This window comes from Streptomyces sp. Pv4-95 (assembly GCF_045782725.1).
Taxonomy (GTDB): domain Bacteria; phylum Actinomycetota; class Actinomycetes; order Streptomycetales; family Streptomycetaceae; genus Streptomyces.
The window spans coordinates 6,812,946-7,271,230 of record NZ_CP127172.1; the positions used below are offsets into that span (position 1 = coordinate 6,812,946).

Here is a 458,285-nt window from a genome sequence, read left to right on the forward strand (position 1 = left end):
GTCGTCTCGTGTGAGTTCTCCGGCGAACTGCTCAAGGTCGACACCGCGAAGATGAAGGTCATCGGCCAGCAGAAGCTGCCGTTCGAGGGCGCCATGCCGCAGGACGTGAAGATCTCACCGGACGGCAAGACCTGGTACATCGCCGACATGATGGCCGACGGCATGTGGGTCCTCAACGGTGACACCTTCGACCAGCCCAAGCTGATGCCCACCGGCAAGGGCGCGCACGGTCTCTACGTCAGCCGCGACTCCAAGCACATGTACATCTCCAACCGGGGCGAGGGCACCATCTCGCTCCTCGACTTCAAGAGCGGCGATCTCGTCGACAAATGGCGGATCCCCGGCGGCGGCAGCCCCGACATGGGCGGTGTCTCCGCGGACGGCAAGGTGCTGTGGCTGTCCGGCCGTTACAACTCCGAGGTCTACGCCCTCGACACCCGCACCGGGAAGACGCTGGCGAAGATCCCGGTGGGCGAGGGGCCGCACGGCCTGGCCGTCTATCCGCAGCCGGGCCGCTACTCCCTCGGACACACCGGGATCTTCCGCTAGGGCCGATCCGAGAGCCACGCCCTAGGCGTTGTACTCGTCCGCCTTCGCCGGCTCGACGCCCTGGATCATGCCGCTCAGCACCAGGGAACGGTTGTCGAAGCGCTCGGTGTCCACGCCGTTCTCCTTGAGCACGCTCATGGCGGCGGCGTGGACGGTGCGCAGTACCGGGGTGGCCGCGCGCAGCGCGTCGTCGGCCATGAAGCGGTGGCGCCAGGGCTTGTCGGCCCAGACGTGCCGCAGGCCGAAGGGCTCGGGCAGGACGAGCTTGCCGCCGAGGAAGTCCAGGACCGGCGGGAACCAGGTCAGCGGGGCCCGGGCGGCGAGGCGGACGACCTCGCCCGGCTCGATCAGCGGCAGCGTCTGGGTCTTGGTCTCCCAGAACCGTACGACCTTGGCGACGTCCTTGGTCTTGGGCTCGGGCTTGGTGGTGAAGAGGGCGTTCACCGGCCCCAGGGCGTGGCCGGTGACCTCGATGCGCAGCGTCTCGTGCAGCACCGTGACGGTGATCATCAGCGTGATCACCAGCTGGCCGTCCCAGAGCACGAACTGGACGCCGAGATAGTGGCGGTTGCCGCTGCCGAACTGCTGCTCGTTGCAGATCCGCTCTATCTCGTGCCCGCGGACCTGGAAGGCCTCCACCTCCGTGCCCTCCGGGTGGGCGACGGCCGTGGCCTTCTCGCCGACCGGGGAGACGATCCAGTGGCGCACCGACGGCGGTTGCTGGAAGCCGCCGGTGTGCAGCGGGCTGCGCTCCAGCAGGCGGAGCCGGTCGTGGATCACCCGGATGACGTCCCAGCTGCGGAAGGGGTGGATATCGGTGCCTTCCTGCGCCGGCCGGAGCTCCTCGGCCAGCTGCCAGCTGCCCCAGCGCGTGCCCATGCCGAGTATCCCCTTGGGCCCGGCGTAGAAGACGACGTTGCTGCGCTGCTCGGCGGAGACCTTGGCGAGGTTCTGCCGGAGGGTCTCGGCGGCGATCTCGTTCGGGTCCTGCGGCACCGCCTCGGGGATCTTCGCGGCCACGCCGCCGCCGTCGAGCAGGCCCTTCCAGGCGTCCCGCATCATCACGGCGGTCTTCTCGCAGATCTGCTTGGCCAGCCACCAGCCGACCACCGGGGCGACCAGCATGAGGCGGGCGTACAGCGCCCAGAAGCCGGTCAGCGGCAGCTTGACCATGAAGAACACCGCGGCGCCGCCGAGCACCAGCAGCAGCACGGTGCCCAGCAGGGAGACGCCGCCCTTGTCCTTGGAGAGCATCTTCTTGAGCTGGAAGGCACCCAGCCACAGCAGTACGCCCGGCAGGAAGACCAGGCCGAACAGCACCATCAGCAACGTCAGCTTGGCATCGCGCTGCTTGCGGACGCGGGTGGCGGACAGACAGTGCTCGACGACGGTCTGCGGCTCGGTGCCGAAGGACTGGATGAGCGCCTTGCGGCCGCCGCCGAGCATCCGCACCTGCACGGCGCGGGCGTACGCCTCGCCGAGATTCGGTGCGAACAGCGACAGCTTCGGCTTCTTGATCTCCGACGTGCCGGACTCGGAGTCGGCCGTCGAGATGTCGGTGAGCGGACTGTCCCGATAGGCGACCGAGGCCAGCGCCTGGGTGGCCGCCGTCTGACCGGAGCCTCCCAGGAGCGGCACCTGCGCCCCGGGACTGAAGTCAAAGCCGTCTGCCACTACCGCCCCCATCACCGCACGCATCCGATGATGCGGCTCTTTCCCGACTACCGCTCGCGGCACACCTGCTGGGCCTGCGACCTCTTGATCTCTCCCCGCCCCACACCCAGCCGGCAGGCTCTCAGCGTACAGCCGCCGCCCGGCCCAAGGGAGTTGAGCGGGACAGCGGCTGAGCAGCCGTTAACTATGCGCCGTTTTCGGCTTGTTCCCGCAGCTTCCCGGCGAGCTGGGACGGCATCGGCTCGTGTCGCAGGTAGATGCGCTGGAATCGCCCTGTCCCGTGCGACAGGGAGCGCAGATCCACGGCGTACCTGCCGACCTCCAGTTCCGGAACCTCCGCGCGGACGAGGGTGCGGCCGGCCCCTGACTGCTCGGTACCCACCACCCGGCCCCGGCGCCCCGAGAGATCGCTCATCACCGTGCCGACGAAGTCGTCCGGAATCAGCACGGTCACCTCGACGACCGGTTCGAGGAGGTCGATCCGGGCCTCCGCCGCCGCCTCCCGCAGCGCCAGGGCACCCGCCGTCTGAAACGCGGCGTCGGAGGAGTCGACCGAGTGCGCCTTGCCGTCCAGCAGGGTGACGCGGATGTCGACGAGGGGGTGCCCGGCGGCGACCCCGCGCGCGGCCTGGGCGCGTACGCCCTTCTCCACGGACGGGATGAACTGCCGGGGCACCGCGCCGCCCACCACCTTGTCGACGAACTCGATGCCGGATCCTCCCGGCAGCGGCTCGACCTCGATCTCGCAGATCGCGAACTGCCCGTGGCCGCCGGACTGCTTCACATGGCGGCCGCGCCCCGAGGCGGCGGAGCCGAAGGTCTCCCGCAGCGACACCTGGTGGGTGACGGTGTCCACCTGCACGCCGTAGCGGGCCCGCAGGCGCTCCAGCGCCACGTCGACATGCGCCTCGCCCATGCACCACAGCACCACCTGGTGGGTGTCCTGATGGTGCTCCAGCCGCATCGTCGGATCCTCGGCCACCAGCCGGGCCAGGCCGTGCGAGAGCTTGTCCTCGTCGGCCTTGCTGTGTGCCTGGATGGCGACCGGCAGCAGGGGGTCCGGCATGGTCCAGGGAGCCATCAGCAGGGGAGCGTCCTTGTCCGAGAGGGTGTCGCCGGTCTCCGCCCGGGACAGTTTCGCCACGCACGCCAGATCGCCGGCGATCGCCTGCGACAGGGTGCGCTGCTGCTTGCCGAAGGGTGCGGACAGCGCGCCGACCCGCTCGTCGACGTCATGGTCCTCGTGGCCGCGGTCCTGCAGGCCGTGCCCGGAGACATGCACCGTCTCGTCCGGGCGCAGGGTGCCGGAGAAGACGCGGACGAGGGAGAGCCGGCCTACGTAGGGGTCGGAGGAGGTCTTGACCACCTCCGCGGCGAGCGGGCCGGCGGGATCGCAGGTCAGCGGGGCGCGGGCGGCGCCGTCGATGCCGGTGACGGGGGGTGCCTCGCGCTCCGCCGGGGTCGGGAAGCCGCCGGTGATCAGCTCCAGCAGCTCGATGGTGCCGAGCCCCTGCCGGGACCCCTCGGCGGCCGGACCTGCCGCGAGCACCGGGTGGAACGTGCCGCGCGCCACGGCCGTCTCCAGATCCCCGATGAGGGTCTTGACGTCGATGTCCTCACCGCCGAGATAGCGGTCCATGAGGGACTCGTCCTCGCTCTCGGCGATGATCCCTTCGATCAGCCGGTTGCGAGCCTGCTCGATCAGGGGCAGCTCCTCAGCCGTGGGCGCGCGCTCGGTGCGCTCACCGGAGGAGTAGTCGAAGACCCGCTGGGAGAGCAGGCCGATCAGGCCGTGCACGGGTGCGTGGCCGTCGGCGCCCGGTGTGCCGTACAGCGGGAGGTACAGGGGGAGCACCGCGTCGGGGTCCTCGCCGCCGAAGGTGCCGCGGCACAGCTCGGTCATCTCGCCGAAGTCCGAGCGGGACGCTTCCAGATGCGTGACGACCAGGGCCCGCGGCATGCCGACCGCCGCGCACTCGTCCCAGACGGCACGGGTGGCGCCCGCCACCCCGTCCGCCGCCGAGACCACGAAAAGGGCCGCGTCCGCGGCGCGCAGACCGGCCCTCAATTCCCCGACGAAATCGGCGTACCCCGGGGTGTCCAGGAGATTTATCTTGACGTCGCCCCAGTCGACCGGGACCAGGGAGAGCTGAATGGAGCGCTGCTGGCGGTGCTCTATCTCGTCGTAGTCGGACAGACAGCCGCCGTCCTCGACCCTGCCCGCCCGATTGACGGCGCCGGACGCCAGCGCGAGCGCCTCGACCAGGGTGGTTTTTCCCGAACCGCTGTGGCCGACCAGCACCACGTTCCGCAGGGCGGTGGGCCGGTCGGCCGTAGACGCCCTTCCGGCGGCTCCCGGGCGTGTACTCGATTTCTCGCTCATGTGTCTCGCCTCCAGGTCGACACTTTGCGGTGATTCGAGCTTTCCACCGTGGTCATGATGCGTCCATACGTGGCGCAAGGGGGGCGGTCGGGGAGCTGAGCGGTGATCTTGTGACGAAAGGGCCCGGGAACAGGGCCGACGGGCTCGTAGGTGCACCCGGGGGCGCGAGCCGATGCCCGCGAGCCGTGGCTTGCGCCCCACGCCGTGACGCATTGACGGCTGCCGCGGACCGCCTGGCTACGATGGGCCAGCCGGTGGCCCCTTTTGACCGCACGGCCCGCATCGACCCTCCGGGAAGGCCATGCTGAACAAGTACGCGCGTGCGTTCTTCACGCGTGTTCTCACGCCGTTCGCCGCCCTGCTCATCCGCCTCGGGGTCAGCCCGGACGCGGTCACCCTGGTGGGAACCGGCGGCGTGGTGGCCGGCGCCCTGATCTTCTTCCCGCTGGGCGAGTTCTTCTGGGGCACGATCGTCATCACCCTGTTCGTCTTCTCCGACCTGGTCGACGGCAACATGGCGCGGCAGCTCGGCCGCTCCAGCCGCTGGGGCGCCTTCCTCGACTCCACCCTCGACCGGGTCGCCGACTCCGCCGTCTTCGGCGGACTGGCCCTCTGGTACGCCGGGCGCGGCGACAGCCTGCTGCTCTGCGCGATGGCGATCTTCTGCCTCGCCAGCGGCCAGGTGGTCTCCTACACCAAGGCGCGCGGGGAGGCCATCGGGCTGCCGGTGAACGTCAACGGCCTGGTGGAGCGGGCCGAGCGGCTGGTCATCACGCTGGTCGCGTGCGGTCTGTCCGGGTTGCACGCGTTCGGCGTGCCCGGCATCGACATCCTGCTGCCGATCGCCCTGTGGATCGTCGGCGTCGGCAGCGCGGTCACCCTCGCCCAGCGCGTGGTGACGGTGCGCCGTGAATCGGCCGAGGCCGACGGAATCGCCCAAGGGGGGAGCGGCGCATGAGCCGTGAAGAGGGAACGGAAGAGGGCCCGGACTCCGGCCGCACGGCGCGGACCGGACTGCTGGGGCTCGACACCGACAAGCTGACCGACGGGCTCTACGGCCTGGGCTGGAGCACGGTCAAGAAGCTGCCGGAAGGCGTCGCCGTACGCCTCGGCCGGCAGATCGCCGACCTGGCGTGGAAGCGCCGCGGCAAGGGCGTCCGCCGCCTGGAGTCCAACCTCGCCCGGGTGGTGCCGGACGCCTCGCCCGAACGTCTCCGTGAGCTGTCCAAGGCCGGGATGCGCGCCTACCTGCGCTACTGGATGGAGTCCTTCCGGCTGCCCGCCTGGAGCGAGCAGCGGATAAAGGCCGGTTTCACCCCCCAGGACGTGCACTACCTGGAGGAGGGGCTCAAGAGCGACCGGGGCGTCATCCTCGCACTGCCCCACATGGGCAACTACGACCTCGCGGGCGTCTGGGTCACCACCAAGCTCGGCGTCCCCTTCACCACCGTCGCCGAACGCCTCAAGCCGGAATCCCTCTACGACCGTTTCGTCGCCTACCGCGAGGCTCTGGGCATGGAGGTGCTGCCGCACACCGGCGGGGCCGCCTTCGGCACCCTGGCGCGGCGGCTGCGCGCCGGCGGCCTGGTCTGCCTGGTCGCCGACCGCGACCTGTCCAGCTCGGGCATAGAGGTCAAGTTCTTCGGCGAGGCGGCGAAGATGCCGGCGGGCCCGGCGATGCTCGCCCTGCAGACCGGGGCGATGCTCCTGCCCGTCACGCTCTGGTACGACCGGACGCCGATCATGCGCGGCAGGGTCCACCCGGAGATCGAGGTGCCCGAGACCGGCACCCGCACGGAGAAGGCGTCCGCGATGACCCAGGCCCTCGCGGACGCGTTCGCCTCCGGGATCGCCGAACACCCGGCGGACTGGCACATGCTCCAGCGCCTCTGGCTCGCCGACCTGGAGCCGCGCGAGGAGGCCCCCGCCGACGACGGCACCGCGGCCCCGGGCGACGCGGCCGGCCCGCCGGCCGAGGCCCCTCCCGCCGCCCACGGCGATGCCGCGGAAACGGAGAAGGCGTGAAAATCGGCATTGTCTGCCCCTATTCGTGGGACGTCCCCGGTGGCGTCCAGTTCCACATCAGGGACCTCGCCGAACACCTGATCCGGGTCGGCCACGACGTCTCCGTCCTGGCCCCCGCTGACGACGACAAGCCGCTGCCGCCGTACGTCGTCTCCGCGGGCCGCGCGGTCCCGGTGCCCTACAACGGCTCGGTCGCCCGGCTGAACTTCGGCTTCCTCTCCGCGGCCCGGGTGCGCCGCTGGCTGCAGAACGGCGCCTTCGACGTCATCCACATCCACGAGCCGGCCTCGCCGTCCCTGGGGCTGCTCTCCTGCTGGGCGGCCCAGGGACCGATCGTGGCGACCTTCCACACCTCCAACCCGCGCTCCCGGGCGATGATCGCCGCGTACCCGATCCTGCAGCCGGCGCTGGAGAAGATCAGCGCCCGGATCGCGGTGAGCGAGTACGCCCGCCGCACCCTCGTCGAGCACCTCGGCGGCGACGCCGTGGTCATCCCCAACGGCGTCGACGTCGACTTCTTCGCGCGGGCCGAGCCGAAGGCCGAGTGGCAGTCCGCCCCCGAGGTCGACGCGGGGTCCGGCAGCGGCCGCGCGAGCACGATCGGTTTCATCGGCCGGATCGACGAGCCCCGCAAGGGCCTGCCGGTCCTCATGAAGGCGCTGCCCGCGATCCTCGCCGAGGTGCCGGACGCCCGGCTGCTGGTGGCGGGCCGCGGTGACGAGGAGGAGGCGGTCGCCGCGCTGCCCCCCGAGATGCGCTCCCGGGTGGAGTTCCTCGGCATGGTCACCGACGAGGACAAGGCCCGGCTGCTGCGCAGCGTCGATCTGTACGTCGCGCCCAACACCGGCGGCGAGTCCTTCGGCATCATCCTCGTCGAGGCGATGTCGGCCGGTGCCCCGGTCCTGGCCAGCGACCTCGACGCGTTCGCCCAGGTCCTGGACCAGGGCGAGGCGGGGGAGCTCTTCGCCAACGAGGACGCGGACGCCCTCGCCGCCGCCGCCGTACGCCTGCTCGCCGACCCCGAGCGGCTGGCCGAGCTGCGCGCACGCGGCAGCAAGCACGTCCGCCGCTTCGACTGGTCGACGGTCGGCGCCGACATCCTCGCGGTGTACGAGACGGTCACCGACGGCGCCGCCTCGGTGGCCACTGACGAGCGGGTGGGTCTGCGGGCCCGCTGGGGCCTGGCCAAGGAGTGAGCGACGACCGGTGCGGCGGGCGCCGCGGCGGCCGGTACTGTGACCCGGCGTGACCACCTTCATCTGGATCGCGGCCGCGGTCGTCCTCATCGGCGTCTACCTGAGCTGGACCGCCGGACGCCTCGACCGCCTGCACGCACGGATCGACGCGGCCAGGGCGGCCCTCGACGCCCAACTGCTCCGGCGGGCCTCGGTCGCCCAGGAGGTGGGCACCTCGGGTGTGCTCGACCCCGCCGCTTCGATCGTGCTCTACCAGGCGGCTCACGAGGCCCGGCAGGCCGAGGAGGACCACCGCGAGGTCGCCGAGAGCGAGCTGACCCAGGCGCTGCGCGCCATCTTCGCCGAGGACGCCCAGCTGGAGGCCGTACGGGAGGCCCCGGGCGGCGAGGAGACGGTCGCCGAGCTGACCGCGGCGGTGCGCCGGGTGCCGATGGCGCGCCGCTTCCACAACGACGCCGTAAGGGCCGCGCGCGCGGTGCGCCGGCACCGGGTCGTGCGCTATCTGCGGCTGGCCGGTCACGCGCCGTTCCCGCTGGCCTTCGAGATGGACGACGAGCCGCCCGCGGTGCTCGACGACCGCTCGGGCGGAAACTGAGCGGGGCCCGCCGCGCGGCGTCGCCGGCCGTAACGAGCCACTGACCTCTAATTGGCCCTTTTCGCAGGCCACTCGCAAAGGGTTGTGTGGGCGGCAACGTACAACCACCCGCACTGAGTGAGGTCCACCGTGTCCAGCACGCCCACCACGCCCCAGCACCCCGAGACCGGAACCGCGCGCGTCAAGCGCGGAATGGCCGAGCAGCTCAAGGGTGGCGTGATCATGGACGTCGTCACGCCGGAAGAGGCGAAGATCGCCGAGGACGCCGGCGCCGTCGCCGTCATGGCCCTGGAGCGGGTCCCGGCCGACATCCGCAAGGACGGCGGCGTGGCCCGCATGTCCGACCCGGACATGATCGACGGCATCATCAACGCCGTCTCCATCCCGGTCATGGCCAAGTCCCGCATCGGCCACATCGTCGAGGCCCAGGTCCTGCAGTCGCTCGGCGTCGACTACATCGACGAGTCCGAGGTGCTCACCCCGGCCGACGAGGTCAACCACTCCGACAAGTGGGCCTACACCACCCCCTTCGTCTGTGGCGCCACCAACCTGGGCGAGGCGCTGCGCCGCATCGCCGAGGGCGCGGCCATGATCCGCTCGAAGGGCGAGGCCGGCACCGGCAACGTCGTCGAGGCGGTCCGCCACATGCGTCAGATCAAGGGCGAGATCGCCCGCCTGCGCGGCTACGACAACAACGAGCTGTTCGCGGCGGCCAAGGAGCTGCGCGCCCCCTACGAGCTGGTCAAGGAGGTCGCCGAGCTCGGCAAGCTGCCGGTCGTGCTGTTCTCCGCCGGTGGCGTGGCGACCCCGGCCGACGCGGCCCTGATGCGCCAGCTCGGCGCCGAGGGCGTGTTCGTCGGCTCCGGCATCTTCAAGTCCGGCGACCCGGCCAAGCGCGCCGCCGCGATCGTGAAGGCCACCACCTTCTACGACGACCCGAAGGTCATCGCGGATGCCTCCCGCGACCTGGGCGAGGCCATGGTCGGCATCAACTGCGACACCCTCCCCGAGTCCGAGCGCTACGCCAACCGCGGCTGGTAGGGCGTCCATGACCACCCCCACCATCGGAGTACTGGCCCTCCAGGGCGATGTCCGCGAGCACCTCACGGCGCTCGCCGAGTCGGACGCCCTGGCGCGGCCGGTGCGCCGCGCCGAGGAGCTGGAGGGGCTCGACGGTCTGGTCATCCCGGGTGGTGAGTCCACCACCATGTCCAAGCTCGCGGTCGTCTTCGGCATGCTGGAGCCGCTGCGGGCGTTCGTCCGGGCCGGCAAGCCGGTCTACGGCACCTGCGCGGGCATGATCATGGTCGCGGACAAGCTGCTGGACGGCCGCGAGGACCAGGAGACGCTCGGCGGCGTCGACATGATCGTGCGCCGTAACGCCTTCGGGCGGCAGAACGAGTCCTTCGAGGCGGCCGTGGACATGGCCGGTATCCCCGGCGGGCCGGTCGACGGCGTCTTCATCCGGGCGCCGTGGGTCGAGTCGGTCGGCGCGTCCGCGGAGGTCCTCGCGACGTACGACGGGCACACCGTGGCGGTCCGGCAGGGTAACGTCCTTGCCACGTCTTTCCACCCGGAACTCACCGGCGACCACCGCGTTCACGCGTTCTTCGTCGATATGGTGAGGCGCGCGGAGCGCTGATCCGGGGCGGTGACGGCGGCGGGCGGCAGTTACTGCGGTCCGGCGCCGTCCCGGTAGGATCTCAGGCGTTCGTTTCTCAATTGGTTACGCGAAGGAGACAGGCGGATGTCCGGCCACTCTAAATGGGCTACGACGAAGCACAAGAAGGCCGTGATCGATGCCAAGCGCGGCAAGCTCTTCGCGAAGCTGATCAAGAACATCGAGGTCGCGGCCCGCACCGGCGGCGCCGACGTGGACGGCAACCCGACGCTCTTCGACGCCATCCAGAAGGCCAAGAAGAGCTCGGTGCCCAACAAGAACATCGACAGCGCGCTCAAGCGCGGTGCGGGTCTTGAGGCGGGCGGCGCCGACTACGAGACCATCATGTACGAGGGCTACGGCCCCAACGGCGTCGCGGTGCTCATCGAGTGCCTCACCGACAACCGCAACCGCGCGGCCTCCGACGTCCGGGTCGCGATGACCCGCAACGGCGGTTCGATGGCCGACCCGGGCTCGGTGTCCTACCTGTTCAACCGCAAGGGCGTGGTGATCGTCCCCAAGGGTGAGCTGACCGAGGACGACGTGCTCGGCGCGGTCCTGGACGCGGGCGCCGAGGAGGTCAACGACCTCGGTGACAGCTTCGAGGTGCTCAGCGAGGCCACCGACCTTGTCGCGGTGCGCACCGCGCTCCAGGACGCCGGCATCGACTACGACTCGGCCGACGCCAACTTCGTCCCGACCATGCAGGTCGAGCTCGAAGAGGAAGGCGCGCGCAAGATCTTCAAGCTGATCGACGCGCTGGAGGACAGCGACGACGTGCAGAACGTCTTCGCCAACTTCGATGTCTCCGACGACGTCATGGCCAAGGTCGACGCCTGACGCCTGACGGCTCCACCCGGCCGATCCGGCACCGCACAGGCGGAGTTGGCCGTCGGCCGCGCTGATTCCTCGCATTTCGGTTCTCGGTTTCGGTTTTCGGTTGTCTGATCGTTGTGCGTGCGACGGGCCGGCGGGACACACCCCGCCGGCCCGTCGCATTGTCAGTGGCAGCCGATAGCCTGCAGGAACACATGGTCGAGCCGGAGGGGAGGGCCCGATGAAGGTTCTCGGCGTGGACCCGGGGCTGACGCGCTGCGGAGTCGGCGTGGTGGACGGCGTCGCGGGCCGCCCGCTGAGCATGGTCGGCGTCGGTGTCGTCCGGACCCCGGCGGACGCCGACATCGCGCACCGCCTGGTCCTGATCGAGCGCGGCATCGACGCATGGCTCGATGAGTACCGGCCCGAATTCGTCGCCGTGGAGCGGGTGTTCAGCCAGCACAACGTCCGTACGGTCATGGGCACCGCCCAGGCCAGCGCGGTCGCCATGCTGTGCGCCGCCCGCCGCGGACTGCCCGTCGCGCTGCACACCCCCAGTGAGGTCAAGGCAGCCGTCACCGGCTCGGGCCGGGCCGACAAGGCCCAGGTCGGCGCCATGGTGACCCGCCTGCTGCGGCTCGACGCACCGCCGAAGCCGGCCGACGCGGCCGACGCTCTCGCCCTGGCCATCTGCCACATCTGGCGCGCCCCCGCGGTCAACCGCCTCCAGCAGGCGCACGCCGCGGCCCGCCGCGCCGCCCCCTCCTCCCTCCCGTCCCCCGGCCCGCGCCGGGTGGCACCCCAGAAGGGCACCCGATGATCGCCTTCGTCTCCGGCCCGGTCGCGGCCCTCGCCCCGGACACCGCCGTCGTCGAGGTCGGCGGTGTCGGCATGGCCGTCCAGTGCACCCCGAACACCCTGTCCGGGCTGCGCATCGGCCAGCAGGCCAAGCTCGCCACCTCCCTCGTCGTGCGGGAGGACTCCCTCACCCTCTACGGCTTCGCCGACGACGACGAACGGCAGACCTTCGAGCTGCTGCAGACCGCCAGTGGCGTCGGCCCCCGGCTCGCCCAGGCCATGCTGGCCGTGCACTCCCCTGACACCCTGCGTCTGGCCGTGTCCACCGGTGACGAGAAGACGCTCACCGCGGTCCCCGGCATCGGCAAGAAGGGCGCGCAGAAGCTGCTCCTGGAGCTGAAGGACCGCCTCGGCGCGCCGGTGGGCACCGCCCGCGCCGGCGTCGGCAGCCCCGTCACGACAGGCTGGCGCGACCAGCTGCACGCCGCCCTGATCGGCCTCGGCTACGCCACCCGCGAGGCGGAGGAAGCGGTGGCCGCGGTCGCGCCGCAGGCTGACGCGGCGGTCGCAGACGGCGGGCAGCCCCAGGTGCCGCAGCTCCTCAAGGCCGCTCTGCAGACCTTGAACCGGGCGCGATGAGCCGCGCCGCCCGGGGCCCGGCGGTCCGTCGCGGCCGGCCCGGCACCGCCGCGACTCCGGGCCCCCGACCGCATGACCATGCAGGCGGCCCGGCCGCCCCGACCCCGCGAGGCAATCCGTAGTGAACTGGGACGACACCGCACCGTCCACCGCCGATGACATCGCCGCCGACGCCGCCACCGGCGCGGCCGACCGGCTCGTCGGGGCGGACGCCGACGGCGAGGACACCGCCGTCGAGGCCGCTCTGCGGCCCAAGGACCTCGAAGAATTCGTGGGCCAGGAGCGGGTGCGCGAACAGCTCGACCTGGTGCTGCGGGCGGCCCGCGCGCGCGGCGCCACCGCCGACCACGTCCTGCTGTCCGGGGCCCCGGGGCTCGGCAAGACCACCCTGTCCATGATCATCGCGGCCGAGATGGGCGCCCCGATCCGCATCACCTCCGGCCCCGCCATCCAGCACGCCGGAGATCTCGCCGCGATCCTCTCCTCCCTCCAGGAGGGCGAGGTCCTCTTCCTGGACGAGATCCACCGGATGTCCCGGCCCGCCGAGGAAATGCTCTACATGGCGATGGAGGACTTCCGCGTCGACGTGATCGTCGGCAAGGGCCCGGGCGCCACCGCCATCCCCCTGGAACTCCCGCCCTTCACCCTGGTCGGCGCCACCACCCGGGCCGGCCTGCTGCCGCCCCCGCTGCGGGACCGCTTCGGCTTCACCGGCCACATGGAGTTCTACGCCCCCGTCGAGCTGGAGCGCGTCATCCACCGCTCGGCCGGCCTGCTGGACGTCCACATAGAGGCCGATGGCGCCGCCGAGATCGCCGGCCGCTCCCGCGGCACCCCGCGTATCGCCAACCGCCTGCTGCGCCGCGTCCGCGACTACGCCCAGGTCAAGGCGGACGGCGTGATCACCCGCGAGATCGCCTCGCAGGCCCTGGGCGTCTACGAGGTCGACGAGCGCGGCCTGGACCGCTTGGATCGTGCCGTGCTGACGGCCCTGCTCAAGCTCTTCGGCGGCGGCCCGGTGGGCCTGTCGACGCTGGCCGTCGCGGTGGGGGAGGAGCGCGAGACGGTCGAGGAGGTCGCCGAGCCCTTCCTGGTGCGCGAGGGCCTGCTCGCCCGCACCCCCCGTGGCCGGATCGCCACCCCCGCGGCCTGGGCCCACCTGGGGCTCGTTCCGCCGCAGCAGCAATCGGGAGGAACCGGTCAGCAGGGCCTGTTCGGCGGCTGACGGCGCGGAGACTCGCCCGGTCAGGAACTGCGGTGCGATGCTGGGCGTTGTTCCACCGGTGGGGACTCGCTTAGACTCCGCCGATGCCGTCCGAATGGACCGGCATTCCCACCCCCGTATATCAGACCGCGCATCAGCGGTCGTGCGAAGGATTTCCGTCCCGTGAGTATCGTGACTCTCCTCCCCTTCATCGTCCTCATCGGGGCCATGTTCCTGATGACCCGCTCTGCGAAGAAGAAGCAGCAGGCGGCCGCCCAGATGCGCAATGAAATGCAGCCCGGCACCGGCGTCCGGACGATCGGCGGCATGTACGCCACCGTCAAGGAAATCCACGAGGACACCGTCCTCCTTGAGGTTGCTCCCAGCGTGCACGCCATTTACGCCAAGAACGCCATTGGCGCGGTTCTCCCCGACGAGGAGTACAACCGCATTCTCGACGGCGCCGACCCGGTCTCCCACGACGAGCCGGTCGTCCCGGACGACGCCTCGTCGCTGACCGGCGCCACCGCCGCCGACGCCCCCGAGACGGGCGACAAGGCCGACAAGATCGACCTGGGCAAGGACGAGACCCCGGCCGAGCCGGCCGCCGCGGCCGATGAGCCCGCCGCCGAGGAAGCCGCCAAGGCCGACTCCGACACCGCCAAGAGCGACGCGGAGCCCGCCAAGGACGACAAGAAGGCCGGCGGCGCCGACGCGAAGTAGTCCCGCCCCGCACGGAACCGCGGAGCACCCCTGAGCGGTGCACCGCGGTTCCGGGACGGTCTAGGCTCCGGCGGGGGCACGTCCCCACAACACTTCGTGGCCGCTCGGCAGACACCCGAAGCCGAGTGGTTGGACAGGGAGATACGAGAAGGTGGCAGCACCGAAGAAGGGCCGCAGGGCGCCCGCGAGCCAGGGTCATCCGGGGCGCACCCTGGTCCTGATCCTGATCGCGATGGTCGCTCTGGTCGGAGGCATGTTCTACTCCGGCACGCTGACGCCCCGACTGGGCATCGACCTGGCGGGTGGCACCAGCTTCACGCTGGCGGCCCAGAACCAGCCGGGCAAGCCCAACGCGATCAACGAGACCAACATGAACACCGCCGCCGGCATCATGGAGCGGCGGGTCAACGGCCTCGGTGTGACCGAGTCCGAGGTCCAGACGCAGGGCAGCAACCACATCATCGTGAACATCCCCAAGGGGACGGACGCGAAGCAGGCCCGCCAGCAGGTCGGCACCACCGCCCAGCTCGGATTCCGGCCGGTGCTGACCACCACTGCCGGCGCCAAGACCCCCGACCCCACGGCCAGCCCCTCCCCGGGCGGCAAGAACGGCAAGGGCGACGACGGCAAGAGCAAGGTCGGCCCGGGCGCCAAGGACGCCGGCAAGCAGAGCGCCGGTTCCTCCCCGAAGCCCGGCGCGAGCGCCACGACACAGGGCAGGGCCGCCACGGACTCCCTGAAGAAGGCGCCGTCCGCCACGCCGACCCCCTCGGGCAAGCCCAAGCCCTCCCTTCCCCCGGTGCCGCCCACCGGTGGCGCCGCGGACCTGCCGCCCGCCGTGCAGAAGCAGCTCGCCGCGCTGGACTGCTCCACCAAGGCGAAGCGCGCCACGGCCGGTCAGCAGGCCGCCAACTCCAAGCCGACCGACTCGATCGTCGCCTGCAAGGACGACGGTTCGCAGAAGTACGCGCTCGGCCCGGTCGCCGTGGAGGGCACCGACGTCAAGGACGCCAAGGCCGTCTTCGACAGCCAGCAGGGCCAGGGCTGGATCGTCCAGATGGACTTCACCTCCGACGGAGGCAAGAAGTTCGCGGACATCACCGGCAAGCTCGCCACCAAGACGCAGCCGCAGAACCAGTTCGCGATCGTCCTGGACGGCGCGGTGGTCTCCGACCCGCGTGTCAGCCAGCAGCTCAACGGCGGTAACGCCACCATCTCCGGCGGCTTCACCCAGCAGTCCGCCGAGGACCTCGGCAACATGCTGTCCTACGGTGCGCTGCCGCTGTCCTTCAAGATCGACGACGAGACCACGGTGACCGCGGCCCTGGGCGGCGAGCAGCTGCACGCCGGTCTGATCGCCGGCGCCATCGGCCTCGCCCTGGTCGTCATCTACCTGGTCGCCTACTACCGGGGCCTGGCGCTGGTCGCGCTGGCGAGCCTCGCGGTCTCGGCGGTCCTGACGTACACGATCATGACGTTGCTCGGACCGGCCATCGGATTCGCGCTGAACCTGCCGGCGGTCTGTGGCGCCATCGTCGCCATCGGTATCACCGCCGACTCCTTCATCGTCTACTTCGAACGCATCCGCGACGAGATCCGCGAGGGCCGCACGCTCCGCCCGGCCGTCGAACGCGGCTGGCCGCGCGCCCGTCGCACGATCATGGTCTCCGACTTCGTGTCGTTCCTGGCCGCCGCGGTGCTGTTCATCGTCACCGTCGGCAAGGTGCAGGGCTTCGCGTTCACGCTCGGTCTGACCACCGTCCTCGACGTCGTCGTGGTCTTCTTCTTCACCAAGCCGCTGATGACGCTGCTGGCCCGGCGGAAGTTCTTCGCCGACGGCCACCCGTGGTCCGGTCTGGATCCCAAGCGTCTGGGCGCCAAGCCCCCGCTGCGACGCCGCCGCGGTACCGCCCCCACCGAGACGAAGGAGGCGTGAGATGTCCAAGCTCGGAAACATCGGCGCCCGGCTCTACCGCGGCGAGGTCGGCTACGACTTCATCGGCAAGCGCAAGATCTGGTACGGCATCTCGATCCTCATCACCATCACGGCCATCGTCGGCCTGGCGGTACGCGGCCTGAACATGGGCATCGAGTTCTCCGGTGGCGCGGTCTTCACCACCCCCGAGACCTCGGTGTCCGCCTCGGAGGCGCAGCACAAGGCCGAGTCCGCGGCCGGCGGCCGCCAGGCCGTGGTGCAAAAGCTCGGCGGCGGCTCGCTGCGTATCCAGATCAGCGGCTTGGACACCAAGCAGGCGGTCCCGGTCCAGGAAGAGCTCGCCAAGGACCTGAACGTCCCGGTCAAGGACGTCAACACCCAGCTGGTCGGCCCGAGTTGGGGTGAGCAGATCGCCAACAAGGCCTGGCTGGGCCTGGGGATCTTCATGATCCTCGTGGTGATCTACCTCGCCATCGCCTTCGAGTGGCGGATGGCGCTGGCCGCCCTGATCGCGCTGATCCACGACCTCACGATCACGGTCGGCATCTACGCCCTGGTCGGCTTCGAGGTCACCCCCGGCACGGTCATCGGTCTGCTGACGATCCTCGGTTACTCCTTGTACGACACGGTCGTCGTCTTCGACAGCCTGAAGGAAGCCTCCAAGGACATCACCAAGCAGACCCGCTTCACCTACAGCGAGATCGCCAACCGCAGCATCAACGGCACCCTGGTGCGCTCCATCAACACCACCGTCGTGGCGCTGCTGCCGGTCGCCGGTCTGCTCTTCGTCGGTGGCGGCGTGCTCGGTGCGGGCATGCTCAACGACATCTCGCTGGCCCTGTTCGTCGGTCTCGCCGCCGGTGCGTACTCCTCGATCTTCATCGCCACCCCGCTGGTCGCCGACTTCAAGGAGCGCGAGCCGCAGATGAAGGCGCTGGTCAAGCGGGTACGGGCCAAGCGCGCCGCGGCCGCGGCCAAGGGCGCGGGCCCGGAGGAGCCGCAGGACGGCGACCCCGCCGGGGCGGCCGGATCCGACGACGACACCGCGGTCGTCGGACCGCGCTCCCAGCCCGCTTCCCGTAACCGCGGACGCGGCCGCCCGTCGGGCAAGCGCCGATGAGCGCCCCCACGGAGCTGCGTGAGCTGCTGCTCAGCCGGATCTCGGACGTCCCGGACTACCCGCAGCCGGGCGTGATGTTCAAGGACATCACCCCGCTGCTGGCCGACGCGGCCGCCTTCGGCGCGCTGACCGACGCGTTCGTGGAGCTGTGCCGGGAGTACCGCGCCGACAAGGTCGTGGGCCTCGAAGCCCGCGGGTTCATCCTCGCGGCGCCCGTCGCGGTCCGCGCCGGTATCGGCTTCGTCCCCGTCCGCAAGGCCGGCAAGCTGCCCGGCGCGACGCTCGGGCAGTCATACGCGCTGGAGTACGGCACCGCCGAGATCGAGATCCACGCCGACGCGCTGGCCCCGGGGGACCGGGTGCTGGTGATAGACGACGTGCTCGCCACCGGTGGTACCGCGGACGCCTCGCTGCAGCTGATCCGCCGCGCGGGCGCCGATGTCGCGGGCGTCGCGGTCCTGCTGGAGCTGGGCTTCCTCGCCGGCCGGGCCCGGCTGGAGCCGGGCCTGAAGGGCGCTCCGCTGGAGGCCCTGATCACGGTCTGAGCCGACCTCACGCCTCACCTCGGCACCAGGGGCCCCGGAAGAATTCGGGCGCCCCTGGTGCTGTGTCATGTACGGAATCATGGCCGCGGGAGAGCCGCGCCCATGAGGTCGATACCATGGCACCCCGACCCGATCGTGGTCTTGTGGTCCGGAACCGCTTGAGGAGTGCTCTTGCCAGACGAGGCCCAGCCGCTCTCCCCCGGACCGCGTCCGGCGGGATCCCCCGCCGCGCGCCCGGACGAGCCGAAGCCCCAGGACGCGGCTGCCTCGGACACGCCGAAGCCCGAGCGGCAGAGCGAGTCCGACGGCAACGCCGCGCCCCGGCCCTCGGCCGACCGGCCTGCCGCCGCGTCCCCGCCTCCCGCGGACCGCCCCGCCCGGGACGCCTCCGCAGCAGGCCCGGCGGGCTCCGCGGCCCCGGCGTCGAAGGCCGGCCCGCCCGCCAAGGCAGGTCCGTCCGCGACACCGGCCCCGGCGTCCAAGCCGCTGCCGCCCACCCCGGCCGGCCGCTCCGGATCGCCCAACCGCGTCCGCGCCCGCCTCGCCCGGCTCGGCGTCCAGCGCTCCAGCCCGTACAACCCGGTCCTGGAACCGCTGCTGCGGATCGTGCGCGGCAACGACCCCAAGATCGAGGCGGCGACGCTGCGCCAGATCGAGCGGGCCTACCAGGTCGCCGAGCGCTGGCACCGCGGCCAGAAGCGCAAGAGCGGCGACCCGTACATCACCCACCCGCTCGCGGTGACCACGATCCTCGCCGAGCTGGGCATGGACCCGGCCACCTTGATGGCCGGCCTGCTGCACGACACCGTCGAGGACACCGAGTACGGCCTGGACACCCTGCGCCGTGACTTCGGCGACCAGGTCGCGCTGCTCGTCGACGGCGTCACCAAGCTGGACAAGGTCAAGTTCGGGGAGGCCGCGCAGGCCGAGACCGTCCGCAAGATGGTCGTCGCGATGGCCAAGGACCCGCGGGTACTGGTCATCAAGCTCGCCGACCGGCTGCACAACATGCGCACCATGCGCTATCTCAAGCGGGAGAAGCAGGAGAAGAAGGCCCGCGAGACGCTGGAGATCTACGCTCCGCTCGCCCACCGCCTGGGCATGAACACCATCAAGTGGGAGCTGGAGGACCTCGCCTTCGCGATCCTCTACCCCAAGATGTACGACGAGATCGTGCGGCTGGTCGCCGAGCGGGCGCCCAAGCGCGACGAGTACCTGGCGATAGTGACCGACGAGGTCCAGGCGGACCTGCGCGCGGCCCGCATCAAGGCCACCGTCACCGGCCGGCCGAAGCACTACTACAGCGTCTACCAGAAGATGATCGTGCGAGGCCGCGACTTCGCCGAGATCTACGACCTGGTGGGCATCCGCGTCCTCGTCGACACCGTCCGCGACTGCTACGCGGCGCTCGGCACCGTCCACGCCCGGTGGAATCCGGTACCGGGGCGGTTCAAGGACTACATCGCGATGCCCAAGTTCAACATGTACCAGTCGCTCCACACGACGGTCATCGGGCCCAACGGCAAGCCCGTCGAGCTGCAGATCCGCACGTTCGACATGCACCGCCGCGCCGAGTACGGCATCGCCGCGCACTGGAAGTACAAGCAGGAGGCCGTCGCCGGCGCCTCCAAGGTGCGTACGGACATCCCCAAGGGCGCGGGCAAGGGCGCGGGCCAGGACACCGTCAACGACATGGCCTGGCTGCGGCAGTTGCTGGACTGGCAGAAGGAGACCGAGGACCCGGGCGAGTTCCTCGAATCGCTGCGCTTCGACCTCTCCCGCAACGAGGTCTTCGTCTTCACGCCGAAGGGCGACGTCATAGCGCTGCCGGCGGGCGCCACCCCGGTGGACTTCGCCTACGCGGTGCACACCGAGGTCGGCCACCGCACGATAGGAGCACGGGTCAACGGGCGCCTCGTACCGCTCGAATCGACCCTGGACAACGGCGACCTGGTGGAGGTCTTCACCTCCAAGGCGCCCGGCGCCGGGCCGTCCCGCGACTGGCTGGGCTTCGTCAAGTCACCGCGCGCCCGCAACAAGATCCGCGCCTGGTTCTCCAAGGAGCGCCGGGACGAGGCCATCGAGCAGGGCAAGGACGCCATCGCGCGGGCCATGCGCAAGCAGAACCTGCCGATCCAGCGGATCCTGACCGGCGACTCCCTGGTCACCCTCGCGCACGAGATGCGCTACCCCGACATCTCCTCGCTGTACGCGGCCATCGGCGAGGGCCACGTCACCGCGCAGAGCGTCGTGCAGAAGCTCGTGCAGGCGCTCGGCGGGCAGGACGAGGCCACCGAGGACATCGCCGAGTCGACGCCGATCCGGCCGCGCTCGAAGCGGCGCTCCAGCGCCGACCCGGGCGTCGTGGTCAAGGGCGTCGACGATGTGTGGGTCAAGCTCGCCCGCTGCTGCACGCCTGTCCCGGGCGATCCCATCATCGGCTTCGTCACCCGCGGCAGCGGCGTATCGGTGCACCGCGCGGACTGCGTCAACGTCGACTCGCTGTCGAAGCAGCCCGAGCGGATCCTGGAGGTCGAGTGGGCACCCACCCAGTCCTCGGTCTTCCTGGTCGCCATCCAGGTCGAGGCGCTGGACCGCTCCCGGCTGCTGTCGGACGTCACCAGGGTGCTGTCCGACCAGCACGTCAACATCCTCTCCGCGGCCGTCCAGACCTCCCGCGACCGGGTCGCCACCTCCCGGTTCACCTTCGAGATGGGCGATCCCAAGCACCTGGGGCACGTCCTGAAGGCCGTGCGCGGTGTGGAGGGCGTCTACGACGTCTACCGCGTGACCTCGGCGCGCAGGCCCTGACGGCAGGCGGCCGCCGCCCGTGCGCGGCGGCCGCCCACGACATGACGAGGGCCCCGGCAGGCATCGCCTACCGGGGCCCTCCGCCGTGTGCGGTGGTCAGCCGCCGAACTCCTCCAGGCCCTTCAGCGCCTGGTCCAGCAGTGCCTTGCGGCCCTCCAGCTCACGGCCGAGCTTGTCCGCCTTGGCGTCGTTGCCCTGCGCACGCGCCGCGTCGATCTGCTTCTCCAGCTTGTCGACGGCGTCCTGGAGCTGGCCGGTCAGCCCCGCGGCGCGCGCCCGCGCCTCGGGGTTGGTACGCCGCCACTCGGCCTCCTCGGACTCCTGGATGGCGCGCTCGACGGCGTGCATCCGCCCCTCGATCTTCGGGCGGGCGTCCCGCGGCACGTGGCCGATGGCCTCCCACCGCTCGTTGATCGAGCGGAACGCCGCCCGCGCCGTCTTCAGATCGGAGACCGGAAGGAGCTTCTCGGCCTCGGTGACCAGCTCCTCCTTGCGGGTCAGATTCTCCCGCTGCTCGGCGTCGCGCTCCGCGAAGACCTCGCCGCGCGCCTGGAAGAAGATGTCCTGCGCGCCGCGGAAGCGGTTCCACAGGTCGTCCTCGTGCTCGCGCTGGGCGCGGCCGGCCGCCTTCCAGTCCGCCATCAGCTCGCGGTAGCGGGCGGCCGTCGCCCCCCAGTCCGTCGACTTCGACAGCGACTCGGCCTCGGCGACCAGCTTCTCCTTGGCCTTACGGGCGTCCTCGCGCTGCGCGTCCAGCGACGCGAAGTGCGCCTTGCGGCGCTTGGAGAAGGCCGAGCGGGCGTGCGAGAAGCGGTGCCAGAGCTCGTCGTCGGCCTTGCGGTCCAGACGCGGCAGCCCCTTCCAGGTGTCGACCAGCGCCCGAAGCCGCTCGCCCGCCACCCGCCACTGCTCGCTCGTCGCCAGCTCCTCGGCCTCGGCGACCAGCTTCTCCTTGGCCTGGCGGGCCTCGTCGCTCTGCTTGGCCTTCTGCGCCTTGCGCTCCTCGCGCCGCGCCTCGACCGTGGACACGAGCTTGTCCAGCCGCTTCCTCAGCGCTTCCAGATCACCCACCGCGTGGTGCTCGTCGACCTGCTGGCGCAGATGGTCGATCGCGGTCGTGGCGTCCTTCGCCGACAGGTCGGTGGTCTTGACCCGTCGCTCGAGGAGGCCGATTTCGACGACCAGGCCCTCGTACTTGCGCTCGAAGTAGGCGAGAGCCTCCTCGGGAGATCCCGCCTGCCACGATCCGACAACCTGCTCGCCGTCGGCGGTACGCACGTACACGGTCCCCGTCTCATCGACGCGGCCCCATGGGTCGCTGCTCACAGCGCCTCCTCCACATGATGCCGACGAGGGCGTGCGGCCCCCCGGCATCGTCCACAGTTTCTGTCCGGCAGAGCCTCGCCCTGGCCGGTCCGACGGGCTGTCTTGCGGTGAGGGTGGCAGGCCGTCGGAGCAGGCACCCTACACAACGCCAATCTAGGCGAACGGCGGTCGGCTGTCCGCATCCAGCACGACCAAAATTCCGTGGTTCGCACACAGGGGCGACACCACTTCGCCCCCGGCCGGCCGGGCATCCGTCAGGATTTCGTGACGGTGGCCCGGTCGATGACGACGGTGGCGTTCGGAGCGGTGTTGTCGGTTGCCGGATCGGCCGTCGAACCCGCCTCGGCGATCTTTCGCAGGACGTCCATACCGCCGGTGATGGTGCCGAACGGTGTGTAGTTGGGTGGCAACTGGCTGTCCTGATAGACGAGGAAGAACTGGCTGCTGCCGGAGTCGCGGGTCCTGTCGTTCTTGCCGTCGTAGCGGTTGGCCATCGCGACCGTGCCCGCCGGATAGACGTTGCCCTTGATCCGGGGGTCCTTGAGGTTCTCGTCCGGGATGGTGTAGCCGGGGGAGCCCTTGCCGGTGCCGGCCGGGTCGCCGCACTGCAGGACATAGATGCCCTGGTCGACCAGGCGGTGGCACTTGCTGTGGTCGAAGTAGCCCTGGCGGGCGAGGAAGGCGAAGGAGTTCACGGTGTGCGGCGCCTTGCGGGCGTCCAGCTTCAGCTCGATCCGGCCGCAGGTGGTGCCCAGCTTCACGGCGTACGAGGCGGAGGTGTCGACCGTCATCGCCGGCTCCTTCTTCCACGTCTTGCGGGACGGGGAGCCCTTCGCGGGCTTGCCGCAGGGGTCCTTCGTGGGACTGGCCGCGGCCCGGTCGGCGTCGTCCGTGCCGCCCGCCAGCCCCGCCGAGGCGTAGGCGGCGGCACCGGCGGCGAGGACCACGGCCAGCGTGGACGCCATGATCACGTTGCGGCGTTTGACCTTCCGGCGGGCCGCGGACCGCCGTTGCTGCTGGCGCTCGAACTTCTCCCGGGCGAGCTTCCGCCGCCGCTGATCGCTGCTGACCACCGGTCGTCTCCTTGTCGTGAGCGTTGCGCCGCTCTTGTCTGCCGTGGCCGTACCGTATACGGGTTCGCCCCGCCGGGAGTCCCGCCGGTAGGCTCTGGAGCTGCCGAGATGTTCCGGGAGCGATCCCGCGGGCCGCTCTCCGCCGACCGTCACCGACCTTTAAGGACGAACGTGCTGATTGCCGGGTTCCCCGCCGGGGCCTGGGGGACCAACTGCTATCTGGTCGCCCCCGCCGCCGGCGAGGAGTGCGTCATCATCGACCCGGGCCACCAGGCTGCCCAAGGAGTCGAGGACGCCGTCGCGAAGCATCGGCTCAAGCCCGTCGCGGTCATCCTCACCCACGGCCACATCGACCACGTCGCCTCGGTCGTCCCGGTGTGCGGCGCGCATGACGTCCCTGCCTGGATCCACCCCGAGGACCGCTACATGATGAGCGACCCGGAGAAGGCCCTCGGCCGCTCCATCGGGCAGCAGCTCATGGGCGAACTCACCGTGGGGGAGCCGGACGACGTCAAGGAGCTGACCGACGGCGGCGCGCTGGAGCTGGCCGGCATGGAGTTCTCCGTCGCGCACGCGCCGGGCCATACCAAGGGGTCGGTGACGTTCAGGATGCCCGAGCAGGCCGACATCCCGCCGGTCTTCTTCTCGGGCGACCTGCTGTTCGCCGGCTCCATCGGACGTACCGATCTGCCGGGCGGCGACCACGCCGAGATCCTGCAGTCGCTGGCGCGTGTGTGCCTGCCGCTGGAGGACTCCACCGTCGTGCTGTCCGGCCACGGCCCCCAGACCACCATCGGCCGCGAGCGCGCCGCCAACCCCTATCTCCGGGAAGTGGCCGCCGGCTTCGGAGACGGCTTCACCGCCGCTCCGCGACGAGGAATGTGACGAGACCTTCCGTGAGCACCTTTCAGGCCCCCAAGGGCACGTACGACCTGCTCCCCCCGAATTCGGCGACCTATCTCGCGGTGCGCGAGGCCATCTCCTCGCCGCTGCGGAACTCCGGTTACGGCTACATCGAGACGCCCGGCTTCGAGAACGTCGAGCTGTTCGCCCGCGGTGTCGGTGAGTCCACCGACATCGTGACCAAGGAAATGTACGCCTTCGAGACCAAGGGCGGCGACCAGCTCGCGCTGCGCCCCGAGGGCACCGCGTCCGTGCTGCGCGCGGCGCTGGAGGCCAACCTCCACAAGGGCGGCAACCTCCCCGTCAAGCTCTGGTACTCCGGCTCCTACTACCGCTACGAGCGTCCGCAGAAGGGCCGCTACCGCCACTTCTCGCAGGTCGGCGCCGAGGCGATCGGCACCGAGGACCCCGCGCTCGACGCCGAGTTGATCCTCCTGGCCGACCAGGCGTACCGCTCGCTCGGGCTGCGCGAGTTCCGCATCCTGCTGAACTCGCTCGGCGACGCCGAGTGCCGCCCCGTCTACCGCGCCGCCCTGCAGGACTTCCTGCGTGGGCTGGAGCTGGACGAGGAGACCCGCCGCCGGATCGAGATCAACCCGCTGCGGGTCCTGGACGACAAGCGCGACACCGTCCAGAAGCAGCTGGTCGGGGCCCCGGCCCTGCGTGACTACCTGTGCGAGGCGTGCAAGACCTACCACGAGCAGGTGCGCGAACTGCTGACCGCGGCGGGCGTGCGGTTCGAGGACGACGAGAAGCTGGTCCGGGGCCTGGACTACTACACCCGCACCACCTTCGAGTTCGTCCACGACGGCCTGGGCTCGCAGTCCGCGGTGGGCGGCGGCGGCCGCTACGACGGCCTGTCCGAGATGATCGGCGGCCCCGCGCTGCCGTCCGTCGGCTGGGCGCTCGGCGTGGACCGCACGGTCCTGGCGCTGGAGGCGGAGGGCATCACGCTCGACATCCCCGCCGCCACCGCCGTCTACGCCGTCCCGCTCGGCGAGGAGGCCCGCCGGGTGCTGTTCGGCACGGTCACCGCGCTGCGCCGGGCCGGCGTCGCCACCGACTTCGCGTACGGCGGCAAGGGCCTGAAGAACGCCATGAAGTCGGCCAACCGCTCCGGCGCGCGGCTGGCGCTGGTGGCCGGCGAGCGGGATCTGGCCGAGGGCCTCGTCCAGATCAAGGACCTGGAGAGCGGCGAGCAGACCCCGGTCGCGCTGGACGGTGTCGTCGACGAGATCCGGCGCATCCTGGGCTGAGGCACCGCGCGGCAGGCAAGCGCAGGAGGGGCCCGGACGGTGACAGCACCGTCCGGGCCCCTTCGCGTCGCGCAGGGGACTGCCCCGTCAACGCGGGGCCCGGCCCTTCATCCCGCCGCATGATTCGTCCGCCGGTCCACCGGCGGCCGGGGCGGCGTGGCCAGGGCTGGAAACCGCCGGTGGCGCCGGTCAGGGCGCCCCGCGGCCGTTCGTCTTTATGTTCATCGAACGGTGACCCGTCGAGGAGTTGAGGCAGAATGAAGGACGGCCGCGGCCCCGCGGCTCCGCTAGCTCACCCTCATCTCCCATGGGATCGACGGAACGGCGATATGACGACGACAGCGATTGACGGCGACGTGTCCACCGAAGACGACCGCGCGAGCGGCGCGGGCACCATTGGCTCGGGTCGCGGTCTCGCCTGGCTCTTGGTGATCACCGGTGCGCTGGGCGTCCTGGCCTCCTGGGTCATCACGCTCGACAAGATCGAGCTGCTGAAGGACCCGAACTTCAAGCCGGCCTGCAGCCTCAACCCGATCATCTCCTGCGGCAACGTCATGAAGAGCGCGCAGGCGGAGGTCTTCGGCTTCCCGAACCCGGTCGCCGGGCTGGTCACGTTCGGCGCGGTCGTCGCGATCGGCATGGGCCTGGTGGCGGGCGCCCGCTACCGCCGCTGGTTCTGGATCGGCCTGAACATCGGCACCCTGCTCGGCACGGTCTTCTGCATGTGGCTGATGTCCCAGTCGCTGTACGAGATCAACTCGCTCTGCCTGTGGTGCACGCTGACCTGGTGCGCCACCATCCTGATGTTCTGGTACACCACCGTCCACAACCTCAAGCACGGCATCATCCCGTGCCCCGAGGGCCTGCGCAGCAACGTGCTGGAGTTCCACTGGGTCGTGCCGGTGCTCTGGTACGGCGTGATCGCGCTGCTGATCCTCACCAAGTGGTGGTCGTACTGGAGCACCCTGCTCTGAGTCCCCGTCGCCGGTCAGGACGTGGCCGGCGGCGTTGTCAGTGGCGTGACATAGGCTCGTGAGCGTGGAGCCCGACCTGTTCACCGCTGCTGCCGAAGACCGCCAGGAGAAGGACCCCGCGGGGTCCCCTCTCGCCGTGCGGATGCGTCCGCGCACCCTCGACGAGGTCGTGGGGCAGCAGCATCTGCTCAAGCCGGGCTCGCCCCTGCGCCGCCTGGTGGGGGAGGGCAGCGGAGGACCCGCGGGGCCGTCCTCCGTCTTCCTGTGGGGGCCGCCGGGCATCGGCAAGACGACTCTCGCGTATGTCGTCAGCCAGGCGACGAACAAGCGCTTCGTGGAGCTCTCCGCGATCACCGCGGGCGTCAAGGAGGTCCGGGCGGTCATCGACGGCGCCCGGCGCGCCTCGGGCGGCTTCGGCAAGGACACCGTCCTCTTCCTCGACGAGATCCACCGCTTCAGCAAGGCCCAGCAGGACTCCCTGCTCCCGGCGGTCGAGAACCGCTGGGTCACCCTGATCGCCGCGACCACCGAGAACCCGTACTTCTCGGTGATCTCCCCGCTGCTGTCCCGCTCGCTGCTGCTGACTCTCGAACCGCTCACGGACGACGATCTGCGCGGTCTGCTGCACCGTGCCCTGACCGACGCCCGGGGGCTCGCGGGCTCGGTGACCCTCCCCGAGGACACCGAGGCGCATCTGCTGCGTATCGCGGGCGGCGACGCCCGGCGGGCGCTGACGGCCCTGGAGGCGGGCGCCGGGTCGGCGCTGTCCAAGGGGGAGAAGGAGATCACCCTCCAGACGCTGGAGGAGTCCGTCGACCGCGCGGCGGTGAAGTACGACCGCAGCGGCGACCAGCACTACGACGTCGCCAGCGCACTGATCAAGTCCATCCGCGGCTCCGATGTCGATGCGGCCCTGCACTACCTCGCCCGCATGATCGAGGCGGGGGAGGACCCGCGTTTCATCGCCCGCCGGCTGATGATCTCGGCGAGCGAGGACATCGGTCTGGCCGATCCCTCGGCTCTGCAGACCGCGGTCGCCGCCGCCCAGGCCGTGGCGATGATCGGCTTCCCGGAGGCCCGGATCACCCTCGGGCAGGCCACCATCGCCCTCGCCCTTGCCCCCAAGTCGAACGCCGCCTACACCGCCATCGACGCCGCGCTGGCCGACGTCCGCGCGGGCAAGGCGGGCCCGGTGCCGCCGCATCTGCGCGACGGCCACTACAAGGGCGCGGAGAAGCTGGGTCACGGCAAGGGCTATCAGTACCCCCACGACCTTCCGGGCGGCATCGCGGCCCAGCAGTACGCGCCGGATGAGGTGCACGGCACGCGCTACTACACCCCCACCCGGCACGGCGCAGAAGCGCGCTACGCCGACGTCGCCGACCGGGTCCGTGCCCGGTTGCGCGGCGAGACCGGCGACTGACGACCTCGCCGGCCGCTGCCGAGCTCCCGTCCGGTCAAGGCGATGCGTCAGCCCCGGCGGCCGTCGTGTCGCCTCTTCGGGTCATTCCGGTGTGGGAGTCATTCCGCCGCGGCCTCGAAGAGCGTGTGCATCGCACGGCGGAGTTCGACGACATCCCGGACCGGCTCCGGAAAGTCGAACCGCGCATCGAAGGACCGGTGGTCGGTGTCGGTGAAGCGGACCCGCAGCCCGAACCGGTCGAGCGCCACCGGGACGGCCCGGTCGCGCACGCCGCAGATCTGCGACCGGTCGCCGAGCAGCGCGCACAGCCCCCGCACCTGCTCGTCGTGCGCCGCGTGCAGATGCTGCAGCAGCTCCGCCTCGTGGGCCACCAGCGGATCGGGAACCGCGGCGGCGAACTCGTCGGGCTCGACGGGCTCCGCGCCCCACAGATCGTCCACCGCGCCCTCGCCGACCTCCAGGCGGAGCATCATCCAGGCGGCCCGCCCGGACAGCCCCGGCGCCGGCTGGGGCTGGAGTGCCTCGCCGATGCCGAGCAGCTCGCCGACGGGGTGCCGCTCGGCGAGGAGCATCGCCGCCTCGGCGCGCTGCTCGTTGCGTACGGCGGTCAGCCAGCCGGCCACCCAGGCCCGTCCGCGGATGCGGTGCGGTACGGAAACCGGCGCGACATCCGTGATCTCCATCACTGCGGTAAGGTCGTCGTCCTGCGCGTACGCAGCCGCCCGAGCCGCCGCACAGTCGCCAGGGACCAGCAATAGCAGGTCTCCGTCGGGTGTCACGGTTCGGCAAACCGGTGCCGAGAGGCCGCTCTCATCGAGGTCCTCGACACCTGGGATGCTCAAAGACGCCATACCATTGGACTCGACGAGGGTTCGTACGCGCTCGGCGGCAGTGGGCTGCTGGGCGTCTTCCACGGGACGCGGCTGACCCGCCTCGGTGCCTTGGGCACTGGGCAGGGGGATCCCAGGTCGAAACATGCGTTCTCCTCGCGATAAGGTAAGCCTCACCTAACTTACACGGAGGTCCGTTCCACGTGAACCAGTCGCGTCCCAAGGTCAAGAAGTCGCGCGCTCTCGGCATCGCCCTGACGCCGAAGGCCGTCAAGTACTTCGAGGCCCGTCCCTACCCGCCCGGCGAGCACGGCCGTGGCCGCAAGCAGAGCAGTGACTACAAGGTCCGTCTGCTCGAGAAGCAGCGCCTGCGTGCTCAGTACGACATCAGCGAGCGCCAGATGGCGCGTGCCTACGACCGCGCTCGGAAGGTCGAAGGCAAGACCGGCGAAGCGCTGATCATCGAGCTTGAGCGCCGTCTGGACGCGCTCGTCCTGCGGTCGGGCATCGCCCGCACCATCTACCAGGCCCGCCAGATGGTCGTCCACGGCCACATCGCGGTCAACGACCGCAAGGTCGACAAGCCGTCCTTCCGCGTCCGCCCCGGCGACGTCGTGATGGTCCGCGAGCGCAGCCGCGAGAAGCACCCCTTCCAGGTCGCCCGTGAGGGTGGCTACGACACCGACGGTGAGACCCCGCGCTACCTCGAGGTCAACCTGCCGGCTCTGGCGTTCCGTCTCGACCGGGACCCGAACCGCAAGGAGATCCCGGTGATCTGCGACGAGCAGCTCGTCGTCGAGTACTACGCCCGATAAATTCAGGCGCAGTCGCTCCGGCGAACGGCACTCAGCCCGCCGTCTCCCCACCGCTCGCGGAGGGGGAGGCGGCGGGTTCGTTCGTGAAGGACGCCGTGACGCGCACCGAGCGGCGGGGGCCCGGCACCCCTCGGGTACGGCCGACGACCCTGGCCACCGTCGCATCGAGATCCAGCCGGCCGCCCGCGGTCAGGCAGTCCTCGTAGCGCTCGGCGCCCAGCTGGGCCCGCGCCCGCTCCTCGCACAGCGCGTGCGGCTGGTTGTAGTAACGCGAGCCGAACAGCGGCAGTCCGACCGACGGCCAGATCCGGCCCGCGGCTCCCTGGAGCACCGCGGCCTCCTCCGCGTCCCCCTCGCCGAGGGTCACCAGCGCCAGCAACTCGATCGCCAGCACCGACCCCAGCAGATCGTGGAAGGTGTGGTCGATGGTCAGGCACTCCTCCAGCAGCGCCCGGGCCCGTCGGCCCTCACCGCGGGTCCACGCCGCGTAGGCCAGGACGAACTGGGCGTACGCCAGCGTCCAGCGCTCGCCGTGGTCGTCGCACACCTGTTGGACTTCCTCGCACAGCTGCACCGCGCCATCCAGCTCGCCCTGGAACGCCACCGCCATCGCCAGCTCGACCTGCCCCATCAGCACATTGCTGTTGAGTTCGCCGATCTCCCGGTAGCGGCCGAGCGCGTCGCGCAGCAGCGTCTCCGCGCGCGGCATGTCGTCGCAGACCAGTGCCAGGCAGCCGGTGCGGTGCAGGGCGTACGCCGCCGCCGTGGCGTTGCCGGTGCGTTCGGCGTCCTCCCGGCACTCCTGGAGCGCCCCCAGCGCGCCCACCGTGTCTCCTTGGAGCACGGCGACATAGCCGAGCACCCACAGCGCCTTCAGCCGCGCCTCGTCGTGGCCGCTGTGCAGCTCCAGTGCCCGTTCGAGCCAGTGCCTGCCCTCCGAGAGGCGGCCGCAGCCCACCCAGTAGAACCACAGGGTGCCCGCGAGGTACTGGCCGAGGTGCGCGTCGAGTTCGCTCTCCAGGCTCTGCTCCAGGGCCACCCGCAGATTGGGCAGCTCCGCCTCGATCCGGGCCGCGATCACCGCCTGCCGAGGGCTGAACCAGTCCAGTTCGCACCAGGTGGCCAGGCCCAGGTACCAGTCGCGGTGCCGGCGACGCATCCGGTCGGCGTCGGCCGTCGCCTCCAGCCAGTCCGCGCCGTACGCCCGCACGGTGTCCAGCATCCGGTAGCGCACCCCGGTGCCCGTCTCCTCGCGCACCAGCACCGACTGGGCGACCAACTCCCCCAGGACGTCGAGGAGTTCCTCGGTCGGCAGCTCCGGGCCCGAGCAGATGTACTCGGCCGCCTCCAGGTCGAACTGCCCGGCGAAGACGGAGAGCCGGGCCCACAGCAGGCGCTCCTCGGCCGTGCACAGCTCATGGCTCCAGCCGATCGCCGTCCGCAGCGCCTGGTGGCGTGGCGGTCCGCCGCGGGTGGTACCGGTCAGCAGCCGGAACCGGTCGTCGAGGCGGTGCAGCACCTGTTCCACGGAGAGGACGCCCAGCCGCCCCGCGGCCAGTTCCAGTGCGAGCGGAATGCCGTCGAGACGGCGGCAGAGTTCGGTGACGGCGGCCTCGTTCGACTGCCGTACGGAGAAGCCGCTCACGACGCAGGCGGCACGGTCCGCGAAGAGGCCGACCGCGTCGGCGCGGCTCATCGGCCGCACGGGCAGGTTCTCCTCGCCCGCAACTCCCAGCGGGCGCCGTCCTGCGGCGAGCACCCGCAGGCCCGGGGTGCGGCGCAGCAGGGCCGCGACCAGCTCGGCGCACCCGTCCACCAGATGCTCGTATCCGTCGACGACGAGCAGCAGTTCGCGGTCCGCGAGATGGTCGAGCAGGGCCGTGCGCGGCGGCCGTCCGGAGTGATCGGCGATCGCCAGCGCCTCCACAAAGGCGTGCTCCAGCACCCCGGGGTCGCGTACCGCGGACAACTCGACCAGCCACGCCCCGTCGCAGAAGCGATCCTGCAAGATCGTGGCTCCGTGGGTGGCGAGTCGTGTTTTTCCGATGCCGCCGAGGCCGGTCAGGGTCACGAGCCGGGCGGCATCCAGCCGCTGCGCCAGCACGGCCAGTTCGTCGTCCCGGCCGACGAAGCGATTGAGTTCGGCGGGCAGATTTCCCGGCGCCCGCACAGGGGCCGGAGCGGAGCGGGAAGGGCGTTCGGGGCGCGTGAAGCGTCGCATGGGACACGGAGCGTACTCGGAGGTGTGCGGACCGTACAATCACTCCTTCCGATTCCCCCTCGGGGCGCGGCGAACGGGGTGCGGACGGACAGTCACGGCGCGATAAGGTCAAGGTTGCCGTTCGAGTGGGACAGCCGAGCGGGCCGATCCCAGATCAAACCAGTCGGAGAGTGGTGCCAACGTGTCCGGTGGAGAGGTGGCCGGGATCCTCGTGGCCGTCTTCTGGGCGATCCTCGTGTCGTTCCTCGCCCTTGTGCTGGTGAGGCTCGCGCAGACGCTCAAGGCGACCACCAAGATGGTGGCCGAGGTGTCCGACCAGGCCGTCCCGCTCCTCGCCGACGCGTCCGAGACCGTCCGCTCCGCGCACAGCCAGCTCGCCCGGGTCGACGCCATCGCCGCCGATGTCCAAGAGGTCACCGCCAACGCCTCCGCGCTCTCCTCGACCGTCTCCTCCGCCTTCGGCGGACCGCTGGTCAAGGTCGCCGCGTTCGGCTACGGCGTACGCCGCGCGATCGGCAAGAAGGGCGCACCCGAGCCGCAGCGCACCGTCGTCGGCCGTACCCTGCCCGGCGCCCGCCGCGGCGGGCGCCGCAACCGTCGCTCCAAGGACTGATCACAGCGATGTTCCGCCGCGCATTCTGGTTCACCACCGGCGCCGCCGCCGGCGTCTGGGCCACCAACAAGGTCCACCGCAAGCTGCGCAAGCTGCAGCCCGACAGCCTCGCGGCACAGGCCGCGGACAAGGCCGTCGAGACCGGCCACCGGCTGCGCCAATTTGCATTGGACGTACGCACGGGAATGGCGGACCGTGAAGAACAGCTGCACGACGCCCTCGGTCTCGGTGAGACGGGTGAGGCGCGCGAGCTGCCCGGACCGCGCTCGCGCGCGGTGCTCGAAACGCAGTACCGAACCACGAGAACAACCGGACCGACCGGGCTCGCCGGACCGACTGGAAATGAGGACCACTGATGGAGTCGGCTGAAATCCGCCGCCGCTGGCTGCGCTTCTTCGAGGAGCGCGGGCACACCGTCGTGCCGTCGGCGTCGCTCATCGCGGACGACCCGACGCTGTTGCTCGTCCCCGCGGGCATGGTCCCCTTCAAGCCGTACTTCCTCGGCGAGGTCAAGCCTCCCTTCGACCGGGCCACCAGCGTCCAGAAGTGCGTGCGCACACCGGACATCGAAGAGGTCGGCAAGACCACCCGGCACGGCACGTTCTTCCAGATGTGCGGCAACTTCTCCTTCGGCGACTACTTCAAGGAAGGCGCCATCAAGTACGCCTGGGAGCTGCTGACCAGCTCGCAGGCCGACGGCGGCTACGGCCTGGACCCGGAGAAGCTCTGGATCACCGTCTACCTCGACGACGACGAGGCCGAGCGCATCTGGCACGAGGTCGTCGGGGTGCCCAAGGAGCGCATCCAGCGCCTCGGCAAGTCGGAGAACTACTGGTCGATGGGCGTTCCCGGCCCCTGCGGCCCGTGTTCCGAGATCAACTACGACCGTGGCCCCGAGTTCGGCGTCGAGGGCGGCCCGGCCGTCAATGACGAGCGGTACGTGGAGATCTGGAACCTGGTCTTCATGCAGTACGAGCGCGGCGCCGGCACGGGCAAGGAGGACTTCGAGATCCTCGGCGACCTGCCCAGCCAGAACATCGACACCGGTCTCGGCCTCGAGCGCCTGGCGATGATCCTGCAGGACGTCCGCAACATGTACGAGACGGACACCCTGCGGGTCGTCATCGACAAGGCCACCGAGCTGACCGGCGTCCGCTACGGCGCCGCGCACGACAGCGATGTCTCGCTGCGCGTCGTCGCCGACCACATGCGCACGTCCACGATGCTCATCGGCGACGGCGTCACCCCCGGCAACGAGGGCCGCGGCTACGTCCTGCGCCGCATCATGCGCCGCGCCATCCGCAACATGCGCCTGCTCGGCGCGAGCGGACTGGTCGTCGGCGAGCTGCTGGACGTCGTCATCAAGACCATGGGTCAGCAGTACCCGGAGCTGCTGGAGGACCGCCGCCGCATCGAGACGGTCGCCCTTGCCGAGGAGGCCGCCTTCGTCAAGACGCTGAAGGCCGGCACCAACATCCTCGACACCGCCGTCACCGACACCAAGGCCGCCGGCGGCACGGTCCTGGCCGGCGACAAGGCGTTCCTGCTCCACGACACCTGGGGCTTCCCGATCGACCTCACCCTCGAAATGGCCGCCGAGCAGGGCCTTTCGGTGGACGAGAACGGCTTCCGCCGCCTGATGAAGGAGCAGCGGGAGCGCGCCAAGGCCGACGCCCAGGCCAAGAAGAGCGGCCACGTCGACCTGTCCGCCTACCGCGAGGTCGCCGACAAGTCCGGCACCACGGAGTTCACCGGCTACAGCGCCACCGAGGGCGAGTCCAGCATCGTCGGCCTGCTGGTCAACGGCGCCCCGGCGCCCGCCGCCCATGAGGGCGACGACGTCGAGGTCGTCCTGGACCGCACCCCCTTCTACGCCGAGGGCGGCGGCCAGCTCGCCGACACCGGCCGGATCAAGCTGGACTCCGGCGCCGTTGTCGAGGTCCGCGACGTCCAGCAGCCGGTGCCCGGTGTCACGGTCCACAAGGGCGTGGTCCAGGTCGGTGAGGTGGTGCTCGGCTCGGCCGCGTACGCCGCCATCGACATCACCCGCCGGCGGGCCATCGCCCGTGCCCACAGCGCCACCCACCTCACCCACCAGGCGCTGCGTGACGCCCTCGGGCCGACGGCCGCCCAGGCCGGTTCGGAGAACTCCCCGGGCCGCTTCCGCTTCGACTTCGGCTCGCCGAACGCGGTGCCCGGCGGGGTCCTCGCGGACGTGGAGCAGAAGATCAACGAGGTGCTCTCCCGGGAGCTCGACGTGCATGCCGAGGTCATGAGCATGCAGGACGCCAAGAAGCAGGGCGCCATCGCCGAGTTCGGTGAGAAGTACGGCGACCGCGTCCGCGTCGTCACCATCGGCGACTTCTCCAAGGAGCTGTGCGGCGGCACCCACGTCCACAACACCGCCCAGCTGGGTCTGGTGAAGCTGCTCGGCGAGTCCTCCATCGGCTCCGGCGTCCGCCGGGTCGAGGCGCTGGTCGGCGTGGACGCCTACAAGTTCCTGGCCCGCGAGCACACCGTCGTCTCGCAGCTCACCGAGCTGGTCAAGGGCCGCCCGGACGAGCTGCCCGAGAAGATCTCCGGTGTCCTGGCCAAGCTGAAGGACGCCGAGAAGGAGATCGAGAAGTTCCGCGCCGAGAAGGTGCTGCAGGCCGCCGCCGGGCTGGCCGAGGGCGCCAAGGACGTACGGGGCGTGGCGCTGGCCGCCGGACAGGTGCCCGACGGCACCTCCGCCGACGACCTGCGCAAGCTCGTGCTCGACGTGCGGGGCCGGATCCCCGGTGACCGCGCCGCCGTCGTGGCCCTCTTCACCGTCGCGAATGGCCGCCCGGTGACGGTCATCGCCACCAACGAGGCCGCCCGCGAGCGTGGCATCAAGGCCGGCGAGCTGGTCCGTACGGCTGCCAAGACGCTCGGCGGAGGCGGCGGCGGCAAGCCGGACGTCGCCCAGGGCGGCGGGCAGAACGCCGCCGCGGTGCCGGAGGCCATCGAGGCCGTCGAGCGCCTCGTCGCCGAGGCGGCCTGAGCCACGTGAGTTCCATGCGACGTGGCAGGCGCATCGCCGTGGATGTCGGGGATGCCCGTATCGGGGTCGCCTCGTGCGACCCCGACGGGGTCCTCGCGACCCCCGTCGAGACGGTGCCGGGACGCGATGTCCCGGCGGCTCACCGCCGTCTCAAGGCGATCGTCGAGGAGTACGAGCCGCTGGAGGTCGTGGTCGGCCTGCCCCGCTCCCTCAACGGGGGAGAGGGGCCGGCCGCGGCCAAGGTGCGGGCGTTCGCCCAGGAGATGGCGAAGAACGTGGCCCCCGTAGGGGTCCGGCTGGTCGATGAGCGTATGTCGACGGTCACAGCGACCCAGGGCCTGCGGGCCTCCGGAGTCCGGAGCAAGAAGGGCCGTTCGGTGGTCGATCAGGCCGCTGCCGTGGTCATTCTGCAGAGCGCGCTGGAGACCGAACGCACCTCGGGGCGGCCTCCGGGCGAGAGCGTCGAAGTGGTCATCTGATCGCGGTACGGTAACGTTCCGCGCGATACGGCGGTGGTTCGAACAGCCGCGCGTGCAAGAAGAGGCGGATCGTTACAGCAGGCGCGCTGCCCGTCAGGAGCGCACCGCCTCTCGGCTCTAGGGGATCGATGACCGAGTATGGCCGGGGCTACGGCTCCGAACCGTGGCATCCGGAAGACCCGCTCTACGGAGAACAGGGGTCCTACGGAAGCCAGGCGCAGCAGCCTCAGTGGGGCGCGCAGCAGCCCGACGCCTATCCCCAACAGCAGTACAACGGGGGCTGGGACGGCTCGCAGACCGGTCAGGTGCCGTACGACCCGTACGACCCCTACGGGCAGCAGCAGCCGCCGGTCGATCCGTACAGCGGGGCGAGCCCCGACTACTACGGCACTCAGGACGCCTACCCGCCGCCGCAGCCTCAGCATCTGCGTCAGCAGGCGCCCCAGGAGCAGCAGCAATTCCAACAACAGTTCCACCAGCAGCACCAGCAGCCCGAGCCGCCCTACGCCGACGCCGCCGTTGACGACTGGCGTGCCGAACCCGAGCCCCGTGAGCACGAACCGGAGCCGGAGCACTCGTTCTTCGCGGGCGACGCCGACGAGGACGACGACCGTCCGGCCGGTCGCCGCGAGGAGCGCCGGGCCACCCGCGACCGCCGCTGCAAGAAGAACAAGCGCCGCAGCGGCAGGACCTGCCTGGTCATCGCGGGAGTGTTCGCCGTAGGCGTCGGCACCGTCGGCTATTTCGGCTACGACTTCTACATGAGCCACTTCGGCTCCGCCCCGGACTTCGAGGGCGAGGGCTCCGGCGCCGTGCAGGTGAACATCCCGGACGGCTCGTACGTCTCCGACATGGGGCTGATCCTCAAGCGCGAAGGCGTGATCAAGAGCGCCGACGCGTTCACCGAGGCGGCCGGCGAGAACAAGAAGGCGAACAGCCTCCAGGGCGGCGCGTACTCCCTGCGCAAGCAGATGTCGGCGGCCGCGGCCATCGAGCTGATGCTGGACCCCAAGAGCCGTAACGGTCTCACGATCCGTGAGGGGCTGCGCTCGGGATCGGTCTACGAGCTCATCGACAAAAAGCTCAAGCTCAAGACCGGCACCACGAAGAAGGTCGCCAAGAGCCAGGTCAAGAATCTGGGGCTGCCCGCGTGGGCCTCCCGGTCCGCCAAGCTCAAGGACCCGCTGGAGGGCTTCCTCTATCCCTCGACCTACAGCGTGGGTGACGACGCGAAGCCGGCCGCGGTCCTGAAGCAGATGGTCGCGCGGGCCAATCAGGTCTACGAGAAGTACGACCTGGAGTCGAATGCGCGAAAGCTCAAGCTCGAATCGCCGATGCAGCTGCTCACGGTCGCCAGCCTCACGCAGGCCGAGGGCAAGTACAAACACGACTTCGTGAAGGTCGCGACCGTCGTCTACAACCGTCTGAAGCCGGACAACACGGAGACCTACGGTCTGCTCGACTTCGACTCGACGGTGAATTACGCACGGTCCCAAAGCACGCTGGACACCGGGTCCGTCGACGATCTGCGGAATTTCAACGACCCGTACAACACCTACAAATTCAAGGGGCTGCCGCCCGGCCCGATCGGGAACCCGGGCGAGGAGGCACTGAAGTCGGCCATCAACCCGGCACACGGCAACTGGTACTACTTCGTCTCGATCAATCCGGAGAAGACACTGTTCGCCGAGACGAACGAAGAGCACGAGCGCAATCGCCGTCTCTATGAACAGGAACGCGAGAAGGCCAGCGAATGAGCGCCCCACGCAGAGCGGCGGTCCTCGGATCGCCCATCGCCCACTCCCTCTCCCCGGTGCTGCACCGTGCCGCCTATGACGAACTCGGGCTGACCGACTGGGAGTACGGCCGGCACGAGGTCGACGAAGCGGGGCTGCCCGCCTTTATGGAGCGACTCGACGCGCGCTGGGCGGGCCTGTCGCTGACCATGCCGCTCAAGCGCGCCGTGATTCCGCTGCTCGACGAGATCAGCGAGACCGCGGCCTCCGTGGAGGCGGTCAACACCGTCGTGCGGACCGCCGAGGGGCGCACCGTCGGCGACAACACCGACATCCCGGGCATGATCGCCGCGCTGCGCGAGCGCGGCGTGGAGCGGGTCGAGCGGGCGGCGGTCCTGGGAGCGGGAGCCACCGCCTCCTCGGCGCTCGCCGCGCTCTCGCGGATCTGCACAGGCGAGGTGACCGCGTACGTCCGCAGCGACGCACGCGCGGCGGAGATGCGCGGCTGGGGCGAGCGCCTGGGGGTCGCGGTCCGCACCGCGCCCTGGGAGGACGCCGCGGAGGCGTTCGGGGAGCCGCTGGTCATCGCCACCACGCCGGCCGGCAGCACCGACGCGCTCGCCGCCGCCGTCCCGCACGCGCCGGGCACCCTCTTCGACGTCCTGTACGAGCCGTGGCCGACCACGCTGGCCACCGCGTGGGCGGCGCACGGCGGCTCGGTGGTCGGCGGCCTCGACCTCCTGGTGCACCAGGCGGTGCTCCAGGTGGAGCTGATGACCGGGCGGACGCCGGCTCCGCTGGCCGCGATGCGCAAGGCCGGAGAGGCCGCGCTCTCGGCGCGCTGACCTGTCGGTCGGCCGCCCCGCCCGGCCCTTTCTCCCGTCCCTGCGTGGTCCGCACCCTGGACTGCACGCCGCCCGCCACGTGCGACGTGGGAGGATCAGGGGGAGACCGTACGCGGATGAGCAGTACATGAGGAGCACCGTTGAGCAGGTTGCGCTGGCTGACGGCGGGGGAGTCGCACGGCCCCGCATTGGTGGCGACGCTGGAGGGCCTTCCGGCCGGCGTCCCGATCACCACGGAGTTGGTGGCGGATGCGTTGGCCAGGCGGCGGCTGGGGTATGGCCGTGGTGCCCGGATGAAGTTCGAGCAGGACGAGATCACGTTCCTGGGCGGTGTGCGGCACGGTTTGTCGCTGGGTTCGCCGGTCGCGGTCATGGTGGGCAACACCGAGTGGCCGAAGTGGGAGCAGGTGATGGCGGCCGATCCGGTGGATGAGGAGGAGCTGGCGGCGCTGGCGCGTAATGCGCCGCTGACCCGCCCGCGTCCTGGTCATGCTGATCTTGCCGGTATGCAGAAGTACGGCTTCGACGAGGCGCGTCCGATCCTGGAGCGTGCGTCGGCTCGTGAGACGGCGGCGCGGGTGGCGTTGGGTGCGGTGGCGCGTTCCTTCCTCAAGGAGACCGCCGGCATCGAGATCGTTTCGCATGTGGTGGAGCTGGCGGCGGCGAAGGCGCCGTACGGCGTCGTGCCTGAGCCCTCGGACGTGGCGAGGCTGGACGCGGATCCGGTGCGTTGTCTGGATGCGGATGCGAGCAAGGCGATGGTCGCGGAGATCGATCAGGCCCACAAGGACGGCGACACGCTGGGTGGTGTGGTCGAGGTGCTGGCTTATGGCGTGCCTGTGGGTCTGGGTTCGCATGTGCATTGGGACCGTCGGTTGGATGCCCGGCTGGCGGCGGCTCTCATGGGGATTCAGGCGATCAAGGGTGTTGAGGTGGGGGACGGTTTCGATCTGGCGCGGGTGCCGGGTTCGAAGGCGCATGACGAGATCGTGTCGACGGGTGAGGGCATCAGGCGTACTTCGGGTCGCTCGGGTGGTACCGAGGGTGGTCTGACGACGGGTGAATTGTTGCGGGTGCGTGCGGCGATGAAGCCGATTGCGACGGTGCCGCGGGCGTTGGCGACCGTTGATGTGAGCACGGGTGAGGCGACGAAGGCGCATCATCAGCGTTCGGATGTGTGTGCGGTGCCGGCGGCGGGGATCGTGGCCGAGGCGATGGTGGCGCTGGTGCTGGCGGATGCGGTGGTGGAGAAGTTCGGTGGTGACAGCGTGCCGGAGACCCGTCGCAACGTCCGCAGCTACCTCGACAACCTGGCGATCAAGTGACGACCCCGGTCGCCGTACTGATCGGCCCGCCCGGCGCGGGTAAGTCCACGGTGGGCGCGTTGCTGGCCGAGCGGCTGGGCGTCGCCTACCGGGACACCGACGCCGACATCGTCGCCACGGCCGGCCGGCCGATCCCGGAGATCTTCATCGACGAGGGTGAGCCGCACTTCCGGGACCTGGAGCGGGAAGCCGTACGCGTCGCCCTGGAGAACCACACCGGCGTGGTCGCCCTCGGCGGCGGCGCCATCCTCGACGCCGACACCCGCAAGCTGCTTGCGGGCCTCCCGGTGGTCTTCCTGGACGTCCAACTCGCCGATGCCATCAAGCGGGTCGGCCTCGACGCGCCGCGCCCGCTGCTCGCCGTCAACCCGCGCAAACGGTGGCGCGAGCTCATGGAGCACCGCCGCCCGCTGTACACCGAGGTCTCGCGCGCCGTGATCGCCACCGGGGACCGCACCCCCGAGGGGGTCGTCGACGCGATCATGGACGCTTTGGAGCTAGGGCAGGCCACGGGAGACGCCCGGCGGGCCGCCGACAGGGAGGAACAGGCATGACGGAGCAGGCCACCCGTATCCAGGTGGGCGGTACCGCAGGTACCGACCCCTACGAGGTGCTCGTCGGGCGGCAGCTGCTCGGTGAACTGCCGAGCCTGATCGGTGAGAGCGCCCAGCGGGTCGCGGTGCTGCACCCGGAGGCGCTGGCCGCCACGGGCGAGGCGCTGCGCGAGGACCTCGCCTCCCAGGGCTACGAGGCGATCGCCATCCAGCTGCCGAACGCCGAGGAGTCCAAGACCGTCGAGGTCGCGGCGTACTGCTGGAAGGCGCTGGGGCAGACCGGGTTCACCCGCAGTGACGTGATCGTCGGCGTGGGCGGCGGCGCCACCACCGACCTGGCCGGCTTCGTGGCCGCGACGTGGCTTCGCGGGGTGCGCTGGATCGCCGTCCCCACGACGGTCCTGGGCATGGTCGACGCGGCGGTCGGCGGCAAGACCGGCATCAACACCGCCGAGGGCAAGAACCTCGTCGGCGCCTTCCACCCGCCGGCCGGTGTGCTCTGCGACCTGGCCGCCCTCGACTCGCTGCCGGTGCACGACTACGTCTCCGGTCTGGCCGAGGTCATCAAGGCCGGCTTCATCGCCGACCCGGCGATCCTCGACCTGATCGAGTCCGACCCGGAGGCCGCCAAGCGTCCCGACGGCGCGCACACCGCCGAGCTGATCGAGCGGGCGATCCGGGTCAAGGCCGAGGTGGTCTCCGCGGACCTCAAGGAATCGGGTCTGCGCGAGATCCTCAACTACGGCCACACGCTGGCGCACGCCATCGAGAAGAACGAGCGCTACAACTGGCGGCACGGCGCGGCCGTCTCCGTCGGCATGGTCTTCGCCGCCGAGCTCGGCCGGATCGCCGGCCGCCTCGACGACGCCACCGCCGACCGGCACCGCTCGGTCCTGGAATCCGTCGGCCTGCCGCTGACCTACCGCGGCGACCAGTGGCCCAAGCTGCTGGAGACCATGAAGGTCGACAAGAAGACCCGCGGTGACCGGCTGCGCTTCATCGTGCTGGACGGCCTCGCCAAGCCGACCGTGCTGGAGGGCCCGGACCCGGCGATGCTGCTGGCCGCACACGCCGAGATCGCCGCGTGAGCCGCGTGAGCCGCCGCGTCCTGGTGCTGAACGGCCCCAACCTGGGCCGGCTGGGCTCGCGTGAGCCCGATGTGTACGGCGCCACCTCCTACGCCGGTCTGGTCGAGCAGTGCGCCACGCTCGGCAAGGAGCTGGGGTTCGAGGCGGAGGTACGCGAGACCAACGACGAGGGCGAGATGATCCGCTGGCTGCACGAGGCCGCGGACGGATCGATTCCGGTGGTCATCAACCCCGGTGCCTTCACGCACTATTCGTACGGCATGCGCGATGCGGCCGCCCAGCGGACCGCGCCGCTCATCGAGGTGCACATCTCCAACCCGTACGCCCGCGAGGAGTTCCGCCACACCTCGGTCATCGCTGCGGTCGCCAGCGGGACGGTCGCCGGCTTCGGTATCGGCTCCTACCGCCTCGCGCTGCGGGCGCTGGCGGAGGAACTGGACGGCTGATCCCGCACCCGGGCACTCCTGGCCATCCCCGGCCGTTCACACCGCGAACGCCGGGGGTGGCAGAGTACCGTTCGCACTAATACCGCCCGTGCCGACGGCCGCCGGGCACAACGGCCCCTGAGGGCCGGTCGGTTACCGCACGACACCCCGGGCGGCCCGGCCCGGCGCCCGGGGGCACCCCACCCGGCGTGAGCCGGGGGAGTACCGCACCACGTCGACCGCACGAGACGGAGAGCCACCGGATGCAGCACGCAGTGGGGGCTCCGCTGCCACCGCCCCACCGGCAGGGACCGGGCCATCCGGGACAAGGCGTCAGCATGAACTGGAACCCCCAGCAGGGCGGGCCCGTACCGCCCGGCCCGCCGCCTTCCCCCTCGCCGCAGCCGGCTCCCGCCGCGCCCCCGGCGCTGCCCGCGTCGGCCCCGCCGGCCCCCGGCGCCTCCGGGCAGGGCTGGAACGGCTCCGCGCCGCACCAGGCCCCGCCCACCCCGCACAGCACGGACATCACCGGCCACATCCAGCTGCCGCCGGGCGCCCCCGTACCGCTGCCCAGCCCGCCCACCGACACCGCCGCCCCGGACGTCGCGAACGCCGCGGTCGCGGTGCTGCTCATCGGCCCGGCGGGCGCGGGCAAGACCAGCGTCGCCCGGCACTGGGCCGACACCCGGCGGGTGCCCACCGCGCACATCAGCCTCGACGACGTCCGTGAATGGGTCCGATCCGGCTTCGCCGACCCGCAGACCGGCTGGAACGACCACTCCGAGGCGCAGTACCGCCTCGCCCGCCGCACCTGCGGCTTCGCGGCCCGCAACTTCCTCGCCAACGGCATTTCCTGCATCCTCGACGACGCCGTCTTCCCCGACCGGCCCGTCGTCGGACTCGGCGGCTGGAAGCGCCACGTCGGCCCCGGCCTGCTGCCGATCGTGCTGCTGCCCGGACTGGAGATCGTCCTGGAGCGCAATGCCCGGCGCAGCGGGAACCGCAGGCTCTCCGACGAAGAGGTGGCCCGTATCCACGGCCGGATGGCCGGTTGGTACGGCTCCGGGCTGCCGATCATCGACAACTCCGCACACGATGTCCCGACGACCGTGCGGGTGCTCGACGACGTCGTCGCCCGGAGCATCGCCAGCCCGCCCAACTGGTAGCCGAAAACCCCGCGTCCCCCGGGCGGCTGCTCTCGACCGGCCGTCCGCGGAGACCCGCCGTAGGCTCGTGATATGTCCGAGTTGTACGCGGTCCGACGCACGCGGCTGCGCGACCGCTGCGCCGCAACCGGAAGTACCGCCGCCCTGATCTCGCGCCCCGCCAACGTCCGCTACCTCACCGGCTGCGCGCCGCCCGGCGCGGCACTCCTCCTGGGCCCCCAGGAGGACCTCCTGCTCTGCGGAACGCCGCTGAGCGGTGACCCTTCCGAAGGCCGGCCCGCCGAGGACGTGCGGGTGAGCGTGCTGCCCACGCGCGGTGGCGACCCCGTCGTGGCCTGCGCCGACCAGGCCGCGAAAGCCGGCGCGGACACCCTGGCGGTGGAGGAGCACCATCTCACCGTCACCCGCCACCGGGCGCTCTCCCAGGTCGCCCCGCGGATGCGGCTCGCGGACCTGGCCTGCGCGGTCGAGGCGCAGCGGCTGGTGAAGGACGACGACGAGATCGCCTGTCTGCGGATCGCCGCCGAGATCACCGACCAGGCCCTCGGCGAACTCCTCGAATCGATTCTCGTCGGCCGGACCGAGCGGCATCTCGCCCTGGAGCTGGAGCGCCGGCTGGTGGATCACGGGGCGGACGGCCCGGCCTTCCCCACGTCCGTGGCCACCGGCCAGAATTCGGGACGTCCCGGGCACCTGCCCACCGACCGCAGGGTGGAGGAGGGTGACTTCCTGACCGTCGGCCTCGGCGCCAACTACCGCGGATACCGCTGCGAGATCGGCCGGACCTTCGTCATCGGCACCACCCCCGCGGACTGGCAGATCGAGCTCTACGATCTCGTTTTCGCAGCCCAGCGCGCCGGCCGGGAGGCCCTCGCGCCGGGTGTGGAGTGCCGCGAGGTGGACCGGGTGACGCGTCATGTGCTGGACGCAGCGGGGTACGGTGAGGGCGTCGGGCCGTGGACCGGCCACGGCGTGGGGCTCGAAATCGACGAGGACCCTCAATTGTCGCCTGCGGCCATGGGTAAACTGGACGCTTGCGTGCCGGTCACCGTCGAACCGGGGGTTCACCTCCCGGGCCGCGGAGGTGTCCGGATCGACGACACACTCGTCGTCCGCCCCGAGGCGGACGGCGGGCCCGAGCTACTCACGATCACGACCAAGGAGCTACTCGCACTGTGAGCCACAGGGTTCACCGCGGCGGCTTCTAGGTACCCACCACCTGCAGTCCAGGAGATTCCGCAACCGTGGCTTCCACGAACGACCTCAAGAACGGCCTGGTGCTCAAGCTCGAAGGGGGCCAGCTCTGGTCCGTCGTCGAGTTCCAGCACGTCAAGCCCGGTAAGGGCCCGGCCTTCGTCCGCACCAAGCTGAAGAATGTGCTCTCCGGCAAGGTGGTGGACAAGACCTTCAACGCCGGCGTGAAGGTCGAGACGGCCACTGTCGACAAGCGCGGGATGCAGTTCTCGTACATGGACGGCGACTACTTCGTCTTCATGGACATGGACACGTACGACCAGCTGCACGTCGACCGCAAGGCCGTCGGCGACGCCGCGAACTTCCTCCTCGAAGGCTTCGAGGCCGTCGTGGCGCAGCACGAGGGCGAGGTGCTCTACGTCGAGCTCCCGGCCGCCGTCGAGCTGGTCATCCAGCACACCGACCCGGGCGTCCAGGGCGACCGCTCCACCGGCGGCTCCAAGCCCGCCACCCTGGAGACCGGCTACGACATCCAGGTGCCGCTCTTCATCACGACCGGTGAGAAGATCAAGGTCGACACCCGCTCCGGCGAGTACCTCGGTCGGGTGAACAGCTAACCGTGGCTGCCCGCAACAAGGCCCGCAAGCGCGCCTTCCAGATCCTCTTCGAGGCCGACCAGCGCGGCGCCGACGTGCAGTCCGTGCTCGCGGACTGGATGCGTCACGCCCGGACCGACCCCCGGCAGCCGCCGGTGAACGAGTACACCCTGCAGCTGATCGAGGGGTACGCGGACCACACCGATCGCATTGACGAACTGATCTCCACCTACTCCGTGGACTGGGCGCTGGACCGGATGCCGGTCGTGGACCGCAGCATCCTGCGGCTCGGCGCCTACGAGCTGATCTGGGTGGACGACACCCCGGACGCGGTGGCGATCGACGAAGCGGTACAGCTCGCCAAGGAGTTCTCCACGGACGACTCCCCGGCCTTCGTCAACGGCCTTCTGGGCCGTATCAAGGAGCTGAAGCCGGGCCTGCGGCGCGAAACGCAGTAGGCGGACGGCAGAGAGCGTGAACGGGCCCGGAGCGATGCAGGATGCTCCGGGCCCGTCGCATGCCCGCAGAGGGCCGCCTGGGCACGTTCTTCGCCCCATGCGCCACACGCGTCCCGGGCGTTCCGGACAAAAAACAACCGCCGCCCCGGTGGCCCGGGGCGGCGGTACGTTTCTGCAGGTGACGGTCAGGCGTCAGATGTCGTCGTGCGCCACGGCGCGGCGCGCGTCGGCGTCCAGCACGCCCCAGCTGATCAGCTGCTCGGTCAGGACCGAGGGCGACTGGTCGTAGATGACGGCGAGGGTGCGCAGGTCGTCCTGGCGGATCGAGAGGACCTTGCCGTTGTAGTCACCGCGCTGGCTCTGGATCGTCGCGGCGTAGCGCTGCAGCGGTCCGGCCTTCTCCTGCGGGACATGGGCCAGGCGCTCCAGATCGAGCACCAGCTTCGGGGGCGGCTCGGCCGCTCCGCCGGGCGTCGTACCCGGCAGGAGCTCCTGCACCGGTACGCCGTAGAAGTCCGCCAGCTCGGCGAGGCGCTGCACGGTCACTGCACGGTCGCCGCGCTCGTAGGAGCCCACCACCACGGCCTTCCAGCGACCCTGGGACTTCTCCTCGACACCGTGGAGAGAGAGGCCCTGCTGGGTACGGATGGCGCGGAGCTTTGCCCCGAGCTGTTTGGCGTATTCGCTGGACATAAAGCTCCCCAGACGGCTGTATCGATATGCGGCTCCGCCGCGTGGCCGGTAACTCACTGTGAGGTTACGCAGCGTAATTTGGCTTCGTCAAGCCGAATGGGCCAGACCTTCGACCGTAGGGGGTGCCCCCGGGTCCCCGAGCGGCCCCTGGTAGTCTGGGCTGCGTAATTTTGACGTCCTTTAAGGTCCGTCCCGTGAGGCGGAGAAGGAGGTCCGTTTCGTATGGACGCAAGCAGTTCCGACACAGGGGATCAGATCCCCGCGCGCCCGGTGCTCGAAGGCCCGGACATCGCGCGGATGCTCACCCGCATCGCCCACGAGATCGTCGAACGCGCCAAGGGTGCGGACGATGTGGTGCTCCTCGGCATTCCCACCCGCGGCGTCTTCCTCGCCCGGCGGCTGGCCGCCAAGCTCCAGGAGATCACCGGGCGCACCATCCCGGTCGGCTCGCTCGACATCACGATGTACCGCGACGACCTGCGTCTGGGCCCGGCCCGCACGATCGGCCGCACGGAGATCCCCGCCGACGGCATCGAAGGCCGCCTCGTGCTGCTCGTCGACGACGTCCTGTTCTCCGGACGCACGATCCGAGCGGCGCTGGACGCCCTGGGCGACATCGGCCGGCCGCGCGCCGTGCAGCTCGCGGTCCTGGTCGACCGCGGACACCGCGAGCTGCCCATCCGCGCCGATTACGTCGGCAAGAACCTCCCCACGTCGCTGCGGGAGACGGTCAAGGTCCAGCTCACCGAGGAAGACGGCCGGGACGCCGTGCTGCTCGGCGTGCGCCCGCCCCGCCCCGGCTCGTCGGACGGGTCCGCGGAAGCCGAGCAGACCACCCCGGCAGGCGAGCGATAGCGCACCGCGTACGGACCCGGTGATCCCGGGCCCGCGCTCCCGCCTGCTCGACGGACATTCCCGCACACCTCCTCACTCACGGAGTACCCGGATGAAGCGTCACCTCATCTCGGCCGCCGACCTCACCCGCGACGACGCCGTCCTGATCCTCGACACCGCCGAGGAGATGGCCCGCGTCGCGGACCGGCCGATCAAGAAGCTCCCCACCCTCCGCGGCCGCACCGTCGTCAACCTCTTCTTCGAGGACTCGACGCGCACCCGCATCTCCTTCGAGGCCGCCGCCAAGCGGCTCTCGGCGGACGTCATCAACTTCTCCGCGAAGGGCTCCTCGGTCTCCAAGGGGGAGTCGCTCAAGGACACCGCCCTGACGCTGGAGGCGATGGGCGCGGACGCCGTCGTCATCCGGCACGGCGACTCCGGCGCCCCGCACCGCCTGGCGACCTCCGGCTGGATCGGCGGCTCGGTGGTCAACGCCGGTGACGGCACCCACGAGCACCCCACCCAGGCGCTGCTGGACGCATTCACGATGCGCCGCCGCCTGGTCGGTGCCGACGCCGGACTGGGCAAGGACCTCGCCGGGCGCCGCATCACCATCGTCGGCGACATCCTGCACAGCCGGGTCGCCCGCTCCAACGTCCACCTGCTGACCTCGCTCGGCGCCCAGGTCACCCTCGTCGCGCCGCCGACGCTGGTGCCCATCGGCGTGGAGAAGTGGCCCTGCGAGGTCTCCTACGACCTGGACGCCGTGGTCGCCGAGTCGGACGCGGTGATGATGCTGCGCGTCCAGCGCGAGCGGATGAACGCCGCCTTCTTCCCCACCGAGCGTGAGTACGCCCGGCGCTACGGCCTCGACGGCGACCGGATGGCCCGGATGCCGAAGGACGCGATCGTCATGCACCCCGGCCCGATGAACCGGGGCATGGAGATCACCGCCGAGGTCGCCGACTCGCCCCGCTGCACCGCCGTGGAACAGGTCACCAACGGTGTCAGCATCCGTATGGCGGTCCTCTATCTGCTTCTGGGCGGCAACGAGCCCGCCATCACCGCCGGCACCGGCACCAGCACGCGCACCGAGGAGACCAAGTAACCATGAGCAAGATCCTTATTCGCGGGGCCAAGGTCCTCGGTGGCGAGCCGCAGGACGTGCTGATCGACGGCGAGACCATCGCCGAGGTCGGCACCGGACTGAGCGCCGAGGGCGCCCGGGTCATCGAGGCGGACGGCCGGATCCTGTTGCCGGGCCTCGTCGACCTGCACACCCACCTGCGCGAGCCGGGCCGCGAGGACTCCGAGACGGTGCTGACGGGCACCAAGGCCGCGGCGGTCGGCGGTTTCACCGCCGTGCACGCCATGGCCAACACCTTCCCCGTCGCCGACACCGCCGGCGTCGTCGAGCAGGTCTGGCGGTTGGGCAAGGAGTCCGGCTACTGCGACGTCCAGCCGGTCGGCGCGGTGACCGTCGGCCTGGAGGGCAAGAAGCTCGCGGAGCTGGGCGCGATGCACGACTCCGCGGCCGGTGTCCGGGTCTTCTCCGACGACGGCAAGTGCGTGGACGACGCGGTGATCATGCGCCGTGCCCTGGAGTACGTGAAGGCCTTCGACGGTGTCGTGGCCCAGCACGCCCAGGAGCCGCGGCTCACCGAAGGCGCCCAGATGAACGAGGGCATCGTCTCCGCCGAGCTGGGTCTCGGCGGCTGGCCCGCGGTCGCCGAGGAGTCGATCATCGCCCGCGATGTGCTGCTCGCCGCGCACGTCGGCTCCCGGGTGCACATCTGCCACCTGTCCACCGCCGGTTCCGTAGAGCTGGTCCGCTGGGCCAAGTCCAAGGGCTGGAACGTCACCGCCGAGGTCACCCCGCACCACCTCCTCCTCACCGACGAGCTCGTACGGTCCTACAACCCCGTCTACAAGGTGAACCCGCCGCTGCGCACCGAGGCCGACGTCCTCGCGCTGCGCGAGGCGCTCGCCGACGGCACGATCGACTGTGTGGCCACCGACCACGCGCCGCACCCGCACGAGGACAAGGACTGCGAGTGGGGCGCTGCGGCCATGGGCATGGTCGGCCTGGAGACCGCGCTGTCCGTCGTCCAGCACACGATGGTCGACAGTGGGCTGCTGGACTGGGCCGGCGTCGCCGACCGGATGTCCTTCCGCCCCGCCCACATCGGCCGTCTCGAAGGCCACGGCCGTCCCATCTCGGCTGGTGAGCCTGCCAACCTCACGCTGCACGATTCCGCTTACCGTGGAGTGGTGGACCCCGCAGGCTTCGCCTCCCGCAGCCGCAACACCCCCTACGAGGGCCGTGAGCTGCCGGGACGCGTCACCCACACCTTCCTGCGGGGCCGGGCAACGGTCGTCGACGGGAAGCTGGCGTGACTCCTCATCTGATCCCTCTGGCCGCCGCGCAGAAGTCCGCGGAGGTCACCGACTGGGCCGCGCGGATCGGCTGGGTCGTCGGCCTGCTGCTCTTCATCGCGCTGGTCTACTGGCTGATGCGGGAGGGCTGGAAGTGGCGCGGCACGCTCCAGGGCGATGTGCCCGAGCTGCCCGCCGCGCCCGCCGAGGCCGGCGAGCCGCGGCTGACGCTGAGCGGCCGCTACCACGGCTCCACCACCGCGGGTCAGTGGCTCGACCGCATCGTCGCGCACGGCCTGGGTACCCGCAGCCGTGTCGAACTGACCCTGACCGACCAGGGCCTGAACGTCGTACGGCCGGGCGCACAGGACTTCTTCGTGCCGGCCGCCGCCCTGCGCGGCGCCCGGCTCGACAAGGGCATCGCCGGCAAGGTCCTGCCCGAGGGCGGCCTGCTGATCGTCACCTGGGAGCACGGGAACAAGGAGATCGACTCCGGTTTCCGCTCCGACCGGGCCGCCGAGCACCCGGCGTGGGTCGCGGCCCTCACCACACAGAGCACCACCGAGCACACCGAAACGGAAGGCGCACGATGACGACCTCCACCAGGGGAACTGCGAAGGTTCCCGCCGTACTCGTCCTGGAGGACGGCCGCAGCTTCCGCGGCCGTGCCTACGGGGCCGTGGGGGAGACCTTCGGCGAGGCGGTGTTCTCCACCGGCATGACCGGCTACCAGGAGACCCTGACCGACCCGTCGTACCACCGCCAGGTCGTCGTCATGACCGCCCCGCACATCGGCAACACCGGCGTGAACGACGAGGACAACGAGTCCGGCAAGATCTGGGTCTCGGGCTACGTCGTGCGCGACCCCGCCCGTATCCCCTCCAACTGGCGCTCGGTCCGCACCCTGGACGACGAGCTGGTCGCCCAGGGCGTCGTCGGCATCAGCGGGGTCGACACCCGGGCGCTGACCCGCCACCTGCGCGAGAGCGGCGCGATGCGCGTCGGCATCTTCTCCGGCGACGCGCTGCCCGACGCGGGCACGATGCTGGCCAAGGTGCGCCAGGCCCCCGAGATGCAGGGCGCGGACCTCTCCGCCCAGGTCGCCACCAAGGAGACCTACGTCGTGCCGGCCATCGGCACGAAGAAGTTCACCGTCGCGGCGATCGACCTCGGCATCAAGGGCATGACCCCGCACCGCATGGCCGAGCGCGGCATCGAGGTGCACGTGCTGCCCGCCACGGCCACCGTCGAGGACGTCTACGCCGTCCGGCCCGACGGCGTGTTCTTCTCCAACGGCCCCGGCGACCCGGCCACCGCCGATCACCCGGTGTCCGTGATGCAGGGCGTGCTGGAGCGCAAGACGCCGCTGTTCGGCATCTGCTTCGGCAACCAGATCCTGGGCCGCGCCCTGGGCTTCGGCACCTTCAAGCTCAAGTACGGCCACCGCGGCATCAACCAGCCGGTGCAGGACCGTACGACCGGCAAGGTCGAGGTCACCGCGCACAACCACGGGTTCGCCGTCGACGCCCCGCTCGACAAGGTCACCGACACCCCCTTCGGCCGCGCCGAGGTCTCCCACGTCTGCCTCAACGACAACGTGGTGGAGGGTCTGCACCTCCTCGACCAGCCGGCTTTCAGCGTCCAGTACCACCCCGAAGCCGCAGCGGGGCCGCACGACGCGGCCTACCTGTTCGACCGCTTCGTCTCTCTCATGGAGGGCCAGCGTGCCTAAGCGCACCGATATCCAGTCCGTCCTGGTCATCGGCTCCGGCCCGATCGTCATCGGCCAGGCCGCGGAGTTCGACTACTCCGGGACCCAGGCCTGCCGGGTTCTGAAGTCGGAGGGCCTGCGGGTCATCCTGGTCAACTCCAACCCGGCCACGATCATGACCGACCCGGAGATCGCCGACGCCACCTACGTCGAGCCGATCACCCCCGAGTTCGTCGAGAAGATCATCGCCAAGGAGCGCCCCGACGCGCTGCTGCCGACCCTGGGCGGCCAGACCGCGCTGAACACCGCGATCTCCATGCACGAGCAGGGTGTGCTGGAGAAGTACGGCGTCGAGCTCATCGGCGCCAACGTCGAGGCGATCAACAAGGGCGAGGACCGCGACCTCTTCAAGGGCGTCGTCGAAGAGGTCAAGAAGAAGATCGGGCACGGCGAGTCCGCCCGCTCGTACATCTGCCACTCCATGGACGACGTCCTCAAGGGTGTCGACGAACTCGGCGGCTACCCCGTCGTCGTCCGTCCCTCCTTCACGATGGGCGGCGCGGGCTCCGGCTTCGCGCACGACGAGGAGGAGCTGCGCCGCATCGCCGGCCAGGGCCTGACGCTCTCCCCGACCACCGAGGTGCTCCTGGAGGAGTCCATCCTCGGCTGGAAGGAGTACGAGCTGGAGCTGATGCGCGACAAGAACGACAACGTCGTGGTCGTCTGCTCCATCGAGAACTTCGACCCGATGGGCGTGCACACCGGCGACTCGATCACCGTCGCCCCGGCGATGACGCTGACCGACCGTGAGTACCAGACGCTGCGGGACGTGGGCATCGCGATCATCCGCGAGGTCGGCGTCGACACCGGCGGCTGCAACATCCAGTTCGCCGTCAACCCCGACGACGGCCGGATCATCGTCATCGAGATGAACCCGCGGGTCTCCCGGTCCTCCGCGCTCGCCTCCAAGGCGACCGGCTTCCCGATCGCCAAGATCGCGGCCCGGCTCGCGGTGGGCTACACGCTCGACGAGATCCCGAACGACATCACCGAGAAGACCCCGGCCTCCTTCGAGCCGACCCTCGACTACGTCGTCGTCAAGGTTCCCCGGTTCGCTTTCGAGAAGTTCCCGGCCGCCGACGCCACCCTCACCACGACCATGAAGTCGGTCGGCGAGGCCATGGCCATCGGCCGCAACTTCCCCGAGGCGCTCAACAAGGCGCTGCGCTCCCTGGAGAAGAAGGGCAGCCAGTTCGACTTCGTGGGCGACCCCGGCGACAAGGCCGAGCTGCTGAGCACCGCCCAGGTGCCGACCGACGGCCGGATCAACACGGTCATGCAGGCGATCCGGGCCGGCGCCACCCAGCAGGAGATCTTCGACCACACGAAGATCGACCCGTGGTTCGTCGACCAGCTCTTCCTGGTCAAGGAGATCGCGGACGAGATCGCGGACGCCGAGAAGCTCCACCCGGAGATCCTTGCGGAAGCAAAGCGGCACGGCTTCTCCGACGCCCAGATCGGTGCCATCCGCGGTCTGCGCGAGGACGTCGTCCGCGAGGTCCGGCACGCGCTGGGCGTCCGCCCGGTCTACAAGACCGTCGACACCTGCGCCGCCGAGTTCGCGGCCAAGACGCCGTACTTCTACTCGTCCTACGACGAGGAGACCGAGGTCGCCCCGCGCGAGAAGCCGGCCGTGATCATCCTCGGGTCCGGCCCGAACCGCATCGGCCAGGGCATCGAGTTCGACTACTCCTGCGTCCATGCCTCGTTCGCGCTCAGCGACGCCGGCTACGAGACCGTGATGGTCAACTGCAACCCCGAGACCGTCTCCACCGACTACGACACCTCCGACCGGCTCTACTTCGAGCCGCTCACCCTGGAGGACGTCCTGGAGATCGTGCACGCCGAGACCGCGGCGGGACCGGTCGCCGGTGTCATCGTCCAGCTCGGCGGCCAGACCCCGCTGGGCCTGGCGCAGGCGCTCAAGGACAACGGCGTGCCGATCGTCGGCACCTCGCCCGAGGCCATCGACCTCGCCGAGGAGCGCGGCGCCTTCGGCCGGGTGCTGACCGACGCCGGTCTGCCCGCTCCCAAGTACGGCACCGCCTTCTCGTTCGACGAGGCCAAGAAGATCGCCTCCGAGATCGGCTACCCGGTCATGGTCCGCCCCTCGTACGTCCTGGGCGGCCGCGGCATGGAGATCGTCTACGACGAGCCGTCGCTGGGCGAGTACCTCACCCGCCACGCCGGACTGATCGACCAGCACCCGGTTCTCATCGACCGGTTCCTCGACGACGCCATCGAGATCGACGTCGACGCCCTCTACGACGGCACCGAGCTCTACCTCGGCGGCGTCATGGAGCACATCGAGGAAGCCGGCATCCACTCCGGCGACTCCGCCTGCGCGCTGCCCCCCATCACCCTGGGCGGCTTCGACATCAAGCGGCTGCGCGCCTCCACGGAGGCCATCGCCAAGGGCGTCGGCGTCCGCGGCCTGATCAACATCCAGTTCGCGATGGCCGGGGACATCCTCTACGTCCTGGAGGCCAACCCGCGCGCCTCGCGCACCGTGCCCTTCACCTCGAAGGCCACCGCGGTGCCGCTGGCCAAGGCCGCCGCGCGGATCTCGCTGGGCGCCACCGTCGCCGAACTGCGCGCCGAGGGCATGCTCCCGGCGACCGGGGACGGCGGCACCCTGCCGCTGGACGCGCCGATCTCGGTCAAGGAAGCCGTCATGCCCTGGTCGCGGTTCCGTGACGCGTCCGGACGCGGCGTGGACACCATCCTCGGCCCGGAGATGCGCTCCACCGGCGAGGTCATGGGCATCGACTCGGTCTTCGGCACCGCCTACGCCAAGTCCCAGGCCGGCGCCTACGGAGCGCTGCCCACCAAGGGCCGCGCCTTCGTCTCCGTCGCCAACCGCGACAAGCGCTCGATGATCTTCCCGGCCCGTGAGCTGGTCGCGCACGGCTTCGAGCTGCTGGCCACCTCCGGCACCGCCGAGGTGCTGCGCCGCAACGGCATCAACACCACCGTGGTGCGCAAGCAGTCCGAGGGCGAGGGCCCGAACGGCGAGAAGACCATCGTCCAGCTGATCCACGACGGCCAGGTCGACCTGATCGTCAACACCCCGTACGGCACCGGCGGCCGACTGGACGGCTACGACATCCGTACCGCCTCGGTGGCCCGCGGAATCCCCTGCCTGACGACGGTCCAGGCGCTGGCCGCCGCCGTCCAGGGCATCGAGGCCGTGTCCCGCGGCGATGTGGGTGTGCGTTCCCTCCAGGAACACGCACAACATCTCACCGCCGCCCGCGAGGAGTAAGGCGCACGAGGGGGACACCGGTTCCGGTGTCCCCCTCTTCATGGCCCCCGCCCGGTTCTCCGGTGTCCGGGCTCCCTTCCGGGACCGCCCCGTCCCGCACCCCCTCGCGCCCGCTCTCTCGCGTGGAAGGCACGCCATGTATCAGCTGTTCTTCAAGCTCTTCTTCCATCGGATGGACCCCGAGCAGGCCCACCACCTGGCCTTCGCCTGGATCCGCCGCGCCGCCCGCGTCCCGGTCCTGCGCACCTTCGTCGCGGCCGCTCTCGCGCCCCGCCACAAGGAGCTGCGCACCGAGGCCCTGGGCCTGCGGATGCACGGCCCCTTCGGCCTGGCCGCCGGCTTCGACAAGAACGCGGTCGCCATCGACGGCATGACGATGCTCGGCTTCGACCACGTCGAGATCGGCACCGTCACCGCCCACCCGCAGCCCGGCAATCCCAAGAAGCGCCTGTTCCGGCTGGTGCCGGACCGCGCGCTCATCAACCGGATGGGCTTCAACAACGAGGGCTCCGCGGCCGTGGCGGCCCGTCTGGCGGCCCGCAACCCGGTCTTCAAGGCCACCGTCGGGGTCAACATCGGCAAGACCAAGATCGTTCCGGAGGAGGAGGCGGTCGGCGACTACGTCACCTCCACCGAGCGGCTCGCCGCCCACGCCGACTACCTGGTCGTCAACGTCTCCTCCCCGAACACCCCGGGGCTGCGCAACCTCCAGGCCGTCGACCACCTGCGCCCGCTGCTGACCGCCGTCCGCGAGGCCGCCGACCGCACGGTCACCGACCGCCGGGTCCCGCTGCTGGTCAAGATCGCCCCGGACCTCGCCGACGCGGACGTCGACGCCGTCGCCGACCTCGCCGTCGAACTCGGCCTCGACGGCATCATCGCCACCAACACCACCATCGCCCGCGACGGTCTCGGCCTGACCTCCGACCCGGCCCTGGTGGCCGAGACCGGCGGCCTGTCCGGCGCACCCGTCAAGGAGCGCTCCCTGGAGGTGCTGCGCCGCCTGTACGCCCGTGTGGGCGACCGGATCACCCTCATCGGGGTCGGCGGCATCGAAACCGCCGAGGACGCCTGGCAGCGCATCCTGGCCGGTGCCACCCTGGTCCAGGGCTACAGCGCCTTCATCTACGAGGGCCCCTTCTGGTGCCGCGCCCTGCACAAGGGCCTGGCCGCCCGGCTGCGCAACAGCCCGTACGCCACCCTCGCCGACGCCGTCGGCGCCGAGCATAAGAAGGTGACCGCATGACGGCCGGCTCCGCGCCCGACCACAGCCCCTCCACGGCGCCCTCCGGATCGCGGCAGTCCCCGCCGGCCTTCGGGGCCCGGCTGCGCCGCGCCATGGACGAGCGCGGGCCGCTCTGCGTCGGCATCGACCCGCATGCCTCGCTGCTGGCCGACTGGGGCCTGAACGACGACGTGGCGGGCCTGGCGCGGTTCACCCGCACCGTCGTCGAGGCACTGGCCGACCGCGTCGCCGTCCTGAAGCCGCAGTCCGCCTTCTTCGAGCGTTTCGGCTCCCGGGGCGTCGCCGTCCTGGAGACGGCGGTAGAGGAGGCCCGGGAGCGCGGCGCGCTGGTCGTCATGGACGCCAAGCGCGGCGACATCGGCTCCACCATGGCCGCCTACGCCGCCACCTACCTCGACCCGGCCTCCCCGCTGTTCTCGGACGCCGTCACGGTCAGCCCCTACCTGGGCTACGGATCGCTGTGCCCCGCCGTGGACCTCGCCCGCGAGCACGGCTGCGGTCTGTTCACGCTCGCCCTCACCTCCAACGAGGAGGGCCAGGAGGTCCAGCGGGCCGTACGGGCCGACGGCTCCTCCGTCGCCGCCACGATGCTCGGCCATCTCGCGGCCGAGAACGCCGGCGCCGAGCCGCTGGGATCCTTCGGCGCGGTGGTCGGTGCCACGCTCGGCGATCTCTCGTCGTTCGACCTGGCGATCAACGGTCCGCTCCTCGCGCCCGGAATCGGCGCCCAGGGCGCCACCCCCGCCGACCTCCCCGCCGTCTTCGGAGATGCGGTCCGCAACGTCGTTCCGAGCGTCAGTCGAGGGGTCCTCCGGCACGGCCCGGACATCGCCGCACTGCGCGCGGCCGCGGCGAAGTTCGCCGACGAAGTGCACGCGGCGGTCCCTCAGCGGTGAGTTTGGTCCCGAATTGTCCTGGTCAGCAGAGTCTGACCAGGACTTTTCGTCTGTTCTCGCTGACTCTGGCGCCGTCGGCCGCTAGTCTCCGTCGAGAGCACTGCACGTAAGCGCGTTGCTCGTTGCTCCGCAGGTGCGGGGCGACTAGGTTCCACACCGGTCCGTATCCGACAGTTCGACATCCGAGGTGACGTAGGCGTGGCTCTTCCGCCCCTTACCCCTGAACAGCGCGCAGCCGCGCTCGAGAAGGCCGCCGCGGCTCGCCGGGAGCGCGCCGAGGTCAAGAATCGGCTCAAGCACTCCGGCGCATCCCTCCATGAGGTCATCAAGCAGGGGCAGGAGAACGACGTCATCGGCAAGATGAAGGTCTCCGCCCTGCTGGAGTCCCTGCCCGGCGTCGGCAAGGTCCGCGCCAAGCAGATCATGGAGAGGCTCGGGATCTCCGAGAGCCGCCGCGTACGGGGTCTTGGCTCCAACCAGATCGCGTCGCTGGAGCGCGAGTTCGGCAGCCCGGCTTCCTGAGTTTCCCGGGACCACCGGGAAGCTGGAATAATCGCCCCATGGCTGCAACATCCCGGGGGACGACCCCCGCGCCCCCGGACGCTCGTCCGCGACTGACCGTGCTCTCCGGCCCCTCGGGGGTCGGCAAGAGCACGGTCGTCGCTCATCTGCGCAAAGTCCACCCCGAGGTCTGGCTCTCGGTTTCGGCCACCACCCGCAAGCCGCGCCCCGGGGAACGGCACGGCATCCACTATTTCTTCGTCGAGGACGAGGAATTCGACAAGCTCATCGCCAACGGTGAGCTGCTGGAGTGGGCGGAGTTCGCGGGCAACCGCTACGGCACCCCGCGCCAGGCGGTCCTGGACCACCTGGAGGCCGGGGAGCCGGTCCTGCTGGAGATCGATCTGCAGGGCGCCCGCCAGGTCCGCGAGTCCATGCCGGAGGCGGAGCTGGTCTTCCTGGCCCCGCCGAGCTGGGACGAGCTGGTCCGCCGGCTCACCGGGCGGGGCACCGAGGCCCCCGAGGTCATCGAGCGCCGCCTGGCGGCCGCGCGGGTCGAGCTGGCCGCGGAGAAGGAGTTCGATGTGACCCTTGTCAACACCTCCGTCGAGGACGTCAGCCGTGAGCTGCTAGCCTTGATGCTGCGTCGACCTGGGGACCAGAAGAACAGCGGCTGACCCCGCGGGCCTCCAGACCGCCCAAGATTTTTGCGTTGCACCCGCTTCATCCCCCTTCGGAAGGTAGAGAGTGTCCTCTTCCATGACCGCACCCGAGGGCATCATCAACCCGCCAATTGATGAGCTTCTCGAGGCCACCGACTCGAAGTACAGCCTTGTGATCTACGCCGCCAAGCGCGCGCGTCAGATCAACGCGTACTACTCGCAGCTCGGCGAGGGCCTGCTCGAGTACGTCGGCCCGCTCGTCGACACGCACGTCCACGAGAAGCCCCTGTCGATCGCGCTCCGCGAGATCAACGCGGGTCTGCTGACCTCCGAGGCCATCGAGGGCCCGGCTCAGTAAGCAGCACCATCTGCACACCGAGGGCCCGGTGGGGGCACCTGTCAGCGTCCAGCTGGGGGAGCGTCTGCCGGGCCCTTGGTATGTCACCGTACGGACGGACCTAGCTCGGGGAGCAGCGAAGCGATGGACATGCGGGAGCGGGACAAGCCCAAGGTCGTCCTGGGGGTCAGCGGTGGGATCGCCGCGTACAAGGCGTGCGAGCTGCTGCGGCGGCTGACCGAGTCCGGCCACGACGTACGGGTGGTGCCGACCGCCGCGTCGCTGCATTTCGTCGGCGAGGCCACCTGGTCGGCGCTGTCCGGCAACCCGGCCTCCACCGAGGTCTGGGAATCCGTCCACGAGGTCCCGCACGTCCGCATCGGCCAGGCGGCCGACCTCGTCGTGGTGGCCCCCGCCACCGCGGACCTGCTGGCCAAGGCCGCCCACGGACTCGCCGACGATCTGCTGACGAACACGCTGCTCACCGCGCGCTGTCCGGTGGTCTTCGCCCCGGCGATGCACACCGAGATGTGGGAGCACCCCGCCACGCAGGAGAACGTCGCCACCCTGCGCCGCCGCGGCGCCGTCGTCATCGAGCCCGCGATCGGCCGGCTGACCGGTGTGGACACCGGCAAGGGCCGCTTCCCCGACCCGGTCGAGATCTTCGAGCTCTGCCGCCGGGTGCTGGCCCGGGGCGCGCGGACGCTGACGCAGGACCTGGCCGGCCGCCATGTCGTGATCAGCGCCGGTGGCACCCGCGAGCCGCTGGACCCGGTGCGCTACCTGGGCAACCGTTCCTCGGGCAAGCAGGGCTACGCCCTCGCCGGGATCGCGGCGGCCCGCGGCGCCCGAGTCACGCTCGTCGCGGGCAACACCGAGCTGCCTGATCCCGCCGGGGTCGATGTGGTGCGCGTCGGCACGGCCGTCCAGCTCCGCGAGGCCGTGCTGAAGGCCGCGGCGGACGCCGACGCGGTGGTCATGGCGGCCGCGGTCGCCGATTTCCGGCCGGCCGCCTACGCCACCGGCAAGATCAAGAAGCGGGACGGCCAGGAGCCGGATCCGGTCACCCTGGTCCGTAATCCGGACATCCTCGCGGAGATCTCCGCCGAGCGCGCCCGACCGGGCCAGCTCGTGGTCGGCTTCGCCGCCGAGACCGACAATGTCCTTGACAACGGACGCGCCAAGCTCGCCCGAAAGGGCTGTGACCTGCTGGTCGTCAACGAGGTCGGGGAGCACAAGGCCTTCGGCTCCGCGGAGAACGAGGCAGTTGTCCTCGCCGCCGACGGGAGCGAGACCCCGGTGCCGTACGGGCCCAAGGAAGCGCTGGCCGAAACCGTGTGGGACCTGGTGGCGGCGCGATTCGCCGAGCCCTGTCCCTGAGTCCCCCGTTACGCCGTATTCACCGCACGACTGCCGGTGCGCCCCCTTGACCCAACCGATTCTCAAGGTGATCGTCCTACCGTGAGCCATGGTGTCCCAGGTCACGGGGGTCCATAAATCGAGACTGCGTGCCCCAACGTCACCTACGACCGATAAACTGGCCGTGGATCGGGCCGAGCGCAGCTCTCGGCCCTTCCGCCAATGATCAGCCAGCAGCCGCTGCAACCCCAGGGAGCGATGTGTCCCGCCGCCTGTTCACCTCGGAGTCCGTCACCGAGGGCCACCCCGACAAGATCGCTGACCAGATCAGCGACACGATTCTCGACGCTCTCCTCAAGGAGGACCCGACATCCCGGGTCGCCGTGGAGACGTTGATCACCACCGGCCTGGTGCATGTGGCCGGCGAGGTGACGACGAAGGCGTATGCCGACATCCCGAATCTTGTGCGCAACAAGATTCTCGACATCGGCTACGACTCGTCCAAGAAGGGCTTCGACGGCGCTTCCTGTGGTGTCTCGGTCTCCATCGGCTCGCAGTCCCCGGACATCGCCCAGGGCGTCGACACCGCGTACGAGAAGCGGGTCGAGGGTGACGAGGACGAGCTGGACAAGCAGGGCGCCGGCGACCAGGGCCTGATGTTCGGGTACGCCTGCGACGAGACCCCGGAGCTGATGCCGCTCCCGATCAATCTCGCGCACCGCCTGTCCACCCGCCTGTCCGAGGTGCGCAAGAACGGGACCATCCCCTACCTGCGCCCCGACGGCAAGACCCAGGTCACCATCGAGTACGACGGTCACAAGGCCGTGCGCCTGGACACCGTCGTGGTCTCCTCGCAGCACGCCTCGGACATCGACCTGGACTCGCTGCTCGCTCCGGACATCCGCGAGTTCGTCGTCGAGCACGTGCTCAACCAGCTCGTCGAGGACGGCATCAAGCTGGACACCGACGGCTACCGCCTGCTGGTGAACCCGACCGGCCGCTTCGAGATCGGCGGCCCGATGGGCGACGCCGGTCTGACCGGCCGCAAGATCATCATCGACACCTACGGCGGCATGGCCCGTCACGGTGGCGGCGCCTTCTCCGGTAAGGACCCGTCCAAGGTCGACCGCTCGGCCGCGTACGCCATGCGCTGGGTCGCCAAGAACGTCGTCGCGGCCGGCCTGGCCTCCCGTTGCGAGGTCCAGGTGGCCTACGCGATCGGCAAGGCGGAGCCCGTCGGCCTGTTCGTCGAGACCTTCGGCACGGCCACGGTCGACACGGACAAGATCGAGCAGGCCATCGGCGAGGTCTTCGACCTCCGTCCGGCCGCGATCATCCGCGACCTCGACCTGCTCCGCCCGATCTACTCCCAGACCGCCGCCTACGGCCACTTCGGCCGTGAGCTGGAGGACTTCACCTGGGAGCGCACCGACCGCGTCGAGGCGCTGCAGAAGGCCGCCGGCCTCTAGGCACGCCCTGCCGTACGGCATACCCCACGGCCCGGACCGATCGGTCCGGGCCGTGGGTTTTTGCTGCCGGGGGTGCGGTCCTCCATGGCGCCGCTCCCATGCCCGCGGCGAGTGGACCGACCGCCCGTCGGAGATCAACAGCGGCAGAATGATCGGCATGCCGATACCGGACACTCCGAAGGAAGCGACGGTCGACGACGCTTACCTGGTCAGCCGTACCCTGGCCCGCGCCTTCGACGACGACCCGATGATGCGCTGGTTCTCCGACGCCGCCTTTCGCGGGGCTGGGCCGGTCCGGTACTTCACCACGCTCTTCAGCCGGCAGTACGCCCACCACGGAGTGCGCGAGCGCATCGAGGCCGCTGCCGCCTTCTGGGTACCCCCGGAGGGGCGGGCCAAGGCTGTTCCCGACGCGGAGACCGACCGTCCAGGAGCTCAAGGACATCCTCGGGGACCGTGCGCTGCTGTTCCGTGACGCGGTCGAGGCGGCGGCTGAGCACGCTCCGCAGGAATCCCCCCGGCACCTGGCGGTGACCGGCGCCGATCCGGCCGCCCAGGGACAGGGGCATGGGGCCGCCCTGCTTCGCTCGGGTCTGGCCAGGGCCGATGCGGCGGGCCTGCCCGTCCTTCTGGAGTCCTCCAAACCGTCGAACCTCCCCTTCTACGGGCACTTCGGCTTCACTGTGCGCAAGGAGATGCGACTGCCCGGGGCGGGCCGGCGCTGTGGAGCATGCGGCGCGAGCCCTGCTCTCCGGCAGTTGTCTGAAGGTGGTTCGGGCGGTTGTTGTGGGGAGGCCGCAGTCGAATCACTTCCCCGAGGGCCGTGCCGTGGACGACGTGAGGCCGGGCCCGGTGCGGCGGTCGCCGCGGCTGCCGCATCGGTGTGCCGGCCTTCGGGGCGGTGGGCGACCGCGTGCGGTGATGTGCGGGGGGCGTCCAGGCTGTGGAGCGTGGCCCGGCGTTGTCATAGGCGTCTGGTAGGACTGATGCTGTGAGCAGGCAGAACGGGCGACCGGAGGCGGGGGCGGAGTCGGGCGGGGGCGAGCAACTGGCCCTCATCCGGGAGACCGTGCGTGAGACCAAGGCGGAGCGGGCGAAGCCGCGGACCTGGCGAGGTGCGGAGCTCGCCGCCGGGCTGCCGGTGGCGCGGGTGCTGGTGGACAAGGGGCTGGTGCACCTCGACCGCTATTTCGACTACGCGGTCCCCGCCGCCATGGACGCCGAGGCCCAGCCCGGGGTGCGGGTGCGGGTGCGGTTCGGGGCGGGGGAGAAGGGCGGCCGCCGCGAGGGCGGCAAGCTGGTCAGCGGGTTCATCGTGGAGCGGGCCGCGGAGAGCGACTACCGCGGGGTGCTCGCCCCCCTCGCGCAGGTGCTGTCGACCGAGCGGGTGCTGACGCCCGAACTGCTGGCATTGTGCCGGTCCGTCGCGGACCGGTATGCCGGCACCCTCGCCGATGTGGTCCAGCTGGCGGTGCCACCCCGTCGGGCGCGCGCGGAGGCCAAGCCGTCGCCCGCCCCGCTGCCTCCCAATGAGCCACCGGAACCCGGCAGTTGGGAGCGATACGCGGCGGGGGCCGGTTTTCTGACGGCGCTGGCGCGGGGAGACGCGCCGCGCGCCGTATGGACGGCACTGCCCGGCCCGACCTGGCCGCAGGAGCTGGCGCGGGCGGTGGCCGCGGCCTTGGCCTCGGGGCGTGGCGCGCTGGTCGTGGTGCCCGACGGGCGGGCCGCGGCGCGGGTCGACGCGGCGCTCGGCGAGCTGATCGGGGAGGGCAGGCATGTGCTGCTCACCGCCGATTCCGGCCCCGAGGAGCGCTACCGCCGGTGGCTCGCGGTCAGCCGCGGCTCCGTACGTGCGGTGATCGGCACGCGCGCCGCGATGTTCGCACCGGTGGCCGACCTCGGCCTGGTCGCCCTGTGGGACGACGGCGACGCCAGCCACAGCGACCCGCACGCCCCGCAGCCGCACGCCCGCGAGGTGCTGATCCAGCGGTCGGTCAACGAGCGCGCCGGATTCCTGCTGGGTGGCCTGAGTTGCACGGTCGAGGCGGCCCAGCTCGTCGAGACCGGCTGGGCGCGCCCCTTGGCCGCGGAACGGGAGCAGGTGCGGGCCGCGGCCCCGATGGTGCGTACGGTCGGCGATGCAGACGAGGCGCGGGACGCCGCGGCCCGGGCCGCCAGGCTGCCGACGATGGCATGGCAGGTGGTGCGGGAGGGGCTGCAGCGCGGACCGGTGCTCGTCCAGGTCCCGCGCCGCGGGTACGCCCCCCGGCTGGCGTGCGAACGGTGCCGGGCCCCGGCCCGCTGCCGGGCCTGCGCCGGGCCCCTGGAGTCGCAGGACGCCGGAGAGCTGGCGTGTGCCTGGTGCGGTCGCGCCGAGCCCGACTGGCACTGCCCGGACTGTGGTGGCGCCCGGCTGCGGGCCCAGATCGTGGGGGCGCGGCGGACGGCGGAGGAGTTGGGGCGCGCGTTCCCCGCCGTCCCGGTGCGCACCTCGGGCCGCGACCACGTACTGACGTCGGTGCCCGCTGCGCCCGCCCTCGTGGTGAGCACGCCGGGCGCTGAGCCGGTGGCCGAGGGCGCCGGGTATGCGGCGGCACTGCTGCTGGACGGCTGGGCGCTGCTCGGGCGGCCGGACCTCCGGGCGGGGGAGGAGGCGCTGCGCCGCTGGCTGAGCGCCGCCGCGCTGGTCCGTGGCCAGTCCGAAGGCGGCACGGTCGCCGTCATCGCGGAGGCGACCCTGCGTCCCGTGCAGGCCCTGGTGCGCTGGGATCCGGCCGGGCATGCGGTGCGTGAGCTGGCCGAGCGGGCCGAGCTGGGTTTTCCGCCGGTGTCGAGGATGGCCTCGGTGGCCGGTCGCGGCGACGATGTCGTCGAGCTGCTGAGGGCGGCGGAACTCCCGCAGGGCGCCGAGGTGTTGGGCCCGGTGCCGCTGCCGGTTCCCGACCCGGGCCGTCCCCGCAGGCCGGGCGATCCGCCGCCGGGGGAAGTGTGGGAGCGCGCTCTCGTCCGGGTTCGCCCGGGGCAGGGTGCCGCCCTCGCCGCGGCACTCAAGGCCGCGCGTGCCACGCGGCTGGTGAAGCGCGAGGGGGAGCCCGTGCGGGTACGGATCGACCCGCCTGACCTCGGCTGAAGGCGGGGCGGGCACGGGGGAGGATCCGCCTCGGTCGCCGGCCGTTGTTCGTTGCGAGGTGACCGTCGAATGCTGCGCTCGGCGGTGGCTGACGGCTGTGGCCGCGTGCAGGGCTGCGACGCATCGGGCTCGCAGCCCTGCGTCGAGCGGCCGTCATTCGATCCGTACGAGAACGGATTGACCACCGCTCCACGGGAGTTGGCAGACCTCGCCACCCATCTCCCGTACGAGGAAGGCGTCGAGCTGTCACTCGTACAGGGAAATCACCGCCTCCAGGGGAATCGCCGCCTCAGGACGCCGAGCCTCTTGCGGATATGGCGCCGCCCCGGGACCGGTGTCGGCGGGCGGTCCCGGGGCGTTGGCGAGCGTCGGGGGAGTGCTGCTCCCCGGCGTCGGTGTCGGCGTCAGCCGTTGCGGGGCCCGGGGAAGGCACCGGAACGGGCGTCTTCCCTGGTGGACACGGACGGCTGGGCGGGCAGGGAGCGGGCGGGGCCGGCCGGCGCGCCGGGCATGCCCGCGGCCACGGTCACTGCGCGGGGTGCGGGCGTCTCGGACGAACGGACTGCCGATTCGCCGCCGTCTACGGCGGGTTGGGCGGCGGCGCGACGGGCGCCGTAGCGGCGGTGCACCGCCTGCTTGGTGACGCCGAGCGCAGAACCCACCGCGTCCCACGAGAAGCCCAGCGAACGGTCGAAGTCGACCGCTGCCGTGACGAGTGTTTCGACGCTGTCCCGCAGCTCCTGGGCAAGGCGCACGGTCGGTGCGGGCGCGCGTCCGTAGACGACGAACCCCGCGGAGGGACCCGTCCGCCGCGGCCGGTAGACGTTGCCGAGCTGAGCGGTCAGGGTGCGCAGCGCGTCCACCTGCCGGCGGACCCGCTCGATGTCCCGCACCAGGAGATGCAGGCTGGCGCGCGCCTGGGCGTCGTGGGTTGCGTGGTCGGCCATGAGCAAGCCTCTCGAACCGGCGTGGAAAGGAAGGGTGATGGAGACCGGGCCGTGAAACCGCCCGATCAAGGTCAATGCTGTTTGACCAACGCGGCAGCAGCGGCTCTGGTCACGGTATGGGGGCGTACGAGCTTCCATGCGGGGCGCGGGCAGGACCGCACGCCCCCTTGCGCGGAGGTGGGAGTCACCGACCGGCCGTCGGGGCCGCGCCCCATAGACTGGTGCGTCGTTCCGTTGCGTGTGAGAGGTAGTGCGCCACCCATGAGGCTCGTCTTCGCCGGCACCCCCGAGGTCGCCGTACCCGCCCTCGATGCCCTGCTCGCCTCGGACAGGCACGACGTCGTGGCCGTTGTGACCAGGCCGGACGCCCCCGCGGGGCGTGGCCGGCGGCTGGTCGCCAGCCCCGTGGCTGAGCGTGCGGAGGAGGCGGGCATCGAGGTGCTCAAGCCCGCCAAGCCGCGGGACGAGGACTTCCTGGCCAGGCTGCGGGAGATCGCGCCGGACTGCTGTCCGGTGGTCGCCTACGGAGCGCTGCTGCCGAAGGCCGCGCTCGACATTCCCGCGAAGGGGTGGGTCAATCTGCACTTCTCGCTGCTCCCCGCGTGGCGCGGCGCGGCGCCCGTCCAGCACGCGGTGCTGGCCGGCGACGAGGTGACCGGCGCCTCCACGTTCCAGATCGAGGAGGGGCTGGACTCCGGCCCCGTCTACGGCGTGTTGACCGAAGAGGTCCGGCCCACGGACACCAGCGGGGACCTGCTGACGCGCCTGGCGTTCGCCGGCTCCGGGCTGCTGGCAGCGACGATGGACGGCATCGAGGACGGCACCCTGCGCGCCGTGCCGCAGCCGGCCGAGGGCCTCTCGCTCGCGCCGAAGATCGAGGTGGAGGATGCCAAGGTGGACTGGACGGCGCCGGCCCTGCGCGTCGACCGGGTGATCCGCGGCTGCGCTCCCGCGCCCGGCGCGTGGACGGTCTTCCGCGGCGAGCGCCTGAAGCTGATGACGGCCACCTCGGCCGCGCAGCACGCGGAGTTGAGCCTCGCGCCCGGTGAACTCGCGGTGACCAAGCGGGCGGTGTACGTCGGTACGGGGAGCCACGCGGTCGAGCTCGTCTGGGTGCAGCCGCAGGGCAAGAAGCCGATGAAGGGCGCCGATTGGGCGCGCGGGGTGCGGATCGAGGCCGGGGAACACCTGGGGGACTGACGTCGACGGCGGCCGGCAGGGTGGGTCGCGGACGACCGGTTCCGGCACGGCGGTGGCCCGCACCGGATGCCGCTCCCTCCTGCCCCCGCTTCGTGCAGCCGCGCCCGGCCGGACACCAATCTCCGGATCTGCCCGGATCGGTTGCGCCGGGCCGGGTGGGGGAGGCAGCTACCCGCAGCGCCCCGTCCCGGCGCGTGCCCTCGCGGGCCTCCGCGTAGGCTGGGGACGCACCTCTCCTCTCGTATCCGGAGCACCTTTTCTGTGACTGAGCAGCCGCGTCGTCGCCCCAGCAAGCCCTATCGCCGCCCGCAGAAGGACCCGGTCAGGATCCTCGCGTTCGAGGCACTGCGGGCCGTGGACGAGCGGGACGCGTACGCGAACCTCGTGCTCCCGCCCCTGCTGCGCAAGGCACGGGAGAAGGACGACTTCGACAACCGGGACGCGGCGCTGGCGACGGAGCTGGTCTACGGAACGCTGCGCCGCCAGGGGACGTACGACGCGATCATCGCGCAGTGCGTGGACCGGCCGCTGCGCGAGGTGGACCCGCCGGTGCTCGACGTGCTGACACTCGGCGCGCATCAGCTGCTCGGGACCCGTATCCCGACGCACGCCGCCGTCAGCGCGAGCGTCGAGCTGGCGCGGGTGGTGCTGGGCGACGGGCGGGCGAAGTTCGTCAACGCCGTACTGCGCAAGGTGGCGGCGCACGACCTGGACGGCTGGCTGGAGCGGGTCGCCCCCGATTACGACGCGGATCCCGAGGATCACCTCGGCATCGTGCACGCGCACCCCCGCTGGATCGTCTCGGCCCTGTGGGATGCCCTCGGCGGGGGGCGTGCGGGCATCGAGGACCTGCTGGAGGCGGACAACGAACGCCCCGAGGTGACCCTGGTGGCGCGTCCGGGCCGGGCGACCGCAGAGGAGCTGCTGGACACCGTCGGCGAGGACAGCGCGCTGCCGGGACGGTGGTCCCCGTACGCGGTGCGGCTCGCGGAGGGCGGCGAGCCGGGAGCGCTGGACGCCGTCCGCGAGGGGCGTGCCGGCGTGCAGGACGAGGGCAGTCAGCTCGTCGCGATCGCGCTGGCGAACGCGCCCGTCGAGGGCCGCGACCGGGCCTGGCTGGACGGCTGCGCGGGCCCCGGCGGCAAGGCCGCGCTGCTGGCCGCGCTCGCCGCGCAGCGCGGTGCCGCGCTGCTGGCCTCGGAGAAGCAGCCGCACCGTGCCCGCCTGGTGGCCAAGGCGCTCGAAGGCAATCCCGGTCCGTACCAGGTCATCGCCGCCGACGGCACGCGTCCGTCGTGGCGGCCCGGCGCCTTCGACAGGGTGCTCGTGGATGTGCCGTGCACCGGTCTGGGTGCGCTGCGCCGCAGGCCGGAGGCCCGTTGGCGCCGCCGCCCCGAGGACCTGGACGGCTTCGCGCCGCTCCAGCGCGAGCTGCTGCGGCAGGCGCTGGCGGCGGTGCGGGTGGGCGGCGTGGTCGGCTATGCGACGTGCTCGCCGCACCCGGCGGAGACGCGGGCCGTGGTGGAGGACGTCATCAAGGGGCGGGGCGGTCCGGCCGTGGAGGTCGAGTGGATCGACGCGCGGCCGCTGATGCCGGATGTGCCGGCCCTCGGCGACGGGCCGGACGTGCAGCTCTGGCCGCATCTGCACGGCACGGACGCGATGTATCTGGCGCTGTTGCGGCGAACTGCCTGAGGCGGAGACGAGAATTCGTCGCTCTCTGTGCCGAGGGGCTGTCAGCCGGGCTGTCGGCGAGGAGCCTTGAGGTCCCCGCGTGGTCGATGAGTCGACAAAAGGGCCTCGGTGCCCGCCCTTGAGGGCGGGCACCGAGGCCCTTTGTCATGACCTACGCGACTGCCGGCACTCAGTGACCGTGGCCGCAGCTGGAGCCCTGGTGGGTGTCCTGCGCGCCGGGGTCGCCCTCGCCGTTGATCGCGTTGCCCAGCAGGCCGTTGAGGACGCCGACCTCGCCGAGGACGTCGACATTCATGTCGTGCGACTTGCACCAGCCGCCGTTTGCGGGCTGGGCGGTGGCGGTGCCGGCGCCGAGGAAACTGACACTGGCAAGGGCGGCGGCCACGACGGCAGCCTTGCGAAGGTTGCGCATTACTCCTCCATCGATTGAGCGGTTGCGTTCTGCAAGAGATCCACTTCGTGCAGTGACGAGAAGTTAATACGAAATATGCTGATATGTCCTTTAGGTTCGCTCTCAGAGTGTCGGGCGGGTCGGATCGGGCGGGCGTGCGAGGCGCCGGGCCCGGCCGCGGGATGACCGGGGGCGTGCGAGCGTTACGCCGCCCGGGTCCCTCGGGCGATGGAGGTCGCGCCATACTGGGGCCATGGCCTTGATCAACCCCAGCATCCTGTCCGCGGACTTCTCCCGCCTCGCCGAGGAGGCGAAGGCCGTCGAGGGCGCCGACTGGCTCCACGTCGACGTGATGGACAACCACTTCGTCCCGAACCTCACGCTCGGCGTCCCGGTCGTCGAGTCCCTGAGCAAGGCGACGGACACCCCTTTGGACCTGCACCTGATGATCGAGGACCCCGACCGCTGGGCGCCTCAGTACATCGAGGCGGGCGCCGGGTCGGTCACCTTCCACGTCGAGGCGGCGGCCGCGCCGGTGCGTCTCGCGCGGGAGATCCGGGCGCAGGGTGCGCGCGCCTCCATGGCGCTCAAGCCGGCCACGCCGATCGAGCCGTACGAGGACCTGCTCCCCGAGCTCGACATGCTGCTGATCATGACGGTGGAGCCGGGGTTCGGCGGCCAGGCGTTCCTGGACATCATGCTGCCGAAGATCCGCCGCACCCGTGAGCTGATCTCCCGGCACGGCCTGGAGCTGTGGCTGCAGGTGGACGGCGGGGTCTCGGCCGACACCATCGAGCGGTGCGCGGAGGCCGGCGCGGACGTCTTCGTCGCGGGCTCCGCGGTGTACGGCGCGCAGGACCCGGCGAAGGCGGTCCGGGAGCTGCGGGACAAGGCCGACAAGGCCACGGCCGCCGGATGGGGCTGCGCGCACTGACGCCAGGCCCGTCGGGATGCCGGGCCGCCCGTCACCGGCTCCGGCCGATGACGGGCGGCCGCTTTCCGCACTCGCCCGTCGTGGAACGGGCGCCTCTTCCTTTCGGGACGGACGCGATCCGTCCGGACCCACGACGGTCTCAGCGGGCGGGCGTAGGGCCCATTTTCGGCGGCCGTACGCCCGGTTGGCCCGGTTCTCCTCGGTGCGCCATCGAGCGTTCACACCCGCCGGGGCGGCCATGGTCCCCGCCGACCACGGGTTTCTGAAAGGATGAGCAAAGACTCGATCAGATGCGCCAAAGGGGAGAATTTCGTGGTAGCCAGCCGCCCACAGTCCGGAATGGGCCCTGCCGAGCTGGTGCAGGCCGCGGCCATGGCCCGCCGTTTCTATCTTGAGGGCAAGTCCAAGATCCAGATCGCGGAGGAGTTCGGCGTCAGCCGTTTCAAGGTCGCCCGCGTGCTGGAGACCGCCCTGGAGCGCGATCTCGTACGGATCGAGATCCGGGTGCCCTCGGAACTGGACGCCGAACGCTCCGATGCCCTGCGTGCCCGCTACGGCCTGCGGCACGCGGTCGTCGTCGAGTCGCCCGCGGACGCGTCCGAGGACGCGGCCGACCCGGAGAACCTCGGGGAGGTGGCGGCGGACCTGCTGGGCGAGTTGGTCGCCGAGGGGGATGTGCTGGGCCTGGCCTGGGGCCGGTCGACCATTCACATGGCTGCCGCGCTGCACCGGCTCCCGCCCTGCACCGTCGTGCAGCTGACCGGCGTCTACGACGCGGGCACCGCCGACCGCGGGTCGGTCGAAGCGGTCCGCCGGGCCGCCGATGTCTCCGGCGGTGAGGCGCACCCGATCTACGCACCGATGCTGCTGCCCGACTCGGCGACCGCCGCCGCGCTGCGCGGCCAGACCGGGATCGCCCGCGCGTTCGAGTACTTCGACAAGGTCACCGTCGCCTGCGTCTCCATCGGCTCCTGGGAGCCGGGCGTCTCGACCGTCTACGACATGCTGTCGGAGCAGGAGCGGGAGCACTACGCCTCGCTCGGCGCCGCCGCCGAGATGTCGGCGCATCTCTTCGACGCCGACGGGCGCCGTATCGGGCGGGACCTCGGCGAGCGCTGCATCACCGTCGAGGCGGACCGTCTGCGCCGTATCCCCGAGGTCGTCGCGATCGCCGGTGGAGCCCGCAAGGCCGCGGCGATCGGCGCGGTGCTGCGCTCCGGGCTGGTCACGAGCCTGGTGACGGACACCGCGGCCGCCGATCACCTGCTCCTGGAGACGGGCCCCGGCCCGCGCCCCGCCCTCGACCGGACGGACCCTGACGGGGCGTGAAGGACCGGTAGGGCCCCGGGACATGAGTCACCGGCCGGCGGCGGGCGTGCAGCCCGTCGCCGGCCGTTTTGTTGCGCGTCGCCGGGCAGCAGCGGCCCCTCGCGTCCGGACGGTGCTTCCGCGCTTCCGCCGTTCCGCGCGGCGCGTGCACCGGCGGGCGGCCCGGGCGCTGCTGTGACAGCATCGGCGCCATGGTGATCCGTCCCGCCCCGCGCCGTGCCGCCGCCGTCCTCGGCGCGCTGCTCGCCGGGCTGCTCCTGGCGCTCACCGGCTGCGCCACGGGCGAGAGCGGCAACGGGAGTTCACCCGGGTCGTCGCCGTCGCCCACCGGCGCCGTGAGTACGGGTTCGTCCGGCGCGTCCGGCCCGTCCGACGTACCGGCCTGGGCGAAGGGGATGCCCGGGGTACCGGCCGACCGGCTCCCCGTCCAGGCGCAGGACACGCTGAGGCGCATCGACGCCGGCGGGCCCTACCCGTACGCGAAGGACGGGGCCGTCTTCGGCAATTACGAGCGGCTGCTGCCCCGTCAGCCGCGCGGCCACTACCACGAGTACACCGTCCCCACGCCGGGATCGCGGGACCGTGGCGCCCGCCGTCTCATCACGGGCGAGAGCCACGAGACGTACTACACCGATGACCACTACCGGACGTTCAAGGCGGTGCTCCGATGACGGGTTCTGTGCCCAGGCCGCTCGCCGCGGTGCTCGAAGGCAGTACGCCCGCGGGGGTGCTGCCCTGGCCCCCCGACCGCGCGACTTCGGACGCGCTGAACGCGGCGCGGGACGCGGGCTGGAGCGGTGCGACCCTCGACCTCGAAGGGGTGCTGGACAAGGACGGGTTCATGGACCGCTGCGCCCGGTCGCTGCGGCTCCCGGACTGGTTCGGACGCAACTGGGACGCCCTCGCCGACTGCCTCACCGACCTGTCGTGGTGCCCCGCGGCCCGCGGCCGGCTCCTGGTGATGACGGGCTGGCACGGGTACGCGGCCGCGGCGCCGGAGGACTGGAGCATCGTGGAGGGCATCCTGGCGGACTCGGTCGGCTACTGGCGCGGCACGGAGACGGCGCTGGCCGTGATCATGGCCCGGGGGCGGCCGGGGCCGGGCCCCCGGCCGGCGTTCGGGGAGCGGGAGGCGGGAGCGGGGCAGGGGGCCTGCGATACCCCAGGGTGAGGGGCGGACGGGCATTCCGTACCGCAGGGTGACGGCCGTTTGGCGGATCACACACACGGCTCACCGACTGGTCGGACAATCGCATGAGTGCTGGTCAGGGCCCGTATCCTGGCGGTATGCGATTCCTGAATCCGAAGAACGGCGCCCTCGAAGAGAGTTCTTCGGTGCCCTACGACCTGACGTACGACGACGTGTTCATGGTGCCCAGCCGCTCCGCGGTGGGATCCCGCCAGGGCGTGGATCTCTCCTCCCCCGACGGGTCGGGCACGACGATTCCGCTGGTGGTCGCCAACATGACCGCGATCGCCGGCCGCCGGATGGCCGAGACGGTGGCCCGCCGCGGCGGCCTCGTCGTCATCCCGCAGGACATCCCGATCGACGTCGTCACCGAGGTCGTGACCTGGGTCAAGCGCCGTCATCTCGTCCTGGACACCCCGATCGTGCTGTCGCCGATCGCGACCGTCGCGGACGCCCTGTCGCTGCTCCACAAGCGGGCGCACGGCGCGGGCATCGTCGTCGAGGGCGGCCGGCCCGTCGGCGTCGTCACCGAGCACGACCTGGCCGGTGTGGACCGCTTCACGCAGGTCTCCGAGGTCATGTCCAAGGACCTGCTGGTGCTGGACGCGGACATCGACCCGCGGGACGCCTTCAATCGCCTGGACGCCGCGAACCGCAAGCTCGCCCCCGCGGTCGACAAGGACGGGATGCTCGTCGGCATCCTGACCCGCAAGGGCGCCCTCCGCGCCACGCTCTACACCCCGGCCACCGACGCCGAGGGCAAGCTGCGCATCGCGGCCGCCGTCGGCATCAACGGCGATGTGGCGGGCAAGGCCAAGGCGCTGCTGGACGCGGGCGTGGACACCCTCGTCGTGGACACCGCGCACGGCCACCAGGAGTCCATGATCACCGCGGTGAAGGCCGTCCGGGCGCTGGACCCGCAGGTCCCGATCGTGGCGGGCAACATCGTCGCCGCCGAGGGCGTGCGCGACCTCGTCGAGGCCGGCGCGGACATCATCAAGGTCGGGGTGGGCCCCGGCGCGATGTGCACCACCCGCATGATGACCGGTGTCGGACGCCCGCAGTTCTCCGCGGTGCGCGAGTGCGCGGCCGAGGCCAAGAAGTTCGGCAAGCACGTCTGGGCCGACGGCGGCGTGCGCCACCCGCGTGATGTGGCGATGGCGCTGGCCGCGGGCGCGTCCAACGTGATGATCGGCTCCTGGTTCGCCGGCACGCTCGAATCGCCCGGCGACCTCCAGCACACCGCCGACGGCCGTCCGTACAAGGAGAGCTTCGGCATGGCCTCCGCACGTGCGGTGCGCAACCGTACGAGCGAGGAGTCGGCCTACGACCGGGCCCGTAAGGGTCTCTTCGAGGAGGGCATCTCCACCTCGCGGATGTTCGTCGACCAGTCCCGCCCCGGTGTCGAGGACCTGATCGACTCGATCATCGCGGGTGTCCGCAGCTCCTGCACCTACGCCGGTGCGGGCTCCCTGGAGGAGTTCGCCGAGAAGGCCGTGATCGGCGTGCAGAGCGCCGCCGGCTACGCCGAGGGCAAGCCGCTGCACGACAGCTGGAACTGACCCGCCCGGGGCCGCTGTCGGCCCCGTGGCAGCGCGTCGCCCGCGTACGGTCCGCAGGCCCCGCACCGATCACGGTGCGGGGCCCGCTGCCGTTCAGGGGGCCTTCCGGGCTGTCGGTGCCGTGCCCGCTCTCCGACGGCGGCCGGGAGTTCGTATGCTCGGTGGACGCCCGGCTGGGCGCAATGAACCACCGTCGCCCGCGCCGGTGCGCAACGATCGGCCGCGGTTGCGCAAGGAACCTGCATTACGGCAGGTCAGGGGCGGCCCGTAAGGTCAAGCGCTGTACGTGGAGTGGCGGTGACCGCCTGCTCGGCGGTCTCCTGCAGCGGGCTGTTCTGCCCTGCCCGCGCATGCACCCGCCGTCGGTCGCCGTCATCTGACCGGCAGCGATGAAGGAGCCACCCCAGTGTTGGAGCACGGCGCAGCCCCACCCGGAGGGGACCGCAGTCCGCGGCCGCCCTCCGCCGGAGGTCTCGGTACCCGGCTGATGCGACGCAAGCCGGTCGAGCGGCTGGTCGCCGAAGGGGGCCAGGGTGAGGGCGGAACGCTCCGCCGTTCGATGGGCATGTGGCAGCTGACCATGATCAGCATCGGTGCCACGCTCGGCACCGGCATCTTCGTCGTCCTCGGCGAGGCGGTTCCGGACGCCGGGCCCGCCGTCGTCATCTCGTTCGTCATCGCCGGCATCACCGCCCTGTTCTCCGCCCTGTCCTACGCGGAGCTGGCCGGCAGCATCCCGGTCTCGGGGTCGTCGTACTCCTACGCCTACGCCACTCTCGGTGAGCTGGTCGCCTGGATCTGCGGCTGGTGTCTGATCCTGGAGTACGGCGTCTCGGTCGCGGCGGTCGCCGTCGGCTGGGGCCAGTACCTCAACGAACTGCTCGACGGGACCCTGGGATTCACCATTCCCGACGCGCTCTCCGCCCCTCCGGGCGACGGCGGCATCTTCAATCTGCCGGCCCTGCTCGTCGTGGTGCTCGCGATGGTCTTCCTGCTGGGCGGTGCCAAGGAGAGCGCCCGCGCCAACACCATCATGGTGGCCGTCAAGATCCTCGCGCTGCTGCTGTTCTGCGGCGTCGCGGTGCAGGGCGTGAAGTCCGGCAACTACGCCGACTTCATGCCGATGGGCATGGCGGGCGTCAGCGCCGCCGGCGCCACCCTCTTCTTCTCCTACATCGGCTTCGACGCGGCCTCCACGGCCGGCGAGGAGGCCAAGAACCCGCAGCGCGATCTGCCGCGCGCGATCATGCTTTCGCTGGTGATCGTCACCGCCCTGTACTGCCTGGTCGCGGCCATCGCCGTGGGCGCGCTGCCCTGGAAGCAGTTCGAGGGCTCGGAGGCGGCGCTCGCCGGGATCATGAAGGAGGTCACCGGGCAGAACATCTGGGCGGTGCTGCTGGCCGTGGGCGCGGTCGTCGCCATCGCCAGCGTCGTGCTGACCGTGCTGTACGGCCAGACCCGCATCCTCTTCGCGATGTCCCGGGACGGCCTGGTGCCGAAGGTGTTCTCCAAGGTGCACCCCAAGAGCGGCGCGCCGCGGGCCAACACCGTGATCGTCTCGCTCTTCTGCGGTGTGCTCGCCGCGGCGGTGCCGTTGGGCCAGCTGGCCGACGCCACCAGCATCGGCACCCTCTTCGCCTTCGGCCTGGTCAACGTCGCGGTGATCGTGCTGCGCCGCACCCGGCCGGACATGCCGCGATCCTTCCGTACGCCGCTCTCCCCGCTGTTCCCGGTGATCGGCTTCCTGCTGTGCGTCTACATGATGGGCAGCCTGGACGTCGTGACCTGGGTGGTCTTCGGCGTCTGGATGGCCGTGGGCCTTGTGGTCTACTTCGGATACGGCATGCGCCGGTCCCGATTGGCCACGGCAGAGAAGTGATCCACCCGCAGTGCGACTGAACGATCTCGACGAACGCATCGTCCACGCCCTCGCCGAGGACGCCCGGCGCAGCTACGCCGACATCGGCCAAGAGGTCGGCCTGTCCGCGCCGGCCGTCAAGCGCCGGGTGGACCGGCTGCGGGCGGACGGGGCCATCACCGGCTTCACGGTGCGGGTCGACCCGGCCGCGCTCGGCTGGGAGACCGAGGGCTTCATCGAGCTCTACTGCAGCCGCAACACCTCCCCGGAGGCGATCCACCGCGGCCTGTCGCGCTACCCGGAAGTGGCGTCCGCCTCCACCGTCACCGGTGAGGCGGACGCCATCGTCCAGGTCTTCGCCGCCGACATGCGGCACTTCGAGCGGGTCCTGGAGCGGATCGCGGGGGAGCCGTTCGTGGAGCGGACGAAGTCCGTGCTGGTGCTCTCGCCGCTGCTGCGGCGGTTCGGGTCCGGGGCACCGCGCTAGGTCACTCCGTCCCTGGGGAGACCAGGGCGCCCGGCCCCGCGGCCATGTCCTGCGGTAGGCGGGGCGGAGTGCCCCGGGTCCATACGATGCGCAGCGACGTGGCATGGATCCGCCAGCCCTCCGTGGTTCTCAGCAGTTCGGTGTCGGCGAGACCGGCGGAGACGAAGAGGCTCTCGGAGCCGTCCGCCAGGATGTGCGTGCTCAGCTGGGCACCGCGCGAGGTGGCGCGGTCGCCGTCGATCTCGATGGCGGCGTTGGTGCCCAGGTGCACGGTCCGGTCGAAGAGAGTCATCGCACGGCTGACGTGTGCCAGCAGCTCGTCGCGGCCGTGGACGGTGCCGATGGGCAGGACGGCCGTGACGTCCTCGGTGTGGAAGGCGCGGGCCCACTCCTCGTCGAGGACTCCTTCGTCGAAGGACCGGGTGTAACGGGCCATCAGGTCGTCGATCTCGGCGCGGTCGGTGAGGTACTGGAGCTGGTGCCGCATCGCTGCGGTGGAAGTGTCCATGACGGTGATCCTGTTACCTCAAGCGGACTTCAGGTCAAGCCTTCGCCAGGCGCCGGGCCGGGTGCCGTGCCGATCACCGGGCCTGCCGTCAGCGGCTCGTCGGCTCGGAGATGAGGTCGTGAGCCCCGAGCCGTGAGCCGCACCCCCCCCTGCGAGCCCCCAGCCGTGAACCCGATCCGTGAGCCCCGAGCCGGGGCGCCCTCCCGCCCCCGCGTCGCGCCCGCCACCCCCTCCCGACCTGCGATAACGCCCCGCGCAACAAATCGCCGCCGAGGCGCTTCAACGCGCAACGAATGCTCCATCGGCGCGCAACGGTGGCGCCTTGTCCCGGGTCACCGGAGGCCCGTACCGTCAATGCGTCCCGCCCGAACCGTCCCGCCGAGGGGTCCCATGTCGTCGCTCCGTACCGCCCTGCTCCAGAGTTCGGGACGGCCCGGCGATGTCGCGTACAACCTGCGCGTGCTGCGCGACGCGGCGCGCGAGGCGGCGGCCGCGGGCGCCGGCCTGCTGGCCTGTCCCGAGCTGTTCCTCACCGGCTACGCCATCGGCGACGGCATCCAGCGCCTCGCCGAGCCCGCCGACGGCGCCGGCGCCCGCGCCGTCGGCGAGATCGCCGCCGAGCACGGCATCGCGGTGCTCTACGGCTACCCGGAGCGTCCCGTCCCGGAAGAGGGAGCGCCGGTCTACAACTCCGCGCAGCTCATCGGCCCGGACGGCGCCCGGCTCGCGAACTACCGCAAGACGCACCTCTTCGGCTGCTTCGAGCGCGAGTGGTTCACCCCCGGTGAGCAGCCCGTGGTCCAGGCCGAGCTGGACGGCGTACGGGTCGGCGTCATGATCTGCTACGACGTGGAGTTCCCGGAGAACGTCCGGGCGCACGCGCTGGCCGGCACCGATCTGCTCCTGGTGCCCACCGCCCAGATGCACCCCTTCCAGTTCGTCGCCGAGTCCGTCATCCCGGTGCGCGCCTTCGAGAACCAGATGTACGTCGCGTACGTCAACCGGGTCGGTGCGGAGGGCGAGTTCGAGTTCGTGGGGCTGAGCTGCCTGGCGGGTCCCGACGGGATCGTGCGCACCCGCGCCGGCCGCACCGAACAGCTGGTGCACGCCGATGTCGACGCCGCCTTCCTGAAGGAATCGCGGGAGAACAACCCGTATCTCCACGACCGGCGCCCGGAGCTGTACGGCCCGCTGACGTGATCCGACCCGCCGCACCCGCCCTGGAGTGAACCGGCCGCCCCACCGGCCCTGCCCCCCTGATTCGCCGCGCCCGCCCCCGGCGCGCCCGCCCGCCCCGGCGCAGTCCGCGGACTGCTGCCCGCCGACCGCCCGTTCGCAAGGAGTCCGTACCCGATGACGTCCACGGTGCCCACCGCCGCCACCCCCCACGCGGATGCCCAGCCGCCGATCACCATGTTCGGCCCGGACTTCCCGTACGCCTACGACGACTTCCTCGCCCACCCGGCGGGCCTCGGCCAGGTCCCCGCGATCGAGCACGGCAAGGAGGTCGCGGTCATCGGCGGCGGTCTCTCCGGCATCATCACCGCCTACGAGCTGATGAAGATGGGCCTCAAGCCCGTCGTCTACGAGGCGGACCGGATAGGCGGCCGGCTGCGCACCGTCGGCTTCGACGGCTGCGACCCGTCCCTGACGGCCGAGATGGGCGCGATGCGGTTCCCGCCGTCGTCCACCGCGCTGCAGCACTACATCGACCTGGTGGGGCTGGAGACCAAGCCGTTCCCCAACCCGCTGGCGCCGGAGACCCCCTCCACGGTCGTCGACCTCAAGGGCGAGTCCCACTACGCCACCTCCGTCGACGACCTGCCGCAGGTCTACCGCGACGTCATGCACGCCTGGAACGCCTGCCTGGAGGAGGGCGCGGACTTCTCCGACATGAACCAGGCGCTGCGCGAGCGCGACGTCCCGCGCATCCGCGAGATCTGGTCCCGGCTGGTGGAGAAGCTCGACAACCAGACCTTCTACGGCTACCTCTGCGAGTCGACCGCCTTCAAGTCCTTCCGGCACCGGGAGATCTTCGGCCAGGTCGGCTTCGGCACCGGCGGCTGGGACACCGACTTCCCCAACTCCATCCTGGAGATCCTGCGGGTCGTCTACACCGAGGCCGACGACCACCACCGGGGCATCGTCGGCGGCAGCCAGCAGCTGCCGCTGCGCCTGTGGGAGCGGGAGCCGGAGAAGATCGTGCACTGGGCGCAGGGCACGTCGCTGTCCTCGCTGCACGACGGCGCGCCGCGCCCCGCGGTGACCCGGCTGAACCGGACCGCGGGCAACCGCATCACCGTGACGGACGCCGACGGGGACATCCGCACCTACGAGGCGGCCGTCTTCACCGCGCAGTCCTGGATGCTGCTGTCGAAGATCGCCTGCGATGACGCGCTCTTCCCCATCGACCACTGGACGGCGATGGAGCGCACCCACTACATGGAGTCCTCCAAGCTGTTCGTGCCCGTCGACCGGCCGTTCTGGCTGGACACGGACGAGGAGACCGGCCGGGACGTGATGAGCATGACGCTCACCGACCGGATGACCCGCGGTACGTACCTCCTCGACGACGGTCCGGACCGGCCCGCCCTCATCTGCCTCTCCTACACGTGGTGCGACGACAGCCTGAAGTGGCTGCCGCTGGACGCCAACGAGCGGATGGAGGTCATGCTCAAGTCGCTGTCGGAGATCTACCCGAAGGTCGACATCCGCTCGCACATCATCGGTAATCCGGTCACCGTGTCCTGGGAGAACGAGCCCTACTTCATGGGCGCGTTCAAGGCCAACCTGCCGGGCCACTACCGCTACCAGCGGCGGCTCTTCACGCACTTCATGCAGGACCGGCTGCCCGAGGACAAGCGGGGGATCTTCCTCGCCGGCGACGACATCTCCTGGACGGCCGGCTGGGCCGAGGGCGCCGTGCAGACCGCGCTCAACGCGGTGTGGGGCGTGATGCACCACTTCGGCGGCGGCACCGACGGCACCAACCCGGGCCCCGGCGACGTCTACGACGAGATCGCGCCGGTGGAACTCCCGGAGGACTGACCGGACTCCGGTACGGATGAGCAGGCGGCGGACCGAGCGACGGTCCGCCGCCTCTGCCGTTCGTACGGGCTCGTCCGGGGGCGGTCCCGGACCGGCGGTGCGCCGACGGCGCGGTGGGTACGGCGCGCCGGGTGCAGCCGTCGCCTCGGCCGGGGTCAGTTCAGCGGGGTCAGCAGACACCGGCCGACCAGGCCGACACTCGCGTCCAGCCGCTCGGTGAACTCCTCGGCGACCTCCGGCAGCCGGCGGGCGCCCCACAGCATCCGGGCCGAGGCCCACGCCCCGTCCCTGGCCATCTCCAGGCTCCAGGAACCCGCGAGATGGGTGAGCGGATCGGCGATGTCCAGCACGTCCGGGCCGGGCATCAGGCTCTCCCTGATCCGTTCCTCCAGGCCCGTCAACACGGCCCCGATGCGGTCGAAGTCCCCTTCCAGGAAGGCAGGTTCGCAGTCCAGCGTCCGGCAGGTGTCGACCACCGCGAGCGCCAGGTCGTGGCCGATGTGCGCGTTGATGCCGGCCAGCGCGAACTGGAGGGGACGCACCCCGGGATGGCGGCGCAGCTGGAAGAGCGGCCGCCAGCAGGCCGGCGGTCGCAACCCGGCGATATCGGCGTCCACGGCGCCGAAGTACCGCCGCGCGAACCGGACGTCCAGCTCGCCCGCGGCCACCGGATCCTGGAATTCGCCCTGGTCGATGCGCCGCGCCACCTCTTCGGTGACACCCAGGTAGATCCGGTTGAAGACGGCGAGTCCGTCCTGCTCGGGCAGCGCCGCGTCCAGGGCCCGCATCCGCGCGAGCACGTGCCCCACGCCCGCGGTCGTCGCCGGCGCCGCGCCGGCGCGCACCGGGGTCGTGGCCTGCCGGCCGGTTCCACCGCGCTGCTGAGTCGTCGTCATCCGCTCAGCGTGACACCCGGCGGGCGAATTACGGGGGGAGCCGTGTGGCGATGACCGGAACGGGGTAATAACGGCGCACCTCTTGTGACTTTCGCACGAGACGCCGCTACGAGCGGCAACGGCCTTTGAAAAGCGCATCAATTCGGCATTCCTGGATCCGCCGCGGGCAACGCGGTGCCGCATTCCGGAGGTTGACGCATGGCCAGAAGACTCGCCGCCGCCCTCTCCGTTCCCCTTCTGAGCGCCACCGCCGTGCTGGTGGCGGCCGCCCCGGCGCAGGCCGCGCCCGCCGACAAGCCTCAGGTGCTGTCGGGCTGGACGCAGACGAGCACGAGCAGCTACACCAAGTGGGTGGCGGCCCGCGGAAACCAGGCCGCGTGGGCCGCGTACCGCTTCGACTGGACCACCGACTACTGCTCCAAGTCGCCCGACAATCCGTTCGGCTTCCCCTTCCAGATCTCCTGCGCGCGGCATGACTTCGGCTACCGCAACTACAAGGACGCCGGGACCTTCGACGCCAATAAACCGCGTCTGGACAGTGCTCTGTACGAGGATTTGAAGCGGGTCTGCGCGCGCTATTCAGGCGCGAAGAAAGCCTCCTGCAACGGGCTGGCCTGGACGTATTACCAGGCGGTCAAGAAGCTGGGCTGACGACGCCGGGCGCGCCGGCCGGAGAGCATCACGACCGTCCCCCTCCGCACGCCCCTGCCGCGCAGCCGGGCGGCAGGGGCGGTGTCGATCATGAGCCCGCGGCCCGCGGCCCGCGGCCGGTGGCCGGTGCTCAGTGATCCGGGTGCCGGCGATCTCGGACGCATATGGGAACCTTCGTACGGGCGGACTGCGGTCCGCCCGTCGTGGCGCAGTCATGTGAGTGGCTTCGGTTTGCCCGGGTGGAGGCGTTCGACTATTACTCACTCGGCTCTGTGACGTGCAGGGCGTCGCAGAGATGGAGCGTGATCATGGCGAGCTTCGGGTGGAAGCTGCACGGGGACGGCAAGCACCTGAAGCCGGGCGAGGTGGTCAGACCGGGCGAGCGCCTCACCTGGGGCCGGACGATCGGGCTCGGCGCTCAGCACGTCGTCTCGATGATCGGCGCGTGCTTCGTGGCCCCGGTGCTCATGGGCCTGGATCCCAACCTCGCCCTGATGGCCTCCGGTGTGGCGACCGTGCTCTTCCTGGTGATGACGCGCGGGCGGGTCCCCAGCTACCTGGGCTCCTCGCTCTCCTTCGTCGGGGTGTCCGCGGTGATCGCCGGGCAAGGGGGAGACGCCGGCACCTTGACCGGCGCGATGCTCGTGGTGGGTGCCTGCCTGGTCGGCTGCGGTATCGCCATCCAGGTCCTCGGGCCCCGGGTCATCCACGCCGTGCTCCCGCCCGCGGTGACCGGCGCGGTCGTCATGCTCATCGGCTTCAACCTGGCGCCGGTGACGGCCCACACGTACTGGCCGCAGGACCAGTGGACGGCCCTCGCCACCATGTTCTTCACCGGCCTCGCTCTCGTCGTCCTGCGGGGTTTCTGGTCGCGTATCGCGATCTTCCTGGGCCTGGCCTTCGGTTACGTGCTGTCCTGGGTGCTCGACCGGACCGCGGGGCAGATCCACTCGGTCGACGGCTCGGGCAAGCTCACGGACCACTGGCGTATCGACTTCTCCGGAGTCGCGAAGGCCGACTGGATCGGCACGCCTGCCTTCCACGCTCCGAACTTCTCGGCCTCCGCGGTGCTGGTCGCCCTGCCCGTCCTGGTCGCGCTGGTCGCGGAGAACGCCGGACACGTCAAGGCGGTGGGGGAGATGACCGGTGACTCCCTGGACGACACGATGGGAACGGCCGTCCTCGCCGACGGCGCGGCCACGGTGCTCTCCACCGCGGTCGGCGGCCCGGCCACCACGACGTACGCCGAGAACATCGGCGTGATGGCCGCGACCCGCGTCTACTCCACCGCGGCCTACTGGGCGGCCGCCGGCTTCGCGCTGCTCTTCGGCCTGTGCCCGAAGTTCGGAGCGGTCGTCGCCGCCATCCCGGGCGGTGTGCTGGGCGGCATCACCGTCATCCTGTACGGCATGATCGGCCTGCTCGGCGCGCAGATCTGGGTGCGGAACAAGGTGGACTTCACCGTGCCGCTGAACCTCATCCCGGCCGCGGCGGGCATCATCGTCGCCATCGGCGGGGTCTCGCTGGAGTTCACGGACACGTTCGAGTTGAACGGCATCGCGCTCGGCACGCTCATCGTGCTCACGGGCTACCACGGTCTGCGCTGGCTGGCGCGCGCGGCCGGCGGGAGCCAGGGACCGCTCCTGGACGGCGGAACCGCCGGCTACGACGATGCGGCGGGGAAGTCCGACTGAGTCCGGCCCGGAACGGGACAGTCGTGGTGCGGCGAGACGGGCAGGCATCCGCCGGCACGTGACCTGTGCGACATCCCCCACCCCCAAGACCATCCCCGTGTCAGTCCGACCGGCACGGGGATTTCATCTTTTCTGCGTGCGGTCGCGCGTGCCTGAGGGGACATTTCGCGCACGCACGTAGGTGCGGGAGCGTGCATGTGCCGTACCGTGCCCGGCAGTTGAAGGTCCGTTGGAGGGGAGCGGCGCAGGGCCGGAGGTCGGCAGGCCCTCCCGGACCCGACGGCACGCGGACGCGTCGCGCCTGTTCCAGACAATGGACAGCGGGTTGGTGAAGCGCCGCGGCTGTTGTAGAAATGGGCCTCATGACCCACGAGCCCCTGGTACGACGCCTGGTCATCGACCTGTGCCGTCGCCCGGCTGCGTGTTGTCGCTGACCTCGCGTCCTTGAGGTGCCCCGCCGTCCGCGGCGCCACCAACCGGTGAGGCTTCCCGCGCCCCGTCGCGGCGTGCACTCCCCGCTCTCGCTGCTCTCTCCCAGCTCCCGCCGTTCTCGGCCGTGGTCTGCCCACCTGGGCTGATCACGCCTGCCGAGCACGCCGGCTCCCCATGTCCCGGCGCCCTACGGAGGCGACCCCTTGTCCACCGCATCAACCGTGTCGGAAGCCGTCCCCGGCACCGCACCCGACGAGCCGCCGGTTCGGCGTCCCCCACGCGCACGCGGCAGCCGGACCTCGGTCCGGCGGCTCCTGCTGCCGTTCGGCTCACTTCTGCTGTTCCTCGTGCTCTGGCAACTGCTCGCGGCGAGCGGGACATGGAGCGAGACCCTGGTGCCGCCGCCGGCCAAGGTGTGGGACGCGTTCATCGACGTCTCCACCACACACGACGGGATGCGCGGCTACAACGGCACCTACCTCGTCGAGCACCTGGACATCAGCCTGCGGCGGATCGCGCTCGGGGCCGGCCTCGGCATCGTCCTCGGGGTGCTCTTCGGCCTGGTCATGGGCACCGTCGGCTGGGTGCGCTCGCTGTTCGAGCCCTGGATCACCTTCCTGCGGACCCTGCCGCCGCTGGCGTACTTCTCGCTCCTCATCGTCTGGCTGGGCATCAACGAGGAGCCGAAGGTCACGCTGCTGGCCGTGGCCGCTTTCCCACCGGTCGCGGTGTCCGTCACCACGGCCGTCACGGCCGTGCCGCAGAGCCTGCTGGAAGCGGCCCGCGCCCTCGGCGGGTCGCGGTGGGACGTCATCAGGGACGTCGTCGTCCCGTCGGCGCTGCCGGAGACGTTCACCGGCATCCGGCTGGCCGTGGGAGTGGCCTACTCCTCCCTGGTGGCCGCCGAGTTGGTCAACGGGCTGCCCGGCATCGGCGGCATGGTCAAGGACGCCGCCAACTACAACAACACGCCGGTGGTGCTCGTCGGCATCATCGCCATCGGTGTCTCCGGCCTCGTCATCGACGGCCTCCTGCTGCGGCTGGAACGCGCTGTCGTGCCCTGGCGGGGCCGCGCCTAGGCCCCTGAACCGCCACCGCCCACGCCGCCACACCTCTCCCGTACAACCCCTCGCACAGAAATGACCACACATGACTCGTTCGGTGACCAGAGTTTCGTCCGGCCCCACAGCGCACCGGCCGACTCGCCGCGCGGTGCTCGCCGGCGCCCTCGCGGCGGCGGCCTCCGCGGCCGTCGCCGCCTGCTCGGCAGGTGGCGGTGAGTCGTCGGGCGGCGCGAAGCAGCTGCGTATCGGCTACTTCGCCTTCCCCAGCGGCGACCTGCTCGTGAAGAACCGGAAGCTCCTGGAGAAGGCGCTGCCGGAGTACACGATCACCTGGACCAAGTTCGACTCCGGTGCCGGCGTCAACCAGGCGTTCCTCGGCAAGTCGCTCGACATCGCCGCCCTCGGCTCCAGCCCCTTCGCCCGCGGACTGGCCGGCTCCTCGCCGATCCCGTACAAGGTCGCGTTCGTGCTCGATGTGGCGGGTGAGAACGAGGCCCTCGTCGTCCGCAAGGGAATCGGCGTCTCCGATGTCGCCGGCCTCAAGGGCAGGACCGTCGCGACCCCGTTCGCCTCCACCTCGCACTACAGCCTCCTGACCGCGTTGGAGAAGGCCGGCTTGAAGGCGTCCGACGTCAAGCTCGTCGACCTGCAGCCGCAGGCGATCCTGGCGGCGTGGCAGCGCAAGGACATAGACGCCGCCTACGCCTGGCTGCCGACCCTGGACGAGCTGCGGGAGTCGGGCGACCAGTTGACCAGCAGCAAGGAGATCGGTGCCGCCGGGAAGCCGACCCTGGACCTGGCCGTGGTGTCGGACGAGCTGATCGCCAGGGATCCCGGCGCGATCGACACCTGGCGCAAGGTGGAGGCGCAGGCGCTTCGCACACTCAAGTCCGACCCCGAGGGCTCGGCCAGGACCATCGCGGCCGAACTCGGGATCAGCGTCAAGGACGCCACGGCGCAGCTCTCCCAAGGGGTGTTCCTCACGCCCGAGCAGGTCGCCTCCGCGGAATGGCTCGGCAGCGCCGGCAAGCCGGGCGAACTGGCCTCCTACCTCACCGATACCGGCCGGTTCCTCGCCGGCCAGAAGCAGATCGGCGCCGCGCCGTCCGACGCGCGCGTCCGCAAGGCGCTGTACCTCAAGGGGCTGCCCGATGTCCTCAAGTAAGAGCCCCGGTCAGGCGGTTCCTACGGGGGTCGACACCCCCCGACCCGGTTCCGTCCGGCTCGACCGGGTCACCCACCGGTACGGCCGGGGCAGCGCGGAGGTCACCGCGGTGGGGCCGATCGACCTGGACGTCTCCCCGGGCGAGTTCCTGGTGCTCGTGGGCGCCTCCGGCTGTGGCAAGAGCACCTTGCTGCGGCTGATCGCCGGATTCGAGCAGCCCGCCCACGGCTCGGTGCGGGTGTCCGGCGCCGAGCCGCGGCCGGGTGAGGCGGCGGGCGTGGTGTTCCAGCAGCCCCGGCTGTTCCCGTGGCGCACCGTGCAGGGCAACGTCGATCTGGCCCTGCGCTATGCGGGGGTCGAGCGCGACCTGCGGCAGCAGCGCCGTGCGGAGCTGCTGCGGCGGGTCGGCCTGGAGGACGCGGGGAAGCGGCGTACGTGGGAGATCTCCGGCGGACAGCAGCAGCGCGTCGCCATCGCCCGCGCGCTCGCCGCGGAGAACCCGCTGTTCCTGCTGGACGAGCCGTTCGCGGCGCTGGACGCCCTGACCCGCGAACGGCTCCAGGAGGACGTGCGCCGGGTGACCACGCAGACCGGGCGGACCACGGTCTTCGTGACCCACTCGGCCGAGGAGGCGGTGTTCCTGGCTTCCCGCATCGTGGTGCTGACCAGGCGCCCCGGGACGGTCGCCCTCGACCTGCCGATCACCCTGCCGCGTGGTGAGGTCGACGCCGAGGAGCTGCGGAACTCCGGTGAGTTCGCCGAGCTGCGGGCGCGGGTATCCCATGCGGTCAAGGAGGCCGCCGCCGCATGACGGCGGTCAGGAGGGGCAGTTGGACGTCCCGCGAGGAGGGTGTTTGTCCGCTCCTTGCTGCCGGGCGGGGGCCCTTCGCGGCCGGGGCTCGCCCGCGAGGGAGGCCGCACCCCCAGGGCAGCGACGCCCCGCCGTTTCACTCGCTGACCGAATCCGGCTGTTCCGCCGCCGGGCGCGGGCCCCCGGCTCCGGCGGCGCGCGGCGGCGGCAACCGCCCCTCCGGCATGTCGTAGGTCACCCCGCCCACCGGCCAAAGCATCCTAAGCGTCCGCTTACGATGGCACCGTCCCCGCGTTCCCCGTACCGGCAGCAGCAACTGCACCAAGCACTTCAGGAGCACCACCCGTGAGCGTCGAATCCCTGCAGGCCGCCCACCCCGTCCCGTATGGGCAACTGGTCCCCGTCACCGTTCACTTCGACGACCTCGACGCGCTCGGCATGCTCCACAACTCCCGCTACCCGCTGATGGTCGAGCGCGCCTGGGCCCAGTACTGGCACGCTCAGGGCTTCGGCTTCGACGGCGACTGGGCGGCCGCGGGTGACATGTGCAACGTCATCAAGGAGATGCACGTCTCGTACGAGCGACCGGTCACCCGGCCCGGCCGGTACGCCGCGCACCTGTGGGTCGAGCGCCTCGGCCGCACCGGCATGACGTACGGATTCCGGCTCTGCTCGGCCGACGGCGGCGAGACCTACGCCCACGGCCACCGGGTGCTGGTCCGCGTCGACCCGCAGGCCCTGCGCCCGACGCCGTGGTCCGACCGCGCGCGTGCGGTCGCCGCGGACCTGGTGCGTCCGGAGGCCGACGCGGCGGCGATGACCGAGGCCGACGCGGCCTGAGGCGCCGACGCCCGGCACGCCGCCGACGGCAACGTACGGCCGGGCCGCAGCCGGTCGCGTGCGGTGGTGGCCGCCGGGCGGCGCCGGTCAGGGCTGCTTCGCGTCGCTCGCCGGCGCCGCCAGATGCCGGCGCGTCTCGCGGCCCGGCACCCGCAGCACCCCCGCGCCCACGACCAGCCCGAAGGCGAGCAGGGTGACCAGCGCGAACGACGCGGTCAACGAGGTCGCCTGGGCGATCCCGCCGATCGCCGAGGGCGCGATCAGCCCGGAGGCGTAGGTGATCGTGGCCACGCCCGCGATGGCCTGGCTGGGCGCCGGCCCGCTGCGGCCCGCGGCCGCGAAGGCGAGCGGGACGACGACCGCGATGCCGAGGCCCACCAGGGCGAAACCGCCCATCGCCATCGCCGGATGCCGCGCCGCCACGATCAGCAGTCCGCCGGCCGTCGCGAGCACCCCGCCGACCCGGACGGTGCGTACCGCCCCGAAGCGGGCCACCACCCTGTCGCCGGCGAGCCGGGCGGCCGCCATGGTGCAGGCGAAGGCCGTGGTCGACGCCGCCGCCAGGCCCGCGTCGGTGCCCAGCGCGTCGCGCAGATAGACCGCCGACCAGTCCAGGCTCGCGCCCTCCGCGAAGACCGCGCAGAACCCGACCGCCCCGATGATGAGCGCCGACCGCGGGGGCAGCGCGAAGCGCGGTGGCGGATGTTCCTCGGGGGTGCTGCGCAGATCCAGCACCCCCTGGCAGGCGAGGGCGCCCAGGGTGGTCAACACCAGGGCGGCGCCGCCCAGATGGAGCCGGGCGTCGGTGCCGGCATGCGCGGCGACCGTGCCCGCCGCGGAGCCGAGGAGCGCTCCGACGCTCCACATGCCGTGCAGCCCCGACATGATGGGCCGGTCGAGCCGGTTCTCGGTCTCCACCCCCAGTGCGTTCATCGCGACGTCCGACATGCCCGCGGTGGCGCCGTAGAGCAGCAGGACCGGGCAGAGCACGTACAGGCCGGGGGAGAGGGCGGGCAGGATCAGCGCGAGGGTCCAGAGGGCGAGCAGACCGCGCAGCGCGGTGCGGGCGCCGAAGCGATGGCTGATCCGCCCGGCCAGCGGCATCGCCAGCGAGGCGCCGATCGCGGGGAAGGCGAGGGCCAGTCCGAGCTGCCCGGGGCTGATGCCGGTGTGCTCCTGGATCCAGGGGATGCGGGTGGCGAAGTTGCCGGTCACCGCGCCATGGATGCAGAACACCGCGGCGACGGACCAGCGCGCGCGGCGCAGCTCCGCCGGGGAGAAGAGGGAGGGCTGCGGGGAAGGGCTGGCGGAGCTCTCGGTACCGACCATGGGCGCTAAATTATCAGGAACCCTGCCTGTTAATACGACGAACGCCGCAGGGGATGCAAGGATCCCGCCATGCACGCACCCCGCGCGGCGACCGCAGGCCGCACCGCCTCACCGAGCACCGCACGCCTGATCAACGACCGGATCGCGCTGCAACTCCTGCAGTCCGAAGGGCCTTTGACGGCGCATCAGCTCAAGACGATGACCGGCCTGTCCCGCCCGACGGTCGCCGACCTCGTCGACCGGCTCCAGGAGGCCGGCCTGGTCAGCGTCGTCGGCGAGAGCGGCGCGCGGCGGCGCGGACCCAACGCCCGCCTCTACGGCATCGTCGCCGACCGCGCCCACCTCGTCGGCCTGGATCTGCGCACCCACAGCGCCACCGTCGCGGTCGCCGATCTGCTCGGCCGGGTGCGGGTCGAACGCACCGTGCCGATCGGCCCGGACGACGCCCCCGACGAGGCCGTCGAGAGGTCGCTCGCCGCCGTGCGCACGGCGCTGGAGACGGCCCGCGCGGGCACCCCGCACACCGTCGCCGTCGGCGCTCCCGGCCTGGTCGACCCCGCCACCGGACGGTTCGGGGACACCGGCTGGATCCCCTCGTGGCATGCCGCCCTGGTCGCCGCGCTCCGCGAGCGGACGGCCGTACCGGTGCTGCTGGAGAACGAGGTCAACCTCGCCGCCATCGCGGAACAGCGGGACGGGGCCGCGCGGGACCGCGACACGTTCGTGCTGCTCTGGCTCGGGCACGGCACCGGCGCCGCGGTCGTGCTGGAAGGAAAGCTGCGGCGCGGCGCCTCCGGCGGCACCGGCGAGATCGGCTTCCTGCCGGTCCCCGGCACGGCGGCCCTGCCGTCCGCCGACGGCTGCGACGGCGGCTTCCACTCCCTGGCCGGCTCCGCCGCGATCTGCGCGCTGGCGGCGGAACACGGCTTCCTGGACGCGGCCGGCACCGTGCCGGGGAGGCCCGGCGCCGACGATGCCCCGCCCGCCGAACACCTCGTGCGGGCCGCCGCTGAGGGCGACGCGGGCGCCGCGTTCCTCGACGCGCTGGCCGCACGGATCGCCCTCGGGGTGGCGGCCGTGTGTGCCGTACTCGACCCCGGTTGCGTAGTCCTCGGCGGCGAGATCGGCTGTGGCGGCGGCGATGTGCTCGCCGGTCGCGTCGCCGGGCACCTGGCCCGGATGTCCCCGCTGCGCACCGACGTGCGCGCGGGGACGGTCGGTGGGCGGGCGGTGCTGCGCGGCGCGGTGCTCGCCGCACGGGACGCCGCCCAGGCCGAGTTGTTCGCGCCCGCGGGCTGAACCCGCCTACGGGTCGCGGCCCGCGGCCCGTCGAGTCGCGCCCACCTCCACGGACCGGCGCGAGGCGCACCCGAGGGGGAGAACTACGGCTAGAACAGGGCAAGTTGGGGTGCGGGCGGGACCGTAGGTCGCCCCGGAACCCTTCGCCGGACGGAGGGTCGTCAGGCGAAGGGCGCAGGGCGGACCCTCACCGTGCCGGCCCGGCCCCCGACCGCTCGGCAAGGAACTCCGCGTACGTACGCCGACCGTCGGCCTGCTCCGGCGTGAGGTTCTCGCCCCGGCGCACCGCAGCGAACGTCGAACCCGGCAGCCACAGCGGCACCAGAAGCCGGCGCCGTCCACCCGCCTCCAAGGTGGCCTGTGCGAGCTCCTTGAAGTCCAGCACCTCCGGCCCGCCCATGTCGGGAACCCGCCCGGCCGGCTGGCCGGCCGCCAGCTCCGCCAGCCGGTCCGCGACCTCCCGCACGTCGACGGGCTGCAGCCGCACCCCCGCGAGGACCGGCAGCACGGGGGAGCGGGCGCCGGACTTCACCAGCCCGAGCACCAGATTGTGGAACTGCGTCGCGCGCAGCACCGTCCAGCCCAGACCGGAGTCCTCGATGGTCCGCTCCACCGCGAGCTTGGCCCGGTAGTAGCCCAGCGGGATGCGGTCCACGCCGACGATGGAGATATAGACCAGATGGGGGACCCCGGCCGCCTTCGCCGCGGCCACGAGCCGCCCCGCCGCCTCGGTGTCGCCGCCGGCCGGGGCGGTTGCGCAGTGCACGATCGCGTCCACGCCCGCCACCGCGTCGTCCAGCCCGGTACCGTCCCGCAGGTCGACCGCGAACGCCCGCAGCCGGGGCCGCTCCGTGAAGGTGTGCGGCCGCCGGCTCAGCGACCGGACGTCGTGGCCGTCGTCGAGCAGTCGGTCGACCAGGGCCCGTCCGAGCGTGCCCGTGCCGCCGGTCACCAGAATTGTCGCCATCGCGCATCCGTCCTCGAGAAGGGGGGGCGGGGCGAGTGTTTCCCCCGACTGCGACGAAACACGCCCACTTGCTGTGACACCCGGCCCCCACGTGGTCCTGTGAGGCACCCCACAAAGCTTCGCCCGCATGGGCGAGGGCCCGACGTGGCAGACTGAAGCCGTACTGACATGAAAGCAGCAGCGCACTCCGGGGTCGGTGTAATTCCGAACCGGCGGTAACAGTCCGCGACCCGTCCGCAGCCAGTGGCCGGTTGAGCAGGTGAAATTCCTGCACCGACGGTGAAAGTCCGGATGGGAGGCAGTGCGCGGCGGGCGAGTTTCGGTACACCGCCGTCGGCGGCGCGTCCGGTTTTCTCTTCCGGACGGCCCGCACTTCCGGCTCGCGGTGTTCCCGTGGCTTCTGTTTCCGCTTCTGTCGTTCCAGACAGCCCCGGAGTCCATGCCCTGAGAGGCAGGAGGACCCGGTGGCCACCCCAGCCCCCGTCGAGACCGCGGCGATGCGCCGGGCCATCGAGCTCGCCGCCCGCGGACTCGGGCACACCAGCCCCAACCCCGTGGTCGGCTGCGTCGTGCTGGACTCCGAAGGGCGTACGGCGGGCGAGGGCTGGCACCAGCGCGCCGGTGGGCCGCATGCCGAGATCCACGCGCTGCGCGCGGCCGGCGACCGCGCAAGGGGCGGCACCGCGGTGGTGACCCTGGAGCCCTGCAACCACACCGGCCGCACCGGCCCCTGCGCCCAGGCGCTTGTCGAAGCCGGTGTCGCCCGCGTCGTCTACGCCGTCCCTGACCCCTACCCGGCCGCCACCGGCGGCGCCGCCACCGTGGCCCGGGCCGGGATCGACGTCGAGGGCGGGCTGCTCGCCGACGAGGCCGCCGCAGGCAACGAGGCATGGCTGACGTCGGTGCTGCGCGGCCGCCCCTTCGTGCTGTGGAAGTACGCCGCCACCCTGGACGGCAGGATCGCCGCCGCCGACGGCACCAGCCGCTGGATCTCCTCGCCCGCCGCCCGCGCCGACGTGCACCGACTGCGGGCCGCCGCGGACGCCGTCATCGTCGGCTCCGGCACCGCCCGCGCCGACGACCCGCAGCTCGGCGCGCGGATCAGCGGGCTGTCCGACGACGAGATCAGCCAGCCGCTGCGGGTCGTCGTCGACTCCGGAGCCACCGCGGTCAAGGCCGGCGCCCGCGTCCTGGACGGCACGGCGCCCACCCTCGTCGCGGTGGCCGAGGACGCCGACGCCGCGCACCTCGAAGGACTCGCCCCGCTGCTCCGGCTGCCACGCGCCGCCGACGGGCGCGGCCTGCACATCCCCGCCCTGCTCCAGGCCCTGTACGAGCGCGACGTGCGCTCCGTGCTGCTGGAGGGCGGCCCCACCCTCGCCGGTGCCTTCCTCGCGGCCCGGGCCGTCGACAAGGTCGTCGGCTATCTCGCGCCGGTCCTGCTCGGCGCGGGCCCGGCGACCCTCGGCGACGCCGGAATCGGCACCATCGCCGACGCGTTGCGGCTCGATGTGACCGACACCGAGCGGCTCGGCCCCGACCTGCGCATCACCGCCACCCCCATCCGCCACGCCCTGCACGAGGAGAACTGAAGTGTTCACCGGAATCGTCGAAGAACTGGGCGAGGTCGTCGCCGTCGAGAAGCTCGCCGACGCCTCCCGCTTCCGACTGCGTGGCCCGGTCGTCACCGAGGACGCCGGGCACGGCGACTCGATCGCCGTCAACGGCGTCTGTCTGACGGTCGTGGACACCGCCGACGGCGAGTTCACCGCGGATGTGATGGCCGAGACCCTGAACCGCTCCAGCCTCGGCGCGCTGGCCACCGGCTCGCGGGTCAACCTGGAGCGCCCCATGGCGCTGGGCGGCCGGCTCGGCGGGCACCTCGTCCAGGGCCACGTCGACGGCACCGGCACCATCACCGAGCGCGTGCCCGGCGAGAACTGGGAGATCGTCAAGGTCTCGCTGCCCGCCGCGCTCACCCGCTACGTCGTCGAGAAGGGCTCCATCACCGTCGACGGCGTCAGCCTCACGGTCGTCGAGGCCGCGCAGGACTACTTCACCATCAGCCTCATCCCCACCACCCTCGCGCTGACCACCCTGGGCATCAAGAAGGTCGGCGACCCCGTCAACCTGGAGGTCGATGTGCTCGCCAAGTACGTCGAGCGGCTGCTCGGCAACGGCGCCACGGTCACCGAACCGGTCGAAGGGGCCGCTTCATGAGCGCCCTGACCTGGCTGAACGGCGAGGCGTTCACCGCCTTCGGGCAGCACGTCATCTGGTCCGACATGGTCGGCAACACCATCGGCCTGGCCGCGCTGGCCCTCGGCTGGCGGCGGTCGCTGTGGACCTGGCCCGCCCAGTTCCTCTCCGGCGTCATCCTCGTCGCCGCCTACGCCTCCGCCCACCTCAGCGGCGGCGTCGGCAAGCAGCTCCTGGTCATCGGCGTGGCCGCGTGGGGCTGGCGGCAGTGGCAGCGCGGCCGCCGGCAGGCACAGGACGGCTCCATCGCCGTCCGCTTCGCCACCTGGCGCGAGCGCGGCCTGCTGCTGGGCGGCACGGCCCTGGGCACCGTCGCCGTCGGCAGCCTGTTCACCCTGCTCCCGCAGCTGTCCTGGAACCCCTGGCCGGACGCCTACATCTTCGTCGGCACGCTCGCCGCGATGGTCGCCCAGGCACGCGGACTGGTCGAGTTCTGGTTCGCCTGGCTGCTCGTCGACCTCGTCGGGGTACCGCTCGCCTTCAGCAGCGGGCTGGCCTTCTCCGGCTTCGTCTACGTCGTCTATCTCGTCCTTGTCCTGTGGGGCATGCGCGACTGGTGGCTGCGCTCGCGTGCGAGCGGCCGCCCCGTCCTGGAAGGAGCACTCCCGTGAGCGACGTACGCGTGGCCGCAGCGCCGCAGGCAGTACAGACATCCGCACTTCAGCGCCGCACCGGCGGGGAAGCGAACGAGGGGGCACAGGCATGAGCGCACTGCAGAGCTGGTACGACCCGGAGGCCTTCGACGGTTCCGAGGCGGCCGAGTTGGCGCTCGACCCGGTCGAGCGGGCCATCGCCGACATCGCCGCGGGCCGACCCGTGGTCGTGGTGGACGACGAGAACCGCGAGAACGAGGGCGACCTCGTCCTCGCCGCCGAGAAGGCCACCCCCGAGATCGTCGCCTTCATGATGAGCGAGTGCCGCGGTCTGATCTGCGCCCCCATGGAGGGCCCGGAGCTGGACAGGCTGGAACTCCCGCAGATGGTCGAGCACAACACCGAGTCGATGCGGACCGCCTTCACCGTCTCCGTCGACGCCACCGCCGCACACGGCGTCACCACCGGCATCTCCGCCGCCGACCGCGCCGCCACCCTGCGGCTGCTCGCCTCCGGCGAATCCGTCGCCGGGGACTTCGTGCGGCCCGGCCACATCTTCCCGCTGCGGGCCCGGCCCGGCGGCGTACTGGTCCGCGACGGCCACACCGAGGCGGGCGTCGACCTGGCCCGGCTCGCCGGACTGCGCCCGGCCGCCGCGATCGTGGAGATCGCCGGCGAGGACGGCACGATGCTGCGGCTGCCCGAGCTGGTGCCGTTCGCCCGCAAGCACGGGCTGGCGATCATCTCCATCGAGGACCTGATCGCCTACCGCCGGATGTCGGTGCCCACGGTCCGCCGCGAGGCACAGACCCGGCTGCCCACCGCACACGGCGAGTACACCGCCTACGGCTACCGCTCCACCGTCGACGGCGTCGAACACATCGCGCTGGTCGCCGGCGAGATCGGCGACGGCGAGGACGTCCTGGTCCGGGTCCACTCCGAGTGCCTGACCGGCGACATCTTCCATTCGCAGCGCTGCGACTGCGGACCGCAGCTGGAGGCCTCGCTGGAGCGCATCAGCGAGGTCGGCCGCGGCGTGGTGATCTACCTGCGCGGCCACGAAGGACGCGGCATCGGGCTGCTGTCCAAGCTGCGCGCCTACGAGCTCCAGGAGCGCGGCCGGGACACCCTCGACGCCAACCTGGAACTGGGACTGCCCGCCGACTCCCGCGACTACGCCGCGGGCGCGCAGATGCTCCAGGACCTCGGTGTGCGCTCGCTGCGCCTGATGACCAACAACCCCGAGAAGACGGCCGCCATGGTGCGGTACGGCCTCGACGTCACCGGCCGCGAGCCGATGCCCGCCAAGGTCGGCGAGCACAACCTCCGCTACCTGCGCACCAAGCGGGACCGGATGGGGCACGACCTGCCCTGGCTGCCCGGTGCGGGCACCGGCTCCACCGGAGCGGCTGACGCCGGGCCCCCGACTGCCGCGTCCACCTGCGGCAACCAGTAGCCCGCTGCCCGCCCGCGGGCAGCGCAACAGCAGCACCACAGCAAGAACGCACCGCAACAGCAGCAGACCGTCAGCACCACCAGCACCATCACCCGTACGAGGAGAATCGTGAGCGGCAAGGGCGCACCCGAACTGACCGTGAAGAACTGTGGCGACCTGCGGGTGGCCGTCATCGCGGCGCAATGGCACCAGCAGGTCATGGACGGCCTCGTGGACGGCGCGCTGCGCGCCCTGACCGAACTCGGCATCGACGAGCCGACCCTGCTGCGGGTGCCCGGCGCCTTCGAGCTGCCGGTCGTCGCCAAGGTGCTGGCCGGCCGCGGCTACGACGCGGTCGTCGCCCTCGGCGTGGTCATCAAGGGCGGCACCCCGCACTTCGACTACGTCTGCCAGGGCGTCACCCAGGGCCTGACCCAGGTCTCGGTGGACACCGGCGTACCGGTCGGCTTCGGCGTACTGACCTGCGACACCGAGGAGCAGGCGCTGGACCGCGCCGGCATCGAGGGGTCGTCCGAGGACAAGGGCCACGAAGCGGTCACCGCCGCGGTCGCCACCGCGGCCACCCTCCGTTCGGTCTCCGAACCCTGGCGCTGAGAGGGACGGGGCGACCGCGTAGGGTAGGCAGCACCATGTCCAAGAAGACGTTCGAGGAGCTCTTCTCCGAGCTCCAGCAGAAGGCCGCCACCGGCGACCCCGCCACCTCCCGCACCGCAGAACTGGTGCAGGCCGGTGTCCATACCATCGGCAAGAAGGTCGTCGAAGAGGCGGCCGAAGTGTGGATGGCCGCGGAGTACGAATCCGACGAGGCCGCCGCCGAGGAGATCTCGCAGCTCCTCTACCACCTTCAGGTGATGATGGTCGCCAAGGGAATCTCCCTCGACGACGTCTACGCCCACCTGTGATCAACGCCCCGTTCTCCCCAACACCCCCTCGCACGAAGGAATCCGCTCTCATGCTGCGCATCGCTGTCCCCAACAAGGGTTCACTGTCCGAGCCTGCGTCGGCGATGCTCCATGAGGCCGGCTACCGCCAGCGCAAGGACCGCAGGGAACTGGTCCTGGTCGACGCGGACAACGAGGTCGAGTTCTTCTTCCTGCGCCCGCGGGACATCGCGGTGTACGTCGGCTCCGGCAAGCTCGACATCGGCATCACCGGCCGTGACCTGCTGCTGGACTCCGGCTCGCAGGCGGAGGAGATCCTCCAGCTCGGCTTCGCCGGATCGACGTTCCGCTACGCCACCCGCCCGGGCACGGCGAAGGACGTCACGGAGTTCGGCGGCATGACGATCGCCACCTCCTTCTCCGGTCTGGTCACCCAGCACCTCGCCGACAACGGCGTGGACGCCTCCGTCGTCCACCTCGACGGCGCCGTCGAGACCGCCATCCAGCTCGGCGTCGCCGAGATCATCGCGGACGTCGTGGAGACCGGCACCACCCTGCGCAACGCCGGCCTGGAGATCATCGGCGAGCCGATCCTGAAGTCGGAGGCGGTCGTCATCCGCCGCACCGGCGCCCCGGACGACGACCCGAAGGTCCGCCAGTTCCTGCGCCGTATGCAGGGCGTCCTGGTGGCCCGGCGCTACGTGATGATGGACTACGACATCCGCGTGGAGCACGTCGAGAAGGCCGTCGCCCTCACCCCGGGCCTGGAGTCGCCGACCGTCTCCCCGCTGCACCACGAAGGCTGGGTCGCGGTCCGCTCGATGGTCCCCTCCAAGGACGCCCAGCGCATCATGGACGAGCTGTACGACCTCGGCGCCCGCGCGATCCTGACCACCGGCATCCACGCCTGCCGGCTCTGATCCGCCGACCCGGTACGCCCCGCCCACGACGGAAGACCACGACGTGTCCGCGCCTGACGCCTTGCCCAGCCTCCCGGTGACCTTCCGGCCGACCCGCACCCGGGTCGTCCTGTATGCCGTCGGCATCGCCCAGCTCGCCGCCCTCGCGGCGATCGCGGTGCTGCTGCCGAAGCTGAGCGGCGGCGAGCGGACCAGCTTCGTGCTCACCGGTGTGCTGGTCCTGGCCGTCCTCCTGCTGCTCGGCCGCCCCAAGGTGGTCGCGCGCCAGGAGGGCGTCACGGTCGTCAACCTCACCACCAAGCGGGAGCTGGCCTGGCCCCAGATCCTGCGCGTCAATCTCCGCGTCGGCGACCCCTGGGTCCATCTGGACCTCGCCGACGGCACCAGCCTGCCGGCGATGGGCATCCAGCCCGGTATCGCCAAGGACCAGGCCATCCGTGACGCCCGTGCGCTGCGCGGACTCACCGAGACGCACGGCAGCGGCCGCCACACGGCGCCCTGACCCTGCCCCAATCCGGGCCCTGCTGATTACTCTGTTCCCCGGGGTGCGCTCCGCGCCCCGCCCTTCAGAGGGCCGAACTGCGACCCGAGGAGTGACTCCCTCCGGCAATGGACGGATCGTCCTGTAGTACCTGCGCCGCCCCTTCCAGACCCCCCAGTACCACGGAGGCGGCGGCATGACCGGCCCTCTGCTGCTGCTCGCAGCGGCACTCGTCCTCATCCTGGCCAACGGGTTCTTCGTGGCCGCGGAATTCGGACTCGTCACCGTCGAGAAGGCGGACGCCGAGCGAGCCGCGGCCGACGGCGACCGCCGGGCCCGCACCGTCGTCTCCGCTCTGCGTGAACTCTCCTTCCAGCTGTCCGGCACCCAACTCGGCATCACCATCACCTCCCTGGTGGTCGGCATGCTCGCGGAGCCGGCGCTGGCCCAGCTGCTGGCCGGCCCGCTGCTGGCGATCGGCCTGCCCAAGGGCGCCGTCCCGGGCACGGCGGTGGTCATCGGCATGCTGCTGGCCTCCGCCGTCCAGATGGTCGTCGGCGAGCTGGTGCCCAAGAACTGGGCGGTGTCCAGGCCGCTTCAGGTCGCGCGCTTCGTCGCCGGCCCGCAGAACGCCTTCTCGCGCTTCTTCCGCCCGGTGATCACACTGCTGAACACCACCGCGAACCGCCTCGTCCGCTCCCTCGGCGTGGAGCCGACCGACGAGCTGGCATCCGCCAGGACGCCGGGCGAGCTGGTCTCACTGGCCCGCCACTCCGCGCAGGCCGGCGCCATCGAGCAGGACACCGCGGACCTCTTCGTGCGCACCCTCTCGCTGGGCGACCTGACCGCGGAGAACGTCATGACGCCGCGGGTGCGGGTGAGCGCCCTGCAGGCGTCCGCCACCGCGGAGGACGTCGTGAACCTCACCCGCGCCACCGGCCTCTCCCGCTTCCCCGTCTACCGCACCCGGCTCGACGAGGTCGTCGGCATGGTGCACCTCAAGGACGCCCTGGCGGTTCCGGCCCACGAGCGGCTCCGCACCCCCGCGAGCCGGATCGCGGTGCCGCCGCTGCTGGTGCCCGAGACACTGCCCGTACAGCCGCTGCTGGAGCGGCTGCGCAGCGAGCAGCCGATCGCGGTGGTCGTCGACGAGTACGGCGGCACCGCCGGCGTGGTCACGCTGGAGGACATCATCGAGGAGCTCGTGGGCGAGGTACGCGACGAGCACGACCGGGTGGACCTGCCCGAGCTGGGGCAGGCCCCGGCCGAGGAGGGCCGCGCCGCGTGGGACGCCGACGGCGGCTGCCGGGTGGACACGCTGCGCAAGATCGGCCTGGCGGCACCCGACGGGCCGTACGAGACGGTGGCAGGACTGGTGGCACACATACTCGGCCGGATCCCGGCCCCCGGCGACATCGCCGAACTCGACGGCTGGCGGCTGCGGGTGCGACTGGTGTCCCACCACCGCGCCGAGCGGATAAGGATCGTACGGACGGCGCCCCTCGCCTCCGCCACCGCGGCGCCCGCCGCACCCGAAGCCTCCCGCGAGCGGGTCCCGGCCGGCGCGGAGGTCGCTCGATGAGCCTGGTCCAACTTCTTTTCGCGCTGCTGCTCGTGCTCGCCAACGGTTTCTTCGTCGGCGCGGAGTTCGCCCTCGTCTCGGTACGCCGCAGCCAGATCGAGCCGCTGGCCACGGAGGGCTCCAAGCGGGCCCGGCAGGTCCTGCACGGTCTGGAGAACCTCCCGCAGATGATGGCCGCCGCGCAGTTCGGCATCACCGTCTGCTCCCTGACGCTCGGCGCGGTGGCCGAGCCGACCGTCGCCCATCTCCTGGAGCCGGTCTTCCACGCCGCGCATCTGCCCGAGCCGCTGGTGCACCCGCTCGGCTACGTCATCGCCCTGGCGCTGGTGGTCTTCCTGCACCTCGTCATCGGCGAGATGGTGCCGAAGAACATGGCGATGGCGGCGCCCGAGAAGACCGCCCTGTGGTTCAGCCCCGGCCTGGTCGCCTTCGCGCGGCTGTGCCGCCCGGTGACCGCCCTGCTCGGCGCCTGTTCCCGCGGTGTGCTGCGGCTCTTCGGCGTCGAGCCGAAGGACGAGGTGGAGGCGGTCTTCACCAGCGAGCAGCTGACCCATCTCGTCGAGGACTCAGGTCAGGCGGGGCTGCTCGGCCCCGCCGAGCAGGAGCGGCTCTCCGACGCCCTGGAGCTGGGCAGCCGACCCGTCACGGACGTGCTGCTCGACCCGGCGGGCCTGGTCACCGTCGACGCGACCGTCACGCCCCGCCAGGTGGAGGAGCTGACGGTCAAGACCGGCTACTCCCGCTTCCCGGTGTGCGCGTCCGGCGGTGCGTACATGGGCTATCTCCACGTCAAGGATGTTCTGGACCTGGAGGAGCGGGACCGTGCGGTCCCGCAGCGGATCTGGCACCCGATGGCGACCCTGCGCGCCGAGCTGCCGCTGGACGACGCCCTGACGGCGATGCGCCGGGCCGCCTCCCATCTGGCTGCGGTCGCCGACGCGACCGGCCGGGTGCTGGGCCTGGTCGCGCTGGAGGACGTGCTGGAGATGCTGGTGGGCGAGGTCCGTGACCCCGCGCACCGCGACGGTCCGGGCGCCCGGCCGGCGCGGCGGAGCGCGGCCGAGCGCATCGCCGAGCCGCGCGCGGAGACGCCGCTGCCGGCGGACGAGCGGGCGCTGGCCGGCTGACGGGGTGTGCGCCGGAGTGCCCGGCGCACACCGCTACAGGTCCAGGCCCCTGGGCGGCGTCTGGGGGTCGGGGCCGCGGCCGGAGAGCACCTCGCCGTACGCCTGCATGAGGTCCGGCAGACGGAGAGTGGCGAGGTCGTCGCGGCCCGGGGTGCCACGCCAGGTGGACAGCCGCAGGTCGCGGTAGGCGCAGCTCTTCTCGTAGAGGGTGCGCAGGAAGCGGCCGTTGCCCAGCTCGTCGATCCAGCCCTGCTCGACGACATGGCCGCTGATGCTGGCCAGCTCGTCGATGGCTTCCTCGTCCCAGCGGTCGCCGTTCTCCGCGGCCAGCACCTCACCGATCGCGGTCAGTTCCGCGGGGCGGTAGCTGGGGAAGTCCACACGGCTGGTGAAGCGGGAGGAGAGCCCGGGGTTGACGGCAAGCAGCCGGTCCATGCCCTCCGGATAGCCGGCCAGGATGACGACCAGCCGGTCGCGGTTGTCCTCCGCGCGCTTGAGCAGCACCTGCAGTGCCTCGTCGCCGTACGCGTCGCCCTTGCTGTAGCCGGAGTTGGACAGGCTGTACGCCTCGTCGACGAACAGCACCCCACCGAGCGCCGAGTCGATCAGCTCATTGGCCTTGACCGCGGTCTGGCCGAGGAACTCCCCGACCAGATCGGAGCGTTGGGCCTCCACGAGGTGGTCACCGCCGAGCAGGCCGAGGGCGTAGAAGACGCGGCCGAGTATCCGGGCGACGGTCGTCTTGCCGGTGCCCGAGGGCCCGGAGAAGACGAAGTGCCGCTTGGGCGGCTGCACCGGCAGCCCCTGGCTCGCCCGCAGCCGCGCCATCCGCAACTGCGCCGACAACGCCCGCACTTGGCGCTTGACCGGCTCCATGCCGACCATCCGCTCCAGCTCACCCAGGGCCTTTTCCAGCAGTACGGGGTCGGCCGGCCCCGCGGGCAGCCGCTCGGCGCCGCGCGGCCCCGGTGGGGTGGCCTTGACCCGGGCGGCGGTGTCGCTCCCGGACGGCGGGCCACCGAGGTCGGCGAGGTCGCCGTCCGGCGCGTCGGCGTCGCCGGTCGCCAGCAGCTCGCGGCCGTCCACCGGGTCGAGCGGCGAGAGGGGGTCGAGGTCGCCGCCCGCTTCCTGGCCGAGGCCGGAGGCGGAGACCGTCGCCAGGTCGGAGCCCTCGTCCAGGCCGTCCGCCTCGGCGATGGCGGCCAGCCGCGCCGCGGTGTCCATGAAGGCAGGGTCGACGCGGTGCACCGCGCGGTAGAGGGGCAGGGCCGCGGCGCTGCGGCCGGTGCCCTCGTGGGCGCGGGCGAGCCAGTAGCGCAGCTCCTTGCGCTGCGGCTGCTCGCTGCGGCAGCGCATCAGCGCGGCGGACAGCAGCGGCTCGGCCTGGCCGTACATCTCCAGCCGCACCCTGGCCATCCCCCCGAACAGCCCGGCCTCGATGCCCAGGACCGGGTCGTCGAGCAGCGGCTCGGTGTGCCGTACGAGCTGGTCCCAGTCCTTGACGAGGTAGGCGCGGCAGGCGTGCAGGAAGCGGACCTGCGGATCGGTGTCCACCGGCGGGCAGCCGGCCAGCGCCTGGTCGAGTTCGGCGACATGCCGTCCGTCCAGCCAGTGGGAGGCGTGTGCCAGCAGCAGATCGCGGCCGGATTCCAGCACCGGCTGGACCCACCAGCCCAGCCAGTACCAGGAGTTGAGGGTGCGGCGATGACGGGCGCGCTGCTCACCGAAGCGGTCGCGGTGCCGGTGCATGCGCAGCAGCGCGGTGGAGGTGTCGGCGCGCAGCGCGTGCAGGCCGAGCCAGGCGTCGGCCATGGTGGGGTCGAGGCGCACCGCGGCCCGGAACTCCTCCTCGGCCTGCGGATAGGCGCCGACGGTGTAGGCGTCGACCGCGCGCAGCCAGGCGAGTTCGGCCGGGGCGGGCGAACCTTGCGTGCCGAAATCCATCCCGTCCCCCCACAAAACGTCCCCCCGTGGTGTGCCGCCGGGCCAGTGCCGGGCCGCAGCCCCCGAACCGGCGTGCGGCGGGCGGAAGTTGCTCCTCCACAACGCACATCGGTCCGCGCCCTTGGTGGCACAGACACGCATCGTACCTGCGGGAGAGGGTGGTGCCGTAGAGGGCGGCACGGCGCAGAGGGATACAGGATTCGCAGCTCGGCGGCGCGAAGATTGCGGTGACCGAGGGTGAGGGATTGGCGGGGAACGACACCGCCGAAGGAGGTTTTCGCACAGTACGAAGCCCCCGATCACGGGGGAACAACCGGGGGCTTCGCGCCTGCGGGCGGTCCGTAGAACCGCACATTGAGAACGTAAGTCCTGTACGCCCCACAGGTCAAGCCGAGTTGGGGCACTCGGCGGGACCCTGTCGGCGTCGCCCCGCGCCCCGGCCGCCGTCCGCTACGGAGGGTGAGAAGCGGGGTGGGTCAGAGCGCGCCTGACGGTCCCACATGTATCTCGTACCCCGTCTGTCCCTGCCGCACCAGGAGATCGGCATACGGACGCGAGGGATCGGCCGCGAAGTGCCCGCGCTCCGCCGGAATCCAGCCATTCCAGAAGGCGGCGAGCGCCGGACCGTCCCGCAGTTGACCCCTTTCCCAGGAATGCTCGGGCGCCAGTTCCATCCACAGCAGGCACGCCAGGTGCGGGCGCAGCGTGCGGCGGCCGGTGCCGACCCCCTCGACCACGACGACGGGGGCGGGCGGGAGCTCTCGCTGCTCGGTGAACTCCCGGCGGACCCAGTCGTAGATCCCGTAGCGGGCGTGTTCCCCCCGGGACAGCGGCTCCAGCACCTGTTCCCGGAACCGGTCACCCCAGGCGAACAGCTCCTCATGGGTGGCGAGGTCGTCGGTGTGCAGCACCGGCGCACCGCCGAGCGCGTCGGCCAGCAGCCCGGCGAAGGTGCTCTTGCCCGAGCCCGCGTGACCGTCCACCGCGACCAGCCGCACCGGCCCGCAGGAGGGCGGCAGGGCACGCAGCCGGGCGGCGAGCGAGGTCAGATCACGGTCCATCGCGTCAGCGTACGCCAATGGTCCACACCAATATTCGTTGCGCGACGCGCACCGAACCGCCTTCCGCAGGCCGCGCGGAACGGTGATAGTTGAGCCACTGCCGATCTGCCCTGCCCGTCCGCTGCCCGGCCCGACTCCTCGTACCGGCTCGCCCGAATCCGACTGGGGGATCTCACCATGACCAGCTCAGCGCCCCGGCGTACCCTCCTGGCCGCCGCGCTCGCCGCCGCGGCCGGCGTCGCCACCCCCTTGGCACACGCGGCCGGTGGGCCGCGCAAGGCCGCCCCGACCGCCGCCCGGCCCGAGCCCGTGGGCGCCCCGGAAGCCGCCGCGCGCCGATCGAAGAGGCTTGTGGACTATCACGCCTGGACCACCGCCGCCGACTGGAACCGAGGCAAGGACGACGGCACCGGCGTCGCGCACGGCGCCCGCCCCGGCATCCGGATCGAGCGCCCCGCCGGCGCCGTCGACTACCGCGACCCGCACACCGGCAAGAGCGCGACCTGGGAATACGCGACGTGGACCGGCCCGGTGTACACCCTCAAGGTGCCGGCCACCGAGCTCGTCGCCTCCTGGAACGCCCACACCCCCGCCGGCACCTGGATCGCCATCGAGCTGCGCGGCACCTACAGCGGCGGCGGCCGCACCCCCTGGTACGTCATGGGCCGCTGGACGGCGGGTGACGGGGACGGCGACATCAAGCGGACCTCCGTCGACGACCAGAAGGACGGCAAGAGCAGCGTCTACACCGACACCTTCGCCATCGACGATCCGGCGAACGGCCTGCGCCTGGCCGCGTACCAGCTGCGCCTCACGCTCCACCGCAAGCCCGGCGCGACGCGCACCCCCGTCGTCTGGCGGGTGGGCGCCATGGGCTCGGACGTCCCCGACCGCTTCGAGGTGCCTGCCTCCACACCAGGCCCCGCCGCCGGCCGGGAGCTGTCCGTGCCGCGCTATTCGCAGGAGATCCACAAGGGCCAGTACCCGGAGTACGACAACGGGGGAGAGGCGTGGTGCAGCCCCACCTCCTCCCAGATGATCATCGAGTACTGGGGACGCAAGCCCAGTGCCAAGGATCTGGCCTGGGTCAACCCCGACTACGCCGACCCGCAGGTCTGCCACGCGGCCCGCCACACCTTCGACAGCCAGTACGAGGGCTGCGGCAACTGGCCCTTCAACGCCGCCTACGCCGCCACCTACAAGGACATGCAGGCCGTCATCACCCGCCTCGGCTCCCTCACGGACGCCGAGCGGCTCGTCCACGCGGGCATCCCGGTCATAACGTCACAGTCCTTCCTGAAGACCGAACTGGACGGCGCGGGCTACGGCACGGCGGGCCACCTGATGACCGTCATCGGCTTCACGAAGGACGGCGACGTCATCGCCAACGACCCGGCGTCCCCCGACAACGCCTCGGTCCGGCACGTCTACAAGCGGCGTCAGTTCGAGAACATCTGGCTCCGGACGAAGAGGAAGAACGCCGAGGGCAAGGTCGTCAGCGGCACGGGCGGCGTCTGCTACCTCTACTTCCCGGCACGGCCCACCGCTGTACAGCGGCGGGTGCTGGGGGAGCTGGGGATCCGCTGAGCGGGTGCACCCCTGAGGCCGCTGCGACGGCCTGACGGCGGCGCTCGCCGCCGTCGAGGTGGGGTGGCCGTATTCGGTCCACCGCGGTCTTGATCGAGCTGTGTGCCCATCCCCGGGAGGCCCCATGGATGGGCACACAGCAGGGGGCCCGGCAGAAGGCCACTGTCCGCATTCACAGTGGTGCGGCGCCGCGCGTGCCACCGATGACTCGGTGCCTCCGCGCGTCACCGGCACGGATGCTCCGGCCTGGTGGCAGGGTGAGCAGTGCGTGCGTCTGGTTGCGCGCCACGGGGCAAGCGTGCCGCTATCGAGGAGTCACGATGCACGTCACCGGCATCACAGCGGACCTGCGCGTCCCGGACATCGCCGCCGCCCGCGACTTCTACACCGGCTACCTCGGTCTGAGCGTCGCGGGCTTCGATCTGGGCTGGGTTGCCCAATTCCGGTCACCCGATGGACGTGCACAGGTGCAGCTCCTGACGCGCGATGCCACCGCGCCCCGGGATCCGGTGGTCTCGGTCAAGGTCGGTGCGGCTGTCGACGAGGCGTACGCCGAGGCGCAACGCCGCGGATACGAGATCGTGCACCCGCTCACCGAAGAACCATGGGGCCTGCGGCGGTTCTTCGTCCGCGCACCCGACGGCAACATCCTGAACATCGTCAGCCACCGGGACGACTGAGCGCGGGGCGCCGTCGTCCCGCTGTCGACGCTGATTCCGCGGGTCCTTCGGGGCGGGCCGACTTCCCGGCGTCATTGGCCGGAGACGCGAGCTTGCTGGAGGCCGGGGCCCGCGCCCTCACAGCGATTCGCCGGGTGCGAGATAGCGGTAGCCGTGACGGGTCTCTTCGGTGAGCCAGCCGTTGACGCTGCTGAGGCCGCGCTCGTTGATCTGGGCGTCGTGAATCGCGAACGCCCGCCGCGGGTCGACCGCCTTGACGAAGTCGATCGCCTCCGACGTCTTCATCCACGATCCCTGCACCGGCACCAGGAGCGTCTCGACCGGCTGCTCGGGCACGTGCAGCGAGTCCCCCGGGTGGTAGATCGCGTCGTCGACGACGTAGCCGAGGTTCGCGCAGTCCGGTTGGCCGCCGTAGATGACCGCGTGGCGACCGCCGACCGCCCGTACGCGGAAGCCGGCCGCGGTGAACTCCGCACCGGGGGAAACGCCGTTGACCTCCAGCGCCGCGGGGATATCCGCCTCCCTGGGAGCGTGGACCGGCACGCCGAGGCCGGCCAGGCGGAGGACATCGATGTGATCGGTGTGTTCGTGCGTCACCAGCACGGCGTCGGCTCCCGTCAGGGCGGCGGGCTCGCTCCACGTCCCGGGATCGATGACCAGTACCCGGCCCTCGTGTTCCAGCCGTACGCACGCGTGGGTGTACTTCGTGATGCGCATGACATCGCAACGTACCGCGTCCCAGAAGGGTGCCCTGCCGGGCGGGCATGGGGTCGGCAAGGCACCGGCCATGGCCTGATGGTGGTCCTCGGCGCCGTGGTGCCGGTCCACGCCGCCCCGTCGTGGACCCGGCTCCGGGGACGGCTCCAGGTCTAGTCGCCGGATGGACCGGTGGAGTCGGGGCGCTCGGTCGGGGGGAGGTGCAGTTCGTGGGTGAGGGCGTCCTCGACCCATGCCTGCATCGTGCGGCGGGGCAGTGCGCCCGCGTAGGTGATCGTCTGTACGGCGAAGCCGTCGAGCAGGGCGGTCAGCCGCCAGGCCGCGCCCTCCGCGTCGGTGCACGTGAACTCGCCGGCGGCCGCGCCCTCCGCGATGACCTCGGCGAGCGCCGCCTTCCACCGCCGGTCGAGATCCTGGGCGACGTCGCGCAGGACCGGCTCGCGCAGTGCGGCCGCCCAGCCCTCGATCCACAGCTTCCAGCCCTTGGCCTGTCCGGTGGGGGAGTACCAGCGCAGCGCGGCGCGCAGGCGGCGCAGGGCGCTGCCGCGCCGGCCGAGGAGGGACTTGAGGTGGGCCAGGTCGGCCTCGGCGGCGTAGCGGAAGGCCGCCGCGACGAGCTTCTCCTTCGTCGCGAAGTGGTAGAGCACCAGCGCGTTGCTCACTTCGAGTTCGGCGGCTACGTCGGCCACCCGCAGCGCCGCGACGCCGCGCTGCTCGATCTGCCGCACGGCGGCACGCAGCAGTTCCTCGCGCCGCTCTTCCACGCTCAACCGTACCCTCGCCACTCCGTCACCCTACTCAGTGGCCGGAGCCCGGCGTCCGCCGTCGTTCCCGAAACATCGTGACGACCCCTTGACCGGCCTGTGCGGCGGCCCCCACAGTCTGCTCTTACTGACTGTGCGTTCAGTCAGTTTTGTTGGTCGCCGCTGAACGCCACGCCCGTAGGAGGCCGTGCCCGTGACCCCATCCTCGTCCCCGCCGGAAGGCAACGCCCCTGATCTGTCCGCCGGTTGGCGCGAGCAGCGCTCCCGCCTCCGCAAGGACCTGCGCCGGCTCGATGTCTTCTTCTTCCTGGTCTGCACCCTCGTCGGCCTGGACACCATCGGTTCGGTGGCCGCCGCCGGGCCGCAGGGGCTGACCTGGATGGCCGTGCTGGCCGTCGTCTTCTTCCTGCCGTACGGCCTGCTCGTCGCCGAGCTCGGCTCGTCCTTCCCCGTGCAGGGCGGGCCCTATGTCTGGACTCGGCTCGCCTTCGGGCGGCTGACCGCCGGTGTCAACCAGGTCCTCTACTGGCTCTCCAACCCGGTCTGGCTGGGCGGCAGTCTGTGCATCATCGCGCTGACCACCTGGGAGCAGTTCTTCACGCCGCTGCCGGGGCTGTGGAAGTACGTCGCCGGGCTGGTGTTCATCTGGGCCGGTGCGCTCGCGGTCGTCCAGTCCGTGCGGATCGGCAAGTGGGTGCCCATCGCCGGTGCCGTGGCCCGGATCGTGCTCCTCGGCTTCTTCCTGGTCTCGGTGATCCTCTACGCCGTCCGGCACGGCGTGCACCCGCTGCCTCCGGCCGAGTTCGCCCCCACGTACGTCGGGTTCGTGGCCCTCGTCCCCGTCCTGATCTTCAACTACGTGGGCTTCGAGCTGCCCAGCACCGCCGCCGAGGAGATGACCAACCCCAAGCGCGACATCCCGCTGTCGATCCTCCGCTCCGGGACGGCCTCGCTGGTGCTCTACGGCGGTCCGATCCTGGGCATCCTGTTCGTCCTGCCCGGTGAGCGGATCGGCAGTCTCGGCGGCTTCATCGACGCCTGCAAGGCGGTGTTCACCGTCTACGGCGGGCACATCTCGGCCGACGGCGCCGTCACCCTGACCGGTTTCGGAGCGGTCCTGGGCAGCATCGCGGCGGCCGGGATGATCGTCGGCGTCCTCACCAGCGGCGTCACCTGGGCCATGGGAGCCCACCGGGCACAGGCGGTCGCCTGCGCCGACGGCGCGGGGCCCGCCTGGCTGGGCCGGTTCTCCGAGCGCCACGGCACTCCGGTACGGGTCAATCTGCTGTCGGCGGTGCTCGCCTCCGTTCTGCTGGTCGTGGCGCTGAACCTGACCGACGGAGACGGGGAGAAGTACTTCGCGGCGGGCCTCGGTCTGACCATCAGCACCACCTTCATCTCCTACGTCATCACCTTCCCGAGTCTGCTCGTGCTGCGCCGCAAGTACCCGGACGCGCCCCGCCCGTACCGCGTGCCGGGGGGCCGTGCCGGAGCCTGGTTGGTCACCGCCCTCGCGACCGGGCTGGTCGCCTTCACCGTCGTGGTGCTGATCTGGCCCGGCTTCGGGGTCGGCTGGTTCGGTACGGAGGGCTCGTCGGCGGCCTCCCTCCCCGAGAGTTTCGCGGGGGAGCGGCTGCAGTACACCCTCAGTCAGGTCCTGCCGCTGCTCCTGTTCATCGGGGTGGGACTGTTGTTCGCCGTACTGGGGGCGCCGGCCCGCCGCCGTGGCCGGGCCGCGGAGGCCGCCGCCCGCGCCGAGCGGGGTGAGGGTACAGGGGAGCCGGCCGCGTTGCCGGTGGAGCCGTAGCGGCGGGTGCGGGGACCGGGCAGGGGGCCGGGGCGGTGGAGCGCCTCCGGCTTCCTGTCATGGTCGGTAGGGCGCCCCGGGGACGACGTTCAGGCGACCCCTCCGCACGTGAAAGCCCCGCGGCCCGCGCCCGGTTCGACGGGTGCGGGCCGCGGCGGCCGACGGGGGCGGCTACGCGCCCGGGGTGGTGGCCCGCCCGTAGACCTGCTTTCCGAGCCACTGCCCGCCGTCGACGGTGAGGCACTCGCCGGTCACGTACGCCGCGCGGTCGCCGAGCAGGAAGAGTGCGGTACCGGCGATCTCCTGCGGGGTGGCGAAGCGACCCGCGGGAACGCCGGAGAGGACCGCCGCACGGACCTCCTGCGTCGCCCACAGTGCCGCCCCCGCGCCTCGGTCTCCGTGGGGGCCCGGGGCGACGCAGTTCAACCGGATGCCGCGCGGGGCGAGTTCGACGGCGAGGGTGCGGGTCATGGCCGGCACGCCGGCCTTGGCGGCGGCGGAGTGCACCGCGCCGGGGTGGCCGTGCCAGGCGTAGGCCGCGATCACCGAAAGGATCGCGCCGGGCGTGCCCTGCTCGCGGAGCTGCCGGGCGACCGCGCGGGTGCAGAGGAAAGAGCCGGTGAGCACGATGTCGACGACGGCGCGCCAGCCGTTGGGGCTGAGGTCGATGCCGGGCGTGACGAAGTTCCCGGCCGCGTTGTTGACCAGGCCGTCCAGGGCGCCGAAGTGGTCCACGGCGCGGGCCACGAGTACGTCGACGGCTTCGGGGTCGCGTAGGTCGGGCGGTACGGCCAGCCCCTCGGCGCCCGGCGCGACGGCGCGGCCGATGCCGCTGCTGCCGCCGGTCACGACTTAGGTGCGGCCCGGGAACTCCTGGGTGGCGGGTTCATGGTCGATCGCCTTTCGAGCGGTGCGCCGCCGGAACGGCGTGGGCGTCCAGCGCCAGCACGCCACCGGGATGGCAGAGCAGGGGATTGATCTCGATCTCCGACAACTCGCCGTGTTCGCAGGCAAGTTGGCCCAGAGCGACCAGTGCGTGTGCCGCGGCGTCCAGATCGACCGGCGGCGCACCCCGCCAGCCGGCCAGCAGGGGCGCGCCCCGCAGCGACCGCAACAGGTCGCGAGCGCGGTCAACGGTCAGCGGGGCGAGCGCGAGCACGGTGTCGGCGAGCAGTTCGGCGGTCACCCCGCCCATTCCGGCCATCAGTACGGGACCGAATGCCGGGTCCCGGCGCACGCCCGCGATGAGCTCGACCGCGTGCGGCGGTGCGGCCATCGCCTCGACGGAATAGGCCGAGGCGCCGGTCACGGCCGCCATCCGGGCGTACGCCGCACACAGCGCTGCCTCGTCGCGCAGGTGCAGAGCAACGCCGCCTGCCTCGGTCTTGTGGGCCGGCCCCATGGCCTTGAGGGCCACGGGATAGCCGATCCGGCGGGCGGCGCGCACCGCCTCGTCGGCGCCGTGCACGAACGCCGCCTCCGGGAAGTCCACGCCGTACGAGCGGAGCAAGGCGCGCGTCACCGGGTACGAACCGTCGGTGACGGGCCTCGCGAGGCGGCGAGGGCCCGTGTCCGTCGGCGGCGGCAGCGCGGAACTCCGCTGCCACAGCGCGGCGTTGGCGAGGGCGGCGGCGGCCTGCTCTATCCGTTCGTAGACCGGTATGCCGTGGTCGCGCAGGACGGAGAGGGCGGCGGTGTCCCGCGCCATCGAATGCACCAGCAGCGGCCGGCCGTGTGCCGTCACCAGCGCCGCCAGCTCACGCGCGGCCTCGCACTCCCGCTGCTCCTGGGCGGCGTTGGCCGTCGCGTAGTCCCCGAAATAGCCCGTCAGCACGGCGGCATCGGCCTCGCCGCTCGCGAGCAGGGCCCCGCTGACGCGAGCGTAGTTGCCGAGGTCGGCCTCGCCCGCACCGGCGAGGTCGACGGGATTGCCGGCCGGGGCACCGGGCGGCAGGTGGGCCGCGACGGCCGTCGCGGCGTCCGGTGAGAGCCGCGGCACGTCGAGACCGTGCGCCGCCAGCGTGTCCGCCGCCAACGCGCCCTGGCCGCCGCTGTCCCCCGCGACGGCCACCCGTCGCCCCCGGGGCAGCGCGGGGGCGAGCAGGGCGACGGCCGTGTCGACCAGCTCGCCCGCGCTGTTCAGCAGCAGTGCGCCCGCATCCCGGCAGACGGCCGCGACGGTGGCGTGCGCGCTGACCAGGGCGCCGGTGTGGGAGGCGGCGGCCCGCCCGGCGGCCTCGCTGCGGCCGGCCGACAGCAGCAGCACGGGCTTGCCCGCCGCCCGCGCCGCCGCCAGGGTCCCGGCCATGCGGCGCCCGTCCCGGAAGTCCTCCACGTACGCGGCGATCACCCGGGTGGGCGGGTGCGGGATCAGTGCTTCGAGGGCGTCGGCGGCGTCGAAGTCCGCCTGGTTGCCGAGCGAGACGAAGCGGGAGACGCCCTGCCCGGCACGGGCGAGCAGCCGCGCCGCCTCCAACGCGAGGTTGCCGCTCTGGGAAACCATGCCGACGTTCCCCCGGGGGAAGTCGCCCCAGGTGAGCCGGAGTTCGCTGTCGGTGTCGACCACGCCCATGCAGTTGGGGCCGAGCAGCCGCGCCCCGTGCGCGGTGACCAGCGCGGCCAGTTCCCGGTCCTCGGCCGCCGTCCCGGGGCCCGACGTGATGACGGTGAACCAGCGGGCGCCGGCGGCCACCCCGTCCGCGACCACCTGCCGGACGCCGGACCGCGGCACAGCCACGACGATGTGCTCGGGCGCGCCCGGCAGCGCCGAGAGAGCGGGCAGGAAAGGCACGCCCCGCAGGCTTCCGCCGCGCCGGTTGACGAGGTGGACGGCGCGGCGATGGCGTCCCGACAGGGCGCCGACCGCGAGCCGGTAACCCCATTTCTCCGGGTTGTCGGACGCCCCGACGACGGCGACGCCGCGTGGATCGAACAGTGGCTCCCAGGCCGTGGCGTCGGGTGGGGCGCCGGTCACCTGTGGCATCCGTAGCGCTCGGTGATCTCGGGGAGCCGGTCGGCGACCAGCGCGTGCGCGGCGGCGCGCGGCGTGCTGCCGTCGGCCGCGGCACGGGCCAGCATCCGGTCGATCAGCCGCCGCATCGACGTGCGGATATGGGCGAACGCCTCCTCCGGATCGGCGCCGATGTCCCCGAAGAGGGTCCACCACCACCACGCGTTGGTGCCGGAGTTGACGACGACGTCCGGCAGTACGGTGATGCCGCGGGCCGCCAGCAGCGCCTCGGCCTCCGGCACGACCGGCATGTTGGCCGCCTCCACGATCCAACGCGCCGTGATCCGCTCCTGGTTGGCCGCGTGCACGCAGTAGGAGACGGCGGCGGGGACGAGGACGTCGGCGTCGGCGGCGAGCCACGCCTCGGGCGGCAGTTCCACATCGCCGGGGCGCAGGGCCGTACGGTCCATGGCGCCGAAGGCGTCGCGGCCGCGCAGCAATGCCTCGACGTCCAGACCGCGCGGATTGGCGACCGTTCCCTTCACATCGGCGACGGCGACGATCCGCAGACCTGCGCGGGCCAGGAAACGGGCGGTGGCTCCTCCCATCGTGCCCAGCCCCTGGAGCGCGACTCGCGTGCCGCGGTGCGGCGTTCCGGCCCGGTCGAGGGTGGCCAGTACCGCCTCGGCGACCCCGCAACCGCCGGCCAGCTCGTCCAGTCCGATGCCGTCCACCTCGGCGGCGAAGGCGTCGGCGAGCCGCTTGCGGGCGGCACGTTCGTCGTCGAGCAGCGGATAGACGGCCTGGATCGAGGAGACCAGCCCGGCCTCCGCCGCCGCCTTGTCCACCAGGTCCTGGGTCAGGCCCAGGTCCTCGCCGGTCGTCCAGAACTGCTCGATGTAGGGGCGCATCGCCTGGAGGTAGCGGGTCAGCACGCCGTACGCGGCGGGGTCGTGCGGATCGCAGTCGATGCCGCCCTTGGCGCCGCCGAGCGGGATGTAGCGGGCCGCCGGATCGTAGTGGAGGGCTTCCTTCATGGTCATGCCGCGGGCGAGTCCGGTGACCTCCTCCAGGGTGCAGCCCGCCCGCATCCGCAGTCCTCCGCTGGCCACACCGCGCACCAGCCGGTCGACGACGAGGTGGCCACGGTGGCCGGTGAGAGGGTCGGTCCAGGTCAGGGAGATCAACGGGGCGGTGCCTGCGCTCATGGGTGTGCTCCTCCGGTGGGGGCGGCGACCGGGGCGGGGCCGGTGCGTCGGGTGAGCTCGGTCGGTGCTGTGGACCCCGTCGGCTCGGGAACGGTGATCACGGTGGGGCCGGGCACCGTCAGCGCGGTGCGCAACGCGTCCGCCAAGGCGGCGGGCGTGTCCGCCCGGGTGCCGTGCCCGCCGTAGGCCCGGGCGAGGGCACTCAGATCGAGCGGCGGATGGTCGACGGCCACCGGGGCATCGCCTCGGGCGGCCATCTCGTCGCGGATCTCGCCGTAGCCGCCGTTGTCGAAGACCACGACGGGCAGGGGCAGGCCGAGGCCGGCCGCGGTCGCCAACTCCTGGACGGTGAACTGGAGTCCGCCGTCGCCGCTGAGCGCCACGACCGGCCGTTCGGGGGCGCCCGCCTTGACCCCGACGGCCGCGGGCAGCGCGTAGCCCAGCGTGCCGAAGCCCGTGGGGTGGAGGTAGCGGCCCGGCGGGTCGACGGGGAGGTGCGGGAGCGCGCCGTAGTAGCAGCACTGCGCGCTGTCGGAGGTCCAGACCGTGTCCGGCGGCAGAACGGACCGCATCGCCGCGAGGAAGGGCAGCCGCCTGGTGTCGCGGGGGTCGAGCGTGGCGTCGGCGGCAGACCGCAGTGCGGCAGCCGAGCCGAGGAGGGGAGCGGGCCCGCCCGGTTCCGTGGCGGGGCCGGATTCGCCGTCCGGCAGGGCGAGTTCGACGAGGAGCCCGCGCAAGCTCTCCCGCGCGTCACCGACCAGCGGGATGTCCGCGGGGTGGCCCGCGTACATCTGGGCGGGGTCGATGTCGACACGGATCAGCGCGCCGGTCAGCACGGGCAGCGCGGACCACAGGTCGGATTCGGCGAGTTCGGTGCCGACGGCCAGGACGGCGTCGGACTCTGCGAGCCATTTGTGGACCGCCGCACTGTGCAGGCGGACCCCGAGCGCGAGCGGATGCGACTCGGGGAACGAGCCCTTGCCGTTGGCGGTCGTGGCCACCGGTGCGCCGAGGCGTCCGGCCAGCTCCAGCACCTCGTCCTTCGCGCCGTGGGCGCCGCCGCCGAGCACCAGCGCCGGCCGCCGGGCCCGCTTCAGGGCCGTCGCCGCCGCCCGCAGGCTCTCGGGCCGGGGGCGCGCCGGCAGGTGCGGCGGCGCGAGGCGGGGCGGGCCTGCGGGCGCCTCGGCCGTGAGCAGGTCGAGCGGGACCTCGATGTGCACGGGCCGGGGCCGGCGGGAGCGGAAGCGGGTGAAGGCCCGGGCGACCGCCGCGTCGATCTCCTCGACCGAGGTGACGCGGTGGCTGAAGGCGGTGAGATGCCCGAACGCCTCGCTCTGGCCCGGCATCTCGTGCAGGGCGCCGGTGGCCAGACAGGGGTGACGCAGCGGCATGCCGGGGGAGACGACCAGCAGCGGCACGCTGTCGGAGTGGGCCTGGCCGACCGCCGCCGCGATGTTGAGCAGGGCGGGCCCGGTAGTGGTGATCGCGACGCCGGGGCGGCCGGTGGCGCGGGCGTAGCCGTCCGCGGCGTAACCGGCGCCCTGTTCGTGGCGGGGCGCGACGTGCCGGATGCCGTGGGCCGCGAGATGCCGGTAGATCTCCAGGTTGTGCGTGCCCGGGATGCCGAAGGCCAGGTCGGTGCCGTGCAGGGCGAGGGCGCGGACGAGGGACTCGCCCCCGGTGACGGTGTCCGCGGCCATCACAGGCCCCGGGCGATGACGAGCCGCATGATGTCGGAGGTGCCCTCCTCGATCTCCTCCAGCCGGGCGTCGCGCATCCACTGCTCGACCGGGTACTCCCGGGAGTACCCCCAGCCGCCGAGGGTCTGGACCGCCGCCCAGGTGCAGTACGCGGCTGTCTCGGAGGCCGTCAGCTTGGCCATGGCGGCCTCGGCCGTGGCGTCCAGTCCGGCGTCCAGCCGCTTGGCGGCGCGCCAGGTCATCAGCCGGGCCTGCTCCAGCCGGTTGCGCATGTCGGCGAGCCGGAAGGCGACGGCCTGGTGCTCGATGATCGGCTTGCCGAACTGTGTCCGGGTACGCGCGTAGTCGACGGCGTACTCGTAGGCGGCGCGGGCAACTCCCGTGGCGGCGGCACCGAGCACGGTGCGGGAGATGTCGAAGGTGCGCATCAGCCCGCCGAACCCCTCGCCCTCCGCGCCGAGGCGGTTCCCCGCGGGCACGAAGGCGTCCTGAAGGAAGATCTCGCGGCACACGATGGCGCGCTGGCCCATCTTGCGCATCGGCTCGCCGAAGGTGACGCCCGCGGTGTCCTTGGCCATCAGGAACGCGGACACTCCTCGCGCGCGTCGGGTGGGGTCGGTCTTGGCGAAGACGACGTAGCGATCGGCCTCACCGGCGTTGGAGATCCAGGCTTTCTGGCCGTTGAGCAGGTAGCCGCCGTCCGTCCTTGTCGCGGTGGTGGTGATGGCCGCGGCGTCCGAGCCCGCACCCGGTTCCGTGGTGGCCAGCGCCGTCATCGGGGTGTCGGCCCGGGCCAGGGGTGTGAGCCAGGTCCGTTGCTGCTCCTCGGTGCCGAGGGCGAGCACCGGGTCGGCGAAGAAGCCGTTGGAGCACAGCAGATTGCCGATGCCGAGGTCGCCGACGCACAGCTCCTCCTGGACCAGGACCTGGGTGAAGACATCCGTGAAGCCGCCGCCTCCGTACGCCTCGGGGAGCATGAAGCCGGTGATGCCGACCTCGGCGGCGGTCCGCCACAGGTCCCACGGGGTGACGGTGTCGGCCTCGTCGACGGCGCGGGCGCGCGGCCGGATCTCCTCGCGCGCGAAGGCCCTGGTGAGGTCGACGATGTCGGACTGCTCGGGGGTGAGCGGGACCAGTTCGAGGGGGAGCACGGACATGGTGCCTCCAGGAGTGGCGGGTGCGGCAGGAGCGTTGCCGAGCCGGAAGTTACTGAACCGCCAGTCAGTATCCGGAGCGGTGAAGCGGAGTGTCAACGGATGCGGTGCTGAATTCCCGTTCAGTAATGTGGGGGAGGCGTGATCCGTCGGGAACGGCGGCAAGGCGGGACGCCCGTACATCCGGTCACGTGGCCAGGCCCCGCCGCCTGCCCCGCCCGCCGACGGACCCCCGAAGCCCCCGAGGTGACAGGCCCGTCCCGCTTCAGCCCACCAGGTCGAGAACCGGCCGCAGGCCGTCGGGGCGCCGGTGCACCGGAAGGTGGTCGACCGGCAGGAACGCGCAGCCGACCTCCGTGGCGCCGCCGTCCGCCGTGCGGTCGTCACCCACCATCAGGACGTCTTCCGGGGGGAGTTGCAGAGAATCGCAGGCCAGGCTGAAGAGCCGTGGGTCCGGCTTCTGCATGCCGTGCTCGTAGGACAGGACGAAGCTGTCGACGTACCGGGCCAGGCCGTGGGCGCGCAGCACCGGCCGCAGGTCCCAGCCGATGTTGCTGAGCACGGCGGTGCGGATGCCGCGCCGGTGGAGTTCCGCCAGCACCTCGGCGGCATCCGGGTAGGGCACCCAGGCGTCCGCCGTCATGTGGCGGTCGTAGAGCGCGTCGTACAACTCGGGCCGGGGGAGGGGCACCTGGCGGGCCAGACCGGTGTACACCTCGCGATGACGGGCGGCGTCGCTGTCGCGGACCCGCCACAGGTCCGCCAGTTCGGCGGGCAGTTCCTCCGGCGCGGCTCCGCCGGGCAGGGCGCCGGCCCTCTCCAGGGCGGCGGCCAGGCGGATGATCTCGGCCTCGTCCAGGGGGATACGGGACGCGGCCGAGGACGCGCGCAGCCAGGACTCGGCGGACTCGATGCGCAGCAGGGTCCCGGAGAAGTCGAAGAGCACACCTTTGATCGTCGTCATGCCGCCATCCTGCCGCGTACCGGGTCCGCCCGCGGCGCCCTCAGTGATCCGCCCCTGTCACCGGCCCCGTTCCCGTTTCTGTCACCGTTCCGGTTCCTGCCCCGGGGCCGGGGTGTCCGTGCGGCGCGGCAGCGCCCCGTACGCGCTCGCCGCCCCGGCCACCAGGGCAGCGCCCAGCAGCCACCCGCCGACCACGTCGGAGAGCCAGTGCACGCCCAGGTAGACGCGGGTGAAGCCGACGCCGACCACCGAGATCCCGGCCACCGCGCCGGCGGCCCACTGCCAGCGCGGGCGCGCCCGGTGGAGCCGCAACAGCCACAGCAGCAAGGCGCCGGCGACGAGTACCGACATGGCGTGTCCGGAGGGGTACGCGGCGTAATGCGCGTGGTCGACCGGGTCCTCCCACACCGGCCTTGCCCGGTCCACCAATGCCTTCAGCGCCTGCTGCAGCGCCGTACCGGCGAGCGCGGTGCCCGCCACCCACCAGGCGAGCCGCCGTTCACCACGGCGCAGGAGCCACCAGACCGCCGCGGCCAGCATCGCGCGCATCGCCCATGGGTCCCACACCCAGTCGCTGAACAGCCGGTTGACTCGCGTCCAGCCCGGGGAGGACACCGCGACACGGTGCAGCGCGTTCGTCACGGCCGTGTCCACGGACATCAGCGGACCCCAGCGCAGGACGACCAGGACGGCGAGCAGTCCGGCGGCGGCCGCCGGCAGGACGGCGAACGCGGCAGGTGGGAAGGGGGCCGCAGGGGTGCGGGCGGCGGAGGTCTCGGTGGCGGTGGACGTGTGGGCGGGGGGCTGCGGCGTCGGTGCCATACACCGATCCTCACCGATGGACGCCCGGACATGCCACGACCGCTCCGTTCCGGCACGCCGGGCGGCACCACGACGGAACGCGGGGATCCCCCGCGCCACGGCCGGCGCTACGCCAGCGCGCTGAGCCCCGGCACGAAGGTCACCAGCAGTGGGACGGCGGGGACCAGCGCCGCGCAGGCCGTCATCCGCAGCCGGCGGCCGGGGGTGAAGCGGGGCGCGGGGGTCAGCAACCGGTCCACCCGCTGCGGAACCTGTGCGAGCTGCGTCGGGCACGGGCCGAACACCCCGCGGTCCTCGTTGAGTTCGACCAGCGCCAGGGCGAACGTCATCCGCCCGAAGCGCCGCGAGGCGACATCGTCGGCGGCCAGCTCGACCAGACGGTGCACCTGGTCGCGGAACGCGGCGAAGACCGGGACCTGCGGGAAGCCGACGGCCAGCGCCGAGGCCCAGTGCAGCAGAAGGTCGTGACGGGCCCGTGCGTGTCCCTGCTCGTGGGCGATCAGCGCATCGAGCTGACGTCCTTTCAGCCGGCGCAACGCCGCCGTCGTGATGACCAGTTGGGGCGAGGAGTGCTGCAGCCACCACGCCTCGGGGCGGTCGCCCTCCAGGACCACCAGGCGCTCCCCGGCAGGCTCCTCGCCCGGCAGCAGCGGCGAACGGCGGAGGAGCTCGGCCCGGCGGTGCCGCAGCCGGGCCCGGACGGCGCGCACCTCACGGGTCAGCGCGAACGCGGTCCATGCCGCGCCACCCGCCAGGAGAAGCGCCAGTGCGCCGGCCCACGGCCCGTGCGCCTTGAGGGCGTACGCCTCGACGACCACCTGCGGGGCGAACCCGAAGACCGGACCCCGTACGGCTTCCCAGGCGGCGGCCGCGCTGAGCGACATGGCCAGGGCGCAGCACAACAGGACACCGGCGACCACGCACTGCCACACCCACAGGGCGAGCACCGGTTCGCGGTCGGGCCAGTCGGAACGGGCCATCAGCCGCGGCGCCGTCGCCGCGGCCAACACGCCGAGAAACATCAGCGCGAGGGGGACCATCATGGCGCCAGCCTATGAGCGCCCGGCTACCAGTGGGTACGGTCGGGCCGGTGAAGTGACGTACACCACCCTCGTCGGAGAAGGGTGTCATCCGCGGCCGCGCGGCCTGCCATCGCGCCGCGGCAAACCGTTCGCCGCAGGTCAGAGAGTCAGCAGCATCGCGAACATCGCCATGCCCATCGCCACCTGGCACGCCCGCACCATGGCGGGCCGCTCCGGGGGCGCCGCGGCCGGGCCGTCGGCCGCCACGGCCGCGGCGGGGACCAGCCGGACGCCCGCCGCGAGCACGAAGACGATGTAGTAGACCAACAGCAGCCCGGTGAGCAGCGGCGCCCCGCCCGGCGCCGTGTGCTGCGTGTGCGTCAGGTCCGACGTGTGCCCGTCGGCGCCCCGGCCCGCCGCCATCGCGAGCGCCATGTAGACCATCGCCAGCGCGCCCACCGCGTGGTGGCCGTGCCGGCGGACCAGCGCCCACAGGCCCACCGCGCCGAAGACGGCCGTGAACACCCATGGGGACCACCAAGGCGCTGCCACCGCCGATACCGGCAGCGCCATCGCCGCCATGCCCAGTCCCATCAACGCCTCACCGCGCGCCACCACCCGGTGGGCGGCCGGGCCGGTGCGGACCTGCGCCAGGCAGTAGCCGCCCGCGGCGGCGCACAGCAACACCAGTAACCAGCCGACCAACGGCGGACCGTGCACGGCGTACCTCCCCGGGGGCGTACGGCTCACGCGTACGGCTCACTTCTGCCCGCAGGCTGCCCGGCGGGGACACCGCGCAGGGGAGCGCACGGGCGCAACGGGGGAGCACGAAGGCGGGCGCGTGCGCGCATACCGGGAGCCGCCGCGGCCAACGCCTCCGGATCCGGCAGACGGGAGGCCGCGGACGGCAGCCGCGCACGCGGAATCGCGGGGCCGCAGTCCGCTGCCCGCAGCCCGGGGCCCGCAGGCTCAGGGGCGGTAGCGCAGCGGGTGGTCCGCCGGTACCTGGGTCAGGACGATCCGGTGGCCGTCCGGATCCGCGATCCACATCTCGATCAGTCCCCACGGCTCCTGAACCGGCGGTCGCAGCACCTCCACGCCGCGTGCCGCCAACTCCTCGTGGGCGGCTGCCGCGTCCGCGACCTGGAGCCACAGCTGGAGCGTGCCCGTGGCGGGCTCCGCGGAGCGCCCGGAGACCTCCAGGAAGCCGCCGCCGAGGAAGTACACCGTGCCGCGCTCGGGGCCGGTGCCGAATTCCCGGTAGATCGCCAGACCCAGCTTCTCGCCGTAGAACGCACGCGACCGCTCGGGATCCGACGGCCGCAGAAGCACCCTGCTGCTCAGTACCTGCACCATGGCACGGACCCTACGCCGCCGGGCCGCGCGGCTCCGGGACCCGTGCCGGGCCGAGCCGGGCGAGGGACGGCGGCGTGCGGTGCCCTGGGCGGGGATTCCGGCTGCCGAAAGGCCCTGACATGGACGGCAAACGACTTGTTAGCCTCCCTTCCAGCCCTTCGTCCGGCCCGAGAGGACCCCGCCCGCCATGCCCACCAGCCAGCTGACCTTCCGCACCGCCACCGACGCCGACATCCCCGAGCTCGTCGGGCTCATCGAGTCGGCCTACCGCGGGGACACCAGCCGGGCCGGCTGGACGACGGAGGCGGACCTGCTGGAGGGGCAGCGCACGGACCCCGACGGCGTCGCCGCCGTGGTGCGCAACGAGACCGGGCTGCTGCTGATCGCCGAGCGCGACGGCGAGCTGATCGCCTGCTGCCAGCTCGAACACCGCGGTGAACACGCCTACTTCGGCATGTTCGCGGTGCGCCCCGCGCTGCAGGGCGGCGGCCTCGGCAAGGTGATCATCGCCGAGGCCGAGCGGACCGTGCAGGCCACGTGGGGCGCGCGCGAGATGCATATGACCGTCATCCGGCAGCGCGAGGAGTTGATCGCCTGGTACGAGCGCCGCGGCTACCGGCGCACCGGACGGCTCACGCCGTTCCCGTACGGCGACGAGCGGTTCGGCATCCCGCAGCGCGACGACCTGGAGTTCGAGCTGCTGGTCAAGCCGCTCGGCTGAGCCGCGACCGGCCGCCGCGCTCCGTATCGCGCCGGCCCGCTCAGGCGGTGAACCGCACCGCCCTGCGGATCTCGGGCTGGTCCGTCACCACGCCGTCCAGGCCCAGGCCGCGCGCGAGCCGGAGGTGGTCGTGGGTGTTCACCGTCCAGCCCAGCACCCTCAGCTGCGCGGCGTGCGCGCGCTCGACGAGTTCGAGGGTGAGCCGGCGGATGTTCAGCGAGAGCATCGACGCGCCGACCGCCTGCGCGCGGTCGACGATGTCGGCGCCGTAGCGGCTGCCGACCAGGGCGGTGCGCACGCCGGGCAGGAGGGTGCGGATGGCGGCGAGGGCCTCGTCGTGGAAGGAGATCACGTCGACGCGGCCGACCAGATCGCGGGACCGCATCACCTCCGCCAGCGCCTGCGCGGCCGCGACGTCCTTGATCTCCGCCTGGAGCGGCGCCCCGACCGCCTCCACGACCTCCTCGAACACCGGGATCCGCTCACCGCGCCCGGCGTCCAGCTCGCGCAGCTCGGCAAGGGTGCGCTCGGCGATCGGGCCGGTGCCGTCCGTCGTGCGGTCCACATCCGCGTCGTGCATCACCACGAGCGCGCCGTCCTTGCTCAGGTGCAGGTCCAGTTCGATGACGTCGAGGCCCTCGTGCTCTGCGCGCACGAAGGACCGCAGGGTGTTCTCCGGCTCCACGCCCATGATCCCGCGGTGTCCGATGGTGAGAAAGGACAAGGCTGCCTCGCTTCTGTCGGCTCGATGAAATGGCGACTGTTCGACAAATGGCTGGACGAAATGGCGCACAGCCTAACGGGCCCGGATCGCGGCGAACCGGTCGTCGGACGGGCCGTCCGGTGTGTCCGGGACACCTACCCGGCACATCCGCGATCAGGCCCCCGAAGGCGGTGGGGCCGTGACGGTACCGGCCCCTCACGGACGCCGGCCACGGCCCGGCGGGACGGCGGAGCGTGCCGTACGGGCTCCATCCCCTGGCCGGGCCGGGAATCGGCTCACCCGTGCGTGGGCGATTCCTCCCCGCGCTGACGACGCTCCGCCGCGAGCCGGTCGAGGTCGGCGAGCACGGCCTCGGCGAGCTCCAGCTCCGCCTGCTGATGGCGCTCGCTCCAGCCCAGCGCGACCTGCGGGAACTCCCACTCCGCGACCTGCCCGGCCCGCTGCTGCGCCTCCCGCACCGCCGCCAGCTCGGCGCGGGTCCGCTCGATGTGGCGTTCGACCAGGCCGCGCAGGGTGCCGGGGGCCGCGAGGTGGCCCAGCCAGAGGCGCAGCACGAGCGGATGCTTGAGCACCGGCGTACCGGGGTCGTCGGTGCCGTCCGCCCATGCGGCGAGGGCCGCGCGCCCCTCGTCGGTGATCGTGTAGCGGCGGGTGGCCCGTGGCTCCTCCGGGCCGGAGCGCCGGGAGGAGGCCAGGCCCAGCTCCTCCAGGCGGCGCAGCTCCGCGTAGATCTGGCTGATGGCGGGCGACCAGTAGAAGAACCGCAGCGAGGAGTCGGCCCACTTCTTCAGCTCGTACCCGGTGCGCTCGCCGCGGAAGGACAGCAGGCCCAAAACCGCCCAGGCGGTGAGCGGCAGCCGGGGCGGGGGCGGCTGCCCGCTCGTGGGTCCGCGCGGTCGTACCTCTTGCTTCTTCGATATCTGACGGCTAGTCATATTCCTGATTGAAATAAGGAGTTCGCCGGAACGCAACCCCCGGGAGGCGGAATGAAGTTCTCCATCATCTTCGAGGCGCAGCTGGCCGATCCGACGGCCGAGCGCGAGCACCAGCTCTTCCACGACAGCGTCGAACAGGCCGTCCTGGCCGAGCGGATGGGCTTCGACCGCGTCTGGGCCGTCGAGCACCACTCCCTGAAGTGGTACGCGCACATGAGTGCCCCGGAGATCTTTCTGACCTGGGTGGCGGCCCGGACCAGCACCATCCGCGTCGGGCACGGCGTGGTCTGCATGCCGTTCGCCTTCAACCACCCGGCGCGGGTCGCCGAGCGCGCGGCCACGCTCGATCTCCTCTCCGGCGGCCGGCTCGACCTCGGCGCCGGCCGCGGCGGGACCGAGCAGGAGACCTCGCTGTGCGGCGTCGACCGGGACCGCACGGCCCAGGAGGTGGAGGAGGCGCTGCGCATCATCGGCAAGGCGTGGCAGCACGAAGAGCTGGAGTACCACGGGGAGTTGATCGACATCCCGCCGCACCCGATCCTGCCCCGGCCACGGCAGACCCCGCACCCGCCGCTGTTCCTCGCGTGCAGCCGCACCGAGACCCTGCGGCAGGCCGCCGAACTGGGTATCGGCGCGCTCGTCATGGGCTTCGCCGGGCCGGAGGCCATCGCCGGGATGCGCACGGCGTACGACGCCGCACGTGCCGAGCGGCGCGGTGACCGGCTGGTCTCCACCGAGATCAACGACCACTTCTCCGTGCTGTGCCCGACCATCGTGCTCGACGACCGCGAGCGGGCGCGCGCCGTCGGCCTGCGCGGCCAGCGCTTCTTCGCCCAGTCCATCGGCCACTGGTACGGGGGCGCGGGGCTGCCGGACGAGGCCGTGGTGGAGGGCGCGGGCTCCGAGCAGGCCGCGGCCGAGCTGAGGCAGGCCGCCGAGCAGGTCGTGGCCCGGCTGAACGAACAGCGCATCCCCGTCCGCCCGACGTCCACCGCCACCTTCCACGCCGACCACGCCTACGGCACGGCCGACGATGCCATCGCCTACGTGGAGCGGCTGCGGGCCGCCGGTGCCGACGAGGTCATGTGTCTGATCCAGATGGGCACGGTCCCCCAGGAGGCGTGTCTGGAGACCATCCGCCAGTGGGGTGAAAAGGTGATCCCGCACTTCGCCACGGACGGTCGGCGCACCGCGGACCTGGCTACCGGGGACCGGACGTGAAGCCGGCGCCCGACCGGCTCGCCCCGCACGCCCGCCCCTACGCCGACGCGATGAGCGCCGTCTTCCCGGACCTGGGCGGCGCCGTCACCGACGCCGGGGAGGCCCGCCGGATCCTCGCCGCGGCACCCGTCGGCGACCGGCCCCCGCCCGGCGTCGTCTCCGTCCGGGACCGGACGGTCCCGGGCCCCGCGGGCGCGCCCCCGCTGCCCGTACGCGTCTACCGCCCGGCGGGGGCGCGCGGGCCGCGGCCCACCGTGGTCTTCTTCCACGGCGGCGGCTATGTGCTCTGCGGCCTGGACACCCACGACAGCACCTGCCGGGCGCTGTGCCGGGAGTCCGGCGCGGTGGTCGTCTCCGTGGGATACCGGCGGGCGCCCGAGGCGCGGTATCCGGCGGCGGCCGAGGACGCCTACGCGGCGCTGCGGTGGGCCGCGGCGCACGTCGCCGACCTGGGGGACGATCCGGCCGCCCTGGTCGTCGCGGGGGACAGCGCCGGCGGCGGGCTGGCTGCCGGCACCGCGTTGCGCGCCCGCGACCGGGGCGGTCCGCCCCTGGCCCTGCAACTGCTCGTCTACCCGATGCTGGACCCCGCCGCCGACACCCCCTCGTACGCCGCCAACGCCACCGGCTACTACCTGACCGCGTCCCATCTGCGGTGGTTCTGGGACTGCTACCTCGGCCCGGACACCGACCGGAGCGATCCGTACGTCTGCGCTTCGCGGGCGGAGCCGGCGGGCCTGCCGCCCGCGCATGTGATCACCGCGGGCTGCGATCCGCTGTGCGACGAGGGTGTGGGATACGCCACGCGCCTGCGGAGCGCCGGGGTGCGGGTGACCGAGGGGCACCACCCCGGGATGTTTCACGGCTTCATGGCCCTGCCACATGCGCTGGAGGAAGCGCGGGAAGCCTTGGCGTCACTGGCAGAAAGCGTCGCCCGGACCTCTCGTCACAGGAAAAATGTGCGTGACCGGGGGGTGTCCACAGAATAATTTTCACCGCCTCCACTTGAGCGGGCGATCCTTTGTTGGTTACCGTGAGCTGACAACACGATCTACCGCCGGAGGGCAGTCATGACGGAAATTCTTTCGCCTGTGGGTGTCCCGGGGGGCACCGCGGCCCGCGTCGTCGAGCACCCGGCCTGGCCCGCGCTCAAGGATGCGGTCGAGACCATCCGTCCCTGGCAGTCCAAGGACGGCTCGATCGACCTCGCGGCCGAGGGCGCGCCGGCTGCCGACGACGTCCGTCGTGAGGTGGACCGTGCGATAGCCGCCGTCGAGCAGCTCGCCCCGCTGCTGCCGCACGACGCGGCCTACCACCAGGCGCTCACCGTCGATCTGCGCCGCTGGGCCGACGACGGCTTCGGGGTGCCGGACTTCCTCGACTCGCTGCTCGCCTTCCAGCCCGCCCAGCAGCGCGCCGACGGCCTCCAGCACCTCGTCCTGTTCCCGATGTACACGCAGAACGGCAACCCCGACCGCAACTTCGAGGCCGTCGTGCTCCGGATGGTCTGGCCCGACTGGCTCGCCGAGCTGGAGCGCACGCGCTACGACAACCCGCTGTTCTGCGGCATCAGCTTCGAGGACTTCACCGCCGGCTACGACACCAACTCCGCGGTGCTCTTCCCGGAGACCATCGCCGTCCGCGAGGCCCCCGAGCGCTTCACCTGGGGCGGCATCTTCTGCGACCGCGAGGCCGCGCGCTTCCGCCGGGTCAGCGAGGCCGCCGTCGAGACGCTCGGCGTGGAACTGCCGCAGGACGTCCGCGAGATGCTCGGCGACCAGGACCGCTGCCAGCAGGCGTTCGTCCTGTGGGACATGGTCCACGACCGCACCCACAGCCACGGCGACCTGCCGTTCGACCCCTTCATGATCAAGCAGCGCCAGCCGTTCTGGATGTACGGCCTGGAGGAGCTGCGCTGCGACCTCACCGCCTTCAGGGAGGCGGTGAAGCTGGAGGCCGAGGGGTACTCCCAGGCGCGTGACGTGCAGTTCGCGGTGATCTTCGACCGGATGTTCCGCTTCCCCGTCACCGGCGACCGGGTGCGCAACTACGACGGCCTCGGTGGGCAGCTGCTCTTCGCCTACCTGCACAAGCACGACGTCGTACGCTGGACGGACAACACACTGCACATCGACTGGGAGCGCGCGCCCAAGGTCACCAATCAGCTGTGCGGCGAGATCGAGCAGCTCTACCGCGACGGCATCGACCGGCCGAAGCTGGTCCACTGGTTCGCCGCGTACGACCTCGTCTCGACCTACCTCGCACCGCACCCGGGCTCGGTCTGGGCCAAGGGGCCCGACGCTCTCGACCTGGACCAGCCGCCCCGCAAACTCGTGGACGACGTCCTCCCGGACGAGTTCCCGCTGAGTATGTTCTATGAGGCGCTGCGCAAGAAGCTGCGTTCGGTGATCGCTTCGACCAAGGGCATCACGGCCGACAGCGACGCGTTGGCGGCGGCGTGAGTACCGACCGGGACACCGGCCGGACGGCCGTCCAGGAACAGCAGGAGCAGAGGGAGGCGACGGAGATGACAACTTCGACGGGCGGACAGGGGCCACTGGAGGGCGCCGTCGTCGCGGTGGCCGGAGCGGCAGGACCGGCCGGCCGGGCCACGCTGCTGCGACTGGCCGAGGCGGGCGCGATCGTCGTCGGCTCGGACTCCAACCCCGAGCGCCTCGCGGATGCCGTGGACGCGGCTCGCTACGCGCACGGCGGGGCGACCGTCATCGGTGACACGGTCGACCTTCTCGACCTGGAGCAGACCCGCGAATGGGCGAACCGCACCGAGAAGGAATTCGGCCGGATCGACGGTCTGGTGCATCTCGTCGGCGGCTGGCGTGGTTCCGCGACCTTCGGCGAGACCGACCTGTCGGACTGGGACCTGCTGCACAAGCTCCTGGTCCGTACCGTCCAGCACACCTCGCTCGCGTTCCACGAAGCCCTCGAACGCAGCGGCAACGGCCGCTTCCTGCTGACCAGCGCGGCCGGCGCGAGCAAGCCCACCGCGGGCAACGCCGCCTACGCCTCCTCCAAGGCCGCGGCCGAGGCCTGGACGCTCGCCCTGGGAGACGCGTTCCGCAAGTCGGGGGGCGAGGCCGGGCCGCGTGCCGCGGCTGCCATCCTGATCGTCAAGGCGCTCGTCAACGATCAGATGCGCGCCGAGCGACCGAACGCAAAGTTCGCGGGCTTCACCGATGTCACCGAGCTGGCCGAGGCCATCGCCGGGGTCTGGAGCCGGCCCGCCCAGGAAGTGAATGGAAAGCGTCTGTGGCTGACCCCCGAGCCGTGACCGGAGAGAAGACCGACGCCCGGCAGCACCACGACAACCGGGTACGCGGCTTCGCCAGCGACAACTACGCGGGTGCGCACCCGGAGATCCTCGCGGCCATCGCCCTCGCCAACGGCGGCCACCAGGTCGCCTACGGCGAGGACGACTACACCGAGCACCTCCAGCGCGTCATCCGCAGCCACTTCGGGCAGAGCGCCCAGGCGTTCCCGGTGTTCAACGGCACCGGCGCCAACGTGGTGGCGCTGCAGGCCGTGACCGACCGCTGGGGCGCGGTGATCGCAGCCGACAGCGCGCACATCCACGTCGACGAGTGCGGTGCTCCCGAGCGGGTCGGCGGCCTGAAGCTGCTCACCGTCCCGACCGAGGACGGCAAGCTCACGCCTGACCTGATCGACCGTGAGGCGCACGGCTGGGACGACGAGCACCGCGCCATGCCGCAGGTCGTCTCGATCACCCAGAGCACCGAGCTGGGCACCGTCTACACCCCGGACGAGGTCCGGGCGATCTGCGAACACGCCCATGAGCGCAACATGCTGGTGCACCTCGACGGCGCGCGGATAGCCAACGCCGCGGCGTCGCTGGATGTCCCGATGCGGGCCTTCACCAACGCCGTCGGCGTCGACATCCTCTCCTACGGGGGCACGAAGAACGGCGCGCTCTTCGGCGAGGCCGTGGTGGTCGTCAACCCCGACGCGGTGCGCGCGATGAAGCACCTGCGGAAGCTGTCCATGCAGCTGGCGTCCAAGATGCGCTTCGTCTCGGTGCAGTTGGAGGCGCTGCTCGCCCGCGACCTGTGGCTGCGCAACGCCCGGCACGCCAACACCATGGCGCAGCGGCTGGCCGCCGGGGTCCGGGAGATCGACGGCGTCGAGATCCTCTATCCGGTGCAGTCCAACGCGGTGTTCGCGCGGCTCCCGCACGACGTCAGCGAGCGGCTGCAGAAGCGCTACCGCTTCTACTTCTGGGACGAGCGGGCCGGCGATGTGCGCTGGATGTGCGCGTACGACACCGCCGAGGAGGACGTCGACGGATTCCTGGAGGCCCTGCGCGAGGAGATCGCCCGATAGTCGAGGCGGACCCCCACCGTAGATTGAATGGCTATGCGTTCGACCGGATATTCATTGGCATCCGGTCGGGCGCATCGCTACGCTCCCGGGCCATGGAGCTGATCCAGAACACCCCCGGACTCACGGCCTACTTGGCGCGCTGTGACGTCATCGACCATGACCATCCGCTCGTCCGGAAGACGGCGGACTCGCTGCGCGCCGACGCCCCCGATGCATACACATACGCCGAAGCCGCCTTCACCTTCGTCCGCGATGTCATCCCGCACTCCATGGACGCGGCCGATCCGCGCGTCACCTGGCGCGCCTCGGACGTCCTCGCCCAGCGCACCGGCATCTGCTACGCCAAAGCGCATGCGCTGGCCGCCCTGCTGCGCGCGGAAGGCATCCCCGCGGCGCTCTGCTACCAGAAGTTCGATGTCCTGCACGGGCTGATCGCGCTCAAGCTCCCCGGGGAGCGCTGGGCGCGTCAGGATCCGCGGGGCAACAAGCCCGGCGTCGACGCGCAGTTCCGCATCGACCGCGAGCAGCTGGCCTTTCCGGTGCGGCCGGAGTTCAATGAAGTGGACTATCCAGTCCTGTTTGCTGAACCACACCCTGCCGTGCTCCAATGCCTCCAGGAGGCCGCCGACGGGCCACGTCTCCAGCAGACGCTCCCCACCGATTTCTGAGGAATGCCCCGATGTCCCGCCCCCTGCACGTCTCCGACGAGGTCCACGCCCTCGCCCCCGGCTTCGCCTATCTCCCCCTCGAAGCGCACGGTCTGACCAACGGGCCCAGCGACGCGGCCGGTTCGGCGCTGCTGGACGAGGCCGGGCGCCGCCTGGTGGAGCGCCTCGGCGGCCGGCCGCCCCAGGAAGCCCCGCACATCGCCGCCTGGCGCGCCGCGTACACCGCCTTCGGCTGCAAGCCCTCGCGCACCCGAAACTCCGCCGAGGCGCTGGCCAAGCGAGCCCTCGCGGACGGCGGCCTGCCGCGCATCAACCGCCTGGTCGACGTCTACAACGCCATCAGCGTCGCCCACCTGCTGCCGGTCGGCGGCGAGGACCTGGACCGCATCCAGGGCGGCATGAGGCTGGTGCGTGCCACCGGCGAGGAGCCGTTCGTGACCGCGGCGGGCGGTGCGGAAGTCGTCGAGCACCCGGAGCCCGGCGAGGTCGTCTGGTGCGACGACGAGGGGGTCACCTGCCGCCGCTGGAACTGGCGGCAGGGTGTGCGCACCCGCCTGACCGAGCAGTCCGTGAACGCGCTGTTCCTGCTGGAGGGGATGGACCCCGTGACGACGGCGGAGCTGGAGACCGCGGGCGCGGAACTCGCCGAGGCGCTGCACAAGGCGTGCCCCGAGGCGCGGATCGAGATCGGCGACGTCCGGCACCGGTGACCCGGACACCGGGCAGGGCCGGTAGCGGACCCGGCCGGTGGCGGGCACTCCCGCGGCTCGGCGGCGGAAACACCTCGGCCCAGGAGCGCTGTTGAGGCGGATCCTGGGCCGGGAGAGGGTGAGGGGCTGGTGTGCCGTCAGACGGTGCTTCCGGGAGCGGCAGGTGCGGTGCCACCGAGGTGAGCCGGGACCCACCAGGTGTCCTCGGGGCCCCTGGGGCGTACGGGGTAGGCGCGCTGCGCCGCCTCGACCAGGTCCTGCACCCGGGCGCGCAGCCGGTCGGTGACCTTCTCGGCCTGCTCGGCCGGATCGGCCTCCATCGGCTCGCCCACCCGAATCGTGATCGGGAAGTGGTTGCGGCCCAGGTCGCGCTTGTGGCCCTTGGTCCACAGCCGCTGGGTGCCCCACAGCGCCATCGGCAGCAGCGGCACACCGGCCTCCTGCGCCAGCCGCGCCGCACCGGACTTGAAGTTCTTCAGCGTGAAGGACTCCGAGATCGTCGCCTCGGGGAAGACCCCGATGATCTCGCCCGAACGCAGGGCGGACAGGGCGTGCTTGTAGGCGTGCATGCCTTGCGCGCGGTCCACCGGGATGTGCTTCATGGCCCGCATCAACGGCCCCGACACCTTGTGCCGAAAAACCGATTCTTTCGCCATGAAACGCACCAGCCGCTTGGCCGGTCGCGCCGCCAGACCGCAGAAGACGAAGTCCAGGTAACCGATGTGATTGCTCACCAGCACCGCGCCGCCGCGGCGCGGGATGTTCTCCGCTCCGGCGATGTCGAACTTCAGGTCGAGCGACTTGAAGACGGTGCGGGCCGCACCGATCACCGGGGGATAGACGAGCTCTGCCATATCGGGGGACCCCTTCTCTGTGCCTGGGGAGGGTTCTCCCGGCGGAAACCTACGCAGCCGTAAGTGTGCGGCCTTCGGGAGATCGTGCCCGATGACGGCCCCGGCGGCTACCGCGTGAGCCGCTGAGGCCGGGAGATTCTCGTCACGTGAGGGCCCATGCCCTCCGCGTCCCTGCCGCCGCTGACGGTATCCCGGACGGTCCCGGTGCGACAGGGAGACGGCCCGGCCGGGAATCATTACGGTCCGCCGGGTGCTGCACCCGGCGACGGCCGGACGTACGGTGCCTCTCGCGCGTGACGCGGGGAGAGGCAGAGGACGGCCGCGGCCATGACGAGCGGCAAGAAGCAAGTGGGAGAGGGAGACCGACGGTGCAAGCGCGAGATGCGGACGAGCGGCTGGGCGCCGCGGAGATCGGCACGGCACTCGGCGAGCGCGCCACCCTCGTGCAGTTCTCCAGCGCCTTCTGTCAGCCCTGCCGGGCGACCCGGCGCACGCTCACGGAGGTCGCCGACATGGTCGAGGGGGTGGCACATGTCGAGATCGACGCGGAGGCCCACCTGGACCTCGTGCGGACGCTGAACGTCCGGGCCACCCCGACGGTTCTGGTGCTCGACGCGGACGGCGCGGTGGTGCGCCGGGCCTCCGGCCAGCCGCGAAAAGCCGACGTCATCGCCGCTCTGGGCGCTGCTGTCCGTGATTGATCTCCCAGATGCTGGGCGCCACTTGACGCTGTGGGTCACACATCGTCACTCTGACGTGATGCGGCCAGTAATCCTTCTGTACGGACGCGCGCACGTGGACCTTCTGCGGACCGCCAGCGCGCGCTGTCCGAGCGTGTGAGCAGCGACGACATCAGCGCTGCCGGTAGCTGCACTGCTGTCGGCGGCTCCGCTCGGGTTCGTACACCACCTCAGAAGGACAACTCCATGACGGCCTCGCCCGACCTCGGCACGCCTCGCACCGCCACCCCCGAACTTCTGCGCTCCGTCTTCCGGCAGCATGCCGCGGGCGTCGCGGTGATCACCGCGCACGGCTCCCGGCCGGTGGGCTTCACCGCCACCTCGCTCACCTCCGTCGCCGCCGAGCCGCCGCTGCTCTCCTTCGGCATCGGTACCGGCTCCTCCAGCTGGCCCGTGGTCGCCGAGGCCGAGTACGTCGGCGTCCACATACTCGGCGAGCACCAGCAGGATCTTGCGGCCACCTTCGCGCGCAGCGGGGCGGACCGGTTCGGCCCCGCCACCTCCTGGCGCTCCGGCCCCGAAGGGGTGCCCCTCCTCGACGGCGTGCTGGCCTGGCTGGTGTGCAAGGTCGTCGCGCGGGTGCCGGCAGGTGATCACCGCATCGTGCTCGCACAGCCCACCCTCGGCGACCCTGCGGGGCCCGGCCGGCCGCTGCTTTACCACCAGGGCCGCTTCAACGCGCTGCGGGACTGAGAGGTTCCCGTTCCGCTTCGTCGTCACCGGGTCGGGGTCGTTGGCAAGGTCACAGTTCGGCGGCCTTGATTCGGGGCACGAGACTGTATGTACTGGCGAGTAATATGACGGTCGGCGTGGGGAACCGCCTCCGACCGGGAGCCGCCCCAACAGGCGCCTATGCTGCCAGCACAAAGGCAGTTCAGAAGAGACGAAGCAGGTAGGAGAGTCGGCGTGAGCTTGAGGATCGTTGTCTGTGTGAAGTACGTGCCCGACGCCACCGGCGACCGGCACTTCGCCGAGGACCTGACCGTCGACCGCGACGACGTGGACGGCCTCCTCTCGGAGCTCGACGAGTACGCCGTCGAGCAGGCCTTGCAGATCAAGGAAGCCGCTGACGACGCGGAGATCACGGTGTTGACCGTCGGTCCCGAGGACGCAAACGACGCGCTGCGCAAGGCTCTGTCGATGGGTGCCGACAAGGCCGTCCACGTCGAGGACGACGACCTGCACGGCACCGACGTCCTGGGCACCTCCCTCGTGCTGGCCAAGGCCATCGAGAAGACCGGCTACGACCTCGTCGTGTGCGGAATGGCCTCCACCGACGGCACGATGGGCGTCCTGCCCGCGCTGCTGGCCGAGCGGCTGAACGTCCCGCAGGTCACCCAGCTCTCCGAGGTCGCCGTCGCCGACGGCACGGTGACCGGCCGCCGTGACGGTGACACCGCCAGCGAGCAGCTTCAGGCCGCGCTGCCCGCGGTGGTGTCGGTCACCGACCAGTCCGGTGAGGCGCGCTACCCGTCCTTCAAGGGCATCATGGCGGCGAAGAAGAAGCCGGTGGAGTCCTTGGATCTGGAGGACCTGGAGATCGAGGCGGACGAGGTCGGTCTCGAGGGTGCCTGGAGCAAGGTCGAGGACGCGGCCGAGCGTCCGGCCCGCACCGCCGGCACGATCGTCAAGGACGAGGGCGAGGGCGGCAAGCAGCTCGCCGAGTACCTCGCGGGCCAGAAGTTCATCTAAGCCCCGACGGCCCCCTCAACCTTCCTCATCTCTTCCCGCAGGAGTCATCTCATGGCTGAAGTCCTTGTCTTTGTCGACCACGTGGACGGCGCCGTCCGCAAGCCCACCCTCGAACTGCTGACCCTGGCCCGCCGGATCGGTGACCCGGTGGCCGTGCACCTGGGTGCCGGCGCGGATGCCGCCGCAGGCGTGCTCGGCGAGCACGGTGCGGTCAAGGTGCTGGCCGCCGACGCTCCGGAGTTCACCGACTACCTCGTCGCCCCCAAGGTCGATGCGCTGCAGGCCGCCTATGAGGCCGTCTCACCGGCCGCGGTGCTGCTGCCGTCCTCCGCCGAGGGCAAGGAGATCGCGGCCCGTCTGGCGCTGAGGATCGGCTCGGGCATCATCACCGACGCCGTCGACCTGGAGAACTCCGATGAGGGTCCGGTGGCGACGCAGTCGGTGTTCGCGGCGTCCTTCACCACCAAGTCCCGCATCACCAAGGGCACCCCGGTCATCACCGTCAAGCCGAACTCCGCCGCTCCCGAGGCCGCCCCGGCCGCGGGCACGGTCGAGCAGCTCACGGTGAACATCGCCGACGCCTCCAAGGGCACGAAGGTCGTCTCGCGTACGCCGCGTGAGTCGACCGGGCGTCCGGAGCTGACCGAGGCCGCGATCGTGGTCTCCGGTGGCCGCGGCGTCAACGGCGCGGAGAACTTCCCCGTCATCGAGGCCCTCGCCGACTCCCTCGGCGCGGCCGTCGGTGCCTCGCGCGCCGCGGTCGACGCCGGCTGGTACCCGCACACCAACCAGGTCGGCCAGACCGGCAAGTCCGTCTCGCCGCAGCTGTACATCGCCGCCGGCATCTCCGGCGCGATCCAGCACCGCGCCGGTATGCAGACCTCCAAGACCATCGTCGCCATCAACAAGGACGCCGAGGCCCCGATCTTCGACCTCGTCGACTACGGCATCGTCGGCGACCTCTTCGAGGTCGTCCCCACCCTCACCGAAGAGGTCAAGACCCGCAAGGGCTGACCCCCTTGGGCCCACCCGAGCCCACAGGCACTGAAGACCCGCGCACCACCGGGCCTGTACCGCCACACGCGAACGGGCCGGTGGTTCGCGGGTCTTCGGGCTTCGGGCCCTCGCCGCTCTCCCGAAGGGCCCCGCTCAGCCCTTGGCCAGTACGCCCTTCGCGGGGTCGCCGGCCGGCACCGGATCCAGGACCGCGACGTCCACCGGCGCGGCCATCGCGTCGGTGATGTCCCCGATGAGTGCCGCCATCGCCGGGCCCGCCGAGTGGGCGTCGAGGGCGGCCTGGTCCGTCCAGTGCTCGACGATCGTGACCCGGTCGTCGCCGGAGTGTGCGGCGTAGAGCAGGCAGCCGGGCTCGGCGTGCACGGCGGGCGCGTGTCGTCGAAACGCCGCGAGAACGTCCTCGCGACGGCCGGGCTTGGTCCTCATGGTGGCGACGACGACGGGCACGGGGCCTCCTGGTGTTCGATGGCGGACGCTTCAGCCTAAGGCGCTGCCGGACCGCATACGTCCTGCTCGGACCAGGCGAGCACGCGACTGATCAGCGCCTCCGGGTAGTCGCGCCGCCACGGCCGGGCCGGGGGCCGGTCAGCGACCAGGGCCGGGAAATCATTGGGCGGACCGGGCGGCCGACCGGCAGAATGCCCGGCATGAACGACCCGCTCGATGACGTCACCGGAGCCCCCACGGCGGCCCGCGCGACGGACTGGATCACCACGCCCCTCACCGCGGATCTGCTGCGCGGCGCGCTCGACCTGGAGCGCACCGAGCACGGTGTGCTGCCGCACCGGCTGCCCGCCCGGGCCCGTGCCCAGTGCGCCGACGGGCAGCTGGCCATGGCGGAGGCCCAACCGTCCGGCGTACGGCTGGTGTTCCGCACCCGAGCCACCGCCGTGGAACTGGACGCCCTGCGCACCAAGAACGCCTACCAGGGTGCTCCGCCCCGCCCCGACGGCCTCTACGACCTGCTCGTCGACGGCAGGCCGGCGGGGCAGGCAAGTGTGCCCGGCGGCAATGTGCTGATGGTGGACATGACCGCGGGGACCTCGGAAGTCCGGCCCGGCCCCGTCGGCACCGTCCGGTTCACCGGCCTCTCCGACCGCGTCAAGGACATCGAGATCTGGCTGCCGCACAACGAGATCACCCAGCTGGTCGCGCTGCGCACGGACGCCCCCGTCGAGCCCCTGCCGGACGCCGGCGCGAGGACGTGGCTGCACCACGGCAGCTCGATCAGCCACGGCTCCGACGCCGCGAGCCCCACCACGACCTGGCCGGCGCTGGCCGCCTCCCTCGGCGGTGTGGAGCTGACCAACCTGGGCCTGGGCGGCAGCGCCCTGCTCGACCCGTTCACCGCCCGCGCGCTTCGCGACACCCCGGCGGATCTGATCAGCGTCAAGATCGGCATCAACATCGTCAACTCCGACCTGATGCGCCTGCGCGCGTTCGGCCCGGCGGTGCACGGCTTCCTCGACACCATCCGCGAGGGCCACCCCCGCACACCCCTCCTGGTCGTCTCGCCCCTCCTGTGTCCCATCCACGAGGACACCCCCGGCCCCGCGGCCCCCGATTTCAGCAACCTCGGCGCGGGACGCCTGCAGTTCAAGGCGATGGGCGACCCCGCGGAACGGGCCGCGGGGAAGCTGACGCTCAACGTCATCCGGGACGAATTGACCCGCATCGTGCAGCAGCGGGCGGTCGACGACCCGAACCTGTCCTACCTCGACGGCCGTGATCTCTACGGCGAGGCCGACTTCGCCGAACTGCCGCTGCCCGACCAGCTCCACCCGGACGCGGCAAGCCACCGCCGGATCGGTGAGCGCTTCGCTGCGCACGCCTTCCGCTCCGGCGGGCCGTTCGCCGCGGAGCGTGCCTGAGACGCCTGCTCCGCGGCAGTCCCAGGGGCCTTCACAAAGGCACCGGTGAGCGGCGGGCAGGACCCCTAGTCGCCGGTCGCGCCGTCGATCCGCTCGCGTAGCAGATCCGCGTGGCCGTTGTGCCGCGCGTACTCCTCGATCATGTGGACGTAGATCCAGCGCAGGTTCAGCTTCCGGTCGCCGTGGGGGTTGTGGAAGAGCTCGTCCAGGCCGCGGTCGGCCACCGCCGCGTCGCACACCTCGATCTCGGCGCGGAAGGCGGCGAACGCCGCTTCCGCGTCGGCCGGATCGATGTCGTCGAGATCGGCGTCCGCGTTCTCGTCGGTGATGTAGTGGGTGGCGACCTGCTCACCGGCGAAGCGCTGCCGGAACCAGACGCGCTCGACGTCCGTCATGTGCCGCACCAGGCCGAGCAGGGTGAGCGTGGACGGCGGGGAGCTCGCCTCGGCCAGCTGCTCCGGGGCGAGCCCGGCGCACTTGGTGAGCAGGGTGTCGCGGTGCCAGTCGAGCCAGCCCTGCAACATCTCCCGTTCGGCGGCCGCCGTCGGAAGGTCCCTGCGGTCGATCTGTGGTGCGATCCATGTCATGAGGGCGAGTGTGACCGCCCCGAGGCCCCCGGCGCCACAGAGTTAGGCCGTCCGTGGGCCCGTGACCTGCGTCGCTGCGGGGGAGAGGGTGTTGACCTCGGCACTCGACACGGTTAACTTCGCTATACGGATTGTTGATTCCGCTAGACGGAAAAACGCTCGATCGTCGGGCTGGAGCACCGGGAGGGTGTCGAATGGGGCAGCAGGAGACCGTGGCAACGAGCCTTGCGCACACCGTACGTGAGGGAATCGGAGCCGCTCTCGCCGAGGTCGACGCCGACCTGGCCCGGCGCTACCCGGGCGACCCCGGCACCCGCCAGCCCGTTCACACCGTCTACGTCCCCGGGGACGCCTTCACCGCGGGCACCCTGCGCTCCTGGGGCGACCAGGCGCTCGCCGCCCTCGACGAGCACGCCCCGGACGCCGCCGCCCTCGCCGCCGTCCTCGGCATCTCCGACGAGCTCGCGGGGCCCGTCCACGACCGCGTACGCGCCAAGCTGGAGCGCGAGCCCATCGAGGACCTGCGCATCGACTTCGAGGACGGCTACGGCCCCCGCCCGGACGCCGAGGAGGACGAGGCGGCCGCGCGCGCGGCCGCCCTGGTGGCCGCCGCGTTCAAGAACGGCACCGCCGCTCCGTACATGGGAATCCGGATGAAGTGCATGGAAGCCGCCGTCCGCGACCGCGGCATCCGCACCCTCGACATCTTCCTCACCGGCCTGATGGAGGCCGGCGGCCTGCCCGACGGCCTGGTCCTGACGCTTCCCAAGGTGACCTACGCCGAGCAGGTCACCGCGATGGTGCGGCTGTTGGAAGCCTTCGAGAAGGCCCGCGGTCTGGAGAGCGGCCGGATCGGCTTCGAGATCCAGATCGAGACGACCCAGTCGATCCTGGGTGCCGACGGGCGGGCCACCGTGGCCCGCATGATCGAGGCCGCCGAGGGCCGCGCGACGTCCCTGCACTACGGCACCTTCGACTACAGCGCCTCCTGCGGTGTCAGCGCCGCCCACCAGTCGCTCGACCACCCCGTCGCCGACCACGCCAAGGCCGTGATGCAGGTGGCCGCGGCGGGTACCGGCGTCCGCCTCTCGGACGGCTCGACCAATGTCCTGCCGGTCGGCCCGACGGCCCAGGTGCACGACGCCTGGCGGCTGCACCACGGCCTCGTCCGCCGGTCGCTGGCCCGCGCGTACTACCAGGGCTGGGACATGCACCCGGGCCACCTGCCGACCCGTTACGCCGCGGTCTACGCCTTTTACCGCGAGGGCCTGGAGCAGGCGGCGGCCCGGCTCGCCGCGTACGTGGCCAAGGCCGGCGGCGACGTCATGGACGAGCCGGCCACCGCCAAGGCGCTCAGCGGCTACCTGCTGCGCGGCCTCGACTGCGGCGCCGTCGACACCTCCGAGGTCGCCCGCCTCACCGGCCTGACCCGCGCCGACCTCGACGCCCTCGCGGGCCGCCCGGCCAAGTCCGCCTGATCCCGGGCCGGCCCACGGCCGGTTGCTGCCCGCTGCCCCGGTCGACGTCCCCCGGCGTCCAGGCCGGGGCGGTGGCGTTCCGCGGGGCGCCGGCGTCACCTTGTATGAGACGCCTCGTCAAATGGGCTACGGGTGAACGCAGTTGGGCGCTCCAAGCGCCTGCGAGCCGCTGCTCGCGCCTGGCCGTGCCGAGGAGGGACGACGGGGCCGCGGTATGCCGACCCTGCCGCCCGGCGGCGGCCAGGATCGCCGAGGTCCCCCAGCTGGGGTCCCATGCCGGGCCCCGGCCCGCGCGGGGCTGCCGTCGCCGCCCGCCGGTCCGCGCGCTCTCAACTCTCCACGGGGCGCAGCTCGCCCGAGCCGCGGGCGATCAGGCGGGTCGGGATGTCCACCCGCTGCGGCAGGTCGTCGACGCCCTCCAGGCGGCGGAAGAGCAGCTGCGCGGCCGTCCGCCCCAGGCGGGCGGCGTCCTGGGCGACGACCGTGATCGCCGGCTGGACGAGATCGGCCAGCTCGAAGTCGTCGAAGCCCACCAGGGCCACCTGGTGCGGGCGTTCACCGAGGACGCGTACGACGGTGACGGTGACCCGGTTGTTGCCCGCGAAGAGTGCGGTGACCGGCTCGGGGGAGTCCAGCATGGCGGTGGCGGCGTCCCGGACCCGCTCGGGGGCGGTGGGGCCGAGCGAGACCCAGGAGTCGTCCACCGGCAGTCCCGCCGCGGCCATCGCCGTGCGGTAGCCGCGGAGTCGCTCGCGTGCGGTGTGGATCCGCGGCTGGTCACCGATGAATCCGATCCGGCGGTGGCCGTGTGCGATGAGATGCGCCACCGCGTCCTGGGCGCCGCCGAAGTTGTCGGAGAGCACGACATCGGCGTCGATCTTGCCGGCCGGGCGGTCCACGAAGACCGTCGCGATACCGGCCGCGATCTCCGGCTCCAGATAGCGGTGGTCGTCACCGGCCGGGATGACGACCAGGCCGTCCACCCTGCGCGCGCACAGCGCCAGGGCCAACTCCTGTTCGCGGGCCGGGTCCTCGGCGCTGGAGCCGTTGATCAGCAGTGCGCCGTGGCTGCGGGCGACCTCCTCGACGGCGCGGCTGAGCGGCCCGTAGAACGGGTCGGCGAGATCCTCCAGCACCAGTCCGATGCTGGCCGTCCGGCCCTTGCGCAGGATGCGGGCGGAGTCGTTGCGGCGGAACCCCAGGGACGTGATGGCTTCCTGGACGCGTCGTTCGGTGTCCGGAGTGACGCCCGGTTCGCCGTTGACCACGCGGGAGACCGTCTTGAGCCCGACCCCGGCACGCGCCGCGACATCCTTCATCGTGGGCCGGGTGCCGTAGCGGCGGGAGGTGCCCCGGGCGGTGTCGCTCACGGTGTGCGGTCCTGATTCTGTCGGCGTCGGGGGATGCCGTCGAGCATAGCCTCTAGACAACGTTGTCAACAGAGGGGAGACTGGGTGTTCTCATGCCGGGCCGGCACCCCCCGGCCCCCGGGCCCACCAGGAGATTCGACACCGATGCAGATGGACCTCAGCGCAGCGTTGGACATTGGCGGTACCAAGATCGCCGGCGCTCTGGTGGACGGACGCGGCAGGATGATCGTACGGGCGGCGCGGCCCACGCCCGCCGACCGGGACGGGGCGACCGTGATGCGCGCGGTCGCCGAGGTGGTGTCGGAGCTGGCGGCGGGCCAGGACTGGGCACGGGTGGCGGCGCTCGGCATCGGCAGTGCGGGCCCGGTGGACGCCTCCGCGGGCACCGTCAGCCCGGTCAACATCCCCGGCTGGCGCGACTTCCCGCTGGTCGCCGGTGTGCGGGCGCTGGTCGGTGAGCGCCCGGTGGTGCTGGTCGGCGACGGGGTGGCGATGACCGCGGCCGAGCATTGGCAGGGCGCGGCCCGCGGCCGTGCCAACGCGCTGTGCATGGTGGTCTCCACCGGCGTCGGGGGTGGCCTCGTCCTCAACGGCCGCCTGCATCCAGGCCCCACCGGAAACGCCGGCCACATCGGACACATCAGCGTCGATCTGGACGGCGATCCGTGTCCGTGCGGTGGCCGTGGCTGCGTCGAACGCATCGCCAGCGGGCCCAACATCGCCCGCCGGGCGCTGGCGAACGGATGGCTGCCGGGCGCCGACGGCGACACCAGCGCGGCCGCGGTCGCCGCCTCGGCGCACGCCGGCGACCCCGTCGCCCTCCGCTCCTTCGAACGGGCCGCGCAGGCGCTGGCCGCCGGGATCGCCGCCACCGCGACGCTGGTCGAGATCGACATCGCGGTCATCGGCGGGGGCGTGGCCGGCGCGGGCGACGTTCTCCTCGTCCCGTTGCGTGCCGCTCTGCGGGACTACGCGACGCTGTCCTTCGTGGCGGATCTGACGGTCGTACCCGCCCAAATGGGCACCGACGCCGGGCTGGTGGGCGCCGCCGCGGCCGCCGCACAGGAGTCCCGCCTCGAAGCCTTCGCCGCCACGGGCTGAGGGCGCGGCGCCCGCTGCGCCCCGGTGGGAGACCCACCGGCCGGCGGCGCCCGCCGGAGGACTTGGCGGAGATTTTGGATGCCGGATGCTCACCCTGCCCACCAGGTCGCTTACGTTTCCCCTGCCTACTCATCACGCATGTCCACGGGGGAAGAATGACCGCGCAGGAAGTCAACGGAGCCCGTCCCGCACCGCCGGCCCGTTCCGGGCCCGCCGCCGCGCTCGGATGGATCCTGACCATCGGGCTCAATGTCGTCGCGCCGATCGTCACCTACAACGCGCTCACCGACCACGGCTGGAGCGAGTTCTCGGCACTGCTGCTCAGCGGCGCCTGGCCGGTGCTCGACAGCGCAGTGCACCTGGCCTGGCGCCGCCGCATCGACGAATTCGCCGTCGTCACCCTGGTGTTCCTGGCCATCACGGCCGTCGTGTCGCTGATCGGCGCGCACTCGGCACGGGCACTCATCATCAAGGACTCCGGCGTGACCGGGCTGTTCGGGGCTCTCTGCCTGGCCACCCTGCTCGCGCCGCGTCCGCTGATGTTCTACTTCGGCCGCAAGTTCGCCACCGACGGCACCCCGGAGAGCACCGCCTGGTGGAACGGCATGTGGCAGTACGAAGGCTTCCGCCGCACCATGACCGTGATGACGTCCGTCTGGGGAGTGGCCTACCTCGCGGAGGCGGGGGTGCGGATCGCCCTGGCCTACGTCGTGGGCACCGGCGCCATGGTCGTCATCAGCCCGGCCATGGCCTACGGCGTGCTCGGTGCGCTGAGCCTTTGGACCGCCCTGTACGCCAAGCGGTCGCAGGCCGCGGGCGAGCGGCGTGCTGCCCAGGCGGCGGCCGCCGCCTGACCGTAGGACGCCGGTGGCCGGGCGAGAGGTGAACGCGCCCGGCCTGCCCCGGAGAAGCCGACTTCGCGACGGGGTTAACGGCCCCGGACGACGCTTTGGGCGTCCGACGCGCTCACCGGCGCCGGACGGTACGACGTTGCCTCCCTCGCGGCAGCGGAAAGTCTCTAGGCTGTAGCCCACGACGACGGGCAGAGCTACGGGCAACGAGGGGAATCGGCGACGGTGACAGCGGGGGAGCGTGAGCAGCGCGGAGCGGATCAGGCCGGCGGGGCGGACGGCGGGCACGAGCCCGGTGCGGCGGGCGGCGCACCCGGGCCCCAGGGGGGCGGCCCACCCGGCGCCGCCGCCGTGAGCGGTCCCAAGCGGGGGCAGGACGCCGACCTGACCGGCCGCGTCCTGGGCGGCAGATACCGCGTGACCGGCCGGATCGGACGCGGCGGCATGGGCGTGGTGTGCCGCGCCGTCGACGAGGTGCTGGGCCGCGAGGTCGCGGTGAAGGTCCTGCGCGCCTACACCGACGCCTCGGCCCCGGAGCTCGCCGACCTGCGCACCCGTATGCAGCGCGAAGCGCGTGCCGCGGCCCGTATCCGGCACTCCGGCGTGATCACCGTCCACGACGTCATCGACGAGGACGGCCGGCCGGTCATCGTGATGGAGCTGGTCGACGGCCCGTCGCTGGACGATGCCATCGGCAGCCGCGGCGCCCTGGACCCCAGGGAGATCGCCCGGATCGGCGCCCAGGTGATGGACGCGCTGGACGCCGCCCACCGGGCGGGTGTCCTGCACCGCGATGTGAAGCCCGGCAACGTCCTGCTGGACAGCAGCGGCCGGGTGGTCCTCACCGACTTCGGTATCGCCAGCATCGAGGCGCCGGGCGACGGTGCGACCACGAACATCACCCGCAGTGGCGAACTCGTCGGCTCCCTCGACTACTTGCCGCCGGAGCGGGCGCAGGGCATGGATCCCACCCCGGCTTCGGACATCTGGTCGCTGGGCATGACGCTGTACGCCGCCGTCGAGGGCAGCGGCGCGCCGTTTCGCCGTACGTCGGTCTGGTCGACGCTGACCGCGATCGTCACCGAGCCGTTGCCGGAGCCGCGGCAGGCGGGTCCGCTCGCGCCGGTGCTGTACGCGCTGATGGCGAAGAACCCGGCCGACCGGCCGTCCGCCGCCGCGGCACGGAGCATGCTGGAGGCGGTGGCCGAGGGCCGGGAGCCGGCCCCGGTGCAGGCTCCCGGGGCGGCGCCGGTACCCACCGCGACGGACGTCCGCGCGACTCCTTTGCCGGCTCCGCCGCAGGACGTCGGCGCGCAGGGCGAGGACCGGTCGGGCGGCGGGCAGACCGGGGGGAGTGTGCCAGGTGCGGTAGGCCCGGCCGCGGGGGCAGTGGCGGCAGGCGGCGGCGTGCCCGCCGGGCCACCGAACGGCCAGGCGTCGCCGATGAGTTGGCTGTCGGGGCCCGGTGCGCAAGGAGCGCCGGGGAGCCCGGCGCAGCCGGTGCCGCCGTCCGCCGGTCCGGCCGCACCCGGCGACCGCGACGCCACGAGCGGATCGGCTCTCGCCGGCTCGCCGACGGTCGGGGCCGGCCATTTCCCGGCCCCTGGAGTCCTCGACGGCGCTCCGGGCCCGTCCGCCGCCGCGGTCGGCTACGACCCGCCGGGTGTGGTCGCTGGCCCGCCCGTCGGCAGCACGGGCAGCTACCCGCACCCCTCGGGCCGGTCCGGGCAGGACACCGCGAGGTTGCCTGCCCGGCGCCGGCGCCGCGTGGTGTTCGCCGTGGCCGCGGTGCTCGCCGTGCTGGCGACCGGTGGTGGGACGTACGCACTGGTCGGTGGTGACGCGGGCAGCACCGTCGCGGAACGGGGCCGGCAGGCGGCGGAGAAGGCCGGGAAACCTGCGCCGGGCACGGAGCAGCGCGCGACGGCCGGCAAGGACGATGCCAAGGGCACGGACAAGGGAGACGGCAAGAGCCCGTCGCCCTCCGCGTCCGGAAAGCCCGCCGGTGGCGGTGCTTCCGAGGACGCCGAGGCCGGTGCCGGGGACGGCGGTTCGGGCGGGAAGGACGGCGGGTCGGGCGACGGAGGCGACGAGGGCGGCACCGACGGCGGCACGTCCGGCGGTTCGGACGGCGGCAGCGACACGTCCGGAGGCGGCGGAGATGGCGGCGGCGCGAGCGGTGGCGGTGGCGGCGACCCGACGGAGGGGCCGTCCTGCGTGGGCATCGGGGGCGGCAAGGCCAACTGCCAGGTGTGGCGGACCGCCACCTCCTACACCGAGTCCTTCCAACAGGTCGGCACGCTCAACGCGGGCACCAACTACTTCTACTGCCAGGCGAATCTGGGCCGCCGCGAGACGAGCGGGAAGTGGACCAACGTCTGGTGGGCCAAGACCGACGACGACAGCGGCAACTCCGGCGTCTACATCAGCGTCGTCTATCTCACCGGCGGCGAGAACGACCAGCCGGTCCCCGGGCTGCGCACCTGCTGAGTGCCGGGCGGGCCGTGGGCCCGCCCGGCGGCAGCCGCCCCCTCAGCAGCTGAACCTGGCGTCGCCCCAGTCGGCGTGGTCGTGGTCCACCCCGTCCCCGCCGTCGGTCACGACGAGGCGGACGGTGCGGGCCCCCGAGACGTCGGCGTCGACCGTCCGGGCGGTGTCCTTGCCGGTCATGGTGCCGCTCTCGGTGAGCCGCTCGCCGTCGGCCCAGACCTCGAAGCCGGCCGATCCCTTGTCGCCCGACTCGTCGTCGATACCGACCCGGGCGTGGAACGCGGTGCACCGCCCGCCGGTGTAGAAGCTCACCTCGCTGGGGGCGTGCGCGCCCAGCCCCTTGGCGAAGGCGGCCCCGCCGATGGTGAGTTGCCCGCCGTCGCCGGCCTCGCTCTCCCCGACGCTGGTGTTCCGCTCCACCGGGCCCCAGCCGTTGGCGGCGGTGAGCCACGGCAGCTCGGCGGCGTACGCCGTCCCGGCGGGCGGGGGCACCACGACATGGGCGCTACCGGGCAGGGTGGTGGTGATCCGCTGTCCGTCCGGCGCGCGGTGAGCGGCGGTCAGTGTCAGGTCGTAGGCCCCTGGCCGCGCCCCGGCCGGCGCCGTGATCTCCCAGTCGGTACGCAGCGTCGCGCCGCCGGGCAGCGCGCGGGCGGTGGCGGGCGAGGTCGCCGTGACCTGCCAGCCGTCCGGGGCCCGGAGCGCGACCCGCACGTCCCTGGCGGGGGTGCCGCCCAGGTTGCCGACGGTCGAGCGCAGGGCGGTGGGGGTGCCGGTCTCGACCAGCGGAATGCCGTCGGTGCCGGCCTCGACGGCCGGCGGGTGGTCGGCCCAGCGCCGGTCGGCGGAGACCCGGTAGACGGTGGTGCCGTGGGCCGGGACGGTGGCCGAGATCGTGCCGGTGGTGTGCTGGTCGCGATGCTGCCAGAGGTCGCGCAGGCGGTAGCCGTCCGCCTGCGGGAGACCCACCTGCCGGGCACTGGTGGTGATGCGCTGCGGCTGCCCGGTCTCGTTGAAGAGGGCGACCGCGCGGTCACCGTTCGCCAGCTCCTTGACCAGCGTCCAGCGGCCGTCCTCGGATGCCAGGACGGTGGCCTGCTTGCCGGCCGCGTCCTGATCCAGCGCGATGAGGTCCTTGTTGGCCAGGATCTCGAAGGTCTCCGGCGTCGCCTTGCGCAGATCGGAGCCGATCAGCAGCGGGGCGGACATCATCGACCACAGCGCGAAGTGGCTGCGGTACTCGGTGTCGGTCATCCCGCCGTTGCCGACCTCCAGCATGTCCGGGTCGTTCCAGCGGCCGGGGCCCGCGTACGGCGCGAGCGGCAGATTCTGCTTCAGGATCCCGAGCATGCTCGACCAGCTGTCGCTGATGTCACCGGTCGTGCGCCACAGGTGCCCTACGTCCGACGCCCACTCCCAGGGCCTGTTCTCGCCCCATTCGCAGATGCTGTAGACGATGGGCCGCCCGGTGGCCTTCAGAGCGTCCCGCATGGCGCGGTAGCGGTACCGGGCGTCCACGCCCTGGTTGTTGCAGTTGTCGTACTTGAGGTAGTCGACGCCCCAATCGGCGAACTGACGGGCGTCGGAGACCTCATGCCCCAGGGAACCGGGGAAGCCGGCCTCGTTGCAGGTCTTGGTCCCTGCGCTGGTGTAGATGCCGAACTTCAGGCCCTTGGAGTGGACGTAGTCGGCGACGGCCTTGATGCCGTGCGGGAAGCGACGGGGGTCGGCCACCAGCTTGCCGTTCGCGTCCCGCTCGGGCAGCGCCCAGCAGTCGTCGAGGTTGACGTACCGGTAACCCGCGTCCTTGAGGCCCTTCGCGAGGAAGAGGTCGGCGATGCCCTTGACCATCTCCTCGTCGAACTCCGCCCGGCAGTGCGTGGAGTTCCAGTTGTTGAAGCCCATGGGCGGCGTCTTGGCGAGCCCGTCGGGGAGCCGTGGTGCGGGGGAGCGCGCGGTGTCGGTGCTGACCGGGGTGGTGGCCGGGGTGTCGGGGGTGCGGGCCGCGGCGGGCTGGGCGCTCATCCCTGCCGTGCAGAGCAACGCGGCGGACAGCGCTCCGACGATTCTTCGATGGCCTCGCAGTGGGGTGGTGCGGATATGAACGCGCATGATTCGCGTCCTCCGTCCTCGCGAGAGGTGTGGGGAGTCGGGTACCGCTCACTGACGGGTGTTTACGGTAGGGCTTGTTGGACTCTGTTGTAAGGGGAGCGGTAACGGTTGTTCCCTCGCCTGCAAAAAGCCTTGACTGGGCCTGCCGTTGCGAGTGAGATCCCACCCACTCGCGTTCGGTTCTGTTGGTTCCACCCCTGAGGAGGGGGACATGGCCCAGTCAACGTTCGGCGGATCAGGCTCACACGGGGAAGCGGCAGGACGTCGGATGTCCCGGCGAACGCTGCTGCGAGGTACGGCACTCGGGGTGGGGGCGGTCACCTTGCCGTCCGTCCTCACCGCCTGCGGAAGTGGACCGGGCGGCATCTCGGTCGGTTCCAATGCCTCGGACGCCGTCCCGAAGAAGGCTTTCGCGGACGTTTTCCGGGCCTACGAGAAGAAGTCGAAGAAGACGGTGCGGGTGAACACCGTCAATCACGAGAACTTCCAGGAGAACATCAACCGCTATCTCCAGGGCACGCCGGACGATGTCTTCATGTGGTTCGCGGGCAACCGCATGCAGTACTTCGCCCGCAAGGGTCTGCTCGCCGACATCAGTGACCTGTGGCGGGGCTTCGACGGATTCACCGACGCGCTGCAGAAGCAGTCGACGGGCGCGGACGGAAAGCAGTACTTCGTGCCGCTTTACTACTACCCGTGGGCGGTCTTCCACCGCAAGAGCGTCTTTGAGGAAAAGGGATACGAGGTCCCCAAGACCTTCGACGAGTACCGGGCACTCGCCCGGCAGATGCAGAAGGACGGGCTGGTGCCGTTCGCCTTCGGCGACAAGGACGGCTGGCCGGCGATGGGCACCTTCGACTACCTCAATATGCGGGCCAACGGCTACGACTTCCACCTCGCGCTGATGAGCGGCCGGAAATCCTGGAACAGCCCGCAGGTGAAGCAGGTCTTCGACCTCTGGCGCGGCCTCATGCCGTACCACCAGAAGGGCGCCAACGGACGGACCTGGCAGGAGGCCGCGCAGACCCTCGCGCAGAAGAAGGCCGGCATGACGGTCCTCGGACTGCCGCACCCGGGCCAGCAGTTCAGTGCGGCCGACCGTGCGGACCTCGATTTCTTCCCCTTCCCGGAGATCGACCCGTCCTTCGGCCGGGACGCGGTCGAGGCACCGATCGACGGGTTCCTGATGTCGAAGAAGGCCAAGGACCGGGACGGCGCGAGGGATCTGCTGAAATACCTCGCCACTCCTGGAGCGGAGGACATCTATCTGCGCTCCGACCCGAACAACGTCGCGGTCAACAGCGGCGCTGATACCGGCTCCTACACACCGCTCCAGAAGAAGGCCGTCGAACTCGTCGCCGGCGCACGGCAGATATCGCAGTTCATGGACCGCGACACCCGCCCCGACTTCGCGTCGACGGTGATGATCCAGGCGATCCAGCAGTTCCTCAACGAGCCCGATGACATCGACGGACTGGTGAACGACATCGAACGCCAGAAGAAGCAGATCTTCGCGGCGGAATGACGGCCGCCGAGGACAACCGCCGCATGACCGCCGCTGACGGGCCCCGCCCACCGGCCACCGCCACCGGGTCACCGCCGGGCGACCACGGACACGACGGGGAGCGCAGAGCCGTGCCGAACCCTCGCACACCAGCCGCGCCGGACGCCCGCGTACAAGGTGTGCTCCGCACCCGCGTACGGCGCGCCGGGCGGCGGGGGCCGCGGAAGTACACCCGCCGCGACCTCGCCGTTCTCGGCCTGCTGCTGGGCATTCCGATCCTGCTCGACCTCGCCCTGATATGGGGGCCGACGCTCGCCTCCGTCGGGCTGTCCTTCACGGACTGGGACGGGATCGGCGATATCCGATGGGCCGGCCTCAAGAACTACGACAACCTCTTCACCAACTACCCGCAATTCTGGCCGGCGGTCCGCCACAACCTTCTCTGGCTGGTATTCCTCGGATTCCTCGCCACCCCGTTCGGACTGCTGCTCGCCGTCCTCATCGACCGCGGTGTCCGCTTCAGCCGCTTCTACCAGTCGACGCTCTACATGCCGGTGGTGCTCTCACTCGCCGTCGTCGGATTCATCGCCCAGCTCATCCTCTCCCGGGACCAGGGCGCGCTCAACGCCGTACTCGGCGGCAAGAACCCCACCGACTGGCTGGGAGACCCGGACCTCAATATCTGGATGGTGATGCTGGCGGCCTGCTGGCGGCACACCGGATACGTCATGATTCTCTATCTCGCCGGCCTCAAATCCGTTGACCCGAGCCTCAAGGAGGCCGCCGCCATCGACGGCGCGAGCGACCGGCAGAGCTTCTTCCGCGTCGTCCTGCCCACGCTGCGCCCGGTGAACGTCATCGTCGGCGTCATCACCGTCATCGAATCACTGCGCGCCTTCGACATCGTCTACGCCGTCAACAAGGGCCGCAACGGCCTGGAGCTGCTGTCGGTGCTGGTCACCGACAACATCATCGGCGAGGCCGGCCGGATCGGATTCGGCTCCGCGATCGCCGTCGTCCTCCTCCTCGTCTCCATGGGATTCATCGTGACCTATCTCGTCCAGGAGCTGCGAGGGGAGCAGAAACGATGACCGCCCCCGCCACGCCCCCTGCCGCGCGTCCGGTGCCCGCCGCGGCACCCGCCCCGCGACGCCGCCGCGGCCGCTTCGGCGTGCACGCCTTCCTGTTCGTCGTCTCGCTGGGATTCCTCGCGCCGCTGCTGCTGGCCGTCTATGCCTCGCTGCGTCCGTATGAGGAGACCGCGAAATACGGCTACTTCTCCCTCCCGCGGCACCTCTCCTTCGACTACTACGTAAAGGCGTTCGTCGATTCCGGCATGACCAGGTACTTCATGAACTCACTGGTCATCGCCATCCCCGGCGTCCTGCTCACACTGTTCCTGGCGTCCTTCGTGGCATTCGCCGTGGCCCGGCTGAGGATGCGCGGCGGAATCGTCCTGCTGATGGTCTTCACCGCGGGAAACCTGCTGCCCCAGCAGGTCATCGTCACTCCGCTGTACGTGCTCTTCAACAAGATCCCGCTGCCCTATTGGATGTCCGACTCCCTGACGATGTACGACTCCTTCTGGGCCGTCATCGCCGTGCAGATCGCCTTCCAACTCGGTTTCTGCGTCTTCGTGCTGGCCAATTTCATGCGGACACTGCCACGGGAGATCCTGGAGGCCGCGATCGTCGACGGCGCGGGCGTCTGGGCGCAGTACCGGCGCGTCACCCTCCCGCTGTGCCGCCCCGCGCTCGCCGCCCTGGGAACCCTACAATTCACGTGGATGTACAACGACTTCCTCTGGGGCCTGGTTTTTCTCTCCGACGGAGACAAACTTCCCGTGACCTCGGCCCTGAACAATCTGCGCGGCCAGTTCTTCACGGACTACAACCTGCTCGCGGCCGGTTCCGTGCTCGTCGCACTCCCCACGATCCTGGTCTTCCTGCTGCTGCAGCGGCATTTCATCGCCGGGCTGACCTTGGGCGCGAACAAGGGGTAGCGGCGCGGCGCAATAAAGGCTGGTGACGCCGTGATGCGCCGCCGTCATATGCGAGGGACGGCGAGGTGTCCAGGGCGCCAACTTCGTTGTACGGATGGGGGTTTCGGTACGGAAGGGGCGGGGGAGCGCTTGTTTGCCGGGGGCTTCGCGGCGGGGGATCGGTGACCGGAATCCCTCGTCGTGGCGCAGTGCGCGATCGGCGCGTCCACGGAGCCGCGAGGTGTCCCTGGCCGTGCCGCCCGTCGCAGAGGTGCCGTCCCCGGTCGCGCCCGCGGCCCGTGGTCCCGAAGGGTTTCCGTGGCAGGGTGTTGCGGGCAACTCACCTGGGTCCTAGGGAAGAGGGGAAACCGTGATCGTCTGGCTGAACGGCACGTTCGGTGCGGGCAAGACCACAGCGGCTCATGAATTGCTCGACCTGCTTCCCGGAAGCACGCTCTACGACCCCGAAATCCTCGGCAGCGGGCTGCGGCTGATGCTGCCCGCGAAGCGATTCGAGGAGATCGACGACTATCAGGACCTGCCGGCCTGGCGCCGGATGGTCGTGGACACCGCTGCCGCTCTGCTCACCGAGGTCCCGGGCCCCCTCGTGACACCGATGGCCCTGCTGCGCCAGGAGTACCGCGACGAGATCTTCGGCGCTCTCGCGGCCCGCCGCATTCCCGTGCGGCATGTATTCCTGGATGCGGAGGAAACGATCCTGCGGGAGCGAATATCCCACCGCGCGCACGGCGCCCCGGAATCCGCGGCCGGCCCGTCGGCACACAAGGGACATCCCGGGCACTCCGCGTACCGGCCCGCCCCCGACTGGATCAAGGACGACGCCCACCTCGTCGACACCACCCGGCTGACGCCCCGGCAGGCCGCGGAGCAGATCGCCGAGGCCGTACGCGTCGGCGCCGGCGCCTGCGACATCGTCCAGACACCCGAGCCGACCGCGGAGACGCTCGCCGCCGGTGTGCTGCTCTTCGACGACCGGGACCGGGTGCTCCTCGTCGACCCGACCTACAAGCCGGGCTGGGAATTCCCCGGCGGCATCGTGGAGCCCGGCGAGGCCCCCGCTCACGCCGGAGTGCGCGAGGTCGCCGAGGAGCTGGGCATCGCGCTGCCCCGTGCGCCCCGGCTGCTCGTCCTGGACTGGGAGGCGCCCAAACCCCCCGGCTACGGCGGTCTCCGGCTGCTCTTCGACGGCGGCACCCTGACCGCCGACCGCATCCGCGAGGTGCTGCTGCCGGGAGCCGAGCTGCGCGACTGGCGGTTCGCGACCGAGGCGGAGGCGGAGGACATGCTGCCGCCGGTGCGCTGGAACCGCCTGCGCTGGGCGCTGCGCGCCCGCGAACAGGGCTGCCCGCTCCACCTGGAGGCGGGCGTCCCCCTCGGCTGAGGCGCCCGGCCGGGCGCCGCGGTCGCGGACCGCGGCGCCCGAGCCCCGATCAGGCCCGGCAGCGTCAGGCCCGGCTGTCCGCGTACCGCCGCAGGAACAGTGCCTCGGCCAGCGACAACCGCTCCAGCTCCTGCGGCGAGACGCTCTCGTTGACGGCGTGGATCTGCGCCTCGGGTTCGCTCAGCCCGATCAGCAGGATCTCCGCGTCCGGGTAGAGACCGGCCAGGGTGTTGCACAGCGGAATCGAGCCGCCCATGCCTGAGGTCTGCATCTCCTCACCGTCGTACGCCTCGCGCAGGGCGGCCGCCATCGACGCGTATGCCGGGCTCCCGGTGTCGGCGCGGAACGCCTGGCCCTGCCCTATCTGCTCCACCCCGACCCGCACACCCCACGGCGCGGCGTTCTCCAGATGCGTGGCGAGCAGCTTCGTCGCCTCCCCGGCGTCGGTGCCTGGCGGCACCCGCAGGCTCACCAGCGCCCGAGCCCCCGCGTGCACGGACGGGGTCGCGCCGACCACCGGCGGGCAGTCGATGCCGAGCACGGTGACGGCCGGACGCGCCCAGATGCGGTCCGCGATCGAACCGCTGCCGATCAGCTCGACACCGTCCAGCACCTTGGCGTCCTTGCGGAAGTCCTCCTCCGGGTACTGCAGCCCCTCCCAGGTCGCGTCCGCGGCGAGCCCGTCGACCGTCGTCGAACCGTCCTCGGCGCGCAGCGAGTCCAGCACTCGGATCAGCGCCGCCAGCGCGTCCGGGGCGGCGCCACCGAACTGGCCGGAGTGCAGATTGCCCTCCAGGGCGTCGATGCGTACCCGCACCAGCGTCATGCCGCGCAGCGTCGCGGTGACCGTCGGCAGACCGACCCGGAAGTTCCCGGTGTCACCGATGACGATGGCGTCGGCGGCCAGCAGCTCGGGGTGTGCCTCGGCGTACCGCTCCAGGCCACCGGTGCCCTGCTCCTCCGAACCCTCCACGATCACCTTGACGTTGACGGGGACGCCGCCGTGCTCCTTCAGCGCGCGCAGCGCCGTCAGATGCATGATCAGGCCGCCCTTGCAGTCGGCCGCACCGCGTCCGTACCAGCGGCCGTCGCGCTCGGTCAGCTCGAACGGCGGCGAGACCCAGGCGGACTCGTCCAGCGGCGGCTGCACGTCGTAGTGGGCGTACAGCAGAACCGTCGGCGCGCCGGCCGGGCCGGGCAGGAATCCGTACACGGACTGGGTGCCGTCCGGGGTGTCCAGCAGCGCGACGTCCTCGAAGCCCTCCGCCCGCAACGCGCCGGCCGTCCAGTCGGCGGCCGCCTCGCACTCGCTCCTGGGGAACTGCGCCGGATCCGCGACCGACTTGAAGGCCACCAGCTCGGCCAGTTCGGACAGGGCACGGGGCTGCAGCGAGGCGACGGTGAGCGCGAGCGGGCTGTCAGACATGGAACGCTCCTTGTAGGCGCGGCGTTGTGTACCTACGGGCCGTCCGGCGGGGTGTGCGGACGGGCCGGACGTACGGGTATGGGTGCTCCCGATCTTCCCACAGGCGGTCCGCGCGGAAGCGGCCCGTAGGATGCGGGCGGTACGCGCAGCCAGGCATCGAACAGGAGCAGAAGCACAGGTGAGCAGCGAGCAGGCAGCCGAGGACAACCAGCAGGTGTGGGACGTGGTGGTGGTGGGCGCGGGGCCCGCGGGCGCCGCGGCCGCGCACGCCGCGGCCTGTACGGGCCGCCGGGTGCTGCTCCTGGAGAAAGCGGAACTGCCGCGGTACAAGACCTGCGGCGGCGGCATCATCGGCCCCTCGCGGGACTCCCTGCCCCCCGGCTTCGAACTGCCGCTGCGCGACCGCGTCCACGCGGTCACCTTCTCGCTGAACGGCAAGCTCTCCCGCACCCGCCGCTCCAAGCAGATGCTCTTCGGGCTGATCAACCGCCCCGAGTTCGACGCCGCGCTGGTCGAGTCCGCGAAGGACGCCGGCGCCCGGATCCGTACCGGTGTCACCGTCTCCCGGGTGGAGCAGCACGGCGCCGAGGTCCCCGACCGGCGGACCGTCGCCGTGGTGCTCGGCGACGGCGAGGTGGTGCTGGCGCGGTCCGTGATCGGGGCGGACGGCAGCGCGGGCCGGATAGGCGCCCATGTCGGGGTCAAGCTCGACCAGGTCGACCTCGGCCTGGAGGTGGAGATCCCGGTGCCCGAGACGGTCGCCGAGGACTGGGCGGGCCGGGTGCTCATCGACTGGGGCCCGCTGCCCGGCAGCTACGGCTGGGTCTTCCCCAAGGGCGACACCCTCACCGTCGGTGTGATCTCCGCCCGCGGCGAGGGCGCGGCGACCAAGCGCTACCTGGAGGACTTCATCGGGCGGCTGGGGCTCGCGGGCTTCGAGCCGAGCATCTCGTCCGGGCATCTGACGCGCTGCCGCGCGGAGGATTCGCCGCTGTCCCGCGGCCGGGTCCTGGTGTGCGGCGACGCCGCGGGACTGCTGGAGCCGTGGACCCGCGAGGGCATCTCCTTCGCGCTGCGCTCGGGGCGGCTCGCGGGGGAGTGGGCGGTCCGTGTCGCCGAGGCCCATGACGCGGTGGACGCGCGCCGGCAGGCGCTGAACTACGCCTTCGCCATCAAGGCGGGCCTCGGAGTGGAGATGGGGGTGGGCCGGCGGATGCTGCAGGTCTTCTCCCGGCGGCCCGGCCTGCTGCACGCCGCGATCACCGGCTTCCGCCCGGCCTGGCACGCCTTCGCGAAGATCACCCGAGGCACGACGACGCTCGGCGAACTGGTCCGCACCCACGCGATGGCGCGACGGGCGCTGGAGGCGTTCGACCGCTGAGGCGGGGCCGGGGCTTGGGTCCGGAGTCGGGTCGGGACTGGGTCGGGGCTTGAGCCGGGGGCCGGTCCGGAGTCCGGTCCGAGGACTGGGGCGGGGCACCCGGGTGTGCGCCGGGCGTCGGTCGGGTGCTGCCGGGGCCGCATGCCGGTCGCCGGGCCGGTGCGGGGCGTGCTTGTCATGGTGTGCCGGTGTGCCGGTGTGCCGGTGCGCCGGTGTGATGGGTGGAGCCGGATGGCTCGTGAGAAGGGTGCGCCGTTGGCCGGTCGGCCCTCGGTCCTCAGCGCTCGGCCGTGAGCCCTCGGACCCTCGGAGCCTCGGAGCCTCGGAAGGGTGCCGCGCGTGCCGGGCGGCCCGGGGGATGGTGGCCCTCCCCGGAGGGGACGGTGGCCCTAAGACGTTGTTTCACTTGGTGAGTCGGCGGTAGCAGATGAGGGTTGCGGCTATCCCGACGAAGGCGAGGAAGTGCTCGGGCTTGCGTTCGTAGCGCCGGTGGAGGCGTCGGCAGCCGGCCAGCCAGGACACCGTTCTCTCGACTACCCAGCGGTGGCGACCGAGCCGCTGCGAGGGCTCGACGCCTTTGCGGGCGATGCGATGAGTGATGCGACGCTCGCGGAGCCATCGCCGAAGGTGCTCGTAGTCGTAGCCCTTGTCCGCGTGAAGCTTGGCCGGGCGCCTGCGACGAGGACCGCGCCGAGAGCGGATGGGCGGGATTCCTCGCACGAGCGGCGCCAGGCCGAGACTGTCGTGCATGTTGGCGCCGGAGATCCCTAGCGACAGCGGCAGTCCGTTCCGGTCTGTGACCAGGTGAATCTTCGACCCCAACTTGCCACGGTCGGTCGGATTCGGTCCGGTCAAAAGCCCCCTTTTGCCGCCCGGACACTGACGGAATCGATCGCACACCGAGACCAGTCCAGTTCGCCCTGAGCGCCGAGCTCATCCAGGACGACGCGGTGAAGGCGGGCCCACACGCGCTCCCGGCTCCACTGCGCGAAGCGCCGGTAGACCGTGGGCCAGGCCGGCCCGAACACCGGCGGCAACTGCCGCCACGTACAGCCCGTAGTCGCCACAAACAAGATCGCTGCCAGCACCTCACGGTCGCCCGCCCGGGCCCGGCCACCACCCTGCGGACGTATCACCACCGTCGGCGGAACGACCCGACGAAACAATGCCCACAACTCATCCGGCACCAACCGCTCAACCAGATCCGTCATGCACCACTCAACGAGCCAACGAACCATAAGAAACGACGTCTAAGGGGAACTATGGCCCGGTGGGACCACGGGCCCGGCGGGAACCACGGTCCTGCGGGGATGGCGGCCGGTCGGGGAGCGAAGGGCGATGCGCCAACGTCGGGTACTGGCCCGGCCGTTGCGAACGGCCGGGCGGGGCCGAGGTCCGGTGCCACGTCCCCCTTGCCTCCGCTGCCGCCGCGCCAACGTCACTTCCGCTTCCGCTTCCGCCCCTGCTTCAGGCGTCCGCACAGGCGTCGGCACGGGCGTCCCAAAGGGCGTCAGGGCTCAGGATTCGGTGATCCGGAAGACCGGGTGGCGGGGGGCCGCGGCGAGGAGTTCCTCGTCGGTGGAATCGGGGGTGATCTCGCCGAAGAACGACTTCACCTCCCAGCCCCAGCGCGCGAGATAGGCCCGTAGCAGGGCCGGGGTCTCGGCCGGCGGGACCTCGACGGCGGTGAAGGGGCGGGACCGGCGGCCGACGCGCAGTTCCCCGCCGCCCGCGGCACGCATGTTGCGCACCCACTCGGAGTGGCCGCGCGCCGAGACGAGATAGCGGCCTCCCTGGAAGGTCATCGGGTTCACGGGGACCCGCCGCCACTCCCCGCTCTTGCGACCGCGGACGGCCAGGTCGGCCGCGCCGGCGAGGCTGATGCCGCGGCGGGCGAGCCAGCCGATGACGCTGTTGAGGCGGACGGCGAAGCGGTTCGGCTTGAGGTACTGGGACATGGTTCCTCCGTTGTCGACGCCCGCGGAGCGTGAGCGGCATTCTCCTTCGAGAGCAGTGCTCTCGCTTACGAGCAGTGTGCAGGAGGGGCGCGCTCCAAAGCAAGAGCACTGCTCTCGTTTTTGTGCGGTGCTCCGAACAGTGGCAGACTGCTCTCATGACGGCGATCCGAGGGGCCAGGGAACGGGCCCGCAGCGAAATCACCGCGGCGATCAAGGACGAGGCCCGCAGACACCTGGCGGCCGAGGGCGCCGCCAAGCTCTCCCTGCGCGCCGTGGCCCGCGAGCTGGGCATGGCCTCTTCCGCGCTCTACCGCTACTTCCCCAGCCGCGACGACCTGCTCACCGCGCTGATCGTCGACGCCTACAACGCGGTCGGCGAGGCCGCGGAAACCGCGCGGGACGCGCTGCGCGGCCCCCGTGCGGCCGAGCCCCTCACCCGCTGGCGCGCGGTCTGCGGCGCCGTCCGCGACTGGGCCCTGGCCCATCCGCACGAGTACGCCCTGATCTACGGCTCGCCCGTACCCGGCTACAGCGCCCCGCAGACCACGACCGAGCCGGCCGCGCGAGTCGGTCTCGCCCTGATCGGCGTGGTCCGTGACGCGTACGCCGCGGGAACGCTCAAGGAGCCCGCGGAGCCGCTGCCCGACGCGGTGATGGGCGAGGCGCTGGCGCTCGCCGCCGAGCTGGGTGTGGAACTGCCGGGTGCGGTGACGGTGCGGCTCGTCGCGGCCTGGGCGCAGCTCTTCGGCCTGCTGAGCTTCGAAGTCTTCGGCCAGTTCAACGGTGTGGTCGAAGCCCGCACGGAGTTCTTCGACCAGTCGGTGCGCCAGCTGGCCCGCGGCATCGGCCTCCCCACACCCCGCTGAAGGGCCCCGCCAGCCAACCGCCGCGCCCGCTGAGGGCCCTGACCGCCAACCGCCGCGCCCGCTGACGACGCCAGCCGGCCAGCGAGCCATCCGCCGCCCCGCCCCTCCCATCCCCGCCTACTCCCCCAGGAGTACGGCTGATCACTGCGTCGGGGGGACGCCGTCCGCGGCCGTTGCGGTCTAGCGTTACCGGCATGGACAACGCACGGCCGCCGTGGGTGCGGCGCCGCCTCGGCCGGCTTCGGGGCCGGTGGCCTTCGCCCGCCCATGAGGAACCGAGAGGCTGGGCGGGTACCCGGCTGCCCTGGCTCTCGACGCTCGCCGTGACGGTCTTCGTCCTGGTCGGCTCCGGCTTCGCCGGGCGCAACCAGCCCGATCGCGTCCCGCTCGATTCCCTCGGGCGGGCCCTGCTGTTCGTGGGCGCGGCCCTGCTCCTCTTCCGCCACCGTTTCCCGCGCGCTGTCTGCCTCGGCGTCGCGGCGTCCGTGGCGGTGTACTTCGCCGCGGGCTTTCCGTACGGTCCGGTCTTCCTCCTCGTGGCGCTGGGGACCTTCGCGGCGATCGTCGCCGGGTACCGCGTCGTCGCCTGGAGCGCGGTCGCCGGGCTCTGGCTCAGTCATCTCCTCGTCGCCCACTGGCTCTACCACCGGCTGCCGCCGCACGAGGGGCCTGCGCCGTGGAGTCAGGAACTGTTCATCGCCGTGCTGGTGGTGGCGGTGGTGGCCGTCTCCGAGCTGGTGCGGGTGCGCCGTGAGCAGCTCGCGAGGGCACGGGCCGAGCGGGCCGCCGCCGAACGGCGCCGGGCCGATGAGGAACGGCTGCGGATCGCCCGTGAACTGCACGACGTCCTCGCCCACAGCATCTCCGTCATCAACGTCCAGGCGGGTGTGGGGCTCGCCCTCCTGGACAGCGACCCCGAGCAGGCCAGAAGCGCGTTGAGCACCATCAAGTCCGCCAGCAAGGAAGCGCTCGGCGAGGTACGGCAGGTTCTCGACACCCTGCGCGCCCGCGGTGCGGCGCCGCGCGCCCCCGCGCCCGGTCTGGACCGCCTGCCCGAGCTCACCGAGCAGGCCACGGGAGCGGGCCTGGACGTGAGCGTGCGCACCGAGGGCCGCCGCGTCGCCCTGCCGCCCGGAGCCGATCTCGCGGCCTTCCGCATCGTCCAGGAGGCGCTCACCAACATCGTCCGGCACTCCGGCTCGCGCACCGCCCGGGTCCGGCTCGGCTATGCGCCGTCGGAGCTGGAGATCCGGGTCGACGACGACGGGCCCGCGACGTCCGAGGCGGCGGAGCCTGCCGGTGGCGGAAACGGCCTCGTCGGGATGCGGGAGCGGGCGGCGGCGCTCGGCGGAACCGTCGAGGCGGGCCCGCGCCCGGACGGCGGCTTCCGGGTCGTGGCGCGGATTCCGCTCGCCCCGGCCGAGCGTCCGCCCGGGGGTGCGGATCCCGGTACGGTGGCCCCGACCGCCGAGGAGGAGTCGTGATCCGGGTACTGCTCGCCGACGACCAGCTGCTGGTCCGCGCCGGATTCAAGGTGCTGCTGGACGCCCAGCCGGAGATCGAGGTGGTGGCCGAGGCGGCGGACGGCCAGGAGGCGCTGGCCGCGGTCCGCGAACACCGCCCGGACATCGTGCTGATGGACATCCGGATGCCGGTGGTGGACGGGCTGGTCGCCACCCGCCGCATCACCGAGGACCCGCGGCTCGCCGACGTGAGGGTCGTCATGCTGACCACCTTCGAGCTGGACGAGTACGTCTTCGAGGCGATCCGCTCCGGGGCGTCGGGCTTCCTCGTCAAGGACACCGAGCCGGAGGAGCTGGTGCGGGCGGTGCGCGCGGTCGTCGCCGGTGACGCCTTGCTCTCGCCCGGGGTGACCCGCCGGCTGATCGCCGAGTTCGCGGCGCGCTCCAAGGAGCCGGCGGCGGCCGACGCGCTGTCCGTGCTGACGGAGCGGGAGCGCGAGGTCATGGCGCTGGTCGGCATCGGGCTGTCCAACGAGGAGATCGCCCGGCGGCTGGTCGTCAGTCCACTGACCGCCAAGACCCACGTCAGCCGCACGATGGTCAAGCTGGGCGCCCGCGACCGCGCCCAACTGGTCGTGCTGGCCTACGAGTCGGGGCTGGTGCGCCCCGGCTGGCTGGGCTGACCCCGCCGCAGCACCCACACCACGCGGACGGCGCACACCGCACCGCCGAGGACGCCACTCGCCGTCAGCCATGGACCTTTCCAGGGCGTGGGCAGCCCGCCCCAGAGCGCCGGACTGCCCACCGCCAGGAAGCAGATGCCGCCCGCCAAGGCGCCGCTGAGCAGCGCGAAAACGATCTCGACGGTGAGCGCGTCCTTCTCGGACCGGCTGCGCGTGGGTGACATGCCGCAAGTCTGCCCCGTGCACACCCATTGCCAGGGGAAGTGGCGCAAACCTAGCCTGTGTTCGTTATTTCGGCCAACGAGCGGCCTACCGAACGAAGGAGGGGGACGCACATGGGACGACTGGTACCCGCGGTGACCCGGGCCCTGGACGTGCTCGAACTGTTCCTGGAGGGCGACGGGACACTGTCCGCCCCGGAGATCACCCGCAAGCTGCAACTGCCCCGCACCACCGTGCACGAGCTGGTGTCCACCCTCACCGCTCGCACCTACCTGGTGCCCGTCCCGCAGCAGCCCGGACGCTACCGGCTGGGGGTCCGCGCCTATCAGCTCGGCAGCCGCTACGCCGAGCAGCTCGACCTCGCCGCCGAGGGGCAGCGGGTGGCGCGTTCGGTCGCCGAGACCTGCGACGAGACGGTGCATGTCGCGCTCCTCGAAGGCGCCGACGTCATCTACGTCGCGAAGGTGGACTCCACGCACGCGGTCCGCATGGTCTCGGCCGCCGGCCGCCGGCTGCCCGCGCACTGCACCTCCGTCGGCAAGATGCTGCTGGCCTCGCTGCCGGAGGACGAACTGGCCGCCCGGATCCCGGACGGCGCCGAGCTGGCCGCCATGACGGAGAACAGCATCACCGACCCCGCAACTCTGCGCCGGCATCTCGCCGAGGTCCGCGAGCGCGGAATCGCCGTGGAACAGCGCGAGTCCAACGCCGATGTGAGCTGCGTGGCGGCCCCCGTGAAGGACTCCGCGGGGCGGGTCGTGGCGGCGCTCAGCATCTCCGTACCGGTGGTGCGCTGGAGCGAGGAGCGGCGGACGGAGCTGGAGGAGCTGACGGTGAAGGGCGCCGGGCTGCTCTCCGAGGCGCTCGGGCACCGGGGTCGGCGGTGAGGCCGTGGGAGGTGGCGCTGGCAGCCGGGGCGCGCCTGGGGGAGGGGCCGACCTGGGACGCATCGGCCCGGAGGCTGATCTGGGTGGACATACTCGCCTCCCGGGTCCACACCTTCGACCCGGCCACCGGCCGCCGCACGGTACTGGCCACCGAGCAGCACGTCGGCGCCGCGAAGCCGCGTGCGGGCGGCGGCCTGGTGGTCAACCTCCGCGACGGCGTGGCCTGTTACGACGCCGACGGCGCGCTGAGCTGGCTGCACCGGGAGGTCGTGCCCGGCCGCCGTGGCAACGATGCCGGTGTCGCCCCCGACGGGTCGCTCTGGGCGGGCACGATGCGCTACGACGAGGCGCCGGGCGGCGGCACGCTGATCCGCGTCGCGCCGGACGGCCGGGCCACGCCGCAGCTCACCGGCGTCACCGTCAGCAACGGCATCGGCTGGAGCCCGGACGGCGGGCGCATGTACTACATCGACAGCCCGACCCGTCGGGTGGATGTCTTCGACGTCGGGCCGGATGGCGAGGTGGCCGGCCGTCGTCCGTTCGTCACCGTCGAGGAGGGGGCCGGCTTCCCGGACGGGCTGACCGTCGACGCGGCGGGCTGTGTCTGGGTGGCGCTGTGGGACGGTGCCGCGCTGCGCCGCTACGCCCCCGACGGGCGGCTCGACCGGGTGGTGGACCTGCCGGTACGGCGGCCCACGGCCTGTGCGTTCGGCGGCCGGGGTCTGACGGACCTCTATGTCACCTCGGCGAGCGAGGGAGTGGCGCCCGGCGGCGCGGCGGGGGCGCTGCTGGTGCTTCCGGCAGCGGGTGAGGGGCTGCCCCAGCCGGCGTTCGCCGGGTGACCCCGCCGCGGCTCCGGTCGCTTCCCGAACGGGCCGGTGCGTGGGCGAGAGCGGGGCGCTCGACCTGATCGGGCGGCCGGCGCGCGGATTCGGTACGAAGTGCTGACGGCGCATCAGTTGGCGCCGGTTTTCACGGCCGGAGGTCCGATCGTTGTTCGAGATCACGAACGGTATGTGCGGGCAAGCGGCAACCGAGAGCGAGACGCCGGGCATCCGGCCGTGAGGGAAGGCCGGATGCCCGCGCGAAGCCGTGGCCGCGGGGGACTCCCGCGGCCACGGCCGGGTGGCCCGCTCTTGGGCGGGCTGCCGCCACCCTTGGGCGGCACCCTCCGCTCAGGAACCGACGCGCCTCTTGTTCCAGACGTCGAAGCCGACCGCGGCAAGCAGCACCAGGCCCTTGATGACCTGCTGGTAGTCGGTGCCGATGCCGACCAGCGACATCCCGTTGTTGAGGACGCCCAGCACCAGGGCGCCGATGATGGCGCCCAGGACGGTGCCGACGCCACCGCTCATCGAGGCGCCGCCGATGAACGCCGCGGCGATCGCCTCCAGTTCGAAGTTGATGCCCGCCTGGGGCGTACCGGCGTTGAGCCGGGCCGCGTACACACAGCCGGCCAGCGCCGCCAGGGTGCCCATGGTGACGAACACCCAGAAGGTGACCCGGCGGTCCTTGACGCCCGACAGCTTGGCGGCCGCCTTGTTGCCGCCCAGCGCGTAGACGTGCCGGCCCACGACGGCGTTGCGCATCACGAAGCCCAGGACGATCAGCAGCGCGCACATGATGAGCAGGACCACCGGCACCCCGTGGTAGCTGGCGAGCGTCAGCGTGAAGGCGACCACCGCGGCCACGATCGCCACGCACTTGAGCAGCCAGAGGTTGAACGGCAGCACGTCCAGCTCGTAGGCCAGCTGCCTGCGCCGGTCGCGCCACTCCTGGAGGAGGACGAAGGCGATCACCAGCAGGCCGATGACCAGCGTCGGGTTGTGATACTGGGTGTAGGGCCCCATCTCGGGCAGGAAGCCCTGCGCGATGTCCTGGAAGCCGCCGGGGAACGGCGCGAGCGACTGGCCCTCCAGCATGATCTGGGTCGCGCCGCGGAACAGCAGCATCCCGGCCAGCGTCACGATGAACGACGGGATGCCCACATACGCGATCCAAAAGCCCTGCCAGGCCCCGGCGATCGCCCCGATCAGCAGCGACACCACGAGGGCGACGCCCCAGGGCATGTCGTGCCTGACCATCATCACGGCGGCCGCGGCGCCGACGAAGGCGGCCAGTGAGCCGACGGACAGATCGATGTGCCCGGCGATGATGACGATCATCATGCCCATGGCCAGGATCAGGATGTAGCTGTTCTGCTGGACGATGTTGGAGACGTTGTTGGGCAGCAGCAACGTGCCGTCGGTCCAGATCTGGAACAGCACCACGATCAGCGCCAGCGCGATGATCATGCCGTACTGCCGCATGTTGGCCCGCACGGTGTGCAGGAGCAGCGCCCCGGTCGAAGGACGCTTCGCGCGCGGTGGCGGCGCGGAGCCGGTGGAGTGTTCGGTTGCGGTCGTCATGGGCGGCCTCAGCTCTTGTCCATGGTCATATGGCGCATCAGTGCTTCCTGGGTCGCGTCCGCGCGCGCGATCTCGCCGGTCAGCCGGCCGGCTGCCATGGTGTAGATGCGGTCGCACATGCCCAGCAGCTCGGGGAGTTCGGAGGAGATGAAGACCACGGCCTTGCCCTGCGCGGCCAGTTGGTCGATCACCGTGTAGATCTCGTACTTCGCGCCGACGTCGATGCCGCGCGTCGGTTCGTCGAGAATCAGCACGTCGGGATCGGCGTGGATCCACTTGCCCAGCACGACCTTCTGCTGATTGCCGCCGCTGAGCCGCCCCACCTGCTCCTGCACGGTGGGTGTCTTGATGTTCAACGAGCGGCGGTAGCGCTCGGCGACCCGCCGCTCCTCGTGCTGGTCCACGATGCCGTGCCGGGCCATCGTCGGCAGAGAGGCGAGCGAGATGTTGCGGTGGACGGTGTCGATGAGGTTCAGCCCGTACGTCTTGCGGTCCTCGGTGACATACGCGATGCCGTGCGCCACCGCCTCGGGGACGGACCGGGGCGCCACCTCGCGTCCGCCGATGTGCATGGTCCCGCCCGCGTAGCGCCCGTAGGAGCGGCCGAACACGCTCATCGCCAGCTCCGTGCGGCCCGCTCCCATCAGGCCCGCGATGCCCACGATCTCGCCGCGCCGCACCTCGAGAGAGACGTCGTCGACGACCTTGCGCTGCTGGTCGATGGGGTGGCGCACGGTCCAGCCGGACACCGCGAGCGCCCGCTCGCCGGCGTCCGCGCCCTCGTAGCGGGTGCGGTCGGGAAAGCGCTGGTCGAGGTCCCGGCCGACCATGCCGCGGATGATGCGGTCCTCGGAGACCTCCGGTGCGGCGTCCGGATCGTCGCGGACGGTCAGCGTCTCGACGGCCCGTCCGTCGCGCAGGACGGTGACGGAGTCGGCGACCCGCCGGATCTCCCCGAGCTTGTGGGAGATGAGGATGCAGGCGATGCCCTGCGCACGCAGCTCCAGGATGAGATCGAGGAGATGCTCGCTGTCCTCGTCGTTGAGGGCGGCCGTGGGCTCGTCGAGGATCAGCAGCCGCACCTCCTTGGAGAGCGCCTTGGCGATCTCCACCAACTGCTGCTTGCCGACCCCGATATCGGCGACCCGGGTCTGCGGCGTCTCGTGCAGACCGACCCGTTTGAGCAGCGCCGAGGCGTGCCGCAGCGTCTCGCTCCAGCTGATGACGCCACGGCGGGAGCGCTCGTTGCCGAGGAAGATGTTCTCGGCCAACGACAGATAGGGAACCAGCGCCAGTTCCTGGTGGATGATGACGATGCCGCGCTGCTCGCTCGCCCGGATGTCCTTGAACGCGCAGCGCTCGCCCTCGAAGAGGATCTCGCCCTGGTAGCTCCCGTGCGGGTGCACCCCGCTGAGCACCTTCATCAGCGTCGACTTGCCCGCGCCGTTCTCGCCGCAGATGGCGTGGATCTCCCCGGCGCGCACGGACAGCCGCACGTCGGACAGCGCGGTGACCCCGGCGAAGCTCTTGGTGATGCCGAGCATTTCGAGCACCGGGCCCGCCGTCTCGCCGGCGACGTCGCCCCTCTCGCCCCTCTCGCCCCTCTCGCCGGTCACTTCAGCTCACCCGCCTTGAAGTAGCCCTCCTTGACCAGGAGTTCGGTGTTCCTCCGGTCGATGCTGACCGGGTCGAGGAGGAAGGCGGGGATCACCCGGGAGCCGTTGTCGTAGGTCGTGGTGTCGTTGACCTTCGGCTTCTTGCGGTGCAGCACCGCGTCGGCCATCCGGACGGCCTGCCGGGCCAGTTTGCGGGTGTCCTTGTAGACGGTCTGGGTCTGCTGCCCGGCGCGGATGGACTTGATGGACGCCAGCTCCGCGTCCTGGCCGGTGACCACCGGAAAGGGCTTGTCCGCCGACCCGTAGCCGACGCTCTTGAGGGCGGAGATCACGCCGATGGAGATGCCGTCGTACGGGGAGAGCACGGCGTCCACCCGCGCATCGCCGTAGTTCTTGCTGAGCAGGTCGTCCATCCGCTTCTGCGCGGTACCGCCGTCCCAGCGCAGTGTGGTGGCCTGGTTCATCTTCCGCTGCCCGCTGCGGACGGTCAGCTGACCGCGGTCGAAGTACGGCTTGAGGACGGCCATCGCGCCGCTCCAGAAGTACTTGGTGTTGTTGTCGTCGGGCGACCCGGCGAACAGCTCGATGCTGAACTTGTCGTCCTTCTCCTCGTCCAGGTGCAACGCGTCGACGATGTACTGGCCTTGCAGCCGCCCGACGCGCTCGTTGTCGAAGGACGCGTAGTAGTCGACGTTCGGGGTGCCGAGGATGAGGCGGTCGTAGGAGATGACGCGGACGCCGGCCTCTTCGGCGCGGCGCAGCACATCGGTGAGCGCGGAGCCGTCGATCGCGGCCACGACCAGCAGCCGGTGGCCCTTGGCGATCATGTTCTCCAGCTGGGCGACCTGGTTCTCGACCTTGTCGTCGCCGTACTGCAGATCCGCCTTGTAGCCCTTCGCCTCGAACTGCCGGGCCATGTTCCTGCCGTCGGCTATCCAGCGTTCGGAGGACTTGGTGGGCATGGCGATGCCGATGGTGCCGCCTCCGCCGCCGCCGGGCCGGTAGCGGCTGCCGCCCTTGGCCTCCTGGCCGCATGCGGTCGCCGAAAGGGCGAGCGCGGCCGCCAGGGCGACGGCGGGGACACGGTGAACTCTGTGCACAGCCATGGTCAGTTGGTCCTCTCGGGAAGCGGGAACCGGCGCAGCTCACCGGGCAGCCGGGACCCCGGTGGCGACATCCCGCCGTCCGCGCCCAGCCGGGCCAGCAGGTCGAGCACCAGCCGGCCGCGCCGCACCCGCTCGCGTGCGCTGTTCAGCGCCGTCTCGCGCAGCTGCGCGCCGTAGGGGTAGATGCCGGGGGAGCGGCTCAGACCGAACTTGAGGTAGAGGGGCGCGCCGCGCCGGATGAGCTGCGCGGCGTCGTACATGCGGATGTAGCCGCCGAGGTCGTCCGGCGCCTCGATGTAGAAGTCCATCGGTGCACGCGAGACCCGCCGGATCTGCGTCAGATGGTCGAGGGTGAGGTCCGAGGGGACGTTGACGGAGTCCGCGCCCAGGCGCTCGTAGACCTCGTACGCGGCGGGGTTGACCGGCCCGATCAGCGCGGACACCTTGAGGGTGGTGTCGGCGGGGAGGGCGCCCTCGGCCCGCAGCCGGTGCAGCAGCCACAGCACACCCTCGTCGGCGACGAGCAGGCAGCGGACGCCGAGTTCGACGGCGCGCAGCGCGTCCTCCACACAGCCGGCGACGGCTTCCTGCCCCCGGGCGCGCAGTCCTCCGCCGCCGGAGTCGGAGCGGGTGGCCCCTCCGATGTCCCAGGTGCCGCGCGGGCCTGTGAACAGGCACAGCTCGGTGTCCCGTTCCGCACAGGACTCCACCATCTCCGTGATCTCCGCGTCGCCGAGCATCCAGACGCCGCTGCCCTGGCTGACGCGGTGGATCGGTACCTCCAGCCGCCCGGCCTCCTTGAAGACGGCGGCCAGCGCCTCGGGCCCTTCCACGGAGGGGACTTCGGTGCGCCAGGTCCCGCCGTCGGGGAAGGCGTAAGGGGAGGTGTCGGCCGGATCGTCGGCGGGCGCGGCATGCCCGAGCGGGGCGAGGACGTGGGCGGCGGGATGCCGGGGACCGGTGCCTGCGGCGGGCCCGGGCGCGGTGGAAGGGGAGGGCATGGGCATGGAGCTCCTCGGGAGGCTGGGATCGCCACGGATCGTCCGGGGACGTGCCGGGAGAGTCGTTCGGTAACAGCGTTCGATATTTCGTACGTCGTTCGGTGTTTCGTGCATGCTGACGGCGGCCGCGGGCCGGGTGCGGCCGGTCAGCCCCCGGCGCTGCCGGGCTCCAGGAGGACCTTGCCGACGGACGGGTCATCGCCGCCCACCAGGGCGACGGCCGTGGCGTACTCCACCAGCGGAAAGGCGTGGGTGATCAGCGGGGCCGGGTCCAGCAGCCCCGCGTCGAAGGCGCGCACGGCGTGCGTCCACGCGGCGGACGGTGCGCCGAACACGCTGTGCACGGTGATCTGGCTCATCGCGAGATGGATGGGGTCGATGCCCCGCGCACCGGGCGCGGGCAGTCCGACGAGGACGACGCGGCCGCCACGCCGGGCCATCAGCGCCGAGGCGGCGGCACTGCCCTGCGCGCCGGCCGTCTCCACCACCAGGTCGAACCCGGACGGCAGCCGGTCGTCCGCGGGGGTGTGGATCTGCGTCGCGCCCATCGTCAGAGCCTGCTCGGCGCGGCCCGTACGGGGATCGACGACGACCAGTTCCGACGGGGAGGCGGCCGCCAGCAACTGGACGGCGAGCAGCCCGAGCGTCCCCGCGCCCACCACCGCGACCCGCTCGCCGGGCAGTGCGTTGCCCATGAGCGCAGCAGAGGCGGCCACGGCGGCCGGCTCCAGGAGCGCCGCGGCCCGCAGGTCGGCGTCGGCGCGCAGCGGGTGCAGCAGACGGGCGGGCAGCACCAAGGTGTCGGCGAAGCCGCCGGGCTCGGTGAATCCGGTCTCGGAGTAGCCCGCGGTGCACAGGGAGGTGTCGCCGGCCCGGCAGCGGTCGCAGGTCCGGCAGTTGCGGAAGCCTTCGCCGACGACCTTGCGGCCCACCAGGGCCGGATCGACGCCGGGGCCGACCGCCTCCACCGTGCCGGACCACTCGTGGCCGGGCGTCACGGGGTAGCGGACATAGCCGGCCGGCCGCGTCCCGTCGTACACCTCGCGGTCGCTGCCGCAGATGCCCGCGGCCGACACCAGCACCCGGGCCTCGTCCACGCCGGGCTCGCGCGCCGGGCCGGACACCAGCCGGTGCTGCCCGGGGCCGTCGAGGACGACGGCGCGGGAGAGACGGGAGAGGCGGGAAGGAGCTGTCATGCCGCCACCGTCCCGCGGGGGCCCGGGCCGGCGGGCCGGGGGCGCCTCATGACCGCTTCCGGTCGGGGTCGCGCTGCTCCCAGCCCTCGGCCCAGAGATCGAAGCGGGCCGCCTGCTGCGGGAATTCGGCCGCCGCGTCGGTGTCCAGCTCCACGCCGAGGCCCGGTGCGTCCGACAGCGGGAAATAGCCGTCCACCACCTCGGGCGCGCCCTTGACCACCTTCTTGATCTCCGCGTCGGCGAAGTCGTTGAAGTGCTCCAGGATCTTGAAGTTCGGTGTGCAGCCCGCGAGTTGGAGCGAGGCCGCGGTCAGCACCGAGCCGCCGACGTTGTGCGGCGCCACCATCATGTAGTGCGTCTCGGCGGTGGCGGCGAGCTTGCGGGTCTCCAGGATGCCGCCGATGTGCCCGAGGTCCGGCTGGATGATGTCCGCGGCCTGCGACTCGAACAGCTCCCGGAATTCGGTCCGGTCGTGGATGCGCTCGCCGGTCGCCAGCGGAAGATCCACCTTCCCGGCGACCTTGGCCAGCGCCTTGAGGTTCTCCGGCGGCACCGGCTCCTCCAGCCACGCGGGCCGGAAGGGCGCCATCTCGTGCGCCAGCCGCACCGCGGTGGACGGGCTGAACCGGCCGTGCATCTCCAGCATCAGTTCCCGCTCCGGGCCGATCGCGTCCCGGACGGCCTCGATGAGGGAGACCGCATAACGGGTCGCGGCGTGGTCCAGTTCGAAGTGCCCGGTGCCGAACGGGTCGATCTTCAGGGCCTGATAGCCGCTGTCCACCACCGTGCGGGCGGCGCGGTGATACGCCTCGGGGGTGCGCTCGGTGGTGTACCAGCCGTTGGCGTACGCCTTGACGCGGTCGGTCACCCGGCCGCCGAGCAGCTGCCACACCGGCACCCCGAGGGCCTTGCCCTTGATGTCCCAGCAGGCCATCTCGATGCATGCGATGCCGGACATCACGATCTCGCCGGCCCTGCCGTAGTCGCCGTACTTCATCCGGCGTACGAGGTCCTCGACCGCGAACGGGTCGGAGCCCGCGATGTGATGGGCCTCCGCCTCGCGCAGATAGCCCACCAACGCGTCCGTGCGGCCGAGCATCCGGGTCTCGCCGACGCCGGTGAGTCCTTCGTCGGTATGGACCTGCACATAGGTGAGATTGCGCCAGGGGGTGCCGACGACATGCGTGCTGATTCGCGTGATGCGCACGGGAATTGACCCTTCGCCGTGTTCGATATTTCGTCACTCGTTCGAAATGGTGGCGTGACCGTAATGACGTGGCGAGAGCGGTGTCAATGGGTGTGCGCGGACGGCGCGAACGACGTCGCGGGCGCGGACACACCCTGGTGTGTCCGCGCCCGCGACGTCCGGCACCTCAGATGCTGCCGCGCTCCTGCCACAGCAGGGCCGGAGCGTCATCGCCGGTGATCTTCAGGGTGTCCCACGGCAGGCGGTTCCACAGCGCCAGATACAGCTCCTCGGCCGGCCCCTCGATCGTGCAGTCCGCCGGGGGCCCGGCCTCGCCCCGCTCGGCGTCGACGGCCGTGCGCACCGTGCGCGGCGGCGCCTGGGAGAGGTGCACCGTCCACTCCGCTCCGGCCTTGTCCGTCGCGCGCACCCGAAGGGTCCGGGGCACCTCCGTACGGACCCGGCTGCGGTCCCGGGAGTGGAAGCCGGACAGCAGCTCGTCGATGCCGTCGACCGCGAAGGCGGACGGCAGGGGGGTGAGGGAGGCGCCGGCCGCCTGCTGGGCGTCGACGCGGTGCACCGAGGTCTCGTGCGCCTGCCGCCGCGCCCAGAACGCCAGCGGGGAGGGGGCGTCCAGGAACGTCCAGGCCGTCAGGTCCGCGGGGGCGGAGTCCAGTGCCAGCACGAGGTGGTGATGGCCTTCGCGCAGCCAGCTCACGAGCTCTTCGTCGTCCATCGCGGGGGCCTCGACCGGCCGCTCGGGCTGCTGGATGCCCTTGGTGACGAACTCCGTCGCCCAGCGATGGATCTGCCCGACATGGGTGACCAGGTCCCGCATCTGCCACTCCGGACACGCCGGAATCCGGGCCCCGGCCCCGGCCTCTTGTGCTGCGTCGGCGAGCAGCCCACCGTCCAGCCGCAGACTTTCGACGAACTCAGTGATCTCCATGCCGACGAGTGTGCCAGCCGGTACCGACAGCGGACCTCCTCGGGCCCCGCAGCGCACGGTGGGCCAGCCCCAGCAGCAGGGCGTTGACCAGGGCCGCAAGGACGGCCGCGGCCGTCAAGTAGGCGTCAGGGGCCCCGGATCCGCCCCAGAGCGCGTCGCCGGCGAGCCACAGCGGGAAGATCGTCGGCGCGGTGAGCAGGAGTGCCCAGATGCCGGAGAAGGAGGCGTCGGCAGGCTCCGTGACCAGACCGTCGAGCACCGCGAAGCCCACCGCGGCGAGCACCAGCGCGAGATATCCGAGCGATACCGGGTTGCCGAACGTCAGGCGTGCCACCCGGCGCAGCGCGCTCCGGCCGTCGGGCGATGCCGCGGCCCCCGTGGTCCCGGGCGAGTCCTCTTCCATCGCGCTGCCCCCTCCGTCGGCCACGCCGTACGCCGGGATCATCCTGCGTACGGACGTACGGTGCGCGTACCCCCGGGCCGGCCCGCGAATCACCCCCGCCCGGTGTGGTGCGCCCCACGGGTCGTATACGAGAGAAGCACCGCGACCGCGGAGAGCACCGCCACGGACGTCAGGGCCGAGGGGAGGGTGAACGCCTCGGCCAGGAAGCCGATGGCGGGCGGGCCGAGCAGCATGCCGCCGTACCCGACGGTGGATGCCACGGCGACGCCCTGCGGGCCGCCGGCCTCGCCCGCCCGCGCGATGGCGACGGGGAAGATGTTCGCCAGCCCCAGGCCGGTGATCGCGAACCCGGCGCAGGCCGCCCAGGCGGTGGGTGCCCACGCTCCCAGCAGCATGCCGGCGGTCGCCGTCGTACCGCCTGCGATCAGCGCGCGGGCCGGCCCGAAGCGCTGGACCACCGACGTTCCCGACAGCCGCCCGATGGTCATCGCCAGCGCGAACACGGCATAGCCCGCGGCCGCGAGGCCGGGCCCGGCGTGCAGATCCTCCGACAGGTGCAGCGCGCCCCAGTCGGCCATCGCGCCCTCTCCGTACGCCGTGCACAGCGCGAGCAGCCCGAACCCGAGGACGGGGCCGGAGAGCCGTCCCGTACGACGGCGCGAGCGGCCGCTCCCCTCGGGCCCGGCACCGGCGCCGCGGTCCTCGGCGGGCAGCCGCTCCGGGACGGCCGGTGCCGGGTGGGCGTGCAGCGCGCGACCGGCGAGAGCCGTCACCAGCAGTCCGGTCACCGCGAGCAGCAGCAGATGGACGGTGGGGGACACCCCGCCGGCGATCAGCCCGCCCAGCCCCGCGCCGAGCATGCCGCCGAGGCTGAAGGCGGCGTGGAAGCTCGGCATCACGGGGCGCCGCAGCGCGGCGATCAGATCGACGGCGGCACTGTTCATCGCGACGTTGAGCGAGCCGTAGGCGGCGCCGAAGACCAGCAGCACCAGTCCCAGCGCGGTCGCCGAGTGGGTGAGCGGGGGCAGCGCGATGCTCAGCGACAGGGCCGCGGCCGAGGCGATGGTCACGGCATGACTGCCGAACCGGCGGCACAACCGTCCCGTGAGCAGCATGAAGGCGACCGCGCCCGCCGATACGCCGAGCAGCGCGAGCCCGAGGGTGTTCGCGCCGGCGCCCGTCTGCGCCTTGATCGCCGGAATGCGGACGACCCATCCGGCGAAGAGGAAGCCGTCCACCGCGAAGAACGCGGTGATCGCGATGCGGAGCCGGACCAGCCGCGGATCGGTGGCATGCTGGGGTCCGGCACGGAAAAGAGCACTCCGTGTTTTGTTCAGCAGTGGCACAAAGTCAGAATAGAGCCGTGACCCAGACTCGGACAACCAAGCTGGAGCGGGGCCGTGGCGCCCTCGGACCCGCACTGGAGCTCGTACACACCCAACGCGCGCCCACCCGCGCGGTCCTCACCTCCGAACTCGGCGTGACCCGCGCGACGGCCGGAGCGGTGGCCGCCGAACTCGAAGCGCTCGGCCTGATCACCGTCGACTCACGGCCGACCGCCATCGCCGGCTCCCAAGGGCGCCCCTCCCACCGGCTGTTCATCGACGAGCGCGGCCCCGTCGTGCTCGCCGCGCAGATCCACGCCGACGGCTACCGCGTCGCCCTGGTCGGCCTCGGGGGGCGGATCGCGGCGACCGCGACCGGCCGTGGCGCCATCCCCGCCGACCCCGCGCACGTCCTCTCCGACGTCGTCGCGACCGGGTCGCGGCTGCTGCGCGAGACCGGCCGGCGCTGCCTCGGCGCGGGTCTCGCGGTGCCCTCCGCGGTCGCGGAACCGGACGGCGAGGCCCTCAACCCGCTGCACCTCGCCTGGCCCTCGGGCGCCCCGGTACGTGAACTCTTCCTGCGCTCCCTCGCCGACGCGGGCATCCCCGGCGTGACCGAGCGGATCGGCTTCACGGGCAACGATGTCAACCTCATGGCGCTCGCCGAGCACCGCCACGGCGCCGGCCGCGGCGCCCGCGACCTGCTCTGCGTGGCGTCCGGGCACCGCGGGGTCGGCGGGGCGCTGGTGCTGGACGGGCGTCTGCACAGCGGCAGTTCCGGCCTCGCGCTGGAGGTCGGCCATCTGACCGTCCACCCCGAGGGCGCGCCCTGCCACTGCGGCAGCCGCGGCTGCCTGGACGTCGAGGCGGACCCGCTCGCCTTCCTCGGCGCCGCCGGCCGCGAGGCGGGCCCGGAGGTCTCCCTGCTCCAGCAGGCCGTCGATCTGCTGCGGCACGAGTACGCCGACCCGGCCGTACGCGGCGCCGCCGACCTCCTCATCGACCGGCTCGGACTGGGCATCGCCGGCCTCGTCAACATCCTCAACCCCGACCGGATCATCCTCGGCGGGCTGCACCGCTCCTTGCTGGAGGCCGACCCGGACCGGCTCCGGGCGGTGGTCGCCGACCGCAGCCTGTGGGGGCGCAGCGGCGGTGTGCCGATCCTGCCGTGCAGCCTGGACCACAACAGCCTCGTCGGGGCCGCGGAGCTGGCCTGGCAGCCGGTGCTCGACGATCCGCTGGTGGTCGTCGAGCGGTAGCCGGCCGCGGCGTGCCCGGGGCCGCGGGCAGGAGCCGGCCGACCCAGGGGTTCCGCCGAACTCCCGCCCCGCCGTTGGCGTCCGGTACGGCACGGGCACGGCACCGCGCGCCCAGCAGGCGCCGGGTCGCCGGACGGGCGGGCGCCGGCAACTGCGGGCACCAGGGGGCGTCGGTCGCCTGCGACTCCCTCTAGGCTGCGGCCATGATTCCCGAAGCGATCGCCCGCAGCCCCTACGTCAGCCTGGTCACCTTCCGTAAGAACGGCACGTCGGTGGCCACCCCGGTCTGGGCGGTTGCCGAAGGGGAGGAGTTGCTGGTCTGGACGCGGGACGACAGCTGGAAGGTCAAGCGGCTGCGCAACGACTCCCGCGCGACCGTCACCCCGTGCGACGTCCGCGGCCGGATCGACGAGGGCGCCGTGACCGCGGAGGGCACCGCCCGGCTGCTGGAGGGCAAGGCCGAACTCGGCCGCGTGCGCAAGGCGATGGCGCGCAAATACGGGCTGCGGTTCCGCCTGATGGACACCGGTGGCGCGCTGCTGCGCGGGGGCAAGCGGCCGCACGTGGGGATCTCCGTCAGCCTCTGAGCGGCACCCGGACGTGCGCCCCTCAGGGTGACCCGGACCGGCCTCGTCAAGAGGGGCCGTGTGTCCGTCCCCACTCGGCGGCGAAGGCGCGTGCTGGGTTGACCGTCAGGAAGCGCGTCACCCTCTCCTCGCCCAGGGCGAGTGCGAGGCGTCGGCGGTGCCCGCGCAGCAGATAGGGCATGCCGGGGCCGCCGTTCACCGACCTGGCACCGGCCGTCGTGGTGTCGCCGCCGAGCAGGACGCGGTCGCCGTGCCCCGCGTCGGCGAGGGCGGCCAGCGCGTCGGGCAGCCGCCAGTCGGTCGCGTGATGGGCGCGCGAAGGGCCGTCGAAGGCCAGGTACGCGCCCGCCTCGGCCGCCATCCGGTGCACGGCCGGGTCAGGCGAACGGTTGAGGTGACCGAGGATCACCCGGTCCGGCGGGACATCCAACTCCCCGCACAGCAGGTCGAGTACCTCCGGCGCGCCGGTTCCCAGCTCCAGGTGGACGCCGATGGCCGCCCCGGTGGCGTGCTGGGCCTCGGCGGCCGCGGCCATGGTGTGCCGGGCGTGCCGGTCCAGGCCGTGGAAGCCGCCCGCCACCTTGATCATCCCCGCGCGCGGCCCCGCGCCGCCGATTCCCTCCGTCAGCTCCCGGACGAACAGCCCCGCCAGGTCCGCCCCGGCCTTCTCCAGAAGCCCGGGGGTGTAGTGCGCCGCTTGGTGCAGCCCGGTCGCCGCGACCAGATGCACCCCCGAATCCCTTGCCAGCGAGGGCAGTTCGGACGCATGGCGCCCCATTCCGTACGGCGTCCACTGGATCACCGCGGCGCCGCCCGCCGCGCGGAAGGCGGCCAGCTCCGCGGCCGCGAGCCGGGCGTCGGCCAGCTCCTGGCCGGGTAGCTGGGGGCTGCGGAGGAAGAGATGGTCGTGCGCGTCGCAGATGCCGAGGGCGTCGGGGGCGATGTCGCCGAGCACGGTGCGGACCGTCCGGGAGACGCGGCCCGGCGCCGCGTCCGGCGAGTCCCGCTCCGGGGTCACCACTGCCGTCCCGCGCCCAGCCGGCCGGTGCCCGGCGCCGACAGGTGCAGCACCTGGTAGCGGTCGCCCGCGGCGGCGGGTACGGCGTCCGCCCAGAGGGTGAAGTGGACCAACTCCCAGTGCCGGGGGTCGAGGCCCAGTGCGGTGGAGTGCACACCGTCCGCGGTGGCGAGTTCCTCGTGCCGGGCCACCGCTTCGGTGAGCACGGTGGCCGGGTCCGCGCTCTCGGGGACGGTCTCGGTCCGGAGGGAGAAAGCGGCCGGAAGGGTGCCGGCGGCCGGGCCCGGACAGTGGAACAGGCCCTGCCAGTGCTGGACGGCCGGGCGCCCGAAGTCCCGGATCACCCCGCGGAATCCGTCACCGGCCAGGAAGCGGCTCATGGCCTGCGGATCGGCCCAGAGATAGAACGGCGCGTACTGGTTGACGGGCGACCCGTCGATCCCGCGCTCGCGGATTCCGTAGCCCTTCAGGCCGAGCCCCTCGAAGTCGTCCAGCAGGTGTCCCCTGGATTTCACGCGGTGCCGGATGATCTCCATGTCGTAGTCGGCGGGCAGGGTGATGGCGTAGCGCATGGCGTGCACGGCGGGCTCCGATCGGGACGGGTTCGGCTTCGGCGGTGTAGCTGTACGGCCGGCGGGTTCGGCCGGGGCCGCGCGGTCCGGTGGCAGGCCACCGGGCAATCGCGTCTCGGCTCCAACTCCACGCCGGACAGCCGACGTTGGCGCCGACAGGACAGAGAAGCCGGCTCAGCCGGAGGTGGGCGGTGAGGGTGTGGTCGCCCCTCCGGGCGTGGCTCGGGCGGCGAGCAGCGCCAGCGCGCCCTGGACGGCGGCATCGAACGGGGCGGTGTCATCGGCCGCCCGCGCCAGCACATAGCCGCCCTGGACGACCGCCGCGACGGTCGCCGCGGTGGCCACGGGGTCGAGGTCCGCGGCCAGTTCGCCGCGCCGTCGGCCGTCGGCGAGCACCTCGGCGAGCCGCGCCCGGAGCCAGTCGAACATCTCGTCCAGGGGCTGCCGCAGCTCGGGACTCTCCGCCACGTCGCGGTCCTGCGTCATCCGGCCGATGGGGCAGCCGCGCAGCACCCGCCGCTCACGCAGCAGGTAGGCCGCCACCCGGTCGTACGCCGTCCCGGGGCCGGAGAGGCACTCCTCGGCGGCGGCCCTCAGCTCCTCGGCGCTGCGCCGGATCGCCGCGAGCGCGAGGTCGGACTTGCCCGCGAAGTGGTGGTACATGCTGCCCTGGCCGACGCCCGCGCGCTCCAGGATCGCCTTGGGGCTGGTGCCGACGTAACCCCGCTCCCACAACAGCTCCTGGGTGCTGCGCACCAGCCGTTCCCGTGTGTCCATGAGGGCACTGTACATACCAGTAGTTACAGAATCCAGGGGCGGCCGGAGCAGTGCCGCACGCACCGCGTACTTCCTGCGTGGTACGCGCGAAGCCGCTGGCCGTACGACGACGCGCGGCGCCTCGCGGACGAGGCTCGAAGACGAAAGAACGCACCGTTCCCCGAGGAGCTGAGTCCCATGTTCGAGCTGGCACATCCCTGGTCCGACGGCGGCCCCGGCCTCTGGATCCTCTTCGTCCCCGTGCTCTGGGCCCTGGTCATCTTCGGCGTGGTGACCCTGCTGCGCCGCACCGCCCGGCGCCACGGCGGCCCCGGCCGGTACTTCCGCGGCCCGCAGGGCACGGCCAGGAGCGACACCCCCTCGCCCATCGCCGTGCTCGGCCGCCGCTTCGCGGCAGGCGAGATCGACGAGGAGGAGTACTGGCGACGGCTGTCGGTCCTGGAGGAGCACTTCGGCACCGGAGCGAAGGGAGACACGGCATGACGTCCACCGGCCCCACCCCGCCTGCTGCCGCCCGCGTCGTCGACGCCGTCAAGGTCTACGGATCCGGCGACGCGCGGGTGCGGGCCCTGGACGGGGTGACGGCCGGCTTCCCGGCCGGCCGGTTCACCGCGATCATGGGCCCTTCCGGTTCCGGAAAATCCACGCTGATGCACGTCGCGGCCGGCCTGGACAGCCTCACGTCCGGGTCGGCCTTCGTGGCCGGCACCGACCTCACCACCCTCGACGACCGCCGGCTGACCCTGCTGCGCAGGCAGCGCGTCGGCTTCGTCTTCCAGTCCTTCAACCTGCTGCCCACCCTCACCGTCGCGGAGAACATCACCCTCCCGCTGGACCTCGCCGGACAGCGGGGTGACCCCGAGTGGATCGACACACTCATCGACGCCGTGGGTCTCCGGGACCGGCTGCACCACCGGCCCGCCGAACTCTCCGGCGGCCAGCAGCAACGCGTCGCGGTCGCCCGCGCGTTCGCCGCCCGCCCGGAGGTGGTGTTCGCGGACGAGCCGACCGGCAATCTCGACTCCCGCTCCGGCGAGGAGGTGCTGGGCCTGCTCGGCCGGGCCGTACGCACCATGGGCCGCACCGTCGTCATGGTCACCCACGACCCGGTCGCCGCCGCACACGCCGACGAGGTCGTCCTCCTCGCCGACGGGCGGCTGGTCGACACGATGGCCGATCCCACCGCGGAACGCGTCCTGGACCGCATCAAGGCATTCGACACCAGGACCCGCGACTCCGCGCCGCACGCCGAACAGGCGGTCCCGTCATGACCACCCGGCCCGCACCCCTGCTCCTCGGCCGCTCCGCGCTGCGCGGCCACAAGCGCCGGTTCGCCGGCACCTTCCTCGCCGTGCTGCTCGGGGTCGCCTTCCTCAGCGGCACCCTCGTCATGGGCGACACCCTGCGTGGCAGCTTCGACACGATGTTCGGCGACGCCACCCGCGGCACCGCCGCCGTCGTGCGCAGTGCCGACGTCGTCACCGTGCCCGGCGCCGGCCAGGGCAGCCGCAGCCCCGTCAGCACCTCCCTGGCCGCGGCCGTCGAGAAGGTCCCGGGCGTCGCCGCCGCGGAACCCGCCGTCCAGGGCGAGGGACGGCTCATCGGCACGGACGGCAAGGTCGTCGGCGCAGGCCAGGGGCCGCCCTCGCGCGCCGCCAACTGGATCACCGATCCGCAGCTGAACGCCTATCGACTCGCCGAGGGACACGCTCCCCGGGCGTCCGGCCAGGCCGTGATCAACAGGGGCGCGGCCAAGGCCGGTGACCTGCGGATCGGTGACCGCACCGTCCTGCGCACACCGGACCCGGTCCCCGTCACCGTCGTCGGCATCGCCACCTTCGGCGGCGAGGACGGCATGGGGCAGAGCACCTTCACGGCACTGACCCGGTCCGACGCGGAGCGCCACCTCGGCCCCGAGCCCGGCCGGGCGTCGAGCATCCTCGTGCGGGCCGCTCCCGGCGTCTCCCAGCAGCAGTTGGCCGACGCGCTGCGACCCCCCCTCCCCGACGGCGTGGAGGCCATCACCGGCGACCGCTACACGGAGGAGAGCAGCGCCGTGGCCGGTGGTTTCCTGAACCTGTTCACCACGCTGCTGCTGGTGTTCGCGGGCATCGCGCTGCTGGTGGCGACCTTCTCCCTGCACAACACCTTCGCCATCCTGGTGGCCCAGCGCACCCGCGAGAACGCCCTGCTGCGCATCCTCGGCGCGTCCCGGCGCCAGCTCATCGGCGCCACGCTCGTCGAAGCCGCGGTCGTCGCGGTGGTCGCCGGTGCCACCGGGCTCCTCGCCGGTATCGGCATCGCGGCCGGTCTGCAGGCGCTCTTCCCCGCCATCGGCTTCCCCTTCCCGGGCGGCCCCTTGGTCATCAGCGCGCTGTCGATGACGCTGCCGGTCGCGGTCGGTGTGCTGGTCTGCCTCGGCTCCGCGCTCGTGCCCGCCGTGCGTGCCGGACGCACCGCCCCGCTGGCCGCCCTGCGCGACGCCGCCGTGGACACCTCGGGTGGCTCCCGCCGCCGCGTGCTGATCGGCGCCGTCATGGGCGCGGCAGGGATCGCGCTGACCGCTCTCGGCGCCGCGGGCACCCCGAACGTCCAGCTCACCGGCGCCGGCGCGCTGCTCACCCTCGTCGCGTTCGTCGTCCTGGGGCCCGTCGCGGCCACGCTCGCGGTACGGGTGCTGGGCGGCCCCGTCGCCAGGCTGCGCGGAGTGACGGGAGCCCTGGCGCAGCGCAACGCACTGCGTTCCCCGAAGCGGACCGCGGCCACCGCCACCGCCCTGATGATCGGCGTCGCGGTGGTCTGCCTCTTCACCGTCTTCGGGGCCTCCCTCAAGGCCACCGCCGACCGCTCCGTCTCCCAGGCGTTCGCCGGCGACATCGCGGTCGGCACCACGTCCTTCGGGCCCGGTGGCAGCGGCATCAGCCCGCGCCTCGCCCCGGCCCTCGACCGGCTGCCCGAGGTGGACGCAGCCGTGGGCCTGGGCAAGGGCGTCGCGGAGGTGGACGGCGGCGGGCGTTCGCTGACCGTCCGTCTACGAACAGCCCGATCTCACCGGGGACTACGTCATCTCCCGCCAGGCATGGCGGCAGCACCGCGTCCAGGACTCCGACAACCTGGTCGCGGTGGCCCTCGGGGACGGTGTGACGACTGCGGAGGGCAAGGCAGCGGTTCAGCACACGGCCGCCGCCTACGGCAATCCCGAGGTGCAGACCAGGGACGCCTACGCCGCGTCCGCCGCGAGCGGGGTGGACACCTTCCTGACCCTGGTCTACGCCCTGCTCGCGCTGGCCGTGCTGATCGCCCTGCTCGGCATCGCCAACACCCTCACGCTCGCCCTGCACGAGCGCACCCGCGAACTGGGCCTGCTGCGCGCCGTCGGCCAGACCCGGGCGCAGTTGCGGGCCATGGTCCGGTGGGAGTCGGTGCTGGTCGCCGCCTTCGGGACGGCCGGCGGGCTGTTGCTCGGCGGATTCCTCGGCTGGGCACTGGTGCGCGCGTCCGACAGCGCGGGCGGCAGCGTGTTCGCGGTGCCGCCGGTGCAGCTGGCGGCGGTAGCGCTGATCGGGTTGGCCGCGGGTGCGGTGGCCGCGCTGCGTCCCGCGCGCCGGGCCGCGCGGCTCGATGTGCTCCGGGCCGTGGCCACCGAGTGAGGGCCGCCGTTCGACGCTGGTGTCAGCTGACCTTCGTGCCCCGCACCGGGGCGAGGGGGTCGGCCGGCGCACAGGTGGGCTCGGGCTCCAGCCCCACGGTCTCCCAGTGGGTGGTGACCGCGATGGCCTCCTCGACGGCGGGCGTGAGGGCCGGAAGGGTGAACCAGACGACCTTGCCCTCCCCGTCCGGGCGCACCCCCCAGCTCTCGCTGAGCGCCGCGATCAGCGCCAGGCCGCGCCCGCACGTCTCCCAGCTCTCGGCGGCGCGCAGGTGCGGCAGCCGCGGATCCAGGTCGTGCACGGAAACCGTCAACTGGTCCAGAAGTACGCAGAGTTCGACCGTGCACTGCTTGCTGGGCCGGGCGTGCCGGTGCACATTGGCGAGGAGTTCGGTCACGCCGAGCGTCGCGGGGTCCACCAAGGCGTCGAGACGCCAGTACCGCAGCTGTGCGGAAACGATTCTGCGCACATGTCCGATGCGGGACGGCAGGGCGTGGAGCCCCACCGTGCAATGCCTGCTGGGCTGCCTGATCACGACCACGACTCCCTGATGAGGCCGGGCGCCCCCCGAACCGGGCAGGGGCGAAGATCGGATCCAGCGATGTCGGCTGCACCACAGCGTCACCGCTGGTGAACCCTCAGTGATACGTGTCCAGGGTCGGGCAGGTGGTGCGCTCCCGCAACCGCACCACCGCGCCGGGGCAGGGGGTCAGGCACGTGGCGGACGCGCCGCCTCCAGGGCCTTCAGGAAGAGTTCCGGGGCGCCGAGGGTGAGGGAGTAGCGGTGGCCGTTGAGGGTGGCGAGCGCCCGGTCCCGGGCCGCGAACAGCGGTTTGTGTGCCTGTACCGCCGTCAGCGGCGCACTGTCGATCTCCGTGCCGTAGCTCGTCAGGAGCGCGAGTCTGCCGTCCGCGATGACGACCTGCCCGGCGCGGGTCATGGACCGCAGCCACCGCTCGATCCGTACGCCGGTCGCGTTGTACTCCGGCTCCGCCATGGCCACCACCTCCTCGGTGAAACGGGCAGGTGCCCTCCACCGCCCCTTGAGGGGAGTCTGCCGGTAGGACGGCCCGGACACCAGTGCCCCTGGCGCCCGGCGCCCGCAACAGCCCGCTCCCAGGGCTTTCTTGGGGGTTCTCAAAGGGTTGTTTATGCAGGTGAGAAGGTTGCCGAGGGTGGCTATAGTCGAAATCGGCCCGGCGTCCCCGCGCGGGCTCTTTGACCCCTTGAGGAGCGCCGGTGAGCACCGCACAGCAGCCGCAGAGCCGGCCGGACGGTACGGCCGCGGCCGATACCCCGATGCCGACCGTCGACGTCGACCGCACCGATCCGGACTACCGCGCCTGGCTCAAAGAGGCCGTCCGCAAGGTGCAGGCCGACGCCAACCGGACCGCCGACACCCACCTCCTGCGCTTCCCGCTGCCCGAGCGGTGGGGCATCGACCTCTACCTCAAGGACGAGTCGACGCACCCCACCGGCAGTCTCAAGCACCGCCTGGCCCGCTCGCTGTTCCTCTACGGGCTGTGCAACGGCTGGATCCGTCCCGGCAAGCCGGTCATCGAGTCCTCCAGCGGCTCCACGGCCGTCTCCGAGGCGTACTTCGCGAGCCTGATCGGGGTGCCCTTCATCGCGGTGATGCCCGCGACGACCAGCCGCGAGAAGACCCGGCTGATCGAGTTCCACGGCGGCAGCTGTCACCTCGTCCAGGACCCGCGGACGGTCTACGAGGTCTCCGCCCGGCTCGCGGCCGAGTCCGGCGGCCACTACATGGACCAGTTCACCTATGCCGAACGGGCCACGGACTGGCGCGGCAACAACAACATCGCCGAATCGATCTACCAGCAACTGCGGCTGGAGCGCTATCCCGAGCCCGCCTGGATCGTCGCGACCGCCGGCACCGGCGGCACGTCCGCGACGATCGCCCGGTACGTCCACTACATGCAGCACGACACCCGCGTCTGCGTCCCCGACCCGGAGAACTCCTGCTTCTTCGACGGCTGGCTCACCGGCGACGCCGGGACCGACTGCGCGACGGCCTCACGCATCGAGGGCATCGGGCGGCCGCGGATGGAGCCGAGCTTCGTTCCCGGCGCGATCGACCGGATGATGAAGGTGCCGGACGCCGCCAGTGTCGCCGCCGTACGCGCCCTGGAGAAGGCCATCGGCCGCAAGGCGGGCGGCTCGACCGGCACCGGGCTGTGGAGCGCCCTGAAGATCGTCGCGGAGATGGTCGCCGAGGGCCGCAGGGGGTCCGTCGTCACGCTGCTCTGCGACCCCGGTGACCGCTACCTGGACAAGTACTACTCCGACGAGTGGCTGGCCTCCCAGGGCCTGGACATCGCGCCGTACGCCGACACCCTCGACACCTTCCTCGACACCGGCGCCTGGCCGGACTGAGGCGGCCCGCCCGCCGGGCTCAGAGCTCGGCGAGGAGGCGGTCCAGCGAGCGCACCGACTCACGGAAGGCGCGCCCCAGGCCCGGCCTGGCCAGCGGCATCACGAAGCGGAACGCCGCCGGGCCGTCCGCCGCGAACATCCAGCGCACCCGGGTCCCCCCGCCCACGGGGGTCAGCCGCCAGTCCTCCAACAGGGCCTGCAGGCCCGGGGCGTTGGTGGTGTCACCGCGGTAGGCGTAGTGGACGGCGGGCTCGGCGGCCAGGACCGTCTCCACGAAGCGGGTGCCGCCTGTGAGGCGGATGTCGCGGCCCCGGCCGCCGTCCGTCGAGGCCGAGCGGGACACGCCGGAGAACCAGCGGGACCAGCCCGCGACATCGTCCGCGAGCGCGGCGTAGACCTCTTCGGGCGGCGCGGCGATCTCCTCGGCGAACACCAGCCGCACGGGGGCGTACGAGGTGAAGTCGAGTTCTACGGGGCGGAGTCGGTGCGCCATGGACGAGCACCCCTTCACGGCGGCGGCGGTGGATCTGCGCCGCACACCATAGCTGACGAGTTATCAGATGTCTGTGTCGTCCGGCTGCTCGCCCGCCACCAGCAGCTCGGGGGGCAGCTCGGCGAACTGCGCGCGCGCCTCGGCGGACAGCCCGGCATCCGTCACCAGCACGTCCACCTCCTCCAGCGACGCGAACGAACTCAGGCCGACCGTACCCCACTTGGTGTGGTCGGCGACCACCACCACACGGCGCGCGGACCGCACGAAATGCCGATTGGTCTCGGCCTCCGCGAGGTTGGGCGTGGACAGGCCCGCCTCCACCGATATGCCGTGCACACCGAGGAAGAGCACGTCGAAATGGAGCGACCGGATCGCGGCGTCCGCCACCGGCCCCACCAGGGTGTCCGACGGCGTCCGCACCCCGCCGGTCAGGACGACCGTCGCCGCGCCCGCCCGCGGACCGGAGCCGCCGGTCGCCGCCGCCCGCTGCGCGGTGTAGAAGACATCGGCCACCCGCACCGAATTCGTCACCACCGTCAGATCCGGCACCTCCAGCAGCTGCTGCGCCAGCGCGAACGCCGTCGTGCCGCCCGCCAGCGCGATCGCGCTGCCCGGTGCCGCCATCTCCGCCGCGGCCCTGGCGATGTCCTCCTTGGCGCTCAGCTCCAGCGCCGACTTCACCTCGAAACCCGGCTCGTGCGCGCTCGGCTCGCTGACCGGCACCGCGCCGCCGTGCACCTTCTCCACCATGCCCCGGCGGGCGAGTGCGTCCAGGTCGCGACGGACCGTCATGTCCGACACGTTGAGCTTGCGGGTCAGCTCGTTGACCCGGACTCCGCCGCGCCGCCTGACCTCGTCGAGGATCAGGGCCCGTCGCTGCTCCGCGAGCAGGTTCTGGTTGTCGCTCACCCCGGCCCGTCCCTTCCGCCCGGCTCGCTGAGTCCGGTCTCTCGCGCCGGCTGCCGCCCGCGATCACTGGTTCCCTCATCCTCGCACGGAGCACCGACAGCCGGACCCGGTCCGGCTCTGCCGTCGGAAGGACGGTGACGTGTGTCGCAGAGGTGGATGGACGCTCGCGCGGGGGAAAGGGACAATCCTGGGGGCGCCGCACAGCGCCGCACGGACAACGGGGGAAGACCAGTGGAGACCGCGGACACGACACCGCACGACCGCCCAACGCCGCGACGGAAGACGGCAGATGGGCCGCCGGCCGAAGCGCCGCAGCTCGCCCTGGAACTGCTGGTGCACGGCGTCGGCGGCACGACACCCGCGGAAATGCTCGGCGACCCGCGCGTCCAGCGGATCACCGGCGACGACACCGCCGCCTGCTACCGCCGTACCGACGACGCGGACGCCGAGGAACGGCCGGGCGACTACCGCGACCAGCCCGTCCGCGAGGCGTACTGCTGGTCCAACCTCACCTCCGGCAACGGCGCCCGCGCCCTCTGGCTGATCCTGGTGCCCTTCATGGTCGCCAACCTCGCCCACTGGATGCGCCCCGCCGCGCCCCCCGAGCACCGTGCCCAGCGGCTCTACGACGTCCTGGTGCGGATCCTGGCGCTCACCCTCACGGTCCTGCTCGCCGCCGCGGCCTGCGAGGTCGCCCTGGACCTCATGGCCTGGCAGTGCGCGGGCACCACGGTCTGCGTCGCCGGCAAGTCCTGGATGGGCTTCCTCAGCCCCGACAACGGCGGCTGGTGGAGCGCCCCCGGCCGCCGCCTCGTGCTCGCCTCGGTGGCGCCTCTTGTGGTCATCGGCTTCCTGTGGTGGCTGTCGTACCGCACCTGGAGCGCGTACGAGTCCGCCTCGCCGCCGCCCCGCCGCCCCGGCACCTCGCGCCACACCCCCGCCGCCGAGCGCACCACGCTGAGCCTGGACGGCTTCTGGTACGGCCGCCGGCTCGTCGCCCGGCTGCGCGCCGCGCACACCGCCGCCGGTGTGCTGACCATCGCCGCCGCGCTGCTCGTCGCCACCGCCGAGGCCGACCGGCGCACCGGCACCGCCCTGACCCTCACCGGCCGGGCGCTGACCGTCCTGATCGTGCTGCTGGCCGCTGCCACCCTCGCCGTCGTCTGGCGCACCGCCCGCAGCGAGGCCGCACCGGACGACGAGTCCGACCGCCTGGTCGTGCGGGCGCTGCCGTACGCCTGCCTCGGCGCGCTGGTGCTGGTCGCCGTGCACACCGCCTGGGCGCGCCCCGGAGCGCACAGTTCGGGCCCGCTGCCCGGCGCCTCGGCCTTCGGCGCGATCGCCGTCTTCCAGGGCGCCATGGTCCTCGCGCTGGCCGTGACCGCATGGGTGCTGCAGCGCGCCGCCCGCGACGACGCCCGCACCGCCCTGCGCGGTATGGGCGGCCCGGCCGTCGCCCTGCTGGCCTGCGCCGTCGGCGGGGTGCTGTCCGGGGGAGTGGCCCAGCGGTTCGCCGACTGGCTGGACGGCGGCGCGACCCCCGGCCAGGCGCACGCCCCCATCGCGGGCCCGCCGGTACTCCTCTCCTGGCAGGCCGCGGTCATCCCGGCGCTGCTGGTCGTCGTCGCCGTCGTCGTGGTGCTCGCCGGCATCCGGGTGCTCGTCGTCCGCAGCAAGGTCTCCCATGACGTCCCCGGACTCTTCGACCCGCAGGAGCGTCCCGACGACCTGCGCACCAAGCGGATCGCCGGCACCATCGCCCGCGCCGGCCTGACCGACTCGGCGCCCGTCCTCGTCGCGGCCACCGCCGCCGTCACTCTCGTCCTCGGCGCCGGCGCGGTGGCCGGCGCCTGGCTCACCGGCCGCGCGCCCGGCCGCGCCACCGAGGCAGCGCCGCCCTTCGTGCACGCCGCCGCGCAGACCGCCGAGGCGCTCGGCTCGTGGCTGATGGGCGCGGGCGTCATAGTCCTCGTCACCATGGGCCGACGCGCCTACCGCGACCACTCCGCCCGCCGCACCATCGGCATCCTCTGGGACGTCGGCACGTTCTGGCCACGGGCCGCCCACCCCTTCGCGCCGCCCTGCTACGCCGAGCGCGCCGTCCCCGACCTCACCTGGCGGATGGCGACCTGGACGGAGCGGTTCGACGGGCGCCTGGTGATCTCCGGGCACTCCCAGGGCAGCGTGCTGGCCGCGGCCGCCGTCTGGCAGCTGGACCTGGTCACCCGCAGCCGCGTCGCCCTGCTCACCTACGGCTCCCCGCTGGAGCGTCTCTACGGGCGGTGGTTCCCCGCCTTCTTCGGCCCGCCCCTCCTCACCGGCCTGCACCGCGAGATGGACGACTGGCGCAACCTGTGGCGCTTCACCGACCCCATCGGCGGCCCGATCCGGCTCACCTGCGAGGGCGGCTGCCGTGTCGACGAAGGCCCGCTGCGCGACCCGCTCGCCTTCGGCCGCACCCTCCAAAACCCGCTGCCCGCGCAGATCCTGGGCCATGGCGACTACCAGGCCGACCCGGTCTTCGCCGAGGTGCGCACCGGGCTGATCGCCCGGCTCGACCCCGGGCTGCCCGGCCAGCGGGACGACGAGCCGGAGGACGGCCCCGACGGCGGGCCGGGACCGCGGCCGCCGTTCCCTCAGGGCAGTTCGGGCAGATCCTCCGCGTAGAGCAGGGTCAGGTCGTCGGTGCTCGTCTCGGTGAGCTGCGAGACCCGGCCCGCGTGCCGCTCGACCATCGCCTCGAACGTCTGCCGCGCGGTACGGCCGTTGCCGAAGGAGGGGCCCTTCGGCAACGCCGTGAAGTACTTCAGCAGCGCCTCGCCGGTTCCCTCGGCGAGGCGGTACTCGTGCTCCTCGCCCTGCTGCTCGACGATGCGCAGCAGCTCCTCCGGCGCGTAGTCGCCGAAGGTGATGGTCCGTGAGAACCGTGACGCCACACCGGGGTTGACGGCGAGGAAGCGCGCCATCTCGGCGGTGTAGCCCGCCACGATCACCACCACCGCCTCCCGGTGGTCCTCCATCAGCTTCACCAGCGTGTCGATGGCCTCCCGGCCGAAGTCCCGCCCGGAGTCCTCGGGGGACAGGGCGTACGCCTCGTCGACGAACAGCACCCCGCCGCGCGCCCGGTCGAACGCCTCCTGCGTACGGATCGCCGTCGAGCCGATGTGCTCGCCCACCAGGTCCACCCGGGACACCTCGACCAGGTGCCCGCGCTCCAACACCCCCAGTGAGGCCAGGATCTCGCCGTAGAGGCGCGCCACGGTCGTCTTGCCCGTGCCGGGCGAGCCGGTGAACACCAGGTGCCGGCGCACCGACGCCGCCTTCAGCCCGGCCTCCTGCCGCCGGCGCCCCACCTCGATCATGTTGATCAGGCTGCGCACCTCGCGCTTGACGCTGTCCAGGCCCACCAGGGTGTCCAGTTCGCCCAGCACCTCCTCGGAGGGCCTGCGGGCGACGGGCGGCTCGGGCGCAACGGCCGGGGCCTGCGGGGCGCTCTGCGTCGGTACGTTGCCCAGCAGCCCGGCGGTCTGGGTGGCGGTCTGCACGGCCGGAGCGGTCCCGGCACCGGACGCCGGAGCGGTGGCCGCCAGGCTCTCGTCGCTGGTGCAGTCCTGGACGGTGGGCCCGCCTGTCGTGCCGTCACCGAACCCGGAGCCGCCGTCGGCGAACTCGTAGCCGCCACGGGCACACCGCTCCGTGCGGCAGCGCGTCAGCGTCGTACGGCAGCCGTCGATCACATGGAAGCCGAAGCCCGAGCTGCCGGTGACGCGGCAGCCGTGGAACGTGCCGCGGCCCTCCGCCGAGACGTAGAACCCGGCCTCGGCCGGTGAACTGACCGTGCTGCCCTCGATGGTGGGGTCGGCGCCCTTGGTGACGATCACGCCGGTCTGGGCGCCGTCGATGGTGCAGTTGGCGAGGGTGCCGCCGCTGCCGTGGTCACGGAACCAGGCGCCGGTGGCCGCCTCCCGGATCCGGCAGTCGTCCAGCTGCACGGTCGCCCCGTCGCTCACCGACACCGCGGTGTTGCGGACCTGGGAGATGTCGCAGTCCACCACATCGGCCCGCGAGCCGCGGTCCAGGACGAACAACGCGTCCGGCACGTCGTGCACCCGCGTCGAGTCCAGCACCGCGGTGGCGCCGTCGCTCACCCACACCGCCGGGTAGTCGCCCGTACTGTCGTGGATCTCGCACTGGTTGGCGTCCACGCGCGTGCCGGGATCCCAGACGGACAGGCCGTTGCGGCCGAAGTGCCGCACCGTGCTGCGGGTCAGGGTCAGCACCGACCGGGACCGCAGGTCGATGGCGTTCTCCGGGATGTCGTGGATGTCGCAGTCGGCGAGGGTGAGAACCGCGTCGGTGTCCAGGGTGACGCCGTCCGCCGAGGTGCGGTGCACGGTGCAGTCGGTGAGGTGGCCGGTGGCCCGAGCCGCGACCTGGATGCCCGCACCCTTGATCTCGTACAGCTCGCAGCCCACCGCCTCGACCGCGCTGCCCTCGCCGTTCAGGGACAGACCGGCGCCGGAGGCGTGGTGGATCCGGCAGTTCTCCAGCCGCGGATGGGCCCCGCCGCGCACCGCCACCCCGGCCTGCCCCGCGGCCACCACCTCGCACTCCTCGAAGACGCCGCCGGCGCCGTCCAGGACGCTGATGCCGACCCCACCGGCGTTGTCGACCGTGCAGCGGCGCACCGTCGGCCGGGCGCCGCCACGGACCTCGATGCCCGCCGCGGACCGGGTCACCACGCGCAGACCGGTCAGCTCCGGCGCGCCGTCCTCCACCAGCAGCGCGGGCGAGGCCGAGTCCGTCGCCTCCAGATGCAGATCGTGGACGGTGGCCGAGGCACGTATGGTCAGCGCCACGCCGTCGGCCGGGGCGATACGCACCGAACCGCGCGCCCCGTCCGGCCCGCGCAGCGTCACCGCGCGCACCAGCACCAGATTCTCGCGGTAGGTACCTGCCGGGACGGTGAGTACATCACCGTCCCCTGCGGCCTCCAGGGCGGCGGCGAGCGAGCTGTACTCCCCTGTGCGGCGCCGCCAACGCGACGTTCCGGAGTGCGTCACCTGGACCGAGCCCTGTGCCATGGCGCTGTCGTGCCCCCACCTCGTGCGGCTGTTGTCGGCCCGGCAGGCATCCGTCCGCGGATGTCCGCATTCGGGTCTGCGAGGCCCCAGCCAGGAGGCTGGATGCACCACCGTAGCGCGCCCGACGGGGGGCAGTTGACATGGTCAGCCGGTTGATCAGCTGCCCGCGCCGGCCCGTCCCCAGTCCTGGCCCGCGCGCTCCCACTCCTCGTCCCAACGGCGGTAGCGGCGCACCCGCAGCCGCCAGACGACCAGCCGCCGGCCGCCCTCGATCAGGCCGCCGGCCGCCGCCGCGGCACCCAGGCCGGCGAGCACCGCGTGGGTACCGGCCGTGCTGACGTCCATCGGCCGCGGCATCACCCGGCCGCCGTGGTCGGTCCAGATCCGGAAGTGCTCACCGGGCTCCACCGGCCGCGGGGAGGCGAGCCGTCCGGTGTGCAGGCTGCCGTCGTACGCGGTCCAGCGGGCGATGACCCGGCGGTGTGCGTCGCGCTCCGAAGAGGTCTCCGGGTCGGGGTCGAGCGGGGTGCGGGAGACCAGCCGGTCGACGGTGACCCACACCAGATGCCGCTGCGCGTGCTGGAGGCGGACGGTCTCCAGGAGCGCGCCGTGCGCGGCCTGCCCGGTGAACCAGCCGACGGAGGGTGCCCCGAGCGTGATCAGGAGGGCGGCGGTCAGTGACACCCACGCCTCGATCCGATCCGTCCGGCGCCGCAGCGGATTGCGCCGCCAACGCCACATACCTGCCATCGCTCGCATCGCTGCACCCCCTTCCGTGTCCGTGAATACCTCATCGCGCCTCGTCCATGCGCGAGTTCCGCAAAGAGAGAGGAACATCACTTCGCGAGGGGCGGACCGGCCGGAGCGCGGACACTGTACTCCTGCTCCGATCCGGCGCCGTCGGCGCGTGAACGCCCGGGTGTGCGGGGCCTGTTAGGACGCGCCGCCCGCAGGGCCGACGAGCCGGCCAAGGGGGACCGGGCGGACGAGGGCCAGGTGGCCGACGGTCCGGAAGCGGTCCTGGTGGGAGGGGTGATCCCGCCGCCGCGCGACCGCCCGTCGACCCTCGAAGGCGGCTTCGGGCCCGGACGGAGCGAGTGCGTCGAGCCGGAGCCCGCCCATGGCACGCCGCGGCCCCGCGCCCGCCGGCCTAGGGCAGCCGCACCGCCACCGTCACCACGGCGCCCCCCAGGCCCGTGTCCGCCGCGACCGCGAACCGGTCCGTCACCAGGCGCGCCAGCCACAGCCCGCGCCCCTTCGGTGCCCCGTCAAGACCCGGCAGCAGCTCCGGAATCACCGCCTCGCTGAACCCGGGCCCCGCGTCGCTGATCCGGCACTCCAGCTCGTCGCCGACCCGGCTCAGCACCAGCCTGCCGGAGCCTCCCGCGTGCTCCACGGCGTTCCCGGCGATCTCGTCCACGGCCAGCACGAACTCGCCGCGCCGCGGCTCGCCCAGGCCCTCGCGGGCCGCGCACTCCTCCACCAGCAGCCGCAGCTGGGGCAGCAGCCGTGCGGTGAAACGGCGCTGGAGCAGCCGGCGGCCGGCCTCCGCCGGCCTCGACTGCGACGGCCCGGCCGGTTCGTGACTCACCACGACCGCGACACCTCCTTCGCGGCCAGCCTCGGCACCGCCCCGGCACCGAGCCGCCGCAGCATCCCGGACTGCACCTGGTCGCAGCGCACCTCGACCAGGTCGTGCCCCGCGGCGTCGCGCACCAGGGAGAGCAGGCCCGTCGCGCAGCCGACCGACAGGAAGTGCAGCCGGGTCAGATCGATGGTCAGCCGGCGGTTTCGCGTCGTCCGGGCCAGGGCGATCTCCAGCGATCTGGTGAACGCGGCCCGGTTCGCGGTATCCGCCTCGCCGATGAAGTGCAGTGCGTCGTCCGGGCCCCGCTCGGACCGCAAGCTGCCGATGCGCTCCAGCAGGGCGCGCGGATGCGCCCGCTCCATGGAGCGGACCACCGAGCGGTCGAACCGGCGGCGGTCGTAGGCGCAGATCTCGGTGTACGGCCGGCCGGTGAACAGCTGGTCGGCGTGTGTCTCGCGGTGGGCCATCGCGCCGACGTCCGCGCCGAGCGCGGCCACCCAGCCCATGTCGATGAAGGCGCGCAGGCCGGTGTAGCCCTCGGCGGTCGCCCGGTCCGTCTCCTCGCTCAGCCTGCCCATCTGGCGCGCGGCGGTGAACTCCCTGTCCGGCCGGATCACTTCGCGCATGCTGGTCAGCACCAACTGGCCACGCTCGCGGGCCGGGACCGTACTGCGGCTGGGGAAGTCGATCCGGGCCAGTACCTCAGCCTCGGACACGCCGGGGCAGGGGAGCAGCAGGACCTTCTCGCCGCGGGCCAGTCCGAGCCGCACGAAGGCCGTGACGACCTCCCAGCGCACTTCGTCATTGCCATAGCTCACAAAGGCGTGGTCCCCGGGTCGCAGATGCTGGACAGGGATGAGGTGATCGTTCCTGGTGTCCCTCTCAGGCATCGACACCTGGTTCTTCGTCTCCCCCCGTACGGCCCTCCCGCAGGTGGCGTGGAGCGCTCACTCTAGGCAGGGTGTGGGCGGCCCGCAATGTGCCCGGCAACCGTCATCGGTGCCCGCCCCGGGGGGCCGCGGAGGGCCCGAAGGCCACGTCAGGCGACCACTTCGAAGGGGTCGCCGACGCGGATCGTGCCCGGCCCCTGGGGGATCAGATTCTGGCCGAAGACCAGCCGGTCACCGAAGCGGCGATGGCGGGCGAGGGTGCGCAGCGGCTCCTTGCCGCGCTCGGCGGTGCGCTGGTCGGTGGTGGTGACCACACAGCGCGAGCAGGGCTTGGCCACCCGGAAGGCCATCTCGCCGATGCGGACCGACCGCCAGTCGTCCTCGGCCCAGGGAGTGGTGCCGTCGACGACCACATTGGGCCGGAAACGGTTCATCGGCAGCGGGCCCTCGTCGGCGTGGTCGCCCTGCGCGATGAGGGAGTTGAGGGCGTTCAGCGACGAGGTGGTGGTGAGCAGCAGGGGATAGCCGTCGGCGAAGCTCACGGTCTCGCCGGGCAGGGCGAACTCCGGATCGATGGGGCGGCGCATGTCAGGTGCGTCCAGATGAACCAGTTCGGCCTCGACACCCAGATACGCGCGAAACCAGTCGGCTGCCTGCCGTCCGGCCGGCACCGCCTCGACCTTGTCCCTCCAGAGCTCGACCACGACCGTCTCGCCGGGCTCGGGCACCTCGACCGTCAGCGGCTCCATGCCGGGCGCGGTCAGCGCGAGGGCGCCGCTCGGCAGCACCTCGGCCGAGGCCAACGCCAACGTCGGCTGCTGCCGTTGGGACAGCATTCTGCGCTGGGTGTCCACGACCATCCACCGTCGGTCCCCGGCGAGCCCCCACGGCTCCACGACCGCCTCGCCGGGACCGGACCCCGCAATGGATTTGACCGGATAGAGATGGATCGATTGCAGCGCTGGCGTCGGCATGGAATCCATCCTGCCAGTCGCCTCGGACAGTTGGCCGGTGGGCCGGTTCAGTACCCCCGCGGGTACTGGCGGCCGTACGGATCGTCGTACGGCGCGGCCGGGCGCGGGGCCGCGGGACGCGGTGCGACCGGAGCGGCCGGACGCATCTGCTCGTAGCCCGTGCCGGCCGGGCGCTGGGGGTACTGCTGGGGCTGCTGGGACTGGTAGCCGCGGTTGCCGGCCTGCTGCGGGATATAGGGCGCAGGAGCCTGCTGGAGCGGCGCCGCCTGCTGCCCGTTGCCCTGATAACCCTGCCCCGCCGAGGGGTACGAGGGAGCGGCGGGCAGTGCGGGCAGCGCCGACGGAAGGGCGGGCAGGTAGGACGAGCCGGTGTCGTAAGGGGAGGGGGATACCCGGATCGGGGCGATCTGAGGGGTACCGCGTTCCGCGACGAGGCTGTCGTAGATCGGAGTGTCCGGGAAGGAGGGCGAAGCGTAGTAGCCGCCGCCGTAGGTAGAGCGGGGGGAGGTCATGCCTCTTAAGTTAAGCCCACGATGTGCCGATTGGGGAGCCTGAAAAGAGGGTTGTTTTACGCGTTGCGAGTGGCCCAGGTTCCTCAATGTGAGCGAACTTGGGAAAATCGGTCGCGATCGGCCGTAGGAATCCTGTAAAGGATCGGCTTCCCGCAGGTGAACGCGGGGCACTCGCAGGGGCGTCGGCCCAGTAGGTTGGAGGTGCCACCACCGACGGGGCATGGCGAACGACAGAGAGGGCGCAGCGATGTCGATGCTCAAGGGCAGCAACGTTCCGGTTCCGGCCCCGGCGGTCCGGGTGGAACTGGGCTGGCAGGCCGCTCCGGGGATTCCGGATGTGGACGCCTCCGCGCTGCTCCTGGTGTCGGGAAAGGTTCGCGACGACACCGACTTCGTGTTCTACAACCAGGCCGTGCACGCCTCCGGTGCGGTCCGCCACGAAGGCAAGCGGCCGGCCGGCGGCGCGATGACCGACAGCCTCGCCGTCGACCTGGCGGCCGTCGAGGGCGGTGTCGAGAAGGTCGTGCTCGCCGCCTCCTGCGACGGCGGAACCTTCGGGACGGTCCCCGGGCTGTACATCCGGGTGCTGGACGCGGCGAGCGGCTCCGAGATCGCCCGTTTCGACAGCCAGGACGCCGCCGCGGAGACGGCCTTCGTCCTCGGCGAGCTCTACCGGCGCCAGGGCGCCTGGAAGTTCCGCGCCGTCGGACAGGGTTACGACACCGGGCTCGCCGGCCTGGCCACCGACTTCGGCATCAGCGTCGAGGAGGAGCCGGCCGCGGACCGGGCCCTCGCCGCCGCTCCGCCGAGCACCGCGCCGTCCGCCCCGCCGTTCGCGCCCGCGCCTCCGGCGCCCCCGATGGCGTCACCGCACACGGCCCCCGCGCCCCCGTTGCCGACCGGTCAACCCGCGGCGTCAATTCCCCCGCCGCCGGGTCAGCAGGCCGCGCCCCCCTCCGCGCCCCCCGTTCGTCTGACAAAGGTCACCCTCACGAAGGACGCCCCGGCCGTCTCCTTGACGAAGCAGGGCGGTACCTCCGGCGCGATGCGGGTGAACCTCAACTGGAGCGGCGGCAAGGGCGGCAAGAGCCTCGGCAAGAAGCTCGGCCGCAAGGCGATGGAGGCCATGGGTGCCCGCGGCGCGCTGCTGCCCCGGTCCGACGGGCTCGACCTCGACCTGTGCGCGCTGTACGAACTCAGCGACGGCAGCGCCGGCGTGGTGCACCCGATCGGCAACAACTTCGGCTCGCTGCAGGCCCCGCCGTTCATCCAGCTGGACGGCGACGACCGCACCGGCGCCGTCCAGGCGGGCGAGAACCTCACCATCAACCTCGACCATCAGGCCCGCATCAAGCGCATCCTGATCTTCGTCACCGTCTACGCCGGCGCCCGCAGTTTCGAGGGACTGGACGCGACCGTCACCCTCCAGCCGCAGCACGGCGCCCCCGTCGACTTCGCCCTCGACGCGTGCACGGTCCCCTCCAACGTCTGCGCCCTTGCCCTGATCACGCACACCGGCAGCGAACTCGTCGTCCAGCGCGAGTCCCGGTTCCTCGTGCCACCGCCCGGCATCAGCCCGCAGCGCACCGTCGACCAGGCCTACGGGTGGGGCCTGGACTGGTCACCGGCCCGCAAGTGACGCCGTTTCGCGGCCCGTGGACGGACACCGCGGCCGCGCTCCTCGCGGGCGCGGTCAGGACGGCGCTCCGTACGTCCGGCCCTTCCAGGCCGCCCCGCGCCCCCGGTAGTGCTGCACGGCCGAGTCCATGGTCATCAGCAGATAGAGCAGCGCGGTGAACGGCAGCAGCAGCGCGGTCCACGGCGGCTGCCGGTAGTAGCGCAGCATCGGCAGAAACGTCCCGCACATCACGAGCCAGGCCGCGCCGCCCAGTGCCGCGGCCGCGGCCTCACCGGCGGCCGCCCCGGCCAGCAGCACGGCGGGCGGCGCGAGATAGACCAGCGCGAGGCCCGCGACGGTCCCCACCAGGAGCAGCGGCTGGTGCAGCAGCTGGGCGTAGGCGCTGCGCGCGACCATCCGCCACAGCTCGGCGAGCCGGGGATACGGCCGCACGCTCGTCACCCGGTCCGCGAGTCCCAGCCAGATCGTGCCCCCGGAGCGCTGGACCGCGCGGGCCAGCGTCACATCGTCGATCACCGCGTGCCGGATCGTCTCCGGGATGCCCGCGCGCTCCGCCGCCTCCCGCCGCAGCAGCACACAGCCGCCCGCGGCCGCGGCGGTCCGTGCCCCGGGGCGGTTGACCCATCGGAAGGGGTAGAGCTGCCCGAAGAAGTACACGAAGGCCGGCACGATCAGGCGCTCCCAGAACGTCACGACCCGCAGCCGGGCCATCTGTGAGACCAGATCCAGGTCCGCCGACCGTGCCGCCGCCACCAACTCCCGGAAGCTGTCCGGTTCGTGGGCGATGTCCGCGTCCGTCAGCAGCAGATACTCCGGCGCGAGCCGCTCGCGCGCCTGCGCGATGCCGTGCCGTACGGCCCACAGCTTGCCCGTCCAGCCCGGCTCCGGCTCACCGGGGGAGCAGACGGTCAGCGGGAGCCCGCCCCGTTCCGCCGCCAGCGCGCGGGCCACCGCGCCCGTCCCGTCCGTACTGCCGTCGTCGACGAGGAACACCTCGGCCCGTCCCGGGTATTTCTGTGCCAGCAGCGAGGGCAGGCTGTCCGGCAGCACCTCGGCCTCGTCCCGCGCGGGCACCACCACCGCGACCGACGGCCAGCGCGCCGGGTCCCGGCGCGCCGGGAGCCGCTGGTCGGTCCGCCAGAAGAAGCCCTGTCCCAGCAGCAGCCACGCCCAGGCCAGCAGTGACCCCGCACCGATCCACTCCATCGCTCCCACGGCCGCAGTCTGCCGCACCGGATCCGCCGCGCGGCGGTCATCGACGGGGTGTCCCGGAGCGGGCGGCACGCGACCGTGCGCGGTGCTCCGCAGGGCTCCGGCTGCCGCACACAGCGCCAGCTCCGGGGCCGGGCTGACGGGGCCGGTATGACAAGTCGGGCGCCGTCCTGAGTAAAGTGTCCGCGTGAAGATCGCGCTCATGGACTCCGGGACCGGGCTGCTCGCGGCGGCCGCCGCCGTGCGGCGACTGCGGCCGGACGCCGATCTGGTCCTCTCCTCCGACCCCGACGGCCTGCCCTGGGGCCCGCGCACCCCCGACGATGTCGCGGCGCGTGCGCTGGCGGTCGCCCGTGCAGCCGCCACACACCACCCCGACGCCCTGATCGTCGCCTGCAACACCGCTTCCGTGCACGCCCTGCCGGTGCTCCGCGCCGAGCTGGAGCCCGTCGTGCCGGTCATCGGCACCGTGCCGGCCATCAAGCCCGCGGCGGCCGGCGGCGGTCCCGTCGCCATCTGGGCGACACCGGCCACCACCGGAAGCCCCTACCAGCGGGACCTCGTGGAGCGGTTCGCCCAGGGCGTGGACGTCACGGGCGTGCCCTGCCCGGGACTCGCCGACGCCGTGGAGGAGGCGGACGGCAGGGCGATCGACGCTGCCGTCGCCGCCGCCGCCGACCTCACCCCGCGGGAGGTCAAGGCCGTCGTCCTGGGCTGCACCCACTACGAGCTGGTCGCCGAACGCATCCGGGCGGCCCTGCAGCAGCCCGGCGCCCCCGCCCTCGTCCTGCACGGTTCCGCGGAGGCCGTCGCCGCCCAGGCACTGCGCCGCATCGGGGCCGAGCCCGCGCCCGCGGCCGCGCCCACCGGCAGCGTGAGCGTGCTCCTCAGCGGCCGCCCGGGCGGCATGCCCGCCGCGGCGCTGGCCTACGCGGAGGGGCGACTGCTGGCGGAGAGCGGCGCCGCGGCAGGTCCGGGCGAGGCCGCGACGGCCCTGCGCGGCTGACGCCGACGGGGTGTCGGCGCCCCGGGGTTCCGGGCCGCGCGGGCACGGCGCACCACGGTGCCGTGCTGTGCAAAGACGCGTACGCTGCGTTCCATGAGGGACCACCCCCCGGAGGGGGCAGCAGCCCCCGATCAGTACGACAGCACCGTAGGCGACGGCGTGCCCCCCGGCGGAGGCGGCGCCCACGCGGAACTTCCCGAGGTCTGGCACGGCGGCGCCACCAACCGCGTGCAGTGGCTGCTCGCCGGTATCGGCGCGGCCTGCATGGCCCTCGGCGTCGAACTCGCCGTCGACAGCTCCTGGACGTCGAGCCTCGCGCCCCTGGTGATGTCCGTCGTCGGCTGCGTCGCGGCCGGCCTGCTGGTGCTCTTCGGCACGATCGCCTTCGTCCATGTAGCGGTACGCGTCGACGAGGACGCCCTGGAAGTCCGCTGCGGCCATATAGGGGTACCGCGTCGCCGCATCCCGCTGGACGACGTCGTCGGCGCCGTCTACGCGCCGCAGGTCACCCCGCGGCACTGGGGCGGCTGGGGCTACCGCTGGCGCCCCGAGCAGGGCACCGCCGTCGTCGTCCGCCGCGGTGAGGCCCTGGTGCTCGAACTCCACGACGGCCACACCTTCACCGTCACCGTCGACAACGCCGAGGCCGCCGTCCGCTACATCCGCGGCCGGCTCAGCGTGCGCCGCAACGGCACCCCGGCAGGCGCCTGAACGCCGGAGCGGGCCCTCCCCCGACGCGTCGCGGAAACGGTGGGGTCTTCCTTTAGGGTTCAACACATGGCAACACCCGAATTCATCCGTGACCTCCGCACGTCCGTCGGCCGGCAGCTGCTGTGGCTGCCCGGGGTCAGTGCGGTCGTCTTCGACGACGAGGGCCGGGTCCTCCTGGGCAAGCGGGTGGACACCGGTGGCTGGTCGGTGATCGGCGGCATCCCCGAGCCCGGGGAGCAGCCGGCCGAGACCGCGGTGCGCGAGGTGTACGAGGAGACCGCGGTACGGGTCGTCCCCGAGCGGGTCGTCCTCGTGGAGACCATGCCGCCGACGCGTTACCCCAACGGGGACGTCTGCCAGTTCATGGACGTCACGCTGCGCTGCCGCGCGACCGGCGGCGAGGCCGTGGTCAACGACGACGAGTCGCTGGAAGTGGGCTGGTTCGACCTGGACGCTCTGCCGGCGCTGGAGGACTACGCGCTGATCCGCATCAAGCGGGCGGTGGAGGCCGGGCCGACGTGGTTCCGGGGCATGTCGGAAGCGGACGCCTAGGACCCGCTCGCCGCTACAGCTCCTCGTTCGACGGCTCGTCCAGCGGATCGCCGGGGTCCTCCGGGATCGGCGGCAGCTGGGACTCGTCCGGGCTCTCCCCGGGCTCCCCGGGTTCCTCCGTCGGGTCGGGCGCCGGCGGCTGGCCGGTCGGCTCCTCGGTGTGCATCTCCAGGGTGTCCTTGCGGCAGCTGGTGACCCAGGTGCCGGTGGGTCCGCTCTCGTACTGGCAGAACCAGCCCCGCACGGCCAGCGTCCCCTCGCTGCCGCCGCCTGCCTGCGGCGCCCGCAGAAAGAACTCGGCCATCACGTCGTGGGCCTCCTCGCAGCCCACCGTGCCCGCGGCACCGGGGTCCGCGAACAGGGCGACGTTCCGTGCCTTGCCCAGCGCGTCGGGGATCTCCCCGCAGCTGACCGGCTGCCCGGGGACGGTGGACGTGTCGGGGTTCGGCGAGCCACCCGGGTCCGGAGGGTCGCCCCCGTCGGGGCCGGTGCCCGGGCCCGACGAGGTCGTGGCGGAGGCCGTGGCGTCCGCGTCGTCACCGGCCCCGCATCCGGCGGCGGCGAGGGCGAGCAGTACGGTCGGCACGGCGAGGAGCCTACGCATGATCGAACTCCCTCGTGGCGGCGGTCGCAGGCGGCGCGCTGCGTCGTCTGACGCTAGGAGGCCGCGGGGTGCTCGGCGATCCGGGACGGCCGATCGGGTGACCGAGGGACACGAGTGGCGCCGAGAAGATGCGGCGGCCGGGCACAGGGGGCGGACACCGGCCGACGCCCCACCCCTCGCGGCAGGGGTGCGCGGACGCCACCCCCGGCTCACGAAGTATGGGGCGGTGGCACATCGGTGAGGTACGGGCGGCTGCCTAGGGTGCGGTCATGACCGTGATCGGCACCCCAGGCCAGGTATCCCTCGACCTCGACGGCCGCACCGCCCTCGTCACCGGCGCCGCCAGTGGCATCGGGCGCGCCTGCGCCCTGCGGCTGGCGGCGGCCGGCGCCACCGTACGGGCCGTGGACCGCGACGCCGCGGGGCTCGCCGGCCTCGCGGACGCCCTCCCCGCAGACAGCCCCGGCGGCATCGAGCCCCGCCCGCTGGACCTCGCCGATCTCGACGCCGCCGAACGGGCGGCCGCGGGCAGCGATCTGCTGGTCAACAACGCGGGGATCCAGCTCGTCCGCCCGATCGAGGAGTTCCCGCCCGAGGTCTTCCACGAGGTGCTGACCGTCATGCTGGAGGCGCCCTTCCGGCTGCTGCGCGGAGCGCTGCCGCACATGTACGAGCGCGGCTGGGGCCGGATCGTCAACATCTCGTCCGTGCACGGCATCCGTGCCTCCCCCTTCAAGTCCGCGTACGTCGCCGCCAAGCACGGCCTGGAGGGCCTCTCCAAGACCGCCGCGCTGGAAGGTGCCCCGCACGGTGTGACCTCCAACTGCGTCAACCCCGGATATGTCCGCACCCCACTGGTCGAGCGGCAGATCGCCGATCAGGCCGCCGCGCACGGCATCCCCGAGGAACGCGTGGTGTCCGACATCCTGCTCGCCGACTCGGCCCTCAAGCGGCTGGTCGAGCCGGCCGAGGTCGCCGAGGCCGTCGCCTACCTCTGCAGTCCGCAGGCGTCCTTCGTCACGGGTACCTCGCTGCTGTTGGACGGCGGCTGGGCCGCGCACTGAACGCACGCCCGCCCGGGGCGGCCGGCACGGCTCGGGAAGCGTCCGGACACGGGCGGGCCGCGGCGCACCTGCTGACGGCCCGCGGCGCACCTGCTGAACGGAAGGGGCGGCAGAGGCTGGCGCGCCGCGATGGACCGGAGGTATCCCTGTGACCATGTCCACCGAACAGCCGATGCCCGAGCCCGACCCGCCGTCCGGGCGCCCCGCCGAGGTCCCGGCAGCCCCGGACGACCCGGCCGAGACGCCCTTTCTCGGCCTCTTGGCCACCGGCGCCTCGGCGGAGGAGTACGAGCGTGCGGTGCTGCGCGCCCGCGCCGAGGGGGCGACCGCCGAGCGGCTCGCCGCCCTGGAGCGGGCCAAGCTGGTGGCGCTGCGGGTACGGACCGAGATGGAGGGCCGGCGCAGGCGCGAGGCGGAGCTGTCCGCGCTCTACGCGACCGCCCACGACCTCGCGGGGCTGCGCGACCTCGACGCGGTGCTGCGGGCGATCGTGCGCCGGGCCCGCTCCCTCCTGGCCACCGAGGTCGCCTATCTGACGCTCAACGACCCCGCGGCGGGTGACACGTACATGCGTGTCACCGACGGCTCCGTCTCCGCCCGGTTCCAGCAGCTGCGGCTCGGCATGGGGGAGGGGCTCGGCGGGCTGGTCGCGCAGACCGCTCGCCCGTACGTCACCGACAGCTATTTCCACGATGAACGCTTCCGGCACACCGGCCCCATCGACTCGGGTGTCCAGGACGAGGGCCTGGTGGCGATCCTCGGCGTGCCGCTGATGCTCGGCAGCGGCGTCATCGGTGTGCTGTTCGCCGCCGACCGGCGCGAACGGGTCTTCGAGCGCGGCCAGATCGCCCTGCTCGCCGCGCACGCGGCCCACGCCGCCGTCGCCCTCGACACCGCCAACCTGCTCGCCGAGACCCGTAAGACGCTCACCGAACTGGAGGACGCGACCGCGATCATCCGCGACCGCAGTGCGGTCATCGAGCGGGCCTCCGACATCCACGACCGGCTGACGGAGCTGGTGCTGCGCGGTGGCGGAGTGCAGGACGTGGCCGCCGCGGTCGCCGAAGTGCTCCGCGGTGAGGTCGAGTTCACCGATCCCGAGCGCGCACCCGCAGAGGCGCTGGACCGCTCCCGCGCCGACGGCCACGCCGTACGGGACGGCGCGGACTGGGTCGCGGCGGTGTGGGCCGGCGGCGAGGTCCTCGGCGCCCTCGTCCTGCGCGGCCACCCGGAACTGGACCCCGTCGACCAGCGGACCCTGGAGCGCGCCGCGATGGTGACGTCCCTGCTGCTGCTCGCCCGGCGGAGCGCGGGCGAGGCCGAACAGCGGGTCAGGGGCGAGCTGCTGGACGATCTCCTCGACGCGCCCGACCGCGACCCGCGCCTGCTGCGGGAGCGCGCCGCCAGGGTGGGCGCGAACCTCGACGCGCCGCACGTCGTCCTCGCGGCGCGCATCGAGACGTACGAAACCACTCCGCAGGACGGCGGCAGGCCCGGCTCACCCGCCGCTGCGCCCTCGGGGGCCACAGCAGGCCCGGTCGGCGCCGGTCACTCCTGCCCTTCGCCGCGCACACCGCACGGAATCCGCCCGCACGAGCCGGGCGAGCCCCCGGCCGGCGCCCCGGCCCCACCGCCGCTCGCCGCCGAACAGCGGATCGCCGCCGATCCGTCCGCCGAGCCGTACGGATACGAAGCGGCGGCCCACCCCGGCGGCGCCGACCGGCAACGGCTGTGGTCGGCGGCCTCGCATCTCGCCGCCACCCGGCACGGGCTCGCCGCCGTACGGGATGGCGGCGCCGTGCTGCTGCTGCCGCTGGACGACGACGGCGACCCGGCGCGGGCCGCCCGCGAGGTCGCCGGGCGGCTCGGCGCCGCCCTGCACGTCCCCGTCTCGGTCGGCGCGTCGGAGCCCGTCCCGGCCCCGGCGGCCAGGCCCGCGGCGGTCGCGGACGCGTACGCGGAAGCCAGGCGCTGCCGGGAGGCGCTGCGCGTGCTGGGCCGGGACGGCGAGGGCGCGGCCGCCGCCGACTTCGGGTTCCTCGGCCTGCTGCTCGCCGACACCCGCGACGTGGACGGTTTCGTGCACCGCACTCTCGGCGAGGTGGCGGACTACGACGAACGCCGTGGCACGGACCTGCTGCGCACCCTCGGCGCCTACTTCGCCGGCGGGATGAGCCCGGCCCGCACCAAGGACGCCTTGCACGTCCATGTGAACACCGTCGCCCAGCGCCTGGAGCGGATAGGCCGTCTGCTCGGCCCCGACTGGCAGTCGCCCGCCCGCGCGCTGGAGATCCAGCTGGCCCTGCGGCTGCACCAGCTCTCGTCCGCCGTCGCGCGGCATCCGGAGGGGTGAGGGCGCCATCCGGCGTACGGCGCGCCGGGGGTGCGTACCGATGGCCCCCTCCGGGTGCGAACCGCACCGACCTGCGGCAGCGTGGTGCCGGAACTTCCCACCCTTCCCCGCCGAACAAAGGAGTTCGCCATGGGTGACGACGGCAACATGGACAAGATGAAGGGCAAGGCCAAGGAGGCCACCGGCAAGATGAGCGGCGACGATCGGATGGCGAGCGAGGGCCGCACCGACCAGGCCAAGGGCAAGGCCAAGGAAGCCATGTCCAAGGCGAAGGACAAGGCCGCCGGCATGAAGGACTCGCTGAAGGACCGCGACAACTCCTGACGCCAGGGCGCCGCGGCCCGCCGCCCCGCTCGCGCGGAGCCCGGCCCGGCCCACTGCGCCCCGTCGCACGGACGCCGCGTATCCCGGCCCGCCCCTACGGGCCCGCCGGGATACGCGGCGCTTCGTGTCGTTCTCGCGACGGGCCCCTGAAGGCAGCCGTCACTTCGCGACGGTTTTCGCCACCCCCGCCGACTCCCCCGCCCCGCGGGCTTCGACCGCCCCGAGATCCCGGCTGCGGGTCTCCTTCGCCACCCCCACCGCGAGCAGCGTGAGCACCGCCGCCGCGATGACGTACAGGGCGATCGGTGTCGGGCTGTCGAAGTCGGCGAGCAGCGCCGTCGCGATGAGCGGGGCGGGCGCGCCGGCCGCGACCGAGGAGAACTGGGCGCCGATCGACGCACCCGAGTACCGCATCCGGGTCGCGAACATCTCCGCGAAGAACGCCGCCTGCGGCGCGTACATCGCGCCGTGGAAGACCAGCCCCACGCTCACCGCGAGCAGCAGCAGCCCGAAGTCGGCGGAGTCCACCAGCGCGAAGAACGGGAACGCCCACACCGCGACCCCGGCCGCGCCCAGCAGATACACCGGGCGCCGCCCGACGCGGTCCGACAGGGCGCCCCAGGCGGGAATGACCGCGAAGTGCAGGGCGGAGGCGATCAACACGGCGTTCAGCGCGGTCTGTTGGGACAGTCCGGTGTGGGAGGTCGCGTAGACCAGCACGAAGGCCGTGATGACGTAGTACGAGATGTTCTCCGCCATCCGGGCGCCCATCGCGACCAGCACATCGCGCCAGTGGTACTTCAGGACCGCGACCAGCGGCATCTTCTCCACCGTGCCGCCCTCCGCCCGCCGGGCCTCCGCGCTCGCCAACGCCGCCCGGAACACCGGCGATTCATCGACCGAAAGCCGGATCCACAGTCCGACGATCACCAGCACGCCGGAGAGCAGGAACGGCACCCGCCAGCCCCAGGAGAGGAACTGTCCGTCCGACAGCAGCGCCGTCAGCGCCGACAGCACGCCGGTGGCCAGCAACTGGCCGGCGGGGGCACCGGTCTGCGGCCAGGACGCCCAGAAGCCGCGCCGCCCGGCATCGCCGTGCTCGGATACCAGCAGCACCGCGCCGCCCCACTCGCCGCCCAGCGCGAACCCCTGCACGAGCCGCAGCACCGTCAGCAGCACCGGCGCCGCCGAGCCGATCGTGGCATGTGTCGGCAGCAGCCCTATCGCGAAGGTCGCGCCGCCCATCATCAGCAGGCTCAGCACCAGCAGCTTCTTGCGGCCGAGCCGGTCGCCGAAATGTCCGAAGACCAGGGCGCCGACGGGCCGCGCGGCGAAGCCGACGGCGTAGGTCAGGAAGGACAGCAGCGTGCCGACCAGCGGATCGGACCCGGGAAAGAACAGCTTGTTGAAGACGAGGGCGGCGGCGGATCCGTAGAGGAAGAAGTCGTACCACTCGACGGTCGTGCCGATGAGGCTCGCGGCGACGACGCGCTTGAGCGAGGCGGGGGCTGGGGGAGCGGATGCCGAGGCAGCCATGGTCACCACTTCCGGGTGCGGGTCGGGTCGGGGACGGTACACGTGTCGCCACACCGTAGGAATGCCCTGGTCACCGGCACATGTGGTGGGACACCACACTTCGTCCTGCGAGTGTGCGCGCGATCGCCATGAGCAGCCGGCTGCCGGGTCCTCGCATCCTTCCTCCTCCGGAATGCGGCCTCCGTCGCGTTTCCGGCCTCGGACGACGCCACATACATCACCGCAGCGAACCCTGCCGCGGACCGCGGCGGGCCCGTGAAGAAGCGGCAGGCCCGTGAAGAAGGAGTCCGAGTGAAGATCACGTCACTGTGCACCTACCTGGTCGCCCCCCGCTGGTGCTTTCTGCGCGTCGACACCGACGAGGGGATCACCGGCTGGGGCGAGCCCGTGGTCGAGGGGAGGGCGCACACCGTCGCCGCGGCGGTGGACGAACTCGCCGACCATCTCGTCGGCAAGGACCCGATGCGCATCGAGGACCACTGGCAGGTGCTCACCAAGGGCGGGTTCTACCGCGGCGGCCCGGTGCTCTCCAGCGCGGTCGCGGGCATCGACCAGGCGCTGTGGGACATCGCCGGCAAGGCCCTGGGCGTGCCCGTATGGCAGCTGCTGGGCGGCAACGTCCGCGACCGGGTCCGCGTCTACAGCTGGATCGGCGGGGACCGTCCGGACGAGGTCGCCGAAGCGGCCCTCGACCGCAAGGAGCAGGGGTTCACGGCGATCAAGATGAACGCCTCGGCCCAGCTGCGCCCGATCGACACCCCGGAGGCCGTCCGCGGCATCGTGGACCGGGTGGCGAGTGTCCGCGAGGCGGTCGGGGACCGCTTCGACATCGCGGTGGACTTCCACGGCAGGCTCAGCAGCGCGATGGCCAGGCGGGTACTTCCGCTGCTGGAGCCGTATCTGCCGTTCTTCGTCGAGGAACCGCTGGTCCCCGAGATGAGCGATCACCTCGGCGAGATCGTGCGCTGCACCGGCATCCCGATCGCGACCGGTGAACGGCTCTACTCCCGCTGGGACTTCAAGCGGGTGCTCCAGCAGGGCATCGCCGTCGCACAGCCCGATCTGTCCCACGCGGGTGGCATCTCCGAGGTGCGGCGCATCGCCGCCATGGCCGAGGCGTACGACGTCGCGCTCGCGCCGCACTGCCCGCTGGGGCCGATCGCGCTCGCCGCCTCACTCCAGGTGGGCTTCGCGACGCCGAACCTCCTGATCCAGGAGCAGAGCCTGGGCATCCACTACAACAAGGGGTCCGATCTGCTCGACTACCTCGTCGATCGGTCCGTCTTCCGCTACGAGGACGGGCATGTGGCCCTGCCGACCGGCCCCGGACTGGGCATCGAGATCGACGAGAAGGCCGTGGAGGCGGCCGCGCGGACCGGCCACCGCTGGCGGAACCCGGTGTGGCGGCGGGACGACGGCTCCCTGGCCGAGTGGTAGACGGGGGCCCACGTCGGGAGTGGCAGGGAGACACAGGAGCCACCGGTTCTTCCGTCCGGGGAGACGGCCGCGAACGCCCTGGACGGACGCCGCCGGTCGGCGGAGCCGGTGGCCGGAATCGGTGGGCCGCAGGCGCTCTGGACCAGCCCCTGCCCATGCCCTAACTTCGAGGTGCATCGTCAGCCGGCACGTGCCCGAAGCAGGCGTCAGCCATCGGCTGCCGACGGCCAACAGGCCGTGCCGGAAGCCCTATTGGCCGACGCGGGCCCACCCGACACCCGCCTCGATCGCGCCACCCGCGCGATCGGACTCCCGCTCACGAACAGCTCCCGACCGGACCCCGAGACGCTTCCCGACGGTTCCCGAGCGGGCCCGGGGTCCGTACGGGGAAGAGGAGGACATGCCGTGACCACTCTTCCGCAGCCGCCAGACATCCTCTCCGCGGAGTTCGCGGCGGACCCCTACCCGGCGTACCGCGTACTGCGGGAGTACTACCCGCTCTTACACGACAAGGGAACCGACAGCTATCTCCTCTCCCGCTACGAGGACGTCCAACGAGCCTTCCGTGAAGCGGTGTTCACCACCGACAACTACGCCTGGCAGCTCGAACCGGCACACGGCGGCCGGACCCTCCCGCAGATGAGCGGGCGCGAACACTCCGCTCGCCGCGCCCTGGTGGCGCCGGCGTTCCGGGGCCGGGAGCTGCAGGAGCGTTTCCTGCCGGTGATCGAGCGCAACGCGCGCGAACTGATCGATGCCTTCCGGGACGCCGAGGAGGCCGATCTCGTCGCGCAGTTCGCCACCCGCTTCCCGGTCAACGTCATCGTCGACATGCTCGGCCTGGACCGGGCCGACCACGACCGCTTCCACGGCTGGTACGTCGCGGTCGTCGGGTTCCTGGCGAACCTCGCGCAGGACCCCGCCGTCGCGGCCGCCGGCCGGCGCGCCGGAGAGGAGCTGGCCGCGTATCTGCGCCCGGTCCTGCGCGAGCGGCGCGCCGCACCCGGGGACGACCTGCTGTCCGTGCTGTGCGCCGCCGAGATCGACGGCACCCGCATGAGCGACCAGGACATCACCTCGTTCGTCAGCCTGCTGCTCGCCGCGGGCGGCGAGACCACGGACAAGGCCATCGCCGGCACCTTCCGCAACCTGCTGAGCCACCCCGATCAGTTCGCCGCGGTACGGGCCGACCGCACTCTGGTGCCGGTGGCCTTCGCCGAGACGCTGCGGTACACCCCGCCGGTGCAGATGATCATGCGGCAGCCCGCCGAGGACGTCACCGTCAGCGGCGGGACCGTCCCGGCGGGCTCCACCGTCACCTGCCTCATCGGCGCCGCCAACCGCGACGAGCGGCGCTACGCCAGGCCCGACGAGTTCGACATCTTCCGCACCGACCTCACCGCGGCCAACGCCTTCAGCGCTGCGGCCGACCACCTTGCCTTCGCCCTGGGCCGGCACTTCTGCGTCGGCGCGCTCCTCGCCAGGGCCGAGGTGGAGGTCGGCATCAACCAGTTGCTCGACGCCTTCCCCACCATGGACTTCGCGAGCGGCACCGCGCCCGCGGAGGCCGGGGTCTTCACCCGCGGCCCCGAGAACTTGGCACTGCGGCTCACACCCGCCGCCGCGCCGGGCTCCGACCGGGGGCTGACCGCCCGCCGCCCCGGAGGGCCCCGCACGTCGCCGTAGGGCGACCTGCGGGCCCCTGCCCCCGGGGGTGCCACGGAGCCGCGCCGCCACGGAAAGGAACGCGGTACGGCGGATCCGGGATGCCGCGCTGACCAGCGGAAACGTCGGCGCGCGCCCATCGGGCGCGCGCCGGTCGCCGCACCGGCGCGCCGCGACCGCTCCAGGTGCCGAACGGACCGTTCCCAGGGCCGAACGACCCAAGGACGGCGGCGCGCGCCGGTGTCACAGTGAGTCCAAGGTTGCTGACGAAAGCGCGCAGGTCAGTGACGCGGCATCCGCATCGAAGGAGCTAGACATGGTCACTCATGTCGGAACCGGGCACGGGCACACAGGTGCCGCCCGCCGTTCCTCGAGTACCACGATTTCCGGCTGGACCGCCTTCGCCGGCACCCTGATGATCTTCGGTGGGGCCATGGCGATCCTGGAGGGCGTCTCCGCCATAGCCAAGGACAATGTCTTCGTCGCGACGAACGACTACACCTTCGCGTTCAACGTGACGGGCTGGGGCTGGGTGCACCTCATTCTCGGCATCGTGATCGCAATGGCCGGCGTCGCACTCTTCACCGGGGCCTTCTGGGCCCGGGTCGTCGGTGTCGCCCTCGCGGGGCTGGGAATGATCGCGAACTTCCTCTGGGCCCCGTACTACCCGTTCTGGGCCGTGGCGCTCATCGCCGTGAACGCCTTCATCATCTGGGCGCTGTGCACCGGAAGCAGAGAGACGCGGGCCCGATAGGCCACGACCTGCGCAGCCTCCGGGTGCGACCGGAGATATCGGGGAGGGAGACCGGACGGTCTCCCTCCCCGATACGGGTGCGACGGGCCGCCGCACGGTGAGCTGTGGCGGCGCGACCGGGGCCCTGCCGCCACGGCTCGGAGCGTCATCACGCGCCCACGGCTCGGTGGGTTGTCCCACCCGCCGCGTCCTCAGGGCGCGGATTCGGCGCGGTCGGGGCCGTTGGGCGGGAAGAGCTCCAGCAGTCGGGCGCGCTGGCGGGGCCCCAGCCCCTTCACGCGCCGGCTCCCGGCGATGCCGAGTTCGTCGAGGTAGCGCGTGGCCAGGGCCTTGCCGACACCGGGCCGGCATTCCAGCAGCCGCCGCACCGGCGTCCTGCCGACCATGTCGTCCTTGCGCTCCAGTACGTCCCGCAGCGTGATGCGGCCGGCTGCCAGGTTGGCCAGCATCTCGCTGCGCTCGCGACGGACCTCGGCAGCCCTCCGCAAGGCCCTGGCGCGCTGTGCGGGAGTCAACGGGGGAGGGGGAGCGGCCATGTGGGGGTTCCTTCGTCGTGTCGGTCCGGCTCTTGCCCCGCGCCGGGCGGGATCTCGCCGCGTGGTTCCGCACCTCGGGTCCGTCTCGGAGCGGCGCTGCCCGAGCTGCCGCGCCCGGCCGGCCGGCGGACGCACCGAGCGACGGTGCGCCCCGCTCCCGGCCAACGGGGGGTGAGCGGGGCGCACCGGGCCGTTCCAGCGGGGGAGTTGGGACGACCGGGCACGAGAATGGCACAGCGGGGCGTACCTGAAGATCGAACGGAGCGGCTTCGGTCATCCGCAGGCAGCACACGGGCGGCCCGGAGTTCGCCGCCCTCGTGCACGCCACCGCAACCCGGCAGGTCGGGGGCCCGTCGGAACGCTACGACCGGCTGGAGGGGGCCGGTTCGACACCCGGTTCGGTCGGCAAGCGGTCATCGCTGAGCACCATTCGGGCATGCCCCGGGGCGGATCGGGCGCCCCGCGAGGAGGAGTGTTGGGTAGGGGGAAGACGTACCGAGTGCGAGAGGGCGGGACCACGACGTGAGCGGCAGCGGCGACAACGGCAGCGGCGACAGCGACAGCGGGGAGTCTTCCGGCGGCCCTCTGCGGCACGGCGGGCCCTCCGGCACGGACCAACTGTCCCTGCTGTGCAGGGCCATGCGCTGGGAGACCCTGGTGATCCTCCTCGTGCTCGTGGTCCTGGCGGCGGTCGCGTCCTAGGTCCTGGACCGTGCCGCCGGGCCCGGCCCGCGCGCTGCGCCCCGTCGCCCGGCTCCTCGCGCCCCGTTCCTCGCTACTCGCTACTCGCTACTCGCGCACCGCCGACGCGCGGATGCCCGGTGACGCGCTGGTTGAACCCCGTCAGCTCCTCGCCCGCTTCCCGGATGCCTGGCTTGATCGCGGTGTTTCGCGCGTCGCACGGGTTTTGGGCCGTGTGACCGGGAGAAGCGCAGTGGACGGGGGTTGAGCAGCAGGGAAGGCAACGGACGGAGGCGACGTGGCTGACGAGGTGCGAGGGCTGACCGGTGGGGCCGACGGGCATGGTGGCCGTGCGGCGGTGCCTGCGGGGGCGCGACGGCGGAGCGTGCTCGCGGTCACGGCGGCGGCGGGCCTCGGCCTGTTCGCCGGATGCGCCAAGCCGTCCGAGCGTGCCGACCCGGCCCCCGGCGCGTCGCCGCCCCGAGGGCGGAGCCACACCCCGTCGGCGAGCGGCAGTCCGTCGCCGCGCCCGACGAAGCGGCGTCCCGAACTTCCGCGTGGTGGACGGGAGTTGTTTCCTCGGTACCGTCTCGTGGGGTTCTGTGGCCTGCCCGGTGCCGCGGCCCTCGGCCGGCTCGGCACCGGTGACCCCGACAAGCGGGCCGCCGAGATCGAGAAGGTGGCGGGCTCCTACGCCGAGGAGCGCGAGCCGCTGCCCGTCTTCGAACTCCTCGCGGTGGTGGCGAATTCCGCGGCGGGCCCGGACGGCACCTACCGCTCGCGCACGCCCGACGCGACCGTTCGCCGCTTCCACAAGCTGGCCCGCGAGCACCGCGGTCTGCTGCTGCTGAACATCCAGCCGGGCCGTGCGGCGATGCTCGACGAGGTCAAGGCGTTGCGTGAGTGGCTGGTCCACCCGGACGTCGGCGTCGCGCTCGACCCGGAGTGGGAGATGGGCCCCGGCGAGGTGCCCGGCGACACCTACGGCCACACCAGTGGCCATGAGCTGACCGAGATCGCCCACTACCTGTCCGACCTGGTCCACGAGCACGATCTGCCGCAGAAGCCCCTCGTCTTCCACCAGGTCGCCAAGTCCGTGGTGCGTGAGGAATCCGCCCTGCGGCCGCAGCCCGGCGTCGCGCTGATAAAGAGCGCGGACGGCATCGGCTCCCCGGGGCTGAAGCGCGGCACCTGGCGGCAGCTCGTCAGCGATATGCCCGACGGCCTGCACACCGGCTTCAAGCTCTTCTACGACGAGGACGCCGAGAGTAGCCGCCTGATGACGCCCAAGGAGGTCCTGGCGCTCAAGCCGCAGCCGGAGTACGTGATGTACGAGTGACCGGGCGAGCGGCTGGACGCGGGGCGGACGTGTGACCGCCTGACCGGGCGCGGGCCGGCCTCAGCCGTCGGTCCGCGCGATCAGCCGTTCCGCCGCCGAGCGTGCCACGGTCAGCGCCTGCCGGCGGTCGGTGCCCCGCTGGCCCAGCACCACCCGGGTGCTCAACCCGTCCAGCAGCGCGAGGAGTTCGCCCGCGCGTGCCGGCACGTCCATCGGCGCGAACCTGCCCCGGTCCACGCCCTTCGCGAGCAGGGTCTCCAGGTCGTCCTGCCAGCCCTGGTCCATCTCCTCCTGGGCCTGGTGCAGCGACTCGTTCGACGGTGTACGGGCCCACAGCTCGATCCAGAGCATCCAGCGCGCGTCGCGGGGCCCGCGCGGCAGGTAGAGCTGCAGGAACAGATCGAGTTTGCGCTCCGCGGCGAGCCGGCGGGCCAGCAGGTCCCGCCGCTCGCCGGTGAGCGCTGCCTCGCTCCAGCGCAGGGCCTCCAGCAGGAGGAGGTCCTTGCTGCCGAAGTAGTACAGGATGTGGCCGCCGCTGGTACCCAGCCGCTCGGCGAGCGCGGACATGGTGAGGGCGGCCAGGCCCTTCTCCGCGATGGCCGCCATGGCGCCTTCCAGGATCCGCTCCTGGGTGAGGTGCCCGTCTCGTCGTCGTACCGCCCCTGCCACCCGTGCCGCCTCCGCTCTCACCGTGCGTCGTCCCGACCCTATCCGCGGATTCGCGCAGAGGTCTTGACGGGTGGGGGAGCCGTCACACATCTTGAATGTCGTTCTAAAAGTTAGAACAGCATTCAAGATCTCTGGGTGGGACGGAAGGGCGGGACGCGGATGGCACAGCAGCAGCCGGAATCCGGCAGATTCGGCAGCACCGGCACCAGCACCGGCACCGGCACAGGCACCGGCACGGAATCGGAGCACATGGCCACGGCGGCCTCCACCGCCGTGGACGGACCCACGGCCCCCGCCGGCGACGAGGTCTTCAGGGTCGAACGGCACGGCATCGACCCGATCCCCGACGACGAGCGGCACGGCAGCGCCAAAGACCTCTTCTGGCTCTGGTTCGGCTCCAACCTCACCTTCACCTACGTGATCAACGGTGCCCTCGCCGTCGCCTTCGGCCTGTCCTTCTGGCAGGCGACCGCGGTCGTCGTCATCGGCGGTCTGGCGTTCTTCGCCATCAGCGCCGCGGGCCTGAGCGGCATCCGCACGGGAACCGCGACCCTGGTGATCTCCCGCGCCGCCTTCGGCGTGCGCGGCAACTGGCCGGCCGGCCTGCTCAACTGGGTGGTCAGCATCGGCTACACCATCGTCAACACGGTGGTCGGCACCCTCGCCCTCGAAGCGTTCTTCGCCGACCTGGGGCTGCGCGGCGGCGACCTCACCCGCGCACTGGCCCTGCTGATCACCCTGGCCCTCACCTTCGCGGTGGCGATGTGGGGCCATGCGACCGTCCAGTTCGCCGAGCGCTGGATGGCGTACGTCCTCGCCGCCGGCTTCGCCGCGCTCCTGGCCTTCGTCGTCCCCGGTGCCGAGACCGCCGCGCCCGGGTCAGGACCCGGGGCGGCCGGCTGGAGCCTGGCGTTCGTCGTGATGCTGGCGGGCCCGTTCTCGTACCTGCCGATGCCCGCCGACTACACCCGCTACCTGCCGCGGACGACCTCGCTGCGCGCCATCACCTGGAGCGGCGCGCTGGGCGGCTTCCTCTCCTCCGTGGCGCTCGGCGTCATCGGGGTGGCCGCCGCGACCCGTACCGATATGACCGACGCGGTCGCCGGCACCGAGCAGCTGCTGCCGGGCTGGTTCCAGCCGGTCTTCCTCGCCCTGGTCCTGGGCGGTTCGGTCACCAACTCGATCATCACGCTCTACTCCTCCAGTCTGAACCTCCAGGTCCTCGGCATCCCCTGGACCCGCGCCAAGGCCATCGTGATCAGCGCGGTCGTCACCGCCCTCGGCTCGCTCGGCGCCCTCTTCCTCGCCGACTTCACCGCGTCGCTGCTGTCCTTCCTCTCCCTGCTGATCATCGTCTTCGCCCCCTGGGGCGGCGTCTTCCTGGCCGACATGTTGCTGCGCCGCTGCCGTTACGACACCAGTGCCCTGCATCTCGGGCGCGAAGGGAGCTACTGGTACCGCGCGGGATTCCGCCCCGCGGGGGTGATCGCGTTGCTCTCCGGCATGGTGTTCGCCGCCCTGACCTGCGACTCCGAGCTGTGGACCGGCCCCCTGGTCGCCCCGCTGGGCGGCGCCGACCTCACGCTGCTCGGCGCGGTCGTCGCCGGGCTCGTCCACATGCTCCTCGCCCGCCGGGAATCCACGCCCGTCGCCGCACCACCGACAGAAGCGGCGTGACCCGCCGCCCGCAGCCCTCCCCGAACCACCGCGTGCCACGCCCCACCGTTTCCCCCGCCCCACTGCTTCCCCCGTACCAGCGCAGGAGTTCACGCCGCATGCCCCGCACCGCACCACCCGCCGGCCCCGCAGACCTGGTCCTCACCGGCGCCCGGATCCACACCGTCGACCCCGACCTCCCCGAGGCGCAGGCCCTCGCCGTACGCGAAGGACGCCTCGTGTGGCTGGGCTCCGACGCCGACGCGGCACGCTGGACCGGGCCGGACACGGAGGTGATCGACGCGGGCGGCCGGCTGGTGCTCCCCGGTTTCGTCGACGCCCACAACCACGTCCGGCTCGGCTCCGACGACGCCTGCGTCCAACTCGCGGGCGCCCGCAGCCTCGACGTGATCCACCAGCGCCTTCGCAGCTGGCACGACGCCCACCCCGACGCCGAGTGGATCGAGGGGGAGGCGTTCGACTACTCGGCGATCCCCGGCGGCCGCATGCCCACCGCCGCGGACCTCGACCCGGCCACCGGCGACACCCCCGCCTTCGTCCTGAGCTACGACGTGCACACCGCCTGGCTCAACACCGCGGCCCTGCGCCGCCTGGGTATCGACCGGGACCACACGAGCCTGCCGTTCGGCGAGGCCGAGACCGACCCGGCGACCGGCGAACCCACCGGATTCATCAAGGACTTCGCGGTCAAGGGCCTCTCCCGGGACGGCCACCGCACCCTGCGGGCGCTCGGCGTACCGTGGGCCTCCACCGACCGCCAGTACGGACGCCTCGCCAAGAGCCTCGACGACGCCATCCGCTTCGGCATCACCACCGTCGTCGAACCGCAGAACTCCCTCGACGACCTCGCACTCTTCGACCGCGCCCGCGCCGAGGGCCGGCTCAGGTCCCGGATCGTCGCGGCGCTCTTCCACCCGCGCGGCACCACCGAGGCAGATCTCGACGACTTCGCGGCGGCCGCCCGGCGCTACGACGACGACCGGCTGCGGGTCGGGCCGCTGAAGCTCTACATCGACGACGTCGTGGAACCGCGCACCGCCGCCCTGCTGGAGCCCTACGCGGGCTGCCGCCACCACCGCGGGGAGACGTTCTACCCCGCGGCCGACTTCGGTGAGCTGCTCACCGCACTCGACGCCCGCGGCTTCCAGTGCTTCGTGCACGCCACCGGCGACCGCGGTATCCGTACCGTCCTCGACGCCGTCGAGCAGGCCCGCACGCGCAACGGCCCGCGCGACGCCCGCCACCAGGTGGTGCACGTGGAATGCCTCGACCCGCGCGACACCCCACGCTTCGCCGAGCTGGGCGTGGTGGCCTGCATGCAGCCCCGGCACTGCGCACCGGAGATCGCCGGACCCGGGAAGGACTGGGCGGAGAACGTCGGCCCCGACCGCTGGCACAAGGCCTGGCCGATGCGCAGTCTGCACGACGCCGGAGCGGTGCTCGCCTTCTCCAGTGACTGGAACGTGGCCGAGATGGACCCCATGGTGGGCATCTACACGGCGGTGACCAGGCGCTCTCTCGACGGGGGCGCGGCCTGGCAGCCGGAGGAGACGGTCGACGTCGAGACCGCCGTGCACGCCTACACGATGGGCTCCGCCTACGCCAACTTCCTGGAGGAGGAGCGCGGTTCACTGACGGTCGGCAAGGCCGCCGACTTCGTGGTGCTCTCCCGCGACATCCTGCGGATCGCCCCCGAGGAGATCCCCGGTACTGTCGCCGAACGGGTCGTCGTGGGCGGCGAGACCGTACACAAGGCGTGACCAGACCCCGCACATGAAGCAGCCCCCGAGGCCGGCGCGTGACGCACGGCTCTCGGGGGCTGCTTCATGCCGGGACTCAGGAAGTGGCGGCGTTCCTGCGCGGCGCCGAACGGTCCCCGCCGCCCGCGCGGCGGGCCTGTGCGGGACGGCTGCGCCGGCCCCGCGAGGAGGAGGCGCTGCGCTTGGGGCGCTCGGTGACCGGTGCGGCGATGACGACGGGGATGCCGGAGGGGGCCTGGGCGCCGGTGATGCGGTTGAGCTCGGCGTCACCGGAGCGGACCTGGGTGGTCTGCGGGGTGATGCCGGCGGTCGTCATCAGGCGGGTCATCTCGCGGCGCTGGTTGGGCAGGACGAGGGTGACGACGCTGCCGGACTCGCCGGCGCGGGCGGTGCGGCCGCCGCGGTGCAGGTAGTCCTTGTGGTCGGTGGGCGGGTCGACGTTGACGACGAGGTCGAGGTTGTCGACGTGAATGCCACGGGCCGCGACGTTGGTGGCCACCAGCACGTTCACATGGCCGGTCTTGAACTGCGTCAGGGTGCGGTTGCGCTGCGGCTGGGACTTGCCGCCGTGCAGCGCGGAGGCACGGACACCGCTGGCGAGCAGGTCCTTGGTGAGGCGGTCCACGGCGTGCTTGGTGTCCAGGAACATGATCACTCGGCCGTCACGGGCCGCGATCTCGACCGTGGTGGCGTGCTTGTCCGCGCCGTGGACGTGCAGGATGTGGTGCTCCATCGTGGTGACCGCGCCCGCGGAGGGGTCGACGGAGTGCACGACGGGGTCGTTGAGGAAGCGCCGGACGAGCTTGTCGACGTTGCGGTCCAGGGTGGCGGAGAACAGCATCCGCTGGCCGTCCTCGCGGACCTGGTTGAGCAGTTCGGTGACCTGGGGCATGAAGCCCATGTCGGCCATCTGGTCGGCCTCGTCCAGGACGGTGATCTTCACGTCGTCCAGGTGGCAGTCCCGGCGCTCGATGAGGTCCTTGAGGCGGCCGGGCGTGGCCACGACGACCTCGACGCCGCCGCGCAGCGCGCCGGCCTGGCGGCCGATGGACATGCCGCCCACGACCGTGGCCATCCGCAGGTGCAGGGCCTGGGCGTAGGGGGTGAGGGCGTCGGTGACCTGCTGGGCCAGCTCGCGGGTGGGCACCAGGACCAGCGCGAGCGGCCGGCGGGGCTCGGCGCGCTGCCCGGCGGTGCGGGCCAGCAGGGCGAGTCCGAAGGCGAGGGTCTTGCCCGATCCGGTGCGGCCGCGGCCCAGCACGTCGCGGCCGGCGAGGGAGTTGGGCAGCGTCGCCGCCTGGATCGGGAACGGCTCGGTCACACCGAGCCGCGCCAGGGTCGACAGCAGGGGCGCCGGCATGTCCAGCTCGGCGAACGTCTCGACGGCGGGCAGCGGCGGGGTGACGGTGACGGGCAGCGCGAACTCGCCCTGGGGCGCGGCCGCCTTGGGACGGCGCGGGCCCTGCGAGCGGAAGCGGCCGCCGGAGCCGGAGCCGCTGCCGCCGGAGCGGCCGGCGTAGCCGCCACCGGAACGGGAGCCGCCGGAGCCGCCCGAGCGGGAGCCGCCGGAGCGGGCGTAGCGGTCATTGGAGCGGGTGTTGGGGTTCATGCGGAACCTTCCTCGATGCGGCGCGTATCGAGGGAGACCCGGCGGACAGGAGTCGCACGGAGAATCGCAAGAACGAGCCGGAAAAGTGGAGACCGGAGAGGGACGGTGAAGTCCTCGCTTCCGGAACCTCGAAAAGCGGTCGGCGCCCGCCGGGAATGCGGCGGTCGAAGAGCCGGACCGGGGACCGGGCAGTCGCGGTGCCGCGCTGCCGGTCGGTGAGCGGAACGTCGTTGTCCGCTGCCGGGTGATGCGAGGCCGTCGTACGGGGCCCCCGAGGGGAGCCCCGCCGGGCCATCGGTCCGACGGGAGGGTCCCGCACCGGTGAGGTGCGGGACCCGGTGGTACTGCGTCCGGGTCAGGCCGGGACGATGTTCTCCGCCTGGGGGCCCTTCTGGCCCTGCGTGACGTCGAAGCTGACCTTCTGGCCTTCCTGAAGCTCGCGGAAGCCCTGGGCCTGGATGTTCGAGTAGTGGGCGAAGACGTCGGCGCCGCCACCGTCCTGCTCGATGAAGCCGAAGCCCTTTTCCGCGTTGAACCACTTCACGGTGCCAGTCGCCATGTGAAATCTCTTTCGATAGGGAGTGCCAGGACCCGCCCTGTGCGGGTCCTCAGTCGCTGATGAGCCCATCCGGAGATGACCGGCAACAAAAAATGCGCCCGCGGGTCACTGCCCGTCAGGCGCACACAAAGTCATGGGTACCAAAACTGCAACTGATATGAACGTAGCACGGATCTTGTCGACGTGCGGGCGGATACGGGGAAGCCGCTGGTGGCGGGCGTCACGGACCGGCTTGACCGGGCCCGCGCCCTGCCAGGTAGCGGGAGCGTACACGTACATGGAGGTATCCGCCGGTATGTACCGGTAGGGCCTTGTATGCGGGGTGGCGCGGAGAAGACTCGCGGGGAGGGGAGGGGCGCCGCGCGGACGCCGGTCCGTGGCAGCCGTCGGGGGCGAGGAGGCCCCGCATGGTCATCCACCGGCTGGGACGGGACGTCAACGTCCTCAACGACCACCTGCCCATACCCGGACACTGGTCGGTTTCCGGCCACCGCTGTTCGACAACCCCGCGACCGTGGGGTTCTTCGACACCGCTTCGCACACCTGCTTCAGCTCCGACTGCTTCGGGCGCCCATGCCCAGCTCGGACCTCGCCACCTGCGACGACGTGGCGAGCGTCCGGCGGACGATCTCCGGGAAGCTCAGCTCCTGTGGGCGACGGTCGACCGTCCCTGGGGGCGCCTGACCGGTCCGGCGGCGTTCCTCGCCTCGGCCGGACCGTTGCGCGCGATGAATCCCGTGCGCATCCTCAGCGCCGACATGCTCGCCGCCGCGCCGGGGGCGGACCCGTTCGTCGGCCCGGACCAGCGCGGCCTGGAGCGGATGCCGGCCGGCTTCGAACCGCGGCACCGACGACCGTCCGGCCCACCGTGACGTAGCCATGGAAGCCCCCGCGTAAGGGGCGGGCACGGCGTCGCGGGGGCAGGATGACCGTATGTTGCTGGCCGAGCTTGCACGGGTGTCCAAGGACGTCGCGGGGACCTCGGCGCGGTCGCGGAAGACCGCGCTGCTGGCCGGGCTCTTCCGGGACGCCGCACCGGAGGACGTACCGGTGGTCATCCCCTACCTCGCCGGGCGGCTGCCGCAGGGACGGATCGGGATCGGGTGGAGCGTCCTGCGCGAGCCCGTGGCGGCCGCGGCGACCCCCACCCTGACGGTGCGCGGCGTCGACACGGCGCTCGACGCGCTGGCGGAGGTGTCCGGCGCGGGTGCGCAGGCCGAGCGCCGGCGTCTGGTCCAGGAGCTGATGGCCGCGGCGACCGAGGAGGAGCAGCGCTTCCTGGTCGGGCTGCTGACCGGCGAGGTACGCCAGGGCGCCCTCGACGCCCTGGCCGTCGAGGGGCTCGCCGCGGCGACGGACGCGCCCGCGGCGGACGTCCGCCGCGCCGTGATGCTGGCGGGCTCCCTGCAGGACGTCGCTCGGGCGCTGCTGGCCGAGGGGCCGGGGGCGCTGGCGGAATTCCGGCTCACCGTCGGGCGGCCGGTCGGGCCGATGCTGGCGCACAGTGCCAGGACGGTGGGGGAGGCGCTGGACAAGCTCGGGGCGTGCGCCGTGGAGGAGAAGCTCGACGGCATCCGGGTGCAGGTGCACCGAGACGGCGCTGACGTGCGGATCTACACCCGCACCCTGGACGAGGTCACCGACCGGCTGCCGGAGGTCACCGCCGTCGCCCGGGATCTCCCGGTCGGCCGCTTCATTCTGGACGGCGAGGTGATCGCCCTGGACGCCGACGGCCGCCCGGTGCCGTTCCAGCGCGTCGCGGGCCGCTTCGGTTCACGGGTGGACGTCGCCGCCGCGCACGCCGCGCTGCCCCTGTCCCCGGTGTTCTTCGACGTGCTGTCCCTGGACGGCCGGGACCTGCTCGACCTGACCGCCGCCGAGCGGCACACGGAGCTGGCCGCACTGGTGCCCGAGCAGCTGCGGGTGCGCCGCACGGTGGTCGGTGACCCGGCGGACGGTACGGAGCGTTCCGCGGCGGAGGAGTTCTGGACCACGACCCTGCGGCGCGGGCACGAGGGAGTCGTCGTCAAGGGCCTGGACGCCCCGTACAGCGCGGGCCGCCGCGGTGCCTCCTGGCTGAAGGTGAAGCCGGTGCACACCCTGGACCTGGTCGTCCTCGCGGCGGAATGGGGGCACGGCCGGCGTACCGGAAAGCTGTCCAACCTCCATCTCGGCGCGCGTGCCGCGGACGGCGGGTTCGTGATGCTCGGAAAGACCTTCAAGGGCCTGACCGACGCGACCCTCGCCTGGCAGACCGAGCGGCTGCGGGAACTGGCCGTGGAGGAGAGTGGCCATGTCGTGACCGTGCGGCCGGAACTCGTCGTCGAGATCGCCTACGACGGTCTCCAGACGTCCTCGCGCTATCCGGCGGGGGTGACCCTGCGCTTCGCCAGGGTGGTGCGCTACCGGGAGGACAAGACGGCGGCCGAGGCGGACACGGTGGAGACCGTGCTCGCCGCGCATGCCGACGGGGCGGCGTAGGCCCACCGGAGACCTCCCGGCAGTCCCCGGCCGGGCGGGCCGGGCAGACTGGAGCCATGGCGGGAAAGCGAAGTGCCGGACTGCTGCTGTTCCGCGGTGGCGGCGGCGAGGTCGAAGTGCTCCTGGCCCACATGGGCGGCCCCCTCTGGGCGCGGCGCGACGCGGGCGCCTGGTCCGTGCCCAAGGGCGAGTACCTCCCGCCGGAGGAGCCGTGGGCGGCGGCCGGGCGGGAGTTCGAGGAGGAGCTGGGGCTGCCGCCCCCGGACGGCCCGTACGTCGCCCTGGGCGACACCCGGCAGTCCGGCGGCAAGGTCGTCACGGTCTGGGCCGTCGAGAGTGACCTCGACCCGGACCGCCTCGTGCCCGGCACCTTCACCATGGAGTGGCCCAGAGGCTCCGGGGAACAGCGCAGCTTCCCGGAGATCGACCGGGTGGCGTGGTTCTCCCCGGACCGCGCCCGGGAGCGGATGGTGGCCGGCCAGCGGGTCTTTCTGGAACGGCTGGCCGCGCACCTCGCGGGCGGGTGAGGACCGGGCGCCGTCCGGGCCCGCGGTGGTGCCCGCGAGGCCCGGGGACGGCCCTGCCCGACGCTCCTACGGCTGGATCTGGATCTTCCGGCCCTGTCCCGCCCTGAAGCGGTCCAGCGCCTGCGCGTACCCGTCCAGCGGCAGGCGGTCGCTGATGAAGATCTCCGGATCCAGCGCGCCGGCCGCGAAGAGCTCGGCGGCGCGTTCGTAGCTGTGCAGCACCGCCATCGACCCGGTGATGGTGATCTCCTGGTTGTAGATGCGGTACGGCTCGATGACGGCGCGGGCGGCGTAGTCGGCCACGCCGAACTGCAGGAAGGTGCCGCCCTTGCCGACCCGCCCCAGCGCGTCCTGGATGGCGCGCTCGTTGCCGGTGGCGTCGATGACGACGTCCCAGCCCCGCGGCCGGTCCAGCTCGTCGGCCGACGCCGCGGCGTTGCTGCAGCCCAGCGTGCGGGCGGTGGCCAGGCGCTCGGCGTTGATGTCGATGACGTCGACGCCCGCGGCCCCGGTGCGCTTGGCCAGTTCCAGCATCATCAGGCCCATCGTGCCGGACCCGTAGATCAGGACCTGGGTGCCCAGTTGCTGGGAGCGCAGGATGTCGTAGCCGCGGACCGCGCAGGAGAGCGGTTCGATCAGCGCCGCGTCCTCGGTGCGGATGTGGTCGGGCAGCTTCACGCAGTTGGCGGCGGGTGCGACCGCGAACTCGGCGGCGCCGCCCGCGGTGGTCACGCCGATCGCGGCCCACCGCTCGCAGAGGTTGTTGCGGCCGATGCGGCAGTAGTGGCACGCGTAGCAGTACAGGGAAGGATCGACCGCGACCCGGTCGCCCTCGGCCAGCCCGGTGACCGCGCTGCCGGTCGCGACGACCGTGCCGGCGAACTCGTGGCCCGGGACCACCGGCAGCGTGGGCGCGAACTCGCCCTGGAGGATGTGCAGATCGGTGCCGCACAGCCCGCAGGCGGCGACGGCGACGACGACGTCCCCGGGCCCGGGGGTGGGGTCCTCGACGGTGGTGACCTCGACCTTGCCGGGTGCGCTGATCACTGCGGCTTTCATTTCACGGCTCCAAGCGAGAGGCCCTGGACGAGCTTGTCCTGGGCGGCGAACCCGGCGATGAGCACCGGGAGGGAGATGACGGTGGCGGCGGCGCACACCTTGGCCAGGAACAGGCCCTGGCTGGTGACGAATCCGGTCAGGAAGACCGGCGAGGTACCCGCCACGATCCCGGTCAGCACCCGGGCGAACAGCAGCTCGTTCCAGCTGAAGATGAAGGAGATCAGGGCGGTGGCGGCGATGCCCGGCATGGCCACCGGCGCGACGATCCGCGTCAGGGTGGTGGTCAGCCCCGCACCGTCGATGGCGGCGGCCTCCAGCATCTCCACCGGGACCTCGGCGAGGAACGAGCGCATCATCCACACCGCGATCGGCAGATTCATCGAGGTGTAGAGGATGACCAGCAGCCAGATGCTGTCGAGCATCCGGGTGTTCTGCGCGACCAGATAGATCGGCAGCAGACCGGCCACCAGCGGCAGCATCTTGGTGGAGAGGAAGAAGAACAGCACATCGCTCCACTTGCGCACCGGCTTGATCGACAGCGCGTACGCCGCCGGGACGGCCAGCGCCAGCACCAGCAGCGTGGAGACGACCGAGGCGGTGAAGGAGTTGATCAGCGGCGGCCAGGGGCTGATGCCGGTGCCCGCGCCGAAGAACTCCCGGTAGCCGTGCAGGCTCAGTCCCGCGCCGACGCTCGGCGGGTTGGTCGCCGCGTCCGTCTCGCTGTGGAAGGACGTCAGCACCATCCAGGCGACGGGCAGGAAGAAGGCGATCCCGCACAGCCAGGCCACCAGGCCCAGCAGACCGCCGGTGCGCCGGCGGCGCCGCGCGGACGGTGGGGCCGGTCGCCGTGACCGGCGAAGGGTCAGGGGTGCGCTGCTCATCGGGTGGCCTCCTCGCGCAGCAGGGACGACACCGCGCGCAGCGCGAAGGTCGCCACCAGCAGCGAACACAGCACGACGACGACGCCCTGTGCGGACGCCCGTCCGTAGTCATGGGCCTGGTAGAAGGTCTGGTAGATGGTGTACGGCAGGTTCGCGGTGCCCAGCCCGCCCGAGGTGATGGTGAACACCGCGTCGAAGTTCTGCACCACGTACACGGTGCCCAGCAGGGCGGCCAGTTCGAGATAGCGCCGCAGATGCGGCAGGGTCAGATAGCGGAAGATGTCGAAGGTGGAGGCGCCGTCCATCCGGGCCGCCTCGACCGCGTCCGAAGGCCGGCTCTGCAGCCCGGCCAGCAGGATCAGCATCATGAACGGCGTCCACTGCCAGATCAGCGAGACCTCGACCGCGGCGAGCGGGGAGTCGGTCATCCAGTCCGGCTGCGGCGGATCGTCACTGCCGAACAGGCCCCAGATCCACGTCAGGGAGCCGTTGAGCAGCCCGTACGAGGCGTTGTACAGCGCGTGCTTCCACAGCAGCGCGGAGGCGACGGGAACCACCAGGAACGGTGTGATGAGCAGGGTGCGGACGAGGCCGCGGCCGCGGAAACCGCGGTCCAGCAGCAGTGCGAGGCCCAGTCCCAGCAGCAGACTCACCAGCACCACGGTCACCGTCAGCACCACCGTCGTGACCACCGACTCGCGCATCGCGGGGTCGGTGAAAACCGCCCGGTAGTTGTCGAAGGCGGCGAAGCCGCGGTTGTCGGGGGCCAGCGCGTTCCACCGGACGAAGGAGATCACCACGGTGGCCAGGAACGGCAGTTGGGTCACGATGATCAGGAAGACCAGCGCGGGCAGCAGCGGCGCGCGCCGGGCCCAGTCCTTCGCCCGCTCCGTTCGCCGGGTGCGCGCCGCCGGGCTGCCGGACGGCGGGCCCGCGGCCTCGACGGGTCGGGGCGGTTCAGTGGTCTGCGTACGCATCGGACACCTCCTGCGCCAGCCGCTGGCTCTTCTTCAGGGCCGCCGGCACGCTCTGCTTGCCGGCGATGGCCGAACTCACCTCATGGGAGACCTTCGTGCCCAGGTCGGAGAACTCGGGGATGCCGACGAACTGGATTCCGGGGGCGGGGCGTTGCTGCACGCCGGGATCGTCGGGACGGGCCGAGCGGATGGCCCGCTCCGTCGCCCCGGCGAAGGCGCCGGACTTCTCGCGGTACTCCGGATCGCGGTAGATGGACGCCCGCTTGCCGGCCGGTACCTTCGACCAGCCCAGCTCCCGGCCCACCAGCCGCTCGTACTTCTTGCCCGACGCCCAGCGGATGAACTGCCACGCCGCGTCCTGATGTGTGCTGGCCTTCTGCACGCCCCACGCCCAGGTGTAGAGCCAGCCCGCGCTGCGCGTCCGCTCGACCGGTGCCGGCGCGTAGCCGACCTTCCCTGCGACCTTGGAGTCGGCGCTCTCCAGCGACCCGGCTCCGGCGGTCGCGTCGTACCACATGCCGACCTTGCCCTGCTGCATGTCGTTGAGGCACTCGGTGTAGCCGGCCTGCGGCGCGCCGGACTGGCCGTGCTCACGGATCAGGTCGACGTAGAAGCGGGTGGCCTCGGTGAACCGCGGGCTGTCGAGCCGGGCCTGCCAGTCCTTGGTGAACCAGGTGCCGCCGAAGGTGTTGACGACGGTCGACAGCGGCGCCGCGAGCTGCCCCCAGCCGGGCTGGCCGCGCAGGCAGATCCCCTTCATGCCCGGACGTGCCCCGTCCAGTTTCGCGGCCAGTGCGGCGACCTGGTGCCAGGTCGGCCGCGCGGGCATGCTCAGGCCCTCGGCCTTCAGGACGTCCTTGCGGTACATCAGGAACGACGACTCGCCGTAGAAGGGCTCCGCGTAGACCTCGCCGTCGTCCGCGGTGAGCGAGGCGCGGACCGGTTCGAGGATGTCCTTGTGGTCGAACTCCGGGTCCTTGGCGGCGCGCCGGCCGAGCGGGGAGAGCCAGCCGTTGCGGGCGTAGATCGGGGTTTCGTAGTTGCTGACGCTGGCGACGTCGTACTGCCCGGCCTGGCTGGAGAAGTCCTGGCTCATCTTGTCGCGCAGGTCGTCCTCGGGCAGCACGGTGTAGTTCACCTTGATGCCGGTCCGCCGGGTGAAGTGCTCGGCGGTCAGCCGCTGCAGGTCCGTCATCTGCGGGTTGTTGACCATCAGCACGTTGATGGTGTCGGCGCCTTCGTTGCCCGCGTCGCCGGCGCCGCGGTAGCAGCCGGCGGTGGACAGCGACAGGACCAGGGCGGCCGCGGTCGGCCATATGACGCGGCCTGCGCGGCCTCGTCCGGGGGATCGTGCTCTCACGGCTCGTACCTTTCTGGGACATCCGGGGCGGATCCGTCGCGCTTCCGGCGGGGGACCGGAAGCGGGGGAGCGGTCCGTCGTGGGTGCGTTCGCGCGTCATGTGCGGGGCGTGCCGCGCGGTCGAGGGCATGCTCGGGGGACCGTCCGCGGGCCGGGTGCGGCCTGCGGCGGTGTGTGGTGGTGCGTCTTCACGGGGCCGGTCGTCCCGGGCGGCCCCTGCCCGGTCAGACCCGGAGCACCTGCGGCCCCAGGAGGGAGTAGCGGTGGGCCTCCGGCGCGGAGAGGCCGGCGTCGGTGACGATCGTGTCGAAGTCGCCGACCTCGGCGAACCGGCAGAAGCTGCTCGCGCCGAACTTGCTGTGCACCCCGACCAGCACCCGCCGCCGCGACGAGCGGACGGCCTGCGCCTTCACGTCGGCGACCGCGGGGTCGGGGGTGGTCAGGCCGTGCTCGCGGGAGACGCCGTTCGCGCCCAGGAACGCCAGGTCGATCACGAACCGCGCGAGCATGTCCCGGGCCCAGGACCCCACCGTCGCCTGCGTCCCGGAGCGGACCCGGCCGCCGGCCAGCAGCACGGTGGTGGAATCGGACGCCGAGACCAGCGAGGCGGTCCGCAGCGAGGCGGTCAGGACGGTCAGCGGACGGTCGGTCGGCAGCAGCATGGCCACCAGCTCGGGGGTGTAGCCCTCGTCGACGAAGACCGTCTCGGCCTCGCCGACCAGTTGGGCGGCTGCCGCGGCGATCCTCCTCTTCTCCGCCACCTGCTGGGTCTCGCGGCGGGCGAGCGTGGTCTCGAAGCCGGCGCTCTCGACCGGGTAGGCCGCGCCGTGGGTACGCCGGACCAGCCCGCGGCGCTCCAGTTCGCTCAGATCGCGCCGCACGGTCTCCCGCGACACCGCGAATTCCTCCGCCGCGTCGGCGACCTCGACCCGGCCCGACTGCCGTGCGAGCACGAGGAGGCGGTGCTGGCGTTCCTCGGCCCTCATGTCTGTGCTCCCTCGCCCTCTCCGTGTCATGTCCGCGGTCCTGCCCACGCCATGTTCACGTTCCGTACGGTCACGGGCCTGCCCGTTTCTGCCCGCATGAAGGTTTATAGCAAGCGTGGAGGCGCCTGTTCATGCCCGCAGCAGGGGAAAACTTGCCCGTTTCTGACCGGCCCGGTGGCCCGCCGGACCGATGCGACGGCCTCGGCGGAGCCCGTACGGCCGCCGAAAGCGTTCCGCGCGCCCGTCTGCCCGCCTGCCACACGGCCCGTGTCACCCGTTCGGCGTACCCCCTGGTCCCCGTGCGGAGCAGCCGGAAAACGGAGGCGGGCCGCGGACGCCGACGGCCCATACCGATCGTGTGAAGGAAAAGTGCGCTTAGTCTGGACGGCATGAGTGCGGAAATGCGGTCGTTGGCGGTCACTGCGATCGTGCAGGAGGAGCAGTGCGCGGTCCTGCGCGTGAGCGGAGAGCTGGACCTCCGCACCGAACAGGCTTTCCTGGCCGAGGCGCGGGCGGTGGTCTCGGCGGGGCACCGCTTTCTCGTGCTCGATCTGACGGCGCTGCGTTTTTGCGACTCCCGGGGCCTGAGCTGCCTGCTGGCGCTGGAGTGGCTGTGCCGGCGGCTGGAGGGCCGGCTGCTGCTGGCGTCGCTCGGCGTCCGCATGCTGCGGCTGCTGATCGGCACCCAGTCGCTGGGGGTCTTCTCGTGCTTTCCCACGGTCGGCCACGCCCTGGCCGCGGTCCCGGACGCCAGCCGCCCTGCCTGGCCGCCGGCCGTCGAGGACTCGTCGGCGGGCTGACCCGCCGTCCGTCCGGTCCACCGGTATGACCGCGCCCTTCACCCGGCGGGCCGTCGGTCCTGGCGTCACCCGGTCGGGCAGTTCACCCCCAGCCAGGCACCGTCGAAGCGCGCGAACGTGATCTTCCGGTAGGGCCCCGACTCGTAGAGCAGACCGAAGGTGCCGTCCCGCAGCCGGGTCAGCGTCGAATACGCCGCCGGGCCGGGAGCGACGACCCGGGCGACCGGCCAGCTGCGGCCGTCGTCGCAGGACAGGCGCACGGTGAGGTTCTCGCGTGCGGTGGTGCTCGCCGTATTGCTGAAGAGCAGCCAGTGCGACCGCGCGCGGTCCGGCGGCGCGTCGGGGGCGTAGCGCAGCAGGGCCGCGTTGTTGACCGGGTCGATCAGTGCGTCGTCCGCGACCGGCGCGCTGTAGGTCAGCCCGCCGTCGTGGGAGAAGGCGACCAAGCGCCTTCGGGTGCTGTGGGTGCGGCTGTTGAGCATGATGCGTCCGTCGGCCAGTTCGGCTGTCTTGTTCTCGTCCATCAGCGGGCCGACGGGGGTCCCCAGGCGCCAGCTCCGGCCGTGGTCGTCGCTGTACGCGCTCGCCGCCCACATGCTGCCGTCCGCCTTGCGGAGCGCGTACTGCTGCAGCAGCCGTCCGGTCGAGAGCTGGATGCCGGTGCCGGACGAGGCGAACATGCCGAGCCACGACGGGTCCTTGAGGTCCCGGGTCAGGCGCCGGGCCCGCCAGGTGCGGCCGCCGTCGTCGGAGTAGCGGTAGTCGGTGTGCAGCACGGCGGTGCTGTCGTGGGAGTTGCCGGCGCCCGGGGACCGGAAGCCCACTCCCCGGGGCGCCGAGGCATGGAAGAGGAAGACGCGGCCGGTCTCCCGGTCGGTGAGCAGGCTGGGGTCGCCGGCGCCCGCTCCGCCGTCGAAATCGGCGACCGCCTCCGGGGCGCTCCACGTCCGCCCCTCGTCGGTGCTGCGCCGCACCATCACGTCGATGTCGCCGGGCAGGTCGCGGGCGTTGTCGTTGCGCCGGTCGTAGGCGGCGACGAGGGTGCCGTCGGGCAGCGTGGTCAGCGCCGGGATGCGGTACGTGTGCGCTCCCCGGCCGGAGACCGCCAGGTCGGTGGACCGGTAGAGGGGGGAGGCGGTGGCGGGGCGTGGCCGTGTGACGGGTGGTTCGGCGCCGGTCGCCGGCGTGGTGGCCGACAGCAGGAGCGCGATGGCGAGCAGGGCTGCCGACGGCAGGGAGCGGGGGGCTTTCACCGGTACCTCCGGGCGGAGCGCGGCAGGCGACCGGCGGCGGTGTCGCAGATCGGACCCAGGGCTTTCCGGCGAATCTAAGCTCCGGGTGTTACCGGGGCAATCCGGGTGTTCGGTACGGGTGATGGCGTGGCGATGACCTGTCCGCGGGCCGGCCGGCGCGGCCGGATGGGCGCCGCGGGGGCATGGCGTGCCGGCGGTGCGGGGCGCTCTGTTGCCGCGGCCCGTGGTCCCGGACGGCCCCCGGCGGGCCGCGGGCCCGGCAGCGCCCGTGGGCGGCCGGTCCGCGCACCCAGGGGGACGGCCGGAACCCCGGGTGTCAGCGGGCGCGTCCGAGGTCCTGGACGAGGGTCGCGGAGGGGCGGGGGATCTCGCCGAAGTCCTCGTCGTCGCTGTCCACGACGAGGCGGTTGATCACGCTCTCCAGGGCGGTCGGCAGGGTCGGGGCGAGCCCGCTGTGCCACTGGACGAGCAGATTGTGCCGGGCGTCGTCCGGCAGCAGCTGCCGCTCGTCGAAGGCGGCCGCGGCCGGGCGGTCCTCGTCCGGCGCGTGTGCGGCCTGCTCGCGCCAGTACGCCGCGTCGCGGTACTCGCCGTTGCGGCGGTGCGCGAGGTACAGGCAGTAGGCGGCCGTACGGCTCCCGGCGCCCGCCCCGAAGTGCCACCAGAAGTGCGCCGCGTCCCCCCGCCCGGTGATGTGCAGCAGGCACGCGAAGACCAGCGCGCCCTCGGGGTCGATGTGGTGGTCGTCGACCAGCCGCTCCAGGCTGGCCGCGGCGGCCGCGGCGTTGACGACCAGGGCGCAGGCCAGCTCCAGTTCGTGGGTGGCCTCGTCGCGGGCGCTGGGGTAGGAGGTGGGTGCCCCGCGGTCCGCGCGGGGCGCCCCCGGCGGGCCGCTCGCCGCGCCGGTGGCGCCGGCGAGGCAGCCGAGGCCGTCGAGGGTCCCCGCGTCGTCGAGGTGGCTGAAGTCCGCGAGGCCGTCGATGCCGGCCACATCGGCGGCTGCGCTGAGCAGCGTCTCGACGGTGTCGCGGCGGCCGGAGTGCGGGCTGTGCGGGCTGTACGGCATGGTCAGTTCCCCCTTGTGGTGGTTCCTTGGTCGATGCCGAGCGCCGTGGCGAGTTTGCGCTTGCCGCGGCTCGCGTGGGAGCGGACGGTGACTTCGTCGACGCCCAGCAGCGCGGCGATCTGCCCGTCGCAGTACCCGATGACATGCCGCAGCACGATCACGTCGCACTGCCGCTCCGGTAGCCGCGCGATGGCCGCGTACAGACCCAACTGGCTTTCCAGGAGGGCGAATTGCTGCTGGCACTCGCGGAGCAGCGCTTGGGTGACGACGGCGAAGGCGGCGGTCTCGGTGAGCGCGGTGGGCTGCTGGTGGTCGTAGAGCCACTCCACGACGCGTTCCTTCAGCACCGACCAGGCGAAGGCTTCCACCGACGCCTGACGCAGCGCGTGCGGCCACAGCCGGCCCAGTTGTTGGTAGGCGGAGCGGGTCACCTGGCGGGCCGCCGCCTCGTTGCCGGTGTGCAGATAGGCGTAGGTCAGCCACTTGCGGGCGTGCGTCGCGTGGAAGGCCTCGAAGGTGATCGAGAGGTGGTGGCGGGAGGGTTCGGGCCGGGCGGGTGCCCGCCCGTCGTGCTCGTGGAGCGGCGCACCGGACGGGCTGCGGCGGTTCATGCGCGCCCCTCGGGACCGCGGAGGCGGCTCCCGGGCGCGCGACCGGTGACCCGCAGCCGCCCGGCTATCGACTGGCGCCGGCCGGCGGTCGTATCGGGACGGCGGGGGAGTGCGGCTAAGTCTGCGGTGATGGCGCGCGCCTGCGCGTGCGCCGGCAGAAGTCGGTCCCGGTCTGTGCCCACGAGCCGTCCTCGTTCCGTTCGCCGTGCGCCGCCGCTCCGGCACCGGGCCGGTGACGGCGGGAGAGCGGATTGCCCTCACCTCCAATGAACCCGAAAGCGGGCCCATTTGTGGCACGGCCGGGAAAGAAATCTCGCCCAGCGTATTCATATGACTACGCGTGACCGGGGCATGGTCGGACGTCATACCTGCCCAAGGGGTGCGTGGCGCGGAGGCGGACACCTGCGGTACGCGCCCGCCGAGCGACCAATACGCCGCGCCGGGGCGCATTTCCCGACCGGTGCGCCATCGGGAGCCGCCGGGGCATGGGACCGCTCACCGCATGATCCGGGGCGTACGGGGCAGGGTCCAACCGCCGTGGCGGAAGGGGGCGTTCGGGAGCCTCCGGGGAGTGCGCGGCGCACGGGGCGACACCGGCCACCGGGAGAGCCGGGCCACCGGGGAGGCGGAGCACGATGAGTGACCACGAAGAAGCCGTGGTGGACCTGCAACTGGACCGGGCCCACTCGTCCCGCATCTACGACTACTTCCTAGGGGGCAAGACCAACTTCCTGGCCGACCGGATGGCCGCCGGCAGCGTGCTGGGGGTGTTCCCCGCCGCGCTGGTCGCCGCACGCATCAACCGCGAGTTCATGCACCGCGCCACGCGTCTGCTCGCCCGGTCGGGGATGCGGCAGTTCCTGGACATCGGCACCGGCATCCCCACCCCGCCCAACCTCCACGACATCGCCCAGGGCATCGCCCCCTCGGCCCGCGTGGTCTACACCGACAACGACCCCATCGTCCTCGCGCACGCCGCGGCGCTGCTGCTCAGCACACCCGAGGGACGCACGGCGTACGTCCAGGCGGATGTCACCGACCCCGTGGGCATCCTCACGGCGCCCCAGCTGCTGGACACCCTCGATCTGCGCCGACCGGTCGCGCTCAGCCTGAACGCGCTGATGCACTTCGTCACCGACGACGGCAGCGACCGTGCGCACACCATCGTCGAGGCCCTCAAGGACGCGCTGCCCAGCGGCAGCACGCTGGCCATGACGCATGCGACGCCCGACATGGACGCCACCGCGATGCACAAGATCATCAAGATCTACGCGGACGCGGGAACACCTCTGCAGTTCCGCTCCCGCGCAGAGTTCCGCCGCTTCTTCGACGGCTGGGAACTGCTGGAGCCGGGCGTCACCCTCTCCCATCAGTGGCGCCCCGACCGTCCGGAGGACGCCACCCACGTCACCGACGCCGAGGCGGCCTGTTACGCGGCCATCGCCCGCAAACCCTGAACTGCCCCGGGAGCACGGGCGGTACCGGACGACGGGCGGTGCGGCCCCGTCGCCGGAGCCGCACCGCCCGCCTCATCCCTCCCGCTCACTCCTTGCGGTAGCCGTACGCTTCCTCGGCCGCGGCAGCCACCGCCGCCACGTCGGCGCCCGAGGAAGCGGTCACCACGGCCGCCACCGCGCCCTCCACGAACGGCGCGTCCACCATGCGCGCGCCGTCGGGGAGTTCGTCCCCCTCGGCGACCAGGGCCTTGACGGTCAGTACGGCGCTCCCGAGGTCGACCAGGATCACCACACCCGCACCCCGGTCCACCTTCCGTGCCGCCTCGGTGATCAGCTCCGAACTCGTCCCGAGCCCCCCGTCCGGGGTGCCGCCCGCGGCGGCGACGGGCGCCTTGGCCCCGCCGCCCGCGAGCCCGGTGGCCATCGCCGCGACGGACTCGGCGACCGGCCCGCTGTGCGAGACCAGCACGATGCCGACCAGCGAGGCGCCGTCCCGCGTCGTCTCCCCGCTCACTTGGCCACCTCCGCGAGGGTGGTGAAGAGCAGGGCCGAGGACGTCGCGCCGGGGTCCTGGTGCCCGATGCTGCGTTCGCCCAGGTAGCTCGCCCGGCCCTTCCTCGCCTGCATCGGAACGGTCGCCACCGCGCCTTCCTCGGCGGCGGCCGCCGCCGCTTCGAAGGACGTCGCCAGTGCCGCGACACCCGGAATCAGCGCGTCGAGCATGGTCTTGTCACCCGCCGCCGCGCCACCGAGCTGCGCCACCGCGTCCACCCCGGCACCCAGACCCGTCCGCAGCTCCTCCGTGCTGATCTCGGGCGCCTCGCCCAGAGCCTTGCCGGTGCGCCGCAGCAGGCTCCCGTACAGCGGCCCGGACGCCCCGCCCACGGTCGAGATCAGCCGGCGTCCGGCCGTCATAAGGACGGCGCCGGGCGTCGCCGGCGGCTCGGCCTCCAAGGCCGTGACGACGGCGGCGAAACCGCGCTGCAGGTTGCTCCCGTGGTCGGCGTCGCCGATGGCCGAGTCGAGTTCGGTGAGCCGGTCGGCCTGCTCGTCGACCGCGGCGGCGGTCGCTGCCATCCAGCGGATGAAGAACGCGGCGTCCAGGACTGTCTCTGACACGGATTACTCCTCTTTCGTACAAGGCACGCGGGCAGGCCGCGCTGCTGCGGTGCGAGCGGTGGCGTGGAAGGGCGAGCGGGGCCGGCTCAGCGTCCCCAGCGCAGCCCGGGGGTCTGCACCGGCGCGTCCCACAGTCGCAGCAGCTCCCCGTCGACCTGGCACAGCGTCACCGAGCAGCCCGCCATGTCCAGCGACGTCACATAGTTCCCGACGAGCGTACGGGCCACCGCGACCTCGCGTTCGGCGAGCACCCGGCGGACCTCGGCGTTGAAGCCGTACAGCTCCAGCAGCGGGGTCGCGCCCATGCCGTTGACCAGCACCAGAACCGGCAGGTGGGGCTGGAGGTCCTGGAGGACCGCGTCCACCGCGTAGTCCGCGATCTCCCGCGAGGTCATCATCGCGCGGCGCTCGCGGCCCGGCTCGCCGTGGATGCCGACGCCCAACTCCAGCTCGCCGGGCGGCAGGTCGAAGGTCGGGCTGCCCTTCGCGGGCGTCGAGCAGGGGCTGAGCGCCACGCCGAAGCTCCGCGAGGAGCTCACGACCTGACGGGCCAGCGCCTCCACCCGCTCCAGTGGCGCACCCTCCTCGGCGGCGGCGCCCGCGATCTTCTCGACGAAGAGGGTCGCCCCGGTCCCGCGCCGCCCCGCGGTGAAGGTCGAGTCGGTCACCGCCACGTCGTCGTCGACCAGGACGCTGGCGACCTGCACACCCTCGTCCTCGGCCAGCTCCGCGGCCATCTGGAAATTGAGCACGTCACCGGTGTAGTTCTTCACGATGAACAGCACGCCGCTGCCGCTGTCCACGGCCGCCGCGGCCCGCACCATCTGATCGGGCACGGGAGAGGTGAAGACCTCGCCCGGACAGGCGGCGTCCAGCATGCCGGGGCCGACGAAACCGCCGTGCAGCGGCTCGTGTCCGCTGCCGCCGCCGGAGATCAGGCCCACCTTGCCCTCGACGGGCGCGTCCCGCCGCACGATCACCCGGTTCTCGGCATCCACCACGAGCTCCGGGTGCGCCGCAGCCATCCCGCGCAGCGCGTCGGCCACGACCGTCTCGGCGACGTTGATCAACATCTTCATCTGTACCTCCTGGTGAGGCTGGCGGTGCGGCGGGCCCCGGCGCGGCGTCCCACAGGTCGGCCCGCTCGCGCTACTGATGCCGTGCCAGCTCCTGCTCGTCGGGATCTCTCGGCCCGGACCCAGTATCGAGCCAAGGTCGTCCAGGGTCACGGACTGCGCCACGCGTCCCGTGGGCAACACGCCGGGACACGCGCGCCGATCACACACCCACCGTTCCGCCGGTGCCCCGGGCACGGCAGCGGACAGGGCCCGGGCATACCCGCCACGGGCCCTGTCCACGAGCTGTCGCGCATTCCTCCTGGCAATCCCTACGGGCAACGCTTCCCGTACCGGTCAGTGCTGGTCAGTACCGGTGTTCCTCGACATCGACCACGGGAGCGCCGGGAGACGGAGGCTGGGTGCGCCGCCGCTTCAGGATGCTCACATAGGTCGCGAGCCCGATGATGCCGACGATCATCATGATGAGGCCCACCAGGTCGAGGTTGATCCCGGCAATGTGCCAGTCCACCGCGAAGGTGAGAATGGCCCCCACCGCGAGCAGGCCGATGCACCCACCGATTCCCATGGTGTCCGCCTCCGTAACTCTCTGGACAGAAAGGTCTGTTGGTTCAGCGCGTACCCGCCGGCGGGCGCCTCATGTCCCGGCATGTGTCCCGGCCGTCGGCGCGGGGCGTATCGGCACCCGTGCGGCGCCCCTGCGGCGGCCGGGTCGCTGCCGCCCCACGCCTTGCCCGGGCCCCTGACCAGCAGCACTATGAGGGCAGGACGCCACCGGGAGGACGATCTACGTCGTCACCGTTCTCCTCGGCGCCGCCACCACGGGCGCGCTCACCGGGCCGGTCACCCTCCACCGCCTCGTCACCGGACGCCGCGTCAAGCCGCAGACGGTCATCCTCGCTTCACGGCTGACCGTCGTCGGGGTGATCCTGCTGCCGGAGACCGTCACCTCGGCGCTGCTGCTCATCCTGCGCGTCGCCATGCACAACAGCGCCGTCCCCTGGATCGTCGGGGGATTGGTGGGATGGTTCGTCCTGTGCTGGTTCGCGCCCGTCCGGGCCCGCCACCGCTACGCCGCGGACGGCTCCGATGGCGCGTCCGACGCTGTCGCCGCAGGCCGCGACGGCCGGTGACGGCAGGTCCGGGGTCAGCCGGCCCGGCGCCCCCTGCCGGTGGACTTCTTCGCCGCCGCGGTCTTCTTGGCCGCGGTCTTCTTCGCCGTGCTGGTGGACTTCTTGCCGCCGGTCGCCTTCGGCGCACGCGCCGCGGACTTCTTGGTGGCGGAGCCGCCGGCCGCCGTGCTCCCGGTGGTCTTCTTCGCGTCCGCCTTCTTGGCCGCGGTCTTCTTCCCCGGACGGCCCGACGCCCCGGACAGCGACGTGACGGTGGCGTGCTCGGCGTCCTCCTCGCCGCGTGACTTCTTGGCCGCGCGGACACTGTCCTGCAGCGCCGCCATCAGGTCCATCACCTGCCCGGCGGGCTTCTCCTCGGTCTCCTCGAAATGCGGCTCGCGGTGCGCCAGCTTCGCCGCGACGATCTCTTCCAGCGCCTCGCGGTAGTGGTCGTGCACATCCTCCTCGGAGAGGTCGCCGTAGGAGTCCATCAGTGTCTCGGCGGCCTCCACCTCATCGGCCGGGACGTCGACCTCCCGGTCGGGCAGCACCCCCTCCATCGGCCGGATCTGATGCGGCCACAGCAGCACCTGCATCACCAGGGCGCCCTCGACAGGGCGGATCATCGCGAGGGTCTCCCTGCCGTGCAGCGCGACCTTGCCGAGTCCGACGCGTTCGTGGCGCTCCATGGCGTCGCGGAGCAGCACATATGGCTTGGAGGCGGCCGCGCCGTCGGCCGACAGGTAGTAGCCCTTGTCCATCTGGAGGGGGTCGATGTCGCCGGCCGCGACGAACGCCAGGATCGTCAGCGTCTTCGCGGTGGGCAGCGGCAGCGCGTCCAGATCCTCGTCGCTGAGGGGGACGACGGTGTCCTTGTCGACCTGGTATCCCCGGCCGATCTCGTCGGGGGTGATCTCCTCGCCCTCCAGCGAGCACACCGGCTGATTGCGTACCCGTCCGCCGTCCGCCGTGTGGATGCGCACGAAGGAGACGGAGGCCGAGCTGTCCGTGGCGTTGTAGGCGGCCACCGGGATGGTGACCAGGCCGAAGCTGATGGAGAACTTCGCCGTGGGACGCATGGGGCCCGCCTTCATCGGTGACTGCGCGGTGAGGAAGCGGAGCGGTGGGGCTGTAGGGACGGCCGGCACCACGGGGGCGACCCGCGCCGTGGCCGGGCGGCTCCGGCGGCCTGGCTGAAAACCATGCTAGGCGGGACCGTCCGGGCGCACATCCCGGCCGAGGCCGTACGGACCCGTCGGGCGAGCCGGGCGGGTCCGTACGGTCCTCGGGTCCCGGCACGTCAGCGGGACGCACCGCCGCGGTGCTCGGCGGTGTGCTGGGCGGCGAGGCGGACGGTGGCGTTCTGCGCGCCGTATCCGCGGTAGCCGCCGGTGCGCTGGACGATCTCGAAGAAGACCCGGCCGACGGTGGCGGTGTAGCAGTGGTGGAACTCGCCGTACTCGTCGCGGTCGTAGAGGATGCCCAGCTCACGCAGGGTGGACAGGGCGCCGGGAGCCATGTCGTAACGGGCTTCGAGGTCGTCGTAGTAGTTGTCGGAGATGGGCAGCAGGCCGGCCCCGTGGTCGCGGATCCGGCGGGCGGTGGCGGCGATGTCGTCCGTGGCCAGCGCGATGTGCTGCGGGCGGACCTCCTGGTCTCCCGGGCCCGGCGCGACATTGAGCGCGATCCGCAGGCCGCCGTCGGCGCCGGCCACCGCCCGGCTGCGGAACAGGCCGTAGGGATCGGCCAGATCCAGGCTCTCCTTCGGCTGGAGACCCAGCACGCTGCGGTAGAAGAGGGACGCCTCGTCGAAGTGGTGCCAGGGCTGGGTCAGTGCGACATGGTCGATGTGCGTGATGCCGGCCGCCGGTGCGTCCGCCGCGTCCCGACCCGGCCGGTCGGCGACCGGCGCGAAGTCGTCCGTCCAGTCGGCGTGGTCGGCCCGCGCGGTGCGGCAGAAGAACAACTCGGTGCCGTCCGGGGCGGCCACCGCGTCGAGCGGGACGTCCTCGCCGGTCCTGCGGCGCGGGAGGACGGGCGCGAGCAGCGACTCGGCCCGGCGCACGGCGGCCGCGGGCTCGGGGCTCTCCAGACCGAGCGCGACCAGCGCGGGGCCTTCCCTGCGGTCGGCTCCGGCCGTGTTGAGCAGGATGCGGGCGTCGCCCTGCTCCCACAGCTCCACCGGCTTGCCCAGGTGCCGGCCGGTGCGGGTGAAGCCGAGGGAGCCCAGCAGCAGCCGCACCGGCTCGGTGTCGACGGCGGCCAGCTCGGCGAAGGCGAAGCCGCTCGGGACCACGGGCGCCGGGGGCGAGGCCAACTGCGCGGACTCCTCCAGGCTGATCAGCGAGCGCAGCGCGTCCACCGCCGTCCGGCCCGCGTCCGCCTGCCGGAAGACATCGTTGAACACCTCCAGGGAGAGCGGTCCCGTGTAGCCGGCCCGGACGGCGTGGCCCACCAGGCCGGCCAGGTCGAAGCTGCCCTGGCCCGGGAAGCAGCGGTAGTGGCGGCTCCACTGGAGGACGTCCATCGCCATGTGGGGCGCGTCCGCGAGCTGGAGGAAGAAGATCTTCTCCCCGGGAATGTCCTCGATGCCCTTGGGGTCCGAGCCCCGGGAGAGGATGTGGAAGCTGTCCAGGCAGGTGCCCAGCGCCGGGTGGTCCGCCTCCCGGACGATGCGCCAGGCGTGGTCGTAGGTGCTGACGTGCCGGCCCCAGGCGAGCGCCTCGTACGCGATGCGGATGCCGTGCGCCTCGGCCCGCTCGGCGAGCCGGCGCAGCTGCGCGGCGGCGAGCGCGTCGTCGTCGCGGGCCGCGGGCGAGACGCTGGAGCAGACCAGCAGCAGATCCGCCCCGAGCCGCTCCATCACGGCGAACTTCCGCTCCGCGCGCCGCAGGTTGGCGTCGAGGGTGTCCTGCGGGACGGCCTCGAAGTCCCGGAAGGGCTGGTACAGATCGATGCCGAGCCCCAGGTCGGCCGCACGGGCACGGACCTCCTCCGGGCTGAGGGGCGACGCGATCAGATCGTTCTCGAAGATCTCCACGCCGTCGAAACCGGCCGCCGCGACGGCGGTGAGCTTCTCGGAGAGCGAGCCGCTCAGGGAGACCGTGGCGATGGACTTGCGCATGGCGGAGGCCCTCACAGACCGGGGGTGGCGACGAGGTCGGCGAGATCTTCGAGCATCCGCTCGGCGTGCGGCTCCCGGCCCGTGAACAGCCGGAAGGCGTCGGCGGCCTGAAAGACGGCCATACCGCCGCCGTCCAGCGTGCGGCAGCCCAACTCGCCTGCCAGTTGCAGCAGTTCGGTCTCCAGCGGGCGGTAGACGACCTCCGCGATCCAGAGCTCGGGGTGCACCAGGGCGGCCGGCAGCGGAAGGCCGGGGTGCGCGGCCATGCCCGTAGGTGTCGCGTGCACCAGGCCGTCGGCGTCCGCCAGCGCGGCGGGCAGCTCCGCCATCGGCCCGGTGGTGGCGCGCCCCCCGCCGAACCTGGCGTTCAGCGCTTCGGCCAGGGCGGCCGCGCGGGCCGGGTCCCGGTCGGCGACGGTCAGCCGGTCCGTGCCGAGGGCGAGCAGGGCGTGCGCGACGGCCGCGCCGGCGCCGCCCGCGCCGAGCTGGACGACATGGCCGGTGGCGGCGCCGGGCAGGCCGCGGCTGAAGGACTGCGCGAAGCCGGTGACGTCGGTGTTGTGGCCGATCGCCCGCCCGTCGCGGAATACCACCGTGTTGACCGCGCCCAACGCCGCGGCCTCCGCGGAGAGTTCGTCGAGATGCTCGATCACCAGCTGCTTGCAGGGGTGGGTGATGTTGAGGCCGTCGAAGCCGAGGGCGTGAGCGGCGCGGACGATCTCGCCGACCGACTCCGGCCCGGCGCCGAGCACGTCGATGTCCAGGGTGCGGTAGAGCAGCCGCAGGCCGTGGCGGTCGGCCTCGCGCTCGTGCAGGGCCGGGCTGAGCGAGGGGCCGATACCGGATCCGACCAGGCCGGTGAGGTAGGCGGGCATCGTCACCGGGTTCCTTCCAGCAGACGGGCCAGGTGGGCCAGGGCGAGGGCGTAGCCGTGCGGGCCCGCCCCGCAGATCACGGCGTCGGCGACCCCGGAGACGTAGGAGAAGTGCCGGAACTCCTCCCGCCGGTGAATGTTCGACAGGTGCACCTCGATGACGGGCAGATCCACCGCGGCGAGGGCGTCGCGCAGGGCGACGGAGGTGTGGCTGTAGCCGGCCGGGTTGATCACGATGCCGCGGTGCGCGGTGCGCGCCTCGTGAACGGCGTCGATCAGCTCGCCCTCGTGGTTGCTCTGACGCAGATCGGCCCGGAGTCCGTGCTCGGCGGCGGTGGCGCGGCACAGCGTCTCGATGTCGGCGAGGGTGTCGTGCCCGTAGATCCGGGGCTCCCGAAGGCCGAGCAGATTGAGATTGGGCCCGTTGAGGACCAGCACGGGGGCGGCGGGCGCCCCTTCGGCCGGGTTCGGCATGTTCTCTCCAGTGAATGTACGAACTAGTTAGTTCATTGTGCCCGCAGTGCGGTGCCGGGCACAACGACGCGGGGGAGGGGCGGTCAGGCCGAGGGGGTCGGCACCGAGGTGACAGGCTCCGACGCCGCCCCGGCCGGCTTCGCGCCGAGCTCCGCGGTGGGCACCCGGTGCGTCTCCCGGCCGGTGAGCGCCGCCACGGCGCTGATCAGGCAGACGGCGGCGGTGAAGCCCGCGACGCCCGGCCAGTTCTTTCCGTCCGGGCCGGCGATCTGCTCCGCGAGGGAGACCGCGAAACCGGCGACCGCGAAGCCGATCTGGGTGCCGATGGCCATGCCGGACAGCCGGACCCTGGTGCTGAACATCTCGCCGTAGAACGCCGGCCAGCTGCCGTTGGCCGCGCTGTAGACCACGCCGAAGAAGAGGACGCCGGAGAGGAATACGAGCGGATAGCTGCCGGTGGAGATCGCCCACAGGTAGACGAAGATCATCACGGCCGAGCCGATGGCGCCGGTCAGGAAGACGGGCTTGCGGCCGATCCGGTCCGAGAGCCGCGCCCACAACGGAATGGCCAGCAGGGCCACGGCGTTGGCGAGCGCGCCGACCCACAGCATGGCCGACTTGTCGAGACCGGCGCTGTCGCTGGTGGCGTAGGCCAGGGCCCAGACGGTGAAGATGGTGCTGACGGTGGCGATGAGGGAGGCGGCGACCACGCGCAGCACGTCGGCCCAGTGGTGGCGCAGCAGGTGGGCGAGCGGCAGCTTGGCCACGTCCGCCTCCGCGGACGCCTTCAGGAAGTCGGCGTCTCCTCCAGCTTCCGGCGGATGACGTAGCCGACGACCGCGACGACCGCGCTCAGCAGGAACGGGATGCGCCAGCCCCAGGTATAGAGGTGCTCCTCGGGAAGCGCCGCGACGGGGATGAAGGCCAGGGTCGCCAGGATCTGGCCGGCCTGGGTCCCGTTCAGCGTGAAGCTCGTGTAGTAGCCCCGCCTGCTCTCCGGGGCGTGTTCCAGCGTCATCGAGTTCGCGCTCGCCTGCTCGCCTGCCGCCGAGAGGCCCTGGAGGACGCGCATCAGGACCAGCAGGACCGGGGCGGCCGTCCCGACCTGGGCGTAGCTGGGCAGACAGCCGACGAAGAAGGTCGAAAGCCCCATCAGCATCAGGGTGAAGACCATGATCTTGCGCCGGCCGAGCCGGTCGCCGTAGTGCCCGAGGATCAACGCGCCCAGCGGCCGGGCCGCGTAGGCCACACCGAAGGTGCCGAGCGAGATCAGGGTCGCGGTCGCCGGGTCGTCGGGGCTGAAGAAGACGTGCGGGAAGACCAGGGCGGCGGCACTGCCGTAGATGAAGAAGTCGTAGTACTCCAGGGCGCTGCCGATCCAGGCGGCGATGGCGGCCTTGCGGGGCCTGCCGTGCGGGGGTGCGGACGGTGCCGGGTCATCGAGCGGGTGAGCGGACACACGTGCTCCTGTGGGAGGGCCGCCGGGCTCAGGGGGAGAGCCGCCGGGCGGCGGGGGAGGACAGAAGGTCGGGCAAGGGGGCGCGACGGCCGCTGACGGGGGTGACCGTGCGGGGACGGCGTCGGGCGCGCTCCGGGCCGCTGGGTGTCACGGCGAATTAACGTACTAGGTAGTTAGTTGCGTTCCAGGGATCGTGCTGTTCGGCAGCCGTCACTGTCAAGACATCCGGGGGAAACTCTTGCGCCGGGATCCGCGACGCCACGCGGCGGTGCGACCGCGTGGCGGGGGAGACCCGAGGGGAGCGGACGGCAGGCGTTCCGGGCGGGCGGGGACATGCCGACCAGAGCTCCTCGGCGCTGCCGGGGAGCGGTGGACCAGGGGTGGAACGGACGCATCAGCCCTCGGCGGGGGCGCTTCCGGTCAGATAGGCCAGCACCATGTCGCCGAGCATCGTGCGGTAGTGGTCCCGGCGGTCCTTGGCGGTCAGATCGCGCCCGAAGAGCGCGCCGAAGGTGTGCCGGTTGGCGACCCGGAAGAAGCAGAACGAACTGATCATCGCGTGCAGGTCGACGGCGTCCACGTCGGCGGTGAAGACGCCCTGCGCGCGGCCCTCCGCGAGGATGCGGCCGATCACCTCGATCGCCGGGGAATTGAGTTCGCCGAGCGTCGGCGAGGCGGCGAGATGCTGCGCCTCGTGGATGTTCTCGATGGTCACCAGCCGGATGAAGTCCGGGTGCGCCTCATGGTGGTCGAAGGTCAGCTCGGCGAGGTGGCGCATGGCGGCCGCCGGGTCCAGATGCCCGACGTCGAGCCGCTGTTCCTGCTCCCGGATCACGGCGTACGCGCGCTCCAGCACCTCGCTGAAGAGCTGCTCCTTGCCGCCGAAGTAGTAATAGATCATCCGCTTCGTGGTGTGGATGCGCGCGGCGATCTCGTCGATGCGGGCGCCGGTGTAGCCCAGGCGCGCGAACTCCTCCGTGGCGACGTCCAGGATCTCCGCCCGGGTCCGCGCCGCGTCACGCTGCCGTCCGGCGGGGCGGGACGGCGGGCGAACGGCACTCATACGGCTCCTCGGACGGGATCAGTGCCGGTCAGTCTAATGGCCGAGGCCCCCGGTCGGCCCGGAGACCTCGGCCGCCCCCGCCGGGTACGCGCGGGGGCGTGGCGGATCCGGACGAGAGTCCTTAGGCGGGCCCGGGCTGCGGCGGCGGGACCGGGTCGGGCGCAGGGCCCGGCGCGGGGCCGGGCGTCGGTGGCGCCGGGTTCGGGGGAAGGGGGTCCGGCTCCGGGTGCGGCGCCGGCGGGGGCACCGGGTCGGGTCCGGGGGCCGGCACGGGGCCAGGACCGGGACCCGGCTCAGGGCCCGGCGGGCCGGGACCGGGACCGGGGGTGGGCGGCACCGGGTCCGGATGTGTCGGCCCGGGCGGCCCGGGAGGCTGGGGCACGGTCATGGCGTTCTCCAATCGCGATGGCACCACTCGGCAGCTACCGCGGCCCGCGGCGCGGACACACGTCGCTCCGGCGTTCTTCGCCTACGCCCCTCGGGTTCCCGGGCGCCGCGGCTCCATGCCTTCCGCGTACGGAGCCGGTGCGAAACGGTCCACCCGGGTGCGGCGGCGGCCGCGGGCCACCCGGCCGCCGTGAGTACGCGCCGTCCGAACGGGTACTCCGGCTCGCATGAGTGATACGGACACAGGCACCGAAAAGGTGCGGGCGGGGCGCCGCACCGTGGAGATCCACCGCCCGGACAAGGTGCTGTTCCCCGATGACGGTCTGACCAAGTCCGATCTCGTCGGGTACCACGAGCAGGTGGCGGAGTTCATGGTGCCGCACCTGCGGGGGCGCCCCCTGATGCTGGAACGGCTCCCCGGTGGCCTGGACGGTCCGCACTTCATGCAGAAGGACACCCCCGACCACTACCCCGACTGGATCCGGCGCGAGACCGTCACCAAGGAGGGCGGCACGGTCACGCACACCGTCTGCGACGACAAGGCGACCCTCCTCTTCCTCTCCGACCAGGCGTGTCTGACGCTGCACCGCTGGCTCTCCCGTGCCGAGCGGCCCGACCACCCCGACCGGCTGGTGTTCGACCTCGACCCGCCGGGCCCCGACTTCGAGGCCGTCCGCGAGGCCGCCCGCCATCTGATGGAGCTGCTCGACGAACTCCGGCTGCCGGCCGTCCTGATGACCACCGGCTCGAAGGGGCTGCACGTCACCGTCCCGCTCGACGGCAAGAGCGACTTCGACAGCGTCCGGGCCTTCGCCCAGGAGACGGCCGAAGTGCTCGCCGGGCGCTACCCGGACCGCCTCACCACCGCCGTGCGCAAGCAGGCCCGCGAGGGGCGGCTCTACCTGGACGTGCAGCGCAACGCCTACGCGCAGACGGCCGTCGCCCCCTGGTCGGTGCGGCCGAAGCCCGGCGCCCCGGTCGCCACGCCGATCAGCGGGCAGCAGCTCGACGACCCCGAACTCACCTCGCAGAGGTGGTCGTTGCGGGACGTCGAGGGTGTGCTGCGGCAGGCGCGGTCGGGTCCCTGGGCGGACGTGACCAGTCGCGGCCGCTCCCTGAAGACCGCCGCGAAGCGGCTGGAGGCCCTGCGGTGACCTGGCCGGCACGGGCCGCCGCGCGATCCGGTATGGCACCGGTGCCGGTGACGTTCAGCGCCGGGCGTCCGCCACACCGCCCTGCTCCGCGGTCCCCGCGTCGTCGGCCGCCACCGCCTCGTCGAGGCGCCTGCGCTCCAGCCGGGCCCGCGCACGGTCCCTGGGCGAGGCGTCCGTGATGTCGAGGAAGATCTGGTCGGCGACCGGCCACCGCTGGTGCAACTGCCGCTTCACCCGCACCAGGACCTCCTCCACCTCTTCGCTGTCGAGCCCGCCGACGAGATCGATGCGCGCCGCGACCAGCGTCGACTGCGTGCCCATCCGCATCGTCAGCAGCATGGTCACCGTGTCGATCTCCGGCTGTTCGTCCAGGAACTCCTGGATCGCCTTCCGCAGCGCCGGGTCGGCGGCCTCCCCGATGAGCTGCCCGCGCGACTCCTTGGCGAGCTGGAAGGCCACATACACCAGCAGCGCGCCGATGATCAGCGAGGCCCACGCCTCGTACCGCACGTCGCCGGTGGCCATGTGAAGTCCCATGCCGGCCATGGCGACCAGCACCCCGAAGCAGGCGGTGGAGTCCTCGGCGAGCACCGTCCGCAGCGCGGGGTCCTCGCCGGTGCGGATCGTGGCGAGCATGCCGCGGCCGGCCCTCCGCGCCTGGCCGCGGACCTGCACCAGCGCGCGGACGAGCGAGGAGCCCTCGGCGATCAGCGCGACGCCGAGCACGATGAGACCTGCGATATACCCGCTCCGGGTTTCCGAACTGCCGGAGCTCATGGCCTCGATGCCCTGGAAGAAGGAGAAACAGCCGCCCATGACGAAAATACCGACGGCGGCGAGCAGGGACCAGAAATAGCGCTCCTTTCCGTAGCCGAACGGGTGCCGGGCATCGGGGGCACGTTTACTGCGCTTGAGCGAGGCGAGCAGAAAAACCTCGTTCAGCGAGTCGGCGACGGAGTGCGCGGCCTCGGAAAGCAGCGCGGGGGAGCCGGCGAGGAATCCGCCCAGCGCCTTCGCGACCGCGATGACCAGGTTGGCGGCCAGGGCTACGAGGACGGTGACCGCCGTCCTGGAGTCGTCGGACGCGGGCGCGCCCCCTCGGCCTTCGCCCGGCGCGGCGCCGGAGCGGGCGGTGGTATCGGCCTGCTGGGACAAGGGGTTCCTCCCCCGAAGGTCGGTCGTACGGGCGGCGCGAGAGCTGCGGACCGAGCGGCGGGCGCATTCCTTGCGCCGCCTGTGCGCCGCAAAGAGCAGTACCCGTTTCCGTGTCCGCGAACCGGGGACTCTGGGAGGGAACGGTTCCGCGGACGTCACGACAATGGAGGGTTCCCGTGGTCGGAATTCCGGCGATCGGCGAGAAGGGTTACGGGCATATCCGCCCGGCCCCGACGCGCGGTGGCGCACGGTGACCCGGCGAGGCGGGCAGCGGGAAATTGCCCGGACCCTTCTGGACCGGCACGGCCGGACCTATGCCGAGGAAGCCGGTATCCGCGTGCGGAACACCCCTCAGCCGCTTTATCAGGTTCTCGTCCTGGCCACGCTCCTCAGTGCGCGTATTCGCGCCTCGGTGGCGGTCGCCGCGGCACGTGCCCTGTTCGGCGCGGGCATGCGCACCCCGCGCCGGATGGCCGAGGCGACGTGGCAGCAGCGCGTCGACGCGCTGGGCGAGGGAGGCTACCGGCGCTACGACGAGCGCACCTCCACCCAGCTCGGCGACGGGGCCGACCTTCTGCAGGACCGCTACGGCGGCGACCTCCGGCGCATGCGGGACGCGGCCGACGGCGGCCGCGACGCGCTGCGCCGGGCGCTCCAGGAGGTGCCGGGCGTCGGCCCCGCGGGTGCGGACATCTTCCTGCGCGAGGTGCAGCAGGTCTGGCCCGAACTCACCCCGTACCTCGACGCGAAGGCCGTGCAGGGCGCGGAGCGGCTGGGCCTTCCGGCGGACGGCAGGAAGCTGTCCCGCCTGGTCGCCGACGAGGACGCGGCGGCCTTCGCCTCCGCGCTGGTGCGTGCGGCGCTGGACCGGTCGGTCGTCGACGACGTGCTGCCGGCCGAGTGACCGGAGCGCACCCGCCGGGCTCGCGGGCTCCGCGTACGGCCGCGCGCGTCACACCATCAGAGCCGCGACCAGGGTGATGCCCGCCAGGAACCAGGCGACGTAGTCGCCCACATGACCGGAGTGCAGTCGTCGCAGGGGTCCGGTCCACCCGGCCGGCTCGGGGTGCAACGGCCTTCGCACCGCCGCCGTGGCGAGCGCCACGGCCAGGGCGGCGGACAACAGCCCGAACAGAACTCCCGTCGCCGACCAGTGCGGTGGCGGAGTGGCCTCCGGCGCCGCCGCACCGCCTCGCAGAACGGACGCGGCGTAGCCGGCGTGGTCGGTGAACGCGTCCGCGGCCCGGCCCACGGCCGGCAGCAAGGCCGGCACGACGCCGACCGCCAGTGCTCCGGCCAGCAGCACCGCGGGCACCGTGAGCATGGTGTCCGGGATCCGGGAGAGCCGGCCGCCGAGGGTCTCCGGCTCCTCCTCCTTGCCGGTCGTCTCCTCGGCGGCGTCGGCCGGACGCGGGCCGAGCCCGAGGAACACCCGTGCGGCGGCGCGCAGTACGGCCCCGCCGGTGGCCGCCGAGACCAGCACGAACAGCGCGGTCGCCCAGGCGCCCGCCGCCTCCTCCGTGACGGCCTTGCCCAACGCGGTGCCGAACGGCGGGAGCCCGGCCAGCGCGAGCCCGCCGAGCCCGAACAGCACACCCACGCCGGGGAGTGCGCGGCCTCGGCCGTGCAGCTCGTGCTCGTCGATGCTCCCCAGCCGGTCCAGAAGAAGGCCGACGCAGGCGAAGAGCGCGGCCTTCACGCCCGCGTGCGCCAGTACGTACAGGGCGACGCCGCCGAGGCCCTGCGGGGTGAGGACCGCCAGCCCGACGAGGAACAGTCCGGTGTGCGCGACGGTGGAGTAGGCCAGCAGGCGTTTGAGGTGGCGCTGCAGCCAGCACATCACCGCGCCCAGCACGGCCGTCAGCACTCCCAGTGCCATCAGCGCGCGGTGCGCGTCGGGAGCCGCGACGCCGCCGGGGCCGGCGAAGACCGTCCAGTACACACGGGCCGTGCCGTACACGCCCAGTTCGACCATGACCGCCGACATCAGCATGCAGACGGGCGTCGGGGCCACCGCGTGCGCGTCGGCGAGCCAGAAGTGGAAGGGCACCGCCGCGGCCTTGACGAGGAGACCGGTGACGACGAGGACGAAGCCGGCCGTCACCAGGGCGTCCTGGCCGCCGGGGTGCGCGTCGAGACGGGCGCCGATCTGCGCGAATCCCAGTTCCCCGGTGCGTGCGTACAGCAGGCCGATGCCCAGCAACGTGGTGTAGCCGCCGAGGGAGTTGACGATGCCGAAGACCAGGCCGCCCTGGACCGCGCGGGCCTCCTCCACGCGGTAGCCCGTCAGCGCGTAGGCGACGACGCTCATCAGCTCGAAGAAGACGAACGCGTTGAAGAGGTCACCGGTCAGCACGAAGCCGCACATGCCTGCCTGGAAGAGCAGCACCAGGGCGGGAAACGACCCCGCGTGGCGCACCGGCGGTTCGTCGAAATACCGCCAGGCGTAGACGAGGGCGGCCACGACCAGCAGCGAGATCAGGGCGGCCATACCCAGTCCGATGTGGTCGCCGACCAGCACGATGCCCACGCTCGCGCCACCGTGCGGACGCCAACCGCCCAGCCATTCGACGGACCGTCCCGCGGGGCCCGCCGCGCCGCTCAGCGCGATCAGCGCCGTGGCCGCCGTGCCCCCGGCGAACAGGCACCCCGTCACCTCGGCGGCGAACCGCGGCAGCCGCCGGCCCGCCCCGACCAGGAGCGCCGCCCCCAGCAGCGGGATCGCCACGATCAGCGGCAGGAGCCCGGCGACGCTCACCCCCGCAGCTCCGACAGCTCATCGGGGTCGACCGTGCGGTGCCGCTTGGCGACCTGGATGACCAGGGCGAGCAACAGCGCCGTCACCGTCGCCCCGATCACCACGTCCGTGAGGACCAGCGCCTGTACGACGGGGTCGACGACGGGACGGGAGCCCGGGGTGAGATCGGAGAACACCGGGGCGGTGGCGCCGTCGCGGTAGCCGACGGCCAGCAGCAGGACGTACGTCGAGGACTGGCAGACGGCCAGGCACCCCACGGCGTGGATGAGGTTCCGGCTGGTGGCCAGGCCGTAGCAGCCGATGAGGAAGAGCCATCCCGCGATGAGATAGGGCAGCACGCTCATCGGTTCGCCTCCTTCGTGCCGGGGGCGTCGTCCTCGATCTCGACGGCCTGGTCGAGGAAGCGGGCCAGCAGGACGACGACCCCGCACGCCACCTCCACCCCGATGGCGGCGTTGAGCAGCGGCACGGTGCCGCCCGAGGACAGGGTGTTGAAGGTGCCGAAGGGCAGGAAGTTGGCGAGGAACGCCGATCCGGCCACCAGGGCCGCCGCGCCCGTCATGAGATAAGCGGCCTCGCCCGCGGCGTCCGCGACCTCGTACAGGCCGATCGGCCGGATCCGCTCCAGCGCGCGGTAGTCCACCGCGATGTAGAGCAGATGGAGCGCCGTCGCGACCACCACCCCGCCCTGGAAGCCGCCGCCGGGGCTGAGTTGGCCGTGCGCGACGATGTACAGGCCGACGAGCAGCGCGACGGGCAGCGCGATCAGCGCGTAGCGGCGCACCGGCGGCGCGACCCGGAACGGCTCGGGTGGCCGCCGGTCCTCGTCGCGGGTCTGGCGGAGCAGCACCACGGTGCCCAGCACCGCACCGAACAGGATGCTCTCTTCCCCGAGGGTGTCGAAGGCGCGCTGGTCGAAGTTCACCGACGCGATCGTGTTGGCGGTGCGGTGGTCCAGGGCGGCGCGGACGGCCCGGTCGCCGTAGGGGTGCCAGGCCCCGCCGAACTGCGGCAGACCGAAGCAGGCGGCGGCGAAGAGGGCGGCCGTGCCCAGCGCGCCGAGGGCCAGCACCCAGCGCCGCAGCGTCATGCTCACTCGTGCTCCTCCCGGCTCTCACTGCGCGCCCGGCGGCGCACCTTGCGTACGGACAGCAGCACCATCAGCGGAGTCAGTGCGGAGCCGACGGCGAGCTGGGACAGCGCGACATCGGGCGCCTGGAGGAGAAGGAACAGCACCGCGAGCGCCAGACCGAGCAGGGACAGCAGGAAGGACTGGCGCACAGGTCCCGGACCAGCACGGTGGCGGTCCCGGCGGCGGCGACCAGGACGAGGCCGAGCAGCAGCGGCAGATCAGCCATCCGACATCCCTTCCGCGGGCCCGCCCAGCCCGTGGCCCGCCGTGCCCGCGGCGGTCACCGCGCGGGCCGAGACCCAGCTGCCCGACACCAACAGCGCGCCGATGACCAGGAGTTTCACCAGTGCACGGCCGGGCCCGGTGACCACGCACAGCGGCACCACCACCAGCGTCACGGCGCCGTAGCACAGCCACGTCGTCACCCGGAGCGGGCGCGGGCTCGTTGGCGCGGCGGCCAGCTCGTCCGCCAGTAGCCGCACGTACAGCAGCGTCCCGACGGGGCCGAGCACCGCGAGGGTCAGGGCCAGGTCCTGATAGGCGCTACGGTCGTAGCCCTGCGACAACAGCAGTACCACCAGGGCGACCAGAGTGGTCGTCAGGTTCTGCGCCGGGATCCTTCGGCGGATCCGGCCGGTGGCGGCGCCGACCGCGGCGGGCACCGCGCCGCACACGAGCAGCGCCGTGCCCGCCGCGATCCAGCCGTTCACCGGCGGCCGGCCGCCCGCCGGGCCCCGCAGGCCGCGCAGGCGGCGAGGAACGCGGCGGCGGCACCGACCAGCCACTCCAGCGGGTCGATGGTGGAGATCAGCACGAGCCATAGGCCGGTCAACGCCGCCCACCAGCAGAGGAGTTCGGCGCCCGTCGCGATCCGCCGGTTCATCCGCCCACCTCCTGCCGCCCGGGTACCCCGGCCTCAGGCTCACATGCGCGGCTCCGGACTCCCGGTCACCGCGCCGCGCATCACTCCGACGGGGGCGCGGCCGGGCCCGGCCCCCGCCGCCCCGGTGTCAGCCGGTCCAGGACCAGTCCGCGACCTCCGGCAGGTCGGTGCCGTGTTCCCGGATCCAGGCATGGTGGCGGGTGCGCACGTCCGCCATCTCCTGCCGCAGTGCCACAGCGCGGACACCGAGCCCGGGCACCCGGTCGATGACGTCCATCACCAGGCGGTAGCGGTCGAGGTCGTTGCGGACGACCATGTCGAAGGGCGTGGTGGTGGTGCCCTCTTCCTTGTAGCCGCGGACATGCAGCTGGTGGTGTCCCGTGCGGCGGTAGGTGAGCCGGTGGATCAGCCAGGGGTAGCCGTGGTAGGCGAAGATGACCGGCCGGTCGCGGGTGAACAGCGCGTCGTACTCGGAGTCCGGCATGCCGTGCGGGTGGTCCCCTGAGGGCAGCAGCCGCGCCATGTCGACGACGTTGACCACCCGCACCGCCAGCTCCGGCAGCTGCCGGCGCAGCAGATCCGCCGCGGCCAGCGTCTCCTGGGTGGGCACATCTCCCGCACAGGCCAGCACCACGTCCGGTTCACCGCTGCCGTCCTCGGTGCCCGCCCAGTCCCACACGCCGGCCCCGCGGGCGCAGTGCGCGCGGGCCTGCTCCAGGGTGAGCCAGTCGAAGCCGGGCTGCTTGCCGGCCACGATGACGTTGACGTAGTCCCGGCTGCGCAGGGCGTGATCGGCCACCGAGAGCAGGGTGTTGGCGTCCGGCGGCAGATACACCCGGACGACTTCCGGGCTCTTGTTGAGGATGTGGTCGACGAATCCGGGGTCCTGGTGCGAGAACCCGTTGTGGTCCTGCCGCCACACATGGGACGTGAGCAGGTAGTTCAGGGAGGCGATGGGCCGCCGCCAGGGGAGCTGCCGGGAGGTCTTGAGCCATTTGATGTGCTGGTTGACCATCGAGTCGACGATATGGGCGAACGCCTCGTAGCTGGAGAAGAGCCCGTGCCGCCCGGTGAGGAGATAGCCCTCCAGCCACCCCTGGCACAGGTGCTCGGAGAGCACCTCCATGACCCGCCCGTCGCGCGCGAGGTGCTCATCGGTGCCGAGGGTCTCGGCCTGCCACGCCTTCCCGGTGGCTTCGTAGACGTCCTGGAGGCGGTTGGAGGCGGTTTCGTCGGGGCCCACGATGCGGAAGTCGCGGCGCTCCGCGGTGGCCTCCATGATCGCTTCGAGCAGACCGCCGAGCACCCGCGTCGGCTCGTGCACGGAGTTGCCGGGCTGGTCGACGAGGACCGCGTGCCGCTCCAGGGGCGGCACCGGCAGGTCGCGCAGCAGCAGACCGCCGTTGGCGTGCGGCGAGGCACCCAGCCGGCGCGTCCCCTCCGGCACGCAGGCGAGCACCTCCGGCCGTGGCGCGCCGGCCGCGTCGAACAGCTCGTCCGGCCGGTAGGAGCGCATCCAGCTCTCCAGCTGCCGCAGATGGTCGGCGTTCTCGCGGACGCCGGACAGCGGTACCTGGTGCGCACGCCAGGTCCCTTCGACCGGCAGCCCGTCCACGTCGCCCGGGCCCGTCCAGCCCTTGGGCGTCCGCAGCACGATCATGGGCCAGCGCGGCCGCTCCGTCACTCCCTCGTGCCTGGCCCGGCGTTGAATGGCGGCGATGCGGTCCAGCGAGGTGTCCAGCGCGGCGGCCAGATCCTGGTGCACCGCCGTGGGGTCGGCGCCGCTGACGTACAGCGGCTCGTGGCCGTAGCCGCGCAGCAGGGCGTCCAGCTCGTCCTGCGGGATCCGGGCGAGCACCGTCGGGTTGGCGATCTTGTAGCCGTTGAGGTGCAGGATCGGCAGGACGGCTCCGTCGTGGACCGGGTCGAGGAACTTCGTGGTGTGCCAGGAGGCGGCCAGCGGGCCCGTCTCCGCCTCGCCGTCACCGATCACACAGGGGACGAACAGCTCCGGGTTGTCGAACGCCGCGCCGTAGGCATGCGCCAGGGAGTAGCCCAGCTCACCGCCTTCGTGGATGGACCCCGGGGTCTCCGGCGCGACATGGCTGGGGACACCGCCGGGGAAGGAGAACTGCCGGAAGAGCCGCTCCATCCCCGCCCGGTCCCGGCTCACGTCGGGATACGTCTGCGCGTACGTGCCGTCCAGCCAGGAGTTGGCGAGGACGGCGGGGCCGCCGTGGCCCGGACCCCAGACACACATCGCGGCCAGGTCGCGGGCCGCGATGACGCGGTTGAGGTGCGTGTGCACCAGGTTGAGCCCGGGGGACGTCCCCCAGTGGCCCAGCAGGCGCGGTTTGATGTGTTCGGGGCGCAGGGGCTCTTCCAGGAGCGGGTTGGCCATCAGGTAGATCTGCCCGACGGACAGGTAGTTGGCGGCGCGCCAGTGGGCGTTCAGCCTTGTGACCTCTGCGGGGTCGAGGGGCCTCGCCGCTGCCGTCTCTGCGTCGCGCATGCTCATCTCCTCATCAACAAGTCCTCAACAGACGGGACCGGACACCGCGGCAGTGGGCACCGGGTGGCGCCCGTCCCGCTGTCCGCACCACTCGACGCCGCACCCCTCAGAGGTGGCGCAGCGCGGGCAGCAGCTTGGTCTCCGCCCATTCCAGGAACGGCTCCTGGTGGCCACCGCCGACCTGCACCAGAGCGATCTCCGTGAAGCCCGCGTCCACGTACGGGCGTACCGCGTCCATGAACCGGCCGACGTCGTCGCCGCAGGGGATCGCCTCCCCGACGTCCTCCTGCCGGACGTACCGGGTGGCCACGGAGAACCCGGAGGGGCCCGGCAGCTCGGAGTTGACCGGCCAGCCGCCGACCGCCCAGCGGAACTGGTCGTGGGCCCGCGCGAGTGCCGCCTCGCGGTCGGGGTCGTAGCAGACCGGGAGCTGACCGATGCGGGGCTTTCCGGTGCCGCCGTGCCGGTCGAAGGAGGCCAGCAGCCCGCTCCTGGGCTCGGTGGCGATGACGAGATCACCGAGGCGGCCGGCGATCTCGCAGGACCGCGCGCCCGACACGGCCACGCCGATCGGCACCGGCTCGTCGGGCAGGTCCCAGAGCTTGGCCTGCTCGACGTCGAAGTGGGTGCCGTGGAAGGTGACATCGCCGCCCTCGAAGAGCGCGCGGATGATCTCGATCGCCTCCTCCAGCTTCTCCAGCCGGACGGGCGCCCCGGGCCAGCCCCGGCCCACCACATGCTCGTTGAGGTTCTCGCCCGACCCCAGGCCCAGCCGGAACCGCCCGCCGGACAGCAGCTGCATGGTCGCGGCCTTCTGCGCGACCACGGCAGGGTGATAGCGGGTCGTCGGGCACGTCACGTACGTCATCAGCGGGATACGCGAGGTCGCCTGCGCCGCCGCACCGAGCACGCTCCAGGCGTACGGCGAGTGGCCCTGGGAGGCCAGCCACGGGAAGTAGTGGTCGGAGGTGACCGAGAAGTCGAAACCGGCCCGCTCGGCTCCGACGACATGCCCGACGAGGTCCCGCGGGCCCGCCTGCTCGGTCATCATCGTGTATCCGAATTGCACCATTGAATACCCGTAGCCGTTCCTCGGCCACCGAAACGCGCCTGCCGCCGAATCGCACCCGGACGCCCGTCAGTGGCGTTCACCGGCCATGCCGACGGCTCTCGGGGCGCTCCGCGCGAGGTAGTTCTCCGCCGCGATGATCGCCTCCCGGGCCGTGCGGCGCCCCATCAGCACGCACAGGGTGTAGGCGACGTCCTCCAGGCGCCGGCGCCGGGCGGGATCGTGCGGCTCCGCGAGCGACAGGCGCTCCCACACGCGATATCGCCGCAGCAGCGACGCGAGCACGGTCTTGTCCGGCAGCAGCATCCTGATCTTCTCCCGACGTCGGCCCGGATGACCGGGATACGGCCCTGGCGGCGGCGCATGCGGTGAACACGGCCGAACCGAGGGGGCGACCGGCGCGCCGCGAGCGATGCCGGGCGGGCAGAGCTGCCCGCCCGGCATCGCTCGCGGCGGCCGTCATGATCTGTGTCGCCGGCCGGGGCGCTTGCGCGCGGCTCCGGCGGGCCCTGCCCGTGCTCCGAGGCCGGGCGGCATACTCACCTTGCGCCGCGCCCCGGGCGCCTGCAACCGGACGTGGACCCGGGCCCGGTCCGTGTCGCCCGGCCGGCTCAGTCGGGGGGTTCGGGCGCCGGATGGTGATCCGGCGTGGCACCGGGCGGCTCCACCGGATCGGGGCCCGGCTCGTCCGGCTCCGACTCGGGCGGATGCGGGTCACGCGGCAGGGGGCTCGGATCGCTCGGCACGGGCCCCGGCCCGTCGGGCTTCGGTTCGGTGGTCATCACGACCGCCTTTCCTCGTTGGCCTTGCTGGTCTTGTCGGCTTCGTCGGCCTTGTCGGTTCGTTGTTCCCGTCGGCCTGGCGGGTCCTACCGTTCTCGTCGGCCTGCTCCCGGATCCTCCTGCGCTCCCGGAGCAGCGGGCTTTCGAACGCCTCCCGGGGGCGATCCCGGGCTTCCTTCCGGCCTGATGCCGGGGAGAGCGGTGCCTCTCCATCGTGCGTCGGATCCCGGATCGGCCGCACCGGCGACCTCGTGGGCGCGCCCGCCGGGATTCCCCCGCACCGGCCTCCTGCCCGTGAGCCGTCCGGGTAAAAGGCTCAAGATCGATTGATTCGCGGAAGCGTTCGCGGGGCGCCGTCCGGACCCGCGGCAGGCGCACCGCCACGGCGCCCCTGCCGCCGAACGAGCGGGGGCGCCGGTCCCGGCCGAGCCCTCACGCGGCCGTGCCGGGGGCGTCCAGCAGATCGGCCAGCGGCACGCTCGTATCGGCGAGGCGGCCCGGGTCGATCCTGCGGCCGCTCGTCACCAGCGCGCGGATCGGGTCGGTGACGTCCCAGATGTTGACGTTCATGCCGGCCAGCACCCGGCCGTCCGCGAGCCAGAAGGCGATGAACTCGCGGGCCTCGGGATTGCCGCGGAAGACGACCTGGTCGTAACCGTCGGGCTCGACGTGCCCGGTGTACTCCATGCCCAGGTCGTACTGGTCGGTGAAGAAGTAGGGCAGCCGGTCGTAGCTCACGTCCTGGCCGAGCATGGCTCTGGCTGCGGTCTGCGGCTGGTGCAGTGCGTTGGCCCAGTGCTCGACCCGCAGGTGTCGGCCCAGCAGCGGATGGAAGGCGTTGGCGACATCGCCGGCGGCGTGGATGTCCGGGTGGGAGGACCGCAGTTGCGCGTCGACCAGGACGCCGTTGTCCACGTCGAGACCGGCCGCCTCGGCGAGGCCGCTGCACGGAGCGATGCCGACACCGACGACGACCGCGTCCGCGGGGATGTGGGTGCCGTCGGCCAGCCGTACGCCGTCCGCCCGGCCGTCGGTGCCGGTGATCTCCGCGACCCGGACCCCGCAGCGCAAGGTGACGCCGTGGTCGGTGTGCAGCGTGGCGAAGACCTGCGCGACCTCGCGGCCGAGCACCCGCAGCAGGGGCAGCTCGGCCATCTCCAGCAGCGTCACCTCGACGCCCGCGGCGCGGGCGGCGGCCGTGGTCTCCAGCCCGATCCAGCCGCCGCCGATCACCACGATCCGGGTGGCGGTGCGGAAGGTCTCCTTGAGGGCGTCGCTGTCCGCCAGGCGGCGCAGGTAGTGGACGCCGCCGAAGTCCGCGCCGGGCACCGGCAGGGGGAGCGGGGCGGAGCCGGTGGTCAGCAGCAGCTTCGCGTAGCCGTGCCGGCTGCCGTCGTCGAGGGTCAGGGTGTGCCCGGCCGGGTCGATGCCGGTGACGGTGGTGCCCAGCCGCAGCTCGACGTCGTGTTCGGCGTACCAGTGGGGCGGGTGGGCGTAGATGCCTTCCAGCTCCGAGGTGCCCATGAGGTAGCCCTTGGACAGCGGCGGGCGTTCGTAGGGCCGCTCCTGCTCGTCGCCGAGCAGCACGAGGGGCCCGTCGAAGCCCTCCGCGCGCAGCGTCTCCGCGGCCTTCGCGCCGGCCAGACCGGCTCCGGCGATCATGAATGCGGTGTTCCCGGCCATCTCCGGCTCAGCTCCTTCGTCGCCCTGCCCCGGGCGGGACGACGCCGTCGCGTGCGCCCGGGTTGTGCCACTCATCAAGCCCCGGCGGCAGGCCCGTGAGGTACCGCTGATGGTGTTGCGTGCCCTCTGTCCTTGCCCTCCGGCCGTGCTCCTGGCCCGTACTGGCTCCACGGCCGTCCGGCAGGGGGCCGGCCCGCGCTCTCACCCCTCCCGCAGGGCTGTGAGCTGCGAAGGTTACAATTCGAACGGACTGCGCGGCCCGAAACCCGGGCGTTCGCGCACGGTCGGATTCCCGTGGACCACGGGGGTGTGCGTGTGGATGTCCTCTGCAGCACCGGACCTCTCCTCCTCCCGCCCGCCCCGTCGGCCCGCACCGCGCCGGCACAGCCCAGAAGTGTCGTATGAGCCTCGATCACGCCCCTGCGCCGGCCGCGCCTGCCCGCGCGGCGACCGCCTCCGCACCGACGGCCGCCTCTCCCGAAACCGCGGTCCGTCCGCTGGCCGGCCGGGCACCGGCGCCGCCCCCGCCCGCGACCGCGCTGTACATCGTCGGCGCCGCGGCGGTCGTGCTGCTGGCGCTGGTGGGCATCGGTGCGCTGATTCACGAGGCGGTCCTCATCGCGCCGCTGGCCGCGAGCGCCGCCCTCGTGCACAGTGCGCCCGCGCTGCCCCTCTCGCAGCCGCGCAGCGTGATCGGCGGACATCTGCTCTGCGCGGGGATCGGTTTCGGGGTCCTCGCCGTGTGCGGCAGCACCCCGTGGGCGGCCGCCGTCGCGGGCAGCCTTGCGCTCGCGGCCACGATGATCGCCCGCACACCGCACAGCCCCGCGTGCGGTACCGCCGTCGTCGTGGTGCTGCAGCGCCCCGAACCGCTGGAGTTCCTCGCGACGCTGGTCGGCGCGTGCGTCCTGCTGGTGGTGGCGGGGTACGCCGCCTCCCGCGTCCGGCGCAAGGCACCGGCGTACCCCGCCTACTGGTGGTGACGTAGCGGTCAGCCGCCGCCGAGCGCCCGGTCGAGCTGTCCGCGCAGCGCTCGCGCGGTGAGATCGCGGTCCTCGCCGAGGACGAAGGCCCGCACCCCGTCCGCGTGCCACTCGGCCCGGCGCTCCGGCGTGGTGGACATCGCGCAGAACGGGACGCCGTGGCGGGCGCAGCCGGCGCGGAGGGTCCGCACGGCTTCCTGGACGCGGGGGTGGCGGACCTGCCAGGGGACCCCGTAGGACTGCGAGAGGTCGCCGGGGCCCGGCAGCAGCAGGTCGACGCCGCCGGGGGAGAGGATCTCGTCGATCGCCGTCACGCCCTCCGCGTCCTCGACCAGCGCGATGACCATGATCTCGGCGTTGGCCCGCTCGATGTACGTGGGCAGGTCGATCCGGCCGAAGCCGGGGCCGCGGCCGCCGTTGAGGGAACGCATGCCCTCGGGCGCGTAGCGGGCGGCCCTGATGGCCGCGTCCACGTCGGCGCGCTCGCGTACGTGCGGAACGACGATGCCCATCGCCCCGGCGTCCAGGGCGCGCAGTATCGCGCCGGGGTCGGCCTCGGGGACGCGGACGAACGGGGTGAGCCCGGTCGTCTCGGCGGCCCGGATCAGATGCTCCAGCTGCTGCGGGTCGACGAGGGTGTGCTCGCAGTCGAGGATCACGAAGTCGTAGCCCGCGCAGCCGATCATCTCGACCATGGCGGTGTCGGGGACGGTGCTGAACAGGCCGTGCACCTCCTCGCCCGCGGCGAGCCTGCGCCGGACCTCGTTGGGGCGCAGCATCTAGACGTCCTCCGCACTGCCGAGGAAGTGGAAGCCCGGGCGGGGGTGCATCAGGAAGTCGTGGTGCGAGATGTTCCAGGCGTACGCACCGGCCACTCCGAACACCACCCGGTCGCCCGCCCGCAGCCCCGGTGCCGGCACGTCACGCGCGAGGACGTCCTTGGGCGTGCAGAGCTGGCCGGTGACGGTGACGCGGTCGCCCTCGGCCGCCGACCGGGGCCAGGGGTGCGGCCAGGGCTCGTCGGAGGGCAGCACCGTGCAGGGCTGGTCGTGTCCCTTGGTGGCCGGTGTGCGCAGGTGGTGGGTACCGCCCCGGACCACGGCGAAATCCTCGCCGTGGCTGCGCTTCACATCCAGCACCTCGGTGGCGTACCAGCCGCAGTAGGCGGTGAGTGCGCGGCCCGGCTCGATGCGCAGAGTGAGGCCCGGCTGCGCGGCGGCGAGCCGGTCGAGCCCCGCGCCGAACGCCGCCCAGTCGAAGCGGGCCTCGGGCTCGGTGTAGTCGACGGCCATCCCGCCGCCGATGGTCACCTCCGGCAGGGCGATGCGGTGCCGCTCGGCGAGCCGTACGGACCACGTCACGATGGCGCCGGCGACGGCGAGCTGCTCGGGAGCCTCCAGGCCGCTCGCCAAGTGGGCGTGGATTCCCCGCAGTTCGAGGTGCGGGTAGGTGCCGTCGGTGAGCAGTGCGACGACCTCGTCGGCCTGTGCCGGGTCCAGGCCGAAGGGGGTGGGGCGGCCGCCCATGGCCAGGGAACTGCCGTCCAGCGAGCCGTCGTCGACGGACAGGTTGAACCGGGCCAGCACCGCGATCCGGTGGCCCGGGGCGAGACGGGCGGCGAGGTCCGCGAGCATGTGCAGCTCGTAGACGCTCTCCACATGGAAGCGCTGCACGCCGAGCTCCAGCGCTTGGGCGACCTCCGCGGGGGTCTTGCCGGGGCCGCCGAAGGCCAGCGGCGCACCGGGTACGGCCTTGCCGACGTGCGCCAGTTCGCCGCCCGAGGACACCTCGTAGCCGTCGACGTACGGGCGCAGGGCGGCCAGGATCTCCGGTTCGGGGTTGGCCTTGGCCGCGTAGTACAGCTCCACCCGCTCGGGCAGCGCGGCCCGCACCCCGGCCACGTGCTCGCGCAGCGCCGTCAGGTCGTAGAGGTAGGCGGGCAGTTCCTCGGGCCGCAGCGCCGTCGCACGGGCGCGGACCGCGGGCGTGGGGAGGGTCATCGTGCGCTCCAGGGGGTGGTGTCGTCGGTCCGCACGGCGCCGGTCAGGACGGCTTCGGCGAGCGGCGAGGGCAGCGGGACGTAGCCGGCCTCCCGGTCGGCCTTGCGCTCCCAGCGGGTCAGCAGATTGGCCTTGGCGGGCAGCGGCACCCCGGCCAGCAGGGCGGCCAGCCGCGGCGGGCAACCGTGGCGGTCGGCGTGCGCCTGGAGGGTGCGGCGCACCTGCGCCCACAGCTCGGCCTCGGTGCCCGGGTGCAGATCGGCGAGCGCGGCCAGCATCTCGGCCACGTGGTTGACCAGCAGGCAGTACACGACGCGGTCCCAGCCGCGCTGTGCGTCGTACGTCATGGGCCCCGCGATCGACTCGGGCAGCGACGCGAGCAGGTCGGTGTGGTGCTCGGGGACGAGCTTGGTGCCCTCCAGGTCGCGGAAGAGCACCTGCGCGGGCATGCCGTCGCCGTCGACGCACACCAGCACGTTCTGCAGGTGCGGTTCCAGGACGACGCCGTGGTCGAAGTAGGCGGCGAGCACCGGCGGCAGGAGCAGATTGAGGTACGCCGCCCACCAGTCCAGCGCTGCCTGCGGGCCGGCGCCGTCCAGGAGGCGGGAGACATGGGCCGCGCTGGTCGGGTACTCGTCGGCGACGGCGGCCGCCAGCAGCGGGGTGGTGCCGGGCAGCAGCCGGCGGGACAGGCCCTCGCGGACGATGACACCGAACCCTTCGAGCAGCTCGGTCTCCGGCCGGCCGTCCGGTCCCGGCAGCGCCAGGCTGCGGTAGGCCGGCTCGCGGAGAACGGCACTTCCGGGGAAGCGGGCGGCGAGGTCGGTGAGGACGGGCTCCAGCAGACGGGTCAGTGCGACGGCGCCTGACAGCTCGTAACTGGCGTTCTTGCGCAGGCAGTTGGTGATCCGGACGTTCAGGCTGAACTTCAGGAAGGACGCGCCGTCGAAGAGCGTGCGCACGGACGCGGTCGCCGCGAACGGCGTCGTGCCGGTCCCCAGCACCCGGATGTCGTCCCGGTCCAGCGCCTCCCGCAGGCCCGGGTGGTCGCGCAGCAGCTCGAACTGCCAGGGATGGACGGGCAGCAGCCGGAAGCCGTCCGGCACATCGGTGTGCAGCGCGTCCAGGGCCGCGGTGGCGCCGGCCTCGGCGGCCTCCTCGGCGATCAGCTCGTCGCGGACTGCGAGCAGCAGCAGCGGGAAGGACGCCCCGGCCTCCGGCGCGTACGACTGCCAGGAGGCGGGGTCGCCGGTCCGGGCCTTGGGGGTCGGGTGGAACCGGTGGCCGAAGAGCAGCGCCTGCTCGGAGGCCAGGTAGGCGGCGAGCCAGTCCTCGTCCTCCCGGCCCGTGTCGGCCTGCGGCGGTACGCCGCGCGAGGCGAGCGCGGCCGCGACGGCCTGATGGCTGGAGGCGATCTGCGCGAGGAACTCGTCGTTGGCCACGCCGGTGCGCAGCGACAGCTCCGCGTGCACGTACTCGGCCAGCCGGCCCCAGCCGACCTCGGCCCAGCCGTCCTCGGCCTGCTCGGTCACCGGGCCGGTGAAGCGGTGGGCGCCGATCAGGGACGTACGGCGCAACGCCACCCGCAGCAGCACCCCGCGCCGGGGGAGCCTGATCAGCAGATGGCCGGTGTCGACGGCGGTCTGGTGCTCCGGGCCGCTGACCTCGCGGAGCAGGCAGTTCAGCAGGGTGTGCGCCACGACGTGGTCGGCGGTGGGCAGACCCGCGGGGGAGGCGGGGGCCGGGGCGGTGCCGGGCGAATTGGTCAGCGAGGGCATCGGGGGCTCCAGCGGGTGCGGGGGAGACGGGGCGAGAGAGCGGGGAGGGTGGTCGCGAGCACGGTGACCACGGCGATCGCGGTGCCGGTCAGGACGGGTGCGGACGGGCCGAACCAGTCGTTGCCGGCCGCGGCGGCCACGCCGGCGGCGACCGCGCCGGCCTTGGAGAAGAATTCGATCGAGCCGAACAGACCGCCGGGTGCACGGCCCTTGGCGCAGTCCGCGGCCATGACCGACAGGCAGACCAGCCCGAGGGTGAGGCCGGCGCCGAGCACCAGCCGTACGGCGATGAAGGCGGGGAGCGAGTCGGCGGCGCCGTGGCCGGCCAGACCCAGCGCGATACAGCCGAAGCCGAGCGCGATGCCCAGGCGCGGGCGGGTCCGGAAGACCGAGTGCACCGCCATCGCCGCGAGCAGGTAGCACATGTGCGGCAGGGCGAACAGCACGCCGGACACCATCGGACCGGTCCCCGGGATCCGCTCCTTGATCAGGGAGATCAGGTACGGAAAGGAGATGACGGTGGAGAACACGAACGCGAACTCCAGTGCGTACAGGGTGCGCAGCGAGCCGAACCGGGCGCGCCGGGCGGGCTGCGCCGCGGCGGCCTCCGCGGCCATCGCCACCTCGGCCGACTCGGTGGCCTCGGCCTCCCCGGCGGACCTGTCCGGTGCCGGCGTGGCGGCCGGGGACCGGGGCGGCTCCGGCAGCGCCGCCAGCATCAGGGCGGCGGCCAGCGGAAGCACGGCCAGCAGGGCGTACTGGCGGTGCGGTGACAGCCACGGCGTCAGCGAGCCGACGACGATCGGTGCGAAGACCAGCGCCGCGCGGGCGCTTCCCTGCATCAGCGTCAGTGCCCGGGACAGCGCGTTGCCCTCCAGCGCCGCGCCCAGATAGCCGTTGGACGCGGCGAAGGTGCCGCCCAGGACTCCTTGCAGGCACAGCGCCGCGGCGAAGGTGCCGATCGAGTCCGCCCAGCCGGCCAGCAGGAACGCCGCCGCGAGCCCCAACTGGGCGCGCAGCAGCAGCCGTTTGCGGCCGAAGCGATCGGCGAGCCGCCCCCACAGGGGGGCGCCGAGGGCGCCGAAGATGGTGGGCACGATGTAGAGCAGCCCGGCCCAGCGGGCGGCACCGTCACCCAGCTCGGGCAGGATCTCGGTGAGGTAGGGCGGCAGTCCGAGGGCGGCGAAGGACGCCACGAAGTAGCAGCCCGCCACGGCGTGCACCTGGCGTCGGGCGAGAGCGGGACGGGGCTTGGTCTCGACGGCGTCCGGAGCGGCCTGGCGCCGTCGGGTAGCGGTGATCATCGGCAAGTTCCCGGGGAAAGCAGGTAGTTGGGGCCGGTCGTGTAGTGCTTGTTGATGTCGGCGGCGCCCGAGCGTTCCTTGGACAGCAGGGTCCCGGCGCTGACCATCGCCTTGACGGGGAGTTCGGGTGCGTCCAGGAGATGGGCGCGGAGCGCGGCGCCGGGCTCACCCGGTGCGGTGCCCTGCCGCTCGACGGCCTCCGCGAGTCTCTCCCGGACCGGTCCCAGGAGCCGTGCGAGGGGCGCGCGGCCCTCGCGGGCGAGCCCGAAAGCGTAGGACCCGGCGCACAGATGGACGGTGATCGTGGCGAACATGTCCAGGATCGGCCGGTCGCTGTCGGCGAAGATCCGCGGGTCGGCGAAGGCGGCGGGGTCCGGGGCGTCGTCCCCGAGCGTCTCCCGCAGGCGGGCGGTGTGCAGCCGCGGCGCGTCGTTGTCCTTGAACAGCAGCCGCAGCCGGGTCGATCCCGCCACCCGGTCCAGTACCAGCGAGATGTTCTGCTGGTGGGACTCCAGGGCGATGCCGTAGCCGAAGAGGGTGGCCTGCCAGTCGAAGAGCAGGGCCAGGCAGGCGTCCAGCAGGGCGAGCGGGTCACCGTCGTAGAAGCGCTCGGCGAGATGGTCGATGACCGCCTCGCCGCCCGGCGCCCGGCTCAGCAGGGCGGCCATCGGCACCACGGCGCTGCCGTCGAGGCCGGCCGGGTAGCGGCGGCACAGCACGGCGAGCAGCTCGTGCTCGGCGTGCGCGTAGACGGTCTCGTCGGCCTGCAGAATCGATTCAGCAAATCGCGGCTCGCGGGCCAGCACGGTCTCCAGGAGCCGTTGGCCCGCCGCGCCGTCGATGAGCGTGCGGGGCTTGATGGTCCGCCGGTTGCGCAGCCCCAGCGTGGCCGTGGCCAGCGGCAGCTTCAGGTGCAGCCGCGGGTCGGCGTCGGGCGCCACGGTGCGCATCGACAGCGTCGGCACCGCGGAGAGCAGTGCGCGCTCGGACAGGACGGCGTCCTGTTCGAGGCCGGTCTCGCGCAGGGCGTCGCGCAGCGGGCCGCCGAGGCTCAACGGGTGTACGGGCAGCGCGAGATGGCTGCCGTCGAGATGCGGCAGGCCCAGCGCCGCGGGCGTCGGCCAGAAGTCGGGCAGTGCCGCTTCGCCGCCCGTCACGGTCACGGCGGTACGCGGCAGGGCGAGCCAGCGCAGTGCGAAACGCGGGTGGAACTCCGGCGCGTAGGAACGCAGCTGCCGCTCGTCCAGGCCGGAGCGGCCCCGTGCGGTGGGGTAGACGGGGTGGTCGAGCCGAGCGGCCAGCGTGTCGTACGCCAGACCGCCGGAGAGCCCCGACCAGGCGCCCGGGTCCGACCCGTGACGTACCGTCAGCTCGGCGTCGGTCTCGGCCCGTGTCCGGCTGTGCAGCCGCATGGTCGCCAGCGTCTGCCGGCACTCCTCGGCGAAGGCGTCGAAGCCCTCGTGGTCGGCGGGGTCGGCGAGTGCGCGCAGCGCGGCCAGCACGTCATCGGTGGTGGTCAGCCGGGCGCCGTCGGCCTCGCGGACCAACAGGGGCAGCCGGGCCGCGTAGGTGCTCTGGTAGCCGTCCTCGCCGAGCGGAAGCAGCAGGGCCGCGGCGGCCGGGTCCGCCGGAAGCCGCAGCCAGGGGCCGTCCGGCCGCTCCAGCAGCGTGCTCCGGCTGCGCAGGCCGACGACGTCCTCGCGCAGCAGCGCGCTGAGCACGCGCCGCAGCAGTTCCGCCTCCTCGTCCGCGCCGCCGTCCGGGTACGCGCCGAGGTCCTCGGCGGTGTCGAGCGGGGCGGTCATGACGATATCTCCCAGCGCTCGGCGGCGAAGAACCCGTGGGACGCGCGGTCCACGGCGCCGCCGTCGGTGCCGGTGGCCCGCAGCACACCGAGGTAGTCGCGGTTGGTGCGGTACAGCGGGTGCTCCGCGCCGACCGGGCGCAGCGGCCGGTAGCTCAGCCGGACGCCGTCCACCGTGCGGTCGGTGGCGCCGGGCGCCGTGGTGAGCGTCCCGGCCCGGTCCGCGCGGGCGTACTCCAGCCGGCCCGCACCGTCGCGCCGCGCACCGAGGCCGGCGGGCAGCGGCTCGCCCAGATGCGTCCGCAGGATGTGCTCGAACAGCGGGATGTCCAGGACCTGCGCGAGGAGCAGATCGCACTGGTCGCCGATGGCGCGGTAGTTCACCTCGATCAGCCGCGCGCGGCCCTCGTGCACCACGAATTCGGTGTGGCACGCCCCGAACCCGACGCCCAGCGCGTCGAGTTGGGCCAGCACCTGCGCCTGGACCGGCTCCGGGTGCGCGGCGACGAAGTCGTGCCGCTCCTCGATGAACGCCGGCGGCGCCGAGACGGTCGTGTGGAAGCCGCCCAGGACGTGCCGCACCCGGCCGTCGCCGAGCGTCTCCAGGGTGTACAGCTCACCGGCGAGGAACTCCTCCGCGACCAGCGCGGCCTGCGGGCGCCGCGCCTGGATCTCCGCGGCGCGCGCCACCAGCTCCTCGGGACCGGCGGCCAGCGTCACGTCCTCGCTCGCCACTCCCTCACGGGGCTTGACGACACAGGGGTAGGGCAGGCCGGCGGCGGCGAGGGTGGCCGGGTCCTGGCCGGCGGAGAGCTCCACGGACCGGACGGTGTCGGCGCCGGCCGCGGCGAGGTGGCGCCGCATCTCGGCCTTGTTCTTGGCGCGCAGCGCGGCCCGCCAGTCCTTGCCCGGAAGCGCGAAGTAGTCGGCGGCCAGAGCCGCTTGGGTCTGCAGGTGGTCGCTGTTGGTGAACACCGCGTCCGGGCGGTGGTGGGTGGCGATCCGGCTGATGACGGCGCGGAAGTCGTGGACGTCGCACTCCAGGACCTCGGTCTGCGGACAGGCCCGGCGGTGCGCCTCGGGCTGGTCCGTGAGGATCGTGACCGTCAGCCCCAGGCGGGTGGCGGCGGGCAGGAAGCCGTCGGTGACCGAGTCGGTGGGATTGAGAGCGAGCAGATACATCCGCATGAGCGGGGCGCCTTCGGGATCGGGGGTGGTGCGTGGGGAGGACGGGATGCCGGGCGGGGGTGGGCCGTGGGGACGGCGGCCCACCCCCTGGGGCTCAGCTCTTCGGCAGCTGCACGCCGGTGGCCTTCGCCACGTCGGCGAGCATGTGCTCGGCGGCCTGGATGCCGATGCCGGACATCCAGGTCTCGTCCGGCACGTCGAAGACCTTGTGGCCCTTGACGGCGCCCAGGTCCTTCCAGACCGGGTTGGACGTGACGTCCTTCTTCTGGGTCTTGTCCGGGTCGTCCGCGACGGTCACGAAGACCATGTCCGCCTCGGCCTTGTCGATCTCCTCCGGGCTGACGTCGAGCATCGTCTTGACCGGGTCGGTGGAGCTCTGCGACTTCGGACGGGCCAGACCGATGTCGTTCAGGACCACGCCGCTGTAGGAGGACTTCTGGTACAGGCGCGTCGGGCCGGCCACGAAGCGCACGACCGAGGCGGACGGCATCTTGCCGTCGTACTTCTTCTTGATGGCCGCGCCCAGGGCCTTCGCGCGGGTCTCGTACTCCTTGAGCTTGCGGTCGGCTTCCTTCTCCAGGCCCAGCGCCTTGGCGTGCACCTTCAGGTTGGCCTTCCAGGGCCCGCCGGTGGTCTCGGTGAAGACGGTCGGCGCGATCGCCTTGAGCTTGTCGTAGATCTTCTCGTGCCGGACCTTGGAGGAAAGGATCAGGTCGGGCTTGAGGGTGGCGATCTTCTCCAGGTTCGGCTCCAGCAGCGGGCCGACGTCCGTGACGCCCTTGATCTCGTCCTTGAGGTAGGTGGGGAAGCCGCCCTCGGTCTTCATGTGCGGGGAGACCGCGCCGACCGGCGTGATGCCCAGCGTGGTGACGTCGTCGAGCTCGCCGGTGTCCAGGACGACCACGCGCTTGGGCTTCGCGGGGATCTCCGCGCCGCCCATGGCGTCCTTGACGGTGCGCGGGAAGGCGCCGGAGCCGGCGCCGTCCTTGCCGGTCTCGTCGGAGGACTTGGCGCCGCCGCAGGCGGCCAGCGCGGCGGTGCCCAGGACGACGGCGAGCAGCGCGGCGATCAGCCGGCTGATACCGCGGAAGGTGAATCTGCTGAACATGAGGGTGTCGGTTTCCTTAGGGGGAGCGGAGACTGACGCTCTTTCGAGCGCGGGACGGTGCTCGTGGGGGAGAGCGGGGACGTCAGGCGGAGACGGCGGTGTGCCGCACCGCCCGGCCCTTGGGTACGACCAGCGGGGTGCCGGTCTCGGGGTCGGGGATCACCCGGCAGTCCACGTCGAACACGGACTTGACCAGCTCCGCGTCGAGCACATCCGCCGGGGCGCCGGCCGCGGCCAGCTGCCCGTCCTTGAGGACCACGAGGTGGTCCGCGTAGCGGGCGGCCTGCCCGAGGTCGTGCAGCACCATCACCACGGTGCGGCCCGCCTCGGCGTGCAGCGCGGCGACCAGGTCGAGGACGTCGAGCTGATGCCGCAGGTCGAGGAACGTGGTGGGCTCGTCGAGCAGAAGGAGGTCGGTGTCCTGGGCCAGCGCGAGGGCGATCCAGGCGCGCTGGCGCTGGCCGCCGGAGAGCTGGTCGACGGGCTGGTCGCGCAGCACGTCGGTGCCGGTGCGCGCCAGCGCCTCCTCCACGGCCTGCTGGTCGGCCGCCGACCACGGGCTCAGCAGCCGCTGGTGCGGATAGCGGCCGAGCCGTACGAGGGCCTCCACGGTGATCGCGTCCGGCGTCACCGGCTGCTGCGGGAGCAGGCCCATGCGCAGCGCGAGGGCGCGCGCCGGCATCCGGTGAATGTCCGCGCCGTCCAGCGCGACGGTGCCGGCGGACGGGGCCAGCAGCCGCGTCAGACCCCGCAACAGGGTCGACTTGCCACAGGCGTTGGGGCCGACGACGGCCGTGACGGCGCCGCCGGGCAGCACCAGTTCGAGGTTCTCGACGATCAGCCGGTCGCCGTAGCGCAGGTCGAGTCCGTGCGTGGAGAGCTGGTTGGCGGTCATCGGGCACTCCTGTTCACGGAACTGCTCTGACGGATCATCAGGGCCAGCAGCCACGGCGCGCCCAGGGTGGCGGTGACCACCCCGACCGGCAGTCCGCTCACCGGCAGCAGATGCTGCGCCACCAGGTCGGAGGCGAGCAGCAGGATGGAGCCGGCCAGGCCGGAGAGCGCCAGGGTCCCGGCGGTCGGCGGTCCGGCGGCGAACCTCACCATGTGCGGTACGGCCAGTGCGACGAAGGCGACCGGGCCGGTGAGGGCAGCGGCCAGGGAGGCCAGGACCACGGCGGTCACCAGCACCTGGAGGCGGGCGGCGCTGGTGTGCAGGCCGAGCGCACCGGCCGAGTCGTCGCCCAGGTCCAGCACCGCCAGCCGGCGGTGCAGCAGGAAGGCGACGGCGAGGGCCAGTGCCACCGCCGTACCCGCGACCCATACCTCGGTCCAGGTCCGCCCGTAGACCGAGCCGGTCGTCCACTGGAGCGCGGAACCGGCCAGCTCGGTCGGGAAGCTGACGACCATGAAGTTCACCGCGGCGGCCAGCCCCGCCTGCACGGCGAGCCCGACGAGCACCAGCCGGGTGACGTTGACCCCGGCGCGCCAGGCGAACACCGCCAGCAAGACCGCGGCGAGCAGCCCGCCGCCGAGCGCGGCGAGCGGGATCAGAGCCTGCGAGGCCCCGGTGGCGAGCATCGCCACCGCGCCGAACGAGGCGCCACCGGTCACGCCCATCACGTCGGGAGAGGCGAGCGGATTGCGGAACAGCCGCTGCAGGAGCGTACCGGCCACGGCCAGGCCGGTACCGGCGACGACCGCCGCGGCCATCCGCGGGGCGCGGAACTCCTGGACGATGAGCACGGTGCCGGGATCCCCCAGCCCGAGCAGACCCTTGACCGCCTCGCCCGGTGAGAGCGGCATGTCTCCGTTGGCGACGGAGACCGTGATCAGGGCGAGGAGTGCCACCACCCCGCCGAGGGCGAGGAGGGGGGTGCGCAGCGCGGCGGGGCGCCGCCCGGCGGGCCGGGCGGCGGAGAGCTTGCCGGCCTTCAGGGTCTCGGTCATCGGGCCACCTTCCGGGCCAGCAGCGCCAGCAGCGGCGCGCCGAGGAAGGCGCTGAGGATGCCGACCTGCAGCTCGGAGGGGCGGATGACGATCCGTCCGAGGATGTCGGCGGTGAGCAGCAGCAGCGGTCCCGCGATCAGGCAGCCGGGCACCACGATGCGGTGGTCGGAGGAGCGGAACAGCTGGCGTACGAGGTGCGGGGCCGCCAGGCCGATGAACGCCAGCGGGCCGGCCACCGCGACCGCGGATCCGGCGAGCAGTACGACGGCGAGGCCGCCGGCCGTTCTGATCCGGGCCACCGGCACGCCGAGCGCCTGCGCGGAATCGTCGCCGAGCGCCAGCGCGTTGAGCGCCGGGGTGATGGCGAGCGCGACGACCAGGCCGATCACCAGGGTCGGCAGCACGGGATAGAGCACCGAGAGGGGGCGCTCGGACAGCGAACCGGCCAGCCAGAACCGGGCCTCGTCCAGGGACCGCTTGCTGGCCAGCATCACCGTCGAGGTCCAGGAGAGCAGGACGAGTTGGAGGACGGTGCCGCCGAGTGCCAGGCGTACCGGGTCGAGGTCGCCGGCGCGCCGGGCGAGGGCCTGGGCGAACAGCGCGGCGGCCGCCGCACCGGCGAACGCGAACCACAGGTATTCGGCGGGGCGCGTCAGGTGCAGCGCGTAGATGGCGGTGACCACCGCGAAGCCGGCGCCCGCGTTGATGCCCAGGGTGGTCGGCGAGGCGAGCGGGTTGCGGGTGATGCCCTGGACGACCGCTCCGGCCACACCGAGTGCCGCGCCGACCGCGAGCGCGACGAGGGTGCGCGGCAGCCGAAGGCCCGTGACCACGATGGCGTCCCGCCCGTGCGCGGTGCCTGACAGGGCATCGATCACCGTGGACAGCGGCACGGACCGCGCGCCGAGAGCGAGGCTCAGGGCCGCACAGACCGCGAGCGCGCAGACCCCGACCGCGAACAGCGGAATGCGCCGCAAGGTCATCGCGGCGGTGTGCGTGCCGGGCACGGGGGGTGCTGTGGCAGCTGGCTTTGTCGTGGACACGCGTCGTTACATTAGGTTAGGCATACCTAAAACTGCAAGTACAGGTGTACGGACCGCCCAACTGTCCCTTTTGCCCACCGGTGGCCGCCGAGCCCGCGGATCAGGGGCTTTTGACCTCGCGTGAGCGAGAGGGCCCGCGGTGCGCGGGCGGCCGGCCACCCGCGTCCTCCCGCCTTCCCCGACTTCGCCCTTCGAAGCCTCCGGAGTGCTCGATCCCTCCGCGGTCGCCCCCGTACGCGTCCTCCGGTCCGATGGAGAGGGCAGCCGCGGGTGTCACCCGCGGAGGTCGCGTGTGTTCGGCGATACAAAGGGGAGTCGTTGCACCCTTTCGACCTTCGTTGTGCGCGTGCGAAGCGACGGCCCGCGGCGGCGCGCCGCCCGCCCGACGGTTTGCGGGCCCGCTCGGCCCGGCAGCTCGGACACGCCGACGCCCGGCCGCAGTCCCACAGTTGAGGAGCGATATGAACCCCAGCACTCCCCGGATCGCGGTCATCGGCGGCGGCCTCGGCGGCCTGCTCTGTGCCCGCGTCCTCCAGCGGGAGGGCCGGCCGGTCACCGTCTTCGAGCGCGAGGCGTCCGCCGACGCCCGTCCCCATGGCGGCACGCTGGAACTGCGGGCGGCCTTCGGGCGGGCGGCCCTGTTCGAGGCGGGTCTCGACGACGAGTTCCGCGCCCTTGCCCGCCCCGGAGGGCGGGAGGTGCGCCTGCTGGACCGCACGGGGGCCCTGTTGCACCGCGAGCTGCCCGCCGACGGCGTGGACGACGGGGCCGAGATCGACCGCGCGGACCTGCGGCGTCTGCTGCTGGACTCCCTCGCCCCCGGGACCGTCCGCTGGGGCCGGTACCTGAGCACACTCCACCCGCTCGGCGACGGCACCCACAAGGCCGTCTTCGACGGCGGTCACGCCGAGACCTTCGACCTGGTCATCGGTGCCGACGGCGCCTGGTCCCGAGTGCGGCCCCTGCTGACGGACGACTCCCCCCACTACTCGGGCGTCACCTTCGTCGAGGCCGGCTTCGACGACGTCGACGCCCGCCACCCGGCCGTCGCCCGGCTGGTCGGCGACGGCAGCATGCTGGCGCTGTCCGGCGACAGGGGCCTGATCGCCCACCGCGACCACCGCGACGGACACGACCGCATCCGCGCGTACATCGCCTTCCGCGGTTCGCAGGACTGGATGCTCGATCGCGGCGTGAACGTCCATGACGCCGAGGACGTGCGCGCCGCGTTGCTCGACGCCTTCGCCGACTGGGACAGCACCCTGCTCGCGCTGCTGCGGGAGAACGACGGCGGATTCCTCAACCAGCCGCTGTTCGCCCTGCCGCCGCACACCTGGCCGCACACCCCGGGCCTGACGCTCCTCGGGGACGCCGCGCATCTGATGACGCCCTTCTCCGGCAAGGGCGCCGATCTCGCCCTGCTCGACGGCTGCGATCTCGCTCGCTCCCTCACCCGCCACGCCGATCCGGAGGAGGCGCTGCGGGACTACGAAGCGACCATGCTGCCCCGCTCCGCCGAAGCGGCCGAAGCCGCCGCCCGCGACCTGGACAACGCCATCGCCGCCGACGCCGTTGCCCCCGAAGCGCCGCACGGCCCCCTGTGGCGCCTCTTCCACCGCCGCTGACCCACCCCGCCGCCCCTCTCCGAGGGTACGGTCGCGGCGGCCTCGGGTCCTGAGCCCGTTGCGAGCGCCCTCCGGTTGCGGCGCCGGCCCACCGACCGGACGATCGGCAGCGTACGGAAACGGACTGCGGCCCACGGATGCGCGAACGCCCCGTCAGGTGAAATGCGGGCGGAGCCCTCCGGCCGCGCGGACGGACGGAACAGACGGTGCAGACCACTGAGCCCACTGCCGGAGCACCGTGCTGGGTCGAGCTGGGTACGACGGATCCGGACGCCGCCAAGGTGTATTACCGCGAGGTGTTCGGCTGGCGGGTGGAGACCGACCCGCGCCCGGAAGCGGGCGGCTACACGATGCTCTCCCTGGCCGGTGCGCCGGTGGCCGCGCTGACCCCCCTGTACGCGCCGGGCCGCCCGACCGCGTGGACCGTGTCCTTCGCGACCCGGGACGCCGACGCGTCGGCCGCCGCGGTCACCGAGGCGGGCGGCACCCTGCTGAACGAGCCGATGGACGTCCTGGACCTGGGGCGCTTCGCCGTCCTTGCCGACCCGTCGGGTGCCGTCTTCTCCCTGTGGCAGGCCCGCTCCTTCGCCGGCGCCGCCGTGTTCGGCGTACCCGGTTCGCTCGGCTGGGTCGAACTCGCCACCCCGGACCCCGAGGGCGCCCGCGTCTTCTACCCACGGGTTTTCGGCTGGACCGTCAACGCCGGTGACACGTACACGCAGTGGGGCCTCGAAGGCGCCGATTTCGGCGGGATGAGCCCTCTGGACGAGCGCTACCCGAGCGGTACGCCCGCGCACTGGCTGCCGTACTTCGCGGTGGCCGACGTCGACGCGACCGCCGCCCGTGCCACCGAGGCGGGCGGCGCGCCGGTGGTGCCCCCGATGGACGTGCCGGGCGGCCCCCGGGTCGCCATGATCCGGGACCCCCAGGGCGGTGTCTTCGGGATCCACCGCGCCGGCCCCGTGGAGTGAGCCGTCCGTGGCCAGGGCGCTGTCGGCCCGACACGCCGGAGGCGCGGCAAGCTTGACGCCGTCGTCCGCCGCCGCACGCGTCCGTCCGAAGCCGGACGGCCCGACTCCCGCCGTACGTCCCGACTTCCCGTGCTCCGGGCGTACTTGATGCGTCACACGATCGGCTCCCTGGTCGTCGTTTCAGCACATTTTTCGATGATTTTGCGCGTAATGTCCTTCTCGCGCCCAATGGGTCGCATTGCGCGTCAAGAACAGGAGACACCTATGTCCACGACCGACATCCTCGTGGCCCGCGGCAGAACGCTCGCAGCCGGTGCGGGCGCACTGGTCACGGCTGCCGCTCTCGGTGCCACGCTGCTCGCCGCGGCGCCGGCCCAGGCGGCTCCCGCGAAGCCGTACGGCACCGTCACCGCCAAGTCCGGCCTCAATGAGCGTCAGTACCCCAGCACGGACTCCTCCGTGAAGGGCTTCCTCCACTACCGCGCGCAGGTCGGCCTGGTCTGCAAGGTCCGGGCCCAGAACATCGCGGGCAACGACGTCTGGTACCTGGTCCGCGGCCCGCACGCGAACTGGATCGCGGCCAAATACGTGACCAACACCGGATACGTGAAGTACTGCAAGGACGCCATGCCCAGCCGGATGCTGCCCGACGCGGCCGCGAAGAACGCCAAGGGCTGATCCCGGCCCGACCGCAGCCGCCGGGGCCGCGGGGCGCCCCGCGGGATGTGCGCAAGGCCCGGCTGGGCACCTCGGGAACGCTCCGGGTGCCGAGTCGGGCTTCGGTGCGGACACGCCGGCGGCCGCCCGTGAAAGGGCCCGGAGGCCCGGGCCGGCCGCGCCGGCAGGGCGCGCCGAGGGAGGTCCCGATCTCACGCACCCCGCGGTGGCCCGTGCAAGGGTGAGCCAGGATCAGCGGACCGCGCGAGGAAGGACGGAAAAGCCGTGCAGATCGATCTCGCCGACAAGACCGCTCTGGTGACCGGTTCGACGCAAGGCATCGGGGCGGCCATCGCCACCGGCCTGGCCCGTGCCGGGGCCCGGGTCGCGGTGAACGGACGCAGCGAGCGGTCCGTGGACGCCGCGCTGGAGGGGCTGCGCGAGGAGGTGCCGGACGCGGAGTTCATCGCCGCGCCGGGCGACATCGCGACCGACGGTGGGTTCCAGCAGGTCCTCGACGCCGTGCCGCAGGTCGACATCCTCGTCAACAACCTGGGCATCTTCGGCGCCCGGCCCGCCCTGGAGATCGACGACGCCGAGTGGCGTCAGTACTTCGAGACCAATGTGCTGACCGCGGTCCGGATGATCCGCGCCTACCTCCCCGGCATGATGGTCCGCGGCTGGGGGCGCATCCAGAACATCGCCAGCGACTCCGCCGTGGTGATCCCCGCGGAGATGATCCAGTACGGCATGTCCAAGACGGCGCTGCTGGCCGTCTCCCGAGGCTTCGCCAAGGAGGCCGCGGGGACCGGGGTGTGCGTGAACTCCGTCATCGCCGGCCCGACCCACACCGGAGGGGTGGAGGACTTCGTGTACGACCTCGTCGGCCGGGACGTCTCCTGGCACGAGGCGCAGCGCACCTTCATGCGGGAGCACCGGCCGCAGTCGCTGCTCCAGCGGCTGATCGAGCCGGAGGAGATCGCGCACATGGTGGTCTATCTCAGCTCCCCGTTCGCCTCGGCGACCACCGGTGCGGCGGTCCGCGTCGACGGCGGCTACGTCGACTCGATCGTCCCCTGACGCGGACAGGTCCCTCCGGGCCGGGCGCCGTCGCGGGTGCGCGGGGCCCCGCGGGCCCCCTTCCGCGCCCTTCCGTATTTCTGGAACGCGTTCTACTGTGCCCCTCGATCCGGTATCCGACGGGCCGTCAGGAGCCCGGTGGCCGCCGGGCCGGATGACGGACCGGACGAACTGGAGGGGCCGTGCACCTCGAATACACCCCCGAGCAGCAGCAGCTGCGCGCCGAGCTGCGGACGTACTTCGCCGAACTGGTGCCCGACAACGCCTATGCCCGCTCCCGAGGCTCCCAGGACCCGCTCGACGCTCCCGCCGACGCGGGCCGCACCGCCGCCGCCGCGCAGAAGCGCTTCTACCGCGAGACCGTGCGCCGGCTGGGCGCGGACGGCTGGCTCGGCATCGGCTGGCCCAAGGAGTTCGGCGGGCGCGGCATGAGCCCGATGGAGCAGTTCATCTTCTTCGACGAGGCCGCGCAGGCGGGCGTTCCGCTGCCGCTGATGGCCCTGAACACCGTCGGCCCGACGATCATGCAGTACGGCACCGACGAGCAGAAGGCGTACTTCCTGCCCAGGATCCTCTCCGGTGAGATCGACTTCGCGATCGGCTACAGCGAACCGGACGCCGGCACCGACCTCGCCGCCCTCAGGACCCGCGCGGTACGCGAGGGGGACGAGGAGACCGGCCACTACGTCGTCAACGGGCAGAAGATCTGGACCACCAACGGCGACACCGCCGACTGGGTGTGGCTCGCGGTCCGCACCGCCCCCGTGGAACCGGGGACCCCGCCCCACAAGGGCATCACCATGCTGCTCGTACCGACCTCGGACCCCGGCTACTCCTGCACGGTGATCAACACGCTCGCCTCGCACGACACCACCGCCAGCTATTACGAGAACGTCGTGGTCCCCGCCGCGCGCCGGGTCGGCCCGGAGAACAAGGGCTGGCGGATCATCACCAACCAGCTCAACCACGAGCGGGTCACCCTGGCCGCGCACGGCACCATGGCCATCCGCGCGCTGCACGACGTCCAGCGCTGGGCCGCCGACACCAAGCTCACCGACGGACGACGGGTCATCGACCTCGGATGGGTACGCGGCCGGCTGGCCCGTACGCACACCCGGCTGGACGCCATGAAGCTGCTGAACTGGCAGATGGTCGACGCCCTCCAACAGGGCACCCTCACCCCGCAGGACGCCTCCGCGGTCAAGGTCTACGGTTCCGAGGCCCGCCGGGACGCGTACGCCTGGCTGATGGAGATCGTCGGAGCCGCGGGCCCGCTCAAGGAGGGCTCGGCGGGCGCCGTCCTCCACGGAGAACTCGAACGCGGCTACCGCTCCGCGGTCATCTTCACCTTCGGCGGCGGCAACAACGAGATCCAGCGCGAGATCATCTCGTGGATCGGCCTGGGGATGCCCCGGGTACGGCGCTGACACCGCGACGCGGCACCCGCCGCCCCGGGCGCCGCGCTGCGACGCGCACCCGATGACCGCCCAGCGCCCTACAAGCTGCGCCGTTCCGCCGCCATACTGGACCGGCAGGACACGCAGGGGGAGCTGCGCGACGGAACGCGGGGACGGGGGCGGGGCTGCGCGATGGCGGAAAGCAGGCTGATCCAGGGGCGCTACCGGCTGATCGAGACGATCGGGCGCGGTGGCATGGGCGAGGTCTGGCGGGCCCGCGACGAGTCGCTGGGCCGCCAGGTCGCCGTGAAATGCCTCAAGCCGATGGGGCCGCGCCACGAACCGAACTTCCTTCAGGTGCTGCGCGAGCGCTTCCGGCGCGAGGCCAGGGTGGCGGCGGCCCTGCAGCACCGCGGGATCACCGTCGTCCACGACTTCGGGGAGGACGACGGCACCCTCTACCTCGTCATGGAGCTGCTCAACGGCCGCAATCTCAGCCAGCTGCTGGACGACAACCGGCGCCAGCCGCTGCCGGTCGCGGACGTCATCGAGATCGCCGAGCAGCTCACCGCCGCACTCGCCTACACCCATGAACAAGAGGTCGTGCACCGCGACCTGAAGCCGGCGAACATCGTGCGGATCGCCGACGGCACGGTCAAGATCTGCGACTTCGGCATCGCCCGCCTGGGCCACGACATCGGCTTCACCGCCCGGCTGACCGGCACCGGCATCGCCATGGGGACCCCGCACTACATGTCGCCCGAGCAGATCGGCGCCGGCACCGTCGACCACCGCAGCGACCTGTACTCCCTGGGCTGCGTGCTGTACGAGATCGCCACGGGGGCGCCGCCGTTCGACGTCGGCGACGCCTGGGCCGTGCTCATCGGCCACCGTGACACCACTCCGGAGCCGCTGCGGGCGCGGCGCGCCGACCTGCCGGAGGCCTACGACCACATCGTCCTCGACCTGCTCGCCAAGGACCCGGACGACCGGCCGCGGGACGCCGACGAACTGGGCAAACGCCTCGCCGACGCCCGCCGTTTCGACACCGGCCGCAGCACGGCAGGTGCGGACGCCCGACGGACGGCGCCGACCGTGCTGCTGCCCTTCTGGACCCGGGGGATGACGACGGGCGTCCCGGCGAGCGGCGCCCGGCCGCCCCTGCAGAACCCGCCGGGCCGCGCCACGGCCGCCCTCGTCCACGCCTGGACCACCGGCGCCGTCCCGCTGCGCGATGCGGCGGCCCCGGCCGCCCCGGCCCCCCACTCCGGGCGGCCCCTCGACCGGCTCACCGTCCTCGCCGAGCGGCACGGCGCCGGGCTGGATCTGGGCCGGGGCGGCCGCTGGGCCGAGGCGGCCGAGGTGCACCACGCGGTCGCCGCCGAACGCCGGCAGCTCCTCGGCCCCGACCACCCCGACACCCTCACCAGCCACTTCGAGGCGGCCCGCGCCCTTGGCCGTACGGGACGCCCGGACGCGGCTCTGAGCGCCTTCGAGCAGGTCGCCGCCGTCCGTACCCGCACTCTCGGGGCGGACCACCCCGACACCCTCGTGGCCCGGCACGAACTCGCTCTCGGCCTCGGCAGCCTGGGCCGGGGCCCCGAGGCGCTGACCGTCTACCGCGATCTGGTGGCCGCCCGGACCCGCGTGCACGGCGCGCTCGCCCCCGAGACGCTGCGTGCCCGGCACGGGCTCGGCGTGAACCTCGGGCGGCTGGGCCGCTGGGAGGAGGCGCTGGTGGAGGCCCGCGAGGTGGCGGAGGCCCGCGACCGCGTGCTCGGCGCCGACCACCCCGACACCCTGGTCAGCCGCAGGGAGGTCGCGGTGGCACTCGGCTGGCTCGGCCGCTGGGGCGAGGCGCTGGGCACATACCGCAGGGTCGCCGACGCCCGGGAACGGGTCCTGGGCGCCGCGCATCCCGACACGCTCGCCAGCCGCGGGGACGAGGCCCAGTGCCTCGACCGGCTGGGCCGGGCCGACGAGGCGGCGGCCCGCCACCGCCGGATCGCGCAACTGCGCCAGGAGCGCTCCCCGGGCCGGCGGTAGCGGGCTTCGGCCCGACGGGTCAGCGCGCGGTGACCCGGTAGAGGACGGTGGCGTGCGGCGGGACGTTCTTCGCGGCGATCTCCCCGCCGCTGTTCGTGATGCGGCCGCTGTGCAGCTCCCGCAGCCGGTAGGAGCCGGCGTCCGGCAGGCCCGCGTCCTTGGCCGTGGTGGACAGCGTGCGCGGCGTGTTGCCCGAGTTGAACAGGGCGACGGCCCGGTCGCCGTTGTGCAGCGGCTTGCTGAGCACCGCCATCCCCGTCTCCTGCCGCACGACCTTGCCCTGGACGCCCAGCGGGTCCTGGTCGACGGCGATGACCTCCTTGTTCCCGAGCACCTCCAGGGCAGCCCCGGAGAGCTTGGTCAGATCCGTGCTGGAGATCAGCGGCGCGGCCATCATCGCCCACAGGGCCATCTGGCTGCGCATCTCGTCCGTGGTCAGCCCCGAGTCCCCGGCGAGCAGGAAGTCGGGGTCGTTCCAGCGGCCGGGCCGCTGGAGGTCGGCGAGGCCGGAGTTGTAGGTGAAGTTGTAGAGGATGGAGGACCACTTCTGGGCCGGCGACTGCTTCTCCAGCGCCACGTCCCGACCACCGCGCCACAGGTTGCCGACATCGGCGGACCAGCCGATCACCCGGTGCCACAGGGGCCGCCCGTCGAACTGGAAATAGGCGGGCGCCGACACCGAGAAGGTCATCGGGCGGCCGGTGGCCGCCAGCGCCCGGCTCATCTGTCCGTACAGGTCGCGGTAGGTCTGCTCCTTGGTGCTCCCCGGGGCGGTGGGCACATTGCAGCCGTCGGCCTTGACGTAGTCGACCTTCCAGCTCGCGAACAGCTCGGCGTCCTGCCGGAAGTGGCCCATGCTGCCCGGGTACTTCTCGCAGGTGTGCGTGCCGACATCCGCGTAGATCCCGAACTTCAGCCCCATCGCGTGCAGTTGCCGGCCCAGATGGGCCATGCCGTGCGGGAATCTCGCCGGGTCCGCGAGCAGCTCGCCCTCAGGGCCGCGCTGCTTGGCCATCCAGCAGTCGTCGACGGTGACGGTGTTGTACCCCTTGCGCGCGAGGTCCGTACGCACCAGGGCCCGCGCGTTGTCGAGGATGACCTTCTCGTTGATGTCGCACATGTAGTACGACCAGTTGTTCCAGCCCATCGGGGGCGTCGGGGCCAGGTGGGGATACGGCTCCGCGGTGCGGGGGGCGAGCGGCGCACGGGCCGGGTCGGGAGCGGCGGAGGCCGGGCCGGTGGCCGCGACCAGCCCCACGGAACAGGCGGCGAAGGCGGTCAGTCCGGCGACGGTACGGCCGGTTCGGGAAGCCGAGGGGTGGAACACGGGTCACCTCACGAGTGGGCGGAGCGGCGCAGGGAGCGGGGCAACGGCCGGACGCTAGGAGCCGCCCGATGCCCGGTCAAGAAGCCCCACCGGCCGGGCCGGAGGATTCAGCCGCCTGCACCTGGCGACGGAGATCACCACGTGCTACGAAGAGGCATGCCGGAACGGACTTCGTATGACGCGGTCATCGTCGGCGGCGGCCACAACGGGCTGGTCGCCGCCGCCTACCTCGCACGCGCCGGGCGCAGCGTGCTCGTGCTGGAGAGGCTGGACCACACCGGGGGTGCCGCGGTGTCGACAAGGGCGTTCGCCGGCCTCGACGCCCGGCTGTCCCGCTACTCCTACCTCGTCAGCCTGCTGCCGCCGAAGATCGTGCGGGACCTCGGGCTGAACTTCGCGGTCCGCAAGCGCACCATCTCCTCCTACACCCCCGTCGAACGCGACGGCCGCCCCACCGGCCTGCTGGTGGGCGGCGGCCACGACCGCACCCGCGAGGCGTTCGCCGAACTCACCGGGTCGGACCGGGAGTTCGGCGCCTGGGAGCGCTTCTACGGAAGTACCCGGCGCCTCGCGGAGCGGGTCTTTCCCACGCTCACCGAGCCGCTGCCGGCCCGTGACGCGCTGCGCGCCCGGATCGATGACGAGGCCCTCTGGGAAGCGCTGTTCGAACGCCCCCTGGGTGAGGCGGTCGAGGCGGCCTTCACCGACGACCTGGTGCGGGGTGTGGTGCTCACCGACGCCCTGATCGGCACCTTCGCCGCCGCCCACGACCCCTCGCTGCGGCAGAACCGCTGCTTCCTCTACCACGTCATCGGCGGCGGCACCGGCGACTGGGACGTCCCGATCGGCGGCATGGGGGCGCTCACCGACGCGCTTGCCGGGGCCGCCCGCCGGGCCGGGGCGGAGATCGTCACCGACTGCGCGGTGACCGGCATCGCGACGGACGGCCGTACGGCGGAGGTGACCTGCGAACAGGGCACTTTCGGTGCGCGCCGGGTGCTGGTCAACGCCGCCCCACGGGAGCTGGCCCGGCTGCTGGGCGAGGAGCCGCCACCGGCCGCGGAGGGTGCCCAGCTGAAGGTGAACATGCTGCTCACCCGCCTGCCGCGGCTGCGCGATACCCGGGTGGATCCGCGGGAGGCGTTCTCCGGGACGTTCCATGTGGCCGAGGGATACGGGCAGTTGGAGACGGCGTATCAGCAGGCCGCGGCCGGCGAGCTGCCCGCCGCGCCGCCGTCCGAGATCTACTGCCATTCCCTGACCGATCCGTCGATCCTCGGCGCGGACCTGGTCCGGGAGGGCTGGCAGACGCTCACGCTCTTCGGGCTGCACACCCCGGCGAGCCTGTTCGCCACCGACAACGACGCCACCCGCGAGCGGCTGCTGGCCGCCACACTCGGGCAGCTGGACGCCCACCTCGCCGAGCCGCTCACCGACTGCCTGGCATACGACGCCGACGGCCGGCCGTGCATCGAGGCGCGCAGCCCGGTGGACCTGGACCGGGAGCTGGGGCTGCCGGGCGGCAACATCTTCCACCGCGAGCTGGCCTTCCCGTACGCCGACCCCGACGGCGGCGGCTCGGCGGAGACCGCGCCCGGCCGCTGGGGTGTGGCCACCACGCACGCCAATGTGCTGCTGTGCGGCGCGGGCGCGGTGCGCGGCGGGGGTGTCAGCGGGATCCCGGGGCACAACGCGGCGATGGCGGTGCTCGAAGGAGGCTGACGGCCGGAGCGGACGCGGCGGGTGGCGCGTTGCCCGGGGCGCACCCGCCCGCCACGGGCACGGACCCGACGCCTCGGCCGATGCGCGCCATTATCTGACGCTGCATCAGAAAATCTCTTCCCTCGTCCGGCTCGCTGCGGCATCCTTCGCCCATGCAGACGGAGTTGAGCAACACACTGGGAGTCGAGCACGCCGTCTTCGGGTTCACCCCCTTCCCCGCGGTCGCCGCGGCCATCACCCGGGCCGGCGGATTCGGGGTGCTCGGCGCGGTCCGCTACACCGCCCCCGACGAGCTGGCCCGCGACCTGGACTGGATGCAGGAGCACACCGAAGGGCTGCCCTACGGCCTGGATGTGGTGATGCCCGCCAAGAAGGTGGAGGGAGTCAGCGAGGCCGACGTCGAGGCGATGATCCCCGAGGGCCACCGCCGATTCGTCACGGACATCCTCGCCAAGCACCAGGTGCCAAGCCTCGCCGAGGGCGAGGCCTCCGGCTGGCGGATCACCGGCTGGATGGAGCAGGTCGCCCGCAACCAGCTCGACGTGGCCTTCGACTATCCGATCAAGCTGCTCGCCAACGCCCTCGGTTCGCCACCCGCCGACGTCATCCGGCGCGCCCACGACCACGGCGTCCTCGTCGCGGCGCTGGCCGGCAGCCCCCGCCACGCCCTGCACCACAAGGCTGCCGGCATCGACATCGTCGTCGCGCAGGGCTACGAGGCAGGCGGCCACACCGGCGAGATCGCCACCATGGTCCTCACCCCCGAAGTGGTGGCCGCCGTCGACCCGCTGCCGGTGCTCGCCGCGGGCGGCATCGGCACCGGGGAGCAGATCGCCGCGGGACTCGCCCTCGGCGCGCAGGGTGTCTGGCTCGGCTCCCTGTGGCTGACCACCGAGGAGGCCGAACTGCACTCCCGGCGGCTGACCGCGAAGCTGCTCGCCGCGGGACCCGGCGACACCGTCCGCTCCCGCGCGCTGACCGGCAAGCCCGCGCGCCAGCTGCGCACCGAATGGACCGACGCCTGGGACGACCCGGCAGGCCCGGGGCCGCTCCCGATGCCGCTGCAGGGGCTGCTGGTCGCCGAGGCCAACAGCCGTATCCAGAAGCACGAGGTCGAGCCGCTGCTCGGTACGCCGGTCGGTCAGATCGTCGGCCGGATGAACAGCGAGCGCAGCGTGCAGGCCGTCTTCGACGACCTCACCCGCGGCTTCGAGCGGGCCATCGACCGCATCAACCGCATCGCAGGACGCGCCTGATCCCGAGGAGGACAGCGGACATGACCAACGACTCCCCACCGCCGAACGGCTTCTGGGCGCAGGCCGCCGCCGACCCGGACCGCATGGTCCTGATCACCCCGGACGGCGAGGAGTGGACCGCGGGCCGGCTGCACGCCGCGAGCAACCAACTGGTCCACGGGCTGCGCGCGGCGGGTCTTGAGCGTGGCGACGCCTTCGCCGTGGTGCTGCCCAACGGCGTGGAGTTCCTCACCGCCTACCTCGCCGCCTCCGAGGCCGGTTTCTACCTCGTCCCGGTCAACCACCACCTGGTCGGCCCGGAGATCGCCTGGATCGTCGCCGACTCCGGCGCGAAGGTGCTGATCACCCACGAGCGGTTCGCCGACGAGGCCCGGAGCGCCGCGGACGAGGCGAACCTCCCCGCCACCCACCGCTACGCCGTCGGCCCCGTCGACGGATTCCTCCTGTACGCCCAACTCCTGGACGGCAACAGCGAATCCGCGCCCTCCGAGCGCACACTCGGCTGGGTCATGAACTACACCTCGGGCACCACGGGCCGGCCCCGCGGGATCCGCAGGCCGCTGCCCGGCAAGCCTCCCGAGGAGACCTACCTCGGCGGCTTCCTCGGCATCTTCGGGATCAAGCCGTTCGACGACAACGTGCACCTGGTCTGCTCGCCGCTCTACCACACCGCCGTGCTGCAATTCGCCGGCGCGTCCCTGCACATCGGGCACCGCCTGGTGCTGATGGACAAGTGGGTGCCCCAGGACATGCTGGCCCTGATCGACGCGCACCGCTGCACCCACACCCACATGGTGCCGACCCAGTTCCACCGGCTGCTCGCGCTGCCCGAGCGCACCCGCGCGGCCTACGACGTGAGCTCGATGCGGCACGCCATCCACGGCGCCGCCCCCTGCCCCGACCACGTCAAGCGCGCGATGATCGACTGGTGGGGCGGCTGCGTCGAGGAGTACTACGCCGCGAGCGAGGGCGGCGGCGCGTTCGCCACGGCCGCGGACTGGCTCAAGAAGCCCGGTACGGTCGGCAAGGCGTGGCCGATCAGTGAACTGGCCGTCTTCGACGACGACGGCAACCGGCTGCCCGCGGGTGAACTCGGCACCGTCTACATGAAGATGTCCACCGGTGGCTTCCAGTACCACAAGGACGCGTCGAAGACCGCGAAGAACCGGATCGGCGACTTCTTCACCGTGGGCGACCTCGGCCTTCTCGACGAGGACGGCTATCTCTTCCTGCGCGACCGCAAGATCGACATGATCATCTCGGGCGGGGTCAACATCTACCCCGCGGAGATCGAGTCCGCGCTGCTCGGCCACCCCGCCGTCGCGGACGCGGCCGCCTTCGGCATCCCGCACGACGACTGGGGCGAGGAGGTCAAGGCCGTCGTGGAACCCGCCGAGGGGCATCAGGCGGGGCCCGAGCTGGCCGCGGAGATCCTCGCGCACTGCGCGCGCCATCTCGCCGCCTACAAGCGGCCCAGGTCCGTCGACTTCCTCGACGCCATGCCGCGTGACCCCAACGGCAAGCTCTACAAGCGGCGGCTGCGCGAGCCGTACTGGGCCGGGCGGGACCGCGCCGTGTAGCGGGGCGATCGGGGAGGGCGGCCGGTCCCACCGGGCCGGCCGCCCTCCGCCGTCACTGGTGGGCGCGTACCACCCGAAGCTCCGGCGACGCGAGGATGTCCCGTTCGCAGAAGCGGGCCCGCACCATCCGGCCGGCCGAGTACAGCTCGGTCTGGTCGCGGTAGTGCGGGGATCCCGGGTCGGAGGACTGCGAGTAGGTCAGCAGCACCCGCGCGTCGGGGCAGCGGCCGCCGTTGAAGCCGACGGCCTGCAGATAGCTGGAGCCCGTGGTCACCTCGTGGTACCCGCCGGCCGCGGCATCCCACCGGCCCTCGGTCTTGTTCCAGATGCCGAGCCCCTCGGTGCCGCCGGCGATCGGGATCCGCTTGCCGCCCCGCACCACGAACTGGTGCGCACCGAGCGGCGCGGCCGGCGGGATCCGCGCCGCGCGCAGCTCGCTCACGGCATCGGCGAGCGCGGTGGCGAACCCGGGGGCGCCGGTGTCGAGGGTGCGCGGCGTGCGCACCGGATCGGACGGGTCGAAGGGGGTACGCCACAGTTCCGCTGCCGGGACCTTCGCGGTGAGCCCCCGCCAGAAGCGGTCGAAGAGCAGCGCCCCCTTGCTGCCGGTCCGCATCGTGCGGTCCCAGGAGCCGATCACCCGGCAGGCCGCGGAGACGTCAACCTCCTTGCCGTCACTGCCCGTCGCGGTGCCGCCGGGCAGGTTGCGGCAGGCGCGTGCGGTGTCGGCTGCGGCCAGATCCCCGGCCGGCGCGCGGTTGGCGAACTGCTGGCGCTGCAGATCGTCGAGGGTCAGCCCGCCGCGCGCCGCCATCGCCGAGACGTCCTGGAGGGCGCCACGGGTCCGCTGCGAGCGAGGGGTCGCCGTGGAGCCGAAGATCCTCGGATATCCGGTGAGGGGCCGGTCCGCGTTGGTCAGCCAGGCGCTGTCGTTGGAGTTCTCGACGTAGGGCGCGTCCTTCAGCGTGGGCATCGTGGACGGGCCGAAGACGCCCGGTTGCAGCGCGTCCGGATCCCGTCCGAGCGCGCAGTCGGAGCGGGAGCCGTCCAGCACGGCCAGGCCGGTGGACGGATAGGTGGTGCGGCCGAGGGCGGTGGAGCAGCGCCGGTCGAGGGCGTCGGTGATGCGGGGGAGCACCTGCGACTGGCTGTAGTAGGAGTGGCCGGCGGCGTCCGCGGCGATGGTGTTCGTCCAGGGCAGCCCCTGGGTGTCGCGCAGGGAGCGCGCGATGCCGTCCACACCGGTCGCCCTGCTGAAGCGGAGCGCGGTGTCGGCGGCCCGCAGATTCACCGCGTTGGGGTCGTTCACGGCGAACGCCGTCCCGCCGGTCCAGGGCAGTTGCAGCTGTCCGAGGGAGCTGACCACCGGGCCGTAGCGGGTCCACCACTGGACGCGGGAGACGTCCGGGCCGCCCTTGACGGGGACGGTGACGAGGCGTCGGGTCATCCTGTGGCGCCTGCCGTCGACCAGGTAGGTGGTCGGGTCCGTCGGGTCCAGGGTCAGCTGATGCAGATTCAGGGTCACGCCGGTGGCGACCGTGTGGCTCCAGGCGACCTCGGCGTTGTGCCCGATGGAGACCGTGACGGAGCCGAGCAGGGAGCCGCCGGAGGCGTTCAGTTCGCCGGGGATGGTGACCTGCGACTGCCAGAAGCGGCGGCCGCCGGACCAGGGGTAGTGCGGATTGCCGAGCAGCAGGCCGCGGCCGTTGGCCGTCGTGGAGCCCTTGAACGCGACCGCGTTGGACCCCATGTCGGAGCCGTCCTGCGAGAACAACTCGCGTACGGCGTCCACGGCGTCCTTTCCCGCGGTGGCGCCGTCCCCGCCGCGCGCGGACCGGTCACCGGACACGGGACGGTCGCCGGGTGGCGCGGCGGCCGTGATGCCGTCCACCACCCGGCCCTGCCCGCCGAGTACGGCCAGCGCGAAGGCCCGCCGGGCCACGTCGAGGCTGCTGACGGGCCGGACCCACGGCTTCCCCGCGCACGCGGGATCCTCGGTCCGATGCCGGCTCAGCCAGGCGTTGTAGCCCGCGGCCCAGCCCCGCATCAGATCCTTGACGGTGCGGCTCGGCCCGGCCGGTGCCGGCTGCCGCAGCAGCTTCTCGACCGTGCCCGCGCGCCGGACACCGGCGAAGTACAGGTCGCTGGAGAGGTTGGTGGCCGCGGAGGACAATGACTGGTCGGGGGCGGCGTCGGCGCCGAAGTACCGCGACCGCTCGCCCCGTAGGGTCACGAACCCGTCGGCGAGGGTGCACACCTGGTCGGCGGCCTGCGCCCAGCCCTCCCCGAACCCGAGGTTCGGGTAGTCCTTGGCCACGATGTGCGGGATGCCGTACTCGGTATAGCGGATGACGGCGGACAGACCGCCGGCCGACGGATGGTGCCGGTCGCCGCCGGCCGGTGGGTCCGGTGGCGCGGCCGCGGATATCAGCAGGGCCACCCCGGCGAGCGCGAACGTTCTCCAGCGGTTGCGCATGGTTCCTCCCAACAGGCTTGAGAGCAATGGCGGTTGAGCGTACCAAGCGGTCGGTCATCTGCCGGGCGGTTCGCGCGGACGGAGAGCCGGGACCGGGCGCCGCGGCCGCGCGGACGGCCCGTGCCGGTACGGCCGGGCGCCTTGACCCGCGCCGGACCGCGGCCGAGGATCGCGCCATGACGCAAGCGCGGAGCAACACGGTCGACGGAGTCCTGCGGCGCAGCGCCCGCCGGGTGCCCGAGCGGACGGCGATCCGGTACGCCGACCGGTCCTGGACCTACCGCGAACTGGACGACGCGGTGACCGCCGCTGCCCGGGTGCTGCTCGCGGACGGGATGATGCCCGGCGACCGGGTCGCCTCCTACGGGCACAACTCCGACGCGTACCTGATCGGCTTCCTGGCCTGCGCCCGGGCCGGACTGGTCCATGTGCCCGTCAACCACGGCCTCACCGGCGAGGATCTGCGGTACATCGTCGAGCAGTCGGGCAGTTCGCTGGTGCTCACCGACCCCGCGCTCGCGCACCGGCTGCCCGCCTCCGTGCGCACCATGCCGCTGAGCGACGCCGCCGACTCGCTGCTGGTGCGGCTCGCCGGGCCACCGGGGACGGTGGACGACCGGGCCGCCGACCGGGCGCCGGCCGCCGAGCTGCCGGACGACACCCTCGTCCAGCTCCTGTACACCTCGGGGACCACCGCGCTGCCCAAGGGCGCGATGATGACGCACCGCGCGCTGGTGCACGAGTACACCAGCGCCGTCATCGCGCTGGATCTGAAGGAGACGGACCGGCCCCTGCACTCGCTGCCGCTCTACCACTCCGCCCAGATGCATGTGTTCCTGCTGCCCTATCTGGCCGTGGGCGCCGAGAACACCATCCTCGACGGGCCCGATCCGGACCGGATCTTCGATCTGGTGGAGGCCGGCGGTGCGGACAGCCTGTTCGCGCCGCCGACCGTGTGGATCGCGCTGTCGCAGCACCCCGGGTTCGCCGTGCGGGAGCTGAGCGGACTGCGCAAGGCGTACTACGGCGCCTCGATCATGCCGGTGCCGGTCCTGGAGCGGCTGCGCGCCCGGCTGCCCGCACTCGCCTTCTACAACTGCTTCGGGCAGAGCGAGATCGGGCCGTTGGCCACGGTGCTCGGCCCCGAGGAACACGAGGGCCGGATGGACTCCTGCGGCCGTCCGGTGCTGTTCGTGGAGGCGCGGGTCGTGGACGAGACGGGCCGGGAGGTGCCCGACGGCACGACGGGCGAGGTCGTCTACCGCTCCCCGCAGCTGTGCACCGGCTACTGGGACAAGCCGGAGGAGACCGCGGAGGCGTTCCGCGACGGCTGGTTCCACTCCGGAGACCTGGCCGTGCGGGACGCCGAGGGCTATCTCACCGTGGTCGACCGGGTGAAGGACGTCATCAACTCCGGTGGGGTGCTGGTCGCCTCGCGGCAGGTGGAGGACGTCCTCTACGAGCATCCCGAGGTGGCCGAGGTCGCGGTCATCGGCCTGCCGGACGAGCGCTGGATCGAGGCGGTGACCGCCGTGGTCGTCCGGCGCGCGGACGGCTCCGGGCCGGGGGAGCAGGAGCTGATCGACGCGGCCCGCGCCCGTCTCGCGTCGTTCAAGGCTCCCAAACGCGTGGTGTTCGTGGACGCGCTGCCGCGCAACGCCAGCGGCAAGATCCTCAAGCGGGAGCTGCGGGACCGCTTCGGGGCGTCCTGACCGGTCACCGCGTGTGACGGGCTGGAAGGAAGGCAGCCGGTGCCAGGAGGGGCGGGACCGGCCCGGGTGCGCACGGAGAGCGGCTGTCAGAGCCCCCTGCCATGCTGAGAAGTGGCGGGACGGCGGCCGTGGCCGGCCCGCGAGGCGGACGGCCCAGGGACGCCGCCCGCGGGCGGACCGTGCGCCCGCCCGGCTGCACCGCCCGGCGCCACGACCAGCGCATCGGAGGATCACCCATGCTGACGACCGATTACGTTCCGGGTACACCCAACTGGCTCGACCTCGGCGCTCCGGACATCGACGCCGCCGTCACCTTCTACTCCGCCGTCTTCGGCTGGACCTTCCTGTCGGCAGGACCGGAAGCCGGCGGCTACGGCTTCTTCCAGCTGGACGGCAAGACCGTCGGCGCCGTCGGCCTGCTGACGGAGGAGGGGGCGGCCTCCGCCTGGACGGTGTATTTCCACTCCGGCGACGCGGATGCCACGCGCAAGGCCGTCGAGCAGGCCGGCGGCTCGGTCCGCGTCCCGCCGGGCGACGTCTTCACGGCCGGGCGGATGGCGGCCTTCACCGACCCGCAGGGCTCCGACTTCGGCGTATGGCAGCCGGGCGACGTCCAGGGCCTGGAGAAGGTGATGGACGCCAACGCGATGTGCTGGACGGAGTTGTTCACCACCGACGCGGCCGGGGCGAAGACGTTCTACACCTCGGTGTTCTCCTGGGAGTACCAGGACATGCCCATGGGCGACGACATGGTCTACTCCCTCGTCTCCTCGCCCGGCGGCGGCAAGCCCGATGACACGAGCCAGGGCGGGATCATGCAGCTGCCGCAGGAGAACCTCGACGCCGGCAACGCGCCGGAGTGGCACCCGTACTTCGGCGTGACCGACTGCGACGCCACCTTCGCCACCGCCGCCGAGCGCGGCGCCACCGTCCTGATGCCGCCGAGCGACGCCCCGGGCGTCGGCCGGCTGGCCATGCTCAAGGACCCGGCCGGGGCGCCGTTCGCACTGATCAAGGGCGACCCCACCACGAGCTGACCCGGCTCACCGAGGGGGCGTGCCGGACGGCGGCGGCCGCGCGTGGCACCGCGCTCCGCCGCCCCGGTGTCGTATGGGCCGCGCGCGTCGGTCAGGGGGCGTGAGGCCCGGTGTCCCGCGGCCGGGCGTCGACGATCCGCTTGATCTTGCCGACGGAGCGCTCCAGCGTCTCGGGATCGACGATCTCCACTGCCACGGACACCCCGATGCCGTCCTTGACCCCGCGGGCGATCCTGCCGACGGCCGCCGTGCGCTCCTCGGTGGTCGCGTCGGGCCGGGCCTCGGCGCGCACGGTCAACTGGTCCATCCGGCCCTCGCGGGTCAGCCGCAGCTGGAAGTGCGGGGCCACCCCGGGCGTCCGCAGCACGATCTCCTCGATCTGCGCGGGGAAGAGGTTCACCCCGCGCAGAATGATCATGTCGTCACTGCGGCCGGTGATCTTCTCCATCCGGCGGAAGGCCGGCCGGGCGGTGCCGGGCAGCAGCCGTGTCAGGTCCCGGGTGCGATAGCGGACGATCGGCATCGCCTCCTTGGTGAGCGAGGTGAACACCAGCTCACCGTGTTCCCCGTCCGGCAGCACCTCACCGGTGATCGGGTCGACCACCTCCGGATAGAAGTGGTCCTCCCAGATGTGCAGCCCGTCCTTCGTCTCCACGCACTCCTGCGCGACGCCCGGGCCCATGACCTCCGACAGGCCGTAGATGTCCACCGCGTCGATCGCGAAGCGCTCCTCGATCTCGCGGCGCATCTCCTCCGTCCAGGGCTCCGCACCGAAGATGCCGACCTTGAGCGAGGTGGTCCGCGGGTCGATGCCCTGCCGCTCGAATTCGTCCAGCAGCGTGAGCATGTACGACGGGGTCACCATGATGATCTCGGGACGGAAGTCCTGGATGATCCGGACCTGCCGGCTGGTCATCCCGCCGGAGGCCGGCACGACCGTGCAGCCGAGCCGCTCCGCGCCGTAGTGCGCCCCGAGGCCGCCGGTGAACAGCCCGTAGCCGTAGGCGATGTGGACGGTGTGGCCGGGGCGGCCGCCGGCCGCGTGGATCGAGCGGGCGACGACATCCGCCCAGGTCGACAGGTCGCGCTCGGTGTAGCCGACGACCGTCGGGAGGCCGGTGGTGCCGCTGGACGCGTGCAGGCGGCGCACCTCGCTCTTGGGGACGGCGAACATTCCGAAGGGGTACTGCGCGCGCAGGTCGTCCTTGACGGTGAACGGGAACGCGGCGAGATCGCCGAGCGAACGGCAGTCCTCGGGCCGCACCCCGGCCTTGTCGAAGGACTCGCGGTAGCAGGGGACGTTGTCGTACGCGTGCTGCAACGACTCCCGCAACCGCGTCAGTTGCAGTTCACGCAACGCGTCACCCGAGAGCCGCTCCGCCTCGTCGAACCTCTCGCCGCCCGTGGCCGCTGGCGCCATGCAGTGTCACCCGCCTCGTCTCCCTACCGATCATTCGGTAGCTGAATTCGCATCCAAGTAATCAGCGCGCGGCGAACACGTCAAGGGGCGTGACGCGGACGGCTCGCGGGTACCGTCCAGCGCATGAGTGACGTCCAGAAGGTGCAGGTCGGTGAGGTCCAGCTGGCATACCGGGTGTGGGGTGAGGAGGAGGCGCCCCCGGCCGTTCTGTTGCACAGCCTCGGGGAGGACGGTGAGGACTGGCGCGGCGTGGTCGCACGGCTCACCGCCACCCACCTCGTCTACGCCCTCGACCAGCGGGGTCACGGGCACAGTGACTGGCCGGGCGAGTACGGCTTCGAGCGGTGGCGGGACGATGTGATCGGCTTCCTCGGCGCGCTGGGGCTGGAGCGGGTGACGCTCATCGGCCACTCGCTGGGTGCGGTCGCCGCCCTGCTGGCGGCAAAGGCGAGCCCGGAGCGCGTGGAACGGCTGATCATCGAGGAGCCGGCGCCGCCGGTGCGCGCGGAGCCCCCGCTTGAAGCACCCGAGACGCCGGAGGGCCCGCTGGCCTTCGACCGGCGCGCCACGGCCGCGGTGGCCGCGGAGTGCGACGCCCCCGACCCCGCCTGGTGGTCCGACCTCGCGAAGATCGCCGCCCCCACCCTGGTCATCGGCGGCGGCCCGACCAGCCATGTCCCGCAGTCGCACCTCGCCGACCTGGTGGACCGGATCCCCGACGCCCGTCTGGTGACGATCGACGGCGCCGGTCACCTCGTCCACGAGGAGCGTCCGCTGGAGTTCCTCGCCGCGGTGAACACGTTCCTGACGCCGCACGCCTAGGCCGCTTTCGCGGCCTGGCGTGTGGTTCGCGCCGCCGTCCCGGTGGGGCTCTACGGACGCGGCCCGGATCCGCCCCCGGCGCGCGCCTGTTCGTCGGACGCGTCCCGCCGTTTCCCTTCCGCCTCAGGCGGGGCGGGTCGCGCTCCCGAGGAGGGCTACGGCGGGCAGTGCCACGAAGCCGTCGCCGACGGCGTGCGCGGCGACCTTGCGGTCGTAGATCCGGCGGACGGCCCGCTGCTCTTCCGGGGCGAGCCGGGAGATGACCGCGCCGGTCAGCGGAGTACCGGTGACCACATCGGTCCACCACTGCGCCGGGTCGACGCGGTGCAGCCAGCGGACGCTCTCGACATCGGCCGCCGCGAACCCCGTGCCGCTCAGCAGCCGGTAGAAGGCGGCCGGGCGGTCCTGGCCCTCGGCGTCCGCGAGGAACGGTCCGGCCGCCGGGACGTCGGCGGGGCGTGGCACCCCCGACTCGGCGACCGCCTCCCCGAACAGCGCGGTCGCCCGCATGGCCTCCTTCTCCCAGGCGGTCAGCGCGAGCCGCCCGCCGGGGGCGAGCACCCGGCGGATCTCCGCCAGGCCCGCCGCGGGATCGCCGAGGTGATTGATCACGAAGTTGCCGACGACGGCATTGAACTCGCCGTCCGCGAAAGGCAGTTCGTCGAGCAGAGCGATACGGACATCGAGGCCGGGGTGGCTCCGCCCCGCCAGAGCGACCATCTCGGGGGACGCGTCCACCGCCGTCACCTTCGCGCCCCGCCGCAGTGCCGCGGCGGCCACCGGGCCGGGCCCGCAGCCCGCGTCCAGTACCCGGCTCCCGGGACCCACACCCGCGGCGTCCAGCAGCGGCTCGACGAGGTGCGAGGTCACCCGGCCGAAGCCCGCGCGGTAGGCGTCGGCGCGGCCCGACCAGCCCGTCCGCTCGAACCGGTCGAACGACTCCGCGTCCCATATGGCCATGGTCTGCCCTCGCCTTCCTTCGGGGCTCAACATCGTGCCAGAGCACGGTGGCGCCCCGCGCGCGGCCGCCGCGCGGGGCCCTTCGCCGCTCCGGCTGCCGGTCCGCGCACTGTGTGATGTCGGGCTGTGGCAGGGTGACGCGCATGGGTACTACACCGGACGGGCGCCCGATTCCGCCCGCGCACGCCGACGAACGCGACATGCTGGAGAGCTGGTTGGAGTTCCACCGGGCCACGCTCGCGCTGAAGTGCGCGGGGCTCGACGACCGTCAGCTGCGGCTGGCCCCGATACCACCGTCGGCGATGACGCTGCTGGGCCTGGTCCAGCACATGGCGGAGGTGGAACGCAACTGGTTCCAGCGGGTGTTCGCCGCCAAGGACCTGCCGCCGGTCTTCGAGGCGGACAACGCCGACGGTTTCCGGCTCGACCCGGACCGCGGCATCGACGAGGCACTCGCCGTCTGGCGCGCCGAGGTCGCTCGCGGCCGCGAACTCATCGCCGGCGCTCCGCTGACCGCCTCCGGAAAGCTGCCGCGGCACGAGGCCGGGAGCGTCGGTGAGGAGGGCCTTTCGCTGCGCTGGATCCTCGTCCACATGATCGAGGAGTACGCGCGCCACAACGGCCATGCGGATCTGCTCAGGGAATGCGTCGACGGCGTCACCGGCGCCTAGGGCGTGTCCGCAAAGTCCCGCCTGGCCCGCGACGCCTGGCACACACGCTCGCTGCGTTGTCGGGATCGCCTACGTAGACCCACTACGAGGACGACCCTCCGCCTTGCGATCGCACGCACCGGACGCCGCGGACCCCGCCCTACGGGCGGACGGCGGGACTTTGCGGACACGCCCTAAGGCCCCCGGCGATCGTCGGCGAGCCACCGGGCGCGTGGTGCTCTGATCGCGCCACGGAAGGTGTAGTCGCCACGCAGGACCCCCGAAGGGCTTAGGCTCACGGCCGTACGACCTCGCACCCGCCCGTGCCGGCCGCGTCATCCGACCGCTGACCGGCGGGAAAGAGGGCGGTTCCGAAGGTTCGAGAGAGGCCGACCGTGCAGCTGACCACCTCCATGCGCCGTGTGCTGACCGCCGGCGCGGCCGCCGCTGTCCTGTTCACCGGAGCGGGTGGGGCCGTCGCCGCGCCGTCGGGCACTTCGACGGCCGCCCGCCCGGCCGTCGCCGAGTCCTCCCCCTACGGCCAACTGCGCCCGCTCGCCGCGCTGTCCGCGGAGCGGCTGGCGACCGGGGACCTGGTGGCCGCGGCCAAGTGGGGGACCGGCGGCCCGATCGACGACCCGGCCCGCGAACAGGTGGTGCTGGACGCGGTGGCCGCGCAGGCACGGCAGCTGGGGGCGGACCCGGTGGTGACGGTGCGGATCTTCCGGGACCAGATCGAGGCGAGCAAGGTCGTCCAGCGGGGACTGCACCGAGTGTGGGAGGCGGACCCCTCGCAGGCGCCGACCGAGCGCCCGGACCTCGACGAGGTGCGCCAGGAGATCAACCGCATCAACGGCGCCCTGGTGCGCGCGATCGCCGATTCGCCGGCCGCGCGCTCCGCGCCGTACTGCGGTCCCGTGCTGACCGCGGCCGCGGTGCGGGTAGGCCACGAGCGGCATATGGACGGTCTGCACGCGGTGGCGCTGGCCCGCTCGCTCCGGTCCGTCTGCGGAGCTGCCTGAACCGGTCCGGTCCGGGGCGCGTGCGGCGGCGGACACGCCGGGATGCCGCGCCCCGACCGCTCAGGTCTCCCGGTCGCCCGCCGCCACCGCTTTCGCCCAGCGGTAGTCCGCCTTGCCGCTGGGGGAGCGCTGGATGCGGTCGGTGAAGACGACGGCGCGCGGAATCTTGTATCCGGCCAGCCGTGAGCGGCAGTGCGCCTGGACGCCCGCCAGGTCCAACGGCGCGGCCTCCGGCCGCAGTTGGACGACGGCCGCGACGCGCGTGCCCCACCGCTCGTCGGGGACGCCGGCCACCAGCGCGTCATAGACGTCCGGGTGGGACTTCAGGGCCTGCTCGACCTCCTCCGGGTAGACCTTCTCGCCACCGGAGTTGATGCACTGCGAACCCCGGCCGAGGACGGTGACGATGCCTTCCTCGTCGACCGTCGCCATGTCGCCCAGCAGCACCCACCGGTCACCGTGGGCCTCGAAGAAGGTCTCCGCGGTCTTCTCGGGGTCGTTGTAGTAGCCCAGCGGTACGTGGCCGCGCAGCGCGATCCGGCCGACCTCGCCGACCGCGACCGGCTCGCGGCCGGCCGGGTCCACCACCGCGATCCGGGTATCGACGCGCAGCCGGAACCCCTTGTCAGGGCCGGAGTCGTCGGTGGCGGTGCCGTTGAAACCGGATTCGGAGGAGCCGAAGTTGTTCAGCAGCATCGCGCCGGGGGCCAGGGCGCGGAACTGGGCGCGTACCGTCTCGGACAGGATCGCGCCGGAGCTGCTGACGCTGAACAGCGAGGAGCAGTCGGCGTCCCGGAGCGGGCCGGCAAGCGCGTCGACCAGCGGCCGCAGCATCGCGTCGCCCACCAGCGAAACGCAGGTCACCTTCTCCCGCTCGACGGTCCGCAGCACCTCTTCGGGGACGAACTTGCGGTGGATGACGACCTTTTGGCCGTAGTGGAAGGCGATGAACGCGGTGAGGGTGGAGGTGCCGTGCATCAACGGGGGCGTGGGGAAGAAGACGAGTCCTTCGCCGCCCACCGCGACCCGCTCGGCCAGCTCCTGCGGGCGCTTCACCGGCTCGCCGGTCGGCGCCCCGCCGCCCATGCCGGAGAAGAAGATGTCCTCGTGGCGCCACATCACGCCCTTGGGCATCCCGGTGGTGCCGCCGGTGTAGATGACGATCTGGTCGTCCGCCGAGCGCGGACCGAAGCCCCGCTCGGGTGACCCGGCGGCTTCGGCCTCCGCCAGCGGGACCGGGCGGATGCCCGGCTCGGGGGCGTCCGAAGGGGGAGTGCCCACCCGGACGAGGTGGCGAAGCCGGCCCGCCCGGGGGAGCGCCGTGGCGACCCGCGCGGTGAACTCCGCGTCGAAGACCAGCGCCACCAGGTCCGCGTCGCGGTAGAGGTACGCCAACTCCTCCTCCACATAGCGGTAGTTGACGTTCACCGGGACGGCGCGGATCTTCAGGCAGGCGTAGAGGGCCTGGAGGTACTCGACGCCGTTGTAGAGGTGCAGCCCGACGTGGTGGCCGGGGCCGATGCCCCGGTCACGCAGATGGTGGGCGAGACGGTTGGCGGCGCGGTCCAGCTCCGCGTACGTCAGGCGCCGCTCGTCCCCCGTCCCCGGGTGGTCGACGTACACCAGTGCCTCGCGGTCGGGGACCGTGTCGACGATCGACTCGAAGAGGTCGGCAAGGTTGTACTCCACGTCTCCTCCAGACCGGGCGGACGTCGGCTTGGCGGCCATTAGAGCGCTGTGGGGAACAGCTGGGAAGGGCCACGGAGAAGAAAACTGACTACCTGTCAGAAAACTCTTGAAGTCGGTGTGCGGCTACTGCAACCTGTTCTACGTCGTGAGACGGGAGGACGGAATGGGTGGGACCGAAGGGGCCGAAGCGCGCGCCGCTGCCGACAGCGACGACGCCTCCGGGGCACGGGACGAGCGCACGCCGGGCCGAGGAGGGACACCGCCGGACGCCGGCACCACGGGCCGCGCGCTCGGCACCGAACACCTCACCGTGGAGCGCGTCGGCGCGACGCTGGTGCTCACCCTCGACCGGCCGGAGGCGAAGAACGCCCTCTCGCTGCCGATGCTGGTGGGGCTCCATGACGGCTGGCTCGCCGCCGACGAGGACGACGACATCCGCTCCATCGTCCTCACCGGGGCGGGCGGCACCTTCTGCGCGGGCATGGACCTCAAGGCCCTCGCGGGGGACGGAATGGCCGGCGACCGCTATCGCGACCGGCTGCGCGACGACCCCGACCTGCACTGGAAGGCGATGCTGCGCCACCACCGGCCCCGCAAGCCGGTGATCGCCGCCGTCGAGGGGTACTGCGTCGCCGGCGGCACCGAGATCCTCCAGGGCACCGACATCCGCGTCGCCGGTGAGAGTGCCGTCTTCGGACTGTTCGAGGTGCGGCGCGGGCTCTTTCCCATCGGCGGCTCCACCGTCCGCCTGGCCCGCCAGATCCCGCGCACCCATGCCCTGGAGATGCTGCTCACCGGCCGCCCCTACCCGGCGGAGGAGGCGGCGCGGATCGGCCTGATCGGCCATGTCGTCCCCGACGGCACCGCGCGGGAGAAGGCGCTGGAGATCGCCGCGCTGATCAACGCCTGCGGCCCGCTCGCCGTCGAGGCCGTCAAGGCATCCGTCCACGAGACCGCCGGCATGACCGAGGAGGAGGGCCTGAAGGCCGAACTCGCGCGCGGCTGGCCGATCTTCGACACCGCCGACGCCAAGGAGGGCTCCCGGGCCTTCGCGGAGAAACGCCCGCCCGTCTACCGGCGCGCCTGAGCCAAGGAGACCGCATGTCAGAGGTCCTCACCGCACCCCTCGTCGTGGAATTCCCCTTCACCCGCTCGCTCGGGCCGGTCCAGAGCGCCTTCCTCACCGGGCTGCGCGACCGCACCGTCCTCGGCGTCCGGGCGAGCGACGGCCGGGTGATCGTGCCACCCACCGAATACGACCCGGTCACCGCGGAGGAGATCCGTGACCTGGTCGAGGTCGGCGCGACCGGCACCGTCACCACCTGGGCCTGGAACCCCGCCCCGCGCCGCGGTCAGCCGCTCGGCACCCCCTTCGCCTGGGTGCTGGTGCGGCTCGACGGCGCCGACACCGCGCTGCTGCACGCCCTGGACGCGCCGGGCCCCGACTCCGTCCGCACCGGCATGCGGGTACGCGTCCGCTGGGCCGCCGGGCGCACCGGCGCGATCACCGACATCGCCTGCTTCGAGCCTGACGACGGGACCCCGGAGAGGGACCCGGAGGGGGAGAGCGCCCAGGCAGGGGAAGCAGGGGAATCGGGAGAAGCCCCCGTCACGGGCATCACCACCCACGCCCGCCTCGACTACACCTACGCGCCGGGCCGCACCCAGTCCCGCTACCTCAAGGCGCTCGCGGAGCGCAGGACCATCGGCGAACGCTGCCCCTCCTGCCGCAAGGTCTATGTGCCGCCCCGCGGAGCCTGCCCGACCTGCGGCGTCGCCACCGACACCCAGGTCGAGGTCGGCCCACGCGGCACCGTCACCACCTACTGCATCGTCAACATCAAGGCGCGCCACAGCGCGAACGACATCGAAGTGCCCTACGTCTACGCCCATATCGCCCTGGACGGCGCCGACCTGGCCCTGCACGCGCGCATCGGCGGCATCCCCTACGACCAGGTCCGCATGGGCCTGCGCGTGGAGCCCGTTTGGACCGAGGGCGGCCGCTTCCCCGACCACTACCGCCCCACCGGCGAACCCGACGCCGACTACGACAGCTACAAGGAGCTGATCTGATGCGCGAGGTCGCCATCGTCGCCTTCGGACAGAGCGACCACGTCCGCGACAGCGCGGAGACCTCCGAGGTCGAGATGCTGATGCCGGTGCTGCACTCCGTCCTGGAGCGGACCGGACTGAAGGCCAGGGACATCGACTTCACCTGCTCCGGCTCCAGCGACTACCTCGCCGGCCGCGCCTTCTCCTTCACCATGGCCCTCGACGGCGTCGGCGCCTGGCCGCCGATCTCCGAATCCCATGTCGAGATGGACGGAGCCTGGGCGCTGTACGAGGCATGGGTGAAGATCCTCACCGGCGAGGCGGAGACCGCGCTGGTCTACGCGTACGGAAAGTCCTCGCCCGGCGACGTCCGGGAGGTCCTCACCCGCCAGCTCGACCCGTACTACGTCGCACCCCTGTGGCCCGACTCGGTGGCGCTCGCCGCCCTCCAGGCCCGCGCCCTGATCGACGCCGGACAAACCGACGAGCGGGAGCTGGCCGGGATCGCGGCCCGCAGCCGCGCCGCCGCCGAGGGCAATCCGCACGCCCAACTGCGCGGCGTGACACCCGCGGGCGAGCATCTCGTCGCGCCCCTGCGCACCGGCGACTGCCCGCCGATCGGCGACGGCGCGGCCGCGGTCATCCTCGCGGCCGGCGACACCGCCCGCCGGCTGACCGACCGCCCGGCCTGGATCCGCGGCCTCGACCACCGCATCGAGGCACACAGCCTCGGCGTCCGCGATCTCACCGACTCCCCGTCCACCCGGCTGGCCGCCGAACGGGCCGGAGTCTTCGAACGGCCCGTCGACACCGCCGAACTGCACGCACCGTTCACCTCCCAGGAGGTCGTGCTGCGCCGCGCCCTCGCCCTCGACGACTCCGTCCGCGTCAACCCGTCCGGCGGCGCGCTCGCCGCCAACCCCGTCATGGCCACCGGGCTGATCCGCCTCGGCGAGGCCGCCGCCCGGATCCAGCGCGGCGAGTCCGACCGCGCCCTCGCGCACGCCACCTCGGGGCCGTGCCTGCAGCAGAACCTGGTCGCCGTTCTGGAGGGGGAGTCATGAGCAAGGAGCCCGTGGCCGTGGTCGGCATCGGCCAGACCAAGCACGTCGCCGCCCGCCGCGATGTCTCGATCGCCGGTCTCGTCCGGGAGGCGGCCCGTAACGCCCTGGACGACGCCCGACTGACCTGGGCGGACATCGACGCGGTGGTGATCGGCAAGGCCCCGGACTTCTTCGAGGGCGTGATGATGCCGGAGCTGTACCTCGCCGACGCGCTGGGCGCCGTCGGCAAACCGATGCTGCGGGTGCACACCGCGGGCTCGGTCGGCGGCTCCACCGCCCTGGTCGCCGCCAACCTCGTCGCCGCCCGGGTCCACACCACCGTCCTCACCCTCGCCTTCGAAAAGCAGTCCGAGTCCAACGCGATGTGGGGCCTCTCCCTTCCGGTCCCCTTCCAGCAGCCGCTGCTGGCCGGCGCCGGCGGCTTCTTCGCCCCGCACGTCCGCGCCTACATGCGGCGTACCGGGGCCCCGGACACCGTCGGCTCCCTCGTCGCCTACAAGGACCGCCGCAACGCCCTCAAGAACCCCTGGGCCCACCTCCACGAGCAGGACATCACGCTGGAGAAGGTCCAGTCCTCGCCGATGCTCTGGGACCCCATCCGGTACTCCGAGACCTGCCCCTCCTCCGACGGCGCCTGCGCGATGATCCTCACCGACCGGGCCGGAGCCGCCCGCGCACCGCACCCGCCCGCCTGGGTGCACGGCGGGGCGATGCGCAGCGAGCCCACGCTCTTCGCGGGCAAGGACTTCGTCTCCCCGCAGGCCGGCAAGGACTGCGCCGCCGACGTCTACCGGCAGGCCGGGATCACCGACCCGCGCCGCGAGATCGACGCGGTCGAGATGTATGTGCCCTTCTCCTGGTACGAGCCGATGTGGCTGGAGAACCTCGGCTTCGCCGCGGAGGGGGAGGGCTGGAAGCTCACCGAGTCCGGCGTCACGGAACTGGACGGCGACCTGCCGGTCAACCCCTCCGGCGGGGTGCTGTCCACCAACCCGATCGGCGCCTCCGGAATGATCCGCTTCGCGGAGGCGGCGCTCCAGGTACGCGGTCAGGCCGGGGAACACCAGGTCGACGGCGCCCGGCGAGCCTTGGGGCACGCCTACGGCGGCGGGGCCCAGTTCTTCTCGATGTGGCTGGTGGGCGCCGAGCCGCCGGCCGGGTGACGCCCTCCGGGGGCGGGCGCGAGGCCCCGGCGCGCCCCTCCCCGAGCGGCCGCACCACCTCCTCGCGCCGCACCCTGTCCGTCACCGGAGGCAGTGGTTAGGCTGACCGCGGACGACGAACCGGGAGGAGTGCGGCCGTGGCCGACAGCATGACCGAGGAGCGGCTCGTGGGCGGGCCCAGGCCCGAACTCGACCTGACGCACGCCCAGTGGCAGTCGAGCAGCCGGGGCGTGGGCGATGTCGAGGTCGCCTTCGTCGAAGGGTTCATCGCGATGCGCAACCGCCGCAACCCGGAGATCCCCGCGGTGATCTTCGCCCCCGCCGAGTGGCGCGCGTTCGTCGTCGGCGCCCGCGACGGCGAGTTCGACCTCACGTAGACGGGCCGCGCGGCAGCCGGGCCACTGCGGGGCGGGGGCACCGCGCTCTCACGTGAGCACCACGCACCCCCGCTCGCGCAGTGCCGCGACCGGCTCCGACGCGTCGTCCACGGCGTTCCACCGCAGGTCCAGCTTCTCCAGGGACGGCAGCTCGCCGATCCATGACGGCAGCTCCTCGATCCGGTTGCCCCGCAGGTCGATCCTGCGCAGCAGCGGCAGTGCGCGCAGCGCCTCGGGGACCCGCGGCAGGGCGTTGTCCCGCAGCTCCAGGAGCCGCAGTTCGCCCAGGGCGCCGACGCCTTCCGGCAGGTCCGTCAGGGCGTTGCCGCCGAGCCACAGCTCCCGTACGAGGGAGAGCTGCCCCACCGAGTCCGGAAGAGCGCTCAACTCCGCTGTCTGCGCCCGGAGTTCCACAAGGCCGGCCATCGCGCCGAGCGCCTCGGGCAGCCGGCCGAGAGGATTGTGGCCGACATTGAGGTAGCCGAGCCGGTCCAGGGCGCAGAGCGCGCCGGGCAGCCGGGTGAGCCGGTTGTCGTGCAGGTAGAGATACCGCGTCAGCCCGTGCAGCTCGCCGATCTCGTCGGGTACGGCGCGCAGGGCGTTGTGCCCGAGGTCGAGGGTGTGCAGCGCGCGGAGCCGGCCGAGCACCGCCGGGATCTCGGTCAGGTCGTTGTCGGCCAGGATCAGCACTTCCCAGTCGTCGCGCCGCCAGATCTCGGGCGGCACCGACGACAGCCCCGCCTTCCAGAGATTGACCGTCAACGGTGGCGTGGGCCGGCTCTTCGGCATCGGGAAGCTCTCTGTCGTGGGGCGGAGTCGGGGCCGGCCGGGTGTGGCGGCCCGGCCGGCCTGCTGGTGCTACGGCCAGTCGAGCAGCTCGGGCAGCGGGGCGCGTGCGTCCGCACGGCGGCAGTCGAGTGGTCGGTGCCCGTCACGGCCCGCCAGCCAGGCCGTGAGAGCGCTGAGCGGCCCGCGGACCGTGACCGTCGGCGCGGTGCCGGGCCCGTACGAGCGCGAGAACGTCTCGTCAGTGGCCTCCAGGACGAGGCGCGACTCCCGCGGCGCACGGGGAGCCAGGAAATCCATGAGGTGCAGGCACAGTTCCCGCGGCCAGTCCTGCGGGCCGGGTCCGAGCCGGGCGTCCGCCGTGTGGATCTCCAACTCCCGCCACCAGCACAGCAACGCCGTGCGCAGATCGCCGTCGCGGTAGCGCACCGGGCGTGACCAGTCGGCCGGTCCGACCGCCGACCAGGTCGCCGCCGCCTCGGCCAGGGCGTCGCCGACGGCCCGCCGGAGAGCGGCCGCATCGCGTACCGCCCCTGCCTCGATGGCGGCGGTACGCGCCGGCCGTCCGCCGTCGTACGGCTCGATCAGCTCGCCGCGCAGTGCGTAGCGGGCCTGCCGCGCCATGGCCAGTGCGATGCCTTCGATGTGGGAGAGGACATGGGCGCGCGACCAGCCGGGCAATGCGCCGGGCTCGCGTACGTTCCGGTCCGTCAGGCCCGGGAGCAGGGCGAGCAGCCGGGCATGGCCGGCCCCGATGCGGTCACGCACGTCGTCCTGGGACATCACGGCCACAGCAGCTCCTTGGTCCAGCGCGATGACGTGCGGCGGTAGGCGAGCCTGGTGTGATTGCGGTCGTTCGCGCCCTGCCAGAACTCCACCGATCGGGCCTGAACGGTGTAGAGCGTCCACCCGGGTGCGACCAGACCGGGCTCCCGGGCGAGCCGGGCCGCCGACTCGGCCACCGCGGCGTCCCGCTGGGCGAGATCCGCGAGGGGTTCGCCCTGCCGGCCCAGCAGCGCCTCGGCGCGCGCGTCGGCGCCCCGGGCGAGGAAGTCCGCGGCCGCGCGCTCCGCGCTCTCCCGCACCACCGGGCCGCGGACGCGTACCTGCCGGGCCAGCGGCTGCCAATAGAAGGTCAGGGCGGCGTACGGACACTCCGACAGCTCCCGCCCCTTGGCGCTGCCGCTGTCCGCGGCGAAGCGCCAGCCGTCGGTGTCGATGTCCTTGAGGATCAGTGTGCGGGCCGAAGGAAGGCCGTCGGCATCGGCTGTCGAGAGCGTCATCGCATGCGGCTCCGGCACCTGCGCCCGTATGGCGCCGAGCAGCCATGCGGTGAACAGCTCCACCGGGTCGTCGGGCGTGTCCGATGGATCGAACGTCGGCAGCTCACCCCCGAAAACCGTTAGACCGCGCAGCAGTTGTCGTACCTCGGCCATGACGCCCCCTCAGGTGTTAATGGTTAATCGGGACGCTACCATTAGCGTCATGACCGCCACACGGCTCGCACTCGATCTCGCCGTCACCCTCCGCCACGACGGTCAGGGCGGGGTTGCCGACGACCTGGCCGATACGGCAGGGCTCACCGCATGGGTGCGCGATCGCGCCACCCTGCTGGACTGCGGCGCCCACCCCGGCACCATGGACCCGGCGCTGCTCGATACGGTGCGCGAGCTGCGCGCCGCCGTCCGTGCCCTGTTCGCACGTGCCGTCCTTCCGGGGCCGCCGAGCCGCGCCGACGACCGGCGGCTGCTCCCCGAAGGCGAGGCCATCAGCCGGCTGAACGCCGCCGCGGCCCGGGTCGCGACGGTGCAGGAGTTCACCTGGGCGCCGGGCGCTTCGCCCGAGGTACGGCTACGGCCGACCGGGGACCCCTCGGCCGCCGACCGGCTCACCGCCGCGCTCGCCCGCGCCGCGATCACCTTCCTCCAGGGCCCCGAGCGCGAACTGCTGCGGGCCTGTCCCGCCCCGCGCTGCGTGCGCTACTTCGTCAAGGAGCACGCCCGGCAGGAGTGGTGCGCCCCCTCCTGCGGCAACCGCGCCCGGGTGGCCCGCCACCACGAACGCCGCAGGTCCGCGCAGGGCGGCCGTAGTGTGGAGCCCCATGAGCGGTGAAAGCGATCTGCGGCTGTTGCTGAGCGGCATGCGGCCCCGGCTGAACGAAGGACGCTACGTCTTCACGACCGTTCCCGGCACGGCTCCCGAGGGCCTGACCCCGGTCGTCACCGTCGCCGAGCAGGAGGGGCTCACCCTCGTCGCCCGCCAGGAGGAGGCCGACCACGCCGGCCTGGCGTACGACTACGTCGCGGCGTGGATCACGCTGCGGGTGCACTCCGCGCTGGACGCCGTCGGCCTGACCGCCGCCGTCGCCACCGAACTCGCCGCCGCGGGACTCAGCTGCAACGTCATCGCCGGCTTCCACCACGACCATCTCTTCGTGCCGCACGAGGCGGCCCAGGAAGCGCTCCGCCGGCTCACCACCCTCGCCGACCGGTCGTGAGAGACGGAGCGCCCGACCGTCCGCGGGCGCCCTCCGGGCCCTGGGCGCACCGGTCGATGCCGATGCCGACGTCGGCGCGGCGAGCCGGGCCCGGCCACGTACGATGGCGGCATGTCCTTCCTCCGCCGCCGCAGCGCAGCCACGCCCGCCGGGCCTGACTTCGACGTCCTCGCCATGGACCCCGGGGACTGGCCTGGCAACCTCGGAGCCGGGCTGCTGCCCGCCCCCGACGGAAGCTGCCAGGGCGTCTTCCTCCGCTACGACCTGTTCGGCGGCCGCGGTCCCGCGATGATCATCGGCAACCTGCCGGAGGGCTCCCCGGCCCGTGAGCTGGACGACGACCAGGTGCCCTTCGAGGTGGCGCAGCTGCTGGCGGCGCTCGGCAACGACGAGCCCGTGATGGTCGTCGAGACCGAGGACACCCCCGTGATGCACGAGGACAACCTGCTGATCGTCAAGCGGATCAAGTGCTCCGAGAGCCGGATCTCCTGCGCCCAGTTCGACCGCAGCGACGGGGTGCTGGTCACCATCGCCAGCTGGGACCGGCCGATCACCGACGACCTCTACGCCCTCCTCAAGCCGCTGCCGGCGGAGCTCTTCCAGCAGAGCTGACCCCGGCGCGTACGGGAGCGGACACACCTCGCGCCCGGTGGACGGTCCGCCGTCCACCGGGCGCGAGGTCTTTCACCCCACCGGGGCGCGCCGCTGCCTACTCCTGGCCGGCCCCTCGGACGTCGACATCCGCCGCCCGGACGTAGCCGACCCGGTGCCCGAGCTGGATCTCGTAGTACACGTCCTTGCCGCGCACGATCGCGTGCTTGGTGACGTCGAACGTCGGGGCGTAGAAGTACTCGCCCCTCATCCGCTCACCGACGACGTATTCCTGCCCCGCGGCCAGCTTGTAGGGCAGCGGCGACACGGTCTGGACCGGGACACCGGCCGGATAGGCCTCCTTCTCCGGATACGCCCGGCCGTAGACCGGGATCTCCGCCGAGCCGTTCTTCGGCGTGACGACCCGGCCCCTGGCGGGCACCGCCGTCGGCTGTCCTGCCGGGTTGTGGAACCACGCCTTCTGCCCGAGGTACCAGATCGCCGTCCAGTCGCCGGAGCGGCCCGCCACCGCGAACTGCTGCCCCGTCGTGGCACGGGCCCCGGTGTCGTTGACGCCGGTCGTCGAGTCCGCGCCGTCCGGGTGCAGCCCGATGTCCTTCACCAGCGGTGCGTTCCCGCTCGGTCCGGTGTGCAGCCGTACCGCCGCGGAACCGTGCGGGGCGCAGGGCTCACCGGCCTTCTCGCAGCCGGTGTAGACCGGCTGGTTGCGGTCGTAGTCGGGGCGGATGGTCACCACGCCGTCCTTGGCGCTGCCGGTGGACCGGAACGGCTTGCCCAGGAGGGAGAAGTAGTGCTGCCAGTCCCAGTACGGCCCCGGGTCGGTGTGCATCCCCTTGATCGTCGAGGTCGTCGTGCCGGGCACGGTGTCATGGCCCAGGATGTGCTGGCGGTCCAGCGGCACGTCGTACTTGCGCGACAGGTACTTCACCAGGCGCGCCGACGTGCGGTACATCGCCTCGGTGTACCAGGCGTCGGGCGCGGCGAGGAATCCTTCGTGCTCGATGCCGACGGAGTGCGAGTTGATGTACCAGTTGCCCGCGTGCCAGGCGACGTCCTTGGTCGGGACGTGCTGGGCGATCAGCCCGTCCGAGGACCGGATCGTGTAGTGCCAGGACACATACGCCGGGTCCTTGATCAACTTCAGCGTGGTCTCCCAGGACCCCTCGGTGTCGTGGATGACGATCGCGTCGACACGCTGGTCCTTCGGCCGGTCGGCCTTGTCGTGGTTGCCGTAGTCGCCGTCCCCGAACTCCTCGTACGGCGCCGGAACCGACTCGCAGGCGACACTCGCCGGGCACTCCGGCCGGGCCTTGCCGCCTTCCGACGCCTGCTGCGAGGAGGCGGTGCCCATGCCGAGACGTTTCTCCTGGGTGCCTACCGTCAGCGACGGCATGGCGGCCAGCGTGATGCGCTGTCCGGTGTCGGTGGTCCGCGCCAGGCCCCGGCGCATCACGTCGAACACCTCGTCGGCGAAGGCGGTGCCGGCCCTCGCGTTGTCCTCACCGGCATAGCGGGCGACCGCCGGGTACCACGCGGCCGGGTCGGAACTGCGGGCCGGCCCCAGCTTGCGCTGCTCCGCGGCCAGCAGCGCGGCGCCGCCGAGCACATTCGCCACCGGGTCCGTGCGCAGCTTCTCGGCCGACAGCCCGGTCAGCTTCGCCGCCGCGAGCAGGGTCCGCAGCCGCGCCGGCAGATCCCGGGGCACCACCGCGCCCTGTGCGGCCCGCACCGTTCGCCGGGTGCGTGAGCCGTCGCCGCGCGCGTCCTCGGCGTGGTCACCGAACCTCGGCGTTCGTGCGAGGGCGGTGCGGGCGTCCGTCAGGTGCATCGGGCCGTAGCCCCCGGAGACGCTGGGCGCGCCGCCGTGACTGTCCCACCGGGACTCCAGGTAGGAGACGCCGAGCAGCACACTGCGCGGCACGTGGAAGCGCGCGGCGGCGTCGGTGAAGGCGCGGTCCAAGGCATCGGGACGAGGCTGTCCGGCGCTCTCGGAGGGTGTGGCCGAGACCAGCGGCAACAGGAGCGCCGCGGCGGCGACGGCGGTGGCGGACCTCCGCAGGGCGGAGCGGGGAGTTCTCTTGACGTCCTTGGGGGCGGATCCTCGCAAAACAGCCTCCTCGAGCCGGCCCGAGCCGGGGCGGTGTGACGATGGGTGCGCAAACGGCCGTGCGGGGCGGGACCCGACACAAGAGCCCCTCTGGGGCTTAGGGGTATCGGTTCGCCGACGATCCGTCAATCATCGAACACGATCGGAATTTTGCATGTCAGGGCGTATCCCGAGGAGCCTTCCCGGTCCGGACGGCGGGCCTGCGGGGCGTCAGTGGAATGGACCAATCTCCGACCGCGAACCGGGGAGCGCGAGAACCTGCGCACATGGGTGAGCGGCGCGCCCATGACGGGTGCGCCGCTCACATTCCCCCCTCGGCGGTCAGCGCGTGCCGACCGCCGCCCTCACCGCACGACGCGCCATCTGGCAGTCGTCGTGCAGCCGGCGGAGGAGCAGCCGCTGCTCCTCGCCCGCCGCGAGCACCCCGGGCTGTCCCGGACCCGGTGTCCCCGTCGGCGTGGGTTCGCGCATGGTGCGCTGGACCGCGGTCTCGTAGCGCCGGATCTCGCGGGTCAGCACCAGCATCAGATTCACCAGGAACGCGTCCCGCGAGGCCGGTCCGGCCGCCTGGGCGAGCTGACTGATCTGACGGCGCGCCACGGGAGCGTCACCCAGCACCGACCACAGCGTCGCGAGGTCGTACCCCGGCAGATACCAGCCGGCGTTGTCCCAGTCCAGGAGCACCGGCCCTGCGGGCGAGAGCAGCACGTTGTTCAGCAGGGCGTCGCCGTGGCAGAACTGGCCCTGGGTGTGCGACAGGCCGTGCAGCAGTTTCTGCAGGTCGCCCAGGTCCCGGTCGGTCAGCAGCCCCAGGTCGTGGTACCGGCCGATGCGGCCCGCGTAGTCCAGCGGGGCGTCGAAGAGCCCGGCCGGCGGACGCCAGAGGTTGATCCGGCAGATCGCGCCGAGCGCGGCCCGTACGTCCGCGCGGGGAGGCGCTTCGGACGGGTGCCGCGCCGCGGCCGCGATCCGGCCCGGCATACGCTCCACGACCAGGGTGCAGTTGTCGGGATCGGCCGCCACGAGCCGCGGCACCCGTACCGGCGGACGATGCCGGACGAACGCGCGGTAAGCAGCTATTTCCTGCCGGAAGCTCTCCGCCCACGCCGGGGACTGGTCCAGTAAACACTTAGCGACCGCGGTCGTCCGGCCCGTCGTACCCACCAGGAGGACCGATCTGCCGCTGCGGCGAAGCACCTGGACCGGGTTGAACTCCGGACAGATGCGGTGCACCGAGGCGACGGCGGCGCGCAGCTGGGCGCCCTGGGGACCGGACAAGTCGAGTCTCCCGCTGAGCGGTTGGCCCCCCGTCCCCTGTGCCCGCCGGGCACGGCCGCCGGCGAGACCGGTGACCGCCCCCGCGGCAGGGGAGGGGTCGAGGTACGGCCCGCTGCCGGAGGGGCGGGGGCGGTACTGCCGGACGGGGGCGGTCACGGCGGACGATGCTGCATACATGGGTGAGACAGATCCCTTCGTGCGCCGACGAGTTGCGTGCGCTCCCCGGCCCGGTGGTGAGAACCCGTTGAACGGGCCCCGTGCAGGAGGCCGATCCAGGGTCCCTGTGAAGGGCACGCACCCTGGGGAATGCGGTCCCGCCACCGGGCCGGGGGCTGCACATCTACAGAACACGCGGGCGCGGGTGGCAGACCATCTGGCGCACCCTGGCGAACCCTGGCGAATGGTCGCAGCCCACGTCACGGGCCGTTACTGTCAACTCAGTCGAGGAACCTGGGGGCTTGACGTGGACAGGGAGCCGAACACCCGTCTCGCGGACCTTTTCGGCCTGGCCGGATGGTCCAAGGGAGAACTGGCAAGACTGGTCAACCGGCATGCGGCGGCCATGGGTCATCCGCAGCTGGCGACCGACACCTCGCGAGTGCGGCGCTGGATCGACATGGGGGAGACCCCCCGCGATCCGGTGCCCAAGGTCCTGGCTTCCCTCTTCACCGAGCGACTCGGCCGTGTCGTAACCATCGAGGACCTCGGGTTCGCAAGAACCGGTCGCTCGGGGAAACGGCAGGCCATGGACGGTCTGCCGTGGGCACCCGAACGGACCGCCGCGGTCCTCACGGAATTCACGGGAATGGACCTCATGCTCAACCGACGCGGCTTGGTGGGTGCGGGCGCGGCGCTCGCCGCGGGCTCCGCACTCACCGGCGCCATGTACGACTGGCTGCACACCGACCCGGCTCCGACCTCGAACGCCGCTCCCCACGACGCGTTCGCCGCCGACTCCCTGGAGGACCTCGACCAGATCGGCCTCGACCGCTACGAGGCGGCGCCCGTGGGGTCGCAGGAGATCGACGCCCTGGAGCGGTCGGTGGAGGTGTTCCGCGCCTGGGACGCCGCCCGCGGTGGCGGACTGCAGCGCAAGGCGGTGGTCGGCCAGCTCAACGAGGTCGGCGGCATGCTCGCCTATCGCCACCCCGATCATCTGCAGCGCAGGCTGTGGGGGGTGGCGGCGAATCTGGCGGTGCTGGCCGGCTGGATGTCCCACGACGTGGGTCTGGAGCCCACCGCCCAGAAGTACTTCATCATCGCCGCCCATGCGGCGCGCGAGGGCGGCGACCGGCCGCGGGCCGGCGAGGCGCTCTCCCGGGCCGCCCGTCAGATGGTGCACCTCGGCCGCCCCGATGACGCTCTGGATCTGATGAAGCTGGCGAAGTCCGGTTCCGGCGAGGAGACCCTGCCGCGCACCCGCGCCATGCTGCACACCATCGAGGCCTGGGCGCAGGCGTCCAAGGGGCACGGCCAGGCGATGCGCCGCACCCTGGGCGAGGCGGAGGAACTGTTCGTCTCCGACAAGGGCGATGTGCCACCCCCCAGTTGGATGCAGATGTTCGACGAGGCGGATCTGCACGGCATGCAGGCGCTGGCGTTCCGTACGCTCGCCGACCACGACCCGTCGGCCGCCCGCATCGCCCAGCAGCACGCCAAGCAGGCCCTCCGACTGCGGGAGAACGGCCGCCAGCGGTCACAGATCTTCGACTACATCTCCCTGGCCTCGGCATGCTTCATCGGCAACGACCCCGAACAGGCCGACCGCTACGCCAGGTTGGCACTGGTGTCCATCGGCGAGAACAGCTCCCACCGCACCTGGGACCGGCTGCGTGAGATGTTCCGGCTCACCGGGCAGTACGCGAACTTCGCCAAGATCCAGGACCTGCGCGAGGAGATCCAGCATGTCCTGCCCAAGGAGAAGAGCAAGCCCAAGGGCAAGGGCTCCGGTCTCGCGCCGGGCCTCGGGGCGGAACTCGGCCGGAAGTTCTCGGTCTGAGCGGTCCGAGCTCCCTCGGCCCGGCACCACGGCTGACGACAGCGCTGACGACAGCGCTGACGACAGTTCATCTGCGGGCCCAGCCGGCTCAGCGCCGGCCGGTCCTCGCTACGCGGCGCTGCCGGAGCCGGCCGGATCGCCGGTCTCGACCCTGCCGGTGTCCACGCTGCTGCCGGAGTCGGCGGTGGGGTGTGTCAGTCGCCGATCCTGGCGATCAGGACGCACGCGTCGTCCTCACGCTCGGTGCTGCCGAACTCCTCGACGACGATGCGGACGCTGTCCTGCGCGCTGCGGGCCACAGCGAACCGCGGAGCGAGTGCGAGGAGCCGCTCGGCGCCCTCGTGGGCGCTGTCCGTGGTGGGCGTACGGCGCGGTACGAGGCCGTCGGTGTGGAGGACGAGCAGATCGCCCGGCTCCAGCTGCTCGGTGCACTGGGCGTAGCTCGCGCCCGTGGTCGCCCCGAGCAGGACGCCCTCGGGCGGGTTCAGCGCGCGCCCCGTGCCGCCGCGGAAGAGGAGCGGCGCGGGGTGCCCGGCCTGGGCCCATTCCAGCCGGCGGGTGGCGGGGTCGAAGTGGGCGCACAGCGCGCTGCCCAGGGCGGGCTGCGCGGTGGTGTCCAGGAGCTGATTGAGGAAGCCGAGCAGCGGTCCCGGCTGCTGGCCCGTGACGGCCATTCCGCGCAGCGCGCCGAGCATCATCGCCATCCCCGAAGTGGCGGCGACGCCGTGACCGGTGAGATCGCCGACGCTCAACAGCGTTTTGCCGTCGGGGAGTTGGAGTGCGTCATACCAGTCGCCGCCGATCAGGGCGCTGGTACCGGACGGGAGATAGCGGCCCGCGAGGTCCAGGGTTGCCGGGCCGCCCTGCGGGAAGTGCAGGGAGTCACGCCACGGCGGGAGAACGGCCTCCTGAAGCTCCACCGCGATGCGGTGCTCGGTCTGCGCGATCTGCCGCTGGCGCTGGAGCGAGTCACCGGTCTCGCGCACCGCCTGCTGGCTGCGGCGCAGCTCGCTGACGTCCCGCAGCACGGCCCACATGCAGGCGGTACTGCCGTCGGCGTCGAGCACCGGCTCGCCGACCATGTGCACCGTTCGGATGTCGGAGTCCGGACGCACGATGCGGAATTCACCGTCGATCGGCCGGCCGTCCACCAGACAGTCCGTGACCATCGCGGCCAGCCGCTCCTGGTCCTCGGCGAGGATCAGCGACGGCAGCTCGTCGAGCGTCAGCGGGCCGTCGGAGGGCTGCCTGCCGAACATCGCGAACAGCTCGTCGGACCAGCTGACCTCGTCGGTGAGGAGGTTCCACTCGGCGCTGCCGACCCGGCGCAGCAGCGAGCCGCGCTCGTGCGGCTCGGACTCGGGCGGCGCGACCGGCAGCCCGGGGTGCGGAGTGCCGCCGTCGTCGTACGCGAGCTCGTCACAGTCGGCGGGCAGGCCCTCTCTCAGCTGGTCGAGATGCCCGCCGAGGTCATCGAGGTGGTGGACGGCGAGGTCGCACAGGGCCCGCTGCCAGCGCAGCTGGGGATCGGCCGTGGCGACATCGGCATCCGGCGACGACTCCCGGCGCACGGCGTCGAGGCCACCGCGCAGGCGGCGGGCCTGCGTGATGAGTGCCTCGACCGTGTCCCGCTCGGGAGGCCGGTCGGCTGGATGGTCCGCGAAGAGAGGGGACGGCATGACGTACTCCGTGATCAGGCGGCGCCGGGGCCAGGTCTGACAGAAGGGCCGGTAACGACTGTTGCACAGGCTGCGACTGTCCGTAAGGGATTTGGCATTACCCGATACGGTGGTGCAGCTGGCATATGCCCCAGGCCTTCCTGGCGCAACCCTGGGGCGAATCGGCGGAATGACAGCTTCCAGGCTAGGCTGCGGCCGCCGTACAGCAGTCATGCCCGCCGATCCACGGTGGGAACGACGCATACGGCCCGCGGTCACCGGCAAGAATGCCGGTCAGCGGAAATCCCGTTGCCAGCCTGCCCCCCGCACCGGATGCTGACCTCATGTTCGATCCAGACATAGCGCCCAGTGGCACCCTCCTCGGCCTCCTCCAGCGAGGCCGCGGCGACGGGACCCTGCATGCCCTCGCGGCGCCGCGGGCCGAGGCGCTCGCGGAACTCAACACCTGCGTGCTGCGTGACCCCCGGCGCGACTGGCAGGTGGAGAACCGCTCGCTCTACTACGCACGCCTCTACATGCAGCTCGACGGCGGGCTCGAAGAGATCGAACGGCACCTCTTCCACTCCGACGACCGCATCGACACCGGCGAGGAGCGCACCGGACTCGCCCTGTCCGTACTGGGCCACCTCGCCTCCTACGGCCGGGACGCCGCCCGCCTGCTGCTGCGCAGCTACGCCGCGGTCGGCAGCAACTGGCGCTGGGCTCTGGACGAGCTCGCGCTGCGTGACGACGACGCCGGGCTGATGACGCTGGCCCCCGCGGTCCTCGCGCGCTTCCCGGAGACGGCGGAGGGCGAGACGGAGCTGGCCGCCGCCGTCCGTGACGCCTTCGAGCCCCGGCCCTGGCGGCTCTGGGCCGAGGACGCGCGCTACGCCGCTCGTCTGGCCGCCGCGGGGGAGCAGGGCTCCTTCGACCGATGGCAGCGGCAGCTGCGGCCTCGTGGGCCGCGCCCCGGCTGGAGCGTGACCGAGGTGTTGCAGTGGGCCCAGCAGGGCCTCGACCTGCACTCGGAAGAGCACCGGCACGCCGCCGCGGCGCGTTGCCTGTCCGCCGTCGCGGGTCCGGAGGACCGCCCCGAACTTTTGGGGGCCGCGCGTGGCGGGCCGGACGCCGCCCGAGCCGCCGCTCTCCACCACCTCGCCGAGCGTGGTGACCCCGATGTGCTCGACCTGATCGAGCTCGCGGTCGTCGACCCGCTCTCCGGCGGCGTGCTGATGTCGGCCGCACTTGCCGCCTTCGAGCGTATGTGCAGTGTGGCCGCCGTCGAGCGGGCCCGGATCTGGGCCCGGCGGGCGGATCGCCTGGGGGCGTCCGCCGCCGCGATGCTCGCCCGCCGCGGCGCCAAGCGCGACAGCGAGCTGGTGCTGGCCGCGCTGCGCAGGACCGTGCGCGAGGAGGGACCGGACGCGGACCGCCTGTGGGAGCTCGTCGACGGGGCCGGCCGCCTGGGCGTCGCCTGCGCCGCCCCCGTATTGCGTCACGTCTACCGCGAGACCTCCTCCTCCCACCTGCGCGGCCGGGCCGCCGGCGCGCTGGCGGCCGCCGACCCGGGATTCGCGGCCGGGTTCGCCGTCGAATGCCTGTGGGACTGTGAGGAGACCACCCGCGAACTGGCCGCCCGGCATGCCGCGACCGGCGACGACCGGGTCGTGGAGCAGCTCCGGCGCCTCGCCGCGGACCCCGCCGAGGAGGCCGAGGTCCAGACGGCCGTGCGGGCCAGATTCGGACCGGACGCCTCGGCGGTATGAGCCGGCTGGGCCGCGTCCGGGCCGGAACGGCCCTCTGAACGGTCCGTACGAAGCGTTCGGCCGCCCGTACGGACCGTCCGCCGTGACAGGACGGCCCGGGGCGGCCTGGAGCGGAACGCTCATGGGGTGTTATCCGGTTGGAAAGATCCCTTTGGTGCTGCCCACGCACGGTGCGTCGACAACAGCGGTATGCGAGTCGTCATCGTCACCGAATCCTTCCCGCCCGATGTCAACGGCGTCGCCCGCTGCGCCCTGGAGACCGCCCGCCATCTCGTCCGGCGCGGCCACGATCCGCTCGTCATCGCGCCGTTCGGCGGCTCCGGACCGGTCGGCGGCGATCTCGACGGCCCGTGCGCCGTCGTACGGGTGCCGTCGATGCCGCTGCCCGGCTATCCCCAGGTGCGGATCGCGCTCCCGGGGCGCCGGCTGTCCGCGGCGCTCGACGGGCACCGGCCCGACCTGGTGCACCTCGCCGGCCCCTTCGTCCTGGGCGCGCGGGGTATGGCGGCGGCCGCCCGGCGCAGGCTGCCCACCATCGCCGTCTACCAGACCGACCTGGGCAGTTACGCCCGTACCTACCTCGGGGGCGGTGGAGCCACGGCGTGGCGGCGGCTCCGTTCGGTGCACTCCGCCGCGGACCGCACCCTCGCGCCCTCCAGCGCCGCGCTGCGGGAGCTGACCGAGCGTGGCGTGCCGCGCGTGAGGTTGTGGCCGCGTGGGGTCGATTCCGCGCGCTTCCACCCGGGGCGGCGGGACGCGGTGCTGCGCAGCTCGCTGGCCGCGGGGCGGAAGCTGCTGGTGGGGTATGTGGGGCGGCTGGCGCCCGAGAAGGAGGTGCGGCTGCTGGCCGAGACCTCGCGGCTGCCCGGGGTGCGGACCGTCGTCATCGGGGACGGGCCCAGCGCGGCCGGTCTGCGTGCCTCTCTGCCCGAGGTGCGCTTCCTGGGCCGCCGCACCGGCGACGAACTCGCCCGTCTTTACGCCTCGTTGGATGTCTTCGTCCACACCGGCCCCTACGAGACCTTCTGCCAGACCGTGCAGGAGGCGATGGCCTCCGGTGTGCCCGTGGTCGCGCCGCGTGCCGGCGGCCCGCTCGATCTGGTGGACCACGGCCGCACCGGGCTGCTGGTGACGCCGGGTGACGGAGGGGCCTTCCGGGACGCGGTGCGGCGGTTGGCGGAGGGCACCGAAACGCGCATCCGGTTCGGCGCCGCCGCCCGCAGGGCCGTCGAGGACCGCACCTGGGAGGTGGTGGGCGATCAACTCCTCGGCCACTACGACGAGGTGCTCGCCGGCAGGACGGCGGTGGCGGCATGAGCGCGCGACGGGACACCGCGGCGGCTCCCTGGACGCCGTCGCTCGGCGGGACCGGGCTGCGCATCGTACGGATCGCCAACTTCATCGCCCCGGCCTCCGGCGGACTGCGCACCGCGCTGCGCGAACTCGGCGCCGGTTACCGGGCCGCCGGGCACGAGCCGGTCCTCATCCTGCCAGGACCGCCGACGGCCGGCAGGGGAACGGGAGAGGCGCTCGGCCTGCCGGACCTCGGGATCCGGTCCGAACACACCGAGCAGGGGCGGGTGATCACCGTTCCGGCGCCGGTGCTGCCCGGGACCGGCGGCTACCGCGTACTGACCGACCGCCGCAGCCTCCAGCTCCTGCTCCGGGCGCTGCGACCCGACCGGCTGGAGGTCTCCGACCGTACGACGCTGCGCTGGACGGGCGAATGGGCGCGGCGGGCCAGGGTGCCCTCGGTGATGGTCTCGCACGAGAGCGTCGACGGGGTGCTGCGGACCTGGGGAGTGCCGCGTTCCGTGGCACGGTCCACCGCGGACCGGCTGAACTCCCGTACGGCGCATGCCTACAGCCGGGTGGTGTGCACGACCGAGTGGGCGGCGGCCGAGTTCACCAGGGTCGGGGCGCGCAATGTGGTGCTCGCGCCGCTCGGCGTCGACCTCGCGGCCTGGCATCCCGGATGCCTGAGCACCGCGTTGCGGCAGCACTGCGCCGGGCGTGCCGCCGTGCTGCTGGTGCTGTGTTCGCGGCTGTCGCCGGAGAAGCGGCCCGGACGCGCTCTGGACACGCTGGCCGAACTGCGCCGGCGCGGTGTCGACGCGGCGCTGGTCGTGGCCGGAGACGGGCCGCTGCGCGCCCGGTTGGAGGCCCGGGCACGGGCCGAGCGGCTGCCCGCGGCGTTCCTGGGGCATCTCGCCGACCGCGCCCGGCTCGCGGCGCTCCAGGCGAGCGCCGATGTCGCCCTCGCCCCCGGTCCTGCCGAGACCTTCGGGCTCGCGGCCCTGGAGGCGCTCGCGTGCGGCACCCCGGTTGTCGTCAGCGCGTCCTCGGCGCTCGCCGGTCTGGTCGGCGGTGGCGGCGACACCGCGCTCGACGACGGGCCGTCCTTCGCCGACGCGGTCCAGCGTGTGATGGCGCGGCCCGAACCCGCTCGCCGCGCGGCCGCTCGCCAACGGGCCGAGGGCTACGGCTGGCGGCCCGCCGTCGACGCCTTCCTGGCGGCCCATGACGCTCCGGTGGATCGGCAGGGCGTGGAAGCGGGGCCGGCCGGGCTCCCCTACCCGAGCGGGTGGTGACGCGCGGCGCGGGCCGGCGGCCGCTTCGCCCCGGTCGGCGGGTCACCCGGACAGGGCCTGGCCCGAGGCGGGCGCGCTGGGACAATGGCCGGATGACCGGACGCTGGGAGTTCTGGATCGACCGCGGTGGCACCTTCACGGACGTCGTCGGCAGGCGGCCGGACGGCAGGCTGGTCACCGGCAAGCTGCTCTCGCACCACCCCGAGCGCTATCGGGACGCCGCGGTGGCGGGCATCCGGATGATGCTGGGGCTGGGCCCTGACGAGCCGGTGCCCGCCGATCTGGTCTCCGTCGTCAAGATGGGCACCACCGTCGCCACCAACGCGCTGCTGGAACGCAAGGGCGAGCCGACGGTGCTGCTCACCACCGCGGGGTTCCGCGACGCCCTGCGCATCGCCTACCAGAACCGGCCGCGCATCTTCGACCGGCGGATCGTGCTGCCGGAGGCGCTGTACGACCGGGTGATCGAGGTGCCGGAGCGGGTGGACGCGCACGGCACGGTCGTGCGGCCCCTGGACACCGACGAGGTGCGCGGGGCGCTGGCCGGCGCCCGCGCGGACGGGCTGCGCAGCGCGGCCGTCGTGCTGCTGCACGGCTACCGCCACGCCGACCACGAGAAGGCGGTCGCCGAGCTGGCCAGGAGCGCCGGATTCACGCAGGTGAGCTGTTCGCACGAGGTCAGTCCGCTGATGAAGCTGGTGCCGCGCGGGGACACCACCGTCGTCGACGCCTATCTCTCGCCGATCCTGGGCCGCTACGTCGACGAGATCGCCGCGCAACTCCCCGGAATCCGGCTGATGTTCATGCAGTCCAACGGCGGGCTGCGGCAGGCCGCCCACTTCCGCGGCAAGGACGCGGTGCTGTCCGGGCCCGCCGGCGGGGTCGTCGGCATGGTCCGGGCCGCCGCCGAGGCGGGCCCCGGTCACGACCGGGTGATCGGCTTCGACATGGGCGGGACCTCCACCGATGTCTCGCACTACGCCGGTGAGTTCGAGCGGGTCTTCGGCAGCGAGGTCGCCGGGGTGCGGATGCGTGCCCCGATGATGAACATCCACACCGTCGCGGCGGGCGGCGGCTCGGTGCTGCACTTCGACGGCCGCCGCTACCGCGTCGGCCCCGACTCCGCCGGTGCGGACCCCGGTCCCGCCTGCTACCGGCGGGGCGGCCCGCTCACCGTGACGGACGCCAACGTGATGCTGGGCCGCATCCAGCCGGAGCACTTCCCGGCGGTGTTCGGTCCGGACGGCGACCTGCCGCTGGACGACGAGGTGGTGCGTACCCGTTTCGCGGAGCTGGCCGACGAGGCCGCGCGGGCGGTGGGCGACGACCGCGGCCCCGAGGAGGTCGCCGCGGGGTTCCTGGACATCGCCGTGCTCAACATGGCCAACGCGGTCAAGAAGATCTCCGTCCAGCGCGGCCACGACATCACCCGCTACGCCCTCACCACTTTCGGAGGCGCGGGCGGCCAGCACGCCTGCGCGGTCGCCGACGCGCTGGGGATCGACACCGTCCTCGTCCCGCCGCTCGCGGGGGTGCTCTCCGCGTACGGCATCGGGGTCGCCGACGCCACCGCGATGCGGGAGCAGGCGGTCGAGGCGGAGTTCGACGACGCCGACGCCCTCGCACGGGTGCGGGAGGTCTGCGACACGCTCGCCGAGCAGACCCGCGGGGAACTCCTCGACGACGGCGTGCCGTCCGGCAGCATCACCACCCGGGCGCGGGTGCTCGTGCGGTACGCCGGGACGGACTCCACCATCGGCGTGCCCCTGGCCGACGCCGGGACGATGACGGACGCGTTCCTCCGCGCGCACCGCCTGCGGTACGCCTTCACCATGGACAAGCCGCTGATCGCCGAGGCGGTGTCGGTCGAGGCGCTCGGGGCGGCGGGCGGCGCGGCCGGGCACGAGGCGGGGCCGGCCGCCCGGGAGGGCGCGTTGCGGCCCGTGGCCACGGTCCGGATGTACGCCCGGGGCCGCCGCCAGGACACCGGCCTGTACCGGCGTGCCGGCCTGCTTCCGGGCGACACCCTCACCGGCCCGGCGATCATCGCCGAGGAGGACGCGACGACGGTCCTCGATCCGGGCTGGCAGGCGGCCATGGGCGAGCGGGGGCATCTGCTGCTCACCCGTGCAGAGCCACGCCCCGGCCGGGTCGCGGTCGGCACCGAGGCGGACCCGGTGATGCTGGAGGTCTTCAACAGCCTCTTCATGGCCATCGCCGAGCAGATGGGGGTCCGTCTGGAGCACACCGCGCACTCCGTCAACATCAAGGAACGCCTCGACTTCTCCTGCGCGCTCTTCGACGCCGACGGCAATCTCATCGCCAATGCCCCGCACATCCCCGTACACCTCGGCTCCATGGGCGAATCCATCAAGGAGGTGCTCCGACGCCGCGCCGGCGCGATGCGTCCAGGCGATGTGTACGCGATCAACGACCCGTACCACGGCGGCACGCACCTGCCCGATGTCACCGTCGTCACCCCCGTCTTCGACGCGCCGTCCGGCGACGCCGCGGAGGACCCACAGCTGCTGTTCCTGGTGGCATCCCGCGGCCACCACGCCGAGATCGGCGGCATCACGCCGGGGTCGATGCCCGCCTTCAGCCGCACCGTTCAGGAGGAGGGCATCCTCTTCGACAACTGGCTGCTGGTGCGCGACGGGAAGCTGCGCGAGCAGGAGACCCGCGAACTGCTCGCCTCCGGCCCCTACCCCTCCCGCGCGCCGGATGCCAACGTCGCCGATCTGCGGGCACAGATCGCCGCCAACGAAAAGGGCATCGAGGAACTGCGGCGGATGACCGGGCAGTTCGGGCTCGATGTCGTCCGGGCCTATATGGGACACGTCCAGGACAACGCCGAGGAGTCGGTGCGGCGGATCATCGCGGAGCTGTCCGACGGCTCCTACCGCTACGAGACCGACAGCGGCGCGGAGATCAACGTCGCGCTGAGCGTCGACCGCGCGGCCCGCAGCGCCGTACTGGACTTCGCCGGTACCTCACCGCAGCAGCCCGGCAACGCCAACGCCCCCAGCTCGGTGGTGATGGCCGCGGTGCTCTATGTCTTCCGCACCCTGGTCGCCGAGGAGATCCCCCTCAACAGCGGCTGCCTCAAGCCCCTGACGGTCCGCATCCCGGAGGGCTCGATGCTGGCCCCGGTCTTTCCCGCGGCCACGGTCGCGGGAAATGTGGAGACCTCCCAGGCGGTCACCGGTGCGCTGTACGCCGCGCTGGGCATCCAGGCGGAGGGCTCGGGCACGATGAACAACGTCACCTTCGGCAACGACCGTGTGCAGTACTACGAGACGGTGGCCTCGGGCTCGGGCGCCGGCGACGGCTTCGACGGCGCGGACGCGGTGCAGACCCATATGACCAACTCCCGGCTGACCGACCCCGAAGTGCTCGAATGGCGCTACCCGGTCCGTGTCGACAGCTTCGCCATCCGCGCGGGCAGCGGTGGCGCCGGCCGCAGGCACGGCGGCTGCGGCGTCGAACGCCGGCTGCGCTTCCTCGAACCGATGACCATCGCGCTGCTCACCAACCACCGCCGGGTGCCGCCCTACGGCATGGCGGGCGGCGACCCGGGTGCCCTCGGCGACAACTCCGTCGAGCGGGCGGACGGCTCCACGCAGCAGCTGCAGGGCTGTGACACGGCGGAGGTCGGCGTGGACGACGTACTGGTGCTGCGGACGCCGGGGGGCGGTGGCTACGGGGCGGGCTGAGCCGGTCGCGCGCGCAGGCCGGCGCCGCGGGCCTGAGCCGCCACCGGCCGGCGCAGCACGAAGCGCACCGGCGTCCCTGGTACGGCCTGGGCCGCGGGAGCCAGATAGCGCTCCGGAACGACACCGATGACCGGGTAGCCGCCGGTGGTGGGATGGTCGTGCAGGAAGAGCACCGGCAGGCCGTCGGGTGGGATCTGGAGGGCGCCCAACGGCATTCCCTCGCTGGGGAGTTCACCGGTCCTGGCGCGTTCCAGCGGCGGCCCTTCGGTGCGCAGGCCGATGCGGTTGCTCGCGGGGGAGACCCGGAATCGCCCGGTGGTGAGGGTGTGCATTCCCGTGTCGGTGAACCAGTCGTCGCGCGGGCCCGGGACGAACGGCAGCAGCAGCTCCCGCACGGGGCCGGGATGCGGGACGGCGTCGGCCCCGGCGGGCGGGCCGCAGGCACGGCCGAGGGGCAGCACCGCGCCGTCGGTGAGCGGCTCGGTGCCCAGACCGGAGAGGAGATCGGCGGCGCGGCTGCCGAGCACGGGTTCGGTGGTGACGCCGCCGGCGAAGGCGAGGTAGGAGCGCAGGCCGTGGGTGGCCGGGCCCGCGTCGAGGACAGTGCCCGCAGGCACCAGGACCGGAGCGCCCCAGGGGGCGGGCCGGCCGTCGATCGTCACCGGGCAGGGGGCGCCGGTGACGGCGACGGTGGTGGCGGTGCGGAGCCGGACGGCGCATCCGGTGAGCGTCGTCTCCAGGGTCGCGGCCGACTCCGGATTGCCCACGAGCCGGTTGGCGAGCCGGTGCGCGGGCTCGTCGAGGGCGCCGGCGCGGGGCACCCCGAGGTGCGCGTTGCCGGGCCTGCCGAGGTCCTGGACGGTGGTGAGCGCTCCCGCCCGGGCCACCGAGAAGGCGCGGTCGGTCATCGGGCGCTCTCCTCGACGCGGGGGCTGCCGTCCCGGGACGACGCGTCGCGCGCGGCGGGGACGGAGCGGTCGCGGACCTCCTGCGGCACGAACCGGACCTGGGTGCCGGGCGCGAAGAGCGCCGCGGGCTCCCGCCGCGGGTCCCACAGAACGGCGTCGGTGGTGCCGATCAGCTGCCAGCCACCGGGGGAGGAGCGGGGGTAGACGCCGGTGTACGGGCCGGCCAGCGCGACCGAGCCGACCGGGACCTTCGTCCGGGGGGTGGCCCGGCGGGGTACGTGGAGCGGCTCGGGCAGGCCGGTCAGATAGCCGAAGCCGGGGGCGAAGCCGCAGAAGGCGACACGGAAGGTTGTCGCGGAGTGCAGACGCACCACCTCGTCCTCGGTGACGCCCCACAGCGCGGCGACCTCGGCGAGGTCGGGACCGTCGTAGCGGATCGGGATCTCCACCGCGGGGCGGTCGCCCGTGGTGAGTGCGGGGATGTCCCAGGCGGCGAGTTCCGCGGTGAGGCCGCGGGGGTCGTCGAGCCCGTCCAGCAGGACCGTCCGGGCGGCCGGCACGATCTCGCGCACCGGCGGGAGGGTTCCGGCGGCGGCCCGGCGCAGCAGTTCGGCGTGCAGCGCCTCGACCTCCTCGGCGGAGTCCAGTTCGATGAGGAGCCCGTGCTCCCCGACGGGCAGCGGCCTCATACGAAGCTCCGCACGAGCACGCCGGCCGCGGCCAGTTCGGACCGGACACGGCGGGCGAGCGCCGCGGCGCCCGGGGTGTCGCCGTGCAGGCAGAGGGAGCGGGCGGCGATCTCGACGGGCCGGCCGTCCAGCGAGGTGACGGCGCCGTCGAGGGCCATGCCCAGGGCGCGCTTGACGACCTCGTCCGGGTCGTGGATCACGGCGCCCGCCTCGCGGCGGGGCACGAGGGTGCCCTCGGCGGTATAGGCCCGGTCGGCGAAAGCCTCGCCGACGACGGGCAGTCCGGCCCGCAGGGCGGCCTCGTGCAGCCGGGAGCCGGTCAGCCCGAGGACCGGCAGGGCACCCCCCGCGGTGGACACGCCCTTGATGACGGCGGCGGCCTGCTCCTCGTCGTGCACACAGCGGTTGTAGAGCGCGCCGTGCGGCTTGACGTAACCGACGCGGGCTCCGGCGGCGCGCGCGAAGACCTCCAACGCGCCGATCTGGTAAGCGATTTCGTCGGCCAGCTCGTCGGGCGGTACGTCCATCGCGCGGCGGCCGAAGCCGGCCAGGTCGCGGTAGGAGACCTGGGCGCCGATGACGACACCGCGCTCGGCGGACAGTTCGCACACCCGCCGCATGGTGCTCGGGTCGCCGGCGTGGAAGCCGCAGGCGACGTTGGCGCTGGTGACCGTGGACAGCAGGGCGTCGTCGTCGGTGAGCTGCCAGCGGCCGAAGCCTTCCCCGAGGTCGGCGTTCAGGTCGATGACGGAGGGGGCCACCGCGTCGCTCATATGTGTCCGTTCCAAGGGTGCTCGGTGCCGATGGTGCGCGCTGCGTGCAGGGCGGCGGTCCGATTGCGGGCGGGGGCGGGCGGGAGCTTCGGGGCCGGCCGGCCCGTATCCGTAGTGGCTCTCCCCCGAGGCACTCGAGCCGACCGGCGTTGCGCTCCAACGTAAAGGATCGTTGAACGATCCGACAAGAGGTGTGTTGTCTCCTTCCCGTATCTGGGGTTGACTTCCTACGAAAATGACGGTCGGAGGGGCCTCGAACGGGTGGTCCGGGGCGGGCGAGAGCGGGGAGCGGCATGACCGGCGGAGTGACGAAGAACGATCGGCGAAGGCTCGCCGAGGTCTCGGGCCTGGAGGCGGACCGCGCCCTGCTCGGGCGGGCCGGCACCGCCGAGCGGGTGGCCGACATCCTGCGGGACAGGATCGCCGAGGGCTATTTCCCGCCCGGCGCCCGGCTGTCGGAGGAGAGCATCGGCGGCGCGCTCGGTGTCTCCCGCAACACCCTGCGGGAGGCCTTCAGGCTGCTGACCCATGAGCGGCTGCTGGTGCACGAACTCAACCGCGGGGTCTTCGTCCGCATGGTGACGGTCGAGGACCTCGACGACATCTACCGCGTGCGCACGCTGGTGGAGTGCGCGGCGGTGCGCCGCCTGGGCAGCGAGCTCAAGGGGGGCGATGCGGCAGCCGCGGTGGGCGGTGTGGCGGCCGCCGTGGAGGCGGGGGAGGCCGCCTCGGTGAACCGGTCCTGGCAGGATCTCGCGACCGCCAACATCCGCTTCCACCAGGCGATCGTGGCCCTCGCCGACAGCCCGCGCACGGACGAGCTGATGCGCGGGGTGCTGGCAGAGCTGCGGCTGGTCTTCCATGTCATGGACGACCCCCGCCGCTTCCACGCGCCCTATCTGACCCGCAACCGCCAGATCCTGGAGGCGCTGCAGTCCGGCGCCGTCACCGAGGCCGAGGAGCTGCTGGCCTCGTATCTGGAGGACTCGCGAAGCCAGCTGTCGGGGGCGTACGCACAGCGCATCGCGGAGGGGTGAGTTTCACCCCCGCACACCCCTTGTCGGATCGTTCAACAATCACCTAGCCTCTGGGCATTCTCCTCACGGCCCGCGTGAGGTCCCGTACGCGGAAGGCGGGTCCATGATCGTGCTTCTCGGCGTGCTCGTGGTCGTGATCGGCTTCGCCACGAAACGCAATCCCCTGCTGGTGGTGGGGGTGGCCGGTATCGCCACGGGCCTCCTCGGCGGCCTGACACCCGGCAAGGTGCTCGCCGCCTTCGGCGAAGGCTTCGCGAGCAGCCGGGCGGTGACGATCTTCGCGATCACGCTCCCGGTCATCGGCCTCCTGGAGCGCTACGGCCTCCAGGAGCAGGCCCGCAACCTGATCTCACGGTTCGGCAAGCTCACCACGGGGCGCTTCCTCGCGCTCTACCTGGGCCTGCGGCAGATCGGTGCCGCCGTCGGGCTGACCAATGTCTTCGGGCACGCCCAGACCGTCCGCCCGCTCGCCGTCCCGATGGCCGAGGGGGCCGCCGAGCGCAAGTACGGCGCCCTCCCGGACAAGACCCGGGAGAAGGTCAGGTCGTTCTCCGCCAGCGCGGACAACATCGGCCTGTTCTTCGGCGAGGACGTCTTCCTCGCGGTCGGCTCGATCCTGCTGATCACCGGCTTCGTCAACACCACCTACGGCACGCATCTCGAACCGCTGCACCTCGCACTCTGGGCGATCCCCACGGCGCTGTGCGCCTTCGCCGTCCACGGCTGGCGACTGCTGCGCCTGGACCGCGCCCTGGAGCGCGAGCTGCTGACCGCCGACGTCGCACCCGCCGCAGTGGAGGCCACCAAGTGATCAAGGCAGAGTGGTTCTACTGGCTGGTCGGCCTCAGCTTCCTGGTGATGGCCGCCCAGATGGTCACCGACCGCAGCAACCCCAAGCGCATCGGCACCGGAGCCTTCTGGGGCCTGATCGGCGCCGGCTTCGTCTACAGCAGCTGGGTGGTCGCCGAGCGGGCGCCCGCCGAACCCCTGGGCGTGGCCGTCCTGCTCATGGCCTGCCTGGCCGGTTTCGGCTTCACCGGCCGCGGCACGCCCCGCACCACCACCGGCGAGCAGCGGGTCGCCAGTGCCGCCCGGCTCGGCAACAAGCTGTTCGTCCCGGCGCTCACCATCCCCGCCGTCGCGATGGTCTGCGCGATCGGCGTCAAGCACGTCTCCTTCGGGGGCGAACCGCTCCTCCAGGAGGGCAGCGAGACCATCCTGGGCCTCGGTATCGGGGCCGTCGCGGCGCTGATCGTCGGCATGGTCATGCTGCGCGAGAAGCGGATATCCGTGCCCGTGCAGTCCGGCCGCTCGATGCTGGAGGCCATGGGCTGGGCGATGCTGCTGCCACAGATGCTGGCCACGCTGGGCGCCATCTTCCAGGTCTCGGGCGTCGGCGACCAGGTGGGCAAGATCGCCACCGCCGCACTGCCCAAGGACTCCCTCTACATCGCCGTCGTCGTCTACTGCGTGGGCATGTTCCTGTTCACCATCGTCATGGGCAACGCCTTCGCCGCGTTCCCGGTGATGACCGCCGCCGTCGGCTGGCCCGTGCTGATCGGGCACTTCGACGGGAACGCCGCCGCCGTCCTGGCCATCGGCATGCTCGCCGGTTTCTGCGGCACGCTCGTGACCCCGATGGCCGCCAACTTCAACATCGTGCCGGCGGCCCTGCTCGAACTGAAGGACCAGTACGGGCCGATCAAGGCGCAGCTGCCGACCGCGGGAGTCCTGCTCGGCTGCAACATCGTGATCATGTCGCTGTTCGCCTTCTGACCGGCGGCCCGCCGCATTCCGATCCGCTATCCGACCCTTGGAACGAGCACATGACGCGGGTACTTCTGACCGGATTCGAACCGTTCGACGGTGAGTCCGCCAACCCCTCCTGGCAGGCGGTGCGCGCCGCCGCGGCCGAGCCGCCCGCCGGACTGGAGATCTTCACCGCCGAGCTGCCGTGCGTCTACGGAGTCGCGCGGGAGGCGCTGCGCGACGCGATCGAGGAAGCCCGGCCGGAGATCGTGGTGTGTGTCGGCCAGGCCGGCGGCCGCCCCGACATCACCGTCGAACGGCTCGCCGTCAACGTCGACGACGCGCGCATCCCGGACGTCTCCGGCGCCCAGCCCGTTGACGAGGTGATCGTGCCCGGCGGCCCCGCCGCGTACTTCTCCACCCTGCCGATCAAGGCATGTGTGGCGGCCGTCCGCGCCGTCGGCCTGCCCGCCTCCGTCTCCAACACCGCGGGCACCTTCGTCTGCAACCACGTCTTCTACGCCCTCGCGCACCTCATCGCCACCGAACTCCCCGACATCCGCGGCGGGTTCGTGCATGTCCCGTTCGCGCCCGAGCAGGTCCTCCGGCGCGTCCAGCCGTCGCTGCCGGTCGTCTCGGTCGCACAGGCCCTGCGGGAGATCGCCGTCACCGCCGCGACCGTCCGTACCGACATCCGCGTCGCCGAAGGCGCCACCCATTGACCGGCGCGGCAGCTCAGCCAGAGGGTGAACTCGCCCCGTATGCAAGCCAGTTCGCGGACGTCGCGCTGAGCAATGTCACCCGTCCCTATCCCTACGCCCCGATGCACCTGCTGGCGGGGCCCGAGGATCTGGTGCCCCCGCGGTCCCACCACCCCGCCTTCTACGGCTCCTACGACTGGCACTCCTCGGTCCATATGCACTGGCTGCTGGTCCGGTTGCTGCGCCGCTGCCGGGATCGGGTGGACCACGAGCGGGTCACCGAGGTGCTCGACGCCCATCTCACACCCGCGCACCTCGCGGCCGAGGCGGCCTATCTGCGGGCCCACCCGTCGTTCGAGCGACCCTACGGCTGGGCCTGGCTGCTGGCGCTCACCGCCGAATGCCGGGCCCTGGGCGGCCCGCCGGGCGAGCGCTGGGCCGCCGCGCTGGCGCCGGCCGCCGAGACCGCCGACGTACTGCTGCGCGGCTGGCTGGAGCGCGCCACCTATCCCGTGCGTCACGGCACTCACACCAACAGCGCGTTCGCCCTCGCGCTCGCCCTGGACAGTGCGGCGGCGGCCGGGCGGCCGGCGCTCACCGAGCCGGTGACCGGGGCGCTGCTGCGTTGGTTCGCGGACGACCATGACGCCCCCGCCCACTGGGAGCCCTCCGGGCAGGACTTCCTCTCCCCGGCGCTCTCCGAGGCCGAGGCGATGAGCCGGGTGCTGCCGGGCGCGGAGTTCGCCGACTGGCTCGCCCGGTTCCTGCCCGGCACCGACCACGGCGCCCCGCGGGCGCTGCTCACCCCGCCCACCGTCTCCGACCCCGCCGACCCGCAGATCGGCCACCTCATCGGGCTGTCGCTCAGCCGGGCGGCCGCACAGCGCCGTATCGCCGCCGCGCTGCCCGCGGACGACCTCCGAGGCGCCGCGCTGCGGTCCGCGGCCGGCCGTCACCTGGCCGCCGGACTGCCGCGGGCGATCTCGGGCGATTTCACCGCGGACCACTGGCTCGCGTCCTTCGCCGCCCTCGCGTTGGACGGCCCGCCCGCCACCGCGTCCGGTGTGCGAACCGCCCGCCACCGGACCGCGGACGTGCCCTTCGAAGGCGACGCCGTAGACTGATGCGTCGGCCGACGTGCGGCTCCCGTCATGAGCGGATCCGCGCCGTTTCGTCCGTTGTCAGTGCAAGCGCCTACTCTGTGCGACGTGACTTTTCCTGCCCCGAGGGCCGCTGCGCCCCAGCTCAACGGGCCCAACCGGCCCGCGCCGGGCCCGGCCGCCGACGAAGGCCTGGCCCGCCGTCTGCGTGCCCTGGCGTGCACCGCGCCGCTGCACGACCTCGACGTGCGCAAGGCCAACCTCGCGGGTGAGTACGGGGTCTACGCCATGGCCGAGGTGGCCCTCGCGGTCATCGACCTGGTCACCCTCAACATGGACTTCGACACCGGCGCCGACCACGAGGAAATAGTGGCCAGGGTGCTTCCGCGGATCGCCGCGCAGGCCCCGCGCCGCCCCTCGGGCGAGCACGAGCGGGTGGCCCGCTGGGTGCTGGAGAACCTCATCAACGTCGGCAGTGTGGACCGCGGCTTCCGCGCCGTCTACGGCACTTTCAACCCCGAGGGCGAGTACGTCCGGCGCGACTACGACTTCAAGCTCATCGAGGAGGTGCCGGGCGCGGGTGGCAGCGTCTACCTCCGGGCCACCGACGAAGCGGTCAACGTCCTGGTCGGCGCGCTCGACACGGACGTCACCAGCGCCCAGATCGCCGCCGAGGTCAAGCTGGAGGTGCTGATCAGCCGAGGCCGGCTGGCCGACGCCCAGCTCGCCGCGGAACAGGCCCGCTACCGCACCGTGCAGTACGCCGAGACGCTCCGCAGGACCCTGGACGCCACCCGGCGCAACGTCCGCGCCGTCGACTGGCTGCAGACCGTCCCCGACATGATCACCGAGGCGCTGGACCACGTCGCGGACCGCTACCGCCACGAGAACGCCATCCTCACCAACATCCGCAAGGCCCGCGACGAGACCGAGGAGCCCGAGCACAAGCGGCGCGCCGCCGAACTCGTCGACATCGTCAAGGACTGCATCCGCCGGCACACCCAGCTCCAGTCCCGCCTCCTGGAGGCCGGCCCGCTCTTCCGCGCGGAACAGGACCGGCAGGCGTTCGCCACCCCGGCCGCGCACGCCGGACTCGACCTCTACGGCCAGCTCCTCGCCCCACTGCTGCCGCTGCCCGCCGAGCACGCCGTGCGCGTCACGGACGCCTTCTTCGCCCGCGGCACGGGCCTGCGCACCCCCTCCGCCGTCCGCGTCGGCGACCTCGTCGAGGTGCTGCTCACCCCGCCCGTGGAGCGTGAGCACCTCGGCGCCGAGATGCCCGAGCCCGACCTGGTGGCGACGCCCGACGACAGCCGCTTCAGCGAGGAACAGCTCGACGCCGCCATGCAGTTGCTCGACCTGCCCGCCGACGCGCCCCGCAGGCTCTCCGGTCTGCTCGCCGACGCGCGCCGCGCGGACCCCGATCTCCCCTACCTCGTCGCCCTGTTGGCGGTGCACGCCGCCAGCCCCCCGGTCGGCACCGCCTACCGCCAGGGCGAGCAGCAGCTGCTCTTCGCCGTCGACGACGGCACCGAGCTGTCCGACCCCGAGTTCGGCGGTGCCGACCTCATCGTCGGCACGGCCCTGCTGGACGCGGCGGGGATGGCCGCGGACCGCTCGGAGGTGGCCTGATGCCCCGGGCGCACGACGCAGCGCAGACCACCGCATTCCACCCCGGCGCCGCCCGGAACCCGCACAAGGAGCCACAACCGTGACCGAGTACGACGCCGCCGAGCCGGCAGCGCCGGAGCCGACGTCCGCCCCGGGCGAGACGGCCGGCCGGTTCCTGCCCGCCGACGCGGTCCCCGGCGCCGCGGTCACCGCACCGGTCACCCCGGCCGACGCCGCGGACGCCGCACGGCTGGTCTCCTTCGGGCTCCAGCCCAAGCTGCTCCCCGCACGCGACGCCGAGTACGCCGAACTACTGCGCCGCTACCGCGACGACCCGCCCTTCGCCCGGCTCGCCGACGCCGTCGCCACCGGCCTGGGCCTGATCGTCCTTGAGGTCTCCACCCGCGCGGGCATGGCCGTCACCGCGGCCGACGACTCCGTCTTCGCGGTCCGGATGGGCGACTACGCCCGCCGCGCCTCCGCCGACTCCGCGGACCGTTTCCTGCACGGCCTGGCGCATCTCGCCGTCGCCGCGCTCGCCTTCCCGCGCCCCGAGGACCTCGCCGACGACGGCTACATCGGCCGGATCACGGTCAACGGCGTCGACGCCTTCGTCCGGCAGGCATGCCGCCGCCTGGAGGAGCGCGCCGAGCAGGAGGGCGAGAACACCGACCCGGCCACCGACGCACCCGGCCTGGAGTCCGCCTGGCGGGTCTACGCGCGCCGCAGTGCGACCGGCGCCACCAAGGACGCCCGGCGGCTGGCCGGCTCCACCACCGGCATCATCGCCAAGGCCGTCACCTTCCTCGTCGACTCCGGCTTCCTGCAGCGCACCGGCGACGACGCGGGCGGCGCCTACCGCACCACCGCCCGCTATCAGCTCCAGGTCCGCGACATGGCGGGCAGCGCGGCCATGGCCGAACTCCTGGAGCTGGGCGTGGTGCCCGTCGCCGACGGCAGCGCCTCCCTGATGCCCGGCGAGGACACCGACGACCTCGACCTGGTCTCCGACGCCGGGCTCCCCTTCCACTCCGGCTGACCGCACCGCACCATCGCACCACCACCCCGCCCACCACGTCGCCCGACCACCGCCCGACACGACAACGAAAGTCCGCCATGTACGAGCTGTCCCGGGTCCGCCTCTATTCCATCGGACCCGCCGGTGCGCGCTACGCCGACACCGTGCTTGACCTGCGCGGAGTCGGTGCGCCCGTACCCCACCCGGCCCCGGCCCAGGCGGACTTCTTCGAGGACGAACCGGTCGGACCCCCGCGCCGCCCGGCCCCCGCGGGTGTGCTGTTCCTGGAGAACGGCGGCGGCAAGTCGGTCCTGCTGAAGCTGATCTTCTCGGTCATGCTCCCCGGCCACCGCAACACCCTGGGCGGCGCCAGCTCCGGCGTGCTGCGCAAGTTCCTGCTCGCCGACGACTGCGGGCACGTCGCCCTGGAGTGGCAGCACGTCCTGACCGGCGAGAGCATCGTCGTCGGCAAGGTCAGCGAGTGGCGCGGCCGGCAGGTGTCCAACGATCCCCGCAAGTTCGCCGAGGCCTGGTACAGCTTCCGGCCGGGGCCCGGCATGAGCCTGGACTCGCTGCCCGTCGCCGAGGCCACCGTCGTCCGGCCCCGCCAGGAAAGCGGCGAGGGCGCGTCCGGCGCCCAGGGCCGCCGGCGCACGATGAAGGGCTTCCGCGACGTCCTCACCGAGGCCGGCAAGAACTACCCCAACCTCGACGTCGTCTGGGAGGAGATCCACGAACGCTGGAACGAACACCTCGGCGTCCTGGGCCTCGACCCCGAACTCTTCCGCTACCAGCGGGAGATGAACGCCGACGAGGGCGAGGCCGCCGGCCTCTTCGCCGTCAAGAACGACTCCGACTTCACCGACCTGCTGCTGCGCGCCGTCACCGACACCCGCGACACCGACGGCCTCGCCGACCTCGTGCACGGCTTCGCCCACAAGCTCGGCCGCCGCGCCGAGCTCACCGCCGAGCGGGACTTCACCGCCGGCTCCCTCGACCTGCTGTCGCGGATCGCCGAGGCCGCCGAGCACCGCGAGCGCGCCCGCGAGGTGCACACCGGGGCCGAGCGCCGCACCCGCGGCCTGGCCCAGCGGCTGCACGCCCGCGGCACCGAGGAGCGCGGCCGCGCCGCCGAGCTGGCCGAACAGGTCGCCGCCGCCGCCCACCGCGTCACCGACGCCGAGGGCACCCGTGAGCGCCGCTCCCTGGTCTCCGCCGAAATCGCCTACCGGCACGCCTCGCTGGCCCTGGCCGCCGCGGAGAAGGGCGCCGCCGCCCAGCGCCGCGAACTGAACGACGCCCGCACCCTGCACAGTGCCTGGCAGGCCGCCGAGATCGCGCTGCGGCACCGCGCCGCCGCCGACCGCTCCGCGCGCGTCGCCGCCGCCATCCGCGAGGCCGAGCGGGACGCGGCCCCGGCGCTGGCCGCCCGTGCCACCGCCGCCGCCGACCTCGTCCGCGCCCTGCACACCGCCGCCGAGGCGGGCGAGCGGATCGCCAACGAGGAGGAGGAGCGTTCGGCGGCCCTCCAGGAGGCCGGTGAATCCGCCCACCGCGACGCCACCGCCGCCGCCACCCACGCCCAGCGCGCCCGCAGCGAGGCCGACCACCTCAAGCAGCGACTGGTCGAGGTCGAACAGGAAACGGCCGAGGCCGTCGAGGCCGGCTGGCTGGACGACAGCGCGCCGGACGCCGACCCCGCCCGAGCCGCGCTCGCCGCATCCGACGCGGAGAAGGCCGCCGTCGAGGCATGGGACTCCGCCCGCGAGGCCGCCCGCGTGGCGTCCGACCGCGCCCGCGAGACCACCGCACGGCACGCCGCGGCGGAACTCGCCGCCGCCCGCGCCGAGGACGCCGCCCAGGCCGCGGAGCGCGCCCATGACGCCGAGCGGCATGCCGCCGAGGCGATCGGTGCCGAGCAGCGTCTCGCCGACCTCCTGGGCCTCCCGCAGTCCGAGGCGAAGTCCATCGGACTGCCCGGCCCGCGGACCTCCACCGGTGGCGGGGAGCCCGCGCAGCCCCGCCGCCCCGCGGCCGGACCGCTCACCGCGGAGGAGCTGGACCGCAACGCCGACGAGCTGGCCGAACTGCTGGAGCAGGGCGTCGCCACCGCCGAGCGGCAGCTGTTCGACCTGCGCACGGCCGCCGCCGACGACTCCCGCATCCTCGGTGCGCTGGGTGACGGCGGGCTGCTGCCCCCGGGGCCCGATGTGCTGGCCGCCGTCGAGTACCTCGGTGAACACGGCGTCCCGGCGCTGCCCGGCTGGCGGTATCTCGCGCAGTCCGTCGACCCCGCCGACCACGCGCGGGTGCTCGCCGCCCGGCCGGAACTCGTCGACGGCGTGATCATCACCGACCCCGCGACCCACGCACGCGCCCGCGACATCCTCGCCCAGGCCGCGCTGCTGCCCCGCTCCGCCGTCGCCGTCGGCACCGCCGCCGCGCTGCTCGCCCCCACCCCCGCACCCGACGGCCGTGACACCGGCGTCTTCCTCGTCCCGCCGAACCCGGCGATGCACGACGAATCCGCCGCCGACGAGGAGCGGCAGGCGCTGCGGGCGCGGGCCATGGAGCGGGACGACGAGATCCGCGCACTGGCCGCACGGCTCTCCGGCGACCGGGCGCTGGTCGCCCGCCTCGGGTCGTGGCGCAGCGGTTGCCCGGCCGGCCGGCTCGCCGAACTGTCCGCCGCCGCGGAACAGACCCGCGCGGACGCGGACGAGGCCGCGGCCGAGCTGTCCGAGGCCCGCTCGGCGCGTGACGACGCCGAGGCGGCCGCGGCGGAGGCCACCGGCGCCCGTGACGAGCGCCAGGAGACCGCGCAGCGCGCACGCCGGGTCGCCGACGTGCTGGCAGGGCTCGCGCACCGGCTGCGCGAGCGCTCCGCATGGCAGTCGCGGCTGCGGGAACTCTCCGACGAGACAGCCGAGTTCGAGGCCCGCGCCGAGGAGTGCGTGGACCGTGCGCGCGCCGCGGACGAGGATCGCAGAGCCGCCCAGCGCGCCGCCGACGACGCCCGCCGCACGGCTCGCGCGCTGCGCTCCGAGCGAGCCGAGATCGCCGGCGTGCCGGATGATCTGGGCGAGGCACCGGAGGACGCGAGTACGTCGCTGCCCGCGCTGCGCGAGGCGTACCGCGCCGCCTCCCAGCTCTACGAAAAGGTCGGTGTCGGCGCCGACCTCCGGGCCGAACAGGCCCGCGCCGAGGGCGACGAGAGCGCCTCCCTAGCCGAGCTGAACCGCCTCACCAACAAGGTCCGCACCCGCGCCGAGCAGCTGCTGCAGAGCCCGGACGCCGCCGACGGCCCGTCCCGGCAGGCCGCCGCGTCCCGTGCCGAGGCGCTGGTGCAGATGCTGGAGACCCGCGCGTCCGCAGCCAGCGAGCAGCTGGGCCGGCTGCGTGGCGAGGCCGAGCGACTGGCGCCGACCGACGGCGAAGCGCACACCGAGCTGCCGGCGGAGATGGTGCCCGCCGACGCCGACCGCGCCAAGGAGCTGCTGCGCCTGGCGGCCGGTGAACTGGCCACCGCCACCGAGGCGTTGGACACCGCCCGCGACCGGCACGACGCGCTGCTGCGCGACCACCGCGCGGCCGAGGACGCGGCGGGCGGTTTCGACGAGACCGCCGCCCTGCTGCGCGATCTGCTGCGGGACCACCACGACACCGCCGCCGGTGCGGAGGGCGCTGAGGAGGCCGAGCCGTACGCCGGCCGGCTGGAGGAGGCCCGGCAGGCCGCCGCGGAGTCCCGCCGCTCGCTGCGCGGCTGCGCCGCCGACCTCTCCGCCGCCGAGGCCGCTGTGCGCGAGGCGAGCGACATCCTCGTACGGCACGCCAACTCCACCCGCTACGAACAGGTCCGTACCCCCGCCCGGCAGCAGATCCGTGAACTGCCCGCCGCCGCGCTGCCGGACCACGCCGCGAAGTGGGCCGATGCCTTCGCTCCGCGTCTGCGGGTGCTCACCGACGAGCTGGAGCAGCTGGAACGCAACCGCGACAGCATCGTCGACCGCCTCCGCGGCCTGGTGGAGTCGTCGCTGACGACGCTGCGCTCGGCGCAGCGGCTGTCGCGTCTTCCCGAAGGGCTGGGGGAGTGGTCCGGGCAGGAGTTCCTGCGGATCCGCTTCGAGGACCCCGACCAGGCCACGCTCACCGAGCGGCTGGGCGAGGTCATCGACGAGGCGACCCGCTCCGCGGTCAAGAAGAACAGCGACCTGCGGCGGGACGGTATGACGCTGCTGCTGCGCGGGGTCGGCGCGGCGCTCCAGCCGCGCGGGGTGGCCGTGGAGATCCTCAAGCCGGACGCGGTGCTGCGTGCCGAGCGGGTGCCGGTCGGGCAGATGGGCGACGTCTTCTCCGGCGGTCAGCTGCTGACCGCCGCCATCGCGCTGTACTGCACGATGGCGGCGCTGCGCAGCAACGACCGGGGCCGCGACAAGCAGCGGCACGCCGGCACGCTGTTCCTCGACAACCCCATCGGCCGCGCCAACGCCACGTATCTGCTGGAGCTCCAGCGAGCCGTCGCCGACGCGCTGGGCGTCCAGCTCCTCTACACCACCGGCCTCTTCGACACCACCGCGCTGGCGGAGTTCCCGCTGGTCATCCGGCTGCGCAACGACGCGGACCTGCGGGCCGGGCTGAAGTACATCAGCGTCGAGGAGCATCTGCGCCCCGGCCTGCCGCAGCAGCAGGACCCGGGCGAGGAGGCGGTGCACGGCCAGATCACCGCGACGCGGATGTACCGCAGGCCGGAGCAGCAGCCGGAGGAGCCTGCCCAGCAGGAGACCGCTCCCGACGGGGCCACGGATCCGGTGCCCGGCGCGGAACCGGACGACGCCGACAGGTGACTTCGGGAGCCGGCTGTGGTGCCCGTGCCGAGGCTCCACAGCCGGCAGCCGGGGGCGGTCAGAGCACCACGACCGACCGCAGCACCTCACCCCGCCGCATCGTGCCGAAGGCGGATTCGACGTCGTCCAGGGCGACGGTCTCGGTGACGAACCGGTCCAGGTCGAGCTTGCCGCTCAGATACAGGTCGATGAGGACGGGGAAGTCGCGGCTGGGCAGGCAGTCGCCGTACCAGGAGGATTTCAGGGCGCCGCCGCGGGAGAAGAGTTCGATCAGCGGCAGTTCGATGCGCATGTCGGGGTCGGGGACGCCGACCTGGACGAGGGTGCCGGCCAGGTCGCGCATGAAGAAGCCCTGCCGGTAGGTCTCCGGGCGGCCCACCGCGTCGATCACCACATCCGCGCCGTGTCCGCCGGTCAGGCCGCGCACCGCCTCGACCGGGTCCGTGCCACGGGAGTTGACGGTGTCGGTGGCACCGAACCGTTCGGCGGCGTCCAGCTTGGCATCGTCGATGTCGACGGCGATCACCCGGCGCGCCCCGGCCCGGGAGGCGCCGGCGATGGCGGCGTTGCCGACGCCGCCGCAGCCGATGACGGCGACGGTGTCGCCGCTGCCGACGGCGCCGGTGTGCACGGCCGCGCCGTAGCCGGCCATCACCCCGCAGCCGATGAGACCGGCCGCCTCCGGCCGGGCCGAGGGGTCGACCTTCACCGCCTGCCCCGCGGCGACCAGGGTCTTCTCCGCGAACGCACCGATGCCCAGGGCCGCGGTCAGCGCGGTGCCGTCCAGCAGGGTCATCGACTGGGTGGCGTTGCGCGAGTCGAAGCAGTACCAGGGACGGCCCCGGCGGCAGGACCGGCAACTCCCGCACGGCGCACGCCAGGCGAGCACCACATAGTCACCCGGCGCCAGATCGGCCACCCCCGCACCGACCGCCTCCACCACACCGGCCGCCTCATGCCCCAGCAGATAAGGGAAATCCTCCCCGATCGCCCCCTCCCGATAGTGCAGATCGGTGTGGCAGACCCCGCACGCCTGGACGGCGACCAGCACCTCTCCCGGGCCGGGATCCGGCACCACGATCGTCTGCACTTCGACCGGCGCGCCCTTCTTGACGGCGACGACGGCGCGGGCTTCGTGCGGCATGTCTCACTCCTAAACAGCGCCTGCGCGGGTGGCAGGGGCGGGTGCGCGTGGAGTTGGCACGGGTGCCTGTGAGGGGTTGGGGTGCGCTCGCTGGTGACGGGGGAAGGGCGGTGAACAGCGGGCCGCCCGCAGCCCGTAGCGTGTTGCCTATGGCGCGCTTCGTTGCGCCATAGGAGACATGCTGGAAGTTCGCCAGGAATCCGTCAAGAGGCGATTTTTCGCAGCCCCGGCCTCAACCGGCGTACCCCATGCGGCGGGAGAGATCCGCGGCCGCCTTCGCGGAGCGCTCCGCCAGCTCGGCGAGCAGCGGCTCCTCCATGCGGTACGCCGGTCCGGACACGCCGATGGCCCCGATCACCGCCCCGTCGTGCGCCCGCACCGGCGCCGCCACGGCGTTCAGTCCGATCTCCAACTCCTCCGTGGAGCAGGCGAATCCGTCGTCCAGCGCGGCGCTCAGCTGGTCGCGCAGCGCGGCGGGTGTGGTCAGGGTGTTCTCGGTGAAGCGCGGGAGTTTGCGGGCCAGCAGCGTCTCCCGGCGCTCCCGGGGCAGATGCGCCAGCAGCACCTTGCCGCTCGCCGTGGCGTGCAAGGGGGTGCGGCGGCCGAGCCAGTTGTAGGCGGTCACCGCGGCGGAGCCTCTGGCCTGCATGATGTTGACCGCCGCATCGCCGTCCAGCACCGCGATGTTCGCCGTCTCCCCGGTGTCGTCGGCGAGTGCCCGGCACACCGGCTGGCCCTCCTGCGAGATGTCCAGCCGGATCGCCGCCGCGCCGGCCAGCCGCAGCACCCCGGCGCCCAGGAAGTACTTCCCGCGCTCCTTCTCCTGCTCCACCAGCCCGCGGTTCTCCAGCACGCCGAGGATCCGGAACGCGGTCGACTTGTGGACCTCCAGCTCCTCCGAAATCTCGGTCACTCCGGCCTCGCCCAGCCGCGCGAGGATCTCCAGAACGCTCACCGCGCGGTCCACGGACTGGACGGAGCCCGCGCCTGCGCGCCGCTCCTCGGAACGCTCCTCCGGTGTATCGGTCGTGTTCGGCATGGGTCTTTGCGTCACCACCCGGTGGCCCCTGGAGGGGCACGTCTGAGGCTCTCGGCGGAAAGCTCTTGACGGCCCGCTTCCCGACTTGGATTCTGTTGCGTATCGCGCTCTGCGATGCGTTATTCAAAACGCCATGATACCGATCAGTGCCAGGGGGGCCAGATGTTTCCCGTCTGCCGTGTCGAGGACCTGCCCGAGGGCGAATCCGTACGGATCGAACTCGGTGACGCCATGCCGGCCATCGCCGTCTTCCATGCCGAGGGCGCCTTCTACGCCGTCGACGACACCTGCAGCCATCAGGACGCCTCGCTCTCCGAGGGCTGGGTCGAGGGCTGCTTCGTCGAATGCCCGCTGCATGCGGCGCTGTTCGACCTGCGCACCGGAGCGCCGACCTGCCTGCCCGCCCGTCGGCCGGTCCGGACGCACGAGGTCAGCGTCCTGGACGGAATGATCCACGTCCGGCCCGCGGTCAGGGAAGAGGCCGTGGCGTAAAGCGGCGGGCGGGGAGCCGAAGTGCCCTGACCGGCTCCTGTGCCGCTCTCCTCAGCCACAACTCGTGAGGCACGCGCCGCCGGTGGGGCGTACGGCCGCCCCGCTACGCCGCTCGCTGCCGCGGCGGCGAATCCACCTGCGACCCGCCGTCCCGCGACGCCCGCCGCTCCTGGCGACGGGCCTGTCGCCGCTCACGGCGCAGCTCTCGGGCGGTGCTGCTCGGCTGCGACTGCACGCCGTTGCGCTGCACCCACACCTGCCGGGTCACCCAGACGTCCAGGACCGCCCAGGTCGCGACGATGGTGCCGGCGACCGTGCAGAGCACCGCGGGAAAGGCGAGCCACGAGCCCGCCAGTGTGCTCAGGAACGCCACCATGGCCAGGATCAGGGTCAGCGCCACGACGATGACCGCGCGCACCGCGGCGGTGCGCACCGGATCGGCCATCCGGCGCCGGGTCGCCGGCTCCTCCTGCCACAAGGGGCGCCTGCCGGTGTCCATGAACGCGTCACACTCCCCGTACTCTCCCCGCCCGTCCGACACTTCGGTGGCTGCCCGGATTCACCGGATACATGCCCGCGGCGCCGGACCCCGACGCCCTCATCGTCAGGCATCGACAGGACCTGGCGTTACCCGGGGTAGGGGAAAATCGGCCAACCAGGCGTGAATGACACCCCGTAGCGGCGCGAATCCGATGCTGTCACCGAGGGTGGGTTGTCCGTTAATCGGCGGACAACTCATGACGATCCCGCCCCGCCCCCTTTCCGGAAGGCTCGGACAGGTCTTCGGCTAGGTCACCCGACAGTAGTAGGCTCGCGCCGTTTGTTGACGGAACACCACCCCCGTGCGCCGGGGTTGACTAGGGGAGGCCATGCGCTTTCGCGGGAAGTCGATCCGCCGGAAGATCGTGGCGCTGCTGCTCGTGCCGCTGGTGTCCCTGACGGCCATGTGGGCGTTCGCGACGTACCTCACCGGGCGTGAGGCCAACCAGCTGCTCGATGTCGGCAACGTCATCCGCAGTGTGGGGTATCCGGCCGAGGACATCGTCCAGGCACTCCAGCGCGAGCGCCGCGAGAGTCTGCTGTATCTCGCGGACCGGCGCGGCGCCGACGCGCTGACCGCCCTGCGGCGGCAGGCCAGGACCACCGACGAGAGCGTCGACCGGCTGCGGGCCAACGCCCAGGACCCCTCCGTGCGCCAGGACCTGGCCGGGGACGCCGGCTACCGGTTGGACAGCGTCGTCAAGGGGCTGTCCGGCCTTCCCGCGCTGCGCGCCCAGGTCGAGGACAACACCGTCACCCGCGAAGAGGCCATGGAGGCGTACAACGCCCTGGTCGACCCGCAGTACGACTTCCTCGCCGCGCTCCACGCCCTGGAGAACGTGGAGATGGACAAGCAGGGCCGCGCGCTCGTCAACATCACCCGCGCCCGCGAGGCGTTCTCGCGCGAGGACGCCCTGATGTCCGCCGCCCTCGTCTCCGGCAGCATGAGCAAGCGCGACCTGCGGTCCTTCTCCGACCGGATCGCCGAGCGCCGGGTGCTGTACGCCACCAGCCTGCCCATCCTGCCGGTCAAGGACCGCGGCCTCTACGACGACTACTGGCGCACCGCCACCGCGCACGAGCTGACCGACTACGAGGACCGGGTGATCGCGGCCGGCGCCCAGGCGGGTCCGCGCAGCGTCAACGCCGAGCGGTGGCACACCGCCGCCCGCAAGGTGCTCGGCGACCTCCAGCGGATGGGCAAGGACGCCGGCGACCGCTACCAGGAGCGCGTCGAACCGGTGGCCACCGCCGTCGTGCTCAAGGCGGGCATCGCCGGGGTCCTCGGCTTCGCCGCCCTGCTGGTGTCCGTCATCGTCTCCTTCCGTATCGGCCGCAGGCACGTCAAGGACCTCACCCGGCTGCGCAAGGCCGCCCACGAGGTCTCCGGCGTCCGGCTGCCGAGCGTCATGCGCCGGCTCGCGGCCGGCGAACAGGTCGACGTCGAGACCGAGGCGCCCCGGCTCGAATTCGGCCAGGACGAGACGGGCCAGGTCGGCCAGGCGCTCAACACCCTCCAGCGGGCCGCCGTCGAGGCCGCCGTCAAACAGGCGGACATGCGCCGCGGCGTCTCCGAGGTGTTCGTCAACCTCGCGCGCCGCAGCCAGGTCCTGCTGCACCGCCAGCTCACCCTGCTGGACGCGATGGAGCGGCGTACCGAGGACACCGACGAACTGGCCGACCTGTTCCGCATCGACCACCTGACCACCCGCATGCGGCGGCACGCCGAGGGCCTGGTCATCCTGTCCGGCGCGGCGCCCTCACGGCAGTGGCGCAAACCCATCCAGCTGATGGACGTGGTGCGCGCGGCCGTCGCCGAGGTGGAGGCCTACGAGCGGATCGAGGTGCGCCGGCTGCCGCGCCTGGCGGTGGACGGCCCCGCCGTCTCCGACCTCACCCACCTGATCGCCGAACTCCTGGAGAACGCCACCGTCTTCTCGCCGCCGCACACCGCCGTGCAGGTGCTCGGCGAGCGGGTGTCCAACGGCTTCACCCTGGAGATCCACGACCGTGGCCTGGGCATGGCCCCCGATCAGCTGCTGGACGCCAACCTCCGGCTCGCCGAGACCCCGGAGTTCGAGCTGTCGGACACCGACCGGCTCGGATTGTTCGTGGTCAGCCGGCTCGCCCAGCGGCAAGGCGTCCGGGTCTCGCTCCAGCCGTCGCCCTACGGCGGCACCACCGCCGTCGTGCTCATCCCCGGCACCATCCTGACCGAGTCCTCCGAGGGCGGCCGTGAGGACCGGGAACTGGACCCCGCGGACCCGGCGGGCCTCCGGTTCGGAAACGAACTGGAGCACGCGGCCGGCAAGCTCGCCGCACTGTCCCAGGCGCCCGTGCCGTTCCCCGAGCGGCAGACGCGTACCCCCGCCGCCATCGACGGGCCGGTCGAACTGGAGGCGCCGCTCGGGCTGGACGAGCTGGACTCCCTCGACGACGAGGACAACATCTTCCGTGGCCGGGAGCGCGGACGGGGCCGGGGCCGCCGCGGGCCGTCCGCCGGGCAGAGCAGCGGGCCGGCCAAGACACCGGGTATCACGTCGGTGCCCCCGGTACCGTCCGGTGAACAGCACCAGCAGGCCCGCGACCAGGCGCCCGGCGGGCTCACGCCACTGCCGCGCCGCCCCCGGCCTCCGGTCCTGGTCTCCGACCACGGCAGGACGGTGGAGGACGGCGAGACGCGCGCAAAGGCGGCCGCCGACCGGGCGGACTCCGACCGCCCGGAGTCCGAGCGCCCCGGCCGCCGCGCCCAAGAGCCCGCGGAGGGCGGTTCGGACGCGTCCCGGGGCGCTGACGACGCCGCGCCGCCCGAGGAGGCCCCGCCGTCCACGACGCCGGTCGGGCTGCCCCGCCGGGTACGGCAGGCCAGTCTCGCGCCCCAGTTGAAGGCCGACCCGGAGCGTCGGGCCGAGGCGGACCGGCGGGTCGAGGAGCCCTTGGAGGATCGCGACGCCGACGCGGTGCGCGCGCGGATGGCCTCGCTCCAGCGGGGCTGGCAGCGGGGTCGGCAGGACAACGGCGAGGCCCCGGAGGAGACCCGCAGGACGGGCCGGCGGACACCGCGCGAGGACGCCGGGAGCGAGGCGGCAACAGGGCGGGCCGACTCCGGGCACCACGACGAAGCACCTCGCCCGGGCTCTGCCCGTGACGAGACCGTGCGGGACGGCGATGACGCCGGCTCGGACACAGCACCAGGAACCACATCGGGAGGGGACGGTCCATGACCGCACCGAAGGCAGCAGCTTCCACCGCATCGGCCGCGACGAAGGGAACCGGCGAACTGAACTGGCTCCTGGACGAGCTGGTCGACCGGGTCGGCAGCATCCGCAAGGCACTCGTCCTCTCCAGCGACGGGCTGGCCACCGGCGCGTCGAAGGACCTGACCCGCGAGGACGGCGAGCATCTGGCCGCGGTGGCCTCGGGCTTCCACAGCCTGGCCAAGGGCGTCGGCCGGCACTTCGACGCGGGGCGGGTCCGCCAGACGCTGGTGGAGCTGGACGACGCGTTCCTCTTCGTCAGCGCGGCCGGCGACGGCAGCTGCCTGGCCGTCCTGGCCGACGCCGACGCCGATGTCGGCCTGATCGCCTACGAGATGACGCTGCTCGTCAAGCGCGTGGGCGCGCACCTGGGCACCGCGTCCCGGTCCGGGCTGCCCACCGGAGGGTGACGACGGTGACGCCATGAGCGACCAGGACGGTCGGGACGTGCCGGAGCGGGGAGCGGCCCGTTGGTTCGACGACGACGCGGGGCCGGTCGTCCGCCCGTACGCGATGACGCGCGGGCGCACCCGCACGCCTGCGGAGGGGCGGCTGGATCTGATCGCCTTGGTGATCGCCGAGTCCCGCGCGGACGGGGATGTCCCGGACCAGACGCTGTCGCCGGAGCATGTGGAGATCGTCGAGCTGTGCCGCGGGGCGCCGCTTTCGGTCGCCGAGCTGGCGGCCGAACTGGACCTGCCGGTCGGGGTGGTCCGGGTGCTCATCGGCGATCTGCTGGACGTGGAACTGGTCCATGTCAGCAGGCCCGTCCCGCCGGCCGAACTGCCGGACGAGAAGGTATTGCGCGAGGTGATCGACGGCCTTCGCGCCCTGTGACGCGGGCGGCGTGCGACGCCCGTGCCACCCACCCGGAACGACGGGCGGGCGGCACGGGCGTCGACGTGCGAAGGGGCCCGGCTTCAGGGGCGGATGAGGATGCGGAGGGGGTTGCCCTCGTGGGTCTCCAGGCGGCGCACCCCTTCGGCGACGTCCTCCAGGGGCAGCTGTGCGCTGACCGAACCGCTGATGTCCAGGCGTCCGGTGGCCACCAGCCTGACGAGCTGCTCGATGTGCGCCTTGCGGTAGCCGAGGTGGCCGGTGACGGTGTGCCGGTCGCGGACGAACGGGGTCTGCGGGCCGAGGTCGAACCGGTCCATGGACATCCCGATCATCACCAACCGGCCCCGGTAGCCGAGCGCCCGGTTGGCCTGGGCGTAGGTCCGGCCCCGCCCGACCGCGTCGATCGCGACATCCAGTCCACGGCCGCCGGTCAGCGCGGCGACCTGGTCGAGGGCATCCGCCGCGGTCGGGTCGACGGCGTGGTCCGCGCCGCGTTCCAGGGCCCGCTGCCGGGCCGCGGGCAGCGGGTCGAGGGCGATCAGGGGAGCGGCCCCGGCCAGCCGCGCGCTCTGGACGGCGTGGATGCCGATCCCGCCGAGGCCCCACACACCGACGCTCTCCGCGGGACGCACCGCCGCCGTGTCGACCACCGCGGCGTACGGCGTCGAGACGGCGTCGGCCAGCACCGCGGCCTGCTCCAGCGGGATGCTGTCGGGCACCCGGACCAACGAGGTGACCGGTACCAGCACATATTCGGCCCAGGCCCCGTCGAAGTCGAAGGCCATGATCTCGACGCGTTCGCAGTCGTCGGCCGCGGCGCCCGCGATGCAGGCCGGGCAGGAGCCGCAGGCGCGTCCGGCGTGCAGGACGACACGGTCGCCCGGCTCCCATCCGGCGGTCGGGGCGCCCAGCCGCTCGATCACCCCGGCCGCCTCGTGGCCCGGGGTGATCGAGGCCAGCGAGGTGGTGAAGACACCGCCGAGCAGGCTCAGATCGGAGTGGCAGATGCCGCAGGCGGCGACCTTGACCAGCGCCTCGCCGGGCCGCGGCGACGGCACCGGCACGTCCTCGACGGTGAGCTTGCCGGCGGCGGGGGTGAAGCGGGCGGCGCGCATGGTGGTCATCGGAGGATCTCCTCAGTGCCCGGCGAGGGCTCGGCGAGAGGCGGCCGGCTTCCGTCCGGGGCGGGGCGGGCGCCGGACATGCGCGGCCGGGGGCTTGTTGAGCAACGCTCAGCACCGTTGTACGGTCGCTGTTAAGCAGTTGTCAACAAGAGGAGACGCCGCCATGGCCACGGACGACACCCCGGCCCCCGCCTTCGAGCAGCTGAAGATCGAGGTCGGCCCGCACGTCTACGACGCGCTCGCGGCCGGCCCCGCCGACGGCGAGTTCGCCCTGCTGCTCCATGGCTGGCCGGAATTCGCCGACTCCTGGAGCGCCGTGCTCACCGCCCTGGGCGCGGCCGGCTACCGCGCCGTCGCCGTCGACCAACGAGGCTACTCCCCGGGCGCCCGCCCGCCCCGGGTCGCCGACTACGCCGTACCCCAACTGGTCGCCGACGCCCTCGCGTTCGCCGACTCCCAGGGCGCGGGCCGCTTCCACCTCATCTCCCACGACTGGGGCGGCCTCGTCGCCTGGGCGCTGGCCGGCGCCCACCCCGAGCGGCTGAAGTCCCTCAGCGTGCTGGCCACTCCCCACCCCGAGGCGCTCAACCGGGCCATCGTCGAGGACTCCGACCAGTACCGGCGGCTGGACTACGTCCGCTTCTTCCGCGGTGCGGACGGCGCCGCGGAGGAAGCGCTGCTCGCCGACGGCGCCAAGCGGCTGCGCTCCGCCTACCGGGGCAAGGTCCCCGAGGCGCTGGTGGCCGAGAATGTCCGCAGGCTCGCCGAGCCGGGTGCGCTGACCGCCACCCTGAACTGGTACCGCGCTCCCGAGGACGTCATCTCGGTGCCCGCGGGCCGCATCAGCGTGCCCACCCTCTTCCTGTGGGGCAGCGAGGACAGCGCCCTGGGCCGCCGCGCCGCCGAGTCGACCGGCGGGTGGGTCGACGGCCCGTACCACTTCGAGGCCCTCGAAGGCGCCAGCCACTGGCTGCCCGAAGAGGTCCCCGAGGTGGTCACCCCCAAGATCCTCGACCACCTCGGCCGGAACGCCTGAACGCCCGAATGCCCGAGGCGGGCCGGGGCGCACCGCACGCGTCCCGGCCCGCGGCGGGTACCGCGGGCCACGGCCCTTCCGCGGTACCCGAGAGGCCCGTCCCCCCGCCGTACACTGCGGGCATGTCCGGCAAGCGCGTCACCCGCCTCACCCCCGACCAGCGCCGGGAGCAGCTGGTCGGCATCGGTCTGGAGATGCTCGCCGAGTGCTCCCTGGACGAGCTGTCCACCGACGAGGTCGCCCGGCGGGCCGGTATCTCCCGCGGACTGCTCTTCCACTACTTCGACTCCAAGCGCGACTTCTACCGCGCCGTGGTCCGAGCCGAGTGCGCGCGCTTCACCGCGGCGACGGAACCCGACGGGACGCTGGAGCCGGTCCCGTGGATGCGCGCCTTCATCGCCGGCTTCGTGGACTACGTCCTGGAACACCGGCAGGTGTACCTCGCGCTGGTGCGCGGCGCGGCCGGCAGCCATCCCGCGGTGACCGACATCGTCGGCGAGACGCGCGAGACGCTCGCCCGCCGGATGCGCGACGGCCGGCGCCGGCTGGGCATGTCGGAGGCGCCGCGGGTGGAGCTGGCCTCGCGCGCCTGGATGGCGTTCGCCGAGGAAGCGGTGACGAACTGGCCGGTCGAGGAGGCCGACGCCCGCGAGGAGCTGTGTGCCTTCCTGGAATCCAGCTTCGTGAGCCTGCTGGGGCTGCTCGACCGGCCCACGGTCCTCGCCCCGCGCTGAGCCGCCGCCCGCGAACGCGTCCGACCTGGCCCTTTCGACCCGGTTGGCGGCGTGGGGGGATTGCCCGCCGATAACGATGCCGCACCGCAAGTGAGCACTCCCGCACGCACGTTGTACCGTTCCAGTGCAGCTGCCGATCGTCCGCCGACGACCGCCGACAGGCGTGAGTTCCCCTGCACACACGGCAATTCAGGAGAAGAGACCCATGGCCTTCGGGCGTTCCGAGCGCCGTCGCCGGTCCACCGTCGATCCGCTGTCGCTCAAGATCCTTGTCGCGGGCGGCTTCGGCGTGGGCAAGACCACCTTGGTGGGCGCCGTCAGCGAGATCAAACCGCTGCGCACCGAGGAGCAGCTGACCGAAGCGGGCCGCCCGGTCGACGACCTCGGCGGTGTGGAGACCAAGACCACCACCACCGTGGCCATGGACTTCGGCCGGATCACGGTCAACGACGAACTGCTCCTCTACCTCTTCGGCACACCCGGCCAGGACCGCTTCTGGTTCCTGTGGGACGAGCTGTCGCTCGGCGCGCTCGGCGCGGTGGTGCTCGCCGACACCCGCCGCCTGGCGGACTCCTTCGCCTCCATCGACTACTTCGAGCGGCGCGGGCTGCCCTTCGTCGTCGCCGTCAACTGCTTCGACGGCGCGGAGCGCTACCCGACCGAGGTCGTCCAGGACGCGCTGGACCTGCCCCCCGAGGTGCCGGTGATGCTGTGCGACGCCCGGTGCAAGGAATCCGTCCGGGATGTGCTGATCTCCGTCGTGAAGCACGCCGGGCAGGTCGGCGCGCAGCAGCGGGAGCCCGCGCTGCCCTGACCTCGGACGCGGGCACGGCCGGTACCCCGCCGTCCGGGATACCGGCCGTACGTCTGCGCGTCCGGTCGCGACTCGCGTCTACGAGGTCCGGCCGCCGTCCTCCGCCAGCCACCCGAAGCTGCGCTCCACGGCCTTGCGCCAGTTGCCGTACTCGCGGTCCCTGACCTCCCCGTCCATCCGCGGGGTCCACTCCGTGTCGCGCTTCCAGTGGGTCTTCAGCTCGTCCAGGTCCTGCCAGACACCGGTGGCCAGGCCCGCCGCGTACGCCGCGCCCAGACACGTCGTCTCCGGGATCACCGGGCGGATCACCGGCACCCCCAGCACGTCGGCCTGGTGCTGCATCAGCAGGCTGTTGGCCGTCATGCCGCCGTCGACCTTGAGCTGAGTGATCCGCACCCCGGAGTCCTGGTACATCGCGTCCACCACCTCCCGGGTCTGCCAGCTGGTCGCCTCCAGCACCGCGCGTGCCAGATGCGCCTTGGTGACGAATCCGGTCAGGCCGGTGATCACACCGCGCGCGTCGGAGCGCCAGTACGGCGCGAACAGGCCGGAGAACGCCGGGACGATGTAGGCACCGCCGTTGTCCGGGACGCTCGCCGCGAGCGCCTCGATCTCGTCGGCCGAGGAGATGATGCCGAGCTGGTCGCGCAGCCACTGCACCAGAGCGCCGGTGATGGCGATGGAGCCCTCCAGGCAGTACACCGGAGCCTCGCCGCCGAGCTGGTAGCCCATCGTCGTCAGCAGCCCGCTCTTGGACGGGACCGGGCGGTTGCCGGTGTTCAGCAGCAGGAACGATCCGGTGCCGTAGGTGTTCTTGGCCTCGCCGACGCCATAGCAGGTCTGCCCGAAGACGGCCGCCTGCTGGTCGCCGAGGGCCGAGGCCACCGGCACGCCGTGCAGCTGGCCGACGGCCGTGCCGTACACCTCGGCCGAGGACCGGATCTCCGGCAGCATCGCCTCGGGCACGTTCATGGCCGACAGGATCGACGGGTCCCACTGGAGGGTCGAGAGGTTCATCAGCATGGTGCGGCCGGCGTTGGTCACGTCGGTGACGTGCACGCCGCCGTCGGTGCCGCCCGTCAGGTTCCAGATCAGCCACGAGTCGATGGTGCCGAAGGCGATCTCGCCACGCTCGGCACGGGCCCGCAGACCGGGCACCTCATCCAGCAGCCAGGCCGCCTTGGGCCCGGAGAAGTAGCTGGCCAGCGGAAGTCCGGTGGCCTCGCGGAAGCGGTCCTGGCCGTCCGCCCCGCCCAGTTCGGAACAGAGCTGCGAGGTCCGGGTGTCCTGCCAGACGATGGCGTTGTGCACCGGCCGGCCGGTCGCCCGGTCCCACAGGACCGTGGTCTCCCGCTGGTTGGTGATGCCCAGGGCACTGAGCTGGTCCGTGCGCAGCCCCGCCTTGGCGAGCGCGCCCGCCACCACGGCCTGCACCTTCGACCAGATCTCGGTGGCGTCGTGCTCGACCCAGCCCGGCCGGGGAAAGATCTGGCGGTGCTCACGCTGGTCGACGGCGACGACCGCACCGGCGTGGTTGAAGATGATGCAGCGGCTCGACGTCGTGCCCTGGTCGATCGCGGCGACGTACTTCTCGGTGTGCTCCGTCATGACGTCATGTCTCCTGAGGTCTCGGTGCAGGGAGTACGGGGCCGGCTCACCGGGGTCAGAACGCCGCCAGATACACCAGCCCCGAAAGCACCGCGCCGATGAGCGGACCCGCTACCGGCACCCAGGCGTAACCCCAGTCGGAGGAACCCTTGTTGGGGATCGGCAGCAGCGCGTGCACGAGGCGCGGACCGAGGTCGCGGGCCGGGTTGATGGCGTAGCCGGTGGGCCCGCCGAGCGACAGCCCGATGCCGACCACGAGCAGCGCGACGAGCAGCACGTTGATGCCGGATCCGTAGACGCCGGCGTCCTCGCCCGGGACCTGACCGATACCGATGCCCTTGTTCTCGCCGAAGAACAGCAGCGGCAGCACCAGCCCGATGGTGGCGATCACCTCGGTCACCAGGTTGGCGACGGGATTGCGGATCTCCGGTGCGGTGGAGAAGATCCCCAGCGTCGGCTGGGCGTTGGCCTGCTCGGCGTTGGCGGCGAACTGCGCGTAGTACAGCGCCCAGGCCAGCACCGCGCCGATCGCCGCGCCGACCATCTGCGCCAGGATGTAGAGCGGCACCTTCGACCACTCGGTGCCGCCGGCGACGGCCGAGCCGACCGTCACGGCCGGGTTGAGGTGCCCACCGGACAGCGGTGCGGCGGTGTAGGCCCCGGCGAGTACGCCGAAGCCCCAGCCGAAGGCGATGGCGACCCAGCCCGCGGCCTTCGCCTTGGAATGGTGCAGGGTGACGGCGGCGCACACGCCGGCGCCGAAGAGGATGAGTATCGCGGTGCCGATCACTTCACCGACGAAGATGTCCCCATTGGAATACATGGCGGCTCCTAGGCCCTCGCCCGGGGACGTCCCCCGGTCCTCCGTGCAGGGTGCGTACCACCCGTGCCGCGGAGCCGGTGGCGGAGGTGGGACCCCGCTGCCCCGTGCCCCGCCCGCATGGGCGTCGAGCGTGCCAGAGCGTCAGCAAACCGCCGGTGGACGAGGCGGGCAGCGCGCAGCCGCTGCCACGCGGCCGGGGTGCCTGGGTGCGGCGATGCCGACTGACACCCGGAAGTGTTCACCGCACGTCATGGAGCGTCAAGGTCACGCACAGCACCGTCTGCCGATCGCAACCGACGGTGCCGGGACGGGTGCCGCGTCCGGCCGTACGCCCTCAGCCGCGCGTGCGTACGCCTCCGTGACCGGCCGGGCTGCCGCACGGCCGTCCTGCCGGGCCCGGCACCCGGGCGACGGTGCCACGGCGCAGTTCCGTCCGCTCCGAGTCCGGCCGGCCGAGCACCCAACTCGCCCCCGCCAGCGCCTTGGCCGCCTTCTTCAGCGGGGCGAGCGCGGCCGCGGCCTGCTGATGGCCGGTGACGCTGCCGGGCGGGCAGATCACCGTCGCCAGCGAGAGGGTCACCGGCAGCCCGCCCGCGGACCAGGGGGCGTCCAGTACCGCCTCGGCGAACGGGTCGAGCGCCTGCGGCTCGGCGAGCACCAGGAAGTCGTCGCCTCCGATGTGCCCCACCCGGGCGGCCGGCTCGCGGGCGGCGACGGCTGCCAGCGTCCGCCCCACCGCGCGGATCAGCTCATCGCCGGCCGCGAATCCCGCGCCGTCGTTGACCTGTTTGAAACCGTCCACATCCAGCCAGCTCAGGGCGAACGCCCGGCCCTGGGCGATCCGGCGGTCGACCTCGCCGTTGACCGCGTCGGAACCGGGCAGCCTGGTCAGCGGGTTGAGCCGCGCGGCCTCCTCCACCCGGCTCTCGGCCAGCGCCCGCAGGATGTCGGCGAGGTGCACCACCCCCATGCAGCGGCCGCGTTCGTCCACCACTGCCACATCGTCGCCCGCCCGGACGCGGTCGCCCTCGGCGATCACATCGAGCACCTGCCAGGCGGTGGCGTCCGCGCCGACCGTCCGCGGCCGGTCCGCGAGCCGCAGCGCCGGCCGGTCGGCGTACAGCGCGTGCCCGTACCGCCCGGAGAGGGACAGCAGGAACCGGTCACGGTCGATGGCCCGGACCGGAACACCGTCGGGGTCCACCAGCAGAACCCCCGACACCGCGGGGAAGCCGGTCAGATGGCTGCGCACCGCGCCCGCGGACGCGGACATCGGCAGCAGCGCGGCGGGTTGCAGGAACTGCGCGACGGGTGGCCCTTCGGGCGGGCCGTGCGGCGCCGGGGGACCGCCCAACGCTGCCGGTCGGTCGGGCGGAAGATAGATGTCGGCGGCCGGCCGCCGGGCGGGAGGGGCGAAGAGGTGGCCCTGCGCCAGCTGGACCCCGGCCTCGCGCACCGCCGCGTACTGCCGTTCCGTCTCGACCCCCTCGATGGCCAGTAACCCGCCCACCTGCTCGCAGAGTTGGCGCATCGCCGTCACCACGGCCCGTCGTCCCCGGTCGCCGGCCGGCCCCGCGCACAGGGATCCGTCGAGCTTGACGAGGTCCGGTGCGAGGTCGCCGAGGAGCCGCAGCGGCATGTCCCCCTCGCCGATCCCGTCGGCGCAGATCCGGTACCCCTCGTCGCGCAGCCCCGCCACCGACTCCAGCAGCGAACGGTGCGGGACGTGGGTGAAGGGCCCGACCAGGTCGAGCGTGATCTCCCACGGCCGGCGGCCCACGTCCCGTACGGCCTTGCCGAGCGCGGTGAGCGCCGGCAGCTCGGCGACCGTCGCTGCGAACACGTTGACGTGCAGCGGCAGCAGCGTCTCCTGGCGCGCCGCGGAGCGTACCGCGAGCGCCGCCAGCTCGACGTCCAGCTCGGGGTGGCGGCGCGCGGACGCCAGCACATCGACCGCACTGTCCTCCGGGCGGGCGAGTATCTCCAGCGCGGCGATCGAACCGGTCGCGAGGTTCACGACGGGCTGGAAGGCGAATCGAAGCTGGTCGGTCCAGGCAGGCACGGCAGCAGCATGCCGCTTCCGGGTCCCCGACGGCGCCCGGTTCACGCACTGTTCATGCATCCTTCCGGAGCGTACGGGCCGCTGTCCGCCGCACACACAAGGTCTTCGAAGAACAGCGGCCGGAACGCACTGGTGAGCCCACCGGCGTATGCGGCCGCCACTCGGTGGTGTCATTCCAAGAGGGTCCCAACCCGCCCTATCAGTACACCTGTTGACCCGCCGACGGGGTACGCCTCACCGCACGGCGACCACCGAGGAGCCGTGTCCGAACAGGCCCTGATTGGCCGTCACACCCACCCGTGCCCCCGGTACTTGCCGCTCGCCCGCCCGTCCCCGGAGCTGCCACGTCACCTCGCAGACCTGCGCGATGGCCTGAGCCGGCACCGCCTCGCCGAACGACGCCAGCCCGCCGCTGGCGTTCACCGGCAACCGCCCGCCGAGTGCCGTGACACCGTCGCGCAGCAGTTTCGCCGCGTCCCCGGCACCGCACAGCCCCAGATCCTCGTACCACTCCAGCTCCAGGGCGGTGGACAGGTCGTAGACCTCGGCCAGTGAGAGGTCCTCGGGCCCGACGCCGGCTTCCTCGTACGCGCGCTGAGCGATCGACGCCCGGAACCCGGTCACGGGTTCCGGCACCGCGGCCGCGGAGTCGGTGGCGATGTCGGGCAGGTCCAGAGCCGTCCGGGGGTAGTGCGGGGTGGCGGTGGAGACCGCGCGGATGCGGACCGGGTCCGCGGCGCCCTGCCGCCGGGCGAAGGCCATGCTGCTCAGGACCAGCGCCGCGGCGCCGTCGGAGGTGGCGCAGATGTCCAGCAGCCGCAGCGGATCGGCGACCACCGCCGACGCGGCGACCTCCTCCGCGGTGACGGGCTTGCGGTAGCGCGCGTAGCGGTTCGCCGCGCCCGCCGCCGCGTTCTTCACCTTCACCTGGGCGAAGTCCTCGACGGTGTCGCCGTACAGCGCCATCCGGCGGCGCGCGTACAGCCCGAAGTACGCCGGGTTGGTCGCGCCGAGCACCCGGAAGCGCAGCCAGTCCGGGTCGTCGGGGCGGTCGCCGCCGGCCGGGGCGAAGAACCCCTTGGGCGCGGCCTCCGCCCCCACCACCAGCGCCACGTCCGCCAGGCCCGCCAGGATCTGCGCCCGCGCGGTGCCGATGGCCTGCGCCCCGGACGCGCAGGCCGCGTACACGCTGGTCACCCGGGCCCCCTGCCAGCCCAGCGCCTTCGCGAAGGTGGCGCCCGCGACATGGCCGGGGTAGCCGCCGCGCACCGTGGCCGCGCCGACCACGCTCTGCACGTCACGCCACTCAAGACCGGCGTCGGCGAGCGCGTCCCGGGCCGCCTTCGTGCCGTACTCGACGAAGCTGTGCCCCCACTTTCCCCAGGGGTGCATGCCGGCGCCCAGCACCGCCACGTCGCCGGTCATGACGCGTCCTGCGGCCCGGCCGCGACCGGCCGCCAGTGCCAGGTCGTCCAGGTGTGCTCGGCGTCCTCGTTGAGCACGCCCGGCACCAGTTCGACCTCGGTCCCGACCGCGAGATCACGAGGGGTCACCCCGGGCGCGGCCTGCCCGAGCACGACCGTCCTCTCGGCGGCGAGTTCCACGGCGACCAGGGTGTAGGGCTGCCACTCCGTGCCCGGGTCGGACACGTAGGGGGCGGGTGGCCGGTAGCGGCCGTCGGTGTACGACCAGACCGTGCCGCGGCGCGACAGCGGCACCTCGTCCAGCTCTTCGCCCGCGCAGCGGGGGTTGCGGCAGAAGGAGTCCTCGCGCGGGAAGAACACCGCGCCGCAGGCCCGGCAGCGCGTCCCCAGCAGCCGGAAATCCGCGGCGTCCTGATCGAACCAACCCGGCACCACAGGCTTGCGCGTACGTGCCACGGACCCTCCCCGGCAACAAATCTGACGGAACGTCACAAGTGTGCCACGCGGCCACCGGGTGGGGAACCCCGTCCTCACCTCTGGACCACCGCCACCCCCGGTGCTATGTTGTTCTCGTTCCGAGAAAGACTCAAAATGAGAATGACGAACGGGGGAGCGGCCGTGGACGCGGAGCAGGCGCACAAGGGGAGTGACGGCGCACCCGACGGCGGCGACGGCGCGTTCCTCGCGGACTACGACCCGCGCGAGTTCCCCGCCATCGCCGTGACCGTCGACATCGTCGCGCTGACCCTGCGCCACGGCGCGCTGCACGTCCTGCTAGTGGAGCGCGGCAGCCGGCCCTTCCAGGGCACCTGGGCCCTGCCGGGCGGCTTCGTGCGGCCCGGCCGCGAGACGCTCGACGAGGCCGCCGCGCGCGAACTGGCAGAGGAGACCGGCCTGGACGCCGCGGCCCTGGAGCGCGTCCACCTCGAACAGCTCGGCTCGTACGGCGATCCCGGCCGCGACCCGCGGATGCCGGTCGTCACGGTCGCCTACCTCGCCTTCGCCCCGGACCTCCCCGAGGCGCGGGGCGGCGGTGACGCCTCCGCCGCGGCCTGGGTCCCGATCGCCGACGTGGATCTCGGCGCGGCCGCCCGAAACGCCGCGGCGGAACCCAAGGCGCCTGCCCGGACCGCCGCTGAACCGGACGCGTCCGCGCTGCGTCCCCCAGAGCAGGGCCGAGGGCACGGGATCGACGGGGGTGGTTCCGTGCCCCGGCCCGCAGCCGGCGCCCCGCCCGCCCGCTCCCCGCTCCCGCCGGCCTTCGACCACGCGCGGATCATCGCCGACGGCCTCGACCGCGCCCGCGCGAAGATCGAGTACACCCCGCTGGCCACGGCCTTCCTCGGCGAGGAATTCACCGTCGTCGAACTCCGCGGTGTCTACGAGTCCATCTGGGGCAGCACGCTGCACGCGGGCAACTTCCACCGAAAGGTGCTCTCCGTCCCCGGATTCGTCGAATCCACCGGCGCCACCGCCGCCCGCGGGGGAGCGCGGGGCGGCCCCCGCGCCCGCCTCTACCGCGCGGGCGACGCCCGCCTGCTGCACCCGGCACTGCTGCGCCCGGACCGAGAGGAGGGCGTGCGATGACCACCCCCGCGGACGCGGCCGCCCTCCGTGACCGCGCCGCCGCCCGCGCCGCACTCGCCGCCGCCCACGGACCCGCCGACCTCTTCCCGCCGGACGACGCCCGCGCCACCCGCGTCTACCGCAGGCTCGCCCGCCTGCTCCACCCCGACGCCGCCCCGATCGCCGAACGTCCGCTCGCCGAGACCGAGTTCGCCCGGCTGGGCGCGCTGTGGCGGCGCCGCGGCGACACCGCGCGGCCGACCCTGACCACCCGCCGCCACACCTACGTCCTCGGCGACACCCGAGTCACCGGTGATCTCACCGTGCTCCGCGAGGCGACGTACGAGCAGGAAGGCACCCGCCGGCCCGCCCTGCTGAAGATCCCCCGCGACGCCGCCGACAACGACCTGCTGGAACGCGAAGCCCGCTCACTGGAGCGCCTGGCACGGTACGGCGAACCCCGCCACCGCGCCTACGCACCCCGCCTGATCGCGTCGTTCCGGCACCGCGAGGCCGGCACCGGTGTCGAGCGCCGCGTCAACGCCCTCGTCCCGCTGGCCGGCTTCCACACCCTCGCCGAGGTCCGGGCGGCGCACCCCGAAGGGCTCGACCCGCGCGACGCGGCCTGGATGTGGCGCAGACTCCTGGTCGCCCTCGGCTGGGCGCACCGCGCGGGCCGTGTGCACGGCGCCGTCCTGCCCGAGCACGTCCTCATCCACCCCGGGCTGCACGGCCTGGTCCTCGTCGACTGGTGCTACAGCACCACCCTCGGCAGCCGCGTCCCCGCCCTGGTCGAGCGTCACCGCGAGCACTACCCGCCCGAGGTCACGGCCCGCCGGCCGGCGACCGAGGCCACCGACATCCACCTGGCGTCCCGCACGATGGGCGCCCTGATGGGGGAGCGCACGCCGCAGCCGCTCCGTGCCTTCCTGCACGGCTGCACCCTCCCCGCCGAGTCCCGCAGGCCGCACGACGCGTGGCGGCTGCTGGCCGAGCTGGACGAGCTCCTCGACCGGCTCTACGGACCGCGCACCTTCCGGCCGTTCACGATGCCGGAGCCCGCCGTGCGCGCATGAGCACACCCCGCACCACCACCCACGCCTCACACACACCGACCGGCTGAACGCGCCGGTCCACCACACAGGGGGAAACACCATGGGCAGCGGAACCTGGTCCACCGACGTATACGGCGCCGCGGCGAGCTACCGCGCCGCCGCCGGTACCGGCGCCTTCGACTACAGCGATCGCGTCACCGCCTCGGCGCCCCGCCACACTTGGAAGGCGCACCCCTCACTCGCCCCCGAGGGACTCTCCGTCCGGGAGAGCCGCGACTCCGACGAGCACCCCGCCTCGCTCGCCGTCTCCGTCCTCTTCGACGTGACCGGTTCGATGCGGTCCGTACCGCGTGTCTTGCAGACCAAGCTGCCCGAACTGTTCGGCCTCCTGCTGCGCAAGGGATACGTCGCCCACCCGCAGATCCTCTTCGGCGCGGTCGGCGACGCCACCTGCGACCGCGTCCCGCTCCAGCTCGGCCAGTTCGAATCCGACAACCGCATGGACGACGACCTCGGCAACATCCTGCTGGAGGGCGGCGGGGGCGGCCAGATGACCGAGTCCTACGAACTCGCCCTGTACGCCATGGCCCGCCACACCAGCATCGACTGCCACGAGAAGCGCGGCCGCCGCGGCTACCTCTTCCTCATCGGCGACGAGATGCCCTACGGCAAGGTCAAGGCGCGCGAGATCCGCGCCGTCCTCGGCGACCGCGTCACCGAGGACATCCCGCTCACCACGATCCTCGACGAGGTGCGCCGGAAGTTCGACGTCTACTTCATCATCCCGGCCGGTGCCACCCACGTCGGCAACTCCTCGGTACAGGGCACCTGGCGCAAGCTGCTCGGCCAGAACGTCATCGAACTCGACGACCTCTCCGCCGTCTGCGAGACCATCGCGCTGACCATCGGCCTCGGCGAGGAGGCCATCGACCTCGCGGCCGGCCTGGACGACCTCGCCGACCTCGGCTCCGACGCGGGCGCCAGCGTCGGCAAGGCCCTCGCCCCCCTCAGCGGTCGCCGCGGCACCGTCGCCCGCTCCTCGGCCCCGCTGCTCGACGGAGCCTCCGACGCCGGCAGCGGAGGCACCACCCGGCTCTGAAGTCCCTTTACCGCCACCGCAATCAGCCCCGGGATCCGACCCGGGGCGCGTCCGAGAGAGGTTTCCCCGTGCACACCATCGTGGTCGACCTCGGCTACGGAGACGCCGGCAAGGGCACCGTCGTCGACCGGCTCTGCGCCTTCCCACCGGGCGCGGCACCGGTGGCGGCGGTGGTCCGGTTCAACGGCGGCGCCCAGGCCGCGCACAACGTCGTCACCACCGACGGCCGCCACCACACCTTCGCCCAATTCGGCTCGGGCACCTTCAGCGCCGTCCCCACCCACCTCTCCCACCTGATGCTGGTGGATCCCCTCGCCCTCGCCGCGGAGGCCCGCCACCTCGCCTCCCAGGCCGTCGCCGACCCGCTCGCCCTGCTGACCGTCGACCGACGGGCCCGCCTCACCACGCCGTACCACGCGGCAGCCAACCGGGCACGCGAACGGGCCCGCGGCAGCGCCCGGCACGGCTCCTGCGGCATGGGCATCGGCGAGACCGCCGCGTACGCACTGGCCCACCCGGCCGACGCGCCCACCGCGGGCGACTGCACGTCCCGCACCGCGCTGCGCCGCACCCTCACCCTGCTCCGTGACCGCCTCACCGACGCGCTGGGCCCGCTCGACGCCCCGCCGGTCGACGTCTGCGTGGACGCCTTCCGCGCCTTCGCCGACCACGTCACGCTCGTCGACGAAACCCATCTGCCCCGGCTGCTGCACCAAGGCCCCGTCGTCTTCGAGGGAGCCCAGGGTGTCCTCCTCGACGAGTGGCACGGCTTCCACCCGTACACCACCTGGTCGACGACCACCTTCGACGGCGCGGAAACACTCCTCGCCGAGGCCGGCCTGCCACGGGCCGCGCTCCGCCTCGGCGTCGTACGCACCTACACCACCCGGCACGGGCCAGGACCGCTCGTCACCGAGGACCCGACCGTGACGACGGCCCTCCCCGAGCGGCACAACGGGCACGGCCGCTGGCAGGGAGCCTTCCGCGGCGGCCACTTCGACGCCCCCGCGCATGCCTACGCCATCGCGGCCTGCGGGGGAGTGGACGGGCTCGCCGTCACCCACCTCGACGCACCGGCCCGGCACGGTGCGCTGCGGATCGTCCGCCGCTACCGCACCCCCGACGGCCCGATGGACCGCATCCCGGCCGCACGGCCCGGTGACCTCAGCCGCCAACAGCGGCTCACCGACCGGTTGTCGAGCGCCCGGCCGGACCACTGGCAGTCACCGGGCGGCGACCCGGGCGCCTGGACCCACGCCCTCACCGACGCGTTGTCCGCCCCCGTCCTGCTGACGTCCCACGGTCCGACCGCCGCCGACAAGGCCGGGCCGCTCAGCGTCCGCCCAACGACCTCCGGGAGACCGGGAAGTCGAAAGCGGTGTCCGGAAACGTCTCCGGCGTGAAGGTGTAGTGCCACCACTCGCTCGCGTAGTTCACGAAACCGGCCCGCTCCAGACCGTCCTTGAGCAGCAGCCGGTTCGCCCGCTGCCGGCCGGTGATCCGCGGGTCGAGGGTGTGCGCCAGGGTGTCGAAGCAGTCGAAGCCGGTGCCCATGTCCAGCGAGTTGTCCGGGAAGCGGACCTCCTTCGGCCCGTAGCACGCGGCGAGCGGCTCACCCGGAACGTACGGCCGGGTCGGCAGCGCGGGCAGCCGCACCAGCGTCAGATCGACGGTGCTGCCCCGGCTGTGCCCCGACTTCTCCGCGATATAGCCGTCACGGAACAGCGCCGACTTCTCGACCCGGGGATAGAACTCCGCCTTCATCCGCTCGTCGTCGAGGTCCTTCGCCCAGGCCACGAAGTGGTCCACGGCCCGCTGCGGCCGATAGCAGTCGTAGACCTTGAGGGAGTAGCCGCGCCGCAGGAACGACAGCTGCGCCCGGTGCAGCGCCCGCGCCGTGTCCCGCGTCACCAGGCATGTCGGCGCGCGGTAGCCGGTCACCCGCACACCCATGAAGTTGTGGGGGGTGAAGTAGCGCATCTCCTGGATGATGGTGCGATCCACGTCGCGCAACGCGACGAACTCCTCGGGCGCCTTGGGGCCACCGGCCGCGGGGGAGCGCGGCTCCGTACGGGCCTCGGCGCCCACCGCCGCGCTCGACGGCACGGCGGTGACGGTCATCAGGGCGGCGGCTGCGACGGCGAGGCCGCGCAGCGCGGCAGCAAGTCTCGGCATGGCCCCCGTCTACCAGTCCCACTGCCCCAGGGGAAGACCGCCGCCCACTCCACCACCCGTGCCTCGCGGCCCCCGACGCGCCTCCGGAGGGAACGGCGGGACGGCCTAGGCGCCCGATATCCCCCGGACCCGCACCGGATACTCCACCGCGCTCCCGTCCTGCCGCGCCACGACCACCCGGTCCCCGTCCCACTGCGCGGTGTAACGCCGCACGTCGGGCCGGCGCCACCCGTCGCCGGCGTCCGGCACCACCAGGCCGCCGCCCCGCCGCCCCGCGGCAGGCGCCCAGACCTCCAGCTCCGTGCCGCCGTCCGCACCCACCACCGGCAGCACCGCACCGGCCCGCGCCAGCACCGGTATTCGCGACAGCGGCGCGTCGACCAGCACCTGCCCCGGCCCCTCGTGGACCTCACCGGTCGCGGTGTCGTACCAGCGCCCGCGCGGCAACTGCACCGCCCGCCGCGTGGCCCCCTGCTCCAGCACCGGCGCCACCAGCAGCGCGTCCCCCAGGAGAAAGGCGTCCTCGCAGTTCCGTAGCGCCCGGTCCCGCGGCGAGCTCCACCACACCGGCCGGACGTACGGCGCGCCCGTCAGCCGCGCCAACTGACCCAGAGTGTCGAAGTACGGCAGCAGCCGGGCCCGTTCGCGCAGGGCCGCACGGGCGTGCTCCAGCACCTCGGGCCCGAACTCCCACGGCTCCCGCCGCCCCGCCCGCAACGCCGTGTGCGTACGGAACAGCGGCAGGCGGGCGCCCAGTTGGAACCACCGCAGATAGAGCTCCGGCGACGGCGCCGCACCCCCGCCGACATCGGGACCGCTGTAGGGCACCCCGCACAGCCCCAGGCCCAGCACCACCGACAGCGACGCCCGCAACCCGGGCCAGCCCGTCGCCACCTTCCCCGGCCAGGCGCCCCCGTACCGCTGCAGGCCCGCCCAGCCCGACCGCGAGAGGAGGAACGGCCGCTCCGCGGGCCGCACTTCACCCCAGCCGTCGTAGGCGGCACGCGCCATCGTCAGGCCGTAGACGTTGTGCGCCTCCCGGTGATCACCGCCCCGTCCCTCCAGCGCGTGCCGGGCCGACCGCGGCAGGGTCCGCTCACCGAACGCAGCACAGGACACCGGCTCGTTCCGGTCGTGCCAGACACCGGAGAACCCCTGCGCCAGCCGCTCCGCGTACAGCCCGCCCCACCACTTGCGCACCCGTGCGTCGGTGAAGTCCGGGAACACCGACTCACCCGGTCCGACCACACCCCGCACCTCCCGCCCCCGCGCGTCCCGCACGAACACCCCGGCCGCGACCCCGCCGTCGTACACCGCGTCACCCGACCGCGCCCGCACCGCCGGCTCCACGACCGACACCAAACGCACCCCGTCGGCCCGCAACTCCCGTGCCAGACCCGGCAGATCGGGATACCTGTTCCGGTCGACGGTGAAGGCCCGGCGCCCTTCGTGATGACCCGCGCCCAGGTGGACGGCGGACAACGGCAGCCCGTGCTCCTGGTAACCCGCGACCGCCCGGCGCACCTCCTCCGCACCGCCCGAGCCCCCCAGGGCGTGCTGCGGACCCAGCGCCCACCGGGGCGGCAGCGCGGGCGCCCCGGTCAGCGCCGTCCAGCCCAGCAGCACCCGCGCCGGGGTCCCGGCCAGCACCCAGTAGCGCAGCGGCCCGCCGTCCATCCGCACCTCGCAGGTGCCGGGCCGGTCGTGCCCGGACCCGGCACCCTCCGTCCCCTCGCGCAGCACCACCCGGCCGTCCCAGGAGTTGTCGTGGAACACCAGATGCGTCCCGGCGTCGGCCACCACCAGCTGCACCGGCATCGTCAGCGACGCCGGATCCTCGTCCGGCGCCGCAGTGCCGTCCGGAGCGGAGTTCCACAGGCGGTACGAGCCGTCACGGAGCCGCGGACCGCGAGCCCGGCCGCCCAGACCGAAGAACCGCGCGTCGGCCGCCACCTCCGAGCGCTGTACCCACCGCGACCCGGCGCCCTCCTCGGGTACCGCTGCCGTACCGCCGCCGTCCCCGCCCGCCGCCTCGTCCGTACGGTCCCACCAGCGCGGCGGCAGCTCCCGCCGCAGCACCACCCCACCGGGCGTACGCACCTCCACCGCGCCGAACCGCGACACCGCCACCGTCACCCGCTCGGAGACGACCCGCCAACCGCCCTCCCGGTCCGGCTCCAGCACCGCCCTGCCGTCGACCTCGGGACAGGCCGCCAGCGCGTACGACGGCTCCGGCCCGGCACCGTCCCAGCCGCAGAACACCGCGCCGCCCGACGCCACCCGCACCCGCAGCGACGACCGCGCGAAGTGGACCACCCCGCCACCGGGCAGCGACTCGGCGCCGCTCGCGGTTCCCGGCACCCGCGCCCGCTCCGCCCGCTGCCGCGGAAGGGCCAGCGCGTCCGCTCTCCGCCGCTGCCACGCCGCCCGCGCGGACCGCAGCCCCTGCGCCGCTCCGATCGCCCTGACCATCCGTACCGACCGCACCAGATCCCGCCCGTCCATGCCGGTCAGCCTGCCATCGACATCGCCGCGATCGGGCTCCGTTCAACTGCCGTTCACCTCCTGTGCGGCAGGTCCGGCCACCCGCCGGTCACCCCGGCGCCCGACAATGTCCGAAACCGGCTCCCGCGGCCCGCACCGGCGTGGCCGCACCACATCCGCCACGCCCCGAATGTGGGGGGCCCGCCCTGGTGCACAAGACGATCACATGGCATCGTCCTGCCAAGCCGTGTCACGCGCACACCCCCGCCACGCCGGGGAACCACGCTGTGCGCGCCCGACGCACACGACGCGTACCGCCCGGGAGCCGCATCATGACCACCGCACCGCAGTCCGACGACCTGCCGGAGCCCCTCTGGCAGCCCGGGCAGGACCGCATCGCCGGCGCGCAGGTCACCCGCTTCCACACCTGGGCCGCGGAGCACCACGGCGCACCGGCCCCCGTCCCCGGCGACCCCGCCGCGAGCTACGCCGCCCTGCACCGCTGGTCCGTCGACGAGCTGTCCCGCTTCTGGGAAGCCACCGCCGCATGGTTCGACGTCCGCTTCGCCACCCCCTACGACACCGTGATCGCCGACCGCGCGATGCCCGGCGCCCGCTGGTTCCCTGGCGCCACCCTCAACTACGCCGAGCACGCCCTGCGCGCCGCGGAGGACCCGGCGCGCGCCGACACCCCGGCGCTGCTGTACGTGGACGAGACCCACGAGCCCACCCCCGTCACCTGGGCCACCCTCCGCTCCCAGGTCGGCGCGCTGGCCGCCGAACTCCGCCGCCTCGGCGTCCGCCCCGGCGACCGCGTCAGCGGCTACGTCCCGAACATCCCGCAGGCCGTCGTCGCCCTCCTCGCCACCGCCGCGGTGGGCGCCGTATGGACCTCCTGCGCCCCCGACTTCGGCGCCCGCAGCGTGCTGGACCGCTTCCAGCAGATCGAACCGGTCGTCCTGTTCACCGTCGACGGCTACCGCTACGGCGGCAAGGAACACGACCGGCGCGAGACCGTCACCGAACTCCGCGCGGAACTTCCCACGCTCCGCGCCGTCGTCCACATCCCGCTGCTCGGCACCGAGGCCCCCGAGGGCGCCCTGAACTGGTCGGATCTGACCTCGCAGGACATCGAACCGGTCTTCGAGCAGGTCCCCTTCGATCACCCGCTGTGGGTCCTGTACTCCTCCGGGACGACCGGCCTGCCCAAGGCCATCGTCCAGTCCCAGGGCGGCATCCTGCTCGAACACCTCAAGCAGACCGGCCTGCACTGCGACCTCGGCCCCGACGACCGCTTCTTCTGGTACACCTCCACCGGCTGGATGATGTGGAACTTCCTCGTCGCCGGCCTCCTGGTGGGCTCCACGATCGTGCTCTACGACGGCAGCCCCGGCCACCCCGACATCTCCGCCCAGTGGCGGGTCGCCGAGACCACCCGCGCAACAGTCTTCGGCACCTCTGCCGCCTACGTCATGGCATGCCGCAAGGCCGGCATCCACCCTGCCCGCGACCTCGACCTCTCGGCCATCACCTGCGTCGCCACCACCGGCTCCCCGCTCCCGCCGGACGGCTTCCGCTGGCTGCACGACAGCTTCGCCGAGAGCGGCGCCGACCTGTGGACGGCCTCCGTCAGCGGCGGCACCGACGTCTGCAGCTGCTTCGCGGGCGCCGTCCCCACCCTCCCCGTCCACATCGGCGAACTCCAGGCACCCTGCCTCGGCACCGACCTGCAGGCGTGGGACCCCCAGGGCAAGCCCGTCATCGAGGAGGTCGGCGAACTCGTCGTCACCAACCCGATGCCCTCGATGCCCATCCGCTTCTGGAACGACCCCGACGGCAGCCGCTACCACGACAGCTACTTCGACATGTACCCCGGAGTCTGGCGGCACGGCGACTGGATCACCGTCACCTCCCGCGGCAGCGTCGTCATCCACGGCCGCTCCGACTCCACCCTCAACCGCCAGGGCGTGCGCATGGGGTCCGCCGACATCTACGAGGCGGTCGAACGGCTCCCCGAGATCCGCGAATCCCTCGTCATCGGCCTCGAACTCCCCGACGGCGGCTACTGGATGCCCCTCTTCGTCCACCTCGCCCCCGACGCCACCCTCGACGACGGCCTCCGCGACCGCATCAAGCGGACCATCCGCGAGCAGCTCTCGCCGCGCCACGTCCCCGACGACATCATCGAGGCCCCCGGAGTGCCGCACACCCTGACGGGCAAGCGGATCGAGGTACCCGTCAAACGCCTCCTTCAGGGCACCCCCCTCGAAAAGGCCGTCAACCCCGGCTCCGTCGACAACCTGGAACTGCTCCGCTTCTACGAGCGCATCGCCGCGGACCGCGCCGAGCAGGGCTCGTCCGGGCGGCCGTGACAGCGCCCTGAGCATCCGGCCGGGACGCCGTTGTCAGACCCCGTGATTACTCTCAGTGACAAGTGACGTTCGATGCAGAGCATCTCACTGAGGGGGAGTCATGACATCCGCATCCCGGCCCACCGACCAGGCCCGCGCCCGCCGCACCCTGCGCCGCGAAGTCCCCAGCACCGCCGCCGTCCTGGCCGACGAGCGGGACTTCGCGGCGATGCGCCGCTACCGCACCTTCCCGTTCGACGACCACCGCAGCTACCTCCAGCAGATGGAGGCCCTGCTGCGCACCCTCGCCTCCGAAGGCGTCCTCACCACCCTCAGCCTCTTCGACCCGGCCGCTTACGAGGACTACTGCGCCGACCTCGCCCTCGACCCCGACCGCCCCGACAGCCGCACCCGCTACACCGCCGAGGTCGCCTGCACCGGCGCCACCCTGCCGTACGCCGGCGAGCCCCTGAAGCAGCTCCTGCCCTTACTGGTCGAAGAAGCCGACCGCCAGGCCAACTGGGAGCGCGCCTCCGCCCTTCTGGCTCGCGCCGGCACCTGCGAGGACTGCGGCGAGGACCTCGCCCACGCCGCCTTCGCCCGCGCCACCCACGTCCTCAGGCACCTCCTCGAAGCCCTCGGCGAGGGAACTCACCACCTCGTGTGCAGCATCCCGGCGGGCGAGCCGTCCCTCCTGGCCATCCTGCACGCCACCAGCAGCGACGACGGCCGCCTCCAGCTCTCCGAAGCCACCACCCTGGTCTTCTGCACCGTCCTCGCCACCGGCCTCGCCCTGCGCACACCGGGCGGCATCGTCTCCCGCACCACCACCGCCGGCCCCACCGCCGGCCCCACCGCCGGCACCCACGACACCGTCCGCGGCTGGTCCCTGCGGGACGGCTGGCCCTGCCCGCTCACCGCGGCCGAGGTCTTCACCGCCTACTGCACCGATGCCGACACCGGCGAACCGATCCCACCCGAGCACGGCGTCGACTACGCCCCCGGGCTCACCCTCACACCCCCGACGGAAGAACACCGCCACCGCTGACCGGCCTCCGCCGCAGACCGCATCGGCGCACGACGCGCACAACGGCAGATGGCCGCCCCGCCACAAAGGGCGGGACGGCCATCAAGACTCCTGCGACGCACGGGCGCCGCGCGGGATCACTCCCCGGAGAGCACCGCCTGCGCGGCAGCCCGCGCGTCCTCGGCGGTGTCCGCCGCACGCGCCGCGGACGCCGCACGCTCGCACTGCGCCAGCGTGTGCTTCGACAGCGTCGAGCGGACGTAGGGAATGGACGCCGCACCCATCGACAGGCTGGTGACACCGAGCCCGGTCAGCACACACGCCAACAGCGGATCGGAGGCCGCCTCGCCACAGACACCACAGCTCTTGCCCTCGGCCTTCGCGGCCTCGGCCGAAGCCGCCACGAGGTCCAGCAGCGCCGGCTGCCACGGGTCCTGCAGACGCGAGACGGCACCCACCTGACGGTCCGCCGCGAAGGTGTACTGCGCCAGGTCGTTGGTGCCCAGCGACAGGAACTCCACCTCCTGCAGAATCGAGCGGGCGCGCAGCGCGGCGGACGGAATCTCCACCATCGCGCCGAACTTCGCCTCGAGACCGGCATCCCGGCAGGCATCCGCGAACGCCTTGGCGTCGGTCCGGTCCGCCACCATCGGGGCCATGACCTCGAGGTAGACCGGCAGCCCCTCGGCGGCCTTCGACAGCGCCGTGAGCTGCGTGCGCAGCACGTCCGGGTGGTCCAGCAGCGTCCGCAGACCCCGCACACCCAGCGCCGGGTTGGGCTCGTCGCCCGGCGTCAGGAAGTCCAGCGGCTTGTCGGCACCGGCGTCCAGCACCCGCACCACGACACGGCCCTCGGGAAAGGCCTCCAGCACCTTGCGGTACGCGTCGACCTGCTTGTCCTCGGACGGCGCCTTCTTGCTGTCGTCCAGGAAGAGGAACTCGGTCCGGAAGAGACCGACGCCCTCGGCGCCGGCCTCGACCGCGGCCGGCACATCCGCCGGGCCCCCGACGTTCGCCAGCAGCGGCACCTTGTGCCCGTCGGAGGTCGCGCCCGGACCGGACGACGCGGCCAGCGCCGCCTTGCGCGCCGCCGCGGCCTGCTCCAGCGACGCCCGCTTGTCGTCACCGGGCTCGACGAAGATCTCACCGGTGCTGCCGTCGACCGCGATCACGGTGCCCTCGACGAGCTCACCCGCACCGGGCAGCGCGACGACGGCCGGCACACCCAGCGCACGCGCCAGAATCGCGCTGTGGCTGGTCGGCCCGCCCTCCTCGGTGACGAAACCGAGCACCAGCGCGGGGTCCAGCAGCGCCGTGTCGGCCGGCGCCAGATCGCGGGCGATCAGTACATACGGCTCGTCACTGTCCGGCACACCCGGCATCGGCACGCCCAGCAGCCGGGCGACGATCCGGTTCCGCACGTCATCGAGGTCGGCGACCCGACCGGCGAGGTACTCACCGGCACCCGCGAGCAGCGCCCGGTACGCCGCGAACGCGTCGTAGACACCGCGCTCGGCGGTGCTGCCGACGGCGATCCGCCGCTCGACGTCGGCCATCAGCTCAGGGTCCTGCGCCATCATGGCCTGGGCCTCGAGCACGGCCTGTGCCTCGCCACCCGCCAGGTTCCCCCGCGCGATCAGGTCGGCGGCCACGGCCTCCACGGCCTGGCGGGCGCGCCCCTGTTCGCGCTCCGCCTCTTCGGCCGGGATCTGCTTGGCCGGCGGTTCGAGAACCGCCGTGCCCATGTGGCGCACCTCGCCGATGGCCACGCCGTGGCTCACGCCGACGCCTCGCAGCGTTGTCTCCATTTCACCCGTCTCCGGTTGATGCGGCGGCCCGTGCCGCCGCGGTGGATGTCGTACCTGCCGTCAGGAACGGCGCCCGGCTACTGCCAGGTGAAGAGCGAGTCGCCCGACTTGATGTCGCCGTCCTCACGCACATCGGCGAGCGAGTCGGCGGTGGCCTCCAGCGCGACGACGGGGCATACCGGCGACTTGCCGGCCTCCTCGACCGCGGCCGGGTTCCAGCGCACGACCGCCTGGCCCCGCTGCACCGTGTCGCCCTTGTTGACGAGGAGCTCGAAGCCCTCGCCGTTGAGCTGAACGGTGTCGATGCCGAGGTGCGTCAGCACTCCATGGCCGGCCGCGTCGACGACCACGAAGGCATGAGGGTGCAGTGAAACGACAACGCCGTCAACGGGCGCAACGGCCTCGGACGGCTCACGGACCGGATCGATGGCGGTACCGGGACCCACCATTGCTCCGGAGAACACCGGATCGGGCACAGCCGCGAGTCCGATGGCGCGTCCTGCGAGCGGGGACGTCACGGTGGTCATGGGAAGCCTCCCAGGGGTGGAGATCTATCAGGCCGCCGTCACTACCTGTCCTGGACAGCGCACCGTTCAGAAGCGTAAGTCATAAGAACTGACGGTTCCGCATGAGCGACACCGGCTGAAGGCCACCTGGCTCCGCCGAATCGATTTGCCTCGCCCACAGCCGAGCTGTACTGTCTGACACCTGCCCCGGACAGCCAGGCCGCAAATTACTGCGGAAGGCGAGAGTGGGCGGCACCCCATCAGAGTCTTGATCGAGATTCTCGAACGCGTGCCTTTCTGTATGTCTACAGAAAAGCGGTGGTTCGGAAGAGCGAAAAGCCCTGATAGAGTGTGAAACACCGAAGGGAAGCGCCCGGAGAGCCTGGTGAAACAGGCGCAAAGGAAGCGTCCGTTCCTTGAGAACTCAACAGCGTGCCAAAAGTCAACGCCAGATATGTTGATACCCCGTCCACCTCGGTGGATGAGGTTCCTTTGAAAGTCCATCCCGTCCATGTGGCGTGGGTGGCACACACAGCGAGGACGCTGTGAACGAGCAGACTTATTCCGTCCGCTCGTTCCGCTCTCGTGTGTGTTTCGCCGGATTACCGGCAAACATTCACGGAGAGTTTGATCCTGGCTCAGGACGAACGCTGGCGGCGTGCTTAACACATGCAAGTCGAACGATGAACCTCCTTCGGGAGGGGATTAGTGGCGAACGGGTGAGTAACACGTGGGCAATCTGCCCTTCACTCTGGGACAAGCCCTGGAAACGGGGTCTAATACCGGATACGACTACCGACCGCATGGTCTGGTGGTGGAAAGCTCCGGCGGTGAAGGATGAGCCCGCGGCCTATCAGCTTGTTGGTGGGGTGATGGCCTACCAAGGCGACGACGGGTAGCCGGCCTGAGAGGGCGACCGGCCACACTGGGACTGAGACACGGCCCAGACTCCTACGGGAGGCAGCAGTGGGGAATATTGCACAATGGGCGAAAGCCTGATGCAGCGACGCCGCGTGAGGGATGACGGCCTTCGGGTTGTAAACCTCTTTCAGCAGGGAAGAAGCGAAAGTGACGGTACCTGCAGAAGAAGCGCCGGCTAACTACGTGCCAGCAGCCGCGGTAATACGTAGGGCGCAAGCGTTGTCCGGAATTATTGGGCGTAAAGAGCTCGTAGGCGGCTTGTCACGTCGGATGTGAAAGCCCGGGGCTTAACCCCGGGTCTGCATTCGATACGGGCAGGCTAGAGTTCGGTAGGGGAGATCGGAATTCCTGGTGTAGCGGTGAAATGCGCAGATATCAGGAGGAACACCGGTGGCGAAGGCGGATCTCTGGGCCGATACTGACGCTGAGGAGCGAAAGCGTGGGGAGCGAACAGGATTAGATACCCTGGTAGTCCACGCCGTAAACGTTGGGAACTAGGTGTGGGCGACATTCCACGTCGTCCGTGCCGCAGCTAACGCATTAAGTTCCCCGCCTGGGGAGTACGGCCGCAAGGCTAAAACTCAAAGGAATTGACGGGGGCCCGCACAAGCAGCGGAGCATGTGGCTTAATTCGACGCAACGCGAAGAACCTTACCAAGGCTTGACATACACCGGAAACGCCTGGAGACAGGCGCCCCCTTGTGGTCGGTGTACAGGTGGTGCATGGCTGTCGTCAGCTCGTGTCGTGAGATGTTGGGTTAAGTCCCGCAACGAGCGCAACCCTTGTTCTGTGTTGCCAGCATGCCCTTCGGGGTGATGGGGACTCACAGGAGACTGCCGGGGTCAACTCGGAGGAAGGTGGGGACGACGTCAAGTCATCATGCCCCTTATGTCTTGGGCTGCACACGTGCTACAATGGCCGGTACAATGAGCTGCGATACCGCGAGGTGGAGCGAATCTCAAAAAGCCGGTCTCAGTTCGGATTGGGGTCTGCAACTCGACCCCATGAAGTCGGAGTTGCTAGTAATCGCAGATCAGCATTGCTGCGGTGAATACGTTCCCGGGCCTTGTACACACCGCCCGTCACGTCACGAAAGTCGGTAACACCCGAAGCCGGTGGCCCAACCCCTTGTGGGAGGGAATCGTCGAAGGTGGGACTGGCGATTGGGACGAAGTCGTAACAAGGTAGCCGTACCGGAAGGTGCGGCTGGATCACCTCCTTTCTAAGGAGCATTTCTTACCGACTTCGGTTGGTCAGAGGCCACTTCGTCGGCAAATGTTCGACGGTGGTTGCTCATGGGTGGAACGTTGACTATTCGGCACATTCGGTTGGTTGTCATTAGTACTGCTTCGGCGTGGAACGTGAGGATGGATCGGGTGGGCCGGGCACGCTGTTGGGTATCTGAGGGTACGGACTTTCGAGTCTGGACCTTCGTGATGCCGGCCCCAGTGAACTCGCCTTGTGTGGCGGGGTGATGGGTGGCTGGTCGTTGCTTGAGAACTGCACAGTGGACGCGAGCATCTGTGGCCAAGTTTTTAAGGGCGCACGGTGGATGCCTTGGCACCAGGAACCGATGAAGGACGTGGGAGGCCACGATAGGCCCCGGGGAGCTGTCAACCAAGCTTTGATCCGGGGGTGTCCGAATGGGGAAACCCGGCAGTCGTCATGGGCTGTCACCCGCTGCTGAACACATAGGCAGTGTGGAGGGAACGCGGGGAAGTGAAACATCTCAGTACCCGCAGGAAGAGAAAACAACCGTGATTCCGGGAGTAGTGGCGAGCGAAACCGGATGAGGCCAAACCAGTCACGTGTGATACCCGGCAGGGGTTGCGTGGTTGGGGTTGTGGGAGTTCTCTTTCATCGTCTGCCGGCGATGAGGCAAGTCAGAAACCGTTGGTGTAGGCGAAGGGCATGCGAAAGGCCCGGCGTAGAGGGTAAGACCCCCGTAGCTGAAACATCAACGGCTTGCTTGAGAACCACCCAAGTAGCACGGGGCCCGAGAAATCCCGTGTGAATCTGGCGGGACCACCCGTTAAGCCTAAATATTCCCTGGTGACCGATAGCGGATAGTACCGTGAGGGAATGGTGAAAAGTACCGCGGGAGCGGAGTGAAATAGTACCTGAAACCGTGTGCCTACAAGCCGTGGGAGCGTCGCTGTATGTGCTTGCACATGCAGTCGTGACTGCGTGCCTTTTGAAGAATGAGCCTGCGAGTTTGCGGTATGTTGCGAGGTTAACCCGTGTGGGGAAGCCGTAGCGAAAGCGAGTCCGAATAGGGCGTTGAGTAGCGTGCCCAAGACCCGAAGCGGAGTGATCTAGCCATGGGCAGGTTGAAGCGGAGGTAAGACTTCGTGGAGGACCGAACCCACCAGGGTTGAAAACCTGGGGGATGACCTGTGGTTAGGGGTGAAAGGCCAATCAAACTCCGTGATAGCTGGTTCTCCCCGAAATGCATTTAGGTGCAGCGTCGTGTGTTTCTTGCCGGAGGTAGAGCACTGGATAGGCGATGGGCCCTACCGGGTTACTGACCTTAGCCAAACTCCGAATGCCGGTAAGTGAGAGCGCGGCAGTGAGACTGTGGGGGATAAGCTCCATGGTCGAGAGGGAAACAGCCCAGAGCATCGACTAAGGCCCCTAAGCGTGTGCTAAGTGGGAAAGGATGTGGAGTCGCAGAGACAACCAGGAGGTTGGCTTAGAAGCAGCCATCCTTGAAAGAGTGCGTAATAGCTCACTGGTCAAGTGATTCCGCGCCGACAATGTAGCGGGGCTCAAGCACACCGCCGAAGTCGTGTCATTGCAGTACATACCCCCAACGGGGACTGTGATGGGTAGGGGAGCGTCGTGTGCCGGGTGAAGCAGCCGTGGAAACGAGTTGTGGACGGTTCACGAGTGAGAATGCAGGCATGAGTAGCGATACACACGTGGGAAACGTGTGCGCCGATTGACTAAGGGTTCCTGGGTCAAGCTGATCTGCCCAGGGTAAGTCGGGACCTAAGGCGAGGCCGACAGGCGTAGTCGATGGACAACCGGTTGATATTCCGGTACCCGCTTTGAAGCGCCAAACATTGAATCAGGCGATGCTAAGTCCGTGAAGCCGGCCTGGAGTCTTCGGACAAAGGGACGTGGTGGAGCCGACGAACCAGACTTGTAGTAGGTGAGTGATGGGGTGACGCAGGAAGGTAGTCCAGCCCGGGCGGTGGTTGTCCCGGGGTAAGGGTGTAGGCCGTGTGGTAGGTAAATCCGTCACACGTTAAGGCTGAGACCTGATGCCGAGCCGATTGTGGCGAAGTGGATGATCCTATGCTGTCGAGAAAAGCCTCTAGCGAGTTTCATGGCGGCCCGTACCCTAAACCGACTCAGGTGGTCAGGTAGAGAATACCGAGGCGTTCGGGTGAACTATGGTTAAGGAACTCGGCAAAATGCCCCCGTAACTTCGGGAGAAGGGGGGCCATTTCTGGTGATCCGATTTACTCGGTGAGCTGGGGGTGGCCGCAGAGACCAGCGAGAAGCGACTGTTTACTAAAAACACAGGTCCGTGCGAAGCCGTAAGGCGATGTATACGGACTGACGCCTGCCCGGTGCTGGAACGTTAAGGGGACCGGTTAGTCACATTTCGGTGTGGCGAAGCTGAGAACTTAAGCGCCAGTAAACGGCGGTGGTAACTATAACCATCCTAAGGTAGCGAAATTCCTTGTCGGGTAAGTTCCGACCTGCACGAATGGCGTAACGACTTCTCGACTGTCTCAACCATAGGCCCGGTGAAATTGCACTACGAGTAAAGATGCTCGTTTCGCGCAGCAGGACGGAAAGACCCCGGGACCTTTACTATAGCTTGATATTGGTGTTCGGTTCGGCTTGTGTAGGATAGGTGGGAGACTTTGAAGCAGCCACGCCAGTGGTTGTGGAGTCATTGTTGAAATACCACTCTGGTCGTGCTGGATGTCTAACCTGGGTCCGTGATCCGGATCAGGGACAGTGTCTGGTGGGTAGTTTAACTGGGGCGGTTGCCTCCTAAAGAGTAACGGAGGCGCCCAAAGGTTCCCTCAGCCTGGTTGGCAATCAGGTGTTGAGTGTAAGTGCACAAGGGAGCTTGACTGTGAGACTGACGGGTCGAGCAGGTACGAAAGTAGGGACTAGTGATCCGGCGGTGGCTTGTGGAAGCGCCGTCGCTCAACGGATAAAAGGTACCCCGGGGATAACAGGCTGATCTTCCCCAAGAGTCCATATCGACGGGATGGTTTGGCACCTCGATGTCGGCTCGTCGCATCCTGGGGCTGGAGTCGGTCCCAAGGGTTGGGCTGTTCGCCCATTAAAGCGGTACGCGAGCTGGGTTTAGAACGTCGTGAGACAGTTCGGTCCCTATCCGCTGTGCGCGTAGGAGTATTGAGAAGGGCTGTCCCTAGTACGAGAGGACCGGGACGGACGAACCTCTGGTGTGCCAGTTGTCCTGCCAAGGGCATGGCTGGTTGGCTACGTTCGGAAAGGATAACCGCTGAAAGCATCTAAGCGGGAAGCCTGCTTCGAGATGAGTACTCCCACCCCCTTTGAGGGGTTAAGGCTCCCAGTAGACGACTGGGTTGATAGGCCAGATATGGAAGACCGGTAACGGTTGGAGTTGACTGGTACTAATAGGCCGAGGGCTTGTCCTCAGTTGCTCGCGTCCACTGTGTAGGTTCTGAAGTAACGACCTGTGTTTTTGCCGGGTTGGTTAACTTCATAGTGTTTCGGTGGTCATTGCGTTAGGGAAACGCCCGGTTACATTTCGAACCCGGAAGCTAAGCCTTTCAGCGCCGATGGTACTGCAGGGGGGACCCTGTGGGAGAGTAGGACGCCGCCGAACAATCTTTGTGTGTAAGCCCCGTGGGAACTTCGGTTCCTGCGGGGCTTACACGCGTTTGTAGACCCCCGGCTCTGGCGGTGCCGGCGGGCCAGGTAAGGTCAGTGAGCATCATCGGCACATTTCCCACAGGAGGCCCCCGCGTGGAGGTCCAGGAGACGCGGGTCCAGACGGATCGCGTCCTCACCATCCCCAATATCCTGAGCATGGCTCGCCTCGTCGGCGTGCCGGTGTTCCTGTGGTTGATCCTGTGGCCGGAATTCGGCGGCCCGAAGGCCGCCGACGGGTGGGCCCTGCTGGTCCTCGCCCTGAGCGGAGTCAGCGACTACCTGGACGGCAAGCTCGCCCGACGCTGGAACCAGATCAGCAGCCTGGGCCGGATCCTCGACCCTGCGGCCGACCGGCTCTACATCCTCTCCACCCTCGTCGGCCTGACCTGGCGGGAGATCCTCCCGCTCTGGCTCACCGCGGCTCTGCTGGCCCGCGAACTGATGCTGCTGATCGCGGTCGGTTTCCTGGCACGGCACGGCTATGGCCCTCCCCAGGTGAACTTCCTGGGCAAAGCAGCTACCTTCAACTTGATGTATGCCTTCCCGTTGCTCTTGCTGAGCGACGGAAGCGGCTGGCTTCACACACTCGCTGCCATTTTCGGATGGGCGTTCGCCGGTTGGGGTACGGCGCTCTATTGGTGGGCAGGGATCCTCTACGTGGTCCAGGTCCGCCGCATCATCAGGGCGGACGTCCACGGCCGACTGAGCTCGCCGAATGGCCGTAGTGCATAGGCCCAGTGCCCGTAGGAACGTTGCGTGGGCGATCTGGACGGGTGAGGTCGGCAAGACCGTCGTCTCTTAGAGGAGGACGCTTCCGACATGAAGGCCGTTGTGATGGCCGGCGGCGAAGGCACGCGACTTCGCCCCATGACGTCCAGCATGCCCAAGCCGCTGCTGCCTGTGGCCAATAGGCCGATCATGGAGCATGTGCTGAGGCTGCTGAAACGGCATGGTCTCAATGAGACCGTCGTGACTGTGCAATTCCTTGCCTCCCTCGTCCGTAACTACTTCGGCGACGGGGAAGAGCTCGGCATGGAGCTCACGTATGCCAATGAGGAAAAGCCACTGGGCACCGCGGGCAGCGTGAAGAACGCGGAAGAGGCCCTGAAGGATGATGCCTTCCTCGTGATCTCCGGTGATGCCCTCACCGACTTCGATCTCAGTGATCTGATTCGCTTCCACAAGGAAAAGGGAGCACTCGTCACCGTCTGTCTGACGAGGGTTCCCAATCCGCTGGAGTTCGGCATCACCATTGTCGACGAAGAGGGCAAGGTGGAGCGCTTCCTGGAGAAGCCCACCTGGGGACAGGTCTTCTCGGACACCGTCAACACCGGCATCTACGTCATGGAGCCGGAGGTGTTCGACTATTTCGAGCCCGACGTTCCGGTGGACTGGTCCGGAGATGTCTTCCCGCAGCTCATGAAGGAAGGCAAGCCGATCTACGGCTATGTCGCCGAGGGCTATTGGGAGGACGTCGGCACCCACGAGAGTTACGTGAAGGCCCAGGCCGATGTGCTGGAGGGCAAGGTCGACGTCGATATCGACGGCTTCGAGATCTCCCCGGGCGTATGGGTCGCCGAGGGTGCCGAAGTCCACCCGGACGCTGTGTTGCGCGGGCCGCTGTACATCGGTGACTACGCCAAGGTCGAAGCGGGCGCCGAGATCCGCGAGCACACGGTCGTCGGCTCCAACGTCGTGGTGAAGGACGGTGCGTTCCTGCACCGCGCCGTCGTGCACGACAACGTCTATATCGGCCAGCACAGCAATCTGCGTGGCTGTGTGATCGGCAAGAACACCGACATCATGCGGGCCGCCCGGATCGAGGACGGCGCCGTCATCGGCGACGAATGCCTCATCGGCGAAGAATCGATTGTCCAGGGCAACGTACGGGTCTATCCCTTCAAGACCATCGAGGCCGGTGCGTTCGTCAACACCTCGGTGATCTGGGAGTCCAGAGGCCAGGCGCATCTGTTCGGCGCGCGCGGCGTGTCCGGCATCCTCAATGTCGAGATCACGCCCGAACTCGCCGTGCGGCTCGCGGGTGCCTACGCCACCACGCTCAAGAAGGGCTCCACGGTCACCACGGCGCGTGACCACTCCCGTGGCGCGCGAGCGCTCAAGCGCGCGGTGATCTCCGCGCTCCAGGCCAGTGCCATCGATGTGCGCGACCTGGAGAACGTGCCGCTGCCGGTGGCCCGGCAGCAGACCGCCCGGGGCAGTGCGGGCGGCATCATGGTGCGGACGACGCCCGGTGTCCCGGACTCCGTCGACATCATGTTCTTCGACGAGCGGGGCGCGGACCTCTCGCAGGCCGGCCAGCGCAAGCTCGATCGGGTCTACGCACGTCAGGAGTACCGCCGTGCGTTCCCCGGAGAGATCGGTGACCTGCGCTTCCCGGCCAGCGTCTTCGACTCCTACACCGGGTCCCTGTTGCGCGCGGTGGACACCACGGGCATCAGTGAGGCCGGGCTGAAGGTCGTCGTGGACGCCTCGAACGGCAGCGCCGGCCTGGTCCTGCCCAGCCTGCTCGGCCGGCTCGGCGTGGACTCCCTGACCATCAACCCCGGTCTCGACGAGTCCCGTCCGACCGAGACGGCCGACGCACGGCGCTCCGGACTCGTCCGGCTCGGCGAGATCGTGGCCTCGGCGCGAGCGGCCTTCGGCGTGCGCTTCGACCCCGTCGGCGAGCGGCTGTCGCTGGTGGACGAGCGCGGAAGGATCATCGAGGACGACCGTGCGCTGCTGGTCATGCTGGATCTCGTCGCCGCGGAACGTCGCAGTGGCCGGGTCGCGCTGCCGGTGACCACCACCCGGATCGCCGAGCAGGTGGCTGCGTATCACGGCACCCAGGTGGAGTGGACGACCACGTCGCCGGACGATCTGACCCGGGTGGGGCGGGCGGACGGCACCGTCTTCGGCGGTAACGGCATGGGCGGGTTCATCATCCCGGAGTTCAGCAGCGTCTTCGACGGCGCCGCGGCGTTCGTCCGGCTGATCGGCCTGGTGGCGCGTACGCAGCTCACGCTGAGCCAGATCGACGCGCGGATCCCGAGGGCGCATGTGCAGCGACGTGACCTGGCGACGCCGTGGGCGGTCAAGGGTCTGGTCATGCGGCATGTGGTCGAGGCGGCCGGTGACCGGGACGTGGACACCACCGACGGTGTGCGCGTGGTGGAGTCCGACGGACGTTGGGTGCTGGTGCTGCCCGACCCGGCCGAGGCCGTGACGCATCTGTGGGCTGAGGGACCGGACGACGCCTCCGCACAGCAGCTCCTGGACGAGTGGTCCGCCGTGGTGGACAGCGCCGGACGCTGACCCCAGGGCCCCACCGGCGTGCCGCGATCCGGTACGTCGGTGGGGCCATTGGGATCACGTGTCGCCGACGTGCGACGATGTGCGGCATGTCGCAGGAGCGCCCCGATCGGAGCACCACCAAGAAGCCCGCCGCGCGCCCCGATGCGTCCATGTCGCTGCTGACCAACGTGATGGACCACAGCCTGGACGACGGATACGCGGAGGCCGCCGAGCGGAAGTCCGCAGCGGGCGTGAGCGGGCTGCCGCGCACCCTGCGTGCGAAATTGGGCCTCGCGGCCGGCCTGGTGCTTGCGGCGGTCGTGGTGACCGTGGGTGCGGCGCAGGCGCGGATAGCTGCGCCGACGCTGGCCAAGGAACACGAAGAGCTGATCAACCGCATCCAGCGGGGCACCGCCGAGGCGGACAAGCAGCAGAAGCGGGTCGACGCGACGCGGGACGCCGTCAGCAAGATGCAGGCCGAGGCGCTCAAGGCGCACGGCGGCGGCAGGGCCGAACTGCTGGCGCTGCTGGCCGGTTCGACCCAGGTCACAGGACCCGGCGTGAAGCTGGTCGTGGACGACGCCAAACAGGCGGAGTCCAGCGGCGGCGGGCCGCGCGAGAGCAGCGGTTTCTCGGACACCGGCCGGGTACGGGACCGGGACATGCAGCGCGTCGTCAACGGCCTCTGGGAGTCAGGGGCGGAGGCCATCTCTGTCAATGGGCAGCGGCTTACGTCACTCTCGGCGATCAGAGCCGCAGGAGACGCCATACTGGTCGACAACAAGCCACTGGTGCCGCCTTATACGGTGCTGGCGGTGGGGGACGGGCAGCGGCTCAGCACCGCGTTCCAGGACAGTGCGGACGGTCAGTACCTGCACGTGCTCCAGGAGAACTACGGCGTACGGACCAGGATTTCCGCCGAGTCCGAGGTCACGCTGCCACCCGCACCGAGCTTGACCGTACGAACCGCAAAGCCACAGGCCGGTGCCGCGAAAGCGGACGGCACCGACACAGGGAAGGGCACATCGTGATCGCCGTACTGGGCCTCATCGTGGGAGTCGTGGTCGGACTTGTGGTCCGACCCGTGGTGCCGACGGTGGTCGAGCCCTACTTGCCGATCGCTGTCGTGGCGGCGCTGGACGCCGTGTTCGGCGGACTGCGCGCGATGCTGGATGGCATCTTCGACGACAAGGTCTTCGTTGTCTCCTTCCTCTCGAACGTGGTCGTCGCCGCGCTGATCGTCTTCCTCGGTGACAAGTTGGGCGTCGGCGCACAGCTCTCCACCGGTGTCGTCGTCGTGCTGGGTATCCGGATCTTCTCCAACGCTGCCGCGATCCGCCGGCACGTCTTCAGGGCGTGAGGCGGATGGCAACCGACGAGACACCGGAGCCGGAGAACAACGGGCCGGGCCCGGAGAAGAGCGAGCCGGAGTCGCCGACGAGCAAGCCGGAGCCGCCGAAGGACCGCGGTCCGGCCGACCGCCGGCCGCTGCCTCCGGAGAGCCGGGACGCCGCCGAGCGGGCTTCGGTGGAAAACGAGCCGAAGGCGCCGGAACCGGACGGCGAGGCGCGCGACGAACGCAAAGCGGCGGACGCCGCCCCCGAGCCGGGGGAGGGCGCTTCCGAGGAGCCGGCCACCGCGTCGGAAGCGCCGGCGGCGGACGAGCCGGAGGGTCGCCGGGAGAACGGTCGGCAGCGGCTTTTCGCGAGCCTGTGGCCGCCGCGGCTGACGCGGGCTCAACTGATCGTCGCCCTGCTGCTGTTCATTCTCGGTCTGGGCCTGGCGATTCAGGTACGTTCCACAAGTGACAGCAGTGCGCTGCGAGGGGCGCGCCAGGAGGACCTGGTGCGGATCCTGGACGAGCTGGACAACCGCTCCCAGCGGTTGACGGACGAACAGCGGCGTCTGGAAGGGCAGAAGACCGAGCTGGAGAACAGCTCGGACCAGGCCGAGGAGGCCCGTAAGCAGACCGTGGAGAAGGAACAGCAGCTGGGTGTGCTGGCCGGGACCGTCGCGGCTCAGGGGCCCGGCATCACCCTGACCATCAACGACCCGACGCGCTCCGTCGAGGCGGACAAGCTGCTGGACACCATCCAGGAGCTGCGGGCGGCCGGAGCCGAGGCCATTCAGGTCAATGATGTGCGCGTCGTCGCGGACACCTATCTCTCGGATGTCCGGGGCGGGGTGGAGATCGACGGCAAGCGGGTCACCCAGCCGTATCGCTTCAAGGTCATCGGCAAGCCAGAGGACCTGGAGCCTGCGCTGAACATCCCTGGTGGGGTGGTCCAGACGCTGGAAAAAGAGCAGGCCACGGTGGCTGTGACCCGTCAGGGGAAGATCATTGTGAACGCCTTGCGAGAGGCGAAGCGGCCTGACTACGCTCGGTCGTCATCGCAGTGAGGCGTAGACGTATGTCGACGGCCCGGGAGGGCATGACGTAGCGGGGGGTCGACGCACCGTGCGCGTGGTGTGTGGTGGAAACTGTCTGAAGGCCACGGACGTTCACAGGATGTCCGGATGGGCCGGTGTGTGCATCGAGGGTTCGTCCTGCCCCACGGGCGGGTCTGTTTCGTTCAAGGGGAATCGCCCGTGAAGTTGTTTGGAAAGCTGTTCGGCAAGAGCGCACGTCAGGAGGGCGGCAGCGGCTCTGCGCGGCACCGCGCTCCGCGCCAGCCCGACGAGAGTGCGGTGGGCGAGGACCGTCCGCTCTTCCGTGACGAGGTCGGCGGTCCGTCCGGGGGGTACGGGGCGGGTTCTGTTGACCCCTCGGGTGCCGCCCGCATAGGTTCCCAGGAACCATCAGCCTCAAGCACGGGTGGAGGGTTGGCCTTGCCGGTATGTACGAGGTGTGGGCACCGGAACGCCGAGGCGAGCCGGTTCTGCTCCAACTGTGGTGCGCCGCTGCGCGCGGGGGCTCAGGCCGAGCGCCCGTCGGAGACGACCTCGACCATCTCCATCTCGGGGCTCGAGGCCTACGACGCGGAGGCGACCGGGCAGACCCCGACGCCGTCGCTCTCTCCCGAGGCTCAGGCGGCGGTCGACGCTCTTCCGCTGGGCTCGGCGCTGCTGGTGGTCCGCCGGGGTCCGAACTCGGGCAGTCGCTTCCTGCTGGACAGCGACCTGACGACGGCGGGTCGTCACCCGCAGAGCGACATCTTCCTCGACGATGTGACGGTCTCGCGCCGCCACGTGGAGTTCCGTCGTGGCCAGGACGGTGGGTTCACGGTCGCCGATGTCGGCAGCCTGAACGGTACCTACGTCAACCGTGAGCGGATCGATTCGGTCGACCTCGCGAACGGCGACGAGGTCCAGATCGGCAAGTACCGCCTGGTCTTCTACGCGAGTCAGCGAGGCGTCGGTATCTGACCGACCAGGGAAGGCATATGCGCCATACACCGACAGGCGGTGCCGGTTCTGCCGGCACCGCCTCCTCGGCCGGCAAGCCGGTGAGCATCGGCACGGTGCTCACCTTGCTGCGCGAGGAATTCCCCGAGGTCACCATCTCCAAGATCCGGTTTCTGGAGGCCGAGGGGCTGGTCGAGCCGAAGCGCACGCCTTCCGGGTACCGCAAATTCACCCAGGAGGACGTCCAGCGCCTCGCAGGCGTCCTGCGGATGCAGCGGGACCACTATCTGCCGCTGAAGGTCATCCGGGAGTATCTGGACGCCCTGGAGCGCGGTGAGCGGGTGCAGCTGCCGGCCCAGGCGACACCCTCCCGGGATCTGGTGGACGGCGTCCACGTCCCGGACGAGGAGCGGCCCACCGCTGCCCGGATCGGCCGGGAGGAGCTGCTGGCCGCCGCCGAGGTGGAGGAGGCGGCACTCGCCGACTGGGAGTCGTACGGCCTCATCGCCGCCAATGACGACGGAAGCTACGACATCGAGGCCGTCACCGTCGCCAGACTTGTCGCGGACCTCGGACGCTTCGGTCTGGAGCCGCGTCACCTGCGTGCCGTGAAGGCCGCCGCCGAGCGCGAGGCGGGCCTGGTCGAACAGGTGGTCGCACCCCTTCGGCGGCATCGCAACCCACAGACCAGAGCCCATGCCGAAGCCACCGCCAAAGAGCTGGCAACGCTGTCGGTGCGGCTGCATGCGGCATTGGTCCAGACCGCTCTGCGGGTGCGCCTGTAGTCGGCAAACGAGTGCCCGACTACCCAAACCGGCCGGGCACGTCCTAGGGTTGCTGTGTGAACGAGCTCGATGTCGTGGGTGTCCGGGTGGAAATGCCTTCCAGCCAACCGATCGTGCTCCTGCGGGAGGTGGGAGGCGACCGATACTTGCCCATTTGGATCGGGCCAGGGGAGGCCACCGCCATCGCTTTCGCCCAGCAGGGCATGGTCCCTGCCAGGCCGCTGACGCATGACCTTTTCAAGGACGTGCTCGAAGCGGTGGGCCAGGAGCTGACGCAGGTCCGCATCACGGATCTGCGCGAAGGGGTGTTCTACGCCGAACTGGTCTTCGCCAGCGGCGTGGAAGTGAGCGCGCGTCCGTCCGACGCGATAGCACTCGCCCTGCGCACCGGAACGCCGATCTTCGGTACCGACGGTGTGCTGGACGACGCGGGAATCGCGATCCCGGACGAGCAGGAGGACGAGGTGGAGAAGTTCCGTGAGTTCCTCGACCAGATCTCGCCCGAGGACTTCGGTACCAACAGCCAGTGATGCCGACAGACCGGACGCCTAATTCCGGCCAAACTGTTAGCCCTTCCCCGTGTCAGGTCACGAGAAACCACTCGTAGGGTGATTATCACTCGGCGTGGCGAGCGCGGCGATCGTTGACGCACCCGGGGTGACTGCATACCGTCGATATGGCAGGTCCCGTCCGGGACGTGGAGGACGGAGGGCGGCGTGGCAATCACCGGCGACGGTATGGCGGCGGAAGGGGCGTTGCCGCTCCACTCGGGTGCAGCAGCGAATCGTGCACCCGCGCAGGTGGCCGCAGTGTCGGCGGACGGCGAGACGCAGACCATCGGCTACCGCGGACCGACCGCGTGTGCGGCGGCGGGGATCACCTACCGGCAGCTGGACTACTGGGCCCGTACGGGCCTTGTGGAGCCCAGCGTTCGGCCGGCGTACGGCTCCGGCACCCAGCGGCTCTACAGCTTCCGGGACGTCGTCGTTCTCAAAATCGTCAAACGGCTGCTCGACACCGGTGTCTCGCTGCAGAACATCCGTACCGCCGTTCAGCACCTGCGCTCGCGCGGGCTGGCGGATCTGACGCGGATGACGCTCATGAGCGATGGCGCGACGGTCTACGAGTGCACCTCGCCCGATCAGGTCGTGGATCTCCTCCAGGGCGGTCAGGGCGTCTTCGGTATCGCGGTCGGCGTGGTCTGGCGGGACGTGGAGGGCGCGCTCTCCCAGCTGCACGGCGAGCGTGTGGACACCGGCGAGACGCTCATCGGGAAGAACCCCCACGACGAGCTGGCGCGACGCCGCAACCGGGCGGGCTGAGCGCCGCACGCGCTTTCCGGCCCGGCGCGTGGGGCGATTGTCAGTGGTGTGCGGGAGCATCGATGGTGTGAGACCTGCGCCGACGATCCTGCATCTGGACATGGATGCGTTCTTCGCGGCCGCCGAACAGGCGGCCAAGCCGAGTCTGCGCGGGAAACCGGTGGTGGTCGGCGGGATCGGGCCGCGCGGGGTGGTCTCCACGGCGTCGTACGAGGCCCGGGTCTTCGGCATCCGTTCGGCGATGCCCACGGCTCAGGCGCGTCGCCTGTGCCCCAACGCCGCGTATCTCAATCCCCGTTTCACCCTCTACCGCCAGGTGAGTGAGACGGTGATGCAGCTCTTGCACGCGCTGTCGCCCCTGGTGGAGCCGCTGAGCCTGGACGAGGCATTCGTCGATCTGGAGGCGGGCGGTGTCGAGGCGGAGACGGCCGCCGTCCGCGCGGTGGGGGAGCGGCTGCGGCGCGACATCCGGGAGGCCACGGGTCTGACGGGCTCGGTGGGGCTCGCGGGGGCCAAGATGCTGGCGAAGATCGCGTCCGAGGCGGCGAAACCGGACGGGCTCGTGGTGATCGAGCCGGGCACCGAGCGGGAGCTGCTGGGGCCGATGACGGTGCGGACCCTGCCCGGGGTCGGGCCGGCCACTGCCGAGGCGCTGCGCCGGGCCGGGATCACGACGGTCGCGGAGACCGCGGAGGCCGGTGAGGCGGAGCTGGTGCGCCTGCTGGGGAAGTCCCACGGCGCCGGGCTGTACGCGATGGCGCTGGGCCGGGACGACCGGCCGGTGGTGGCGGAGCGGGACGCGAAGTCGATCTCGGTCGAGGACACCTTCGAGGTCGATCTGACCGACCGCACCCGGGTGCGGTCGGAGGTGGTGCGCCTCGCGGACCGCTGTGTGCGGCGGCTGCGGGCCGCCGGGCGTTCCGGGCGTACGGTCGTGATCAAGGTCCGGAGCTATGACTTCTCGACGCTGACCCGCTCCGAGACGCTCCGCGGGCCCACCGACGACCCCTCGGTCGTGCGGGAGGCCGCCGCACGGCTGCTGGAGACCGTGGACACCACGGGCGGCGTGCGGCTGCTGGGGGTCGGCGTGAGCGGGCTGGCCGATTTCACGCAGGAGGACCTCTTCGCCCAGGTGGCGACCGAGCGCGAGGCCGCGGAGACCGCGAAGGCGGCTCGGGAGCACGCGGCGGACGAGGCCGGTGAGCGGGAGCCGCCGGAGCCGCTGCCGCGTCGCTGGCTGCCGGGGCTCGACATCGTGCACGACGAGTACGGCGCCGGGTGGGTGCAGGGGAGCGGGGTCGGGAGAGTGACCGTCCGCTTCGAGACGCCGTGGTCCGCACCGGGAAGGGTGCGGACCTTTGCCGTCGAGGACCCCGCGCTGCGGCCCGGGGAGCCACTGCCGCTGGTGCGGGAGAAGCCGACCGGGTCTCAGTCCTCCGAACCGGCGATCTTGCCGAAGTCCTTGTCGCCCGCCGAGGAGACCGCGTCGGCGTCGGGGGAGGAGATATCCAGCCGGTAGTGGTGGTAGAGCTGCAGCTCCTGCTCGGGGGAGAGGTGCCGGCCGACACCGAAGTCGGGGGCGTCCTTGATCAGCTTGCGGTCGAAGGGGATGCGCAGGCCCTCGTCGGCCAGCTCGCTCGGCTCCAGCGGGACGAAGGCGTCCCTGCTGAACAAGCCGGTGCGCACGGCCGCCCACTCCGGTTCCCCGGTCGCGTCGTCGAGATAGACCTCGTCGACGGTGCCGATTTTCGTGCCGTGTCGGTCGAACGCCTTGCGGCCGATCAGGCTCCGGGGATCGATGTCGGTTTGCACGGCCCCTCCATGTGGTCGCAACTGCCCTGTCACCACTACCAAACGGTACATTTCGCGCCCCGGCCACTCGAAAGTTCCTCCGGGGGGTGCGCTGGTAGGCTGGCGAATGGCTGCAGACCCCATGCGGGAGAGTCCTTTGTCGTTCGCGACGGGGGCGCCGAAGGAGCAAATCCTCCCCGGAATCTCTCAGGCACACGTACCGCATGGACGAGGTCACTCTGGAAAGCAGGGCGGGCCACGGACGGGCACAACGCCGGAACCCTTCCTCACCGACGGTGAAAATCGGACCGCAGCGCGCGGGCCGGTGAAGCTCTCAGGTTGAGATGACAGAGGGGGAGGCCGTCCGGGCACCAGCGCCGTGGTGCCCCTCGTAGGTCGTATGACCAGGAGGCCCCCGCAGATGACCACCAATCGCATCTCCTTGACCGAGCTGGAGCGCGGTACCCCCTTCGAGCGCCGGCACATCGGGCCTGACCACGAGGCGCAGGCGAAGATGCTCGCGCACGTCGGATTCGGATCGCTGGACGAGCTCACCGCCACCGCCGTACCCGATGTGATCAAGAGCGCCGAGGCGCTGGGGCTGCCCCAGGGCCGCTCCGAGGCCGAGGTCCTGGACGAGCTGCGCAGCCTCGCGGACCGCAACCAGGTCCTGTCCTCCATGATCGGCCTGGGGTACTACGGCACGTTCACGCCGCCGGTGATCCTGCGCAACGTCATGGAGAACCCGTCCTGGTACACGGCCTACACGCCCTACCAGCCGGAGATCTCGCAGGGCCGGCTGGAGGCGCTGCTGAACTTCCAGACCATGGTCGCCGACCTGACGGGCCTGCCCACCTCCGGCGCCTCCCTCCTGGACGAGGGCACCGCCGCGGCCGAGGCCATGTCGCTCGCCCGGCGGGTCGGCAAGGTCAAGCAGGGCGTCTTCCTGGTCGACGCCGACTGTCTGCCGCAGACCATCGCCGTGCTCCAGACCCGCGCCGAGCCGACCGGCGTCGAGGTCGTCGTCGCGGACCTCGGTGACGGCATTCCGGCCGAGATCGCCGAGCGCGGCGTCTTCGGCGTGCTCCTGCAGTACCCCGGGGCCTCCGGTGCGGTCCGCGACCCGCGTGCGGTGATCGCGCAGGCGCAGGAGCTGGGCGCGATCGTCACCGTCGCCGCCGACCTCCTCGCGCTGACGCTGCTGACCTCGCCCGGCGAGCTCGGCGCGGACATCGCCGTCGGCACGACCCAGCGCTTCGGCGTCCCGATGGGCTTCGGCGGGCCGCACGCCGGCTTCATGGCCGTCCGCGACAAGTTCGCCCGCAGCCTTCCCGGCCGTCTGGTGGGCGTCTCGGTCGACGCCGACGGCAACAAGGCATACCGCCTGGCCCTGCAGACCCGTGAGCAGCACATTCGCCGCGAGAAGGCCACCAGCAACATCTGCACCGCGCAGGTGCTGCTCGCCGTCATGGCCGGTATGTACGCGGTCTACCACGGCCCGGACGGCCTGGCCGCCATCGCGCGCCGCACCCATCGCTACGCCACCCTCCTCGCCGAGGGCCTGCGGGCGGGCGGTGTGGAGATCGTGCACGGCGCGTACTTCGACACGCTGACCGCGCGGGTGCCCGGCCGCGCCGCGGAGGTCGTGGCCGCCGCCCGCGAGGCCGGCATCAACCTCCGCCAGGTCGACGCCGACCTCGTCGGCATCGCCTGCGACGAGACCACCGGCCGCGGGCAGCTGGCCGGTGTCTTCGGCGCCTTCGGTGTCCAGGCGGACATCGAGCAGCTGGACGCGGCCGCGGTCGAGGGACTGCCGCAGGAGCTGCTGCGCACCGACGACTACCTCGGTCACCCGGTCTTCCACCAGCACCGTTCCGAGACCGCGATGCTGCGCTACCTGCGCACCCTCGCCGACAAGGACTACGCGCTGGACCGCGGCATGATCCCGCTCGGCTCGTGCACGATGAAGCTGAATGCCACCACCGAGATGGAGCCGGTCACCTGGCCGGCGTTCGGGCAGCTGCACCCCTTCGCGCCGGCCGGCCAGGCGCAGGGCTACCTCACCCTGATCCAGGAGCTGGAGGAGCAGCTGGCCACGGTCACCGGCTACGACAAGGTCTCCATCCAGCCGAACGCCGGCTCCCAGGGCGAGCTGGCCGGCCTGCTGGCCGTGCGTGCCTACCACCGCGCCAACGGCGACGAGCAGCGCACCGTCTGCCTGATCCCCTCCTCGGCGCACGGCACCAACGCCGCCAGCGCCGTGATGGCGGGGATGAAGGTCGTCGTCGTCAAGACCGGCGAGGACGGTGAGGTCGACACCGACGATCTGCACGCCAAGATCGACAAGCACCGCGACGAACTCGCGGTCCTGATGGTCACCTACCCCTCCACGCACGGCGTGTTCGAGGAGCACATCACGCAGATCTGCGCCGCCGTGCACGACGCGGGCGGCCAGGTCTACGTCGACGGCGCCAACCTCAACGCGCTGGTCGGCCTCGCCGAGCCGGGCAAGTTCGGCGGCGATGTCTCGCACCTCAACCTGCACAAGACCTTCTGCATCCCGCACGGCGGCGGCGGCCCCGGCGTCGGCCCTGTCGGTGTCCGGGCCCACCTGGCGCCGTACCTGCCCAACCACCCGCTGCAGCCCACCGCCGGCCCGGAGACGGGCGTCGGCCCGATCTCCGCGGCGCCGTGGGGCTCGGCCGGCATCCTGCCGATCTCCTGGGCGTACGTCCGGCTGATGGGCGGCGAGGGCCTCAAGCGCGCCACCCAGGTCGCGGTGCTCGGCGCCAACTACATCGCCAAGCGTCTGGAGCCGCACTACCCGGTGCTCTACACCGGCCCGGGCGGTCTGGTCGCCCACGAGTGCATCATCGACGTCCGGCCGCTGACCAAGGAGACCGGGGTGAGCATCGACGACGTGGCCAAGCGGCTCATCGACTACGGCTTCCACGCGCCGACGATGTCCTTCCCGGTGGCCGGCACGCTCATGATCGAGCCGACCGAGAGCGAGGACCTCAGCGAGCTGGACCGGTTCTGCGACGCGATGATCGCCATCCGCGCGGAGATCGAGAAGGTCGGCTCGGGGGAGTGGGACAAGGACGACAACCCGCTGCGCAACGCCCCGCACACCGCGGGCGCGCTGACCGGCGAATGGGAGCACTCCTACTCCCGCGAGGAGGCCGTCTTCCCGGCGGGCGTCGTCGCCGCGGAGAAGTACTGGCCGCCGGTGCGGCGGATCGACGGCGCCTTCGGCGACCGCAACCTCGTCTGCTCCTGCCCTCCGCTGGAGGACTACGACGGCTGACGTCCGTCATCGCACATCAAGGGCCCTCGGCAGATCCTGCCGGGGGCCCTGTTGTTCTGCCGGTGCGCCCGGGTCAGGCGGCGGAGACGACCCGGGTGCCACCGAGCGGCCGGTTCGGGGCGATGACCTGCCCGTCCGGAAGGAGCTCACCGGTGTCCTCGAAGAGGAGGACGCCGTTGCACAGCAGGCTCCAACCCTGCTCCGGGTGGTGTGCCACGGGATGCGCGGCTTCCCGGTCGGTGGAGTCTGCTGACGGGCAGGGTGGTTGGTGCTGACACATGGATGAAGTCTTTCGCTGCGGTGTGGTGAACGTCGTCGTGCGGCTCGATGAGGTGTTCATGGCCGCTCCCCCGTTTCCTCGGTCGGTCCCAGTGTTGCCCTCCGGAGGCGTTTCCGCAGGGATTTCGCAGCAGCGGTACTCACTCGATACTGACGTGTCACCCATGCGGGCGGTTGCTCCCAATTACGCAGTTACTCAGGCGGGTTGGGAGTGGTAGGGGTGGGCTAGGCCGGGCGGGTGAGACAGCGAAGCGCCCCGCGGCCGGACGGGGCCGCGGGGCGCGCTCCTGAGGGACGGCGTGCGTCGGTGCGCCGGTCCGCGGACGGAACCGGCGTCCCGGGGTCAGGCGGGCGAGCCGAGCAGCGGTCCCGGAGTCACCCGCAGGGTGAGCCGCGGCAGCAGATCGGCGACCCGCTGCGGATGGTGGGCAATGATGCCCGGCGGTGCGGGCGCCAGCGGTACCAGCAGGTCACCGGGGGCGGGGGTGCCGTCGGCGCCGTCCGAGGTGATGTCGTGGTGCAGCCACAGCGTGAGCATGTAGAGCTCGGGTACGGACAGCAGCCGCGGCTGATACGGCGTGGGCAGCGCGTCGGCGTGCTGCAGGGCCTGCTCGGTGGCGGTGACGTAGGGGCCACCGGCGAAGTGGGAGAACGTCCAGCCGTCCGCCGTGAGCATCGCGTCCGCGGTCGCCACGGCACGCTCGCCGCCGCGGACGAGGTATCGCCAGCCGGCCAGGCGGGTACGCGAGGATCCTCCGGCGCGGCTGAGGTGGTCCCAGACGTGCACGGGCAGCGGGTGCTCGGGGCTCAGCGGGCCCTGATGGGAACGGAGGGCGGAGGTGGGAGCCTCGCGGACGGCGGTGGGTGAGCCAAGGGCGGCGAGAACGCTGCGCAGGGCGGGCGCGGGTGCGGCGGGAACGTGCAGCGGCATGGTGGGTCGCCTCTCACTTCGGAGACACGGTGGAGCTGGGCAAGTGCGGACGGCGCTGTCAGCGTGGCGGGGTCAGAGCATGGCCGACCGGGGCTGCGGCCCGGCGGGGTCAGCCGCTGTGCCCCAGAACCGGTGAGAACACCGAAACACTGGGTGCCAACTCTCTGCCTCGTCAGCGGAGTTTATACGACACATGTTCTGTCGGTGTTTCCGCTAGTCGCTCCGTGGATTTCCGGCAAGGCGGAATCCGGACTCCTGTCCCGGGTGGTATCCGCCGCTTTGCGCGGGGCTTTGGGACGCCACCTCGTATTTCCTCGCCGACGCGGTAGGCGAGAACTCGTCGGTGTTTCTCACGAGAGAAATGCGGACGGCGATCGCCACCGAGATATGCCTACTGAATGTGCCAGACATTCCGTCCCTACGAGCCTATCGTTACCGGCACGCCCCGTACGCGTTATCGATCAGATCACTGGGGCATCATCGACCGTAGCGTGTACCCCGGTGGTGCCGGGGACGGCTCCACGCGGCCCGTGTCCGCGGGCCGCTCACTCGAGGAGGGACCCTTCGATGGGCGAGAAGGTCGCCGCGGACGGGATCGACCTGGCGGACCGGGAGCGTTATCGAAGAAAGCTTCACGAGTGTCTGGAGGGATTGGAGAGACTCCTGGCGGAGAAGAGGTTCGACCGTCCCAAGAATCTCATGGGGCTGGAGATCGAACTCAGTCTCGCCGGTTCCGACGGTCTGCCGCGCATGCTGAACTCCCAAGTTCTGGAGCGCATCGCCAGTCACGATTTCCAGACCGAACTCGCGCAGTGCAATCTCGAAGTCAACATCACCCCGCACCGGTTGCACGGCCGGGTCCTTGACCAACTCGCAGAAGAACTCCGTACGGGCCTGTCCTACGCGGACAGAAAGGCCCGTGAGGTGGCCGCCAGGATTGTGATGATCGGGATACTGCCGACACTGACTTCCGATGACCTCACGGCTGCCAGCATCTCCGAGAGCGATCGCTATGTGCTGCTCAACGACGAGATGCGGGCGGCCCGCGGCGAGGACTTCACGATCGACATCCAGGGCGTCGAGCACCTGCTCTCCCGCTCGCCCTCGATCGCGCCGGAGGCCGCCTGCACGTCCGTTCAGCTGCACCTCCAGGTGACGCCGAGCCGCTTCGCCGCGGTGTGGAACGCGGCGCAGGCCGTCGCCGCGGTGCAGATCGCGGTGGGCGCCAACTCGCCGTTCCTCTTCGGGCGGGAGCTGTGGCGGGAATCCCGTCCGCCGGTCTTCCAGCAGTCGACCGACACCCGCGCGCCGGAACTCCAGGCCCAGGGCGTGCGCCCGCGCACGTGGTTCGGCGAGCGCTGGGTGACCTCCGCGTACGACCTCTTCGAGGAGAACGTGCGGTACTTCCCGCCGCTGCTGCCGATCTGCGAGGAGGAGGAGCCGCTGCGGGTCCTCGACAAGGGCGGGGTGCCCGAACTCGCGGAGCTGGTGCTGCACAACGGCACGATCTACCGGTGGAACCGCCCGGTCTACGACGTCGCCGACGGTGTCCCGCATCTGCGGGTGGAGAACCGGGTGCTGCCGGCCGGGCCGACGGTCGCCGACGTCATCGCCAACACCGCCTTCTACTACGGCCTCGTCCGGGCGCTGGCCGAGCAGCCACGCCCGGTGTGGTCGCGACTGCCCTTCGCCGACGCGGCCGACAACTTCGACACCGCCTGCCGGTACGGCATCGACGCCACGCTCCGCTGGCCCAGGTCCGGGCGCGCGGGGGGCGTCGCCGAGATCCCGGCGGTACGCCTCGTACGCGAGGAGCTGCTGCCGCTGGCCGCTGCCGGGCTGGATGCCTGGGGCGTGGAGCCGGCCGACCGCGACCTCTACCTGGGCATCATCGAGGAGCGCTGCGCTCGCCGGGTCAACGGGGCGTCCTGGCAGGCCGCGGCCTACCACCACGCGTCGCGGCAGGGCCTGGAGCGGCATGCCGCACTCGCCGCGATGACCCGTCGCTACCGGGAGTTGATGGAGGCCGGGGATCCGGTGCACACGTGGCCGGTCGCCTGGGACGTCGGGAAGCCCGCCGCACCGGAGGAGTCCGCGCCGGATGAGCCCGGGTCGGCGGGCGGGCGCGGCGGCCGGTAACCGGAGCCGCACCGGTCGGTGGGCCGTCCGGTGCGGCGGGGCGCTCGCGGACGGCTTCCACCGCCCGGTTGCTAACGCGGCCCGGCGCTGCCCGCCTTGGTGATGGCCTTGAGCATCACTTCGTGGATCTGCGACGGGTCGCTGACGAGGTGCGCGGAGCCGCCGGTCGGGGCCACCATGCGATCCAGGGCGGCCTGATCGGCCTCCGGGCCGATCGCGAGGGCGATCAGCGGTACCGGCCGCGCCGGATCGGTGGCCTTCTTCAGTTCGGCGACGAGCTGGTCGAGCCCGATGCTGCCGAGGTCGTCGTCGGTGCCGTCGGTGATGATGACCACGGTGTTGAGCTTGCCGTTCACATAGCGCTTGGTGGCCTGTTCGTACGCGGCGAGCGTGGTGTCGTACAGCCCGTCGGCGCCCGCGGGCACCGGGGCCAGCGAATTCAACGCGGCCGTCAGCTCGTCCCGGTGGGTTTCGCCACCCTCACCTCGCTCGCCGAGCCGGGTGGTGGGGGACAGCTCGACGTAGTCCTTGGTGCCGTCGAGGAGGGTGGCGAACTTCCACAGTCCGACCTCGTCGTCGGGCGTGAACGATTCCACCGCCTTGAGCAGGGAGCCCTTGGCGAGCTCCATCCGTGACCGGCCCAGGCCGGGGACCTGGCCGGCCATCGAGGGCGAGGCGGCCACGACCGTGGTCATCCGCGCGCTCTGGACCGTGCTCGTCCACTTGCCCAGCAGTGCCTGGAGTTCCTTGGACGCGGGCGGGGCGTCGAGGCCGGGGGCGTACGGCTGGGGGACGCGTCCGCCGGCCGCGCGCGTGATCTCGTCGTTCGGCTCGCCGTTACCGGCTCTGAACCCCAGCTCGCGCAGCGCTCGCTGTCCGTCGACACCACCCAGCAGGGTCATGAAGCGGTTGGCGGCACGTGTCTGGGCGGAGGTCAGCTGGTCGTCGTCGACCAGGGTGTAGGGGTAGTCGAGCTGTGCGCCGCCGTCCCGGGGAGAGAAGAGTTCCAGGTCGGGGCCGTTGCCGTCGCCGGTGTTGTGGGCGTGCGCGGCTTGCTCGGACAGCAGCAGCGCTTCGTTGCGGCGGGAATTGCCCTGCGCTCCGGAGCTGTCGTGAGGCAGTGTGGACAGCGCCTGTCTGTCGCTGTCCGCCGCCCGCTGGTACAGCAGCTTCGCCGCGGAGGCGGTGCGGATGTCGGCCTCGTCGCCGTCCTTGGCCTTCTTGGCGTTGGCGGCGTTGATGCGGGCCAGTGCGAGCAGACCGGTGGCGCTGTGGGCGGGGTCGGCCATGCCCAGCCGCAGCTCGTCGCCGGAGGTGGCGGTCCGGCTCAGCTCGGACCAGGAGAAGTCCCGCTCCGAAAGGGCCAGCGCCTTGGCCGCCCCGGGGACGGCGCCCAGGCCGATCGGCGACGAGGCGATCGTGCCCGCGGCCGTCAGCGGAGTGCCGCGCTCCGCGCCGACCTGGTCCACCCACAGGCTCGAATCAGGTATCCACACCTGGAATTCCGACCGGGCCGGCCGCTGCCCGAGCGAGTCGGCGACCTCGTAGGCGACCCGCGAGGTGACCTTGACGTCCAGGCACTTGCCGTCGGTGCGGACGGCGTCCTTGCGGGCCTTGTCGGCCATGGCCTCGACGGCCGGCGCGATATCGGGAGAGGCGACCACGTTCAACGGCACCGAGTCGCCGCCGCACGGTCCGCTGAAGGGCAGCAGACCGCTGCGCAGTGCCACGACGGAGCCGGCGGCGACGGCGAGGACCAGGGCGGTGGAGATGAGGACGGTGCGGCGGCGGGAACTCGTACCGGCCCCCGTGGTCTCGGGTTCCAAGCCGTCGGGCAAGCTGTGACGTCCCATTGCGGTAGCGCCTCTCCTGACTCTCGGAGCTCGAGCGGATTCGATGGTGAGAGGGAATGCGCCACGTGGATGGCGCCCGTCCCCGGCCTGTCGCGCGCGATCTTCGTACCTGCTTTCGAGACCCTAGCGGGGCGGTGGTGGCGAAGAGGCGGAATTGCGGAAGTGGAGGAAGCCGTGCAGTCGGATACAAGTCCCGTGGCCGATGCGGACGTGCCAGGTCAGGGACCCGGTACGAAGGCCGGCGCGGGGACGGCCGAGGGGCCCGCCCGGCGCATTCTGCGCAGCGAGACGCTGCTCGTCCTGGCGCTCTCGCTCGGCGCGAGCGCGGCGTCGGCGCTCATCAGTTTCCTCGGCTCGGTGACCAAGCCGGGCGGCCTCAAGGACCAGGCGGCCACGCTCAACGGGTCGCATGCGCCGGGCCGGCCGTGGCTGGATCTCGCCTGGCAGCTGTTCGGTATCGCGACGGCGCTGGTGCCCGTGGCGCTGGTCGCCCATCTGCTGCTGCGCGAACGCGCCGGAGGGCTGCGCGCGATCGGCTTCGACCGGCGCCGGCCCGGCTTCGACCTGAGCCGCGGCACCGGGGTGGCGGCCGTCATCGGGGGCAGCGGCCTGCTGCTCTACCTGGGTGCGCGGGCGGCCGGATTCAATCTGACGGTGGTCCCCGAGGCGCTGCCCGACGTGTGGTGGAAGGTCCCGGTGCTGATCGCGTCGGCGGTGCAGAACGCCGTCGTGGAGGAGGTCATCGTCGTCGGGTATCTGCTGCGCAGGCTGGGGCAGTTGGGCTGGGGGCCGATGGCAGCGCTGGCGGCCAGCTCGGTGCTGCGCGGCTCGTACCACCTCTACCAGGGCATCGGCGGATTCTTCGGGAACCTGGTGATGGGCGTCCTCTTCGTCCTGCTCTACCGGCGGTGGGGGCGGGTCGGCCCGTTGGTTGCCGCACATGCCCTGATCGACATCGTGGCGTTCGTCGGTTACGCGCTGCTCGCGGGCAAGGTGGGGTGGCTGCCGACCCCGTGAGCGGAGGGGGCGGCGCGCTTGCGCGCCCCGCCCCTGACGTCCGGAGGGTGAAGCGTCCGAACGGCCCCCGGTCATGCCAGGCCGGGGGAGCGTGGAGAGCCCCGTCGGCCTGTGGCCGGATCGATGAGCGGCGTGAACCGCTCGGATTCAGCGGGCAGGCAGCAACTCGCCGTCGATGACGGTGACGGCTGTGCCGGTCAGATGGGTGCGCTCGCCGCGGAGCGTGGTGCGTACGAAGCCGGTGCGGGCCGCTCCCTGGAGGCCGACGAGGCTGTCGCGCCCGAGCCGCGCGGACCAGAACGGGGCGAGCGCGGTGTGCGCGCTGCCCGTCACGGGGTCCTCGTCGATGCCCACGGCGGGGAAGAAGCAGCGCGAGACGAAGTCGTAGCCGCCGTCGGGGTCCTCGGCCGGCGCGGTGGCGATGACGCCCCGGCCGCCGTGTCCGGCCAGCGCCCTCAAGTCCGGTGAGAGGGCCCGTACGGACTTCTCGTCAGCCAGCTCGACCAGCAGATCGCCGACCTGGGGGCCGGTGTCGTGTGCGGAGCGGATCTCCGCAGCCAGCGCTTCCCTGACGACGGCCGGGACCTCGACCGGCAACAGGGGTGCGGTGGGGAAGTCCATCGTGATCGCTCCGCCGTCGCCGACCGTCGTGGTCAGCACGCCGGAGCGGGTGCGGAAGCGGACCGTGCCCGTCGCGGTGCCGGTGGAGTGCAGGACGTGTGCGGTGGCCAGGGTCGCGTGCCCGCACATGTCGACCTCCGCGACCGGGGTGAGCCAGCGCAGCGCCCAGTCGGCGTCGCCGCCTTCGGGCAGCGGGTGCGCGAAGGCGGTTTCGGCGAGGTTGACCTCGGCGGCGACCTGCTGGAGCCAGGTGTCATCGGGGAAGGCGCCGGAGTCGAGAAGCACGACCCCCGCGGGATTGCCGGCGAATGGACGCTCACTGAAGGCGTCGACGATGCGAATCCTCATGGCCGTGAGCGTAGAGCGGCCACAAAGCCGCAGGCCAAGGCCAATCTCAGGTGATTGGACCCGAAGCGGGAGCTGTTGTCGCGTCTCAAGGGGAGTTTGACCGGTCTCACCGAAGCTTGATCACCGGGCGGTGGTGGGCGAAGAGGAGCCACCCCCTACGGGCCCTCGGGGATGGTGTCCTCGGCTCGCGCGGCGGCCGCCGGCTCCAGCAGCAACCAGCCGTCGACCTCCACCGCCCGCCGCTCCTCTGGCTGCCACCCACCGGCCAATGCCACGTCGAGCAAAGCCCGGACGGCGCCCGGCTCGTGCAGGTTCAGTTCTGCACCCCGGATGAGGCCCACGTCCCCGGAGCCGAAGGGGGCGCCGCCCGGGACGTACCGGCCGGGACCGGCGGCAAAGACAATGCGCAGCGGGCCGCCGGTGCCAACCGGTTGCGGGAACAGGGTCAGGGTTTGGCGGCAGTCCACGGACCGGCCGGCGGCGTCCTTTCGGTGGCTGTGGCGCATCGTCCACACGTACACGCGCCCGTTGGCGACCAGCCGGCGGGGCTTCTTCGAAGGGCGAGGCACGCAGCCAAGGGTACGCAGCCTGATCTACGGGACGCCCTGGCAGTGATCAAGCTTCGCTGAGACGAACAGCTGTCGGCCATGCCAAAGGGATTGCTCGACGAACAGTTCCGATATATCGTTGAGGCATCGCGACCGATCAATGAAGGAAGGAACGACATCATGCGTTCACAAGGAAACGATCACGGACACGAGCACCGGCACGAGCACTGCGGCCCCGGACGCCATGGCGGCCGAGGCGACTTCCCGGGCGGCTTCGAGAGGCGACGCGCCGCCTTCGGCGGATTCGGCCCGCCCTTCGGCGGGCCTCCGTTCGGCGGCGGCCGGGGCCGCGGCGGCCCCCGGGGCCGGGCGCGGCGCGGCGATGTACGCGCCTCGATCCTGGCGCTGCTCAAGGACCGTCCGATGCACGGCTACGAAATGATTCAGGAGATCGCCGAGCGCAGCGGCGGGGCGTGGAAGCCGAGCCCCGGCTCGGTCTACCCGACCTTGCAGCTGCTGGAGGACGAGGGGCTGATCACCAACGCCAGTGACGGCGGCAAGAAGCTCTTCTCGCTGACCGACGCCGGACGCACCGAGGCCGACAACGGCTCGGACGCGCCCTGGGAGGACGCCGGGCGCGGCGTCGACTGGGAGGCCATGAACGAGATCCGCAAGGCGGGCGGCGGCCTGGTCGAGGCGTTCCGCCAGGTCTGGGCCACCGGCAGCCCCGAGCAGCGGGAGAAGGCCATGGCGGTGGTCAACAAGGCGCGCAAGGAGCTGTATCTGATCCTCGCCGAAGAGGACTGACCGATCGGCTCGGGCGGAGACCCGAGGCGGGGGCGGCCCTCGGGAGGGTTGACTGCGAGTGGGGCCACGGCCGGGTGACCGGTCGTGGCCCCTTCGTGTCTGCGTCGCGCCGTTGGTCTGCTGCCGGCCTGGGCGGTCAGGGAGTGCTGCTGGGTGCCTTGTCCTGGCGGGGCGCTGTCCCTGTGCCCAGCCGTTGCCCCTTAGTGGTTCGTTTCCACCAGGGCCGTACGCGTACAGCGGCTCAGGTGACCAGGCCGGCAAGATTGCGCAGGGACTCGTTCAGCGCGGCGCCCGCGGAGTCCTTCAGTTTGCCGCCCATCAACGACACTGCGGCCCCGGTGAAGGACCCGTCGATCGTGACGGTCGTCGCCCCGCCCTCAGGGGCGAGCGAATAGCGCATCCCCAGGGTGACGCCCATGGGCCCCTTGCCCTGGAGGGCCAGCAGCCGGCCCGGCTCGACTTCCCGCACGGTCCAGTTCACCTCGGCCGGGAAGCCCATGAGCTTCATGTTCTCCTCGTACCCGGCGCCCACCGCCAGCGTTTCCGGGCCGCCCTTGGGGAAGCCGGTGTGGGTGGCGTTCCACTGTCCGTACGCGTCGAAGTCGGTGAGCCGGTCCCAGACCTGCTCGGCCGGTGCCTCGATGCGGGCCTGAGCGGTGACTTCGGCCATGCGACCACCCCTTCGGTGACTGTCCCGGCTGTGCGGGGGAACGTATCCGCGCGGGGATGAAGGTTCAATACCGATGGCCGTCAATTCTGACGTAGCGTCAGTTTTAAGCGCCGGGGCGGCCGCGGCGGCTCGGAGAGCAATCGGTCCACATGGTGACGACGCAGGCCGTGCGCCGGATCGACGGGCAGCAGCAGCCGGTCAGGTCGCCAGCGGTTGCTCCGGACCAAGCTGTCGGGCATCACGTCGTCCACCCAGGCGAACGGCCGACCGTCCGCATATCGCAGCAACGGCGCCCACTTGCGCCCCAACAGGCTCTCCACCCCCTCGAATTGAGGGTCGTCAGGTCTGTCGCGGTAGCCGGTGAACGCGACGACCGGCAGTTCCGGCAGCTCCAGCAGTGGCGCGATATGGGTGTTGGCGTGCTGCTCCCAGGTCGTGGCCCAGACGAGTTCGTACGTGCCGGAGAGCTCGCGCAGCCAGTCGGCGTGGTGGACGGAGAGCAGCACGGTGTGGTCCAGCAGGTCGTGCGCGGTGAAGCCAGGGGTCGGCAGGACTGGGTTGAGTACGCCGTCGATGTCGAGGAACAGCAGGGGTCGGGTGGCCATCGAAATCCTTCGCCGAGGCGGTGTCGGGACGGACGGGACGGATGGGGTGGGGCAGGACGGGCGGCGTGGGGCGGCGGTGGTTTCTGTGAGTGGTTCGGTAGACGGTCCTTTCGGGAAGGACGTACCGCGAGTGGCGGCCGGTTGCCGCGCGAGGGCGCACGGGGCGGATGCGCGCCCGCGTACGCCACCGGTAGGGCTCGCAACCGCTGCACGTTTCGTCCCGCACCGTATGTCCGCCCTCACACTTTCCCCGTGTCTCCTCCGTAAGGATGAGTCGGGCATGGCCGTGCCCAACCAGCGTGGGATGCGCAAATGCTTCCCGCCGGGGATGCTGCGGCCCCCTGGTGACTGGTGGGGTGGAACCGTGCAAAACGGTACTGCGTATTGCGGCGGCGACGGCCCCGCCCAGGGGGAGCTCGAAGCCCAGCTCACTGTCGAGCTGGCTTCGGTGGTCTCCGCTGCCCGCAGACGAGCCACCCGCGACGGCGACCGGCAGGTCGACACCGCGCACCTGCTGCACGGCCTCCTGGAGTCGGACCCCGCGGTACGCGCCTCCTTCGGCAGCGGGCCGCAGGTCGCCCGGCTGCTCGGCTACCTGGTCCAACGCAGCATCGGCTACGGGCTCCAGTGGCACGGCACCGTCGAGGACTCCGGAGCGGTCCCTCTGGTCGCCGAGGGAGTCGTCCCCGGGTGGTCACCGGCCGCGGCAGCCGCCATGGACGGCGCGCTCGACCGCGCCCGCGCCCGGTACGCCACCGGTGCCGACTGCCTCGACCTGCTCGCGGCTCTGGTGGACGACCCCGAGTCCCGGGCAGTCGAAGTCCTGCGCCGGGCTTCCGTCGACACCACGGTGCTCGCCGCCCGCCTGGACGGCGAGTGCGCCCGCCTGGACTGATGCGGTCCGGTGGACTGGGGCGGTCCGGTTCGATCGTTCGGGGTCGGGTCCGCCTGCCCGACCGGTCGTGAGTGATCCGTCGAGGTCCGCCGGATTGTGCAGGTGACGGCCCTGCGGCCGGTGGCTCAAGCCTGTGACGGCTATGCCGGGGGAAGGCCCGGCCGAGCCGGCAATCGACAGGGGTATCGGGGATGACGCTGCTGACGACGGCTGTCATGATGACCCGATGCACGCGTCATCGGCGAGCCCGCAAGGTCCTTCGACCGCCCCGGGCCAGGGAACCACGGGGCCCCGGGGGGCCCAGCAGCCGCACACCGGCTCCGGGCCGCGGGGCGCCGGTGCCCCTGGGGGCCGCCGCGCCGGACTGGGCATCGCGCTGCTCTCCGCAGTCGCCTTCGGCGGTTCCGGCGTCGCCGCCAAACCCCTGATCGAAGCCGGACTCGAACCGCTGCACGTCACCTGGCTGCGTGTCGTCGGTGCCGCGCTGGTGATGCTGCCCGTCGCCTGGCGCCACCGCGACCTGCCGCGGCGCAGGCCCGCCCTGCTCGCCGGTTTCGGCCTGCTCGCCGTCGCCGGCGTCCAGGCCTGCTACTTCGCCTCGCTCTCCCGCATCCCCGTCGGGGTCGCGCTGCTCATCGAGTACCTCGCCCCTGCCCTTGTCCTGGGGTGGGTGCGCTTCGTCCAGAAACGGCCGGTGACCCGTGCCGCTGCAGTCGGCGTCGTTCTGGCCGTCGGTGGGCTGGCCTGTGTCGTCGAGGTGTGGTCGGGGCTGAGCTTCGATGTGATCGGGCTCGCCCTCGCGCTGGGGGCGGCCTGCTGCCAGGTCGGCTACTTCGTGCTGTCCGACCACGGCAGCGACGGCGAGGACGCGGTGGATCCGCTCGGCGTGATCGCCTACGGACTGCTCATCGGTGCCGCCGTGCTCACCGTGATCGCCCGGCCCTGGGGGATGCGGTGGGAGGTGCTCGGCGGCAGCGCGGGCATGAACGGCACCGAGGTGCCGGCCGCCCTGCTGCTCGCCTGGATCGTTCTGATCGCGACGGTGGCCGCGTATCTCACCGGCGTCGTTTCGATTCGCCGACTCTCGCCGCAGGTGGCCGGGGTGGTGGCATGCCTGGAGGCGGTGATCGCGACGATCCTGGCGTGGGTGCTGCTCGGCGAGCATCTCTCCGCCCCGCAGATCTTGGGCGGTGTGGTGGTGCTGGTCGGCGCCTTCATCGCACAGTCGGCCACCCCCAAGGCCGTCGAGCCGCACATCGTCGAGCGCGGTGGTCCGCACCCCACGGACGAGGCGATGGGTGAGGCCACTCCACACCCCGCGGCCACCGGGGAGGCCGCGCCCTCGGGACGCCCCGGGGCGACGTGTCGGCCGAGACGCCCGCCTCGTAGGGGCGAGTGCGCGGCCGCCCGTGCCGGGGTGCTGACCCGTGCCGGCCGTGCTGTCCATGGGCGCCGGTAGTGCGGACGGGCCCGGGCAGGCCCCCCTCACCGTTCAGCTCCAGGCTGTTCACCGCCCATCGCTGCTCGGGCCTCTCACGCCGGGCGCCGGAGCGGCCCGGGCGTTCAGGCGGCGTTGCTGGTGAATGCGGGCCGCTGCGTCGCCTGGTCCGTTGCGTTCGGCGAGGCGTTCCGAGATGCGTTGGCGAACCTGCTCGCTGCGCTTTCCTCCGTACTTGAACTTGGCGCGGACCTCCCGCACTTCCAGACGCAGTCCGCGGATCCCGGACAGCAGCCGTCCGTAGGGCGCCTCTCCCGCGATGACCGGGGCGGAGCCGCCGGCCGGCTGGAAGTGCCCCACCTGCCGTTGCAGCAGCGCGGCCTTGGCTTCCGGGTCGTCCACGACATGGGCCGTGCAGGTGAGCTGGACCGCGGCGTAGAAGCTGGTGGGGACGCCGTGCTCGGGAGGCTGGTCCTCGGCCGCCTGCCAAGGGCCAGGGATGAACGCGTAGTCGTCCACGACACTCAGCAGGACCGTCGGCCGGTCCTCCAACGCGCCCCAGATGGGGTGGGGGCGCGCCAGGTGCGTCACTGCCTCGCGGCGGTCGCGGTCGTAGGCGAAATGCAGCGGCTGGAGCATCGGGGGCTCGCCCGGCAGCCCGTTCGCGGCCAGCTGCCCGAAGTCGTGCGTGGCGAGGAAACCCTGCCACTCGGCGTCGTCGGCGGGTGCGTCCCAGGGGTGGATCAGCATCGCGGACCTCAGCGGGCGGAGAGGTAGGCCGGCTGGGCGGTACCGGGAGCGAGGTCGTCGGCCGGTATCGGTGCGCCGTAGGCGGGAGCCACCGGGAGGACACCGCTCCAGTACGGCAGCGCGAGGTCCTCCGGCTCGTCATTGGGGCCGCCGCTGCGGATCTTGGCGGAGACCTCCCGCAGGTCGAGGCTGATCACGGCGGTGGCGGCCAGCTCCTTGGCGTTGGCCGGGCGGGAGTCCGCCGCGCGTCCCAGCAGGACCTGGTCGACCAGGGCATCCAGCGCCGTCGTCTTCTCGCCGGCGTCCGTCACCTGATGCGCGGTGCCGTGGATCACGACCGAGCGGTAGTTGATCGAGTGGTGGAAGGCCGACTTGGCCAGGACCAGGCCGTCGACGTGGGTGACGGTGACGCAGACGTCCAGGCCGGGGTCCGCCTGTCCGCCCGCCATGCGCAGCGGACGCGAACCCGTCGAGCCGTGGAGGTAGAGGCGGTCGCCGATACGGCCGTAGAGGGTGGGCAGGACGACCGGTCCGCCGTCGCGCACGAAGCCCAGGTGGCAGACGTATCCCTCGTCGAGGATCGCGTGCACCGTCTCATGGTCGTAGGAGGCGCGCTCGCGGGCGCGGGTGGGGATCGTGCGCTCGGTTCGGGCGTACGACGCGGCGGATGACATTGCGTTCTCCATTGCACTAGTGCATAATCTTGTTTGTGCTAGGAGAGTATCTGATCGAAGGGCGGCGCGCATCGGAGATTGCCGCCAGTGTCGAGCGAGCCGTCGGTGCGGGCGAGCTCCAACCGGGCGAAGTCCTGCCCCCGCTCAGGGAGTTGGCGGTCTTTCTGGAGGTCAATCCGAATACGGTCGCGGCCGCGTACCGCACGCTGCGTGACCGGGGCGTGATCGAGACCTCGGGTCGGCGTGGCAGCCGAGTGCGGGCCAGGCCGTCCAGCACGCCGCGCGAGGCGCTGCGGGTGGAGGTCCCGCCCGGGGTGCGGGATGCCTCGGACGGCAATCCCGACCGGGCCCTGCTGCCTCCCCTGGAGCGGGCGCTCGCCGAGGCCGCGGCGCGCAGCGCGAGACAGCCCGTGCTGTACGGCACCCCCGCTGTCGACGACGACCTCGCCGCGCTGGCCCGGTCGGCTTTCGACGCCGATGGCGTGGCAGGCGGCCCGGTCGCCGTCACGAGCGGCTCGCTCGACGCCATGGAGAGGGTGCTGTCCGCGCATCTACGGCCCGGCGATGTCGTGGCCGTGGAGGATCCCGGGTGGGGCAGCCTGCTGGATCTCATTCCGGCGCTCGGATTGCGCCCGGCGCCGGTCGGTGTCGACGACGAGGGGCCGCTGACCGAGCAGTTGGCGCGCGTCATCGAGGAGGGCGCGCGGGCGGTCGTCATCACCGACCGGGCGCAGAACCCTACGGGCGCGGCCATCAGCAGCGAGCGTGCCACCGCGCTCCGGGCGCTCCTCGCCGAGCACCCGGACGTCCTGCTCATCGAGGACGACCACGGGCACGGCATCGTCGACCTGCCCCTGCATCCGCTCTCCGGCGTCACGACTCATTGGGTGCTGGTGCGCTCGACGGCCAAGGCGTACGGCCCGGATCTACGGCTGGCGGTTCTGACCGGTGACGCGGTCACCGTCGACCGGGTGCGCGGACGACAGCGACTGGGCCCGGGATGGGTCAGCCACCTCCTCCAGGACACCGTGGCCCACTTGTGGCGGACGTCGGCGGTCGACCCGAAGGCGGTGTCGCAGGCGTACGGCCGGCGTCGGGACGCCCTGATACGGGAGCTGGCCGAGCGAGGAGTGCCGGCCCGGGGGCGCAGCGGGATGAACGTCTGGGTGCCGGTCCCGGATGAAACCGGTGCGGTGGCCCGGCTCCTCCACTCCGGCTGGGCGGTGGCTCCCGGCGCCCGCTTCCGAATGCAGTCCCCGCCGGGTGTCCGGATCACCGTTTCCGGCCTGACGGACGACGACATCACACCGGTGGCGGAGGCCGTCGCCGCGGCGACGGGAAGAGCGGAGGCGCGACGGTACGAGTGAGCGGCCGAGGCGGCCGCTCGTCGGGCGGTTGTTTCGGGGGCGGGCCGGGTGTCGTGCTCCGGCCGCGACGGCTTGCTTCGCCTCGGTGGCGCCGGCTCGTCGGCCGTCACCGAAGGGCCGGCAGTTACCCCGGCCGCGAGCCCAGTCGTCACGCGCCTGCCGCCAGGGCGAGAACCTCCCACGGCGCTTCTTGCGTGCGTTGGGGAGTCCTCCTGCCTGCCTGCCGGGCGGGCGGAGGCCCGGAACTGCCCGGTCGGCCCGCGTGGTCCGCCGGCTGCGGACGCTCGGGGCCGGGACGCTGTGCTCAAGGTTTGGTGCGGCGGGGCTTGCTCTGGGTGAGGGCGGCGCCGGCGAGGACGATGACGGCACCGACGGGTGTGTTCCAGCTCAGCTGTTCGTTGAGGAGCGCCACACCGGCCGTGGTGGCGATGACCGGGATGAAGTAGGTGACCATCTGGGCCGTGGTGGGACCGATTTCCGCGACCAGACCGTATTGCAGGAGAAACGCGAAGCCGGTGCCCAGCGCACCGAGCGCGACGACGGAGAGGAGGGGGATGACCGGGTAGGAAGTCGGCAGAGAGGTGAACAGGGGCGTCACCACCGCAAGTTGGAGGGTCGCCAGCAGCAGTTGCGCGCCTGACATCGACAGGTGGGAGTGCTGCACACCCGCCAGGGTGCGGCGGACGTAGATCCAGCCGACGGCGTAGCTGAGTGATGCGCCCAGGGCCATCGCGGTCCCCGCCAGGTCCGTGCCCGCGAAGCCCTGCCAGGCGCCCAGGACGGTCAGGACCCCCAGGAAGCCGATACCCAGTCCGGCGACCCGGCGCCGAGTGGGGCGGTCCTCGGAAAGCGCGACGACCGAGAGCAGCATGCCCCACAGGGGAGAGGTGGCATTGCAGATGCCGGCGAGGGTGGAGGGGATCGTCAGTTCCGCATACGCGAAGAGGGAGAAGGGCAGAGCGTTGAGGAAGAACGCGGCGACCGTCAGATGGGCCCAGGTCCGGGCGGAGCGCGGAAGACGCTGACGCTTGAGCGCGAGCATCGCCAGCAGTACGGCCGCGCCGAATCCGACGCGGCCCAGGGTGACCTGCAGCGGGGCAAAGCCGTTGGTGCCGACCTTGATGAAGAGGAAGCTGAAGCCCCAGATCAGGCTGAGCACGGCGAAGCGGAGCGGCCAGCCGTACGCGCGACGTCGGGCGGGGCTGCCACCGGTGTCGCCAGAGGTCGTTGCGGCTGTGATCGACGAGGTCGAGGAGGAGTGAGGGGCGGCGGCTGAGGCCGGAGGCTCTGCGTTGCCGGAGTCGGCGGCCGCGCGGGTGGCGATGCTCATGGCCTCTACGATGCTGCGCACCACTGCGTAGCACAAGCGAGTATTTGTGGCCGGTATCGCTTAGCATCGCTTATATGTTGAACCTTGATCGTCTGCGGACGCTGAGCGCGGTGGCCCGCCATGGTTCGGTGAGCGCGGCGGCCGACGGGCTGCATGTCACGACATCCGCGGTCTCGCAGCAGATCGCCAAGCTGGAGCGGGAGACCGGGCAGCAGCTGCTGGCGAAGAACGGGCGAGGGGTGCGGCTCACCGATGCGGGGCGGTTGCTCGCCGAACACGCCGCACGCATCCTCTCCCAGGTCGAGCTGGCCCAGGCCGAGCTGGAAGCGCACCGTGGTCAGGCCGTGGGTGAACTGCGTATCGGCGCGTTTCCCACCGCGGCCCGCGGACTCTTCCCCGAGGCGCTCGCTGAACTGCGCACTGCCCATCCGCAACTCCGCGCACGGCTCACGGAGATGGAGCCGGACGATTCCGTACGCGGTGTGGTGCGCGGCGACTTCGATCTCGGCGTCGTCCTGGACTGGTACAACCGGCCGTTGTCGCTGCCCGAGGGGCTGGCCAAGGCTCCGCTCCTGGACGATCCGGCCGATGTGGCGATGCCTTCGGATCACCGGCTGGCCCAGCGCCGGTCCGTGGATCTGGAGGAGTTCGCGGACGACGAGTGGATCTCTTGGCCGCAGGGGGAGTTCTGCCATGAGTGGTTGATGTTCACCTTGCGCGGCAAGGGCATCGAGCCGCGTATCGCGCATATGGCCGAGGAGCATCACACGCAGCTCGCGCTGATCGCTGCCGGACTGGGGGTGGCGGTGGCACCTCGTCTCGGGCGCGGCCCGGTGCCCGAGGGGGTGAGCGTGGTCCCCGTACGTCACACCATGCGGCGTCACGTGTACGCGATTTGGCGTGCGGACGCCGATCGCAGGCCGTCGATCCGTGCGGCGGTGGGAGCGCTCCGAGCAGCGGGCAGGCGGGTGCCGGGCTGCTGAGGTTCGGTGTGGGGGCGCTCTTGAGTGGGGTCGGACCGGAGTCAGGAGTCAGGAGCCTGGAGCCAGGAGTCAGGCAAGGGCCAGGTCCGGCCCGGAGCGCACGTTCCCGAGCTCGCGGGCCTGGGGCGTCGCGGCCTGACGGAGGGACCGTACTGCTGGACGGTCCGGCCTGATGGACGGACCGGCCCTGCTGGGTGCCCGCCCCCGTACTCCGTCTCCGTGGCACTCCGTGGGGGCTCGTGCCCCCAGGCTGGTCAGGGTGGTGTGACGATGCCGCGGATGACTCCCAGCTCCAGCAAGTCCTGAGGGCGGATGTGGAGTTGGTCGGCGGTGTCGTGCACCTGCTGGGCGTCGCGTTTGAGGATGGCGGCGGCCAGTTCCGGGGCGATCACCGAGAAGTAGCTGTCGGGTGTCGCCCATAGCCGGCCGGGAGCGGCGAGCGCGAGAGCGCCGCCCGAACCGCCTTCGCCGATCAGCAGGGAGGTGACGGGGACACGGACCGAGGCGAGTGCGGCGAAGGTGTCCGCGATGGCCGCGCCGGCGCCGGAGCGTTCGGCTTCCGGGTCGTTGGCCGCGCCGGGAGTGTCCACGAGGGTGAGGACGGGGATGCCGAGCCGGTCCGCGAGGCGGATAAGGCGCGCTGCGGTACGGAATCCGGCGGGGCGGGTGGCCGTGCCGCACTGGGCCGCGAAGGCGATCGTTCGGCCGTCGCGCTGCCCGAACCCGCACCGCATGCCGGTGTCGACGCCGCCGCAGCGGTCACCGCTGATCTCTTCCCAGTCGTCGAAGTAGGACCGTAGATACGCCTCGGCGCGCGGGCGTCGCGCGTCGCGGGCGCGGGCCACGGCATCCCAGCCGGTCTCCGGGAGGGTGCCCGCGCCGAGAGGGTGCGGGGGCGGCGCCGCTTCCGGAGCGGCTGCGGCGTCCGGCTCCGTAGCGGAAGCGGACCGCTCTGTGGCGGAAGCGGACCGCTCTGTGGCTCCCAGGAGTTGGAGCCAGTGCACCAGGGTGTCGCGCAGGCGGTCCGGCGGGACGACGGCGTCGATGTGGCCCGCCGCGAGCTGCCCTTCGGCGGAGTAGGCGTGCGGGTCGGCGCCCTTGGGGCGGACGCGGGAGCCCGCGAAGCCGATCTGTGCTCCCGGCAGGGCGAGGGTCACATCGGCTCCCGCGCCGAGTGTGGCCCATCCGCCACCGGTCGTCGGGTCCCGCAGCACGGCGATCTGCGGCAGTCCCGCCGCGCGGTTGAGCGCCGACTGGGCGGCCACGCGCTGAAGTTGGGTCAGGGCACGCATGCCTTCCTGCATCCGGCTGCCGCCCGTGGCGATCAACGACACAACCGGCAGGCGCCGTTCGCGGGCCTGGGTGTACGCGGCCACCAGGCGGTCACCGGTGCGTTCGCCCAGGGAGCCGCCCAAGAACCCGAACTCGAAGGAAATGAGTACGGCTTGTCTGCCACCTATCGTGGCGAGGGCGGTCACCACCGACTCGTCCTCACCGGTCCGGGCGCGGGCGCGCTCCCGGGCGGCGTCGTAGCCGTCCCAGCGCAGTGGTCCGTCCGGCCGTCCCGGAGCAGAGCTGACCGCGCTGACCTGCGCACCCGCGCCGCCCGGCCGCACGGCTCCCTCTCCTTCGGCCTCCTCCACCTCAGCCGCTGCGCCTACCCCGGTCGGCGCAACTGCCCCGGACTCTCGCTCCGTGGCTCCGGTGCCGGGCGCTCCCGCGTCGTCGGGTGAGGCAGGTTCGACGTAGGAGTCGGCGACGAGTTCCATGGCCTGACGGGCCGTGAGCCGTGCGGCGGGCTGGGCAGCGGGCGGCACCACGGGCGGGGGAGTGGCGAGGATATCGCTCCCGGGCTCCGCTCCCACGCCCCCGGCCGGGCCGTCGGCAGGCAGGTTGCCGGGCCCCGGTTCCCAGGACGCTCCCCGGGCGTCGTCGGTGGGCTCACCGTCGGTGCCGCCTCCGGGGAGGCCGCCGCTACGCACGGAGTTCCCGCTTGAGGATCTTGCCCATGTCGTTGCGCGGCAGGGAGTCCAGGAAGTGGACGGTTCGGGGCCGCTTGTGCGGGGAGAGTTGGCGGGCGACATGGTCGGTGAGTTCCTGAGCGGACGGCGGCTCGGCGTCCGGCCGGCTCTCGGCCACGATCCAGGCGACGATCCGCTCGCCGAGGTCCTCGTCGGGCTCGGCGGTGACGGCGGCCTCGGCGACTCCAGGATGTGCGAGCAGGGCGTTCTCGATCTCACCGGCGCCGATCTTGTAGCCGCCGCTCTTGATCAGGTCGGTGGCCTTGCGGCCGACGATGCGGTAGTTGCCCGTGGCGTCGCGGATCGCCATGTCGCCGGTGCGGAACCAGCCGCCGTCGAAGGCGGCGGCGGTGGCGTCGGGCCGGTTGAGGTATTCGACGAAGAGGTTCGGGCCGCGGACCTGGATCTCACCCACCGTCTCGCCGTCGCTGTCCGTGATCGCCTGACCGGCGTCGTCGACGAGGCGTACGTACACGCCCGGCAGGGGCACGCCGACCGTCCCCGTGGCATCGGGGCCGTCCGCCCGGACGCTGGTGTTCATCAGCGTCTCCGTCATGCCGTACCGCTCGATGACCCTGCGGCCGGACGCGGCGGCGATCCGCTCGTGGTCGGTCAGCGGCAGTGCGGCGGAACCGGAGACCAGCAGCCGGGCGCCGGCGAGCGCCTTGGCGAGCACCGGGTCGTCGCCCGCCTCGACGGCCAGCCGGTGGTACATCGTCGGTACGCCGAACAGCATGGTGCCGTCCGCGGAGAGTTCCCGCGCGACGGCTTCGGTGCTGAAGCGCCCCAGGTGGTGGACGCTGCCGCCGCGGCGCAGCGGGCCGAGGATGCCGAGAATCAGGCCGTGGACATGGAAGAGCGGCAGGGCGTGCACGAGGACATCGTCGGCGGTCCACTGCCAGGCGTCCTCCAGCGCGTCCAGCGTGTGGGCGATGGCGCGGCGCGGGAGCACGACGCCCTTGGGCGGCCCGGTGGTGCCGGAGGTGTAGACGATCAGGGCCGGGGACTCGTCGCCCGGCTCGTACGGGAACGGGGCCGGCACGGCGTCCTCGGGAGGCGCGATGACCTCGATGTCGAGGCGGGGGAGTGCGGCGAGAGCGTCCGGCAGGTCGGCGGCGGGATCGGCCACAACGAGCGTGGGGGAGCTGTCCGCCACGATGTGCGCGAGCTCGCTCTCCCCGATCTTCGGATTCACCGGCACCACGGGCACTCCGGCGAGCAGCGCGGCGATCACGCCCACCGAGGTCTCCAGCGTCGCGGTCGCCCAGATCGCCACTCGTGTCTCGGCGCCGATCCGTTCGGCGAGCGGGCCGGCCACCGCGGCGAGCTGGCGGTAGCTGAGCGCGCGGTCACCGAAGCGCAGCGCGGGCGCGGTCGAAGCGTCGTGCAGCGCGGGGAAGAGCACGTTCACCGGATCTCCTTCGTCCTCGTCGGCTCCCGGCCCGTCGCGGCCGGAGCTGTCCCGCTCCCGCACCCGTGGCGGCCGAGAACGGGCTGACCCCACCACTCTCGCAGAGACCACTGACATCGCGATCACTTCCAGGGCGTCAGGCGGGGTGCGGGATGCGTCCGCCGGGTGCCGGGGAAGGGGAAGGCGAACGCCTGGCCGCCCGCCGGGTGCCGGGCAGGTTGCGGCAGGGCATGGCCCGGCCGGGCTCGGGTGCCTCTGCTCAGTGGTGCGCTGTCAGCGGTGCGGAACGCCTGGGACCGGCTGACCCGGCGCTCGAATTTCCGGTACGTACGGATGGGGTGCGGGCAAGGGCGGCGCGTCAGGTCACTGCCGCTCGCCCCGCCCGGCCTGGTCCAGGCTGTGAGGCACTGACGACCACGTAACCCGCGCGGGCCCCGGGGCGCGTCGTCCGCCTACCGGCTATCACCTACCGCCTTTCGCCGCCCATCAGCCCTCGGCCCGGATCGGCCCCGTCGCCCTTCGGTCGTCCTCCGCCCTCACCCCGGTATCTTGCGGAAGTCCCAGGAGGTGACGGTCTCCGGGGTCAGGCGCACCCACGCGTGCCGGCCGTCGTGCGGCATCTCGTTCATTCCGAAGTACTTTGCCGCGAACAGCCGCTCCGGCGCGTCCAGTTCGGGGCATGGCTCGCCGGTGCGCGGTGCCTCGCCGACGAATACCGCGCGGCCGGCCAGTTCGACGCCCCGCAGCTCTCCGTACTCGTGCCCGTCGTCGACGACCACCGCGAGCCGCGCGTCCTTGCGCAACTGCGCCCATCGCTTGCTTCGGGTGATCGAGTACAGCCACAGCGCGTCGCCGTCCCAGACGAACCACAGGGCCCCGACGTGGGGTGCGCCGTCCCCGCTCACCGTCGCGACCCGGCAGGTCCGCTCGCCGGCGAGGAACTCGTCGCGCTCGCCCCGCGTCATCATGATCCGTCGCCCGCGCCGCTGTGTGTCGGTCATCCGTCCTCGCCCTCCGCTGTGCGGGCCGTGGGCGGGCAGTATGCGGCCCGCGACGACACCGTCCTCCGAATGCAAACTGACTACCTGTCAGAAATCATGGGCGCTCTTCCTAACAGGCGCAATGGCGGATAGCCTCGCGCGCCTCGACCTGGTCCGTGGAGGCGACGCATTCCGGCGCATCGGGAAGCGATCAGGACGCCGGCGCGCGGGCGCAAGGCATTTCGGCAGGTAGGGCATGGGGCCCTGCGGCGGTACGGGTGGCACTCCGCAGCACGGGCGGATCGCAGCAAAGCCGTCACAGGCAGGCACAGGCAGACACGCACAGGTAGACACAGGCACAGACAGGCACAGACAGGCGTAGGCAGACCCAGGCAAGGCAGGTCGCGGGAGGATGGCGATGGCATCGGACGCACGGCTCATCGAGCAACTGGATCCGGCCTCGACGGTTCTGCTCACCGTCGAGTGCCAGCGCGGCGTGGTCGGCGTGGACAGTGCGCTGCCGGAACTCGCCGCCGTGGCAAGGAAGTCGGGAGCGCTGACGCATATCGCCCGACTGGTAGTGGCTGCCCACGAAGCCGGCGTCCAGGTGCTGCATGCCGTCGCCGAACGCCGTCCCGACGGTCGGGGGGCCAACAGCAATGCCCGCTTGTTCAAGGCGGCCCGGCGGCTGCCCGTACAGCAGATCGTCGGATCCACCGCCGTACGGATCGCCGATCCGATACCGGTCTCGGAGGATGACCTGGTGGTGCGGAGGCTGCACGGGCTCTCGCCCCTGGCGGGCACCGATGTGGACGCGCTGCTGCGCAACTTCGGGTGTCGCACACTCGTGGTCACCGGGGTGTCGGCGAACGTCGCGATCCCCAATGCCGTGTTCGACGCGGTCAACCTCGGCTACACGGCCGTCGTGCCCTCGGACGCCATCGCGGGAGTGCCTGCCGACTACACACCCGCCATGATCCGCAACACCCTCGCCCTGGTCGCCACCGTCACCACGACGGACGAGGTTCTGACCTGCTGGAAACGGCCGCGCCGCGCTTCCTGACCCGGCGGGGGTGGGTCCGGGGCGTGGAGCGCGGCGACGGCGCTGTAGGAGCGGCGGCGTCGGGGGAGGAGCCAGGGACGCTTCGACGCCGCCGCTCGCCGGTAAGGCGCTATGGCGGTGATGCGGTCAGGGGCCAGGGGCCAGGTGTCAGTTGTCAGGTGGTCGGATCGGCGGGTGGTCAGCCCAGGGTGACCGAGCCGCCGTCGACGTTGACCTTCGCCGCCGGCAGACCCCGGGGCGCGGGCCCGTCCTTCACACTGCCGTCGGTGATGTCGAACTTGCTGCCGTGGCACATGCAGTTGATGGTGCCGCCGGAGATTTCACCGACCAGGCAGCCCGAGTGGGTGCAGACCGCGGAGAACGCCTTGAACTCCCCGTCCTGCGGCTGGGTCACCACGACCTTCTCGGCCTTGAAGATCTTGCCGCCGCCCTTGGGGATGTCCGCGGTCTTCGCGAGTTCGCTGCCGCCCCCGGCGGTGCCGCCGTCGCTCTCACCCGCCGCCCCGTCGTCCGCGCCCCCGTTGTCCGGCGGCGTGTCCTGGCCGGAGTCCTCCGCTCCGCCGGCCGCCGGGACCTCCGGCTGCGTTCCGGTCTGCTGCGTGCCGCCGCCGCAGGCAGCGAGGGCGGCGGTCAGCCCTGCCGCGCCGACCGCCGCGACGACCGCGCGCCGCGCCGTGCCACGCCTTGCGCCCTGCCCCGTCCCGACCAGGGCCAATGGAGGCGTTCCGCGCGGGGCGTCCGCCGCGGCAGCGGATTCCTGGGCCGGATCCTGCTCTGGCTCTGTCTCCGCTGTCACGGTCGTCTCAGCCGTCACATCCGTCCGCACCGATGCTGCGTGTCGAGCCATGGTGTGCCTCCGGTTCGGGTCCTCGTCCGCTTCTGCTGCCGTGTTCGTTGAGCCTGTTGCTGTTGCTGTTGCGGTTGCTGTCGGCGGTGGCGGGTGCGCGGCCGGCGGGTCCTCATGCCGCCACGTGAGGCCGTACGGCGTGTGCCGTATGGCCTCACGGCTTCACGGCCCTGAGGAGCCGGTCGCCGGTCGCCTGGCGCTTGACGACGTGCCGCGCACCCGCCACCCAACGCCCATGAGGGTGTGCGCTCCCCGGGGTGCTGAACGGGGCCGGCCTCAGCCGTGGGCGCCATGGACGCTGCGCAGATGAATACGGACGGCCCGTTGCCCGTGTTCAATCCGAGTTGAGGAAAACCGGATCGGCCGGCGAACGGGACGGCGACGGGGAGCGCAGGGAGGGGCTGACGGGGCGGACTGCGCAGTGGCGGCAGCGTGCTCGCATCGGAAGCGGTTGCCGCCGTGCGCCGTCCCGGCGCGCGGCGGGTGGTGCTTCCGTAGGCCGTGTCTCAGCCCTCGCCGGCGGTCTCCTCGGACGTGTCCTCAGGCTCCGCTCGACCCTCCGGGCCGCTCAGGCCGCCCAGCGCCTCGCGCAGGAATGCCAGCTGGTGGCGCAGCAGGTTCTCGTTGACGGCGTCATCGGACGGCGCATGCGTCGCCCCGGGCAGTGGCAGCACGCTGTGCGGTTTGCCCGCCGCGAGCAGTTCGGCCGAGAAGCGGAGGGTGTGTGCGGCCGCCACATTGTCGTCCGCGAGGCCGTGGACGAGCAGCAGCGGGCGGCGCAGCAGGTGCCCGTGTCCGACCAGCGACGAACGTGCGTAGTTCTCCGGCTGCTCGTCCGGGTGGCCCAGGTACCGCTCCTTCCAATGGGTGTCGTAGAGCCGCTGATCGGTGGGCGGAGCGCCGGCGACGGCCGCGTGGAAGACATCGGGACGGTGGAGTACGGCGGCCGCCGCAAGGAAGCCGCCGAAGGACCAGCCGCGGATCGCCACGCGCCCCAGGTCGAGGTCGCCGAACCGGTCGCCTGCGGCCAGCAGAGCGTCCACCTGATCCTCCAGCGCGGGCGTGAGCTGGTCGCCGTGGACGGCCTTTTCCCAGGCGGGGCCGCGCCCGGGAGTCCCGCGCCCGTCGACCACGAGAACCGCGAAGCCCTGTTCGGCGAACCACTGGGACACGCACGAGAACCACCCACGGGCCCGTACCGCGAGCTGCATGGCCGGGCCCCCGTAGGGATCGAGCAGCACCGGCAGCTTCCCGGAGCCTTCCCTGTGCCAGGAGGGGAGGTAGAGGGCGCCGCGCAACTCGCGCTCGCCGAGCGTCAGATGGACGGGCCGAGGAGTGACGACGGGCTCCTCGGCGAGCGAGGCGATGACGCCGTAGGGGGCGCCGTCGTCGTCCGAGTCCCGGACGAATTGGACCTCGTTGCCACGCGGTGTCATGCCCTCCAGGACGATCGTGCCGCCGCGCCCCACGCCCCGGTACGTGCCCGGGTCCCGGCTCAGCCGGCGGATGCCGTGCACGGGGTCGTAGCGCCAGACATGGGTCTCCGTGGGGTCCTCACTCGCCGCGAACAGCACCTGCTCGCCGTCGACGCCGAGCACCTCGTGCAGCTGTAGCCCGTCGGGTGTGACCCGTCGGCCGCCGATGGTCAGATGCCGGGTGCCGCCGGTGTCCTCGGGCAGGACGAGGGCTCCGGACGCGGTACGGGCAGGAGTGCCGGGGACGATCTCCACCCAGGCCGGGTCGGTGCGTTCGTGCAGCACCTCGGTGGCGCCGGTCGCGGGATCGACCGCCAGGGTACGCAGCGTGCGCTGGTCGCGGCTCTGGACCGCGAGATATGGGCCGTGTGCGTCCCAGCCCGCGTCGACGAGGTATTCGTAGGCTTTGCGATCGAATTCCACGTCGACCCGGTCGCCGTCGACGGACAGCAGCTGGAGCGTGACCTCCGCGTTGGCCGTGCCCGCGGCCGGATAGCGGATCGCCTGCGGCGGCTTCGTCGGATCGGAGGGGTCACTGATGAACCGCCGTTCCACCGGGCCGGTGTCGACCCTGGAGACCAGGACATGGCGGCTGTCCGGCGCCCACCAGTAGCCACGCGACCGGTTCATCGACTCGGCCGCCGTGTATTCGGCGAGCCCGTAGGTGATCTCCGGGCCTTCGGCACGGGCCAACTGGCGGTCGGTGCCGTCCAGGTCGACGAGGTGGAAGGACCGGCGGCTCACGTAGGCGATGTGGCGGCCGTCGGGGGAGGGCCGGGGGTCGACGACGGGACCGGCCGCCGATACGGAGAACGGAGCGCCACCGTCCGTACGCACCGCCCACAGCGCCCCCGACAGCGCGAAGGCAACGAGTCGGGCTGCGTCGTCGGTCGCGTACGTCACCACCCCCACGGACCGCTCGCGGGCTCGCTCCCGCCGCAGCCGCTCCTCCTCGGGCACCGCCCCAGGACGCGTTCCCACCAGGAGCGTCGGATCGGCCAGCATGCGCTCCGCACCGTCTTCGTACTGCCACAGCCTGCCCACCGGATCCGTGCCGGACCCCGTACGGACGAAGAGGACACGGCGACCGTCGGGGGAGAGGGTGAGATGCCGTGGGACACCCAGGGAGAAGCGGCGGCTGCGCGCGAACTGACGGGGAAATGCGGCGGCGTTCGGGATGGGCTTTTCCAAGGTGCGGTCCTCCGAGGTGGTGTCTTCCAGGGGTCTGTAATGCGTCAGGCGAGTCGGGTATGGAGCAGGGATTCAGGGTTCAGAGATCAGGTGTGCTTCAGGCGGGGAGCAGAGGCATCGGGTAATGCCTACGCCAAAAGGAAGGTGCTGCAAAGACTTCTTTGTGCAGCGCTGTGTGCCGGTACGGGACCGGGTGAAGTGGCAAGGACGCGAGTGGTGCTGCCGCAGCGGGCGAACCGCGGGGAAGCCGCAGTGAGGATGTTCGCCGTGACGAGCGGTGTCACGCCCATTTCGTACGGGCGGATCGCTCCTGGCATCGCCGAGGCGGAGATCTTGATACGCGGTACTTATATCACGAGATTCGGTGTCGTGCCCGTGCCCGCGCTCAAACGCACCGGGCCCGCCGTCCTCTTCGGCGACAACCGGGACCTCATCACTCCGCACGTCGAGGCCCGGCCACTCCAACTGCACCAGGAATACCGGTAATTGCCGCGATGCCGAGCCGAGGGGAACCGATCGGGGGAGCGGTACGCGCTGGCTGCGGCTCGCTCTACGACGCCCGGATCGCCCAGCCCCAGCCCGACCCCGGCTGCGATCTCGCGTCCCTCGCTCTTCAGGGCACGGGGCCCGCCCCCCCCGGCTGTACTCCGGAGCCGGCCAACACCGCCGACTGAGAGTGACCGGACCGTGGTCGGCGCCCTCTGCGCCCCGCGTTCCCTGTGCTGCCGATGGGCGTGGCCCGGGGCCGCACCCGGGCCCGCGGGACGCGCCCCCTACAGCCCTCCCGCCCCTACCCCAGCCGTCGCCGGGCGGACGTACGCCATCCCCGCCGGGCAGGCGCCCGCCGTCCGCGCCCCCGATTTGCCCGTAGGTCGGTCGAGCCCGCCCCCCCGGTGCCGCGCTGCCGTCCCGCCGGCGCAGGCGGCAAGGCGCGGTTCGTTCCTGACCTGCGCGCCCTGAAGGGTGAACCGGTCGGTGCGCGACCGCGTGTCGCCGGGCAGGATCGGCAGAACGACCTAACGTTCTAGACACCCCCATGTGTTCAGGGGGGAACCGAATCCAATTCTCTGGTGAAGGTGAAGCCCTCCGCACGCCGGAGATGACGCGAAGAGCGCCCCCGCACCAGAACTCCGGTGCGGGGGCGCTGTCGTACTCCCGCACGGGCCATCGCCCTCCGATGGCCTTCCGCCTCAACACAGCATGTCGCAGAGAAGGAGCCGCCGCCCGCTCCGGGAGTCGGGACGGACGGGAGGGCTCCTGCGCGGTGCACCCACGAGCGGGCCGCAAGAAGGACCGCGAGGACCAGCATTGAGGAGGAGACACCCATGAACGAAATCAACCGGCGCCCGGAAAGGCTGTCCAAGGCAATCGTCCGCCGCCGGTGTCCTCGCAGCCGAACGGCTGAGCAGCGTATGAGTCCGCTGTGGCACGACCTGGTGCGCGGTGCCGCGTACACGGCCGGCGGCACCCTGGTCACCCTGCTCACGGCATGGATCCAGACCTGGCACTGACACCTGACGAGGTGCCATTCGGGCGCCACGACGCGGAAGGAGTGGTGCGTGCGCTCGGCTCAACCTGCGCATAACGAAGGGTGGTTGGAGGAGAAAGTCCGGCGAGAAAGGAGCGGGCCCGGGGGCGTAGCCTGCCCCCGAGCCCTTGAATGCCACCCGACTGCGCACGCCGGCTCGGTTAAGAGCGCGGGTCAGTCATCAAGTCGTCGTGTTCTGCCTTTGAACTACCGCGCATCGGAAAAGAGAGCTGCACGGGCCGGACTTGAACCGGCATCCGACGACGCGGGCCCGGCCCGGTCGATCCGGCGATCGGTGGCGAATACTGAGACTGGAGCAAGAGTCTGAGATTGATCGCGGTCTGCCTCTGCCGAGTTGGGCTACCGCGGCTCGTGAATGCCGCGGGGAGGATTTGAACCCCCACTGAAAACCGCGTTCGTCACGACAAGCTTCAGTTTCAGCTTGCGCTCCTCGCGCACCCCGGCCGCACAGAGGCGCCCGGGGAGTTGTAGACGCTACCCGAACAGGTAGCCGAAGACGAGCTCGCCCACCCGTTCGTCGGTGATCTCGACGGAGTTCGCCTCCTCGCGGGCGTACTTCACCGCCTGCTGCAACTTCTCCACCCTGTCCAGCAGTTCGTTCACGCGTCGAGCGGGCAGCGCGCCGGAGAACTTCACGGTCGTCCAGTAGCCGACCGGAACGTCCTCGTAGTACACGTCGACCTGTGCCGGGTGCTTGTCGGTGGCCTCCGCCTTCACGTGGTTGCGGGGCACCTTCTTCGTCCGCACCGTCCGGACAGGCTCGGTCTTCCAGGCATCCGTCGAGGGGTCCTGCACCCACGACTCGGACGCGTCCAGCACCGGCAGCTTGCGTATGAAGGTGTTGACGTCGGTGAGCTGCTTCTCCAGGAACAGCAGATACGACACGGGGACCTGGCTGAGCAGCGTCCGGCCGTCCACCTTCACGTCGGCGCGCGCCGTGCAGTTGGCCCAGTCCTTGGTGGCGGTCACGTCGAACAGCCGCGTCAGGGTCGCCGCCGTCTCGCGGAGCACGTCCTCCGCCTGCACCTGCACCCGGGTGGACTCGGGCGGCAGTTGCTCACCCTCCTCGTCCTTGGGCTGGTACGTACGGGAGATCCCGGCCAGCAACGCCGGCTTCTGCAGGCCGTGATGAGCGGACGTCAGGTCCTGGTGGGTCTTGGACTTGACGCCCTTCTCCACGGCAATGATCTGGTTGAGTTTCGCCACTCGGGCAACGTACCAGCGCTGATCACCGCAAGCCGAATGCTTTTTCGAGTGCGCGTCCCGCCCTGTTCGCGTCCCGTCCCGGGGCCGGGCGGTGGGGGTGTGAGGCGTGATCGGGAGCCGCACGTGCCGTGTGCGACGGCGCGTGCGGGGAGTGGCGGTAGCGGGGGCGGCGTCGATGCCGCCGTCGATCCCACGGAATGCGTACGGGTGTGGCCGGCGAAATGCGGTATCGGCGGCCGATAACCGATACGAGATCGGGTACGGCCGGAATCCGGTCCGACAATGGTCACTCAGGAGAATCCTCCGACCGGCCAGGCGCGGGAGCATTCACGGATGCCCGCATTCCCTCGCAGGAAACAAGCAGGTTTTCCGGACTAGGCGAAGTGGGTGGGGGCACAAGGCTGCTCGGAGGTTGATAACTATGGTTCCCCTGCTACTCGTCCTGCTCCTCGCACTGCTGCTCTTCGGTGCCGGCTTCGCGCTGAAGGCCCTGTGGATCGTCGCGGTGGTCGTGCTTGCCATCTGGCTGCTCGGCTTCGTGATGCGCTCCGCCGGGGCCGGCGGCAAGCGAGGTCGATGGTATCGCTGGTAGCCACGCGCCGAACGGTGCCGGTTAATACAGAAATCCAGGGGTGCGGCAGCAGAAATTGCTGCCGCACCCCGTTTTCCGGTTCCGGCCCCGATTGCCGACGCCACCGGGCCCATGCCGGATGGGCAGGTGCTGCCCGTATCACCGGTTTCGCCGTACCGAATCCTCCGCGGAGGCCCCTCATGCCGAGTCGGGTTCGTCCGAACGGCGGGTGTCGAAATGGCGATTTGATAGCGTCACCCGTGCGGCGAAGATCCGTTTCACCCCGTCCGCGCAGAGCGTTTTTCCGGTGCGGAATCTCGGATCGAGAGGCGGAATTCAGGTGAGGCTAGGCACTGTCCGCGACGCTGTCGTCCCGGACGGCGGGGCCGCCCTCGTCGGCCGCGAGCCGGGCGAACGCCGCGTGAAAGGCTTCCAGGCCGGCCGCGAGCTGGGCGACGTCGGCGGGCTCCATCCGCTCCAGGGTGGCCGTGATCTCCCGGCTCCGGGCCGCGCGGTACTCCTCCAGCAGCACCCTGCCGCGCAGGCTCAGCCGCAGCTCGACCTCACGCCGGCTCGTCGCGCTGGGGCCCCGTTCGGCGAGACCCATCGCTTCCAGGCGGTCGCACAGTCTGCTGACCGCCGGTGGACGCGAGGCGAGCGCCTCGGCGAGCGTGCGCAGATTCGTGCCTTCCCGTTTCTCGATCACCAGCAGGGCGCGGAGCTGGGAAGGGGACACCTCCGCCGAGCGCGCCGCCTCCTGTCCGCGCCCCCACAGAACCTCGAGCAGCTCGGAGGCGGCAAGGGCCGCCGCGCTCGCTTGCTCGCGGGAAGGGGGCCGGCTGGTGAAACGGGACACACGAACACTCTGTCACCCTGTGCGTCCCGTTGTCAGACCGACCCTGCCCTTGACGCGCTACGAAGGGGGTCCGCGAAACCATGACCGAAAGCTTCGACGCGGGGAGGGCGCTGCGTGCGTCCGCACCTCACGCCCTGCTCGACACCGTGCGTGACCACCTTGCCACCGCCTACGGCGCCACTTCGGTCCGCCTGTATCTGACGGACTACGGCGGCACGGTCCTGAGCCCTTTCGACTCCTCGGAGGACGAGGCGCCCCTGTTGTCCGTCTCCAACAGCCCGGAAGGGCGCGCGCTGGGCAGCCAGGAGCGGCGCGAGCAGCAGGTGCCGCACGGTGACGCCGTCGACCACCATCTCCCCGTGACGGTGCGTGGCGACCGGATCGGCATTCTCACGGTCCGGCTGCCCGGCGACCGCTCCACGCCCGCGGTCCTCGACGAGCTCAGAGAGGTGACCGACCAGCTCGGGCACGAGATCCTGGTCGCCGAACGGGACACCGACGCCTATCAGCGAGTACGCCGTGTCAGTCGCCTCACCCTGGCGGCGGAGATGCAGTGGCAGCTGCTGCCCGCCCGGGCGTGCACCGCCGAGCGGTACGCCCTCGGCGCCCAGCTGGAGCCCGCCTACGCCGTGTACGGCGACAACTTCGACTGGGCCGCGGACGGTGAGGAGCTGAACATCACCGTCACCAACGGCATGGGGCAGGGCGTCGACGCCTCACTCCTCACCCACCTCGCCGTGAGCGCGCTGCGCAACGCCCGGCGGGCGGGCATCAGCCTCGCCGACCAGGCGGCACTGGCCGACCAGGCGGTTTACGACCATCACCAGGGCGCGTCCCACGTGTCGACGCTGCTCGTGCGCGTCGAGCTCGCGACCGGGCGGATGGAGATCATCGACGCGGGGTCGCCGCAGATGTGGCGGCTGCGGGGCAAGACCGTCGAGCGCATCGAACCGGACAGGCAGCTGCCACTGGGCATGTTCGAGGAGTCCCACTACACGGCGGAGAGCTTCACGGTCCTACCGGGGGACCGGCTGATCTTCGTGAGCGACGGTGTGTACGAGGCGCCCGCGCCGAAGGGCGGACACTACGTGGAAGCGGCGCTCGCGCGAGCGCTGCACGCCACGCGTCTGCTGCCTGCCGCCCTGGTGCCGGGGGCGCTGCTGCGCGATGTGGCCGAATACCGTGCCGCGGAGACGCTGGATGACGCCTTGGTGCTGTGTTTCGACTGGTTCGGGAACGATCGCGACTGAGCGCGGTTCGTCGTGCGTCCACCTTCGGCGCCCTTGAGTTCGCCGCCGCCGTGAGGTCCGCCATCGGGTCACTCTGTGGGAGGCTGTCCTCCGGCCGTGGAACGGGTCCGTGGCCGCCGACCTGCTACGGCCCTCGTCGCCGGTCGCCGCCCGTGTGATCACCCGCGATGTGCGGCCCCGCCGCCCCTCGCCAGGGTCGCCGTACGGACGGATCCCCGGAATGCGGAAGTCTCATATCCGCTCTCCGGCCGCAAAATCACCGCACCGATCCGGCCGTCCGGCCATTCTCGGCCTCGGCGGGTGAAGAGGGGGCCCGCGGGTTACAGGGCTTGATCGCGCTCGATAACATTTGCCGGAAGGCAACTATCGACGAGCGTGGGTCGGCCCGGCCCCGCCACCCGGGCGAACAGCCCGAAGGTCACCACGGGCCGGCCGGACCGAAAGGATGAAGAGTTGGGTTCCGCTGAGGCTGCCGCACGCGAGCGTGTCACGAGCGTGCTGCGCGAAGAGGCCGATGAGATCTCGGACCGCTGGGTGCAGTTGCAGCTGGCGCAGCCGTCGCTGGACGGGGAAGTGAGCGAGGCCGAGCTCGGCGAGGAGGCCGACGCCCTGGTCGGCGCCCTGCTCTCCGGCCTCGACCTCGGGCTCCCGGTGGAGCGCGTGGTCACCTCGCACGAGGAGATGCACCGGACGGTGTCCGAGATCTCCATGCGCCGTGCCCGCAGAGGTGTCTCCCCGACCGCGACCTCCCTGGCGGTGCTGTCGCTCAAGGAAGCCCTGCTGGAGGCCGTCCAGCGGCGCACCCGCGAAGGGGACGACCTCTTCCCCAGCGCGGTGCTGATCAACCGCCTGCTGGACAGCGCCGGCGCGCTCTCCTTCGAGACCTTCGTCGAGGGCCGCGAGGAGATCATCCGCCGGCAGAGCCAGCAGCTGCTCGAGGTGTCCACGCCGGTCGTCAGGCTGTGGCGCCAGGTCCTGGCCGTACCGCTGATCGGCACCCTCGACACCGCACGCACCCAGGTGGTGATGGAGAACCTCCTCCAGGCCATCCAGGAGCACGAGGCGCTGGTCGCCATCATCGACATCACCGGCGTGCCCACCGTCGACACCGCTGTCGCCCAGCACCTGATGCACACCGTCAACGCGGTGCGTCTGATGGGCGCGGACTGCGTCATCAGCGGCATCCGCCCGCCCATCGCCCAGACCATCGCGCAGCTCGGGATCGACTTGTCGACGATCCTGACCCGCGCCACCCTCGCCGACGCGCTCGGGGAGGCCGTGAAGCTCACCGAGGCCGCCGCGTCGGACCACGAGCGCCTGGACAAGCGATGAGTGCGCCCGCCTCGGGCGGTGTCCCGATCCTGCGCCTGGGGGACGTGCTGGTCACGGGCCTGCTCAACGAACTCGACGACAAGACCGCCGTCGCTTTCACCGAGGAGCTCACCGCCCGGATCAGCCGTGACGGTGCCCGGGGTGTCCTCATCGACATCTCGCGGCTGGAGATCGTCGACTCCTTCGTGGCGCGCACGTTGATGGAGCTGACCACCATGGCGCGACTGCTGGGCGCCCGGGTGATCGTTGCCGGGATGCGGCCGCCGGTCGCCATCACCCTGGTCGAGCTGGGGATCCAGCTCATCGGGGTGGAGACGGCACTCAACGCCGAGCAAGGAATGGCTGCGATGGGCTGGCGTCAGAGCCTGCAGCCGTCCGGAGGGGGCCGGGGTGAGTTCCACCCGGAACACTGACAACGCGGTGGCTCTGGCCACCACGCCCGGCGTCGCCGACCGCGACGCGCGGACGGACCGGACGGTCCAGATCGTCCATACCGAAGAAGACCTGCTGACCGTCCGCCACGCGGTGCGGGCGGCGACGCTGCGCGCCGGATTCAGCATCGTCGACCAGACGCGGGTGGTCACCGCCGCGAGCGAACTGGCGCGCAACGCCTATATCCACGGCGGAGGGGGCACCGTGATCATCGACCAGCTGGCGCTGGGCGGAAGGGCCGGGTTGCGGCTGACGGTCAAGGACGACGGCCCCGGCATCCTGGACGTCGACGCGGCGCTGGCCGACGGCTTCACCACCGGGGCCGGACTCGGTCATGGGCTGGGGGGCGCCAGGCGCCTGATGAACGACTTCGAGCTGCACACCTCGCCCGGGCAGGGCACGACCGTGATCGCCACGCGATGGGCGGGGCGTTGACTTCGACCGAGGCCCTGCCGACGGCACACATCGCTGTGGACCACTACAGCGCCGTTCATCTTGCCGCCGAGACGGCCCGCGCCGTCGCCGAGCGCTGCCGCCTGCCGGGCGCGCTGCCCGACCAGGCCGCCGTCATCGCCTCGGAACTGGCCAGCAACCTCGCCAAACACGCGAGTAGCGGGGCACTGTTCATCCAGCCGCTGCCCCTGGGCGGTGGGATGGAGATCGTCGCCGCGGACAGCGGTCCCGGCATCGGCGAACTGCAGCGGTGCCTCGCCGACGGTTACACCACCAGCAACACCCTCGGAGCCGGGCTCGGCGCCGTGAAGCGGATAGCCACCGCCCTCACCATCCGTACGCAGCCCGGGGTCGGCACCCTCGTCTGCGCGCGCCTCGCCGAGCCCGACGCCGCACCCCCGGCTGCCCAGGAGGTGGGAGCCATCTGCCTCCCGGCGGACCGTGAGCAGCTCAGCGGCGACGCCTGCGCCGTCGTCGATCAGGGCGCCGTCCGCACCGCGGTCGTCGTCGACGGCCTCGGGCACGGCCCTCAGGCGGCGGAGGCCGCGCAGACGGCCATACGCTCCTTCCACCGGGCACCGGACCTTCCCCTGCCCGACCTGCTCACCGTCATCCACCGCGCGCTGCGCCGCACCCGGGGGGCGGCGGTGGGCCTGCTGCGCCTGCACCCCGGCCGTGCGGAGTACAGCGGCATCGGCAACGTCCGGGTCCTGACGCTGACCCCGCTCGAGGTGGGCCACCGCCTGACCGGCCAGCCCGGTATAGCCGGCCTGAACATGACAGCGCCGCGGGTGCGAGCGTTTCCGGTGCCGCCCGGCGCCACCGCGGTGCTCCACTCCGACGGCATCGACCAGCGATGGGCCCGGTCGCCCTCGGCGTTCGTGCACCGGCTGCCGCCGCTCCTGCTCGCCGCCTCCCTCGCCCACAGCCACCGCCTCATCCGCGACGATGCGACCGTGATCGCCGCCCGACCCAGCCAGAGACTTCCGTGAGCCCCCACACCTTCCACACCCTGCCGGGCCTGCGCCGCGCCGTCCGCGGAATCTGCGAGGCGCACCGGCTTCCGTCCCACAACGGAGCGCGTCTGCTGCTTTCCGTGTCCCGGATGGCCACGGCCGCCTTGGACGCCGGCGGCCCCGTCCGCCTGGAGGCCGTCGAGCACACCGCGCCCGGCGGAGAGACCCTCCTGGCCGTCACGCTGCACGCCGGACGGACACCGCAGTCGCCGAGCACGGCCGATCTGCCGCTGCCCGGGCAGGCCACCACCGAAGGCACCATCGCCTGGCACCTCCCGCTCGGTGAAGGGGAGGACCCGCCGTCGGCCACGCTGCCCGCGCCGCGCGGAGCCGCGCACGCCCGTGAGGCGGCGGGCGCCGAGGCGTACGAGGCGGAGATCGCGGCACTCGAAAGCGATCTCGGCGTCGCGCTCTCCCGGGTCGACACCCTCAGCACCGAACTGCACCGGCTCAAGGACGAACTCGGCGAGACCAACAGCGGCGTGCTCGCGCTCTACGTCCAACTGGAGGAGCGTGACGAGCAACTGCGCCGGGCACACGGTCAGACCCTGCGCGAGTTGGAGGACGCGCTAAGGCCCCCGCCGATCACCGTCAGCGGTGTGGATTTCGCCGTCCACTACGCACCGGCCGATCCGGACGCCCCCACGGGAGGCGACTTCTACGACTGGCTCCTGCTGCCCGACGGCACGGTGCACATCACGGTCGTGGACGCACTGGGCCACGGCGTGCGCAGTACCCGCAGTGCGCTCAATGTCACACACGCCGTGCGCACCCTGGCTCTCGAAGGCCATCCGCTGGAATCCATCGTGGCCCGCACCCACGACATCCTCGCGCCGTTCGACCCCGAGCTGATGGCCACCGTCCTGCTGGCCCGGATCCACCCGGAAACCGGGGCACTGCGCCTGGCCAACGGCAGCCACCCGCCGGCCCTGGTCGTCCGCGCCGACGGCACGTCCGACTATCTGGAGGTCCGCGGCCGGGGCATCGGATTTCCGCTGCCCGGCAGCGAATCCGTGCTGGAGGACACCCTCCACCAGGGCGACCTCCTCATGCTCTACACCGACGGCCTCACCGAGAGCCGACGGGACCCCATCGAGGGCGAGGCGCGACTCGTCAAGAGCGCCCAGGCCCACGCCGGGCGCCCGGTGCAGGAGATCCCGGGCGCCGTCGCGGCGGACATGCACACCGTCATCCTGCACCCGGACGACACGCTGGCCCTGGCCGTCCGCCGGGTGGAGAATCAGCAGGACGGGCACCCCCTGGCACGGCAGCCGTGAGCAGCGCACACCAGAGTGGACCGAACACGCCCTTTTCCCGATCGATTCTCTGGGTAGGCGCGTCTCGGACAGCCGCCGAGAACGGGACCCTACGAGCGGGGGGAAGAAGGCCATGCAACGCCAGCTAGCGATCGACGACCAGCCGTCACAGCCGGTGCAGCGTGTCTGCCACCCCGGCTCCGCGGCGGACGCCCGCGACTTCGTCCGGAGCTTCGCCGCCCTGCTCAGCCCCGAGCCTCCCGATCTGACCACCCAGAACCTGCTGCTCCTGGTGTCCGAGCTGGTCGCCAACGCGCTACGGCACGCCGGCGCCGTCACGGCCCTGCACCTCCGCGCGGACGTCGAGAGAATCGAGGTCTTCGTCGAGGACCCCAGCCCCGCACTTCCGCAGGAGCGCAGCCCCGACCTGTCCGGCAGCAACGGCGGTTTCGGATGGCCCATGGTGCACGCGCTGGCCCTGGACGTCGCTGTCCTGCCGGGTCCCGGCGGCGGCAAAACGGTACAGGCGGCCCTGCCACGCTGAGGCCCCGTCCGCCTGCCGTCGTGCCCCGGACGTCGGAGCCGTGTGATCAGGACAGCGAGGACGGGATGCGCTCATGCAAGGCCACGGCGCCGAACCGCCGAGGGAGCCGCAGCGCGAGGCTGCGGAACAGCTGGCTGACGCGGGCGAGGCGATCGCCGGCCTGATGAGAGAGGTGGCGGCCTCGGTGGAGCCGCGCCTGACCCCGCCCGGTCTGAGGGTGATGACCGTCGTGTCGGACTCTCCCGGACGGAACCTGACCGCGGTGGCGACCGCCGTGGGACTCAGTGTGCCGCGCGCCAGCCGCGTCTGTGCGGCCTTGGAGTCCGCTGGCCTGCTTCTGCGCCGGCCGGCGGCCACCGATCGGCGCGAGATCGGGCTGGAGGTGAGCCCCGGGGGCCGTGCGCTGCTGGATCGGTTCGGGGCGATGCGACGGGAGCGGATGGCGGCGGTGCTTCGGCGGATGCCCGCGGAGGAGCGGTGCGCGCTGGTCGCGGCGTTGGAAGAGCTAGGTCTCGCGGTCGCCGCCGTCGGCTCCGAGGGGGGATGACGGCTCCGCGTCGATGGCTTCGGCCACGGAATCGTGGAGCGGCAGGACGGTGTCGAGTCCGGTGAGCGCGAAGAGCCGTTCCAGGAAGGCCGAGGGGGTCGCGAGGCGCAGGGCAGGGCCCAGCGCGGTGTGCGCCCGGAGCAGGACGTTGACCGTGGTGGAGTCGGCGAACGTCACCGCTGACAGATCGACCACGACCGGGGCGACGCCGTCCTGGGCCGCCTTCCGGAGGGTCTCGTCCAGGGGCGCGACGTTGTCGACATCCAGCTGTCCTGTGACGGTGACGACGCGTGCGCCGCGCTCCTGCCACACGACCATCTCTCTCACGATCGGTCGGCCTCCGCTGGGCTGGGGCAGCACGGTGAACCTCGCTGTACGGGCTGACGGTTTGAACAATGCGGCGGTCCGGGCACTCCACACGGCCGCGTGACCAGCTCGGACCAGGATAGAAGCGATAGTTGCCGTTTGACAACATTCGCCATAAGGCAACAATCTGTTCTCGTCACATCACAAGGCGGCTGCGCCTGGCGTGGCTTGGGACGAAACAGCGGCCTGAGATCCGCTGCACGCTGTCAGAACATGAGAGCGGCCGCCGACCATGAGTGGGCTGTCAGCCTCATATGCGAGTGGGGAGGAGGCCGCCGCGTGGAACGCATCGAGCCCCGCCGCCACGCTGTTGACGGCGGACGCCCTCCTGCGCCCGGCAGGATCCGCGAACTCCCCTGTACGCGCCACCGGGTGGCTCCGGCGGCCCGTGCCCGCCACGCCGCGAATCCGTCCGCCGCCAAGGCCGTCGCGCGTCGGAAGGGCACGCGGCTGTGACTGCAAGGCCCCCTCCTGGCGGGAGGACTCCTTACCCACCCCTACGCGCCTGCACCGGTTCAACGGCGCCAGGGGCGCCCGCTCTTCCGTGCTCGCGGCGGGCCGTGCGGCCACCGTAGCGGGGCACCGGCCCACTCCGTTCCGTCGTGCGGCGCGGTCCCGTCAGTCCCCGCCTTTGCCCTCGTCCACCGGACGAAGAATGCCTGAGAGACCGTGACTCAACGTCGTGAGGTAGAACGAGCTGTCCGGGCGTCGGCCCCGCACGCTCTGGTGGACACGCTTCGTGATGTGCTCGCCGAACGCTACGGAGCGCTCTCCGTGGAGTTGCTGCTCGCGGACCACGGGGCGACGGCGCTCGCTCCCTTCGGTGCGACCGGTACGGCGGGTGCGGCCACCGCACCCGTCCCGGTCGCCAACAGCGCCGAGGGCAGGGCCTTCGGCGGCCGGCAGCCCCACCAGCAGACCCGGCACGGAGACGTCGTCGAGCACCACCTCCCGGTGACCGTCCGAGGGGAGCGCACCGGCCTTCTCACCGTGCGGCTGCCCGTCGAACGGTCCGTTCCGGAAGCCGTCGACGGCCTCGTCCACGCGGCCGGGCTGCTCGGCCACGAACTCCTGGTCGCCGAGCGGGACACCGACGTCTACCGGCGGGCGCGACGCCTCAGCCGGCTCACCCTGGCCGCCGAGATGCAGTGGCAACTCCTCCCGGCCAGGGCCTGTTCCGCCGACGAGTACGCCATCGGCGCCCAGCTCGAACCCAGCCACGACACCCACGGCGACAACTACGACTGGGCCTCGGATGCCGACGAGCTGACCCTCGCGGTCACCGACGGCATGGGCACCGGCGTCAACGCCTCGATGCTCACCCACCTCGCCGTCAGCGCGCTGCGCAACGCACGCCGGGCGGGAATCAGCATCGAGGACCAGGCGGCACTGGCCGACCAGGCCCTCTACGCCCAATACCGGGGAGCCGCCCACGTATCCACCCTGTTGCTGCGCTTCGACTTCGCGACGGGCCTCGTCCGGGCCGTGGACGCCGGGTCGCCCCAGTTGTGGCGGATGCGGGGCAGAGCGATCGAGCGCATAGAACTCGATCCCCAGATGCCGCTCGGCATGTTCGAGGAGACGCATTACAAGGCGCAGGAATTCGAGGTGCTGCCCGGGGACCGGCTGCTCGTCGTCAGCGACGGCGTCTACGCGGCGCAGTCGCCCCACGGGGAGGCGTACGCGGAGCGTGCCCTGGCCCGCGCCGTACACGCCGGCAGGCTGCTCCCGGCCGCTGCCGTGCCCCGCGAGCTGCTTCGCGACCTGGCCGACTTCCGTGGCGCGGAGTCTCCGGACGACGCGCTGGTGCTCTGCGTCGACTGGTTCGGAAGGCCCGGGGAGCGGGGGCGCCGGCCGACGAACGCGGAGAACGGCGCCCGTTAGAAGCCGAGGATCCGGGTACGAGGGCCAAGGCACCGCTCCGAGGGCGCAGTTGGTGCCGCCACCGGAGCCTCGAACGCGTCGGCAACGCGACGCGTCGGCTCCCTGCCGTCCCCGATACGGAAAGGCGGAGCATGCTTTTCTTGGTCGTAGCCCTGTTCCTCTTCGGCGCGCTGATAGGGACCGCCGGGCATGTCCCCGTGCCGGTCACTGTCGTCTCCGGAATCGCCATCGCGGCCTGGCTGGTGATCTTCTTCACCAGGGAGCGCCGTAAGGCCGGCAGCACGGCGAAGGGGGCCGGCCGATGACCTCCGCCCGGATCCCCCTGAAGACCGGACCGCACCCGCAGGCCGACCGCATGGCGGTCGCCGCGTTCGTCTGCGGCCTGCTGGGTGCCCTGGTGTTCAACATCGTGCTGGGCCCGTGCGCCCTCTTCTTCGGCGCCCTGGCGCTCCACCGCGGGACCATCCGGCGCCTGCGTGCCTACTTGGGCCTGCTGTTCGGCACCGTCGACATCGTGCTGCTCGCGGTGCTGTCCGCGCACAGCGGGACCCTCAGCTGGCATCTCTGACGGCCGACGACGGGTGGGGTGCCGGTGGCCGGTGCCCCGACACCCGAGGCCCGGTCCGCGGTCGGCCTGGTCCGCGGGCGGTGACACACCACGGCGACCCTGGCGCTTCGCCAGGGCCGCCGTCGTCGCCCGCAGGGACCGCCCGTTGTCGCCCCCAGGGGGAACGGCCTCTCCTGGGGGCGACCTGACTAGGCAGCGGCCTTGCGCGCCCGGTGACGGGCGGCGCGGCGCCGCATCGCATGGCGTTCGTCCTCGGTCATGCCACCGCAAACCCCGTACGCCTGACGGGATTCGAGCGCCCACTCCAGGCACTCCTGCATGACCGGACACCGGTGGCACACGGTCTTGGCCTCCTCCGCCTGGAGCAGGGCAGGACCGGTGTTTCCGATGGGGAAGAACAGCTCGGGATCTTCGTCACGGCAGGCGGCGTGATGACGCCAGTCCATGGGGGGCCTCCGTTCTCCGCGAATACGCGCGGTCAGTTTGGGTTACCGGGAGCGCGGCGACGAGGTTCGTCGGCTTCGCTTCATCGGACCTGCGGTACTCGCGTGCCCCACAAGGCCGTTGGGATGCGGATGGGCGGCCGCTTTCTGAATCGATGCCTTCGCCGGGGGAGCGGGGCGTCCTCGGCGCCGCGAGCGACGCGAGGCGCGGCGGTCAGTTCGTCGTCGGTCCCTTCCGCCGCTCGTGACGTGAACGTGCGAGGCGATGGGCGGTGCGGAGCAGTTCGCGGACCGCCGCCCCGGTTCGCGGACCCGGATTCACCACGGCCAGCCAGCCGACGGCGCCGTAGACGGGATGGGCCATCACGGCATCGGTGATGCCGGGGTCGTCGTCGGGGGCCGGGTCGCGCGGTGCGTGACCGGTCCACCGGATGAAGGCTTCCTTGCCGGCGGCGACATTGACGCGGAACGCGTCCGGGCGCTCCAGGCGGGACCGCTCGTCCCCGGGGTAGTTCTTCGTCACGATCGTCGCGAAGGGCTGCGCGGCGGTCGCGGTGACGCCGTCGGGGGAGTGGAAGAAGTAGGTGTCCCCCCAGCTGATCTCAGGTGAGCCGTCGCCCGGGCCCGGCGTGACGGCCAGGACTTCCTCCAGGTCCGTCACGAAGTCGATGATCTCGTCGATGGTCATGTGCTCAAGCGTTTCATTAAGGTGCTTGTGGAGACTTCGAGCCGGAAGAGAGAGGAACGGCGGGTGAAAACTCTCAAGTCGACGGTCATGCGCACGGTCGATGTCGCGCGGCGCGCCGGGTACTCCGTTCAACAGGTCCGCAATCTCGAACGCGCCGGAGTGCTGCCGCCGACGAAGCGCACGGCCTCCGGTTACCGCACCTACGAAGAGGTGCATCTGCAGTCCGCACTGGCCTACCGGGCCCTCGCGGCCGGCACGGGGCCGGTGGAGGCCAAGCGGATCGTCCGCGCCGTGCACGAGCGTCCCGCCTCGGAGGCCCTCGCACTCCTCGACGCGGTCCACGCCCGGCTCGACCGGGAGCGTACGGACCTCGCACTCGCCAAGGAGGCGGCAGCGGCGATCCGCGCCGAGCCGATCGGGGAGGTCCGCCCCTCGGATGCGATGAGCGTCTCCGAACTTGCCGCGGCACTCGGGGTGCGCCCGTCGACGCTTCGGCACTGGGACGCCGAAGGGCTCGTTGTTCCCGACCGGATCTCCCCGCGGGGCACGCGACGGTACTCACCCGCGCACACCCGGGACGCCCGGATCGTCCACCAGCTGCGCAGCGCCGGATACCGCATCGACCCCCTCCGAGCCTTGATGCCGGGACTGCGGCGTGGGCACGGGGCGGAGGATCTCGGAGCCGCGCTGGCGGCGCGGGACGCGAGTATCGCGGCGCGCTCCCACGCCCTGCTGGACGCTGCGGTCGCACTCAGCGCGCTCCTTGCCGCACAGAAGCGGGACTGACGCAGAGGACCGGCGTCGGGACGGGCCTCGTCGAGCGGCCTTGCGGGCTCCTCACCAGCGACGATCCCGCGATCGTCGACTTCCGGGGGGCCCGGCGCCACGGCGCGCATATGCTCGATGCCGCCCACGATGTTCTCCTGGACTCTGGAGCACACCATGACCGATCCCTCGCCCACCGACGCCTCCGGCACGCGGACGGACCCGCTCGTCCAGCTGTCGCTGGAGCAGTTGCGGCAGCGCACCAGCATGAAGTGGCGCGCGTACCCGAAGGACGTCCTTCCGCTGTGGGTGGCGGAAATGGACGTGCCGCTGGCCCCTGCCGTCGCCGAGGCGCTGCGGCGCGCGATCGCTGTCGGTGACACCGGCTACCCCTGCGGCACGGCCTACGCGGAGGCGTTGGCCGCGTTCGCCGGCGCACGCTGGCAGTGGAACGACCTGCGCGTGCAGAACACGGCCATCGTGCCCGACGTCATGCTGGGCATCGTCGAAGTGCTCCGGCTGATAACCGACCCCGGCGACGCGGTCGTGGTGTGCTCACCGGTCTACCCGCCCTTCTACGCATTCGTCGCGCACGACGCCCGCGAGGTCGTCGAGGCTCCTCTCGGTCCCGACCTGCGGATCGACCTCGACGCTCTGGACGACGCCTTCACCCGGGCCCGCCGCCACGGACGCCGCGCGGCGTTCCTCCTCAGCAACCCGCACAACCCCACCGGTGTGGTCCACACCCGCACCGAACTCGAAGCCGTCGCCGGCCTCGCCCGGCGGCACGGCGTGCGCGTGGTCTCCGACGAGATCCACGGCCCCCTGGCCCTGCCCGGTGCCGCCTTCGTCCCCTTCCTCGCCGTCGAGGGCTCGGAAGACGGCTTCGCGCTGACCTCCGCGTCCAAGGCGTTCAACCTCGCGGGCCTCAAGGCCGCCCTGGCCATCGCGGGCAGCGAGTCCGCCGCGGACCTGCGCCGGCTGCCCGAGGAGGTCGGGCACGGCCCCAGCCATCTCGGCATCCTGGCCCACACCGCGGCGCTGCGCGACGGCGGCGAGTGGCTCGACGACCTGCTGCGCGGACTCGACGCCAACCGGCAGCTCCTGGGCAGCCTGATCGACGAGCACCTCCCCGGCGTGCGCTACAGCCCGCCCGAGGGCACCTACCTTGCCTGGCTCGACTGCACCCACCTCGCGCTCCACGACGACCACACCGACGGGCCGGGCATCGTCAGCGACCTGGCCGGGCCGGCGAAGATGTTCCTCGACCACGCGGGAGTGGCCCTCAGCTCCGGACACGTCTTCGGGACGGGCGGTGCCGGATGCGTGCGGCTGAACTTCGCCACCTCCCCGGACATCCTGCGGCAGGCCCTCACCCAAATGGGAACCGCCCTGCGCCGACTGAACGGCGCCCGGTAGGCGTACGCTCAACTGCCGCCGGTACGCAGCCGGAAGCCGACTCCCCACTCCGTCGTGAGGGTCGCGGCCGGACCGGGCCCCAACTTCCGCCGGATGAGGTGGACATGGAGGTCCACGGACCGGCTGTGGCTGCCCGCCCAGTCGCCGATGCAGGCTCGCAGCTCGTCCCGCGAGACCACCCGGCCGCTGCTGCGAAGCAGTTGGGCCATCACCTTGAACTCCATACGGGTCAACGGCACCGAGCGGCCGTTGACCACCATCCGTTGCTCGCCGTGGTCCAGGACTATCGTGCCGCCCTGGGCGCCGACGTAGGAGCCGGTCATTGAGCCCCGCAGCTCGAACAGGTCGGCTGGGGCCAGGACACCGTCGAGCGGTTCTTCGGCCATCAGGCCAACATCCGTATCCTGCATGCTCGGCGGCGTCCATTCCGCTCGCCCTCGCGGGCACCGCCGAAGCGGGTCGCTTCCACGCCGGGGAGCGCGTGCCGGCTTTCGGGGCCGGCTTCAGCGGGGGCTACCGCCGCCCAGCAGCTCGTGCAGATCCTGTCCGAGAAGTTCGACCTCGGGGACGACATCACCCCGACCACCCCATTCGCTGAACTCGACCTGGATTCCCTGGTGCTCGTCGAACTCGCGGTGATCCTCTCCCGCACGTACCAAGCCCCGTTGGACGAGGAGGAATTGACCGAGGCAGGGAATATCGACGGAGTCATCGCCCTGCTGGAATCCAAGCGCGTGGCAGCGGCCTGAACCCACGTGATCGGGCGCCCGCCCGCACCGGGCCCCCCGCGGCACTCGTCCACCCGAGGAGATCGACCATGGCCGCCGCCTCCCCGCCCACACCCGCCACGCCGGTACCGGCATCCGTACCCGCGTCCCTCTTCGACGTCGACGGCACTCTCACCCACAGCACGACGATGTTCACCTTCCTCGAATACAGCCTGGCGGAAAGGGGATTCGGGCCCGACGCCGATCGCGACGCCCGAGCCCATCTGGCCGAGTTGACCGAGTCAGGAGTACCGAGGGAAGAGGCGTGCCGCAGCTGCTACCGCCTCTACGCGGGGCTGGATGCGGAGTCGCTCGCGCAACAGGGCCGTGACTGGTTCCGGCGTGAATTGAGCAGCGGTCACTTCTTCGTGGAAGAGACCCTGACTGCCTTTCGCCACCACGTCTACAGAGGCGAGCTGACCGTGCTGGTATCCGGCTCCCTTCCCGTCTGTCTGGACCCCATCGCCGAATTCCTGGGCGTGGACGCGGTGTTGTGCTCCCGGCCGCTGGTGGAGGGCGGCCGCTACACCGGGGAGATCGCCGTTCCGATGATCGGCGAGGCGAAGGCGGCGGCGGTCGCCGGCCTCGCCGCACAGCGGGGAATCTCCCTGCCCCGCTCCACGGCCTACGGCGACCACGACACCGATCTTCCGCTGCTGCGTCTGGTCGGCTCCCCGGTCGTCGTCGGCGCGGATCCGGACATGGGCGCGTGCGCGCAGCGCAACGGCTGGCGGCACATCACGCTCTGAGGAGTTCGGTGAAGCCCGGGGGCAAAGTGGCCGAACCCGGGCTGGCCAACCATCCATCACATCCTTTAATTTAGGTAAGGCTAACCTAATGGAGGTCGTGGATGAGCCCTACCCATGCCTGCGCGGACGGGCCGACGGCGGCGGAGCGGATTCGTTCCGTGCTGGCCCGCGCGGGGTCGCTTTCCGTCACGACGAACGGTCATCGCCTCGATCTCGTCGGCCTCCACGCGGTCGACGGCAAAGGCCGGTTGGGGCTGCGGCTGCCGGCCGACAGTCCGTTGCGGCCGCCCGCCGCGTGTGCGCCTGGTGCCACCCAGGCCGCTCTCGTGGAGTTCACCGACATCGCCCCCACCGCCGTGCGTGAACGCGTGCGGGCCAGGGTGTCGCTCTCGGGATGGCTCACCCCCACCGGCCCGCAAGGGAGCGCGGACGATGGTGCGGACCACCGCCTCGACCTCGCGCGCGCCGCCCTCGAAACGGCCTCGGACATCGTGGCTGTCCGCCCTGACGAACTGGCCGACGCCACCGCGGATCCGCTCGCGTTGGCGGAAGCGGCCATGCTGACGCACCTGGCCGACGGGCACCCGGATGTGGTGGCGCGGCTGACCAGGCTGGCCGACGCCCGTCTGCTCCTCGGCGCGGTACGCGTGCAGCCCCTCGCTCTGGACCGGCACGGCATCACACTGCGCTGCGAATACGCTCGTGGTCACGGCGACTTCCGCTTCGCGTTCTCGAAACGTGTGAGGACCGCCGCAGAAGCCGGTGATCAGGTCCGATTGCTGCTCGCAACTGCGCGCCGTTGTCCGCGCCGCCGCACCTCCTCCCGTTCATGACGGCGCCCGCCCAACAGCCCGCCGAGGAACGCGAGACGGCCCCGGACCTCTCCGGCTCCGACAGCGCACCACCACCTCGCCCCGGCACACCCGCACACCCACCGTGGACAGCAGAGGGACCGGGGCTGACCCCGGCGCGTGCGCGCATGTTCCTGGAGGCTCTGCGAGAGGGGGAGACGGTCCGGCGTTCGGCGGCGCGTGCCGGTGTATCCAACGACACGGTGTACAAGCGCAGAGGAGTGGACCTGGCATTCGCCGAGCTCATGGAGGAGGCGCAGCGAACGGGGAGGCAGGCCCGTTCTCGCCTCCGGCAGCGCAAGCGAGCGCCCTACAGGGCGATGCGGTACCGCCTGGTTCAAAGGGACTCGGACGGCTCGTGACATGCCGTCCAAAAGCCCTGCCGCCGCGCGGATCGGTTGATCCGCGCGGCGGCAGGAACCGGTCGGCCCCGGGGCATGGCGGGGCGCGCCGGCGGATCAGTCGGCCGAAGGCGTGGAATGCAGTTCCATCGTGCAGCACTTCACACTTCCGCCGGCCTTGAGCAGTTCCGACAGGTCGACGCCGATCGGGTTGAAGCCCCGGCTCTGCAGGACCCCGGCAAGGTCCGTCGCGTTGTGCGGCAGCACGACGTTGTGGCCGTCGGAGACCGCGTTGAGGCCGAAGACCGCGGCCGTGGCGTCATCCGCGACGATGGCGTCCGTGAAGAGCCGTTGCAGGACGGCGCGGCTGCCCGGGGAGAACGCCTCCGGGTAATAGGCGATGGTGTTCCTGTCGAGGACTGCCAGCGCGGTGTCCAGGTGGTAGTAGTTCGGATCGACGAGGCGCAGGCTGATGACCGGGCGTTCGAAGAACTCCTGGGCCTCGGTGTGTGAACGAGGATCGCTGCGGAAACCGGTGCCTGCCAGTATCCAGTCGTCGGTGACGAGGTAGTCGCCCTCGCCCTCGTTGACGAACCCGGCGGTGCGCAGGCGGCCGAAACCGCGGTCGCGCAGCCAATTGTGGTGGGCCACGGCCTCTTCCGCGCGCTCCGCGTTGCGGAACTTGGCGACGAGAGCGCGGTCGCCGATGACCGTGGCGCCGTTGGCGGCGAAGACCATGTCGGGCAGACCTGGCACCGGGTCGATCGTGTCGACGGTGTGGCCCAGGCTCACGTAGACCGTGCGGAGCTGCTCCCACTGGGCGATGGCCAGTGGGGTGTCGACGGGTTTCGTCGGGTCCATCCACGGGTTGATGGAGTAGACCACGTCGAAGTGGGCGGGGCGGCACATGACGTAGTGCCGCGGCCGTGCGGTACGCCGCATGGGTGTGGGTCCCTTGGTCGACAGGGTCAGGGACGGCCGGTGAGGTAGCCGCCCATCGAGGTGAAGTACTCGGTCGCGGGCAGTTCGCGGCCGTCCTCGGTCCGTACGCGGGTGAGGGCGAGGCCCTGGTTGCGCCCGGTGCGGGCATCGGCTCCGGCGACGATCACCACGCCGTCGCCCTCGCGGTAGAAGATGCGGCCGGGCGTACCGCCGTAGCGGCCCTGGGAGACCACGGCGGACACGACCTCGATGCGCCTGCCCTTGTGGTAGGTGAAGGCGGCCGGGTACGGGGCGGACTGCGCGCGCACCAGACGCTCCAGGACCTCGGCGGGCCAGTCCCAGTTGATCCGGATGTCCTCCTCGGCCCGCTTGTGGAAGAAGGTGGCCTGGGAGCGGTCCTGCTTGGTGAACTCGGTCTGCCCGGAGGCGATGAGGTCGAGGGCGCCGGTCGTGACGGGGGCGATGAGGTCGACCGTCTTGTGGAACAGGTCGGTGGCCGTGTTCGTCGGTCCGACGGTGACCGCCCGCTGGAGAACGATGTCGCCGGCGTCGAGCTCCTCGTCCATCAGGTGGGCGGTGACGCCCACCTCCGGCTCGCCGTTGATCACGGCCCAGATGATGGGGGAGAAGCCGGCGTACTTGGGCAGCAGGGAGTCGTGGACGTTCAGCGTGCCGCGGCGGGGGAGGCCGTAGATGCGCGGAGGGATCCACGTACGCCAGTTGTTGGCCACGATGATGTCCGGGTCGGCTTCCTTCAGCCGCTCGAACAACTCCTCGTCGTCGGGCCGGTTGCGGATGATGACGGGGACTCCGTGCTTCTCCGCCAGGTCGGCTACGGAGTCGCTCCAGATCTTCTCGTAGGCGTGCTCGCTCTTGGGGTGGGTCACGACCGTCACCACGTCGTGCTCGGAGTCCAGGAGCGCTTGCAGGGTGCGATGGCCCCAGGTCTGATAACCGAACATGACGACCCGCATAGGGGGTTCCTCCTCGGGAAGGCTGAGGTTGACTGCCGTCAGTAAAGCAAGGCTTACCTAAGCGTGCAACGCCCCCTGATCTCAAGGCCGTTCGGGCCTCGGCTTTTCGAGGTGCACCTCTGTGCGTGCCCGATTTATCCTGTCGACAGGTTGGCTGGATCAGGTTAGCTTTACCTAAGTTCCGCTCGGCTGCCGGTTGTTGACCACTGTCATCGGCGTGCCCTGGGCTCCCTGTTTCCTCCGCCTGCTGTCCCGCACGATGGGAGTGACATGTCTCAGGTTCTTCCTGGCGACGCACCTCTGATCCACGACCTCATAGGCATCGGCTTCGGGCCGTCCAATGTGGCCATGGCCATAGCGCTCAGTGAGCACAATGCAGGCGTCGGCAGGCAGGAGGCGGTCACGGCCCACTTCTTCGAGAAGCAGCCGCACTTCGGATGGCACCGCGGCATGCTCATCGACGACGCGACCATGCAGGTGTCCTTCCTCAAGGACCTGGTGACACTCCGCAACCCGGCCAGCGAGTACAGCTTCCTCTGCTATCTGCAGAGCAAGGGCCGGCTGATCGACTTCGTCAACGGCAAGAACCTCTTCCCGCTGCGGGTGGAGTTCCACGACTACTTCGAGTGGGCGGCGGCGAAGGTCGACGACATGGTCTCCTACGGCCACGAAGTCATCGCCATCGAGACCGTCGTGCGCGACGGGGTGGTGGAATACCTCGACGTCACGGCCCGGTCCGGGGCGGAGACCGTGGTCCACCGGGCCCGCAACCTCGTCATCGGTACGGGGCTGCGGCCGCTGATGCCGGCGGGGATCGAGCGGACCGACCGCGTCTGGCACAACTCCGACCTGCTGGCGAAGGTCGATGCCCTGGAGGGCACCAACCCCTCCCGCTTCGTCGTCGTGGGCGCCGGCCAGAGCGCCGCGGAGAACGTGGCCTACCTGCACCGCCGTTTCCCCGAGGCCGAGGTCTGCGCCGTCTTCTCCCGCTACGGCTACAGCCCCGCCGACGACAGCAGCTTCGCCAACCGCATCTTCGACCCCACCGCGGTCGACGAGTACTTCGTCGCCCCCGACGACGTCAAGCGCAAGCTGATGGACTACCACGGCAACACCAACTACTCCGTGGTGGACATCGACCTGATCGACGACCTGTACCGCCAGGCGTACCAGGAGAAGGTCCTCGGCACCGAGCGCCTGCGCTTCGTGAACGTGTCCCGGCTCACCGGCGTGGAAGAGCTGCCCGGCACGGTACGGGCCTCCGTCACGTCGCTCGTAACGGGCGAGGAGTCCGCGCTCGACGCCGATGTCGTGGTCTTCGCCACCGGCTACAGTCCCGCCGAGCCGATCCGCCTCCTCGGTGAGGTCGCGGACCACTGCCACCGCGACGACGAGGGCCGCGTCCGCGTCGAGCGCGACTACCGGGTCGCGACCGATCCCGCACTGCGCTGCGGCATCTACTTGCAGGGCGGCACCGAGCACACCCACGGGATCACGTCGTCCTTGCTGTCCAACACCTCGATCAGGGTCGGCGAGATCCTGGACTCGATCCTCGACAGGGGCCGGAAGGGTGTCTCCGACGAGACACGTCCGGTGGTGGACGGGATCCGTACGGCCGGCTGAGGCCCTGGTCCGATTCCCCCCCCCACACACACTGCCGTGTTCCGCCTGGCGGCACAGTGCTGACCAGGCAGGCGTGGCCATCACAGTGCAACCCCCTGAAAGAAAAGGAAAATCCGTGTCCGTTGGTACTGGTACACGCCCCGCGCTGACGCGGTTCGCGAGACATGTTCCCCGCGTGGCCGTCGCCGTCGTCGCCGCGTTCGCCCTGTCCGCCTGTGGGGGCGGCGCCGACACCTCCGAGTCGAAGCCCGCTGCCGAGGGAGGCGCGAAGAACGCCGCCTTCCCGGTGACGGTGCAGCACAAGTACGGCAGCACGAAGATCGAGACTGAGCCGAAGAAGGTCGTCACCCTCGGACTGTCGGATCAGGACGCGGTGCTGGCGCTCGGCGTCAAGCCCGTGGGCGCGGTGGACTGGTTCAAGGAGAAGCCGTACGGCAAGTGGCCCTGGGCCAAGGAGAAGTGGGGCTCCGAGAAGCCGCAGATCGTCGGTGAGCGCGACGAGTACAACATGGAGAAGATCGCGGCCCTCCAGCCGGATCTGATCATCGCTCAGTACTCGGGGATGAAGAAGGAGCAGTACGACACGCTCTCCCAGATCGCCAAGGTTGTGGCCCAGCCCAAGGGCCACCCCGACTACGCCGCCCCGTGGCAGGTCATGACCCAGCAGATCGGCAAGGCACTGGGCAAGGAGGGCCAGGCCAAGAAGCTGATCGCCGGTATCGACGCGCGCTTCGCGGCCGTTCGTGACAAGCACCCGGAGTTCGCCGGGAAGACCCTGGCCGTCGCCGACAGCTTCGAGGCGGGCAAGTACTCGGCTTTCACCAAGACCGACCCCAAGGCGATCTTCTTCTCCGAACTCGGCTTCGCGCTGAAGCCCGGGATCGACAAGATGGCCAAGCCGGGCGCGAACGTCGCCGAACTCAGCGCAGAGAAGCTGAACGTGCTGGACGTCGACCGTCTCGTCTGGGTCACCTCCAGTACCGAGGCCAACGACCGGATCAAGGCCGAGGCGCTCTACAAGAAGCTGAAGGTTCACAAGGACAAGCGCGACCTGTTCGTCCCCTACCAGGACCCGGACATCGGTGCGGCCTTCTCCTTCAACACCGTCCTTTCGATCCCGTACGCCATCGACGAGATCGAGCCGCTGCTGACGGCCAAGGACTGACCGCTCACACCTGTCGCAGCACCAGGGAGGAGTGACCGTTCGACGGCGTGGCGGGCCACCGGCACGCAGTCGAAGGGCCGGCCCCCTTGGGGCGCACGGCGCCACCCGAAGTCCGAGGCGGAGCCGCGACCTTCCCGCTCCCCCTGCCGGACCGGGACGCGGTGCCGGCGGCCCGGGCCGAACCCGTGGCCGCGACACGCCGTGCGGACCGCCCCTCACCGACGCCCACCAGGGAAAGGCCCTTGCGAACGATGTTTGACGTCGAGTCGGACCGGACGTCCGCTTCCGGGATGCCCCTCACGGGCGGGCAGTCCGGCATCTGGCTTGCCCAGCAGATCGAACCGGACAGCTCTGCCTACCACATCGTGTTCGCCCTGGACCTGCGTGGCGACATCGACGTCGACCGCCTCACCGGCGCCGTCCGCCGGGCCGTCGAGGAGGCCGAGTGCCTACACGTGAGCGTCGGCACGGAGAACGGCCGGCCCCGCCAGGTGCCCGCGCGGTTCGCCGTCGACGTCCCCGTCATCGATCTGCGCGATGCCCGGGACCCCGAGGAGGCGGCCGTCGACTGGATGGCCGCCGACCGCGACCGGCCGGCCGATCTGGCCCACGGACCGCTCTTCGGCCAGGCGGTGCTCCGGCTCGCGGACGACCGTGTGCTCTGGCACCAGCGCTACCACCACATCGTCCTCGACGGCATGGGCGTCGCGCTCCTCACCCGCCGGGCCGGGGAGCTCTACACGGAACGGCCCGGAGAGCAGGCGCCGGCGCCGCGCGACTGGGCACTGCCCCCGCTGGTGGACGCCGACCTGTCCTACCGAGGCTCCGAGCAGTACCAGGCGGACCGCGCCCACTGGCTGGACCGGATGGCCGGCCGGCCCGAGCCGGTGCGGCTCGTCGAGCGTGCGCCGGCACTCATGACGCGACGCCTGCGCCGCACCGCGCGGCTGTCCCCGCAGGACACCGCGCGGCTGCGCACCGCCGCGTCGGACGCGGGCGTCCGGACGTCCCGGCTCCTCCTCGCGGCCGTCGCCGCCTACCTGCACCGGGTCAGCGGCGAGCAGGACCTCGTCCTCGGCCTGCCGATCGCCGCCCGCCAGGACGAGGTGTCGGCGGTCGTCCCCGGCATGGTGTCCAACATCGTCCCGCTGCGGGTGTCCGTCCGCCCCGGCACCACCCTCGTCGACCTCGTGACGGAGGTACGGCACGCGGTCGACGAAGCCGTCGCGCACGGACGCTACCGCGCGGAGGACCTGGCCCGGGACCTCGGACTGGCCGACGGCACGGCGGAGCTCGTCGGCCCGACGGTCAACGTCCTTCCCCGGGGCGGGGACCTGGGCTTCTCGGACCACGAGACCGAGATCCGCCCGGAGTGGCTCGGCCCGGTCAGCGACCTGGCCGTCAACTTCGCCGAGTGCGAGGGGGGCCGCGCCCTCCGCGTCCACCTCGACGCCGACGCGGACGCCTGCGACGAACAGACGCTGCGCGACCACGAAAGGCGCTTCCTCGGGCTGCTCCGGGCCTTCGCCGAGGACCTGGACCGGCCCGTCGGCCACATCGAGCTGACCACGGGGGAGGAACGGGCGCACCTGCTCGACGAGTTCGGTGTGTCGCCGCGCGAGGTGGCCGAGCTGTCCTGGCCCGCCGCGTTCGAGCGGCAGGTACGCAGTTCACCCGACGCCGTCGCCCTCGTGTGCGAGGACCGGCAGCTTTCCTATGCCGAGCTGAACGCCGCCGCCAACCGGCTCGCCCGGCTACTCCTCGCCCGTGGCGTGCGCGCCGAGGACGTCGTCGGCGTGGCCGTGCCGCGCTCGCCGGAACTCGTCGTCTCCCTGCTGGCGGTGATGAAGGCCGGCGCGGCGTATCTGCCGCTGGACGCCGACCACCCGCAGGACCGGATCGCCTACATGCTGTCCGACGCCGGCGCCCGCACCGTCCTCACCACGCGCGAACTCTCCGCAGAACTGCCCGACGCGCCCGGCGTCCGCCAACTGCTGCTCGACGCACCGTCGGTGGCTGCCGAGTGCGCCGCCCTCGACGGGTCGGACCCCGGCCTGCCCATCGCCCTGGACCAGGCGGCGTACGTCATCTACACCTCCGGCTCCACCGGCCGCCCCAAGGGCGTCGTCGTCCCGCACGACGGCGTCGGCAGCCTCATCGCCACCGCCACCGACCGCATCGGCATCACCGCCGACAGCCGCGTGGTCCAGTTCGCCTCCGCCGGCTTCGACGTCACGGTCTGGGACCTGATCATGTCCCTGTGCGTGGGCGGCCGGATCGTCGTCGTCCCCGCCGAACGCCGGGTCGCCGGACCGGCCCTGACGGACTACATCGCACACCACCGCGCGACCCACATGATCCTCCCGCCGTCACTGGTCTCGGCGCTCCCGCAGGAGTGCGAACTGCCCGACGGAGCGGTGCTCGTCGTCGGAACCGAGGCGGTGCCCGGCGAGCTGATCGCCCGCTGGGCCGGACGGGTCCAGGTCGTCGTCGCCTACGGCCTCACCGAGGCGAGCGTGAACTCCACGCTGTGGCGCGCCGAGCCCGACCGGCCCGGCCCCGCACCGATCGGCAGGCCCGACCCCAACACCCGCGCCTACGTGCTCGACGCGGCCCTTCGGCCCGTCCCCGTGGGCGCCGAGGGTGAGCTGTACGTCGCAGGTCGCGGCCTGGCCCGCGGCTACCTGGGCCGTACGGGGCTGACATCGGAGCGGTTCGTCGCCGACCCGTTCGGCGCGCCCGGCAGCCGCATGTACCGCACCGGCGACCGGGTCCGCTGGAGCGCGGACGGCAACCTGGAATTCCTCGGCCGTACGGACGGCCAGCTCAAGATCCGCGGCCACCGGATCGAACCGGGCGAGATCGAGAGCGCGTTCATGGCCTGCCCCGGCATCGCCCAGGCGGCCGTGCTCGTACGCGAGGACCACCGGAGCGCGAAGCGGGTCGTCGCCTACCTCGTCACCGAGCCCGGTACGGACGCCGATTCCTCCGTCGCCGCGGCGCGTACCCGCGTCGCGGCGACGCTGCCGGATCACATGGTGCCGTCCGCCGTGGTCGTCCTGGACGGCTCCCTCCCGATGACGCCCAACGGCAAGCTCGACAGCCGGGCCCTGCCGGCGCCCCGATGGACGGCCGCGATCGGCGCGGACGCGGCCACCACCCCGGCCGAGAAGGCGCTCGCCGCGCTCTTCGCGGAGGTCCTCGGCCTGCCCTCGGTGGGCGTGCACGACAGCTTCTTCGAGCTGGGCGGGGACAGCATCGTCGCCATCCAGCTGGTCAACCGCGCCCGCGAGAGCGGGCTGGCCCTCACCCCGCGCGAGGTGTTCCGGCAGCGGACCGTGGCGGCGCTCGCCAGGACCGCGGGCCAGGTCACGGCCGACGGGAGCCCCGCCGCGGCCGGTACGGACCTCGACGAGGACGCCCTGCCCGTCTCCCCGCTTCAGGAAGGCTTCTTCTTCCACGCGGAGTTCGACCGGCGCAGCGCCGACCTGTACGTCGTCCAGGAGCTCCTCGACCTCGCCGGCCCGGTCGACCCGGAGCGGCTGCGGCGGGCGCTGCAACTGCTCCTCGACCGGCATCCGCTGCTGCGTGCCGCGTTTCGCCAGCTGCCCGGCGGCGAGGTCGTCCAGCGGCTCGCGGAGCGGGCGGCCCTCCCGTGGCGGGAGGCCGACACCGACGCGACCGGGCTGGACGACCTGCTGCGGCGGGACAGGGACGAACGATTCGATCTCACCCGGCCGCCGCTGCTGCGCGCCACCTTGATCCGGGACGGGCAGCGCCACCGGCTGCTCCTCACCCTGCACCACCTCATCGCCGACGGCTGGTCGGTCTCCGTCCTGCTGCGCGAACTGACCGTCGCCTACCGGGGCGGGGCGCTTCCGGAGCCGGTCGGCCCGCTCCCGTACCTGTCCTGGCTCGCCGGCCGCGACCGGGACGCCGCGCGTGCCGCCTGGGCCCGGGCCCTGGACGGTCTGGAAGGCCCGACCCGGCTGCCCGCCCTCGGCGCCGTCACGGGCGATGACGCGGTGACGCCGGCCGGGTCCGAGCATGTGGACACCCGGCTGCCCGAACAGCTCGTCGCCGAACTGACCGCGTACGCGCGGACCCACGGCCTGACCCTGAGCACCGTCGTCCACGGCTCCTGGGCGCTCCTGCTGGGCGGGCTCACCGGCAGCCAGGACGTCGTGTTCGGCACCACCGTGTCCGGGCGGACGACCGAGGTCGCGGGGCTGGACTCCGCCGTCGGGCTCTTCATCAACACCGTTCCGGCACGGGTGAGCCTGCGCGCCGACGAGTCGCTCACCGACCTGCTGCGCCGGGTCCAGGACGAGCACACCGCGCTGCTGGATCACCAGCACCTCGGTCTCGCCGAGGTCCAGCGGATCGCGGGTGGCGATGAACTCTTCGACACGCTGGTGGTGTTCGAGAACTACCCGAGCGGCGGTGAGGGTCCCTCCCCGCTCATGAAGGGTTTGGGGGATTCCCCCTCCGAGGAGCCCGACGCACTGCGTATCACCGGCGCCGAGGTGATCGACGCCGTGCACTACCCCCTCGCGCTGATCGTGGAGCCGGGCGACGGCCATCTGCTGCTGCGGTTCAAGCATGACGCCGCGCGGCTGGACCAGCTGAGCGTGGCCGTGCTGGCCAACAGGTTCGTGGCGTTGCTACAGACCATTGTCGGCGACCCGGGGCGCTCGGTCGCCCGGACCGGAGTGCTCTCGGACCGGGAGCACCGGCGCCTGACCGAACTGAACGCCACCACGCATCCGCTCCCCGAACCCGACGCCACCCTCGCCTCGCTGTTCGCCGCCCGGGCGGCACGGACGCCCGACGCCACCGCGGTCCGCTTCGAGGACACCACACTGACTTACGCCGAACTCGACGAGCGCGCCGAGGCACTGGCCCGGCGGCTGCGAGCCCGGGGCACGGGCCCGGAACAGTTCGTCGCGGTCGCGGTGCCGCGTTCCGCCGAGCTGATGGTCGCGCTGCTGGGCGTCCTCAAGGCGGGCGCCGCCTACCTGCCCGTCGACCTCGACTACCCCGCGGACCGGGTGGCGTTCATGCTCGGCGACTCGGGGGCGCGGACGGTCGTGACCACGACCGACGCGGCCGGGCGGCTGCCCGACCTGCCGGGTCTCGGCCAACTCCGCATCGACCACGACGCGGAAGGACCCGTCGGCGCCGTGCCCGGCAGCGCGGACGCGCAGGCGGGGCCCGACCATCCCGCCTACCTGATCTACACCTCCGGTTCCACCGGGCGCCCCAAGGGCGTTGCCGTCACCCACCGGGCGATCGTCAACCGGCTGGCTTGGATGCAGGGGGAGTACGGACTGGGCGCGGACGACCGGGTGCTCCAGAAGACGCCGGCCGGCTTCGATGTGTCGGTGTGGGAGTTCTTCTGGCCCCTCGTCGAGGGCGCGACCGTCGTCCTCGCCCGCCCCGACGGCCACCGCGACCCGGCCTACCTGGCCGAGCTGGTCCGCGCCGAGCGGATCACGACGATGCACTTCGTGCCGTCGATGCTGGCCGCGTTCGTCCAGGTCATGGAGGCCGGTGCGGACACGGCCGCGCAGGGCTGGGCGGACAGTCTGCGCCGGGTGTTCTGCAGCGGCGAGGCACTCACCGGCGCGGACGCCCGCCGCTGGTGGGAGCTGACCTCCCGGTCCGGCCAGCACGGCCCCGCGCCCCTGCACAACCTCTACGGGCCCACCGAGGCGGCCGTGGACGTGACCTTCTTTCCCTACGAGGGCGGCACCGAGCTCGCCGTTCCGATCGGCCGGCCCGTGTGGAACACCCGGCTGTATGTGCTCGACGCCTTCCTGCGGCCGGTACCCGACGGGGTGCCGGGAGAGCTCTACCTCGCCGGTGTACAGCTGGCGCGGGGTTACCACGACCGCGCCGGCCTGACCGCGGAGCGGTTCGTCGCGGACCCGTACGCCGCGCCGGGCGGGCGCATGTACCGCACCGGGGACCTGGTGCGGCGCCGTGCCGACGGCGCCGTCGAGTACCTCGGCCGCACCGACCGGCAGGTAAAGATCCGCGGCAACCGCGTCGAGCTGGGCGAGATCGAGACCGCCCTCGCGGGACTGCCCGGCGTCGCCCGCGCGGCCGTCGTCGTGCGCGACGGCGCGCTCGTCGGCTACGCCGTCCCCGCCCCCGGCGCCGCCGCTCCGGACTCCGACGCCCTGCACGCGGGGCTCGCCGGTGCGTTGCCCGCGACCATGGTGCCGGGCGCCGTCGTGGTCCTCGACGAGCTGCCGCTGACCCCCAGCGGCAAGCTCGACCAGAACGCGCTGCCCTCGCCCTCCGCCGCCCCCAAGGGCGGTGGTCGCGCGCCCCGCGACGCGCGGGAACGCGCCCTGTGCGAGATCTTCACCACCGTCCTCGGGATCCCGGGGATCGGCGCCGACGACGACTTCTTCGTCCTCGGCGGCGACAGCCTCACCTCGATCGCCGTCGCCACCCGGGCCCGGGAGAGGGGGTGGGCGATCAGCCCGCGCGACGTCTTCGCGCTCCGTACGCCCGCCGCGCTCGCCGCCGGCGCCGCCGACACGGCCCCCGCCCAGCCGGCACCGGACGGCGCCGGGGCTCCCGACGCTCCCGCCGTGACCGTCTCGGCCACCGACGCCGGGCAGGCCGCGGCCGCTCTGCAGGCCGTGCTGGCGCAGCAGAAACAGTCCGGTACGGCGGTCGACCCTGCTCTGCGGGCGCTGCTGGACCAGCTGACCGCCGCGGGCGCGCCGCAGGAACCTCCGGCCCCTGCCGCTCCGCTGGGCGGACTGGAACTGTCCGAGGAGGAGACCGCCCGCGTCGAGGCCGCCGCTGGACTGCCGGTCGCGGACATCTGGCCGCTCTCCCCCCTCCAGGAGGGCATGTACTTCCACGCCACGTACGACGCGGGCGAGGCACTCGACGTCTACCAGTCCCAGGAGACCCTGCACTTCGACCACCGGGTGGACGCGGACCGGCTGCGGGCGGCCTGCCGGGCCCTCCTGGAGCGCAACACCAGCCTGCGCGCCGGATTCACCAGTGATGGCCTGCCCCGCCCGGTCCAGTTCATCGCGGACGGTGCGCACATCCCCGTGGTGGAGGCCGACCTGTCCGGGCTGCCCGCGGCGGAACAGCGGTCCAGGGTGGAGGAGCTGCTGGCCGACGACCGCCGCAAGCGCTTCGATCTGTCCGCGCCACCGCTGTGCCGGATGCTGCTGATCCGGCTCGCCGACGGCCGGGACCGGCTCGTCCTCACCCACCACCTCATCCTCTGGGACGGGTGGTCCGCCTGGCTGTTCCTGGAGGAACTGTTCACGCTGTACGAGCGGGCCGGCGACGCCACCGGCCTCCCGGCCCCCGGCTCGTACCGCGACTACCTGGCCTGGCTGGACGAGCAGGACACGACCCGGGCCGTCGAGGCGTGGCGCGGCGCGCTCGCCGGGTTCGACGAGCCGACCCTGCTCGCGCCGACGGGCCGCGACGCCGGCCCGGTGATCCCGGCGGACTTCGACACGGTGCTGACGAAGGAGAGCAGTGACCGGCTGCGCTCCCTCGCCCGGCAGCACGGACTCACCCTGAACACGGTGCTGAACGCGGCCTGGGGGCTGGTGCTCTCGGCGATGACGGGGCGCGCCGACGTCGCCTTCGGAACGGCTGTCGCCGGACGCCCCGCGGAGGTGCCGAACGTCGCCGGCATCATCGGCATGTTCCTCAACACCATCCCCGCCCGCGTCGCCCTCAGCCCCGACGAGCCCCTGCTCGACCTGCTGCGCCGGATGCAGTCCGAGCGGGCCGCGGTCATGCCCTACGAGCACGTGGGTCTGGGGACGCTCCAGCAGGAGACCGGTCACCGGCGCCTGTTCGACACGCTGTTCGTGCTCCGCTCGGCCGACGGCGAGGGCCGGGCCGCCGCGCTGCGGCAGCGGCACGGCATCACCGACGTGTCGAACGTGGACGGCACCCACTTCCCGCTCACCCTGATCGTCACGCCCGAGACCCGGCTGAGGGTGACCCTGGCGGCCCGGCCCGACCTGTTCGACACGGAGGCCGCCGGCACCATCCTCGCCCGTTTCACCACCGTGCTGGAGCGGCTCGCCGAGACCCTGGCCGGCCCGGCCGCAGCCTCCGCCCGCACCGTCGGCGTCGACCTGCTCCTGCCGCACGAGCGCACCGCCCTGGCCGCCGACGGGGAGACCACCCGCGACCCGGTGCCGAACGAGACCATCGCCGACATGCTCACCGCCCAGGTCGCCCGCACCCCGGACGCGGTGGCCCTGGTCTTCGGTGAGCGCTCCCTCACCTACGCCGAACTGGACGCCCACATCAACCGGTTGGCCCGGTTGCTGCTCGCCCGGGGCGCGGGGCCGGAGCAGGCCGTCGCGCTGGCGCTGCCCCGCTCCATCGAGATGGTCGTCGCGCTGTTCGCGGTGCTGCGGACCGGCGCCGCGTACCTGCCGCTGGACCTCGACCACCCCGCCGACCGGCTGCGGATGATGGTCGAGGACACCGGGCCCCGGTGCCTGGTGTCCACGACCTCCGTCGCCCCCACGCTGCGCGGGGACACCGGCGCCCTCGCCCCCGAACTCCTCCTGGACGACGAGGCCGTGACCGCCGAGCTGACCGGCCTCCCGGGCGGCGCGATCACCGACGCCGAGCGGCCCGCGTTCGTCCACGACGTGCCGGACCGCCTGGAGCACCCGGCGTACGTCATCTACACCTCCGGCTCGACCGGCAGGCCCAAGGGCGTCGTCACCCCGTACCGGGGTCTGACGAACATGCAGCTCAACCACCAGAAGGAGATCTTCGACCCGGCGATCGCCTCGGCCGGCGGCCGGCGGCTGCGCATCGCGCACACCGTGTCCTTCGCCTTCGACATGTCCTGGGAGGAGCTGCTCTGGCTCGTCGAGGGACACGAGGTGCACGTCTGCGACGAGGAGCTGCGCCGCGACGCCGAGGCCCTGGTGGCCTACTGCGACCGGCACCGCGTCGACGTGGTGAACGTGACGCCCACCTACGCCCAGCTGCTGATCGAGGAGGGCCTGCTCGATCAGGACGACAACGCCGGAAGGCACCGGCCCGCGCTGGTCCTGCTCGGCGGCGAGGCCGTGTCCGACACGGTGTGGACGACACTGCGCCGCACCGAGGGGACCTACGGCTACAACCTGTACGGGCCGACCGAATACACCATCAACACCCTCGGCGGCTCCACCACCGACAGCGAGACCTCCACGGTCGGCAGGCCCATCCGCAACACCCGCGCCCATGTGCTGGACGCCATGCTGCGGCCCGTCCCGCCGGGCTGCCCCGGTGAGCTGTACATCGCCGGCACCGGCCTGGCCCGCGGCTACCACGACCGGCCGGGCCTGACGGCCGAGCGGTTCGTCGCCGACCCCTTCGGGGAGCCCGGTGAGCGGATGTACCGCACGGGCGACCTCGTACGGCAGCGGCCGGACGGGCTGCTGGACTTCCTCGGCCGCACCGACGACCAGGTCAAGATCCGCGGCTACCGCGTCGAACTGGGCGAGATCTCCACGGCGTTGTCCGGCCACCCCGAGGTGGCGCACGCGGCGGTCGTCGTGGCCGAGGCCGCCGGGACCAAGCGGCTGGTCGGCTATTTCGCCCCCGAGGACGGCGCCTCCGACGGGGGCGAGGCGCAGCTCAAGCGGCTGCGCGACCACCTGAAGGCCGTGCTGCCCGACTACATGGTCCCCGCGGCCCTGGTGCCCGTGGACACGCTGCCGCTGACCGTCAACGGCAAGCTGGACGTCAAGGCCCTGCCCGCCCCGGCCCTCTTCACGGACCCGGGGGGCGGTACGGGTGCCGGACGCGCGCCCCGCACACCGCAGGAGGAGACGCTGTGTGCGCTCTTCGCCGAGGTGCTCGGCATCCCCGAGGGCGGAATCGGCATCGACAGTGACTTCTTCGAGCTCGGTGGCCACTCGCTGCTGGCCACCCGGCTGGTCAGCAGGGCCCGGACCGCGCTCGACACCGAGCTGGCGATCCGGGACCTGTTCGAGGCACCCACCGTCGCGGAACTGGTGGAGCGCGCGTCCCGCTCCGGCGCCGCAGCCCGGCCGGTGCTCACGGCCGGGGAGCGGCCGGCCGAACTGCCGCTCTCCCACGCCCAGCAGCGGCTGTGGGTCATCCAGCAGATCGAGTGCACCTCGGCCGCGTACAACTTCCCGCTGGTGATGCGGCTGCGCGGCGCCTTCGACGCGGACGCGTGGTGCGCCGCGCTCACGGATGTGACGGCCCGCCATGAGGCACTCCGTACGGTCTTCACCGACCGCGACGGCCAGGTGTTCCAGCACGTCCTGCCCGCCGAGCAGGCGCGGCCTGTCGTGGAACGCGTCCGTGCCACCGAGGACGAGGTGCCCGGCATCGTCGACGCCGCCGTGAACCGCCCGTTCGACCTCGCCGCCGAACTGCCGATACGGGCGACCATCGTGGAGTCGGCCCCCCAGGACCACGTCGTCATCCTGCTGCTGCACCACATCACCACCGACGAGTGGTCGGACCGGCCGTTCCTGCGCGATCTGGCCACCGCCTACGCCGCGCGCCTCGACACCGGCAACGGACCCGACTGGGAGCCGCTCCCCGTCCAGTACGCCGACTACGCGCTCTGGCAGCAGCGCCTGCTCGGCGACCCTGCCGACCCGGGCAGCCTGGCCACTCGCCAGCTGGAGTACTGGCGTACCGCGCTCGACGGTGCCCCCGAGGAGCTCGAACTCCCCACCGACCGGCCCAGGCCCGCCCGCCCGGCGTTCACCGGAGCCGAACTCGACATCGCCTTCGACGCCCGGGTCCACGAGGGCCTGAGGCGACTCGCCCGGGAGACCGGCGCCAGCATGTTCATGGTGGTGCACGCGGCCGTCGCCACGCTGCTCCACCGCATGGGCGCCGGAACGGACATCCCCCTGGGCTCGCCGATCGCCGGACGGAGCGACGAGGCGCTGGACGACCTGGTCGGCTTCTTCGTCAACACACTCGTCCTGCGGACCGATCTGAGCGGGGACCCGAGTTTCACCGAGCTGCTGACCCGGGTACGGGAGACCGATCTCGCGGCCTTCTCCCAGGCGGACGTGCCCTTCGAGTCGGTCGTGGAGAAGCTCAATCCGACGCGTTCGCTGTCCCGCAACCCGCTGTTCCAGGTGATGGTCGGCCACCACGCCCGTACCGGTGAGGGCCTCGAACTCCCCGGCCTCCGCGCGGAGTACGTGCCGTTCCGAACCGGCTCGGCCAAGTTCGACCTGGTGTTCAGCTTCACCGAGCACACGCCCGCCGACGGCGCCGGCTCCCTGAACTGCCGCCTGGAGTTCGCCACCGAACTGTTCGACCCGGAGACCGCCGAGCGTCTGGGCGCGCGCCTGCGCGGACTGGTCACCGCGCTGGTCGCCGCACCCGAGCGGCCCGTCTCCCAGGCGGAGATCCTCGCCCCGCAGGAGCGGCAGCTGGTCCTGGAAGGCTTCAACGCCACCGCCCGTGAGGTCGACGAGGCGTCGCTGCCGGCCCTGTTCGCCCGGCGGCTCGCCGAGCGGCCCGACGCGGTCGCCGTCGTGGAGCGCTCGCGCTCGGTGACGTACGCGCAGCTGGACGCCCGGTCCAACCGGATCGCACGCCTGCTCGTCTCCCACGGCGTGGGCGCCGAGAGCGTGGTCGGCGTCGCCGTGCCCCGCTCGGTGGACATGGTCGCCACGGTCCTCGCCGCACTCAAGCTGGGTGCCGCGTTCCTGCCGCTCGACCTGGTCCATCCCGCCGACCGGCTGGCCTACATGATCGAGGACTCGGCAGCCGCGCTCGTCGTCGGCACCGAGACGGTGGCCGGGAAGATCCCCGAAGTGCGGGACGTGCCCGTGGTGCTGCTCGACGAGCCGGTCACCGCCGCCACGCTGGCGGAGCTGCCGGAATCTCCCGTGGACGGCCCACCCGTCGCGCTGGACCAGGCCGCCTACGTGATCTACACGTCCGGCTCGACCGGCCGCCCCAAGGGCGTGGTCGTACCGCACGAGGGCATCTCCAGCCTGGTGGCCACCGCCGTCGACCGGATGAGTCTGGAACACGACAGCAGCGTGCTGCAGTTCGCCTCGATCGGCTTCGACGTCTTCGTCTTCGAACTGTCGATGGCGCTGTGCCACGGCGGACGGCTCGTGCTGATCTCCGACGAGGCACGGGTCGCCGGACCCGCGCTCACCGACTTCCTCGCCGACCAGGGGATCACCCACATGATCCTGCCGCCCTCCCTCGTCTCGGCGCTGCCGCCCGGCTGTGAACTGCCCGCGGGGTCGACCGTCCTGGTCGGCACCGAGACGGTGCCGCCGGACCTGTTCGCACGCTTCGGCGCCACGGCCCACCTGATCTGCGCCTACGGGCTCACCGAGGCGACGGTCAACTCCACCCTGTGGCCCGCACGCGAACACGGTGGCCGGCCCGCCGGCCGGGTGCCCATCGGCCGGCCCGACCCCAACACCCGCACCTACGTCCTGGACGAGCGGCTGCGGCCCGTCCCGCCGGGAGTGGTGGGCGAGCTGTACGTCTCCGGCCGCGGCCTCGCCCGTGGCTACCTCGGCAAGGCCGGGCTGACATCGGAGCGGTTCGTCGCCGATCCCTTCGGCCCGCCCGGCAGCCGGATGTACCGCACCGGTGACCGCGTCCGGTGGCGCGCGGACGGCAACCTCGACTTCCTCGGCCGGGTCGACGCACAGGTGAAGGTGCGAGGCTTCCGCATCGAGCTGGGTGAGATCGAGGCGGCACTCGCCGGGCACCCGTCGGTCGGCCAGGCCGCCGTGGTGCCCGACCGCGACGGCGACATCGTGCGCCTGATCGGTTACGCCGTCCCGGAGGCCGGCGAGTCCGCGCCCCCGGACCTCGATCCGCAGGTGCTGCGCGCCCATGTCGCCGGCCTGGTGCCCGAGTACATGGTGCCCGCCCTCGTCGTACCGCTGGCCGGTCCGCTGCCGCTGACCCCCAACGGCAAGCTGGACAAGAAGGCGCTGCCCGCGCCGGACTGGTCCGCGATGACCGGCGACGCCCGCCCGGCCACCGGGACGCAGGCCCGACTCGCCGCGCTGTTCTGCGAGATCCTCAAGCTGGACAGCGTCGGCGTGCACGACAACTTCTTCGCGCTCGGTGGCCACTCCATGGCCTCGATGCGGCTCCTGGGCCGTATCCGCGCCGAGTTCGGGGCCGAGCTGAGCATCCGGGACGTCTTCGACGCGCTGACCGTCGCCGGGATCGCCGGCAAGCTGGAGGGGGCGGCGGCCGCCCGGCCGGCCCTGCGCACCGCCGAGGGCCTGACCGCGGCCGTCGATCCGCTTCCGGTCGCGCCCGTCCAGCGCCCGCAGTGGGACGCCTACCGCCGCGACCCTGGCTTCGATCACGCACTCGCGTTGCGGGGCGCCGGCGGAGGCCTGGACGCCGAGGCGCTGTCGGCCGCACTGGCCGACGTGGTGGCCCGGCACGAGCCGCTGCGTACGGCATTCGCGCAACGCGACGACGCGGTGCTCCATCGGGCCGCCGAGCCACCGGCCCTGGCCGTCGAACGGTGCGCCGAACTGGACGCACGGTTGGCCGAACTCGCCGGTCAGGCACCGGACCTGGAGCGGGAGGCGCCCTTGCGGGCCCGGCTGCTCACCGGCCCCGACGGCGGCCAGGCGGTCCTGCTGACCATGCACTACCTCGCGGTCGACGAATGGTCGGTGGTGCCCCTGTTCCGCGACCTCACCACGGCCTACGCCGCACGTACGGACGGCCGAGCACCCGTCTGGGAGCCGCTGCCGGTGACGTACCGCGACTACGCCCACTGGGCTCGCGAGGTGCTCGGCGACCTCACCGATCCGAACGGCCGGGGCGGCGGTCAACTCGCCTACTGGCGACGGACGCTCGCCGGCGTGCCACAGGAGCTGGCGCTGCCGGCGGACCGGCCCCGCTCCACCGCACCCGCCCTCCGGGGCCGGGCCGCCGGTCACGTCGGGTTCGTCCTCGACGAGCGGCTGCACGAGGACGTGGACCGGCTCGCCCGCGCGACCGGCACCAGCATGTTCATGGTGCTGCACGCGGCACTCGCGGCGCTGCTCACCGCCCACGGAGCGGGCACCGACCTGCCCATCGGGACCATGGTCGCCGGCCGCACCGACGATCAACTGGCCGATCTGGTCGGCTGCTTCTTCAACACGGTCGTGCTGCGCACCGATACGGCGGAGGACCCGACCTTCGCCGAGCTGCTGGCCCGCGTACGGGAGACCACGCTGAGCGCCCTGGACCGGCAGGAGGTTCCGTTCAACGAGGTGGTCCGTGCGGCGGGCCTTCCCCCGGAAGGCCCGCAGGTCATGGTCATCCACCACGAGCAGGCGGACCTTGAGCAGCTGGAGGGCGGCATCGGCGCGCTCGACGCGGTGCCGACCGGCTCGGCGAGTGCGGACCTGACGCTCAGCTTCTACGAGCCGCGCGGCGCCGGGCCGGTGCACTGCGGGTTGATCCACGCGACCGAACTGCTCGGCACCGCCAAGGCGCGGAAGCTGGCCGACGAACTCCAGGCGCTGCTGCGCACCGTGGCAGCCGATCCACAGCAGCCGCTCTCGGAGCTGTTCACCCGTACCGTCCATGAGGAGTGACCAGGCATGACGACCAACCCGTTCGAGGACCCCCAGGGCCGCTTCAAGGTCCTGGTCAACGACGAGAACCAGCACTCGCTGTGGCCCTCCTTCGCCGAGGTGCCGGCCGGGTGGCGGACCGTCTTCGGCGAGGACACCCGCGAGGCATGCCTGGCCTACGTGGAGACCCACTGGACCGACCTGCGTCCCACGAGTCTGATCGGCCGGCAGAGCTGACCCTCCGGCGCGATGTCGCCGCCCGGCCGTGTGCCGGGCGGCGAACTCCGGCACGAGGCGGGAGTTCCACCGGTGGGCGAGTGCCGGACCGGCACGCTACGTTCAGCGCATGACCGAGGGTGAGGGCAAGCCCGAACGCATCAGGCCGCAGCAGTTCCACGAGACCTCCGGCCTGGAGGACTGACGGTCGCGGACGACTACTACGGGCGACCGAGCGGCACATCGAACTGGCCCGGCAGATCTCGGCGGTGGCACGCGCCCTGGACCTGCCGGCCGGCCCTTCCATGGTGCAGACCGTCCAGGTCACCGTCGACGCGCTCGACGGTCCCGACGTGGTGGCGTTCTGGCGCGCCCTGCACCCTCGCGGCCGGCGGCCGCCTGGTCGACGACGCCGGCGCGCCGTCGAACCGGGTACTGGCCGACCCCGAGGGAACGAGGCGTGTGTCGGCGTGGCCGGTTGGGTCGGTCCGGACCCCTCCGGGAGCAGGTGAAGCGGGGAGGCCGGCTCCCTCAGCTCTCCACGGGCACGCGTGGCACCGGGACTTCCGGCTGCCGGCGGCTGTCGGACCACGCTGCCCAGAGTTCCGCGTAACGGCCGCCGACCGCGATCAGCTCCTCATGCGTGCCCGTCTCGACGACCCGGCCCTGGTCGAGGACGACGACGCGGTCCGCGGTGGCGGCCTGGGGGAGCCGGTGCGCGACCGTCAGACCCGTGCGCCCCTCCAGCGCCCGCAGAGCCGCCGTCTCCAGGACGCGGGCGCCCGCGCTTCCGGCGTCCGCCGTGGCCTCGTCCAGGATGGCGATCAGCGGGTCCGTCAGGACGAGACGGGCCAGGGCCAGGTGCTGGGCCTGGGCCACGGTGAGCCGGTGGCCGCCCTCGCCGACCACAGTGACGAGACCGTCCGGCAGGGCCTCCACCCACTCCAAGGCGCCGACCCGGGTCAGCGCCGCGCACAGCTCCTCGTCGGTGGCCTCGGGCCGGGCCAGCCGCAGGTCCTCGGCCAGTGGCCCGGCGAAGACATGGACCTCCTGGCTGATCAGCGTCACGGCCTTGCGGACGCCGGCCGGGCCCAGCTCCCCGACGTCGACCCCGCCGAGGACGACGGACCCCTCGGACGGCTCGTGCACACCGGCGATCAGCTTCGCGAGGGTGGTCTTGCCCGCTCCGCTCGCGCCCACCAGGGCCACCCGCTCGCCAGGCTGTACCTCCAGGCCGACATCGTGCAGGACCGGGTGACCGGAGAGGTACGCGTGGCTGAGCGCGGAGACCTTGACGGAGCCGTCCGTGGGGACGGCCCGGCCGTCGGCCTCCCGCTCGGCCGGCAGATTCGATACGCCGACCAGACGGGCGAGGCTCGCGCCCGCGGACTGCGCGTCGTCGATGAGGAAGAGCGCGGCGTTGATCGGGTTGAACAGGCCGTGGAAGTAGAGCGCCGCGGCGGTCGCCGTGCCGATGCTCACGGACTGGGCGTCGACCAGGAGGAATCCGGTCAGGAGAATGGACGTCAGGCCGATGAACTCCGCGATGTTCAGCCGGGAGAAGAACCCGGAGACCAGGCGCATGCCGCGCGCGGCGAGGTCGACGGCGGCCTGCGAGCGCTGCTCCAGCAGGTCCGCGTGCCGGCCGTTCAACCGGAACGCGCGCACGGTGCGGACACCGCCGACACTGTCGAGGAGCTGGTGCTGGAGGGCGCCGGTCGCCACGCGGTGTGTGGCGTAGACGGTCGCTGCCCGCGGGATGTACCAGCGCACCGTGAGGATGTGGACGGGGACGGCCACCAGTACGGCGAGCAGGAAGCGCCAGTCCAGTACGGCGAGTCCGACCAGCGTCAGCACGATGGTGAGGAAGGCCCCGGCGAACTCCGGCAGGGCCTGGCGCACCGCCTTCGCGATCAGGGTCACATCTCCGGTCACCCGCGAGGTGAGGTCGCCGGAACCGGCCTGCTCGACGCGTCCGAGCGGCAGGCGCAGGGCCCGCGCGATGAAGCGCTCACGCAGCCTTGCCAGGACGGTCTCGCCGAGCCTGGCGACGAGGGACTTGCCGATCGCGGTCGCGATCCCCCTGGCCACGGCCACCGCCAGAAGGAGCACCATCGGCACGGTCAGCGAGTCGGTACCGCGCTTGTCGACGACCAGGTCGACGATGCGGCCGAGAAGCGGGGCGGTCAGCATCCCGACGCCCGTTCCGACGACCAGGACGGTCACCGCGGCGACGGCCAGCAGCCGGTGGCGGCGCAGCAGCTCGCCGACGACGGAGAGGGTCTGGGCACCGGTGGCCGTGGGCAGGAGCTCGCGTTCCGACGTACTGGGTCCGCTCATCGTCCGTCCTTCGTCCGTCGCGTACGCACTGGCTTCGGGTCCCTCTCGCTCACGGAGGGGGCGTGCACCGGCGTCATGCCAACACCGCGGTGCGGTACGCCTCGTGGGCGGCGACCAGCTCGGGGTGAGGGCCTTGCGCGGCCACGGCGCCGCCGTCGAGCATCACCACACGGTCGGTCCCGGCGAGCAGCGCGGGGCTGGTGGTGACCAGGATCGTCGTACGGTCGCGGCGCAGGTGCCGCAGGCGGTCGGCGATGCGCGACTCGGTGACGGTGTCGACGGCGGTCGTCGGATCGTGGACGACCAGCACCGGCGGATCCGCGGCCAGGGCGCGGGCGAGTGCCACCCGTTGGCGCTGCCCGCCGGAGAGCGACCGCCCGCGTTCGCCGAGGACGGTGTCCACGCCCTGGGGCAGGGCCTCGGCGACCTCGTCCGCGGTCGCGGCGGCCAGCGCGGGTTCGACGTCGGTGGTGTCGTCCGTCGCGGCCCGTACGTTGTCCAGCAGGCTGTCCTCGAACAGGTCCGCGTCGTGGTGCGCGACGAGGATCGCGCGGCGGGCGTCCTCGGGGGCCAGCTCGGTCAGCGGTACGCCGTCGAGCTCGATGACCCCTTCACCGGGGTCGCGTTCGCGGCCCAGGCAGAGCAGCAGGTCGTTCGCCGCGGCCGGGTCCTTGGTGACCACGCCGACCAGGCTCCCGGGGGCGATGTCGAGATCGACCCCGCGCAGCGCGCCGTGTGTGACACCGCGCAGCCGGAGCTGCCCGGCCACGGGGTCGGGGAGAGTGGCCGTGCCGGCCGTGACGGACGGCGGCGAGGCGAGTACCTCGGCGATCCGGTCGGCCGAGGCGCGGCCCTGGGCGAACTCGCCGTTGACGTAGGTGAGGAGCTGGAACGGCCCGAGTAGATACTGGGCCAGACCGACGGCCGCCACCAGGTCGCCCACGCTGATCGTGCCGCGCATCGCCAGATGGGCGCCGACCAGCCCGATCACCGCGATGAAGACTCCGGTGAGGGCGAGGATCGCGCCGTCGTGCCAGGCCCGGCTGCGCGCGGCGCGCAGCGCGGCGGCCAGTGAGTCCCGGCTCGTCACGCGGTACCGGGACACCGCGGCGGGTTCGGCGCCGATGCCCTTGAGGACGCGGAGACCGGCGACGAGGTCGGCGGCGACGCCGGAGGCATGGGCGGCGCGCTCCTGCTCGGTCTCGCTGCGCCGTTCCAGTGGGCGGCTGATCCGGTGGCCGAGCCACAGCAGGGGCGGGACTCCGAGGAGGACGAGCAGACCGAGCGGTACCGAGACGCGCAGCAGGGCCACCGCGCTGATGGCCAGTCCCGCGAGCGCCGAGATGGCGTAGGGCATTGCGGAGGCGACCGAGCCCACCCGTCGGGCGTCGCCGGTCGCGACGGCCGTCAGCGCGCCGGGCAGGCGGCCGGCGTCGGCGCCGCCCCGCGGGTCGAGCACCCGGTCGCCGAGGTCGAGCCGGATCCGGTGCGCGGCGCGTTCGGCCGCCGACTCGGTGAGCCTGGCGGAGTTGCGGTAGCAGGTGGAGAGGATGAAGAAGAGCGCGGCGAGGACGAGGAGCCACCGCAGGAGCGCGCCGGAGGAGCCGGTCGCCACGGCCTCGTCGATGACCAGGCCGATGACCACCGGGACCATGGCCTCGCACACCTGATGTGCCATGCCGAGGATCGAGGCGACGGCGATGCGGCGCCGTTGGTCGCCGAGCGCTCTGCGGAGGACGTGTCCCCCCGTTGGTCCTCCAGCGGGCATGCGGGGCCTCCACAGAACAGGACTGGATGGTTAGGTAAGCCTACCTTGATTGAATTCCCTGCCAAGGCCCCGGTGGGCCGGTTGCGTGCCCGGTACGTCTGAACTCCGGCCGCGTTGACCGGTCTTGGACGTTCGGTTAGCCTCACCTAAGTCGCTTTGAGGCGTACCGCGTTGATGCTCCACAGCCGTCTGCGACGCATCCCGTTCGCTCGTGCACCACCGCCAGGGGGAGTTGTCGTTGTCGGTCGAAGTCCAGGCGGCATCCGGAAGCGAAGCCGGCGGGCTCGCCGCGCCCGAGGCGCGCAGGGGCGTGGGCACACTGCGCGGCATGGGTCTCTTCCTGGCGCTCGGCGCGCTGGTCCTGGTCTCGCTTGTCAGCGTGTGGGTGGGTACGCGGGGAATCCCGTTCACCTCGACATGGGGCCTGCTGTGGCAGCCCGACGGTTCAGAAGCCTCGGTCATCATCCACGACTACCGCATCCCCCGTACCCTGCTCGGACTACTCGTCGGCATGGCGCTGGGGCTTTCCGGCGCGCTGATGCAGGCGCTGACCCGCAACCCCCTCGCCGACCCCGGACTGCTCGGGGTGAGCCTGGGTGCCTCGACGGGCGTCGTCGTGGCCATCGCCTTCCTCGGGGTGGCCGCCCCCCTGGGCTATGTGTGGTTCGCCCTCCTCGGCGCGGCCGTCACCTCGGTGGTGGTCTACCTGCTGGGCTCCTCCGGACGGAAGCTGGCCACCCCCGAGCGGCTGGTCGTAGCGGGAGCCGCGGTGACGGCGGTGCTGTACGCCTTCAACTCGGCGGTGCTGCTGCTCAACCCGAAGGCGTTCGACCAGTTCCGCTTCTGGACGGTGGGCGCCCTCGCGGGCCGGTACTTCGACATCGTCCACCTCACCCTCCCCTTCGTCGTGGTGGGCCTGCTCATGGCCCTCGGGCTCGCCCCCTCGCTCAACGCCCTGGCCCTGGGCGACCAGGTGGGCCGCGCCCTGGGGGTGAACGTCGGCCGGACCCGGCTGCTGGGCGCGATCGCGGTGATGCTGCTGTGCGGCACCGCCACGGCCGCGGCGGGACCGATCGCCTTCGTGGGCCTCGCCGTGCCGCACGTGGCCCGCTTCATCGTCGGCCCCGACCAGCGGTGGGTGCTCGCCTACTCCATGCTGCTCGCGCCGGTCCTGCTGATCGGGGCGGACGTCCTGGGCCGGGTCCTCGGCGCCCCGGGCGAGATCCAGGTCGGCATCGTCACCGCGTTCATCGGCGCACCGCTGTTCATCGCGCTGTGCCGCCGCCGGAAGCTGGTCATGCTGTGAGTTCCGTACGGGAGGCGAACGCCCGAGTGCCAGGACCCGTCGATACCCCGAAGATCCGCGTCGTCAGCGGGCTGGTCATCCGCACCGGAAAGGGCGGAGTGTCCTTGCGGGTGCAGGGCCGTGCTCTCGCCCTGACGGCCGCGCTGCTCGCCGTTCTCACGGTGGTCATGGGCATCACCCTGACCACCGGGGACTTCCAGCTGTCCGTCGGCGAGGTGCTCCGGGCGGTGACGGGCAAGGGGACGGGCGCCGCCGACTTCATCGTCAACACCCTGCGCATGCCGCGGCTGCTGACCGCCCTGGGCGTCGGAGCGGCCCTCGCCGTCAGCGGAGCCATCCTGCAGAGCCTGACCGGCAACTCCCTGGGCAGCCCCGACATCATCGGCTTCACCAACGGATCCGCGGTGGGCGCGCTCGGCGTCATCATCGTGCTGCACGGCAGCATGACGCAGATCGCCATCGGCGCGCTGCTCGGCGGCCTCGCCACCGCGGGCGCGGTGTATCTCCTCATGCTGGGACGGGGGCTGCAGGGCTTCCGGCTCGTCGTCGTCGGCATCGGCGTGAGTGCCCTGCTTCTCGCCGTCAACTCCTACCTCATCACCCGGGCGACCTGGCAGGAGGCGCTGGAGGCCCAGGCGTGGCTCATCGGCAGCCTGAGCAACCGGGGATGGCAGCACGCGAGCGCCATCGGCCTCGCCGTGGCCGTCCTGCTTCCGCTCGCCGTCGTCCTCACCCGCCGGCTCTCCATGGTGGAGATGGGCGACACCACCGCCATGGCCCTGGGAGTCAACGTGGCCCGCACCCGCACGGCCATGCTCGTCATCAGTGTCGCCCTGGCCGCCTTCGCCACCGCGGTCACCGGCCCCATCTGGTTCATCGCACTGGCCGCACCCCAACTGGCCCGCAGGCTGGGCCGATCCTCCGGCCCCGCACTCCTGCCGTCCGCCCTCATGGGCGCGCTGCTGCTCGCCCTGAGCGACCTCGTCGTGCAGCGGGTCTTCGCCCCCACCCTCCTCCCGGTGGGCACGGCGACCGGCACCATCGGCGGGCTGTACCTCATCTGGCTGCTGATCACCGAGTCGCGAAAGAGCCGCGCATGACTGGAACGCACCCCTTGACCCCCCGGCTGCGAGCCGAGAACCTGACGCTGTCCTACGACCAGCGGACGGTGGCCACCTCCCTCGGCGTCGACATCCCCGACCACTCCTTCACCGTGATCATCGGACCGAACGCCTGCGGTAAGTCCACTCTCCTCAAGGCCCTCGCCCGGATGCTCAAACCCCGGGCGGGCCAGGTCTACCTCGACGGCGCGGCGATCGCGTCGTACCGCTCCCGCGAGGTCGCCCGCCGGCTGGGACTGCTCCCGCAGTCGTCGACCGCGCCCGGCGGCATCACCGTGGGGGACCTGGTCGCCCGTGGCCGCTATCCGCACCAGCGACTGCTGAAGCAGTGGTCGGCGGAGGACGAGACGGCCGTGGCCGAGGCGATGCGGCAGACCGGCGTACTGGATCTCGCCGACCGGCCCGTCGACGACCTCTCCGGCGGCCAGCGCCAGCGTGTCTGGCTCTCCATGGTGCTGGCGCAGCAGACATCCATCCTGCTGCTGGACGAGCCGACCACGTTCCTCGACATCGCCCACCAGGTCGAGGTGCTGGATCTGTGCGCCGGCCTGCACGCGCGCAAGGGACACACGGTCGTCGCGGTCCTGCACGACCTCAACCAGGCGTGCCGCTACGCCACTCACCTCATCGTGATGCGGGCGGGCGGGACGGTCGCGGCCGAGGGCGACCCGGCAAGCGTCATGACCGCCGAGCTGGTCGAGGACGTGTTCGGGCTGCCCTGCCGGATCATCGACGACCCGGAGACCGGTACACCGCTGATGGTTCCGGCGGCCCCCAGGGTCCACGCGCCCGAGGAGCGCGCGGCGGGCACGCCCGCCGCCGGCCCCGTGCGGGCCGCATCGATGGCCGAGACCCGCTGACACCGCCCAGGACGGACTGCCCATGCTCTGTACGAGGCTGACGAACGCGCACATTCTCACCATGGACCCGGACCACCCCGTCGCCCACGACCTGGGCATCTGGCGGGGCCGGATCGTGGGCCTGGACGCCGCGGTGACCTCCCTGCCCGCACGCGAGGTCATCGACCTGCAGGGCGCCACGGTGCTGCCCGGGTTCATCGACAGCCATGTGCACCTGGCGTGGGCCGGGTTCAAGGCGAACACCCCGAGCGTGGCGCCGTGCGAGCGGGTCGAGGACATCCTCGCGGTCGTGGCGCAGGCCGCCTCCCGGGAGAGCGCGCCCGGCGCCTGGGTGGACATCGCGGGCTACGACCAGCGGGCGCTGGGGCGCCATCTGACCGCCGCCGAGCTGGACCGCGTCAGCCACGGCCGCAAGGTGCTCATGATGCACGACTCAGGACACGCCTGCGTCGTCAACAGCGCCGTCCTCGACCTGTTGCCGGCCGACATCCCGCACCAGGACGGTTACCTGGTGGAGGGCGCCATGGGCGCCGCACGCCGGCTGCGCCTGCCGTGTTCCCAGGAAGAACTCGCCGACGCGATCGAGCACGCCGCCCGCACCTGCCTGGCCGAAGGGGTGACGGCCTGCGCCGAGGCCGGCGTCGGAGGCGGCCTGCTGGGCTACAGCCCCGTCGAGGCCGGTGCCTATCAACTGCTGCGCGATCAGGGCAGGTTGCCGCTGCGGATCCAGCTCATGGCGGGCGGCGACACCCTGCGGCCCGTCGCCGCGCACCGGGGCGACGGCATGCCGCGCGCCCTCGACCTCGGCCTGCGCACCGGGTTCGGTGACGACTGGCTGTCCCTGGGCGCGCTGAAGATCTTCACCGACGGCGGGATGATGGCCCGCACGGCCGCGCTCACCGCCCCGTACGAAGGCATGGAGCACTCCGGACAGCTCCAGGACGACCCCGGCCGCCTCGCCGACCTCATCGTGGACGGCCACCTCGCCGGATGGCAGCTCGCCGTCCACGCCATCGGCGACCGCGCCGCGGACCTCGCGCTGGACGCCTTGGAGCGGGCACAGGAGCTATGGCCCCGCCCGGACGCGCGGCACCGCATCGAACATGCCGGGCTGATCCGCCCCGACCAACTCCCGCGCTTCGCACGGCTCGGCGTCAGCGCCGTGATCCAACCGAACTTCCTGCGCTACTTCGGCGACGACTACGCGGCCGTCATGGGCACGGAGCGCGCGCCGTGGATGTACCGCGGCCGCGGATTCCTCGACCACGGGGTCACGGTCGTCGGCAGCTCCGACCGGCCCGTCACGCACGGCGCACCGCTGCGTGCCATCCAGTTCATGGTCGAACGCGCCTCCACATCTGGCCAGTTGATCGGCCCGGACGAGGGCCTCACCGTCGACGAGGCCCTGCGCGCCTACACCGTCGCCGGTGCGTATGCCTGCCGGTGGGACGACAGCGCGGGCAGCCTCACCCCGGGCAAGCGCGCCGACCTCGTCGTCCTGGGAGACGACCCACGGCGTGTCGACACCTCGCGCATCGGAGACATCGAGGTGGTCGCGACGTTCGTCGACGGCCGCGAGTCCAAGGAGGCGGCGCAGTGAGCACGCGGGACACCATCGAGCGTTACGCACACCTGTGGGAGGCGCCGCCCTACCCCCGCCGGTGGGTCATCTGGACCACGCAGGCGGAGTCCATGGTCTTCGACCGGCAGACCAACCGCCCCGAATTCATCGACGACGAGGCGACGCTGCACGAGATCCTGCGCAGAATGCGTGAGGTGGGCGCAGCGGAGAGCGACGAGTATCCGGGCGACCCCTGCGGTTGACCGGCCCCGGAGATACGCCGGTGCCGCATACCCGGCAAGGGGCGGCGGAGTCAGGTCGCGCGCCAGTAGCCCATGGAGTGCAACCGCTCCTTGGGGACGCCGAGTTGCCTGCGTACGAACGAGGTGAGGGCCCGGGTCGTCGATGTGTCGCACGCGATCCAGACGTAGGAGCCGTCGTCCAGGTGGGCGGGCAGGGCGGATCGCACCGTTTCGATCAGCAGCGCTCCGTTGTCGCGCCGCGGCACATGGTGCACCTCGTGGCGGGCGGTGCCGGAGCGCAGCGGCAGCTGCTCGTCGGAGGGGTGCGGAGTCTCGAACCAGATGGTGGCCGGTGTCAGCGGCATCGAGTCCAGGAGCGAGTTGATGGCGGGCAGGGACGCCGGGTCCCCGATCACGAGAAGCCGTGACGGCAGGGGGTCGGGCACGGTGAAGCCCGTGCCCTGGACGGTCGCCTCGATCGTGTCGCCCGGTCGCGCGGCGCGTGCCCACCGGCTGGCGCAGCCGTCGTGCAGTGCGAACTCCATCCCGAACGTCCCGGTTGAGGGGTTCGGGTCCAGCAGCGTGTACGCGCGCTGGTGTGGTGTGCCCGCGTTGTCGAACCACAGGCGCACCCACATGGTGGGGTGTGTCCCGGTCGCGCCGAGCATGCCGCCGTCGTTGAAACTCAGCCTGCGGTAGCGGTCGTCGAGGTCCTCCGCGGCCTGGACGGTGAGGGTGAAGTTCTTCCCCCGCATCAGCTTGAGGACGACGCCCTCCCAGCCATGCTTCATGCCCGTCCGCCTCTCCCATCACACCTTTAGTTAGGCCAGGCTAACCTAAGCGTGGTTGTACTCGTGCGGGAAGAGGCGGAGAGCAGTGACGGTCAAGACTTACCGGGATGCCTGGGGCATTCCGCACCTCAGGGCGTCCGACGCGCTGCAACTGGCCTTCGGCCAGGGCGAGAACGCCGCACTGGACAGGGCCTGGCAGATCGAGGTGGAGCGGCACCGCTCCCAGGGCACCACCGCCTCGTTCCTCGGCCCCGCCACCGTCGTCTGGGACCGGTTCGCCCGCCAGGCCAGGCTCGACGACACCGCACGACGCTGCTTCGCGAACCTCGACGACGAGACGGCGGCCTGGGTGTCGGCGTACGTCGACGGGGTGAACGCCGGTCTGGCACGGGGTGCGGCGGCCGCGCCCGAATTCGCCGCCACCGGACTTGAACCGCAGCCGTGGCAGCCGTGGACTCCCCTCGGCATCTGGCTCGCCCACCACATCCTCTTCGCGGGCTTCCCGACCAAGCTGTGGCGCGAGGAGGTAGCCCGCCGCCTCGGTGCGGACGCCATCGAGCTGTTCGCCACGGATGACCCCGGCACGGCAGGCTCGAACGGCTGGATGGTCTCGGGGGAACGCACCGCCGCCGGCGCACCGCTCATCGCGGGCGACCCGCACCGCTTCATCCAGGACCCCGGGTTCTACCAGCAGTTGCACCTGTCCTGCCCGGAGTACGACGTCGTCGGGTTCGCGGTCCCCGGCGTCCCCGGTATCGCCCACTTCGGCCACACCGGAACCGTGGCCTGGGCCATCACCAACGCCATGTCCGACTACCACGACCTGTACCGGGAGCAGCTGCGCAGGGCAGGCGGCGGCATCGAGGCGCTGGGGCCGGAGGGATGGTCACCGGCTGTCCGTCACCGGGAGACCATCGAGGTCGCCGGAGGCGAACCGGTCGAGATCGAGGTGATCGAGACGGAGCGTGGGCCGGTCGTCCTTGAGGCCCCGGCAGACCTGGCAGACCCCGCGGAACCAGGGGACTTCGCCGGCGCGGAGGGCGCCGGTCCGGAGGCGGACCCGACCGGCATGCCCGGGGGAATCAGTCTGCGCTACCCGCCGCGTGTCACGGGTGATCTCGGATTCGACGTGCTTCCCGCCCTGTTGCGGGCACGCACGGTCGCGGACGTGGACCGGGCGCTCGACCGCTGGATCGAACCCGTCAACGTCGTGCACGCCGCCGACACCACCGGAGAGCTGCTGCACCGCGTGGCCGGATACGTACCCGTCCGCCACCGGGACAACTGGCTGCGGATCGTGCCCGCTCGGGAGCAGGGACACAGCTGGCAGGGAAGCCACGGCACGCCACGCGCCGAGGTGGACGGCATCGCCGTGATGGCGAACGCCCGGGGACTCGCCGGCCCCCTCGGGGTGGACTTCGCACCGCCGCACCGCGCCGACCGTATCGACGCACTGCTGCGGAAGTCGCGGGACTGGACGGCCCCCGGCATGGCGGCCATTCACATGGACACCTACCTCGCGGCCGCCGGGCCACTGCTGGAGCAGGTGACTCGCCTCGGCGAACTCGGACCGGCCGCCGAGCGGTTGAGGGAGCGCCTGCTGTCCTGGAACCGTCATATGGACGCCGACAGCATCGCCGCGGCGGACTACGCCCGTCTGCGCTCGGCCGTCGCGCGCCGGATCGCGGCAGCTCCGCAGCTGAAGTGCCTCACCGTGCCCCTGACGTATCCCGCGGTGTTCGACACCTGGCTGAATCTCACCTCGAAGGTCGCCTTCGCGCTGGAGACCCTGCTGACCACCGACCGGCTCGCCGGCCTCGACGTGCCGGGAATCGTCGAGGCCGCCATGGACGAGGTCGCCGGCGCCGAGCCCGTCGCATGGGGCGAACTGCACCGCCTCGCCCCCGGCCGGGCCCTGCCCGCCGTCGAGGGCGAGCGGTGGCCCGGCCTCGGCGGCGACCACGACTGCGTACTGGCGACGTCCAGCACGCCCGGCGTCACCGACCTCAGCGCACGCGGCCCCTCCGCCCGCTATGTCTGGGATCTCTCCCGCCGCGAGAACAGCCTGTGGATAGTTCCCCTGGGCGCCAGCGGAGTCCCCGGGGGCGGCCATCATCGCGACCAGCTCCCCCTGTGGGTCCGCGGCGAACTGGCCCCCGTCATCACCGATTTCGCCCTCCTGGCCGAAGAGGACGGACCGGCCGAAGAGGGAAGTGGCCCGGAGGACGGGCCCGACCGGGGAGGCCGGTCGGGCTGACGTCTACCGGCGGCTGCGTACGAGCAGATGGAGGAAGTACGGCGTGCCGATCACCGCGGTCATGAGCCCGGCGCCGAGCTGCGCCGGTGCGATCACCGTGCGGCCCACCAGGTCGGCGGCGCAGACCAGCACCGCGCCGAAAAGTACCGCGACCGGAACGACCCGTGCGTGCTGCCGGCCCACCAGGCCGCGGGCCGCGTGCGGCGCCACCAGCCCGACGAAGCCGATGGTGCCCGCCGCTGCCACGGCGGTGGCGCTGAGCAGGACGCTCAGCACCAGGAATGCCAGGCGTCCGCGCGTCAGATCGAGCCCCAGGAGCCTGGGGGTGTCCTCGTCGAGCGACACGAGGTCGAGCTCGGTGCGCCGTGCGAACGCGACCAGCACGCCCACGGTGAGCACGGCCGCGAGAGGCGCCACGTCGGGCAGCGTCCGGCCGTATGTGGAGCCCGACAGCCAGGTGAGGGCCTTCGTCGCGTTGAACGGGTCGGTGAGCACGATGAGCAGGCTGATCAGCGCGGTGGTCCCGGTGGCGAAGCCGAACCCGACGAGGACGAGCCGGTTTTGCCGGAACCCGCCCCGCGCGGCGAGCCCGAAGACGAGCACGGCGCTGATCGCGGCGCCGACGAACGCGGCGCCCGCCATGCTCCACGAGCCGGCCGCCGGCACCGTGGTCACCAGGAGCACGGCGCCGAGCCCGGCGCCGCCGGAGACGCCCAGGACACCGGGCTCCGCGAGGGGGTTGCGCGTCACCGACTGGATCAGCGTCCCCGCCAGGGCGAGCGCTCCGCCGGCGAGCAGCGCGGCGAGGACGCGCGGCACACGGGTGTCGAGGACGAAGGTGACGGTCCGGCCGGCCCGGCCCTGGGCCCAGTTCGCCACATCGCCCAGCAGCAGCTTGTTGTCACCCAGCAGTACGGCCGCGATCGCCACACCGACGAGTGCGGCCACCAGGACGGCCGTGAGGGTGAGGAAGGTCGCCCGGCTCCTGACCCGCAGCCGGTCCTGTGCGGCCGCTCCTGCGGTGTCCCGGACCCGTGTGGCCATCACGATCAGGAACACGGCGCCGACGAGGCTGGTGACGACACCGGTCGGCACCGCGACCGAGATGTCCGTGGGCACGACCGCGCGCAGCAGCACGTCCGAGCCGAGCACCAGTGCCGCACCGGCGAGGCCGGCGACCGGAAGACCGGTACGCGTCCGTGAGAACGCACGGACCCGGCGGGCGAGGGGGCGTACGAGGGCGGGGGCGCACAGGCCGACGAAGCCGATGGGTCCGGCGAGGGTGACGGCCGCCGCGGACAGCAGCGCCGACAGCACGACCGCCGTGACCCGGGTGGCGCGGACCTTCACGCCGAGGCCGCGGGCGGCGTCGTCGCCGAGCGCCAGCGCGTCCATCCGGCGGGCGGCCAGCAGCAGCCCGATGAGCCCGGCCAGGCCGATCGGCGCCATCTGGAGCACGCCGTCGAACCCGTTCTGGGCGATGCTGCCCTGGTTCCACTGGTAGAGGCCCTCGGTCTGCTGGGGAAACAGCAGGAGCAGACCCTCGGTCACGGCGGTGAGGCCGAAGGTGAGGGCGCTGCCGGCGAGTACGAGGCGCACCGTGCCGGCGCCGAGACCCGACAGCCCCAGTACGACGGCGGCCGCCGCGAGACCACCGGCGAACGCGACACCGGAGGAGGCGAACAGCGGCAGGGACACACCGGTGACGGCGGCCAGCCCGAGTGCCAGGTAGGAGCCGGCGTTCACCGCGAGGGTGTCGGGTGAGGCGAGCACGTTGCGGCTGACGGCCTGCAGGGCGGCGCCCGCCATTCCGAGCACGGCGCCGACGAGCAGCCCCGCGGTCATCCTCGGGAGCCGGGAGGCGATGACGACGGACGCGTCGGCCGGGTCGGCCCGGCCGGTGAGCGCCTTCCAGACCTGGGCGGGGCCGACCGCGGCCGTGCCCTGTGCGATGTCCACGATCGCGAGTGCCGCGACGAGGAGGACCAGTGCGGCCGTCACCGCGGCCGCGCCCGTCCGGGAGGTGACCGCCGACGGACGGGTGGCGGGGGTTGTTGCGGTGACGGCCATGGT

At 72.0% G+C, this 458,285-nt stretch carries 390 protein-coding genes, 3 rRNA genes, 5 pseudogenes and 2 riboswitches (1 of these 400 only partly in view); of the genes and pseudogenes, 236 read left to right on the forward strand and 162 right to left on the reverse strand.

The genetic code is table 11. The features are described 5' to 3' along the window. A protein-coding gene (locus QOM21_RS29885) for a hypothetical protein (protein ID WP_407554123.1) crosses the window boundary here: on the forward strand, positions 1-549 show its 3' portion. Its footprint begins 657 nt before the window's first position; the window shows 549 of its 1,206 coding nt (coding positions 658-1,206); its start codon lies beyond the left edge, outside the window; the stop codon is at positions 547-549. A 21-nt stretch (positions 550-570) separates the two neighbouring features. Here QOM21_RS29885 and QOM21_RS29890 read toward each other — a convergent pair whose 3' ends face one another. Next, a complete protein-coding gene (locus QOM21_RS29890) occupies positions 571-2,247 on the reverse strand; it encodes a hypothetical protein (protein WP_407554124.1) in 1,677 nt (558 codons plus the stop codon). A 160-nt stretch (positions 2,248-2,407) separates the two neighbouring features. Beyond that, positions 2,408-4,606, reverse strand: a complete 2,199-nt coding sequence (locus QOM21_RS29895) for an elongation factor G-like protein EF-G2 (RefSeq protein ID WP_407554125.1) — start codon at positions 4,604-4,606, stop codon at positions 2,408-2,410. A 301-nt stretch (positions 4,607-4,907) separates the two neighbouring features. Between QOM21_RS29895 and pgsA the strand changes: the two genes are divergently transcribed. The 15 genes from pgsA to QOM21_RS29970 all read left to right on the forward strand — a co-directional run bounded on the left by pgsA (position 4,908) and on the right by QOM21_RS29970 (position 20,674). Continuing rightward, complete coding sequence (gene pgsA, locus QOM21_RS29900) at positions 4,908-5,564, forward strand: phosphatidylinositol phosphate synthase (protein ID WP_407554126.1); 657 nt, start codon at positions 4,908-4,910, stop codon at positions 5,562-5,564. Then, entirely contained in the window at positions 5,561-6,631 is a 1,071-nt protein-coding gene (locus QOM21_RS29905; RefSeq protein WP_407554127.1) for a phosphatidylinositol mannoside acyltransferase, read from the forward strand. Before pgsA ends, QOM21_RS29905 begins: the two co-directional genes overlap by 4 nt. Next, entirely contained in the window at positions 6,628-7,827 is a 1,200-nt protein-coding gene (locus tag QOM21_RS29910; protein ID WP_407554128.1) for a glycosyltransferase family 4 protein, read from the forward strand. Before QOM21_RS29905 ends, QOM21_RS29910 begins: the two co-directional genes overlap by 4 nt. A 49-nt stretch (positions 7,828-7,876) precedes the next feature. After that, on the forward strand, positions 7,877-8,422 hold the full coding sequence (locus QOM21_RS29915; protein ID WP_407554129.1) for a hypothetical protein: 546 nt from the start codon (positions 7,877-7,879) through the stop codon (positions 8,420-8,422). 129 nt (positions 8,423-8,551) lie between these two features. Next, complete coding sequence (gene pdxS, locus QOM21_RS29920; RefSeq protein WP_398557490.1) at positions 8,552-9,463, forward strand: pyridoxal 5'-phosphate synthase lyase subunit PdxS; 912 nt, start codon at positions 8,552-8,554, stop codon at positions 9,461-9,463. Between the two features lie 7 nt (positions 9,464-9,470). Continuing rightward, positions 9,471-10,064: a pyridoxal 5'-phosphate synthase glutaminase subunit PdxT gene (pdxT, locus tag QOM21_RS29925; RefSeq protein ID WP_407554130.1), complete on the forward strand. Its 594-nt coding sequence runs from the start codon at positions 9,471-9,473 to the stop codon at positions 10,062-10,064. 105 nt (positions 10,065-10,169) lie between these two features. Beyond that, positions 10,170-10,922, forward strand: coding sequence for a YebC/PmpR family DNA-binding transcriptional regulator (locus tag QOM21_RS29930; RefSeq protein ID WP_407554131.1), 753 nt, complete (start codon positions 10,170-10,172; stop codon positions 10,920-10,922). Positions 10,923-11,139: 217 nt separating this feature from the next. Beyond that, entirely contained in the window at positions 11,140-11,718 is a 579-nt protein-coding gene (gene ruvC / locus QOM21_RS29935; protein WP_407554132.1) for a crossover junction endodeoxyribonuclease RuvC, read from the forward strand. Beyond that, positions 11,715-12,335, forward strand: coding sequence for a Holliday junction branch migration protein RuvA (gene ruvA, locus QOM21_RS29940; protein WP_407554133.1), 621 nt, complete (start codon positions 11,715-11,717; stop codon positions 12,333-12,335). The genes ruvC and ruvA overlap by 4 nt, the downstream gene beginning before the upstream one ends. Before the next feature lie 121 nt (positions 12,336-12,456). Next, positions 12,457-13,560: a Holliday junction branch migration DNA helicase RuvB gene (ruvB, locus tag QOM21_RS29945; protein WP_407554134.1), complete on the forward strand. Its 1,104-nt coding sequence runs from the start codon at positions 12,457-12,459 to the stop codon at positions 13,558-13,560. A gap of 162 nt (positions 13,561-13,722) precedes the next feature. Continuing rightward, positions 13,723-14,262: a preprotein translocase subunit YajC gene (yajC, locus tag QOM21_RS29950; protein ID WP_407554135.1), complete on the forward strand. Its 540-nt coding sequence runs from the start codon at positions 13,723-13,725 to the stop codon at positions 14,260-14,262. 151 nt (positions 14,263-14,413) lie between these two features. Continuing rightward, positions 14,414-16,198: a protein translocase subunit SecD gene (gene secD, locus QOM21_RS29955; protein ID WP_407554136.1), complete on the forward strand. Its 1,785-nt coding sequence runs from the start codon at positions 14,414-14,416 to the stop codon at positions 16,196-16,198. Between the two features lies 1 nt (position 16,199). After that, entirely contained in the window at positions 16,200-17,318 is a 1,119-nt protein-coding gene (gene secF / locus QOM21_RS29960) for a protein translocase subunit SecF (protein WP_407554137.1), read from the forward strand. Beyond that, positions 17,315-17,863: an adenine phosphoribosyltransferase gene (locus QOM21_RS29965; protein ID WP_407554138.1), complete on the forward strand. Its 549-nt coding sequence runs from the start codon at positions 17,315-17,317 to the stop codon at positions 17,861-17,863. Before secF ends, QOM21_RS29965 begins: the two co-directional genes overlap by 4 nt. A gap of 171 nt (positions 17,864-18,034) precedes the next feature. After that, the gene (locus QOM21_RS29970; protein ID WP_407554139.1) at positions 18,035-20,674 is read left to right on the forward strand and encodes a RelA/SpoT family protein; all 2,640 of its coding nucleotides are present in this window, start codon (positions 18,035-18,037) and stop codon (positions 20,672-20,674) included. A gap of 96 nt (positions 20,675-20,770) precedes the next feature. Here QOM21_RS29970 and QOM21_RS29975 read toward each other — a convergent pair whose 3' ends face one another. Further along, on the reverse strand, positions 20,771-22,000 hold the full coding sequence (locus tag QOM21_RS29975; protein ID WP_407554140.1) for a DUF349 domain-containing protein: 1,230 nt from the start codon (positions 21,998-22,000) through the stop codon (positions 20,771-20,773). Between the two features lie 254 nt (positions 22,001-22,254). Continuing rightward, the gene (locus QOM21_RS29980) at positions 22,255-23,073 is read right to left on the reverse strand and encodes a peptidylprolyl isomerase (protein ID WP_407554141.1); all 819 of its coding nucleotides are present in this window, start codon (positions 23,071-23,073) and stop codon (positions 22,255-22,257) included. Positions 23,074-23,244: 171 nt separating this feature from the next. Here QOM21_RS29980 and QOM21_RS29985 point away from each other — a divergent pair, with 171 nt between their 5' ends. The 4 genes from QOM21_RS29985 (at position 23,245) to QOM21_RS30000 (ending at position 27,629) form a co-directional block, all read left to right on the forward strand. After that, positions 23,245-23,958 carry an MBL fold metallo-hydrolase gene (locus QOM21_RS29985; protein WP_407554142.1) on the forward strand — a complete coding sequence of 238 codons (714 nt, stop codon included), beginning with the start codon at positions 23,245-23,247 and terminating at the stop codon, positions 23,956-23,958. Between the two features lie 11 nt (positions 23,959-23,969). Next, positions 23,970-25,232: a histidine--tRNA ligase gene (gene hisS, locus QOM21_RS29990; RefSeq protein WP_407554143.1), complete on the forward strand. Its 1,263-nt coding sequence runs from the start codon at positions 23,970-23,972 to the stop codon at positions 25,230-25,232. A gap of 329 nt (positions 25,233-25,561) precedes the next feature. After that, positions 25,562-26,206: a vitamin K epoxide reductase family protein gene (locus tag QOM21_RS29995; RefSeq protein ID WP_407554144.1), complete on the forward strand. Its 645-nt coding sequence runs from the start codon at positions 25,562-25,564 to the stop codon at positions 26,204-26,206. A 64-nt stretch (positions 26,207-26,270) separates the two neighbouring features. Beyond that, positions 26,271-27,629 carry a replication-associated recombination protein A gene (locus tag QOM21_RS30000; RefSeq protein ID WP_407554145.1) on the forward strand — a complete coding sequence of 453 codons (1,359 nt, stop codon included), beginning with the start codon at positions 26,271-26,273 and terminating at the stop codon, positions 27,627-27,629. 98 nt (positions 27,630-27,727) lie between these two features. Here the strand turns inward: QOM21_RS30000 and QOM21_RS30005 are convergent, their stop codons facing one another. Further along, positions 27,728-28,480, reverse strand: coding sequence for a DUF2470 domain-containing protein (locus QOM21_RS30005; RefSeq protein ID WP_407555907.1), 753 nt, complete (start codon positions 28,478-28,480; stop codon positions 27,728-27,730). A gap of 182 nt (positions 28,481-28,662) precedes the next feature. Between QOM21_RS30005 and rpsD the strand changes: the two genes are divergently transcribed. Continuing rightward, positions 28,663-29,274 (forward strand): 30S ribosomal protein S4, encoded by a 612-nt coding sequence (gene rpsD / locus QOM21_RS30010; protein WP_393894217.1) that lies wholly within the window; start codon positions 28,663-28,665, stop codon positions 29,272-29,274. Positions 29,275-29,305: 31 nt separating this feature from the next. On the opposite strand, the gene QOM21_RS30015 is transcribed toward rpsD, so the two are convergent. Further along, positions 29,306-31,495 (reverse strand): ATP-binding protein, encoded by a 2,190-nt coding sequence (locus QOM21_RS30015; RefSeq protein ID WP_407554146.1) that lies wholly within the window; start codon positions 31,493-31,495, stop codon positions 29,306-29,308. A 181-nt stretch (positions 31,496-31,676) separates the two neighbouring features. On the opposite strand from QOM21_RS30015, the gene QOM21_RS30020 reads away from it, so the two are divergent. The 14 genes from QOM21_RS30020 to nusB all read left to right on the forward strand — a co-directional run bounded on the left by QOM21_RS30020 (position 31,677) and on the right by nusB (position 44,999). Then, a complete protein-coding gene (locus tag QOM21_RS30020; RefSeq protein WP_393894215.1) occupies positions 31,677-32,108 on the forward strand; it encodes a DUF948 domain-containing protein in 432 nt (143 codons plus the stop codon). A gap of 8 nt (positions 32,109-32,116) precedes the next feature. Further along, positions 32,117-32,464 carry a DUF6167 family protein gene (locus QOM21_RS30025; protein ID WP_407554147.1) on the forward strand — a complete coding sequence of 116 codons (348 nt, stop codon included), beginning with the start codon at positions 32,117-32,119 and terminating at the stop codon, positions 32,462-32,464. Then, entirely contained in the window at positions 32,464-35,133 is a 2,670-nt protein-coding gene (alaS, locus tag QOM21_RS30030; protein ID WP_407554148.1) for an alanine--tRNA ligase, read from the forward strand. Before QOM21_RS30025 ends, alaS begins: the two co-directional genes overlap by 1 nt. A 14-nt stretch (positions 35,134-35,147) precedes the next feature. Then, positions 35,148-35,612 carry a Holliday junction resolvase RuvX gene (gene ruvX, locus QOM21_RS30035; protein ID WP_407555909.1) on the forward strand — a complete coding sequence of 155 codons (465 nt, stop codon included), beginning with the start codon at positions 35,148-35,150 and terminating at the stop codon, positions 35,610-35,612. A 128-nt stretch (positions 35,613-35,740) separates the two neighbouring features. Then, positions 35,741-37,369 carry an endolytic transglycosylase MltG gene (gene mltG, locus QOM21_RS30040; RefSeq protein WP_407554149.1) on the forward strand — a complete coding sequence of 543 codons (1,629 nt, stop codon included), beginning with the start codon at positions 35,741-35,743 and terminating at the stop codon, positions 37,367-37,369. Then, positions 37,366-38,193 carry a shikimate dehydrogenase gene (locus tag QOM21_RS30045; protein WP_407554150.1) on the forward strand — a complete coding sequence of 276 codons (828 nt, stop codon included), beginning with the start codon at positions 37,366-37,368 and terminating at the stop codon, positions 38,191-38,193. The genes mltG and QOM21_RS30045 overlap by 4 nt, the downstream gene beginning before the upstream one ends. Positions 38,194-38,333: 140 nt before the next feature. Next, positions 38,334-39,518 (forward strand): chorismate synthase, encoded by a 1,185-nt coding sequence (gene aroC, locus QOM21_RS30050; protein WP_407554151.1) that lies wholly within the window; start codon positions 38,334-38,336, stop codon positions 39,516-39,518. Further along, on the forward strand, positions 39,515-40,072 hold the full coding sequence (locus QOM21_RS30055; protein ID WP_407554152.1) for a shikimate kinase: 558 nt from the start codon (positions 39,515-39,517) through the stop codon (positions 40,070-40,072). The genes aroC and QOM21_RS30055 overlap by 4 nt, the downstream gene beginning before the upstream one ends. Then, entirely contained in the window at positions 40,069-41,160 is a 1,092-nt protein-coding gene (gene aroB / locus QOM21_RS30060) for a 3-dehydroquinate synthase (protein WP_393894208.1), read from the forward strand. Before QOM21_RS30055 ends, aroB begins: the two co-directional genes overlap by 4 nt. Before the next feature lie 5 nt (positions 41,161-41,165). Next, the gene (gene aroQ / locus QOM21_RS30065) at positions 41,166-41,606 is read left to right on the forward strand and encodes a type II 3-dehydroquinate dehydratase (protein WP_407555911.1); all 441 of its coding nucleotides are present in this window, start codon (positions 41,166-41,168) and stop codon (positions 41,604-41,606) included. Positions 41,607-41,848: 242 nt separating this feature from the next. Next, positions 41,849-42,751, forward strand: a complete 903-nt coding sequence (locus QOM21_RS30070) for a Pro-rich N-terminal domain-containing protein (protein ID WP_407554153.1) — start codon at positions 41,849-41,851, stop codon at positions 42,749-42,751. 72 nt (positions 42,752-42,823) lie between these two features. Further along, a complete protein-coding gene (locus tag QOM21_RS30075) occupies positions 42,824-43,930 on the forward strand; it encodes an aminopeptidase P family protein (protein WP_407554154.1) in 1,107 nt (368 codons plus the stop codon). Between the two features lie 65 nt (positions 43,931-43,995). Further along, positions 43,996-44,562 (forward strand): elongation factor P, encoded by a 567-nt coding sequence (gene efp, locus QOM21_RS30080; protein WP_407554155.1) that lies wholly within the window; start codon positions 43,996-43,998, stop codon positions 44,560-44,562. A 2-nt stretch (positions 44,563-44,564) separates the two neighbouring features. Continuing rightward, positions 44,565-44,999, forward strand: coding sequence for a transcription antitermination factor NusB (nusB, locus tag QOM21_RS30085; RefSeq protein ID WP_407554156.1), 435 nt, complete (start codon positions 44,565-44,567; stop codon positions 44,997-44,999). A gap of 192 nt (positions 45,000-45,191) precedes the next feature. On the opposite strand, the gene bldD is transcribed toward nusB, so the two are convergent. Next, positions 45,192-45,692: a transcriptional regulator BldD gene (bldD, locus tag QOM21_RS30090; protein WP_136743645.1), complete on the reverse strand. Its 501-nt coding sequence runs from the start codon at positions 45,690-45,692 to the stop codon at positions 45,192-45,194. Positions 45,693-45,914: 222 nt separating this feature from the next. On the opposite strand from bldD, the gene pyrR reads away from it, so the two are divergent. The 15 genes and pseudogenes from pyrR (at position 45,915) to QOM21_RS30165 (ending at position 63,541) form a co-directional block, all read left to right on the forward strand. Beyond that, complete coding sequence (pyrR, locus tag QOM21_RS30095) at positions 45,915-46,547, forward strand: bifunctional pyr operon transcriptional regulator/uracil phosphoribosyltransferase PyrR (RefSeq protein ID WP_407554157.1); 633 nt, start codon at positions 45,915-45,917, stop codon at positions 46,545-46,547. Positions 46,548-46,638: 91 nt separating this feature from the next. After that, a complete protein-coding gene (locus tag QOM21_RS30100) occupies positions 46,639-47,634 on the forward strand; it encodes an aspartate carbamoyltransferase catalytic subunit (RefSeq protein WP_407554158.1) in 996 nt (331 codons plus the stop codon). Positions 47,635-47,636: 2 nt separating this feature from the next. Then, on the forward strand, positions 47,637-48,923 hold the full coding sequence (locus QOM21_RS30105) for a dihydroorotase (protein ID WP_407554159.1): 1,287 nt from the start codon (positions 47,637-47,639) through the stop codon (positions 48,921-48,923). Beyond that, complete coding sequence (locus QOM21_RS30110) at positions 48,920-49,495, forward strand: hypothetical protein (protein WP_407554160.1); 576 nt, start codon at positions 48,920-48,922, stop codon at positions 49,493-49,495. The genes QOM21_RS30105 and QOM21_RS30110 overlap by 4 nt, the downstream gene beginning before the upstream one ends. Beyond that, on the forward strand, positions 49,492-50,634 hold the full coding sequence (carA, locus tag QOM21_RS30115; RefSeq protein WP_407554161.1) for a glutamine-hydrolyzing carbamoyl-phosphate synthase small subunit: 1,143 nt from the start codon (positions 49,492-49,494) through the stop codon (positions 50,632-50,634). Before QOM21_RS30110 ends, carA begins: the two co-directional genes overlap by 4 nt. Further along, positions 50,627-53,938, forward strand: coding sequence for a carbamoyl-phosphate synthase large subunit (gene carB, locus QOM21_RS30120; protein ID WP_407554162.1), 3,312 nt, complete (start codon positions 50,627-50,629; stop codon positions 53,936-53,938). The genes carA and carB overlap by 8 nt, the downstream gene beginning before the upstream one ends. Positions 53,939-54,074: 136 nt before the next feature. Continuing rightward, positions 54,075-55,184 carry a quinone-dependent dihydroorotate dehydrogenase gene (locus QOM21_RS30125; RefSeq protein WP_407554163.1) on the forward strand — a complete coding sequence of 370 codons (1,110 nt, stop codon included), beginning with the start codon at positions 54,075-54,077 and terminating at the stop codon, positions 55,182-55,184. Further along, positions 55,181-56,080, forward strand: a complete 900-nt coding sequence (gene pyrF, locus QOM21_RS30130) for an orotidine-5'-phosphate decarboxylase (protein ID WP_407554164.1) — start codon at positions 55,181-55,183, stop codon at positions 56,078-56,080. The genes QOM21_RS30125 and pyrF overlap by 4 nt, the downstream gene beginning before the upstream one ends. Positions 56,081-56,278: 198 nt before the next feature. Then, positions 56,279-56,602 (forward strand): integration host factor, encoded by a 324-nt coding sequence (locus QOM21_RS30135; protein WP_043263484.1) that lies wholly within the window; start codon positions 56,279-56,281, stop codon positions 56,600-56,602. A gap of 38 nt (positions 56,603-56,640) precedes the next feature. After that, the gene (gene gmk / locus QOM21_RS30140; protein ID WP_407554165.1) at positions 56,641-57,258 is read left to right on the forward strand and encodes a guanylate kinase; all 618 of its coding nucleotides are present in this window, start codon (positions 56,641-56,643) and stop codon (positions 57,256-57,258) included. Between the two features lie 70 nt (positions 57,259-57,328). Further along, entirely contained in the window at positions 57,329-57,601 is a 273-nt protein-coding gene (rpoZ, locus tag QOM21_RS30145; protein ID WP_017242218.1) for a DNA-directed RNA polymerase subunit omega, read from the forward strand. 123 nt (positions 57,602-57,724) lie between these two features. Further along, the gene (gene coaBC, locus QOM21_RS30150; RefSeq protein ID WP_407554166.1) at positions 57,725-58,960 is read left to right on the forward strand and encodes a bifunctional phosphopantothenoylcysteine decarboxylase/phosphopantothenate--cysteine ligase CoaBC; all 1,236 of its coding nucleotides are present in this window, start codon (positions 57,725-57,727) and stop codon (positions 58,958-58,960) included. Positions 58,961-59,199: 239 nt separating this feature from the next. Further along, on the forward strand, positions 59,200-60,408 hold the full coding sequence (gene metK / locus QOM21_RS30155; protein ID WP_393894193.1) for a methionine adenosyltransferase: 1,209 nt from the start codon (positions 59,200-59,202) through the stop codon (positions 60,406-60,408). Between the two features lie 157 nt (positions 60,409-60,565). Continuing rightward, positions 60,566-61,174, forward strand: a pseudogene (locus QOM21_RS30160) (GNAT family N-acetyltransferase). Between the two features lie 225 nt (positions 61,175-61,399). Continuing rightward, on the forward strand, positions 61,400-63,541 hold the full coding sequence (locus QOM21_RS30165) for a primosomal protein N' (protein WP_407554167.1): 2,142 nt from the start codon (positions 61,400-61,402) through the stop codon (positions 63,539-63,541). A gap of 404 nt (positions 63,542-63,945) precedes the next feature. Here QOM21_RS30165 and QOM21_RS30170 read toward each other — a convergent pair whose 3' ends face one another. Then, complete coding sequence (locus tag QOM21_RS30170) at positions 63,946-64,488, reverse strand: hypothetical protein (RefSeq protein ID WP_407554168.1); 543 nt, start codon at positions 64,486-64,488, stop codon at positions 63,946-63,948. Between the two features lie 261 nt (positions 64,489-64,749). Between QOM21_RS30170 and fmt the strand changes: the two genes are divergently transcribed. Both fmt and QOM21_RS30180 read left to right on the forward strand, forming a co-directional pair. Beyond that, a complete protein-coding gene (gene fmt, locus QOM21_RS30175; protein ID WP_407554169.1) occupies positions 64,750-65,688 on the forward strand; it encodes a methionyl-tRNA formyltransferase in 939 nt (312 codons plus the stop codon). Positions 65,689-65,949: 261 nt separating this feature from the next. Then, the gene (locus tag QOM21_RS30180) at positions 65,950-67,383 is read left to right on the forward strand and encodes an RsmB/NOP family class I SAM-dependent RNA methyltransferase (protein ID WP_407554170.1); all 1,434 of its coding nucleotides are present in this window, start codon (positions 65,950-65,952) and stop codon (positions 67,381-67,383) included. A gap of 169 nt (positions 67,384-67,552) precedes the next feature. Here the strand turns inward: QOM21_RS30180 and QOM21_RS30185 are convergent, their stop codons facing one another. Then, positions 67,553-67,795: a hypothetical protein gene (locus tag QOM21_RS30185; RefSeq protein ID WP_407554171.1), complete on the reverse strand. Its 243-nt coding sequence runs from the start codon at positions 67,793-67,795 to the stop codon at positions 67,553-67,555. Between the two features lie 232 nt (positions 67,796-68,027). Here QOM21_RS30185 and rpe point away from each other — a divergent pair, with 232 nt between their 5' ends. From rpe to QOM21_RS30220, 7 genes are all read left to right on the forward strand, one after another. Then, a complete protein-coding gene (gene rpe / locus QOM21_RS30190; protein WP_407554172.1) occupies positions 68,028-68,708 on the forward strand; it encodes a ribulose-phosphate 3-epimerase in 681 nt (226 codons plus the stop codon). Positions 68,709-69,047: 339 nt separating this feature from the next. Further along, positions 69,048-70,037 (forward strand): sugar-binding transcriptional regulator, encoded by a 990-nt coding sequence (locus tag QOM21_RS30195; RefSeq protein WP_398557624.1) that lies wholly within the window; start codon positions 69,048-69,050, stop codon positions 70,035-70,037. Positions 70,038-70,228: 191 nt separating this feature from the next. Continuing rightward, positions 70,229-70,708 (forward strand): ribonuclease domain-containing protein, encoded by a 480-nt coding sequence (locus QOM21_RS30200; protein ID WP_407554173.1) that lies wholly within the window; start codon positions 70,229-70,231, stop codon positions 70,706-70,708. Next, entirely contained in the window at positions 70,705-71,208 is a 504-nt protein-coding gene (locus tag QOM21_RS30205; RefSeq protein ID WP_407554174.1) for a barstar family protein, read from the forward strand. Before QOM21_RS30200 ends, QOM21_RS30205 begins: the two co-directional genes overlap by 4 nt. A gap of 116 nt (positions 71,209-71,324) precedes the next feature. Continuing rightward, on the forward strand, positions 71,325-72,788 hold the full coding sequence (locus QOM21_RS30210; RefSeq protein ID WP_407554175.1) for a GuaB1 family IMP dehydrogenase-related protein: 1,464 nt from the start codon (positions 71,325-71,327) through the stop codon (positions 72,786-72,788). Between the two features lie 406 nt (positions 72,789-73,194). Further along, complete coding sequence (locus QOM21_RS30215) at positions 73,195-74,667, forward strand: amino acid permease (RefSeq protein WP_407554176.1); 1,473 nt, start codon at positions 73,195-73,197, stop codon at positions 74,665-74,667. Positions 74,668-74,677: 10 nt separating this feature from the next. Next, positions 74,678-75,133 (forward strand): Lrp/AsnC family transcriptional regulator, encoded by a 456-nt coding sequence (locus QOM21_RS30220; protein WP_393894181.1) that lies wholly within the window; start codon positions 74,678-74,680, stop codon positions 75,131-75,133. A gap of 1 nt (position 75,134) precedes the next feature. Here the strand turns inward: QOM21_RS30220 and QOM21_RS30225 are convergent, their stop codons facing one another. Continuing rightward, positions 75,135-75,641, reverse strand: coding sequence for a nuclear transport factor 2 family protein (locus QOM21_RS30225; protein WP_407554177.1), 507 nt, complete (start codon positions 75,639-75,641; stop codon positions 75,135-75,137). 390 nt (positions 75,642-76,031) lie between these two features. Here QOM21_RS30225 and QOM21_RS30230 point away from each other — a divergent pair, with 390 nt between their 5' ends. Continuing rightward, positions 76,032-76,841: a carbon-nitrogen hydrolase family protein gene (locus QOM21_RS30230; RefSeq protein ID WP_407554178.1), complete on the forward strand. Its 810-nt coding sequence runs from the start codon at positions 76,032-76,034 to the stop codon at positions 76,839-76,841. Positions 76,842-76,994: 153 nt separating this feature from the next. After that, positions 76,995-78,689, forward strand: a complete 1,695-nt coding sequence (locus tag QOM21_RS30235; RefSeq protein ID WP_407554179.1) for a flavin monoamine oxidase family protein — start codon at positions 76,995-76,997, stop codon at positions 78,687-78,689. A gap of 155 nt (positions 78,690-78,844) precedes the next feature. Here the strand turns inward: QOM21_RS30235 and QOM21_RS30240 are convergent, their stop codons facing one another. Further along, the gene (locus QOM21_RS30240) at positions 78,845-79,477 is read right to left on the reverse strand and encodes a DUF5995 family protein (protein ID WP_407555913.1); all 633 of its coding nucleotides are present in this window, start codon (positions 79,475-79,477) and stop codon (positions 78,845-78,847) included. 306 nt (positions 79,478-79,783) lie between these two features. On the opposite strand from QOM21_RS30240, the gene QOM21_RS30245 reads away from it, so the two are divergent. The 6 genes from QOM21_RS30245 (at position 79,784) to QOM21_RS30270 (ending at position 86,242) form a co-directional block, all read left to right on the forward strand. Next, positions 79,784-80,236 (forward strand): phospholipase, encoded by a 453-nt coding sequence (locus QOM21_RS30245; protein ID WP_407554180.1) that lies wholly within the window; start codon positions 79,784-79,786, stop codon positions 80,234-80,236. A gap of 308 nt (positions 80,237-80,544) precedes the next feature. Further along, on the forward strand, positions 80,545-81,930 hold the full coding sequence (locus tag QOM21_RS30250) for a uracil-xanthine permease family protein (protein ID WP_407554181.1): 1,386 nt from the start codon (positions 80,545-80,547) through the stop codon (positions 81,928-81,930). A 635-nt stretch (positions 81,931-82,565) separates the two neighbouring features. After that, on the forward strand, positions 82,566-83,441 hold the full coding sequence (locus QOM21_RS30255; protein ID WP_407554182.1) for an ABC transporter permease: 876 nt from the start codon (positions 82,566-82,568) through the stop codon (positions 83,439-83,441). A 133-nt stretch (positions 83,442-83,574) separates the two neighbouring features. Beyond that, entirely contained in the window at positions 83,575-84,591 is a 1,017-nt protein-coding gene (locus QOM21_RS30260; RefSeq protein WP_407555914.1) for an ABC transporter substrate-binding protein, read from the forward strand. Continuing rightward, positions 84,578-85,402, forward strand: a complete 825-nt coding sequence (locus QOM21_RS30265) for an ABC transporter ATP-binding protein (protein WP_407554183.1) — start codon at positions 84,578-84,580, stop codon at positions 85,400-85,402. Before QOM21_RS30260 ends, QOM21_RS30265 begins: the two co-directional genes overlap by 14 nt. A 345-nt stretch (positions 85,403-85,747) precedes the next feature. Continuing rightward, positions 85,748-86,242 carry an acyl-CoA thioesterase gene (locus QOM21_RS30270; RefSeq protein ID WP_407554184.1) on the forward strand — a complete coding sequence of 165 codons (495 nt, stop codon included), beginning with the start codon at positions 85,748-85,750 and terminating at the stop codon, positions 86,240-86,242. A gap of 87 nt (positions 86,243-86,329) precedes the next feature. Here QOM21_RS30270 and QOM21_RS30275 read toward each other — a convergent pair whose 3' ends face one another. Further along, complete coding sequence (locus QOM21_RS30275) at positions 86,330-87,571, reverse strand: MFS transporter (protein WP_407554185.1); 1,242 nt, start codon at positions 87,569-87,571, stop codon at positions 86,330-86,332. A gap of 69 nt (positions 87,572-87,640) precedes the next feature. On the opposite strand from QOM21_RS30275, the gene QOM21_RS30280 reads away from it, so the two are divergent. Then, on the forward strand, positions 87,641-88,870 hold the full coding sequence (locus QOM21_RS30280) for an ROK family transcriptional regulator (protein WP_407554186.1): 1,230 nt from the start codon (positions 87,641-87,643) through the stop codon (positions 88,868-88,870). 187 nt (positions 88,871-89,057) lie between these two features. Here the strand turns inward: QOM21_RS30280 and QOM21_RS30285 are convergent, their stop codons facing one another. Next, positions 89,058-89,837 (reverse strand): SDR family oxidoreductase, encoded by a 780-nt coding sequence (locus QOM21_RS30285; RefSeq protein WP_407554187.1) that lies wholly within the window; start codon positions 89,835-89,837, stop codon positions 89,058-89,060. 178 nt (positions 89,838-90,015) lie between these two features. Further along, positions 90,016-90,146: riboswitch (FMN riboswitch) on the forward strand. Between the two features lie 188 nt (positions 90,147-90,334). Here QOM21_RS30285 and ribD point away from each other — a divergent pair. The 10 genes from ribD to QOM21_RS30335 all read left to right on the forward strand — a co-directional run bounded on the left by ribD (position 90,335) and on the right by QOM21_RS30335 (position 99,136). Then, positions 90,335-91,429 (forward strand): bifunctional diaminohydroxyphosphoribosylaminopyrimidine deaminase/5-amino-6-(5-phosphoribosylamino)uracil reductase RibD, encoded by a 1,095-nt coding sequence (ribD, locus tag QOM21_RS30290; RefSeq protein WP_407555916.1) that lies wholly within the window; start codon positions 90,335-90,337, stop codon positions 91,427-91,429. Position 91,430: 1 nt separating this feature from the next. Then, the gene (locus tag QOM21_RS30295; protein WP_407554188.1) at positions 91,431-92,057 is read left to right on the forward strand and encodes a riboflavin synthase; all 627 of its coding nucleotides are present in this window, start codon (positions 91,431-91,433) and stop codon (positions 92,055-92,057) included. Then, positions 92,054-92,707, forward strand: coding sequence for a nicotinamide riboside transporter PnuC (locus QOM21_RS30300; protein ID WP_407554189.1), 654 nt, complete (start codon positions 92,054-92,056; stop codon positions 92,705-92,707). Before QOM21_RS30295 ends, QOM21_RS30300 begins: the two co-directional genes overlap by 4 nt. Positions 92,708-92,798: 91 nt before the next feature. After that, a complete protein-coding gene (locus QOM21_RS30305) occupies positions 92,799-94,145 on the forward strand; it encodes a bifunctional 3,4-dihydroxy-2-butanone-4-phosphate synthase/GTP cyclohydrolase II (protein WP_407554190.1) in 1,347 nt (448 codons plus the stop codon). Between the two features lie 108 nt (positions 94,146-94,253). After that, positions 94,254-94,739 (forward strand): 6,7-dimethyl-8-ribityllumazine synthase, encoded by a 486-nt coding sequence (gene ribH, locus QOM21_RS30310; RefSeq protein WP_393894168.1) that lies wholly within the window; start codon positions 94,254-94,256, stop codon positions 94,737-94,739. 35 nt (positions 94,740-94,774) lie between these two features. Continuing rightward, positions 94,775-95,047, forward strand: a complete 273-nt coding sequence (locus QOM21_RS30315) for a phosphoribosyl-ATP diphosphatase (protein ID WP_086720687.1) — start codon at positions 94,775-94,777, stop codon at positions 95,045-95,047. 50 nt (positions 95,048-95,097) lie between these two features. After that, on the forward strand, positions 95,098-95,946 hold the full coding sequence (gene hisG / locus QOM21_RS30320; protein WP_393894167.1) for an ATP phosphoribosyltransferase: 849 nt from the start codon (positions 95,098-95,100) through the stop codon (positions 95,944-95,946). A gap of 43 nt (positions 95,947-95,989) precedes the next feature. Next, a complete protein-coding gene (locus QOM21_RS30325) occupies positions 95,990-96,448 on the forward strand; it encodes a PH domain-containing protein (RefSeq protein ID WP_407554191.1) in 459 nt (152 codons plus the stop codon). 175 nt (positions 96,449-96,623) lie between these two features. Continuing rightward, positions 96,624-98,009, forward strand: a complete 1,386-nt coding sequence (locus tag QOM21_RS30330) for a hemolysin family protein (RefSeq protein ID WP_407554192.1) — start codon at positions 96,624-96,626, stop codon at positions 98,007-98,009. Next, positions 98,006-99,136 (forward strand): hemolysin family protein, encoded by a 1,131-nt coding sequence (locus tag QOM21_RS30335; protein ID WP_407554193.1) that lies wholly within the window; start codon positions 98,006-98,008, stop codon positions 99,134-99,136. The genes QOM21_RS30330 and QOM21_RS30335 overlap by 4 nt, the downstream gene beginning before the upstream one ends. 33 nt (positions 99,137-99,169) lie before the next feature. On the opposite strand, the gene QOM21_RS30340 is transcribed toward QOM21_RS30335, so the two are convergent. Then, positions 99,170-101,080 carry an AAA family ATPase gene (locus QOM21_RS30340; RefSeq protein WP_407554194.1) on the reverse strand — a complete coding sequence of 637 codons (1,911 nt, stop codon included), beginning with the start codon at positions 101,078-101,080 and terminating at the stop codon, positions 99,170-99,172. 476 nt (positions 101,081-101,556) lie between these two features. Then, positions 101,557-102,141 carry a uridine kinase gene (locus QOM21_RS30345; RefSeq protein ID WP_407554195.1) on the reverse strand — a complete coding sequence of 195 codons (585 nt, stop codon included), beginning with the start codon at positions 102,139-102,141 and terminating at the stop codon, positions 101,557-101,559. A 177-nt stretch (positions 102,142-102,318) separates the two neighbouring features. Here QOM21_RS30345 and QOM21_RS30350 point away from each other — a divergent pair, with 177 nt between their 5' ends. Continuing rightward, positions 102,319-103,728 carry a peptidase C39 family protein gene (locus QOM21_RS30350; protein ID WP_407554196.1) on the forward strand — a complete coding sequence of 470 codons (1,410 nt, stop codon included), beginning with the start codon at positions 102,319-102,321 and terminating at the stop codon, positions 103,726-103,728. A gap of 320 nt (positions 103,729-104,048) precedes the next feature. After that, on the forward strand, positions 104,049-104,408 hold the full coding sequence (locus QOM21_RS30355) for a VOC family protein (protein ID WP_407554197.1): 360 nt from the start codon (positions 104,049-104,051) through the stop codon (positions 104,406-104,408). Between the two features lie 117 nt (positions 104,409-104,525). On the opposite strand, the gene QOM21_RS30360 is transcribed toward QOM21_RS30355, so the two are convergent. Both QOM21_RS30360 and QOM21_RS30365 read right to left on the reverse strand, forming a co-directional pair. Further along, on the reverse strand, positions 104,526-105,125 hold the full coding sequence (locus QOM21_RS30360; RefSeq protein WP_407554198.1) for an MBL fold metallo-hydrolase: 600 nt from the start codon (positions 105,123-105,125) through the stop codon (positions 104,526-104,528). Positions 105,126-105,277: 152 nt separating this feature from the next. After that, on the reverse strand, positions 105,278-105,910 hold the full coding sequence (locus QOM21_RS30365) for a TetR/AcrR family transcriptional regulator (RefSeq protein WP_407554199.1): 633 nt from the start codon (positions 105,908-105,910) through the stop codon (positions 105,278-105,280). 172 nt (positions 105,911-106,082) lie between these two features. On the opposite strand from QOM21_RS30365, the gene QOM21_RS30370 reads away from it, so the two are divergent. Further along, a complete protein-coding gene (locus QOM21_RS30370; RefSeq protein ID WP_407554200.1) occupies positions 106,083-107,696 on the forward strand; it encodes an APC family permease in 1,614 nt (537 codons plus the stop codon). Positions 107,697-107,867: 171 nt separating this feature from the next. Here the strand turns inward: QOM21_RS30370 and QOM21_RS30375 are convergent, their stop codons facing one another. From QOM21_RS30375 to QOM21_RS30420, 10 genes are all read right to left on the reverse strand, one after another. Next, on the reverse strand, positions 107,868-108,545 hold the full coding sequence (locus tag QOM21_RS30375) for an SDR family oxidoreductase (RefSeq protein WP_407554201.1): 678 nt from the start codon (positions 108,543-108,545) through the stop codon (positions 107,868-107,870). A gap of 37 nt (positions 108,546-108,582) precedes the next feature. Next, positions 108,583-110,679 carry an acetate--CoA ligase family protein gene (locus QOM21_RS30380; RefSeq protein WP_407554202.1) on the reverse strand — a complete coding sequence of 699 codons (2,097 nt, stop codon included), beginning with the start codon at positions 110,677-110,679 and terminating at the stop codon, positions 108,583-108,585. Continuing rightward, a complete protein-coding gene (locus tag QOM21_RS30385; RefSeq protein ID WP_407554203.1) occupies positions 110,667-111,854 on the reverse strand; it encodes a Glu/Leu/Phe/Val dehydrogenase dimerization domain-containing protein in 1,188 nt (395 codons plus the stop codon). Before QOM21_RS30385 ends, QOM21_RS30380 begins: the two co-directional genes overlap by 13 nt. Continuing rightward, positions 111,851-113,554 carry a thiamine pyrophosphate-binding protein gene (locus tag QOM21_RS30390; protein WP_407554204.1) on the reverse strand — a complete coding sequence of 568 codons (1,704 nt, stop codon included), beginning with the start codon at positions 113,552-113,554 and terminating at the stop codon, positions 111,851-111,853. Before QOM21_RS30390 ends, QOM21_RS30385 begins: the two co-directional genes overlap by 4 nt. After that, positions 113,554-114,711, reverse strand: coding sequence for an acyl-CoA dehydrogenase family protein (locus tag QOM21_RS30395; RefSeq protein ID WP_407554205.1), 1,158 nt, complete (start codon positions 114,709-114,711; stop codon positions 113,554-113,556). The genes QOM21_RS30390 and QOM21_RS30395 overlap by 1 nt, the downstream gene beginning before the upstream one ends. 262 nt (positions 114,712-114,973) lie before the next feature. Continuing rightward, on the reverse strand, positions 114,974-115,672 hold the full coding sequence (locus QOM21_RS30400; protein WP_407554206.1) for an HAD family hydrolase: 699 nt from the start codon (positions 115,670-115,672) through the stop codon (positions 114,974-114,976). An 81-nt stretch (positions 115,673-115,753) separates the two neighbouring features. Next, positions 115,754-116,494, reverse strand: a complete 741-nt coding sequence (locus tag QOM21_RS30405) for a phosphatase PAP2 family protein (RefSeq protein WP_407554207.1) — start codon at positions 116,492-116,494, stop codon at positions 115,754-115,756. Between the two features lie 107 nt (positions 116,495-116,601). Further along, entirely contained in the window at positions 116,602-117,537 is a 936-nt protein-coding gene (locus QOM21_RS30410; RefSeq protein ID WP_407554208.1) for a M56 family metallopeptidase, read from the reverse strand. Between the two features lie 138 nt (positions 117,538-117,675). Continuing rightward, a complete protein-coding gene (locus QOM21_RS30415) occupies positions 117,676-118,236 on the reverse strand; it encodes a DUF5134 domain-containing protein (RefSeq protein ID WP_407555917.1) in 561 nt (186 codons plus the stop codon). Positions 118,237-118,485: 249 nt separating this feature from the next. After that, positions 118,486-118,872, reverse strand: a complete 387-nt coding sequence (locus QOM21_RS30420) for a VOC family protein (protein WP_407554209.1) — start codon at positions 118,870-118,872, stop codon at positions 118,486-118,488. A 187-nt stretch (positions 118,873-119,059) separates the two neighbouring features. Between QOM21_RS30420 and QOM21_RS30425 the strand changes: the two genes are divergently transcribed. Continuing rightward, positions 119,060-119,593 carry a GNAT family N-acetyltransferase gene (locus QOM21_RS30425; protein ID WP_407554210.1) on the forward strand — a complete coding sequence of 178 codons (534 nt, stop codon included), beginning with the start codon at positions 119,060-119,062 and terminating at the stop codon, positions 119,591-119,593. Between the two features lie 40 nt (positions 119,594-119,633). Here QOM21_RS30425 and QOM21_RS30430 read toward each other — a convergent pair whose 3' ends face one another. Next, entirely contained in the window at positions 119,634-120,317 is a 684-nt protein-coding gene (locus QOM21_RS30430; protein WP_393894137.1) for a glycerophosphodiester phosphodiesterase, read from the reverse strand. Between the two features lie 275 nt (positions 120,318-120,592). Then, entirely contained in the window at positions 120,593-121,252 is a 660-nt protein-coding gene (locus tag QOM21_RS30435) for a PadR family transcriptional regulator (RefSeq protein ID WP_407554211.1), read from the reverse strand. A 51-nt stretch (positions 121,253-121,303) separates the two neighbouring features. On the opposite strand from QOM21_RS30435, the gene QOM21_RS30440 reads away from it, so the two are divergent. The 7 genes from QOM21_RS30440 to QOM21_RS30470 all read left to right on the forward strand — a co-directional run bounded on the left by QOM21_RS30440 (position 121,304) and on the right by QOM21_RS30470 (position 128,207). Further along, positions 121,304-122,473: an LLM class flavin-dependent oxidoreductase gene (locus tag QOM21_RS30440; RefSeq protein WP_407554212.1), complete on the forward strand. Its 1,170-nt coding sequence runs from the start codon at positions 121,304-121,306 to the stop codon at positions 122,471-122,473. Beyond that, the gene (locus QOM21_RS30445) at positions 122,470-123,462 is read left to right on the forward strand and encodes an alpha/beta hydrolase (RefSeq protein ID WP_407554213.1); all 993 of its coding nucleotides are present in this window, start codon (positions 122,470-122,472) and stop codon (positions 123,460-123,462) included. Before QOM21_RS30440 ends, QOM21_RS30445 begins: the two co-directional genes overlap by 4 nt. Before the next feature lie 81 nt (positions 123,463-123,543). Next, the gene (locus QOM21_RS30450) at positions 123,544-124,935 is read left to right on the forward strand and encodes a DUF6421 family protein (RefSeq protein ID WP_407554214.1); all 1,392 of its coding nucleotides are present in this window, start codon (positions 123,544-123,546) and stop codon (positions 124,933-124,935) included. A gap of 65 nt (positions 124,936-125,000) precedes the next feature. Then, positions 125,001-125,762, forward strand: coding sequence for an SDR family NAD(P)-dependent oxidoreductase (locus QOM21_RS30455; protein WP_407554215.1), 762 nt, complete (start codon positions 125,001-125,003; stop codon positions 125,760-125,762). Further along, entirely contained in the window at positions 125,741-126,829 is a 1,089-nt protein-coding gene (locus tag QOM21_RS30460) for a threonine aldolase family protein (protein ID WP_407554216.1), read from the forward strand. The genes QOM21_RS30455 and QOM21_RS30460 overlap by 22 nt, the downstream gene beginning before the upstream one ends. A 92-nt stretch (positions 126,830-126,921) precedes the next feature. After that, positions 126,922-127,497: a transglutaminase domain-containing protein gene (locus QOM21_RS30465; RefSeq protein ID WP_407554217.1), complete on the forward strand. Its 576-nt coding sequence runs from the start codon at positions 126,922-126,924 to the stop codon at positions 127,495-127,497. An 11-nt stretch (positions 127,498-127,508) separates the two neighbouring features. Next, on the forward strand, positions 127,509-128,207 hold the full coding sequence (locus QOM21_RS30470) for a B3/4 domain-containing protein (protein WP_407554218.1): 699 nt from the start codon (positions 127,509-127,511) through the stop codon (positions 128,205-128,207). A gap of 137 nt (positions 128,208-128,344) precedes the next feature. Here the strand turns inward: QOM21_RS30470 and QOM21_RS30475 are convergent, their stop codons facing one another. Then, the gene (locus QOM21_RS30475) at positions 128,345-129,061 is read right to left on the reverse strand and encodes a lysophospholipid acyltransferase family protein (protein ID WP_407554219.1); all 717 of its coding nucleotides are present in this window, start codon (positions 129,059-129,061) and stop codon (positions 128,345-128,347) included. A 368-nt stretch (positions 129,062-129,429) separates the two neighbouring features. On the opposite strand from QOM21_RS30475, the gene QOM21_RS30480 reads away from it, so the two are divergent. The 4 genes from QOM21_RS30480 (at position 129,430) to QOM21_RS30495 (ending at position 132,507) form a co-directional block, all read left to right on the forward strand. Beyond that, positions 129,430-129,762: a thioredoxin family protein gene (locus QOM21_RS30480; protein ID WP_407554220.1), complete on the forward strand. Its 333-nt coding sequence runs from the start codon at positions 129,430-129,432 to the stop codon at positions 129,760-129,762. Between the two features lie 225 nt (positions 129,763-129,987). Continuing rightward, positions 129,988-130,494: a flavin reductase family protein gene (locus QOM21_RS30485; RefSeq protein WP_407554221.1), complete on the forward strand. Its 507-nt coding sequence runs from the start codon at positions 129,988-129,990 to the stop codon at positions 130,492-130,494. A 213-nt stretch (positions 130,495-130,707) separates the two neighbouring features. After that, on the forward strand, positions 130,708-131,493 hold the full coding sequence (locus QOM21_RS30490) for an electron transfer flavoprotein subunit beta/FixA family protein (RefSeq protein ID WP_407554222.1): 786 nt from the start codon (positions 130,708-130,710) through the stop codon (positions 131,491-131,493). A gap of 51 nt (positions 131,494-131,544) precedes the next feature. Next, the gene (locus QOM21_RS30495) at positions 131,545-132,507 is read left to right on the forward strand and encodes an electron transfer flavoprotein subunit alpha/FixB family protein (protein WP_407554223.1); all 963 of its coding nucleotides are present in this window, start codon (positions 131,545-131,547) and stop codon (positions 132,505-132,507) included. Between the two features lie 135 nt (positions 132,508-132,642). Here the strand turns inward: QOM21_RS30495 and QOM21_RS30500 are convergent, their stop codons facing one another. After that, the gene (locus QOM21_RS30500) at positions 132,643-132,957 is read right to left on the reverse strand and encodes a putative quinol monooxygenase (protein WP_407554224.1); all 315 of its coding nucleotides are present in this window, start codon (positions 132,955-132,957) and stop codon (positions 132,643-132,645) included. Positions 132,958-133,157: 200 nt separating this feature from the next. Between QOM21_RS30500 and QOM21_RS30505 the strand changes: the two genes are divergently transcribed. Continuing rightward, entirely contained in the window at positions 133,158-134,381 is a 1,224-nt protein-coding gene (locus QOM21_RS30505; protein WP_407554225.1) for a GDSL-type esterase/lipase family protein, read from the forward strand. Positions 134,382-134,446: 65 nt separating this feature from the next. Here QOM21_RS30505 and QOM21_RS30510 read toward each other — a convergent pair whose 3' ends face one another. Beyond that, the gene (locus tag QOM21_RS30510; protein ID WP_407554226.1) at positions 134,447-134,968 is read right to left on the reverse strand and encodes a DinB family protein; all 522 of its coding nucleotides are present in this window, start codon (positions 134,966-134,968) and stop codon (positions 134,447-134,449) included. Between the two features lie 194 nt (positions 134,969-135,162). On the opposite strand from QOM21_RS30510, the gene QOM21_RS30515 reads away from it, so the two are divergent. After that, positions 135,163-136,446 (forward strand): DUF6986 family protein, encoded by a 1,284-nt coding sequence (locus QOM21_RS30515; RefSeq protein WP_407554227.1) that lies wholly within the window; start codon positions 135,163-135,165, stop codon positions 136,444-136,446. A 329-nt stretch (positions 136,447-136,775) separates the two neighbouring features. On the opposite strand, the gene QOM21_RS30520 is transcribed toward QOM21_RS30515, so the two are convergent. Beyond that, entirely contained in the window at positions 136,776-137,816 is a 1,041-nt protein-coding gene (locus QOM21_RS30520; protein WP_407554228.1) for a LacI family DNA-binding transcriptional regulator, read from the reverse strand. Positions 137,817-137,960: 144 nt separating this feature from the next. On the opposite strand from QOM21_RS30520, the gene QOM21_RS30525 reads away from it, so the two are divergent. The 3 genes from QOM21_RS30525 to QOM21_RS30535 all read left to right on the forward strand — a co-directional run bounded on the left by QOM21_RS30525 (position 137,961) and on the right by QOM21_RS30535 (position 142,258). Next, on the forward strand, positions 137,961-138,917 hold the full coding sequence (locus QOM21_RS30525; RefSeq protein ID WP_407554229.1) for an ROK family protein: 957 nt from the start codon (positions 137,961-137,963) through the stop codon (positions 138,915-138,917). Between the two features lie 155 nt (positions 138,918-139,072). Further along, the gene (locus tag QOM21_RS30530) at positions 139,073-139,771 is read left to right on the forward strand and encodes a VC0807 family protein (RefSeq protein WP_407554230.1); all 699 of its coding nucleotides are present in this window, start codon (positions 139,073-139,075) and stop codon (positions 139,769-139,771) included. Between the two features lie 348 nt (positions 139,772-140,119). Beyond that, positions 140,120-142,258, forward strand: a complete 2,139-nt coding sequence (locus QOM21_RS30535; protein ID WP_407554231.1) for a protein kinase domain-containing protein — start codon at positions 140,120-140,122, stop codon at positions 142,256-142,258. A 42-nt stretch (positions 142,259-142,300) separates the two neighbouring features. Here QOM21_RS30535 and QOM21_RS30540 read toward each other — a convergent pair whose 3' ends face one another. Then, positions 142,301-144,283, reverse strand: coding sequence for an NPCBM/NEW2 domain-containing protein (locus QOM21_RS30540; protein ID WP_407554232.1), 1,983 nt, complete (start codon positions 144,281-144,283; stop codon positions 142,301-142,303). Positions 144,284-144,638: 355 nt separating this feature from the next. Between QOM21_RS30540 and QOM21_RS30545 the strand changes: the two genes are divergently transcribed. The 4 genes from QOM21_RS30545 (at position 144,639) to QOM21_RS30560 (ending at position 149,257) form a co-directional block, all read left to right on the forward strand. Then, positions 144,639-145,895, forward strand: coding sequence for an ABC transporter substrate-binding protein (locus tag QOM21_RS30545; protein ID WP_407554233.1), 1,257 nt, complete (start codon positions 144,639-144,641; stop codon positions 145,893-145,895). A gap of 23 nt (positions 145,896-145,918) precedes the next feature. Further along, a complete protein-coding gene (locus QOM21_RS30550) occupies positions 145,919-146,965 on the forward strand; it encodes a carbohydrate ABC transporter permease (protein WP_407554234.1) in 1,047 nt (348 codons plus the stop codon). After that, positions 146,962-147,876: a carbohydrate ABC transporter permease gene (locus tag QOM21_RS30555; RefSeq protein WP_407554235.1), complete on the forward strand. Its 915-nt coding sequence runs from the start codon at positions 146,962-146,964 to the stop codon at positions 147,874-147,876. The genes QOM21_RS30550 and QOM21_RS30555 overlap by 4 nt, the downstream gene beginning before the upstream one ends. 349 nt (positions 147,877-148,225) lie before the next feature. Next, on the forward strand, positions 148,226-149,257 hold the full coding sequence (locus tag QOM21_RS30560; protein WP_407554236.1) for an NUDIX hydrolase: 1,032 nt from the start codon (positions 148,226-148,228) through the stop codon (positions 149,255-149,257). Positions 149,258-149,321: 64 nt separating this feature from the next. Here the strand turns inward: QOM21_RS30560 and QOM21_RS30565 are convergent, their stop codons facing one another. After that, on the reverse strand, positions 149,322-150,683 hold the full coding sequence (locus QOM21_RS30565) for a dipeptidase (protein WP_407554237.1): 1,362 nt from the start codon (positions 150,681-150,683) through the stop codon (positions 149,322-149,324). A 178-nt stretch (positions 150,684-150,861) separates the two neighbouring features. Between QOM21_RS30565 and QOM21_RS30570 the strand changes: the two genes are divergently transcribed. Continuing rightward, positions 150,862-152,064 (forward strand): geranylgeranyl reductase family protein, encoded by a 1,203-nt coding sequence (locus QOM21_RS30570; protein ID WP_407554238.1) that lies wholly within the window; start codon positions 150,862-150,864, stop codon positions 152,062-152,064. Between the two features lie 402 nt (positions 152,065-152,466). On the opposite strand, the gene QOM21_RS30575 is transcribed toward QOM21_RS30570, so the two are convergent. Together QOM21_RS30575 and QOM21_RS30580 are read right to left on the reverse strand one after the other, a co-directional pair. Then, positions 152,467-153,275, reverse strand: a protein-coding gene (locus QOM21_RS30575; protein ID WP_407547454.1) for an IS5 family transposase whose coding sequence is annotated in 2 segments (ribosomal slippage) — positions 152,467-152,933 and positions 152,933-153,275 — 810 coding nt in all. Because the reading frame shifts where the segments join, the coding sequence is not laid out codon by codon here. 306 nt (positions 153,276-153,581) lie between these two features. Then, positions 153,582-154,022, reverse strand: a complete 441-nt coding sequence (locus QOM21_RS30580; RefSeq protein ID WP_407554239.1) for a nitroreductase family deazaflavin-dependent oxidoreductase — start codon at positions 154,020-154,022, stop codon at positions 153,582-153,584. Positions 154,023-154,177: 155 nt separating this feature from the next. Between QOM21_RS30580 and QOM21_RS30585 the strand changes: the two genes are divergently transcribed. The 3 genes from QOM21_RS30585 to QOM21_RS30595 all read left to right on the forward strand — a co-directional run bounded on the left by QOM21_RS30585 (position 154,178) and on the right by QOM21_RS30595 (position 157,034). Next, a complete protein-coding gene (locus tag QOM21_RS30585; RefSeq protein ID WP_407554240.1) occupies positions 154,178-154,888 on the forward strand; it encodes a TetR/AcrR family transcriptional regulator in 711 nt (236 codons plus the stop codon). Positions 154,889-155,082: 194 nt separating this feature from the next. Continuing rightward, a complete protein-coding gene (locus tag QOM21_RS30590) occupies positions 155,083-156,372 on the forward strand; it encodes a sensor histidine kinase (protein WP_407554241.1) in 1,290 nt (429 codons plus the stop codon). Beyond that, positions 156,369-157,034, forward strand: a complete 666-nt coding sequence (locus tag QOM21_RS30595) for a response regulator (RefSeq protein WP_407554242.1) — start codon at positions 156,369-156,371, stop codon at positions 157,032-157,034. The genes QOM21_RS30590 and QOM21_RS30595 overlap by 4 nt, the downstream gene beginning before the upstream one ends. Here the strand turns inward: QOM21_RS30595 and QOM21_RS30600 are convergent. Continuing rightward, positions 156,995-157,258 carry a DUF6332 family protein gene (locus QOM21_RS30600; RefSeq protein WP_407554243.1) on the reverse strand — a complete coding sequence of 88 codons (264 nt, stop codon included), beginning with the start codon at positions 157,256-157,258 and terminating at the stop codon, positions 156,995-156,997. The two genes, QOM21_RS30595 and QOM21_RS30600, sit on opposite strands and share 40 nt — an antisense overlap. A 111-nt stretch (positions 157,259-157,369) precedes the next feature. Here QOM21_RS30600 and QOM21_RS30605 point away from each other — a divergent pair, with 111 nt between their 5' ends. Beyond that, positions 157,370-158,143, forward strand: a complete 774-nt coding sequence (locus QOM21_RS30605; protein WP_407554244.1) for an IclR family transcriptional regulator — start codon at positions 157,370-157,372, stop codon at positions 158,141-158,143. Beyond that, a complete protein-coding gene (locus QOM21_RS30610; protein WP_407554245.1) occupies positions 158,140-158,985 on the forward strand; it encodes an SMP-30/gluconolactonase/LRE family protein in 846 nt (281 codons plus the stop codon). Before QOM21_RS30605 ends, QOM21_RS30610 begins: the two co-directional genes overlap by 4 nt. A 333-nt stretch (positions 158,986-159,318) precedes the next feature. Here the strand turns inward: QOM21_RS30610 and mmsB are convergent, their stop codons facing one another. From mmsB to QOM21_RS30655, 9 genes are all read right to left on the reverse strand, one after another. Next, entirely contained in the window at positions 159,319-160,551 is a 1,233-nt protein-coding gene (mmsB, locus tag QOM21_RS30615; RefSeq protein WP_407554246.1) for a multiple monosaccharide ABC transporter permease, read from the reverse strand. 8 nt (positions 160,552-160,559) lie between these two features. Then, a complete protein-coding gene (gene mmsA, locus QOM21_RS30620; RefSeq protein ID WP_407555919.1) occupies positions 160,560-162,095 on the reverse strand; it encodes a multiple monosaccharide ABC transporter ATP-binding protein in 1,536 nt (511 codons plus the stop codon). Positions 162,096-162,163: 68 nt separating this feature from the next. After that, positions 162,164-163,273, reverse strand: a complete 1,110-nt coding sequence (gene chvE / locus QOM21_RS30625) for a multiple monosaccharide ABC transporter substrate-binding protein (protein ID WP_407554247.1) — start codon at positions 163,271-163,273, stop codon at positions 162,164-162,166. Positions 163,274-163,275: 2 nt separating this feature from the next. Beyond that, positions 163,276-164,274 (reverse strand): hypothetical protein, encoded by a 999-nt coding sequence (locus QOM21_RS30630; RefSeq protein ID WP_407554248.1) that lies wholly within the window; start codon positions 164,272-164,274, stop codon positions 163,276-163,278. Positions 164,275-164,420: 146 nt separating this feature from the next. Next, positions 164,421-165,470 carry a zinc-binding dehydrogenase gene (locus QOM21_RS30635; RefSeq protein ID WP_407554249.1) on the reverse strand — a complete coding sequence of 350 codons (1,050 nt, stop codon included), beginning with the start codon at positions 165,468-165,470 and terminating at the stop codon, positions 164,421-164,423. Between the two features lie 46 nt (positions 165,471-165,516). Continuing rightward, on the reverse strand, positions 165,517-166,677 hold the full coding sequence (locus QOM21_RS30640) for a mandelate racemase/muconate lactonizing enzyme family protein (protein WP_407554250.1): 1,161 nt from the start codon (positions 166,675-166,677) through the stop codon (positions 165,517-165,519). A gap of 166 nt (positions 166,678-166,843) precedes the next feature. Then, the gene (locus QOM21_RS30645; RefSeq protein ID WP_407554251.1) at positions 166,844-167,605 is read right to left on the reverse strand and encodes a maleylpyruvate isomerase family mycothiol-dependent enzyme; all 762 of its coding nucleotides are present in this window, start codon (positions 167,603-167,605) and stop codon (positions 166,844-166,846) included. After that, positions 167,592-168,032: an SCO4225 family membrane protein gene (locus QOM21_RS30650; protein WP_407554252.1), complete on the reverse strand. Its 441-nt coding sequence runs from the start codon at positions 168,030-168,032 to the stop codon at positions 167,592-167,594. The genes QOM21_RS30645 and QOM21_RS30650 overlap by 14 nt, the downstream gene beginning before the upstream one ends. A 65-nt stretch (positions 168,033-168,097) precedes the next feature. Next, the gene (locus tag QOM21_RS30655) at positions 168,098-169,354 is read right to left on the reverse strand and encodes an MFS transporter (RefSeq protein ID WP_407554253.1); all 1,257 of its coding nucleotides are present in this window, start codon (positions 169,352-169,354) and stop codon (positions 168,098-168,100) included. A 17-nt stretch (positions 169,355-169,371) separates the two neighbouring features. Between QOM21_RS30655 and QOM21_RS30660 the strand changes: the two genes are divergently transcribed. After that, the gene (locus QOM21_RS30660; protein ID WP_407554254.1) at positions 169,372-170,592 is read left to right on the forward strand and encodes an ROK family protein; all 1,221 of its coding nucleotides are present in this window, start codon (positions 169,372-169,374) and stop codon (positions 170,590-170,592) included. A gap of 203 nt (positions 170,593-170,795) precedes the next feature. Further along, positions 170,796-171,179 (forward strand): PPOX class F420-dependent oxidoreductase, encoded by a 384-nt coding sequence (locus tag QOM21_RS30665; RefSeq protein ID WP_407554255.1) that lies wholly within the window; start codon positions 170,796-170,798, stop codon positions 171,177-171,179. Between the two features lie 46 nt (positions 171,180-171,225). Here the strand turns inward: QOM21_RS30665 and QOM21_RS30670 are convergent, their stop codons facing one another. The 3 genes from QOM21_RS30670 to QOM21_RS30680 all read right to left on the reverse strand — a co-directional run bounded on the left by QOM21_RS30670 (position 171,226) and on the right by QOM21_RS30680 (position 173,546). Further along, entirely contained in the window at positions 171,226-172,197 is a 972-nt protein-coding gene (locus QOM21_RS30670) for a phosphotriesterase (protein ID WP_407554256.1), read from the reverse strand. Next, positions 172,194-172,778, reverse strand: coding sequence for a DUF4865 family protein (locus tag QOM21_RS30675; RefSeq protein ID WP_407554257.1), 585 nt, complete (start codon positions 172,776-172,778; stop codon positions 172,194-172,196). The genes QOM21_RS30670 and QOM21_RS30675 overlap by 4 nt, the downstream gene beginning before the upstream one ends. 165 nt (positions 172,779-172,943) lie before the next feature. Next, complete coding sequence (locus tag QOM21_RS30680; RefSeq protein ID WP_407554258.1) at positions 172,944-173,546, reverse strand: TetR/AcrR family transcriptional regulator; 603 nt, start codon at positions 173,544-173,546, stop codon at positions 172,944-172,946. Between the two features lie 177 nt (positions 173,547-173,723). Between QOM21_RS30680 and QOM21_RS30685 the strand changes: the two genes are divergently transcribed. The 3 genes and pseudogenes from QOM21_RS30685 to QOM21_RS30695 all read left to right on the forward strand — a co-directional run bounded on the left by QOM21_RS30685 (position 173,724) and on the right by QOM21_RS30695 (position 177,196). Beyond that, positions 173,724-174,029 (forward strand): SHOCT domain-containing protein, encoded by a 306-nt coding sequence (locus QOM21_RS30685; protein WP_407554259.1) that lies wholly within the window; start codon positions 173,724-173,726, stop codon positions 174,027-174,029. Next, entirely contained in the window at positions 174,026-174,817 is a 792-nt protein-coding gene (locus QOM21_RS30690; protein WP_407554260.1) for an ABC transporter ATP-binding protein, read from the forward strand. Before QOM21_RS30685 ends, QOM21_RS30690 begins: the two co-directional genes overlap by 4 nt. After that, a pseudogene (locus tag QOM21_RS30695) lies at positions 174,814-177,196 on the forward strand (FtsX-like permease family protein). Before QOM21_RS30690 ends, QOM21_RS30695 begins: the two are co-directional and overlap by 4 nt. Positions 177,197-177,218: 22 nt before the next feature. Here QOM21_RS30695 and QOM21_RS30700 read toward each other — a convergent pair. Both QOM21_RS30700 and QOM21_RS30705 read right to left on the reverse strand, forming a co-directional pair. Next, positions 177,219-177,731 carry an ATP-binding protein gene (locus QOM21_RS30700; RefSeq protein WP_407554261.1) on the reverse strand — a complete coding sequence of 171 codons (513 nt, stop codon included), beginning with the start codon at positions 177,729-177,731 and terminating at the stop codon, positions 177,219-177,221. 174 nt (positions 177,732-177,905) lie between these two features. Next, positions 177,906-178,193, reverse strand: coding sequence for a hypothetical protein (locus QOM21_RS30705; RefSeq protein ID WP_393896085.1), 288 nt, complete (start codon positions 178,191-178,193; stop codon positions 177,906-177,908). Between the two features lie 302 nt (positions 178,194-178,495). On the opposite strand from QOM21_RS30705, the gene QOM21_RS30710 reads away from it, so the two are divergent. Continuing rightward, a complete protein-coding gene (locus tag QOM21_RS30710) occupies positions 178,496-179,593 on the forward strand; it encodes a PLP-dependent cysteine synthase family protein (protein ID WP_407555921.1) in 1,098 nt (365 codons plus the stop codon). Positions 179,594-179,612: 19 nt separating this feature from the next. On the opposite strand, the gene QOM21_RS30715 is transcribed toward QOM21_RS30710, so the two are convergent. Both QOM21_RS30715 and QOM21_RS30720 read right to left on the reverse strand, forming a co-directional pair. Next, positions 179,613-180,086, reverse strand: coding sequence for an SRPBCC family protein (locus QOM21_RS30715; RefSeq protein WP_407554262.1), 474 nt, complete (start codon positions 180,084-180,086; stop codon positions 179,613-179,615). Positions 180,087-180,149: 63 nt separating this feature from the next. Further along, on the reverse strand, positions 180,150-180,995 hold the full coding sequence (locus tag QOM21_RS30720; RefSeq protein WP_407554263.1) for a DeoR/GlpR family DNA-binding transcription regulator: 846 nt from the start codon (positions 180,993-180,995) through the stop codon (positions 180,150-180,152). A 231-nt stretch (positions 180,996-181,226) separates the two neighbouring features. Here QOM21_RS30720 and QOM21_RS30725 point away from each other — a divergent pair, with 231 nt between their 5' ends. Continuing rightward, positions 181,227-183,662, forward strand: a complete 2,436-nt coding sequence (locus QOM21_RS30725; protein WP_407554264.1) for a hypothetical protein — start codon at positions 181,227-181,229, stop codon at positions 183,660-183,662. On the opposite strand, the gene QOM21_RS30730 is transcribed toward QOM21_RS30725, so the two are convergent. The 6 genes from QOM21_RS30730 to QOM21_RS30755 all read right to left on the reverse strand — a co-directional run bounded on the left by QOM21_RS30730 (position 183,632) and on the right by QOM21_RS30755 (position 190,043). Further along, positions 183,632-186,079 (reverse strand): right-handed parallel beta-helix repeat-containing protein, encoded by a 2,448-nt coding sequence (locus tag QOM21_RS30730; protein ID WP_407554265.1) that lies wholly within the window; start codon positions 186,077-186,079, stop codon positions 183,632-183,634. The two genes, QOM21_RS30725 and QOM21_RS30730, sit on opposite strands and share 31 nt — an antisense overlap. Before the next feature lie 156 nt (positions 186,080-186,235). Beyond that, positions 186,236-186,838 (reverse strand): hypothetical protein, encoded by a 603-nt coding sequence (locus QOM21_RS30735; RefSeq protein ID WP_407554266.1) that lies wholly within the window; start codon positions 186,836-186,838, stop codon positions 186,236-186,238. A 391-nt stretch (positions 186,839-187,229) separates the two neighbouring features. Continuing rightward, positions 187,230-187,673 (reverse strand): ATP-binding protein, encoded by a 444-nt coding sequence (locus tag QOM21_RS30740; RefSeq protein ID WP_407554267.1) that lies wholly within the window; start codon positions 187,671-187,673, stop codon positions 187,230-187,232. Beyond that, complete coding sequence (locus QOM21_RS30745; RefSeq protein ID WP_407554268.1) at positions 187,667-188,485, reverse strand: MEDS domain-containing protein; 819 nt, start codon at positions 188,483-188,485, stop codon at positions 187,667-187,669. Before QOM21_RS30745 ends, QOM21_RS30740 begins: the two co-directional genes overlap by 7 nt. A gap of 221 nt (positions 188,486-188,706) precedes the next feature. Next, positions 188,707-189,531 carry an MOSC domain-containing protein gene (locus QOM21_RS30750; protein ID WP_407554269.1) on the reverse strand — a complete coding sequence of 275 codons (825 nt, stop codon included), beginning with the start codon at positions 189,529-189,531 and terminating at the stop codon, positions 188,707-188,709. Between the two features lie 47 nt (positions 189,532-189,578). Then, positions 189,579-190,043 carry a DUF6643 family protein gene (locus QOM21_RS30755; protein ID WP_407554270.1) on the reverse strand — a complete coding sequence of 155 codons (465 nt, stop codon included), beginning with the start codon at positions 190,041-190,043 and terminating at the stop codon, positions 189,579-189,581. A gap of 247 nt (positions 190,044-190,290) precedes the next feature. Here QOM21_RS30755 and QOM21_RS30760 point away from each other — a divergent pair, with 247 nt between their 5' ends. After that, entirely contained in the window at positions 190,291-191,682 is a 1,392-nt protein-coding gene (locus tag QOM21_RS30760; protein ID WP_407555922.1) for a TerD family protein, read from the forward strand. Positions 191,683-191,736: 54 nt separating this feature from the next. Here QOM21_RS30760 and QOM21_RS30765 read toward each other — a convergent pair whose 3' ends face one another. Next, positions 191,737-192,888: a glycosyltransferase gene (locus QOM21_RS30765; protein WP_407555924.1), complete on the reverse strand. Its 1,152-nt coding sequence runs from the start codon at positions 192,886-192,888 to the stop codon at positions 191,737-191,739. 193 nt (positions 192,889-193,081) lie between these two features. Here QOM21_RS30765 and QOM21_RS30770 point away from each other — a divergent pair, with 193 nt between their 5' ends. The 3 genes from QOM21_RS30770 to QOM21_RS30780 all read left to right on the forward strand — a co-directional run bounded on the left by QOM21_RS30770 (position 193,082) and on the right by QOM21_RS30780 (position 195,163). After that, on the forward strand, positions 193,082-193,900 hold the full coding sequence (locus tag QOM21_RS30770) for a glutamate racemase (RefSeq protein WP_407554271.1): 819 nt from the start codon (positions 193,082-193,084) through the stop codon (positions 193,898-193,900). Positions 193,901-193,993: 93 nt separating this feature from the next. Then, complete coding sequence (locus tag QOM21_RS30775; protein ID WP_407554272.1) at positions 193,994-194,611, forward strand: hypothetical protein; 618 nt, start codon at positions 193,994-193,996, stop codon at positions 194,609-194,611. A 66-nt stretch (positions 194,612-194,677) separates the two neighbouring features. Beyond that, positions 194,678-195,163 carry an NUDIX domain-containing protein gene (locus tag QOM21_RS30780; protein ID WP_393896098.1) on the forward strand — a complete coding sequence of 162 codons (486 nt, stop codon included), beginning with the start codon at positions 194,678-194,680 and terminating at the stop codon, positions 195,161-195,163. Positions 195,164-195,176: 13 nt separating this feature from the next. Here the strand turns inward: QOM21_RS30780 and QOM21_RS30785 are convergent, their stop codons facing one another. Beyond that, positions 195,177-195,767 (reverse strand): hypothetical protein, encoded by a 591-nt coding sequence (locus QOM21_RS30785; protein ID WP_407554273.1) that lies wholly within the window; start codon positions 195,765-195,767, stop codon positions 195,177-195,179. Between the two features lie 269 nt (positions 195,768-196,036). Here QOM21_RS30785 and QOM21_RS30790 point away from each other — a divergent pair, with 269 nt between their 5' ends. The 3 genes from QOM21_RS30790 to QOM21_RS30800 all read left to right on the forward strand — a co-directional run bounded on the left by QOM21_RS30790 (position 196,037) and on the right by QOM21_RS30800 (position 199,508). Further along, complete coding sequence (locus QOM21_RS30790) at positions 196,037-196,831, forward strand: 3-hydroxybutyrate dehydrogenase (protein ID WP_407554274.1); 795 nt, start codon at positions 196,037-196,039, stop codon at positions 196,829-196,831. A gap of 172 nt (positions 196,832-197,003) precedes the next feature. Next, positions 197,004-199,184 carry a helix-turn-helix domain-containing protein gene (locus tag QOM21_RS30795; RefSeq protein WP_407555925.1) on the forward strand — a complete coding sequence of 727 codons (2,181 nt, stop codon included), beginning with the start codon at positions 197,004-197,006 and terminating at the stop codon, positions 199,182-199,184. A 129-nt stretch (positions 199,185-199,313) separates the two neighbouring features. Continuing rightward, complete coding sequence (locus QOM21_RS30800; RefSeq protein ID WP_407554275.1) at positions 199,314-199,508, forward strand: CsbD family protein; 195 nt, start codon at positions 199,314-199,316, stop codon at positions 199,506-199,508. A gap of 159 nt (positions 199,509-199,667) precedes the next feature. Here QOM21_RS30800 and QOM21_RS30805 read toward each other — a convergent pair whose 3' ends face one another. Further along, the gene (locus QOM21_RS30805) at positions 199,668-201,044 is read right to left on the reverse strand and encodes an MFS transporter (RefSeq protein WP_407554276.1); all 1,377 of its coding nucleotides are present in this window, start codon (positions 201,042-201,044) and stop codon (positions 199,668-199,670) included. Between the two features lie 291 nt (positions 201,045-201,335). On the opposite strand from QOM21_RS30805, the gene dgoD reads away from it, so the two are divergent. The 3 genes from dgoD (at position 201,336) to QOM21_RS30820 (ending at position 204,900) form a co-directional block, all read left to right on the forward strand. Beyond that, positions 201,336-202,481: a galactonate dehydratase gene (gene dgoD, locus QOM21_RS30810; RefSeq protein ID WP_407554277.1), complete on the forward strand. Its 1,146-nt coding sequence runs from the start codon at positions 201,336-201,338 to the stop codon at positions 202,479-202,481. Positions 202,482-202,886: 405 nt separating this feature from the next. Next, positions 202,887-204,167 carry a cytochrome P450 gene (locus QOM21_RS30815; RefSeq protein WP_407554278.1) on the forward strand — a complete coding sequence of 427 codons (1,281 nt, stop codon included), beginning with the start codon at positions 202,887-202,889 and terminating at the stop codon, positions 204,165-204,167. Between the two features lie 295 nt (positions 204,168-204,462). Then, entirely contained in the window at positions 204,463-204,900 is a 438-nt protein-coding gene (locus tag QOM21_RS30820; protein ID WP_407554279.1) for a hypothetical protein, read from the forward strand. A gap of 191 nt (positions 204,901-205,091) precedes the next feature. Here QOM21_RS30820 and mihF read toward each other — a convergent pair whose 3' ends face one another. Continuing rightward, a complete protein-coding gene (mihF, locus tag QOM21_RS30825) occupies positions 205,092-205,436 on the reverse strand; it encodes an integration host factor, actinobacterial type (protein ID WP_407554280.1) in 345 nt (114 codons plus the stop codon). Positions 205,437-205,958: 522 nt separating this feature from the next. On the opposite strand from mihF, the gene QOM21_RS30830 reads away from it, so the two are divergent. Both QOM21_RS30830 and QOM21_RS30835 read left to right on the forward strand, forming a co-directional pair. After that, the gene (locus QOM21_RS30830; RefSeq protein WP_407554281.1) at positions 205,959-206,138 is read left to right on the forward strand and encodes a hypothetical protein; all 180 of its coding nucleotides are present in this window, start codon (positions 205,959-205,961) and stop codon (positions 206,136-206,138) included. Positions 206,139-206,709: 571 nt separating this feature from the next. After that, positions 206,710-207,456: a hypothetical protein gene (locus QOM21_RS30835; protein ID WP_407554282.1), complete on the forward strand. Its 747-nt coding sequence runs from the start codon at positions 206,710-206,712 to the stop codon at positions 207,454-207,456. A 60-nt stretch (positions 207,457-207,516) separates the two neighbouring features. Here the strand turns inward: QOM21_RS30835 and QOM21_RS30840 are convergent, their stop codons facing one another. Further along, positions 207,517-208,125, reverse strand: coding sequence for a TetR/AcrR family transcriptional regulator (locus QOM21_RS30840; protein WP_407554283.1), 609 nt, complete (start codon positions 208,123-208,125; stop codon positions 207,517-207,519). A gap of 249 nt (positions 208,126-208,374) precedes the next feature. Between QOM21_RS30840 and QOM21_RS30845 the strand changes: the two genes are divergently transcribed. After that, entirely contained in the window at positions 208,375-209,802 is a 1,428-nt protein-coding gene (locus tag QOM21_RS30845) for a purine-cytosine permease family protein (protein ID WP_407555926.1), read from the forward strand. 98 nt (positions 209,803-209,900) lie between these two features. After that, on the forward strand, positions 209,901-211,562 hold the full coding sequence (locus tag QOM21_RS30850) for an amidohydrolase (RefSeq protein WP_407554284.1): 1,662 nt from the start codon (positions 209,901-209,903) through the stop codon (positions 211,560-211,562). 76 nt (positions 211,563-211,638) lie between these two features. Here the strand turns inward: QOM21_RS30850 and QOM21_RS30855 are convergent, their stop codons facing one another. Next, positions 211,639-213,171: a DEAD/DEAH box helicase gene (locus tag QOM21_RS30855; protein WP_407554285.1), complete on the reverse strand. Its 1,533-nt coding sequence runs from the start codon at positions 213,169-213,171 to the stop codon at positions 211,639-211,641. Positions 213,172-213,526: 355 nt separating this feature from the next. Then, positions 213,527-213,730, reverse strand: coding sequence for a cold-shock protein (locus tag QOM21_RS30860; protein ID WP_165237516.1), 204 nt, complete (start codon positions 213,728-213,730; stop codon positions 213,527-213,529). A 728-nt stretch (positions 213,731-214,458) separates the two neighbouring features. Between QOM21_RS30860 and QOM21_RS30865 the strand changes: the two genes are divergently transcribed. The 3 genes from QOM21_RS30865 (at position 214,459) to QOM21_RS30875 (ending at position 216,738) form a co-directional block, all read left to right on the forward strand. After that, a complete protein-coding gene (locus QOM21_RS30865; RefSeq protein ID WP_407554286.1) occupies positions 214,459-214,602 on the forward strand; it encodes a hypothetical protein in 144 nt (47 codons plus the stop codon). A 61-nt stretch (positions 214,603-214,663) separates the two neighbouring features. Next, positions 214,664-216,211, forward strand: coding sequence for an ATP-dependent DNA ligase (locus tag QOM21_RS30870; protein ID WP_407554287.1), 1,548 nt, complete (start codon positions 214,664-214,666; stop codon positions 216,209-216,211). Positions 216,212-216,267: 56 nt separating this feature from the next. Beyond that, positions 216,268-216,738 (forward strand): NUDIX domain-containing protein, encoded by a 471-nt coding sequence (locus tag QOM21_RS30875; protein WP_407554288.1) that lies wholly within the window; start codon positions 216,268-216,270, stop codon positions 216,736-216,738. 66 nt (positions 216,739-216,804) lie between these two features. Here the strand turns inward: QOM21_RS30875 and QOM21_RS30880 are convergent, their stop codons facing one another. The 5 genes from QOM21_RS30880 to QOM21_RS30900 all read right to left on the reverse strand — a co-directional run bounded on the left by QOM21_RS30880 (position 216,805) and on the right by QOM21_RS30900 (position 222,001). Continuing rightward, a complete protein-coding gene (locus QOM21_RS30880; protein WP_407554289.1) occupies positions 216,805-217,797 on the reverse strand; it encodes a zinc-dependent alcohol dehydrogenase family protein in 993 nt (330 codons plus the stop codon). Then, entirely contained in the window at positions 217,794-218,678 is an 885-nt protein-coding gene (locus QOM21_RS30885; RefSeq protein WP_407554290.1) for a carbohydrate ABC transporter permease, read from the reverse strand. The genes QOM21_RS30880 and QOM21_RS30885 overlap by 4 nt, the downstream gene beginning before the upstream one ends. Then, complete coding sequence (locus tag QOM21_RS30890; RefSeq protein WP_407554291.1) at positions 218,675-219,655, reverse strand: carbohydrate ABC transporter permease; 981 nt, start codon at positions 219,653-219,655, stop codon at positions 218,675-218,677. The genes QOM21_RS30885 and QOM21_RS30890 overlap by 4 nt, the downstream gene beginning before the upstream one ends. Further along, positions 219,636-221,015: an ABC transporter substrate-binding protein gene (locus tag QOM21_RS30895; RefSeq protein WP_407554292.1), complete on the reverse strand. Its 1,380-nt coding sequence runs from the start codon at positions 221,013-221,015 to the stop codon at positions 219,636-219,638. Before QOM21_RS30895 ends, QOM21_RS30890 begins: the two co-directional genes overlap by 20 nt. A gap of 224 nt (positions 221,016-221,239) precedes the next feature. Beyond that, a complete protein-coding gene (locus QOM21_RS30900; protein ID WP_407554293.1) occupies positions 221,240-222,001 on the reverse strand; it encodes a DeoR/GlpR family DNA-binding transcription regulator in 762 nt (253 codons plus the stop codon). A 389-nt stretch (positions 222,002-222,390) separates the two neighbouring features. On the opposite strand from QOM21_RS30900, the gene QOM21_RS30905 reads away from it, so the two are divergent. After that, positions 222,391-222,801, forward strand: coding sequence for an STAS domain-containing protein (locus QOM21_RS30905; protein ID WP_407554294.1), 411 nt, complete (start codon positions 222,391-222,393; stop codon positions 222,799-222,801). A 65-nt stretch (positions 222,802-222,866) separates the two neighbouring features. On the opposite strand, the gene QOM21_RS30910 is transcribed toward QOM21_RS30905, so the two are convergent. From QOM21_RS30910 to QOM21_RS30920, 3 genes are all read right to left on the reverse strand, one after another. After that, positions 222,867-224,054, reverse strand: a complete 1,188-nt coding sequence (locus tag QOM21_RS30910; RefSeq protein ID WP_407554295.1) for an exo-alpha-sialidase — start codon at positions 224,052-224,054, stop codon at positions 222,867-222,869. Between the two features lie 316 nt (positions 224,055-224,370). Beyond that, a complete protein-coding gene (locus QOM21_RS30915; RefSeq protein WP_407554296.1) occupies positions 224,371-225,120 on the reverse strand; it encodes a hypothetical protein in 750 nt (249 codons plus the stop codon). A 2-nt stretch (positions 225,121-225,122) separates the two neighbouring features. Beyond that, the gene (locus QOM21_RS30920) at positions 225,123-225,731 is read right to left on the reverse strand and encodes an RNA polymerase sigma factor (protein ID WP_407554297.1); all 609 of its coding nucleotides are present in this window, start codon (positions 225,729-225,731) and stop codon (positions 225,123-225,125) included. A gap of 635 nt (positions 225,732-226,366) precedes the next feature. Between QOM21_RS30920 and QOM21_RS30925 the strand changes: the two genes are divergently transcribed. Further along, a complete protein-coding gene (locus tag QOM21_RS30925; RefSeq protein WP_407554298.1) occupies positions 226,367-227,188 on the forward strand; it encodes an SAM-dependent methyltransferase in 822 nt (273 codons plus the stop codon). Positions 227,189-227,273: 85 nt separating this feature from the next. On the opposite strand, the gene QOM21_RS30930 is transcribed toward QOM21_RS30925, so the two are convergent. The 4 genes from QOM21_RS30930 to QOM21_RS30945 form a co-directional block, all read right to left on the reverse strand. After that, entirely contained in the window at positions 227,274-227,702 is a 429-nt protein-coding gene (locus QOM21_RS30930) for a PTS-dependent dihydroxyacetone kinase phosphotransferase subunit DhaM (protein WP_407554299.1), read from the reverse strand. Then, a complete protein-coding gene (gene dhaL / locus QOM21_RS30935; RefSeq protein WP_407555928.1) occupies positions 227,699-228,265 on the reverse strand; it encodes a dihydroxyacetone kinase subunit DhaL in 567 nt (188 codons plus the stop codon). Before dhaL ends, QOM21_RS30930 begins: the two co-directional genes overlap by 4 nt. A gap of 128 nt (positions 228,266-228,393) precedes the next feature. Continuing rightward, the gene (gene dhaK / locus QOM21_RS30940; RefSeq protein ID WP_407554300.1) at positions 228,394-229,386 is read right to left on the reverse strand and encodes a dihydroxyacetone kinase subunit DhaK; all 993 of its coding nucleotides are present in this window, start codon (positions 229,384-229,386) and stop codon (positions 228,394-228,396) included. A 343-nt stretch (positions 229,387-229,729) separates the two neighbouring features. Continuing rightward, the gene (locus QOM21_RS30945) at positions 229,730-229,951 is read right to left on the reverse strand and encodes a DUF6458 family protein (RefSeq protein ID WP_407554301.1); all 222 of its coding nucleotides are present in this window, start codon (positions 229,949-229,951) and stop codon (positions 229,730-229,732) included. 211 nt (positions 229,952-230,162) lie between these two features. Here QOM21_RS30945 and QOM21_RS30950 point away from each other — a divergent pair. Next, positions 230,163-230,516: pseudogene (locus QOM21_RS30950) on the forward strand (DUF6328 family protein); the annotation flags it as partial. A gap of 14 nt (positions 230,517-230,530) precedes the next feature. On the opposite strand, the gene QOM21_RS30955 reads toward QOM21_RS30950, so the two are convergent. From QOM21_RS30955 to QOM21_RS30980, 6 genes and pseudogenes are all read right to left on the reverse strand, one after another. Then, entirely contained in the window at positions 230,531-231,574 is a 1,044-nt protein-coding gene (locus QOM21_RS30955; RefSeq protein ID WP_407554302.1) for a Ku protein, read from the reverse strand. Positions 231,575-231,795: 221 nt separating this feature from the next. After that, entirely contained in the window at positions 231,796-233,619 is a 1,824-nt protein-coding gene (locus QOM21_RS30960; protein WP_407554303.1) for a bifunctional sugar phosphate isomerase/epimerase/4-hydroxyphenylpyruvate dioxygenase family protein, read from the reverse strand. An 11-nt stretch (positions 233,620-233,630) separates the two neighbouring features. Beyond that, positions 233,631-234,494 (reverse strand): shikimate dehydrogenase, encoded by an 864-nt coding sequence (locus QOM21_RS30965; protein WP_407555930.1) that lies wholly within the window; start codon positions 234,492-234,494, stop codon positions 233,631-233,633. Positions 234,495-234,496: 2 nt separating this feature from the next. Beyond that, entirely contained in the window at positions 234,497-234,967 is a 471-nt protein-coding gene (aroQ, locus tag QOM21_RS30970) for a type II 3-dehydroquinate dehydratase (RefSeq protein WP_407554304.1), read from the reverse strand. 83 nt (positions 234,968-235,050) lie between these two features. Further along, positions 235,051-236,426, reverse strand: a pseudogene (locus QOM21_RS30975) (MFS transporter). Between the two features lie 394 nt (positions 236,427-236,820). After that, positions 236,821-237,489, reverse strand: a complete 669-nt coding sequence (locus tag QOM21_RS30980) for a TetR/AcrR family transcriptional regulator (protein WP_407554305.1) — start codon at positions 237,487-237,489, stop codon at positions 236,821-236,823. A gap of 614 nt (positions 237,490-238,103) precedes the next feature. On the opposite strand from QOM21_RS30980, the gene ligD reads away from it, so the two are divergent. Further along, positions 238,104-239,030: a non-homologous end-joining DNA ligase gene (gene ligD, locus QOM21_RS30985; RefSeq protein WP_407554306.1), complete on the forward strand. Its 927-nt coding sequence runs from the start codon at positions 238,104-238,106 to the stop codon at positions 239,028-239,030. Between the two features lie 54 nt (positions 239,031-239,084). On the opposite strand, the gene QOM21_RS30990 is transcribed toward ligD, so the two are convergent. Next, complete coding sequence (locus QOM21_RS30990; RefSeq protein WP_407554307.1) at positions 239,085-240,185, reverse strand: cation diffusion facilitator family transporter; 1,101 nt, start codon at positions 240,183-240,185, stop codon at positions 239,085-239,087. Positions 240,186-240,435: 250 nt separating this feature from the next. Between QOM21_RS30990 and QOM21_RS30995 the strand changes: the two genes are divergently transcribed. Continuing rightward, positions 240,436-241,089 (forward strand): endonuclease, encoded by a 654-nt coding sequence (locus QOM21_RS30995; RefSeq protein WP_407554308.1) that lies wholly within the window; start codon positions 240,436-240,438, stop codon positions 241,087-241,089. A gap of 48 nt (positions 241,090-241,137) precedes the next feature. Here QOM21_RS30995 and QOM21_RS31000 read toward each other — a convergent pair whose 3' ends face one another. The 11 genes and pseudogenes from QOM21_RS31000 to QOM21_RS31050 form a co-directional block, all read right to left on the reverse strand. Further along, the gene (locus tag QOM21_RS31000; protein WP_407554309.1) at positions 241,138-242,943 is read right to left on the reverse strand and encodes a complex I subunit 5 family protein; all 1,806 of its coding nucleotides are present in this window, start codon (positions 242,941-242,943) and stop codon (positions 241,138-241,140) included. Continuing rightward, positions 242,940-243,287 (reverse strand): sodium:proton antiporter, encoded by a 348-nt coding sequence (locus QOM21_RS31005; protein ID WP_407554310.1) that lies wholly within the window; start codon positions 243,285-243,287, stop codon positions 242,940-242,942. The genes QOM21_RS31000 and QOM21_RS31005 overlap by 4 nt, the downstream gene beginning before the upstream one ends. After that, positions 243,284-244,033, reverse strand: a complete 750-nt coding sequence (locus tag QOM21_RS31010) for an MnhB domain-containing protein (protein WP_407555931.1) — start codon at positions 244,031-244,033, stop codon at positions 243,284-243,286. Before QOM21_RS31010 ends, QOM21_RS31005 begins: the two co-directional genes overlap by 4 nt. A gap of 2 nt (positions 244,034-244,035) precedes the next feature. After that, a pseudogene (locus tag QOM21_RS31015) lies at positions 244,036-244,301 on the reverse strand (hydrogenase subunit MbhD domain-containing protein). Next, positions 244,294-244,785, reverse strand: a complete 492-nt coding sequence (locus QOM21_RS31020; RefSeq protein ID WP_407554311.1) for a monovalent cation/H+ antiporter complex subunit F — start codon at positions 244,783-244,785, stop codon at positions 244,294-244,296. The pseudogene QOM21_RS31015 and the gene QOM21_RS31020 overlap by 8 nt, the downstream one beginning before the upstream one ends. Then, entirely contained in the window at positions 244,782-244,958 is a 177-nt protein-coding gene (locus QOM21_RS31025) for a hypothetical protein (protein WP_407554312.1), read from the reverse strand. Before QOM21_RS31025 ends, QOM21_RS31020 begins: the two co-directional genes overlap by 4 nt. A 127-nt stretch (positions 244,959-245,085) precedes the next feature. After that, complete coding sequence (locus tag QOM21_RS31030; RefSeq protein WP_407554313.1) at positions 245,086-247,470, reverse strand: phosphoketolase; 2,385 nt, start codon at positions 247,468-247,470, stop codon at positions 245,086-245,088. 106 nt (positions 247,471-247,576) lie between these two features. After that, positions 247,577-248,542, reverse strand: a complete 966-nt coding sequence (locus QOM21_RS31035) for an LLM class F420-dependent oxidoreductase (RefSeq protein ID WP_407554314.1) — start codon at positions 248,540-248,542, stop codon at positions 247,577-247,579. A 66-nt stretch (positions 248,543-248,608) separates the two neighbouring features. Continuing rightward, positions 248,609-248,845, reverse strand: coding sequence for a DUF5133 domain-containing protein (locus tag QOM21_RS31040; protein WP_407554315.1), 237 nt, complete (start codon positions 248,843-248,845; stop codon positions 248,609-248,611). 305 nt (positions 248,846-249,150) lie between these two features. Beyond that, positions 249,151-249,321: a hypothetical protein gene (locus tag QOM21_RS31045; RefSeq protein WP_407554316.1), complete on the reverse strand. Its 171-nt coding sequence runs from the start codon at positions 249,319-249,321 to the stop codon at positions 249,151-249,153. Between the two features lie 432 nt (positions 249,322-249,753). Beyond that, positions 249,754-251,004, reverse strand: coding sequence for an NAD(P)/FAD-dependent oxidoreductase (locus QOM21_RS31050; RefSeq protein WP_407554317.1), 1,251 nt, complete (start codon positions 251,002-251,004; stop codon positions 249,754-249,756). Between the two features lie 401 nt (positions 251,005-251,405). Here QOM21_RS31050 and QOM21_RS31055 point away from each other — a divergent pair, with 401 nt between their 5' ends. After that, positions 251,406-251,987, forward strand: coding sequence for an HPP family protein (locus QOM21_RS31055; protein WP_407554318.1), 582 nt, complete (start codon positions 251,406-251,408; stop codon positions 251,985-251,987). An 8-nt stretch (positions 251,988-251,995) separates the two neighbouring features. Here the strand turns inward: QOM21_RS31055 and QOM21_RS31060 are convergent, their stop codons facing one another. From QOM21_RS31060 to QOM21_RS31105, 10 genes are all read right to left on the reverse strand, one after another. Then, complete coding sequence (locus tag QOM21_RS31060) at positions 251,996-252,766, reverse strand: HpcH/HpaI aldolase family protein (RefSeq protein ID WP_407554319.1); 771 nt, start codon at positions 252,764-252,766, stop codon at positions 251,996-251,998. Further along, positions 252,767-253,987, reverse strand: coding sequence for a type III PLP-dependent enzyme (locus tag QOM21_RS31065; RefSeq protein WP_407554320.1), 1,221 nt, complete (start codon positions 253,985-253,987; stop codon positions 252,767-252,769). Then, positions 253,984-255,765: an IucA/IucC family protein gene (locus tag QOM21_RS31070; RefSeq protein ID WP_407554321.1), complete on the reverse strand. Its 1,782-nt coding sequence runs from the start codon at positions 255,763-255,765 to the stop codon at positions 253,984-253,986. The genes QOM21_RS31065 and QOM21_RS31070 overlap by 4 nt, the downstream gene beginning before the upstream one ends. Continuing rightward, on the reverse strand, positions 255,753-257,069 hold the full coding sequence (locus QOM21_RS31075) for an MFS transporter (RefSeq protein WP_407554322.1): 1,317 nt from the start codon (positions 257,067-257,069) through the stop codon (positions 255,753-255,755). Before QOM21_RS31075 ends, QOM21_RS31070 begins: the two co-directional genes overlap by 13 nt. Beyond that, positions 257,066-258,874, reverse strand: coding sequence for an IucA/IucC family protein (locus tag QOM21_RS31080; protein WP_407554323.1), 1,809 nt, complete (start codon positions 258,872-258,874; stop codon positions 257,066-257,068). Before QOM21_RS31080 ends, QOM21_RS31075 begins: the two co-directional genes overlap by 4 nt. After that, a complete protein-coding gene (locus QOM21_RS31085; RefSeq protein WP_407554324.1) occupies positions 258,871-260,061 on the reverse strand; it encodes an acetyl-CoA carboxylase biotin carboxylase subunit family protein in 1,191 nt (396 codons plus the stop codon). The genes QOM21_RS31080 and QOM21_RS31085 overlap by 4 nt, the downstream gene beginning before the upstream one ends. Before the next feature lie 94 nt (positions 260,062-260,155). Beyond that, positions 260,156-261,169 (reverse strand): ABC transporter substrate-binding protein, encoded by a 1,014-nt coding sequence (locus tag QOM21_RS31090; protein WP_407554325.1) that lies wholly within the window; start codon positions 261,167-261,169, stop codon positions 260,156-260,158. An 82-nt stretch (positions 261,170-261,251) separates the two neighbouring features. Next, positions 261,252-262,064 carry an ABC transporter ATP-binding protein gene (locus QOM21_RS31095; protein WP_407554326.1) on the reverse strand — a complete coding sequence of 271 codons (813 nt, stop codon included), beginning with the start codon at positions 262,062-262,064 and terminating at the stop codon, positions 261,252-261,254. Next, positions 262,061-263,119 (reverse strand): FecCD family ABC transporter permease, encoded by a 1,059-nt coding sequence (locus tag QOM21_RS31100; RefSeq protein ID WP_407554327.1) that lies wholly within the window; start codon positions 263,117-263,119, stop codon positions 262,061-262,063. Before QOM21_RS31100 ends, QOM21_RS31095 begins: the two co-directional genes overlap by 4 nt. Beyond that, positions 263,116-264,102, reverse strand: a complete 987-nt coding sequence (locus tag QOM21_RS31105; RefSeq protein ID WP_407555933.1) for a FecCD family ABC transporter permease — start codon at positions 264,100-264,102, stop codon at positions 263,116-263,118. The genes QOM21_RS31100 and QOM21_RS31105 overlap by 4 nt, the downstream gene beginning before the upstream one ends. A gap of 521 nt (positions 264,103-264,623) precedes the next feature. On the opposite strand from QOM21_RS31105, the gene QOM21_RS31110 reads away from it, so the two are divergent. The 6 genes from QOM21_RS31110 (at position 264,624) to QOM21_RS31135 (ending at position 271,938) form a co-directional block, all read left to right on the forward strand. Continuing rightward, complete coding sequence (locus QOM21_RS31110) at positions 264,624-265,787, forward strand: FAD-dependent oxidoreductase (protein WP_407554328.1); 1,164 nt, start codon at positions 264,624-264,626, stop codon at positions 265,785-265,787. 206 nt (positions 265,788-265,993) lie between these two features. Next, positions 265,994-266,758 (forward strand): VOC family protein, encoded by a 765-nt coding sequence (locus tag QOM21_RS31115; RefSeq protein WP_407554329.1) that lies wholly within the window; start codon positions 265,994-265,996, stop codon positions 266,756-266,758. Between the two features lie 264 nt (positions 266,759-267,022). After that, the gene (locus QOM21_RS31120) at positions 267,023-267,436 is read left to right on the forward strand and encodes an SH3 domain-containing protein (protein ID WP_407554330.1); all 414 of its coding nucleotides are present in this window, start codon (positions 267,023-267,025) and stop codon (positions 267,434-267,436) included. A 264-nt stretch (positions 267,437-267,700) separates the two neighbouring features. Further along, positions 267,701-268,495, forward strand: coding sequence for an SDR family NAD(P)-dependent oxidoreductase (locus QOM21_RS31125; RefSeq protein WP_407554331.1), 795 nt, complete (start codon positions 267,701-267,703; stop codon positions 268,493-268,495). Positions 268,496-268,677: 182 nt separating this feature from the next. Further along, positions 268,678-269,922 carry an acyl-CoA dehydrogenase family protein gene (locus tag QOM21_RS31130; RefSeq protein ID WP_407554332.1) on the forward strand — a complete coding sequence of 415 codons (1,245 nt, stop codon included), beginning with the start codon at positions 268,678-268,680 and terminating at the stop codon, positions 269,920-269,922. Positions 269,923-270,084: 162 nt separating this feature from the next. Then, positions 270,085-271,938 carry a protein kinase domain-containing protein gene (locus QOM21_RS31135; RefSeq protein ID WP_407554333.1) on the forward strand — a complete coding sequence of 618 codons (1,854 nt, stop codon included), beginning with the start codon at positions 270,085-270,087 and terminating at the stop codon, positions 271,936-271,938. Between the two features lie 19 nt (positions 271,939-271,957). Here QOM21_RS31135 and QOM21_RS31140 read toward each other — a convergent pair whose 3' ends face one another. Beyond that, positions 271,958-273,265, reverse strand: coding sequence for a hypothetical protein (locus QOM21_RS31140; RefSeq protein WP_407554334.1), 1,308 nt, complete (start codon positions 273,263-273,265; stop codon positions 271,958-271,960). Positions 273,266-273,421: 156 nt separating this feature from the next. Between QOM21_RS31140 and QOM21_RS31145 the strand changes: the two genes are divergently transcribed. From QOM21_RS31145 to QOM21_RS31155, 3 genes are all read left to right on the forward strand, one after another. After that, complete coding sequence (locus QOM21_RS31145) at positions 273,422-274,987, forward strand: phytoene desaturase family protein (RefSeq protein WP_407554335.1); 1,566 nt, start codon at positions 273,422-273,424, stop codon at positions 274,985-274,987. A gap of 152 nt (positions 274,988-275,139) precedes the next feature. After that, positions 275,140-276,243 (forward strand): NAD(P)H-dependent flavin oxidoreductase, encoded by a 1,104-nt coding sequence (locus QOM21_RS31150; RefSeq protein WP_407554336.1) that lies wholly within the window; start codon positions 275,140-275,142, stop codon positions 276,241-276,243. Positions 276,244-276,263: 20 nt separating this feature from the next. Further along, positions 276,264-277,823 carry an acyl-CoA synthetase gene (locus tag QOM21_RS31155; protein ID WP_407554337.1) on the forward strand — a complete coding sequence of 520 codons (1,560 nt, stop codon included), beginning with the start codon at positions 276,264-276,266 and terminating at the stop codon, positions 277,821-277,823. 52 nt (positions 277,824-277,875) lie between these two features. Here QOM21_RS31155 and QOM21_RS31160 read toward each other — a convergent pair whose 3' ends face one another. Then, positions 277,876-280,299, reverse strand: a complete 2,424-nt coding sequence (locus QOM21_RS31160) for a penicillin acylase family protein (protein ID WP_407554338.1) — start codon at positions 280,297-280,299, stop codon at positions 277,876-277,878. A gap of 176 nt (positions 280,300-280,475) precedes the next feature. Between QOM21_RS31160 and QOM21_RS31165 the strand changes: the two genes are divergently transcribed. After that, positions 280,476-282,011 (forward strand): acyl-CoA synthetase, encoded by a 1,536-nt coding sequence (locus tag QOM21_RS31165; protein WP_407554339.1) that lies wholly within the window; start codon positions 280,476-280,478, stop codon positions 282,009-282,011. A 236-nt stretch (positions 282,012-282,247) separates the two neighbouring features. After that, entirely contained in the window at positions 282,248-283,048 is an 801-nt protein-coding gene (locus QOM21_RS31170; RefSeq protein WP_407554340.1) for a VOC family protein, read from the forward strand. A gap of 91 nt (positions 283,049-283,139) precedes the next feature. On the opposite strand, the gene paaK is transcribed toward QOM21_RS31170, so the two are convergent. Continuing rightward, positions 283,140-284,468, reverse strand: coding sequence for a phenylacetate--CoA ligase PaaK (paaK, locus tag QOM21_RS31175; protein ID WP_407554341.1), 1,329 nt, complete (start codon positions 284,466-284,468; stop codon positions 283,140-283,142). Between the two features lie 123 nt (positions 284,469-284,591). On the opposite strand from paaK, the gene QOM21_RS31180 reads away from it, so the two are divergent. Next, entirely contained in the window at positions 284,592-285,290 is a 699-nt protein-coding gene (locus QOM21_RS31180) for an alpha/beta fold hydrolase (RefSeq protein WP_407554342.1), read from the forward strand. Positions 285,291-285,413: 123 nt separating this feature from the next. Here QOM21_RS31180 and QOM21_RS31185 read toward each other — a convergent pair whose 3' ends face one another. Then, positions 285,414-286,250 carry a class I SAM-dependent methyltransferase gene (locus tag QOM21_RS31185; RefSeq protein ID WP_407554343.1) on the reverse strand — a complete coding sequence of 279 codons (837 nt, stop codon included), beginning with the start codon at positions 286,248-286,250 and terminating at the stop codon, positions 285,414-285,416. A 143-nt stretch (positions 286,251-286,393) separates the two neighbouring features. On the opposite strand from QOM21_RS31185, the gene QOM21_RS31190 reads away from it, so the two are divergent. Together QOM21_RS31190 and aroQ (QOM21_RS31195) are read left to right on the forward strand one after the other, a co-directional pair. Continuing rightward, positions 286,394-286,921, forward strand: coding sequence for a DinB family protein (locus QOM21_RS31190; protein ID WP_407554344.1), 528 nt, complete (start codon positions 286,394-286,396; stop codon positions 286,919-286,921). 374 nt (positions 286,922-287,295) lie between these two features. Then, entirely contained in the window at positions 287,296-287,922 is a 627-nt protein-coding gene (gene aroQ / locus QOM21_RS31195; protein WP_407554345.1) for a gamma subclass chorismate mutase AroQ, read from the forward strand. A gap of 60 nt (positions 287,923-287,982) precedes the next feature. Here the strand turns inward: aroQ (QOM21_RS31195) and QOM21_RS31200 are convergent, their stop codons facing one another. Beyond that, positions 287,983-289,611, reverse strand: coding sequence for an acyl-CoA synthetase (locus QOM21_RS31200; RefSeq protein WP_407554346.1), 1,629 nt, complete (start codon positions 289,609-289,611; stop codon positions 287,983-287,985). A gap of 106 nt (positions 289,612-289,717) precedes the next feature. On the opposite strand from QOM21_RS31200, the gene QOM21_RS31205 reads away from it, so the two are divergent. The 5 genes from QOM21_RS31205 to QOM21_RS31225 all read left to right on the forward strand — a co-directional run bounded on the left by QOM21_RS31205 (position 289,718) and on the right by QOM21_RS31225 (position 294,267). Then, the gene (locus tag QOM21_RS31205; RefSeq protein WP_407554347.1) at positions 289,718-290,698 is read left to right on the forward strand and encodes a crotonase/enoyl-CoA hydratase family protein; all 981 of its coding nucleotides are present in this window, start codon (positions 289,718-289,720) and stop codon (positions 290,696-290,698) included. Between the two features lie 14 nt (positions 290,699-290,712). Then, a complete protein-coding gene (locus QOM21_RS31210; RefSeq protein WP_407554348.1) occupies positions 290,713-291,684 on the forward strand; it encodes a Zn-ribbon domain-containing OB-fold protein in 972 nt (323 codons plus the stop codon). Beyond that, positions 291,684-292,727, forward strand: coding sequence for a thiolase domain-containing protein (locus tag QOM21_RS31215; protein WP_407554349.1), 1,044 nt, complete (start codon positions 291,684-291,686; stop codon positions 292,725-292,727). Before QOM21_RS31210 ends, QOM21_RS31215 begins: the two co-directional genes overlap by 1 nt. Next, positions 292,724-293,890, forward strand: coding sequence for a thiolase domain-containing protein (locus QOM21_RS31220; RefSeq protein ID WP_407554350.1), 1,167 nt, complete (start codon positions 292,724-292,726; stop codon positions 293,888-293,890). Before QOM21_RS31215 ends, QOM21_RS31220 begins: the two co-directional genes overlap by 4 nt. Positions 293,891-294,039: 149 nt before the next feature. Continuing rightward, positions 294,040-294,267, forward strand: a complete 228-nt coding sequence (locus QOM21_RS31225) for a DUF397 domain-containing protein (RefSeq protein ID WP_393896244.1) — start codon at positions 294,040-294,042, stop codon at positions 294,265-294,267. Between the two features lie 48 nt (positions 294,268-294,315). Here QOM21_RS31225 and QOM21_RS31230 read toward each other — a convergent pair whose 3' ends face one another. The 3 genes from QOM21_RS31230 to QOM21_RS31240 form a co-directional block, all read right to left on the reverse strand. Next, complete coding sequence (locus tag QOM21_RS31230; protein WP_407554351.1) at positions 294,316-295,056, reverse strand: leucine-rich repeat domain-containing protein; 741 nt, start codon at positions 295,054-295,056, stop codon at positions 294,316-294,318. 69 nt (positions 295,057-295,125) lie between these two features. After that, the gene (locus QOM21_RS31235; RefSeq protein ID WP_407555934.1) at positions 295,126-295,836 is read right to left on the reverse strand and encodes a maleylpyruvate isomerase family mycothiol-dependent enzyme; all 711 of its coding nucleotides are present in this window, start codon (positions 295,834-295,836) and stop codon (positions 295,126-295,128) included. After that, complete coding sequence (locus QOM21_RS31240) at positions 295,836-296,489, reverse strand: pyridoxal 5'-phosphate synthase (RefSeq protein ID WP_407554352.1); 654 nt, start codon at positions 296,487-296,489, stop codon at positions 295,836-295,838. The genes QOM21_RS31235 and QOM21_RS31240 overlap by 1 nt, the downstream gene beginning before the upstream one ends. A 49-nt stretch (positions 296,490-296,538) precedes the next feature. Here QOM21_RS31240 and QOM21_RS31245 point away from each other — a divergent pair, with 49 nt between their 5' ends. The 3 genes from QOM21_RS31245 (at position 296,539) to QOM21_RS31255 (ending at position 298,162) form a co-directional block, all read left to right on the forward strand. After that, entirely contained in the window at positions 296,539-297,165 is a 627-nt protein-coding gene (locus QOM21_RS31245) for a CGNR zinc finger domain-containing protein (protein ID WP_407554353.1), read from the forward strand. After that, a complete protein-coding gene (locus tag QOM21_RS31250; protein ID WP_407554354.1) occupies positions 297,155-297,550 on the forward strand; it encodes an ACT domain-containing protein in 396 nt (131 codons plus the stop codon). Before QOM21_RS31245 ends, QOM21_RS31250 begins: the two co-directional genes overlap by 11 nt. 111 nt (positions 297,551-297,661) lie before the next feature. Beyond that, entirely contained in the window at positions 297,662-298,162 is a 501-nt protein-coding gene (locus QOM21_RS31255) for a hypothetical protein (protein WP_407554355.1), read from the forward strand. A 97-nt stretch (positions 298,163-298,259) separates the two neighbouring features. On the opposite strand, the gene QOM21_RS31260 is transcribed toward QOM21_RS31255, so the two are convergent. Beyond that, complete coding sequence (locus QOM21_RS31260; protein WP_407554356.1) at positions 298,260-300,269, reverse strand: N-acetylmuramoyl-L-alanine amidase; 2,010 nt, start codon at positions 300,267-300,269, stop codon at positions 298,260-298,262. 321 nt (positions 300,270-300,590) lie between these two features. Continuing rightward, on the reverse strand, positions 300,591-301,724 hold the full coding sequence (locus QOM21_RS31265; protein WP_407554357.1) for an aminoglycoside phosphotransferase family protein: 1,134 nt from the start codon (positions 301,722-301,724) through the stop codon (positions 300,591-300,593). Positions 301,725-302,010: 286 nt separating this feature from the next. Between QOM21_RS31265 and QOM21_RS31270 the strand changes: the two genes are divergently transcribed. Then, positions 302,011-303,546: a hypothetical protein gene (locus QOM21_RS31270; RefSeq protein WP_407554358.1), complete on the forward strand. Its 1,536-nt coding sequence runs from the start codon at positions 302,011-302,013 to the stop codon at positions 303,544-303,546. 194 nt (positions 303,547-303,740) lie between these two features. Here the strand turns inward: QOM21_RS31270 and QOM21_RS31275 are convergent, their stop codons facing one another. Continuing rightward, positions 303,741-305,225, reverse strand: a complete 1,485-nt coding sequence (locus QOM21_RS31275; RefSeq protein ID WP_407554359.1) for a PP2C family protein-serine/threonine phosphatase — start codon at positions 305,223-305,225, stop codon at positions 303,741-303,743. Positions 305,226-305,548: 323 nt separating this feature from the next. On the opposite strand from QOM21_RS31275, the gene QOM21_RS31280 reads away from it, so the two are divergent. From QOM21_RS31280 to QOM21_RS31295, 4 genes are all read left to right on the forward strand, one after another. After that, positions 305,549-306,973, forward strand: coding sequence for a HEAT repeat domain-containing protein (locus tag QOM21_RS31280; protein ID WP_407554360.1), 1,425 nt, complete (start codon positions 305,549-305,551; stop codon positions 306,971-306,973). Positions 306,974-307,162: 189 nt separating this feature from the next. Continuing rightward, positions 307,163-308,290 (forward strand): glycosyltransferase family 4 protein, encoded by a 1,128-nt coding sequence (locus QOM21_RS31285; protein WP_407554361.1) that lies wholly within the window; start codon positions 307,163-307,165, stop codon positions 308,288-308,290. Continuing rightward, a complete protein-coding gene (locus QOM21_RS31290) occupies positions 308,287-309,564 on the forward strand; it encodes a glycosyltransferase (RefSeq protein WP_407554362.1) in 1,278 nt (425 codons plus the stop codon). The genes QOM21_RS31285 and QOM21_RS31290 overlap by 4 nt, the downstream gene beginning before the upstream one ends. A 92-nt stretch (positions 309,565-309,656) precedes the next feature. Continuing rightward, entirely contained in the window at positions 309,657-313,280 is a 3,624-nt protein-coding gene (locus QOM21_RS31295) for a hydantoinase B/oxoprolinase family protein (protein ID WP_407554363.1), read from the forward strand. Here the strand turns inward: QOM21_RS31295 and QOM21_RS31300 are convergent. From QOM21_RS31300 to QOM21_RS31310, 3 genes are read right to left on the reverse strand one after another with little or no spacing between them, the layout of a single operon-like run. Next, on the reverse strand, positions 313,265-314,188 hold the full coding sequence (locus QOM21_RS31300) for a biotin-dependent carboxyltransferase family protein (RefSeq protein WP_407554364.1): 924 nt from the start codon (positions 314,186-314,188) through the stop codon (positions 313,265-313,267). The two genes, QOM21_RS31295 and QOM21_RS31300, sit on opposite strands and share 16 nt — an antisense overlap. Beyond that, positions 314,185-314,877 (reverse strand): 5-oxoprolinase subunit PxpB, encoded by a 693-nt coding sequence (pxpB, locus tag QOM21_RS31305; protein ID WP_407554365.1) that lies wholly within the window; start codon positions 314,875-314,877, stop codon positions 314,185-314,187. Before pxpB ends, QOM21_RS31300 begins: the two co-directional genes overlap by 4 nt. After that, on the reverse strand, positions 314,874-315,650 hold the full coding sequence (locus tag QOM21_RS31310) for a LamB/YcsF family protein (protein ID WP_407554366.1): 777 nt from the start codon (positions 315,648-315,650) through the stop codon (positions 314,874-314,876). The genes pxpB and QOM21_RS31310 overlap by 4 nt, the downstream gene beginning before the upstream one ends. 293 nt (positions 315,651-315,943) lie before the next feature. Here QOM21_RS31310 and QOM21_RS31315 point away from each other — a divergent pair, with 293 nt between their 5' ends. The 8 genes from QOM21_RS31315 to QOM21_RS31350 all read left to right on the forward strand — a co-directional run bounded on the left by QOM21_RS31315 (position 315,944) and on the right by QOM21_RS31350 (position 327,710). After that, positions 315,944-316,687 carry a GntR family transcriptional regulator gene (locus QOM21_RS31315; protein ID WP_407554367.1) on the forward strand — a complete coding sequence of 248 codons (744 nt, stop codon included), beginning with the start codon at positions 315,944-315,946 and terminating at the stop codon, positions 316,685-316,687. Positions 316,688-316,790: 103 nt separating this feature from the next. Further along, entirely contained in the window at positions 316,791-317,498 is a 708-nt protein-coding gene (locus tag QOM21_RS31320; RefSeq protein WP_407554368.1) for a DUF969 domain-containing protein, read from the forward strand. Then, on the forward strand, positions 317,495-318,463 hold the full coding sequence (locus QOM21_RS31325) for a DUF979 domain-containing protein (RefSeq protein ID WP_407554369.1): 969 nt from the start codon (positions 317,495-317,497) through the stop codon (positions 318,461-318,463). The genes QOM21_RS31320 and QOM21_RS31325 overlap by 4 nt, the downstream gene beginning before the upstream one ends. Positions 318,464-318,513: 50 nt before the next feature. Then, positions 318,514-319,158, forward strand: coding sequence for a pyroglutamyl-peptidase I (gene pcp / locus QOM21_RS31330; protein WP_407554370.1), 645 nt, complete (start codon positions 318,514-318,516; stop codon positions 319,156-319,158). After that, positions 319,155-320,261: a DUF2891 domain-containing protein gene (locus tag QOM21_RS31335; protein ID WP_407554371.1), complete on the forward strand. Its 1,107-nt coding sequence runs from the start codon at positions 319,155-319,157 to the stop codon at positions 320,259-320,261. Before pcp ends, QOM21_RS31335 begins: the two co-directional genes overlap by 4 nt. Positions 320,262-320,345: 84 nt before the next feature. Further along, positions 320,346-321,869: a hypothetical protein gene (locus QOM21_RS31340; protein ID WP_407554372.1), complete on the forward strand. Its 1,524-nt coding sequence runs from the start codon at positions 320,346-320,348 to the stop codon at positions 321,867-321,869. Between the two features lie 79 nt (positions 321,870-321,948). After that, positions 321,949-322,887, forward strand: coding sequence for a hypothetical protein (locus QOM21_RS31345; protein WP_393896210.1), 939 nt, complete (start codon positions 321,949-321,951; stop codon positions 322,885-322,887). A gap of 77 nt (positions 322,888-322,964) precedes the next feature. Next, on the forward strand, positions 322,965-327,710 hold the full coding sequence (locus QOM21_RS31350) for a hypothetical protein (protein WP_407554373.1): 4,746 nt from the start codon (positions 322,965-322,967) through the stop codon (positions 327,708-327,710). Positions 327,711-327,768: 58 nt separating this feature from the next. On the opposite strand, the gene QOM21_RS31355 is transcribed toward QOM21_RS31350, so the two are convergent. Continuing rightward, a complete protein-coding gene (locus QOM21_RS31355) occupies positions 327,769-328,854 on the reverse strand; it encodes an S-(hydroxymethyl)mycothiol dehydrogenase (RefSeq protein WP_407554374.1) in 1,086 nt (361 codons plus the stop codon). Positions 328,855-329,086: 232 nt separating this feature from the next. Then, the gene (locus QOM21_RS31360; protein ID WP_407554375.1) at positions 329,087-329,893 is read right to left on the reverse strand and encodes an IclR family transcriptional regulator; all 807 of its coding nucleotides are present in this window, start codon (positions 329,891-329,893) and stop codon (positions 329,087-329,089) included. 162 nt (positions 329,894-330,055) lie between these two features. Between QOM21_RS31360 and QOM21_RS31365 the strand changes: the two genes are divergently transcribed. Next, positions 330,056-330,385 (forward strand): bifunctional 3-phenylpropionate/cinnamic acid dioxygenase ferredoxin subunit, encoded by a 330-nt coding sequence (locus tag QOM21_RS31365; protein WP_407554376.1) that lies wholly within the window; start codon positions 330,056-330,058, stop codon positions 330,383-330,385. A 103-nt stretch (positions 330,386-330,488) separates the two neighbouring features. On the opposite strand, the gene QOM21_RS31370 is transcribed toward QOM21_RS31365, so the two are convergent. Then, complete coding sequence (locus tag QOM21_RS31370) at positions 330,489-330,884, reverse strand: hypothetical protein (protein ID WP_407554377.1); 396 nt, start codon at positions 330,882-330,884, stop codon at positions 330,489-330,491. Positions 330,885-331,254: 370 nt separating this feature from the next. Here QOM21_RS31370 and QOM21_RS31375 point away from each other — a divergent pair, with 370 nt between their 5' ends. Genes QOM21_RS31375 through QOM21_RS31385 form a run of 3 tightly spaced genes read left to right on the forward strand, consistent with a single transcriptional unit; the run spans position 331,255 to position 335,019 of the window. Then, on the forward strand, positions 331,255-334,149 hold the full coding sequence (locus QOM21_RS31375) for a nitrate- and nitrite sensing domain-containing protein (RefSeq protein ID WP_407554378.1): 2,895 nt from the start codon (positions 331,255-331,257) through the stop codon (positions 334,147-334,149). Then, positions 334,146-334,592: a roadblock/LC7 domain-containing protein gene (locus QOM21_RS31380; protein WP_407554379.1), complete on the forward strand. Its 447-nt coding sequence runs from the start codon at positions 334,146-334,148 to the stop codon at positions 334,590-334,592. The genes QOM21_RS31375 and QOM21_RS31380 overlap by 4 nt, the downstream gene beginning before the upstream one ends. Before the next feature lie 13 nt (positions 334,593-334,605). Then, positions 334,606-335,019, forward strand: coding sequence for a DUF742 domain-containing protein (locus QOM21_RS31385; RefSeq protein WP_407554380.1), 414 nt, complete (start codon positions 334,606-334,608; stop codon positions 335,017-335,019). A gap of 83 nt (positions 335,020-335,102) precedes the next feature. Here QOM21_RS31385 and QOM21_RS31390 read toward each other — a convergent pair whose 3' ends face one another. Further along, entirely contained in the window at positions 335,103-336,146 is a 1,044-nt protein-coding gene (locus QOM21_RS31390) for a zinc-binding dehydrogenase (RefSeq protein WP_407554381.1), read from the reverse strand. Between the two features lie 163 nt (positions 336,147-336,309). On the opposite strand from QOM21_RS31390, the gene QOM21_RS31395 reads away from it, so the two are divergent. From QOM21_RS31395 to QOM21_RS31405, 3 genes are all read left to right on the forward strand, one after another. Next, on the forward strand, positions 336,310-337,182 hold the full coding sequence (locus QOM21_RS31395; RefSeq protein WP_407554382.1) for an alpha/beta fold hydrolase: 873 nt from the start codon (positions 336,310-336,312) through the stop codon (positions 337,180-337,182). A gap of 122 nt (positions 337,183-337,304) precedes the next feature. Continuing rightward, positions 337,305-337,916, forward strand: a complete 612-nt coding sequence (locus QOM21_RS31400; RefSeq protein WP_407554383.1) for a TetR/AcrR family transcriptional regulator — start codon at positions 337,305-337,307, stop codon at positions 337,914-337,916. Between the two features lie 205 nt (positions 337,917-338,121). Beyond that, positions 338,122-338,730 (forward strand): GTP-binding protein, encoded by a 609-nt coding sequence (locus QOM21_RS31405; protein ID WP_407554384.1) that lies wholly within the window; start codon positions 338,122-338,124, stop codon positions 338,728-338,730. 78 nt (positions 338,731-338,808) lie between these two features. Here the strand turns inward: QOM21_RS31405 and glpK are convergent, their stop codons facing one another. The 5 genes from glpK to QOM21_RS31430 form a co-directional block, all read right to left on the reverse strand. Next, positions 338,809-340,338 carry a glycerol kinase GlpK gene (gene glpK / locus QOM21_RS31410; RefSeq protein ID WP_407554385.1) on the reverse strand — a complete coding sequence of 510 codons (1,530 nt, stop codon included), beginning with the start codon at positions 340,336-340,338 and terminating at the stop codon, positions 338,809-338,811. A 55-nt stretch (positions 340,339-340,393) separates the two neighbouring features. Further along, a complete protein-coding gene (locus QOM21_RS31415) occupies positions 340,394-341,161 on the reverse strand; it encodes an MIP/aquaporin family protein (protein WP_407554386.1) in 768 nt (255 codons plus the stop codon). Between the two features lie 334 nt (positions 341,162-341,495). Continuing rightward, positions 341,496-343,223, reverse strand: a complete 1,728-nt coding sequence (locus QOM21_RS31420) for an EAL domain-containing protein (RefSeq protein WP_407554387.1) — start codon at positions 343,221-343,223, stop codon at positions 341,496-341,498. 234 nt (positions 343,224-343,457) lie between these two features. Further along, positions 343,458-344,648 (reverse strand): lipid-transfer protein, encoded by a 1,191-nt coding sequence (locus QOM21_RS31425; RefSeq protein WP_407554388.1) that lies wholly within the window; start codon positions 344,646-344,648, stop codon positions 343,458-343,460. After that, the gene (locus tag QOM21_RS31430) at positions 344,645-345,103 is read right to left on the reverse strand and encodes a Zn-ribbon domain-containing OB-fold protein (RefSeq protein ID WP_407554389.1); all 459 of its coding nucleotides are present in this window, start codon (positions 345,101-345,103) and stop codon (positions 344,645-344,647) included. Before QOM21_RS31430 ends, QOM21_RS31425 begins: the two co-directional genes overlap by 4 nt. 141 nt (positions 345,104-345,244) lie before the next feature. On the opposite strand from QOM21_RS31430, the gene QOM21_RS31435 reads away from it, so the two are divergent. The 4 genes from QOM21_RS31435 to QOM21_RS31450 all read left to right on the forward strand — a co-directional run bounded on the left by QOM21_RS31435 (position 345,245) and on the right by QOM21_RS31450 (position 349,770). Further along, positions 345,245-346,234 (forward strand): NUDIX hydrolase, encoded by a 990-nt coding sequence (locus tag QOM21_RS31435; RefSeq protein WP_407554390.1) that lies wholly within the window; start codon positions 345,245-345,247, stop codon positions 346,232-346,234. Then, entirely contained in the window at positions 346,231-347,289 is a 1,059-nt protein-coding gene (locus QOM21_RS31440) for a molecular chaperone DnaJ (protein ID WP_407554391.1), read from the forward strand. Before QOM21_RS31435 ends, QOM21_RS31440 begins: the two co-directional genes overlap by 4 nt. Positions 347,290-347,368: 79 nt before the next feature. Continuing rightward, positions 347,369-348,367, forward strand: coding sequence for a hypothetical protein (locus tag QOM21_RS31445; protein WP_407554392.1), 999 nt, complete (start codon positions 347,369-347,371; stop codon positions 348,365-348,367). A 68-nt stretch (positions 348,368-348,435) separates the two neighbouring features. After that, complete coding sequence (locus QOM21_RS31450; RefSeq protein WP_407554393.1) at positions 348,436-349,770, forward strand: adenylosuccinate synthetase; 1,335 nt, start codon at positions 348,436-348,438, stop codon at positions 349,768-349,770. Here the strand turns inward: QOM21_RS31450 and QOM21_RS31455 are convergent. Together QOM21_RS31455 and QOM21_RS31460 are read right to left on the reverse strand one after the other, a co-directional pair. Further along, positions 349,700-350,542: a M15 family metallopeptidase gene (locus QOM21_RS31455; protein WP_407554394.1), complete on the reverse strand. Its 843-nt coding sequence runs from the start codon at positions 350,540-350,542 to the stop codon at positions 349,700-349,702. The two genes, QOM21_RS31450 and QOM21_RS31455, sit on opposite strands and share 71 nt — an antisense overlap. A 105-nt stretch (positions 350,543-350,647) precedes the next feature. Next, positions 350,648-353,047 carry a glycoside hydrolase family 31 protein gene (locus QOM21_RS31460; protein ID WP_407554395.1) on the reverse strand — a complete coding sequence of 800 codons (2,400 nt, stop codon included), beginning with the start codon at positions 353,045-353,047 and terminating at the stop codon, positions 350,648-350,650. A 311-nt stretch (positions 353,048-353,358) separates the two neighbouring features. Here QOM21_RS31460 and QOM21_RS31465 point away from each other — a divergent pair, with 311 nt between their 5' ends. Next, on the forward strand, positions 353,359-355,398 hold the full coding sequence (locus QOM21_RS31465; RefSeq protein WP_407554396.1) for an acetoacetate--CoA ligase: 2,040 nt from the start codon (positions 353,359-353,361) through the stop codon (positions 355,396-355,398). Between the two features lie 100 nt (positions 355,399-355,498). Next, positions 355,499-356,425 carry a hypothetical protein gene (locus QOM21_RS31470; protein WP_407554397.1) on the forward strand — a complete coding sequence of 309 codons (927 nt, stop codon included), beginning with the start codon at positions 355,499-355,501 and terminating at the stop codon, positions 356,423-356,425. A 116-nt stretch (positions 356,426-356,541) separates the two neighbouring features. Here QOM21_RS31470 and ptsP read toward each other — a convergent pair whose 3' ends face one another. Together ptsP and QOM21_RS31480 are read right to left on the reverse strand one after the other, a co-directional pair. Continuing rightward, on the reverse strand, positions 356,542-358,212 hold the full coding sequence (gene ptsP / locus QOM21_RS31475) for a phosphoenolpyruvate--protein phosphotransferase (protein ID WP_407554398.1): 1,671 nt from the start codon (positions 358,210-358,212) through the stop codon (positions 356,542-356,544). 77 nt (positions 358,213-358,289) lie between these two features. Continuing rightward, positions 358,290-358,739, reverse strand: a complete 450-nt coding sequence (locus QOM21_RS31480) for a PTS glucose transporter subunit IIA (RefSeq protein WP_407554399.1) — start codon at positions 358,737-358,739, stop codon at positions 358,290-358,292. Positions 358,740-359,333: 594 nt separating this feature from the next. Between QOM21_RS31480 and QOM21_RS31485 the strand changes: the two genes are divergently transcribed. The 13 genes from QOM21_RS31485 (at position 359,334) to QOM21_RS31545 (ending at position 374,792) form a co-directional block, all read left to right on the forward strand. Then, positions 359,334-360,862: ribosomal RNA gene (locus QOM21_RS31485) — 16S ribosomal RNA — on the forward strand. A 303-nt stretch (positions 360,863-361,165) separates the two neighbouring features. Further along, positions 361,166-364,289: ribosomal RNA gene (locus QOM21_RS31490) — 23S ribosomal RNA — on the forward strand. Positions 364,290-364,363: 74 nt separating this feature from the next. Continuing rightward, positions 364,364-364,480, forward strand: a 5S ribosomal RNA gene (rrf, locus tag QOM21_RS31495). Together the 16S, 23S and 5S rRNA genes form the textbook arrangement of a ribosomal RNA operon. Positions 364,481-364,620: 140 nt before the next feature. Continuing rightward, complete coding sequence (locus QOM21_RS31500; RefSeq protein ID WP_407554400.1) at positions 364,621-365,259, forward strand: CDP-alcohol phosphatidyltransferase family protein; 639 nt, start codon at positions 364,621-364,623, stop codon at positions 365,257-365,259. 87 nt (positions 365,260-365,346) lie between these two features. Further along, positions 365,347-367,842, forward strand: coding sequence for a sugar phosphate nucleotidyltransferase (locus QOM21_RS31505; protein WP_407554401.1), 2,496 nt, complete (start codon positions 365,347-365,349; stop codon positions 367,840-367,842). A gap of 77 nt (positions 367,843-367,919) precedes the next feature. After that, positions 367,920-368,852, forward strand: a complete 933-nt coding sequence (locus QOM21_RS31510; RefSeq protein WP_407554402.1) for a DUF881 domain-containing protein — start codon at positions 367,920-367,922, stop codon at positions 368,850-368,852. Continuing rightward, positions 368,849-369,181, forward strand: coding sequence for a small basic family protein (locus tag QOM21_RS31515; protein ID WP_003984969.1), 333 nt, complete (start codon positions 368,849-368,851; stop codon positions 369,179-369,181). The genes QOM21_RS31510 and QOM21_RS31515 overlap by 4 nt, the downstream gene beginning before the upstream one ends. Before the next feature lie 5 nt (positions 369,182-369,186). Then, complete coding sequence (locus tag QOM21_RS31520) at positions 369,187-370,221, forward strand: DUF881 domain-containing protein (protein WP_407554403.1); 1,035 nt, start codon at positions 369,187-369,189, stop codon at positions 370,219-370,221. A 117-nt stretch (positions 370,222-370,338) separates the two neighbouring features. Beyond that, the gene (locus QOM21_RS31525; protein ID WP_407554404.1) at positions 370,339-371,187 is read left to right on the forward strand and encodes an FHA domain-containing protein; all 849 of its coding nucleotides are present in this window, start codon (positions 370,339-370,341) and stop codon (positions 371,185-371,187) included. A gap of 17 nt (positions 371,188-371,204) precedes the next feature. Further along, positions 371,205-371,951, forward strand: a complete 747-nt coding sequence (locus QOM21_RS31530; protein ID WP_407554405.1) for a MerR family transcriptional regulator — start codon at positions 371,205-371,207, stop codon at positions 371,949-371,951. 56 nt (positions 371,952-372,007) lie between these two features. After that, positions 372,008-372,481: a bifunctional nuclease family protein gene (locus tag QOM21_RS31535; protein ID WP_006606439.1), complete on the forward strand. Its 474-nt coding sequence runs from the start codon at positions 372,008-372,010 to the stop codon at positions 372,479-372,481. A gap of 186 nt (positions 372,482-372,667) precedes the next feature. Beyond that, positions 372,668-373,273: a MerR family transcriptional regulator gene (locus QOM21_RS31540; RefSeq protein ID WP_407554406.1), complete on the forward strand. Its 606-nt coding sequence runs from the start codon at positions 372,668-372,670 to the stop codon at positions 373,271-373,273. A gap of 67 nt (positions 373,274-373,340) precedes the next feature. Then, on the forward strand, positions 373,341-374,792 hold the full coding sequence (locus QOM21_RS31545; RefSeq protein ID WP_407554407.1) for a DNA polymerase IV: 1,452 nt from the start codon (positions 373,341-373,343) through the stop codon (positions 374,790-374,792). Here QOM21_RS31545 and QOM21_RS31550 read toward each other — a convergent pair. Continuing rightward, entirely contained in the window at positions 374,702-375,085 is a 384-nt protein-coding gene (locus tag QOM21_RS31550; protein ID WP_407554408.1) for a PRC-barrel domain-containing protein, read from the reverse strand. The two genes, QOM21_RS31545 and QOM21_RS31550, sit on opposite strands and share 91 nt — an antisense overlap. 114 nt (positions 375,086-375,199) lie before the next feature. Next, a riboswitch (glycine riboswitch) is annotated at positions 375,200-375,297 on the forward strand. A 188-nt stretch (positions 375,298-375,485) separates the two neighbouring features. Here QOM21_RS31550 and gcvP point away from each other — a divergent pair. Beyond that, the gene (gene gcvP, locus QOM21_RS31555) at positions 375,486-378,371 is read left to right on the forward strand and encodes an aminomethyl-transferring glycine dehydrogenase (RefSeq protein ID WP_407554409.1); all 2,886 of its coding nucleotides are present in this window, start codon (positions 375,486-375,488) and stop codon (positions 378,369-378,371) included. 73 nt (positions 378,372-378,444) lie between these two features. On the opposite strand, the gene QOM21_RS31560 is transcribed toward gcvP, so the two are convergent. Both QOM21_RS31560 and QOM21_RS31565 read right to left on the reverse strand, forming a co-directional pair. After that, complete coding sequence (locus QOM21_RS31560; protein WP_393895270.1) at positions 378,445-378,651, reverse strand: DUF5999 family protein; 207 nt, start codon at positions 378,649-378,651, stop codon at positions 378,445-378,447. 342 nt (positions 378,652-378,993) lie between these two features. Then, complete coding sequence (locus QOM21_RS31565; RefSeq protein WP_407554410.1) at positions 378,994-379,581, reverse strand: hypothetical protein; 588 nt, start codon at positions 379,579-379,581, stop codon at positions 378,994-378,996. 567 nt (positions 379,582-380,148) lie between these two features. On the opposite strand from QOM21_RS31565, the gene QOM21_RS31570 reads away from it, so the two are divergent. Then, positions 380,149-381,720, forward strand: a complete 1,572-nt coding sequence (locus QOM21_RS31570; protein WP_407554411.1) for a glutamate-cysteine ligase family protein — start codon at positions 380,149-380,151, stop codon at positions 381,718-381,720. Positions 381,721-381,791: 71 nt separating this feature from the next. Here the strand turns inward: QOM21_RS31570 and QOM21_RS31575 are convergent, their stop codons facing one another. Next, positions 381,792-383,573: a substrate-binding and VWA domain-containing protein gene (locus tag QOM21_RS31575; RefSeq protein ID WP_407554412.1), complete on the reverse strand. Its 1,782-nt coding sequence runs from the start codon at positions 383,571-383,573 to the stop codon at positions 381,792-381,794. Between the two features lie 195 nt (positions 383,574-383,768). Here QOM21_RS31575 and QOM21_RS31580 point away from each other — a divergent pair, with 195 nt between their 5' ends. Further along, positions 383,769-384,590 carry a CPBP family intramembrane glutamic endopeptidase gene (locus QOM21_RS31580; RefSeq protein WP_407554413.1) on the forward strand — a complete coding sequence of 274 codons (822 nt, stop codon included), beginning with the start codon at positions 383,769-383,771 and terminating at the stop codon, positions 384,588-384,590. A 147-nt stretch (positions 384,591-384,737) separates the two neighbouring features. On the opposite strand, the gene QOM21_RS31585 is transcribed toward QOM21_RS31580, so the two are convergent. Next, a complete protein-coding gene (locus tag QOM21_RS31585; RefSeq protein WP_407554414.1) occupies positions 384,738-385,559 on the reverse strand; it encodes a PhzF family phenazine biosynthesis protein in 822 nt (273 codons plus the stop codon). Positions 385,560-385,714: 155 nt separating this feature from the next. Then, positions 385,715-386,128, reverse strand: coding sequence for a hypothetical protein (locus QOM21_RS31590; RefSeq protein WP_407554415.1), 414 nt, complete (start codon positions 386,126-386,128; stop codon positions 385,715-385,717). A gap of 159 nt (positions 386,129-386,287) precedes the next feature. On the opposite strand from QOM21_RS31590, the gene QOM21_RS31595 reads away from it, so the two are divergent. Continuing rightward, positions 386,288-386,914: a PadR family transcriptional regulator gene (locus tag QOM21_RS31595; RefSeq protein WP_407554416.1), complete on the forward strand. Its 627-nt coding sequence runs from the start codon at positions 386,288-386,290 to the stop codon at positions 386,912-386,914. A 241-nt stretch (positions 386,915-387,155) separates the two neighbouring features. On the opposite strand, the gene QOM21_RS31600 is transcribed toward QOM21_RS31595, so the two are convergent. Both QOM21_RS31600 and QOM21_RS31605 read right to left on the reverse strand, forming a co-directional pair. Further along, on the reverse strand, positions 387,156-387,584 hold the full coding sequence (locus QOM21_RS31600; protein WP_407554417.1) for an SRPBCC family protein: 429 nt from the start codon (positions 387,582-387,584) through the stop codon (positions 387,156-387,158). Between the two features lie 80 nt (positions 387,585-387,664). Beyond that, positions 387,665-388,189 (reverse strand): HAD domain-containing protein, encoded by a 525-nt coding sequence (locus QOM21_RS31605; protein ID WP_407554418.1) that lies wholly within the window; start codon positions 388,187-388,189, stop codon positions 387,665-387,667. A gap of 364 nt (positions 388,190-388,553) precedes the next feature. Between QOM21_RS31605 and QOM21_RS31610 the strand changes: the two genes are divergently transcribed. Both QOM21_RS31610 and QOM21_RS31615 read left to right on the forward strand, forming a co-directional pair. Beyond that, positions 388,554-389,084 (forward strand): Clp protease N-terminal domain-containing protein, encoded by a 531-nt coding sequence (locus QOM21_RS31610; RefSeq protein WP_407554419.1) that lies wholly within the window; start codon positions 388,554-388,556, stop codon positions 389,082-389,084. A 226-nt stretch (positions 389,085-389,310) separates the two neighbouring features. Further along, entirely contained in the window at positions 389,311-390,543 is a 1,233-nt protein-coding gene (locus tag QOM21_RS31615) for an EamA family transporter (RefSeq protein ID WP_407554420.1), read from the forward strand. Between the two features lie 48 nt (positions 390,544-390,591). On the opposite strand, the gene QOM21_RS31620 is transcribed toward QOM21_RS31615, so the two are convergent. Further along, a complete protein-coding gene (locus tag QOM21_RS31620) occupies positions 390,592-391,272 on the reverse strand; it encodes an FMN-binding negative transcriptional regulator (protein ID WP_407554421.1) in 681 nt (226 codons plus the stop codon). An 8-nt stretch (positions 391,273-391,280) separates the two neighbouring features. Further along, positions 391,281-391,946, reverse strand: a complete 666-nt coding sequence (locus tag QOM21_RS31625) for a pyridoxamine 5'-phosphate oxidase family protein (RefSeq protein WP_407554422.1) — start codon at positions 391,944-391,946, stop codon at positions 391,281-391,283. 35 nt (positions 391,947-391,981) lie between these two features. Here QOM21_RS31625 and QOM21_RS31630 point away from each other — a divergent pair, with 35 nt between their 5' ends. Beyond that, positions 391,982-393,313, forward strand: coding sequence for an aminotransferase class I/II-fold pyridoxal phosphate-dependent enzyme (locus tag QOM21_RS31630; RefSeq protein WP_407554423.1), 1,332 nt, complete (start codon positions 391,982-391,984; stop codon positions 393,311-393,313). A 304-nt stretch (positions 393,314-393,617) separates the two neighbouring features. Here the strand turns inward: QOM21_RS31630 and QOM21_RS31635 are convergent, their stop codons facing one another. Then, positions 393,618-394,679: a DMT family transporter gene (locus tag QOM21_RS31635; protein ID WP_407554424.1), complete on the reverse strand. Its 1,062-nt coding sequence runs from the start codon at positions 394,677-394,679 to the stop codon at positions 393,618-393,620. A 38-nt stretch (positions 394,680-394,717) separates the two neighbouring features. Between QOM21_RS31635 and QOM21_RS31640 the strand changes: the two genes are divergently transcribed. Beyond that, positions 394,718-395,626: a LysR family transcriptional regulator gene (locus QOM21_RS31640; protein ID WP_407554425.1), complete on the forward strand. Its 909-nt coding sequence runs from the start codon at positions 394,718-394,720 to the stop codon at positions 395,624-395,626. Between the two features lie 254 nt (positions 395,627-395,880). On the opposite strand, the gene QOM21_RS31645 is transcribed toward QOM21_RS31640, so the two are convergent. From QOM21_RS31645 to QOM21_RS31655, 3 genes are all read right to left on the reverse strand, one after another. Further along, positions 395,881-397,395, reverse strand: a complete 1,515-nt coding sequence (locus QOM21_RS31645; protein ID WP_407555936.1) for a carboxyl transferase domain-containing protein — start codon at positions 397,393-397,395, stop codon at positions 395,881-395,883. Between the two features lie 205 nt (positions 397,396-397,600). Further along, positions 397,601-399,058: an acyl-CoA synthetase gene (locus QOM21_RS31650; protein WP_407554426.1), complete on the reverse strand. Its 1,458-nt coding sequence runs from the start codon at positions 399,056-399,058 to the stop codon at positions 397,601-397,603. A 536-nt stretch (positions 399,059-399,594) separates the two neighbouring features. Next, the gene (locus QOM21_RS31655) at positions 399,595-400,059 is read right to left on the reverse strand and encodes a pyridoxamine 5'-phosphate oxidase family protein (protein ID WP_407554427.1); all 465 of its coding nucleotides are present in this window, start codon (positions 400,057-400,059) and stop codon (positions 399,595-399,597) included. Positions 400,060-400,456: 397 nt separating this feature from the next. Here QOM21_RS31655 and QOM21_RS31660 point away from each other — a divergent pair, with 397 nt between their 5' ends. Further along, positions 400,457-401,101 (forward strand): cysteine hydrolase, encoded by a 645-nt coding sequence (locus tag QOM21_RS31660; protein ID WP_407554428.1) that lies wholly within the window; start codon positions 400,457-400,459, stop codon positions 401,099-401,101. Positions 401,102-401,279: 178 nt separating this feature from the next. On the opposite strand, the gene QOM21_RS31665 is transcribed toward QOM21_RS31660, so the two are convergent. Both QOM21_RS31665 and QOM21_RS31670 read right to left on the reverse strand, forming a co-directional pair. Beyond that, positions 401,280-401,810 carry a Rieske (2Fe-2S) protein gene (locus QOM21_RS31665; RefSeq protein ID WP_407555937.1) on the reverse strand — a complete coding sequence of 177 codons (531 nt, stop codon included), beginning with the start codon at positions 401,808-401,810 and terminating at the stop codon, positions 401,280-401,282. A 644-nt stretch (positions 401,811-402,454) separates the two neighbouring features. Further along, positions 402,455-404,614, reverse strand: coding sequence for a prolyl oligopeptidase family serine peptidase (locus QOM21_RS31670; protein ID WP_407554429.1), 2,160 nt, complete (start codon positions 404,612-404,614; stop codon positions 402,455-402,457). Positions 404,615-404,881: 267 nt separating this feature from the next. Between QOM21_RS31670 and QOM21_RS31675 the strand changes: the two genes are divergently transcribed. Beyond that, positions 404,882-405,100 carry a hypothetical protein gene (locus QOM21_RS31675; RefSeq protein ID WP_407554430.1) on the forward strand — a complete coding sequence of 73 codons (219 nt, stop codon included), beginning with the start codon at positions 404,882-404,884 and terminating at the stop codon, positions 405,098-405,100. 1,537 nt (positions 405,101-406,637) lie between these two features. Here the strand turns inward: QOM21_RS31675 and QOM21_RS31680 are convergent. Beyond that, a complete protein-coding gene (locus tag QOM21_RS31680; protein WP_407554431.1) occupies positions 406,638-407,369 on the reverse strand; it encodes a hypothetical protein in 732 nt (243 codons plus the stop codon). A 421-nt stretch (positions 407,370-407,790) separates the two neighbouring features. Between QOM21_RS31680 and QOM21_RS31685 the strand changes: the two genes are divergently transcribed. Then, positions 407,791-407,961 carry a hydrophobic protein gene (locus QOM21_RS31685; RefSeq protein WP_393894975.1) on the forward strand — a complete coding sequence of 57 codons (171 nt, stop codon included), beginning with the start codon at positions 407,791-407,793 and terminating at the stop codon, positions 407,959-407,961. Positions 407,962-408,286: 325 nt separating this feature from the next. Here QOM21_RS31685 and QOM21_RS31690 read toward each other — a convergent pair whose 3' ends face one another. Then, entirely contained in the window at positions 408,287-408,796 is a 510-nt protein-coding gene (locus tag QOM21_RS31690; RefSeq protein WP_407554432.1) for a MarR family winged helix-turn-helix transcriptional regulator, read from the reverse strand. 80 nt (positions 408,797-408,876) lie between these two features. On the opposite strand from QOM21_RS31690, the gene QOM21_RS31695 reads away from it, so the two are divergent. The 8 genes from QOM21_RS31695 to QOM21_RS31730 all read left to right on the forward strand — a co-directional run bounded on the left by QOM21_RS31695 (position 408,877) and on the right by QOM21_RS31730 (position 415,626). After that, a complete protein-coding gene (locus QOM21_RS31695) occupies positions 408,877-410,046 on the forward strand; it encodes a PP2C family protein-serine/threonine phosphatase (RefSeq protein WP_407554433.1) in 1,170 nt (389 codons plus the stop codon). A 453-nt stretch (positions 410,047-410,499) separates the two neighbouring features. Continuing rightward, positions 410,500-411,378: an STAS domain-containing protein gene (locus tag QOM21_RS31700; RefSeq protein WP_407554434.1), complete on the forward strand. Its 879-nt coding sequence runs from the start codon at positions 410,500-410,502 to the stop codon at positions 411,376-411,378. After that, positions 411,375-411,791: an STAS domain-containing protein gene (locus QOM21_RS31705; protein WP_407554435.1), complete on the forward strand. Its 417-nt coding sequence runs from the start codon at positions 411,375-411,377 to the stop codon at positions 411,789-411,791. The genes QOM21_RS31700 and QOM21_RS31705 overlap by 4 nt, the downstream gene beginning before the upstream one ends. Positions 411,792-411,804: 13 nt before the next feature. Beyond that, complete coding sequence (locus QOM21_RS31710; RefSeq protein WP_407555938.1) at positions 411,805-412,245, forward strand: anti-sigma regulatory factor; 441 nt, start codon at positions 411,805-411,807, stop codon at positions 412,243-412,245. After that, entirely contained in the window at positions 412,242-413,255 is a 1,014-nt protein-coding gene (locus QOM21_RS31715) for a SpoIIE family protein phosphatase (RefSeq protein ID WP_407554436.1), read from the forward strand. The genes QOM21_RS31710 and QOM21_RS31715 overlap by 4 nt, the downstream gene beginning before the upstream one ends. Continuing rightward, positions 413,252-414,556, forward strand: a complete 1,305-nt coding sequence (locus QOM21_RS31720; RefSeq protein ID WP_407554437.1) for a PP2C family protein-serine/threonine phosphatase — start codon at positions 413,252-413,254, stop codon at positions 414,554-414,556. The genes QOM21_RS31715 and QOM21_RS31720 overlap by 4 nt, the downstream gene beginning before the upstream one ends. Positions 414,557-414,668: 112 nt before the next feature. After that, positions 414,669-415,079: an ATP-binding protein gene (locus tag QOM21_RS31725; RefSeq protein WP_407554438.1), complete on the forward strand. Its 411-nt coding sequence runs from the start codon at positions 414,669-414,671 to the stop codon at positions 415,077-415,079. Between the two features lie 73 nt (positions 415,080-415,152). Continuing rightward, the gene (locus QOM21_RS31730) at positions 415,153-415,626 is read left to right on the forward strand and encodes a MarR family winged helix-turn-helix transcriptional regulator (RefSeq protein WP_407554439.1); all 474 of its coding nucleotides are present in this window, start codon (positions 415,153-415,155) and stop codon (positions 415,624-415,626) included. Here QOM21_RS31730 and QOM21_RS31735 read toward each other — a convergent pair. Beyond that, positions 415,585-415,944: an STAS domain-containing protein gene (locus QOM21_RS31735; RefSeq protein ID WP_407555941.1), complete on the reverse strand. Its 360-nt coding sequence runs from the start codon at positions 415,942-415,944 to the stop codon at positions 415,585-415,587. The genes QOM21_RS31730 and QOM21_RS31735 overlap by 42 nt on opposite strands. 774 nt (positions 415,945-416,718) lie before the next feature. Here QOM21_RS31735 and QOM21_RS31740 point away from each other — a divergent pair. The 3 genes from QOM21_RS31740 to QOM21_RS31750 all read left to right on the forward strand — a co-directional run bounded on the left by QOM21_RS31740 (position 416,719) and on the right by QOM21_RS31750 (position 418,444). Continuing rightward, entirely contained in the window at positions 416,719-417,876 is a 1,158-nt protein-coding gene (locus QOM21_RS31740) for a PP2C family protein-serine/threonine phosphatase (RefSeq protein WP_407554440.1), read from the forward strand. Positions 417,877-418,007: 131 nt separating this feature from the next. Then, the gene (locus tag QOM21_RS31745) at positions 418,008-418,181 is read left to right on the forward strand and encodes a hypothetical protein (protein WP_407554441.1); all 174 of its coding nucleotides are present in this window, start codon (positions 418,008-418,010) and stop codon (positions 418,179-418,181) included. Further along, positions 418,178-418,444 (forward strand): DUF4190 domain-containing protein, encoded by a 267-nt coding sequence (locus QOM21_RS31750; RefSeq protein ID WP_407554442.1) that lies wholly within the window; start codon positions 418,178-418,180, stop codon positions 418,442-418,444. Before QOM21_RS31745 ends, QOM21_RS31750 begins: the two co-directional genes overlap by 4 nt. A gap of 188 nt (positions 418,445-418,632) precedes the next feature. Here QOM21_RS31750 and QOM21_RS31755 read toward each other — a convergent pair whose 3' ends face one another. Together QOM21_RS31755 and QOM21_RS31760 are read right to left on the reverse strand one after the other, a co-directional pair. Beyond that, on the reverse strand, positions 418,633-418,890 hold the full coding sequence (locus tag QOM21_RS31755; RefSeq protein ID WP_407554443.1) for a WhiB family transcriptional regulator: 258 nt from the start codon (positions 418,888-418,890) through the stop codon (positions 418,633-418,635). A gap of 211 nt (positions 418,891-419,101) precedes the next feature. Beyond that, positions 419,102-419,575 carry a DUF6194 family protein gene (locus QOM21_RS31760; RefSeq protein WP_407554444.1) on the reverse strand — a complete coding sequence of 158 codons (474 nt, stop codon included), beginning with the start codon at positions 419,573-419,575 and terminating at the stop codon, positions 419,102-419,104. Between the two features lie 63 nt (positions 419,576-419,638). Here QOM21_RS31760 and QOM21_RS31765 point away from each other — a divergent pair, with 63 nt between their 5' ends. Continuing rightward, positions 419,639-420,361 (forward strand): MerR family transcriptional regulator, encoded by a 723-nt coding sequence (locus tag QOM21_RS31765; RefSeq protein WP_407554445.1) that lies wholly within the window; start codon positions 419,639-419,641, stop codon positions 420,359-420,361. A 156-nt stretch (positions 420,362-420,517) separates the two neighbouring features. Beyond that, complete coding sequence (locus QOM21_RS31770) at positions 420,518-421,759, forward strand: MalY/PatB family protein (RefSeq protein ID WP_407554446.1); 1,242 nt, start codon at positions 420,518-420,520, stop codon at positions 421,757-421,759. Between the two features lie 8 nt (positions 421,760-421,767). Here the strand turns inward: QOM21_RS31770 and QOM21_RS31775 are convergent, their stop codons facing one another. Beyond that, on the reverse strand, positions 421,768-422,145 hold the full coding sequence (locus QOM21_RS31775; RefSeq protein ID WP_407554447.1) for a winged helix-turn-helix domain-containing protein: 378 nt from the start codon (positions 422,143-422,145) through the stop codon (positions 421,768-421,770). A gap of 147 nt (positions 422,146-422,292) precedes the next feature. Between QOM21_RS31775 and QOM21_RS31780 the strand changes: the two genes are divergently transcribed. The 3 genes from QOM21_RS31780 (at position 422,293) to QOM21_RS31790 (ending at position 424,108) form a co-directional block, all read left to right on the forward strand. Further along, the gene (locus QOM21_RS31780; protein WP_407554448.1) at positions 422,293-422,508 is read left to right on the forward strand and encodes an acyl carrier protein; all 216 of its coding nucleotides are present in this window, start codon (positions 422,293-422,295) and stop codon (positions 422,506-422,508) included. 68 nt (positions 422,509-422,576) lie between these two features. After that, positions 422,577-423,275 (forward strand): HAD family hydrolase, encoded by a 699-nt coding sequence (locus QOM21_RS31785; protein ID WP_407554449.1) that lies wholly within the window; start codon positions 422,577-422,579, stop codon positions 423,273-423,275. A 158-nt stretch (positions 423,276-423,433) separates the two neighbouring features. Then, on the forward strand, positions 423,434-424,108 hold the full coding sequence (locus QOM21_RS31790) for a DUF2470 domain-containing protein (protein WP_407554450.1): 675 nt from the start codon (positions 423,434-423,436) through the stop codon (positions 424,106-424,108). A gap of 476 nt (positions 424,109-424,584) precedes the next feature. Here the strand turns inward: QOM21_RS31790 and ddaH are convergent, their stop codons facing one another. Then, positions 424,585-425,409 carry a dimethylargininase gene (ddaH, locus tag QOM21_RS31795; protein ID WP_407554451.1) on the reverse strand — a complete coding sequence of 275 codons (825 nt, stop codon included), beginning with the start codon at positions 425,407-425,409 and terminating at the stop codon, positions 424,585-424,587. Between the two features lie 26 nt (positions 425,410-425,435). Beyond that, a complete protein-coding gene (locus tag QOM21_RS31800) occupies positions 425,436-426,383 on the reverse strand; it encodes a methionyl-tRNA formyltransferase (RefSeq protein ID WP_407554452.1) in 948 nt (315 codons plus the stop codon). Positions 426,384-426,653: 270 nt separating this feature from the next. Here QOM21_RS31800 and QOM21_RS31805 point away from each other — a divergent pair, with 270 nt between their 5' ends. The 4 genes from QOM21_RS31805 to QOM21_RS31820 all read left to right on the forward strand — a co-directional run bounded on the left by QOM21_RS31805 (position 426,654) and on the right by QOM21_RS31820 (position 443,987). Further along, positions 426,654-428,006, forward strand: a complete 1,353-nt coding sequence (locus QOM21_RS31805; RefSeq protein WP_407554453.1) for a lysine N(6)-hydroxylase/L-ornithine N(5)-oxygenase family protein — start codon at positions 426,654-426,656, stop codon at positions 428,004-428,006. Positions 428,007-428,181: 175 nt separating this feature from the next. Beyond that, positions 428,182-429,171 carry an iron-siderophore ABC transporter substrate-binding protein gene (locus QOM21_RS31810; RefSeq protein WP_407554454.1) on the forward strand — a complete coding sequence of 330 codons (990 nt, stop codon included), beginning with the start codon at positions 428,182-428,184 and terminating at the stop codon, positions 429,169-429,171. Positions 429,172-429,422: 251 nt separating this feature from the next. Continuing rightward, entirely contained in the window at positions 429,423-443,771 is a 14,349-nt protein-coding gene (locus QOM21_RS31815) for an amino acid adenylation domain-containing protein (protein WP_407555943.1), read from the forward strand. 6 nt (positions 443,772-443,777) lie between these two features. Further along, positions 443,778-443,987, forward strand: coding sequence for an MbtH family protein (locus QOM21_RS31820; RefSeq protein WP_407554455.1), 210 nt, complete (start codon positions 443,778-443,780; stop codon positions 443,985-443,987). Positions 443,988-444,497: 510 nt separating this feature from the next. Here the strand turns inward: QOM21_RS31820 and QOM21_RS31825 are convergent. Both QOM21_RS31825 and QOM21_RS31830 read right to left on the reverse strand, forming a co-directional pair. After that, entirely contained in the window at positions 444,498-446,306 is a 1,809-nt protein-coding gene (locus QOM21_RS31825; RefSeq protein WP_407554456.1) for an ABC transporter ATP-binding protein, read from the reverse strand. Positions 446,307-446,379: 73 nt separating this feature from the next. After that, positions 446,380-448,074 (reverse strand): ABC transporter ATP-binding protein, encoded by a 1,695-nt coding sequence (locus QOM21_RS31830; RefSeq protein WP_407554457.1) that lies wholly within the window; start codon positions 448,072-448,074, stop codon positions 446,380-446,382. Between the two features lie 238 nt (positions 448,075-448,312). Here QOM21_RS31830 and QOM21_RS31835 point away from each other — a divergent pair, with 238 nt between their 5' ends. Genes QOM21_RS31835 through QOM21_RS31855 form a run of 5 tightly spaced genes read left to right on the forward strand, consistent with a single transcriptional unit; the run spans position 448,313 to position 453,185 of the window. Next, on the forward strand, positions 448,313-449,380 hold the full coding sequence (locus QOM21_RS31835) for a FecCD family ABC transporter permease (RefSeq protein ID WP_407554458.1): 1,068 nt from the start codon (positions 448,313-448,315) through the stop codon (positions 449,378-449,380). A gap of 26 nt (positions 449,381-449,406) precedes the next feature. Then, entirely contained in the window at positions 449,407-450,480 is a 1,074-nt protein-coding gene (locus QOM21_RS31840) for a FecCD family ABC transporter permease (protein WP_407554459.1), read from the forward strand. Further along, positions 450,477-451,361: an ABC transporter ATP-binding protein gene (locus QOM21_RS31845; RefSeq protein WP_407554460.1), complete on the forward strand. Its 885-nt coding sequence runs from the start codon at positions 450,477-450,479 to the stop codon at positions 451,359-451,361. Before QOM21_RS31840 ends, QOM21_RS31845 begins: the two co-directional genes overlap by 4 nt. 22 nt (positions 451,362-451,383) lie before the next feature. Next, positions 451,384-452,961: an amidohydrolase gene (locus QOM21_RS31850; protein WP_407554461.1), complete on the forward strand. Its 1,578-nt coding sequence runs from the start codon at positions 451,384-451,386 to the stop codon at positions 452,959-452,961. Further along, positions 452,958-453,185, forward strand: coding sequence for a hypothetical protein (locus QOM21_RS31855; protein WP_407554462.1), 228 nt, complete (start codon positions 452,958-452,960; stop codon positions 453,183-453,185). The genes QOM21_RS31850 and QOM21_RS31855 overlap by 4 nt, the downstream gene beginning before the upstream one ends. Before the next feature lie 50 nt (positions 453,186-453,235). Here the strand turns inward: QOM21_RS31855 and QOM21_RS31860 are convergent, their stop codons facing one another. Continuing rightward, entirely contained in the window at positions 453,236-453,955 is a 720-nt protein-coding gene (locus tag QOM21_RS31860) for a siderophore-interacting protein (RefSeq protein ID WP_407554463.1), read from the reverse strand. Between the two features lie 85 nt (positions 453,956-454,040). On the opposite strand from QOM21_RS31860, the gene QOM21_RS31865 reads away from it, so the two are divergent. Further along, on the forward strand, positions 454,041-456,212 hold the full coding sequence (locus QOM21_RS31865) for a penicillin acylase family protein (RefSeq protein ID WP_407554464.1): 2,172 nt from the start codon (positions 454,041-454,043) through the stop codon (positions 456,210-456,212). Positions 456,213-456,215: 3 nt separating this feature from the next. Here QOM21_RS31865 and QOM21_RS31870 read toward each other — a convergent pair whose 3' ends face one another. Continuing rightward, positions 456,216-458,282, reverse strand: coding sequence for an iron ABC transporter permease (locus tag QOM21_RS31870; protein WP_407554465.1), 2,067 nt, complete (start codon positions 458,280-458,282; stop codon positions 456,216-456,218). Positions 458,283-458,285: the final 3 nt, after the last annotated feature.

Excerpts from the sequence above, each read along its gene's own strand:
- glpK (WP_407554385.1), bottom strand. The coding sequence starts at position 340,338 with ATGACGGAGCACACCGAGAAGTACGTCGCCGCGATCGACCAGGGCACG.
- QOM21_RS31615 (WP_407554420.1), top strand. The coding sequence starts at position 389,311 with ATGCACGCGTCATCGGCGAGCCCGCAAGGTCCTTCGACCGCCCCGGGC.
- QOM21_RS31565 (WP_407554410.1), bottom strand. The coding sequence starts at position 379,581 with ATGCCGCTGCACGTTCCCGCCGCACCCGCGCCCGCCCTGCGCAGCGTT.
- QOM21_RS30705 (WP_393896085.1), bottom strand. The coding sequence starts at position 178,193 with ATGGCGGAGCCGGAGTACAACGCGACCGGCGTACGGATCGAGCGGTGG.
- QOM21_RS30410 (WP_407554208.1), bottom strand. The coding sequence starts at position 117,537 with ATGATGGTCCCCCTCGCGCTGATGTTTCTCGGCGTGTTGGCCGCGGCG.
- QOM21_RS30585 (WP_407554240.1), top strand. The coding sequence starts at position 154,178 with ATGACGGCGATCCGAGGGGCCAGGGAACGGGCCCGCAGCGAAATCACC.
- QOM21_RS30690 (WP_407554260.1), top strand. The coding sequence starts at position 174,026 with ATGACGTCCACCGGCCCCACCCCGCCTGCTGCCGCCCGCGTCGTCGAC.
- QOM21_RS29905 (WP_407554127.1), top strand. The coding sequence starts at position 5,561 with ATGAGCCGTGAAGAGGGAACGGAAGAGGGCCCGGACTCCGGCCGCACG.
- QOM21_RS30205 (WP_407554174.1), top strand. The coding sequence starts at position 70,705 with ATGACGGGTTCTGTGCCCAGGCCGCTCGCCGCGGTGCTCGAAGGCAGT.
- QOM21_RS30680 (WP_407554258.1), bottom strand. The coding sequence starts at position 173,546 with ATGGACACACGGGAACGGCTGGTGCGCAGCACCCAGGAGCTGTTGTGG.
- QOM21_RS30775 (WP_407554272.1), top strand. The coding sequence starts at position 193,994 with ATGAGGGACCACCCCCCGGAGGGGGCAGCAGCCCCCGATCAGTACGAC.
- QOM21_RS30015 (WP_407554146.1), bottom strand. The coding sequence starts at position 31,495 with ATGCGACGCTTCACGCGCCCCGAACGCCCTTCCCGCTCCGCTCCGGCC.
- QOM21_RS31860 (WP_407554463.1), bottom strand. The coding sequence starts at position 453,955 with ATGAAGCATGGCTGGGAGGGCGTCGTCCTCAAGCTGATGCGGGGGAAG.
- QOM21_RS30125 (WP_407554163.1), top strand. The coding sequence starts at position 54,075 with ATGTATCAGCTGTTCTTCAAGCTCTTCTTCCATCGGATGGACCCCGAG.
- QOM21_RS31660 (WP_407554428.1), top strand. The coding sequence starts at position 400,457 with ATGGCATCGGACGCACGGCTCATCGAGCAACTGGATCCGGCCTCGACG.
- QOM21_RS30475 (WP_407554219.1), bottom strand. The coding sequence starts at position 129,061 with ATGGCAGAGCTCGTCTATCCCCCGGTGATCGGTGCGGCCCGCACCGTC.
- QOM21_RS31110 (WP_407554328.1), top strand. The coding sequence starts at position 264,624 with ATGAACCCCAGCACTCCCCGGATCGCGGTCATCGGCGGCGGCCTCGGC.
- QOM21_RS31210 (WP_407554348.1), top strand. The coding sequence starts at position 290,713 with ATGTCAGAGGTCCTCACCGCACCCCTCGTCGTGGAATTCCCCTTCACC.
- QOM21_RS31010 (WP_407555931.1), bottom strand. The coding sequence starts at position 244,033 with ATGACGCTGCGGCGCTGGGTGCTGGCCCTCGGCGCGCTGGGCACGGCC.
- QOM21_RS31350 (WP_407554373.1), top strand. The coding sequence starts at position 322,965 with ATGTACGAGCTGTCCCGGGTCCGCCTCTATTCCATCGGACCCGCCGGT.
- ruvA (WP_407554133.1), top strand. The coding sequence starts at position 11,715 with ATGATCGCCTTCGTCTCCGGCCCGGTCGCGGCCCTCGCCCCGGACACC.
- QOM21_RS29995 (WP_407554144.1), top strand. The coding sequence starts at position 25,562 with ATGACGACGACAGCGATTGACGGCGACGTGTCCACCGAAGACGACCGC.
- QOM21_RS30505 (WP_407554225.1), top strand. The coding sequence starts at position 133,158 with ATGAACGACCCGCTCGATGACGTCACCGGAGCCCCCACGGCGGCCCGC.
- QOM21_RS31075 (WP_407554322.1), bottom strand. The coding sequence starts at position 257,069 with ATGATCACCGCTACCCGACGGCGCCAGGCCGCTCCGGACGCCGTCGAG.
- QOM21_RS31040 (WP_407554315.1), bottom strand. The coding sequence starts at position 248,845 with ATGCTGCTGCCGGACAAGACCGTGCTCGCGTCGCTGCTGCGGCGATAT.
- QOM21_RS31505 (WP_407554401.1), top strand. The coding sequence starts at position 365,347 with ATGAAGGCCGTTGTGATGGCCGGCGGCGAAGGCACGCGACTTCGCCCC.
- QOM21_RS31800 (WP_407554452.1), bottom strand. The coding sequence starts at position 426,383 with ATGCGGGTCGTCATGTTCGGTTATCAGACCTGGGGCCATCGCACCCTG.
- mmsB (WP_407554246.1), bottom strand. The coding sequence starts at position 160,551 with ATGACGACCGCAACCGAACACTCCACCGGCTCCGCGCCGCCACCGCGC.
- QOM21_RS31640 (WP_407554425.1), top strand. The coding sequence starts at position 394,718 with ATGTTGAACCTTGATCGTCTGCGGACGCTGAGCGCGGTGGCCCGCCAT.
- QOM21_RS30005 (WP_407555907.1), bottom strand. The coding sequence starts at position 28,480 with ATGGCGTCTTTGAGCATCCCAGGTGTCGAGGACCTCGATGAGAGCGGC.
- QOM21_RS31235 (WP_407555934.1), bottom strand. The coding sequence starts at position 295,836 with ATGTCCCAGGACGACGTGCGTGACCGCATCGGGGCCGGCCATGCCCGG.
- QOM21_RS30795 (WP_407555925.1), top strand. The coding sequence starts at position 197,004 with ATGCCCGAGCCCGACCCGCCGTCCGGGCGCCCCGCCGAGGTCCCGGCA.
- QOM21_RS31820 (WP_407554455.1), top strand. The coding sequence starts at position 443,778 with ATGACGACCAACCCGTTCGAGGACCCCCAGGGCCGCTTCAAGGTCCTG.
- QOM21_RS31285 (WP_407554361.1), top strand. The coding sequence starts at position 307,163 with ATGCGAGTCGTCATCGTCACCGAATCCTTCCCGCCCGATGTCAACGGC.
- QOM21_RS31625 (WP_407554422.1), bottom strand. The coding sequence starts at position 391,946 with ATGTCATCCGCCGCGTCGTACGCCCGAACCGAGCGCACGATCCCCACC.
- QOM21_RS31705 (WP_407554435.1), top strand. The coding sequence starts at position 411,375 with ATGAGTGCGCCCGCCTCGGGCGGTGTCCCGATCCTGCGCCTGGGGGAC.
- mltG (WP_407554149.1), top strand. The coding sequence starts at position 35,741 with ATGACCGAGTATGGCCGGGGCTACGGCTCCGAACCGTGGCATCCGGAA.
- QOM21_RS30330 (WP_407554192.1), top strand. The coding sequence starts at position 96,624 with ATGACCGGCCCTCTGCTGCTGCTCGCAGCGGCACTCGTCCTCATCCTG.
- QOM21_RS30540 (WP_407554232.1), bottom strand. The coding sequence starts at position 144,283 with ATGAGCGCCCAGCCCGCCGCGGCCCGCACCCCCGACACCCCGGCCACC.
- QOM21_RS30245 (WP_407554180.1), top strand. The coding sequence starts at position 79,784 with ATGGCCAGAAGACTCGCCGCCGCCCTCTCCGTTCCCCTTCTGAGCGCC.
- QOM21_RS30735 (WP_407554266.1), bottom strand. The coding sequence starts at position 186,838 with ATGCGAGCGATGGCAGGTATGTGGCGTTGGCGGCGCAATCCGCTGCGG.
- carA (WP_407554161.1), top strand. The coding sequence starts at position 49,492 with ATGACGACCTCCACCAGGGGAACTGCGAAGGTTCCCGCCGTACTCGTC.
- aroQ (WP_407554304.1), bottom strand. The coding sequence starts at position 234,967 with ATGCCGAACCCGGCCGAAGGGGCGCCCGCCGCCCCCGTGCTGGTCCTC.
- QOM21_RS31045 (WP_407554316.1), bottom strand. The coding sequence starts at position 249,321 with ATGACCACCGAACCGAAGCCCGACGGGCCGGGGCCCGTGCCGAGCGAT.
- QOM21_RS30075 (WP_407554154.1), top strand. The coding sequence starts at position 42,824 with ATGTCCGAGTTGTACGCGGTCCGACGCACGCGGCTGCGCGACCGCTGC.
- QOM21_RS30760 (WP_407555922.1), top strand. The coding sequence starts at position 190,291 with ATGTCGATGCTCAAGGGCAGCAACGTTCCGGTTCCGGCCCCGGCGGTC.
- QOM21_RS30440 (WP_407554212.1), top strand. The coding sequence starts at position 121,304 with ATGAAGTTCTCCATCATCTTCGAGGCGCAGCTGGCCGATCCGACGGCC.
- QOM21_RS31220 (WP_407554350.1), top strand. The coding sequence starts at position 292,724 with ATGAGCAAGGAGCCCGTGGCCGTGGTCGGCATCGGCCAGACCAAGCAC.
- QOM21_RS31355 (WP_407554374.1), bottom strand. The coding sequence starts at position 328,854 with ATGCCGCACGAAGCCCGCGCCGTCGTCGCCGTCAAGAAGGGCGCGCCG.
- pyrF (WP_407554164.1), top strand. The coding sequence starts at position 55,181 with ATGACGGCCGGCTCCGCGCCCGACCACAGCCCCTCCACGGCGCCCTCC.
- mihF (WP_407554280.1), bottom strand. The coding sequence starts at position 205,436 with ATGGCCGCTCCCCCTCCCCCGTTGACTCCCGCACAGCGCGCCAGGGCC.
- QOM21_RS31370 (WP_407554377.1), bottom strand. The coding sequence starts at position 330,884 with ATGGACACCGGCAGGCGCCCCTTGTGGCAGGAGGAGCCGGCGACCCGG.
- QOM21_RS30495 (WP_407554223.1), top strand. The coding sequence starts at position 131,545 with ATGGCTGAAGTCCTTGTCTTTGTCGACCACGTGGACGGCGCCGTCCGC.
- QOM21_RS30790 (WP_407554274.1), top strand. The coding sequence starts at position 196,037 with ATGACCGTGATCGGCACCCCAGGCCAGGTATCCCTCGACCTCGACGGC.
- QOM21_RS31120 (WP_407554330.1), top strand. The coding sequence starts at position 267,023 with ATGTCCACGACCGACATCCTCGTGGCCCGCGGCAGAACGCTCGCAGCC.
- ddaH (WP_407554451.1), bottom strand. The coding sequence starts at position 425,409 with ATGCGGCGTACCGCACGGCCGCGGCACTACGTCATGTGCCGCCCCGCC.
- QOM21_RS30785 (WP_407554273.1), bottom strand. The coding sequence starts at position 195,767 with ATGCGTAGGCTCCTCGCCGTGCCGACCGTACTGCTCGCCCTCGCCGCC.
- QOM21_RS29890 (WP_407554124.1), bottom strand. The coding sequence starts at position 2,247 with ATGCGTGCGGTGATGGGGGCGGTAGTGGCAGACGGCTTTGACTTCAGT.
- QOM21_RS31685 (WP_393894975.1), top strand. The coding sequence starts at position 407,791 with ATGGTTCCCCTGCTACTCGTCCTGCTCCTCGCACTGCTGCTCTTCGGT.
- QOM21_RS30875 (WP_407554288.1), top strand. The coding sequence starts at position 216,268 with ATGGCGGGAAAGCGAAGTGCCGGACTGCTGCTGTTCCGCGGTGGCGGC.
- ligD (WP_407554306.1), top strand. The coding sequence starts at position 238,104 with ATGAGTGATACGGACACAGGCACCGAAAAGGTGCGGGCGGGGCGCCGC.
- QOM21_RS31185 (WP_407554343.1), bottom strand. The coding sequence starts at position 286,250 with ATGGCCATATGGGACGCGGAGTCGTTCGACCGGTTCGAGCGGACGGGC.
- QOM21_RS31870 (WP_407554465.1), bottom strand. The coding sequence starts at position 458,282 with ATGGCCGTCACCGCAACAACCCCCGCCACCCGTCCGTCGGCGGTCACC.
- QOM21_RS31385 (WP_407554380.1), top strand. The coding sequence starts at position 334,606 with ATGAGCGACCAGGACGGTCGGGACGTGCCGGAGCGGGGAGCGGCCCGT.
- QOM21_RS31230 (WP_407554351.1), bottom strand. The coding sequence starts at position 295,056 with ATGCCGAAGAGCCGGCCCACGCCACCGTTGACGGTCAATCTCTGGAAG.
- QOM21_RS30300 (WP_407554189.1), top strand. The coding sequence starts at position 92,054 with ATGAGCGCCCTGACCTGGCTGAACGGCGAGGCGTTCACCGCCTTCGGG.
- QOM21_RS31070 (WP_407554321.1), bottom strand. The coding sequence starts at position 255,765 with ATGCCCTCGCTGACCAATTCGCCCGGCACCGCCCCGGCCCCCGCCTCC.
- gcvP (WP_407554409.1), top strand. The coding sequence starts at position 375,486 with ATGACCACCAATCGCATCTCCTTGACCGAGCTGGAGCGCGGTACCCCC.
- QOM21_RS31520 (WP_407554403.1), top strand. The coding sequence starts at position 369,187 with ATGGCAACCGACGAGACACCGGAGCCGGAGAACAACGGGCCGGGCCCG.
- QOM21_RS31645 (WP_407555936.1), bottom strand. The coding sequence starts at position 397,395 with ATGGAACTCGTCGCCGACTCCTACGTCGAACCTGCCTCACCCGACGAC.
- QOM21_RS31250 (WP_407554354.1), top strand. The coding sequence starts at position 297,155 with ATGAGCGGTGAAAGCGATCTGCGGCTGTTGCTGAGCGGCATGCGGCCC.
- QOM21_RS31815 (WP_407555943.1), top strand. The coding sequence starts at position 429,423 with ATGTTTGACGTCGAGTCGGACCGGACGTCCGCTTCCGGGATGCCCCTC.
- QOM21_RS31060 (WP_407554319.1), bottom strand. The coding sequence starts at position 252,766 with ATGCTGCGCCCCAACGAGGTCCGGCGCAGGCTCGCCGCGGGCGAGGAG.
- QOM21_RS30955 (WP_407554302.1), bottom strand. The coding sequence starts at position 231,574 with ATGCGTCCCACGGCGAAGTTCTCCATCAGCTTCGGCCTGGTCACCATC.
- QOM21_RS31575 (WP_407554412.1), bottom strand. The coding sequence starts at position 383,573 with ATGGGACGTCACAGCTTGCCCGACGGCTTGGAACCCGAGACCACGGGG.
- QOM21_RS30765 (WP_407555924.1), bottom strand. The coding sequence starts at position 192,888 with ATGGAGTGGATCGGTGCGGGGTCACTGCTGGCCTGGGCGTGGCTGCTG.
- QOM21_RS30600 (WP_407554243.1), bottom strand. The coding sequence starts at position 157,258 with ATGTCACCCACGCGCAGCCGGTCCGAGAAGGACGCGCTCACCGTCGAG.
- QOM21_RS31105 (WP_407555933.1), bottom strand. The coding sequence starts at position 264,102 with ATGACCTTGCGGCGCATTCCGCTGTTCGCGGTCGGGGTCTGCGCGCTC.
- QOM21_RS31830 (WP_407554457.1), bottom strand. The coding sequence starts at position 448,074 with ATGCCCGCTGGAGGACCAACGGGGGGACACGTCCTCCGCAGAGCGCTC.
- QOM21_RS31170 (WP_407554340.1), top strand. The coding sequence starts at position 282,248 with ATGCTGACGACCGATTACGTTCCGGGTACACCCAACTGGCTCGACCTC.
- QOM21_RS31435 (WP_407554390.1), top strand. The coding sequence starts at position 345,245 with ATGACGAACGGGGGAGCGGCCGTGGACGCGGAGCAGGCGCACAAGGGG.
- QOM21_RS31405 (WP_407554384.1), top strand. The coding sequence starts at position 338,122 with ATGGCCTTCGGGCGTTCCGAGCGCCGTCGCCGGTCCACCGTCGATCCG.
- QOM21_RS30335 (WP_407554193.1), top strand. The coding sequence starts at position 98,006 with ATGAGCCTGGTCCAACTTCTTTTCGCGCTGCTGCTCGTGCTCGCCAAC.
- alaS (WP_407554148.1), top strand. The coding sequence starts at position 32,464 with ATGGAGTCGGCTGAAATCCGCCGCCGCTGGCTGCGCTTCTTCGAGGAG.
- QOM21_RS31365 (WP_407554376.1), top strand. The coding sequence starts at position 330,056 with ATGTTTCCCGTCTGCCGTGTCGAGGACCTGCCCGAGGGCGAATCCGTA.
- QOM21_RS31320 (WP_407554368.1), top strand. The coding sequence starts at position 316,791 with ATGATCGTGCTTCTCGGCGTGCTCGTGGTCGTGATCGGCTTCGCCACG.
- QOM21_RS31095 (WP_407554326.1), bottom strand. The coding sequence starts at position 262,064 with ATGACCGCCAACCAGCTCTCCACGCACGGACTCGACCTGCGCTACGGC.
- QOM21_RS31595 (WP_407554416.1), top strand. The coding sequence starts at position 386,288 with ATGCGTTCACAAGGAAACGATCACGGACACGAGCACCGGCACGAGCAC.
- QOM21_RS30250 (WP_407554181.1), top strand. The coding sequence starts at position 80,545 with ATGGCGAGCTTCGGGTGGAAGCTGCACGGGGACGGCAAGCACCTGAAG.
- QOM21_RS31750 (WP_407554442.1), top strand. The coding sequence starts at position 418,178 with ATGACCTCCGCCCGGATCCCCCTGAAGACCGGACCGCACCCGCAGGCC.
- QOM21_RS30710 (WP_407555921.1), top strand. The coding sequence starts at position 178,496 with ATGCCGACCGTCGACGTCGACCGCACCGATCCGGACTACCGCGCCTGG.
- QOM21_RS31215 (WP_407554349.1), top strand. The coding sequence starts at position 291,684 with ATGCGCGAGGTCGCCATCGTCGCCTTCGGACAGAGCGACCACGTCCGC.
- QOM21_RS31845 (WP_407554460.1), top strand. The coding sequence starts at position 450,477 with ATGACTGGAACGCACCCCTTGACCCCCCGGCTGCGAGCCGAGAACCTG.
- QOM21_RS31605 (WP_407554418.1), bottom strand. The coding sequence starts at position 388,189 with ATGGCCACCCGACCCCTGCTGTTCCTCGACATCGACGGCGTACTCAAC.
- QOM21_RS31825 (WP_407554456.1), bottom strand. The coding sequence starts at position 446,306 with ATGAGCGGACCCAGTACGTCGGAACGCGAGCTCCTGCCCACGGCCACC.
- QOM21_RS30820 (WP_407554279.1), top strand. The coding sequence starts at position 204,463 with ATGGTCACTCATGTCGGAACCGGGCACGGGCACACAGGTGCCGCCCGC.
- QOM21_RS30685 (WP_407554259.1), top strand. The coding sequence starts at position 173,724 with ATGTTCGAGCTGGCACATCCCTGGTCCGACGGCGGCCCCGGCCTCTGG.
- bldD (WP_136743645.1), bottom strand. The coding sequence starts at position 45,692 with ATGTCCAGCGAATACGCCAAACAGCTCGGGGCAAAGCTCCGCGCCATC.
- QOM21_RS30235 (WP_407554179.1), top strand. The coding sequence starts at position 76,995 with ATGACGTCCACGGTGCCCACCGCCGCCACCCCCCACGCGGATGCCCAG.
- QOM21_RS31460 (WP_407554395.1), bottom strand. The coding sequence starts at position 353,047 with ATGGACGGGCGGGATCTGGTGCGGTCGGTACGGATGGTCAGGGCGATC.
- ruvX (WP_407555909.1), top strand. The coding sequence starts at position 35,148 with ATGCGACGTGGCAGGCGCATCGCCGTGGATGTCGGGGATGCCCGTATC.
- QOM21_RS29895 (WP_407554125.1), bottom strand. The coding sequence starts at position 4,606 with ATGAGCGAGAAATCGAGTACACGCCCGGGAGCCGCCGGAAGGGCGTCT.
- QOM21_RS31240 (WP_407554352.1), bottom strand. The coding sequence starts at position 296,489 with ATGGCCGAGGTACGACAACTGCTGCGCGGTCTAACGGTTTTCGGGGGT.
- QOM21_RS31255 (WP_407554355.1), top strand. The coding sequence starts at position 297,662 with ATGTCCTTCCTCCGCCGCCGCAGCGCAGCCACGCCCGCCGGGCCTGAC.
- QOM21_RS30730 (WP_407554265.1), bottom strand. The coding sequence starts at position 186,079 with ATGGCACAGGGCTCGGTCCAGGTGACGCACTCCGGAACGTCGCGTTGG.
- QOM21_RS31570 (WP_407554411.1), top strand. The coding sequence starts at position 380,149 with ATGGGCGAGAAGGTCGCCGCGGACGGGATCGACCTGGCGGACCGGGAG.
- QOM21_RS31310 (WP_407554366.1), bottom strand. The coding sequence starts at position 315,650 with ATGAGCGACGCGGTGGCCCCCTCCGTCATCGACCTGAACGCCGACCTC.
- QOM21_RS30485 (WP_407554221.1), top strand. The coding sequence starts at position 129,988 with ATGACGGCCTCGCCCGACCTCGGCACGCCTCGCACCGCCACCCCCGAA.
- gmk (WP_407554165.1), top strand. The coding sequence starts at position 56,641 with ATGGCTGCAACATCCCGGGGGACGACCCCCGCGCCCCCGGACGCTCGT.
- mmsA (WP_407555919.1), bottom strand. The coding sequence starts at position 162,095 with ATGCTCGGCATCACCAAGAGCTTCGCCGGGGTCACCGCGCTGTCCGAC.
- QOM21_RS30925 (WP_407554298.1), top strand. The coding sequence starts at position 226,367 with ATGAGTGACCACGAAGAAGCCGTGGTGGACCTGCAACTGGACCGGGCC.
- QOM21_RS30285 (WP_407554187.1), bottom strand. The coding sequence starts at position 89,837 with ATGGCGACAATTCTGGTGACCGGCGGCACGGGCACGCTCGGACGGGCC.
- QOM21_RS31775 (WP_407554447.1), bottom strand. The coding sequence starts at position 422,145 with ATGGCCGAAGAACCGCTCGACGGTGTCCTGGCCCCAGCCGACCTGTTC.
- QOM21_RS30185 (WP_407554171.1), bottom strand. The coding sequence starts at position 67,795 with ATGCGCAACCTTCGCAAGGCTGCCGTCGTGGCCGCCGCCCTTGCCAGT.
- QOM21_RS30630 (WP_407554248.1), bottom strand. The coding sequence starts at position 164,274 with ATGCCCTCCCCTTCCACCGCGCCCGGGCCCGCCGCAGGCACCGGTCCC.
- QOM21_RS31190 (WP_407554344.1), top strand. The coding sequence starts at position 286,394 with ATGGGTACTACACCGGACGGGCGCCCGATTCCGCCCGCGCACGCCGAC.
- QOM21_RS31770 (WP_407554446.1), top strand. The coding sequence starts at position 420,518 with ATGACCGATCCCTCGCCCACCGACGCCTCCGGCACGCGGACGGACCCG.
- QOM21_RS30915 (WP_407554296.1), bottom strand. The coding sequence starts at position 225,120 with ATGCCGTACAGCCCGCACAGCCCGCACTCCGGCCGCCGCGACACCGTC.
- QOM21_RS31100 (WP_407554327.1), bottom strand. The coding sequence starts at position 263,119 with ATGACCGAGACCCTGAAGGCCGGCAAGCTCTCCGCCGCCCGGCCCGCC.
- QOM21_RS31380 (WP_407554379.1), top strand. The coding sequence starts at position 334,146 with ATGACCGCACCGAAGGCAGCAGCTTCCACCGCATCGGCCGCGACGAAG.
- QOM21_RS31135 (WP_407554333.1), top strand. The coding sequence starts at position 270,085 with ATGGCGGAAAGCAGGCTGATCCAGGGGCGCTACCGGCTGATCGAGACG.
- QOM21_RS30350 (WP_407554196.1), top strand. The coding sequence starts at position 102,319 with ATGACCAGCTCAGCGCCCCGGCGTACCCTCCTGGCCGCCGCGCTCGCC.
- QOM21_RS31725 (WP_407554438.1), top strand. The coding sequence starts at position 414,669 with ATGCAACGCCAGCTAGCGATCGACGACCAGCCGTCACAGCCGGTGCAG.
- fmt (WP_407554169.1), top strand. The coding sequence starts at position 64,750 with ATGAGGCTCGTCTTCGCCGGCACCCCCGAGGTCGCCGTACCCGCCCTC.
- QOM21_RS31150 (WP_407554336.1), top strand. The coding sequence starts at position 275,140 with ATGCAGACGGAGTTGAGCAACACACTGGGAGTCGAGCACGCCGTCTTC.
- QOM21_RS31395 (WP_407554382.1), top strand. The coding sequence starts at position 336,310 with ATGGCCACGGACGACACCCCGGCCCCCGCCTTCGAGCAGCTGAAGATC.
- QOM21_RS30845 (WP_407555926.1), top strand. The coding sequence starts at position 208,375 with ATGGCCACGGCGGCCTCCACCGCCGTGGACGGACCCACGGCCCCCGCC.
- QOM21_RS30885 (WP_407554290.1), bottom strand. The coding sequence starts at position 218,678 with ATGAGCAGCGCACCCCTGACCCTTCGCCGGTCACGGCGACCGGCCCCA.
- QOM21_RS31080 (WP_407554323.1), bottom strand. The coding sequence starts at position 258,874 with ATGACCGCCCCGCTCGACACCGCCGAGGACCTCGGCGCGTACCCGGAC.
- QOM21_RS30960 (WP_407554303.1), bottom strand. The coding sequence starts at position 233,619 with ATGCGCAAGTCCATCGCCACGGTCTCCCTGAGCGGCTCGCTCTCCGAG.
- QOM21_RS31695 (WP_407554433.1), top strand. The coding sequence starts at position 408,877 with ATGACCGAAAGCTTCGACGCGGGGAGGGCGCTGCGTGCGTCCGCACCT.
- QOM21_RS31290 (WP_407554362.1), top strand. The coding sequence starts at position 308,287 with ATGAGCGCGCGACGGGACACCGCGGCGGCTCCCTGGACGCCGTCGCTC.
- QOM21_RS31280 (WP_407554360.1), top strand. The coding sequence starts at position 305,549 with ATGTTCGATCCAGACATAGCGCCCAGTGGCACCCTCCTCGGCCTCCTC.
- QOM21_RS30590 (WP_407554241.1), top strand. The coding sequence starts at position 155,083 with ATGGACAACGCACGGCCGCCGTGGGTGCGGCGCCGCCTCGGCCGGCTT.
- QOM21_RS31510 (WP_407554402.1), top strand. The coding sequence starts at position 367,920 with ATGTGCGGCATGTCGCAGGAGCGCCCCGATCGGAGCACCACCAAGAAG.
- QOM21_RS30225 (WP_407554177.1), bottom strand. The coding sequence starts at position 75,641 with ATGGACACTTCCACCGCAGCGATGCGGCACCAGCTCCAGTACCTCACC.
- QOM21_RS30780 (WP_393896098.1), top strand. The coding sequence starts at position 194,678 with ATGGCAACACCCGAATTCATCCGTGACCTCCGCACGTCCGTCGGCCGG.
- QOM21_RS30715 (WP_407554262.1), bottom strand. The coding sequence starts at position 180,086 with ATGGCGCACCGACTCCGCCCCGTAGAACTCGACTTCACCTCGTACGCC.
- pgsA (WP_407554126.1), top strand. The coding sequence starts at position 4,908 with ATGCTGAACAAGTACGCGCGTGCGTTCTTCACGCGTGTTCTCACGCCG.
- QOM21_RS31530 (WP_407554405.1), top strand. The coding sequence starts at position 371,205 with ATGCGCCATACACCGACAGGCGGTGCCGGTTCTGCCGGCACCGCCTCC.
- QOM21_RS31445 (WP_407554392.1), top strand. The coding sequence starts at position 347,369 with ATGGGCAGCGGAACCTGGTCCACCGACGTATACGGCGCCGCGGCGAGC.
- chvE (WP_407554247.1), bottom strand. The coding sequence starts at position 163,273 with ATGGCTGTGCACAGAGTTCACCGTGTCCCCGCCGTCGCCCTGGCGGCC.
- QOM21_RS30965 (WP_407555930.1), bottom strand. The coding sequence starts at position 234,494 with ATGCCCGCCTACCTCACCGGCCTGGTCGGATCCGGTATCGGCCCCTCG.
- QOM21_RS30305 (WP_407554190.1), top strand. The coding sequence starts at position 92,799 with ATGAGCGCACTGCAGAGCTGGTACGACCCGGAGGCCTTCGACGGTTCC.
- QOM21_RS30400 (WP_407554206.1), bottom strand. The coding sequence starts at position 115,672 with ATGACGACGATCAAAGGTGTGCTCTTCGACTTCTCCGGGACCCTGCTG.
- QOM21_RS30170 (WP_407554168.1), bottom strand. The coding sequence starts at position 64,488 with ATGGCCGACCACGCAACCCACGACGCCCAGGCGCGCGCCAGCCTGCAT.
- QOM21_RS30315 (WP_086720687.1), top strand. The coding sequence starts at position 94,775 with ATGTCCAAGAAGACGTTCGAGGAGCTCTTCTCCGAGCTCCAGCAGAAG.
- QOM21_RS31465 (WP_407554396.1), top strand. The coding sequence starts at position 353,359 with ATGACCACCGCACCGCAGTCCGACGACCTGCCGGAGCCCCTCTGGCAG.
- QOM21_RS30580 (WP_407554239.1), bottom strand. The coding sequence starts at position 154,022 with ATGTCCCAGTACCTCAAGCCGAACCGCTTCGCCGTCCGCCTCAACAGC.
- QOM21_RS30345 (WP_407554195.1), bottom strand. The coding sequence starts at position 102,141 with ATGGACCGTGATCTGACCTCGCTCGCCGCCCGGCTGCGTGCCCTGCCG.
- QOM21_RS30070 (WP_407554153.1), top strand. The coding sequence starts at position 41,849 with ATGCAGCACGCAGTGGGGGCTCCGCTGCCACCGCCCCACCGGCAGGGA.
- QOM21_RS31755 (WP_407554443.1), bottom strand. The coding sequence starts at position 418,890 with ATGGACTGGCGTCATCACGCCGCCTGCCGTGACGAAGATCCCGAGCTG.
- QOM21_RS31275 (WP_407554359.1), bottom strand. The coding sequence starts at position 305,225 with ATGCCGTCCCCTCTCTTCGCGGACCATCCAGCCGACCGGCCTCCCGAG.
- QOM21_RS30420 (WP_407554209.1), bottom strand. The coding sequence starts at position 118,872 with ATGGTGCAGGTACTGAGCAGCAGGGTGCTTCTGCGGCCGTCGGATCCC.
- QOM21_RS31295 (WP_407554363.1), top strand. The coding sequence starts at position 309,657 with ATGACCGGACGCTGGGAGTTCTGGATCGACCGCGGTGGCACCTTCACG.
- QOM21_RS30900 (WP_407554293.1), bottom strand. The coding sequence starts at position 222,001 with ATGAGGGCCGAGGAACGCCAGCACCGCCTCCTCGTGCTCGCACGGCAG.
- aroB (WP_393894208.1), top strand. The coding sequence starts at position 40,069 with ATGACGGAGCAGGCCACCCGTATCCAGGTGGGCGGTACCGCAGGTACC.
- QOM21_RS30605 (WP_407554244.1), top strand. The coding sequence starts at position 157,370 with ATGGGACGACTGGTACCCGCGGTGACCCGGGCCCTGGACGTGCTCGAA.
- QOM21_RS30025 (WP_407554147.1), top strand. The coding sequence starts at position 32,117 with ATGTTCCGCCGCGCATTCTGGTTCACCACCGGCGCCGCCGCCGGCGTC.
- QOM21_RS31360 (WP_407554375.1), bottom strand. The coding sequence starts at position 329,893 with ATGCCGAACACGACCGATACACCGGAGGAGCGTTCCGAGGAGCGGCGC.
- QOM21_RS31165 (WP_407554339.1), top strand. The coding sequence starts at position 280,476 with ATGACGCAAGCGCGGAGCAACACGGTCGACGGAGTCCTGCGGCGCAGC.
- QOM21_RS31560 (WP_393895270.1), bottom strand. The coding sequence starts at position 378,651 with ATGTGTCAGCACCAACCACCCTGCCCGTCAGCAGACTCCACCGACCGG.
- QOM21_RS31735 (WP_407555941.1), bottom strand. The coding sequence starts at position 415,944 with ATGGTCGTGTGGCAGGAGCGCGGCGCACGCGTCGTCACCGTCACAGGA.
- QOM21_RS31055 (WP_407554318.1), top strand. The coding sequence starts at position 251,406 with ATGAGCCTCGATCACGCCCCTGCGCCGGCCGCGCCTGCCCGCGCGGCG.
- QOM21_RS31065 (WP_407554320.1), bottom strand. The coding sequence starts at position 253,987 with ATGACCCTCCCCACGCCCGCGGTCCGCGCCCGTGCGACGGCGCTGCGG.
- QOM21_RS30880 (WP_407554289.1), bottom strand. The coding sequence starts at position 217,797 with ATGAAAGCCGCAGTGATCAGCGCACCCGGCAAGGTCGAGGTCACCACC.
- pcp (WP_407554370.1), top strand. The coding sequence starts at position 318,514 with ATGACGCGGGTACTTCTGACCGGATTCGAACCGTTCGACGGTGAGTCC.
- pyrR (WP_407554157.1), top strand. The coding sequence starts at position 45,915 with ATGGACGCAAGCAGTTCCGACACAGGGGATCAGATCCCCGCGCGCCCG.
- QOM21_RS31440 (WP_407554391.1), top strand. The coding sequence starts at position 346,231 with ATGACCACCCCCGCGGACGCGGCCGCCCTCCGTGACCGCGCCGCCGCC.
- secF (WP_407554137.1), top strand. The coding sequence starts at position 16,200 with ATGTCCAAGCTCGGAAACATCGGCGCCCGGCTCTACCGCGGCGAGGTC.
- QOM21_RS31160 (WP_407554338.1), bottom strand. The coding sequence starts at position 280,299 with ATGCGCAACCGCTGGAGAACGTTCGCGCTCGCCGGGGTGGCCCTGCTG.
- QOM21_RS30805 (WP_407554276.1), bottom strand. The coding sequence starts at position 201,044 with ATGGCTGCCTCGGCATCCGCTCCCCCAGCCCCCGCCTCGCTCAAGCGC.
- QOM21_RS30800 (WP_407554275.1), top strand. The coding sequence starts at position 199,314 with ATGGGTGACGACGGCAACATGGACAAGATGAAGGGCAAGGCCAAGGAG.
- QOM21_RS30240 (WP_407555913.1), bottom strand. The coding sequence starts at position 79,477 with ATGCGGGCCCTGGACGCGGCGCTGCCCGAGCAGGACGGACTCGCCGTC.
- ruvC (WP_407554132.1), top strand. The coding sequence starts at position 11,140 with ATGAAGGTTCTCGGCGTGGACCCGGGGCTGACGCGCTGCGGAGTCGGC.
- QOM21_RS30510 (WP_407554226.1), bottom strand. The coding sequence starts at position 134,968 with ATGACATGGATCGCACCACAGATCGACCGCAGGGACCTTCCGACGGCG.
- QOM21_RS30550 (WP_407554234.1), top strand. The coding sequence starts at position 145,919 with ATGACCGCCGCTGACGGGCCCCGCCCACCGGCCACCGCCACCGGGTCA.
- QOM21_RS30890 (WP_407554291.1), bottom strand. The coding sequence starts at position 219,655 with ATGCGTACGCAGACCACTGAACCGCCCCGACCCGTCGAGGCCGCGGGC.
- QOM21_RS30905 (WP_407554294.1), top strand. The coding sequence starts at position 222,391 with ATGAGTGCGGAAATGCGGTCGTTGGCGGTCACTGCGATCGTGCAGGAG.
- QOM21_RS30340 (WP_407554194.1), bottom strand. The coding sequence starts at position 101,080 with ATGGATTTCGGCACGCAAGGTTCGCCCGCCCCGGCCGAACTCGCCTGG.
- QOM21_RS31415 (WP_407554386.1), bottom strand. The coding sequence starts at position 341,161 with ATGTATTCCAATGGGGACATCTTCGTCGGTGAAGTGATCGGCACCGCG.
- QOM21_RS30395 (WP_407554205.1), bottom strand. The coding sequence starts at position 114,711 with ATGTCCGTGCTCCCCCTCGAACTGGTCCCGCTCACCCCCGAGCAGTCC.
- QOM21_RS31525 (WP_407554404.1), top strand. The coding sequence starts at position 370,339 with ATGGGCCGGTGTGTGCATCGAGGGTTCGTCCTGCCCCACGGGCGGGTC.
- pxpB (WP_407554365.1), bottom strand. The coding sequence starts at position 314,877 with ATGAGGCCGCTGCCCGTCGGGGAGCACGGGCTCCTCATCGAACTGGAC.
- QOM21_RS31050 (WP_407554317.1), bottom strand. The coding sequence starts at position 251,004 with ATGGCCGGGAACACCGCATTCATGATCGCCGGAGCCGGTCTGGCCGGC.
- dhaK (WP_407554300.1), bottom strand. The coding sequence starts at position 229,386 with ATGAAGATGTTGATCAACGTCGCCGAGACGGTCGTGGCCGACGCGCTG.
- hisG (WP_393894167.1), top strand. The coding sequence starts at position 95,098 with ATGCTGCGCATCGCTGTCCCCAACAAGGGTTCACTGTCCGAGCCTGCG.
- QOM21_RS31035 (WP_407554314.1), bottom strand. The coding sequence starts at position 248,542 with ATGGTGCAATTCGGATACACGATGATGACCGAGCAGGCGGGCCCGCGG.
- QOM21_RS31180 (WP_407554342.1), top strand. The coding sequence starts at position 284,592 with ATGAGTGACGTCCAGAAGGTGCAGGTCGGTGAGGTCCAGCTGGCATAC.
- QOM21_RS31145 (WP_407554335.1), top strand. The coding sequence starts at position 273,422 with ATGCCGGAACGGACTTCGTATGACGCGGTCATCGTCGGCGGCGGCCAC.
- dhaL (WP_407555928.1), bottom strand. The coding sequence starts at position 228,265 with ATGGCAGCGACCGCCGCCGCGGTCGACGAGCAGGCCGACCGGCTCACC.
- QOM21_RS30545 (WP_407554233.1), top strand. The coding sequence starts at position 144,639 with ATGTCCCGGCGAACGCTGCTGCGAGGTACGGCACTCGGGGTGGGGGCG.
- QOM21_RS30750 (WP_407554269.1), bottom strand. The coding sequence starts at position 189,531 with ATGCCGACGCCAGCGCTGCAATCGATCCATCTCTATCCGGTCAAATCC.
- QOM21_RS30455 (WP_407554215.1), top strand. The coding sequence starts at position 125,001 with ATGACAACTTCGACGGGCGGACAGGGGCCACTGGAGGGCGCCGTCGTC.
- QOM21_RS31025 (WP_407554312.1), bottom strand. The coding sequence starts at position 244,958 with ATGAACCGGCGGATCGCGACGGGCGCCGAACTCCTCTGCTGGTGGGCG.
- QOM21_RS31455 (WP_407554394.1), bottom strand. The coding sequence starts at position 350,542 with ATGCCGAGACTTGCTGCCGCGCTGCGCGGCCTCGCCGTCGCAGCCGCC.
- QOM21_RS30360 (WP_407554198.1), bottom strand. The coding sequence starts at position 105,125 with ATGCGCATCACGAAGTACACCCACGCGTGCGTACGGCTGGAACACGAG.
- QOM21_RS30555 (WP_407554235.1), top strand. The coding sequence starts at position 146,962 with ATGACCGCCCCCGCCACGCCCCCTGCCGCGCGTCCGGTGCCCGCCGCG.
- QOM21_RS31155 (WP_407554337.1), top strand. The coding sequence starts at position 276,264 with ATGACCAACGACTCCCCACCGCCGAACGGCTTCTGGGCGCAGGCCGCC.
- QOM21_RS31805 (WP_407554453.1), top strand. The coding sequence starts at position 426,654 with ATGTCTCAGGTTCTTCCTGGCGACGCACCTCTGATCCACGACCTCATA.
- QOM21_RS30870 (WP_407554287.1), top strand. The coding sequence starts at position 214,664 with ATGTTGCTGGCCGAGCTTGCACGGGTGTCCAAGGACGTCGCGGGGACC.
- QOM21_RS30275 (WP_407554185.1), bottom strand. The coding sequence starts at position 87,571 with ATGGTCGGTACCGAGAGCTCCGCCAGCCCTTCCCCGCAGCCCTCCCTC.
- QOM21_RS30265 (WP_407554183.1), top strand. The coding sequence starts at position 84,578 with ATGTCCTCAAGTAAGAGCCCCGGTCAGGCGGTTCCTACGGGGGTCGAC.
- QOM21_RS31245 (WP_407554353.1), top strand. The coding sequence starts at position 296,539 with ATGACCGCCACACGGCTCGCACTCGATCTCGCCGTCACCCTCCGCCAC.
- QOM21_RS30525 (WP_407554229.1), top strand. The coding sequence starts at position 137,961 with ATGCAGATGGACCTCAGCGCAGCGTTGGACATTGGCGGTACCAAGATC.
- coaBC (WP_407554166.1), top strand. The coding sequence starts at position 57,725 with ATGGACATGCGGGAGCGGGACAAGCCCAAGGTCGTCCTGGGGGTCAGC.
- QOM21_RS31760 (WP_407554444.1), bottom strand. The coding sequence starts at position 419,575 with ATGACCATCGACGAGATCATCGACTTCGTGACGGACCTGGAGGAAGTC.
- QOM21_RS30465 (WP_407554217.1), top strand. The coding sequence starts at position 126,922 with ATGGAGCTGATCCAGAACACCCCCGGACTCACGGCCTACTTGGCGCGC.
- ptsP (WP_407554398.1), bottom strand. The coding sequence starts at position 358,212 with ATGGAGACAACGCTGCGAGGCGTCGGCGTGAGCCACGGCGTGGCCATC.
- QOM21_RS31315 (WP_407554367.1), top strand. The coding sequence starts at position 315,944 with ATGACCGGCGGAGTGACGAAGAACGATCGGCGAAGGCTCGCCGAGGTC.
- QOM21_RS30405 (WP_407554207.1), bottom strand. The coding sequence starts at position 116,494 with ATGGCACCGACGCCGCAGCCCCCCGCCCACACGTCCACCGCCACCGAG.
- QOM21_RS31470 (WP_407554397.1), top strand. The coding sequence starts at position 355,499 with ATGACATCCGCATCCCGGCCCACCGACCAGGCCCGCGCCCGCCGCACC.
- QOM21_RS30980 (WP_407554305.1), bottom strand. The coding sequence starts at position 237,489 with ATGAGTGCCGTTCGCCCGCCGTCCCGCCCCGCCGGACGGCAGCGTGAC.
- QOM21_RS30380 (WP_407554202.1), bottom strand. The coding sequence starts at position 110,679 with ATGCCACAGGTGACCGGCGCCCCACCCGACGCCACGGCCTGGGAGCCA.
- QOM21_RS31655 (WP_407554427.1), bottom strand. The coding sequence starts at position 400,059 with ATGACCGACACACAGCGGCGCGGGCGACGGATCATGATGACGCGGGGC.
- QOM21_RS31390 (WP_407554381.1), bottom strand. The coding sequence starts at position 336,146 with ATGACCACCATGCGCGCCGCCCGCTTCACCCCCGCCGCCGGCAAGCTC.
- QOM21_RS31585 (WP_407554414.1), bottom strand. The coding sequence starts at position 385,559 with ATGAGGATTCGCATCGTCGACGCCTTCAGTGAGCGTCCATTCGCCGGC.
- paaK (WP_407554341.1), bottom strand. The coding sequence starts at position 284,468 with ATGGCGCCAGCGGCCACGGGCGGCGAGAGGTTCGACGAGGCGGAGCGG.
- QOM21_RS31090 (WP_407554325.1), bottom strand. The coding sequence starts at position 261,169 with ATGTTCAGCAGATTCACCTTCCGCGGTATCAGCCGGCTGATCGCCGCG.
- QOM21_RS31425 (WP_407554388.1), bottom strand. The coding sequence starts at position 344,648 with ATGACCGGCGACGTGGCGGTGCTGGGCGCCGGCATGCACCCCTGGGGA.
- QOM21_RS31265 (WP_407554357.1), bottom strand. The coding sequence starts at position 301,724 with ATGTATGCAGCATCGTCCGCCGTGACCGCCCCCGTCCGGCAGTACCGC.
- QOM21_RS30355 (WP_407554197.1), top strand. The coding sequence starts at position 104,049 with ATGCACGTCACCGGCATCACAGCGGACCTGCGCGTCCCGGACATCGCC.
- QOM21_RS30195 (WP_398557624.1), top strand. The coding sequence starts at position 69,048 with ATGGGCCCTGCCGAGCTGGTGCAGGCCGCGGCCATGGCCCGCCGTTTC.
- QOM21_RS30850 (WP_407554284.1), top strand. The coding sequence starts at position 209,901 with ATGCCCCGCACCGCACCACCCGCCGGCCCCGCAGACCTGGTCCTCACC.
- QOM21_RS30860 (WP_165237516.1), bottom strand. The coding sequence starts at position 213,730 with ATGGCGACTGGCACCGTGAAGTGGTTCAACGCGGAAAAGGGCTTCGGC.
- QOM21_RS31480 (WP_407554399.1), bottom strand. The coding sequence starts at position 358,739 with ATGACCACCGTGACGTCCCCGCTCGCAGGACGCGCCATCGGACTCGCG.
- QOM21_RS30755 (WP_407554270.1), bottom strand. The coding sequence starts at position 190,043 with ATGACCTCCCCCCGCTCTACCTACGGCGGCGGCTACTACGCTTCGCCC.
- QOM21_RS30645 (WP_407554251.1), bottom strand. The coding sequence starts at position 167,605 with ATGGAGATCACTGAGTTCGTCGAAAGTCTGCGGCTGGACGGTGGGCTG.
- QOM21_RS30230 (WP_407554178.1), top strand. The coding sequence starts at position 76,032 with ATGTCGTCGCTCCGTACCGCCCTGCTCCAGAGTTCGGGACGGCCCGGC.
- QOM21_RS31620 (WP_407554421.1), bottom strand. The coding sequence starts at position 391,272 with ATGCTGATCCACCCCTGGGACGCACCCGCCGACGACGCCGAGTGGCAG.
- QOM21_RS31375 (WP_407554378.1), top strand. The coding sequence starts at position 331,255 with ATGCGCTTTCGCGGGAAGTCGATCCGCCGGAAGATCGTGGCGCTGCTG.
- QOM21_RS30425 (WP_407554210.1), top strand. The coding sequence starts at position 119,060 with ATGCCCACCAGCCAGCTGACCTTCCGCACCGCCACCGACGCCGACATC.
- QOM21_RS30530 (WP_407554230.1), top strand. The coding sequence starts at position 139,073 with ATGACCGCGCAGGAAGTCAACGGAGCCCGTCCCGCACCGCCGGCCCGT.
- QOM21_RS30855 (WP_407554285.1), bottom strand. The coding sequence starts at position 213,171 with ATGAACCCCAACACCCGCTCCAATGACCGCTACGCCCGCTCCGGCGGC.
- ribD (WP_407555916.1), top strand. The coding sequence starts at position 90,335 with ATGCGCCGGGCCATCGAGCTCGCCGCCCGCGGACTCGGGCACACCAGC.
- QOM21_RS30515 (WP_407554227.1), top strand. The coding sequence starts at position 135,163 with ATGGGGCAGCAGGAGACCGTGGCAACGAGCCTTGCGCACACCGTACGT.
- QOM21_RS31730 (WP_407554439.1), top strand. The coding sequence starts at position 415,153 with ATGCAAGGCCACGGCGCCGAACCGCCGAGGGAGCCGCAGCGCGAGGCT.
- QOM21_RS31225 (WP_393896244.1), top strand. The coding sequence starts at position 294,040 with ATGACCGAGGAGCGGCTCGTGGGCGGGCCCAGGCCCGAACTCGACCTG.
- QOM21_RS31005 (WP_407554310.1), bottom strand. The coding sequence starts at position 243,287 with ATGAGCGTGCTGCCCTATCTCATCGCGGGATGGCTCTTCCTCATCGGC.
- QOM21_RS31600 (WP_407554417.1), bottom strand. The coding sequence starts at position 387,584 with ATGGCCGAAGTCACCGCTCAGGCCCGCATCGAGGCACCGGCCGAGCAG.
- QOM21_RS30450 (WP_407554214.1), top strand. The coding sequence starts at position 123,544 with ATGACGGAAATTCTTTCGCCTGTGGGTGTCCCGGGGGGCACCGCGGCC.
- QOM21_RS31745 (WP_407554441.1), top strand. The coding sequence starts at position 418,008 with ATGCTTTTCTTGGTCGTAGCCCTGTTCCTCTTCGGCGCGCTGATAGGG.
- rpe (WP_407554172.1), top strand. The coding sequence starts at position 68,028 with ATGGCCTTGATCAACCCCAGCATCCTGTCCGCGGACTTCTCCCGCCTC.
- QOM21_RS31030 (WP_407554313.1), bottom strand. The coding sequence starts at position 247,470 with ATGCGCGACGCAGAGACGGCAGCGGCGAGGCCCCTCGACCCCGCAGAG.
- QOM21_RS30045 (WP_407554150.1), top strand. The coding sequence starts at position 37,366 with ATGAGCGCCCCACGCAGAGCGGCGGTCCTCGGATCGCCCATCGCCCAC.
- QOM21_RS30635 (WP_407554249.1), bottom strand. The coding sequence starts at position 165,470 with ATGACAGCTCCTTCCCGCCTCTCCCGTCTCTCCCGCGCCGTCGTCCTC.
- QOM21_RS31300 (WP_407554364.1), bottom strand. The coding sequence starts at position 314,188 with ATGACCGACCGCGCCTTCTCGGTGGCCCGGGCGGGAGCGCTCACCACC.
- QOM21_RS30865 (WP_407554286.1), top strand. The coding sequence starts at position 214,459 with ATGAATCCCGTGCGCATCCTCAGCGCCGACATGCTCGCCGCCGCGCCG.
- QOM21_RS29965 (WP_407554138.1), top strand. The coding sequence starts at position 17,315 with ATGAGCGCCCCCACGGAGCTGCGTGAGCTGCTGCTCAGCCGGATCTCG.
- pdxT (WP_407554130.1), top strand. The coding sequence starts at position 9,471 with ATGACCACCCCCACCATCGGAGTACTGGCCCTCCAGGGCGATGTCCGC.
- QOM21_RS29930 (WP_407554131.1), top strand. The coding sequence starts at position 10,170 with ATGTCCGGCCACTCTAAATGGGCTACGACGAAGCACAAGAAGGCCGTG.
- QOM21_RS30100 (WP_407554158.1), top strand. The coding sequence starts at position 46,639 with ATGAAGCGTCACCTCATCTCGGCCGCCGACCTCACCCGCGACGACGCC.
- QOM21_RS31400 (WP_407554383.1), top strand. The coding sequence starts at position 337,305 with ATGTCCGGCAAGCGCGTCACCCGCCTCACCCCCGACCAGCGCCGGGAG.
- QOM21_RS31850 (WP_407554461.1), top strand. The coding sequence starts at position 451,384 with ATGCTCTGTACGAGGCTGACGAACGCGCACATTCTCACCATGGACCCG.
- QOM21_RS30105 (WP_407554159.1), top strand. The coding sequence starts at position 47,637 with ATGAGCAAGATCCTTATTCGCGGGGCCAAGGTCCTCGGTGGCGAGCCG.
- QOM21_RS30470 (WP_407554218.1), top strand. The coding sequence starts at position 127,509 with ATGTCCCGCCCCCTGCACGTCTCCGACGAGGTCCACGCCCTCGCCCCC.
- QOM21_RS31085 (WP_407554324.1), bottom strand. The coding sequence starts at position 260,061 with ATGCGGATGTATCTGCTCGCTCTCAATCCCACCGACTCGGTCACCGAC.
- QOM21_RS30945 (WP_407554301.1), bottom strand. The coding sequence starts at position 229,951 with ATGGGAATCGGTGGGTGCATCGGCCTGCTCGCGGTGGGGGCCATTCTC.
- QOM21_RS30200 (WP_407554173.1), top strand. The coding sequence starts at position 70,229 with ATGGTGATCCGTCCCGCCCCGCGCCGTGCCGCCGCCGTCCTCGGCGCG.
- QOM21_RS30280 (WP_407554186.1), top strand. The coding sequence starts at position 87,641 with ATGCACGCACCCCGCGCGGCGACCGCAGGCCGCACCGCCTCACCGAGC.
- QOM21_RS30390 (WP_407554204.1), bottom strand. The coding sequence starts at position 113,554 with ATGGCCGCGGACACCGTCACCGGGGGCGAGTCCCTCGTCCGCGCCCTC.
- QOM21_RS30385 (WP_407554203.1), bottom strand. The coding sequence starts at position 111,854 with ATGAGCGCAGGCACCGCCCCGTTGATCTCCCTGACCTGGACCGACCCT.
- QOM21_RS31785 (WP_407554449.1), top strand. The coding sequence starts at position 422,577 with ATGGCCGCCGCCTCCCCGCCCACACCCGCCACGCCGGTACCGGCATCC.
- QOM21_RS30565 (WP_407554237.1), bottom strand. The coding sequence starts at position 150,683 with ATGTCTGACAGCCCGCTCGCGCTCACCGTCGCCTCGCTGCAGCCCCGT.
- QOM21_RS30435 (WP_407554211.1), bottom strand. The coding sequence starts at position 121,252 with ATGACTAGCCGTCAGATATCGAAGAAGCAAGAGGTACGACCGCGCGGA.
- QOM21_RS30920 (WP_407554297.1), bottom strand. The coding sequence starts at position 225,731 with ATGAACCGCCGCAGCCCGTCCGGTGCGCCGCTCCACGAGCACGACGGG.
- QOM21_RS30210 (WP_407554175.1), top strand. The coding sequence starts at position 71,325 with ATGCGATTCCTGAATCCGAAGAACGGCGCCCTCGAAGAGAGTTCTTCG.
- QOM21_RS30665 (WP_407554255.1), top strand. The coding sequence starts at position 170,796 with ATGATTCCCGAAGCGATCGCCCGCAGCCCCTACGTCAGCCTGGTCACC.